The sequence below is a fragment of the Shewanella sp. Pdp11 genome, assembly GCF_002838165.1.
GTDB classification, from domain to species: domain Bacteria; phylum Pseudomonadota; class Gammaproteobacteria; order Enterobacterales; family Shewanellaceae; genus Shewanella; species Shewanella hafniensis.
This window is the reverse complement of sequence record NZ_CP015194.1, coordinates 4201982-4663354: the sequence shown is the minus strand read 5'-3', so window position 1 is coordinate 4663354 and position 461373 is coordinate 4201982. Positions and strand designations below refer to the sequence as shown.

At 46.2% G+C, this 461373-nt stretch carries 375 protein-coding genes, 10 tRNA genes, 8 pseudogenes and 1 riboswitch (2 of these 394 only partly in view); of the genes and pseudogenes, 250 read left to right on the top strand and 143 right to left on the bottom strand.

The window, feature by feature from the left end:
* The 6 genes from fba to AYJ58_RS20430 form a co-directional block, all read left to right on the top strand.
* Window positions 1–356: the 3' end of a class II fructose-bisphosphate aldolase gene (gene fba, locus AYJ58_RS20455; RefSeq protein ID WP_106651515.1), read on the top strand. The gene continues 712 nt to the left of window position 1, outside the view; 356 of the gene's 1068 nt are visible here — the last part of the coding sequence; its start codon lies beyond the left edge, outside the window; the stop codon is at window positions 354–356.
* 205 nt (window positions 357–561) lie between these two features.
* Window positions 562–1299: a DUF481 domain-containing protein gene (locus tag AYJ58_RS20450; protein WP_106651514.1), complete on the top strand. Its 738-nt coding sequence runs from the start codon at window positions 562–564 to the stop codon at window positions 1297–1299.
* 241 nt (window positions 1300–1540) lie between these two features.
* Window positions 1541–3010, top strand: a complete 1470-nt coding sequence (gene nhaD / locus AYJ58_RS20445; RefSeq protein ID WP_106651513.1) for a sodium:proton antiporter NhaD — start codon at window positions 1541–1543, stop codon at window positions 3008–3010.
* 149 nt (window positions 3011–3159) lie between these two features.
* Window positions 3160–3909: a winged helix-turn-helix domain-containing protein gene (locus AYJ58_RS20440; RefSeq protein ID WP_106651512.1), complete on the top strand. Its 750-nt coding sequence runs from the start codon at window positions 3160–3162 to the stop codon at window positions 3907–3909.
* Window positions 3902–4465 (top strand): hypothetical protein, encoded by a 564-nt coding sequence (locus AYJ58_RS20435; protein ID WP_106651511.1) that lies wholly within the window; start codon window positions 3902–3904, stop codon window positions 4463–4465. The genes AYJ58_RS20440 and AYJ58_RS20435 overlap by 8 nt, the downstream gene beginning before the upstream one ends.
* Before the next feature lie 93 nt (window positions 4466–4558).
* Window positions 4559–5962, top strand: coding sequence for a hypothetical protein (locus AYJ58_RS20430; protein ID WP_106651886.1), 1404 nt, complete (start codon window positions 4559–4561; stop codon window positions 5960–5962).
* On the opposite strand, the gene AYJ58_RS20425 is transcribed toward AYJ58_RS20430, so the two are convergent.
* The 5 genes from AYJ58_RS20425 to srmB all read right to left on the bottom strand — a co-directional run bounded on the left by AYJ58_RS20425 (window position 5943) and on the right by srmB (window position 15366).
* Window positions 5943–8180 (bottom strand): PAS domain-containing protein, encoded by a 2238-nt coding sequence (locus AYJ58_RS20425; RefSeq protein ID WP_106651510.1) that lies wholly within the window; start codon window positions 8178–8180, stop codon window positions 5943–5945. The two genes, AYJ58_RS20430 and AYJ58_RS20425, sit on opposite strands and share 20 nt — an antisense overlap.
* 189 nt (window positions 8181–8369) lie before the next feature.
* Window positions 8370–9077, bottom strand: a complete 708-nt coding sequence (locus AYJ58_RS20420; RefSeq protein ID WP_106651509.1) for a TatD family nuclease-associated radical SAM protein — start codon at window positions 9075–9077, stop codon at window positions 8370–8372.
* 263 nt (window positions 9078–9340) lie between these two features.
* Window positions 9341–12532, bottom strand: coding sequence for an efflux RND transporter permease subunit (locus tag AYJ58_RS20415; RefSeq protein WP_106651508.1), 3192 nt, complete (start codon window positions 12530–12532; stop codon window positions 9341–9343).
* The gene (locus AYJ58_RS20410; RefSeq protein ID WP_106651507.1) at window positions 12532–13743 is read right to left on the bottom strand and encodes an efflux RND transporter periplasmic adaptor subunit; all 1212 of its coding nucleotides are present in this window, start codon (window positions 13741–13743) and stop codon (window positions 12532–12534) included. The genes AYJ58_RS20415 and AYJ58_RS20410 overlap by 1 nt, the downstream gene beginning before the upstream one ends.
* Before the next feature lie 363 nt (window positions 13744–14106).
* Window positions 14107–15366: an ATP-dependent RNA helicase SrmB gene (gene srmB / locus AYJ58_RS20405; RefSeq protein WP_106651506.1), complete on the bottom strand. Its 1260-nt coding sequence runs from the start codon at window positions 15364–15366 to the stop codon at window positions 14107–14109.
* A 457-nt stretch (window positions 15367–15823) separates the two neighbouring features.
* Here srmB and AYJ58_RS20400 point away from each other — a divergent pair, with 457 nt between their 5' ends.
* Complete coding sequence (locus tag AYJ58_RS20400; RefSeq protein WP_106651505.1) at window positions 15824–19150, top strand: MHYT domain-containing protein; 3327 nt, start codon at window positions 15824–15826, stop codon at window positions 19148–19150.
* On the top strand, window positions 19150–20145 hold the full coding sequence (locus AYJ58_RS20395; protein ID WP_106651504.1) for a response regulator: 996 nt from the start codon (window positions 19150–19152) through the stop codon (window positions 20143–20145). The genes AYJ58_RS20400 and AYJ58_RS20395 overlap by 1 nt, the downstream gene beginning before the upstream one ends.
* A 106-nt stretch (window positions 20146–20251) precedes the next feature.
* On the opposite strand, the gene AYJ58_RS20390 is transcribed toward AYJ58_RS20395, so the two are convergent.
* Window positions 20252–20965 carry a tRNA1(Val) (adenine(37)-N6)-methyltransferase gene (locus tag AYJ58_RS20390; protein ID WP_106651503.1) on the bottom strand — a complete coding sequence of 238 codons (714 nt, stop codon included), beginning with the start codon at window positions 20963–20965 and terminating at the stop codon, window positions 20252–20254.
* A 528-nt stretch (window positions 20966–21493) separates the two neighbouring features.
* On the opposite strand from AYJ58_RS20390, the gene brnQ reads away from it, so the two are divergent.
* From brnQ to AYJ58_RS20360, 6 genes are all read left to right on the top strand, one after another.
* Entirely contained in the window at window positions 21494–22906 is a 1413-nt protein-coding gene (gene brnQ, locus AYJ58_RS20385) for a branched-chain amino acid transport system II carrier protein (protein WP_198555539.1), read from the top strand.
* 114 nt (window positions 22907–23020) lie between these two features.
* Window positions 23021–23923, top strand: a complete 903-nt coding sequence (gene xerD / locus AYJ58_RS20380) for a site-specific tyrosine recombinase XerD (RefSeq protein ID WP_106651501.1) — start codon at window positions 23021–23023, stop codon at window positions 23921–23923.
* Window positions 23924–24063: 140 nt separating this feature from the next.
* Entirely contained in the window at window positions 24064–24789 is a 726-nt protein-coding gene (gene dsbC, locus AYJ58_RS20375; RefSeq protein WP_106651500.1) for a bifunctional protein-disulfide isomerase/oxidoreductase DsbC, read from the top strand.
* Window positions 24790–24883: 94 nt separating this feature from the next.
* Window positions 24884–26608: a single-stranded-DNA-specific exonuclease RecJ gene (gene recJ / locus AYJ58_RS20370; RefSeq protein ID WP_106651499.1), complete on the top strand. Its 1725-nt coding sequence runs from the start codon at window positions 24884–24886 to the stop codon at window positions 26606–26608.
* A gap of 164 nt (window positions 26609–26772) precedes the next feature.
* Window positions 26773–27192, top strand: a complete 420-nt coding sequence (locus tag AYJ58_RS20365; RefSeq protein ID WP_106651498.1) for a GNAT family N-acetyltransferase — start codon at window positions 26773–26775, stop codon at window positions 27190–27192.
* 52 nt (window positions 27193–27244) lie between these two features.
* Window positions 27245–27487 carry a DUF4287 domain-containing protein gene (locus tag AYJ58_RS20360; protein ID WP_071938503.1) on the top strand — a complete coding sequence of 81 codons (243 nt, stop codon included), beginning with the start codon at window positions 27245–27247 and terminating at the stop codon, window positions 27485–27487.
* A gap of 262 nt (window positions 27488–27749) precedes the next feature.
* On the opposite strand, the gene ahpF is transcribed toward AYJ58_RS20360, so the two are convergent.
* The 4 genes from ahpF to AYJ58_RS20335 all read right to left on the bottom strand — a co-directional run bounded on the left by ahpF (window position 27750) and on the right by AYJ58_RS20335 (window position 32807).
* Window positions 27750–29321 (bottom strand): alkyl hydroperoxide reductase subunit F, encoded by a 1572-nt coding sequence (gene ahpF / locus AYJ58_RS20350; protein WP_106651496.1) that lies wholly within the window; start codon window positions 29319–29321, stop codon window positions 27750–27752.
* Between the two features lie 163 nt (window positions 29322–29484).
* A complete protein-coding gene (gene ahpC / locus AYJ58_RS20345) occupies window positions 29485–30054 on the bottom strand; it encodes an alkyl hydroperoxide reductase subunit C (protein ID WP_063884140.1) in 570 nt (189 codons plus the stop codon).
* Window positions 30055–30441: 387 nt separating this feature from the next.
* Window positions 30442–31974, bottom strand: coding sequence for a leucyl aminopeptidase (locus AYJ58_RS20340; protein WP_106651495.1), 1533 nt, complete (start codon window positions 31972–31974; stop codon window positions 30442–30444).
* Between the two features lie 89 nt (window positions 31975–32063).
* Window positions 32064–32807: a spermidine synthase gene (locus AYJ58_RS20335; RefSeq protein WP_106651885.1), complete on the bottom strand. Its 744-nt coding sequence runs from the start codon at window positions 32805–32807 to the stop codon at window positions 32064–32066.
* A gap of 106 nt (window positions 32808–32913) precedes the next feature.
* On the opposite strand from AYJ58_RS20335, the gene AYJ58_RS20330 reads away from it, so the two are divergent.
* Together AYJ58_RS20330 and AYJ58_RS20325 are read left to right on the top strand one after the other, a co-directional pair.
* The gene (locus AYJ58_RS20330) at window positions 32914–33459 is read left to right on the top strand and encodes a mechanosensitive ion channel family protein (protein ID WP_106651494.1); all 546 of its coding nucleotides are present in this window, start codon (window positions 32914–32916) and stop codon (window positions 33457–33459) included.
* Between the two features lie 233 nt (window positions 33460–33692).
* Entirely contained in the window at window positions 33693–34241 is a 549-nt protein-coding gene (locus tag AYJ58_RS20325; protein WP_106651493.1) for a DUF3332 domain-containing protein, read from the top strand.
* Between the two features lie 113 nt (window positions 34242–34354).
* Here AYJ58_RS20325 and AYJ58_RS20320 read toward each other — a convergent pair whose 3' ends face one another.
* The 3 genes from AYJ58_RS20320 to AYJ58_RS20310 all read right to left on the bottom strand — a co-directional run bounded on the left by AYJ58_RS20320 (window position 34355) and on the right by AYJ58_RS20310 (window position 38643).
* Window positions 34355–35137, bottom strand: a complete 783-nt coding sequence (locus tag AYJ58_RS20320; protein ID WP_106651492.1) for a PepSY domain-containing protein — start codon at window positions 35135–35137, stop codon at window positions 34355–34357.
* The gene (locus tag AYJ58_RS20315) at window positions 35134–35799 is read right to left on the bottom strand and encodes a peptidase (protein ID WP_106651491.1); all 666 of its coding nucleotides are present in this window, start codon (window positions 35797–35799) and stop codon (window positions 35134–35136) included. The genes AYJ58_RS20320 and AYJ58_RS20315 overlap by 4 nt, the downstream gene beginning before the upstream one ends.
* 129 nt (window positions 35800–35928) lie before the next feature.
* Window positions 35929–38643 (bottom strand): TonB-dependent receptor, encoded by a 2715-nt coding sequence (locus tag AYJ58_RS20310; protein WP_106651490.1) that lies wholly within the window; start codon window positions 38641–38643, stop codon window positions 35929–35931.
* Window positions 38644–38884: 241 nt separating this feature from the next.
* Here AYJ58_RS20310 and AYJ58_RS20305 point away from each other — a divergent pair, with 241 nt between their 5' ends.
* Window positions 38885–39289, top strand: a complete 405-nt coding sequence (locus AYJ58_RS20305; RefSeq protein WP_106651489.1) for a DUF1801 domain-containing protein — start codon at window positions 38885–38887, stop codon at window positions 39287–39289.
* A 125-nt stretch (window positions 39290–39414) separates the two neighbouring features.
* On the opposite strand, the gene AYJ58_RS20300 is transcribed toward AYJ58_RS20305, so the two are convergent.
* The 4 genes from AYJ58_RS20300 to fccA all read right to left on the bottom strand — a co-directional run bounded on the left by AYJ58_RS20300 (window position 39415) and on the right by fccA (window position 43607).
* Entirely contained in the window at window positions 39415–39702 is a 288-nt protein-coding gene (locus AYJ58_RS20300) for a hypothetical protein (protein ID WP_106651488.1), read from the bottom strand.
* 51 nt (window positions 39703–39753) lie between these two features.
* Window positions 39754–40491, bottom strand: coding sequence for a dienelactone hydrolase family protein (locus AYJ58_RS20295; protein WP_106651487.1), 738 nt, complete (start codon window positions 40489–40491; stop codon window positions 39754–39756).
* A 69-nt stretch (window positions 40492–40560) separates the two neighbouring features.
* On the bottom strand, window positions 40561–41550 hold the full coding sequence (locus AYJ58_RS20290) for a 2-hydroxyacid dehydrogenase (RefSeq protein WP_106651486.1): 990 nt from the start codon (window positions 41548–41550) through the stop codon (window positions 40561–40563).
* 266 nt (window positions 41551–41816) lie between these two features.
* Window positions 41817–43607 (bottom strand): fumarate reductase flavoprotein subunit FccA, encoded by a 1791-nt coding sequence (gene fccA, locus AYJ58_RS20285; protein ID WP_106651485.1) that lies wholly within the window; start codon window positions 43605–43607, stop codon window positions 41817–41819.
* Window positions 43608–44105: 498 nt separating this feature from the next.
* Between fccA and AYJ58_RS20280 the strand changes: the two genes are divergently transcribed.
* From AYJ58_RS20280 to AYJ58_RS20270, 3 genes are read left to right on the top strand one after another with little or no spacing between them, the layout of a single operon-like run.
* Window positions 44106–44516 carry a hypothetical protein gene (locus AYJ58_RS20280; protein ID WP_106651484.1) on the top strand — a complete coding sequence of 137 codons (411 nt, stop codon included), beginning with the start codon at window positions 44106–44108 and terminating at the stop codon, window positions 44514–44516.
* Between the two features lie 5 nt (window positions 44517–44521).
* Window positions 44522–45091 carry a class I SAM-dependent methyltransferase gene (locus AYJ58_RS20275; protein ID WP_106651483.1) on the top strand — a complete coding sequence of 190 codons (570 nt, stop codon included), beginning with the start codon at window positions 44522–44524 and terminating at the stop codon, window positions 45089–45091.
* 30 nt (window positions 45092–45121) lie between these two features.
* On the top strand, window positions 45122–45412 hold the full coding sequence (locus AYJ58_RS20270) for a hypothetical protein (protein WP_106651482.1): 291 nt from the start codon (window positions 45122–45124) through the stop codon (window positions 45410–45412).
* An 82-nt stretch (window positions 45413–45494) separates the two neighbouring features.
* Here the strand turns inward: AYJ58_RS20270 and AYJ58_RS20265 are convergent, their stop codons facing one another.
* Window positions 45495–45680, bottom strand: coding sequence for a cytoplasmic protein (locus AYJ58_RS20265; RefSeq protein WP_106651481.1), 186 nt, complete (start codon window positions 45678–45680; stop codon window positions 45495–45497).
* A 173-nt stretch (window positions 45681–45853) separates the two neighbouring features.
* Complete coding sequence (locus AYJ58_RS20260) at window positions 45854–47830, bottom strand: alpha/beta hydrolase family protein (RefSeq protein WP_157825790.1); 1977 nt, start codon at window positions 47828–47830, stop codon at window positions 45854–45856.
* A 330-nt stretch (window positions 47831–48160) separates the two neighbouring features.
* On the opposite strand from AYJ58_RS20260, the gene AYJ58_RS20255 reads away from it, so the two are divergent.
* Window positions 48161–50938, top strand: a complete 2778-nt coding sequence (locus tag AYJ58_RS20255; protein ID WP_198555537.1) for a TonB-dependent receptor domain-containing protein — start codon at window positions 48161–48163, stop codon at window positions 50936–50938.
* Window positions 50939–50994: 56 nt separating this feature from the next.
* Here the strand turns inward: AYJ58_RS20255 and AYJ58_RS20250 are convergent, their stop codons facing one another.
* On the bottom strand, window positions 50995–52425 hold the full coding sequence (locus AYJ58_RS20250) for a cytochrome C biosynthesis protein (RefSeq protein ID WP_106651478.1): 1431 nt from the start codon (window positions 52423–52425) through the stop codon (window positions 50995–50997).
* A 273-nt stretch (window positions 52426–52698) separates the two neighbouring features.
* Window positions 52699–53124, bottom strand: coding sequence for an organic hydroperoxide resistance protein (locus AYJ58_RS20245; RefSeq protein WP_106651477.1), 426 nt, complete (start codon window positions 53122–53124; stop codon window positions 52699–52701).
* A 138-nt stretch (window positions 53125–53262) separates the two neighbouring features.
* Here AYJ58_RS20245 and ohrR point away from each other — a divergent pair, with 138 nt between their 5' ends.
* The 5 genes from ohrR to AYJ58_RS20220 all read left to right on the top strand — a co-directional run bounded on the left by ohrR (window position 53263) and on the right by AYJ58_RS20220 (window position 59489).
* The gene (gene ohrR / locus AYJ58_RS20240; protein ID WP_106651476.1) at window positions 53263–53760 is read left to right on the top strand and encodes a hydroperoxide resistance transcriptional regulator OhrR; all 498 of its coding nucleotides are present in this window, start codon (window positions 53263–53265) and stop codon (window positions 53758–53760) included.
* Between the two features lie 133 nt (window positions 53761–53893).
* A complete protein-coding gene (locus tag AYJ58_RS20235; protein ID WP_106651475.1) occupies window positions 53894–55069 on the top strand; it encodes a glycerol-3-phosphate dehydrogenase/oxidase in 1176 nt (391 codons plus the stop codon).
* A 108-nt stretch (window positions 55070–55177) separates the two neighbouring features.
* Window positions 55178–56350 carry a 23S rRNA (uracil(747)-C(5))-methyltransferase RlmC gene (gene rlmC, locus AYJ58_RS20230; RefSeq protein WP_198555535.1) on the top strand — a complete coding sequence of 391 codons (1173 nt, stop codon included), beginning with the start codon at window positions 55178–55180 and terminating at the stop codon, window positions 56348–56350.
* Window positions 56351–56549: 199 nt separating this feature from the next.
* Window positions 56550–57698 (top strand): chromate efflux transporter, encoded by a 1149-nt coding sequence (gene chrA, locus AYJ58_RS20225; RefSeq protein WP_106651474.1) that lies wholly within the window; start codon window positions 56550–56552, stop codon window positions 57696–57698.
* Window positions 57699–57824: 126 nt separating this feature from the next.
* The gene (locus AYJ58_RS20220; RefSeq protein WP_106651473.1) at window positions 57825–59489 is read left to right on the top strand and encodes a methyl-accepting chemotaxis protein; all 1665 of its coding nucleotides are present in this window, start codon (window positions 57825–57827) and stop codon (window positions 59487–59489) included.
* A gap of 184 nt (window positions 59490–59673) precedes the next feature.
* Here AYJ58_RS20220 and fdhF read toward each other — a convergent pair whose 3' ends face one another.
* Window positions 59674–63975 (bottom strand): formate dehydrogenase subunit alpha, encoded by a 4302-nt coding sequence (gene fdhF, locus AYJ58_RS20215; protein WP_106651472.1) that lies wholly within the window; start codon window positions 63973–63975, stop codon window positions 59674–59676.
* Between the two features lie 538 nt (window positions 63976–64513).
* Here fdhF and prfB point away from each other — a divergent pair.
* From prfB to AYJ58_RS20185, 6 genes and pseudogenes are all read left to right on the top strand, one after another.
* Window positions 64514–65612 (top strand): peptide chain release factor 2 gene (prfB, locus tag AYJ58_RS20210; RefSeq protein ID WP_006080387.1). Its coding sequence is split into 2 segments (ribosomal slippage): window positions 64514–64588 and window positions 64590–65612, totalling 1098 coding nucleotides; the frame shifts between segments, so codons are not numbered across the junction.
* A gap of 28 nt (window positions 65613–65640) precedes the next feature.
* Window positions 65641–67143 (top strand): lysine--tRNA ligase, encoded by a 1503-nt coding sequence (gene lysS, locus AYJ58_RS20205; RefSeq protein ID WP_006080389.1) that lies wholly within the window; start codon window positions 65641–65643, stop codon window positions 67141–67143.
* Window positions 67144–67830: 687 nt separating this feature from the next.
* On the top strand, window positions 67831–69303 hold the full coding sequence (locus tag AYJ58_RS20200; RefSeq protein ID WP_106651470.1) for a carbon starvation CstA family protein: 1473 nt from the start codon (window positions 67831–67833) through the stop codon (window positions 69301–69303).
* Between the two features lie 310 nt (window positions 69304–69613).
* Window positions 69614–71779: pseudogene (katG, locus tag AYJ58_RS20195) on the top strand (catalase/peroxidase HPI).
* 180 nt (window positions 71780–71959) lie between these two features.
* On the top strand, window positions 71960–72394 hold the full coding sequence (locus AYJ58_RS20190; RefSeq protein WP_106651469.1) for a PaaI family thioesterase: 435 nt from the start codon (window positions 71960–71962) through the stop codon (window positions 72392–72394).
* A 307-nt stretch (window positions 72395–72701) separates the two neighbouring features.
* Complete coding sequence (locus AYJ58_RS20185; protein ID WP_106651468.1) at window positions 72702–74390, top strand: glucan biosynthesis protein; 1689 nt, start codon at window positions 72702–72704, stop codon at window positions 74388–74390.
* Window positions 74391–74487: 97 nt separating this feature from the next.
* Here the strand turns inward: AYJ58_RS20185 and AYJ58_RS20180 are convergent, their stop codons facing one another.
* Window positions 74488–75204 carry a type 1 glutamine amidotransferase gene (locus AYJ58_RS20180; protein ID WP_106651467.1) on the bottom strand — a complete coding sequence of 239 codons (717 nt, stop codon included), beginning with the start codon at window positions 75202–75204 and terminating at the stop codon, window positions 74488–74490.
* Window positions 75205–75288: 84 nt separating this feature from the next.
* Here AYJ58_RS20180 and AYJ58_RS20175 point away from each other — a divergent pair, with 84 nt between their 5' ends.
* Together AYJ58_RS20175 and AYJ58_RS20170 are read left to right on the top strand one after the other, a co-directional pair.
* On the top strand, window positions 75289–76104 hold the full coding sequence (locus AYJ58_RS20175) for an AraC family transcriptional regulator (RefSeq protein WP_106651466.1): 816 nt from the start codon (window positions 75289–75291) through the stop codon (window positions 76102–76104).
* A gap of 248 nt (window positions 76105–76352) precedes the next feature.
* Window positions 76353–77822 carry an inorganic phosphate transporter gene (locus AYJ58_RS20170; protein WP_106651883.1) on the top strand — a complete coding sequence of 490 codons (1470 nt, stop codon included), beginning with the start codon at window positions 76353–76355 and terminating at the stop codon, window positions 77820–77822.
* A gap of 243 nt (window positions 77823–78065) precedes the next feature.
* On the opposite strand, the gene AYJ58_RS20165 is transcribed toward AYJ58_RS20170, so the two are convergent.
* Entirely contained in the window at window positions 78066–79019 is a 954-nt protein-coding gene (locus tag AYJ58_RS20165; protein WP_106651465.1) for a DUF72 domain-containing protein, read from the bottom strand.
* Window positions 79020–79313: 294 nt separating this feature from the next.
* Here AYJ58_RS20165 and AYJ58_RS20160 point away from each other — a divergent pair, with 294 nt between their 5' ends.
* A complete protein-coding gene (locus AYJ58_RS20160; RefSeq protein ID WP_106651464.1) occupies window positions 79314–80795 on the top strand; it encodes a GGDEF domain-containing protein in 1482 nt (493 codons plus the stop codon).
* A gap of 136 nt (window positions 80796–80931) precedes the next feature.
* Here AYJ58_RS20160 and AYJ58_RS20155 read toward each other — a convergent pair whose 3' ends face one another.
* The 7 genes from AYJ58_RS20155 to AYJ58_RS20125 all read right to left on the bottom strand — a co-directional run bounded on the left by AYJ58_RS20155 (window position 80932) and on the right by AYJ58_RS20125 (window position 90046).
* A complete protein-coding gene (locus tag AYJ58_RS20155) occupies window positions 80932–82824 on the bottom strand; it encodes a methyl-accepting chemotaxis protein (RefSeq protein WP_106651463.1) in 1893 nt (630 codons plus the stop codon).
* A gap of 477 nt (window positions 82825–83301) precedes the next feature.
* Window positions 83302–85935: an aminopeptidase N gene (gene pepN, locus AYJ58_RS20150; protein WP_106651462.1), complete on the bottom strand. Its 2634-nt coding sequence runs from the start codon at window positions 85933–85935 to the stop codon at window positions 83302–83304.
* A gap of 249 nt (window positions 85936–86184) precedes the next feature.
* The gene (gene lpoB, locus AYJ58_RS20145) at window positions 86185–86778 is read right to left on the bottom strand and encodes a penicillin-binding protein activator LpoB (RefSeq protein WP_006080406.1); all 594 of its coding nucleotides are present in this window, start codon (window positions 86776–86778) and stop codon (window positions 86185–86187) included.
* Window positions 86779–86847: 69 nt separating this feature from the next.
* Window positions 86848–88251, bottom strand: coding sequence for a COG3014 family protein (locus tag AYJ58_RS20140; protein WP_106651461.1), 1404 nt, complete (start codon window positions 88249–88251; stop codon window positions 86848–86850).
* Window positions 88251–88808, bottom strand: coding sequence for a peptide deformylase (def, locus tag AYJ58_RS20135; RefSeq protein WP_106651460.1), 558 nt, complete (start codon window positions 88806–88808; stop codon window positions 88251–88253). Before def ends, AYJ58_RS20140 begins: the two co-directional genes overlap by 1 nt.
* 65 nt (window positions 88809–88873) lie before the next feature.
* Window positions 88874–89086, bottom strand: a complete 213-nt coding sequence (locus AYJ58_RS20130) for a SlyX family protein (protein ID WP_106651459.1) — start codon at window positions 89084–89086, stop codon at window positions 88874–88876.
* 9 nt (window positions 89087–89095) lie between these two features.
* Complete coding sequence (locus tag AYJ58_RS20125) at window positions 89096–90046, bottom strand: WD40 repeat domain-containing protein (RefSeq protein WP_106651458.1); 951 nt, start codon at window positions 90044–90046, stop codon at window positions 89096–89098.
* A 154-nt stretch (window positions 90047–90200) separates the two neighbouring features.
* Between AYJ58_RS20125 and fkpA the strand changes: the two genes are divergently transcribed.
* From fkpA to katB, 6 genes are all read left to right on the top strand, one after another.
* Entirely contained in the window at window positions 90201–90974 is a 774-nt protein-coding gene (gene fkpA / locus AYJ58_RS20120) for an FKBP-type peptidyl-prolyl cis-trans isomerase (protein ID WP_106651457.1), read from the top strand.
* Window positions 90975–91593: 619 nt separating this feature from the next.
* Window positions 91594–94206, top strand: a complete 2613-nt coding sequence (gene exeM / locus AYJ58_RS20115; RefSeq protein WP_106651456.1) for an extracellular exonuclease ExeM — start codon at window positions 91594–91596, stop codon at window positions 94204–94206.
* A gap of 111 nt (window positions 94207–94317) precedes the next feature.
* A complete protein-coding gene (locus AYJ58_RS20110; protein WP_106651455.1) occupies window positions 94318–94773 on the top strand; it encodes a hypothetical protein in 456 nt (151 codons plus the stop codon).
* Window positions 94774–94879: 106 nt separating this feature from the next.
* The gene (locus tag AYJ58_RS20105) at window positions 94880–95317 is read left to right on the top strand and encodes a PaaI family thioesterase (protein WP_006080418.1); all 438 of its coding nucleotides are present in this window, start codon (window positions 94880–94882) and stop codon (window positions 95315–95317) included.
* 110 nt (window positions 95318–95427) lie between these two features.
* Window positions 95428–95670 carry a YgjV family protein gene (locus AYJ58_RS20100; protein WP_106651454.1) on the top strand — a complete coding sequence of 81 codons (243 nt, stop codon included), beginning with the start codon at window positions 95428–95430 and terminating at the stop codon, window positions 95668–95670.
* Window positions 95671–96009: 339 nt separating this feature from the next.
* On the top strand, window positions 96010–97485 hold the full coding sequence (gene katB, locus AYJ58_RS20095; RefSeq protein WP_106651453.1) for a catalase KatB: 1476 nt from the start codon (window positions 96010–96012) through the stop codon (window positions 97483–97485).
* 111 nt (window positions 97486–97596) lie between these two features.
* Here the strand turns inward: katB and AYJ58_RS20090 are convergent, their stop codons facing one another.
* Window positions 97597–98151 carry a TMEM165/GDT1 family protein gene (locus AYJ58_RS20090; RefSeq protein WP_106651452.1) on the bottom strand — a complete coding sequence of 185 codons (555 nt, stop codon included), beginning with the start codon at window positions 98149–98151 and terminating at the stop codon, window positions 97597–97599.
* Window positions 98152–98562: 411 nt separating this feature from the next.
* Window positions 98563–98662, top strand: a riboswitch (cyclic di-GMP riboswitch).
* Window positions 98663–98784: 122 nt separating this feature from the next.
* Between AYJ58_RS20090 and gbpA the strand changes: the two genes are divergently transcribed.
* The 4 genes from gbpA (at window position 98785) to AYJ58_RS20070 (ending at window position 106331) form a co-directional block, all read left to right on the top strand.
* The gene (gbpA, locus tag AYJ58_RS20085; protein ID WP_198555533.1) at window positions 98785–100230 is read left to right on the top strand and encodes an N-acetylglucosamine-binding protein GbpA; all 1446 of its coding nucleotides are present in this window, start codon (window positions 98785–98787) and stop codon (window positions 100228–100230) included.
* A 566-nt stretch (window positions 100231–100796) separates the two neighbouring features.
* Entirely contained in the window at window positions 100797–101972 is a 1176-nt protein-coding gene (locus AYJ58_RS20080; protein ID WP_198555708.1) for an aromatic amino acid transport family protein, read from the top strand.
* A gap of 295 nt (window positions 101973–102267) precedes the next feature.
* Window positions 102268–104424 carry a S46 family peptidase gene (locus tag AYJ58_RS20075; protein ID WP_106651449.1) on the top strand — a complete coding sequence of 719 codons (2157 nt, stop codon included), beginning with the start codon at window positions 102268–102270 and terminating at the stop codon, window positions 104422–104424.
* A 422-nt stretch (window positions 104425–104846) separates the two neighbouring features.
* Entirely contained in the window at window positions 104847–106331 is a 1485-nt protein-coding gene (locus tag AYJ58_RS20070) for an OmpA family protein (protein WP_232790836.1), read from the top strand.
* 163 nt (window positions 106332–106494) lie between these two features.
* Here the strand turns inward: AYJ58_RS20070 and AYJ58_RS20065 are convergent, their stop codons facing one another.
* The 3 genes from AYJ58_RS20065 to AYJ58_RS20055 all read right to left on the bottom strand — a co-directional run bounded on the left by AYJ58_RS20065 (window position 106495) and on the right by AYJ58_RS20055 (window position 109429).
* Window positions 106495–107205: a 23S rRNA pseudouridine(2604) synthase RluF gene (locus AYJ58_RS20065; RefSeq protein WP_106651448.1), complete on the bottom strand. Its 711-nt coding sequence runs from the start codon at window positions 107203–107205 to the stop codon at window positions 106495–106497.
* Between the two features lie 8 nt (window positions 107206–107213).
* Window positions 107214–107912 carry a hypothetical protein gene (locus AYJ58_RS20060; RefSeq protein ID WP_106651882.1) on the bottom strand — a complete coding sequence of 233 codons (699 nt, stop codon included), beginning with the start codon at window positions 107910–107912 and terminating at the stop codon, window positions 107214–107216.
* A 182-nt stretch (window positions 107913–108094) separates the two neighbouring features.
* Window positions 108095–109429 (bottom strand): Na+/H+ antiporter NhaC family protein, encoded by a 1335-nt coding sequence (locus AYJ58_RS20055; protein WP_106651447.1) that lies wholly within the window; start codon window positions 109427–109429, stop codon window positions 108095–108097.
* Between the two features lie 724 nt (window positions 109430–110153).
* Between AYJ58_RS20055 and AYJ58_RS20050 the strand changes: the two genes are divergently transcribed.
* Window positions 110154–110999, top strand: coding sequence for an FAD:protein FMN transferase (locus AYJ58_RS20050; RefSeq protein ID WP_106651881.1), 846 nt, complete (start codon window positions 110154–110156; stop codon window positions 110997–110999).
* Between the two features lie 300 nt (window positions 111000–111299).
* On the opposite strand, the gene AYJ58_RS20045 is transcribed toward AYJ58_RS20050, so the two are convergent.
* Entirely contained in the window at window positions 111300–112931 is a 1632-nt protein-coding gene (locus AYJ58_RS20045; RefSeq protein WP_106651446.1) for a methyl-accepting chemotaxis protein, read from the bottom strand.
* 163 nt (window positions 112932–113094) lie between these two features.
* Window positions 113095–113985 carry a DMT family transporter gene (locus tag AYJ58_RS20040; RefSeq protein ID WP_106651445.1) on the bottom strand — a complete coding sequence of 297 codons (891 nt, stop codon included), beginning with the start codon at window positions 113983–113985 and terminating at the stop codon, window positions 113095–113097.
* A 364-nt stretch (window positions 113986–114349) separates the two neighbouring features.
* Here AYJ58_RS20040 and AYJ58_RS20035 point away from each other — a divergent pair, with 364 nt between their 5' ends.
* On the top strand, window positions 114350–115126 hold the full coding sequence (locus AYJ58_RS20035; protein WP_106651444.1) for an AraC family transcriptional regulator: 777 nt from the start codon (window positions 114350–114352) through the stop codon (window positions 115124–115126).
* Between the two features lie 776 nt (window positions 115127–115902).
* Here AYJ58_RS20035 and AYJ58_RS20030 read toward each other — a convergent pair.
* The 4 genes from AYJ58_RS20030 to AYJ58_RS20015 form a co-directional block, all read right to left on the bottom strand.
* The gene (locus AYJ58_RS20030; RefSeq protein ID WP_106651443.1) at window positions 115903–116304 is read right to left on the bottom strand and encodes a GreA/GreB family elongation factor; all 402 of its coding nucleotides are present in this window, start codon (window positions 116302–116304) and stop codon (window positions 115903–115905) included.
* A 730-nt stretch (window positions 116305–117034) separates the two neighbouring features.
* Window positions 117035–117169: a DUF2474 domain-containing protein gene (locus AYJ58_RS20025; RefSeq protein WP_006080444.1), complete on the bottom strand. Its 135-nt coding sequence runs from the start codon at window positions 117167–117169 to the stop codon at window positions 117035–117037.
* A 101-nt stretch (window positions 117170–117270) separates the two neighbouring features.
* The gene (gene cydB, locus AYJ58_RS20020) at window positions 117271–118278 is read right to left on the bottom strand and encodes a cytochrome d ubiquinol oxidase subunit II (protein ID WP_106651442.1); all 1008 of its coding nucleotides are present in this window, start codon (window positions 118276–118278) and stop codon (window positions 117271–117273) included.
* Window positions 118279–118338: 60 nt separating this feature from the next.
* Window positions 118339–119673, bottom strand: coding sequence for a cytochrome ubiquinol oxidase subunit I (locus tag AYJ58_RS20015; RefSeq protein ID WP_106651441.1), 1335 nt, complete (start codon window positions 119671–119673; stop codon window positions 118339–118341).
* A 157-nt stretch (window positions 119674–119830) separates the two neighbouring features.
* On the opposite strand from AYJ58_RS20015, the gene AYJ58_RS20010 reads away from it, so the two are divergent.
* Both AYJ58_RS20010 and AYJ58_RS20005 read left to right on the top strand, forming a co-directional pair.
* Window positions 119831–121243: an aminotransferase-like domain-containing protein gene (locus AYJ58_RS20010; protein ID WP_106651440.1), complete on the top strand. Its 1413-nt coding sequence runs from the start codon at window positions 119831–119833 to the stop codon at window positions 121241–121243.
* Between the two features lie 237 nt (window positions 121244–121480).
* Window positions 121481–122779 (top strand): O-acetylhomoserine aminocarboxypropyltransferase/cysteine synthase family protein, encoded by a 1299-nt coding sequence (locus tag AYJ58_RS20005; protein WP_106651439.1) that lies wholly within the window; start codon window positions 121481–121483, stop codon window positions 122777–122779.
* A gap of 120 nt (window positions 122780–122899) precedes the next feature.
* Here AYJ58_RS20005 and AYJ58_RS20000 read toward each other — a convergent pair whose 3' ends face one another.
* Entirely contained in the window at window positions 122900–126097 is a 3198-nt protein-coding gene (locus AYJ58_RS20000; RefSeq protein ID WP_106651438.1) for a DUF2339 domain-containing protein, read from the bottom strand.
* A gap of 224 nt (window positions 126098–126321) precedes the next feature.
* A complete protein-coding gene (locus tag AYJ58_RS19995) occupies window positions 126322–127458 on the bottom strand; it encodes a methyltransferase (protein WP_106651437.1) in 1137 nt (378 codons plus the stop codon).
* Window positions 127459–127607: 149 nt separating this feature from the next.
* On the opposite strand from AYJ58_RS19995, the gene AYJ58_RS19990 reads away from it, so the two are divergent.
* The 17 genes from AYJ58_RS19990 to dinB all read left to right on the top strand — a co-directional run bounded on the left by AYJ58_RS19990 (window position 127608) and on the right by dinB (window position 145501).
* Window positions 127608–128306, top strand: coding sequence for an alpha-ketoglutarate-dependent dioxygenase AlkB family protein (locus tag AYJ58_RS19990; RefSeq protein ID WP_106651436.1), 699 nt, complete (start codon window positions 127608–127610; stop codon window positions 128304–128306).
* 184 nt (window positions 128307–128490) lie between these two features.
* Window positions 128491–128811 carry a BolA family protein gene (locus AYJ58_RS19985; RefSeq protein WP_106651435.1) on the top strand — a complete coding sequence of 107 codons (321 nt, stop codon included), beginning with the start codon at window positions 128491–128493 and terminating at the stop codon, window positions 128809–128811.
* A 251-nt stretch (window positions 128812–129062) separates the two neighbouring features.
* Window positions 129063–130181, top strand: a complete 1119-nt coding sequence (locus tag AYJ58_RS19980; protein ID WP_106651434.1) for a TRAP transporter substrate-binding protein — start codon at window positions 129063–129065, stop codon at window positions 130179–130181.
* A gap of 168 nt (window positions 130182–130349) precedes the next feature.
* A complete protein-coding gene (gene luxS / locus AYJ58_RS19975) occupies window positions 130350–130859 on the top strand; it encodes an S-ribosylhomocysteine lyase (protein ID WP_006080460.1) in 510 nt (169 codons plus the stop codon).
* 165 nt (window positions 130860–131024) lie between these two features.
* Entirely contained in the window at window positions 131025–133079 is a 2055-nt protein-coding gene (locus AYJ58_RS19970; RefSeq protein WP_106651433.1) for a TonB-dependent receptor domain-containing protein, read from the top strand.
* A 401-nt stretch (window positions 133080–133480) separates the two neighbouring features.
* Window positions 133481–134815, top strand: coding sequence for a Na(+)-translocating NADH-quinone reductase subunit A (locus AYJ58_RS19965; protein WP_006083937.1), 1335 nt, complete (start codon window positions 133481–133483; stop codon window positions 134813–134815).
* Window positions 134815–136014: an NADH:ubiquinone reductase (Na(+)-transporting) subunit B gene (locus tag AYJ58_RS19960; protein WP_006080463.1), complete on the top strand. Its 1200-nt coding sequence runs from the start codon at window positions 134815–134817 to the stop codon at window positions 136012–136014. Before AYJ58_RS19965 ends, AYJ58_RS19960 begins: the two co-directional genes overlap by 1 nt.
* The gene (locus tag AYJ58_RS19955; RefSeq protein WP_006080465.1) at window positions 136007–136795 is read left to right on the top strand and encodes a Na(+)-translocating NADH-quinone reductase subunit C; all 789 of its coding nucleotides are present in this window, start codon (window positions 136007–136009) and stop codon (window positions 136793–136795) included. Before AYJ58_RS19960 ends, AYJ58_RS19955 begins: the two co-directional genes overlap by 8 nt.
* Window positions 136795–137427: an NADH:ubiquinone reductase (Na(+)-transporting) subunit D gene (locus AYJ58_RS19950; protein WP_006080467.1), complete on the top strand. Its 633-nt coding sequence runs from the start codon at window positions 136795–136797 to the stop codon at window positions 137425–137427. Before AYJ58_RS19955 ends, AYJ58_RS19950 begins: the two co-directional genes overlap by 1 nt.
* Before the next feature lie 5 nt (window positions 137428–137432).
* Entirely contained in the window at window positions 137433–138041 is a 609-nt protein-coding gene (nqrE, locus tag AYJ58_RS19945; RefSeq protein ID WP_006080469.1) for an NADH:ubiquinone reductase (Na(+)-transporting) subunit E, read from the top strand.
* Between the two features lie 46 nt (window positions 138042–138087).
* The gene (gene nqrF / locus AYJ58_RS19940) at window positions 138088–139344 is read left to right on the top strand and encodes an NADH:ubiquinone reductase (Na(+)-transporting) subunit F (RefSeq protein WP_006083934.1); all 1257 of its coding nucleotides are present in this window, start codon (window positions 138088–138090) and stop codon (window positions 139342–139344) included.
* Window positions 139345–139442: 98 nt separating this feature from the next.
* Entirely contained in the window at window positions 139443–140489 is a 1047-nt protein-coding gene (locus AYJ58_RS19935; RefSeq protein ID WP_106651432.1) for an FAD:protein FMN transferase, read from the top strand.
* An 11-nt stretch (window positions 140490–140500) separates the two neighbouring features.
* The gene (gene nqrM / locus AYJ58_RS19930; RefSeq protein WP_063884096.1) at window positions 140501–140725 is read left to right on the top strand and encodes a (Na+)-NQR maturation NqrM; all 225 of its coding nucleotides are present in this window, start codon (window positions 140501–140503) and stop codon (window positions 140723–140725) included.
* A gap of 261 nt (window positions 140726–140986) precedes the next feature.
* On the top strand, window positions 140987–141460 hold the full coding sequence (gene bfr, locus AYJ58_RS19925; RefSeq protein ID WP_106651431.1) for a bacterioferritin: 474 nt from the start codon (window positions 140987–140989) through the stop codon (window positions 141458–141460).
* Window positions 141461–141469: 9 nt separating this feature from the next.
* Window positions 141470–141937: a bacterioferritin gene (gene bfr, locus AYJ58_RS19920; protein WP_006080476.1), complete on the top strand. Its 468-nt coding sequence runs from the start codon at window positions 141470–141472 to the stop codon at window positions 141935–141937.
* Between the two features lie 296 nt (window positions 141938–142233).
* Window positions 142234–144237, top strand: a complete 2004-nt coding sequence (locus tag AYJ58_RS19915; protein WP_106651430.1) for a methyl-accepting chemotaxis protein — start codon at window positions 142234–142236, stop codon at window positions 144235–144237.
* Window positions 144238–144424: 187 nt separating this feature from the next.
* Window positions 144425–145501: a DNA polymerase IV gene (gene dinB / locus AYJ58_RS19910; protein WP_106651429.1), complete on the top strand. Its 1077-nt coding sequence runs from the start codon at window positions 144425–144427 to the stop codon at window positions 145499–145501.
* 43 nt (window positions 145502–145544) lie between these two features.
* Here dinB and AYJ58_RS19905 read toward each other — a convergent pair whose 3' ends face one another.
* Window positions 145545–146444 (bottom strand): LysR family transcriptional regulator, encoded by a 900-nt coding sequence (locus AYJ58_RS19905; protein WP_106651428.1) that lies wholly within the window; start codon window positions 146442–146444, stop codon window positions 145545–145547.
* A gap of 92 nt (window positions 146445–146536) precedes the next feature.
* Here AYJ58_RS19905 and AYJ58_RS19900 point away from each other — a divergent pair, with 92 nt between their 5' ends.
* The gene (locus AYJ58_RS19900) at window positions 146537–147469 is read left to right on the top strand and encodes a DMT family transporter (protein WP_106651427.1); all 933 of its coding nucleotides are present in this window, start codon (window positions 146537–146539) and stop codon (window positions 147467–147469) included.
* Window positions 147470–147622: 153 nt separating this feature from the next.
* On the opposite strand, the gene AYJ58_RS19895 is transcribed toward AYJ58_RS19900, so the two are convergent.
* The 3 genes from AYJ58_RS19895 to AYJ58_RS19885 all read right to left on the bottom strand — a co-directional run bounded on the left by AYJ58_RS19895 (window position 147623) and on the right by AYJ58_RS19885 (window position 151624).
* On the bottom strand, window positions 147623–149269 hold the full coding sequence (locus AYJ58_RS19895; RefSeq protein ID WP_106651426.1) for a methyl-accepting chemotaxis protein: 1647 nt from the start codon (window positions 149267–149269) through the stop codon (window positions 147623–147625).
* Between the two features lie 95 nt (window positions 149270–149364).
* On the bottom strand, window positions 149365–149919 hold the full coding sequence (locus tag AYJ58_RS19890) for a cache domain-containing protein (protein WP_106651425.1): 555 nt from the start codon (window positions 149917–149919) through the stop codon (window positions 149365–149367).
* Window positions 149920–150163: 244 nt separating this feature from the next.
* Window positions 150164–151624, bottom strand: a complete 1461-nt coding sequence (locus AYJ58_RS19885) for an aminoacyl-histidine dipeptidase (protein ID WP_106651424.1) — start codon at window positions 151622–151624, stop codon at window positions 150164–150166.
* Window positions 151625–151843: 219 nt separating this feature from the next.
* On the opposite strand from AYJ58_RS19885, the gene AYJ58_RS19880 reads away from it, so the two are divergent.
* From AYJ58_RS19880 to AYJ58_RS19860, 4 genes are all read left to right on the top strand, one after another.
* On the top strand, window positions 151844–153382 hold the full coding sequence (locus tag AYJ58_RS19880; RefSeq protein WP_106651423.1) for a peptidase M17: 1539 nt from the start codon (window positions 151844–151846) through the stop codon (window positions 153380–153382).
* 1236 nt (window positions 153383–154618) lie between these two features.
* Window positions 154619–155908: an NCS2 family permease gene (locus tag AYJ58_RS19870; protein WP_106651422.1), complete on the top strand. Its 1290-nt coding sequence runs from the start codon at window positions 154619–154621 to the stop codon at window positions 155906–155908.
* A 210-nt stretch (window positions 155909–156118) separates the two neighbouring features.
* Window positions 156119–157237, top strand: a complete 1119-nt coding sequence (gene proB, locus AYJ58_RS19865; RefSeq protein WP_106651421.1) for a glutamate 5-kinase — start codon at window positions 156119–156121, stop codon at window positions 157235–157237.
* 12 nt (window positions 157238–157249) lie between these two features.
* Window positions 157250–158527: a glutamate-5-semialdehyde dehydrogenase gene (locus tag AYJ58_RS19860; protein ID WP_106651420.1), complete on the top strand. Its 1278-nt coding sequence runs from the start codon at window positions 157250–157252 to the stop codon at window positions 158525–158527.
* Between the two features lie 121 nt (window positions 158528–158648).
* Here the strand turns inward: AYJ58_RS19860 and AYJ58_RS19855 are convergent, their stop codons facing one another.
* The 3 genes from AYJ58_RS19855 to AYJ58_RS19845 form a co-directional block, all read right to left on the bottom strand.
* Window positions 158649–158951: a hypothetical protein gene (locus tag AYJ58_RS19855; protein ID WP_106651419.1), complete on the bottom strand. Its 303-nt coding sequence runs from the start codon at window positions 158949–158951 to the stop codon at window positions 158649–158651.
* A 201-nt stretch (window positions 158952–159152) separates the two neighbouring features.
* The gene (gene ybaK, locus AYJ58_RS19850; protein WP_106651418.1) at window positions 159153–159629 is read right to left on the bottom strand and encodes a Cys-tRNA(Pro) deacylase; all 477 of its coding nucleotides are present in this window, start codon (window positions 159627–159629) and stop codon (window positions 159153–159155) included.
* Between the two features lie 142 nt (window positions 159630–159771).
* Entirely contained in the window at window positions 159772–160698 is a 927-nt protein-coding gene (locus tag AYJ58_RS19845) for a DMT family transporter (protein WP_106651417.1), read from the bottom strand.
* 288 nt (window positions 160699–160986) lie between these two features.
* Here AYJ58_RS19845 and dnaK point away from each other — a divergent pair, with 288 nt between their 5' ends.
* From dnaK to AYJ58_RS19820, 4 genes are all read left to right on the top strand, one after another.
* Window positions 160987–162906, top strand: coding sequence for a molecular chaperone DnaK (dnaK, locus tag AYJ58_RS19840; RefSeq protein WP_106651416.1), 1920 nt, complete (start codon window positions 160987–160989; stop codon window positions 162904–162906).
* Window positions 162907–163016: 110 nt separating this feature from the next.
* On the top strand, window positions 163017–164150 hold the full coding sequence (gene dnaJ / locus AYJ58_RS19835) for a molecular chaperone DnaJ (RefSeq protein WP_006083917.1): 1134 nt from the start codon (window positions 163017–163019) through the stop codon (window positions 164148–164150).
* Between the two features lie 981 nt (window positions 164151–165131).
* Window positions 165132–165989: a hypothetical protein gene (locus AYJ58_RS19825; protein ID WP_106651414.1), complete on the top strand. Its 858-nt coding sequence runs from the start codon at window positions 165132–165134 to the stop codon at window positions 165987–165989.
* 12 nt (window positions 165990–166001) lie between these two features.
* Complete coding sequence (locus tag AYJ58_RS19820) at window positions 166002–166757, top strand: hypothetical protein (protein WP_106651413.1); 756 nt, start codon at window positions 166002–166004, stop codon at window positions 166755–166757.
* A gap of 358 nt (window positions 166758–167115) precedes the next feature.
* Here the strand turns inward: AYJ58_RS19820 and AYJ58_RS19815 are convergent, their stop codons facing one another.
* Entirely contained in the window at window positions 167116–168150 is a 1035-nt protein-coding gene (locus AYJ58_RS19815) for an IS110-like element ISSod14 family transposase (RefSeq protein ID WP_106651412.1), read from the bottom strand.
* Between the two features lie 448 nt (window positions 168151–168598).
* Entirely contained in the window at window positions 168599–168877 is a 279-nt protein-coding gene (locus tag AYJ58_RS19810) for a DNA polymerase III subunit epsilon (protein WP_106651411.1), read from the bottom strand.
* A 319-nt stretch (window positions 168878–169196) separates the two neighbouring features.
* Between AYJ58_RS19810 and AYJ58_RS19805 the strand changes: the two genes are divergently transcribed.
* From AYJ58_RS19805 to AYJ58_RS19795, 3 genes are all read left to right on the top strand, one after another.
* Complete coding sequence (locus tag AYJ58_RS19805) at window positions 169197–169760, top strand: DUF4256 domain-containing protein (RefSeq protein WP_106651410.1); 564 nt, start codon at window positions 169197–169199, stop codon at window positions 169758–169760.
* Window positions 169761–169916: 156 nt separating this feature from the next.
* Complete coding sequence (locus tag AYJ58_RS19800; RefSeq protein WP_106651409.1) at window positions 169917–171248, top strand: DEAD/DEAH box helicase; 1332 nt, start codon at window positions 169917–169919, stop codon at window positions 171246–171248.
* 137 nt (window positions 171249–171385) lie between these two features.
* Entirely contained in the window at window positions 171386–171988 is a 603-nt protein-coding gene (locus tag AYJ58_RS19795; RefSeq protein ID WP_106651408.1) for a GNAT family N-acetyltransferase, read from the top strand.
* A 49-nt stretch (window positions 171989–172037) separates the two neighbouring features.
* Here AYJ58_RS19795 and AYJ58_RS19790 read toward each other — a convergent pair whose 3' ends face one another.
* Entirely contained in the window at window positions 172038–174191 is a 2154-nt protein-coding gene (locus AYJ58_RS19790; RefSeq protein WP_106651407.1) for a TonB-dependent receptor, read from the bottom strand.
* A 312-nt stretch (window positions 174192–174503) separates the two neighbouring features.
* On the opposite strand from AYJ58_RS19790, the gene AYJ58_RS19785 reads away from it, so the two are divergent.
* From AYJ58_RS19785 to AYJ58_RS19760, 6 genes are all read left to right on the top strand, one after another.
* Window positions 174504–175313 (top strand): M48 family metallopeptidase, encoded by an 810-nt coding sequence (locus AYJ58_RS19785; protein WP_106651406.1) that lies wholly within the window; start codon window positions 174504–174506, stop codon window positions 175311–175313.
* A gap of 217 nt (window positions 175314–175530) precedes the next feature.
* Window positions 175531–176148, top strand: coding sequence for an FKBP-type peptidyl-prolyl cis-trans isomerase (locus tag AYJ58_RS19780; RefSeq protein ID WP_006083907.1), 618 nt, complete (start codon window positions 175531–175533; stop codon window positions 176146–176148).
* A 71-nt stretch (window positions 176149–176219) separates the two neighbouring features.
* Entirely contained in the window at window positions 176220–177032 is an 813-nt protein-coding gene (gene dapB / locus AYJ58_RS19775) for a 4-hydroxy-tetrahydrodipicolinate reductase (RefSeq protein ID WP_006082785.1), read from the top strand.
* 169 nt (window positions 177033–177201) lie between these two features.
* Window positions 177202–178377, top strand: coding sequence for a glutamine-hydrolyzing carbamoyl-phosphate synthase small subunit (carA, locus tag AYJ58_RS19770; protein WP_106651405.1), 1176 nt, complete (start codon window positions 177202–177204; stop codon window positions 178375–178377).
* Between the two features lie 27 nt (window positions 178378–178404).
* Window positions 178405–181629, top strand: coding sequence for a carbamoyl-phosphate synthase large subunit (carB, locus tag AYJ58_RS19765; RefSeq protein ID WP_106651404.1), 3225 nt, complete (start codon window positions 178405–178407; stop codon window positions 181627–181629).
* A 144-nt stretch (window positions 181630–181773) separates the two neighbouring features.
* Window positions 181774–182508, top strand: coding sequence for an RluA family pseudouridine synthase (locus AYJ58_RS19760; RefSeq protein WP_106651880.1), 735 nt, complete (start codon window positions 181774–181776; stop codon window positions 182506–182508).
* A gap of 59 nt (window positions 182509–182567) precedes the next feature.
* Here AYJ58_RS19760 and AYJ58_RS19755 read toward each other — a convergent pair whose 3' ends face one another.
* From AYJ58_RS19755 to AYJ58_RS19740, 4 genes are all read right to left on the bottom strand, one after another.
* Window positions 182568–183341: a substrate-binding periplasmic protein gene (locus AYJ58_RS19755; protein WP_106651403.1), complete on the bottom strand. Its 774-nt coding sequence runs from the start codon at window positions 183339–183341 to the stop codon at window positions 182568–182570.
* Window positions 183342–183550: 209 nt separating this feature from the next.
* Entirely contained in the window at window positions 183551–184639 is a 1089-nt protein-coding gene (locus AYJ58_RS19750) for a methyl-accepting chemotaxis protein (RefSeq protein ID WP_106651402.1), read from the bottom strand.
* 309 nt (window positions 184640–184948) lie between these two features.
* On the bottom strand, window positions 184949–186322 hold the full coding sequence (gene mgtE / locus AYJ58_RS19745) for a magnesium transporter (protein WP_106651401.1): 1374 nt from the start codon (window positions 186320–186322) through the stop codon (window positions 184949–184951).
* 19 nt (window positions 186323–186341) lie between these two features.
* A complete protein-coding gene (locus tag AYJ58_RS19740; RefSeq protein WP_106651400.1) occupies window positions 186342–187061 on the bottom strand; it encodes a hypothetical protein in 720 nt (239 codons plus the stop codon).
* A 744-nt stretch (window positions 187062–187805) separates the two neighbouring features.
* On the opposite strand from AYJ58_RS19740, the gene AYJ58_RS19730 reads away from it, so the two are divergent.
* Window positions 187806–189035 carry an endonuclease/exonuclease/phosphatase family protein gene (locus AYJ58_RS19730; protein WP_198555530.1) on the top strand — a complete coding sequence of 410 codons (1230 nt, stop codon included), beginning with the start codon at window positions 187806–187808 and terminating at the stop codon, window positions 189033–189035.
* 302 nt (window positions 189036–189337) lie between these two features.
* Entirely contained in the window at window positions 189338–190528 is a 1191-nt protein-coding gene (locus AYJ58_RS19725; RefSeq protein ID WP_106651397.1) for a class I SAM-dependent rRNA methyltransferase, read from the top strand.
* A gap of 255 nt (window positions 190529–190783) precedes the next feature.
* Here AYJ58_RS19725 and rpiA read toward each other — a convergent pair whose 3' ends face one another.
* Window positions 190784–191446, bottom strand: coding sequence for a ribose-5-phosphate isomerase RpiA (gene rpiA, locus AYJ58_RS19720; protein WP_106651396.1), 663 nt, complete (start codon window positions 191444–191446; stop codon window positions 190784–190786).
* Window positions 191447–191685: 239 nt separating this feature from the next.
* Here rpiA and AYJ58_RS19715 point away from each other — a divergent pair, with 239 nt between their 5' ends.
* From AYJ58_RS19715 to AYJ58_RS19705, 4 genes are read left to right on the top strand one after another with little or no spacing between them, the layout of a single operon-like run.
* Complete coding sequence (locus AYJ58_RS19715; protein ID WP_106651395.1) at window positions 191686–192621, top strand: DUF808 domain-containing protein; 936 nt, start codon at window positions 191686–191688, stop codon at window positions 192619–192621.
* 48 nt (window positions 192622–192669) lie between these two features.
* On the top strand, window positions 192670–193602 hold the full coding sequence (locus AYJ58_RS19710) for a 3'-5' exonuclease (RefSeq protein WP_106651394.1): 933 nt from the start codon (window positions 192670–192672) through the stop codon (window positions 193600–193602).
* Window positions 193599–193757 (top strand): hypothetical protein, encoded by a 159-nt coding sequence (locus AYJ58_RS21985; protein WP_198555528.1) that lies wholly within the window; start codon window positions 193599–193601, stop codon window positions 193755–193757. The genes AYJ58_RS19710 and AYJ58_RS21985 overlap by 4 nt, the downstream gene beginning before the upstream one ends.
* A 46-nt stretch (window positions 193758–193803) precedes the next feature.
* A complete protein-coding gene (locus AYJ58_RS19705; protein WP_106651393.1) occupies window positions 193804–194763 on the top strand; it encodes a hypothetical protein in 960 nt (319 codons plus the stop codon).
* A gap of 101 nt (window positions 194764–194864) precedes the next feature.
* On the opposite strand, the gene AYJ58_RS19700 is transcribed toward AYJ58_RS19705, so the two are convergent.
* Window positions 194865–195203 (bottom strand): PBPRA1643 family SWIM/SEC-C metal-binding motif protein, encoded by a 339-nt coding sequence (locus tag AYJ58_RS19700; protein ID WP_106651392.1) that lies wholly within the window; start codon window positions 195201–195203, stop codon window positions 194865–194867.
* Window positions 195204–195571: 368 nt separating this feature from the next.
* Between AYJ58_RS19700 and AYJ58_RS19695 the strand changes: the two genes are divergently transcribed.
* Window positions 195572–195648, top strand: a tRNA-Trp gene (locus tag AYJ58_RS19695).
* 72 nt (window positions 195649–195720) lie between these two features.
* On the opposite strand, the pseudogene AYJ58_RS22260 reads toward AYJ58_RS19695, so the two are convergent.
* Window positions 195721–195944 (bottom strand): annotated as a pseudogene (locus AYJ58_RS22260) (hypothetical protein); the annotation flags it as partial.
* A 374-nt stretch (window positions 195945–196318) separates the two neighbouring features.
* On the opposite strand from AYJ58_RS22260, the gene AYJ58_RS19685 reads away from it, so the two are divergent.
* A complete protein-coding gene (locus AYJ58_RS19685; RefSeq protein ID WP_106651390.1) occupies window positions 196319–197530 on the top strand; it encodes an NnrS family protein in 1212 nt (403 codons plus the stop codon).
* On the top strand, window positions 197514–198923 hold the full coding sequence (locus AYJ58_RS19680) for an ammonia-forming cytochrome c nitrite reductase subunit c552 (protein ID WP_106651389.1): 1410 nt from the start codon (window positions 197514–197516) through the stop codon (window positions 198921–198923). The genes AYJ58_RS19685 and AYJ58_RS19680 overlap by 17 nt, the downstream gene beginning before the upstream one ends.
* A gap of 286 nt (window positions 198924–199209) precedes the next feature.
* Here the strand turns inward: AYJ58_RS19680 and AYJ58_RS19675 are convergent, their stop codons facing one another.
* Both AYJ58_RS19675 and AYJ58_RS19670 read right to left on the bottom strand, forming a co-directional pair.
* The gene (locus tag AYJ58_RS19675) at window positions 199210–200787 is read right to left on the bottom strand and encodes an ATP-binding cassette domain-containing protein (protein ID WP_106651388.1); all 1578 of its coding nucleotides are present in this window, start codon (window positions 200785–200787) and stop codon (window positions 199210–199212) included.
* Window positions 200784–202385 carry an ATP-binding cassette domain-containing protein gene (locus AYJ58_RS19670; protein WP_106651387.1) on the bottom strand — a complete coding sequence of 534 codons (1602 nt, stop codon included), beginning with the start codon at window positions 202383–202385 and terminating at the stop codon, window positions 200784–200786. Before AYJ58_RS19670 ends, AYJ58_RS19675 begins: the two co-directional genes overlap by 4 nt.
* Before the next feature lie 319 nt (window positions 202386–202704).
* On the opposite strand from AYJ58_RS19670, the gene AYJ58_RS19665 reads away from it, so the two are divergent.
* The 9 genes from AYJ58_RS19665 to AYJ58_RS19625 all read left to right on the top strand — a co-directional run bounded on the left by AYJ58_RS19665 (window position 202705) and on the right by AYJ58_RS19625 (window position 213630).
* Entirely contained in the window at window positions 202705–204822 is a 2118-nt protein-coding gene (locus AYJ58_RS19665) for a TonB-dependent receptor (RefSeq protein ID WP_106651386.1), read from the top strand.
* Window positions 204823–204914: 92 nt separating this feature from the next.
* Window positions 204915–205625: a TetR/AcrR family transcriptional regulator gene (locus AYJ58_RS19660; protein ID WP_106651385.1), complete on the top strand. Its 711-nt coding sequence runs from the start codon at window positions 204915–204917 to the stop codon at window positions 205623–205625.
* Between the two features lie 72 nt (window positions 205626–205697).
* Window positions 205698–206639, top strand: coding sequence for an ABC transporter permease (locus AYJ58_RS19655; RefSeq protein ID WP_106651384.1), 942 nt, complete (start codon window positions 205698–205700; stop codon window positions 206637–206639).
* Complete coding sequence (locus tag AYJ58_RS19650; RefSeq protein ID WP_106651383.1) at window positions 206636–207586, top strand: iron chelate uptake ABC transporter family permease subunit; 951 nt, start codon at window positions 206636–206638, stop codon at window positions 207584–207586. Before AYJ58_RS19655 ends, AYJ58_RS19650 begins: the two co-directional genes overlap by 4 nt.
* On the top strand, window positions 207583–208365 hold the full coding sequence (locus tag AYJ58_RS19645; protein WP_106651382.1) for an iron ABC transporter ATP-binding protein: 783 nt from the start codon (window positions 207583–207585) through the stop codon (window positions 208363–208365). The genes AYJ58_RS19650 and AYJ58_RS19645 overlap by 4 nt, the downstream gene beginning before the upstream one ends.
* The gene (locus AYJ58_RS19640; protein WP_106651381.1) at window positions 208362–209381 is read left to right on the top strand and encodes a siderophore ABC transporter substrate-binding protein; all 1020 of its coding nucleotides are present in this window, start codon (window positions 208362–208364) and stop codon (window positions 209379–209381) included. Before AYJ58_RS19645 ends, AYJ58_RS19640 begins: the two co-directional genes overlap by 4 nt.
* 464 nt (window positions 209382–209845) lie before the next feature.
* Window positions 209846–210136, top strand: coding sequence for a DUF2607 family protein (locus AYJ58_RS19635; protein WP_106651380.1), 291 nt, complete (start codon window positions 209846–209848; stop codon window positions 210134–210136).
* Window positions 210137–210221: 85 nt separating this feature from the next.
* A complete protein-coding gene (locus tag AYJ58_RS19630) occupies window positions 210222–212369 on the top strand; it encodes a TonB-dependent siderophore receptor (RefSeq protein ID WP_106651879.1) in 2148 nt (715 codons plus the stop codon).
* Window positions 212359–213630, top strand: a complete 1272-nt coding sequence (locus AYJ58_RS19625; protein ID WP_106651379.1) for a DUF1624 domain-containing protein — start codon at window positions 212359–212361, stop codon at window positions 213628–213630. The genes AYJ58_RS19630 and AYJ58_RS19625 overlap by 11 nt, the downstream gene beginning before the upstream one ends.
* 138 nt (window positions 213631–213768) lie before the next feature.
* On the opposite strand, the gene dpsA is transcribed toward AYJ58_RS19625, so the two are convergent.
* The gene (gene dpsA / locus AYJ58_RS19620) at window positions 213769–214236 is read right to left on the bottom strand and encodes a DNA starvation/stationary phase protection protein DpsA (RefSeq protein ID WP_006082763.1); all 468 of its coding nucleotides are present in this window, start codon (window positions 214234–214236) and stop codon (window positions 213769–213771) included.
* A gap of 253 nt (window positions 214237–214489) precedes the next feature.
* Between dpsA and AYJ58_RS19615 the strand changes: the two genes are divergently transcribed.
* Together AYJ58_RS19615 and rimI are read left to right on the top strand one after the other, a co-directional pair.
* Entirely contained in the window at window positions 214490–214855 is a 366-nt protein-coding gene (locus AYJ58_RS19615; RefSeq protein ID WP_106651378.1) for a hypothetical protein, read from the top strand.
* Window positions 214856–214903: 48 nt separating this feature from the next.
* Window positions 214904–215452: a ribosomal protein S18-alanine N-acetyltransferase gene (gene rimI / locus AYJ58_RS19610; RefSeq protein ID WP_106651377.1), complete on the top strand. Its 549-nt coding sequence runs from the start codon at window positions 214904–214906 to the stop codon at window positions 215450–215452.
* Between the two features lie 163 nt (window positions 215453–215615).
* Here rimI and lipA read toward each other — a convergent pair whose 3' ends face one another.
* The 14 genes from lipA to leuS form a co-directional block, all read right to left on the bottom strand.
* Window positions 215616–216581: a lipoyl synthase gene (gene lipA / locus AYJ58_RS19605; protein WP_028761485.1), complete on the bottom strand. Its 966-nt coding sequence runs from the start codon at window positions 216579–216581 to the stop codon at window positions 215616–215618.
* Entirely contained in the window at window positions 216578–217231 is a 654-nt protein-coding gene (gene lipB, locus AYJ58_RS19600; RefSeq protein WP_063883405.1) for a lipoyl(octanoyl) transferase LipB, read from the bottom strand. Before lipB ends, lipA begins: the two co-directional genes overlap by 4 nt.
* A gap of 93 nt (window positions 217232–217324) precedes the next feature.
* The gene (gene ybeD / locus AYJ58_RS19595; protein ID WP_063883373.1) at window positions 217325–217591 is read right to left on the bottom strand and encodes a DUF493 family protein YbeD; all 267 of its coding nucleotides are present in this window, start codon (window positions 217589–217591) and stop codon (window positions 217325–217327) included.
* Window positions 217592–217710: 119 nt separating this feature from the next.
* Complete coding sequence (locus AYJ58_RS19590; RefSeq protein ID WP_106651376.1) at window positions 217711–218886, bottom strand: serine hydrolase; 1176 nt, start codon at window positions 218884–218886, stop codon at window positions 217711–217713.
* A gap of 141 nt (window positions 218887–219027) precedes the next feature.
* Window positions 219028–219861, bottom strand: coding sequence for a septal ring lytic transglycosylase RlpA family protein (locus AYJ58_RS19585; protein ID WP_106651375.1), 834 nt, complete (start codon window positions 219859–219861; stop codon window positions 219028–219030).
* Entirely contained in the window at window positions 219845–220915 is a 1071-nt protein-coding gene (gene mltB / locus AYJ58_RS19580; protein WP_106651374.1) for a lytic murein transglycosylase B, read from the bottom strand. Before mltB ends, AYJ58_RS19585 begins: the two co-directional genes overlap by 17 nt.
* 16 nt (window positions 220916–220931) lie before the next feature.
* A complete protein-coding gene (gene rodA / locus AYJ58_RS19575) occupies window positions 220932–222038 on the bottom strand; it encodes a rod shape-determining protein RodA (protein WP_106651373.1) in 1107 nt (368 codons plus the stop codon).
* Window positions 222035–223891, bottom strand: coding sequence for a penicillin-binding protein 2 (mrdA, locus tag AYJ58_RS19570; protein ID WP_106651372.1), 1857 nt, complete (start codon window positions 223889–223891; stop codon window positions 222035–222037). The genes rodA and mrdA overlap by 4 nt, the downstream gene beginning before the upstream one ends.
* A 61-nt stretch (window positions 223892–223952) precedes the next feature.
* Window positions 223953–224423 carry a 23S rRNA (pseudouridine(1915)-N(3))-methyltransferase RlmH gene (gene rlmH, locus AYJ58_RS19565; RefSeq protein WP_006082752.1) on the bottom strand — a complete coding sequence of 157 codons (471 nt, stop codon included), beginning with the start codon at window positions 224421–224423 and terminating at the stop codon, window positions 223953–223955.
* On the bottom strand, window positions 224423–224752 hold the full coding sequence (gene rsfS / locus AYJ58_RS19560) for a ribosome silencing factor (protein ID WP_106651371.1): 330 nt from the start codon (window positions 224750–224752) through the stop codon (window positions 224423–224425). Before rsfS ends, rlmH begins: the two co-directional genes overlap by 1 nt.
* Window positions 224753–224859: 107 nt before the next feature.
* Window positions 224860–225501, bottom strand: coding sequence for a nicotinate-nucleotide adenylyltransferase (gene nadD, locus AYJ58_RS19555; RefSeq protein WP_106651370.1), 642 nt, complete (start codon window positions 225499–225501; stop codon window positions 224860–224862).
* Window positions 225502–225525: 24 nt separating this feature from the next.
* The gene (holA, locus tag AYJ58_RS19550; RefSeq protein ID WP_106651369.1) at window positions 225526–226557 is read right to left on the bottom strand and encodes a DNA polymerase III subunit delta; all 1032 of its coding nucleotides are present in this window, start codon (window positions 226555–226557) and stop codon (window positions 225526–225528) included.
* A 53-nt stretch (window positions 226558–226610) separates the two neighbouring features.
* Window positions 226611–227105: an LPS-assembly lipoprotein LptE gene (locus AYJ58_RS19545; protein ID WP_006086960.1), complete on the bottom strand. Its 495-nt coding sequence runs from the start codon at window positions 227103–227105 to the stop codon at window positions 226611–226613.
* A 100-nt stretch (window positions 227106–227205) separates the two neighbouring features.
* Window positions 227206–229785, bottom strand: coding sequence for a leucine--tRNA ligase (gene leuS / locus AYJ58_RS19540; RefSeq protein WP_106651368.1), 2580 nt, complete (start codon window positions 229783–229785; stop codon window positions 227206–227208).
* A gap of 121 nt (window positions 229786–229906) precedes the next feature.
* Here leuS and AYJ58_RS19535 point away from each other — a divergent pair, with 121 nt between their 5' ends.
* Complete coding sequence (locus AYJ58_RS19535) at window positions 229907–230407, top strand: zinc ribbon-containing protein (RefSeq protein ID WP_106651367.1); 501 nt, start codon at window positions 229907–229909, stop codon at window positions 230405–230407.
* Window positions 230408–230496: 89 nt separating this feature from the next.
* Here the strand turns inward: AYJ58_RS19535 and AYJ58_RS19530 are convergent.
* The 8 genes and pseudogenes from AYJ58_RS19530 to AYJ58_RS19495 form a co-directional block, all read right to left on the bottom strand.
* Window positions 230497–231156, bottom strand: a pseudogene (locus AYJ58_RS19530) (class I SAM-dependent methyltransferase).
* Window positions 231157–231384: 228 nt separating this feature from the next.
* A complete protein-coding gene (locus tag AYJ58_RS19525) occupies window positions 231385–231888 on the bottom strand; it encodes a pilus assembly FimT family protein (RefSeq protein WP_198555526.1) in 504 nt (167 codons plus the stop codon).
* 10 nt (window positions 231889–231898) lie between these two features.
* Complete coding sequence (gene lnt, locus AYJ58_RS19520; protein WP_106651366.1) at window positions 231899–233473, bottom strand: apolipoprotein N-acyltransferase; 1575 nt, start codon at window positions 233471–233473, stop codon at window positions 231899–231901.
* A gap of 6 nt (window positions 233474–233479) precedes the next feature.
* Window positions 233480–234354, bottom strand: a pseudogene (gene corC, locus AYJ58_RS19515) (CNNM family magnesium/cobalt transport protein CorC).
* Window positions 234355–234394: 40 nt separating this feature from the next.
* On the bottom strand, window positions 234395–234856 hold the full coding sequence (gene ybeY / locus AYJ58_RS19510; RefSeq protein ID WP_106651365.1) for an rRNA maturation RNase YbeY: 462 nt from the start codon (window positions 234854–234856) through the stop codon (window positions 234395–234397).
* The gene (locus AYJ58_RS19505; protein ID WP_106651364.1) at window positions 234846–235892 is read right to left on the bottom strand and encodes a PhoH family protein; all 1047 of its coding nucleotides are present in this window, start codon (window positions 235890–235892) and stop codon (window positions 234846–234848) included. The genes ybeY and AYJ58_RS19505 overlap by 11 nt, the downstream gene beginning before the upstream one ends.
* Before the next feature lie 223 nt (window positions 235893–236115).
* Window positions 236116–237540 carry a tRNA (N6-isopentenyl adenosine(37)-C2)-methylthiotransferase MiaB gene (gene miaB / locus AYJ58_RS19500; protein WP_106651363.1) on the bottom strand — a complete coding sequence of 475 codons (1425 nt, stop codon included), beginning with the start codon at window positions 237538–237540 and terminating at the stop codon, window positions 236116–236118.
* A gap of 85 nt (window positions 237541–237625) precedes the next feature.
* Entirely contained in the window at window positions 237626–238051 is a 426-nt protein-coding gene (locus AYJ58_RS19495; RefSeq protein ID WP_106651362.1) for a hypothetical protein, read from the bottom strand.
* 406 nt (window positions 238052–238457) lie between these two features.
* On the opposite strand from AYJ58_RS19495, the gene AYJ58_RS19490 reads away from it, so the two are divergent.
* The 10 genes from AYJ58_RS19490 to AYJ58_RS19445 all read left to right on the top strand — a co-directional run bounded on the left by AYJ58_RS19490 (window position 238458) and on the right by AYJ58_RS19445 (window position 242734).
* Complete coding sequence (locus tag AYJ58_RS19490; RefSeq protein ID WP_198555524.1) at window positions 238458–239735, top strand: FAD-dependent monooxygenase; 1278 nt, start codon at window positions 238458–238460, stop codon at window positions 239733–239735.
* Window positions 239736–239888: 153 nt separating this feature from the next.
* The gene (gene pth, locus AYJ58_RS19485) at window positions 239889–240476 is read left to right on the top strand and encodes an aminoacyl-tRNA hydrolase (protein ID WP_106651361.1); all 588 of its coding nucleotides are present in this window, start codon (window positions 239889–239891) and stop codon (window positions 240474–240476) included.
* A 129-nt stretch (window positions 240477–240605) separates the two neighbouring features.
* Window positions 240606–241697, top strand: coding sequence for a redox-regulated ATPase YchF (ychF, locus tag AYJ58_RS19480; RefSeq protein WP_106651360.1), 1092 nt, complete (start codon window positions 240606–240608; stop codon window positions 241695–241697).
* 208 nt (window positions 241698–241905) lie between these two features.
* A tRNA-Met gene (locus AYJ58_RS19475) sits at window positions 241906–241982 on the top strand.
* A 95-nt stretch (window positions 241983–242077) separates the two neighbouring features.
* Window positions 242078–242162 (top strand) — tRNA-Leu (locus AYJ58_RS19470).
* Window positions 242163–242207: 45 nt separating this feature from the next.
* Window positions 242208–242282, top strand: a tRNA-Gln gene (locus AYJ58_RS19465).
* A gap of 23 nt (window positions 242283–242305) precedes the next feature.
* A tRNA-Gln gene (locus AYJ58_RS19460) sits at window positions 242306–242380 on the top strand.
* A 1-nt stretch (window position 242381) separates the two neighbouring features.
* A tRNA-Met gene (locus tag AYJ58_RS19455) sits at window positions 242382–242458 on the top strand.
* Between the two features lie 75 nt (window positions 242459–242533).
* Window positions 242534–242618 (top strand) — tRNA-Leu (locus AYJ58_RS19450).
* Window positions 242619–242659: 41 nt separating this feature from the next.
* Window positions 242660–242734: transfer RNA gene (locus AYJ58_RS19445), tRNA-Gln, on the top strand.
* A gap of 206 nt (window positions 242735–242940) precedes the next feature.
* Here the strand turns inward: AYJ58_RS19445 and AYJ58_RS19440 are convergent.
* Window positions 242941–243675, bottom strand: coding sequence for a hypothetical protein (locus AYJ58_RS19440; RefSeq protein ID WP_198555699.1), 735 nt, complete (start codon window positions 243673–243675; stop codon window positions 242941–242943).
* 472 nt (window positions 243676–244147) lie between these two features.
* Here AYJ58_RS19440 and AYJ58_RS19435 point away from each other — a divergent pair, with 472 nt between their 5' ends.
* The 7 genes from AYJ58_RS19435 to secF all read left to right on the top strand — a co-directional run bounded on the left by AYJ58_RS19435 (window position 244148) and on the right by secF (window position 250998).
* The gene (locus AYJ58_RS19435; protein ID WP_106651358.1) at window positions 244148–244744 is read left to right on the top strand and encodes a PepSY-associated TM helix domain-containing protein; all 597 of its coding nucleotides are present in this window, start codon (window positions 244148–244150) and stop codon (window positions 244742–244744) included.
* A gap of 16 nt (window positions 244745–244760) precedes the next feature.
* A complete protein-coding gene (locus AYJ58_RS19430) occupies window positions 244761–245273 on the top strand; it encodes a DUF2271 domain-containing protein (RefSeq protein WP_006086948.1) in 513 nt (170 codons plus the stop codon).
* A 54-nt stretch (window positions 245274–245327) separates the two neighbouring features.
* Window positions 245328–246146 (top strand): DUF4198 domain-containing protein, encoded by an 819-nt coding sequence (locus AYJ58_RS19425; RefSeq protein ID WP_106651357.1) that lies wholly within the window; start codon window positions 245328–245330, stop codon window positions 246144–246146.
* Window positions 246147–246516: 370 nt separating this feature from the next.
* Complete coding sequence (gene greA, locus AYJ58_RS19420; protein ID WP_028761461.1) at window positions 246517–246993, top strand: transcription elongation factor GreA; 477 nt, start codon at window positions 246517–246519, stop codon at window positions 246991–246993.
* 450 nt (window positions 246994–247443) lie between these two features.
* Entirely contained in the window at window positions 247444–248052 is a 609-nt protein-coding gene (locus tag AYJ58_RS19415) for a hypothetical protein (protein ID WP_198555697.1), read from the top strand.
* Between the two features lie 226 nt (window positions 248053–248278).
* Window positions 248279–250093 (top strand): protein translocase subunit SecD, encoded by a 1815-nt coding sequence (gene secD, locus AYJ58_RS19410; protein WP_106651355.1) that lies wholly within the window; start codon window positions 248279–248281, stop codon window positions 250091–250093.
* Window positions 250094–250095: 2 nt separating this feature from the next.
* Entirely contained in the window at window positions 250096–250998 is a 903-nt protein-coding gene (gene secF, locus AYJ58_RS19405; RefSeq protein ID WP_106651354.1) for a protein translocase subunit SecF, read from the top strand.
* An 83-nt stretch (window positions 250999–251081) separates the two neighbouring features.
* On the opposite strand, the gene yhbY is transcribed toward secF, so the two are convergent.
* The gene (gene yhbY / locus AYJ58_RS19400) at window positions 251082–251381 is read right to left on the bottom strand and encodes a ribosome assembly RNA-binding protein YhbY (RefSeq protein ID WP_006082725.1); all 300 of its coding nucleotides are present in this window, start codon (window positions 251379–251381) and stop codon (window positions 251082–251084) included.
* 90 nt (window positions 251382–251471) lie between these two features.
* On the opposite strand from yhbY, the gene rlmE reads away from it, so the two are divergent.
* The 14 genes from rlmE to rpsO all read left to right on the top strand — a co-directional run bounded on the left by rlmE (window position 251472) and on the right by rpsO (window position 264862).
* Complete coding sequence (gene rlmE, locus AYJ58_RS19395) at window positions 251472–252101, top strand: 23S rRNA (uridine(2552)-2'-O)-methyltransferase RlmE (RefSeq protein WP_106651353.1); 630 nt, start codon at window positions 251472–251474, stop codon at window positions 252099–252101.
* A 29-nt stretch (window positions 252102–252130) separates the two neighbouring features.
* Window positions 252131–254104 carry an ATP-dependent zinc metalloprotease FtsH gene (gene ftsH, locus AYJ58_RS19390; RefSeq protein ID WP_198555522.1) on the top strand — a complete coding sequence of 658 codons (1974 nt, stop codon included), beginning with the start codon at window positions 252131–252133 and terminating at the stop codon, window positions 254102–254104.
* 209 nt (window positions 254105–254313) lie between these two features.
* Window positions 254314–255147 carry a dihydropteroate synthase gene (gene folP, locus AYJ58_RS19385; RefSeq protein WP_106651351.1) on the top strand — a complete coding sequence of 278 codons (834 nt, stop codon included), beginning with the start codon at window positions 254314–254316 and terminating at the stop codon, window positions 255145–255147.
* An 80-nt stretch (window positions 255148–255227) separates the two neighbouring features.
* Entirely contained in the window at window positions 255228–256565 is a 1338-nt protein-coding gene (glmM, locus tag AYJ58_RS19380; protein ID WP_106651350.1) for a phosphoglucosamine mutase, read from the top strand.
* A 194-nt stretch (window positions 256566–256759) separates the two neighbouring features.
* Window positions 256760–257542, top strand: a complete 783-nt coding sequence (gene tpiA / locus AYJ58_RS19375; protein ID WP_106651349.1) for a triose-phosphate isomerase — start codon at window positions 256760–256762, stop codon at window positions 257540–257542.
* Between the two features lies 1 nt (window position 257543).
* Window positions 257544–257879 (top strand): preprotein translocase subunit SecG, encoded by a 336-nt coding sequence (gene secG / locus AYJ58_RS19370; protein WP_006082719.1) that lies wholly within the window; start codon window positions 257544–257546, stop codon window positions 257877–257879.
* Window positions 257880–257890: 11 nt separating this feature from the next.
* Window positions 257891–257977 (top strand) — tRNA-Leu (locus AYJ58_RS19365).
* Window positions 257978–258059: 82 nt separating this feature from the next.
* A tRNA-Met gene (locus tag AYJ58_RS19360) sits at window positions 258060–258136 on the top strand.
* 173 nt (window positions 258137–258309) lie between these two features.
* Window positions 258310–258765 carry a ribosome maturation factor RimP gene (rimP, locus tag AYJ58_RS19355; RefSeq protein ID WP_106651348.1) on the top strand — a complete coding sequence of 152 codons (456 nt, stop codon included), beginning with the start codon at window positions 258310–258312 and terminating at the stop codon, window positions 258763–258765.
* Between the two features lie 29 nt (window positions 258766–258794).
* The gene (nusA, locus tag AYJ58_RS19350) at window positions 258795–260294 is read left to right on the top strand and encodes a transcription termination factor NusA (RefSeq protein WP_106651347.1); all 1500 of its coding nucleotides are present in this window, start codon (window positions 258795–258797) and stop codon (window positions 260292–260294) included.
* Between the two features lie 25 nt (window positions 260295–260319).
* Window positions 260320–262962 (top strand): translation initiation factor IF-2, encoded by a 2643-nt coding sequence (gene infB, locus AYJ58_RS19345; RefSeq protein WP_106651346.1) that lies wholly within the window; start codon window positions 260320–260322, stop codon window positions 262960–262962.
* A gap of 57 nt (window positions 262963–263019) precedes the next feature.
* Window positions 263020–263478, top strand: coding sequence for a 30S ribosome-binding factor RbfA (rbfA, locus tag AYJ58_RS19340; RefSeq protein ID WP_105251700.1), 459 nt, complete (start codon window positions 263020–263022; stop codon window positions 263476–263478).
* A complete protein-coding gene (truB, locus tag AYJ58_RS19335; protein WP_106651345.1) occupies window positions 263478–264443 on the top strand; it encodes a tRNA pseudouridine(55) synthase TruB in 966 nt (321 codons plus the stop codon). Before rbfA ends, truB begins: the two co-directional genes overlap by 1 nt.
* Window positions 264444–264592: 149 nt before the next feature.
* Window positions 264593–264862, top strand: a complete 270-nt coding sequence (gene rpsO / locus AYJ58_RS19330) for a 30S ribosomal protein S15 (protein WP_106651344.1) — start codon at window positions 264593–264595, stop codon at window positions 264860–264862.
* 157 nt (window positions 264863–265019) lie between these two features.
* Here the strand turns inward: rpsO and AYJ58_RS19325 are convergent, their stop codons facing one another.
* Entirely contained in the window at window positions 265020–267074 is a 2055-nt protein-coding gene (locus tag AYJ58_RS19325) for a putative bifunctional diguanylate cyclase/phosphodiesterase (RefSeq protein ID WP_106651343.1), read from the bottom strand.
* Between the two features lie 195 nt (window positions 267075–267269).
* Between AYJ58_RS19325 and pnp the strand changes: the two genes are divergently transcribed.
* Both pnp and nlpI read left to right on the top strand, forming a co-directional pair.
* On the top strand, window positions 267270–269369 hold the full coding sequence (gene pnp / locus AYJ58_RS19320; RefSeq protein WP_106651342.1) for a polyribonucleotide nucleotidyltransferase: 2100 nt from the start codon (window positions 267270–267272) through the stop codon (window positions 269367–269369).
* Between the two features lie 192 nt (window positions 269370–269561).
* Window positions 269562–270464, top strand: a complete 903-nt coding sequence (nlpI, locus tag AYJ58_RS19315) for a lipoprotein NlpI (protein WP_106651341.1) — start codon at window positions 269562–269564, stop codon at window positions 270462–270464.
* Between the two features lie 977 nt (window positions 270465–271441).
* Here nlpI and AYJ58_RS19305 read toward each other — a convergent pair.
* From AYJ58_RS19305 to AYJ58_RS19295, 3 genes are read right to left on the bottom strand one after another with little or no spacing between them, the layout of a single operon-like run.
* Window positions 271442–272683, bottom strand: a complete 1242-nt coding sequence (locus AYJ58_RS19305; protein ID WP_024015921.1) for a tyrosine-type recombinase/integrase — start codon at window positions 272681–272683, stop codon at window positions 271442–271444.
* Between the two features lies 1 nt (window position 272684).
* Entirely contained in the window at window positions 272685–272954 is a 270-nt protein-coding gene (locus tag AYJ58_RS19300; protein WP_001267005.1) for a hypothetical protein, read from the bottom strand.
* A 2-nt stretch (window positions 272955–272956) separates the two neighbouring features.
* Window positions 272957–273931 (bottom strand): ParM/StbA family protein, encoded by a 975-nt coding sequence (locus AYJ58_RS19295; RefSeq protein WP_000497805.1) that lies wholly within the window; start codon window positions 273929–273931, stop codon window positions 272957–272959.
* Window positions 273932–274413: 482 nt separating this feature from the next.
* Between AYJ58_RS19295 and mobI the strand changes: the two genes are divergently transcribed.
* Entirely contained in the window at window positions 274414–274839 is a 426-nt protein-coding gene (mobI, locus tag AYJ58_RS19290) for a conjugative transfer protein MobI(A/C) (RefSeq protein WP_024008864.1), read from the top strand.
* A 60-nt stretch (window positions 274840–274899) separates the two neighbouring features.
* Here the strand turns inward: mobI and iteS are convergent, their stop codons facing one another.
* Complete coding sequence (gene iteS, locus AYJ58_RS19285; RefSeq protein ID WP_157825789.1) at window positions 274900–277170, bottom strand: S8 family anti-phage peptidase IteS; 2271 nt, start codon at window positions 277168–277170, stop codon at window positions 274900–274902.
* Entirely contained in the window at window positions 277160–278293 is a 1134-nt protein-coding gene (locus AYJ58_RS19280) for an AAA family ATPase (RefSeq protein ID WP_023266703.1), read from the bottom strand. The genes iteS and AYJ58_RS19280 overlap by 11 nt, the downstream gene beginning before the upstream one ends.
* Window positions 278294–278714: 421 nt before the next feature.
* Here AYJ58_RS19280 and AYJ58_RS22255 point away from each other — a divergent pair.
* Window positions 278715–278810, top strand: a pseudogene (locus AYJ58_RS22255) (conjugative transfer protein MobI(A/C)); the annotation flags it as partial.
* Between the two features lie 10 nt (window positions 278811–278820).
* On the opposite strand, the gene umuC reads toward AYJ58_RS22255, so the two are convergent.
* Entirely contained in the window at window positions 278821–280089 is a 1269-nt protein-coding gene (gene umuC / locus AYJ58_RS19275) for a translesion error-prone DNA polymerase V subunit UmuC (RefSeq protein WP_106651339.1), read from the bottom strand.
* Between the two features lie 7 nt (window positions 280090–280096).
* Window positions 280097–280546 carry a translesion error-prone DNA polymerase V autoproteolytic subunit gene (gene umuD / locus AYJ58_RS19270; RefSeq protein WP_106651338.1) on the bottom strand — a complete coding sequence of 150 codons (450 nt, stop codon included), beginning with the start codon at window positions 280544–280546 and terminating at the stop codon, window positions 280097–280099.
* A gap of 640 nt (window positions 280547–281186) precedes the next feature.
* On the opposite strand from umuD, the gene AYJ58_RS19265 reads away from it, so the two are divergent.
* The 12 genes from AYJ58_RS19265 to AYJ58_RS19210 all read left to right on the top strand — a co-directional run bounded on the left by AYJ58_RS19265 (window position 281187) and on the right by AYJ58_RS19210 (window position 299235).
* Window positions 281187–282095, top strand: a complete 909-nt coding sequence (locus tag AYJ58_RS19265; protein WP_106651337.1) for a 3'-5' exonuclease — start codon at window positions 281187–281189, stop codon at window positions 282093–282095.
* A 73-nt stretch (window positions 282096–282168) separates the two neighbouring features.
* Window positions 282169–282468, top strand: coding sequence for a hypothetical protein (locus AYJ58_RS19260; protein WP_106651336.1), 300 nt, complete (start codon window positions 282169–282171; stop codon window positions 282466–282468).
* Window positions 282469–282786: 318 nt separating this feature from the next.
* Window positions 282787–283722 (top strand): WYL domain-containing protein, encoded by a 936-nt coding sequence (locus AYJ58_RS19255; protein ID WP_106651335.1) that lies wholly within the window; start codon window positions 282787–282789, stop codon window positions 283720–283722.
* Between the two features lie 37 nt (window positions 283723–283759).
* Complete coding sequence (locus AYJ58_RS19250; protein ID WP_106651334.1) at window positions 283760–287092, top strand: helicase-related protein; 3333 nt, start codon at window positions 283760–283762, stop codon at window positions 287090–287092.
* Between the two features lie 3 nt (window positions 287093–287095).
* Complete coding sequence (locus AYJ58_RS19245) at window positions 287096–287782, top strand: DUF4391 domain-containing protein (protein WP_106651333.1); 687 nt, start codon at window positions 287096–287098, stop codon at window positions 287780–287782.
* A 197-nt stretch (window positions 287783–287979) separates the two neighbouring features.
* Window positions 287980–289914 carry a site-specific DNA-methyltransferase gene (locus tag AYJ58_RS19240; RefSeq protein WP_106651332.1) on the top strand — a complete coding sequence of 645 codons (1935 nt, stop codon included), beginning with the start codon at window positions 287980–287982 and terminating at the stop codon, window positions 289912–289914.
* Between the two features lie 9 nt (window positions 289915–289923).
* Window positions 289924–293001: a type III restriction-modification system endonuclease gene (locus AYJ58_RS19235; protein ID WP_106651331.1), complete on the top strand. Its 3078-nt coding sequence runs from the start codon at window positions 289924–289926 to the stop codon at window positions 292999–293001.
* Window positions 293002–293074: 73 nt separating this feature from the next.
* On the top strand, window positions 293075–293929 hold the full coding sequence (locus AYJ58_RS19230) for a restriction endonuclease (protein ID WP_106651330.1): 855 nt from the start codon (window positions 293075–293077) through the stop codon (window positions 293927–293929).
* Window positions 293930–294023: 94 nt separating this feature from the next.
* Window positions 294024–296174, top strand: a complete 2151-nt coding sequence (gene mobH, locus AYJ58_RS19225) for a MobH family relaxase (protein ID WP_106651329.1) — start codon at window positions 294024–294026, stop codon at window positions 296172–296174.
* Window positions 296175–296222: 48 nt separating this feature from the next.
* Complete coding sequence (gene traD, locus AYJ58_RS19220; RefSeq protein WP_106651328.1) at window positions 296223–298043, top strand: conjugative transfer system coupling protein TraD; 1821 nt, start codon at window positions 296223–296225, stop codon at window positions 298041–298043.
* Window positions 298044–298052: 9 nt separating this feature from the next.
* Entirely contained in the window at window positions 298053–298613 is a 561-nt protein-coding gene (locus AYJ58_RS19215; protein ID WP_023266692.1) for a hypothetical protein, read from the top strand.
* Complete coding sequence (locus AYJ58_RS19210; protein WP_032481061.1) at window positions 298600–299235, top strand: DUF4400 domain-containing protein; 636 nt, start codon at window positions 298600–298602, stop codon at window positions 299233–299235. Before AYJ58_RS19215 ends, AYJ58_RS19210 begins: the two co-directional genes overlap by 14 nt.
* A gap of 26 nt (window positions 299236–299261) precedes the next feature.
* Here the strand turns inward: AYJ58_RS19210 and AYJ58_RS19205 are convergent, their stop codons facing one another.
* Window positions 299262–299849: a hypothetical protein gene (locus AYJ58_RS19205; protein ID WP_023266690.1), complete on the bottom strand. Its 588-nt coding sequence runs from the start codon at window positions 299847–299849 to the stop codon at window positions 299262–299264.
* Between the two features lie 288 nt (window positions 299850–300137).
* Here AYJ58_RS19205 and traL point away from each other — a divergent pair, with 288 nt between their 5' ends.
* From traL to traA, 6 genes are all read left to right on the top strand, one after another.
* The gene (gene traL, locus AYJ58_RS19195) at window positions 300138–300419 is read left to right on the top strand and encodes a type IV conjugative transfer system protein TraL (RefSeq protein ID WP_000433891.1); all 282 of its coding nucleotides are present in this window, start codon (window positions 300138–300140) and stop codon (window positions 300417–300419) included.
* The gene (locus tag AYJ58_RS19190; protein WP_023266689.1) at window positions 300416–301042 is read left to right on the top strand and encodes a TraE/TraK family type IV conjugative transfer system protein; all 627 of its coding nucleotides are present in this window, start codon (window positions 300416–300418) and stop codon (window positions 301040–301042) included. Before traL ends, AYJ58_RS19190 begins: the two co-directional genes overlap by 4 nt.
* Window positions 301026–301922, top strand: coding sequence for a TraK domain-containing protein (locus AYJ58_RS19185; protein ID WP_106651876.1), 897 nt, complete (start codon window positions 301026–301028; stop codon window positions 301920–301922). Before AYJ58_RS19190 ends, AYJ58_RS19185 begins: the two co-directional genes overlap by 17 nt.
* Window positions 301923–301924: 2 nt before the next feature.
* Window positions 301925–303214: a TraB/VirB10 family protein gene (locus AYJ58_RS19180; RefSeq protein WP_008844783.1), complete on the top strand. Its 1290-nt coding sequence runs from the start codon at window positions 301925–301927 to the stop codon at window positions 303212–303214.
* 74 nt (window positions 303215–303288) lie between these two features.
* Window positions 303289–303861: a type IV conjugative transfer system lipoprotein TraV gene (gene traV, locus AYJ58_RS19175; RefSeq protein WP_148039504.1), complete on the top strand. Its 573-nt coding sequence runs from the start codon at window positions 303289–303291 to the stop codon at window positions 303859–303861.
* On the top strand, window positions 303858–304244 hold the full coding sequence (gene traA / locus AYJ58_RS19170) for a TraA family conjugative transfer protein (RefSeq protein WP_000180225.1): 387 nt from the start codon (window positions 303858–303860) through the stop codon (window positions 304242–304244). Before traV ends, traA begins: the two co-directional genes overlap by 4 nt.
* 40 nt (window positions 304245–304284) lie before the next feature.
* Here traA and AYJ58_RS19165 read toward each other — a convergent pair whose 3' ends face one another.
* Complete coding sequence (locus tag AYJ58_RS19165) at window positions 304285–304791, bottom strand: GNAT family N-acetyltransferase (RefSeq protein WP_001963894.1); 507 nt, start codon at window positions 304789–304791, stop codon at window positions 304285–304287.
* Window positions 304782–305048 (bottom strand): type II toxin-antitoxin system TacA family antitoxin, encoded by a 267-nt coding sequence (locus tag AYJ58_RS19160; protein ID WP_001963895.1) that lies wholly within the window; start codon window positions 305046–305048, stop codon window positions 304782–304784. The genes AYJ58_RS19165 and AYJ58_RS19160 overlap by 10 nt, the downstream gene beginning before the upstream one ends.
* Before the next feature lie 414 nt (window positions 305049–305462).
* Here AYJ58_RS19160 and AYJ58_RS19155 point away from each other — a divergent pair, with 414 nt between their 5' ends.
* The 16 genes from AYJ58_RS19155 to AYJ58_RS19080 all read left to right on the top strand — a co-directional run bounded on the left by AYJ58_RS19155 (window position 305463) and on the right by AYJ58_RS19080 (window position 324768).
* Complete coding sequence (locus AYJ58_RS19155; RefSeq protein ID WP_031500474.1) at window positions 305463–306155, top strand: DsbC family protein; 693 nt, start codon at window positions 305463–305465, stop codon at window positions 306153–306155.
* Window positions 306155–308554, top strand: coding sequence for a type IV secretion system protein TraC (gene traC, locus AYJ58_RS19150; protein ID WP_106651326.1), 2400 nt, complete (start codon window positions 306155–306157; stop codon window positions 308552–308554). Before AYJ58_RS19155 ends, traC begins: the two co-directional genes overlap by 1 nt.
* On the top strand, window positions 308547–308894 hold the full coding sequence (locus AYJ58_RS19145) for a hypothetical protein (protein ID WP_004249366.1): 348 nt from the start codon (window positions 308547–308549) through the stop codon (window positions 308892–308894). The genes traC and AYJ58_RS19145 overlap by 8 nt, the downstream gene beginning before the upstream one ends.
* The gene (locus AYJ58_RS19140; RefSeq protein WP_198555520.1) at window positions 308878–309390 is read left to right on the top strand and encodes a S26 family signal peptidase; all 513 of its coding nucleotides are present in this window, start codon (window positions 308878–308880) and stop codon (window positions 309388–309390) included. The genes AYJ58_RS19145 and AYJ58_RS19140 overlap by 17 nt, the downstream gene beginning before the upstream one ends.
* 7 nt (window positions 309391–309397) lie before the next feature.
* Window positions 309398–310525, top strand: a complete 1128-nt coding sequence (locus AYJ58_RS19135; RefSeq protein ID WP_428848592.1) for a TrbC family F-type conjugative pilus assembly protein — start codon at window positions 309398–309400, stop codon at window positions 310523–310525.
* Window positions 310509–311045: a TraU family protein gene (locus AYJ58_RS19130; RefSeq protein WP_443019197.1), complete on the top strand. Its 537-nt coding sequence runs from the start codon at window positions 310509–310511 to the stop codon at window positions 311043–311045. The genes AYJ58_RS19135 and AYJ58_RS19130 overlap by 17 nt, the downstream gene beginning before the upstream one ends.
* A 29-nt stretch (window positions 311046–311074) precedes the next feature.
* Window positions 311075–312091 carry an IS110 family transposase gene (locus AYJ58_RS19125; protein WP_106649633.1) on the top strand — a complete coding sequence of 339 codons (1017 nt, stop codon included), beginning with the start codon at window positions 311075–311077 and terminating at the stop codon, window positions 312089–312091.
* A gap of 237 nt (window positions 312092–312328) precedes the next feature.
* The gene (locus AYJ58_RS19120) at window positions 312329–312910 is read left to right on the top strand and encodes a TraU family protein (protein ID WP_443019196.1); all 582 of its coding nucleotides are present in this window, start codon (window positions 312329–312331) and stop codon (window positions 312908–312910) included.
* A gap of 2 nt (window positions 312911–312912) precedes the next feature.
* Window positions 312913–316605 (top strand): conjugal transfer protein TraN, encoded by a 3693-nt coding sequence (traN, locus tag AYJ58_RS19115; protein WP_106651324.1) that lies wholly within the window; start codon window positions 312913–312915, stop codon window positions 316603–316605.
* Between the two features lie 159 nt (window positions 316606–316764).
* The gene (locus AYJ58_RS19110; RefSeq protein ID WP_001963909.1) at window positions 316765–317103 is read left to right on the top strand and encodes a hypothetical protein; all 339 of its coding nucleotides are present in this window, start codon (window positions 316765–316767) and stop codon (window positions 317101–317103) included.
* Complete coding sequence (locus AYJ58_RS19105) at window positions 317061–317603, top strand: hypothetical protein (RefSeq protein WP_100267449.1); 543 nt, start codon at window positions 317061–317063, stop codon at window positions 317601–317603. Before AYJ58_RS19110 ends, AYJ58_RS19105 begins: the two co-directional genes overlap by 43 nt.
* A gap of 78 nt (window positions 317604–317681) precedes the next feature.
* Window positions 317682–318590, top strand: coding sequence for a GGDEF domain-containing protein (locus tag AYJ58_RS19100; RefSeq protein ID WP_106651323.1), 909 nt, complete (start codon window positions 317682–317684; stop codon window positions 318588–318590).
* A 34-nt stretch (window positions 318591–318624) separates the two neighbouring features.
* A complete protein-coding gene (locus AYJ58_RS19095) occupies window positions 318625–320229 on the top strand; it encodes a putative bifunctional diguanylate cyclase/phosphodiesterase (protein ID WP_172782670.1) in 1605 nt (534 codons plus the stop codon).
* A gap of 87 nt (window positions 320230–320316) precedes the next feature.
* Window positions 320317–322197, top strand: a complete 1881-nt coding sequence (locus AYJ58_RS19090; protein WP_096070649.1) for a DUF294 nucleotidyltransferase-like domain-containing protein — start codon at window positions 320317–320319, stop codon at window positions 322195–322197.
* Window positions 322197–322943, top strand: coding sequence for a 3'-5' exonuclease (locus AYJ58_RS19085; RefSeq protein ID WP_001963920.1), 747 nt, complete (start codon window positions 322197–322199; stop codon window positions 322941–322943). The genes AYJ58_RS19090 and AYJ58_RS19085 overlap by 1 nt, the downstream gene beginning before the upstream one ends.
* A 190-nt stretch (window positions 322944–323133) precedes the next feature.
* Complete coding sequence (locus tag AYJ58_RS19080) at window positions 323134–324768, top strand: BCCT family transporter (RefSeq protein WP_001963921.1); 1635 nt, start codon at window positions 323134–323136, stop codon at window positions 324766–324768.
* A 100-nt stretch (window positions 324769–324868) separates the two neighbouring features.
* On the opposite strand, the gene AYJ58_RS19075 is transcribed toward AYJ58_RS19080, so the two are convergent.
* Complete coding sequence (locus AYJ58_RS19075) at window positions 324869–325471, bottom strand: hypothetical protein (RefSeq protein WP_106651321.1); 603 nt, start codon at window positions 325469–325471, stop codon at window positions 324869–324871.
* A gap of 367 nt (window positions 325472–325838) precedes the next feature.
* Here AYJ58_RS19075 and AYJ58_RS19070 point away from each other — a divergent pair, with 367 nt between their 5' ends.
* From AYJ58_RS19070 to AYJ58_RS18990, 19 genes and pseudogenes are all read left to right on the top strand, one after another.
* Window positions 325839–326165 carry a plasmid-related protein gene (locus AYJ58_RS19070; protein WP_100267452.1) on the top strand — a complete coding sequence of 109 codons (327 nt, stop codon included), beginning with the start codon at window positions 325839–325841 and terminating at the stop codon, window positions 326163–326165.
* A 15-nt stretch (window positions 326166–326180) separates the two neighbouring features.
* Window positions 326181–326600 carry a single-stranded DNA-binding protein gene (locus AYJ58_RS19065; protein WP_040132793.1) on the top strand — a complete coding sequence of 140 codons (420 nt, stop codon included), beginning with the start codon at window positions 326181–326183 and terminating at the stop codon, window positions 326598–326600.
* 79 nt (window positions 326601–326679) lie between these two features.
* Window positions 326680–327498: a phage recombination protein Bet gene (gene bet / locus AYJ58_RS19060; RefSeq protein ID WP_000414662.1), complete on the top strand. Its 819-nt coding sequence runs from the start codon at window positions 326680–326682 to the stop codon at window positions 327496–327498.
* Between the two features lie 82 nt (window positions 327499–327580).
* Window positions 327581–327724 carry a hypothetical protein gene (locus AYJ58_RS21980; RefSeq protein WP_000167275.1) on the top strand — a complete coding sequence of 48 codons (144 nt, stop codon included), beginning with the start codon at window positions 327581–327583 and terminating at the stop codon, window positions 327722–327724.
* A gap of 61 nt (window positions 327725–327785) precedes the next feature.
* Window positions 327786–328802 carry a YqaJ viral recombinase family nuclease gene (locus AYJ58_RS19055; RefSeq protein WP_106651320.1) on the top strand — a complete coding sequence of 339 codons (1017 nt, stop codon included), beginning with the start codon at window positions 327786–327788 and terminating at the stop codon, window positions 328800–328802.
* Between the two features lie 209 nt (window positions 328803–329011).
* Window positions 329012–329971, top strand: a complete 960-nt coding sequence (locus AYJ58_RS19050) for an AAA family ATPase (protein WP_106651319.1) — start codon at window positions 329012–329014, stop codon at window positions 329969–329971.
* A 2-nt stretch (window positions 329972–329973) separates the two neighbouring features.
* Window positions 329974–330738: a hypothetical protein gene (locus tag AYJ58_RS19045; protein ID WP_001883780.1), complete on the top strand. Its 765-nt coding sequence runs from the start codon at window positions 329974–329976 to the stop codon at window positions 330736–330738.
* A gap of 98 nt (window positions 330739–330836) precedes the next feature.
* On the top strand, window positions 330837–331790 hold the full coding sequence (locus tag AYJ58_RS19040; protein WP_011788514.1) for a DUF3150 domain-containing protein: 954 nt from the start codon (window positions 330837–330839) through the stop codon (window positions 331788–331790).
* A 61-nt stretch (window positions 331791–331851) separates the two neighbouring features.
* Window positions 331852–332292, top strand: a complete 441-nt coding sequence (locus AYJ58_RS19035) for a hypothetical protein (protein ID WP_106651318.1) — start codon at window positions 331852–331854, stop codon at window positions 332290–332292.
* 69 nt (window positions 332293–332361) lie between these two features.
* Window positions 332362–334017 carry a VWA domain-containing protein gene (locus AYJ58_RS19030; RefSeq protein ID WP_106651317.1) on the top strand — a complete coding sequence of 552 codons (1656 nt, stop codon included), beginning with the start codon at window positions 332362–332364 and terminating at the stop codon, window positions 334015–334017.
* An 81-nt stretch (window positions 334018–334098) separates the two neighbouring features.
* On the top strand, window positions 334099–334596 hold the full coding sequence (gene radC, locus AYJ58_RS19025; RefSeq protein WP_032482366.1) for a RadC family protein: 498 nt from the start codon (window positions 334099–334101) through the stop codon (window positions 334594–334596).
* The gene (locus tag AYJ58_RS19020; protein WP_032482365.1) at window positions 334596–334937 is read left to right on the top strand and encodes a hypothetical protein; all 342 of its coding nucleotides are present in this window, start codon (window positions 334596–334598) and stop codon (window positions 334935–334937) included. Before radC ends, AYJ58_RS19020 begins: the two co-directional genes overlap by 1 nt.
* A 90-nt stretch (window positions 334938–335027) precedes the next feature.
* Window positions 335028–336101, top strand: a complete 1074-nt coding sequence (locus AYJ58_RS19015; RefSeq protein WP_055647251.1) for a DUF7146 domain-containing protein — start codon at window positions 335028–335030, stop codon at window positions 336099–336101.
* A gap of 89 nt (window positions 336102–336190) precedes the next feature.
* Window positions 336191–336898 (top strand): hypothetical protein, encoded by a 708-nt coding sequence (locus AYJ58_RS19010; RefSeq protein ID WP_055647252.1) that lies wholly within the window; start codon window positions 336191–336193, stop codon window positions 336896–336898.
* Between the two features lie 153 nt (window positions 336899–337051).
* Complete coding sequence (locus AYJ58_RS19005) at window positions 337052–337897, top strand: IS4 family transposase (RefSeq protein WP_106651316.1); 846 nt, start codon at window positions 337052–337054, stop codon at window positions 337895–337897.
* Between the two features lie 99 nt (window positions 337898–337996).
* Window positions 337997–338154 (top strand): annotated as a pseudogene (locus AYJ58_RS22250) (HTH-like domain-containing protein); the annotation flags it as partial.
* A 75-nt stretch (window positions 338155–338229) separates the two neighbouring features.
* A pseudogene (locus AYJ58_RS19000) lies at window positions 338230–338391 on the top strand (integrase core domain-containing protein); the annotation flags it as partial.
* 69 nt (window positions 338392–338460) lie between these two features.
* Complete coding sequence (locus tag AYJ58_RS18995; RefSeq protein ID WP_106651315.1) at window positions 338461–343005, top strand: EAL domain-containing protein; 4545 nt, start codon at window positions 338461–338463, stop codon at window positions 343003–343005.
* A 1-nt stretch (window position 343006) separates the two neighbouring features.
* The gene (locus AYJ58_RS18990; protein ID WP_106651314.1) at window positions 343007–344203 is read left to right on the top strand and encodes a GAF domain-containing protein; all 1197 of its coding nucleotides are present in this window, start codon (window positions 343007–343009) and stop codon (window positions 344201–344203) included.
* Here AYJ58_RS18990 and AYJ58_RS18985 read toward each other — a convergent pair.
* Complete coding sequence (locus AYJ58_RS18985; protein WP_001206290.1) at window positions 344187–345395, bottom strand: IS4-like element IS10A family transposase; 1209 nt, start codon at window positions 345393–345395, stop codon at window positions 344187–344189. The two genes, AYJ58_RS18990 and AYJ58_RS18985, sit on opposite strands and share 17 nt — an antisense overlap.
* Before the next feature lie 136 nt (window positions 345396–345531).
* Between AYJ58_RS18985 and AYJ58_RS22245 the strand changes: the two genes are divergently transcribed.
* On the top strand, window positions 345532–345792 hold the full coding sequence (locus AYJ58_RS22245) for a hypothetical protein (RefSeq protein ID WP_106651874.1): 261 nt from the start codon (window positions 345532–345534) through the stop codon (window positions 345790–345792).
* Window positions 345785–346363 carry a biliverdin-producing heme oxygenase gene (locus AYJ58_RS18975; protein ID WP_106651313.1) on the top strand — a complete coding sequence of 193 codons (579 nt, stop codon included), beginning with the start codon at window positions 345785–345787 and terminating at the stop codon, window positions 346361–346363. Before AYJ58_RS22245 ends, AYJ58_RS18975 begins: the two co-directional genes overlap by 8 nt.
* Before the next feature lie 1324 nt (window positions 346364–347687).
* On the opposite strand, the gene AYJ58_RS22145 is transcribed toward AYJ58_RS18975, so the two are convergent.
* The 4 genes from AYJ58_RS22145 to istA form a co-directional block, all read right to left on the bottom strand.
* A complete protein-coding gene (locus AYJ58_RS22145) occupies window positions 347688–349007 on the bottom strand; it encodes a methyl-accepting chemotaxis protein (RefSeq protein WP_106651312.1) in 1320 nt (439 codons plus the stop codon).
* Between the two features lie 50 nt (window positions 349008–349057).
* The gene (locus AYJ58_RS18965; protein WP_106651311.1) at window positions 349058–351601 is read right to left on the bottom strand and encodes an EAL domain-containing protein; all 2544 of its coding nucleotides are present in this window, start codon (window positions 351599–351601) and stop codon (window positions 349058–349060) included.
* Window positions 351602–351735: 134 nt separating this feature from the next.
* Entirely contained in the window at window positions 351736–352482 is a 747-nt protein-coding gene (istB, locus tag AYJ58_RS18960; RefSeq protein ID WP_106651310.1) for an IS21-like element helper ATPase IstB, read from the bottom strand.
* A gap of 10 nt (window positions 352483–352492) precedes the next feature.
* Entirely contained in the window at window positions 352493–353896 is a 1404-nt protein-coding gene (gene istA / locus AYJ58_RS18955) for an IS21 family transposase (protein WP_157825787.1), read from the bottom strand.
* Here istA and AYJ58_RS18950 point away from each other — a divergent pair.
* From AYJ58_RS18950 to AYJ58_RS18935, 4 genes are all read left to right on the top strand, one after another.
* Complete coding sequence (locus AYJ58_RS18950) at window positions 353879–354472, top strand: methyl-accepting chemotaxis protein (RefSeq protein ID WP_198555518.1); 594 nt, start codon at window positions 353879–353881, stop codon at window positions 354470–354472. The genes istA and AYJ58_RS18950 overlap by 18 nt on opposite strands.
* A gap of 310 nt (window positions 354473–354782) precedes the next feature.
* A complete protein-coding gene (locus AYJ58_RS18945; protein ID WP_001260106.1) occupies window positions 354783–355727 on the top strand; it encodes a thioredoxin family protein in 945 nt (314 codons plus the stop codon).
* A gap of 2 nt (window positions 355728–355729) precedes the next feature.
* Window positions 355730–357118, top strand: a complete 1389-nt coding sequence (locus AYJ58_RS18940) for a conjugal transfer protein TraH (RefSeq protein ID WP_106651307.1) — start codon at window positions 355730–355732, stop codon at window positions 357116–357118.
* A gap of 3 nt (window positions 357119–357121) precedes the next feature.
* Window positions 357122–360691: a conjugal transfer protein TraG N-terminal domain-containing protein gene (locus AYJ58_RS18935; RefSeq protein WP_106651306.1), complete on the top strand. Its 3570-nt coding sequence runs from the start codon at window positions 357122–357124 to the stop codon at window positions 360689–360691.
* A gap of 32 nt (window positions 360692–360723) precedes the next feature.
* On the opposite strand, the gene eexR is transcribed toward AYJ58_RS18935, so the two are convergent.
* From eexR to AYJ58_RS18900, 7 genes are read right to left on the bottom strand one after another with little or no spacing between them, the layout of a single operon-like run.
* A complete protein-coding gene (gene eexR / locus AYJ58_RS18930) occupies window positions 360724–361155 on the bottom strand; it encodes an entry exclusion protein EexR (protein WP_106651305.1) in 432 nt (143 codons plus the stop codon).
* A gap of 54 nt (window positions 361156–361209) precedes the next feature.
* The gene (locus AYJ58_RS18925) at window positions 361210–361743 is read right to left on the bottom strand and encodes a FlhC family transcriptional regulator (protein WP_000566752.1); all 534 of its coding nucleotides are present in this window, start codon (window positions 361741–361743) and stop codon (window positions 361210–361212) included.
* Entirely contained in the window at window positions 361740–362039 is a 300-nt protein-coding gene (locus tag AYJ58_RS18920) for a flagellar transcriptional regulator FlhD (protein ID WP_000210563.1), read from the bottom strand. The genes AYJ58_RS18925 and AYJ58_RS18920 overlap by 4 nt, the downstream gene beginning before the upstream one ends.
* Complete coding sequence (locus tag AYJ58_RS18915; RefSeq protein ID WP_054103863.1) at window positions 362036–362584, bottom strand: lytic transglycosylase domain-containing protein; 549 nt, start codon at window positions 362582–362584, stop codon at window positions 362036–362038. Before AYJ58_RS18915 ends, AYJ58_RS18920 begins: the two co-directional genes overlap by 4 nt.
* Window positions 362571–363233, bottom strand: a complete 663-nt coding sequence (locus AYJ58_RS18910; protein WP_084998224.1) for a DUF6475 domain-containing protein — start codon at window positions 363231–363233, stop codon at window positions 362571–362573. The genes AYJ58_RS18915 and AYJ58_RS18910 overlap by 14 nt, the downstream gene beginning before the upstream one ends.
* Window positions 363220–364089: a hypothetical protein gene (locus AYJ58_RS18905; RefSeq protein WP_054103861.1), complete on the bottom strand. Its 870-nt coding sequence runs from the start codon at window positions 364087–364089 to the stop codon at window positions 363220–363222. Before AYJ58_RS18905 ends, AYJ58_RS18910 begins: the two co-directional genes overlap by 14 nt.
* 55 nt (window positions 364090–364144) lie before the next feature.
* Window positions 364145–364396 carry a helix-turn-helix domain-containing protein gene (locus tag AYJ58_RS18900; protein ID WP_000451746.1) on the bottom strand — a complete coding sequence of 84 codons (252 nt, stop codon included), beginning with the start codon at window positions 364394–364396 and terminating at the stop codon, window positions 364145–364147.
* A gap of 117 nt (window positions 364397–364513) precedes the next feature.
* Between AYJ58_RS18900 and AYJ58_RS18895 the strand changes: the two genes are divergently transcribed.
* From AYJ58_RS18895 to deoD, 10 genes are all read left to right on the top strand, one after another.
* Window positions 364514–365161: a LexA family protein gene (locus tag AYJ58_RS18895; protein ID WP_054103860.1), complete on the top strand. Its 648-nt coding sequence runs from the start codon at window positions 364514–364516 to the stop codon at window positions 365159–365161.
* Window positions 365162–365417: 256 nt separating this feature from the next.
* Window positions 365418–367004, top strand: a complete 1587-nt coding sequence (prfC, locus tag AYJ58_RS18890) for a peptide chain release factor 3 (RefSeq protein WP_106651304.1) — start codon at window positions 365418–365420, stop codon at window positions 367002–367004.
* A gap of 90 nt (window positions 367005–367094) precedes the next feature.
* Window positions 367095–367286 carry a hypothetical protein gene (locus AYJ58_RS18885; protein WP_106651303.1) on the top strand — a complete coding sequence of 64 codons (192 nt, stop codon included), beginning with the start codon at window positions 367095–367097 and terminating at the stop codon, window positions 367284–367286.
* Between the two features lie 10 nt (window positions 367287–367296).
* Window positions 367297–368061, top strand: coding sequence for a TatD family hydrolase (locus tag AYJ58_RS18880; protein ID WP_198555695.1), 765 nt, complete (start codon window positions 367297–367299; stop codon window positions 368059–368061).
* 176 nt (window positions 368062–368237) lie between these two features.
* Window positions 368238–369497, top strand: a complete 1260-nt coding sequence (locus AYJ58_RS18875; RefSeq protein ID WP_106651301.1) for a NupC/NupG family nucleoside CNT transporter — start codon at window positions 368238–368240, stop codon at window positions 369495–369497.
* A gap of 351 nt (window positions 369498–369848) precedes the next feature.
* On the top strand, window positions 369849–370757 hold the full coding sequence (locus tag AYJ58_RS18870) for a nucleoside-specific channel-forming Tsx family protein (protein ID WP_106651300.1): 909 nt from the start codon (window positions 369849–369851) through the stop codon (window positions 370755–370757).
* Between the two features lie 424 nt (window positions 370758–371181).
* Window positions 371182–371952, top strand: a complete 771-nt coding sequence (deoC, locus tag AYJ58_RS18865) for a deoxyribose-phosphate aldolase (protein WP_006086931.1) — start codon at window positions 371182–371184, stop codon at window positions 371950–371952.
* A gap of 184 nt (window positions 371953–372136) precedes the next feature.
* Window positions 372137–373468, top strand: coding sequence for a thymidine phosphorylase (gene deoA, locus AYJ58_RS18860; protein WP_106651299.1), 1332 nt, complete (start codon window positions 372137–372139; stop codon window positions 373466–373468).
* A 9-nt stretch (window positions 373469–373477) separates the two neighbouring features.
* Window positions 373478–374692 carry a phosphopentomutase gene (locus tag AYJ58_RS18855; RefSeq protein ID WP_106651298.1) on the top strand — a complete coding sequence of 405 codons (1215 nt, stop codon included), beginning with the start codon at window positions 373478–373480 and terminating at the stop codon, window positions 374690–374692.
* Between the two features lie 91 nt (window positions 374693–374783).
* A complete protein-coding gene (gene deoD / locus AYJ58_RS18850; protein WP_006082701.1) occupies window positions 374784–375494 on the top strand; it encodes a purine-nucleoside phosphorylase in 711 nt (236 codons plus the stop codon).
* A gap of 96 nt (window positions 375495–375590) precedes the next feature.
* Here deoD and AYJ58_RS18845 read toward each other — a convergent pair whose 3' ends face one another.
* Window positions 375591–376625 (bottom strand): AhpA/YtjB family protein, encoded by a 1035-nt coding sequence (locus tag AYJ58_RS18845; protein WP_157825796.1) that lies wholly within the window; start codon window positions 376623–376625, stop codon window positions 375591–375593.
* 79 nt (window positions 376626–376704) lie between these two features.
* Between AYJ58_RS18845 and serB the strand changes: the two genes are divergently transcribed.
* Together serB and AYJ58_RS18835 are read left to right on the top strand one after the other, a co-directional pair.
* Window positions 376705–377685, top strand: coding sequence for a phosphoserine phosphatase SerB (gene serB / locus AYJ58_RS18840; RefSeq protein ID WP_106651296.1), 981 nt, complete (start codon window positions 376705–376707; stop codon window positions 377683–377685).
* Window positions 377686–377800: 115 nt separating this feature from the next.
* Complete coding sequence (locus tag AYJ58_RS18835; RefSeq protein WP_106651295.1) at window positions 377801–378796, top strand: alpha/beta fold hydrolase; 996 nt, start codon at window positions 377801–377803, stop codon at window positions 378794–378796.
* Here the strand turns inward: AYJ58_RS18835 and AYJ58_RS18830 are convergent.
* Window positions 378793–381174, bottom strand: coding sequence for a PilZ domain-containing protein (locus AYJ58_RS18830; protein WP_106651294.1), 2382 nt, complete (start codon window positions 381172–381174; stop codon window positions 378793–378795). The two genes, AYJ58_RS18835 and AYJ58_RS18830, sit on opposite strands and share 4 nt — an antisense overlap.
* Before the next feature lie 103 nt (window positions 381175–381277).
* Here AYJ58_RS18830 and radA point away from each other — a divergent pair, with 103 nt between their 5' ends.
* Entirely contained in the window at window positions 381278–382642 is a 1365-nt protein-coding gene (radA, locus tag AYJ58_RS18825) for a DNA repair protein RadA (RefSeq protein WP_006082696.1), read from the top strand.
* Window positions 382643–382723: 81 nt separating this feature from the next.
* Here the strand turns inward: radA and AYJ58_RS18820 are convergent, their stop codons facing one another.
* Window positions 382724–383095 carry a PilZ domain-containing protein gene (locus tag AYJ58_RS18820; protein WP_006082695.1) on the bottom strand — a complete coding sequence of 124 codons (372 nt, stop codon included), beginning with the start codon at window positions 383093–383095 and terminating at the stop codon, window positions 382724–382726.
* 199 nt (window positions 383096–383294) lie between these two features.
* On the opposite strand from AYJ58_RS18820, the gene torR reads away from it, so the two are divergent.
* On the top strand, window positions 383295–384005 hold the full coding sequence (gene torR, locus AYJ58_RS18815; RefSeq protein ID WP_106651293.1) for a two-component system response regulator TorR: 711 nt from the start codon (window positions 383295–383297) through the stop codon (window positions 384003–384005).
* Here the strand turns inward: torR and torT are convergent.
* On the bottom strand, window positions 384002–385081 hold the full coding sequence (gene torT / locus AYJ58_RS18810; RefSeq protein ID WP_198555516.1) for a TMAO reductase system periplasmic protein TorT: 1080 nt from the start codon (window positions 385079–385081) through the stop codon (window positions 384002–384004). The genes torR and torT overlap by 4 nt on opposite strands.
* Before the next feature lie 58 nt (window positions 385082–385139).
* Here torT and torS point away from each other — a divergent pair, with 58 nt between their 5' ends.
* Window positions 385140–388235 (top strand): TMAO reductase system sensor histidine kinase/response regulator TorS, encoded by a 3096-nt coding sequence (gene torS / locus AYJ58_RS18805; RefSeq protein ID WP_106651292.1) that lies wholly within the window; start codon window positions 385140–385142, stop codon window positions 388233–388235.
* Between the two features lie 77 nt (window positions 388236–388312).
* On the opposite strand, the gene torD is transcribed toward torS, so the two are convergent.
* From torD to torE, 4 genes are all read right to left on the bottom strand, one after another.
* A complete protein-coding gene (torD, locus tag AYJ58_RS18800) occupies window positions 388313–388942 on the bottom strand; it encodes a molecular chaperone TorD (protein WP_106651291.1) in 630 nt (209 codons plus the stop codon).
* Between the two features lie 90 nt (window positions 388943–389032).
* Window positions 389033–391522 carry a trimethylamine-N-oxide reductase TorA gene (gene torA, locus AYJ58_RS18795; protein WP_106651290.1) on the bottom strand — a complete coding sequence of 830 codons (2490 nt, stop codon included), beginning with the start codon at window positions 391520–391522 and terminating at the stop codon, window positions 389033–389035.
* 15 nt (window positions 391523–391537) lie between these two features.
* A complete protein-coding gene (gene torC / locus AYJ58_RS18790; protein ID WP_106651289.1) occupies window positions 391538–392716 on the bottom strand; it encodes a pentaheme c-type cytochrome TorC in 1179 nt (392 codons plus the stop codon).
* Window positions 392717–392759: 43 nt separating this feature from the next.
* Window positions 392760–392936, bottom strand: coding sequence for a trimethylamine N-oxide reductase system protein TorE (torE, locus tag AYJ58_RS18785; RefSeq protein ID WP_012089866.1), 177 nt, complete (start codon window positions 392934–392936; stop codon window positions 392760–392762).
* Window positions 392937–393460: 524 nt separating this feature from the next.
* Here torE and AYJ58_RS18780 point away from each other — a divergent pair.
* Window positions 393461–394813 carry an NCS2 family permease gene (locus AYJ58_RS18780; protein ID WP_106651288.1) on the top strand — a complete coding sequence of 451 codons (1353 nt, stop codon included), beginning with the start codon at window positions 393461–393463 and terminating at the stop codon, window positions 394811–394813.
* A 62-nt stretch (window positions 394814–394875) separates the two neighbouring features.
* Here AYJ58_RS18780 and AYJ58_RS18775 read toward each other — a convergent pair whose 3' ends face one another.
* The 3 genes from AYJ58_RS18775 to AYJ58_RS18765 form a co-directional block, all read right to left on the bottom strand.
* Window positions 394876–395307, bottom strand: coding sequence for a CBS domain-containing protein (locus AYJ58_RS18775; protein ID WP_106651287.1), 432 nt, complete (start codon window positions 395305–395307; stop codon window positions 394876–394878).
* Between the two features lie 100 nt (window positions 395308–395407).
* Entirely contained in the window at window positions 395408–397336 is a 1929-nt protein-coding gene (locus AYJ58_RS18770) for a GNAT family N-acyltransferase (protein ID WP_106651286.1), read from the bottom strand.
* Window positions 397326–398450 carry a UDP-2,3-diacylglucosamine diphosphatase gene (locus AYJ58_RS18765; protein WP_106651285.1) on the bottom strand — a complete coding sequence of 375 codons (1125 nt, stop codon included), beginning with the start codon at window positions 398448–398450 and terminating at the stop codon, window positions 397326–397328. Before AYJ58_RS18765 ends, AYJ58_RS18770 begins: the two co-directional genes overlap by 11 nt.
* 447 nt (window positions 398451–398897) lie before the next feature.
* Between AYJ58_RS18765 and AYJ58_RS18760 the strand changes: the two genes are divergently transcribed.
* From AYJ58_RS18760 to AYJ58_RS18740, 5 genes and pseudogenes are all read left to right on the top strand, one after another.
* The gene (locus AYJ58_RS18760) at window positions 398898–399152 is read left to right on the top strand and encodes a type II toxin-antitoxin system Phd/YefM family antitoxin (RefSeq protein ID WP_106651284.1); all 255 of its coding nucleotides are present in this window, start codon (window positions 398898–398900) and stop codon (window positions 399150–399152) included.
* A gap of 10 nt (window positions 399153–399162) precedes the next feature.
* Window positions 399163–399519 (top strand): type II toxin-antitoxin system RelE/ParE family toxin, encoded by a 357-nt coding sequence (locus tag AYJ58_RS18755; RefSeq protein WP_106651283.1) that lies wholly within the window; start codon window positions 399163–399165, stop codon window positions 399517–399519.
* A 421-nt stretch (window positions 399520–399940) separates the two neighbouring features.
* Window positions 399941–400738: pseudogene (locus AYJ58_RS18750) on the top strand (transposase); the annotation flags it as partial.
* An 80-nt stretch (window positions 400739–400818) separates the two neighbouring features.
* Window positions 400819–401796 carry a transposase gene (locus tag AYJ58_RS18745; RefSeq protein ID WP_106651282.1) on the top strand — a complete coding sequence of 326 codons (978 nt, stop codon included), beginning with the start codon at window positions 400819–400821 and terminating at the stop codon, window positions 401794–401796.
* A 329-nt stretch (window positions 401797–402125) separates the two neighbouring features.
* Complete coding sequence (locus tag AYJ58_RS18740; RefSeq protein ID WP_037428558.1) at window positions 402126–402665, top strand: hypothetical protein; 540 nt, start codon at window positions 402126–402128, stop codon at window positions 402663–402665.
* A 334-nt stretch (window positions 402666–402999) separates the two neighbouring features.
* Here the strand turns inward: AYJ58_RS18740 and AYJ58_RS18735 are convergent, their stop codons facing one another.
* On the bottom strand, window positions 403000–404358 hold the full coding sequence (locus AYJ58_RS18735; RefSeq protein WP_106651281.1) for a YjiH family protein: 1359 nt from the start codon (window positions 404356–404358) through the stop codon (window positions 403000–403002).
* Between the two features lie 694 nt (window positions 404359–405052).
* Here AYJ58_RS18735 and AYJ58_RS18730 point away from each other — a divergent pair.
* Window positions 405053–405790: a hypothetical protein gene (locus AYJ58_RS18730; RefSeq protein WP_106651280.1), complete on the top strand. Its 738-nt coding sequence runs from the start codon at window positions 405053–405055 to the stop codon at window positions 405788–405790.
* Here AYJ58_RS18730 and AYJ58_RS18725 read toward each other — a convergent pair.
* Both AYJ58_RS18725 and ubiU read right to left on the bottom strand, forming a co-directional pair.
* Window positions 405787–406680 carry a U32 family peptidase gene (locus tag AYJ58_RS18725; RefSeq protein WP_106651279.1) on the bottom strand — a complete coding sequence of 298 codons (894 nt, stop codon included), beginning with the start codon at window positions 406678–406680 and terminating at the stop codon, window positions 405787–405789. The two genes, AYJ58_RS18730 and AYJ58_RS18725, sit on opposite strands and share 4 nt — an antisense overlap.
* Before the next feature lie 31 nt (window positions 406681–406711).
* Window positions 406712–407722, bottom strand: a complete 1011-nt coding sequence (gene ubiU, locus AYJ58_RS18720) for a ubiquinone anaerobic biosynthesis protein UbiU (RefSeq protein WP_106651278.1) — start codon at window positions 407720–407722, stop codon at window positions 406712–406714.
* Window positions 407723–407859: 137 nt separating this feature from the next.
* Here ubiU and ubiT point away from each other — a divergent pair, with 137 nt between their 5' ends.
* Complete coding sequence (gene ubiT / locus AYJ58_RS18715) at window positions 407860–408393, top strand: ubiquinone anaerobic biosynthesis accessory factor UbiT (protein WP_106651277.1); 534 nt, start codon at window positions 407860–407862, stop codon at window positions 408391–408393.
* A gap of 118 nt (window positions 408394–408511) precedes the next feature.
* Here ubiT and AYJ58_RS18710 read toward each other — a convergent pair whose 3' ends face one another.
* The 3 genes from AYJ58_RS18710 to trhP form a co-directional block, all read right to left on the bottom strand.
* The gene (locus tag AYJ58_RS18710) at window positions 408512–410401 is read right to left on the bottom strand and encodes a S8 family peptidase (protein ID WP_106651276.1); all 1890 of its coding nucleotides are present in this window, start codon (window positions 410399–410401) and stop codon (window positions 408512–408514) included.
* Between the two features lie 501 nt (window positions 410402–410902).
* A complete protein-coding gene (locus AYJ58_RS18705; RefSeq protein WP_006082676.1) occupies window positions 410903–411154 on the bottom strand; it encodes a YfhL family 4Fe-4S dicluster ferredoxin in 252 nt (83 codons plus the stop codon).
* Between the two features lie 3 nt (window positions 411155–411157).
* Window positions 411158–412525: a prephenate-dependent tRNA uridine(34) hydroxylase TrhP gene (trhP, locus tag AYJ58_RS18700; RefSeq protein ID WP_106651275.1), complete on the bottom strand. Its 1368-nt coding sequence runs from the start codon at window positions 412523–412525 to the stop codon at window positions 411158–411160.
* Window positions 412526–412865: 340 nt separating this feature from the next.
* Here trhP and AYJ58_RS18695 point away from each other — a divergent pair, with 340 nt between their 5' ends.
* Both AYJ58_RS18695 and AYJ58_RS18690 read left to right on the top strand, forming a co-directional pair.
* Window positions 412866–413708, top strand: a complete 843-nt coding sequence (locus tag AYJ58_RS18695; RefSeq protein ID WP_106651274.1) for an HDOD domain-containing protein — start codon at window positions 412866–412868, stop codon at window positions 413706–413708.
* A gap of 93 nt (window positions 413709–413801) precedes the next feature.
* Window positions 413802–415292, top strand: a complete 1491-nt coding sequence (locus AYJ58_RS18690) for a putative bifunctional diguanylate cyclase/phosphodiesterase (protein WP_106651273.1) — start codon at window positions 413802–413804, stop codon at window positions 415290–415292.
* 166 nt (window positions 415293–415458) lie between these two features.
* On the opposite strand, the gene AYJ58_RS18685 is transcribed toward AYJ58_RS18690, so the two are convergent.
* A complete protein-coding gene (locus AYJ58_RS18685) occupies window positions 415459–415890 on the bottom strand; it encodes a thioesterase family protein (protein WP_106651272.1) in 432 nt (143 codons plus the stop codon).
* Window positions 415891–416112: 222 nt separating this feature from the next.
* Between AYJ58_RS18685 and AYJ58_RS18680 the strand changes: the two genes are divergently transcribed.
* Entirely contained in the window at window positions 416113–417093 is a 981-nt protein-coding gene (locus AYJ58_RS18680; protein WP_106651271.1) for a chemotaxis protein, read from the top strand.
* Between the two features lie 152 nt (window positions 417094–417245).
* Here the strand turns inward: AYJ58_RS18680 and AYJ58_RS18675 are convergent, their stop codons facing one another.
* The gene (locus AYJ58_RS18675) at window positions 417246–418502 is read right to left on the bottom strand and encodes an adenylosuccinate synthase (RefSeq protein ID WP_106651270.1); all 1257 of its coding nucleotides are present in this window, start codon (window positions 418500–418502) and stop codon (window positions 417246–417248) included.
* 140 nt (window positions 418503–418642) lie between these two features.
* Here AYJ58_RS18675 and AYJ58_RS18670 point away from each other — a divergent pair, with 140 nt between their 5' ends.
* Window positions 418643–419533: a LysR family transcriptional regulator gene (locus AYJ58_RS18670; RefSeq protein WP_106651269.1), complete on the top strand. Its 891-nt coding sequence runs from the start codon at window positions 418643–418645 to the stop codon at window positions 419531–419533.
* A gap of 27 nt (window positions 419534–419560) precedes the next feature.
* On the opposite strand, the gene AYJ58_RS18665 is transcribed toward AYJ58_RS18670, so the two are convergent.
* Window positions 419561–420385 carry a substrate-binding periplasmic protein gene (locus AYJ58_RS18665; protein ID WP_106651268.1) on the bottom strand — a complete coding sequence of 275 codons (825 nt, stop codon included), beginning with the start codon at window positions 420383–420385 and terminating at the stop codon, window positions 419561–419563.
* 309 nt (window positions 420386–420694) lie between these two features.
* Window positions 420695–421129, bottom strand: coding sequence for a PACE efflux transporter (locus tag AYJ58_RS18660; protein WP_106651872.1), 435 nt, complete (start codon window positions 421127–421129; stop codon window positions 420695–420697).
* A 90-nt stretch (window positions 421130–421219) separates the two neighbouring features.
* Here AYJ58_RS18660 and AYJ58_RS18655 point away from each other — a divergent pair, with 90 nt between their 5' ends.
* Window positions 421220–422107 (top strand): LysR family transcriptional regulator, encoded by an 888-nt coding sequence (locus AYJ58_RS18655; protein WP_106651267.1) that lies wholly within the window; start codon window positions 421220–421222, stop codon window positions 422105–422107.
* 108 nt (window positions 422108–422215) lie between these two features.
* Here the strand turns inward: AYJ58_RS18655 and AYJ58_RS18650 are convergent, their stop codons facing one another.
* Window positions 422216–422839, bottom strand: a complete 624-nt coding sequence (locus AYJ58_RS18650; RefSeq protein ID WP_106651266.1) for a TetR/AcrR family transcriptional regulator — start codon at window positions 422837–422839, stop codon at window positions 422216–422218.
* 392 nt (window positions 422840–423231) lie between these two features.
* Here AYJ58_RS18650 and AYJ58_RS18645 point away from each other — a divergent pair, with 392 nt between their 5' ends.
* The 6 genes from AYJ58_RS18645 (at window position 423232) to AYJ58_RS18620 (ending at window position 432625) form a co-directional block, all read left to right on the top strand.
* Complete coding sequence (locus AYJ58_RS18645) at window positions 423232–424470, top strand: efflux RND transporter periplasmic adaptor subunit (RefSeq protein WP_106651265.1); 1239 nt, start codon at window positions 423232–423234, stop codon at window positions 424468–424470.
* Between the two features lie 13 nt (window positions 424471–424483).
* Window positions 424484–427642 (top strand): efflux RND transporter permease subunit, encoded by a 3159-nt coding sequence (locus AYJ58_RS18640; protein WP_106651264.1) that lies wholly within the window; start codon window positions 424484–424486, stop codon window positions 427640–427642.
* Between the two features lie 581 nt (window positions 427643–428223).
* The gene (locus tag AYJ58_RS18635; protein WP_106651263.1) at window positions 428224–428901 is read left to right on the top strand and encodes a methylamine utilization protein; all 678 of its coding nucleotides are present in this window, start codon (window positions 428224–428226) and stop codon (window positions 428899–428901) included.
* The gene (locus AYJ58_RS18630; protein ID WP_106651262.1) at window positions 428891–431197 is read left to right on the top strand and encodes a bifunctional diguanylate cyclase/phosphodiesterase; all 2307 of its coding nucleotides are present in this window, start codon (window positions 428891–428893) and stop codon (window positions 431195–431197) included. Before AYJ58_RS18635 ends, AYJ58_RS18630 begins: the two co-directional genes overlap by 11 nt.
* Window positions 431198–431282: 85 nt before the next feature.
* On the top strand, window positions 431283–432152 hold the full coding sequence (locus tag AYJ58_RS18625; protein ID WP_106651871.1) for a DUF3034 family protein: 870 nt from the start codon (window positions 431283–431285) through the stop codon (window positions 432150–432152).
* Complete coding sequence (locus AYJ58_RS18620; protein ID WP_106651261.1) at window positions 432149–432625, top strand: group I truncated hemoglobin; 477 nt, start codon at window positions 432149–432151, stop codon at window positions 432623–432625. Before AYJ58_RS18625 ends, AYJ58_RS18620 begins: the two co-directional genes overlap by 4 nt.
* 79 nt (window positions 432626–432704) lie before the next feature.
* On the opposite strand, the gene AYJ58_RS18615 is transcribed toward AYJ58_RS18620, so the two are convergent.
* Window positions 432705–433178 (bottom strand): LabA-like NYN domain-containing protein, encoded by a 474-nt coding sequence (locus tag AYJ58_RS18615; RefSeq protein WP_106651260.1) that lies wholly within the window; start codon window positions 433176–433178, stop codon window positions 432705–432707.
* A gap of 144 nt (window positions 433179–433322) precedes the next feature.
* The gene (locus AYJ58_RS18610; protein ID WP_106651259.1) at window positions 433323–434102 is read right to left on the bottom strand and encodes an AraC family transcriptional regulator; all 780 of its coding nucleotides are present in this window, start codon (window positions 434100–434102) and stop codon (window positions 433323–433325) included.
* A gap of 142 nt (window positions 434103–434244) precedes the next feature.
* Between AYJ58_RS18610 and AYJ58_RS18605 the strand changes: the two genes are divergently transcribed.
* The 7 genes from AYJ58_RS18605 (at window position 434245) to AYJ58_RS18575 (ending at window position 441550) form a co-directional block, all read left to right on the top strand.
* Window positions 434245–435408, top strand: coding sequence for a multidrug effflux MFS transporter (locus tag AYJ58_RS18605; RefSeq protein WP_106651258.1), 1164 nt, complete (start codon window positions 434245–434247; stop codon window positions 435406–435408).
* 311 nt (window positions 435409–435719) lie between these two features.
* Window positions 435720–436604 carry a class A beta-lactamase gene (gene bla, locus AYJ58_RS18600; RefSeq protein WP_198555511.1) on the top strand — a complete coding sequence of 295 codons (885 nt, stop codon included), beginning with the start codon at window positions 435720–435722 and terminating at the stop codon, window positions 436602–436604.
* Window positions 436605–436671: 67 nt separating this feature from the next.
* Complete coding sequence (blaOXA, locus tag AYJ58_RS18595; RefSeq protein ID WP_106651869.1) at window positions 436672–437466, top strand: class D beta-lactamase; 795 nt, start codon at window positions 436672–436674, stop codon at window positions 437464–437466.
* 72 nt (window positions 437467–437538) lie between these two features.
* Window positions 437539–438054 carry a RidA family protein gene (locus AYJ58_RS18590; RefSeq protein WP_106651257.1) on the top strand — a complete coding sequence of 172 codons (516 nt, stop codon included), beginning with the start codon at window positions 437539–437541 and terminating at the stop codon, window positions 438052–438054.
* Window positions 438055–438234: 180 nt separating this feature from the next.
* Entirely contained in the window at window positions 438235–438882 is a 648-nt protein-coding gene (locus AYJ58_RS18585) for a CatB-related O-acetyltransferase (RefSeq protein WP_106651256.1), read from the top strand.
* Between the two features lie 694 nt (window positions 438883–439576).
* On the top strand, window positions 439577–440515 hold the full coding sequence (locus tag AYJ58_RS18580; RefSeq protein ID WP_106651255.1) for a sensor domain-containing diguanylate cyclase: 939 nt from the start codon (window positions 439577–439579) through the stop codon (window positions 440513–440515).
* Window positions 440516–440626: 111 nt separating this feature from the next.
* Window positions 440627–441550 (top strand): sensor domain-containing diguanylate cyclase, encoded by a 924-nt coding sequence (locus AYJ58_RS18575; protein ID WP_106651254.1) that lies wholly within the window; start codon window positions 440627–440629, stop codon window positions 441548–441550.
* Window positions 441551–441670: 120 nt separating this feature from the next.
* On the opposite strand, the gene AYJ58_RS18570 is transcribed toward AYJ58_RS18575, so the two are convergent.
* The 7 genes from AYJ58_RS18570 to AYJ58_RS18540 all read right to left on the bottom strand — a co-directional run bounded on the left by AYJ58_RS18570 (window position 441671) and on the right by AYJ58_RS18540 (window position 450958).
* The gene (locus AYJ58_RS18570; RefSeq protein ID WP_106651253.1) at window positions 441671–444826 is read right to left on the bottom strand and encodes a multidrug efflux RND transporter permease subunit; all 3156 of its coding nucleotides are present in this window, start codon (window positions 444824–444826) and stop codon (window positions 441671–441673) included.
* On the bottom strand, window positions 444826–445935 hold the full coding sequence (locus AYJ58_RS18565; protein WP_106651252.1) for an efflux RND transporter periplasmic adaptor subunit: 1110 nt from the start codon (window positions 445933–445935) through the stop codon (window positions 444826–444828). The genes AYJ58_RS18570 and AYJ58_RS18565 overlap by 1 nt, the downstream gene beginning before the upstream one ends.
* A gap of 210 nt (window positions 445936–446145) precedes the next feature.
* Complete coding sequence (locus tag AYJ58_RS18560; RefSeq protein ID WP_106651251.1) at window positions 446146–446940, bottom strand: substrate-binding periplasmic protein; 795 nt, start codon at window positions 446938–446940, stop codon at window positions 446146–446148.
* Between the two features lie 191 nt (window positions 446941–447131).
* Window positions 447132–448334, bottom strand: a complete 1203-nt coding sequence (locus tag AYJ58_RS18555; protein WP_106651250.1) for a metallophosphoesterase — start codon at window positions 448332–448334, stop codon at window positions 447132–447134.
* Between the two features lie 294 nt (window positions 448335–448628).
* Complete coding sequence (locus tag AYJ58_RS18550; RefSeq protein ID WP_198555510.1) at window positions 448629–449099, bottom strand: nuclear transport factor 2 family protein; 471 nt, start codon at window positions 449097–449099, stop codon at window positions 448629–448631.
* A 2-nt stretch (window positions 449100–449101) separates the two neighbouring features.
* Window positions 449102–449794 carry a DsbA family protein gene (locus tag AYJ58_RS18545; protein WP_106651249.1) on the bottom strand — a complete coding sequence of 231 codons (693 nt, stop codon included), beginning with the start codon at window positions 449792–449794 and terminating at the stop codon, window positions 449102–449104.
* A 240-nt stretch (window positions 449795–450034) separates the two neighbouring features.
* Window positions 450035–450958: an MBL fold metallo-hydrolase gene (locus AYJ58_RS18540; protein WP_106651248.1), complete on the bottom strand. Its 924-nt coding sequence runs from the start codon at window positions 450956–450958 to the stop codon at window positions 450035–450037.
* A 244-nt stretch (window positions 450959–451202) separates the two neighbouring features.
* Here AYJ58_RS18540 and AYJ58_RS18535 point away from each other — a divergent pair, with 244 nt between their 5' ends.
* Complete coding sequence (locus AYJ58_RS18535; RefSeq protein WP_106651247.1) at window positions 451203–452144, top strand: LysR family transcriptional regulator; 942 nt, start codon at window positions 451203–451205, stop codon at window positions 452142–452144.
* A gap of 140 nt (window positions 452145–452284) precedes the next feature.
* Here AYJ58_RS18535 and ettA read toward each other — a convergent pair whose 3' ends face one another.
* Complete coding sequence (ettA, locus tag AYJ58_RS18530; protein WP_106651246.1) at window positions 452285–453952, bottom strand: energy-dependent translational throttle protein EttA; 1668 nt, start codon at window positions 453950–453952, stop codon at window positions 452285–452287.
* Between the two features lie 189 nt (window positions 453953–454141).
* On the opposite strand from ettA, the gene glyA reads away from it, so the two are divergent.
* The 9 genes from glyA to AYJ58_RS18485 form a co-directional block, all read left to right on the top strand.
* A complete protein-coding gene (gene glyA, locus AYJ58_RS18525) occupies window positions 454142–455395 on the top strand; it encodes a serine hydroxymethyltransferase (protein ID WP_106651245.1) in 1254 nt (417 codons plus the stop codon).
* A 200-nt stretch (window positions 455396–455595) separates the two neighbouring features.
* Complete coding sequence (gene nrdR / locus AYJ58_RS18520; RefSeq protein WP_006082643.1) at window positions 455596–456045, top strand: transcriptional regulator NrdR; 450 nt, start codon at window positions 455596–455598, stop codon at window positions 456043–456045.
* A gap of 119 nt (window positions 456046–456164) precedes the next feature.
* The gene (gene ribD, locus AYJ58_RS18515) at window positions 456165–457319 is read left to right on the top strand and encodes a bifunctional diaminohydroxyphosphoribosylaminopyrimidine deaminase/5-amino-6-(5-phosphoribosylamino)uracil reductase RibD (protein WP_198555509.1); all 1155 of its coding nucleotides are present in this window, start codon (window positions 456165–456167) and stop codon (window positions 457317–457319) included.
* Window positions 457320–457386: 67 nt separating this feature from the next.
* Entirely contained in the window at window positions 457387–458043 is a 657-nt protein-coding gene (locus AYJ58_RS18510; protein WP_106651244.1) for a riboflavin synthase, read from the top strand.
* Window positions 458044–458138: 95 nt separating this feature from the next.
* Entirely contained in the window at window positions 458139–459242 is a 1104-nt protein-coding gene (gene ribBA, locus AYJ58_RS18505; RefSeq protein WP_006082640.1) for a bifunctional 3,4-dihydroxy-2-butanone-4-phosphate synthase/GTP cyclohydrolase II, read from the top strand.
* Between the two features lie 130 nt (window positions 459243–459372).
* Window positions 459373–459852 carry a 6,7-dimethyl-8-ribityllumazine synthase gene (ribH, locus tag AYJ58_RS18500; RefSeq protein WP_006082639.1) on the top strand — a complete coding sequence of 160 codons (480 nt, stop codon included), beginning with the start codon at window positions 459373–459375 and terminating at the stop codon, window positions 459850–459852.
* An 11-nt stretch (window positions 459853–459863) separates the two neighbouring features.
* Entirely contained in the window at window positions 459864–460268 is a 405-nt protein-coding gene (gene nusB, locus AYJ58_RS18495; protein ID WP_006082638.1) for a transcription antitermination factor NusB, read from the top strand.
* Between the two features lie 78 nt (window positions 460269–460346).
* Window positions 460347–461303: a thiamine-phosphate kinase gene (gene thiL, locus AYJ58_RS18490; protein ID WP_106651243.1), complete on the top strand. Its 957-nt coding sequence runs from the start codon at window positions 460347–460349 to the stop codon at window positions 461301–461303.
* 15 nt (window positions 461304–461318) lie between these two features.
* Window positions 461319–461373, top strand: partial view of a phosphatidylglycerophosphatase A family protein gene (locus tag AYJ58_RS18485; protein WP_106651242.1) — the 5' end (the start) only. It continues 440 nt past the right edge of the window; the window shows 55 of its 495 coding nt (coding positions 1–55); the start codon lies at window positions 461319–461321; its stop codon lies off the right edge, out of view.

Below are 461373 nucleotides of genomic sequence, written 5' to 3'. Positions count from 1 at the left end.
CACAAGAATGGTTACAGATCATCAACCAATACGGTGGTCAGATCCCAGAAACCTACGGTGTGCCATTAGAGGAAATCGTAGAGGGTATCAAGCACGGTGTGCGTAAGGTGAATATCGATACTGACTTACGTTTAGCATCAACAGGTGCGGTACGTAAGTTCTTAGCAGAACACCCAAGTGAATTTGACCCACGTAAATTCTTGAAAGCGTCAATGGAAGCTATGGCAGACATCTGTACTGTTCGCTACGAAGCCTTCGGTTGTGCGGGTCAAGCCTCTAAGATTAAGCCTTTGTCTTTACAAGCAATGTACAAAGCGTACCAGTCTGGTGCCTTAGATCCTAAGATCAACATGTAAGCGTTATCGCTAAGACAAAAACCCGCTGATGCGGGTTTTTTTATGGACGAAATAGCGGTCGTTTTCATTTTTTAAGCGTAAATGTTAATATTGCGCGGATTTTCAGGGGAAAAAACTAACCCATATTAATATGTGCTTATTCAGCTTCGCTTGGACGAACAGATATTTATAGGGATTGGATTTAACGGAACAGGAACGATTAAACATGAAAAAAGTACTGACCGCAGCACTATTAATGACTGCACCTTTTATGGCAACGGCTGGAGCCGATTTTGTAAAAGGCGACAGAACGTTCGCTGGTGAAGCAGAGTTAGGTGCCACCTTAACTACAGGTAACACTGAAACTTCCTCATTTAAGGGACGTTTAAATCTTAAGCATGAGCTAGGCGATTGGGAAAATCAGTACTTACTAGAAGGTTTATACAAAGAAGATACCGGTTCTGTCACCGCGAAACGTTATTTAGCGGGTGCACAGGGTAACTACAAGATGACAGATAGTAGCTACCTGTTTGCGAATGCCAGTTATGAAGTCGACCCGTTTACTGGTTATGACTATACCCTATCTGGCGCAGCGGGTTATGGTCATAGACTGTATGACACTAGCAAAACCTTTTTAGATGTCGAAGTGGGTCCAGGTTATATCTATCAACGTCTGGATACTGAGCAAGCGCTTATCGAAGGTTATGACACCAACGACAGCGTTGTTGCCCACGGCGTGATTAACTTTGAAACTGAAATCACTGAAACTTCTAAATTCCAACAGCGTTTCGTTGCCGATTACGGTGACAAGTTAGATGCCCGTTCTGAAACTTCATTAACGGCAAATATTATTGGCGCATTGGCGATGAAGTTTGCCATTATTGTGCGTTACAACAGCGAGCCGCTGGATGATAAGAAAAGCACTGATACCGAAACCAATATGACCTTGTTATATGCTTTCTAATGCTGTGACACTGATTTAAAACACAAAGCACCTTCGAGGTGCTTTTTTATTGGCTATTTTTAGACTAAGTTGAGTATACGTTAAGCTTTTCTTTATTAGTAACATCTGTAGTTATACAAAAATTAATCTTTTAAATGCCTTTGGTTAAAGGGTAATGCATAGAAAGTTGCGTTTTATCAACATTTACTATGCCGAAGCTATGGTAATTTTCGACTAATTTCCTACGTAGAGATGAACTTTAATGAAATTACAGCGGTTGTTTAAAGACAGTGGAATGGCGTTGTGGAGTCTATTCTGCGTTGCAATATTGAGCGGATTCTCACCTGCAGCATGGGCTATGACGGAGGGGGCAGAACGGCTTAATTTGACCGCCGCGAGTGTGGGTTATGTCGCTGTCTGTGTGTTTGTGCTGGCTTATGTACTTGTGATGGCTGAGGAGACATTACATTTACGCAAGTCGAAACCTGTGCTCGTTGCGGCAGGGATCATCTGGGGCATGATAGGTTTTGTCTATATGCAAAACGGCATGTCCGAAGTGTCGGAAGCGGCATTCAAGCAAAACTTGCTCGAATACGCCGAGTTATTGCTCTTCTTGCTGGTGGCGATGACCTATATCAATGCCATGGAAGAACGTAATCTGTTTGATGCTATTCGCGGCTGGCTGGTGGGCCGTGGTTTTAGCCTGCGAACCGTGTTTTGGTTAACAGGCTTTATGGCGTTTTTCATCTCACCTGTAGCCGATAATTTAACCACGGCTTTGTTGATGTGCGCCGTGGTGATGAAGGTCGGGGCAGGGCAACGTAAGTTTATTACCCTTGCCTGCATCAACATTGTCGTTGCGGCCAACGCGGGTGGCGCGTTTAGCCCCTTTGGTGACATTACGACATTAATGGTATGGCAAAAGGGCTTAGTGCACTTTAGCGATTTTTTCCATCTGTTTATTCCTGCTTTAGTAAACTTTGCCTTACCCGCTGCCATTATGAGTGTGTTCATCCCACATTTCGTGCCTGAGCCTGAAAAAGAGCATGTTTATACTAAGCCCGGTGCTAAGCGAATTGTTGCATTGTTTTTACTCACAATCGCTACGGCAGTGTGTGCCCATTCTTTCTTAGGTATGCCGCCCGTATTGGGGATGATGACGGGATTAGGCTTCCTACAATTCTTTGGTTTTTATCTGCGTAAAACCTTTAATCGTTCCGTTGCCCGCGAACGTGAAAAGGCGGAGTTAAGACAAGACCAATTACGCCTGCAGCAACTTGGCAGTGTAGTGCCATTTGATGTGTTTAGCCGCATTTCTCGCGCCGAGTGGGATACTCTACTGTTCTTTTATGGCGTGGTGTTATGCGTCGGTGGCCTAGGTTTTATGGGGTATTTGAGTTTAGTGTCTGAGGCTATGTATTCGCATTGGGATGTCACTTATGCCAACATCGCCGTGGGTATACTCTCGTCTGTGATTGATAATATTCCGGTGATGTTTGCGGTATTGACCATGAATCCCGATATGGCTTTGGGGCAGTGGTTATTGGTTACCCTGACAGCGGGTGTGGGCGGTAGTTTGCTTTCGATTGGGAGTGCGGCAGGGGTTGCCTTGATGGGACAGGCTCGTGGCATTTATACCTTTGGGGCGCATCTACGGTGGACGCCTGTGATAGCTTTAGGTTATGTGGCGAGTATTTTAGTGCACATGTGGTTAAACGCCGCGATGTTCTAACACTGCATTAGCTTGATTATCGTTTACCGAGACAGGCTTGCGGCTTGTCTCACGAAAATTAACTATTTGCTGGCTTGGGTTAGCAAGATCACATTAATTATTTGTGGTCTTGCATAGACTTAACTCTGTGTTTTTATGGAGTTGAGTTAATGTGTATGCAATTGGGAGGCTGCAGGTTTGATCGAGAACGAGGCATACTGATTGAGTTGTCTCGCGATGAATCTTGGCATCTTTCTCGAGCCGAGCTACAAGTGCTCACGTTGTTGCTCGCACATCAAGGACAGTTAGTTTCAAAGCACATGCTGAAAACGGGGGATGGACAAGGTCCGCCGTTAACTGATGCCTCTTTATCCCGCGCCATATCCAGGCTCCGCTCTTTTCTTGGCCCTTCGCACGAGGGCTTGATCGAAACCGTTAAAGGCCAAGGCTATTTATTGCGACCATCAAACGGCAGCGAATATCGAGGCATCAATTACCTCAGGCTGCACACTGTGCCTTTGTGGAGTGCCTTAGTGTTATTTGGGGTGATGTTGGCGTTTTCGGTGTTTTATCTGAAACACACAGACCACAGTAAACCGACTCAAGCCTTGATGACGTCGATACTGTCGTTAGCCTCGGGTCAGCAAGTGCGCTTGAACTTATATGCCGACTCCAGTGCGAGTAACACTTTACTGTTTGAAATGGGCGAGCGCTTAAGCACGGGACTTATTGCCTGCGGTAAAAGCGATTGGGCAGATGTTTATGCGTCTTTATCCCATGATAAACAGGTGCTTAATATGACCTTTCGCGGTGAAAAACTCGGCCAGTCAGTGCTGCGCAATATTAGTATCAGCGATTTATCTCGCCCCAAAACATTCATCGACTCTGCTTGGCTGCATGAGGTGAATATCTGTGGCTAAATGGCTCAAGTGGACCATTAGTATTGTTATTTTGTCGGCCTTGATTGCGGCTTGCGGAGTGATTTACAAACAATTGGCAACGAGCCGGACCATGATGTTAAGTTGCAGCTCAGAATTATTTGATCGGCACACGAGTGCCAATCCATATGTCAGCGCCAGTGCTGGCAGTAACAGCAGCGACAATAAATTTTACCAGCTTGTGGACGTATTGATTGCCGCCGACAAAGCGCAAATCCACTACCGTTATTTTAATCTTGATGGCACCAGTGCGGGCCATATTTCAATGCGTGGCAAAGTCGACAGCATTGAGGCCAATAGCATGACCTATAGAGTGGCGGTGGAGACGAAAACTGAATCGCAAACGCAAAAACAACAAAATTGGCCCGAACAGATGAAATATCTCTATAGCATCAGCAGCTTAAATTTTTCCGATGCAGGGGTGAACCATTTCAGTATCGAAGTATTAGAGATGGATGATGCAAAAGATTATGCCATAGTATTATTGCAACCCAGCAATACGATTTGTGGATGCCGTATCGTAAATAGCCGAATTTAATCAGTGAATTTGAGTTTATTTCAGTTAAGATTAGTGCTCATTGATTTATGTCTACTGCGATGAGTTTCTGTGAGAGCTCATGAAAAGGGTGTTGTGTCTAAGATACGTGTAAAGCAAGAAGAATCCCTGTCGATTAAGTTCAGCCACCAGATGGAAAAGGGCGATAATCGTCAGCTCGATCTCTATTTCTTTTTACCAAAGGAAATGGGCATAGGCTCGCACACGCTTAATGAAGAAGAGTACTACTACAGCTCGATTGTCGGCCGTCGCTCTTACTATTCAGAAGGTTTGCATTTACCTTTGGTGCAGGGCCGCTTTGCCAGTTTAAATCGTCGCACCATTGAAGAATTCAGATTGTACTTGAATTTGTTCGCCTATCAGTTTGCCGTTGCAGTCGAAAACGACGTTAAAGAACTCAATCAAATCACAGATGTGACCCATTTCTATTTTGCCCTCGACGAATTACGCGAACAAGTTGGTCAGTTGCTGAAAAAGTTTCGCCGTAACGAACCAGGCGATCCTAAATGGAAATCCTACTTTGAAAATGCCGACAACTATCTGTCTTGGTTTTGCGAGCAGCAGTTGCTAAAGGTGCTCGCCCATGCAACACGGACCAGCGATTTCAATGATATCCAAGAACGGGTGCTAACACTGTGTCGCAATGAGTGCGCCTATCGGGATGAGCATAACTACAACTCGGCGCAAACTAAGCAAGATCCTAACCGCATCTCAAACAAGATGTTGTTGTTACGACGTTTAATCCAGCAAGGTGTGGTGCTCAAAGAAGAGTTAAAGCCCTTAGGAATTGGCCTTAAAAAGTTCACAACGGGACTGGCAACGGCGTTAGTCATGTTGGTGGTGTCGGCGTTGATAATTCAAGCGCAGGGCGCCTTCAGCGGTTTTACCATTGCCTTAGTGTTGACTTTGGCGGTGATTTACGGCTTCAGGGAAATCTTTAAAGATGACGTACGTAATGCCATGTGGCGTTTTATTCAGCGGGGCAGGCCACGCTGGAGCCGGATTTTGCGCGATACCACCAGTCAGGCGGTAATCGCTAAGCAGTTGGTATGGCTTGAGTTTATGCGTCAGCAAGATCTGCCCGATAAAGTCAGCGAAATCCTAAAACACAGGCATAGCCAAAATAAGGTCGATGCGGAAATCCTGCACTATAAAATCGCCACTAAGGTGAATCAGCATGAGTTCCAAGCGGGATACTCCACTATTCAAGAGCAAGTGAACTTTAGCTTAGTGCCCTTTGCCCGCTACTTAGAGCGGGGTAAGGCGAAGATTTATAAGGAAGTTGAAGGCAAAATCAGCCATGAATCGGTTGAGCGGCGCTATCAAGTAAACTTGATTTTAGTGCTGCGCGATGGTCGCGAGGCCCCGCAGTATATTCGCTACAAAATCACCATGAACCGTTCGGCCATTATTGAAATTACTCAGAGCCAATTGCCCGATTCGGTTAACATGCCCGAATCTACGATTGATGACGAGTAAAGGCCTGACCGATATTTTGATCGTTATTCTGCTTCGCCCGTTTTAGGGCGATTTCGGCATTATTCAGATACTGCTCAAGTGTCTGACCTTCTTGATAACCAGCAATCCCGATACTGATCCCTTCACCTAAGCCATTGCTGTTGAGCTTTTCCATCATATTGAGGGCAAAGTTATGCGCTTGGGTGGCATCTGTATCGGGTAGCATCACCAGTAGTTTGCCTAATTGCCAATGCAAAATCTGATAATTAGCTGGGATTTCAAGCAGTAATTGAACCTCAACTTCTTGCTGCCGGTTCGCCAGTTGGTCTATGTCACTCATGTGGCTCAGCATACCTTCGGGATTGATATCCATTAGCAGTAAGCTTGAACTCAGGCGGCTTGGCGGCGGCAGTGAGTTAAAATAACGTTCTAAATCAACCAAGCTCAGCAGAATCGTACTGCGATGGGGCACAAGGCTGCGCTTCTCTGTGCCTCGGCCACGTTCGGCAGCTTGCTCTAAGGTACAGACGATATAATCAATTTCACCATCGGCGGCCACATGGCCCTTCAAGGTCGCCTGCAAACAATTGGAGTGCGCCTGTTTAGGTGAGCATAGAATTTGCCCCTGCCACTGACCTTGCATGGCGATTTGAGCGCTAATTCTTTGCCATTGATTACCTAAATCGTTGGCGAGCAGCGAGGCTAAATCTTGATTTAAATCGCCATTGAGTTGCATTAGTGCATCGAATACGGGATTGATTTTAATCAGTTTACCATTGGCATCTGTTAGCGCTGTTGCGACTGTGCTATCGCATAAAAGCTCACTGAGAAATGCTTGTTCTTTACTACTGACTAATTCACTGATGTCTTCAAGGGTGATCAATAGATGTGGTGAACCTCGGCTCGCCCTTGGTGCTTGGCGGATATGCACTCGCAGTGTGGGGCCGTTGATACTTTCTAGGCTGATTTCACCAGACCATTGACCGGTTTTATGCACTTGCTCCATCAGCTCGGCATAGGTTTTATCATCGAGGCACAAGGTGCGTTGTAGATTACGGTCTGTGAGTTCATCGAGTGGCACTAAGGTCGCTTCTGCCGCCTTAGTGTTGGCGCTGATCACCCTGGCGTTTTCGTTGACCATCATAAAGCCAATGTCACTGTTAAATAAGCCATTGGCGACATCGATACTGTATTGGCGTGAACGCTGTTGTAAGCGATACATGTGGCTGAGCAGCACAACCCAAGCGGCGAGTACGGTTAAGATCAGCGATGCCACTATGACAATGTTTTGCCACTGGGAAAAACGTGCGGCTATGTCGGCGTTACGCACATAGGAGAGTAAAAAGTATTCTCTGCGGGTTTCTGGCTGGGCAGTCAGTTCGATCTTAAGGTAAACAAAAGTGGCTTCTTCACCGTGGAACTGGCCAAAATTACTCATGGACATATCACGCCACAGGGCGGGATAAGTTTGTCTTAAACTTGCCCCTAAGGTTTCAGGCATATTACTTAACGGGGCGAGAGCGCTCGCGCCAGCATAGAGTAATCCCTGGGTGTCGAGCACTAACATAGGCGATTTGTTACTCGAAAAAGCCGGTTTTATGGCTTCGAGCATTTGCACCATGGAGTTGTACGTCACCAGATAACCCATAGAACTTTGATCGGGCTTTTCGAGCCAAGCCATTTGATACATATAGGGTTCTAGCATGCCTTCAATCGGGACAAACTCCAGTGGCGAAGTGTAAACCTCTTTGCCGCCCATGTTACGACTCGCGCCAAGTAAGGTCGGCGGTAAGGCATCTTTGCTGAAATTAGAAGGGGTAGAGAATTTATAATTGCCTTGGGGATCGTATAGCGCAATGCTGAGCAGCTCAGGAATATGCTTCACCAGATCCTGCCAGCTTTCCTGTAATTTGAGTTGTTGCTTGGTGGTCGGATTGCTTAAGTACTGTTTTAGCAGTTCACCATTGGCGAAAATTTGGGTGCGAAATTGCTGAAAAGACACTTTATCAGTGATCAGAGTGCCTATGGTTTGCAGTTCACTGTATCTCTGTGTCGCCCATTCTTCCTGTAGGCGGCGTTCACCTAAAGTAATGATTAAGTTAGTTAAAATGATCATGCCAATCACCAGCATAGAGAGCTGGCTTGCAACGGCTAATAAGCGTTGATGCGACCAATGGATCCCTTGAGTCAAAGAGAGCAGCGGCGCTAGGGGATACGTGCTTGGGTTATTCTTCAGCATGAACCGATAATGAGTGGGTGATCTGTTAATTTCGCTATGTTAACACGAAAGAATTGTTACGACAGTGCCAAGTTACTCAGCAAGATTTCTTGAGTAAAAGTTAAGACGATTCACACATGTACCACTCACGTCATCGACAGTGTTATCTGCTTGGGTATTTCAGCCGATTTTGGCTTTTTAGAATACCGTTTAGCCTAAAGCGCCAAGTACCCTATGTTTAAATTCACAGCCGTAGGACTCCACTTGTTCACGGCAGATATCGATATCGACCCCCGTTAATCCTTCGATGGCGGAGACTTGCACCGTTTCAATATAGTGTGGCGCCAAGGCAATAAAGGCATGTACGGCGGCGTAGGAGCCCGCGAGCTTAGGGCGACAATGTGCTATGTAGGCGGCTTCGTTATCTGCATTGAGTGAAATCGATAAGCTATCTACACACTCGGCAAGTTCCGGCAGAATATTGCGTCTATGAACCAGATTACCTAAGCCATCGGTATTAATCCGTACTCGTCCGCCCCTGAGTTTGATCTCTTTTGCCACCGTCAGCAGGGTGGGAAGATTTAAGGTTGGCTCGCCATAACCGCAAAACACGTATTCTTCAAAGTCTTTAACCTCACCAAGCAGGGGGATAATTTCCTCGGGCTTAGGTTGGTGGCACAGGGCAAGCTGGTATTCGTGGATTTGTTTACTGCCATTATGTTTCGGGCAGAAAGCACAGCGCAGGGTGCAGCGACCAGTGATATTGAGGTATCGGCTGCGGCGAATATCATAAACTAGCGTTTCGGTCGCACAGGTTTCATTCGTGCAAACTTCATCTGTGATATGGCCATTTTCTAAGGTTTCAGTGGTGACAACTTGCAGATTATCAAGGTGTTGCTTATGCAGATGCTCAGACATAATGATGGCTTCATTCTAACGATAACTGACGACTTGAGCACAGTGTAGCGAAAGCCCGATGGCATAACTGTCAGCTAGATCGCAACTTGAAAGAGCAAATTTACTCACAGCATAGTGACTGAGGTGTTGGGGTGGAATTGAATGAACTGAGGCAATAAAAAAGAGAGCCTAAGCTCTCTTTTTAAGGATAAGACATTGATTAACTGTCTATTGCTAACGGCCTATTGCTAACTGCCTGTCGCTAACTGCCTGTCGTTATCAGCCTATAGATAGTCTTTCTTATAGTCAGTCGTGACAGCTTGCTCAAAATCCGGATGCTTAACGTCCTCATCATTGGTTTTTTTAGGCTGCCACCACCAGTTGAAGAAGCGGCTGCTAGAGCGGCTAACATCGTCGAGTATAATGTACAGCAGCGGCACTAAGATCAGCGTCACTACGGTCGAGAACAGGATACCGAAGGCGAGGGACGTCGCCATAGGGATCACAATTTGCGCCTGCAAACTGCGCTCGAGAATAATAGGCACTAAGCCGACAAAGGTAGTGAGTGACGTTAAGATAATCGCCCTAAAACGATAACAGCCCGAATCCACTGCCGCCTGTCTAACCGATTGGCCTTGCTCCCGTGCACGGTTAACAAAGTCGACCAAAATCAAAGAGTCGTTCACCACCACACCCGCAAGCGCCACTATGCCACACAGACTTAACACGCTCATCGCGAGTCCCTGAATCAAGTGACCAAACAGGGCACCAATGATCCCGAAGGGGATTACCGACATGATGATCAATGGCTGGCTGTAGGATTTTAGCGGGATTGCCATCAGGGCATAAATGGTAAACAGCGCAAAGAAGAAGCCTTGCAGTAAACCGACCATAGCATTCTGTTCATCTAAACTGCCGCCATCTAACGCGGTTTGGATTTTAGGATACTTGGCCTGTAATTGCGGCAGGTAATCCTTTTGGATTTCCTGTACCACTTTTGAAGGTTCGACTATGTTTTTGTTGGCATTTGCCGTAATCGTGATCGCTCGCTTACCGTCAACACGGGTAATTGAGGCGTAGGATTCCCCTTTCTCAATTTGTGCCACAGTCGAGAAGGGAACCGAGGTGCCCGTTGGCGTGCGGATCAGCATGTTTTCCAGATAACCTACAGTGCGGCGTTGCTCTAATGGGTAGCGCACCATCACCTTGATTTCTTCTTTATTACGTAAAATACGTTGGGCTTCATAACCATAGAAACCGTAACGCACTTGGCGAGCTAAATCGGAAAGGGTCAGGCCAAGGGCTTCCGCCTCTGGACGTATCTTTAGGCGAATTTCATGGCTACCCGAGGAAAAGTTGTCGGCAATATCGTACACGCCTTCGTAGCTGGCGAGTTTTTGCTTCAACTCTTTAGAGGCCGCGGACAGTTCATCGAGATCGCTTGAGGTCAACCTGAAGGAAATATCGCCACCGGCATCGTTGGTGCTCGCGTTAAAGCTGAGTTTTTTGACCGATAGAAGCTCGGGCAATTGTTCACGCCATGCGGCAGCAATCGTCACACCATCGACTTCGCGGTCTTCGCCTTTCGTCAGTTCGGCAAAAATAAAGGCAGAGGTGCGGGAGCTCATATTGATAAAGCTGTGTTTCACCACTTGATAGCCGTTATCTTGCTCCATTTTGTCATTCATCTTGTACAGGGCTTCTTCTATGCTCTGCACCACTTTCAAAGTGTTATCTTCCGAGCTGCCTTCGTCCATTTCCAACTGAACTTGGATAAAGTCTGATGGAATATCTGGGAAGAATACCCAACGCACTTTACCACTGGCGACTAAGGCAATCGACAGGACCAACACACCGATAAAAGCCGCGACCACGTTGTATCTTTGCTTGATACAGCGCTCGAGGAAATTACGATAACTGTGGTGAATAAAGTGCTGCACTCTGTCGTTAAAGTTGGCTTTAAGGCGACCAAAGAATCCCCTTGGCGCACCGGGCTTTTTAAATTTCATGTGCGCTAAATGCGCCGGCAGAATGAACTTAGATTCGACCAAGGAAAAGGCCAAACAGAGGATGACCACCATGCCGATGGATTTCCAAATAATCCCCATAGGGCCAGAAACCATTAACATGGGAATAAAGGCCGCAATCGTGGTTAATACCCCGAAGGTCGCGGGCATCGCCACTTTTTGCGCGCCGCGGATCACGTTTTCAACCGAGTGACCGTGGCGTTCGACTTCTGTGTAGGCGCTCTCGCCGATGACAATCGCATCGTCCACCACTATCCCGAGCACCAAGATAAAGGCGAACAGGGTCAGCATGTTGATCGTCATTGAGAAAGGCTCGAGCGGCATGATCAGCATAGTGCCGAGGAAGCATACCGGCAGACCCATCATGACCCAAAATGCCAACTTAAGATCGAGGAACAAGGCTAAGATGATAAATACCAACAAGGCACCGTAAAACATGTTCGACATCATCATGTTTAAGCGGCCTTTGAGGTAGTGCGTCATATCACCCCAAGTATCGAGTTGCGCGTTGGCGGGAAGCGTCGCGCGGCGATCCTCTACGTATTGTTTCACTTGAGCGGCAATGTCTAAGGCATTTTGATCATCAACACTGGTGACTTCGATAATCGCAGCTGGTTTACCGTTAAAGCGGGTGTATTCCAAACGTTCTTCAAAATCATCTTTGATGGTCGCCACTTGCGGCAACATCACCCGGCTACCGTCGGGGCGAGTGGTGACGACGATATTGGCAAAGTCATCCCCCGTGTAGGCTTGGCCTTTGGTGCGCAGCAGGATGTCGCCATCTTGGGCACGAATCGAACCGCCGGGTAAGTCAAAGGAAGAGTTTTGCACTGCTAATGCAACCTGCGAGAAAGTCAGGCCGTATTCACGTAATTTATTCTCAGAGACTTCGATGCCGATTTCATAATCGCGTACCCCTGTCACTTTGGCACGGGTCACGGCTGGCAGTTGGGTTAAATCGTCACGTACTGACTTAGCCAACTCTTTCATATCGTGCAGTGTCATATCACCATAGACGGACACCCAAATGACGTTATTTTCAGGTTTAATCTGATAGATATTGGGTTTTTCGATGTTCACAGGGAAGGTCGAAATCGCGTCTAACCTTAGCTTGGCTTCATCAAGCACGGTTTGCACTTCGTAACCGTCTTCAACTTCAACTGTTATTGAGCCAACCCCTTCGCTCGCCACTGACGTGACCTTCTTGATACCATTGATATCTTGGATGGCTTCTTCAATCTTGATGTTGATGCCTTCTTCGATTTCCTGCGGCGCCGCGCCCGGATAGGCGACGGAAATATTCAGCAAATTGAGTTCGAAAGAAGGAAACACTTCTTTATTGATCAAGACAGTGCTGAACAAACCGCCGACCAGCAATGCCCACATTAACAGGTTCGCGGCCACACTGTTGCGGGCGAACCAGGCTAAGATCCCTTTTTGAGTGTCCATTATTTCACTCCAGTGGCCGCAAGACTCGACTCGGGCGTGTCTTCTTTTGGCGTCTCAGTCGGCAATGCCGCTTCACCTAAGACTTTGACCAGTTGACCGTTTGCCATGCTGTTGAAGTGAGTGGTGGCGACGCGCTCACCTGTTTTTAGACTGTCCTTGATATACACATTGTCGAGATCGCTACGAACGATATTCACATGGCGCATTTCAACAATATTTTTGTCGTTCACTAAGGCGACATGATCGTTACGAACCACATGCCGAGGGAGTTTTACTATGCCATCAACGGTGCGCCCTTTAATGACTGCATTGACGAAGCTGCCATATTTAAGCGGTAAGCTGCCAGCAACTTTATTGGCGCGCAGGTACGGATCTTTGATTTCAGCGACTAAATACACCATGCGATTTTCAGCATCGATTACGCCTTCGCTGCGGATAATATTGCCAACCCAAGTATTTTCTTTACCCGCCAAAGAAGCGCTCAGCGTCACTTGAGTATCTGGATTATCAACCGATTCTAGGTAGGCTAAATCATCATTGGAAATCGGCAAGCGGATCTCAGCCACGCTAGTGTCATAAAGCTCACCTAGGTTTGTACCTAAGCTAACATACTGACCTAAATCGACATTACGCGCTTTAATTATGCCATCGAACGGCGCGCGGATAACTGTGCGCTCAAGGTTACGTTGGGCACGCGCCAGTGCGGCCTGCGCATATTTAACGTTGGCTTGCTCTTTTTTAAGCTGTGGAATACGCAGACCTAACTCTGGGGGTAAGCCCTTGTCATAGCCTTTGAATTCGATTTTTGCGACTTCACCGCGGGCAATTTCTTCGTTCAGCGCGGCGGTAGCTTGGGCTAGTGTTGCTTCGGCTTGCATTAAATCAGCCTCGTAATCTGAGGGCTCGATTTGTGCGAGTTGGTCGCCTTTTTTGACTATGCCACCCGCCACAAAATCAGCGGAAATACTCAGCATTCTGCCTTGAACTTCGGTCACAAGCTGGGTTTTATATTTTGGGGTAACCACACCGTAGGACGGTAAGTTTAGCGATACCGTTTGCTGAGTCACTTGCGTGACGTCAACGATAGGAATGGGCATCTCTTCCGGTTTTTGTTCTGGCGCCTCCTTGGTTTGCATTAATATTTTTGCGCCTAAGCCAAACAGCAGCAAAATTAATAAAGGAGATGCTCTCCTCAGTAAGGTCTTCATCATATTATTGTTACATCCATGCTAATCGCGTAATGGGGTTAAAGTAGCAGAGTCGGCCGCGCCAATAAATTTATTTTTGTAAATTAAATGTGTCTAAAAGTGATGGTTTGACGCAGTTGCTCACTAGGAACCGATATTTTGGCGGAAATTAGAACAGATAAAGGGTGAAAGGTTCACTTAGGTGATTGGAATATATTGAAATAAGGAACAATTAGCTTACGGATTGGCAGAGTTAAGTTGGCCGTATTTCATGCTCTATATTTTATGATTAGCTTTTACTCGCCAGTTGATTTATTGCATTGAGTTAAATTTAGGTAATAAAAAAGCCGCATATAGCGGCTTTAGTTGGATGATTTCAAGCAGAGGTTACTTCTTCTTGCGGGCGATTTTACTCGCTTTCTTCGCCGCTTCTTTCTTGCTGGTTTTCTTCGCTGCTTCTTTGGCTTTCACTTTGGCTTTTTTCTTACCCGGTGTCCGCGCTTCTTTGTTCTTAGGGCGCAGCTCTTCGATCACGCGGCGTTTCAACGGTTGCTCGATATAACGCTCGATTTTACCGACGATACGCATATCGTGGGCTTCGGCCAACGAAATCGCGGTACCTTTGGCGCCAGCGCGGCCCGTACGACCGATACGGTGAATATAGGTATCGGCAGAGCGTGGCATGTCGAAGTTGATCACATGGGTAATATCATCGATATCGATACCGCGTGCAGCCACATCGGTTGCCAACAAGACGTTCACTTCACCTTTAGTAAAACGACTTAAGGCTTGGAAACGTTTTTTCTGTTCCATATCGCCACGCATGAATGCGCAGGGAATGCCGACTTTCAGTAACTGGCCTTCTAAGCTAGAAACGATGTCGCGGGTTTTCACGAACACAATCGTCCGTTTAACATCTTCTTGGCGCAGCAGATGACATAGCAGGGCAAATTTATGCTCTTTATCATCGGCTAAGTGGATCCATTGGTGGATCTTGGCTTTTTCACTGCGAGGGGCTTCAACATCGATTTCAATCGGGTCGTTTAACACTTCGCGGGCAAAACGTTGCACGCCGCCGCCTTCTAAAGTGGCAGAGAACAGCATGTTCTGTTTGCGGCCTTGGGCTTCGATAGCAATCGCTTGCACTACAGAAGAGAAGCCCATGTCTAGCATGCGGTCGGCTTCGTCGATAATTAAGATATCGACTTCTTGGGCGTTGAAATTGCCTTTGTCTAAATATTCCATCAGGCGGCCAGGGGTCGCGACCAGAATATCGACGTTGCCCGCTAAGGCTTCTTCTTGTGGTCCGTAAGGCACACCACCAGTCACTATTGCTATGTCTAAACCTTGGCCTGTGGCTAAGTGACACGCATAACGGTGGATTTGGCTGGCTAACTCACGGGTTGGCGTGAGGATCAGGATACGTGCTTGCCCAGCAAAACGACGGGGGAAGTCGATTAAATGTTGCAACGATGGCAGTAAAAAACTCGCTGTTTTACCTGTTCCTGTCGGGGCGCGCGCGAGAATATCTCTTTGCTCTAGGGCATAAGGGATAGTTTCTTGCTGAATAGTGGTGGGTGAATGATGCCCCATGGCATTAAGCGACTCTAATAAGCTAGGGTCAAGCTGGAAATCTTCAAATTGCATGCGCAGCGTCTCGACGGATAATAGCGAAGCATTATAAAGGTTATAGCGGTTAACTTAAATAACTTAATCTGAGCGGGGATAAACTTATGTCGCTCAGCAGTCTGTTTTGCTAAAAAATAGTGAGATCTCAGCAGCTTTTGTGCTGGTTGAGTGGTTATAAGTGTTTAGTGCCGCTCATTCGTGCCGCTGTTTTGCAGTTATTCCGCACTTCGCTATCATCAAAGGGGTAGACATTTTTTTAAACTTCTATAAGATACTGCGAATATAATGAAGATAGGCTGTTGTTAAGGTTTATTTCGATGGATTGAGTGATGTGTTTTTAGGAGCCTTGGCATAAATATTTATCCACTTACTAGCGTTATTTAAAGTGGGTTCCTGAGCGTTAGCCCTGCTCGGGAAGATAAGCAAACAGGTTTTGATTGGATTTTATGTTTCTGATAGATGGGCTGAAAACGATATGACATTCGATGGGTTATCACATTTTTTTATCTCGTCCCAAGACAGTCTGTTACTAAACGTCTACTACAATCCCTCGCTGGTTACTCTGTCTATTTGTATTGCAATTTTTTCAGCCTTTATGACCTTTCAGGTTGCAACGCAAGCGGTCACGAGCCAGTCCCATTTCCGTAAACAGATCATGTTGTTCACAGGGAGTCTTGTGTTGGGGGGCGGAGTTTGGTCGATGCATTTTATCGGCATGCTGGCTTTTGATTTGTGTTCGCCCGTGAGTTACAACTTTGCGCTGACAGCCCTATCTTTGTTACCTAGTATCGCTGCTTCATGGGTGGCGTTGAATCTATTAGCTAAACCTAGCTTTCGCTTCTCACAGGTGTTGATCAGTGGCACCCTCGTTGGCGCGGGGATTGGCACTATGCATTACGTTGGCATGGCTGCGATGGAAATGGCGCCGCTACTGCGTTACGACCCATTAATATTTGCGCTTTCTATCATAGTGGCTGTATTGCTGGCTATTATTGCATTGTGGGTCAGGACTGGCGTAAATAAATTAATCACGCTAAATATCAATCCGATAACGAGTAACTTTCTCGCTAGTATCTTAATGGGACTGGCGATTTCAGGTATGCACTATACCGGTATGGCGGCTGCGCGTTTTGTTAAGCCTGAAGGGTTGGAATTAACTCAGCAAACCTCTGAAATCTCTTTCTATCTCGCCATTGGCGTGTCCGTCATTACTGTCACCATTATCAGCCTAGTGTTAATCGTAAACCTGATCTTCAAATATAAAGATTTGACTCAGTTGGCAAAATCCAATGAAGACAGAATGCGCGCCATGATGAATACGGCAATCGATGGGATTATTACTATTGATGGCAAAGGCATTGTTGTCAGTGTGAACAAAGCTGTGACCGTGATTCTAGGTTGGCGAGCCGATGAGCTGATGGGCTTTAACGTGAAGAAAATTGTGCCAGATGCCATTCGTGAAGAGCATGATGGCTATTTAGCTAAATACGTTGAAACACACAAAGCTAAAATTATTGGGCTTGGCAGAGAGGTTGAAGCGCAGCATAAAGATGGCTCCCAAGTGCCGATTAACTTAAGCATTGGCCATGTGATGCAGGGGAAAGATCATTATTTTGTCGGTTTTATCACTGATCTCAGCAAGCGTAATGAAATGGAGCTTGAGCTTAAAAATAATGAAGCCAAGTTTAGATCTTTGATCGGTAATATCCCCGGCATTGCTTATCGTTGTAAAAATACTCAAGGCTGGCCAATGGTTTACATCAGTGATGCGGTATTAAACATCACAGGTTATCCGGCTGCAGATTTCGAGTTGCCTCATCCCCAACGGTTTTTCTCCGATCTTTATCATCCTGATGATCTTGATACTATTTATTACAGTGCACAGCCACCGACGTTTTCAATGGAATATCGCATTATTCGTCGTGATGGTGAAGTGCGTTGGTTATTTGAACATGGCAACTACATAAACGATGAGTCCAATGGTGAGCTCTGGATAGATGGGTTTGTGATGGACATTACCGAACGCAAAAAAATGGAGCAGGACTTAGTTACAGCAAAGAATAATGCTGAGCAAGCCGCTGCTGCACGTTCGGCATTTTTAGCCAATATGAGCCATGAAATTCGCACACCAATGAATGCCATCATAGGCTTTAGCGATATTTTATTAGAATCTAGACTAGAGCTTGAGCAGCAAAAACAGTTAACTACCATTAATCGCTCCGCCAAATCCCTGTTACATTTGCTCAATGATGTGTTGGATAGCGCCAAATTAGACAAAGGTAAGCTTGAGCTCGAAAGTCGCGTTTTTTCATTAACCGATGAAATCGACACTGTTATCTCAACACTTTGGTTGCAAGCTAAAAACCAGAACTTGTTTTTAGGCGTGGATATCGCGCCATCTATGGCAAGCAACTATGTCGGCTCACCAGAAAGGATCAGGCAGGTGCTGATTAACTTAGTGGGCAATGCGGTAAAATTCACGTCTGAAGGTGCCGTCACTGTCCGCGTTTATCCTGAACATGACCAACAGGTGACCTTTGAGATTGCGGATACTGGGATTGGTATGTCGCCGGATCAGCTTCAGCATGTATTCGATGCTTTCTCGCAGGCCGATGCGTCCATGAGCCGCAAATACGGCGGCACAGGTTTAGGTACGACTATCAGTAAACAGTTGGTTGAGTTGATGGGCGGACACATTGAAGTTCAAAGTACGTTGGGCAAGGGCAGTACATTCCGTTTTACGATTCCCTTAAAAGTCAGCTGCGAAACCTTATCAAAACAACAATCTGACATCACGGCTTTGCCTCCGTTGACCATATTAGTGGTTGACGATATTCAGCAGAATATTGATTTACTGACGGTATTATTCACCCGTTTGGGGCATAAGGTGATCACGGCTCGTGATGGTCAGCAGGCCTTAGTTCGCATGCAAAAAGGCTCGATTGACATCACCCTGATGGATCTGCAAATGCCGATTATGGATGGATTAACCGCTGCTAAAATACGTCGTCAACAGGAAGCTGAAGAGCAACTGGTGCACATGCCGATTATTGCCTTAACGGCCAGTGTATTAGAGCAAGACCAAAACGCCGCAGTACAAGCAGGTATGGATGGCTTTGCCAATAAACCTATTGATTTTGCGCACTTAAGCCGTGAGATTGCCAGAGTACTTAAACTCGAGCCGCTGACGACTGTGGTGGAATTGCCCCAGTCAAATCGGTATCTCGTGATTGACGAGCAGCATGGCATAAAGCTGTGGGGGAGCTTGTCTATATACATCAAAGAGTTGACCAAGTTTGTTGCCCAGTGGCCTGACAAAAGCCAGCAATTACAAGGCGCAATCAATCAAGATGATCTCCAGCGGATAAAGCAGTTGAGCCATGGTTTAAAGGGCGTCAGTGGCAACTTAGGTTTGTCAAAATGGATGCAGTTGTTTAGCCAAATGGAAAGTGCCGAACCTGAGTCGATACCGCAGATATTTGATGACGTTTGTGCCTCATTTGGCGAGATAGAAGCCTATATTGCGGGGGCGACATTACCCGAACATCCTGCCTCGAATAACCTATCGAAAAAGGCCGATTACGCACAGCATATTTTGCCCCATATCGATGCGCTTCTTGCGGCGATTTCCCATCACTCCTTTGATGAGGCGGAGCTTATCGCGCTACAGAAACTCACTGATGATGCAAATAGAGCCGCGATAACCAGTATTGTTAATGCCTTAGATGACTTTGATTTTGATATCGCCTACAAGGCGTTGATGGCACTCAGGGTCGCTATCTCCACACATGAGGAGTGGTAATGCAGACAGCAACTGAATCGAAACAAACCTTATTGCTAGTGGATGATGAGCCCGTCAATTTACGGGTGTTGAAGCAAATACTGCATCAAGACTATCAGCTCATTTTTGCTAAAAATGGCGAGGAGGCACTGCGCTTAGCACAAATCGAAAAACCGTCACTGATACTGCTCGATATTATGATGCCAAATATGACAGGTTTTGAGGTGTGTCAAATACTGAAGACTATGACTGAAACCCAGTCTATTCCGGTGATTTTTGTGACGGCACTCAATGATGAACACGACGAGGCCGCAGGCTTTGCCGCGGGTGGTGTGGACTATATCGCCAAACCTATTTCAGCGGCGATCGTCAAAGCTAGGGTAAAAACACATTTGTCGCTGGTTCAGGCTGATGAGTTGAAACGAACGCGTCTGCAAGTGATTCAGCGCTTGGGCAGGGCAGCGGAATACAAAGATAATGAAACCGGCACCCATGTACTGAGAATGAGTCATTATTCGCGAATATTGGCGCTAGCCTACGGCTTAACGGAATCGCAGGCGGATGATTTGTTACATGCCGCGCCTATGCACGATATTGGCAAAATTGGTATTGCCGACAGCATAATGCTCAAGCCTGGAAAGTTAACCTATGAGGAGTTCGAGATCATGAAAACTCATCCTCAAATTGGTGCTGAAATTATTGGCGAGGTGGATTCTGAGTTATTGCGTTTAGCTAAATCAGTGGCACTTACTCACCATGAGAAATGGGATGGCACGGGTTATCCCCATGGGCTACAAGGTGAGCAAATCCCCTTAGAGGGCAGAATTGTGGCCTTAGCCGATGTATTTGATGCGTTAACCAGCAAGCGACCATACAAAGAGGCGTGGTCAGTCGACAAAACCATGGACTACATTCAAGCGCAAAGCGGCGTGCATTTTGACCCTGTATTGGTCAGATTATTTGCCGAAAACTTACCGAAAATAATAGAAATCAAAGAGAAGTGGACCGACCGTTAAAGCCCTGTGCTACAAGGCTTTAACCTGATGTCATCTTAAATGTAATGCAGTTTACTGCTTGAAATAAAAGACTATTTAACTTAACAGCCACTTTAGAGAGTGGCCTTTATAGCTTGAGGTAAAAATCTCGAGCGAGTTCGATCATCTGCTCTGTGTACTTGCCTTCACTATTTCGAATCGTCAGCTCCCCGTGTTCAGTAGGAGTTTGCCGATCTTTGCTGACCACAATTAATACCCGATTCGCCTCCTTGGTACTCACACTTTTGGCTGGTACTTGTTTGGCAATAGCGAGTGTCGACGACTCTGCAACACATGCAGCAAAGCGCGGCAGACTTTGCATCGGCAGAATCAAGGTGGCTTGACCTTGGGGCGAGAGGCATAAATCTATGGCATTGAGTAGCGCGGCAAAACTTAAGCTATCTGTGTGACGGGCCATAGCGCGCTGGGATTGTATCGCCTGTGTGCCTTGCTCAAAATAGGGTGGATTACAAATGATGTGGTCAAAATACCCTTGGTACTCAACCTGTTGGCAAAAGTCTTGGATACTGCTGTTGACTAAGTTGAGTCGATTCGCCCACGGACTATTGTGGAAGTTATGCTGGCAAGCCTCGGCTGCACTGGCGTCTAACTCGACACTGGTAATGTGTGCTTGGCTGCGCTGCGCAGCCATCAAGCTGAGTAAGCCGCTGCCAGCACCAATATCTAACACTGTTTTCGCTGTGGTCAGTTGAGCCCACGCGCCTAGGACGACACTGTCTGTGCCTACGGCCATGCCGCAATTCATATCATCGATATGAAATTGTTTAAAAGTGAATGCCATGGAGAGTTAATTTTTGCCGTTCTAAGGTGAATAGGCCCAATATTAGGCGGGAAGTATTCTAATTCTAGCCCTCGTTTTTAGCCAATGCTTTTAAACAGAAGATGTTGCCCTAGATGTATGAATTTGTGTCGGCATAAGATTTTATTTTTTACGGCGCAATACAGATTTTACTTAATTAACGCTTTATTTTATTGCCTTGGAAACCTTTTTTTAGCAGGTAATTAGCATTATTTCGCTTTTTTTATCCTAACAGTCTTGTTGTCTTGTATTGGTGCTTTAAGTCTGGTATTAGTTTCGCCCCCATTTTTAATCACTTTTATGATTAACGGATAGGTAAACGAGTTTAATGGTGAATTAGTAGTCAGTATTGCTGCGTTATAGTTCGTCATAGATTATAAACTCGACAGGTATCGAACATATTTACCACGGAATTGTGTAAACAAAGATTTGCACTCCGGATGGGCTTTGTTTTAGCTATGGCTAATCGACACATAATCACTTAAGTTTGTAAAAAAACAATAAGACAAGATGGGGCTTCCAGTGCAAGACAATCAGATGAGTATCGCAGATACATTGGGCTTAGGTTTTATGACCTTCGCATTTTTTTTAGGAGCAGGTAACCTAATTTTTCCACCGTTCGCGGGTATGTTAGCGGGCGATAATATGCCCCTTGCCATGTTGGGTTTTTTGATTACCGCCGTAGGTTTACCTTTAGTTGGACTGATTGCTGTCGCTAAGGCTCAAGGTAAGATTATGGCTATGCTGCCAGTATTTACAGCAACGGCATTGGCTGTTTCAATTTATATTATTATCGGCCCTGCGTTTGCTGCGCCGCGTACCGGTTTAGTGGCTTACGAGATTGGCGCTAAGCCCTTTATCGATGACACCACGGCTACATTTTTACTCGGCAGTTTAGAACTGAACCTGTCGCAACTGCTATACACATTAGGTTTCTTCGCTGTCACTATGTTGCTGGCGCTTTTCCCTGGTAAGTTGCTCGATAGCGTAGGTAAAGTATTAACGCCTATTTTATTGATTTTGTTGGTGGGATTAGCTGCATCTGTGATGTTTTTACCCGCATCCGAAGTAGGCCAAGCTGTGGGGGATTACCAACAGCATCCGCTGACCAAAGGTATTTTGGAAGGCTATAACACTATGGATACGTTAGCATCCTTGATGTTTGGTATGTTGATTATTGATATCCTGCGTAAAAAGGGCATTGACCAACCTAGTGATCAAACTAAGTATCTAATCCGTGCAGCCTTTATTGCCGCCGCTGGTTTAACTTTTGTGTATGTGTCCTTGTTCTTTTTAGGTGCAACCGCTGGCGATATCGCTATCGGCACTAAAAATGGTGGCGAAATATTAACAAATTACGTGACCCGCGAGTTTGGGGAACTAGGCTCAGTCTTGTTGTCATCGGTCGTGACTTTAGCTTGTTTAACCACTGCGGTTGGCCTTGTGAGTGCCTGTTCTGAGTTCTTCAATGAGCTGATGCCTAAACTGTCTTACCGTTTCCTGGTGATCTTTTTAAGCTTGATATGCGCTGTGATTGCGAACGTGGGCCTAAGTCAGTTGATTGCTATTAGTATTCCCGTATTAATGACGATTTATCCTGTGGCTATTGCTCTTGTGGTTGTGACTTTCCTGACCGCTTATTTTGCGAATCCACAGTTTGCACATCGTGCAGTACTGAGCGTGGCACTGTTTTTCGGCATCTTCGATGGTCTTAAAGTGGCAGCGAAAAGTTTGACTGACGCTGATGGTCAAGCCATGAATGGCTTAGCACAGGTTTTTATCCATGTAGTGAATGTTATGTCTCCAGTGTTATCTAAGCTGCCACTCTATGAAGAAGGTATGGCTTGGTTATTGCCAACAATTGTGACCATAGCACTGTGTTTAGTGTTTGGCGGTGGCCGCGGTAAAACTGCGGCAGCCTAAGTCCTGTGCTCGCGTATTTACGCTGGACTCAGCTAAGCTGATGTAGGCTTACGTTTAGTTAAGTTAATATCAACGGCGTATCATTTGATGACGCCGTTTTTTTATGGAGTATTTGTGCCTAAGACATATCAGCCCGATCCACTTATTGATGTTTTTCTTGATGATCTTTGGTCGAGCAAGGGGCTGAGTGACAACACCTTATCGGCCTATCGCACCGATCTGCGCCATTTTGATCGTTATCAAGGTCAGCAAGGGGTAACGCTGCTCGCGGTTTCACAGGCCGATATCAGGGCGTACTTAGCCTATAGAGTCGAGCAGGATTTTGCGCGCACCAGTAGCGCTCGGCTGCTCAGTAGTTTACGGCGTTTCTATACTTATTTAGTGCAGACCAAACAGATTTCAGCCGATCCAATGGCCTTAGTTGAGTCGCCCAAATTAACCCGCCATTTACCCGATTCATTGAGTGAATCACAGGTCGATCGCTTATTGTCTGAGCCCAATGTGGAAGATGCGGTCGAATGTCGCGACAAAGCCATGCTAGAGCTTTTGTACGCCACAGGTTTACGGGTGAGTGAACTCGTTGGCCTAACGATGGAGCAGATGAGCTTGCGCCAAGGCTTAGTGCGCATTGTGGGTAAGGGCGGCAAAGAGCGCCTTGTGCCGCTGGGTGAATTAGCCGTTACTGAGGTCGAGCGCTATTTGAAGTTTGCCCGCCAAGAGCTGCTAGGTAATAAGCAATCCGATGTGGTGTTTCCGTCAAAGCGCGGGCAGATGATGACGCGGCAAACCTTTTGGCATCGAATTAAGTTGTATGCCCTGCGTGCGGGGATTGAAACCGCATTATCACCGCACACATTGCGCCATGCTTTTGCTACCCATTTGCTCAATCACGGTGCCGATCTGCGGGTGGTGCAGTTACTGTTAGGCCATAGCGACTTGTCGACTACGCAGATTTATACCCACGTGGCGCGGGCAAGGTTGCAGGAATTGCATCAACAGCATCATCCAAGAGGCTGAAAAAGGATTTAGTTACAGCATAAATTTGCTTTCCGCGCGGCTTGTCTGTAACTTTTTGCCACCATACGGGGTCTATTAAGTATATCGCCTTTGAACGACCTCAACATCTCTTGACCGAGAGCCAATTTATAGGATGTCCCATGAAGTTAACCCGAGCATTATCTTTAATTTTTGCCCTTGTTGTAGCTCCTCTTGCTAACGCCGCAACAGCGACCTCGCCAGATACCGCTGCTATTAAGCAAAAACTGACTGAGATGTTGGATGTTGAAGTCATTTCTATGCAGGATTCACCGATTGAAGGTTTGTATCAAGCCATGACTAACCGCGGCGTGCTCTATATTAGTCGTGATGGTTCAAAATTGTTCCACGGCAGTTTGTATGACCTAGATAAAGGCATGAAAAACTTAACGGAAGCGGCATTAGCTGGCCCACGTTTAGCTATGATGAAGCCGCTTGAAGATAATATGCTTGTCTATAAAGCGAAAAATGAAAAACACGTGGTCACTGTATTTACCGATGTGAGCTGTGGTTATTGTCGTAAATTGCACAGCCAAATGGCTGATTACAACAAGCTTGGCATTACAGTGCGTTACTTGGCTTTCCCGCGTGCGGGTGTGCCGTCAGCTAACGCCGACGAAATGCAGGCTATCTGGTGCGCTAAAGATCCATTAAAAGCCATGACAGACGCTAAAGCTGGCCAAAAAGTATCTGCCGCCACCTGTGATGCAAAAATTGCTGAGCAATATGCTTTAGGCACCACCTTTGGTGTGAATGGTACGCCGGCAATCGTGTTAGAAGATGGCAATATGATCCCAGGTTATCAACCTCCTGCGGACTTATTACGCACCTTAGAAGCACGTCAGTAACAGTCAAAATAATCAAATTTATCCCACTAAAGGTGAGCTTAAGGCTCACCTTTTTGTTATCTTATCGCCACGATTTCATAAGAGTTTGAGTCCCTTGATCCATAAGATAGTCCATCGCCCAACCGTTGATGATAGCCATTTACCCGCTCATCTTTCGCCGCTATTGAAGCAGCTTTACGCTCGCCGCGGTGCGCTCACCCACGAATGCGAACTTGTCCTCAAGGGTCTATTAAGGCCTGAAACTATGAAAGGCTTGCCCGAAGCTGCGGCGCTTATTGCCGATGCCATGCAGGCGAATAAGTCGATTCTGATCGTCGGTGATTTTGATGCAGACGGCGCCACATCGACTAGCGTATGTATGCTGGCGCTACGGATGATGGGGGCGGTGAAAGTGGATTATTTGATCCCCAATCGCTTCGATTACGGCTACGGCTTAAGCCCTGAAATTGTTGCCGTTGCGGCCTCTAAACAGGCTGAAATGCTGATCACTGTCGATAACGGCATTTCATCGATTGATGGCGTTGCCGCCGCCAAAGCCTTTGGTATGCAAGTGGTGATTACCGACCATCATTTACCCGGACACGAGTTGCCTAATGCCGATGCGATAGTGAATCCGAATCAACCGGGTTGCCCCTTTGCCAGTAAATCGATTGCCGGTGTCGGCGTCGCCTTTTATTTGATGACGGCATTAAGGGCTGAGCTGCGAACGCGAAACTGGTATCAAACGCGCGCTATTGCTGAGCCCAATCTTGGCACGCTGCTTGATATCGTCGCCCTCGGCACGGTTGCCGATGTGGTATCGCTGGATGCCAATAATCGCATTTTAGTCGAAGCGGGTTTGCAGCGTGTGCGAGCGGGCCGCTGCCGTGTGGGCATTACCGCGCTGCTTGAAGTGGCGAAGCGAAATCCGGCGCGTATTGTTGCATCTGACTTTGGTTTTGCCGTGGGCCCAAGGCTTAATGCCGCAGGCCGGCTGGATGAAATGGCGCTTGGGGTCGAAACCTTACTTTGTGAAGACATGATGCTGGCCCGGCGTATGGCAGCGGAGCTCGATGGGTTAAACCAAGAGCGTCGTGAGCTGGAAGTCGGCATGCAGCAGGAAGCCTTAAAAAGCCTCGAGCAGTTAAAGCTCAACGAAGACGAGTTACCTTGGGGCATTGCGCTATTTCAAGAAGATTGGCACCAAGGCGTTATCGGAATTTTGGCCTCGCGCATTAAAGACAAATACCACAGGCCCGTGATCGCCTTTGCCGATGCGGGCAATAACGAAATCAAAGGCTCGGCGCGTTCGATCAAAGGCTTGCATATGCGCGACCTACTCGAGCTGGTCAACACGCGCCATCCGGGACTGATTATTAAATTTGGCGGCCATGCGATGGCGGCGGGCTTATCACTCAAAGCCGGCAGTTTTGCGACCTTTGCTAAAGCCTACGATGACGGCGTGCGTGAACTACTCAAACCTGAACTGCTAACCGGCGAGCTGTGGTCCGATGGTGAACTCACTCCCACAGAACTGAATCTTGAGATGGCTCAGTTACTGCGCAATGCCGGGCCTTGGGGGCAAGCCTTCGAGGAGCCGTTGTTCGATGGCTATTTTAAGGTTATCCAGCAGCGGATAGTCGGTGAGCGCCACCTTAAACTCGTGCTTGAAACCCAGTGCGGTACTGTGATGCTCGATGCGATTGCCTTTAATGTGGATTTACACACTTGGCCCGATGCAACGATTAACCATGCCCGTATCGTCTATAAGCTCGATGTGAATGAGTATCGCGGTAATTTCTCGCTGCAACTCATGGTTGAGCAAATCGAAGCCATGTAAACCGGTATCGACAAGGAGTTCAGTTGCAACCGCTACTTTCGCGGGGGCTTTGTATTCGCTAGCTAAATTGTTGTTATTGGCGATGGCTTTTATGCTATTTATGAGTGCGAAAAAAGCCTAAGTTAAATTAATAAGTCGTGCTTATAACAATATTGGGACGAAAAATGGAATACAGAGTCAGCACAGAGCAATCGGAAATGGATTTTGAGGTTATTCATGGCTTTATCAGTAACAGTTATTGGGCGCAGGGCATGCCAAAGGCATTGCTGCGTAAAGCGTTAGCCAATAGCCTGTGTTTTGCTGTACTTGATGATGAAGCTAAACAAGTAGCCTTTGGCCGCTTAATCACAGATAAAGCCACGTTTGCTTACCTTGCCGATGTGTTTGTACTTGAGTCGCACCGTGGTTTAGGCTTAAGCAAGTTGATGATGGCAGCAATTATGGAACATCCTGAACTGCAAGGACTTAGGCGGATAATGCTCGCCACCCGCGATGCCCATGGACTCTACGCCCAGTTTGGTTTCAACGCGGTCGATACGCCTGAAACCTTAATGCAAATTCGGTTAGAGAATCCCTACCTTTAGGCTAGATTTTATTGAAGTAAACTCTAAAAATATCAAGATAAGGACATCTGTTATGACAGGAAAAACTCAGCCGACGACAGTAGCCGATAGCGTAAAAGTGAAAGGCCCCGCATCTTATTTCCCTTCTATCGAGAAAACCTATGGTCAGCCGATCGCCCACTGGCTAACGCTTTTGCAAGGTCTTGAAGGTAAAAAACATATGGAAATGGTGGCTTGGCTTAAGCGTGAGCACCAACTCGGTCATGGGCACGCCAATGCGCTGGTGGCGTATTTTATTAACGAAAAAAGTCGATAGCGGTACTTAGCATGACACAATTACAATATGCCTATTTTGCCAGTTTTATGGTTTCTTCCGCTTTTTTGAATTGGTTACTTGAGGGGCAAGTGCCTTGGGTACGGCTACTTTGCTTAATCTTGTTGCTTTCAACCTTCGTATTTGCCAGTTTATTCCATAGTTTAAAGCGTTCGATAAACTCACAAGACTCGAAATAAATACTATTAAAAACAAGAAGCCAGCTTGCGCTGGCTTCTTAGTTTATGCGGTTAATGTTTTACTATTATGCTGCTTTGGTATCGCTAATTTCTTCATCGCTGTGGCGAATGAGGTAATCAAATGCACCCAGTGATGCGGTCGCGCCGCTGCCCATGGCAATGATAATTTGCTTGAACGGTGAGTTAGTGACATCACCTGCGGCAAAAATACCTGGGACTGAGGTTTGGCCGCGCTCATCGACTATGATCTCGCCCCTTGGGGTTAAATCGATAGTGTCCTTTAACCATTCCGCATTCGGCACTAGCCCAATTTGCACAAAGATACCTGCAAGTGCGACATGGTGACTCTCGCCAGTGGCTCTGTCGGTGTAGTTCAGGCCATTAACCCGAGTACCATCGCCAGTCACTTCTGTGGTCATGGCCTGGGTAATGATTTTAATGTTACCCATAGACGCCGCTTTACGTTGCAGCACATCGTCGGCGCGCAGGGTTTTATCAAATTCCAGCACAGTCACATGTTCTACTATGTTGGCAAGATCGATAGCCGCTTCGATACCTGAGTTACCGCCGCCGATCACTGCAACACGTTTGCCCTTAAATAACGGACCATCGCAATGTGGGCAGTAAGCAACACCTTTGCCGCGGTATTCTTTCTCGCCGGGGACGTTCATTTCACGCCAGCGGGCACCTGTGGCTAACAATACGGTGCGGCTACGTAATTTAGCGCCGCTGGCCAGTTCAAGTTCGAACAAACCGTCAGTCGTCAATGACACGGCTTTTTGGTTGTCCATGATATCGACTTCGTAGTCTCGTACATGGGCTTCAAGGTTTGCCACTAGCTTTGGACCTTCGGTCGCTTTGACCGAAATAAAGTTCTCGATACCGACGGTTTCAGCGACTTGGCCGCCAAACTTGTCGGCAACAATACCAGTGCGAAGGCCTTTACGTGCTGCATAAATAGCGGCCGCTGCACCGGCTGGGCCGCCGCCCACCACTAAAACTTCGAATGGGGCTTTTTCATTGATTTCATCTGCCTTGCGGCTTGCGGCATTGGTATCCAACTTATTTAAAATCTCACCAATGCTGATACGGCCAGCAGCAAACACTTCGCCATTTAAGTAGACAGAAGGCACGGCCATAATGTTACGGCTCGCCACTTCGTCTTGGAACAGGGCGCCGTCGATCATCACGTTGGTGATATTCGGGTTAATCGCCGCCATCATGTTCAGTGCCTGTACTACGTCTGGGCAGTTTTGGCAGGTCAGTGAGACATAGGTTTCAAAGGCATATTTGCCCGGCAGATTGCGGATCTGCTCGATAATGTCATCGCTGAGTTTGATTGGGTGTCCACCCGTGTGCAGTAAGGCCAACACAAGTGAGGTAAATTCGTGACCCATAGGCAGACCCGCAAAGCTGATTTGCGTATTAAGTTGTGGGTTTATCACTGTCATCGCCGGGGTGCGTTTGCCCTGAGTTTCTTTCAGGCTCACCAGAGAAGATAGGCTGACAATGTCTTGCGCTAAGCTTTTTAATTCTTGAGACTTTTTGCTCTCATCTGCAGACACGACAAGTTCAACTGGTCTCTTGAGGTTTTGCAGATAGGTTTGCAGTTGATTTTTTAAATTCGCATCTAACATGTGATGACTCCAAAATCGCGTAAAAGGGATAGGTAAGGGGGCCAGTCTAGGCCCTTGCAGGGGCGGGCTTAATCCTTTGCTGCGTGGCGCTACAACTGTGTTGGTTGTAACGCCAATCAGCTTGGGACGCTAGACTGGCGGGGTTGACGCTTTGCAGGCTAAATTAGATTTTGCCAACTAGGTCTAAAGACGGTGCTAATGTGTCGTCACCTGGTTGCCATTTAGCTGGGCAAACTTCACCATCGTGAGTCGCAACATATTGAGCAGCTTGAATTTTACGAACAAGCTCTTGAGCGCTACGGCCTATGCCTAAATCGTGAACTTCGCTGACCTTGATTTGGCCTTCTGGGTTAATCACAAAAGTACCACGCAGTGCTAAACCGTCTTCTTCAATCATCACGCCGAAGTTACGGCTGATAGTGCCTGTTGGGTCAGCCAGCATTGGGAAGTTGATCTTCTTGATGGTGTCTGACGTGTCATGCCATGCTTTGTGAGTGAAGTGAGTGTCAGTTGATACTGAGTAAACTTCAACACCCATGCCTTGCAGTTTTTCATAGTGATCAGCCATGTCGCCTAATTCAGTTGGGCAAACAAAGGTAAAATCTGCTGGGTAGAAGAACACAACTGACCATTTACCTAACAGGTCTTGTTCCGTTACTGGAACGAATTCACCATTGTGATAGGCAGTGGCTTTGAATGGTTTGATTGTGCTGTTGATAATTGATTGAGTCATTTTATGCTTCCATTGAGTTGATGATTGCTTAAGTTCATAACAGGACATTTGCTTGCGTCCTGTCGATGTGAAGCATATTACCGACTCGCATTAAATTAAGATAACGGATAAAAACTATTATCCTAATCGATTTAATCGAACTGTAATGCGAGAAGGTCAGACCCAATCGTTTTTTCCACTGCAGCTGCGGGTTTGGCGTGATTGGAATTGGATCTGGATTGTAGACGATGACTTTTCGGTGAATGGATTGAGCTAAATTTCGGGCATAAAAAAGGGATATCAGTGATATCCCTTTAAGCATAAACTCAGTTAAAACAAAATTTTAGAGAACCTAGAACCTAGAACCTAGAACCTAGAACCTAGAACCTAGAACCTAGAACCTAGAACCTAGTTTTTCTTAGGCTGAGTTAACCAAGTGCTGAGTAAGCGTACGCCGTAACCTGTGGCGCCCGCAGGCACAACGGCGGTATCGGTGGCGGTCAAGGCATTACCCGCGATATCGAGATGCGCCCAAGGCTGTTCGCCCGCAAAGCGTTTTAAGAACATGGCCGCAGAGGAAGCGCCTGCGCTACCTTCTTTACCCGTATTTTTCAGATCCGCGATCGTAGACTTAAGCTCATCATCGTAGGCTTGATCTAAGGGTAGACGCCACACTTTCTCGCCAACCTGTTGTCCCGCATAGGTTAACTGTTGAACCAAGGTCTCAGAGTCGGTAAATAATCCCGCATACACGCTGCCGAGTGCGCCAACTTTGGAGCCCGTTAAGGTCGCGACATCGACAATAATAGAAGGTTTATAGTTTTCTCTGGCGTACCAGAGCCCATCGGCCAGCACTAAGCGACCTTCGGCATCGGTATTAAGCACTTCAACGGTGAGCCCTTGGGCTGTTTTAATCACGTCCCCTGGGATCATCGCGTGGCCAGAGACCATGTTCTCCGCCATCGGCATAATCGCCACTAGGTTGATTGGCGCCTTTTGCAGTGCCATGGCTTTAACTGTGCCAAGCACAGTGGCTGCGCCCGCCATATCTGACTTCATTCGCGCGATTGAAGTGCCCGTCGCCTTAATGTTGTAACCGCCTGAGTCGAAGGTGATACCTTTACCGACCAGTGCGATTGGCGCGTCTTTGCTGCCCGGCCAATGGGCAACCACTAATTTTGGTGGGCGTTCGCTGCCTTTACCGACTGCTGCTAAGGCGCCCAGTTGTAGGCGTTCAATATCTTTGGCTTCTAATACTGTGACTTTAACGCCGAGGGATTTGAGTTTTCTCGCCTCATTGGCAAAGCTGTCGGGATACATAATGCCCGCGGGCGCGTTGGTGAGATCGCGTGCTAAAAACACACCTGCTTCAACCGCTTGCAGATTTTTATGGTGTTTCTGGTTGCCACTTAAATCATCAACGGCGATTTGGTAGTTCTTCTCGGCGCGGGTATTCGCCTTGAACTGAGTGTAACGATAGCTGCGCAGTTCAATACCGTGGGCCAGCTCTGAGGCAAATAACGGCGCGGCCGTTAAACCTTGGGTAAGCACACGCACTGTGGCTTGGGGAACCGTATCGAGTTTGGCTGCAACATTACCGCCGATTGTATTAATGTCGCCGGGTGTTAAGGTTTTTGCATCGCCAATACCGACCAATAAAACCCGCTTAGCATCGATTTCGCTGGGTACTAAAATCTCAAGGATTTCACCTTGCTTACCGGAAAAGCTGTTATCAGCTGTCGCTAGGTTTAATTGGTCTTGGGTCGACTGAGGTAAAAAATCGATCCCATAGGTGGTAGCATCAGCGCTTTGGAATAGCACTAATGTATCTGAATTCAGTGAACTACGAGTGTCAAAACTAAAAATCTCGGCGTTAGCATTGAGAGAGTTAAGGCACGCCAGAGCCATAACGCTTAACATAAATTTGTGCTTATTTTTCATGGTGACAGCTCATATCATGGGAGTGTGAGAAGAATATCAAAGCTCAGCCTTAGGGTTAACTAATTTAAGCTATTTTGCTGATATTAATATTAAATCCAAGGCCCAAAGCGTGTCAGTGATCGCTCAAGGGCAAAATCCAATTGTTGCGACAAAGTTTGAGCCTGACTTTTCAGGGCTGAGGTGCCTAAAAGTTGTGGCGATTGGCTGGCAAATATCACCCAATTACCGCCACCAGTGAGGCAAGCATTCACATGGGCAAAGTGCTGTTGTAAGTCAGCCAACAACTCGCGATTTTGGCTATGTTCTTTCCAGCAGTTCAGCACTAAATAACCGTTGGGTTTGATAAGGTTAGTGCATTGCTCAAGGAATACTGGTGAAAGCTGCCCGGTTTCAACACCTTTGGCTGTGTAGATATCGGCAAAAATCACATCGACTTTTTTATGATCGCCTGTGGCCAAAAAGGCGATGGCATCATCATTGATAAGATTGAGCTTTTTACCTATCGGCAGCTGAAAATAGCGCTTAGCTAACTCAATCACCGCGGGGCGTAATTCCACTGCCGTTAACTTTATTGCCGCGTCGAAATTACGTAGAGAGTGAATAATCGAGCCGCCACCTAAGCCTAAGACAATGGCGCTCTTGGGCTTACAAAACAGTAAAACCAACAACATGGCTTGCACATAAGTGTGCTGGGGAATATGGGGTGCCGCCTTGAGGATTTTACTCTGCTCGTCGTTGTCCCCAAAGGACAGGATCCGTGAGTCGTCGTAATCGATTACGCGAATTGGGCCTAGTGCGTCTTGGGTTTCATGTAAGAGGGTAGAATCGGCCATATTGGGTTTATTACTCGGTTTCGCTGCTTGGCTCGCTTGCACAGGCTATAACTGCTCGCGCAAAAAAGTTAGAATTCAGACAGTTTTAGTTAATTGAGCCGCTATTATGACAAATCAAATCCTGCTTGCCTGTATTTATCTTGCAGTGTTTATCTTTTTACAGCGCGCCTTAACCCATTGGGTGAGAAAACTGGCGCAAATGAAGCAAGTGAGTGTGGCGCGGACCAGTTTAGTCACTCGTTTTATCTCTTATGTGATGTTTTTTATTACTCTGTCATTGATGGCGGTCTCGCTCGGGCTGGGCTATCAGGATGTGTCGCTATTTGTGTCATCCGCCTTCGCTGTGATGGGCGTAGCATTAGTGGCTCAGTGGTCGATATTGAGTAACTTAACTGCAGGCGTGCTGATCTTTTTCGTGTTCCCTTATCGTATCGGCGAGCGCATTCGAGTCGTGGATAAGGATGAAGATATTAGCGGTGTGATTATCGAAATCGCGTTATTCCATGTGCTAATCCACCGCGATAACGGCGATACCATTACTTATCCCAATAACTTAATGCTGCAAAAGGCAGTGTTAAAGCTGGCCGATCAAACGCCCTTAGCCGAACGTCAGGCGTTACTCGAAGGCAAGAAGAAGTTTGATCCTGAGTAGTTTGGCTAGCTGCGCAGTGCTACATTGATTATCAAACTGTTGTGAGTGATTGCTGGGGCTCTTAATCCTATTATCTTCTCATTATGTTTGCTTGCTTACTGAGTGTTTACTAACAAATACAGGGGGTTTTATTACATGCCAGGCTGTTTTTTTACCTCATACTGTGCTTGAACGCACGGTTTAGTTATTCACTCTGCTTAGACTTCGCCCTTTTGTTTTTAAGGGATAATTCAATGAAATCTAAACTTCTAGCTGTGACTATCGCGGCGGTATTAACGACTCAATTAACGGCCTGTATGGGGCAAATGGGTTTAAGCCAAATGGTGACTAAGGGAAATTTAAGTGCAGTGGATAACCGTTATGGTCGTGCTGGGCTGTTTATTCTATTGAGCCCGATTTATGGCATTGCGGCTACAGGCGATTTGTTTATCGTGAATACTATCGAGTTTTGGACGGGTAAAAATCCCATTACCGATAAATCTCCTGCCGTGGTAGATATGCCCGTCGATGCTATTTTCAAGCTTAACCCTCATGTAAGTGATGAGCTAAAGTCAGCCCCTGTAAAACTCACACAGGCACAAATTACCTATCCTGATGAACAAACCGTCGCTATGACCTTAGCCTATGAAGACGGCAGCACTCAGTTATTAGCGGGCCGTAAATCCGGTGATGATGTAGATTTTTTTCTTGATGATATTTTTATTGCCCGTGTTAGCAATCAAGAATTAGTTGCCTATAGCGAAAGTCGCTTGCTGGATGCTGAAGTAAACCCTGCAGCATAAGGCGATTAGCTGAAGCCCAATTTGTTATTGGGTATCAAAATTAGCGAATTTATTCCAGCCCCTCAATAGGGGCTTTATTCTCCATAGGCCAATGTAATACCGTATTTAGCCATTTAACTAATACTAAATCGATAGCGCTTGAGTACCAGATTCTCAACAACCCAATACAGGCCTGATAGGGATAACAACAAGGTCAGTATGCCAAACAGCCAGCTAAAGGGGTTGTTGAAGCTGCCTTGATTGAGGTAATCCATAAAGTGCAATTTAAACATCAAGTCGGCGATGTCTGTGTGGTCATTTTTATGGCCAACTAATTCACCATTAACCGCATTGATGTAAATCCGCGTCGACAGCTCATCATCCATAGCTATTTGCCACAGTGAATTGCACTGGGATGGCCACTCGCTAATGGGGGCAGAAATTTGCTTAACTTGAGTAATCTTGCCTGGCCCGGAGTAACTTTCAAGCGCCAGTTGTTGTGCGCTTTGTTTATCAATGAGTAAGACATTGCCTGTATAGGCATCAATCAAGGTTTGCTGCTGGCACTGGTGTGCATAGCGCTGCACCTTGGCATCGAGTACATATACGGGTTGACCTGCGAGCGCCACTAATGTCAGGCTTTCAACCTGAGTGTGCTTAGCCAATAAGGGGGCGATATCCACGAGCTTTTTTGGTTCAAACGCTTGCCTTTGCGGCTCAGGATGATGGCTCTGTTGGTACTCCATTCCCTTGAGTTCATCATGGGGCGTCAAATTGAAATAGACCCCAGTAACCAGCCAAAGTAGCAGTTGAATGCTAACTATGGCACCGAGCCAATAGTGGGCGATTTTTACCCAGCGTTTGAAGCGTTTGCTGTGAGGCTTAGGCTTATGTTTAGGTTTAAGTTTCGGCATCATCTCAGATACTTCCTTCTGCGTTGCCACAGTAAAACAAAGCCGGCTAACACAGCCACAATAGAGATTAGAGCCGTAGTCAGCAGCAGAAGATTGTCTATGGCTTCTCCTTCGTCGTAATCCATAATGTGCCATTTCCAAAAGAGATCGAATAAACGCCAATAGTCATGTCTGCGCGTGACTAACTCACCCGTTGTCGCTGACAGGTAAAGGCTTGTAGCAGCGCTATCGTTAAAATCCATTCTCCAAACTGGTAGGTATCGCGGCGCTAATTCCGCAGGGGCGATATCGGTGAGCAGGGTTGCACTAACAAGCTTAGCCTCGACGGCTAAAGACCCGTGATGCTGATAGTTTGAAGCGATTATTCGGGCTTGTTTCTCCGTTATTGAAGGCAATAACTCACCCGAATCTGCATTAACGAGAATGGATTTATCGTTCAGTTTAATTCGGTAGTATAGGGTATCAGTGACTGAGGTTAACGCGATTGCTTGAGCCTTAGGGAAACGTTCATAAACCGCTGCCATTGGGTAATGGATCTTGCTGGGATCGATATGTTTTATGTCTTGCACTTTAATATGATCGCCACGGATAAACCCAAGATCCATTAAGACAAAATAGCTGCCGGTGACTGACCAGATCCCAATTGGTAGCACGAGCAATAGCATCAACCATCGGTGCAGAAAGTGTGCCGATGAGGCTCGTTTAAGTGTGTTAACCCGCTTCAAATTGATGACTCACCTTTTATTTAATTTAGCCAGCTTGCTTAAGGGGATTGCCCCCTTAAGCCCAAAGCATTACAGAACCCATTTCATCCCGACATAGTAACGACGTCCCATTAGGTCGTACGTCATAGTGTTGGTATTCCCGTCGGTAAAGCTTTGATGATATGGCGCTGGTTTGTCGAACAGATTATCGATGCCTGCCGTTAAGGCGATGTTGTTGTCCATTTGATAATGAACCTGTGCGTTATGGTAAGTGAGTGCATCAACTGAGTCACCTATCTCTGCGGCATTGGCATATTGATCATCCGCCGCGCCAATATACTGAATGTTGTAGCTAAAGCGCCAATTGTCATTCGTGATATCAAAATAGAGGTTTGAGCGCCATTTGGTGTAGCTACCATCATAACCAATGGTGCCAGCTCGTGATTCAATGGGGGCGCCAGCGTAGGTTTGTAGATCGTATTGATCTAAATAGCTCAGCTCCCAAGTCGTATTCGTCACTAAGCCTGCAATCTCTTTCTGGTAAAACATCGCCATATCAACACCCGAAACCACCTCATTGGCGGCGTTACCCAGTTGTGTTTGTAAATAGGTGATGTTGCCTGTCATTGCGTCTCGCACAAAGTGCTCGTCGCTACAGAAAGGATGCGTCATCCCTTTGCTGTCGTAACAGGCGGCTAATTTGCTCGAACCATTGACTGAGTTAATGGCGTTATTAATCTCTATCTTGTAGTAATCGAGCGTGATATTGAGCCCTTCAATAAACCCCAGATCCCAAACAAAGCCGGCTGTAAAGGTATTGGCTTCTTCTGGTTCAAGTTCAGCATTGCCACCACGGTCGGTTAATATTGTGCCTTCTTGCTTATAATTCGTTGGCACGTTTGATGCCATACAATTAGCGTATCGATTCGAGCTAGGGTCGAGCTTAACCCACTCGCTACAAGGATCTGTGGTATTCATGGAGCCTTGATCTATGCCGCCAAACAACTCAGGAATATTCGGTACTCTGAATGCCGTAGATTGGGTGGCCCGCAGCGTCACTGCGTCATTGATGACCCACAGTAGCCCCATTTTATAATTGGTATCGCCACCGAAGGTATCAAAATAGGAATATCGCAACGCCGCAGTTAATTCGACCGACTTGGCAAAGGGCAGGCCGCTTAACATAGGTAACAAGGCTTCAAGATAGATTTCGTCGGCAGTGTAACGACCATCAATCGGTTCTTGCTGGGCTGTGTTTGCTTCACCACTGATTTTAAGTGGGTCAGGATCATTCCATCCTTTCTCGTTTCTGTGCTCTAGTCCTGCGGCAAAACTCATCATGCCCGCGGGTAACTGCCATAGATCGCCCGTGATATTCGTTGTTAGGCTAAACTGCTCATTGCCGCCGCTATCACGCATATTAAACAGGAAATAGTCCAGCATTTCAGGTGTGAGTGAGCCAGCTCCCCAAAAGTCTGCGCAGGGGACATTGGGAGCAAGATTACAACTGCTATAGTCTTTCGCCTCGGCAAGACGAGCCTTATTAATGACATTGGTCACTTCATAGGAACCACGGTTACTGCCGAAGTTAACCGCAGCATCCCATTGCCAACCGTTGTCTAAATCCCCTCTAAAACCTGTCACCAAGCGCCAAGTATCCGCTTGAATATTAAATTGTCGGGGAGCTTCTGCCAGTCTACGGCTCTGGAGCAGAACGTCTGCATCGGTCGGGTTTGACTCATGCCAAGCAGGAATGACTATTCCAGACACCGATTGCGGGGTAGCGGGTAATTGTGAGCGACGGTGAGTGTACATAGCTTCAGCAAACACTTGGCTGCTTGCCGTTAAGTCATATTCACCGTAGGCAAACAGATTGACTCGCTCGTTAGGTTGAACCGCATTAAAATACTGATAAGTATTGTCTTTATGGCTGTTTGTGTAAGGGGCGCTTCCTGTTGGTAAAAGCATTAACGGATCGCCGATTGGATTGCCATTGGTATCAATGAAATGGCCTCTGCCTCCCGGCAGCGCCGAGCTACCGCCACACACTAGCTCACCATTCACTTCCTCAAGCGGACAAGGTGCGCGACTCAGCATATCGATGGCTTGGGTTTTATCGTAACTCATCGCCATATATCCACTGCCACGCTCACCGATATGACCGAGGGCAAGGTCGAGCTTGTACTGTTCACCATCGTTTTGCTCGGTTATGCCCGTTCGCGCTTGAAACTCAACTCCATCGATTTGTTGCCGAGTGATAATATTGACCACGCCTGCAACCGCGTCGGCACCATAAATGGCGGATGCACCATCTTTTAATACCTCGATTCGTTCAACCACGCTAATGGGAATAGTATTAAGATCAACGGAGGAGTTTGCCCCAGTGCCACTGTTCAGCATACGTCGACCATTGAGCAGTACGAGTGTGCGATTCACCCCTAATCCGCGCAGGTTAACTTGGGTTGAACCATAGCCGCCTTCAGTCCAATAGGCATTCGTTTGATTACCCGCAAACCCCGCAGAGGCTGTCATTCTTTGTAGTAATATCTCAACTGAGGTGGCACCGGTTTTCTCGATATCTTGCGCGGTAAAAACGGTCATAGGCGCGGTGGAGGCCATCTCTTCCCTTTGAATTCGGCTCCCTGTAATGGCTATTCTTTCGATGGTAGTGGGAGTCGATACTTGAGGTTTAATTGCAGATGCTGGCAACATTGCTTCAGTTTCGGCTTCGGCTGCTATCCCTGAAAAAGTGGCCATGCTGGCTAGGGTTATTGCCATTGAAGTCATTACTGCGGAGCGGGTCATGATAAGCCTATGAAAGGTCTGTTTAAATAATGGTATGTTTTATATAGGATTAAGTGGGTATCTCAATAAAAACTCAACGACCTGCGACACTGTGTCACACCCCTAATGCGCGGTTTATAATAAAGTGCTGATATAATCGCCGCTCACTAAAGGTTTGGAAGTTCAACCATGTGGGCCCGCAGCGTGTTTTTTGTTTTACAGATATGATGATTCGGCATGGTGTAAATGGGAGGATAAGAGCATGCAAGCGCAAGTGCAGAACAAGTTTGAACGCTATCCTGAGCATATAACACCCTTGCTATTACGGATCCGAACTTTGGTTTTTACAATTGCCGCAGCGCAGGATTTAGGTGCGGTGGAAGAAAGCTTAAAATGGGGCGAGCCGAGTTATTCAGTTAAAAATGGCAGCACAGTAAGATTTGATTGGAAGCCTAAATATCCCGAACAATACTGCCTATTCTTTAATTGTAAAACTAAGCTGGTTGATACATTTCGAGAGCTACATTCCCATGCGCTGCAGTTTGAAGGGAATCGAGCCATAGTGTTAAGTATCCATGATCCTCTGCCCATAACTGCAATTTCCCAATGTATTGAATTATCGTTGAAATACAAAAGTATCAAACATCTACCTTTACTAGGTGCTTAGTTTCATTAAATAAAAAGATGATGAATCACTAAAACCATAATGTTTGTTAAGGTTATTAGTGATTCATTTGATTTGAACAATTCTAAACGTATGTTGTTAGCTGCATTCTAGACAACCACTAAATGCTATTTTAATGATGCGATAAAGGCTTCTGACTTTTGGCGGTAGGATTCTTCAAATGCAATGATAGCCGCTATGATACCTGAGCCAAAAAGTACTTGCAGAGAGGGGATAAGAGTCGCTATGCCCACAGTCGACCAAAAGTTCAGACCAAATCCACGTGTCATCCAAAACTGACTCGCGAGGCCAATTAATGAAAGCGCGACGGCTAACAACGAAACAACGGTTGTTACTCGGATAATCATTAATAGTAACGCTAAGTTTTTTGAGGATAAATTTTTATAGGGTTTCATTTTTCTACTCTTTCCTTAAGTATGTAATATCTTATATGTTTGATTTATGAACTAGCGCAGCACCCTGTGAAAAAACGCTACCGCTTGCAGGTACATTTGCAGCGCTAAAGCGGGATCGTAGCGTTCGCCTTCATCACGCATAAAGGCGTGTTGGGCGTTAACTTCAAGCCAAGTGAAATTACGGTTCAGCGCCATTAATTGCTGGTGGATTAACACTCGACCTTCCGCTGATACATGGGGATCATGCTTGCCGAACACTAACACTAATTCCCCTTGAATATCACCGCTGCGGCTCAGTGAGTCATTGCCGTAGGCGCAGGGCAGGGTGTTGGAATGAATGTCAGTTGGATAGAGGCAAAATGCCCCTAAAATAGCAGGATTAAGTGCGGCGCGGTAGGCTAAGTGGCCGCCGATACACACGCCCATGCTACCGACTTTGCCATTGCAGTAAGCTTGTTGATGTACAAAATCGACTAATGCTTGGGTATCGCTGTCGTGGTGCTCTAAAGGTTTTGCAAATTTATCGGCGTTACCTTTGTCTTTACCCGGTTCATCGTAGGCGAGCACTGTGCCTAAAGGATTGAGTTCATGAAACACTTCCGGCACAAATACCACAAAACCGTGGCCAGCAAGGATTGTTGCAGCGCGTGCAATAGGTGCCGTTTGCTGAAAAATTTCGGAATAAAAGATGATGCTTTGGAATTGCCCCTGTGCTTCTGGGCGGTAGATATAAGTGCGCATTAGCCCTGAAGGCGTGGAGATATCCTGAGTTTCCTGAGTGACTAGCATATTGAGGTTCTCTCTGTGAGGCTTCAAACGTTGAAGCCTCACTGTAGCAGTCAGGATTTTATCTGTCAGTTAAAACAATTCGTTACCTGAGAGTTCCCCTGCACATAACGCTTTTACATTGCTCAAGGTTGTTTGGGCGATGGCGCCTAAGGCTTCTTCAGTGAGGAAGGCTTGGTGACCCGTGAAAATTACGTTATGGCAGGCAGATAATCGACGGAATACATCGTCTTGAATGATCTCATTCGATTTATCTTCGAAGAATAAACCTTTTTCGTTTTCGTACACATCGAGTCCGAGTGAACCGATTTGGCCGAGTTTTAAGGCTTCCATCGCATCGAAGGCATTGAGTAAGCCACCGCGACTGGTGTTGATCACCATGACACCGGGTTTCATCTTGGCGAAGCTGGCTTGGTTGAGCAAATGGCGGTTATCGGCCGTGAGCGGGCAATGCAAACTGATGATATCGCTGTTGGCATAAATAAAATCGAGATCTTGATATTCCACATTCAGCGCGACAACCGCTGGATTGATAAAGGGATCGTAGGCGATGACTTTACAGCCAAAACCGAGCAAGACTTTAATGGTGGCCACGCCGATTTTACCCGTACCAATCACGCCGACGGTTTTGCCGAACATGTTAAAACCGACTAAACCTTCGAGGGAGAAGTTGGCATCGCGGGTACGTTGGTAAGCTTTGTGGATTTTGCGGTTTAGCGTCAACATCAGCGCGACTGTGTGTTCGGCCACGGATTCAGGAGAATAAGCTGGTACGTTAACGACTTGCATGCCTAAGCGTTTAGCGGCGACTAAGTCGACATTGTTAAAACCTGCGCAGCGCATGGCGATGATTTTTGTACCGCCATTGGCGAGTTCAACGAGGACTTCTTCGCAGAGTGAATCGTTAACGAAGGCGCAGACGATTTCAAACCCTTCAGCAAGTTTCACCGTTTGCATGCAGAGGCGATAATCGAAATACTCAATTTGTGCACCAAACGCGGCATTTGTGCGGTTAAAATGCTGCATGTCGTAATGTTTTGCGCTAAAGAATCCAATTCTCATTTCAGTCACCTAACGGATTGTGATGTAGTTATCAGCCAAAGAGTGTAAGTGAGTTAGGGCTTTTTGTCCTTAGCCTTAGAAAATTGACTATTAAAAGAGTGAGCTTTGTCATCAATTAGCTAAAACGCTTGATAAAAAAAGCGAGCCCTGATGGCTCGCTTATGGATTGACTAGCAGTGCTTGAGTTATTCAAGCTAGGGCTCTCATATTTAAAACCGTGCTTTGAGAGTCAAGGGTTAGTCCGTTAACCCTTATACGGTTTGTGACTAGTGATCTTTAGCGAATTTAGCCGCTTCAGCACCGGCGATACGGCCGTAGGTCACAATGTCTGATACTGCGTTACCGCCAAGACGGTTAGCACCGTGAACCCCGCCAGTCACTTCACCTGCAGCATATAAGCCTTGGATTGGTTTACCGGTTTTTTCGCTCTTCACTTCGGCTTTAGTATCAATCACAACACCACCCATAGTGTGGTGAACAGCAGGTGCGATTTCTAATGCGTAGAAAGGCGCTACTGCTAATTCGCGTGGTAGGTTTGGACGTTCAAATTGCGCATCTTTACCTGATTTCACGAAGCCGTTGTATGCCGTGATGGTTTTCGCCAGTTCAGCGGCAGGCACATCGATTTGTTTTGCTAACTCTTCGACGGTTTTGCCTTCTTTAACAATGTTCAGATGCACATAACCTTCAATCGCTTTTAAGCTCTTACGGATTGAGTCATCGAATACCAAATAAGCGCTTTCGCCTTTTTGTTGCAGAATCGCGGCAGACGCTTTATCACGGGTAGTGATTTCGTTCATAAAGCGGTTACCTTCACGGTTAACCACGATAGCACCGTTACCACGTACCGCTTCGGTGATCATTACGCCACCCGCTGGTGAGTATGTTGGGTGAGCTTGAATGAACTCTAAATCGCGAGTTGCTGCGCCTGCTTGCAGTGCCACGTCTAAGCCGTCACCGGTTGCACCTGGGTGGTTAGTGGCTTTAAAGCCTTTTAACTTAGGATCGTACTTAGCTACGCGGTCGTTGTTTTTCGCAAAACCACCGGCAGCAATAACCACAGCATCGGCTTTAATAATGTAATAACCAGTGTATTCGCCTTTAACGAGTACGCCAGTCACATTGCCTTTCGCATCTTCAAGAATACGGACAACACGGCTGTTTAAGCGGATGTCAGTACCACGTTTTACTGCGTTGTCCCACAGTACTTGCGCTACGTGTGCACCTACGCCAGCACCACCGGTTGGGCGGTGACTACGGTTAACACTTGCACCACCCATACGGCCCACGTCAGTCATGTCGGCACCCATAGAGGTTAACCAATCGATAGAGTCAGATGAGTTATTTGCAAGCACTTTCACTAATTCAGGATCGTTAATGTTACGGCCACCTTTCATGGTGTCGTCGATCATGATTTGTTTCTTATCTTCAATACCTAACTTAGTTTGCGCCTTCGTTTCGGCAGCGTTCATACCGCCAGCGGCCAACTTAGTGTTACCACCTGGGACAGGTTCTTTTTCGAGCAGAATCACTTTCGCGCCAGCATCACGGGCAGAGACGGCAGCAGCAAGGCCTGCACCACCTGAACCGATAACAACCACATCAGTGGTTTCTTTTACGCCAGCAGCAATGGCTTTATCCTGTGCCGCTTTGTCTGCATCAACAGGAACAAACTTACGTTCCCATTTACCGCCGTAAGGCATATCGAAGCCGAAGCTGTGGCAAGCATCGCAATAAGCGACTGATTTCTCATGGCCTTTATGGCAGCTTGTACAAGCAATTTCGCCAATCAAGTGAGATTTATGGGGTGAGACTTTGTCTTTAGGTGCGGCGGCGGCCAGTTCTTTTAAATCGCCGTGGCAGCTAACGCATTGGGCATTTTCATGGCTAAGGTTGTCATCGCTGACGCCACCTTTGTCTGAGACGTGGCAGCTGTCGCAGCTACCCATTTCACCGTGAAAATCGGCTAGCACTTCTGGTGCAGCATAGGCAGTTCCTGCCATTGCGCCAGAGATCAGCATGGCTAGTGCTGTTTTTTGAATCTTTCTTGTGAACATGATAGTTCCTCCGCCGTACATTCATCTACTTAATAAGGGTTATTCATCATGGCGTGATATTTATTTTTTACGTCATTCACGCACTGTTAGAGCATTCTCCAGTTGCAAATTTATCACTATCTAAAGAGGTATATGTGTGCACAAGTCACATAACCTTTGTTACAGCGGAAATAACATATTTAAAATGTGCAATAGGGCAGGAAATATTAATGAAGGTGAGGCTAATCACCGATTGAATACGGTATAACTTGCGCGGGTTAACATGTTGAATGGATTGGTTTTAACTTTTCAAAATAAAAATGATAATAATTATTGGTTTTGTGATGTGATTTATCTATTTGTATTTAATAGATATTATAATGTGACTTAGCACTTTGAGTATGTCACTTAATTATTTTTGAGTATTCTATAAATAATGTTAATTATCCAGCTCTTATTGTATAGAATTGCATTATTAGTTTGACCAGATGTTACGCAGTTGATTATTAAGGGGATGTAATGCGCAAACAAGGCATATCAGAAAAACGTTTTTGGGTTCAACGTTTGAGTAAAACCAGTTTAAGGGCATTGCATATTTTAGGGATCGTCGGTGTCGGTGGTGGCATTTTATTAAGCGTAGATAAAACGCAATGGCTGAATTATTGGTATCTCGCTATGACGACGGGCTGCATATTAATGTTGTGGGAAATTGTGCGTGATTGGCGTTGGTTAATTCAGCTTAAGGGTGTGTTAACCTTAGTGAAAGTAGGCTTACTTGGTTTGTTTGTCCCTTTGGCTAATTTCAAGCCTGAGCTGTTAATCGCGATCCTCTTTTTGTCCGTGATTGTGTCCCATGGTCCAGCAGGGCTCAGGCATTATTCTATTGTGCATCGTCGGCAAATTGACTCGAAAAAAGAAATTAAGGGCTAATTGATATGTCTGTAACCCATACGTCAACTTTAACGCCTGCCGCGTTAATCACAGAGTTCGCTTGGCCTAATCCATCTGTGTCTAACTTAGCCTTGAGTTGTTTCGATGGACTTAAGGTACTCGATCTCGCTTGCGGTTCTGGGCGTAATGGTTTGTGGTTTTTAGCGCGAGGGGCTGAAGTGACTTTTATCGATCGAGATTTGTCAGCCATGTCACACATTGATCAGGCTAATGCTTACAAATTACAAAGGGATTTAGAAGCTGAGGCAGGACCATTATTGCCGGTAGAAGAGTACGATATTGTCTTAGTATTTAATTATCTGCATCGCCCATTACTGCCACAAATTGCTAAGGCGGTTAAGAGCACAGGCCTTATCGTCTATGAAACCTTTACAACGCAACAGGCGCAGATAGGTAGGCCACGCAACCCAGATTTCTTACTTACTGAAAATGAACTCAAATCAGTGTTTGCTAACTGGCAATCTTTACATTACTTTGAAGGTCGATTATGTGATCCGCAGTCCACTCAAAGCAGTTATAAAGCCCAGTTGATTGCGCGAAAACCTACAACGTAAATTTATTGATTGAGACTCAGAGGTCGTAGGATGTTTCCCTATCCAGAGCAATATCGCATTGCAACGCCGCCGTTGACGACCGCCTTTATGGTGGCGTGGGCTTTATTCAGTCACAGCTTATTTTCCGATGCAAACCCTGTCGCACTCTATCCGCTGTTAGCGCTATTTCCTTTGGTGATTGGATTACACTTATATTTGATTTTGTTAGCAAAAGGAATAGGGAGACTCGATCAGTGTTTCTATGCCTTAGTGCATATCCCGCTAGCGTTCGTGGTGTGGACATTTACGATTATGCATGTGAATGGCAACGCTTTTTCTTAAATTCGCCTGACGTTTCCGTTACAGAAAATAAAAAGCGCCTTGATAATCAGAGGCGCTTTTTTAAATGCTGTATTGCTAACAATTAGGCCGTAGTGTTGATGTTGTGGCCTGCGTTACCTACAGGTTTTGGCGCCGCAGCTGCAATTAAATCTACCGCGATTTGACCTTCGGCTTTTTGCTGCTCTTTGGCTAACTGAGCAACCTTAACGCCAATTGCACCATTTTCTAGATTAGGTGCGATAGCTTGGGTATTCAGTGAAATTGACATAACTAACCTCGATTGTAAGCTGGATCCCTTTATCGGCAAACCCACGGTTAACTTTAGTCGTTACATATGAATTTGCCAATCCTACCGTACTATCTATTTTTGCATGTTAATTTTTAATACTTTAAATGATTTCAATATGTCGAGTTAGTTTGCGTAAACTTGCTAACATATTTTTAGTTTAAGTATTTTTTTAGAAAGTCAAGCATCTCAGTGTATAATTCTTTGCGGTTTTCTTCGTTATAGAATCCATGCCCTTCTGTTTTTTTCCATAACCATTTCGGTTCATTTCCTGTTTTTACTAGGGCATCTCGCATCACATGAGCGTTTTCATAATGTGCCTGCTCATCACGGCCGCCATGCACAATGAATACTCCGGCTTTAATTTTGCTTGCATTATAGGCGGGAGAATGTTTTTTCATTGTTTCTTCTGAACCACCAAAAGCTTGTTCCATATAGCGTTTACCCCAACCCAATCGTTCAGCAACATTGCCTTTATTGAACATGAGTGGTAGATCGTATACCCCAACATATCCAATTGCGCACTTATAAAGGTCGGGTTCTTTAACCACACCCATGAGAGCGGCATATCCGCCGTAACTTGATCCGGAGATACAAATTTTATCCTTATTAGCGAAGCCTTCTTTAATTGCCCATAGTGTTGCATCGGTCAGGTCATCTTGCATTGCACCACCCCATTGTCCATAACCACTATCTTCAAACTCACGTCCATATCCGCCAGAACCTCGAAAATTTACCTGAAGTACACTGTATCCTGCACTCGCATATACCTGTACTTCATCATCAAAAAACCAATAGTCACGAGGACCATGTGGGCCACCATGTGGATGGATAATTAAAGGCAAATTTTCAGCTTTGGCACCCAGTGGTATGGTTAAATAACCATGAATTGTTAAGCCATCACGAGTAACAAAATTTATCGGAGTTTTATGAGACATTTTTTGCTCATCTATCCAAGGGCGAGAGGCTGTGAGGAAAGACACTTTTTTAGTCTCTCTATCGTAAAGATAAAATTTACCTGGATTAACATCGGAGTAACTTTCAATCACCCAGCTTTTGTTATCAGCTGTCTTAGAGGTAATATGTAAATAATCATTTGGAAATGCTCGTTGTAGCCCGCGATACTCTTTGGCTAGTTCTGAATTTTCATCAAAAAATATAACTTCAGGTCTTCCATTATGAATAATGGCCCCTACCACTTCTTTTATACGTTTACCTGTTTCAGATGTATATACATTTATAAATGGTTGAGCATCAACTATATCATTTCGGTACATTAACTCTCGTTCACCTGTACTTAACTTGATTCTATATATGCCTAAAGTACTTTTCTCTATGTTATCAGAGGTAAATATGAACTGGTTATCTGCACTAAATCCAATAACATTACTGGACCCTGTCGAGCTGGTTCTAACCATATTTGACAACGATAAAGCTTTCCATGCATTTTGATCAACATTGCTTTCTCGAATATAGGTAATTATTTCTCCAGCACCCTCCGATTTTAACAGTCCTTTTCTTTCAGTTTTCATGGACTGGCTCACTCGCCATTGATCATTATTATCTAAAAAAATCGATGCATTTTCAAATTTAGCTTTTTCAATTAATTGACGTTTCCCAGTATAGATATTCACTTTATAAAGGTTAGAGTATTGTTTTTTTTCTAAATTAGACGATATCAAAATGTTATCGCGTTCATCCATTAGTAGGCTCTCAACCTGCGCACCTGAGTAATCTTTATTCCTCACTCCAAATAATTGTATTTTACTTGAACAGTCTGCATTGCCTGAAAATAGCTCACCAGTCAAAAATGGAGTCGCATACTGTCCTGATTGGGTTGAGATTGTCATTACTACTCGTTCTTCATTTGCCCACCAAAACTCCATGACTGACTCTTCTTCACCAAAAAAAAAGTTACAAACTACTTTTTGATTGCTTTTATTGATAATCGCTAATCTTTTATGATTTTTATACGGATAAGTCGCGGCTAAGAAATCACCTTTAGGAGATATTTTAATCGCATTAAACATACTGTGCTTGGCGAGATCGTGTGCGTTTGTCGCGGCTGATGCATTAAGCCCACTTCCTAATATTAAACCAAGAAAAATCAGTATTTTTGTCATGTTAGTCATATGGATCTCCATCGATAGAATCTATTTCTACTTACTTCGTTTGATAACTGGCAGTACTCTCGCGCAATTACATTGACAGACGAACAGAGCATTACTCATTAATCAGCTGTTTGAACTGTTACGTCTCAACAGCTTACTATAACTTCATTTGTTTTTTTTGCCTTAAAACACACTTAATGGCAACATATTTTAAACATTAAGTTCAAAATATTTACATCAGGTGGTCTTTGCTATACCTTACATATGATTGCAAGGAATATGCAATTTTCACATAAAATCATCCGTCTGGTAACATTTTTACGTGTTATTAACAGCCGTTTTGGAGAATGTATGTATAAGACAACACTGCTTTGTAAAGCAATACAACTAGGCCTATTTACCGCTTCGATTTCTATTGCCAGCCACGCGTGGGCTGCAGAAGAAAAAGATGCTCAAACCAAAAATGAGAAAATTGAGCGTGTAGAGGTTACTGGTAGTCGAATTAATAGAACTGATTTAGAAAATGCTCAGCCCGTTGTTGTGTTAACCGCTGAAGATATGAAAAATGAGGGTTTTACAACGGCGTTCGATGCAATCCAAAGTATTTCTCAAAATACAGGAACAGCACAGGGTAACGAGTGGGGGGCGCAAGGTGGTTTTACACCAAATGCTGATGTAATCAATTTACGTGGTTTTGGGCCTGGCTATACCCTTGTTCTTCTCAATGGTCGACGTATTGCTGAAAACCCTACGCCCTATAATGGGCAAAGTAATTTTGTGAATTTAAGTGGCATTCCATTTTCTGCGGTAGAGCGAATTGAAATTCTGACTCAAGGTGCATCAGCTATTTACGGTTCAGATGCTGTTGCTGGTGTTGTAAACATTATTTTGAAAAAGGATATAGATTCAACAACTGTGACTGCTATGTATGGTATTACACCAGAAGGTGGTGGTGCTCAAAATCGGTTTAGTCTTACCTCTGGCAGTACAGGGTCTGATTATTCAATTGGGGGAACCATTGAGTATTATAAACAAGATCCGATTTACTCTCATGAGCGGGATTATATGGATTCTGTTGATGATAACCCTGCCGGTGCGACTCCTCTTTCTCGAGGGATTTTATTGCTTGATAATTTTACTGGTAAGTATAGAGATCCTGGCGAACAAGGATGTGTAGATTCTGGTTCTGGATATGAATATGCGGATCGTAATGGTTTTGGTAAGTATTGTGGTGTTGATACTACAGGTGACAATACGATTCGAAATGAACGTGAAACCTTAACCGGTTATTTGTTTGGTACATACGACATCAACGATCATATGCAACTCTTTGCTGATACTATGTATTCAACAATAGATTCTGCAGTTTATGGTTCTCGTCACTTTTATAGTGAGAATTTGCTATTAAATACTCCTGATGGTTCTGGTAATTTCGGAGGAACCCGAGACTATGTATTGGCACAGAGGATTTTTAGTTTTGATGAGTTAGGCCAACGTAACACTCTATTTGATGAGCAGAGTTATAATGTCACTGTTGGTATTAAAGGTGATATTGATACAGCCTATAACTGGCAAGTGTATTACTCTGAGAGTCGTTATGATTACGAGAGTAGCCGAGATTGGATGAAGGAAGAAAAGGTCACCGAACTATTTCTAGGTGAAATAGATAATCCATATGGTCTTTATAATGGTGATGCTCCCGTAGGATTGTATGACAAAATTACACCAGAGATTCGGGACCAGTTACTTGGAACACAAGTTATTTTAGCTGATTCGTATGCTAGAACTTTATCTGCTGAAATTAATGGTGATTTATTCGAATTACCATCCGGTCCTATTGGATTTGCTGCTCTTATTGAATATAACAAGCAAGGCTATGATCTTAAACAGGATGACCGTACATTAAATACTGAAGGCAACGGATGGCAAGGCTTAACGGGTACGGAAGGTGGTGGCGATCGCAGTCGTTATGCTGCAGGTCTTGAGCTTCTGATCCCTGTGATTGAAGACTTAGATCTTGGTGTTGCAGCCCGCTACGATCAGTATGACGATGGCACTACCGAAGTTGGTGGTCGTTTAACCCCATCAATTACTATGACATATAAAGCTATGGATGAGTTAAAGTTCCGTGCAAACTGGGGGCAAAGCTTTAGAGCTCCAGATATGCACTATGTCTTTGCTGGTGATTCAGGCTACTTCACTACTGCGTATGACTATATTGATTGTCGTGTAAACGATCACGATGATGACCCTAATTTTGTACCGAGTCCAAGTGCTTGTGAAACGACATCTTTAAAAGGTAATCGTTCTGGTAGTAAAACGTTAGAAGAAGAGAAGGGAACAAACTGGGGCGTGGGGGTAATTGCTGAACCAGTGAAAGATCTTAGCTTAACTTTTGATTATTATAATATCAGTTTGAAAGATATTATTTCTGATGAAAGCGAACAAGATATATTAGATCTTGAATATGATTGTAAATATGGGCGAAATGGTAAAGACCCGTCTAGCAGTGAATGTACTAACAATGCAGCAAAAGTAGTTAGGGCTGCAGCGGGTGCTCCGAATGCTGGAGATATTGAAACTATTGTGGTTAATCCTGAAAACAAAGCACTCTATGAACAGAGTGGTTTAGATGCTAAGTTATTTTATACTTTAGATACTGAGTATGGAGACTTTGGCGTTCAATTAGGATGGACTCATATTTTAAGTACAAAATATCAAGTGGATTCTGCATCTTCTATTCAAGAGTTGCGTGATGATAAAGATAATTATGAGCCTAGATCTAAAACTAACTTAGTCTTGACTTGGCAATACCAAGACTGGTCCGTTGCTGTTCGTGGCGATAGAATTGGTGAAATTCCACTTTGGGAGCAACCTGCCGAAAACTACGATGATGAAACTGGCGATGTCATTAAAGTAGACCGTTTGAATCCTTACTACACGGTTAACATGAGTGTTGGCTATGATTTTACTGATAATTTGAAAGTATTAATTAGTGGTGAGAATATTTTCAATCAACGCCCTGAAGTAGATGTTACCCATGATGAATGGCCATTCTTTAACAGCTTCTCGTACCCTGGTGCCGCGATTGGCTCTGCTTATCGTGCAGAAATAAGTTATAAATTCTAAACAATAAAAAGTGATAGCACTTGTGCTATCACTTTTTTTAGAAGTATTTTTGTCTATCAGCTTTTGGTCATGAGGTATTTTCGACTTAGAACGATAATCGCTGTGGCAATGAGCGAGCCTAAAATCAATCCGAGTGCCAGGCTCACATTTTGCAGTGCTGTTGGGTCAATAACCAGTGCGATACCCATACCCAACATCATCACGCCTGACATAAGTTTCAGGGTTTGGCCTTCTTTTTCGGTTAACTTACGTTTGCCTAAGGTCGCACTGAAAACGATAACAATAATCGCCAGCGGGATCACATACACAATGTTATATAAAACCAGATACATATAGCGTTCAATGTCTGGCAGATTGTGCATAGATAGCACGCTGGTGTAGATCATCGGGAAGCCTGCGGTGCAGAGCAGTTCATAGGCGTTGGCGAGGACTGCTAGTACGGTAGAGCCAATAAGTAAGGCGCCTAAGCTACTTGAGTTAGACAGTTTCCCCATGCGCTTTATCAAACTCGTCCGATTTTCCGCCGACATCGACAGCGTCACTTCCCCCTTAGTAAAGAAGTAATCTTTAATGTTGATGACCCCTGCGATTAAGGCCAAACAACCCGCCGCTAAGATGATCATGCCACCATCACTGCCTGCGCCCAACAGCTGGAAGATATTCAACCATGCGGTCATAAACAGGAAATAGATAAAGCCTGAGAAGAACACGAAAATCCCGCCGACGAGCAACATGCGGCTGCGACTCTTGGCATTAACCATGATCGACAATAAAAACAGTAAAACGAAGAAGGCGCAGGGGTTAAAGGCATCCACGCCTGCGAGCACTAAGGTGAGCAGCGGCAAAGACATTGTCTCGGGAGTCACTACGCCTACTAAAGGTAATTCAACGGGTTGAACTTCTGGCTCTGCAACGGACTCCTTTAAGTTGGTGGCATCACAGGTGCCTTCGCCAGTATCTGTGCCACAAGTGCCAAAGAGCGGCGCATTGGTTTCTGTACTCGCGCTCGTACTGACAACGCCATTGGTGGGCATGTCCGCTTCGCTGAGTTGACCGCCAAGGGATAAATAACAATTCTTCAGTCGATTAACGAGAAACTCGCCCGTGACCGCTTCGCTCGAATAGCCCACAATGGCCTTTTCACAACTGGCCATATAGGGTACAGAACGTGCTTCTGTATTAGTTTTTGCGGCGATATTTTGCCAAATATCCTGCACACCTGGTGCGGACACCATATGAGATTCAAGTTCTATCCAAGGGTATTTTTGCGGCAATGAATCGATGAAAGGATGGGCCTCTGCACAGTGTGGGCAAGTTTTAGACCAGAAGAAATACAGCTTAATTTTGAGTTCACCCTGACCATTCATATAATGCCACGTTCGATCCGCTGAGCTTGCTGGTGTTGTCTCGGCCCAGCTAGGGATTGAAAAGGCAAAGAGGAATAATAGCGAGCAAAACAGAGATAATTTCGATAGATATTTTGTCATAGCGCCTCCCACAGAGAGTGGGTTTAAGTATCGTCAAACGGTTCGATTAGCTCTTACTCTACTTAAATCAATCATTTTGATTAAATTAGATATTAAGAAGTGTTAGTTAACTCGCGAATAACCATTTTTTGGGAACTGAAACCAGTTTATCTCCCTGTTAAATGGTGTGATGCACACCACTCTCAGCTTGAGTCGTTAATGGCTAATAAGAATAGAGCACCCGAGGGTGCTCTATTTCTGACGTTATCAACAAGTGTCTATGATGGATTATGGTTAGCCTAACGCAACACCATTTACGCTGAGTTTCACGTCGATATTATTGCGAGTGGCGTTAGAGTACGGACAAACTTGATGCGCGTGACGTACTAGCGCTTCTGCGGCTTCTTGCGGTAAATCTAAGCTGACTTCTAAGGCAACCGCTAATGCAAAACCGCCGGTATCATTGGCAGCTATGCCAACAACCGCACTGACTGGCGCTTGTGTAATATCCACTTTGCCGATTTTAGCGACATGCAAAACAGCGTTTGAGAAACAAGCTGCATAACCAGCGGCAAACAGTTGTTCTGGGTTAGTGGCAAGTCCGCTACCGCCCATGGCTTTTGGATAGGCTAACGCGACATCCAGTAAACCATCATCCGTGCTCACTTGACCTTGACGACCCGCTTTTGCTGTGGCGCGTGTTTCATAAAGTGTTTTCATAATATTGACCTTCTAAGATTAAGGATTAAGTAAATCGATTTTAATTGCGCGCAATTCAATTGTGATAAACTATAATTCGATCTTTGGTGTGAATGCAAGTATATTGTGCGCAATATATTTAATTTATCGGATCTTCCTATGGCAACAACTCAACCCAATACCCGACTAACGTCTGCCGAACAGGCCGAAAATGCTAGCGCTGATAATGCCTTATGTCTTGAAAATCAAGTGTGCTTCTCACTTTACAGCGCCGCGAATGCTATGGTGCGAGCCTATCGCCCATTGTTGGATAAATTGGATCTCACCTATCCGCAATACTTGGTCATGCTAGTGTTATGGGAAGAGCAGGGCATTAGTGTCAAAATCTTAGGCGATAAACTTTTCCTCGATTCAGGTACGTTAACGCCATTGCTAAAGCGGCTAGAATCTAAAGGATTAGTGACTCGTGGTCGTAGCGAACAGGATGAGCGCGTGAGAGTACTCGCCTTAACGCCAGCAGGGCTTGCCCTTAAAGCACAGGCCAGTGAAATCCCCCATTTAATGCGTTGCAAAGTCGGCGGCGAGGCGAGCGAGTTACAAGCCTTAAAGGCCATGTGCGATCAAGCACTTAAACAATTACATGCCAGTATTGATTAAACTCTTATCGTCGAGATTTGATCTAAGACTAACTTATTGACATATTAACGCTTATTAGCTGTTCGACTGAGCTTGATTGAATGTTTGAGGCTCAGTAGGTCGGTCGTCTATGGAAGGTTAGCGAGAGTGAGTTATGGCCAGTTTCGATATAGCCATTATTGGCGGTGGGATCAGCGGTGTCGGCATTGCCCAATATGCGGCAGCGGCGGGCTATTCCACCTTGCTGATTGAAAAGGGGGAAATTGGCGGCCAAACCTCGGCTAATTCCAGCAAACTTATCCACGGCGGCTTGCGTTATTTAGAAACCGGGCAAATCAATTTAGTCCGTAAGTCCTTGCTTGAACGGCGTTATTTACTCAATCTTGCGCCCACTCTGGTTAAAGCTGTGCCTTTTTATATTCCCGTGTACGACAACAGCCAGCGCAGTCCTTGGACTATACGCGCAGGCTTAAGCATGTATGCACTGCTGAGTGAGTTTGATCCCTTGGGTCAGTTTGTATCTGTGCCTGCTGTGCATTGGCATCGTTTCAAAGGATTAAAACTCACGGGATTAAAAGCGGTATTTCAGTATTGGGATGCGCAGACCGACGATAAATTGCTCACTCAAGCGGTGGCGCGCAGCGCGCAGGTACTGGGCGCCGAAGTTTATGCCGAGGCTGAATTTCTTGAGCTGGAACATAAGCGCGAGGCTTGTGAGCTGAGTTTTAGCCACAGGGGCGAAATCCATAAAGCCGAGGCGAGTCTAGTGATTAATGCTGCAGGTCCTTGGGTGAATGCGGTTTTAAGCAAAGTCTTGCCCCCACTTGCGGGTGTTGAACTCGATTGGGTGCAAGGCGCCCATGTGCTACTGGATATTCCTGCGCCCGATGGCATCTTGTATTTAGAGTCTTGCTTCGATAAGCGGGTCATATTTGTGATGCCTTGGTATGGACAAACCTTGGTTGGCACCACAGAAACTGAACTGGCTTCTTTGGATACACCACCCCAAGCGACCGAATCTGAAATTAATTATCTGCTTGGTATTTATAAGCATTACTTCCCGCTAGCGCCGGAGATTGATGAGCTTAAGACGAAGATAACCCAAACCTTCTGCGGCATTCGGGTTTTACCTAAGCAAAATAGCCTAGCCTTTGAGCGGCCGCGGGATACCTTGATGAAAACATCGATTTCCCATCCGCGCATCCTCAGTTTATACGGCGGTAAGTTAACGACGTTTCGCAGTACCTCGGCAGAAGTACTTGAATGGATTGAAAAGACCCTCGGTAAGCGCGAGGTGATTGCCGATGTTGATAAACTCAGCTTGTCTTGAATACATCTAAAATTGCGCCCTTGATACTGGTTTGAGCGTGTTTCGAGATGATTTTTACCCGTAAAACCGCTACAGTGTGGCGCTTTTTTACTGAATCTAGGATTTGTCGTGAGTGCTGCTATTGTGAATGCCGTCAAGCAATGTGGTTATTTTAATCAAGGTCAGTGCCTTTCTTGCCGGCATATTCAGCAGCCTCTAGCGCAGCAAGTGGCGGTTAAAACCCAAACGTTACAGCAATTACTCGCGCCTTTTATTCCCGCAAATTCGGTTGAACTTTTTCTGCCTCCCATTACTGGCGACGACAGCGGCTTTCGTAATAAAGCCAAAATGGTCGTGCTTGGCGCCGCACATGAACCCGTATTGGGGATTATTAGCCCAAGTGGCGAGTCGGTGGATCTTTGCGACTGCTTGTTATATCCATCTGATATGCAAGATTTATTACACCGTTTAACCCGCTTTGTGCAGCAGGCGGGGCTTCCTCCCTATCGGGTTGATAAAGCCAAGGGTGAGCTTAAGTTTATTCTGCTGACCCGCAGCCAAGTACGCGGCGAATATCTGCTGCGTTTTGTGCTGCGATCCCATAATGGCATTGAACGCATCGAACGCGAATTACCTGCATTATTGGCGGAATATCCGCAAATAAAAGTCGTGTCAGTCAATATTCAACCGATTCATATGGCAATCCTTGAGGGCGATGAAGAGATTTTCTTAACAGAAAATACCCGTCTTGAAGAGCGTTTTAATCATGTGCCTTTATTCATTCGGCCCAAGAGCTTTTTCCAAACCAATCCGCAGGTGGCAGCAAAGCTGTATCAAACCGCCCGTGAGTGGGTTGCTGAGTTTTCTCCTCGCTCGTTATGGGATCTGTTCTGTGGCGTAGGCGGTTTCGGACTGCACTGCGCATCCAAAGACATTACCCTCACAGGGATTGAAATTGAAGCCGAGGCTATTGCCTGCGCGCAAATGTCTGCGCAAATGATGGGGCTTGAGAATGTGAGCTTTATGGCGCTCGATTCCACCGACTTTGCTAAGGGTAAAAGCGCTGCCGATAAGCCGGATTTGATTATAGTTAATCCGCCGAGGCGCGGTATTGGCGAGGCTTTATGCCAGTCATTAAGCGAGTTTGCCCCTAAGGCGATTCTCTATTCCAGCTGTAATCCCAAAACCTTAGCGAAAGATCTCGAGCATATTCAAGGTTATCACTTAACCAAGGTGCAGCTATTTGATTTATTTCCCCATACGGATCATTTTGAAGTCTTAGCTATGTTGGTGAAGGATTAGTTTTTAGCTCATCAATTTATCACTAAGCATTTGTACTTGTTCGTTTTACGATTATTGAAATCCGCTCAAACTATCTTAAGGGCTCTGCTGTGTGGAGCCCTTGTTATGCTTTTATCTGCGTTGCACGCGTGAAACTTCATCATAATGTCTTTTTAGTGGCATAATCTTCAGCACTTTATGCATTGATGGGCGGCGATTTATGCAACAGATTTTCCTACGCTTTTTTACCTTAGGCTTGATGAGTTTTGGCGGACCTGCGGCGCACATTGGTTATTTTCGCCAGACCTTTGTTAATGAACTCGGTTGGCTCGATGATAAGCGTTACGCCAGTCTCGTCGCCTTAAGCCAATTTATGCCGGGGCCAGGGTCGAGCCAAGTGGGCTTTGCCATTGGTTATCAAAGAGGTGGGCTTGTTGGCGCGCTTGCAGCTTTTGCCGGTTTTACACTACCTTCCTTTATTTTGATGTACTTACTGGCGGTAACAACGTCGGCATGGCTCGCGAATCATTATGTTCAAGGGATGATTTATGGGCTTAAATTAATGGCTGTCGTTGTGGTTGCCGATGCCGTTCTTGCTATGTTTAAACAATTCTGCCAACGCAAATCCGCCCGTTTGCTGATGCTAGTCAGTGCTGCGGCGATTTTGATTGCGCCATTTATGTGGACGCAAATCCTGCTGTTACTCGGCGCTGCGACTATCGGCATCTATAAATTGAGTACGACGCAAGATGACACTGCACCGCTTGCACCGATTCGCTTGAATTATCTCTATTTACTGCTCTTTTTCGTGCTGCTCATCGGCAGTTTTTTTATGGTGGATTTCGGACCTGAGGCTTGGATCTTCAGCGAGTTTTACCGCGTAGGGAGTTTAGTGTTCGGTGGCGGTCATGTTGTGCTACCTCTGCTAGAAACAGCAGTGGGCGATACCATAGGCGGCGATCGTTTTCTGACGGGTTATGCCTTTGCCCAAGCTGTGCCTGGGCCTATGTTCACATTCGCGACCTTTTTAGGCGCCGAAGTCATGCTAGATAAACCTTTCATGGGGGCTTGCATCGCAACAGCGGCCATTTTTTTACCCGGATTTATCCTCATGCTGGTGGGCCTGAAGAGTTGGCATGCGATTGCCGCAAGACCAAAAATTGCTGGCGCGATAGCGGGTGTCAATGCCTGCGTTGTTGGCTTACTTGCCGCTGCACTTTACCAACCGGTGTTTTCTCAGGCGGTATTCTCGGGCAAAGATATGGCCTTGGTATTGCTCGGTTTTGGTGCATTAAAGTTATTTAAACCACCCATGCTGGTGCTGGTTTTAGGCTTTAGCCTGTGTGGGATCTTGCTAAATGTATTTTGAACTGAGGGCGATTAATTGCAGGTTTATTGAGCAAGATTAAGATTTTGTTACTTTAAGCGCATAGTGAAATAACAATGTTAGCTATACTCCAAAGATACAAGTTGTATTCCTCTGGAGCATTCAAGTATGTCTAAGTTGAGTTTGCGCAATAAATTATTATTGCTATCGCTGTTCCCTTTGATCCTCGCATTATTGGTGTTGATGTCGGTTTCCTATTATGTCGAGCAAGATGCGCTTGCCGATGAGGTTGTTACTTTTAGATCTAAGCTCGTTGGTGAACGTAAACAACAAATTAAAGAAGCTACCGAAATTGCCGCTGGTATAGTGAATTACCAATTATCGTTAAAAGAACAAGGGAATGTGAATCAAGCACTCAGAGACATACGTTTTGGTAGCGCGGGTTACTTCTTCATGTATGACTCTCAAGGTAAAAGCATCTTTCATGCCCTAATCCCAAGTTTAGAGGGGCAAAATAAGATTGATATGACAGATCCCCGCGGCACTAAAATTATCGTCGGCCTGCTCGACGCCGCTAAACATGGCGATGGTAGTTTCTCTTACTATTATCAAAAACCTAATACCAATGAGCAGATTGAGAAGATCAGCTATGTCATGATGATCCCGGGCACTGACTGGATGTTAGGTACTGGGGCATATATTGATGATATTGAAGCTGTTGTTGAAGATTATCGCGCCACAGTGACTGAGCAAATGGCGGATAAATCCTTCGCGATTTTGCTGATAGCGCTTTTCCTTACGGGTATTACTGGCTTTATCATTATGGTTGCTGCCCATCGTATGGTGGTGCCAATCAAGAATATGGCCGATAACTTAAATGATATCGCTAAGGGCGAAGGGGATTTAACCAAGCGACTTAGCGTAAAAGGTGAAGACGAAATTGCCCAACTTGGGCGCTCCTTTAACCTCTTTGTCGATAAACTGCAAAATATCATCGGCGATGTCGCGACCGCGACCGCTAAAGTAAAAACGGCAGCCAATGCGATTCATGATCAAACTAAAGTCATGTCGAGTCAGTTAGTCAGTCATAACAATGAAACTGACCAAGTGGTGACGGCGATCACTGAGATGTCATCTACTGCGAACGAAGTGGCTAAGAATACCACTCAAGTAGCCGAAGCGACTCATGCTGCTACTGGCGATGTGGCTAATGCCCAGCGCTGTGTTGATGCTTCACTTGAGGAGATTGCCTCCTTAATGTCGCAAATCAACAATGCGGCAGGCAGTATCAAATCACTCAGCGAGCAATCCCAGAAGATCAACAGCGTACTGTCTGTGATTGGCGGTATTGCTGAGCAGACTAACCTATTGGCATTAAACGCCGCCATCGAAGCCGCCCGTGCCGGTGAACAGGGCCGAGGTTTTGCTGTGGTCGCCGATGAGGTGCGTAACTTAGCCAGCCGCACTCAAGCCAGTACGTTAGAAATCAACGAGATGTTATCGGCATTACATAAGCTAGTGACCCAAGCCGTGAAAGCGATGGAAGAGAGTCAACAAAGCTGCGTGCGTTCGGTGGATTCTTCTCGCACGATTTCCGATAGTTTGGGTTCCGTCACTTCAGCGGTAACGGCTATTAACGACATGAGTACCCAAATTGCAGCTGCGGCGACAGAGCAAAGCTCAGTAACCGAAGAAATTAACCGTAACGTGTATGCCATCCAAGAGATTGTGAATGAGCTACTTCATTCCAGCGAAGATGCGGCTAGGATCAGTATGACAGTCTCGGAAGAAGGCATTAACTTGGGCAAGTTAGTGGGCCAGTTTAAGATTTAGTGGGATAGTTTAGGATTTAATTGCAGTAATCTTGATTAAAAACGGGAGACTTAAGGTCTCCGTTTTATTTGGCTCATATATTTTTTAAAGCGTTAACCGTTAATTCAGCTGAGTGAATTCATCCAAGCTCATTCACTTTAGACAATTCAAGTAAGTCAATTCACTCTAGTCAATGTACGTCACCTTAATCCATCTTCTCGGCAAGCCGTTCTACCCTCACAGAACAGACCTTATATTCTGGGATAAAAGCGACAGGATCGAGCGCATTGATGGTAAGTTTATTCGCCGCAGCTTCCACAAAGTGGAAGGGCAGGAATAACACGCCAGCTTGGGCTCTTTTCGTCACAAAGGCGTCGATTTCAATTTCACCGCGACGGGTAGTGAGTTTGATTTTATCGCCATTGCCTATGCCGAGTTGCTCGGCGTCATAGACTGAAATCATTACTTTAGGCGAGCCGAGTAAGTCGAGTCCGGCCGTTTTACGGGTTAAGGTGCCTGTGTGGAACTGTTCCAGTAAACGTCCGGTTGAGAGAGTGAGCGGGTACTCACTGCAGGGCATTTCTGCGGGTAAGCGATAACTCACTGGCGTGAACTTACCTAAGCCGCGGGTGAATTGATTTTGGTGCATGATGGGCGTTCCCGGATGGGTTGCATCTGGACAAGGCCATTGAATACCTTGGGGGATTTTACCGTCAACTCCAGTGCTTAATCGTTGCCAAGTAATGCCGCGATATTGTGGTGTTAGCTCATTGATCTCCTGCCAAATCGCTTCTTCATTGGGGTAATCCCAAGCGGCACCCATCGCATTGGCAATGGCTTGGACAATTTGCCAATCGGGCAGGGCTTCGCCTGGCGGTAACAGAGCTTGTTCGAGTCGCTGCACTCGTCGTTCAGTATTGGTGAAATGACCACGTTTTTCGACAAAGGCGGCGGCGGGCAGAACCACATCGGCAAGCTCGGCAGTTTCGGTGAGGAAGATGTCCTGCACCACTAAAAAGTCGATTGCATTAAGCGCCCTAAGCACGTGGGCTTGGTCAGGATCGCTCAATACGGGGTTTTCGCCCATCACATACAAAGCCTTTATTTTCCCTTTGGAAATATCATGCATCATATGGGTTGCGGTCACGCCAATTTCTCCCGATAACGGCGTTTGCCAGTGTGCTTCGAAACGCATTCTGGCATGAATGTCAGTGACTTTTTGGTAACCACTAAAGAAGTTGGGCAGAGCGCCCATGTCGCAGGCTCCTTGCACATTACTTTGTCCCCGCAGTGGATTAATCCCCGCACCTTCAACCCCAATATTACCGCATAGAAGTTGTAGATTAGATATGGCGGTGACATTGTCGTGTCCCGTCGTGTGCTGGGTAATGCCCATGGCATAGTAGATTGCGGTTTTCTCAGCCGTGCCTATGGTGCGGGCAATGCTGGCGATATCTTCGGCTTTAACGCCGGTTATCAAGGCGGCATTTTCTAGGCTGTAATCTGCTTTTTCCAGTTCAGCATAGAGGGCATCCACACCTTCGGTGCGTTCAGCGATATAACGTTTATCCTGCCAGCCGTTGCGGATGATTTCCGCCATAATCGCATTGAGTAGCATGACGTCAGTGCCGGGTCTGTGGGCGACATAAAGCTGTGCACTGTCGGCAATCGCGACACGTTTAGGATCGGCCACCATTAATTTTGCACCATGCAAAGCCACGGCTTGTTTGATTTTCGAGGCGATGATCGGGTGAGCACTGCTGGTGTCTGAGCCTATGATAAAAATCACATCCGATGCTTGAATGCTCGGAATGTCATTGGTCATGGCGCCACTGCCGATACTTTGCTGTAGCCCAGTGACTGTGGATGAATGACACAGGCGGGCGCAATGGTCGATGTTATTGGTGCCGAGTATGCTTCTGACAAATTTTTGCAGCAGGAAGTTTTCTTCATTGGTGGCTTTTGCCGAGGCTAAGCTTGCCAGTGCATTACTGCCATATTGCTGTTTTATTTGCTGTAAATGTTCGGCCACATAGGCGATGGCTTCAGGCCAACTACTTGGCGTGAGTTGGCCATTTATACGAATGAGTGGCGTGGTGAGGCGTTTTTCACTGTGAATAAAATCGAAACCAAATCGCCCTTTGACGCAGAGCATGCCTTGGTTAACCACAGACGCTTTGTTGCCTTCGATATGACGGATCTGATTAGTGCTGGTATCGATTTTAAGGTCAAGCCGACAGCCTACGCCACAATAGGTACAAATCGTTGAGGCGGTTTTGAGTGGTGTTTCATCGCCTTGGTGTTTATCCCGCGCATCGACGAGTGCGCCTGTTGGGCAAACCTGCACACAGTTGCCGCATTGCACGCATTTACTGTCTGCCATACTGGCGCTAAAGCCGACTCTCGGTGCGCGGCGTTCGATGGTTTCGCTTAGGTCTTGCGGCAGTGCTTGATAGGAATCATGGGCAAATTGAATCGCACAATGGCCACTTTGTAGCTGGCAAATATCGACGCAATTACCGCAGCTAATGCAGCGGTTTGCATCAAATTGAATGAACGGACTCGATTTATCGACCGAAAACTTGCGCGCGCTTTGAGTGTTGAGTGACTTAGGCTCGACATGGTAGTCGGTCGCATAGTCCCTTAATTTACAATCAGTATTGGCTTGGCAGGCGCATTCAAGGCATCGCGCGGCCTCTTGCATGGCGGCATCGGGAGCAAAACCTAGCTCGACTTCGTCATAGTTGAGTAGACGCTGCACCGCACTCAGCTCTGGCATGGTTAAACGGGCTTTACGCGGTACGGCGGGATAAAGAACGGTTGCGGGCAAGTCTTGTGTCACCGCTTTGCTGATGATTTTTGATGAATTAAATTCAGTGGCATGCAACTCACAGCTTAGACCTTGTTTGAGTAATTTATTTATGGCGATGGCGGCTTTATGACCATCACCTATGGCGGCAACTGCGGTGGCTGGACCGCGGCGCGCATCCCCCACCACAAAGAGCTTTTCAACCCCGGATGACATAGTGTGCTCGCAGCCAATAAAGGTATTCCAGCGGCTGAGAGCAAGTGTGCCTTGGCTTAAGTGGCTCGCGGGATCTTGCATAAAACTCAGGTCGGGAGTCTGCGATACTGCGGCTATCACAGTGTCAAAATCTTGGGTAAAGGTTTCACCTGTATCAACGGGAGCACGTCTGCCAGAGGCATCGGCTTCGCCGAGTGCCATTTTGGCAAAGGTGACTGAATGGACTCTGCCGTGAGCATCGCTATGGTTTTCAAGCGGATTGGTTAAAAAATGAAACTTCACCCCTTCGACTTCGGCCTCGTGTACTTCGTAAGCTTCGGCGGGCATTTCTGCGCGGGTGCGGCGGTAAATTAAGGTGACATCGCAGCCTTCACGCACCGCAGTGCGGACGCAATCGATAGCGGTATTGCCGCCACCAATGACGGCGACTTTTTTACCTAAAACAAGAGTCTTTTCGAGGCAATGATCTTTTAAGTAATCAACGCCTAAGTAGCAACCTTTGAGCATGCTGCCGGGATAATCCATAGGCACGGCTTTTTGGGCACCGATCGCAAGACAGACGGCATCGAAATCTTCAACTAATTGATTTAAATGCACTTTATGGCCGAGGCGCGTGTCTGTGTGTATGGTTAAGCCGTTATGGCACAAGAGTTCGATTTCTTTATCGAGTATCGCCTTAGGCAAACGATACTCAGGAATACCATAGCGCAGCCAACCACCCGCCTGTGGCATGGCCTCGAATATCTCTACGCTATGGCCTTGGTTTGATAAGTAATATCCGGCACTTAACCCTGCTGGGCCCGCCCCGATAATCGCGACTTTTTTGCCCGTGTCGGCTTGGCGCGGCGGCACATAACTCATGCCGCCCTTTTCGCCATCAGCTAAGTCGAGATCGGCGGCGTGGCGTTTTAATTGACGTATGGCAATGGGCTCATCGACCAGCCCGCGGCGACATTGCGCCTCACAAAAAGCAGGGCAAACACGGCCAATAGAAAGCGGCAGCGGCAAAGTTTGTTTAATGACTTTAACGGCTTCGGTATGGTTGCCTTGGGCTATGTGATACAGGTAACTCTGTACATCGACACCCGCGGGGCATGCTTGTTGGCACGGGGCTTCGCAATCGGCGAAATGATCACTCAAGATTTCAGTCAGCGCTTGTTTGCGTTTTTGGCTTAAGAATTCAGACTGAGTTATCACCCGCATGCCTGCTGTGATAGGTGTTTCGCAGGCGCGAACGCAGCGCAAACTGGCGTCGGTGTTTTCAATTTGGACGACACACAAATTGCAGGCTTGCTTGTCTGCTTGTGCATGAGTATGTGCATGAGTATGTGCATGAGTGTGTGCATGAGTGCCTAACTGCTGCGAGGCTGCGCTGGGATCACATAAGCTGGGTATGGCTATGCCAGCAGCATGCGCCGCTTGCAGTAGGGTATTGGTCGGGTTAACCGACAACACTTGGTCATCAATTCGAAGTTCTATCATCCCATGGCCTTTTTATATGTAGGGTGCTTAGCTGCTATAGCGCGGGGCTGCAGGCTTAGGTTGACTCGAGTATACCTAGACAGCTTTAGAAGACGCTTATGGGCAAGGGAAGTTTGCAGCAGAATTGCAGTTTGAATCACAAACCTTGCGTAGACTGTGCGCTGGTGAATGTTTGTTCGAATTACGCTGTGACTAGGTTGGCGGTATTTGGGCTTTTTAGCGGCAATTACATTGATATTACTAATGTTTTTTTGGCAGGTCAGTGGTGTTTTGGGTCGAGTTTGGTCTACTGAATCAATTAGCTTGGCTAAATTTAAGTAAGATCACAGTCTTAGCTCTGCGCTTTTTGTTAGTCTCGGCTGTGGCAATGTGGTCTTTTAGGCTGGAAAATAATCCTTGTTATCCCATTTAATGAACAGTGCCCCCCTAGGTTTACCAGCCTGGTTAGGTTAAAATGCGCGGTTGCAAATACTGTTAATCATCGCCTCTTTTAGTGGAAGATCAATTAAAGCGGCCAAATAAAGAAAGTTGAAAATTCATGTTTGAAGTTAATCCAGTAAAATTCAAAATTAAGGAGCTTGCCGAGCGCACGCAGCTTCTTAGGGGGTATCTTTGACTACGATGCCAAAAATGAGCGTCTAGAAGAAGTTACCCGTGAGCTTGAAAGTTCAGAAGTGTGGAATGACCCAGAGCGTGCCCAAGCCTTAGGCAAAGAGCGCGCCAGCCTAGAAGCTGTGGTCAAAACCATAGACGATATGGACTCAGGTCTTGAAGATGTTGAAGGCTTACTCGAGCTGGCTATTGAAGAGGAAGACGAAGACACGTTCAACGAAACCAGTAAAGAGCTGGATTATCTCGAAAGCCGCCTTGCAGATCTCGAATTCCGCCGTATGTTCTCCGGCCCGCAAGATGCGTCAAACTGTTATTTAGACATTCAGTCTGGCAGTGGTGGAACCGAAGCCCAAGATTGGGCCAACATGGTGCTGCGTATGTACCTGCGTTGGGGCGAAGCCCATGGTTTTAGCCCAGAGTTGATGGAAGTGACCGATGGTGACGTGGCCGGTATTAAAGGCGCGACCATTAAGTTCACTGGCGAATATGCGTTCGGTTGGTTACGTACAGAAACGGGCGTGCACCGCTTAGTGCGTAAGTCGCCATTCGATTCATCGGGTCGTCGTCATACGTCATTCTGCTCTGTGTTCGTTTATCCAGAAATCGACGACGATATCACTATCGATATCAACCCATCGGATCTGCGTATCGACACTTACCGCGCATCGGGCGCGGGTGGTCAGCACGTTAACAAAACAGAATCGGCGATTCGTATTACCCACTTACCGACTAACACAGTCGTGCAGTGTCAGAACGACCGTTCACAGCACAAGAACAAAGACGCTGCGATGAAGCAGCTGAAAGCAAAACTGTTTGAGCTAGAGATGCTCAAACAAAATGCCGACAAACAGGCCGCAGAAGACGCTAAGTCTGATATCGGCTGGGGCAGTCAAATTCGCTCTTATGTATTAGACGATGCCCGCATTAAAGACTTACGCACAGGCGTTGAAAACCGTAGCACTCAAGCGGTACTCGATGGCGATCTGGATAAGTTTATCGAAGCCAGTTTGAAATCTGGGCTGTAATTAATTCAAGGTATAGACGAGAAATAAGATGACTGAACAAGTAATTGATGAGAACAAACTGATCGCTGAGCGCCGTGCCAAGCTAGAAAGCATCCGCCCAAACTGTAGTGCTAATGCGCATCCAAATACCTTCCGTCGCACCCATAAAGCGGCTGAACTGCAAGCACAGTATGGTCAAAACACTAAAGAAGAACTCGAAGCCTTAGGTTTTAAGACCAGCATTGCTGGCCGCATCATGGCAAAACGTGGTCCTTTCTTAGTGATCCAAGACGTGTCTGGCCGTATTCAAGCCTATGCTGAAAAAAGCGTACAAGCTGATTTAAAAGAGCGTTTTCAAGGTCTGGATATCGGTGACATTATCGGTGTAACCGGTCAGTTGCACTTGTCTGGCAAAGGCGATTTATACGTCAACATGGAACAGTATGAGCTACTGACCAAAGCACTGCGTCCATTGCCTGCGGACTATTATGGTCTAGCCGATCAAGAAATGCGCTACCGTCAACGTTACGTGGATCTGATCGTTAACGAAGATTCACGCAATGCTTTTATCATGCGTTCTAAAGTGGTTTCTGCAATTCGTAACTTCATGATCAAAAAAGAGTTCATGGAAGTTGAAACCCCTATGATGCACGTGATCCCAGGTGGCGCTTCGGCCCGTCCTTTCATCACCCATCACAACGCCTTAGACATGCCAATGTACCTGCGTATCGCACCAGAATTATATCTGAAGCGTTTAGTGGTTGGTGGTTTTGAGCGTGTGTTCGAAATCAACCGTAACTTCCGTAACGAAGGTCTGTCGCCACGTCATAACCCAGAATTCACTATGATGGAATTCTATATGGCTTATGCAGACTACAAAGATCTGATGGACTTAACCGAAGAAATGCTCAGCTCGATTGCTATCGAACTGCTTGGCAGTGCGCAAATGCCATACGGCGAGCACACAGTCGATTTCGGCGGCCCATACGCACGTTTAAGCATGTTAGAAGCGATTCAGAAGTACAATCCTGATAACGCGACTATCCAAGCTATGACCTATGAGCAAGTGAAAGATGTTGAATTCATGCGCGATTTAGCGAAAAGCTTAGGCATGAAGATTGAGAAGTTCTGGACTTGTGGTCAGCTGCTTGAAGAAATCTTCGGTGAAACTGCTGAATGGCAATTGATGCAACCGACCTTCATCACTGGTTACCCAGCGGACATTTCACCTCTGGCACGTCGTAACGATGACAACCATTTCATCACCGACCGTTTCGAATTCTTCATCGGTGGCCGCGAAGTGGCTAACGGCTTTAGCGAGCTGAACGATGCTGAAGATCAAGACAACCGCTTTAAAGCGCAAGTTGACGCCAAAGATGCGGGTGATGACGAAGCCATGTTCTACGATGCAGACTATATCACTGCACTAGAGCACGGTTTACCACCCACGGCAGGTCAAGGTATTGGTATCGACCGTTTAGTGATGTTGTTCACTAACACTCATACTATCCGTGACGTGATCCTGTTCCCAGCGATGCGCCCACAGGCGTAATGCAGTCGAACCAGGTTTTTCATTGGTACATTTTGTTGCATTAGCCTTAGCTACGCGGCTGCTAGCAAGTCGTAATAAGTTGAGTTTGCAGTGAGTTTAGGAATGACCTACCCATCACGGCGATGATATGCCCCATAAAAACCAGCCATTTGGCTGGTTTTTTGTTTTCTAGAATAGTTAAAAATGATGCGTGCTAGAGTCGAACCACTAGTAACCTAAAAATAGGTTAGATGAACATCATCAAGTGGCATGTGAGTTTCAGGTGTGGCTATCGATTGTAGTGTAGATTGCGGGTTTAGTTTGTGAGTGTCGATTGTGGTTTTAACTTGGAGTTTCATATTGGGATGTCAGGAAATACTCAGCCAAGGTGAGAGCATCCAGTCACCAGTTATACACGATATTGGCTGTGTTCATTTCATTATTGGTAGAGAAGATTTACGGGAAGACCCAGGCTGAAGGGGTTAAGACGCGGCAATGAGTGAATGCCAAAATAGCAGGCTGCATCACTGACGTTATAAACAGTACGATGAACTATTTTCAAACGCATTTATTCACCTATGCCCACCCAGTGGTAGTTTCAGATAATCAACCCGACATTAGTCTAATAGGGTGTTGCTTGACCTCAGTCGCTAACTCAATGAAACTCTCCATTAAATCACCTCCTACTAAAGTATGGATAATTAAATAATGTTAATTTTCTTTATTTGTATCGCACTCTTAGTGCTTGCATACAAGTTCTATAGCCCCTTTGTTGAACGTCAAGCGGGTATCGATCCTAAAGCTAAGACGCCACAGGCAAAATTCGAAGATGGTGTTGATTATGTGCCTGTTCATCCAGCTAAAGCGTTTCTGATCCAATTCCTCAATGTTGCGGGTGTGGGGCCTATTTTTGGTCCGATCCTCGGTGCTTTATACGGTCCTATTGCCTTGGTGTGGATTGTGCTGGGAAACATTATAGGCGGTGCGGTGCATGATTATTTTTCTGGCGTGCTCAGCATTAAAGAAGACGGTAAGAGTTTGCCTGAGATAGCTGGTCATTACTTTAATATCTACTTTAAAGGCGTGATGTTGCTGTTTACCGCCATGCTGCTGTTTTTTGTGGGCGTGGTCTTCATCATGAGCCCTGCAGGTTTGCTGAGTAATCTCGATTATTTCAAAGATACTATCTTTGGCAATAACACCTTTTGGGTGCTTGTGATTTTAGCCTATTACTTTTTGGCGACTATGCTGCCGATCGATAAAATCATCACTAAATTGTATCCCGCATTTGGTTTGTTGATGATAGTGATGACGGTTTCTATTGCGGTTGCCCTGATGATCAATGCACCGCAGTTACCTGAAATGGGTGATGTGTTTGCTTATTTCGATCACAGTCACTACAACAACGAGTTACTTGAGCCAAATCCAGACGGATTACCAGTATGGCCACTGTTGTTTGTGACTATTACCTGTGGTGCGATTAGTGGTTTCCACTCGACGCAAGCGCCCATCATGGCCCGTTGTTTGACCAACGAGAAGTATGTGCGTCCTGTGTATTATGGCGCTATGGTTGCTGAAGGTATTGTTGCTTGTGTATGGGCTACTGCGGGTATCGCGGCTTTCCCTGGTGGTTATGTTGAGCTTAAGAGTTTGCTCGACCAAGGCGGTCCAGGTTTAGTAGTTAACCAAGTGGCGACGACGTATCTCGGTGTGATGGGCGGCATTATGGCGATTGTGGCCGTGGCTATTTTCCCGATCACCTCTGGTGATACTGCGTTCCGTTCGCTGCGACTGACGATTATCGACGCCTTCCATATTCCACAAAGCATGCGTAATCGTTTATTGGTTGCTGTACCTATCCTAACGATTGCGTACTTTATGACGAAGATCGATTTTTCCTTGATTTGGCGCTATTTTGCCTTCTCAAATATGCTGCTATCAACCAGTGTATTGTGGTTAGCGACTAAGTATTTGTTCGACCGCGGGACTTTCCATTGGATTGTGAGCTTGCCAGCGATTGGTGGTACTAGTGTCACAGTTTCTTACATTATGACAGCGGGTATTGGTCTGGGTTTACCCCAACCTTTGAGCCAGCCTGTAGGTATCGCAGTCGGGGTTATCTGTTTAGTCGCGCTGATTATTGCGCACAACCGACGCAAACCTGTGGCAGACGTCAAATAGTCCGTTACACCAAGTTTGACCATTTAGACACAAGGGCTGCATTTTGCAGCCCTTGTTTTTTATGATTAGCAGTAACTTAGCTATCCTTTAATATCTTAATTTAAAAAGGGCAATGTTTGCTGAACATTATTTAATGGGATGATTTATCGCGTTTCATCTAGAGGTAAGGTAAGGTCGTTAGACTGTTTTTTGTTTCTCTATAGAAACGATTAGTCGGTGAGTGAGAACGTTACGCAGTACAAACATGCAGCAAAAGTCATTTAGTTTTTACTTACTTGAATATTTTTTGCGAACATAAGGAGAGCACGTTATGTCTGAGAACAAATGTCCTATGCATCATTCTGCTGGTGGCACCACGAATCGAGATTGGTGGCCTAAACAGCTCCGGCTCGATATTCTGCATCAGCACTCTTCCTTGTCGAATCCTATGGGTGAAGACTTCAATTATGCTGAAGCCTTTAAATCCCTCGATTTAGCCGCGGTAAAGCAAGACCTCCTCGCATTAATGACTGATTCACAGGACTGGTGGCCAGCGGATTTTGGTCACTATGGACCACTATTTATTCGTATGGCGTGGCACAGTGCCGGCACCTACCGTACCGGTGATGGACGCGGCGGTGCGGGCAGCGGTAATCAACGTTTTGCGCCGTTAAATAGTTGGCCAGATAACGTCAACCTCGATAAAGCTCGCAGGCTCCTTTGGCCGATCAAACAGAAATATGGCAATAAAATCTCCTGGGCCGATTTGATGATCCTCACAGGTAATGTCGCGCTGGAATCTATGGGATTCAAAACCTTAGGCTTCGCCGGTGGGCGAGTCGATATATGGGAGCCCGAAGCCGATGTCTACTGGGGTACCGAAGATAAGTGGTTAGACGATAAGCGTTATTCTGGTGAGCGGGATCTTGAAAATCCTCTTGCTGCAGTACAAATGGGGCTGATTTATGTTAACCCTGAGGGACCCAATGGCGACCCTGATCCTTTCGCTGCCGCCGTTGATATCCGCGAAACCTTTGCCCGCATGGCGATGAATGATGAAGAAACCGTAGCCTTGATTGCAGGTGGTCATACTTTTGGTAAAACCCATGGTGCAGGTGACGCAGCATTAGTCGGACCTGAGCCAGAAGCCGCAGGTATTGAGCAGCAAGGCCTAGGCTGGCAGAGTCGCTATAAAAGCGGTAAAGGTGGCGATACTATTTCCAGTGGCCTCGAAGTGACTTGGACTTCAACACCAACCCAATGGAGTAACAATTTTTTTGAAAATCTATTCGGATATGAATGGGAACTGACTAAGAGCCCTGCGGGTGCCCATCAGTGGATACCTAAAAATGGCGCGGGTAAAGGGGTGATCCCCGATGCGCACGATGCTTCAAAACGTCATGTGCCAACCATGTTGACTACCGACCTTGCACTGATCTTCGATCCTGATTACGAGAAAATATCACGTCGATTCTTTGAGCATCCCGATGAGTTTGCCGATGTATTTGCAAAGGCTTGGTACAAGCTGACACACAGAGACATGGGGCCATGCACACGCTATTTGGGTCCTGAAGTGCCAGCCGAAGCGTTTCTTTGGCAAGATCCCATCCCTGCGGTTGACCATCCCTTGGTTGATGAGTAGGATGTCATGGATCTTAAAAGTAAGATTATTGGTTCAGGATTAACGATTTCAGAAGTGGTAGCAACCGCTTGGGCCTCTGCATCGACCTATCGCGGTTCGGATATGCGCGGTGGTGCGAATGGTGCCCGAATTCGCCTCGCACCGCAAAAAGACTGGCCAGTGAATCAGCCTGATCAACTCGCTAAAGTGCTGAAAGTACTTGAAACTATTCAGTCTGAGTTCAACAAAAGCGGTAAAAAAATCTCCCTTGCTGACTTAATTGTGCTGGCAGGTTGTGTTGGTATCGATCAAGCGGCCAGAAATGCAGGGGTTGAAGTGACGATTCCATTTACGCCGGGTCGTATGGATGCCACGCAAGCGCAAACGGATGTGGAATCTTTCGTGGTACTTGAGCCTGTAGCTGACGGCTTTAGAAATTATCATCCCACCCAGTTTTCGCTATCGGCGGAGGAGTTATTGGTCGATAGGGCACAGTTACTGACATTAACCGCGCCGGAAATGACAGTGCTCATCGGTGGGTTGCGAGTGTTAGATACGAACGCCGATCAATCTAAAACGGGTGTATTGACCACGCGCCCAGAGTTTTTAACCAACGACTTTTTCGTTAACTTGCTGGATATGGGGACGACATGGAAACCCACTTCCAAAGCGGAGGATAGGTTTGAGGGTGTTGATCGCGTTAGCGGCCAGCAAAAATGGACGGCGTCGCGGGTTGATTTGATTTTTGGCTCTAACTCGCAGCTGCGTGCACTTGCAGAAGTATACGCGAGCAGCGATGCGCAGCTGCGATTTATCGATGACTTTATCGCGGCTTGGACTAAGGTAATGAACTTAGACAGGTTTGATCTGCGCTGAGTTTAGCTTTAGTTTGTAAGTCTTATCTAAGTGGCAAATGGGTCCGATTTAAGCCTTGTCGTCTTGAAGGTTAGTCTAGTGCTTAAGTGGATTTTTCAGTCAAATGATCGCCTAACTCTCACTGGTTACGCGATCATTTTTATTAATCTTTAACGGCGTTTATCAATTTAGGGTAGGGATATGAACATTCAGCAAATGTCGGGTTTAGCTATTTTACAGGCAATGGCAAAGGGGGAACTGCCTGCTCCTTCTATCACGCAGACTATGCCCATGTCATTGATTCGAGCCGAAGAAGGCTCTGTGCTGTTTAATGCGACAGCCGATGATAAGCATCTGAATCCGCTAGGCGGCGTTCATGGTGGTTTCGCTGCCACTGTACTGGATTCTGTTACTGGCTGCGCTGTGCACACTTTGCTTGAAGCGGGTGTGGGTTACGGTACTATCGATTTGAATATTAAAATGATTCGACCTGTGCCTAAGCATCAAGTGTTAGTGGCCGAGGGCAGAGTGATTAATCTGTCTAAGTCCTTAGGAATTTCGGAAGGCACGCTAAAAACGCAGGATGGAAAATTACTGGCCACCGCTACGGCGACTTGCATGATTTTAAGACCATAGGCTGATGCTATGCGGTACCCAATGTTATTAGAACAGTACTTTACCCTGTTAGCTGTAAGGATTTTATGAGCATTAATTCAGTAAATAACGGAATTTTTTAATCATATTTTCATAAATAGGCTTCAAGATTGAAAATAGCTAGCATGCGATATTCCATTCGACAGAAAGTATGTTAGATTCTGGCGAATTGTTGCTGATCGCTGTATTGTTACCTCTGTCATCAACAGTTCTCCACAGGGCCATCGCTGCAAATTTAGTTAGATTTGCAGGGAAGTGTCAGGAAGTTACACCAATTCAGAGTCTGCTTATGCAACCCAATTTATTTCCCGAACAAAGAAACGTTTACCAACAATCGATGGTGACAGTACCTTCGATTGAAGCCCAATCTTCCTCTCGTCGCGGCCGTTTGCAGCGCATGGTTGGCAGCGTATTGTTAACCTGTAGCGTATTGCTGAGTCTTTCGGCGTGTGCGGCGGGTAAGCAGGCGTCACCACAAGAAGGTGAAGAGTTTAGTTACGCTTGGCTTAAGGGCTATGCCCGAACTATGGCTGCGCAACCCTACGAAAGCCATAAAGGCGAATTGCCTAAAAGCCTTCAAGGCATGAGCTGGGATGATTACCAGCAATTCCACTTTAAGAAGAAAGCTGCACTGTGGCGCGATCAGGACTCTGAGTTCCGCGCCGAACTGTTCCACCTAGGGCTGTATTTCGACACGCCAATTCACATTTATGAATTGAATGAAGGCAAGGCTAAGTTAATTGACTATTCGCCTTCTATGTTCGATTACGGCAAATCAAAGGTGAAAGGCAGTCAGTTGCCTAAGGAGCTGGGTTTTGCGGGTTTCCGTATGCAGTTCAATACGGATTGGGAACGTGACGTTGTCGCTTTCCTTGGCGCCAGCTATTTCCGCGCTGTGGGTCATGAGATGCAATACGGCCTGTCGGCTCGTGGTTTAGCGGTGGATACTGCGCTGCCAAAACCTGAAGAATTTCCAATGTTCACCGACTTCTGGTTAGAAAAACCTAAACCAGGATCGAACATCACGACAGTGTATGCCTTGTTAGACTCTCCGAGTGTCACGGGGGCTTACCGTTTCGATATCGAACCGGGTGAGCGTTTAAAAATGAAAGTGGATGTGGCTGTTTATCCACGAAAAGCAATTGAACGTTTAGGCGTAGCGCCACTGACCAGTATGTTTATGGTGGGTGAGAACGATCGCCGTACCGGTTACGACTGGCGTCCAGAAATCCATGACACCGATGGCTTAGCCATGCACACGGGTAATGGTGAATGGATTTGGCGTCCACTAGGTAACCCAGAAAACCTACGATTCAACGCCTATAGCGATGAAAATCCAAAAGGTTTTGGTTTACTGCAACGTGACCGGAACTTCGATCACTATCAGGATGACGGCGTGTTTTACGATAAACGCCCAAGCCTGTGGATTGAACCAACAAGCAGTTGGGGTAAAGGTTCAGTGCAGTTAGTTGAAATCCCAACACTGGATGAAACCTTCGATAACATAGTGGCTTTCTGGAATCCTGCTGAGCCGATTGTGCCGGGTCAAGAGCTGCTGTATAGCTACAACATGTATTGGGGCGGCATTCCACCGGTTCAATCACCCCGCGCTCGTGTTGTCGATACTTTCACTGGGATTGGCGGTGTAGTTGGCCAGAAACGCAAATACTACAGTAAGCGTTTTGTGGTGGATTTCGCTGGCGGCACTTTGCCTATGATTGGCAAAGATACCCAAGTTAAAGCTGTGATCACTGCATCTGAAGGTAAAGTCGAAATTGAGTCAGCCCGTCCGTTAGCTTCGATTAATGGTTACCGCGCTATGTTTGACGTAGTGCCACCCGGAGATGGTACTGAGCCGATTAACCTGAGAGTCTATTTAGAAGTCGATGGCCAGCCATTGTCTGAAACTTGGATGTATCAGTGGAATCCGCCTGCAAAGGATGATCGTGAATTGCACAATGCGGGTCATCTGCAATAAGCGATTTGTGAGTTATTAATCTAAAACGCCAGCTAATTTAGCTGGCGTTTTTGTTTTAACTGAGCCCGCTGAATCCTACCTCTGCAGGTTTTTGGGTTTATACGGCTTGATAGGCTAAGACTAGATTATCTAAAAAATGCCCCAGCAACTGATTCATTCGAGTCGTTGATTGCCCCAGTATGAACTCAGGGCTTTGAATATAGGGCATTTTCTGTGTGCTAGAAAAAGCATTTTCTTGAGCAATTAATGGCGCTAATTGGCTACTGATAAATTCAAGATGGCATTGAAATCCAAAAACTAAATCTGTGTAACGTACAATTTGCCGCGGGCAGGCTGCACTTGTGGCGAGCACTTCGCAATCGGGAGTGAGGCCAGGCATGTCGTTATGCCAGTGGCCGACCACTTCAGTGGTCGAAAATGTCTTAAGGTTAATATCACTTTTTCCTGCCGCAGTCAGTTCAATAGGAAAGTAACCAATCTCGGTATGCGGGCTCTTTTGATAACGGGCGCCTAATGCCTCGCCGATTAGCTGTGCGCCAAGACAAACCCCCACAACGGCTTTATTTTTTTGGATAGCTTGTCTGATAAACCTTTGTTCTGCTTGGCTATCAAAATATGGACAATCGCTTTGGCATGTCGCGGGAGATTGGGGGCCACCGAGGATAATTAATAGATCAAAACCATCACTATTGTCGGGTAAAGCTTCATTTAGATAGATTCTGCTAAAGCTCATACTGTAGTTTTTGCTTGCGGCCCAATCGCTAAAATAGCCTGGACCTTCATAGCTTTCATGGATAATGCAATGAATGCGCATCGAGTTTTCCTGTGTCTTTTATGGGATAACGCTATGCTATAATCCTTTTTATTTGGCTGAATAACGTTATATGGACAAGTAATAATGCTAAATCGCCAACTCGATTCGATTAATACCATTATTGAGCAAGCGCCTAATATGCCTTCTTTTGTAAAAACGATTGAGATGCAGAAGGGGTATGTGGATGCTTTACACCAGCACTGTTGGCATCAGCTTATTTTTCCGCTTCAAGGCCTGTTACAGACAGAGGCAAATGGGGCACTGTTTTTGGTTCCCCATACCACAGCGCTTTTTGTACCTGCAGGTGTCATGCATGAGTCTGTTGCGATTACAGATACCTGCTTTATTGGTGTCTATTTGAATCCTATGTATGGCCGAGATTATGGCGCCATGATAAAGCCCGTCGCTATGAGTGCTTTTCTTAGGGAGTTGGTGCTAACGCTTAGAAAACAATGTGTTTTTAATCCCCCAACGAATGTTGAGCCAATGGCTCTGGCGGCAATACAGTGTTTGCTTGAGGTGTTATACGATCAAATTAATAGTGCGGAAGGACAGACCTTTAAGTTACTGATACCGCAAGATAGGCGCCTAAAATTGATCTTTGAGTACTTAACTCAAACGCCAGCTTTAGATTTCTCTTTAGTGAAATGGGGTGAGATGGTTGGGGCATCGGAGCGAACATTGTCGAGGTTATTTGTGAGGGAGTTTGGTTCCTCATTCGTCTTATGGCGCCAACATTTGCGGCTGATCTATTCGCTGTCGTTATTGGCCACAGACCTATCAATACAGAATGTGGCCCACCAAATTGGTTATCAAAATGATTCATCCTATATCAAAGCCTTCAAGGAGCGTTTTGGGATGACGCCACAGCGATTTCGGTTAGGCGATCATGGGATATAACCCTGTTACGGCGTATGGTTATGAACACTATTTTTAGTTGGCTTATTTAATATTGAATCAATATATTGCACCTTTTCGCGGCACAAATATTCATTTGGCCGAATAAAATCAAGCCAGTGTTAATTGCAAGCATGCTACTGAGTTATTGGGGGCTAATTCACTTTTTGACAATCTAAACAATTTTTCACTGTAAAAGACCCCAAACTTGGGCGTAACCTGTGGGCGTTCTCGCCATGGGTAAGTATTTTATGTTTGAAATGTTCACAACGTTAGGCTTTGCGTGGTCGGTGGGTTTAGTCCTTGCCGTACTTTTTGTACTGGCATACGAATTTATTAATGGCTTCCACGACACAGCAAATGCGGTGGCGACAGTTATCTATACCAAGGCGATGCCGGCCAATCTTGCTGTTGCTACCTCTGCACTCTTTAACTTTGCGGGTGTGCTATTAGGTGGTTTAGGTGTGGCCTATGCGATAGTGCATTTATTGCCCGTAGATTCCTTGCTCGGCATGGATTCGACCCAAGGTTTATTGATGGTCTTTTCTTTGCTGTTTTCGGCAATTATCTGGAACTTAGGCACTTGGTATTTCGGTATTCCAGCATCGAGTTCCCATACCTTGATTGGGTCAATAATGGGCGTGGGCGGCGCGTTCGCGTGGATGAATCATCAGCCTATCTTGCAGGGCATTAATGTCTCTAAAGCCTCGCAGATCATGTTGTCCTTAATTATTTCGCCGACCTTAGGTTTTGTGATGGCGGGGATTTTTCTGCTCATTATGAAATATGTCTGGCAGAAACATAAAATTCACCGTACTCCCGATGAACAGATGCAGATTAATGGCAAAAAACATCCGCCATTTTGGGCCAGGGCGAGTTTAATTGTCTCTGCTATGGGCGTGAGTTTTGCCCATGGTTCTAACGATGGTCAGAAGGGTATCGGCCTAGTGATGTTAGTACTGATTTGTATGGCTCCGGCGTATTTTGCCTTGGATATGGGCAGCCAACCCTATGATATAGAAAGAACTCAAGACGCCAATCGGCGCATTATGGCGATTTACGATCGCAATCAAGCCGTTATTGCCGATGTGATCGACTTTAACGCTTCAGCAAACGTCCCCGAATATATGCTGGCCCATTGCTCGCCCGCGAATGTATTGCCCGCGATGTCGCTGCTCGACCGTCGCTTGGCAAAAGTCTCGACTTACCAAGAGATGAATGTCGCTGAGCGACGCGAGGTGCGTCGATTACTCCTGTGCATCGATGATACCGCTCGCCAAGTCGCTAAGTTAGATCTGCCCGTGAAAGATCTGACTTCATTGGCGAAATGGCGCAAGGATCTCACCCACACCACTGAATATGCGCCACTTTGGGTGATTATTGCCATTGCGACTGCACTGGGCTGCGGCACGTTAGTGGGTTGGCGAAGGATTGTGTATACCGTGGGTGAGAAAATTGGTTCATCGAGTATGACCTACAGCCAAGGTATTGCTGCACAGGTCACCGCTGCCGTATCGATTGGGATTGCCAGTATGACGGGCATGCCGGTATCGACGACTCATATTCTATCTTCCGCTGTTGCTGGCACTATGGTGGCGAATCGCTCAGGGCTTCAGATACAGACAATCAAGCAAATCATGCTCGCTTGGCTATTGACGCTTCCTATCACTATGTTGCTCTCTGCGTGCGTGTTTATCCTTGCCAATGCACTTTGGGGTTAGCCAGAAATATAAGCTGAATGCTCACATAGCCAAGCTTTAAGCGCTTGGTGTTTAAATTCAGCGCTGTTTCCCGCGATAATGAGCTAAGGCATCTTGTTAGTGTTGAGCCTTCAACACCCACAAGGATAAAATGGTTGAGCAATCTCGAATACGTTTTAAAGCACGATACCAATAATAAGAGCAGCGATACCCACGGCGAGCTTGCCGTGGGTTTTATTACGCGCGTTTTACCTTGATAGCGTTCTACCAAGAAAGTCCCATCTGGGGGCTTGTCTCTTCGGGTTTCTTTTCAAGCAGGTTTATCTCGGCGAGTTGAATGTGCGTTGCAATTTGGCTGCGCAATTTTTGATAGAGACGTATGGCGAGTTCTGGTGCGGTTTCATTATCGGGAGTATGGATAAATAGATAAGGCTCTCGGCCTTCAGTAAGCCACTGCGGGAGTTGGGCGAGCCAATTATCAAAAAAGGCATCGTTATCCTTAGGTAAAGCGCTCGCGCCTTGCTGCGCGAGTCGTGTTACGGCATCGTCTGCTTGGCCGATAAAGCGCACCACTGGATGATTTGCGGTGGCAATCGCATGCACTGGCACTCGAGGTTTTTTCTTATGGGCGTCGATGATGGCGGCGTTGCTGGGTGGTAGGGCAAACAAGGGCCTGCTATCCATGATGATGCGATTCACTTTTTTATCGATAAGCAATCGATTCAGTGCACGCTCGGCTTCTCCCTTCGCAAAAAATGCAGCATGCCTGACTTCAACGCCATAGGTTAATCCTTGGGGGACTTGATTGAGAAATTGCGCTAACACAGGTAAGTTTTCTGGGCCGAAATAGGCGGGCAGTTGGATTTTCCAGATCCCCGTTTTATCAATTAATGGCGCCATCACTTGGAAGAAATCTTTCAACTCTTGGCCACAGTATTGCAATAGTTTTTGGTGGGTAATGGTTTGCGGCAGCTTGAAGGTAAAGCGAAAATCATCGGGTGTGGCACTATGCCAGTTCATAACGGTTTGCTGTGCTGGTGTTGCGTAGAAACTGGTGTTGCCTTCGACCGTATTGAATATTGTGGCGTAACGGGCGAGTCGCTCCGCTTGTTTAATCCCATAGCCATAGACACTCTCTTGCCAATTTGAGTGTGACCACATGGCTAGCCCAAGGCGAAAATGACTCGGTTTATTTAACCCAGAACGCAACTCATCCAAAAAGACCTTCCTTAAATTTTATTCACATTGGCCAATGCAATCCTAGCCTGATGTAGGCTAGGGTTTGGGGCATTGTGCCGATACCCTTAGTCTAGAGTCAAATCTCGCCGCTGATGGTTTAGGGTATTGTATTTGATTTTGTTTGCATTTAATCCTATAAAAAGCCGAGCCCAACTTGGGCAACTCTGGAATGACATTGAAAATTAACCTACTCTAATAGTGCGTTATTATTATTTTTATGCTTATGATCAGACTTATTACTTAGCCAAATACAGACGTTGATTGGAGAACGGTGTGAATAATGATGGCTACACTTCCCTAAGCAATTTTATTGACCTTCTTTTGGATGCTATTTGCGTCGTTGATAAAACTGGGCGGTTTGAATTTGTCAGTGCGGGGGCTGAACGTATTTTTGGCTATACGCCTGCGGAAATGATGGGTATGCAGATGCTCGATCTTGTGCTGCCTGAAGATAGAGAGCGCACACTCGCAACTGCCAATGAGATTATGACTGGCCGCTATAAGGTCGATTTCGAAAACCGTTATGTGCGTAAAGACGGCACAGTTGTCGATATTTTATGGTCTGCCCGCTGGTCCGAGATTCACCAGCAACGTGTGGCAGTGGCGAGGGATATCTCTAAAAGTAAAAACGCCGAACGCCGACAAGCAGCCCTGTATGAGATTTCTGAAGCTGTGCATGTTGCTGAGGACTTGCTAGCCCTATACCGCCGTATCCATGAAATTATTGCGAAATTGCTACCTGCGGCAAATTTTGCCATTGCATTGTACGATCAGGATTTGAATGAACTCAGTTTCCCCTATAAAGCCGCCGCGGGGGATAATTCACTGGTTGATATCGCCAGTTTCAGCGTGTTCACTGAGCAAGTGATCCACAGTGCAGAGTCATTACTCCTATGTCCCTTAAGCTTAACTGAGTATCCACAAGCCATTCGCGAAGAACTGGGTAATGGCAATTTAAGTTGGCTGGGCGTGCCACTGAAGCTGCAAAAGGGCGTTATTGGTGCCTTGATGATGCATAGCTTGCCCACTTCGGCTTCTTATACTCATCAAGACCGTGAGTTATTGGAATTTGTTTCTACGCAAATTGCCTTCGCGATTGAACGCCGACAAATGCTAGCGCGATTAGAACATATTGCGCTGTATGATCAGTTAACCCTGTTGCCCAATCGCGAGCTTTTTTACGATAGGTTTCAAAAGGCACTATCCCGTGCCCATAGGGAATCAAGTTATTTCTCTTTACTTTATTTAGACTTAGATAAGTTTAAATGGGTTAACGATACCTTTGGTCATAGCGTTGGCGATTTGCTGCTGCAAGTAACGGCGCAGCGTATTCTCAGCTGTGTTAGGGGTTTAGATACCGTAGCACGTTTCGGCGGTGATGAGTTTGTGATCTTACTAGAACGTGTTGATTCTGCTCAAAATACCCTATTGGCAGCGCATAAAATATTACAAGTCCTTAACCAACCCTTCGAGCTTGCCGACCAGCAAATCCATATTTTACCGAGTATTGGTATTGCCTTGTATCCAGAGCACGGCATGGACGAAAAACAGTTACTCTCCTGTGCGGATGCTGCTATGTATAAGGCTAAGAAGAATGGAGGCAATCGTATTGAAATGGGCTATCAAGGGTTAAGAAACCTGCATGCAGATCCTCTGACTGCGGCTCCTGAGCTAAAGAGCTCTGAGTTAAAAGACACTGAGTTAAAAGACAGCGAGTTAAATAACCTTGAAAACAAGGTGACTAAGATAGTGTGAGTCCGATTGAGGTGTTCAGGCGCAAGAGTTGGAGCGGCTGGAAGGTATAAAGAAATGCCCGTCAATGTCAGTGACATTGGCGGGCATTATTGTCTGGAACGATTTTACGGCATCAGAGTATAGAATCGTGATGACTCTACAGTTTGAAGCGATTGACTTCCTGCTGTAATGACGCCGCCAAGTGGGCGAGTTCCTGCGCTTGCACCATAGAGGTTTGCGCTTCAATCGAGAGATTCTCCGACACTTCACGAATCGACTCAGTATTGCGGTTGATTTCGCTGGTGACTGAAGTTTGCTCTTCAGCTGCCGTGGCAATTTGGCTCGCCATATCCGAAATATCATTAATGGCTTTACTGATCAGCAACAGACTTTCGCTGGCGGAATTAGCGTCGGCCACACTGGTTTCTGCCATTTCATGACTCTGAGTCATAGATTTAACAGCTTTGCCGGCGGTTTGTTGGAGGGTTTCGATCATCGCTTGAATTTCTTGGGTCGATGAATGAGTGCGTTGTGACAGTACACGCACTTCGTCGGCAACCACAGCAAAACCGCGGCCTTGTTCACCCGCTCGTGCGGCTTCAATGGCCGCGTTAAGTGCGAGTAAGTTGGTTTGTTCGGCGATGCCACTGATTGTTAATAGAATACTGTTGATCTTCTGTGAGTGCTCATTCAGCTCACCGATAATTCGGCCGGCAGTTTCAACTTCACTGGCTAAATTACGGATAGATTGCTGACTCTGGGCGACTTGTTTGTGGCCATGATTCGAAAGCCCGACTGCATTTTGCGCCGTTTGTGCTGTGTGCTCGGCATTGCTGGCAATCTCTTCGGTGGCACTGGCCATTTCGGTGACAGCCGTGGCGACCATAGTCACTTCATCTTGTTGGACTTCAATGCGTTGGCTGTTGTCCGTGGCCGAAGCGCTGCTGCCTTGGGCCTGATGCTCAAGTTGACCGGCAATCTTGTGCATACGGGAAATCATGCCATGGAGACGTTCCACAAAGCGGTTAAAGCCCGAAGCTAACATACCAATTTCGTCGTGACTGTTGGCAGTATGAATGCGCACTGTTAGGTCACCATCACCTTCGGCAATATCATTGAGTGCTTGGGCAACGCGTTCGAGATCTTTGAATTGGATTTTGAAAATGGCGATTAAAATCAAACCAAAGAGTACTAATAGGGCGACACCTACGGCCGACATCCACCAGGCAAGATCGGTGGCCTGAGACATAATTTCTTTTTTATCCATCACGAAAATCAACGCCCAGTCCGTCGAGGGTATCGCCGCAACATAGACTAACTTAGTGGCGCCATCTAGGGTACGTTCTTCCATGGTATTGGCATTGGTGCGCTGTGATAACCAGCTATTGCTAAAATTACTATCAATTTTTGTGAGTTGCTGGGTATTGAACTGGCTATTGGGATGACTGATGATGAGTCCCGCAGTATCGACCATCAAGGTATAACCTTCGCCCGGCACTTCTAGGCGCTGCACCGCATCGGTTAATTGATCTATGGTTAAGTTTGCTGCGGCTACGCCTATCAGCTGTCCTGCTCCCATCACAGGCTCGGCAATGGTCACGACTTGTTTTTTCAGTGTGGCGCTGACGTAGGGCGCCGTCATGATCATTTTACCGGCGGCTTTAGCGTCCATATACCAAGGGCGGACGCGGGGATCATAATTCGCGGTATTTAGAGACGGATCTTGGCGATACATGTTGCCTTGCTCGTCGCCATAATAGGTGAGGGCAAAGTCAACCGCCGTATGCGCTTGCAGTAAGTGAGGGGTGACGTTTTTGCTCGGATCGGCTTCAATGGCTTGTTTTAGGCTGGTAATGGCCATTTTTCTGTCTTGCATCCATTGACCAATACCGGATGAAAAGGTATTCGCCAGTTGGTCAATTTCATGTTGAGTGTTTTCTAACGCATTATTTCTAATGAAATAACTAGAGATACTTACGAGTACAGCAATAGTGATCAGTACCGCGGAGAGGCTGCTAAACAGCAGTCGTGTTTTGAGTGTCGATCGCATAATCTATTCCTTTATATTCCGTTAGCGCTCTAACGTTGTTTTAGTATAGCGGCTGTAAGAGACAAAACATTAAAGCATTGAGAAATTATAGTAATAAATTTAGACATGACGCCCATAAATCAGTCGCTTTATAATGGCATGATTTTTATGTAAATAACGATTAGGTAAGCCATTTATTATTAATGCTTACTCGATAAACTGAGAAGACTGAATAGAAGAGAAAATAATATTTTACAGATGACGAATATCATTATTTACCGTCACTAAGCCATTAAAACATACCGATTCTCGCTAACGATATAATTAACTATGTTACCGTTTTTCGATTGCGATTAATTGATTCAGAATGCTAGCTTGTTTATTTAACGTTAAGTTGTTTGCGTTACTTTTTGTTATGTTTCGAGCTTAGCTTCCATCTATTACCGCACAAAAAAGGAGCTTCTAGAAGCTCCTTTTAATTCTAAAATGGCTTAAATATCATTGGGTCATTTTACTTTTGATCAACACGCAGCGTTGTTCCATTTGACGGGTTTCTAATAGATTGCGGCGAGTGATATTTGATAATCCCGTTTGACGATCAAGTACCTTGTCTAGCGCTGCTATACTATTGTAATTACAATCGGTAGGAACGAGGAAGTGGCTGTAGTTACGCATAAATACGGGACCTTTTTTGTCCATATCCATTAAGCTCGCCAAACGTTCTTCCGCAGTCGCTGCACTTAATAGTTTCTGCTCAGCAGGATAAAGATTTTGCATAATAATACGTTGCTTGGAGAAAGGCAGGCTGTCTAGATGGACCTTACTTAGCCAGCGACGTTTTGCCGCGGCCTCAGGGCGGATCACTTGCGCCGCAAGCGCTGCTTTCTCGCCAGAGTCCGAATTATCCTTGGCCGCTTCTTTGGTTAAACGTTGCTGCGCGTTAGGGAAATCATAGCGATTGAGCTGGGTGATAATCGCCCAGCGCAAATCTTGATCTAAAGTTAATCCCTTAATTTTTGTTTCGCCGTCAACGAGTTGTGCTAGATGGCGCAGTGAATCCCTGTCGCTGGCTAAACTGACATACGCATCGAACCAAATACGTTGGAAGTCATTATCGCCTTTGCTTTCCATCGCTTTTCTAAGGCTCATCTGGCTTAAGCCTTTGACTGCATTCTCTGCGTAGTTTTGCTGAATAGGTGCGATTTGTGCGAGATACTGCTTCGAGCGCAACATGCTATCGATGATCTGACCGACAATCGTGTAGTCCGTCTCAGCAGGCGCGTTAACAAACACTGTGCTTAGGTATTGATCTAAGCTCAATTTACCTTCGCGAACGCTGTCCCACAGACTTTGCCACAGCATAGAGCGCAGCAGTGGATCTGACACATTACTCAACTGCTGTTTTGCAGTGTTAAAGGATTTGTCATCGAGCTCGACTTTCACAAAACCCCAATCATCAAAGTTTGGATAGACTAAGTCAGGGCAGCGCTCACCAATCAGTTGTTTGACTTCGGTACGCTCACCCTTGTACGTGACAGGCACAGTAACGTCATGGCGTAAATCGTAGCGACCTTGGGTAAAGAGGGCCACTTGGACTTTTTGTTCGCGTAATGTTGGTAGTTCAGTGCTTGCTGGGAGCTGTAGCAGACTAAAGTCACTGATGCGGTTAGCTTCACAGCGATATTCCGCCTTGATGGTGTTAACGCCCGCGCTGTAGAGCCATTCTTGAGTCCATGCGCTTAAGTCACGACCAGCGGCTTTGCCTAGGCTATTGATAAAATCGTCTAATTCGGCATTTTGATAACTATATTGTTTTAAATAATTGCTGACGCCACGGCGAAACACCATGTCGCCCAGCAAGTGGCGCAGTTGTTTTAGTGTTGATGCGCCTTTTTGATAAGTGATCGCATCGATATTGTCGAAGGCGTTTTGGGTTGTTGCCACTGGCACTTCAATCGGATGCGTGGTGACTAAGCTGTCCTGCTCATAGGCTTTTTGTTTGCCTTTGGCGTAGAAGCTGCGCCAAGCATTGGTGAATTCGGTCGCTTCTTGTGTGGCTAGCGTGCCCATAAAGGAGGCAAAGCTTTCATTAAGCCATAGGCCATTCCACCATTTCATGGTAACGAGATCGCCAAACCATTGATGCGCCATTTCATGCATGATAACGCCGGCTAAGTTTTGCTTTTGATCTGCTGTCATGGCCGCTTTAAAGAGGAAATGATCTTCAGAAAAGGTGACAGCACCTGCGTTTTCCATCGCGCCATAGAGGAAATCAGGCACTAGAATTTGATCGTATTTCTTAAAGGGATATGGAATACCGAAGTAGTTATCGAAGAAGGTTAATCCTTGTTTGGTATAGTTAAACCAATCCTGCGGTGTGACTTGGCTAGCCACAGATTCACGGGCGAACAGGCGCATTGGATAGCGGCCCGAGTTGTCTTGCCACATGTGGTAGGGACCCGCATGCATAGAAAAGTTATACGGACTGAGTTTCGGCGTATCAGGGAAGGTCCAACGGTTGTATGCGCCTGCTGGAGTGATTTGGCTTTCACGCATAGTGCTAATCACTTGCCAATCTTTAGGTGCTGTGACCGTAATCTGATAGTTGGCTTTGATATCTGGTTGGTCAAACACGGCAAACATTTGCTGCGCGGCAGCGGGCTCAAAGTGCGAATAGAGGTAGACCTTGCCATCGACCGGATCTTTAAATCGGTGCAAACCTTCGCCGTTGGTGCTGTGAGGACGAGTAAACTGCACTTCAACCGTGTTTTCACCTGAGGTGAGTAAACGCGTATTTAAGCTAATGTAAGCGCCATTGTAATTGGGATATACGGCGGTGCCATTGATCATAAAGCGTTTTATCTGTGCTTTGTTTAAATCTAAGCTCAGCTGTTTGGGTATTTCGCTTAACTGAAAGGTCACTTTGGAGGTGGCGGAAAAGTCGGCTTCCCCTGTGAGCTGAAAATCCAATTCATAGCGAACATCGGAAATAACCTGCGAGCGCAGCGCGGCCTGGTATTGGCTAATGTAAGCACTGGCGTCACGTGGACCCGTATTGAGCGTGCTTTGGGTGGCACACGACATCAGTGCGCCGCAGGCAAGGGCAACAAAACTGGCTTTAAACAAGTTCACAACTTCAATCCTTCAACAATTTGTTTTCTGCTTGAATATTGAATTCAATATCGGGTGTCAGGAGTTGCCTAAGTGGCAAATGATCCCCCGTGCCAGCGCCGATTTGAGCCAGTATCATTGCAGTGTATTTTGGCCGAGTACACTACCTTATTTGCCTAGGATAACCAATGTTAAAAATGTAAAAAAAAAGCCAGCATTTCAGCTGGCTTATTGGAAACTCTGTTTGGCGACAGTCAGCGCCTGAGACAATTACATGCCTAAGAAAGACTTAGACTTCATCTTGCGGATTTCTTTTTCATCAGACCATTCAATCAAGCCTGTTTCTAAATCCATTAAACGCATTGTCATCTTGTAGTACACGTCTTTAGTGCTACCGTCTTGCTTCACTATGCTAGATAAATTGCCGTATAACATGTATTGCGCGCCGATTTGACGACCAAACTTGATGGCGGTTGATGGATCAACCATGCCAGTGTTGTTTTGGTAATCCAGTTGCTTACGGACTGAGTCTACTTTGGTCATGTCGATAAAACGGAACTTGCCTGAGCGCAGTAGTTTGTTGCTGATAGAATCAGTAACTGACTCAGTATCAATGTGCTCTGAGGTTTTATTCTTGATGCTGTCGACAAATAAAATCGGACGGCTATTAGCTGTCATGGCAACGATAGGAGGGAAAGTCATCATACTATCCACCATCTTGGCTGCAATAGCTTGTAGATCCGTTGAGCCAAAGTTCTCATTGACGGTTTCAACTTCGGTGGCATCGCCATACTCGACTTTAGATTGACATGCAGCCAGACCCATAACGGCAGCCAGCACAAAAATCAGTTTAAATTGTTTCATAGTCAGTTCCATTTTGTGATTGTATAAACTTAATGACACTCGTCTTATTCAAATACCACAACCGCTAGGCTAAATGATTATTGAATAAATTCGGGTGTAATTACCAGTATCAATTGCCCAGACTAAGGTGGTTTTGCCTGCTGCAACGTCAATTTTTGCCGGTGGCGCTTTATCTAACTGCAAAGTGTACTCACCCGCACTCAAATAACGCCGCCCGATCTGTGCTTGTTTAGGCAGCGTCAGCCAACTACGGCGATCCGCTTGCTCTGTTACTACGTTAAAAATCTGCATCGCAATACTGCCAATATCGGCGGCATTGTTTCCGGGTCTGCCACTCTTCTCAACCTGATAGGCCATCTCGGATTTGGCATAGACCCTTGCGACTTGGCGAACCAAGGTTGCGGGCAGATCTTCCTTGAGTGCTGTGATGGCTAAGGCATCAATATTGGCAATAGGTTCAGTTTTCAGCACTGTACCTAAACCTTGCACTTGCGTCTCTGGCACAAAAGTATTGTTTGGCATGTAAGTGGCTAGCGACACGGTTTGCCAATTGCCATGGATAGTAAAAGGCACTGTAAGTGCCTGTTTGGCCGGAACAAAACCGCGCTCGACCATCAAAATCACTTGGCCATCTTTGGGATTAGGTAATTTAGCATCGCCCCAACGGCGTTTAAATTCGTCATATTGTGGCATGCCAAGTTGTTTGGCGAGGCGCACCAGATCTTGCTGTAAATAGGTGTTGTTTGGGGTGATTTGTGCCGCTTTACGATAATCAATATAGGCATCGTTTGGCTCACCTAGCACTTCATGTAGTACGCCTGTGGTGTAATAGCTGTAAGCGTTTAAGAAAGAACTCGTCACAGTGCCTGCGGCTTGACCTAGCTTGTTGACCTCGGCATCGATAGTCCCGTTCGCCATGGCTTGTACTGATTTTTGTGATTTTTGATAACGCTCTTGTTCGCTGCTTTGTAACTCGTTACTGCGACGAACTTCGACTAAAGCGCCTTGGTAATCGCCACTAAACAAATAGTTTAGCGCTTGGTATTGGTGCAGCATGATGCGTTCATACCCTGGCCCTCGGTACGGAATCGCATTATCGTTTAACACTAAGCTGCTGGCTGTGGCACCAAGGTCGCTGACACTGACTTTGGCCTTATCATCAAAGGCGGTATAAGCATCGACCGCTTGTTGATAGTATTTTTTACTGGCCGCAAAATCACCGGCGACTTGAGCAATACGGCCCGCTTCTTGAGCATAGAGTAGGCCATCGTTGCCATTGATATTGCTGGCAAGTTTGTCGATACCAGCCAAGGGAGCTGCACTATTCAACTCTTGTTTGAGCGGTTCAATCTGTGAAGGGTAATTAATAAAAATACTGTTGTAGGCGCAGCCCGATAAACTTAACACCAACCCCATTGCCAAAGCGGGTGCGATAAACGCGCGAGATAAAGGTGTAACCAAAGACAGTTTCATTATTGCGCTTCACCTTGTTCGATGGACTTGGCTGAAATCGACTGAGCCTGTTCTGGCATACGTGAACGCTCGAGTAAGGTGATCCCTTGTAGGTGATCAAATTCGTGTTGAAAAATCCGCGCAATAAAGCCTGTTAATTCGGCCTGTTGCCACTCGCCTTGTAAATTCTGGTAGCGCACTTCAATGGCTTGATGTCTTAGTATGTTAAATCTTTGGCCGGGAACGGACAGACAACCTTCTTCGCCGCCGACTAAGTCACTCGATGCATGAATGATTTGCGGATTAACCACGACTACAGGCGCCATATTGGGTGCGTCGGGATAACGTTCATTAGGTCGAGAAGCCATAATAAATAAAGCTAAGGGACTGTGAACCTGTGGCGCCGCGATGCCAACGCCTTCGGCGGGTTCCATGCTGGCAGACATTTGCTCTGCAAGGTGCGCGAGCTCGGCATCGAAATGATGCACTGTAATTGCAGTCTGCCCTAGGATAGCTTCACCCACTAACGCTATGGGTAATAAAGGCGGGGTTTGTTTTGGCATCAAATGTTTAAACATCGCATTCCCTGGATATTTTGCGGTAACCGTCTTTTAATCAAAGTCTTATTTTAAAGCGTCAGTATTTAGTAATGTGGCGGCGGTGTTTCTTCAGCCTGAGTCGCCATATTACTTGGTTCCATATCTTGTAGCTTACCAATCAGTAAGTGAATTTGGTGTTGTTGGTGAGCCACGAGTCGATTTAATTTGATCACTTCTTGGTTTAATTCTTCGACTGTGAGCTCTTGAAAAGCCAATTTGGTTTCTAGATCTTCAATCTGTGCTTGTACGCCTTGCATGACTAACCTCTATTGCTGCCAAGTCTCAACTAAGCCTTGGCTACTGATACTAACGACTTTATTGGTATCTCGAATTGCCACAGAGTATACAACGGCTCCTCGATTTTGGCTGTTTTTAGTGAGTGCAACCTGCCATTTTTCGATTTCTTTACCCGAGTCGCGTTGCCACAGTATGACTTCCCGCGCCGGCGTTCCCGTTAATATCTGGCTGTCTTGTTTGATAAACCGCACCGCGGAAAAGTTCATCTGACGACGTGTAATATCTAACTGATTTAAAAGCTTGCCGCTGGTGTTATCCCATATCTTTGCTTCATTGGTGCTGCCATTGGTAAAACTTAGCGTACCACTGTCGTTAAGCGCCACTTTAGTGATACGGCTGCCTAAGGTCCAAGTATGAAGCGGCTGACCGGTTTGCGCCTGCCAAAGAATCGCCTGCATATCATTCGACCCCGTTAATGCTAAACGGCCATCTGCGGAGAGTGAAACGCTATTGACGCGATCCTTATGTCCCAGAAATTTGATTAAGGCACTTTGGGCGGCATTGAGTGACATGACGGAGCCATCATTTAAGCCAATGAGTAGCGCGCCATTATCGGCTACCGCCACGCTTTCACCGGATGATGGCAAGGACCACCAACCCAAGGATTTTCCGTCGGCTATTCTCCACATGGCAACTGAATCTCGGCTTAACGATGCTGCAAATAGTCCGTTGGGCGAAATCGCTGTACCTGTGACGCCAGTATTGATATCGCCATGTATCCATTGGTATTTTAGTGTATGAGTGCTGAGATCCCAGTATTGGACTCCACTGCTTTGGGTGGCGACTAAGGCGAATTGTCCATTGCTTGATAGGCTTGCGCTATAGCTAGGTTCAGTGGTGAGAACGCTAATGTCTTCTGCTTTAGGATGGCAAGCTGTCAGAAAAATTGTGCAAATTACCAGCAGTAGATTTTTCTTCATGAACTTGCTCCCTAAGTTGCTGTCTTTAGACTTGATCAAGTGACATTAATCACTGTTAACCCATAAAGAATCTAGTTGGTATAACCGAGATAACTAGTATAAAGTTGTCACGCTTAGGTTATTGTAACCGCTTGAGGATGCTGAGGAAGCTTTAATGAAATCGATTTATAAATTATCGTTAGTTGCATTGGCCGTTATTGGCCTATCTGCTTGTAATCAAGAAGAAAAAGCAGCTGCTGTGAGTACAAGTGTTGAATTAACGACAGAAGCTCAAAAAGAAGCTTACAGTGTAGGCGCTTCAATCGGTCGTTACATGTCAGGTCATATCAAAGAGCAAGAAGAATTAGGCCTGCCAGTTGATCGCACTCTGATTGTCACTGGTTTCACTAATGGTCTGAATGACCAATTAAAATTAACCGAAGAAGAAATGCAAACCATTCTTCAAGGTCTAGATAAAAAGTTAAACGATAAACGTCAGGAACAAGCCACTGCGATTTCTGCTAAGAATATCGAAGATGGTAAAAAATTCCTTGAAGAAAACAAAGCTAAGACTGGCGTAGTAACCACTGAATCAGGCTTGCAATACGAAGTATTAACACCTGGTACTGGCGAAAAACCTGCTGCTGAAGACACTGTAGAAGTGGATTATGTAGGTACGTTAATCGACGGTACTGAGTTCGACAGTTCATACAAACGTGGTCAAACGGCTAAGTTCCCACTGAATCGCGTGATCCCAGGCTGGACCGAAGGCGTACAATTAATGCCTGTTGGCGCTAAGTACAAGTTTGTTATTCCTGCAAACTTAGCCTACGGCGAGCGTGACACTGGTACTATTCCACCCAATTCCACACTGATTTTTGAAGTTGAATTGAAATCAGTTGAGAAAGCATCTGCAGCGCCAGCCGCTGAACCAGCAGCAAAAAAGTAATGAATTAACTGCCGCGTTTATTACGCAGTAAGTGAAATACCGCTCCTAAATGAGCGGTATTTTTTTGTCTGTAAAAATCACATTATAGTTTTAATGCTTAATTTATTGCCTTGCTATACAAGGTTTACAGCCTTAACTCATGTTTAATTTTATATAGCAATCATCAATCTCTATCGGCTATTACAATGGATGGTATTAATCATTAACGCTAGCTCGCTTTAGCGTTGGTTTTATTTCAAAATAATGAAGGCTAAATTACGTTTTAATGATATCTACTATCTTTTAAAGCGCCGCATTTTTTACATTTTATTGGGTATTGCATACCGATAAAAATCATTAAAATATCACATTAAAATATTGGTTATTATTTGTACTCGCCAGTGCTTTGGCTGAGCTTGAGTGTATTACTCTTACTGTTTGTTTTTATTTGGCTAATACTTTCGAATTATTACCTTGTTCTTCTGTGTGAACAGTGCTGTGTCCATAATCATTTACTCATCAATGTGTTACATTGGTAATGTGCGATCTTGCCCTCTTTTTTTACGCATTCAACTCTGAAATAATCCGCCCGCACGTTAATAGAAGTTAGCGGCAATATTATAATAATGGGGTTGATGATATGGATAATGTTAATAAGTTAACGGCTATTTCTTTAGCTGTAGCAGCGGCTTTACCTATGATGGCAAGCGCTGATGTGATGATTACCGAATATGTTGAAGGTAGCTCAAACAATAAAGCGATTGAACTCTATAACGGCGGCGATACGGCAATTGATCTCGCGGGTTATAAACTGGTTCGTTATAAAGATGGTGCAACTGTTGCGTCAGATATGGTGGCATTAGATGGCCAATCCATTGCGCCTAAAACGACTAAAGTGATTTTAAATTCTAGCGCTGTGATCACGCTTGACCAAGGTGTTGACAGTTACTCTGGCAGTTTAAGTTTTAATGGTGGTGATGCGGTCGCACTCGTTAAAGATGATGCGGTTGTCGATATTATTGGCGATGTGCCTACTCCTGCGGGTTGGGGATTAGACGTTACTTTAAAACGTAAATTAGATGCGTTAGTGGCGAATACTGTATTTAATGCCGCCCAGTGGGAACAATTACCTAAAGATACCTTCTCAGGTTTAGGTTATCTAGAAGCTCCAGCTGAGCCTGAAGTACCTGTTTTTAGCTGCAGCGGCGCTAAAATTGTGCCTATTTATCAAGTACAAGGTGCGGGCGAGTCGAGCCCATTTGTACCAGAAGGTGCATTTGAGTCTGAGGCTGAAGTGACAGTGCGCGGTGTTGTGACTGCCCGTGGCGAAAGCTTGTTTAAAGGTTTTTATCTGCAAGAAGTGAAAGGTGATAACTCACCGTATACCTCTGATGGTGTGTTTGTATTCTTAGGTGAAGCGTCGCCTGAAGCAATTCAACCTGGGGTTGAAGTGTGTGTGCAGGGTAAAGTGAAAGAATACTTTGGCTTAACTCAAATCGATATTAAAGCCGATAAGAAATTTGAAGTCGGCGCTAAGGGTGAAGTCCCTGTTGCCGCGCCTTTCTATGTCGCCGATGGCGAAACCTTAGCGCAAGCATTAGAGCGTTATGAAGGCATGAATGTGGCTTTGGATGCGGGCAGCGATCTTAAGATCAGCCGTACCTTCAGCTATGATTACGCTGGCCGTCGCAACAACATGTTAGTGTCTTATAAAGAACCGCTAATGAAGTCGACACAGCTTTATCCCGCGCTTTCTGCTGAAGCGACTGCGTTAGTTAAATCTAACCTCGAAAACCAACTCTTTATCGAATCTGATTACAAACCTGCAAATGGTGTAATTCCATATTTCCCTGATTTCAATGTGGAAACTGGCTATATCCGTGTGGGCGACCAACTGACTAACCTGCAAGGTGTGATTGGTTACAGCTACGGCGCTTATCGTTTAGTGGCAACTAACACTATTACAGCGGGTGATTTTATCCGTGGTGATGACAGAACTGATGCCCCAAGCGTCGCCACTAAGGGCGATCTACGTGTGGCTAGCTTTAACGTGCTCAACTTCTTTAACGATGTTGATGGTGGTGATGCTAATCCATCAGGCAGTAATCGTGGCGCCTTAACACTTGAAGAAATGGTTTTACAACGCACTAAAATCGTTAGCGCTATTACAGCCATGAATGCTGATATCGTCGGCCTGATGGAAATTGCTAACAACGGTTTTGGTGAGAAGAGTGCGATTAAGAACTTAGTCGATGCACTGAACGAGAAACAAACCCCTGAAAATGCTTATAGCTTTGTTGAAATCACCGATGCCGACAAGTATGACGGTAAGTACTTTGGCACTGATGCTATCACTGTCGGCATGTTATACCGCGGCGGCAAAGTGACCTTAGCGGGTGCAGCGCAAGCTATTGATACTCCAGAGCAACATGCCAGTGCCGGCAGCGTGACTCGTACTAAAGATGGCAAAACTGAGACAAATCCAGGTAACGATGCTTACCAACGTCACAGCTTAGCGCAAACCTTTAAAATCCATGATGAGTCGCTGACCGTAGTCGTTAACCATTTAAAATCTAAAGGATCAGGCTGTTTAGAGGATTGGGCGAACTTTGAAGAGTCGGTTGATCCTGCTGATCAACAGGGCAAGTGTAATGCTTTCCGTGTTTCAGCTGCCAAAGTTTTGGGTGAAACATTAAAAGACGTGAAGGGTGATTTACTGATCATCGGTGATATGAATGCCTACGGTATGGAAGATCCTATTCGCGTGTTGACCGACTTTGATGCGAGCAAGTCAGATCGTGACATCATGACCGCGTCGTGGACAACGCTCGATGGCAAAGTATTTGAACGCCAAGGCAGCAAGATTGAAAAAGGTTATGGCCTGATCAACTTGAACACAAAAGCCCACGGTACAGGCACTTTCTCTTATAGCTATAACGGCGAGCTAGGTAACTTAGACCATGCTTTAGCCAATGCTAGCTTAGCTAAGCGCTTAGTGGATATTGAAGATTGGCATATCAACTCAGTGGAATCTAACCTGTTTGAATACGGTAAGAAATTCTCTGGGGATCTGGCTAAATCTGAAAATGCGTTCTCTGCATCGGACCACGATCCTGTGATCGTTGCCTTAAGCTACCCAGCGCCGGTTGTGCCACCAAAACCTGAGCCAACGCCTAAAGATGATGGCGGTGCTTTGGGTTATTTAGGTTTAGCACTGATGTCTTTGTTTGGTTTACAACGTCGTCGCCGTTAACCTGTGTAACGGGTGCGCTCACAAGTGTTATTTGTGAGCTAGACTGAAATGAAGGGATGGTTCGCCATCCCTTTTTTAGCTGTTTTTTTTCAGTTTTTATTAGGAGTGAGTATGGATACAGTCTCAAATCCGCTGAAAACCATTAAAGCGAAGGCGCCACTGTGGTTTTACTTTGTCGCAACGCTCAGTTTATTGTGGAATATCATGGGGCTGATGGCCTTTGTGATCCAAATGACCATGACGCCGGATGCCTTGGCGCAAATGAATCCAGATCAAATCAAACTCTATGAGACCACGCCGGCTTTAGTTGATGCGGTATTTGGCTTTGCTGTGGTGTCGGGCGTTTTGGGCTGCCTATTGTTGTTATTACGAAAATCCCTTGCCTATAAAGTGCTGGTTGCCTCACTTATCGCGGTTTTGTTGCAAATGAGCTATGTGTTTTGCATTCAACAAGCAGCTGTGGTGCTGGGGGCTGAGGCATTAATCATGCCGAGTGTGGTGGTGTTCTGGGGATTGTTTCTCGTCTGGTTTAGTCGGTTGAGTATCACTAAACAATGGTTAGTTTGAGTCTTATTTTTGCTGAGATTGACGGGACTGGCTTAGCGTAAAACTAGTTGAACTTCATCCACTTCGCAGTAAACTGCTGATTGGTTTTATTGACTAGGAAGTTGCAATGAGTATTTGGTTTAGAGCTGTCACGTTAGAGGATTGCGCGCGTTTAGATGCCGGTATGGGCGGTAAAGGCACCTTGATGCAGACCTTAGGAATTGAGATCAGTGAGATTGGCGACGATTACATGAAGGCCACTATGCCAGCGAGCCCTGCGGTGCATAACCCTTTGGGGATAGTCCATGGCGGCGCGAATGTTGCGCTTGCTGAAACCGTTGCCAGCTATGCAGCAAACTTTGCGGTGGATTTTGAGCAGTACTATTGTGTCGGCCAAGAAATTAACGCTAACCACTTACGGGCTTCCCGTAATGGGCTATTAACCGCCACGGCTAAGCCTATTCATTTAGGAAAACGCAGCTCTGTATGGGAAGTGTTAATCCATAACAGCGCCGGTGAACTGACTTGTATTTCACGGATGACGGCGGCTGTCGTTAAACGTTAAGTGCTAAGTGCTAAGTGCTAAGTGCTAAGTGCAATAGCCCAGCCTATTTCCTGTGGTGTGAATGGCGTATCAATCGTTTGATTTAAATAATATATGAATAAGGATTGGATATGGATAACGCGACAATTTGGGAATGGGTTGGTTATTTAGCTTCAGTGGTTGTTGCAATATCACTGATGATGTCAAACATTAAGAAACTGCGCTGGTGGAATCTCATTGGTGCGGCTTTATTTGTGGCCTACGGTGTGGCAATTGGGGCTTATCCTGTTGCCTTAGTTAACTTTTTTATCGTACTGATAGACACTTATTATCTGGTTAAGCTTTACCGCGAAGCCGACTCACCCACCAGTTAATGGCAGCGCATTATCTTTCTCTGCTTTTTTGTACCGCACTCAGCTTTACAGTAATCTGCTTCATCCCTGCGAGCAGCCATTTGGTTTTTCAGCCGCACCTTAGTGATGTGAGCGGACCATTGGCTGTGAGTCCGCGCAATCGTTTATCGACTTTGCTATATTCCTTTTAATCTTTTTTGTAGATTGCATGAATCTAGTTTAATCGTTTTATTCTTTGTTGGCGATTCTCTATTCTTGCTCCATCGATAACACGTCGCCAGCCAAGGAGATAAACCATGGCCACCATTTACGATTTAATTGAAACCTGGTTAACCAGCAATCAAGACTAAGGAGCAGGGCATGAGTCAACAACATCAAACAAGTCAGTACTTAACGAGCCAAAACGGCGCCCCAGTGGCCGACGATCAAAACTCACTGTCGGCGGGTGAACGTGGTCCTTTGCTATTACAGGATTGGCATTTAATTGAAAAGTTAGCCCATTTCAACCGTGAGCGTATCCCTGAGCGTATCGTGCATGCCAAAGGTACTGGCGTTTACGGCACATTTACCCTGACTAAAGATTTAAGCGATTACACCATTGCCGACCATTTCAATGGTGTTGGTAAGCAAACCGAAACCTTTATTCGTTTCTCGACTGTAGGTGGCGAAATGGGTTCAGCCGATGCTGAGCGCGATCCACGTGGCTTTGGTTTACGTTTTTATACTGCCCGTGGTAATCACGATATCGTGGGTAACAACACGCCGACTTTTTTCTTACGAGATGGGATTAAGTTTCCAGACTTTATCCATACGCAAAAGCGTAATCCTAAGACAAACTTAAAAGATCCGCAGGCTATGTGGGACTTTTGGTCATTGAATCCTGAAGCTATGCATCAAGTGACCATTTTGATGTCGGATCGTGGTATTCCGGCGAACTACCGTCAAATGCACGGTTATGGTTCACACACTTTCTCGCTGTGGAATGCCAAGGGCGAGCGTTTCTGGGTGAAGTTCCACTTTAAATCCCAGCAAGGTGTGGTCAACTTAACCAATGAACAGGCTGATAAATTAAAAGGGATCGATCCCGATTCATCGCAGCGCGATATGGTGGTGGCGATTACTGATGGTAACTTCCCGCGTTGGACGGTTAATGTGCAGATTATGCCTGAGGCAGATGCCAATACTTACCATATCAATCCATTTGATTTAACAAAGGTTTGGCCGCATAGCGACTATCCATTACTTGAGATTGGTGTATTAGAACTGAATCGTCTGCCACAAAACTATTTTGCCGAAGTTGAGCAAGTGGCATTGGCGCCGAGCAATTTGGTCCCAGGCGTCGGGGCTTCACCTGACAAGATGTTACAAGCGCGTTTATTTGCCTATGCCGATGCCCAGCGTTACCGCATTGGTGCTAACTACAATCAATTGCCAGTGAACTGCCCGCATGCCGCTAAGGCAAATCATCATCAACGTGCAGGTGCGATGGCGGGCACACAATGCCCTTACCATGGTAGCCAAACCGGTGGCGACGCTTCGGCAAACTATGGCCCGAACAGCACTGCTGATGCCTTGGTTGAGCCAGTAAACTTTAGCGAACCACCATTGCGTTTAGAAGGTGAAGCGGCGCGTTACAGTCGTTATAACCAAGACGATTATACCCAAGCGGGTAATTTGTATCGCATCTTCTCTGAAGCGGAGAAAGCGCGCTTAGTGGCAACAATTTCGGGTTCATTAAGTCAAGCGAGTTTAGATGTGCAGCAACGTATGGTGGCGCATTTTACTCAAGCCGATGCGGATTACGGTCAACGGATTAAAACGGCATTAGGCCTATAAACTGCGTTTCTAAGTCGACACTGTTTATCTCAATACAACCGTTGTAAGTAGAAAGGCCAGTGATGTTTATCACTGGCCTTTTTGTTGCCTTAATTCAATATTATCAATGATCTAGAACAGTAGTGTTGCTACGCCTAACAGTGCGAACAATACGGCGCAGCCACGGTGTATCCACAACATAGGCAATTTTTCGGCGCTGAAGTGGCCTGCGATCACTACGGGTACGTTGGCAAGCAGCATGCCTAAGGTTGTGCCAGCAACCACCATAGTTAATGAATCGTATTTTGCGGCTAGCACTACCGTTGCGATTTGGGTTTTATCCCCCATCTCGGCGATGAAAAACAGGATAAAGGTGGCGAGAAAGGGACCCATTTTGTAGAAACGGCTCTCTTCTGCATCGACTTTATCGGGGATTAACACCCAAAGAGCGATCGCGAAGAAGGACGCGGCAACTAAATAGCGGGCAAGATCTGGGCTGACCCAGTTAATCGCCCATTGGCCAATCCAAGCTGCGGCAAAATGGTTAAATAATGTCGACAGTAAAATACCTAAAATAATGGCGGTTTTGTTTTTAAATCTTGCGGCAAGAATTAGTGCAAGTAATTGAGTTTTATCACCAATTTCGGCAATAGCAACCGTAAAGGTTGAGGCAAGTAGGGCTTCCAAGTGTGATCCTTTAGGGGTGGTTAAGACATAAGCACAATAAACCGTCCACCCCTAGGTGCAGTTATTGTGCTCAGGTCTTGCTGGGCAAATCGATGATTTGCTGTGAACACCATGGCGTGTGGCCAAGTATGTTGATGTTCACCCTAGATGACGATGGTTCGACATCCAGTTAGCTACTCCCCCGAAGCGAGGTGGGCATTATACCTAAGTGAATTTCGGTTTCAAGCACGAGTTTATTACAGTAGGCATGAATGAATGTTTGACGGGTGTCAGAATAATACCGCGCGACATTCTGTAATTATATGAATATAAATGGATTATTTTTTTGACAGCGTTGTCTTTTGTTGCTAATTTAGCCAAGTCATTTCTACCTGATTACATATTGTTAACTCGTAGTGATTCGATGACACCTACCGTATTTGGCAAACTAATTGAAAAGTTAGGACGCAAAGCTTCCGGTCTAAGGTTGTAAATGGATTTTTTAGTGAACTAAGATAGCGGAGTTGCCGCAGAATTCGATTTCTGTGAAAGATAAACGACTGCTGTTTAATGCTGTTGTTTGCCCAAATACCACTTTTATACCTAAGCCCAAGCCAATACTGGCAAAGATGGGTGCAAATGGAGTGCATTAAAGTGGCAAATCCTACTGTTTTTTCCCCTGTTTCTAAATTGAGTTTATTGGCCGCCGCAGTGATGGCAGCCAATGCGTTTGTGAGTATTTCTGCACAGGCACATGGTTATGTTGTGGCGCCAGAGTCACGTTCCTATGCCTGTAAAACCGGCAACAATGCCAACTGTGGCGCGGTGCAATGGGAACCTCAAAGCGTTGAAGGACCATCGGGTTTTCCTGAATCAGGTCCTGAGGATGGCAAACTGGCCAGTGCGGGTAATGGTGCTTTCTCACCTTTAGATGAACAGAGTCCCAGTCGTTGGTCCAAGACGGATATCAAAGCGGGCTGGAATAAGTTCAGTTGGCAGTTTACTGCCAATCATGTCACCCGTAATTGGCGTTATTATTTAACCCGCCAAGATTGGAATCAAAACCAAGCTTTAAGCCGTGCGAGCTTTGACTTAGCGCCATTCTGCGTAGTCGATGGTGGCATGGTGCAGCCGCCTAAGTTAGTGACCCATGACTGCTATGTGCCAGAAGGCCGCAGCGGTTATCAAGTGATCTTGGCCGTGTGGGAAGTGGGTGATACCACTAATAGTTTCTACAATGCTATCGATGTGAATTTAGGCTCGGGTCCTGTCGTACCGGGTGAATGGCTCGATGTGGGCGATATCAATCCGTCACTCGATCTCAAGGCGGGCGATAAAGTGATGACCCGAGTGTTCGATGCCAATGGTGAGCAACCGGCTAAGCAAACAGTGATTACCATTAACGATGCGACTCAAGGTGATAAACAAAATTGGCCTTTCCTATTAGCGAGCGCGATTAATGCCCAGCAGTCTCAGTTAAAAGCGGGACAAAAAAATGCATCAGGTGTGATTGAGCCTGTGTATGGCAAAAACGACATTTTTACTGCGACAACTTCAGGTATTGAGCGTGTCGAAGTGGGATTTGATCTGGCGCCCGCGCCGGGCAATAGCTTAGAGGTCACTTCACTTGCCGACGATTATCAAATTATCGACGGCGCGGCGCAGGTTCGTTTTGACGTCACCAGCAATGCCGAAATGTTAGTGTCTGCGTATTTGTTTAGCCACGATGGTACGGCTGCGGGTTTTGTCAGCCAAACCGTTAATAATACCAGTGCGAGTTTAGTGTTAGACGTGGTTGCGCCTAAAGCAGGGCATTATCACTTGCAGGTTAAAGCTGAGCCTAAACAAGGTGATGTTATTCAGCAGAACTTTGATCTTTTCTTAAAGGATCAAGCACCAGCGCCAGAAGCGGATTTTGTCTTCCCTGAAGGGGTGAAAGGTTACGTTGCGGGCACTACAGTGTTACAGCCTAAAAATGGCAAAGTGTATCAATGTAAGCCATTCCCCTATAGCGGCTATTGCATGCAGTGGTCGGCTTCTGCCACAGGATTTGAGCCAGGTGTTGGCGCTTCTTGGACTATGGCGTGGACTGAGCTGTAAATTAACATCTTGAGTTAATCGATTCTCAACATGATGTGATTGGGCTTAAACACAGCGAATATGTTTAAGCCCATATTCAGCGCGCTCGCGACGGTCAAAATACACGTTTTATCCCGATTCATCCACAATGCGGCATCCCACGTATTTCCGACAAAGGTAGCGATTTTGTTGGCTTGTATGTTTTCGTTTATCACAGCGCTATTAAGTTGTTACCGTACAGTGCGCGACTTATCTTTGTTCACAACTGGCTTGCCCACTGGGTTTGGCTCTGTTAATGTCCCAAACTATCTATTTTACCTATGTTGTTATTAGGATTATCACAATTGAAAGTCATGCCACTTTTATGCAACCGATTTAGTTAGCCTCAATGGCTACTGGGTTGAAATATTCAAAAGCTATTGGGGCCAATTGATCTGCAGGAATGAGATCCGATTGGATGCTTTTTGAAGCTGCTTTAAGTGATGTGTTGCTTATTTCGATTTAAGACGCAAGGCTTTATCGGTTCAAATCTTACTCAAATAAAATAATAATTAATCATTGAACAGGACTATTGTGTGAATTCAAAAATGTTAGGCTCGATCGCCATCGTTGCCGGGACGGCCATTGGCGCAGGTATGTTAGCCTTACCTTTAGCCACCGCGGCTTTAGGTATTATTCCAGCGTTAGTATTACTCGTTGTTATTTGGGGCGTATCTGCCTATACCTCATTATTGATGCTCGAAATTAACTTACGCACTGGCGTGGGCGATAACGTGCATGCCATTACGGGTAAATTACTGGGTAAAAAAGGTCAAATTATTCAAGGAGCTTCTTTCCTGAGTTTATTGTTTGCCTTGACCGCGGCTTATCTCACTGGTGGTTCTTCGTTATTAGTGCTTAAAGCGAAGAACATGTTCGATATCGTGCTCGATAATCAAGCTGCGGTATTGTTGTTTACCTTAGTGCTGGGTGGATTTGCGGCGCTTGGCGTAGCTTGGGTCGATAAAGTGTCCCGCTTCCTGTTTTCGTTAATGATTTTACTGCTGGTGGTTGTGGTGTTATTTCTCCTGCCTGAAGTCAGTATTGCCAGCATGGCAACGGGCGCGATTGCCGAGTCGATGACCAGCAGTTGGATGGCGGCGATTCCCGTAGTGTTTACTTCGTTCGGTTTCCACGTTTGTATCGCCACTTTAGTGCGTTATCTGGATGGCGATGCAGTTTCACTGCGCAAGGTATTGTTAATCGGCTCGACGATTCCACTGGCTTGTTATGTGCTTTGGTTGTTGGTGACCCTAGGCACAGTCGGTGGCTATGAAGTCAGTGGTTTCGAAGGTTCATTACCGTCACTGGTGACGGCATTGCAGGATATTGCCCATACGCCTTGGATCAGCAAATGTATTTCGTTATTCGCCGATTTAGCCTTAGTGACCTCATTCCTCGGGGTGACCTTAAGCCTGTATGACTTTGTCGCCGAGTTAACCCGTGCTAAAGAGACGTTTGCCGGCCGTATACAGACCTGGTTGTTAACTTTCACTCCGCCAGTGTTATGTGCTCTGTATCTGCCAGAAGGTTTTGTGGCGGTACTGGGATTCGCGGCCGTGCCATTGGTGGTGATGATCATCTTCTTGCCAATCGTGATGGCATTGCGTCAACGTCAAACACAACCGAGCGGTTATCAAGTGTCGGGTGGTTCTATAGGCTTAGTGATGGCAGGTTTGTTAGGCGCTGTGATTGTGGGGGCCCAGCTATTTGTTGCTATTTAGCGGCTTAGTATTTAATCCGTGGCTAGCGTCAGTTTTGTAGCGAACGCCGCGGGGTAACTTTGATGGAATGTAGCTGATGGAATGTATTTGCTTTGTAAGCGAATTTTTCCGAGTCTGTTATAGAGTGTATCCGATGTGATAAAGTCAGGCCCCGGCCTGACTTTTTGCTTTTTAGGTTTTAAAGCGAGTGATGCTGGTTTTTAATACAGTGACTTAAGATAAAAACAACACGACTAAAACGAGAACATGGCCCAGCTTGCGCGTGGCTTCATTCACATAAAACGGACTTAACACAATGAAAAAATGGTTACTCACAGTTGCCGTAGCCGCCAGTTTTGGCGCTCAGGCTGACGAAGGTATGTGGCAGCCCCATCAACTGCCTGCTATGGCCGATGAGCTAAAAGCAAAAGGGCTAGAAATTGATGCCAAATCGATTTCAAAACTCACCGAATTCCCAATGAACGCCGTGATCAGCCTTGGTGGCTGTACTGCGTCATTCGTATCGCCAAAAGGCTTAGTGGTCACTAACCATCACTGTGCCTATGGTGCGATTCAATACAACTCCACCCCAGAAAAAAACCTGCTGCAAGATGGTTTTTTAGCTAAGACCTTCGCCGATGAATTACCTGCCACACCGGGCTCACGTGTGTATGTGACCGAAGATGTGACCAATGTGACCGAGCGCGTAAAAGGCGGGCTCGAAGGCAAAGTGGGCAGTGCCTTCTATCAAGGCGTTGAAAGCCAAGAAAAAGCCTTAGTAGCTGAATGCGAAAAAGAAGACGGCTACCGTTGCCAAGTGTATAGCTTCCACGGCGGCCTTGAATATTATCTGGTTAAACAACTGGAAATCCGCGACGTTCGCTTAGTCTATAACCCAGCCGCGAGTGTAGGTAAATACGGCGGCGACGTCGATAACTGGATGTGGCCACGTCACACAGGCGATTTTTCTTTCTACCGCGCCTATGTGTCTAAAGCGGGCAAACCTGCCGATTTCAGTAGCGATAACGTGCCATACGAGCCAAAAAGCTTCTTAAAAGTATCGGCTAAAGGCGTGAGCGATGGTGATTTTGTCATGGTGGCTGGTTACCCAGGTCGCACCAACCGATATCGCACCGCCAATGAAGTACAAAATCAATTCGAGTGGGCTTATCCTGAAGGTAAGTTATTGCGCGAGCGCTTTATTGAGATCATTAAAGATACCGCGCCAGAGGGCAGTGACGAACGCATTAAGTACGAGAGTCAAATTGCTAGCCTTGCAAATTACGCGAAAAACTTCACCTCGATGATCGAGTTTTATGGCAAATCCACCATGTTGACGGATCGTAAAGCCCGCGAAGCAGAGCTTGCAGCGTGGATCGCTAAAGACAGCGGCCGTGAAGCGAAATACGGTAAAACCTTAGCGGAATTAGACGCGTTAATTGCCAAGAGTAAAGCGCATCAAGAGCGTGACATGATCTTAAGCTACATAGGTAGCACGACAATGTTGCCAACGGCGCGCAGTTTGTATCGCTTAGCGAACGAGAAACAACTGCCGGATATGCAGCGTGAACCTGGCTTCCAAGAGCGTGATATGACTCGCCTCAAAGCGAGCATGGAGCGTATCGACCGTCGTTATGCGCCAAGCGTCGATAAAGCTGTGTTGTTCGATATGCTGAAACGCTACGCCGCACTGCCAGAGGACAAACGTCTACCCGCATTGGATAAAGCCTTTGGTATCGATAAAAAGTTCAGCGAAGCTAAGCTTTCGAAAACCTTAGACAAAATGTACGCCAAAACTGAGTTAGGCAAAAAAGACGTGCGTCTGGCGTGGATGGATAAATCCGTTGCCGATTTTAAAGCCTCTAAAGATCCTTTCATTCAATTCGCCGTGGCTATGTATGACACAGATATGGCAGAAGAAAAGAAAGAAAAAGAACTGGATGGCGAGCTGATGAAAGTGCGTCCGCAGTACATGGATGCCATCATTGCCTACAATCTTGAGCAAGGTAAACCTGTGTATGCCGATGCGAACTCAAGCCTGCGTGTCACTGTGGGTCATGTGAAAGGCTACTCGCCAAAAGACGGTTTAGTGGCTGTGCCATTCACTCGCCTTGAAGGCATAGTGCAAAAGGACACAGGTGTTGATCCATTCGATGCGCCGAAGAAAGAGTTAGAGCTGATCAAGCAGAAGCAATACGGTGATTTCTATGTGAAAGCCATCGATTCTGTACCGGTTAACTTCCTGTCGACGTTAGACACAACCGGCGGTAACTCAGGTTCACCCACCCTAAACGGCCGCGCTGAATTAGTCGGTCTGCTGTTCGATGGGGTGTATGAAAGCATTATCGGCGACTGGGCATATGACGATAACATCAACCGTTCTATCCAAGTGGATAGCCGCTATATGTTGTGGGTAATGAAGTATTTAGATCATGCCGACAATCTATTAGCCGAGATGGAAATCGTTAAGTAATCTATTGCCGCACCAGCGATGGTGCGGCCTGTAGTGGTATAGTGAATTTGGATTATCAGCATTCAAGTGCGATTTAGTGCTTTAAGAATACTGAAATAACAAGACAACAAAATAGCGATAAACTCACTGGGTTTATCGCTTTTTTTGTAGCTGTAATGGCCTGCTGACGGCTGTTAAGATAGGCGCGCCACGGCATTAGCTCACCTTTTTAGCATTAGCGTAACCAGTGGATTGAAAATATATACGCAACATATTTTTTAGACTGAAATGTGTTGGAAAGTAGTGCCGGAGGACCTGCATCTTTAGTTAGATTTTTAGTGGGTTAGCATTGGCAGGTATCCACGCATATAGGCTCGCCATGGCATTGACTCGCCGACTCGGTGAATAGAAGCCTAGAGTTTCTGAGCTTATGAACGAGAACCATGGACGGCGAACTGGCCGTTAAACAGGATGTTGTGCTGCCTGACACAGTGCGACTTTGCTTGGCCCGCATACTATCGCTGCCATACACAAAAGCCGTTAGGGTGTTATTGTTCGGCCCCCTCCCTGATGCCAAATCGCCTGATGAAAAGCGCATCCACTTTACGCCCTTTGAACTTATCACCGCAGTGAATGGTGACAAGTTCACTCTGTTGCCTGTATCAGGCAAATTGACTCGACAAAGCGTTGAGTTGCCCGAGGGGTATAGTCCTGAACATGTAATCAATAACTATTTGGCACAGCTAAAAAAGCTGAATGCTGAAGTGTTATTTAGTTGTCAGGCCGCCAGCTGCGGTGATGGTCAAGCGATGCAAACTCAGCTAAAGCCGCTTAAAAGTGTGAATGCCGACTATCACAGTGCTTACGTGGCGGCAAAACTGAAAGGTACTCGCGGTGAGGTTTACGCCAGTATCTATGTCGTCAACCGTGAGGACAGATATACCTACCTGCAGGTCGATATCCTCGACGCTATTCCTGAGCCGCTGGATTTGATCCAAGCCAATAGTGACTTTTTACAGCAGGCGCCGAAAGAGGTTGAGATTAAAGATAGGCGTAGTGACGATGCTCAAGGAGCGGCAGACCATCCTTTGTTGGGGCGCATGCCCGGCAGTTATATTACAAGTTACAAACAAACTAACTTTACCCAAGTGCCTGTATTGGTGGGGTTCTCGGGCGCCGATTATCAAACTCAATCGCTGGATGCCAAGCTTACCCAAATAAGTTATCAGATGCCTGACAGCTATTCCCTGTTTGAAATCAACAGTAATTATGCCGCCGCAGCACAAAAACTGCAGGCTGAGCGGGTATTCCATTGTAAAGGCACGGCCTGCGGCGACGATGATAGCCTGATTAATGCCATTAAATTAATCAAAGACGATAAAGAGGACGAATGGCAGGAGTATCAGCTCTTTAAGCTGAGTCACGCAAAGGGCGATGTTTACTTCGATATCTATTCCCAAGGATATTTCGATGGCATGCCTGCCGATACTACCCTCAGGGTAATGGAACTCTCTACTCTAAAGGATGATCGAGTGGCGATTGACCTCAATGCTTTGACCGATGCGATTAGCCAAACTGGCAAGGCGACGTTGGAGGGATTGCTGTTTGATTATGACAGTGAGCGCATGTTGCCTGAGTCCAAACCTGTACTCGACGTACTCGCAAGCTATCTTAAGCAGAATCCGGCACTGAGTTTCTATGTGGTCGGACATACCGATGACAAGGGTGAGCGGAGTTACAATCAAAGCCTGTCGGAGCGGCGCGCCGCAGCTGTGATTAAGCAGTTGAGTGACGAGTTTCAAATTCCGTCGGCCCAATTAACCGCCCACGGTAACGGTGAATACAGCCCAATCGCCAGCAATACTAATGACGCCGGACAAAAACTGAATCGCAGAGTGGAATTAGTGCTTCGTTCGGATAAAAAGTAGCTCAAGGTTATCAGCTTGAAAGGCTATCTTCGTTCCATCAAAAACGCCTGAGATGACTCGGGCGTTTCTAGCTTCAGAGGCGTTCATTGGCAGATATTGTGCGCGCGGGCATTTGTCTCAAATTGAGGCTAGCTGCTTGAGGGCATTCGCCACTTGTCTGCCATTAAATTGTGACTGCGGCTTTAAGCACTACAACTTCCTGTGGGGTGAGTGGCCGCATCGCTCCTTCGGCTAAGGATTCTAGCGTTAATGTCATTAATGCGACGCGCTGTAAGTCAATCACCTTATAGCCTAAGGCGCTGGCCATACGCCGAATTTGGCGATTTAGTCCCTGAGTCAGCACGATTTCAAAGCTGTCCGAACTGAGGCGGCGGACTTGGCAGGGCAGGGTTTGCAGGTCTTTATAACGCACTCCACTGGCCATTTGTTCAATAAACTCACCAGTGAATGGCCGGTTGAGGTGCACATGGTAGGTTTTGCTGTGGGCAAAACTGGGGTGCATGAGTTTATGGGTTAGCTCACCATCATTAGTTAACAGCAGTAGGCCGCGGGAATCCTTATCGAGCCTGCCGACTGGATAGAGTCTTGGCGCTTTGGGGAGCAAGTGTACAAGACTCGTTTCATCCTGCTCAAGCAGGCGGCAATCTGTGCCCACGGCTTTGTTCAATATCCAGTAGGCGAGGGTTTCGGTTTGAGTGATAGGTGCGCCATCAAGCTCAATACGGTCGAGGCAGTTTAATAATTCGTCCAAACGGATGGGATCTGTGTGGCGGGCGATATGGCCATTGAGTGTGATGCGCCCGGCCTCAATTAAACGGCAGGCTTCACGGCGTGAGCCTATGCCACACTGGGCGAGGTATTTTGCTAAGCGCATGGATTACCCTAAAGTATTTGGCGTTCTTGGGCGCGATGATACAGTATTTTTGATAGGCGCCGCATGGCAAAGGCTAGGCTTAAACACCAAATGATACTCAAGTTAGTTTGCAGCCACATATTGGCTGAAACAGGACAAAAGTGTGTTTGGGGCACACAGGGAGGGAAATCCAATATTGTCCAATCTAATTGCAGAGTTAAACTCACGGCACTACAAAAGCTTATCAGACTTAAATAGAACAGTGGCTTTGGGCAAATAAACCGAGACACTATTCCCGCTATAATCACAAGGCTGTGTAAGATGAGGGTGCTTAATAGATAACTCGTTGAAACTATTCTGTGTATGCTCAAAAAATTAATGGGGAATATTCCCATCAAAATCACAGAGATTCCTACCCACGCACCTGTTAGTGCTATCCATTGGCTAAACGTATCTAGTTTTAGTAAGTAGAGTCCAGCCATTGAAATAAGTATGCAAAGCCCTGCGGCTAATAAGCTTAAATTAAACACATAAGCGAGAGGTGAGTTGATATAGTTACCTAAAAAATCAGCGCGTATTTGTAAAACTTGAACTCCAACGTTTTGATATTCAGCATAAATAGCAATTAAAACTCCAGAAGTACTAATAAAGGCTGCGCCTACAATCAACCATGTAATAAGACGATGTAGATCGTATTGACTTGGTTCTTGGTGATAAAGAGGATTCATGGAGACTAAAACATACTGATGGGAAATGACCACACTGAATGCAGTAACTTGCCTGAATTGTTTAATGAAGGCAAGCGAGTTTATGCTTTGTTGCCAAAAGAGAGCTTTAAAATGACAAGGAACGCCTAGTGCGTTCCTGATCATAAAGGTTAGATTTTACTCGTACGACTCAAACACATTGTTTAGTGTCGTTTGCGGAAAATCACAATCGCAACGGCCACGACGGCTAAAATCATACAGTACCAAGCGTGTGATACCGCTGCCAATGGGGTGATGCTAAAGGTCGAGGCGATCAGTAGGGCTTGTGCGCCATACGGGATCAAGCCTTGGATAATACAGGCGAAAATATCGAGGACGCTGGCGGCACGTTTTGGGCTCACACCATGTTTCTCGGCTAAGTCTTTGGCAATATCACCGGTCACCACGATAGAAACCGTGTTGTTGGCCACACAAGTGTTAGTCACTGCGACTATGCCAGCCATACCCAGTTCTGCGGCGCGGCATGAGGCTTCACCTTGTGCCTTTGAAAAACGCGTGATCAGCTTTTCAATCTGTTTGCTCACAAAGGCGAGACCACCTTGTTGCTGCATAAGTGCCGCTAAACCACCGACCAGCATAGACAGAATGAAAATCTCCTGCATATTGCTAAAGCCAGCATAAATATCTTTACCGAATTGGATCACGCCGTAATCCATAGTAAATAGACCCGTAGCGCCCGCTAATAAGATACCTAAGGTCAAGACCACGAATACGTTCAGACCCGCCACCGCTAAGATCAAAATAGTCAGATAAGGAATGACCTTAATGAGATCTATGTTCTGCGACGCTAATTCCGCTTGGCCTTGGCCTGCAAATACAAAGGCAATCAAGGTTAGCAGTGATGCGGGAATAGCGAAAATCAGGTTTTCACGGAATTTATCTCTCATATCACAGCCTTGAGTGCGCGTAGCTGCAATCGTGGTATCGGAAATAATCGATAAATTGTCACCGAATAGGGCGCCAGACATGACAGCTCCCGCCATCAGGGCATAGTCGATTTGCGCTTGGTCTGCCACGCCGAGGGCTATGGGTGCGACAGCAGCTATGGTGCCCATTGAGGTTCCCATGGCTGTTGCGATAAAGGCCGCAATCACAAAGAAACCGGGTAACAACAAGTTTGATGGGATCAGTGATAAACCCAGAGCAACGGTGGCATCGACGCCGCCTGTGGCTTTAGCGACCGCTGCGAAGGCGCCTGCTAATAAATAAATCAAACACATAGCAATAATGTTGCTGTGACCAATACCGCCAATGAAGGTATCAATCGATTGATTTAATTTCTGTTTTGATAAAATCAACGCCAGAATAATCGCAGGTAAAATGGCGATAACGCTCGGTAATTGATAGAAGGCGAAGTCGACACCTTGGCTTTGGAAATACACACCCGCGCCAATGAAAAGACCAAGGAAAACAAATAATGGCAACAGGGCAATGAAAGATGCCGGGCTGTGCTGTGCTGCTGGTGTTGGATTGCTCAAATGTTATCTCTCTTTCGCTTAGAGTTCTTTCCGCAGGTTCCTTAGCAGTCAAACTCGCTTAAATTTAGTGTCGCTTCGGCATCGTATCCTAGCAACTTGAGGCAAAGCATATTTGATCCCTGCTAACCTGTCAATTTAGACGTCTAGATGTTTTTACTTCCGTTGTGATCGCTAGGTTATTAATTGGTTGTATAAGATGAGGGTTAGTCTGTTTTCTGATTTATAATCAATGCGTTACTTATTTATTATCTGGTTAAATTAACGGTTTTTTATCTGATTTAGAGTCGATTGCAACTGCATGAAATAGCGTAAATTTTAAGCTGACAGCTGGGAGGATGGAGTCAGTGAGTGATTTATCGCCCCATTTAATTTGAGTCATTGATGGGTAAGCCAGCATCAATAACGTAAATAATGAGTGGCAGTAAGCAATAGGGCTCAGTCGGGGATGTTTTGATTTAGTTCGCTTGTTTAGCGTTGCGATAGTAATGGCACGTAAAATAACTTTAAGAATGCCTTAATAAGCAATCTATTGTTTTTAAATGTAAAACGTTCTCTAGTATCTAAAGTCCCTATAAAAATTAATGGCAACAATTTGTATTGAAGTAGAGACTTTAATAGAATCCGCACAAATTATGTTAATTACTCTTAGTGCTTTGTTTAAATTTAACGGGATGAAGTGTTTATTGCTGATCCCTCAGATCTTCCTACTACAGTGGGTTTTATCATGATACGTCGCGCTAAGCCATTACTCGGAACACTGGTGGAAATTGCCGCCGAGTCACTGCCAGATCAAGGCGGTGTGATCCCACTTGGGGATAAAACCTTAGAAGCCGCGATCACAGCGGCTTTTTCGCGTGTGGCGCATATTGGGCGGTTGCTGAGTTTTCATCAGCAGGACAGTGAGTTAAATCAGTTAAATCGCCAGCCGGGAACATGGATTAGTGTAAGCCAAGACAGTTTACGGGTGCTCAAGTTAGCTAAGTGGCTAGGCAAGGCGAGTAATAATTTGTTCAATTGTACTGTCGGCGGGGAAATGATGTCCCGCGGCGCTTTGCCTGCTTATCTTGGTATGCCTTTACTGTTGCAAGGCGAGTGGCAGGATATTGAAATAAAAGGCAATCAAGTGCGATTAGCTAGGCCACTCATTTTAACCTTAGACGGTATAGCCAAAGGTTATGCGGTCGATATTGCGGTGAGTGAGTTGCGCCGCGCGGGCGTTGGCGGTGGCTGGGTCAATGCCGGTGGTGATTTAAAAGTCTTTGGCAGTGCCTCTTTAAATGTACTCTGCCGTGGTCCAAAGGGATTGAGCCAAAAGATTTGCGTGAGCAATATGGCGCTGGCAAGCTCGCGAGTATCACAAACCTTAAGCCATGATTATCCAGCGCTATTACTGCCAACGGGCAATGTTGCTGATGTGAATATCGATGCTGAAACTGAGCGTATTGTCAGTGTGAGTGCGCCTTTTGCTTGGCGTGCTGATGCCTTGACTAAGGTCGCAGGTTACCTAAGTTCTGACTCCGTCACTGATAGAATTGCCCACTTAGGTGGTCGATTAGTCAGTTTTGAGTGATGTATCTTTTGGCTGTTTTACAGCTTTTGCAGATGATTGAATTAGAAATTCAATCATTACTGTGAGTTAACATTAAGCAGTTAGTACTGTTATTCGCACTTTGACGGGTGAATCGATATAACTTGGGTTCAGTATCGTTACCGTTATTTGCAACTTGCATACGGCAGTGGAGCTTTTATTATCTTCAGGCTTTGTTTTGCAGGATTTCTATTAGATTATTTCTATTAAAAAGAGTGCCTTATTGGGCACTCTTTTCGTTTCAATAGCTTATCGCTAACCATTTATCGTTAGTCATTTATCTTAAGCGACTTTAAATCGCGCCACTTCTTTTTGTAGATTGCTGCAAATAGCCTTAGTGTTGACGACGATTTGCTGAGTCTCTTGAATGACTAAGTTGCAGTATCTTGTTTTATCGGATAATTCAGTCAAGTTACGGTTAATTTCTTCGGTTACATGGGTTTGCTCTTCGGTCGCCGTTGCCGTTTGAGTGGACATCTCGCTGACCTTAGAGGTGGAGTTTAGGATTTCATTCAATGCATCTTGGGTTTGGCTGGCGAGGGTGACGGTTGATGTGGTCAGGCTGGCGCCCGATTCAATGCTTTTAACCGCATCATTTACGCCGCGTTGTAACTCTTCAATCATACGCTGAATATCTTGGGTCGAGGTTTCGGTGCGACTCGCCAGTGTACGCACTTCGTCGGCGACCACGGCAAAGCCGCGGCCCTGTTCGCCAGCGCGCGCCGCTTCAATGGCCGCGTTAAGGGCGAGCAGGTTAGTTTGCTCAGCAATAGAGCGGATCACATCGAGCACTGAGGCAATATTGGCTGAATTAACTGAGAGTTTTTCGATAACCGTTACGGCATTTTTTACCGACTCAGACAGTTGCTGAATATGATTAACGGACTGGGCAAGGATATTTTTACCTTCCACCGTTTGGTCGTTCACCTTAGTGATTTCGGTCGCCGTGTGCAGGGCATTGCTGGCGACTTCCCTTACGGCGGCACTCATTTCATTGACCGCTGTGACTATGGTATCGACAAACTGCTCTTGTTCATGACTGATGTTGATAGTGGTTGCCGATTTAGTCGCAAGGCTTTCAACGGTTTGGCTCACATCCTTGGTTTGGCCAATAATCGAGATCACCATTTGCTGCAGTTGTTCTACAAACAAGTTAAAGGCCTCGGCAAGCTCACCGATTTCATCCTGACGTTTGATAGGGATCCGTTGAGTTAAGTTACCGTCACCATCAACAATGTCATTGATCCTGCTAGTGATATCTTTAATGGCATTAACGATGATTTTAGGGCCGAAGTAGGCAATCAACAGAGCGACTATGGCCACTAAGCTGGCTATGGTGAGGGATATTTGGGTTTGGGTGGTTGCCTGTTCTGTTGCTTGTAAATCTAGCTCTTTTACTCTGTTATCGGCGGCTTCGCCTGCGGCATTGTAGATATCTCTTAATGCCTTAAATTCTTGCTTGGATTTGGTTTCGTGGAGTTGTTTCGCGCGTTCAAAATCATTACTTTTAACGGCATTAATGACCTCTGATGAGGCTTGATACCAGAGCGAAAACTGCGCCTCAAAGCCATTGGTGGATTGCAGTACCAGCAGATGGTCTTTAAGGATTTTTTTAAACTCGCCCATTCGGTCACGGGCTTGGTCGACGTTTTCTTGCCAGTTATCAATCTCACTCTTGCGATTCTCGGCTGATAATTCTTCCCTTAATAACACTTCTTCACTGAGCTGTGCTTGATAAAGATCGCGGTCGGCATTGAGAATCGCCGAAATCGCAGGATTAAATAACTGACTGAACTCTTGCATCTGTTTTACCGTCGCACGGCTTTGCATGGCGTCTGTGACGGCCATAACAATGAGCGCTGTCGCCATAATGGCAAACATCAGTGAAAACTTAACGCGAATACTGTTAAACATAGGACGATCTCCATTAATAACTTAATAAATAGCTTAGCCGTTATTTATAGAATTGCCTTTGCGTGCAGCAGATTGCGATGGGATTCTGGGCGAAGTTTTGTGCCCATAGAAAGAAGATGAATAGCCCAGACTGTGCAGCCAGGGCTTAGGTGTTTAGCTTAAATTATTCGGGGCAAGCTAAGGTGGGGATGGCTTTTGGCTTAGGTTTTATCTGCACTAGCATGACGCCAATAATGACCATAGAGCCGCCAATGTAATGATAAATGGCCAAGGTTTCATTTAGGATGATGGCCGCCAGTATCGCCGCAATAATCGGCATTAAATTAAAGAATACGCTGGTGCGATCGGCGCCGAGTTTGCTTATGCCATTGATCCAAGCCCACGGCGCGAGCAGCGAGGCCGCAATTGCCGCATACAGTATTAGTGGTGCCGATTGTGTGCTAATTGCCATACTCGGGCTAGTGAACAGCAGTGGTGTCAGCATAAATACGGCTATGAGTCCTTGAATATAAACCGATTCCCAAGTGGGCAGTGGTAATTGCCAGCGTTTTAGTAATACACCATAGAGTGCATACACAAAGGCGCTGAACAGCAATAACAAGTCACCTTGGGTGACGCCGATGGCAAGATTCATCATATCGCCGTGGCTTAACATAAAAATTAAGCCAACGAGCGAGATCAGTGTGCCACCAAAGGCTAACGGCGACAGCTTCTGTTTGAGTAAGGGAACGGCTAAAAATAGGCTGATCATAGGCACGAGTGAGGTGATCAATGCCATATTCGTCGCCGTGGTGGTGGCCGCGGCAAAATAGGCCAGACTCTGGTTGAGCACCATACCTAGCATGGCCAAAGTCGCGAACTTAGGTAACAGCGGCAAGATCACTCGGCGCTTTTGCCACACCCGACCCGCGACAAAGGGCGTTAATAGCAACATTGCAAAAAACCAACGGTAAAACGCTATGGCTTCAGGATCGATAATCCCAAATGAGAGTTTATTAACTATCGAGTTACCCGCCCAAATGAAAACGGCTAATAGGGGAAACAAATACAACATGATTTTGCCTTTCGATACTGGTTTACGTGGCTGGACATGAGTGAATAGGCATAAGCGACTGAGTCTACATGGCTAAAACTGAGTAACTCAGAACGAGAGACTCTGCTTACTACGTATTACTTATACATCCAGATAATCATTGCAGGCAATTATCCATGGTCGGTTATGATATAGATATCGCTTATCAGACAAGGTCAGTTCCTCGGCGGACAGAGTGCTATGGGATGGCAAAATCGCTTGAGCGCGATTAAACCAGTGCGATTAAACCAGTGCGATTAAATCTGGATTGCTTGAGTGCTATTAACCAGTTGAGTGCTATTGAATCAGAGAGTGTATTGAGCTAGAAGGCTTTAAGGACAGACAAATGCGTACGGTTTATCATCCCCTTACGGCAGAGCAAGAGCCAGTTGCGGATATTTTCTTTAACTATGAAGCTTTCTTGCCAAATACGGTAACGCCAAAACATCAACATGTTTGGGGACAACTGCAGTTAATCAGCGGTGGCATCATGGAGTTACATGCTGCAGGGCAACGGTTTTTATCTCCGTCGCAATATGCAATTTGGGTGCCTGCGGGGATAGAGCATGAAAGTTTCACTCGGCGTAGCATCCATTATTGTTCGATGAATATCGTTGCCGAGCGGGCTGCTGCGTTTCCCCTAGAGACTTGTTTGTTAGCTGTGACTCCTATTGCCCAATCAATCGTAAACGATCTGCGGGAGCGGCAAGTTAGAGTGGCAAACTCGGCAGCGGATAAACGGCTTGTTGAGGTTTTGTTCGATCAGCTCACTATCGGCCAAGCTCTGCCGCAATTTTTGCCCACAGTCTCAGATAAACTGTTACAGCCGTTGTTGCTGGCACTCGAAGCCGACCCTGCGAGTCCTAAGACCTTTAAATCTTGGGCCAATGAATTACATACCACAGAGCGTACCTTAGCCCGTCGTTGCCAAGAGGCGCTGGGGATGAGTTTTACCGAGTTAAGGCAAAGGCATAAGTTTATCTATTCATTACAATTGCTGCGTCAGGGGCTAGCTATTAAAGAGGTGGCATTAACGCTCGGCTACAACCAAACCTCACCTTATATCGTTATGTTTAAAAAGTATGCCCAGTGTTCGCCGGAGCAGTATCGCCGTCGATTATGATGGCGCATAAGTTTAGTGTGATGGCATATAAGCTTAGTGTGTTGAAAAATGACCTGTTGTTAATTCGAACGCTAGCGGATGTTGTGTGGCGATAAGCGGATAAAACCGAGAAATAAAATAGGGTGCCAAAGCATTTAGCACCCTATTTTCGGCCTATTTAAAGAGAGGATTTAAGGGTTTTTTACATTGGTGGATAAATTAGTCGGATGCTTTTTGGCGGTTCCGTTTATCCTGACGCTTCTCTTTTAAGGTTTTCATTGGCGGTTTTTTGTTTTTTTCTTTACTCATAGATATAGACTCCAAAGTGAAGGTCACTATCCGGTTCCGCGCCGCAATTCGGTTCCGATAGTTGGGCTCAATTTTTATTTCAGGCTTAAATTGAGTCGGTTTATTTATAAAGGACGCATAAAACGTAATTTAACGATGAGGTGCCGAACCTGAACCTCTTAACCCCTTTGCTGTTTTACCTTAAAGCGCTGCCATGACTTAGTGTAAATAGTGGCAAAAGGCGTTAATTTCAGTGTTAAATTAATTTAATGCCTGTCTTTAATAAATAACGCGGCCAGTTAATGACTTCAAAATAACATTCCTTCTTATCCTATTATGTTGAAAGTACCGCTAGAAGCCGCCGCTAATAGCGAGTTGAAGTATGTTGTCACGGAGTAGAACACACTATATTTTTAATTACGTCATCTAAAATGGCTTAACACTTGAGTCGATTCAGTCAACATAAATCACTAAAAGCCATTAGAAATAACGCTGCTTAAATCAGCTGGCTACTTAGCTTTTTTAGGTTTTTTCGCTAGACTGACATCTTTAATCATAAACAGCACTGGCTTGCCTAAAATACTCACTTCAGCCAGCTCGCCCTTTGACCGCCCAAGTAGGCTAACGCCTAAATCGGATATAACAGAGAAGCGTCCTGCACTGAGTTTATGCTTTGGTGGATACACGAGCTCAATTTGATACTCCTGTTGATCCTGCAGATTAACTAAGCGGATCTCCCGCCCCACAGTCACTTTATCACTCGCCACATCATGCTTGAGCTGCTCAAGTTTGCTAATCACGCCTGCCAAAGCAGTTGGGCGCAGGGAGGCATTAAAACTGTTCTGTAAATAATAGGTTTCGGTTTTTAGTATAAAATTCTGAAATAAACCGCTAAAAAAGGAATATGCCATTTCCGCCTCTGAAATAACCAAGTAAAAGTGCAAGCAAAGAATTTAAAAAATAGGAATAACTGAATTCAGTGCTTATTTAACAAGAGTATTAAAGTTCTGCCGAGCGCGAGTGACGCTCGGCTTAGACTGGGAATTTGAGTGAGAAGCGGAATGATTTAGCCAAGCAGCAGGTTAAACTAAGAGTGCTCGCTAATACATGGGGAAATAGTGATGAAAATGCAGTGCTAAACATAGTTTTACATCTCCAGTCAAAAGTGTGTGTTATGGGTTGCTTTTTTAAGCGCTCAATATGGCAAATAATGTAAAGTGCTAACTAAGTAAAGTGCTAATTAAATAAGCCATGTTTACTTGGTTGATACCATAGGCTAAGTGAAAAAATAATGCAAGCCCAACCAGGTTTATATTGCTGAATATACTTATCTACAGTAAATATGCATTAACACTAAATTAACTTTGTTGGTGTTGATGCCAATCTTAGTCAATTTAATCCTAGCACGCGTAAAATAAATCGAGCACTGATGGGTTTAGCGATGAAATACCCATTAAGTAAATAGCGCACTAATTCACTAAAGTTGCTCATTCAAATAAAGTACTCATTCAATAATGTACACTCGAATAATCCCTTAGCTCGGTGATTATAAGACTTAAGTATATTTTAACGCTATGCTATGCAAGCTAACTGAATTAAGCCTTAATGTGTGCGTTTAAATGGTAAATATCGGGTATCCACTTAGGTGGTTAATCCCGCGCCTTTCAACAGTATTTTAATGCACATGGAGACGAGGAACAGGCAACTGACGCTCGTGCACCAAATGAGCACTAACCAGCCGAGTCGATAGCTGAGGGATTTAGTTGGGGTCGTCATGTTTATCTCCAGCATGTGTAAAGTTATCTAAAGTGAATTAGCGACCTAAGCCAAATTAGCTTAGGTCGCGTTTTGGGAAGCCTCTTTTACCTGAGTCATGGCTAGTGATAGCCTGTATCTTTAGTGACTTTGCCGCGGAACACGTAGTAGCTCCAAAAGGTGTAAACCAAAATCAGCGGGATGATCATCAGCGCGCCGACGAGCATAAAGCTTAAGCTGCTATCGGGCGCGGCCGCCTGCCAAAGGCTGATATTGGGCGGAATAATGTGTGGCCAGATACTGATCCCGAGTCCACTAAAACCTAAAAAAACCAGGCATAGCGTGAGCAGGAATGGCTGATAGTTATCATCGCGGCGCAAAGATTTCATCAAGGCCCAGCCGCAGGCTAATACCAGTATGGGCACGGGGGCAAAGTAGAATACATTCGGTAAACTAAACCAGCGCAGAGCAATATTGGGCTGCACAAAAGGCGTCCATAAACTGACTAAGCCTATGATCATCAGCAGGCATAAGGTCAGTGCTCTGCCAAGTTGTTGCATGGTCGTTTTAAGCTCGCCTTGGCATTTTTTCACCAGCCAAGTCGCGCCGAGCAGCGCATAGGCCAGCATAAGGCCAAATCCACAGAAGAGTGAAAAGGGCGATAACCAATCGAAACTTCCGCCACTAAATTGTTGGTTACTAACAGAAATACCTGAGATAAACGCCCCCAGTACTACGCCCTGTGAAAAGGTGGCAGTGATAGAGCCGAACATAAACGCTTTATCCCAGAATGGTTTAGCTTCTGCGCCCGACTTAAATCTAAACTCAAACGCCACGCCGCGAAATATCAGTGCCAGCAACATAATAAGCAGCGGTATGGTCAGCGCTTCGAGCACTATGGCGTAGGCGAGGGGAAAGGCACCGAGCAGGCTGGCGCCGCCGAGCACTAACCAGGTTTCATTACCATCCCAAACGGGGGCGACGGTATTCACCATAATGTCCCTGTCGTCCTCGTCGTGAATAAAGGGAAACAGTATGCCGATGCCGAGATCAAAGCCATCCATCACGATATACATCAAGGTGGCAAAAATGATGATCCCGAACCAAATCAAGGGTAAATCGAATTCCATGGTGAGCCCTTAAATATGTTTAAGATTAAATAAGTAAAGCTAGATTTATTGACTTTAAAATTAATGGCTTGTTGCTGCGATATCTGGCCCTTTGCGGATGAGTCGCATCATATAGCGATAACCCACACCGAAAATGCCGCAGTAACTGACAATGAAAATCCCTAGGCTGATACTCAGGTGGGTAACGCTATGGGAAGACACGGCATCTTGCGTGCGCATCAACCCTTGGATCACCCATGGTTGGCGGCCAAGTTCGGTGGTAAACCAGCCCGCTAGTGTCGCGAGCAGTCCTGCAGGGCCGAGCACCAGTACAAATCGCAGAAAGTGTTTGTTGCTGTAGAGCTTGCCTTTGCGTCTGAGGTAAGCGCTCCACAGTCCGGCAAAAATCATCAATAGGCCTAAGCCGACCATGACCCTAAAACTCCAAAACACTAACAACACATTGGGTCTGTCCTCGGCGGGATACTCAGTCAAGGCGGGCACTTGTTTGCTTAAATCGTGCTTTAAAATCAGACTCGCCAGCCCTGGGATTTCGAGGCTGAAGTGGTTTTTCTCTGCGTCCATATCGGGGATGGCAAACAAGACCAATGGCGTGGGTTTATCGCCCTCATTACGCCAATGGCCTTCCATCGCCGCGACTTTTACAGGTTGATATTCAAGGGTATTTAAACCATGGAAATCACCAATCACAGCTTGCAGCGGCGCGACGATTAACGCCATCCACATCGCCATAGACAACATTTTACGAATTGCGGGCGTGTCGTTCCCTTTGAGTAAATGCCACGCCGCCGATGCGCCGACAAAGAAAGCCGACGAAATAAACGCCGCCACTGTCATGTGGGCTAAACGATAGGGAAATGACGGGTTAAACACTATCTGAAACCAATCAACAGGAATGACGCGATTATTTACGATTTCAAAACCTTGGGGCGTCTGCATCCAACTGTTTGACGCTAAGATCCAGAAGGTCGAGATAATCGTGCCGGTGGCGACCATACAAGTGGCGAAGAAATGCAGGTTTTTGCCGACCTTCTGCTGACCAAATAGCATGACTCCCAGAAATCCCGCTTCGAGAAAAAACGCGGTAAGTACTTCATAGGTGAGAAGTGGCCCAGTCACACTGCCGGCGAAGGCGGAAAACGCGCTCCAATGGGTACCAAATTGATAGGCCATCACAATGCCTGAGACCACGCCCATGCCGAAGTTAATCGCAAAAATCTTCGACCAAAATTGATAGAGTTGTTGGTACACCTGATTCGCCGTTTTCAGCCATAAGCCTTCTAATACCGCTAGATAAGTGGCGAGGCCGATAGTGATGGCGGGGAAAATAATGTGAAAAGAGATGGTAAAAGCAAATTGGATCCTAGCAAGTACAGTGGCATCAAAATCAAACATAATTTCCTCGAGAGATAAGAGTCTCGTTACAAAGGCATTCATTAATGCAGTGTCCACTGAGCCTAATATTGGCCCAGCGGTGAAAGCTTGTGTGCCATTAGAGCATGGGATAAGCTGGCTATAACAGACACAGAATATATTGATTTGGCTATAACAGATGGCGAAATACGAACAGTTAGCGCAGGAATTAAAGACACGAATAGCCCAAGGCGTCTGGCAGGCGGGGGACAAGTTGCCGTCGCTGCGCCAAACCGTGGCCGATTCGGGTTTGAGTCTGATGACAGTGCTCAATGCCTATCAGCTATTGGAAAGCCAAGGTGTGATTACGGCGCAGGCAAAATCTGGTTATTTAGTGGCGCCGCAGCCAGAAACCTTTCGTTATCCCGATCGCCAGCGGCAGATTTATCTCTTTGATAAAGTGGATATTAACGAGTTCGTCTTCTCTGTTTTGCAGGCGTCAAAACAGGCGGGCATAGTGCCCTTTGGCTCAGGTTTTCCCGATCCCAGTTTATTCCCACAGCAAGCGCTGGCGCGCTCGTTAGTCAAGGTCACTCGGCACATGTCACCGTCTTTTGCCGCCGATAATTTACCGCCAGGCAATGCGGGGCTGCGTAAGGCGATCTCCCAACGTTATGCCAAATTGGGCATGAGCATTTCACCCGACGAAATCATCATTACCTCGGGCGCCATGGAGGCGCTGAACTTAAGTTTAGCGACCCTGACTCAAGCGGGGGATTGGGTTGTCATTGAATCCCCGACCTTTTATGGCGCGATGCAGGCCATTGAGCGGCTTAAGCTTAAGGCGATTGCGGTCGCGACCGATCCACAACAGGGGATTGATCTCGAGGCGCTAGCGGAAGTGTTAAAAACTTACCCAGTAAAAGCCTGCTGGTTGATGAGTCAACATCAAAATCCCTTAGGTTGCAGCTTGTCAGATACTAAAAAACAGGCGCTTTATCAGTTACTAAATGAGCATAAGGTCAGTCTGATTGAAGATGATGTTTATCAAGAGCTTTATGTCGACGCTAGCGCGCCAAGGCCAGTAAAAGCCTTCGATACCGAAGGACGAGTGTTGCACTGTGGCTCATTTTCTAAGTCTTTGATTGCAGGTTATCGTGTCGGCTGGGTGGCGGCGGGACTGCATGCGCCGCAGCTACAGCGCTTGCAAGTTATGTCGACGCTATCGACCAGCGCGCCCATGCAGCTTGCTATCGCCGATTTTATTCAGTCGGCACAATATGAGCGCCATTTGAAGCAGTTACGTAAAAAGTTAGCCGATCGCAAATTGGCCATGTACCAACTACTACGCGCGCATCTGCCCGAGTCTGTGGGGGTTAACTTTGCACAAGGCGGCTATTTTCTTTGGTTAGCGCTGCCAGCACACATGGATGCGACACAAATTTATTCTCAGGCGATCGCGCGCGGGATCAGTATTGCTCCCGGCAATCTCTTTAGTAATCAGGTAGAGTTCCGCCATTTTATGCGCTTGAATGCCTCATACGAGTGCTCGCCAGAAATAGTCTCTGCTGTTGTAGTGCTGGCCGAACTTATTCGCAACTATTCGCACTAGCTCGTTAGATTAGCATTTTATATGAGCCTGTTATGTTAGCTCGTTATGTTAGCTTGTTAGGTTAGTCCGCGAGGTTAGCCCGCCTTGTAGTTTGAGGTATGGTGTCAGAAGTTAAATGCTGGGATAAAAAAAGTTTTAGACTTCCAGATGTCTATCTGTTAGCTTGTTGAACATGCACAAATCTTGTGCAATCCTTTGGGTTCGAACAAGGACAGCACTCTGTTGAAGGAAGGCAAAATGAAGCTTGAATCACTGGCATTACACTACGGTTATGAGTCAGAAGCGACCACAAAAGCGGCCGCGGTACCTATCTATCAAACCACCTCTTATACCTTCGATGATACCCAGCATGGTGCTGATTTATTTGACTTAAAAGTCGCGGGTAACATTTATACGCGGATAATGAATCCGACTACTAGCGTGCTAGAGCAACGTCTGGCAGCCATTGAAGGCGGCATAGGTGCGCTGGCTGTGGCATCGGGTATGGCGGCGATTACCTATGCGATACAAGCCTTGACTCAAGTTGGCGATAATATTGTCAGCACCAGTCAGCTCTATGGCGGCACTTACAATCTGTTTGCCCATACGTTGCCGCGCCAAGGCGTTGAAGTGCGTATGGCGGCCTTCGATGACTTTGAAAGCCTCGATGAGCTGATCGACGACAAAACTAAGGCCTTGTTCTGCGAATCGATTGGTAATCCAGCGGGCAATATTGTCGATTTACAGCGTTTAGCCGAGATTGCCCATAAGCATGGCGTGCCTTTAATTGTCGATAATACGGTCGCAACCCCAGTGTTATGTCGCCCCTTTGAGCATGGCGCCGATATTGTGATCCACTCTTTAACTAAATATATAGGTGGCCATGGCACGACGATTGGCGGGGTGATTATCGATTCTGGCAAGTTCGATTGGGTCGCAAATAAAGAAAGATTTGCCTTACTCAACCAAGCCGATCCTTCTTACCATGGCGTGGTTTATACCGAAGCCTTTGGCCCTGCGGCGTTTATTGGTCGTTGCCGTGTGGTACCGCTACGTAATACCGGCGCCGCGCTTTCACCGCACAGCGCATTTTTACTGTTGCAAGGCCTTGAAACCTTAAGCCTTAGAATGGAGCGCCATTGCTCGAACGCGCTAGCATTAGCCGAATATTTGGTGTTGCATCCGGCGGTGAGTTGGGTGAATTACGGCGCGTTGCCGAGCAGCCCTTATCAGGATAATTGCCACAAGATCACTGGCGGAAAAGCTTCTGGGATCATTAGCTTTGGGATTAAAGCGGCCACGCCTGAAGAGGGTAAAATTGCTGGCGGACGTTTTATCGATGCGCTGCAGATGATCCTGCGTTTAGTGAACATCGGCGATGCGAAATCCTTGGCCTGTCATCCTGCGAGTACTACGCACAGACAACTTAATGCCGATGAACTGGCAAGGGCAGGCGTGTCTGAAGATCTTATCCGTATCTCGGTTGGGATTGAGCATATTGACGATATCATTAACGATGTGGCGCAGGCGCTCGATAAGGCACTGGTGAGCAAGTAGTTTTTATTGAGTAGCCCATATCGAATAGCCGATAGCTCATCGCTTTATTAAATCGTTAACAGTAAAAAGCCGCTATAGATTCAATTCGATAGCGGCTTTTTTAGTGCTTTAAAAACGACGTTAATCTTGCTGCAGTCGATTTCTCGCCTTCTGGTAGAAGTAAGAAACGGTCAGCAAAATAACCCCGATCAGCATAAAGGCAATGACCTTTTGCACTAGCTCGAAGGACGCCATATCCAGTAATAGCACCTTGAGCGTCGATAGGATAAATAGCCCAGCGGCGAGGCGGATCATATCGGCATTTTGTGGTTTTAAGCTGATGAACATCAACACACTGCCATGGATAACCAATAAAATTGCGCTGAGTGGGGCGGCAATCATGTTATCGAAGCTATAACTCCACATGAAGTAACTCAAGGCGAGCAGTAGATGCCAACCCCACTTAAGTCCTTGTAACGGTAAGATACGTCTATGTAAGCGTATTGCTGCGCCGTGCTGCAAGATAAGCCTTGCTAGGAGTGCCAGTGATAAAAACTCGATTAACACAAACGAGGCATTATCACGATTAAGCCCAAGCGTGATCTCAAAATGCAGCATGATGGGCAACAGGGCTAAGCCTAACTTTAGGCCGTAGGCGAGATGGTAGCTTTCCTTTATTGCGGCTTGGATTTGGGCTACTAGAGTTAACTTCATGCTATGTGAGGCTTGGCCTTCAGCGCTTTTACTTAAACTTTTTTGGATAAGCAAGGCAAAATAACCACTTAAGGCCAATGCTGTCATCGCTATTCCAACTAGCTCTGAATGATTAAAGCCATAAACGATCACGGCTAATACCAGTGCAAAGTAATAGGGGCTTAGTTGCCATTGAAGTTGCAGCAAGGGGCGCCATGTTTCGGGTAATTGGCGGTAACGAAGCAGGGTAAAGCCCATAAAGAGGACACCAATAACCAGCGCCGCGAGTCCTTGCCAAACGTGAATAAGACATAGCGAGGCGGTCATCAGAACCGCTAGCCAAGTGAGGATTTTGGCCTCAATGTTCAAACTCTTATGTTTAATAAAGTAGGCTAAACCTAGGCTCATAAAGGTGCTCAGCCAGAGGGCAATAGCGGTATATTCCCAATAGTTGCGGATAACTTTAGGCAGCAGAATAAGCGGCAGCAGCAAATAGCAGAAGATTTGCATGCTATAAGCGGCTTTGGCAAATAGGGCATCTTTATAGTGGCGGCGATACCAATAATGGGCCAAGAGTAAGGCGGTAAATAACTCAATTCGTGCCAGTTTGGCCATGAGCGGCTGGGCGCTAAAGCTAAAACTGTCCGCGAGCGTTATGCCTTCAACGACCTTAAAGAGCAGTGGCAATAGCAAGAGCCAAGCGGCAAATTCGCTGACAACGAGTTTGTCCTTTGCGCTTAAGTACAGCAGTAATAGGCTAACTAGCGGCAAGATAGCGAGATAGTAATCGCTGCTCAAAAGGTAAGCCGCGAGGATAATTGTCGCCACATAAAAACCGCTTAATAGTTCTTTTAATATTCTGCAAAGCTGATGTTCTAACGCAGAAAGCGGCGCACGGGTGAATGTTAATAGTCGAATGGCAAAGACTAAGGCGGCGCAACTTAAGGCCAGTGCGATCAGCGAAATGCCAAAGGCCGACAAAGCTGAAATTGCCAAGGCATCTAATATGCTGGATTCTAACAGTGCCATGCTATCAAGCACGCTAAACGCATTTAACCCTAATCCCATTAGCAGTAATACATAAGCTTCGGCGCGCACTGAAACCAGCTCTTCTTTGGTGCCAATCCATAACAGTAATAAGGCTTCGAGCAGTAAGACTAAGCCGAGGAAATCATGGCTAAGTAAATACAGTGCTGCAAATCCGGCAAAACTTCCTGCAAAGACTAACAATAAGCCGCTGCGGGCTTTTTCTAAGCGGCTTTTTAGCTGCCAATAGAGGGCAGCACAAATCAGCGCGTTGATCGCGAAGATTTCCCCTGCGAACTCAGTGAATTGCGTTAATTCGAATAGCACAAAGGCGAGCAATGCTATTGGCAAAGCGAGCATGCGATGGCTTAGCGTGTTGCTTGGTTGTTTATCTTGATGGCTAAACTGCTGGGAAAATAGTAGGCCGGTGATGCCGTAGAGATAAAAGGTCGCATTAATACTGAAAAGCGCCAGCAGACTGCCACCGCCAAAGTCGGTGAGTGGCAGTGGCACAAAATAGCTAAAGGCTTCGATGCAGCCAATGTGCAGCAGCGCGGTGATTTCCAGTAATAACGGCCACTTAAGCTTATAACTTTGGGCAAGGGCGCCAATTCCAATAAGCAGTAAATAAGGAAGATACAGCAGTGGTGCATAGCTTTGGGATAACAACATCATAGGCGCGGTCGAGCCGCCGACCAAGGCGATGACGCTAATGACTTTGGCATCTAAGCGCATCGACAGACCATAACCTGCCAGAGTGATTATTAGCAGTAAGATAAAACTCGCGCTATTTGGGATGATTTCAAAATATGGCCCAATAAAGTAAGCGCAGAGAAAGTTTAGGATAAGGCCTAATCCGACTATCCCAGAACCAAAGTCCGCCATGCCCGCACGTTTTTGGCGAATAAAAATCCCGCCAGCTATGATAGCGTTCGCGCTGGCAAACCCGAGTAGCGCTTTGCCCAGTTCTGAGAACCAATGGTTGATGGAATATTGCAGTAAATAACCAAAGCCTAATGTCAGAGTGATGATCCCTGCGACTGTCATCAAGAAGACTGGGCCTAATCCCTTAGCCTGATAATGATGGTAGAAGGACTTGATTTGTTCGGTAATGGCGCCAAAGGGCGCCATGATGGTCGCTAATCCTTGGGATAACAGATCGTCAAATTGACTCGCCACTTGCACGCTTGCTTGTAATTTGACTTCATCACTCAGTTGTTGGTCTTGCGCTTGGTGTTTGGTTTTGGCGGTTTGTTCTGCTGAGGTATTTTTTGTGTTTCTTTGCCAAGGGTCTTCTTGCAAAGCGTTTTGCTGCCATGGGTTGGGTTCTGCTTGAGCAGGCGCTACGGGAGTAGACTCAAGGATTGGTGTGTGTGCCGCATAGGCTAATGCGGGCGTGTTATCTGCGGCAGGGAGCACAGCCGCAATCAATACTGCATCTGCCGCCGAACTGACAGTGGTATCAGAGGCGTCTTCAGTCGCAATTTGCTGACTTAAGGTATCGAGCTTAGTTGAAAATTCTGCCAATTGACGGCTGAGCGAAGATTGCTGCGATAAATGCAGCGACTGTAATTGTGCCAGCTCAGCTTTTAGTTGGGCGACGTCATCCTTTAACGGCATATCTCAATCCTAGTTAAGTGCCTAATAGCTTAAAACATTCAGCGCTTAAGAATTTAAGGACTTAAGCACCTTTGCAATTGGATTGTACTTGCGACAGGGGATTTCGGCTAGCCATAGCGAATGTGGAAAATGCTGATAGTGGTGTAGAACAATATTTTAGCGGGTTTAGTTCAACAAAGAGCCAGACATTGCTGGCTCTGATTAAAGTGCTAATTGCGGCAGGGTTATTTCTTTTGCGCCTGCAGGATCACAAATTTACCGTTGGAGGCGACTGTGGTGCAGTTTTTAAATAAGCGCTGCAATTTCACATGGTAAGCCAGATGGCGGTTGCCGACGATATGTAAAATACCTCCGTCTTTTAAGCGGCGGCGAGCATCTAAAAACATCTGCCACGCGATATGATCGGTAATGGCTTCGCCTTGATGGAAGGGCGGATTACATAGCACCAGATCCGGTTGCACTTCTTCTGGCAGATGCGTCATGCAGTCGTCCCAATAGAAGTGGCCTTTATCTGCAGGCAATTGATTACGTGCCCAGTTTGCCTTGGCTGATGCGACCGCCATTTCAGAATCGTCGATAAAGTGGATATCAGCTTCTGGGAATAACTGAGCGGTTCGCAATCCCAGCACGCCATTGCCACAACCGAGATCGACAATCGACTTGAAATCCCCTTTCGGCAGATTTTCGAGCATGATACGTGCGCCAATATCGAGTTTGTTGGCGGCAAACACATTACTTAAGTTGCTGATCTCAATTTGATATTCAGGTACGGCCCAAGTCACTTCTTTGGCTAATGGTCTGGGGTTACCATCGCTGACACAGGTAATTACTCGGGTGTTTTTCCACGCTAAACTGGCGCTTGCTGGGCCTAAATGCTTAGCAAAGATATCGAGCAAGGCGCCATTTATCGATTTGGCTTTGGCTGCCACTAATACACGAGTGCCAGCGGGTAACACTTGCGATAAGCGTGTTAGCTGGTGGGCAAAGTAGCTTAAGTTCTTAGGCAACTTCATCAATACTAAGGCTAAGTTTTCTGGCAAGGTATCGCGGCTGGTAAACCATTGCAGGTTATCCAGCGGCAACTGATTGCGGCCATGGTTTTGCTCTGTGCCTAAAAAGCTGGTTCTGGCATCGGTTTCAATACACAGTGGCCAACTTGGATTCAGTTTCGATACACCACAGCTTAAGGCGCCGAAACTGTCGTTGATAATGGCGGTTGGCACGGCGGCTTGCTCTGACTCAATAAGGCTTTTGAGTAAGTGTTCATCGGCGGCATCCCAAGCTTGAAGATTAGATTCTTGCTGAGCTGGATACCGTAAAAGTTCGAGTTCAACACCCGCTACTGAAAATTGTGTTGTCATGTGCCACACTGCGCCAATAAATTTAAGGCGCAGATTATCGCAGATTTCATGGCGCAGTGCGACGGCTCAGCATCAAGAGCGAATGTTAGCCCTGCCATGGACGAAGCGGCAAGCAAACGGATCGATAGTTGCGGGGGACAAGTAGGTTGATGGCTAAAGATAATGAGCGGCGTGACAACCAAGGTTACGATTTGTTTTCTGAGCTTGATGAAGACGCGGGTCTTGATTTACAGCTAAGTTTGAACCTTACCGATCACGGTTTGAACAAGACTGGACAACCCATACCGCTCATCACCTTAGTGCGGGGTTATCTTAATGCTGAGCAGCAACTTGCGTTGATGACAGAATCGCAGACTTATCCCTTAAGTCGCCCCGAAATCCAAGTATTTGGTCAGTTTCACGTAATTCCTCGCCAGCAAGTGTGGTTTGGCGATTTGGGCTGTGACTATTTATATTCAGGACTGTTTATCCGCGCCTTACCTTGGCCTAAATATGCCCAGAAGTTGAGGGATAAGTTAGCGCGGGATTATGGTTTGGCGAGTAATGGAGTATTAGTCAATCGTTACGCCGATGGAAAAGATTGTATGGGCGCCCATAGCGATGATGAACCGGAAATTGCCCGTGGCAGCCATATTGCTTCTATTAGCTTAGGCGCCACGCGGGATTTTGTGCTTAAGCATAAACATAGCCAAACCAAGCACTGCATCAGTTTGCACAGCGGTGATCTGCTAATCATGCACTGGCCTATGCAAAACGATTGGCTGCACAGCTTACCTAAACGTTTGAAAGTAAAAGAGCCCCGCTGGAATTACACCTTTAGGCAACTCATCGTTAATTTCCATGGCTAAATGCCCGTTGTTAAATGACAGCTATTCATTGCCTACTGTTTATTACTGGTGGCGGTGAACGGCCTGCTAAATAAGATGACTTATAAAGTGGTTATTGAGCAGCAAACAGACTAAGTGAATTTGATCTTTTCTGTCTGAAGCAGTACTCTGCGGCCACTGGATTTCCCCATTCTGAGACTCGAATATGTCCAATACTCATGCGCAGGGCACAGTGGCTAACACTATCACGCAGAAGTTAACTGAAGGCTTCTCGCCGACTCACTTAGAAGTGATCAACGAAAGTAATCGTCACCATGTGCCACCGAATTCGGAAACCCATTTCAAAGTTGTGCTCGTGAGTGAGCAGTTTGATGGTTTACGTCTCTTGGCACGGCATCGATTGGTTAATACTCACTTAGCCCATGAGCTAGCGAATGGCGTGCATGCCTTGTCGATTCACACATTCACTCAAAGTGAATGGGATGCGAATGTACAAGTGCCTAATACGCCAAATTGTCGCGGTTAATTCATCGCTTTCCAATACTTTTAGCTTAGATTTCAAAGCCACTCTCCATAGAGTGGTTTTTGTTTTAGGTCAAACTAAGGCCATTTTCTGGTTTTACCCCTCGAGTTTCTGGTTTCCCTCACTGTGTTTCTGTGTTAACAATATGTTTTATTTTAAGGGGTTGAGTGGTGCGATTGCAGAGCTCTGTCCTGAGTGCATGTTCACGTCTATTGGCACTATGGGTTCGTTTTATTTCAGGGAGAGTATTAAAAATGCGTAAGTTTGGGAGTGTGCTCGTCTTAATGCTGCTGATGGGGCTGAGCGGTTGTAACCCCGTAGCCAGTGATGCGCAAAACGTAGCCGTTTCCCATGCCGCAACGGATGATCCCCAAGCTATCCCCGCAATTGAATGGCGCCTTGCAACCTCTTGGCCCAAAAACTTCCCCGGTTTAGGTATGGCACCTGAGCGTTTTGCGCATTTAGTCGATGACATGTCTAACGGTCGGTTAAAAATTCAGGTTTATGGTGCGGGAGAATTGATGCCAGCGTTTGCCATCTTTGATGGCGTGAGTCAGGGAAAAATTCAAATGGCCCATGCCGCTTCTTATTACTGGAAAGGTAAGGCGCCCGCGGCGCAGTTTTTTTCATCGATTCCCTTTGGTATGACAGCGCAAGAAATGAACGGCTGGTTGCACTACGGCGGTGGCATGGCGTTGTGGGAAGAAGTGTATCGCCCCTTTGGCATCATTCCCCTCGCGGGTGGCAATACGGGCATGCAAATGGGCGGCTGGTTCAATAAACCGATTAATACCATTGCCGATTTTAAGGGATTGAAGATCCGCATGCCGGGCTTGGGCGGCGAAGTCTTAAAACGTGTCGGCGCTATACCTGTGAATATGGCGGGGCGTGAACTCTATGGTGCCCTGCAAACGGGCTCGATTGATGCGGCAGAGTGGGTGGGGCGATTGAACGACCTTGCTTTTGGTTTACATAAAGTGGCGAAGTACTACTATTACCCAGGTTGGCATGAGCCGGGTTCCAATATGGAATTTTTGATTAATAAAGCTGCCTTCGAGAGTTTACCTCAAGATTTACAAGCCATAGTGAGAGTCGCGGCGAGAGCGATTAACCAAGATATGCTCGATGAATACACGACCCGCAATGTGACGGCCCTTGAAACCTTAGTGAATGATGAAGGGGTAGTGCTTAAAGCATTTCCACCGAAAGTGTTGTTGGAACTTGAGAAAATCTCTAAGCAAGTGATTGAAGAACAAGCTAATCAAGATCCTTTAATGCGCAAAGTGTACGCCGCCTATCACGCCTACGAGCAAGGTGTACGCCAGTATCATAAAATATCTGAGGATGCTTACAGCCAGCAGCGTCAACACTAAATGCGGGGTGTTTTTAGCACTGACTGTCACATTAATCGCTGATTTATATGAGATGATTTCATCTTAAATTATCTTGTTATCGGCGTAATTCATTTGGTGTTATGCTTGCAAGCCATAAATAGACAGTTACAGTGGCGTTGATGTCGCCCTGAGAATTTGGAGATCCCTATGCCATTACTTGATAGCTTTACCGTCGATCATACTCGAATGAATGCCCCAGCAGTTCGTGTTGCTAAGCATATGAGCACGCCAAAGGGTGATGCGATTACGGTATTCGATCTACGTTTTTGCGCGCCGAATAAAGATATTCTCAGTGAGCGTGGTATTCACACTCTGGAGCATTTATTCGCTGGCTTTATGCGTGACCATTTAAATGGTAGCAATGTTGAGATCATCGATATTTCGCCAATGGGATGTCGTACCGGCTTTTATATGAGTTTGATTGGAGAGCCGACTGAGCGCCAAGTGGCCGATGCGTGGTTAGCTGCGATGGAAGATGTGCTTAAAGTGGTTGAGCAGTCTGAAATCCCTGAGCTGAACGAATACCAATGCGGTACGTATGAGATGCATTCGTTAGAGCAGGCACAAGATATCGCCCGTAATATTATTGCGGCTGGCGTGAGTGTGAATCGCAATGATGATTTGAAATTAAGCGACGAAATTCTAGGTAATCTGTAACGGTTTGCACTCTTACTTGTATAAGAGTACTTAGCCAGTAAATTCAGTTTCCTGAAGTTAATGAGAGAAAGCGACGAGAGTCGCTTTTTTTTTCAAACAAATTCAGCTATTTTACAAGTTAATAACAAAAACGCCGTACGCTAACAAAATTTTTGGGAGCTTGGTATGCCTAGTCGTTACTTCACAGTATCACTCTGTGCAATGTCTGTATCTCTTGCCTGTTCTAACACAACGTTCGCCGATGATTTCCACAGTCAAATGCTTGAACTGAACCTGCTCAATGACACATTCCACTCAACTGCTGACAGTTTAGCCTTAGGCCAGTTAACGGCTTTGACGGTTTTACCTGCGGATCTTAACGGAAATCCAGCAAGTATTAGTATGCGCAGCGCGAGTCAAGGCGTGGCCGTATTGCAAGATAGAGTGTATTTCTCACCTGCGCCTTATTCTGCGCCGCAATTACAACTATTGCCCAATCTGCTGCAACAACAGAGTGTCACCGTCACGCCAATGGCGAATATGGCTGTTGGTGGGCAAGGGGCGTTTGGGGTGGTGAGTTATCAAACCTTACCTGTTGCTGAGCAGACCGAGAATAGTAAGGCGACTCTCGAGGGTAATACCGATTCAGACTACAGTGTCGATGTGAATTGGGGCGTGAAGCAAAAAGAGTATGGCATGATACTCGCGGTTAATTACAGTGATGCTAGTGGCGCGGATCGTTTGCTTAATGGTCAAGATACTGACCGCCAAACCACTGATATCTTATTTAAAATCAATGCTGCGAGTTTATTAGGTGCCAGAAGTCCACAGGTGACTGAGTTTACCTATCAGTTCCTCGATGATGATAGCTATCGCTCCCAACTCGGCTTAACACCAGCAGATTGGCAACAAGATCCTATGAGTTTGTATTCAGCCACTGCGGCAGATAAGCACCAAGGGCGACACCATAAGTATCAATTGTCGCACCAAGTTGCGTTAAGTGGCGGGCATAAGGTCATCACGGACTTTTATTATCAATCCTATTCGCAGCAATTAAATCAACTTAATCAATTTGATGGGCAAATGCTCGATACCCAGAGTTTAGCAGCGCTGGCCGCATTTGAACGGCAGCCGACAGTCGATGGCGTCGCGGTCGCTTCGTTACAACAAGACAATGATTTTAGCTCCTTTGGGGTACAAACTGAGTCCGTGAATCAATATGGCGCCCATCAAATTAGTTTGAGTGCCCGTTACCATACGGATAAAGCTGAGATGCACCTTGGTGAACAGCAAAGTCTATGGCAGCAGGACTTGAGTTTAGTGAGTGATGCGCCAGATGCGCTGTTGGCTTATACCGATGATGCGACCGCATTCACCTCGGCCATCGATTCCTTGTTTAATTGGGACGGATTGCAGCTCAAACTCGCGCTTGCCTATGAAAAAGTGGACGTCAATCGCGAGATCAATCTAGCCTACGCCGGACTCGAAGCGGCGGATTTTTCTGATAGCGATTGGATGCCACAGCTTGGCGTTTTATATCATGCTGGAGATTGGCGCTTTAGTGCAGATATTCGACGCTCCTGGACCGCCGCGAGTGCGGGGAATCTTGAGCAAGAAGCGCAAGTGTCGCTGCAATATCAAGTCAGCGCCCAATATGCTAGCGAGCATTTTAATGCTGATATTAAAACCTACGTTCAAGATTTTGATAACCTGCATGTCAATTGCGATGCTTATACCCAATGCGCCGACAGCCGTTTGTGGGTTCAAGGTAATGTCGTGGATGTGCAGACCAAAGGGGTTGAGCTGAATCTTGGCTATCAATGGGAACTGGGCAGTGTGCAGTTGCCTTTGGCATTAAATTATCAGTATTCGAATGCTGAGTATCAAACTAATAGCTGCAACGAAATTCAAGGCTGCGTCGTGGCTGGCGATAGGGTGGCCTGGTTACCCGAGCAGCAGCTGCAGTTGAGTGCTGGAATGAAGTATGACGAATATGAACTGAACGCGAATGTCTTTTATCAATCGGAGCGGGAAATGGGCCAATTTGGCGCCGAATTACAGCCTGTCGCTGCACAATGGCGGGTAGATTTAGCGGCGAATTATCATTTTAACCGTCACCATGAGATTTATTTTCGGATAGAAAACCTCTTAGATGAGACATTAGTCACGACAGCATCAAATAGCGGAATTCGATCGGAAAATGGACGTATTAGCTATTTAGGTTATCAATGGCGCTTTTAAGTTGAACTTTATTTCGTTTGAATTTAAATCAATTGAAACAAATAAGATCGATTTAAGCCGTGTTTAGTGGATGTTTCGACTTTTTGCTAAATTAAATCTTTAATTATTAATGCTATAGTACCCAGTGGCCGTAATATTCTCTCTTTCTGATCCGTCACTAGGTCGGAAGGCGAACGCTGTAGCGCATGATTCTTTTCAATCCATTTTTTAGGTTTGAAATCACCTATAATTTTCGTGGCGATGCCAAGTCAATTGGGGTAAAATGCGCGCGACCAGCGTGATTGCGATCGCATTTCTGTGATAAATCTGCGCTAGCTCAATGCAGTAGGTTTTGTTTAAAACCTAAGTATTTAGCAGGAACGCGGCGCATTGTCTTTCCTTCAAACGTAGTGCTTGTGGATATGATTACAATTAAGAAAGGATTGGAACTGCCTATAGCAGGCGGACCAGAGCAAGTTATCCATAATGGCCCAGCCATTAAACATGTAGCTACTTTGGGTGAAGAGTATATTGGCTTACGTCCAACGATGAAAATCAAAGTGGGCGATAAAGTACAAAAAGGCCAGGTTCTTTTTGAAGATAAAAAGAATTTAGGCGTTAAATATACGGCTTTAGCCAGTGGTACTATATTAGACATTAACCGGGGCGCCCAGCGTGTTCTGCAGTCTGTTGTCATTGCAGTGGAAGGAAACGAAAGCGTTGCCTTTGCTAAATATGATGCCACTGCACTCGATACGCTCGACTCGCAGTTAGTCCGTGACAATCTGATCGAATCAGGTTTATGGACTGCATTGCGTACTCGTCCTTTTAGCAAAGTTCCTGCTGTAGACTCTTCTGCTGCTGGTATTTTTGTAACCGCAATAGATACTCAACCTCTTGCCGCTGATCCCGTTGTGGTGATCCGTGAGCATAAAGAAGATTTTGCTAATGGTCTTAAGGTCTTAGCAAGACTTACTGACGGTAAAGTTTACCTTTGTAAAGCGCCTGGCGCTGATATTCCTGCCGCAAACGCCCAAGTTGAAGAATTTGCTGGTGTGCACCCTGCAGGATTAGTCGGTACTCATATTCACTTCTTATTGTCTGCCTCTGCAAAACGTACCGTTTGGCATATTGGTTACCAAGATGTAATAGCAATTGGTCAGCTATTTACGACGGGTGAACTCAATACCGAACGTGTTATTGCGATCGCAGGCCCTAAAGCGGCTAAGCCAAGACTCGTACGCACTGTTGTGGGCGCGAGCATGACTGAATTAACCGCAGGTGAAGCCTTAGATGGCAATGTTCGTCTGATTTCAGGCTCTGTTCTGAATGGTCGTACAGCCGTTGGCCCACAAGGGTATTTAGGTCGTTACCATGTTCAAGTAAGTCTGTTAGAAGAAGGTACAGAGAAAGAATTTTTAGGCTGGGTATTACCAGGCTCAGACAAATATTCTATCACTCGTGCATTCTTAGGACATCTTGCTCCTTCTCGTCTGTTCAGTATGACGACCAGTACAGGTGGTTCAGACCGCGCTATGGTGCCAATTGGTAACTATGAGCGTGTAATGCCATTGGACATTCTTCCTACTATGTTGTTGCGTGACTTGATTTCAGGTGACTTTGACGGTGCTGCTACTTTAGGCGCGTTAGAGTTAGATGAAGAAGATCTCGCACTGTGTACGTTCGTATGTCCAGGCAAGTATGACTACGGTTCATATCTGCGTGACTGTTTAGATACGATCGAGAGGGAAGGCTAATGAGCTTGAAAGATTTTTTCGAACGTATTGAACCCGACTTTGAAAAAGGCGGTAAATACGAAAAGTTTTATGCCCTATTCGAAGCGGCATACACAATTTTTTATACCCCAGGTAAAGTGAACAAGGGCAAAACCCACGTTCGCGATAACCTCGACCTAAAACGTATGATGATTACGGTTTGGGCTTGTGCTTTCCCAGCGATGTTCGTGGGTATGTACAACGTAGGTTTACAAGCTCAATTAGCTTTAGTGGCTGGTTTTGCTACCCCTGACGTATGGCAAGTGAGCTTGTTCAGCATGTTCGGTACCGAACTGACGGCAAACTCTGGCTGGCCTGCGCTAATGTGGTATGGCGCCTGTTTCTTCCTACCTATCTACGCGGTGACCTTCGCCGTCGGTGGTATCTGGGAAGTGCTGTTTGCCTCTATCCGCGGTCATGAAGTCAACGAAGGTTTCTTCGTTACCTCTATCCTGTTCGCTTTAACGCTGCCAGCAACTATCCCATTATGGATGGTGGCGCTGGGTATCACCTTCGGTGTGGTCGTGGCGAAAGAAGTGTTCGGTGGTACAGGGCGTAACTTCTTAAACCCAGCACTAGCGGGTCGTGCCTTCCTGTTCTTCGCTTATCCGTTGAACATGTCGGGTGATACCTCATGGGTTGTGGCTGACGGCTACTCAGGTGCGACTGCACTGAGCCAAGCTGCTGCGGGCACATTAGATTATGCAATCAACCAAAACTGGTGGGATTCGTTCTTCGGTTTCATTCCAGGTTCTGTTGGTGAAGTGTCTACATTAGCGATTCTGTTAGGTGGTTTGGTCATCATCTACACGCGTATCGCTTCATGGCGCATCGTTGGCGGTGTAATGGTCGGTATGATTGCCATTTCTACTCTGCTGAACGTTGTCGGTAGCGACACTAACCCAATGTTTGCAATGCCTTGGTACTGGCACTTAGTGTTAGGTGGTTTTGCGTTTGGCATGATGTTTATGGCGACAGACCCAGTGTCAGCGTCATTCACTAACCAAGCTAAATGGGCATACGGTATCTTGATCGGTGCAATGGCTGTGTTTATCCGCGTGATTAACCCTGCATTCCCTGAAGGCATGATGTTGGCAATTTTGTTTGCTAACTTGTTCGCGCCATTGTTCGACCACTTCGTGGTTCAGGCAAATATCAAGCGGAGGATTGCCCGTGGCTAGTAATAAAGATTCGTTCGGCAGAACCTTATTTATCGTCGTTGGCCTATGTCTAATTTGTGCGATATTTGTGTCTACTGCAGCAGTGTTACTGAGACCGACTCAAGCAGAAAATAAACTGCTCGATAAGCAAAAGTACATTCTGGAAGCCGCTGGTCTTATCGATACTAAAGCTGGCAAGGTCACCAAAGCGCAAATTCTGGATACATACGGCAAACACATCGAAGCTAAACTGGTCGATTTGAAAACGGGTGCTTGGGTTGATGGTGTTGATGCTGACACTTATGATCAACGTAAAGCGTCTCGTGATGTGAAAACCTCATTTGTACCTGAGAACGACATTGCTTCTGTGAAACGCGTAGCGGATAACGCTGTGGTTTACCTCGTTCGTGATGAACAAGGTAAATTGACCAGTGTGATTCTGCCAATCCATGGTTATGGCCTTTGGTCTACTATGTATGCCTTCCTTGCTATGGATGCTGACCTAAACACAGTGCAAAGCTTAGTCTACTACGAGCAGGGCGAAACGCCGGGCTTAGGTGGCGAAGTGCAAAATGCTCAGTGGAAAGCGAAATGGCATGGCAAAAAGTTATTTGATGAGCAAGGTAAACTCGCTATCAGCGTAACGAAAAACCCAGCTGTTGCTAGCACTGAATACGGTGTAGACGCATTATCTGGCGCAACCTTAACGAGTAACGGTGTACAACATTCACTGACATTCTGGTTAGGGAAAGAAGGTTTTGCGAGTTTCATTGAAAAAGCACGCAATGGAGGTCTCAACTAATGTCTGACGCTAAAGAACTGAAACAGGTTCTGACCGGACCTATAGTCAACAACAACCCGATTGCTTTACAAGTACTTGGTGTATGTAGTGCATTAGCGGTAACGAGCAAGCTCGAAACTGCACTGGTAATGGCGTTGGCGTTAACTGCGGTAACAGCGTTTTCGAACCTGTTTATCTCAATGATCCGTAATCATATTCCAAGCAGTGTGCGTATTATCGTACAGATGACCATTATTGCCTCTTTGGTAATCGTGGTTGACCAATTGCTGCAGGCTTATGCTTATCAGATCTCTAAGCAGCTGTCGGTATTCGTCGGTCTGATTATTACGAACTGTATCGTAATGGGTCGTGCCGAAGCCTACGCGATGAAAACACCGCCAATGATGAGCTTTATGGATGGTATCGGTAACGGTTTAGGTTACGGTGCGATTCTGTTAGCTGTTGGCTTCGTACGTGAACTGTTTGGTAACGGTTCTCTGTTCGGTGTTGAAATCTTGCACAAGATCTCTGATGGCGGCTGGTACCAACCAAACGGTCTGCTACTACTGCCTCCGAGTGCGTTCTTCCTGATCGGTGTTCTGATTTGGATTATTCGTACCTATAAGCCAGAGCAAGTTGAAGCAAAAGGGTAAGTGCGATGGAACATTATATTAGCCTGTTAATTCGCTCTGTTTTCATTGAAAACATGGCACTGGCCTTCTTCCTAGGTATGTGTACTTTCTTGGCTGTGTCAAAGAAAGTCACCACAGCCATGGGCCTAGGGATTGCGGTAGTTGTAGTGTTAACTATCTCTGTCCCAGCAAACCAAGTTATCTATCAAGGGCTGCTAGCTCCTGGTGCACTTGCTTGGGCTGGCGCACCTGAAGCTGACTTAAGCTTCTTGAAATTCATTACCTTTATCGGTGTGATTGCAGCTTTGGTTCAAATTCTGGAAATGGCACTGGACAAGTACTTTCCACCTTTGTACAACGCATTAGGTATTTTCTTACCTTTGATCACAGTGAACTGCGCGATTTTCGGTGCGGTATCATTCATGGTTGAGCGTGACTACAAGTTAGGCGAGAGTGTGGTGTTTGGTTTCGGCTCAGGAGTGGGTTGGGCATTAGCTATCGTATTGATGGCCGGTATCCGTGAGAAGCTGAAGTATGCCGACGTGCCTAACGGCCTACGTGGTTTAGGTATTACCTTTATCACTGCTGGTTTGATGGCCTTAGGTTTCATGTCGTTTTCTGGTGTGTCTCTGTAAGAGACACATAACGGCTTCTTGAATTGGACCTTCTAAGGATAAGTTAATGGATATTCTTGGTATTTTTAAATCTACTCCGCTCGAGGTTTACCTCGGTGTGAGTATGTTTACTGCTATCGTCCTCATCTTGGTATTAGTGATTTTATTTGCTAAGTCTAAGTTAGTGGCTAGCGGTGACATCACGATCGGCATTAATGACGATCCTGAAAAAGCAATTACAACCGGTGCTGGCGGTAAGTTGTTAGGCGTTTTGGCTAACAGCGGTATCTTCGTATCGAGTGCGTGTGGTGGCGGTGGCTCATGTGGCCAATGTCGCGTAGTGATTAAGTCTGGCGGTGGTGATATTCTGCCAACAGAACTTGACCACATTAGCAAAGGTGATGCCCGTAAAGGCTGTCGTCTTTCTTGTCAGGTTAACGTTAAGAACGATATGGAAATCGAGCTTGACGAAGAAATCTTCGGTATCAAAAAATGGGAATGTGAAGTTATCTCTAACGATAACAAAGCCACTTTCATTAAAGAACTGAAGCTGCAAATTCCTGATGGCGAATCTGTACCCTTCCGTGCTGGCGGTTATATTCAAATCGAAGCACCTGCTCACCATGTTAAATATGCAGATTTCGACGTACCTGCACAATACCGTGGCGACTGGGAACACTTCGGTTTCTTCAATCTTGAATCTAAGGTTGATGAAGAAACGATTCGTGCATACTCAATGGCTAACTACCCAGAAGAGTTCGGTATTATTATGCTGAACGTGCGTATTGCTACGCCTCCACCACGTAACCTGACTCTGCCTTGCGGTAAGATGTCATCTTACATTTGGAGCTTAAAAGCTGGCGATAAAGTGACAATTTCTGGCCCATTCGGTGAATTCTTCGCGAAAGATACCGATGCAGAAATGGTGTTTATCGGCGGTGGTGCGGGTATGGCGCCAATGCGTTCGCACATCTTCGACCAACTGAAGCGTCTTCACTCTAAACGTAAGATGAGCTTCTGGTACGGTGCACGTTCTAAACGTGAAATGTTCTACGTAGAAGATTTCGACGGCCTTGCGGCTGAGAATGACAACTTCGTATGGCATGTGGCCCTTTCAGATCCTCAACCAGAGGATAACTGGGATGGTTACACAGGTTTTATTCATAACGTATTGTATGAAAACTATCTGAAAAACCATGATGCACCAGAAGATTGTGAGTTCTACATGTGTGGACCTCCAATGATGAACGCTGCCGTAATTGGTATGTTGAAAAATCTTGGTGTCGAAGACGAAAACATCCTGTTGGATGACTTCGGCGGCTAATGTTCATTAGTCCTAGATAGAAAAGTTGCAGATGTTGAGGTTAACCTTTCATCTGCAACTTTTGCATTTAAGGGCCCAAATAAGAGTAGTAGGTCACTATGTTTCAGACCTTAAAGATCAATACCTCAGTATTAAAGCATTCATTTAACTGGCTAGTCCTCGTAGGGCTGGCCTTTTTTGTTTCAGCCTGCTCAAAGCAGAACGAGGTCATTTCATTAGCGGGCAGCACTATGGGGACGACTTATCACATTAAAGTCGTGCCGAATGAGCAGATGCCGACGGCGCAATTACTTCAAGCGGAAATTGATTTAGCCCTTGAGCTAGTCAATGACCAGATGTCGACCTATCGCCCAAATTCAGAATTATCCCGTTTCAACCAATTGCCATTGGAGCAAAGCGTTGAAGTTTCAGCGGATACCATCAAAGTGGTGCAAGAGGGAATACGCTTATATCAAGTGACGGATAAAGCACTTGATATTACCTTAGGTCCTTTAGTTAACCTGTGGGGATTTGGTCCTGATAAGCGCCCAACGAAAGTTCCGACTCAGGCCGATATCGATGCGGCGAAAGCCAAAACCGGTATTAGTGAGCTTTCGATAGAAGGTCATCGTTTAAGTAAGCATAACGCGCATTTGTACGTAGACCTGTCATCAATCGCCAAAGGGTTTGGGGTTGATAAAGTCGCTTCTATTCTCGATAAATACCACGCGACTGGGTATTTAGTTGAAATTGGCGGTGAGCTGAGCATTAAAGGTGCTAAAGGCGATGGTAGCTCTTGGCGCGTTGCCATAGAGCAACCGACCGATGATGGCTCAGAAGCCGTACAGCAGGTTATCTCACCAGGGACTATGGCGATGGCGACCTCGGGCGATTATCGTAATTATTATGAGGAAGACGGCCAACGTTTTACCCATATAATTGATCCACGTACCGGTTTGCCAATCAATCATAAGCTAGCATCTGTGACCGTATTGCATCAGAATTGCATGACTGCCGATGGTTTTGCGACGGCTATGATGGTTTTAGGTACAGAAGCATCATTGGAGCTTGCCAAGAAGGAACACTTGGCGATAATGCTAATTGAAAAGCAAGGCGAAGGATTTAAAGTCTATTACAGTGACGCCTTCAAGCCTTTCCTTAAGTAGTTGGAGTTAACATGAGCACTTTTATCGCGGCATTTGTAGTTTTATTACTGTTTTTTTTGCTGATGTCGATAGGTTATCTCATCAAGCGCAAAGCCGTCGAGGGAAGCTGTGGCGGTTTAGGTGTTCTAGGGATTGAGAAAGCGTGTGATTGTGATGACCCTTGTGACAAACGTAAACGTCGTATGGCCGCTGAAGAAGCGCGCCGTGAGAAGTTAACCAAAGACCGTATTATTTAATATTCTCTCAATCGCCAGTTTCGACAATAGCCTCCTATCTGGAGGCTATTTTTTTGCATGAAACTTATCAAGCTATACCATCCAATTAAATTTATCCTTGGGATATGAGGGAGATAGCGCGTTAATCTAAGCAGGAATGAGAATGCTTTTCATCATTAAGTTTGTGAAATATAAAGATAATTTGAGTTGATGGGTAAATTGTACTAGGCTAGAAGCTTGATTTAGATCAATCTTTTTCACGCTTACCAAGGATAGTAACTTATGAAAGGTCATCCTAAAGTGGTTGGGCAACTGAATCGGGTGCTTACCTGTGAGTTGACCGCCATCAATCAATATTTCCTCCATGCCCGCATGTTTAAACATTGGGGCCTTGAGAAGCTAAATCACGTCGAATACAAAAAATCTATCCAAGATATGAAGCACGCCGATAAGCTCATCGAGCGCGTGTTGTTTTTGGAGGGTCTCCCAAATTTGCAGCAACTCGAGAAACTTCGCATTGGTGAACATAGCCAAGAAATGCTCGACTGCGATCTGGCCATGGTGCAAGAGCAACTGACATTGCTGCGTGATGCCATTAACCTGTGTGAAGCCGAGCAAGACTATGTGAGCCGCGATCTGCTGGAAGACATCCTTGAAGACGAGGAAGAACACTTAGATTGGCTTGAGTCGCAGCAAGAGCTCATTACGCTAACCGGGATTCAAAATTATCTACAATCGCAAATTAGCGACCAATAGGAGCAAGATATGAAAGGCGATAAAGACGTCATCGATGCGTTAAATCGACTCCTAACGGGAGAACTCTCGGCAATGGATCAATATTTTGTCCATGCCCATATGTACGAAGATTGGGGCTTGAATGAACTCTATGAGCGCATCGCCCATGAGTCTGATGATGAAAAAGCCCATGCGGCCAAATTAGTACAGCGTATTTTATTCCTCGAAGGGACGCCTAATGTTGCCGCCCGTGAGGCGTTGAACATAGGTAAAGATGTGGAAGAGATGCTGCGTAATGATCTCGCCTACGAGTACAAGGTCGCAGATGATTTGCGCCAAGTGATTGCCCTGTGTGAGCAGAAGCAAGATTACCAAACCCGCGAGATCCTCGAAGTGTTACTCGATGATACTGAGTCGGACCATATGTATTGGCTCGAAAAACAACTCGGGCTGATTGACCGTGTTGGGCTACAAAACTACCTACAAACTAAGATGTAATCACTAAATCTAGATCAGCGGGAGTGTCTCGCTGATCCTATTTCTACCGCTTCCTAGTAATCCAATCTGTATATAGTCTATCTGACTGTAAAACTCGGCCTCTACAAACTCATCCTCTGCAAAATATCTTAAATTTAGCGAATCCTGTTATAAAGCCAATGTCCTTTCTTTACAAATACTTATTTACGTTTTTTATGGCGATTTCATCTGTTGTTAACAGGTAAAAATTGTTACCGTGTAAAACTATTTTTGCGAGCCATATTGTTAACTTGTTGGCCAGCCAGACGGGAAGATTGATGGGATATATGAAACGTTCTCTAAGTTTGCAGTTAGTGGTGACTATCGTTGGAGCGCTTGCTGTACTGCTTACCTTAGTCGCCGCTTTGTTGGTGACAAAAGAAAGTGATAACACGCGAAAGCAAGTCGATGCGGATATTTCGGCGTTAGTTGCCTTAAAAGCCAATGAGATCAGCGGCTACTTTATTGCTAAGGGCCAAGCGATCCATTCAGTATTTGCCGAGCCGGGTTTAGTCAAATGGTTTACTCAGTATCACGCCCGTGGCAGTCATCTCGCGGCTGATCGCCAGTATCAAGACATTATTGGTTACTTTAAGTCTTTCTCCGATCGCGATAGCGATGTTAAGTCGGTGTTTTTTGGCTCGGCCAATACCTTCGAGTACTTTGACCTTAATGGCCGCTTCGATGGCGACCCAGATTACTACACCAACAAACGACCTTGGTGGCAGGAGGCGATTGACCAGCGTGGCTTGTTTGTTGGCGATCCTGCGGTCGATGCGAACGATGGTTCAATTTCTGCCACGGTTAAAACCCCTGTTTATGCTGCCAATGGTGAGCTGATTGGGATCGGCGGCATGGATATCTTGATTGATACTATTGGTAAATCCCTGCTGGCACCGATCAAATACCGTGACTTTGGCCAAGCTTTCTTGATGACAGACGAAGGCAAGTTGGTGTATTTCCCTGGTTTTTCAGAACGTTTCCCGCCGGGTTCTTTGGCAAATCAAGTGGACACTCAGTTTAAGCAGACCTCAGGGTTTTCGGCATTAAGACAACAGATGCAAAGGGAAGCGCAAGGGTTTGCTAACGTTACGTTCAATGGCGTGCCCCAGCGGGTGAGCTTTGTGACCGTGGGCGGTGATTATCCCAAACAAAAGTGGCACTTAGCCTTTATGTTGCCCCACGAAGTGATTGAAGCGCCAGTGACCGCTGCGTTCTGGAATGCCAGTATGGTCGCCATTGGTATCATGCTGCTCATGGGCGTGACGGTATGGTTGATGTTGCTACCCTTTAGACGTCAACTCGCTAAGTTATTGGATGCGATGGAAGATATTGCCGAAGGTGACAGTGATTTATCAAAACGTATCCTGATGGATCGAGAAGACGAGTTAGGCAAACTTGGCGATGCTTTTAATCGCTTTGCTGAGAAAGTGCAGCACATGCTGTTGGATACGCGCAGTTTAACCCAAGAGGTGGGCTCGGGCGTTATTGATGCCCGGCAAATCTGTGATTTAGCCGTGTCGTCGGTCTCATCGCAAAAGCAGCAGATAGATTCGGTTGCCACCGCCGCAACGCAAATGGCGCAAACCAGCCAAGAAATGGCTGTCAGTGCCCAGCGTGCCAATGATTTTGCCCAGAAGGCGCAAACTCAAGCCCACGACGGTACACAGATTGTTTCCCGTGCGACCGAAGGGATGAAGGCGCTGTCAGAGCAAGTGATTGCCGCGGCGAAAGTGATTAAACACTTACGCAATAGTTCAGAGCAAATCGGTGAAGTCTTGAGTGTGATCCGTAATATTGCCGAGCAAACCAATCTATTGGCATTGAATGCGGCGATTGAAGCGGCGCGTGCGGGTGAGCAAGGTCGCGGTTTTGCTGTCGTGGCCGACGAAGTGCGCACGCTGGCATCCCGTACCCAAGATTCTACCGCCAACATTCAAGCTATTATTCAAACCTTGCAACAAAGTGCATTGCAGGCTGAGCAAGTGATGGAATCGGGCGTCGAACAAGCGAAAGCGGGGCAAGACTTAACGACCCAAGTCGAAGCGGCACTGAATGATATTGCCACGGCGATTATGTCAATTCAGCAGCAAACGGTTGAAATAACCGTAGCAATCGATCAGCAAGCTGTGGCGGCCGAGGAAGTGGCGCTCAATGTCGATAATGTGCGGGGATTGTCGGATCAGTCTTTGCTGTCAAGTCAGGACTTGTCGCAAAGCTTGCAAGGGTTTGAGGATATGACCCGAGCGCTCACTCGCAATATCGGTCAATTTAAGATTTAAGCCTGAGTCGGTCGGGGAACTATTCGCTCACTGGCCATCAGCTCAATCACGGCATTACTCATAGTGAACACACAAAAGGAGTTTAGGCTCCTTTTATTTTTTGCTTTCGCCTTATTCCATTCAAATCGACGAGTAGCACTTGATTACTGTTTTTATATACAGTATTTTGGCGTTGGAGGAATTCAACGTGCGAAAAATTATTCACATCGATATGGACTGCTATTTTGCGGCAGTGGAAATGCGCGACTTTCCCGAATACCGTGGCAAGCCTTTAGCCGTGGGCGGCAGCAGCGACCGCCGTGGTGTTATCAGCACTTGCAGTTACGAGGCGCGTAAATTTGGTGTACGTTCAGCGATGGCGACCGCCTATGCTTTTAAGTTGTGTCCCAATCTCATTTTGGTTCCTGGGCGGATGCAGGTTTATAAAGAGGTGTCGCTGCAAATTCGTGAAATTTTCTCCCGCTATACCCCATTGATTGAGCCGCTTTCTTTAGATGAAGCCTATTTAGACGTGAGTGAGTGCCAACAATATAAGGGCTCGGCAACCTTGATCGCGCAGGCTATTCGCCGCGATATCTTAGCCGAAACTGGGTTAACTGCTTCGGCTGGCATAGCACCAGTGAAGTTTTTAGCTAAGGTTGCCTCGGATCTGAATAAGCCAAACGGCCAATATGTGATTACTCCAGAAACACTGCCTGATTTTGTTAAAACCTTATCGCTACGTAAAATTCCCGGTGTCGGCAAAGTCACCGCCGAAAAGCTCTCCTCGCTTGGGCTCAATACCTGTGGCGATGTGCAAGCCTATTCTAAAGCTGAGTTATTGGCGCGATTCGGTAAGTTCGGTGGTGTCTTGATTGAACGTGCCCAAGGCATAGATGAACGGGGCATTTCTGCCGACAGGGAGCGTAAATCAGTGGGTGTTGAAACCACGTTGGCGAAGGATATTTATAGCCTAGAGCAGTGCCAACAGGTGATGCCGGGATTGATCCAAGAATTAGCCCTACGTTTGAGCCGCAGCGCTAAAGAGCGCAAAATTCACAAGCAAGTGGTCAAGCTCAAGTTCAACGATTTCAAGCAAACCACTATCGAGCATCGCAGCGATGAAGTCTCGATTGTAATGTTTTATGATCTACTCGCACAGGCGATGGCAAGGCAAGAGGGGCGCGGCATTCGCTTATTAGGTATTTCGGTCGGCCTCGCCGATTCTATCCTCGCAGTGCCCGAAATCCCAAATGCCCAGACTCAGCTTGATTTAGCGCTCTAGCTGTTTACTGAGTCGATACGCCGCAGACTCACGCCTGAATGGCTCAATAAGCCTCGGGTGGATTTGCCAACATAAAATCAATTAACAGTCTGACCCGTAAGGGCAGGTTGTCCCGATCGCGATACATCAAGTAGGCTGTGCGCGGAATACCTTGCCATTCTGGCAGTATTTGAACGAGCTTGCCGCTTTGTATCTGTTCACTCGCCATGCTGATGGGTATGAGTCCAATACCGAGCCCCGCCACTACAGCCTGACTGGCGATCGCCATATCATCGACGGCTAATTTGATGTTACCTCTTGGCTCAAACTCGACATTTTGCCCAGTGCTTTTGTGCTGTAAACGCCACGTTTTTGTGGGCTTAGCGATGATAACCGGATGCAGATCCAGTTCTTCTATGGATTGCAGTGTATGCCACTGGGTTGCCGATGTGCTGGCGCAAAGTACAAAGCTAATCGTGGTGAGCGGCCTTGCAATCCAATCGGGATCTTTAGGTTCACCCACTCGAAAGGCGATATCGATGGCGTTTTCACTGACATCAATATTCATGTTCGACAGACTTAAATCGATATCAATATTGGGATAATGCCGTTGGAAGGCGTTGAGTGATTCACCCAGCCAGCGATAGGTTGTATTGATGGGCGCCGAGATCCGCAATTTGCCAACCGCTTGATGTTTATCCGCATGCAACTCACCGGATACCTGGTTTAACTCGATAAACAGCGGGCCGCAGCGTTCGAGATACCGCTGACCTGTGGCGGTAAGGTTGACTCTATGGGCGTCTCTGTGCAGTAAACGCAGACCTAAGGATTGTTCTAACAGATTGATTCGACGGCTTAAGGTTGAAGGTGGAATGCCTAAGTGCTGCGCCGCGAGCTTAAAACTCCCTTGCTGTGCCACTACCCAAAATAAGCGCATATCGTCTAAGGAATAATTAAGTTTCATATTTGGAATTTAAGCTCTCAATCTTGTTGGTTTTAATAATATATGAAACTTATAAACTAAGCTCAATCCCAATTACCTCCCTAGAGTCCGATATGAAATCCCATACACCTTACATGACAATTGTTTGTCTACTGATTTGCGTTTTTAGCTGGGGCAGTGTGTTTCCGATTGCTAAGCGAGTGCTAGAGGAGATGTCAGGGGAATCTCTCGTATTCTGGCGTTTTACCATTGCGGCTGTGACTCTGGCGTTATATATCGCTTTTACTCGTCAGGCTTGGCCCAAGTTGAGTTTGGCGCAATATATTGTCATAGCGTTAGTGGGTGTGATTGGTGTGGGTGGCTTAAATCTGGCGTTATTTAATGGCCTGCAGCATACCTCTGCCGCCAATGGTGCCTTGATTATGGCGCTTAGCCCGCTGGTGACTTCAATCGTCAATGCGCTATTACAGCGTGAATGGCTCAGCAGACAACAAGTGTTCAGCTTAGTGGGCGGTTTGGCGGGCGTATTGCTAGTGATCACTAACGGCAGTGTGCAGCAATTACTCAACTTTAGTTTTAACCAAGGTGATGTGATGATTGCCGCCGGCATGTTGGCGTGGAGTGGTTATACCATTTGTTCGCAACGGGTCGGCCATTGGTTGCCTGTGTTGCCCTTTACCTTGCTGAGTATGATAGCTGCCAGTGTGTCTATGTCCGTGGTTGGGCTTGGCCGAGGTGAGTTTCACCCTTGGCAGGAGTTGATGGGACTGTCGATGACGGCTTTGTCTAGCGTGCTCTACATAGGTTTGTTCGCCACTGTGCTCGGTTATCTGTTTTGGATTAACGGCGTTAAAGCGCTTGGCCCCGCTAAGGCATCGATCTTTTTTAATCTCGTGCCCGTTTTTGCTGCATTAACGGCGTTAGCCATGGGGCAGGCGGTAACGGAAATTCAATTGGTAGGGATGCTGATAGTGATCCTTGCGTTGATGTTACCTATGTTAGTCAACCTGCGCGCGGCAAGAGGCTTAGTGGTTAAGCGCTGCTAATCTATGCTAGCTTTGCTGTTTAAATATAAGGGCGCACCTGAATTCAGACCATCACTGCGACGGGTTTATGCTCCCTTATTCGGTAGAGGGGACTTTTCAAACATCACTGATTTACAAAAGGTAACTTATATAAAAGCTTTCACCCTCAACAAATTACAGTTTAAAGCGGCTGACCAGCGCAGTGAGATTACTCGCCATTGACGAGAGTTGTACGCTTGCTGCGTAGATTTCATCAGTGGTTCGTAAACTGTCCTCCGACTGTTCGGCAATGTGTTGAATATTTTGATGACTCTCGTTGGCCATAGTGGTTTGCGCTTTAGCTGCTAGGGCGATTTGATTATTCATCTCACTAATTTGGCTGACCATTTCTGCAATATGCGCTAAGGCTTCACCGGCATTACTGGCGGCTTCTACGCTTGAGATAGCCTTTTCATTACCGATATTAATCGCCGCCACAGCGCTTTGAGTGCCATTTTGCACATTGGCGATCATTAATTTAATTTCTTCGGTGGATTGGTGAGTCTTAGAGGCAAGGGATCGCACTTCATCGGCAACCACTGCAAAGCCGCGTCCTTGTTCGCCCGCCCGCGCCGCTTCAATTGCGGCGTTAAGGGCTAATAGATTGGTTTGTTCGGCAATGGCTTGGATCACCTCAAGCACACGGCCGATATGTTGGCCTTCTTGCTCGAGTTTATTGATCTGCATTTCTGCTGTGCCCACATCTCCTGCGAGTTCTCGAATTACATTGATGGTTTTTTTCACTCTTGCTTGGCCATCGGCGGTAAAGACATCGGCTTGTTTGGCTGCATCGGCCGCATGACTGGCACTGACAGAGACTTCTTGTACTGAGGCGGCAATATGATCACTGGCATCGGCGATTCTGTGGGTGGCTGCCTGTTGATCCATCAAGGTATGTTTTGCCGTGGCGCTGGTTTTGGCTAGTCCTTCGGCGGCGACATTAAGCTCCGAAGTAGATTGTTTAAACTGCGAGATAATGCCATGTAAGTTATCGAGAAAATGATTAAAGGCATTGGCAAGGTCGCCCAGTTCGTCCTTAGAGGTTAGCTGGACCCGCTCGGTCAAATCACCATCACCATCGGTAATGTCGTGGATTTTCGCCAGCAAAACTGCGAGCGGCTTACTGATGAGTTTAGGCAAGGTAACGATGAACAGAATGCAGATCAGGATACTGATTGTTAAAGCAATTAACTGCATCTGCTGCCCACGATAGGCGTCATCATCCACTTGGGTGACAGCTGCTGCCGTGTTGCTGTTTAAGTCATCGATTAGCTGATTAATATTTTGATGCAGCTGCTCGAATTGCGTTGCAGCTTGGCCAAAGCTCAGATCAATAGCGGTCGTGCGACCGTTACGGCCATTCTGGGTGCGCTGATTGCTGATTTCAGAGGTAGTGGTTCGCCATACCTCGAAACTGCGATTTAATTCATTGAGTTTTTCTTTTGCGAGGGGACTTGTGGTCACATCGGCAAACTGATTAAGGTGTTCTTTGACCAGAGATATACTATTAGTGTGCTGTTTTAGAAGGCTATTATAGGAGTCCGTGCCGACGTTAACGAACATCAGGCTACGTTCGGCAACTTGCGCTTGGTAAAGCTCTTTGTCAGCTTGCAGCAGTTCAGATTGGCTCGGTAAGTATTCGAGTGCGAGCGTATTTGCGCTGTTATTTAATGCTTTAAGCCCTAAGATGCCAGTTGAAGAGGCGAAGATGACAACGCCAGCGAGTAGCAGACTCGGGTAAGTCAGTTTCTGGTTAACGGAAAGATCTTTATACCATTCCATAGTCACGCCCTCCTTGATTGATGCACTGAAAGGTGAGGGCCGCGATAACCACTGAATAAAAGCGGATGCGGCCCATCACTGGCGTTCTCTGGTAATTAGAGTCCAAATTGATCTAGGTTGATCCCAATCGTGATAGCACCAATTGCAGCATCGCCATCCATCACTGGAATAGAAATTTGTACTAGATAGGCTTGGGAGCTCTCGTCAAATTTGACCGGACCTATGTGTTTATCACCTTTGCCATTGGCGAAGGATTTTTGCCATTTATCTTCATCACCCTGCCAATAATCTGAAGTTTTACTGATCATGGCGACGTTCGCGCCTTGATTGTCCATGAGGAAAATTTCTTGGTAGTAAGGTTTGCTGGCTTCGAAGGTCGTGAGATACTTGGCCGCTTCGTTGTTCATCAGGGATGACATAAAGTCATCAATACCTGCGGTGGCAATCCATTTTTCATCTAATGTTTTGATTGAATCTAAGCTTTTGCCTTGGGCGTTTTGCGCTTTAACGGCATTCACCAGTACCACTTCTCTGCCTAATGGCATCAGTGAATCGGCTAGGTCGATAACGGCTTTGGGGACTTCTTCGGCGAAACTGAGGTTACTGCTGAGCAGTAGTGCGGCGGCTGACAAGATTTTACCAAATTTCATGATCTCTATTCCTTAAGGTCACAGTATTGAAGGGGAAAGCGGTTATCTCTAAAAGCGCGATAAGCAAAAATACGTTAGGGTCAGACAGAACGACTATAGTAGAAAATTCAAGTTATTCAGTTCTTTCATAAAAATTTTATCGATGGCATTTCTACACAAATAGAATCCGCGGTAAAAAATAAGGCCACATCTGACTTGAGCAGATGTGGCCTTGAATTGAGTGAGCTTGGGTAAGGTTAGAACATTAAGCCTTGACTGGAATGCGCTCGAGTACGGCTAATAATAATGTCCAATATTGGCCGACTGTGGTGATGTTTACCATTTCGTCTGGACCGTGTGGATAGCGAATGGTGGGACCAATCGAGACCATGTCCATGTCTGGATAGGGTTTCTTGAATAGGCCGCACTCGAGACCCGCATGGATCACCATGATCACTGGCTCTTTGTGGTAAATGTCTTGATAGGTTTCGCGCACTATTGCCATTACAGGTGAGCTGTTATCTGGCTTCCAGCCTGGGTAAGCACCGCTTAAATCGATATCGGCTCCGGCTAAGTTAGTTAACGCAGTTAACATGCCTTCGACTTGAGTACGGCCAGAATCGATCAGCGAGCGGATAAGGCATAGGATAGTGACCTGTTCATCGTCAGTGCTGATAACGCCAACGTTGAGCGAGGTTTCAGTGACACCTTCGACTTCATCACTCATGCGGATCACGCCGTTCGGGCACACATGCAGCAAATCGATCAGGGTATTTTGGCTGTTTTCGCTCATCACACGTTTTGGCGTTGGGATAGTGTTTAATACTAAACGCATATCGGGATCGGCAATGGCAAGTTCAGTGCGAATTAGTGCTTCAAACTCAGCGACTTTTTCGTTTAATGCGCCGACGTTTTCTTCTGGCAACATAAAGCTAATGTTGGCTTCACGTGGGATCGCATTACGCAATGAACCGCCGCTAAATTGGGTCAGCTCTAGCGCTAACTCATCGGCATTTTCAAAAAGGAAACGCGCTAATAACTTGTTGGCGTTGCCACGACCTAAGTGAATGTTCACTCCAGAGTGGCCGCCTTTTAAGCCAGATAAATGCAGGCTAAAGGCCGAGTAACTTTGCTCAGACGCTTGCCACACCATAGGCAGGGTAATTTGAGCATCGACGCCACCGGCGCAGCCCATGTAAATTTCACCCTCTTGCTCAGAGTCTGTGTTGATCAGGATCTCTGCATCTAACATGCCCGCTTGTAAACCAAAAGCACCTGTCATGCCGGCTTCTTCATCGATCGTCAGTAACACTTCTAATGGACCGTGCTTGATATCATCTGAGCCCAAAATGGCCAGCGCCGATGCCATGCCGATACCGTTATCTGAACCTAAGGTCGTGCCTTTGGCTTTAACCCAATCGCCATCAACATAAGCTTCGATAGGATCTTTAGTAAAATCATGCACTTTGTCGGCATTCTTCTGCGGCACCATATCGATATGGGCTTGAATGACCACGATTTTACGATCTTCCATTCCGGGCGTAGCTGGTTTGCGGATGATCAAGTTGCCAACGGCATCCTCAACGACGGCAAGTTGTTTGCTTTTAGCCCATGCTTGAATGTGCTGGCTTAAGGCTTGCTCATGCTTAGATGGGTGGGGAATCGCGCAGATTTGTTCAAACCATTGCCATAATGGCTGTGGGTATAACTGACTTAAAGCTGTCACTAGAGTGTCCCTCATAAGGTCTTGTGGGTATAGGGCAAATTTGCGGCCATTCTAGCACATTCTGCGCAGCCAATTAATCTCAGCATCACAGGCTTTTGTTACGCTGGCAGCCAAAGTTTCCAGTTCGGATTTTTCAGAGGGTCTCGATACCACTTTTAGATTGGTAATTAGGCGATAGAGCGGGAATAATGCAGACACAATAATGAAAAAGGATGGGTCATGTTTCAAGTTAACTTCGTTGATGTAAAAGCAGAAAATGCCATTTTTGATGGTGAAGGTTGGGATGCAGTTGTGGTGGTAACGCCAGATCTGGATACCATAGGTTTTGATGAGATAGGTTTATTGGCCAAGCACGGTGCCCACGTGGATAAGCGCGTAGGTAAGAGCCCGACATTACTGTTTGCCCCGGGTCTGGCGGGAGGCCGCTTGATCATCGCGCCTGTTACCCAAGTGAACGACGAGTATGTGGACGTGCGTGTGTATGCCGATGCGGCAAGGGCGGCGATTGCCATTGCAAAAGAGGCGGGCGCCAAACGTCCGTTATTATATGTGGTGCCATCGAAGGATTTGCGTTTTGGTTTTGCCTCTGAAGTCGCGGCATTAGCCTGCGGTCAAGAACTGTGGCAAACCTTAGAGCTGCGTGAAGCGACGGGCTTAACGCCTGCATTTGAGGCCATAGGGTTACTATCTTCATCAACCCATAACAGCAATTTACTCAATGCGTTAGAAGCGGGCCGCGTATTAGCGCGGGATTTATGTGGTACAGAACCTGAGCGCATGTCGGCTAAAGCCTTTGCTGACTATTGTCTGCAATCCTTAGCGGGCAGCGTGATCAAAACCGCAGTGGTAGAAGACCGAGATATTTTAGAGCGTGACTATCCGCTGCTCAGTGCAGTGGCGCGTTCCTCTTTTGCCGTCGGTCGTCATCAACCTCGGGTGGTGAAATTAGAATATCTGCCAGAGGGTGAAGTGACTCGTACTTTCCTGTTCGCGGGTAAGGGCGTGATTTACGATACCGGCGGCGCCGATCTGAAAGTCGGCGGCTCTATGGCGGGCATGAGCCGTGATAAAGGCGGCGCTTCTGCCGTGGCGGGGCTATTCAAAACCTTGTCAATGCTCAAGCCTAAGGGCATTCGCGTGATTGCCGAGTTAGGTTTAGTGCGTAATAGCATAGGCAGCGAAGCCTTCGTGACCGATGAAATCATCACCAGTCATGCGGGTGTACGAGTGCGGATTGGTAATACGGACGCCGAAGGGCGCTTAGTGCTGGCGGATTTACTGAGCCATTTACGTATCAAAGCCGTGTCGGCAGTGAAGCCTGAAATGTTTTCGGTAGCAACACTTACAGGTCATGTTGTGCGTTGTTATGGCAGTTATCCTGCGGCGGTGGAAAACTCTGTGGCGAGTGCGCAGCAATGCGCTGTTACTTTACAACAGCAGGCGACTCAGTGGGGTGAACCCTTTGAAGTGTCTACACTGCGTCCTGAAGACTTTGCGAAAATCCGCGATGTGTCAGGCGCTGCTGAAATGTTATCTTCAAATAATGCCCCGTCATCGATCACTGCGCGCGGGCATCAATATCCTGCGGCGTTTTTGCTGAAAGCGTCTGGGCTATTTGACCATGGTGTAACAGCCCCAATTCCCTTAGCTTATATGCACTTAGATATCGCAGGCAGTGCGACAGAAGGTGATCCGCTCTACGGCAAACCTACAGCGAGTCCGCTGGTGGGCTTGTATCAATATCTGATCAATCGTTAGTAACAAAAAGAAATAATTCTGTAATATCTTACTTATTAGATGCTTACAGGATTATTTCTGTTTTTCTGTGAAATAGATCGCCATTAACCCTACTATAATTGTGTAATTTAATTACATTAAAAAGCCTTAATCAAAAAAAATACAAATAAAGGTTGTAATAAAACTACAAAAAACATATAATTGCTTTCGTGGATTAGGCACTAATGCCTTTCCTCTCTAGTCTATCCAGGATGGATATTTTTCTCCAAGGACCTGAGTGACAAGTCGTCTCAACGGATATGAGAATCTCTAGTTCCAAGGAACCGAGCCAAGCTTCACTAGAGTACTTAATCACAACTAATTTAGGAGTATTGACTATGTCTTATACAGGCAACAACCATTTTTATTGGCAGAACACTTGGTTTAACACTGATGTTTTGCGTGGCGGTTTATTCGCCATGAGCTTTAAGGCCTAACCCTCCTTAAAGTTTAGTTTCCATCATCCATCAACCTTTGTATCGCCTTTTTTGGCGTGTTTAGACTCAAGTAGCATATCGGTGTTTTTGCATGGGTATGCCAGGTTTTTCCCGCTAGCGCGGTAATGTACTTCCCCGAAAGGGACGCTTGAAATATGTCTTTGCCTGCTCATTGAGCAGGCTTTTTTTTGCCTTTTTTTCGCTTAAGCCTTTAACTGTTTTGCCTGATAGCAATGAGCATAAACTGTTTGTGTCAGAAGTGGTAAAGCACCTGTTACCAGCCCTCACGCTTAATCGCCTCCTCAGAGGTGAGGGATTGCTTCTTTGATAAATGTGGCGTTGAGATTACTGGAGAAGAGGTTGAAGTGTATGTTGAGCCTGCGCCACTCTGGGATTATTGGTATGCACTGGGTGATCCTAACAAATTCCAAGCGCTCCTTTCATGCGCTATGTAAACACTATCCGATGAAGTAGTTTGCTCAGGTGATAGCATTACCAATGCTAATAAATACAAGCTTAACTAAGTTGCTAAGCGCTAACTGACTCCGCATATTTATCATTTTATTGAACCGCACAACCATGGCGAGGTTTCCATCATTTGCGTTCAGAATAAATCACTCGGCCGTTTACCGAATGATTTATGGTTACTTGTGTTTATCCCTTGTCAATTTTCTGGCCTGACCAGCCTAAACTCCCTATAATCGGCTGCAAATGTCATCACGTTACATAGTGTTTACATCTACCTACCCTACATACTTAAAATAAAAAGGAACCTTGTTCCATGTTAGAAAAACTGTTCAAACTGAAACAAAATCAAACGAGCCTCAAGCAGGAAGCGGTCGCAGGTTTGACAACATTTATGACGATGGCCTACATCATTTTTGTGAATCCAATGATGTTAGCCGATGCGGGCATGGATCATGGGGCTGTATTCGTGGCGACCTGTTTGGCTGCGGCTGTCGGCTGTATAGTCATGGGCTTGATGGCGAATTATCCTATCGCACTTGCACCCGGTATGGGACTGAACGCCTTCTTTACTTATACCGTTGTGGGTGAGATGGGTTACAGCTGGGAGACTGCACTTGGCGCGGTATTCCTGTCGGGTATTTGCTTTTTAATCTTATCTTTAGTGCGCATTCGAGAGTGGATTGTGAATAGTATTCCCATGTCGCTGCGTATTGGTATTGCCGCTGGTATTGGTTTGTTTCTTGCGCTGATCGGCCTTAAGAGCGCCGGTATTGTGGTGGCAAGCCCTGCAACCTTAGTGACCTTAGGCGATATCACTGCATTTCCGGCGGTTATGGCTGTGTTAGGTTTTTTCCTGATCATTGCTATGGTGCAACGTGGAATGAAGTCGGCGGTCATCCTAAGTATCTTGATTATCACAGCGCTGGGATTAATGTTTGGCGATGTGCAGTATCAGGGTATTGTATCTATGCCGCCGTCGATTATGCCGACATTTTTGAAGATGGATTTATCCCAAGTCTTTGAAGTGACGATGTTATCTGTGGTGTTTGCCTTCTTATTTGTCGATCTCTTCGATACCTCTGGCACCTTAGTTGCGGTTGCACAGCGCGGTGGTTTCCTCGATGAGAAAGGCCGCTTACCGCGCTTGAATCGTGCCTTGACTGCCGACAGTTTAGCGACCATTGCGGGCGCGGCTTTTGGTACATCGACGACCACAAGCTATATCGAAAGTACGGCGGGTGTGAGTGCGGGAGGCCGGACTGGTTTAACGGCAGTTGTCGTGGGATTACTCTTTATTGCTGCGTTATTCCTGTCGCCATTGGCGGGCATGATCCCAGCGTATGCGACGGCGGGCACGCTGTTTTATGTGGCGATTCTGATGATGTCGGGGCTCGTGCATGTCGAATGGGAAGATTTGACTGAAGCCGCACCGGTAGTTGTGGTGTGTATTTTAATGCCGCTGACGTTTTCCATTGCGACAGGCATCGCCTTTGGGATGATCTCTTACGCCGCAATTAAATTACTCACGGGTCGTTTTAGCGATCTCAATGTGGGCATTGTCGTCTTGGCTGCGCTGTTTGTAGCTAAGTTTATCTATGGCTAATCCTATCGATTAGTGGCTCGTGCAGTGCGAGCTCGCAACCTAGATTGTCTACAATAGACAATATTTTTTGAGGGTCATCTAACTGATGGCCCTTTTTAATGCGCGATTCTAAGCAAAATCGAAAATTTATTCGGAGTTAATAACTCCTTGCTACCAATTACTCAGCGGATTAGGTATAAGGATTGTTCGGTTATTTTTTACAAATGAATAATGAACTTAAGTGAGATTGCGTATCGCCGCGTAGTAGTGAAGTTAGGGACGAGTGTGCTGACCTCTGGCAGTAAACAGCTAGATAAAGCCCACATGGTTGAGCTTGCCCGTCAAATGGCCGCACTGATGAAGTCAGGGGTCGAAGTCGTATTATGCACCTCTGGGGCCATTGCCGCTGGGCGTGAACATCTCCAATACCCGATACTGCCCGACACTATGGCCAATAAGCAATTGTTAGCCGCTGTCGGGCAAAGTCAGTTGATCCTCGCTTGGTCACAACTCTTTAGTATTTATGGGCTGCATGTCGGCCAATTGCTGCTGACCCGCGCCGATTTGCAGGATAGGGAGCGTTACCTCAACGCCCGTGACACGCTTAATGCCTTGCTGGCCAATAATATTGTGCCGATCATCAATGAAAACGATGCCGTTGCCACCAATGAAATCAAAGTCGGTGATAACGACAATCTATCGGCCCGTGCTGCGCTCTTGTGTGATGCCGATTTATTGATTTTATTGACGGATCAAAAGGGCTTATTCGATGCCGATCCGCGCACTAACCCGAATGCTAAGTTGATCTCCCAAGTCGTCAAGATTGACGACAGCCTACGTATGTTGGCGGGCGGTTCTGTTTCGGGTTTAGGTACGGGCGGAATGTCGACTAAATTGGAAGCGGCGGATATTGCTCGCCGTGCAGGCATCGAAGTGGTGATCGCCTCTGGCCATCACCCCGATGTGATCAAAAAAGTGGTGAGTAAGGAATCGGTTGGCACGCATTTTAGTGCGATTGAAAACCCGTTAGAAAGCCGTAAACAGTGGATTTTAGCGGGACCTGCGACTCAAGGTTCTTTAGTACTCGATGCCGGTGCGGTCAAAGCTGTGACTGACAAGGGCCGCAGCCTATTGTCTAAAGGTATCGTCGGCGTTAAAGGCCAGTTTGAGCGCGGCGCAACGCTGCAATTAGTTGACCAACAGGGTAAAGTGATTGCTAAAGGGATGACACGATACTGCGGCCAAGCCCTGAGTTTGATCGCGGGCAAGCATTCCGACGAGATCGAGTCTTTACTCGGTTACGATTATGGTGACGCAATCGTGCACCGCAACGACATGGTTGTCTTATAAGCGAGGTCTGTTTTGAGTCAAATTAATCAAGAACAGTATTTACAGCAACTTGGTAATAATGCCAAACAGGCAAGTTACGCCTTAGCTAACTTAACCGCGAGCCAAAAGGCAGACTTACTCGAAGCCATCGCCGATGCGCTGACGGAAAATGCCGCCGCTATTTTAGCCGCGAATGCTAAAGATGTGGCCGCTGCTAAAGCCGATGGATTAACGGATGCGATGATCGACAGACTGTTGCTCGATGGTGCGCGTCTGGCGGGCATTATCGGTGATATTAGCGATGTGATCCGTCTTGCCGATCCGGTAGGTGAAGAATTTGGCAGCAAGTTATTAGATAACGGTTTAAGGCTGACTCGCCGCCGAGTACCACTTGGGGTCATAGGTGTTATCTATGAGGCTCGGCCTAATGTCACTGTCGATATCGCGGTACTTGCCCTTAAAACCGGTAATGCGGTGATCCTCCGTGGCGGTAAAGAAACCCTAGCATCGAATAAACTCATTAGTGAGGTGATCCGCGGCGCGATTGTCGCCCAAGGTTTACCGATAGATGCGGTGCAATTTATTGATTCTTCAGACAGAGCTTTAGTGACAGGTTTACTTAAGCTCGATCAATATGTCGACATGATAGTGCCGCGTGGCGGTCAAGCGCTGCAACGCTTATGTGCCGAGCAGGCGACGATTCCGGTGATCTTAGGCGGCATAGGTATTTGCCATTTATATGTCGATAAAAATGCCAATCTTGAACGGGCTCTCGAGGTGATCGCTAACGCCAAAGTGCAGCGTCCAACTGTGTGTAATGCGCTTGATACCTTGCTGGTGGATGGGCGCGTGGCGAGCACCTTTGTACCGCAAATTGCCGAGTATCTGCATCGTTCAGGTGTGCGTTTTTCAGTTTGTGATACAAGTTTTAGTTTGCTGGATGGTTTAGGGTTTGATGTGACGCTCGCTAAGGCTGAGGATTTTGGCATCGAATGGTTGTCGTTAACCTTAGGCATTAAAGTGGTGAGCGATATCGATGCTGCCGTTAGTCATATTCGCCAATATTCTAGCGGCCATTCGGAAGCGATTTTGACCGATGACATTCACGCTGCGGCGCACTTTATGAACCAAGTGAACTCAGCTGCCGTGTATGTCAATGCCAGTACGCGCTTTACCGATGGCGGTCAGTTTGGCCTTGGCGCCGAAGTCGCTGTGAGCACGCAAAAACTCCATGCTCGCGGCCCTATGGGGCTTGAGGCATTAACCACGTATAAGTGGTTAGCTTGGGGTGATTACACTAGCCGTGTTTAGTGGTTAAAAACCATAAAATTAAAGCCGTTAACGCATTACGTTGACGGCTTTTTTTTGTTCGCAATGTTTGATTGTAAGTACCAATTTGCACTGTCTATTTATGGCAGTGTCTGTTTGCGCATTAATGGAGAAGCGGCGTATAAGTGGCAAGTAACCAGATACAGAAAAATAGCGTCGACATGACGGTAGTGAATTTACGAAAGGCCTTGATGTATTCCAAGGTATAAATAAAGTACTTTTCCTGCACTCTGCGGGTGAGTAATACCGATGGCAGCATAAAACTGCAATAGAGCATGACTACCATAGTGGTAAAACTGTTTCCCCAGAAATGCTCATAAATAAATAAGGCGATGCAGAGTAGCATAGCGCACCAGCTGATTGGGCTGATGCTATTTTCTGGGTTCCATTGGGTTGATTTTTCCATCTGACTATCCTTAGTCGATTTGTACCTCAGTACAATTTATAGACGGATATCTCGGCTTTATCAAACGCTTTCTATTGCATGCTCAGTACGCTGCTGTCGTTGGAGTCTTGTTCACCATTTATTCAACATGAGCGCATGTTGCATAAAGTGGAGTGACTTACTTAACGTCGAATAACTTGTGCTTAATGTGGCCTGAATAGCTTAAAGCGTCTTTATATCGGCAAATTCACCTTTGCAAAGCTGGGCTAAGTCTGTGGCCGCTAAGCTTATCTCTAAACCGCGTCTGCCCGCGCTGACATAAATCCTGTCGAAACCTTGAGCGCTGGCATCAATTATGGTCGGCAACTGTTTTTTCTGCGCTAGCGGACTAATTCCGCCGACCAGATAGCCTGAGGATTTTTGTGCTAGGTCAGCATCGGCCATTTGCAGTTTCTTTTGTTTTAAGCATTTAGCTACGGCTTTTAGATTAAGCTGATGATCGACGGGCACAAGCGCGACGGCAATCGGCGCATGGGCTTTGTCGATGGCAACTAAAAGGGTTTTAAATACTTGCGCGGGGTCGAGCCCTAAGGTGTTAGCGGCTTCTTCGCCGTAGGCGGCGCAGTGTGGATCGTGGCTGTACTCTAAGATATCAAATGCAATGCTGGCTTTTTTCGCCAATCGAACGGCCGGGGTCATTCTATACTCCTTCACAAAATGGGCGATATTAACGCTTAACCTTGAGGTAAAACGTTAGCCACTTCGGTTTTTACGCTCTTTAATTGGCTTATTGCGGTGAGCCAAGTTTGTTTCAGGCGACGATTCAGTGATGACTCAGTCATCATTTAGCGAGCTTTGGCTTTGGGCTTATCTTGTTTTTGCGCTCGGTAAAACGGGGCCAAAGTTGCTGCAACATCATTCCTGACAAAATAAACGCCAAACCGAGATAGGTCGCCATCGCTATCGTTTCCTGCAAAATCCACGCAATAAACCCAATCGACATCACAGGGGATAAAAACACCATAGTGCTAATGTTGGCAGTGCGAGTGGCGGTTTTTAGCGCCATTAACCAGAGCACAAAGGTAATGCCCATCTCGAACAAGCCCACATACATACCTGCAAATATCGCCTTAAGGCTAAAACTGGGCAGGGTATCTGTCAGTACTAAGGTGACGGCAATAAAAGGTAAGCCGATAACAAAGCTTAATAATAAACTCACCACGGGATCGCCTTGATCTTTGGTGTTGACGATCCAATATAGGCACCAGAGAACTGTGCTGGTCAGTGCAAGGCCGATCCCGAGCGGACTATCAAAGCTAAAGCCGCTGATATCACCGCCGGTGGCAATGATAAACACGCCAGTGTAGGCAATCAGCGCCGCTGCAATGTCGCTCTTACGCAAATGTTGCTTTAACAAAGGCGCGGCCAGTAACGGCAGTAATACCGCCCAAGTGTAATTAAGTGACAACGCTTGCTGCGCTGGCAGTAAGGAATACGCTTTAAACAGTACGACATAGTAGAGGAAGGGATTGATGAGCCCTGTCACCAGATAAAACATGGGGCGGCGTAAAAACTGTTGCTTGAGTAAGGAAAGCTTTTTTTGCCAAGCAAGGATTCCGCCAAGGGCAATAATCGACGTGAGAACGGCAACAAACACCAGTTGCAATGGCGTGTAGTAACTCAAGGCAATCTTAAAGGCCGTGGCCACAGTAGACCAGAGGAAGACCGCCGCCATGCCATACACGTACGCTAAATTCGAAGACTTCACTCTGCTACCTTACCTGGATAAACATCCGCCAAATGTGGGCAGATTGAATAACAGCTTTAGTTGATAAGCAAGACTATTTTATCTGCTTGGATATTTTATCCCGCTGTAGATGCGAGAAAGATAAATCAGAAAATTTTTTTGTTCGCCCTTGTAATTAATTTCCCTGTCCCAATATAGGTATCAAGGCAGAGAAGGTGGCCAACGATGGACTTGATATTTCAACCGTCTAGCCCCATATCAAAACCAACTAAACAAATTTAGATTGAATGAAATTTTTCGGAGGACCTCATGGGTAAAATTATTGGTATCGACTTAGGCACAACAAACTCTTGTGTAGCTGTCCTCGATGGTGGCAAAGCACGTGTGTTAGAAAACGCTGAAGGCGATCGCACAACCCCGTCAATCATCGCTTATACAGATGATGAAACCATTGTCGGTTCGCCAGCAAAACGTCAAGCTGTGACTAACCCAACTAACACATTCTTCGCGATTAAGCGTTTGATCGGTCGTCGCTTTAAAGATGACGAAGTCCAACGTGACGTGAACATCATGCCATTCAAAATCATTCAAGCCGACAACGGTGATGCATGGGTTGAATCGCGTGGCAACAAGATGGCTCCACCACAAGTTTCTGCAGAAATCTTGAAAAAGATGAAGAAAACCGCAGAAGACTTTTTAGGTGAAGAAGTAACAGAAGCGGTTATTACTGTTCCTGCTTACTTTAACGATTCACAACGTCAAGCGACTAAAGATGCGGGTCGTATCGCAGGTCTTGATGTTAAACGTATTATCAACGAACCAACGGCTGCAGCATTAGCCTATGGTATCGATAAGAAACAAGGCGACAACATTGTTGCGGTATACGATTTAGGTGGTGGTACATTCGATATCTCTATCATCGAAATCGACAGCAACGATGGCGACCAAACTTTTGAAGTGTTGGCAACCAACGGTGACACCCACTTAGGTGGTGAAGACTTTGACAACCGTTTGATCAACTACTTAGCTGACGAATTCAAGAAAGAGCAAGGCTTAGATCTGCGTAAAGATCCATTAGCAATGCAACGTCTGAAAGAAGCAGCAGAAAAAGCGAAAATTGAACTTTCAAGCACCAACCACACTGAAGTGAACCTGCCATACATTACGGCAGACGCAACAGGTCCTAAGCATTTAGTGATTAAAATCACTCGTGCTAAATTGGAATCACTGGTTGAAGACTTGATTATCCGTACATTAGAGCCACTGAAAGTTGCCCTGGCTGATGCAGATTTATCTGTAACAGACATCAACGAAGTGATTCTAGTGGGTGGTCAAACACGTATGCCTAAGGTTCAAGAAGCAGTGACAAACTTCTTCGGCAAAGAACCCCGTAAAGACGTAAACCCAGACGAAGCGGTAGCCGTAGGTGCTGCAATTCAAGCGGGCGTACTGTCAGGCGACGTGAAAGACGTATTACTGTTAGACGTAACACCACTGTCTCTGGGTATCGAAACCATGGGCAGCGTGATGACTAAGTTGATTGAAAAGAACACCACTATTCCTACTAAGGCGCAGCAAGTGTTCTCAACAGCCGATGACAACCAAAACGCAGTGACCATTCACGTACTGCAAGGTGAGCGTAAGCAAGCGAGCGCGAACAAGTCATTGGGTCAGTTCAACTTAGACGGTATTGAGCCAGCTCCACGTGGCCAGCCACAAATTGAAGTGATGTTCGACATCGATGCCGACGGTATTCTGCATGTGTCTGCGACAGACAAGAAAACCGGCAAGAAACAAAACATCACCATCAAAGCTTCTTCTGGCTTAAGCGAAGAAGAAGTGGCACAAATGGTACGTGATGCCGAAGCTCACGCAGATGAAGACAAAAAGTTTGAAGAGTTAGTGCAATCACGCAACCAAGCTGACGGCTTAGTTCACGCAACTAAGAAACAAGTAGAAGAAGCGGGCGATGCACTGCCAAGCGAAGATAAAGAGAAAATCCAAGCTGCAATGGATGCTGTTGACACTGCCATCAAAGGCAATGACAAAGAAGCCATTGAAAAGGCAACTCAAAACTTAATCGAAGCATCTGCTAAGCTGATGGAAATCGCTCAAGCTAAGTCTCAAGCTCAAGGCGGCGACAATGCTGACGCGGGCAAACAGGCTAACGCTGCTGCCGATGACGTTGTCGATGCTGAATTCGAAGAAGTGAAAGACGACAAGAAATAATGACTTGTCATCAATCAAATAGATTGATTTCAAAGCGTTAATTTCTAGGCGGGCGTTACGGGGCAACCCTAACGCCCGTTTGTTCAACACCAGCTGAGAAGCATGAGATTATGTCAAAGCGAGATTACTACGAAGTATTAGGTGTCAGTCGTGACACTAGCGAACGTGAAATTAAAAAGGCCTACAAACGTCTGGCCATGAAATTTCACCCAGATCGCAACCCAGGCGACAAAACCGCAGAAGCTAACTTTAAAGAAATTAAAGAAGCCTACGAGATCCTAACCGACGCCGACAAAAAAGCGGCCTACGACCAATTTGGTCATGCGGGTGTGGATCCTAATCGCGGTGGCGGTGGTTACGGTGGTGGTCAAGGCGATTTCGGCGATATTTTCGGTGATGTCTTTGGCGATATTTTCGGCGGTGGACGTCGTGGCGGTCAACGCCAAGCGGCCCGCGGCTCAGATTTACGTTACAACCTAGAGTTATCACTGGAAGAAGCCGTTAAAGGCTTAACCAAAGAACTGCGGATTCCAACACTGGCGACTTGCGATCTGTGTGAAGGCAGCGGCGCGAAAAAAGGCACCTCTGCAACCACTTGTGGCACCTGTCATGGTCAAGGCCAAGTGCAAATGCGCCAAGGTTTCTTTGCGGTGCAACAGCCTTGTCCAACCTGTCATGGCCGCGGCAAGATCATCAAAGATCCTTGCTCTAAGTGTCATGGCGATGGCCGTGTTGAAAAGAGCAAGACCTTATCGGTTAAGATCCCAGCTGGCGTCGATACGGGCGACCGTATCCGTTTAGCGGGTGAAGGCGAAGCGGGTGAGTTTGGCGCGCCTCCAGGGGATTTATACGTTCAGGTCAGTGTGCGTGAGCATGCGATTTTCGTCCGTGATGGCAACAACCTTTACTGCGAAGTGCCGATATCCTTCAGTAAAGCGGCCCTAGGCGGTGAGATTGAAGTGCCAACACTGGATGGTAAAGTCAGCCTGAAGATCCCAGCCGAAACGCAAACGGGCCGTATGTTCCGTTTACGTGGCAAAGGCGTCAAGTCAGTTCGCAGCCATGCGGTAGGCGACTTGCTCTGCAAAGTGGTTATGGAAACCCCGGTTAACTTAAACGATCGTCAAAAAGAACTGTTACGCGAATTTGAAGCCACCTTAACCGGTGAGTCGAAAAAACACAGCCCAAAGGCTGAGGGCTTTTTCGATGGCGTGAAGAAGTTCTTTCAAGATCTGAATAGCTAACTTGGTCTAGTGGCGCAGAGGTTAGCTGCGCACTAGAAGAAAAAAGCCCTGCAATGGTTAACCTTGTAGGGCTTTTTTATATTTGGATTTTGAATTTTTAAAATCTAAGTCAAAGTCGTGGGGCTTCACCCCCTGATTTTTAATAAAGAGTCGACCAAGGAGGACTGCTCGTCCTATCCTCTTTGCTATTGTTTTCACAAGCAGCCAAGACGCCCCTAACGGAGTTGAAAGCTCCTTGTGCTCATTGCCAAATTAGCTATCGCTTCCGAAGTCCTCGCTTTACATCCATGTAAAGCACTCCAGCTCGGCAATCCCTGCCTCTCTCTCATAAGCGCGAAAATCACTGATTTTCATTCGCCCTGCGGCAACTCCGAGGGGATGGCGTATTCCTTAGGTTTTGGAGTTATTGGGAAATAATTAAGGCATAAAAGTTATGCCTGTCCGATTTTTTATCAACTAAACATATCGTTCTCTTATAAATACGAAGAACGATGATCGTGGTTGATGGCTAACTTATGAAGGTGGGTTTAGCGGACGCTTACTTTATCTCCCACTTTTTGTTCAAAAAGATGGGGATAAACTCGGGCGAGGGGAGACCCCTTAACCTCCAAAGCACATGCTGCGCATGTGAACTTGAAGAACAAGCTGCATATTGGCAGGCTATGGCTTGCCGTTTAAAGCAAAGGGTTGTGTAATCTACTTATGTGTTAGATACCTGCATAAATTACTGTTTGCCTGTTTGTTTAAGTTGTTGATGTAAAATGAATTATTTTACATGCCAACAAGAATTTATCGGGTAAGTTCGCTTTGTTTATATAAAACTGAAGCTATTATCATTTTCAGACAATGAAAGAGCGACATAATAGATTCATTCTATGTCCTAGGTAACCGATGCTAACGGAAAATTGGTTGTGTTATGGTTTAATTAACATTACCTTAGCTTTAAGGTAATGCTTGCAGATTTTTGCTCAGGAACTAGATATGCATACAGAAATATTACTCGGTTTTGTTAAACTACTTAAATATTCCCCTAAACCGATCTTTATTCCTAAACTTTTATTAAAAGAAGCGATTGGTTCATCTAGGATGACAATCACCCGTGAAATAGAACTCAAATCTTTTTTTTCTGAGTGGAATATTGAGTTTGTTGAGCATAAACAAGGCTATATGTTAGTTAAGGATTTCTATGCTATTGATGACCTCTGTACGCCATTTGATGATGAACAGATTAAAGAAATTGAAAGCTATAACCGTAGCAAAGCTGAGCAGTTTATCGAGTCGATTCCTTCTCTAGCAAAGACTGAAAGCATTGATGAAAGTAATCTTGATTTTCAGGCTTGTTTTGATCGCCTAGAAATCAATATGGAAACTATGAATGAAGTGTTAAATGAATCATTAACACCTCCGAATTCAAAAACAATTTCATATGATTTAGGTCAAGGGTGCCTAGAAGAGGTAATTGATTTGATTGAAGATTATGAGGAATGCATTGAGTTTATAGCTGATAATGGCGTTAATGCTGATATACATTATAAAACCAGCGATATATTTGATGAGATAAAGAATCTGCTTCAAGATAATGACCTAGCTGCATTACTAGAAAGTTATGAGCTAGAGCTTATCGATGCTGTTTCGCCTGAATATGATAATGTGTTTGGAAAATTTGATCGATATGATGTCATTGTTATCGATGCACTATCAAAGAAAATAGCTCAAGATTACAACTGTCTGTTACAGGCAGCATACTTAAAATTTGATATTTCCCAAGAATTTATCGATGATAAATATGAACGCAATCCAAGGACAAAAAATGTCGCTGATGAGAACAATATCCAGTAATGGGGCTGACTTGTGAAAATTCAAGAAAAAGATTTCTATTATGGTGCAGCCTTGGCTCAAATTGTTGATTACCCATCTCATACTTCAATTAACAGAGTTTCGGATAAAAATGGTTTATATTTAATCAATGATGAGACGAAGCTGTTTATTAAATATTCTGCAGCTGATAATGAAGAATGGCGGTTCACTTTTAAACCTGACGATTTTGATGATCTAAGTGAAGAGCTAGAGTATTACTTAGCCTTGGTATGTGCAGGTAATACTATCTGTTTACTTTCGAACAATGAAGTAGATGAGATTATTGACACGGATAGTGATTCCTCTCAGTGGATAGCAGTTAATTCTTCAAGTGGTGGTCAACATAAAGTAAGGGGCTCTAATGGCTCATTATCCAAACTTATCCCACAAAATGCTTTTCCTAAAAAGATATTTTCTGATGTCTCAGAACGACAGAAGCCATTCGCTTGGCCTGAACTATCTAAAATTAACATTTACTCTATCGCTTATTGCCGCACTATATCATCTACTGACCGTTTGTTCGACTTAGCTGATGGGCTAATGAGGTTTGAAGATGAGCGTGACGTTTACTTCGGTCTTGTTAGCTACAGCCACCTTTGGGAAGAGTGGGATGAAGAAAACCTCAGGAAAATAGAAAACCGCATCACATACGATCTTGAATCAGATGGTTATAGTGTTGATATTGAAAGAATTACTAAAGGTCTTAAGTACTGCTCAACGGAGTTTATTTGGCGGCTAAGTATTACCTGAACTAAGGATAATAAAGAAAAAAGAAATGGGACATATATGGTCACCTCGGGTTTAGCAAGGCCAATGTCCTACTTTATTCAAATTAATTTGTGCTAATCGATAATTCACCTTTCACAACGGGGTATCGGTCGTTAATGGTTGGCGGTCTTGCGACATATATCCGGCGTCTGTTGCGCCCTAATGAGATCCAAATTGACGTCTTACCCTCCTTGGCAGCCACATGGCCTCAAAGGCCACTGTCCCAGTCAGGTTTTGGGTAAGACAAACCGTTTAACTCATTAATACCATTACCGCTGTTGTGCTTTGATGGACATTTATCCATTTACATTTTGAGTCTATTTACGCAAAAAACACTGCATTACGCCGCCACTTTACACGCCTTATTCATATCAAATACTTGTCCGCGGCTCATCACCACAAACACCATCCGCGCCATCTTATTTGCTAAGGCAACCGTCACTTTGCAGACGTGTTGGCGCTGTTTAAGTCGTTGTAACCACAGGCTAAGTGAGTCGTCTTTCTTGTCGCACCAGTTAACCACGGTTCTTGCACCATGGATAAGTAACCGCCGAAGCGTTTGATTTCCGCGCTTGGTTATCTTGCCGAGCCGATTGGTCGTGCCACTGCTGTATTGTGAAGGGGTTAGCCCTAGCCATGCCGCCAATTGCCGGCCATTTTTAAAATCATTCACTTCATTAATGCTGGCTAATAATGTGGATGCGACGATAGGGCCGACACCGAGGATAGTTAGCAATAATGGATACTGTGGCATGGCTTGGGCAAGGGCTAATATGTCCTGTGCAACCTGGTCGATTTGCTCATTTAAATACAACTGAAACTCATAGAGTCGTTGAATAAACCCTCTGGCAACCGTGGATAATTCGTTGTCAGCATCTTCAACAATGAGCGGAATGGCTAACATCAACTGGCGGCGAGTCTTTGCGACAATCAGGCCGTATTCCGCAAGGAAACCACGCAGTTGATTGCAGTTAGCCGTGCGATTCTCCACCAAGCGTTCACGAATGCGCAGTAAAGATTGAATATCCTGCTGCTCGACCGTTTTTGGACGAAGTAGACTCACTTTAGGGCGGCCAGCTGTTTCTCCGATAGCAACCGCATCATTGGCGTCATTTTTATTACCAACCAGCATGGCTTTCACCATTCTGGCGGGGATAAGCTTGACGGTATGGCCGAGCTTTTCGATAGCCCGTCCCCAGTAATTAGCACTATAACAAGCTTCCATCACCACTAATGTCGGCTCGCATTGCCTGAGCGTATCAAGCAATGCTGGGCGATTGATTTTACGGTTAAAAGCAATGGTGTTGTCTGGGTTAAAGGCTGCGACTTGGAAGACAGTTTTTGCCAAATCAATGCTGATGAGTTTATAGTTCATATCGGTCACCTCGAGTCAGATTTTGTGCACCTAAATCATGGCACATTGCGATGCCGAGACCGAGGTGACCATCTCAGCAGCGACTTAAAAGAATGTAGCAAAGGAATAGATTTAAAGACATGAGATGCAACGGTGTTATTGAACATTATTGATCTGAATCAGTAATTCACAATATTACGCTTAGAACGTAATAAAATATGGGGCAGGCATGAGTTTTATGCCTTAATAATTTGCCTATGAGCACAAGGAGCTTTCGACTCTGCAGAGGGGCGGCAAGGGAGATCCGAGAGGGGATTGCTGTTGATCCCCTCTTGGTCGATTCTCTAATAAAAAATCAGGGGGTGAAGCCCCACAACGTTGATTTTGATTTCGATTCGAAAATCCAAACGAAGTTTGGAAATGGGGTATGCGTGAGCCACCAATGATGATCAATGGCTCTTTCGAGAAGTTACTCTTCTGTATCAGTAAATGCGGCTTCGACTTTCTCTAATTCTTGCTCGGTTTTAAGTTGAAATGCTTGCTGCTTTTTAAGCTTGGCTTCTTCTTCAAGTGCGGCTTCTCTTTGTTTAAATTCGTGTCTTTCTGGTTTAGTCAGAAACTTAAACGCGAGCTTGTTGCCCAGTACGTAGGCGACCACGTCTTCACCTTTTGTGCGACGTTCATCGACGCGTTGTGAAAAACGGGCGTTATCGCGGGCTTTACGTTCTGCGGCATTTAACTTACTCATAATCTGTTCTCCTCATTTAGTTAATCACGGTAGTGTTCCACTACGTTCAGTTAAACAAATGAGTTGTGTTGCACATTCATAAAGCTGATTGGGCGGGATTCTACCATAAGCTGGCATTAAATCTGCGCGGTAAAATGCGCCAATCCAAAACAGAATGTTATTGGTGCACTTTATGTTAAAACTTGCTTTATTCTTGCTCATAGTCCGAACAAATCAGGCCTGTGCATTTTACTGTGTTTTGACTATCTTAGGTTATGCTAAAACAGTTTATGGTCCATTGGGTGGTGATTTTCGATAACAAACCAAGGGCAGGGAAGTCATGGGGAAAATAACGGTGAATGATTTACTCTTAAGCGACTTGCTGGCAAAGCTGGCGTCAAGGTTTGCGGCAAATAGGTTGCACCATCAAGAGATTTCGTGGCCTGAGGTTGAGGCCAGTATTTTGCAAAGTGATACGCAAATCCAAAATGCGCTGCATTGGATGGAACACACAGGTGGCGAGCCTGATGTGGTGGGGATTGATGCGAATACGGGCAAATTTATTTTTGTAGATTGCGCGGCGCAAAGCCCTGCGGAACGGCGCAGTCTTTGTTATGACAAAGCAGCGCTCGAGGCGCGCAAGAAAAATAAACCCGTCGGCAGTGCACTGGAACTGGCGGTGCAAATGGGTGTACAAATGCTGACCGAGGCGCAATACCGTGAGTTACAAACCTTAGGCGAGTTTGATACTAAAACCTCAAGTTGGGTAGACACGCCAAAAGATATCAGGGCTCAAGGCGGGGCGATTTTCTGTGATCGACGTTATGGCAAAGTGTTTACTTATCATAATGGTGCAGACTCTTATTATGCCGTGCGGGGTTTTCGGACTCGATTATTAGTTTAGTGCTTGCACGAGCAAGTCTTAGCTAGATAAATGAATCAGTGAAATGAGTGAGTCAAGAGGGACTGCTAACTTTGATCTCGATTGATACAAGCAATATTGGTAATCCCACTCGACTCTGCGTAAACTTTCGCTCCCATGTTTTGATCCGGTGCTGTGATGACCTTTCCCGAGCTTTCTTCTTCCCCTGAGTCGTTAACTTTTGCTGAGCTTGGCTTAAATTCGGCGTTACTTAAGGCCTTGCCTGCAAGTCTTAAACATCCGACAAAGGTGCAGCAACTCACGATTCCGGCCATTCTTGCGGGACGGGATTTGTTAGCCTTAGCACAAACTGGTAGCGGCAAAACCTTAGCTTTTGGTTTGCCACTTCTACAACAACTTTTGTTGCAACAGCAAACACAGTTGCAGGGGGCTAAATCTGTGCAGGCCCAAAATGCGCAGGCGTTAGTGCTGGTGCCTACACGGGAATTAGCGCTGCAAGTGACTGAGGCGCTGCAAACCGTGGCTGGTCAATTATCGACTCCGTTGAACATTCAGCTTCTGTGTGGCGGGGTCGCATTGGAAGACCAATTGGCCGAACTCACTGCCAAGCCGCAGGTGTTAGTGGCAACCCCAGGGCGTTTACTGGATTTATGTAAACAGTCTCACATCAGCCTCGATTCGATAAAACATCTAGTACTGGATGAAGCTGACCGCCTGCTGGAAATGGGGTTTTGGCCTGATGTGCAAAAGCTGATGGCGTTTATGCCTAAGCTTAAGCAAACCTCGTTGTTTTCTGCCACTTTGCCCGAGGCTTTGGATACATTAACCGAAAAACTGCTGGTGAATGAGCCGCTGCGGGTCGAAGCCCACAAAGTGAATTCAGTGGCTGGTGAAATCGAAGAACAGCTCTATTTAGTCAATAAGGGTAGTAAAGCGCAGGTATTGATTGCGCTGTTAAAACAATATCAATGGTCGCAGGTGCTGGTGTTTATCAGCGCCCGTGATGATGCCGATGCCGTCGCTAAACGACTCGCTAAAGCGGGGATGAAAGTCGCCGCGCTGCACGGTGAAAAAGAGCAAACCGTTCGCAGCCAAACCTTGGCCGACTTTAAAGCCAATCGTATCCAAGTGTTAGTGGCGACAGATTTGATGGCGCGTGGCATTCATGTTGATGCCTTGCCTGTCGTCATCAATTTGGATTTGCCCATGAGTGCGCCTGTATACGTGCACCGCATTGGCCGCACCGCGCGCGCTGGCGAAAAAGGGCTGGCGATTTCCCTCGTGTGCCACGGTGAAATGGCAACTTTAACGGCGATCCGCACTTTAACCGCGCGGGAGTTACCGCTGGCATTATTGGCTGAGTTTCCGGTAACGGATAAGCCGAGTGAAAATACCACAGATGGCGCCACTGAGGGAAAAGTTGAGCGTAAGCGACCACCACGGGATAAACAGGCGAATCGCCGTAGCATCAATAAGCACAGCGCTAAAGAGTTTAAAGGTAAGCGCTGAGTTTGAAGCTATTCATAGCGTTCAAGCTTGGCGTGCCTCAATCACTAAACTGATAACAGAATAAAGCACATTGGCTGCTGTTAACATTTTCGCTCCGGGTGTAACTTAGTGACTTATTTACATTAAGGGTTTCAGTTATGGCATCGACATTGGCGTTAAGCAAAGCACTTCATAAAGTGGTGAATAACGGTTTAACGACTGAGCACTTTGTGCTTAGGCCATTCCAGCGAGCGGATCTTGAGGCCTTTACCGCCTATCGAGCCGACCCTAAGGTCGCCCAATATCAAAGCTGGACGGATTACTCTTATAGCGATGCACTCGCGTTGTTCGAGAAGATGGATTATGCACAATTTGGTGCGGTTGGTACTTGGTTTCAGCTTGCAATTGTCACTGTCGCATCGGGAACAACACCGACCCAATTAGTTGGCGATCTGGCGCTGCACTTTATTGATGAGCAGCAGGTGGAAATTGGCTTTACGATTGCGCCTGAGCATCAAGGTAAACATGTGGCTTTTGAGGCCGTCAGCGCATTGCTGGATTACCTCTTTATTGAATTGCATAAGCATAGAGTTATTGCCATCACCGATGCACAAAATCTTGCCTGCTGTCGCTTACTCGAAAAACTCCGCTTTAGGCGTGAAGCCCATCATGTGAAAAACATCTTCTTTAAAGGCGCGTGGGGCGATGAGTTCCTCTATGCCTTGTTAAAGGAGGAGTATAAAGCCAAGCAGGACGCGTAATCCCATTTGGCTTCATTTACTCTTTGATTAACTCTTTTTCGAGCGCACCTTAAAACTGGTAGCTCACGCCGACATTCATTGTCGTCCCTAAGCCTTTAGTGTTGTAGCCTTTAAAGGTAAAAGATTGCGAGCGAGCGGAGTAGTAATCTTCATTGAACAGGTTTTCCACACCAAGAGATAAAGTCCAATCATTGATTTGGTAGCTACTGCTCAAATTGACTAGGTTGTAATGTTCAACGGGCCCTTGGCTGCCAACATATGCGCCATCAATGGGCTCGAATCGGTCGCGATCGCCGACATATAAATAAGCCAAACTTATATTACTGTTATCTGTGGGTTGCCAATCTAAGGTAGCGGTAAATTTAGGTGGAGAGATGATTTGCCCATCTAAATACTCATCTTTTTCGGTATCTTTACCTTCGACAAAGCTATAGCTCATACCGGTGCTGAGATTGTCTAACCAAGAATAACTGACTTGTGCTTCGTAGCCCCAAATTTCTTGCGGGGCGCGAACTGGAACATAGGCACCTGATACTGGGTCGTATTTGCTGCTGGTGCCGAGTTCTGATTCGCTGAAAAAGGCCGCCAGTTCATAGGAAAAGGCATCAACATAGCCTGAAATGCCTATCTCATAGTTATCAATAATGGCTGCCTGTGATTTGATTAAGGCGATGTCATTAACTGCCGCAGTGCGTAACAACAAACCAAGATCAGAAATATCTGCTCCTTGGGAATAACTGATAAAGGGGCTAGCAAGGCTGCTGCCTGTATAACGTAACCCTAAGTTATAGGTGGTGGCGTTAAAGCCAAGCTCGCCACCTTTAACATCAATCGATTCGGTACATTGAGTCGCACTCGCACACAGCTTTAACGTGTTGTAATCGCTAACACTTAAATCCACACTATCCTGACGAACTCCCGCCTTAATGACCCAATCATCAAACAATACCCATTTAGTCTGCAGGTAGAAAGCAAGGTTGGTCATGTCCATTTCAGGTACCCAGATACGGCCATCCTCAAGAGGCTGACTGCTGATATCCTGCAAAGCATCGACCCCATAAACAAAATTGGTGACTATGTTGTCCCAATCGACCTCGGTATTAAAGTTGGCGCGTAAGCCAATTTTTTCAGACAGAATAATCGATTGCCCACCGTTGTATCCTTCTGATGGATTAGCGAGTGAGGAAGAGAAGAAAAACATGTTATCAATTTTTTGGCCGTAAGCGTCTAACACCATTTGTGTGTTATCTAGTAATGCATCGTCCACATACTTCAAGGTAACGTTATGGTTGCCCTTAGGTCCCTGTGGTTCGCCGAGTTTAGGTTTGCCTGAGGTATCTTTAATGGCGTAGGTTTTAACGCCAGAATTAATACTGCCACTGACATCAACTAAATCTGCATCCTGTTGTGCTTCGTAGTAGTTGTAGGTGAATTGCAATGACTTTGCATCAGTAAACTGGTATTGCAATTTGGTAAATAGGTTTTGTGTTTTCGTTTCGGATAATCCATAAACTAGGCCAGGTACGTCACCTTCTGCATCACGCTGTAGGCCCGTTTCTTCGGTCACAGCATTTAATACGTAACTGAACTTTTCAAGTGAGCCATCCACACCTGCATTAAAGCGATAGCCTGCGCTGTCTTCAAATTTTACTGTGCTGAATTTACTCGAGGCACCAAGATTCACTTGTGCTTTACTGTCGCCAGGTTTCTTGGTGATGTAGTTGATAATGCCGCCTGCTGCACCATTACCGTAAATCGAGGTTGCACCTTTAATCACTTCGATGCGCTCTATGGCATTTACGTCTACTGAGCGAATATCAAGCGAGCCATTACGCAATGGTGTCGATTGCGGTACACCATCAATCAGTATGAGTGCCTTACGGCCACGTAACGTTTGCCCTGCATTACTTGAAGTCCCCGAAGATGGCGCTAAACCAGGGACTCGCATTGCTAGAATATTCTGTAGCTCGGAACTGACCTTGAGGTCTTGGTTAAGCGTAGCGTTATCAATTAAGGTGACAGAGGAGGGGACTTCATCAATACGCTCCACGACGCGACTTCCCGAGATAATCAGGCGCTCAATGTTTGCAGGTGGCGTGGTAGAGGTCACCGGTGTGGTGGCAAAGGCCATACCTGAAAATAATGCCGAACCAATTAAGGCATAACGTATCGAAGCAGCACAGGGGGTAAGCGCGAGTCGCATTGTAAATCCTATATAAGTTAAAATGGAATAAAACCTAGCATTGAGCCCAACTAAAGGCTGACCTACCAAGCATGAAGCGCACGAATGATAATTATTATCGAGTAGTTTTGCAGGTTATTTACATTTGTTAATTTTTATGGGGATCAATCTTTTTCTTTCATGGTGATGGTAAAAATGATGTTGAGTCACTTTAATGGTATTGCATCGACTTACATTTGGCTTATCGGCCCTATCTCAGTAAAATCTTTCCATTAGTTGAGCCAGTTTGGCTCAAGGATCTTCACGCCCGTCATGGGATTTAAGGAGTGCCAGATGAAATCAATGCGTTTAGGCTTAGTAGGTTTGGTGGTCGTGCTCGGATTATCCGCCTGCGCGACCACGCAATCGCCAACGGGGCGAGGGCAGACTTTGCTCTTTTCAGCGGCGCAGATGCAGCAGATGGGTGATGCTTCTTTTGAAGAGATGAAAAAGCAGCAAAAGGTGAGTAGCGATAAAAAGCTGACGCAATACGTGAATTGTGTCGCCAATCGGGTGACGGCAGTGCTGCCGAATCAAACCCAGCGCTGGGATGTGGTCTTGTTTGACTCTGAACAAGTTAACGCCTTTGCACTGCCGGGCGGCCATATTGGTGTGTATAGCGGCTTACTTAAGGTCGCCAATGGTCCTGATCAGCTTGCTACTGTGCTTGGTCACGAAGTGGCGCACGTATTGGCGCAACATGGTAACGAGCAGGTTTCTCGTGGACAGTTAACGGGCGTCGGTATGCAAATAGCCGATGCGGCGTTGGGGGCGAGTGGCGTGTCGAATCGCGACTTATATATGTCGGCGTTAGGACTCGGTGCTCAGGTTGGGGTGATTCTGCCCTTTGGCCGCGCTCAAGAGAGCGAAGCCGATGTGATGGGCTTAGAGCTGATGGCGAGAGCCGGTTTCGATCCGGCACAAAGTGTGACCTTATGGCAGAACATGTCGAAGGTGGGCGGCAGTCAGGGGCCGGAATTATTATCAACCCATCCATCAAACAGTAATCGCATCGCTCAGTTGCAACAACTGCAAGGGCAGATGCAGCCACTCTATGTCAGTGCTAAAACTCAAGTGAAGAATCAATGTGTGGCGCCGAAATAAGCTGCACGCTGCATAGCGAAGTGTCACTTAGCTGAGTGTTAGCGGTTGTTTTCTGGCTGGTATGCGTCCTTAGCCTATTTACGCTTTTGGATAAATACGCAATAAGTGTGTAAAAAAGCCGCCTTAGTTAAATAAGCAGTCAGTTTATCAGCATAGCTCGCTGAACTATGGTAAACTGGCGCGCAAAATTCCACTGATAAATTGAGAGTCGTTAATTATGTCTGATAAATTCAGTACTGTTGAACAGCAAGCAAGCTACGGTGTAGGCCGTCAAATGGGTGAGCAACTGGCCGCCAATTCTTTTGATGGTGTGGATATTCCAGCCGTTCAAGCGGGTTTAGCCGATGCGTTTGCCGGTTTAGAAAGTGCTGTGTCTATGCAAGATCTGCAAGTTGCGTTCACTGAAATTAGCGGTCGTATTCAAGCTGCTCAAGAGCAAGCTGCTGCAGCTGCGTCTGCTGAAGGCGATGCCTTCTTAGCGGAAAATGCTAAGCGTGATGGCGTGACTGTGACTGACTCTGGTCTGCAGTTCGAAGTATTAGTCCAAGGTGACGGTGCTACTCCAACTTACGAAGATACAGTGCGTACTCACTACCATGGTTCTTTCATCAATGGTGATGTGTTCGATAGCTCTGTGGTTCGTGGTCAACCAGCTGAGTTCCCAGTATCTGGCGTTATCGCTGGCTGGACTGAAGCACTGCAACTGATGCCAGTTGGCACTAAGTTGAAATTATTTGTGCCACATCACTTAGCTTACGGTGAGCGCGGCGCGGGGGCATCAATTCCTCCTTATTCAACTTTGGTATTCGAAGTTGAATTATTAGATATCATCTAATATTGATAAAACGCCTAAGCCTGTCTTAGGCGTTTTCTTATGGAAGACAAAGAAAGATTGAGGAGATTGAAATGAGTGGACAAGTGAGAGTGGCAATCGTCGGTGCCGGTGGTCGTATGGGACGCACTCTTATTGAAGCGGCTTACAATCATGACCATATATTGCTGGGTGCCGCTATTGAGCGCGCAGGCTCTAGTTTAGTGGGCGTGGATGCGGGTGAGCTAGCTGGTGTGGGTAAATTAAAGGTCATGATCATGGATTCGCTGGATTACGCGACCGATGATTTTGATGTCTTGATTGATTTCACTGCGCCAGACGCCAGTATTGTCCATTTAGATTGGTGTGTGCGCCATAAGAAAGCCATGGTGATCGGCACAACCGGTTTCAATCATGCTCAAAAAGAACAGATCAATGCCTTTGCCGAGCAAACGCCGGTCGTGATGGCGCCAAATATGTCTGTGGGTGTCAACTTGATGTGGAAATTACTCGAACTGGCTGCCGAAGTCATGGGTGATTACACAGATATCGAAATTATCGAAGGTCACCACAGACATAAAAAAGATGCGCCGTCGGGTACAGCCCTGAAAATGGGTGAAGTGATTGCTAAGACCTTAGGTCGCGATCTTGAGAAATGTGCCGTGTATGGCCGCGAAGGGATCACGGGTGAACGTGACCGTGAAACCATAGGTTTTGCGACCATTCGTGCCGGTGATCTCGTTGGTGAACACACGGCCATGTTTGCCGATATCGGTGAGCGTTTAGAGATCACCCATAAAGCTTCGAGTCGTATGACCTTTGCTAACGGCGCTATGCGTGCCGCCCACTGGCTCGTGGAGCAAAAACCGGGCTTGTATGATATGCAGCAGGTTTTAGGTTTGCATTAATATTAAAAACGCCGATATGGCGTTTTTTTTTGCACCCAGATACCAATGGGTGGACGGTTTCACGTTTTTCCTGTAAACTCGTCGGAATTTGTCAAAATTTCGTAAATTAGCGGAAATTGGTATCTTAACATAACACAAAAAACATTATATTTCAGTGGCTTGGCTCTTTATGGAGGTCGCGTTGACAAAGTCTGCCTTACTCGTACTCGAAGATGGAACTGTATTCTCTGGCACAGCAATTGGTGCCGATGGTCTCTCTGTTGGTGAAGTTGTTTTTAACACTTCCATGACAGGTTACCAAGAAATTTTAACTGATCCATCCTACTCACGCCAGATTGTAACATTAACCTACCCACACATAGGCAACACTGGTACCAATGATGAAGATGTTGAATCCGATGGGGTTCACGCTTGTGGTCTTATCATTCGTGATCTTCCGCTCATCGCAAGTAGTTTCCGTAATCAACAAAGCTTAAGTGATTATCTCAAAGCGAACAATGTCGTTGGCATAGCAGATATTGATACCCGCAAGTTAACGCGTATTCTCCGTGAAAAAGGGGCACAAGCCGGTTGTATTATGGCAGGTGCAGACTTAGACGTAGCCAAAGCGCTCGCCGCTGCCAAAGCCTTCCCCGGTTTAAAAGGCATGGATCTCGCTAAAGAAGTCACAACCGATAAAACCTACACATGGCGCAAAGGCAGTTGGCGTTTAGTCGGCGGTTTACCTGCAGATACGCCAGCAAATGAGCTTAAATACAAAGTAGTCGCCTACGACTACGGCGTTAAGCAAAACATTCTACGTATGTTAGTGGACCGCGGCTGTGACGTCACTGTTGTGCCAGCTAAAACCTCTGCCGCCGACGTGTTAGCGATGAATCCCGATGGTGTGTTCCTGTCGAACGGCCCTGGCGATCCAGAACCATGCGATTACGCGATTGAAGCGATTCAACAAATTCTGAAAACTGACACACCGATTTTCGGTATCTGTTTAGGTCATCAGTTGTTGGCTCTGGCCTCAGGCGCAAAAACCTTAAAGATGAAGTTTGGCCACCACGGTGCAAACCACCCAGTGAGCAATATCGAGCAAGGTAATGTGATGATCACCAGCCAAAACCACGGTTTTGCTGCAGATGAAACGACCTTACCCGCCAACATTAAGGTGACGCATAAGTCGCTGTTTGATGGTTCACTGCAAGGTATTCATCTTACTGATAAGCCCGCGTTCAGTTTCCAGGGGCACCCTGAAGCGAGTCCAGGCCCGAACGATGCCGCACCGCTGTTCGATCACTTTATCGAGCTAATCGAACACTATCGTCTTGTAACGAAACGTCAGAACGCTAAGTAATACGCAAGCTAGGAGAAGAGAGAAGCAATGCCAAAACGTACAGATATAAAGAGTATTCTTATCCTAGGCGCCGGCCCAATCGTGATTGGTCAGGCATGTGAATTTGACTATTCTGGCGCACAAGCGTGTAAAGCGCTGCGTGAAGAAGGCTACCGTGTCATTCTGGTGAACTCTAACCCTGCCACCATTATGACTGACCCAGAAATGGCCGATGCCACTTATATCGAGCCGATTCACTGGGAAGTGGTCCGTAACATTATTGCTAAAGAACGCCCAGACGCGATTCTGCCAACCATGGGCGGCCAAACCGCACTGAACTGCGCATTAGAACTCGAAGCTAAAGGCGTACTGAAAGAATTTAACGTCGAGATGATTGGCGCGACTGCCGATGCCATCGATAAAGCTGAAGACCGTAGCCGCTTTGATAAAGCGATGAAAAGTATCGGTCTTGACTGTCCACGTGCGGGCATTGCCCACAATATGGAAGAAGCTTACGGCGTACTCGATCAAGTGGGTTTCCCTTGTATTATCCGTCCATCCTTTACTATGGGTGGCTCGGGCGGCGGTATTGCCTACAACAAGGAAGAGTTCGAAGAGATCTGTTCACAGGGCTTAGAGTTATCGCCAACGAATGAACTGCTGATCGACGAATCACTGATTGGTTGGAAAGAATACGAGATGGAAGTGGTACGTGACCGCAACGATAACTGCATTATCGTTTGCGCCATCGAAAACTTCGATCCTATGGGTGTGCACACGGGCGACTCTATCACAGTTGCGCCAGCACAAACCCTGACAGACAAAGAATACCAAATCATGCGTAACGCCTCTATGGCCGTACTGCGTGAGATTGGTGTTGAGACGGGCGGTTCGAACGTACAGTTTGGTATTAACCCGAAAGATGGCCGTATGGTTATCATCGAGATGAACCCACGTGTATCGCGCTCTTCAGCATTAGCATCAAAAGCAACGGGCTTCCCGATTGCGAAAATCGCCGCTAAGTTAGCGGTGGGTTTCACCCTTGATGAGCTGATGAACGACATCACGGGCGGTCGCACGCCAGCGTCATTCGAGCCTGCTATCGATTACGTTGTGACTAAAGTGCCACGCTTTAACTTTGAAAAGTTTGCTGGTTCTAACGATCGCTTAACTACTCAGATGAAATCTGTGGGTGAAGTAATGGCGATTGGCCGTACTTTCCAAGAGTCATTGCAAAAAGCTTTACGTGGTTTAGAGGTTAGCCGTAACGGTTTAGACCCTATCACAGATATGGCAAAACCTGAGGCAATGCAACGTATTCGTCACGAGCTGAAAGAGCCAGGTTGCGACCGTATTTGGTACATCGCCGATGCGATGCGTGCGGGGTTGAGCTTAGATGAAATCTTTAAGCTGACCAATATCGACCCTTGGTTCTTGGTGCAAATTGAAGAGCTGATCAAACTCGAAGGTGTGGTTGCTGAAGTTGGGCTGGCTGGTCTGGACCATGACTTACTACGCAAACTGAAACGTAAAGGTTTTGCCGATGCGCGTCTGGCCGATGTATTAGGCGTGAACGAAGCCGAAGTGCGTAAGCTGCGTGATAAGTTTGACCTGCACCCCGTCTACAAACGTGTGGATACCTGTGCCGCTGAGTTTGCTACCGATACCGCTTACATGTACTCAACGTACGAAGAAGAATGTGAAGCTAACCCATCGACCCGCGACAAAATCATGGTGTTAGGTGGCGGGCCAAATCGTATCGGTCAAGGTATCGAATTTGATTATTGCTGTGTACACGCGGCGTTAGCGCTACGTGAAGACGGTTATGAAACCATCATGGTCAACTGTAACCCTGAAACCGTTTCAACCGACTACGACACGTCTGACCGTCTATACTTCGAACCCGTCACACTGGAAGACGTACTAGAAATCGTCCGCATCGAGAAGCCAAAAGGCGTTATCGTGCAGTACGGTGGTCAAACACCATTGAAATTGGCCCGTGCCTTAGAAGCCGCTGGCGTACCTGTCATTGGTACTAGCCCTGACGCCATCGACCGCGCCGAAGACCGTGAGCGTTTCCAGCAAGCGATTCAACGCTTAGAGATGAAACAGCCTGAAAACGATACCGTGACTACGGTTGAAGGTGCTGTGATTGCCGCCGAGCGTATCGGTTATCCGTTAGTTGTGCGTCCATCCTATGTACTGGGCGGCCGCGCGATGGAAATCGTCTACGACAAGCAAGATTTGCTGCGTTACTTCAACGAAGCCGTCAGTGTATCGAACGCGTCGCCAGTATTACTCGATCGCTTCTTAGATGATGCGATTGAAGTGGATATCGACGCAGTATGTGACGGTGAAATCGTGGTGATTGGCGCGATTATGGAGCATATCGAGCAAGCGGGTGTTCACTCAGGTGACTCAGGCTGTTCGCTGCCGCCATACACGCTAAGCCAAGAAATCCAAGATCGTATGCGCGTGCAAGTCGGTAAGTTGGCGATGGAACTCGGTGTTGTTGGCTTGATGAACGTACAGTTCGCCGTGAAAGATAACGAAATCTATATGATTGAAGTTAACCCACGTGCTGCCCGTACTGTGCCATTCGTGTCTAAAGCGACCGGTGTGCCTTTAGCTAAGATTGCCGCGCGCGTGATGGCGGGTCAAAGCTTAACGTCGCAAAACTTCACTAAAGAAGTGATCCCACCTTTCTACTCAGTGAAAGAAGTGGTGTTGCCCTTTAACAAGTTCCCGGGTGTTGACCCACTGTTAGGCCCAGAAATGCGCTCTACCGGTGAAGTCATGGGCGTGGGCGATACGTTCGCCGAAGCCTATGCCAAGGCGCAGTTAGGGGCCACTTCTGAAGTGCCTAAGTCGGGTCGTGCGTTATTGTCTGTGCGTAACAGCGATAAGAAACGCGTTGCCGATTTAGCGGCTAAGCTCATCGAGCTCGGTTACCAAATCGATGCTACTCACGGTACTGCGATTATCCTTGGCGAAGCGGGTATCAACCCACGTCTAGTGAACAAGGTACACGAAGGTCGTCCACACATTCTCGATCGCATCAAGAATGGTGAATACACTTATATCGTGAACACTACCGAAGGCCGCCAAGCGATTGAAGATTCTCGTCAATTGCGCCGCGGTGCACTGCGTTACAAAGTGAACTACACCACGACCATGAACGCTGCATTCGCCACGTGTATGGCCCATGCCGCTGATGACCGTACTAATGTGACGTCAGTACAAGAACTGCATTTACGCGTATTGGCTAAATAAGCCATAGCGTTAATGTCGTGAGTTAGAGGGCCGCATAACTTAGGTTATGCGGCCTTATTATTTAGGCCAATGTTTGTTTTACTGAGTTTGTTTTGAGTATGACTTAACTCTTTTTATCTTCTATTTATGTTGCCTGAGAAAATTATGCCTGCGCCAGCCGCTAGTCCTACTAAAGTTGATACGTTTATTGCGCCGCCTTGCCACGGGCAAATACGCGTGCTCTATCAAGATAGCGACATTCTGCTGATTGATAAGCCGAGTGGATTATTGAGTTTATCGGGAAAGAATCCGCTGAATCTCGACTCAGTGCATTATCGCTTAGTGCAGGATTTTCCGACGGCCACTTTGCTGCACAGGCTCGATTTTGGCACTTCGGGTATCATGCTGGTGGCGCTGAATAAAAGCGTGAATGGCTTGCTGACCAAGCAGTTTCAGGCACGCACGGTCGAGAAGCGTTATACCGCCTTGTTGCACGGACATATCGCCGCTGACAGCGGGGTGATAAATTTGCCGATCGCTAAAGATAGTGACCATTTCCCGCTACAAAAGATTTGCCACAGTACAGGTAAACCTGCGATCAGCGAATATCGGGTGCTTGAGCGGTTAACCGACCCTTTTGCCACGCGGGTCGAATTTACCCCTGTTTCCGGCCGAACCCATCAACTGCGGATCCACAGCCAGCAATTTGGCCACTCGATTCTGGGATGCGATCTCTATGGTGGCGTGGGTGAGAGTGTGGCTAATAACGCCGATGCAGCTGATCCAGACATGACTAAGAGAGTGAGTAACAGCAGATTAATGCTACATGCGACCCGCTTAGTATTTAATCATCCTATTACGGGGGAGCGCATCGACTGGCTTTGCGAGTGTCATTTCTAAGTGCTTGCTGAAGAGTCATAGAGTTTAGCATTCAGCACTTAAGACCTAGAACAATGGGTTTAGTGACCTAGCCCGATACGTTCGGTCTGCATGGGCGGCGCATCGTTGGGGAGCCAAGTATGGTAAATCGCCTTGAAGGTGCCATCCGCTTTTATCGCTTCTAGGGCATTTTTCCACTGCTCGATCACCTCATTGGGCGTGCCTTGTGAGAAGGCAATATACAGATGGTTAGCGCTGATCGTGAACAGGGACTCTACATCATCAATGCTTGCACCCGCATCCGATAAAATATTCGGCGCGGTGAGATTGGCATTACACCAAAGGTCGATACGGTGCTTCATCAGTTGTTTTGCACTCAATAAGGGCGCGGATGAGGCGGCAACGTTTGTAAATCCCAGTTCGAGCAATAGGCGCTCTTCCACTGAGGCACGATAGACACCAATTGCCTTCGCCGTTTTAGCATCTTCTATTGAGGTAATTTTTATACCGCTATTTTTTAAGGCATAAAAATTGGTTGTGCCGACAGCAACAGGTCCAATCATAGTAAACATCTGTTCTCTTTCTGCGGTGCGCGTCATAGTAAATAACACAGTATTGGGCTGCTCGGTCAACATTTTCCAGCCGCGAGCCCAAGGTACGACTTTAATTGGATCTGGACTCTTGATGCGTTTTTGAATTTCTTCTACGACTTGTACTGCTAAACCAGCAGGTTTGCCATCAACAGAAAAACTGATCGGTGACCATTCTTCCGTATAGATGTTTAGCGGCTGTGCGCTCAGGGAGAAAGCGCAGCAGAGGATAAGTGATAGCAAAAAGTTTGTGACTAATTTCATTAATAACCCTAAAGATTAGAACGTTATAATTGAGTCTCACTGCTTGCTCTTAAAACGATTAAAGATGAACGCTGTGTTCAAATCAAGTATAGCTAGGGGTTGATTTTCTAAGATGAAATTTACTATATCGTTTTTAACGATAAAAAAGAGCGCGAATATGGCGCTCTTAGGTAGGTTTTATCAATGCGACTGCAGCCTGTTAGAAAACATCAGGCGCGATAGACATCGCGCATCAGATTATCAATACAGTGCACAACGCGCATACTGGCGTCTTCCATTGAGTGTAGTTGTTTGACCATCTCAGGTAAATTACCTTTTTGTCTGGCATTGAGTGCGGCTTTACCCGCTTCGTGCACCGCTTTATGTGGTGCATCTAAGGCTTTGAAGTTACTCAAATGCTGATAATTCTCAGCCCCAAACCCTTTGAAATACCATTGTCCGAGACGGCACTCAGTGTGAGAGTTTACACTGTGATTATGCTGTGGTTTTTCAATTAATTGATAAACACTGCTTTTCCAAACCGCGTGGTCGAGCTTAGTGGTATTTAAGAATGACGCGGTAGCAGCGTTATGGATAACCTGCTGCATTTGCTTTGAACGATTCAGTACATCCTCGACCACTTGGCCGATTTGGGTAGAAGAGCTGGCCACGTCAATAGCGCTACTTTGATTGTTATGGACAATTTCTTTAATTTCTGCCGCTTGAATAACGATTTGTTTTACGAGTTTTTCAATGTGGCTACTGGCTTCGTGGGCTTTACTGGCAAGCTGGCGTACTTCATCGGCAACCACAGCAAAACCGCGTCCCGCTTCGCCTGCGCGAGCGGCTTCAATGGCGGCATTCAATGCCAGCAAGTTTGTTTGTTCTGAGATGCCTTGAATCGCGGCGACAAATTGGTTAATTGAAGAGGTCGTCGCATCTAGTTCAGTAACGGCTTTCATACTGCTCGACGCTTGCTCATTAATATAAGTCGCCCTAGTGCCTAAACTTGCCACGGCGATGCGGGTTTGATCAAAAATCTTATCGAGCTCTGACAGTGAATCTTGTTCAGCGGTAAGTAATTCGGCGCTGTTGGCTAATCCTTCGCGCACCGCATTGAGCATGTCTCCACCTTGGTTTTGGCAGGCAATGACCTCAGTGTAGTGATCCGCATTTTGTCGTGATTGCTGCTGCATAGTCTCATTTTCACGGATCATGCCACGCAGTTCATCGATTTCATTTTGGCGTTGTTGTTCTAATTGGATAAGCCGCTCTTTAAGCGCCTTATTTTCAGCTTTGAGCTGGGAATTAAACCACATAAAAAACCTCTAACGTCGCAAGGACTATGGCTATTGCTTATCGATTTACAGTGACTGGGCTCAGCGGTAAATATTGCAATGTTAATAAAAAGTAAAACCATTTGGGTGTTGAAATATTAACTGATCCTTGCGCTTTATTCTTAATTTTTTTAGAGTTTTTGTCGCTTTAATGCGTTGGCGCAAATTAACCCTATTTTTTGAATGAAAAGTGAACCAAGCTAACATTGAAAACTGGGTCAAGTCAGCTGAGCTGGTTCACTTTGAGGTTTTATCGCTATTGATTAGCGCTATGAAGGCTTTATTGCATGCCTATGGCATGGGTAAGTCGAGCACCATAGTTGCAATGCTGAAATAAACCAGCACGCCTATGATATCGGCGATGGAGGTGATGAGTGGCGCACTCGCCGCCGCAGGATCCATCTTCAATTTGCTCAGTAAGAAGGGCAGAGACATACCAATCAAGCTGCCAATAATCACCACGATTTGCATAGTGAGCGCGACAACCAGTGCGATTTCAGGCCCGCCACGCCAAAATCCTAGCAAGGACACTGCCGCCGCCATGCTGGCACCTAATAATCCGGCGACAAATAACTCACGGCCTAACATAGATAGCCAGTCCTTGAGTACCACTTCCCCCGTGGCTAAACCGCGTACCATTAAGGTCGCCGATTGTGATCCCGCATTACCGCCGCTATCGATCAGTAGCGGTAGGAAGAAGACCAAGGACACATAACTGGCGATTGTATCTTCGAAAAACGCGATACCCGCTCCTGAGAAGATATTACCAAACACCAAGATTACCAGCCAAACCACGCGCTTGCGGTAAAGCAAACCTATGCTAGCGGTCTTAAGGTTATGGTCGATATTGCCTATGGCCGCGGTTTTTGTGAACTCAAGATCCGCCTGTGAGCTGGCAATATCCATAGCATCATCATAGGTGACGATACCGACAAGCTGGCCTTTGCCATTGACTACAGGCAGCGCCATTAAGTCGTAATGGGCGATCATTTGCACCGCTTCTTCACGAAAGGCATTGGCATCGAGGGCGACGGGATCGGGCTTCATAAAATCGACCACTCGCTCGTGTGGCTGCGCCAGCAATAGCTGCCTTAACGACACAGTACCAATTAAGCGGCCTAACATATCAACCACATAGGTTTGATAAATGGTTTCCTTATCGGCGGCCTCAGTGCGTAGGGTATCAATGGCTTCTGCCGCAGTATGGCGGCTATTGAGTAATGTGTAATCCGAGGTCATGACAGCGCCAACCTTCGCCTTGTCATAGGCGGCGAGGGTGCGCATATCTTCCCTTTTGGCCAATGCTAGCGCAGGTAAAATTGCCGCTTGCTGGGTTTCATCGAGCAGATTGTAAAGGTCGGCACGTTCATCGGCCGCCATGTGCACCAGCAGCGCAGATAGCGTGGTTTTGTCTAGCTGCTGAACTAAGCTCGCCTGCAATTCGTCGGTCAGGTAGCGAAACAGATTGGCGCAAACCTTAGGTGAGACCAGTTGCAACAATAGGACTTGTTGAGCTTGATTAAAGACGTTAAAAACGGCAGCGATATCGGCAGGATGGCGCTTTTCGGCTAATTCAGCCATGGCGCTGGCACTGCGTTGCTCGATAATCATCTGCAGGTTATGGATGATTTTTTTGGTGTTGTTTGTGCTGTTATTCATGTTCATAGTTCATTCTCTCAACGATCTAGTGACCAAAGTAAAAAGTGATGTCTGCGCCAAGTTGCAGCGCGTTACCACTAAGGGCATTGCCTAAGCTCAATTCCAGCTGTAGCTGTCGTTGCGGCGTGTGTTGATAGGCGAACTGATAGGCAGCTTCGCTCAACTCTTTTTGATAAAGCTCAGCTATCACGCGGTGATGGCTATTGATTTCATAGGCCGCCGCGATACCCGCAAGTAATTGGGTCGATTGATTAAATTCATGGGTGAAACCTAAGTTGGCATACAGGCTGACATCGGAATCGCCTAAGGTTTTGCCCATAATGCCGAAGGCTTCGGTGGTAAATCCGTTGCCGATATCGAGGTTTTTCTGCAAGTTGATCACCACTGCGCTGTGCCAATCATTCTGCTGCCGATCTGAATCCGAACCTGAATCTGAGTAAGAGCTTAAGTTGAGCGGTAGCTTGATACCGACTTCAGCTTGCTCCTCACGAATAGCGTCATTGGCATTGGACGCTAAACCTAAGTGCCATTCCCATTGATTGCGGCTGCAAGTCGTGGCAGCGTTAAATTGTGGGCTAGCATGATCCGACCTAGGTTGTTGCCAGCCCATTTCTAATTCACAGTGCTCCGCGAGAGCGGGGTCATCCACTTCGAGGTGTGATGCCGCCGCACTCATGCTGTAGTACAAACTGATACTTGCACAGGATAGAGACCGCAAAATTGCTGTGTTGTTTATGTAAGCCATATTTAGGCTCCTCAGATGTAAACCCTTAGGTGTTAATCCATAGGGAAAACGAAGTCCACTGAGGCAAAAAACGTGCTTTGAGATGCAAAAAATACCCATAACTGAACCCCAGCGAATATGCTGGAATGGCGAAAGCGCAGCCATAGGCTCAGGCTTTATGGTTTGTATTTGATATTTGGGGGAGGCGGAGTGAAGAATGGTTCACGCTACTACCCTGCTTAGCAGGTAGCAGCAAAAAAATTGCGGGCTAGTGCTAGGCGTTAAATCCTGTCTTTTGGACAGGGCGTCTACTGTCGCTTATGTGTGTGCCCACAGTGGGTCTCCGCAATGATTAAAAGTCGCCATCATTCTAATGGGCCAAAAGTGAAAGTCAACCGCACAAATCGTTACCTATGTTTTTGTTTAAATTTAGATTTTAATCAGATGTAAATATTATGGTATTGCTTGAGTTTGTGTATGGTTATTGGGCTGGTTGGTGGATTTATGTGCAGATGCTTGTTGTTGATTTGTTTTATGGGCGTTGGCTGTGATGCTGACTCTATGAGGTGTCTAATCTTTATTATCGGATATCAGGTATCGGATATTGATGCGTCGATTGAGTTTGGCTAACACCTTATCTCAAATGGATTATTTGGCATTGATGCGCATCGGGTATACCCTTGTTGTGTCAGTTCCTGTGAGTCAAACTGATCTCTCTGACAAATTAAGACCGGTCGCCGTATTCAGATTTGGAGGTATTAAGCCGTGGCATACAATATCGATGTGGATGGGTTGGACTCCATGGCTGCGGCTGTTGAACATAATGACATCGAACAGATGAGAGTCGCCAATATCAAAATCGCCAGTATCAATCTGTTTAACTTTATTGAGCCGCCTTTGGCTTACTACGACTTTGAAAATATCTATAGCCATGGTCAGTGGCAGAAAAAGTGCCAATGGCTGAGTGAGTTTCTCACCCATCGCCAGCCCGATATTGTCGGATTTCAAGAAGTGTTCAGCCCTGAACCACTCAAACGAATCGCCAGCGAGCAAGGGCTAGCGCATTTTGCTGTCGTCGATGCGCCCACGCTTATCAGTGATTATATTTATCGTAGCCCTGTGGTTGCGCTTGCGTCCCGGTATCCCATAGTGGAAATCAGCAGTGTCGAACCAGATGCACGCTTAGTGGCAGCAATGGGATTATCGAGTGAATTTGCCTTTAGCCGTAAGGTGCTGCGCGCAACCATTGAGGTGCCACACATTGGTAAGTGTGATTTTTATGTGGTGCACTTTAAATCAAAACGCGCCGGATTAGCCCTCGAGCCTAAGCTAATTGAACCTAAGCGATTTGAAAATCAGCCCCTAGGATTCGATAACTCGGCGCCCGCAGCGAGCATAAAACTGCATTCAGAAACCCAATTACTCACAGAGCAAGCTTTAGGCCGCTGGGCATCCACCATGCAGCGCGGCGCGGAAGCTGCGTTATTATTCAATGGCATATTAGTACGTAGACAAGCATCTAAATATCCCGTCATAGTGATGGGCGACTTTAATGACAGCCTGACAATGGGCGCCTTAGATGCGCTAACAATACAGGGCGAGAGTATCCACAGTAATGACATAAAAGCTGCGGGCCTTGGGCATTTATCGGATGCGGCGTTAGCGGCGGTGTTTGCTCAATATCAACTTAAGGATGCCTATGAGTTATTTATCGAGGCCAACCTATTTATCAATGCCAATCAGCAGGGCAGTTTGACGGGTAATACCGCTTACCATAGGGAACACAGAGCGGCGACCCATTACTATGGCCCTAAAGGTTCTGTGCTGGATTATATTTTGCTTTCGAGCGAGTTCGATGCGAGCCATGGCCGCAGTTTAGCCCAAGTGGTGGATTATCAAACCTGCGACAGGCATTTAGTCAGACCCGAATATGAACGCGATGCCTACAGTACTGACCATGCGCCCGTCATTGTTGAGTTAGCGCTACGTAGCTAAGTTCTCGTGTTTACTGATTAATTCGTTTTATTTCAATCATGTCAGTTGTCTTTATCGTGCAGGCATCTTCTCGCTACGGTTTTGTTATCGTTGTTTCATTAACCATTCCAACATCATTTCGCATGAATATCATTCAGAATTAACCGTTAAAATAAGGTATGATCGGCAACCCGTGGATGATGGTAAATAAGCGCTGCAGCGCGTTCGGTACTCGCACTTAGGTGACATTGGGTATATCATCCGTTTCCCATTTTTTAGACTGCAGCCCTTTTTTAGTGGCGGCACTATTTTTAAAGGCAACTATGGCTATCAGAATCAAACTTAAACCCGGCCGCGAGAAGTCACTCGAGCGTCGCCATCCTTGGGTATTTTCCAATGCTATTCATAACATTAAAGGAAAACCTGAAGCGGGTGAGACCGTCGATGTGGTCGCCCATGATGGTCATTGGTTAGGTCGTGGTGCTTGGTCGCCTGAGTCGCAAATCCAAGTGCGGATTTGGACTTTTGATCGCGAAGAAGAAATTGATCGCGCGTTTTTTGCCAGACGTTTGCAGCGGGCGCAAATCGGCCGTAACGATCTGATCCGCGAGCAAGGCTTAACGGGCTATCGTTTAGTGGCCGCCGAGTCCGATGGTTTACCTGGGATCACCATCGACAGATACGCCAATGTGCTGGTGTGCCAGTTACTGAGCACAGGTGCTGATTTATGGCGCGACACCTTAGTTGAGTTATTGGCCGAGCAATATCCTGATTGTGCTATCTATGAGCGTTCCGATGTGGATTCCCGTAAGAAAGAAGGCCTGCTACCTGTGACGGGTTTGCTGCATGGCACTCTGCCTGAAATGCCAGTGATTATCGAAGAAAACGGCATCAAGATCGCCGTCGATGTGATTAAAGGCCATAAGACAGGTTTCTATCTCGATCAACGGGATAACCGCGCCATTGCTGCCCGTTTTGTGAAAGATAAATCGGTATTGAACTGTTTTTGCTACACGGGCACCTTCGGTTTGTACGCCGCCAAAGCGGGCGCCGCCAGCATAGAAAATGTCGATGTGTCTTCTTTAGCATTAGCGACGGCGCGCCAAAACATGCAAGTGAACGGTTTGAGTGATGACAATGTGCATTACAATGAAGCCGATGTGTTCAAGTTGCTGCGCCAATACCGTGATGAGGGCAAGACCTTCGATGTGATCGTACTCGACCCGCCTAAGTTTGCCGATAATAAGGCGCAGTTAAACGGGGCTTGCCGTGGTTATAAAGACATCAACATGATTGCATTGCAGTTGTTGAATCCGGGCGGCGTGTTATTGACCTTCTCTTGCTCGGGATTAATGCCTGCGGATCTATTCCAAAAAATCGTGGCCGATGCCGCGCTCGATGCGAAACGTGAAATCCAGTTTATCGAACGCTTAAGTCAAGCGAGCGATCACCCCATAGGTAGCGCCTTCCCAGAGGGATTCTACTTAAAAGGTTTAGTCGCCAGAGCTTGGTAAGAGTCGCCAGAGCTTGGTCGATAGTCGCCATAGCTTAAGCCAAGCGCTTGATATAAGCTGTCTGCGATGTGGGTTTAGTTAGAGAATAGGCCGTTTAGTCAGAGAATAGCTGGCTGAGTCAGATAACATTGAACCCTAAAAAACCATAAAAAATGCCAGCCCTTTGAAAAAAGTGGCTGGCATTTTTATTGCGTATTTTTACTGTGTTTTTTACATCTGCAGCCTTGTGACTGCGATGTAGCTTTAATACTTAACTTATTCGGCTTTAAAGGTTTTTACGCCATCAGGGGTGCCGACTAACAACACATCTGCGCCGCGTTTGGCGAACAGACCGTTAGTGACGACACCGACTATCTCATTGATCTGACTTTCCAATTCCTTTGGATTAAGGATCTTAAGATTGTACACATCGAGGATCACGTTGCCGTTATCTGTCACAACACCTTCACGGTACACAGGATCGCCGCCTAGCTTAACTAACTGACGTGCCACATAAGAGCGCGCCATAGGAATGACTTCAACTGGCAGTGGAAATTCACCTAGGATGTCGACTTGCTTAGTGTTATCCACGATACAAATAAACTTTTCAGCCACAGCCGCGACAATTTTCTCGCGAGTTAATGCCGCGCCGCCGCCTTTGATCATATCCATACGGTCGTTAATTTCATCGGCACCGTCCACATAGACAGATAAACGATCGACGCTGTTTAAGTCATAAACGGGAATACCCAGCGCTTTCATTTTCTGAGTTGATGCCTCAGAGCTAGAGACTGCACCTTCGATATCGGCTTTCATGGTCGCCAGTGCATCGATAAAGTGATTCACAGTCGAACCCGTACCAACACCAACAATGCTGTCTTTTTCAACGTACTTAAGTGCGGCCCAACCGGCAGCTTTTTTCATTTCATCTTGAGTCATGTTGACATCCTGTAACGGCAAATGAGTAAAAAATTCTGCGCTTAGTATACTCTTTTCCGATAAATAATGTGGCGCAATTCCACCGAGGGTGTGATCTAGATTGCTGGCTGGTCAATATCCGTCAGAGGCCCCAATAACCTAAGTAACTTAAGCAGTTAAGTTGGAAAGCATTTCGCTATACGTCACTAATCTAACTAAGCTACTATGGCAAAAGTAGAATGATTTATTGAGGATTCAGCATGGCAGGAGCGAGTTTATTAACCTTACTCGACGATATCGCATCGATTTTGGATGACGTCGCGGTAATGAGTAAAGTAGCGGCAAAGAAAACCGCGGGTGTACTGGGGGATGATTTAGCCCTCAATGCCCAGCAAGTGACGGGCGTAAGCGCCGATCGTGAATTACCCGTAGTGTGGGCGGTGGCTAAGGGATCATTCCGTAATAAGTTGATTTTAGTGCCAGCAGCAATGCTTATCAGCGCTTTTATTCCCTGGGCTGTCACCCCTTTATTAATGTTTGGTGGACTGTTTTTATGTTACGAAGGGTTTGAAAAACTGCATCACAGCTATAGCCACAGAAAAGGCCAGCCACACAGCGAAACGCAAGAGGAACGTGAGTTACCTGAGATTAAAGATTTCGCCGCCTACGAGGCCGAAAAAGTCAAAGGGGCGATTCGTACCGACTTTGTGTTATCGGCGGAAATTATTGCCATTACCCTTGGTATCGTGGCGGACAAATCCCTATCAACACAGTTTTTTACGTTAGCTGTCATTGGGATAGTCATGACCATAGGCGTGTATGGCTTAGTGGCGGCAATTGTGAAAATGGATGATGCGGGTTTGTACTTGAGTCAACGTGAAGGCGCCTCTGTATTAACTCAAATGAACCGTAAATTAGGTTTTGGTTTATTGAGCGCAGCTCCCGTATTAATGAAAAGTTTAACGATTATTGGCACGGCAGCCATGTTTATGGTGGGCGGTGGGATTTTAACTCATGGCCTACACCTAGTCGGCGAGCAAATCCACCATGCTGAACAAGCGGTTGCTGCCATTGGTGTTGTTGGACCTGTGCTTGCCGTACTGACACCAAGTATTCTTAATGGCCTATTTGGCGTTGTTGCTGGTGCAGTCGCACTCGCTGTGATGACAGGGATACAGAAACTGCGTAGCGAGTGAGGTGCGCGCATCGACAATCGAGGGTTAACTCAACACGGAAGGGCGACGATGAAGTTAATGAAGTACTGTATCTCCCCGAGTAAGTTGGCTTGGTTACGCAAAGAATTAGGTAAAGATGCCAACGGCTTGATTGCAGCAATGGATGCTGCGGGCACGGCTTATCTTGATAACCTCAATGCCTCGACTGAGCCGCTGAAAAGTGAGCGGGTATCGGCCGAGGCTGAAAATGCGATTAAAGCTAAAACTCAACTTCAAGCGCAGCGTCAGTGGGTATATTTGTGGCTGCAGCAACGTATCGCTTTGACTACACGTATTGATGATATTGAACTTGCAGCGTTAGCAGCTTTTGAATTTCAACATGTCCGCATCGAGGTAGTTGAGCCGTCGGAGTTCGATGCGGTTGTCGCGCGATTACAGGCCGAGCCAGTCTTAGGTTTTGATACTGAAACCCGTGCGAGTTTTGAGCGCGGCGTACAATATCCCCTGAGCCTTATCCAAATCGCGACAGCTGACGCTTGTTATCTATTTCAGCATGCCATTTTAGGTGAGCAATTCACTCAGTTAAAAACCGTATTAGAAGATGAAAACATACTCAAAGTTGGCGTTGGATTACGCAGTGATGCGCATGCCCTCAAGCGGCAATGGGGCATCAATGTCGCTTCAAAGTTGGATTTAAACTGGGCATTGGCGCAACTGGGGGCTGATAAGGAGATGGGGACGCGCCAATTGGTGGCGACTCTGCTGGGTACCCGTATTGATAAGCCGAAAAAAATCACCCTATCGAATTGGCAGCATGTGCCTTTATCTGGCGCGCAAATCGATTATGCCGCTGCCGATGCCTTGGCAGCGCTCAAGTGTTTCAATGCGTTAATCACTCTGCTGACGCCTTTTTATCGTGTATCGACTGTTCCAAAAGCCGCGCCGTTAATCCCTTTGAGTCTAGTGGCGCCTTTGGCGAAATATTTCAAGGAGGTTGAATGAAGCGCAAAAACCAAGATGCCCCAAAAGTTAAAATCATGTCATCACACTCGGATATGAGTTCGCAGGGCACCAGTACCTTAGGTTTGATTTACCGCGTGCTGGGCATGTTGATCCTGCTAGCGATGATCACCCTAGGGGTGAATGCCTGGGCTTAGTGATTTTGTGAGCATCTGCTAACAGGTAAAAATAAAGGAGAACGCTATGTTAGATGCCATTTGTGAACTCGAAACAGAGGATCATTTAACAGCGAGAACCACTTACAGTGTTTTTAAGTTTCAGCAATTACCCGATGAAGATATCGAGCGCTTACGACAATGGTTAAGTTGCCCTGCATGCGGCGGAAAAGCGTATTTCCGTAAAGCTTCCAAGGATGGCAAAGCCGCCTGTTTCGGCTCGCGTTATCACCAAGCCGATTGCATTGAATTTAAACCCTCGGCGCAAAAATCCCACGAGGAACAAGATGCTATCGAAGTGCAGCAACAGCTGGTGGACGCCGATGCGTTGATGATCGATTTCAGCCGCAAGCCTCGCCGCCATTCTTCCGCAAATAAAGCATCCACTGCGTCATCCGCAAGTAAGGCAGCGCCGACGTCTAAGTCGTCTTCAATATCTAAGTCATCTTCTGTATCTGAGTCGTCACCATTACCTGTTGCACCGTCAATGGACGCTCAAGTGCAAGAGTCGAAAACAGACTACCAAGTTAACACTGCGGCGTGCACAACCGAGAAGCGGGTACCAAGCCAAGGGCTCGAAAAGTTACTGCACAGTTTATTGCGCGGTACTGATCTGGCGAAGTCTGATCTCTGGGTATACACAGACAGTGAGCGTAAATACCGTTGGCGGGCGAAGAACCTGTTCGTCAACTTTGCCGATGCCGACCCGCTTGATAACAAACCCCACATGTATTGGGGCACTATATCCCATACAGACCCGACCATGAGCTGGCTTAATCCCGCCGACAGTAAAGATATCGGCATTCCTATCGATGGGATAAAACTGCCATTATTAGCGCAATTTGAAATAGAAGATAAACGCGATCTAGAAGGTGCGGGATTGATTTTATTTGGCAAATGTTTTTGGAATAAAGAAAAGACCCGCAAAATTATTCAGCTGTGGAATAACGATTTGCAGCGGATTTTTATCTCAAAGCTGGAAGATTAGCTTTGGGCAGAAACTAGAATTGGGGAGAGAAAAGGGGCTATTCCCGACGCACAAAAACGTCTTAGTAAAAGTCCCTATCTATTTTTCGCTGATTAAGGCGCTTACTTGCCGCAGCACTTCTTGAATTTTTGACCGCTACCACAAGCACAAGGCTCGTTACGATTTGGTTTTTTCTCGAACGTTGTCGTTTTAGGTTTATTCAATAAACCTTCTAATTCAAGGATATCTTCAGCAACATCAGCATTGACTTCGATATTGGCGAACAGCTGGTGTTCGGCAACAATCGCGGCAACTTCGAGTTTACGCGCTTCATCGGCAACAATTAATTGCAGAGGGAAAGCTTCTGTACCCGGTTTAGCGGCACGCTTAGTGTTATAGCCAAAGCTCTCATGCTTTGGCTTAGGTGTTTTACGACCTTTGAAGAAAAATTTGTCTGACATCTTGGTTCCGTCGAGCAGTGTATGAAATTGACGATGCTTATACTATAAAACGCCGATTTTATAAATCGAACTCAGATCTTTTTTCGATAAATGTGTGGCTTTTGCCATTAAGTGGTCCAAAACTTGTCGAAACAACCATATCTGTCGAATTTACTGCAGTGATTCTAGCTAGGACATTAGGGCGGCTAATTCTCTAGATAATGTATCCGTTAAAACATTGTGCCCGATATGCGGTGACTTTTTAATCTCAGTGGTAATTAATTCAACAGTAATCGTCTGACTTGTTTGAAAAACCTTCAGTTAATGAGTTTTGTCATAAAAAGTACTTTACCTTTGAGAGTGCTTTTAGCATAATGCGACACGTCAACAGGGGTGTAGTTCCAATTGGTAGAACAGCGGTCTCCAAAACCGATGGTTGCGGGTTCGAGTCCTGCCACCCCTGCCAAATAAAACAACGGCTTGCATAGAAATATGCGAGCCGTTTTCTTTTGCGTAGAATAAAACGGAAAAAATGATTTTACTTGGATTGAATAACTCGCCATTTTTTAACGCTACCCATTGCTGGTACTATTTCCATTTTTCTGTCGTAACCCTCCACATAACTGTGGTAGTAGGCTCATTTACTGTCAATGCTTGTTCATCAAATAGGTTGTTGGCGAAGTCACTAATCCGCCAGTTTTTAGCTTGATAATCGACGCTAAAGCGAGTTACCACATAATCCTCTGCAACTGTCATCGCCGTTATAAATCGAGCTGCCTGTGCTATTAAAGTCTTGGCTGTGTTCGAAATAAGATAGGTCGATAAAGCCACGGTTATTTAAATCAAAGCGGTATTTATCCCATCTAAAATTTACCAACGTGTGACTGTTTGTGCCGTTACCTGTGTAAAAGTCTGCATTGAACCTTTGTCCGTCATGAGCCCGTAGTACATTGATCAAACCTACTAGCCGTCAGAAATGAGTATTCCACGACACTTTATTTTTTGTTCATCTTTGGGATCTTAGTTCCAAAATCTAAGATTTAGTTTGAATTGAAGGTCATAACAGTACAATATAAGGAATATATTGAATGCATCTTAAGTGTGTTCATCATCGTTCTGCTACTCGGCTAACAACTATGCTAAATATTGATGATCCTACACAAACCGAACGTACTCATGCGTTATGGCGCTTAGGCTTTAGACCTTTTTTCCTTGGGGGAGCAATATTAGCTGCGCTATATATCCCTTTGTGGCTATTAACTTGGTTTACTCCCCAATATAGCTTTTTCCCTTCATCCTTTTGGAGCAAGATATTGCCGCTATGGTGGCATCCACATGAAATGCTGTTCGGTTTTGCTATGGCAATTGTGTGTGGATTTTTGCTGACTGCCGTTCAAAATTGGACCAACCAACCCACATTAAAGGGATGGCCACTCGCATTGACCTTTAGCTGCTGGTTACTGGCAAGATTATTACTCTTACTCCCAATGCAAGTTCCGCTCATTTTGCCCGCCGTGTTTGATTCATTGTTCCTTGGTATGGCAAGCCTTACCCTATGGCGCTGCATTTATAAGGTGAAGCAATGGCGCAATATTGGTTTTCCGATCATGTTGTTTGCCGCACTCGTGATTAACAATGTCAGCTATTACGCTTTATTTGAACGCGACTTTATTCTTGCCAACCAGATCTGGCAGGCGATGTTATGGTGGTTAGCCTTACTTATCACCATAGTCGGTGGACGTGTCATTCCATTCTTTACCGCGATGCGCATTAAGGCTACTAAAGCAGATCCCTTAACTTGGATTGAATACCCGCTGATCCTGACGATGATCTTGCTTGTCATTCAATCACTCATCCACCTTATACCTCTGGAAGTCGAGCGAGGCTTACTGCTCATTGCGGGGCTCTTGCAGCTGGTCCGATTTGCACGCTGGTTACCCCATAAAACACTGAAAGAACCTATGCTGTGGTCCTTGCATCTTGCCTATTTAATGTTGCCACTCAGCCTGTTAGCCATGAGTTGGTATCTCGATAATGAATATGCCTATCGCAGTCTGCTTCACCTATTTGCTATTGGTTGTATGGCTACCCTGTGTCTTTCGATGATTTCCAGAGTGTCACTCGGGCACACAAGTCGAAATATTTATGAGGGCCCTAAGATGATCTTGGCATTTATTTGCCTACCGTTAGCGGCACTGCTCAGGGCGCTAATGCCCATCTGGTTTCCGGCCCACACCCAAGTCTGGTTATGGTTGGCTGGCAGTTGCTGGTTTATCGCATTTGCACTGTTTGTATGGCATTACTTGCCGATACTTTCTCGCCCCCGTATTGATGGGCGCCCAGGTTAATATTGATGTTAGGACAAAAGGATACAAAGTGAAAACTTATTTTAAAACAGTCACATTGCTAAAAATGATTTGCTTGCTCGCCATAACTACATGTACATCCGTAGCGGCTTCTGATACTAGCAATCAACAAAAATATCCTAACCAATATCAATCTTGGCAAGCCACCTCTGAACAAGTTGAACGCGAAGATATGCTCGCCAATTATCCCGCCAGCATCATACTCTGGGCAGGATCTTCCTATGCCAAAGAGTACCATAGCCCACGTGGGCACCATTTTGCCGTTGCTGATGTGACGCATACTTTACGTACAGGTGTCCCCCCTAAAGCAGGAGAGAAAGGATTATCCGCCAGTTGTTGGACCTGCAAGACACCGGATGCCCCTAGATTGATTGAACAACTGGGATTTGAAGGATACTCCGCTAAAAACTTTACCGATCTGGGCAAAGAGATCCAAAGCGTAGTGTATTGCAGTGATTGCCATGAATCTGGCACTAATAAGTTAACTTTACCTCGCCCCCATGCCCAAGAGGCTATGGCTAAAATTCACCTGCCATTCGATAAACAAGATACCGATATGCAAGGTGCGCAGGTATGTGGTCAGTGTCATGTCACTTACTATTTCCGTCCGGAAAAAAGTAATGTTGTTAATATTCCCTGGATTTTTGGCAGCACAGCCGACGATATTGAAAAATATTATGACACTCGCCGCTTCTTCGAATGGATCCATCCTCTTTCGAAAACGCCCATACTCAAAGCACGTCATCCTGAGTTTGAACACTGGAGTCGCAGTAAACATGCCGAAGTCGGTGTCACTTGCATTACCTGTCATATGCCAACCCAGCAGGATGCAAAAGGTGTTGAATTTACTAGTCATAAAGTTGATAAAGCCTTACCGCATTTTGATAACAGTTGCAGTGGCTGCCATAGTAGTAAAACCAAAATTGAAACCAAGCTCGCGGCCAATAAATTAACGATTGAGACCAAAGCCCGCGAAGTTGAAGCTCTGCTCGTCAAAGCCCACTATGAAGCTAAAGCGGCATGGGATGCTGGTGCTAAATGGGAGAATATGAATGAGCCAATTATGGCGATACGACACAGTCAGTGGCGCTGGGACTTTGCCATGTCTTCACATGGTTTGTATGCACATAATCCACAAGAAGGTAAGCAGCTTTTAGATAAAGCTATCGAACAAGCGAACGAAGCACGTCATCTGCTCACTGGAATATTGAAGCAACTTAACGTGACTCAAGTTAGTTATCCAGATATCAGTACTAAGGAAAAGGCCCATCAAGCGATAGGGTTAATTGAATCGGATTTAATCAAAGAAAAACAAAAGTTTATTGAAGATGATGTTAATAAAAACTGGCAGCCTGTCGCAAAATATGGTTATTAGTTTATTAGCGGGTGGCTGATAATTTGAGGGATTTTAAAGCTCAAAAGCGAGAGGAAGTTCGAGTATTTATGCTTTGATTCAGTGAGCGTTATGCCAACAAGGCTTGGTCGGTTCTACAGCGATGCTCATCTTCCTTTGCACGAGCAATAACTGCAGCCGAAATGATTCATGTCATTTCGGCTGCAGTACATAACTCATTGATAGGTTGGTCAGTAACGACAAATTAATCACTGTAATCTGTGTCAGATATCTGTAATTCAGTTTTTTAATGCGTAGAAAGCCGATCCTACTTTGAGGCAAGTAATTGATGAAATTCTATTATCTTGGTTGGCTGCCAAAGTGATTGGTTTCGATGCGAAACTAAAACCAATGTACAACTCTGTTCGCAAATAGCCTTGGCTACACGCTTTTCTGTCTCTTCATCCAATGCCGTGGTGGCCTCATCCATTATCAGAATCGGTGCATTTTTGATAAGCGCGCGTGCTAAGGCAAGCCTTTGGCGTTCCCCTCCCGATAACCCTGCGCCTTGCAGGCCGACTTCTTGGTAAATGCCCAGTTCTGATCTGTCTAATACTTCATCCAGAGCCACTTGGCGTGCCGCTTTATCTACGGCTTGATCGTCGGCATCAGGGTTACCAATACGAATGTTACTGGCAATGGTGCCTGTAAAGATGAGTGGATCCTGCGGCACATAGGCGAAAAAGCGGGCAAGTTCAGTTGCGGGAACTGACGTGAGCGGCACCTTGCCCAAAGTGATCAGGCCTAGGGTGGGATCATCAAAGCGCATCAATAGCTTAAGTAAGCTGGTTTTACCTGAACCGCTCGGGCCACAAATCAGCACGCGTTCACCTGATTCGATAGTGGCATTGATATTTTGCACCGCAGGGGGAAATGTTACGTTATTCAATTCGATTGTATGATTGTTCGGTGTCTTTTGTTGCGCTTGGCTTGGCTCTTTGAGCGTTGGCGCATGAGTCGCTTGTCGATAGTGTTTAATAGCCGCTAACTGATCATTAATGCTTATTGCCGCCACGGCGAGAGTCTCAAGTGGCGCCGCCGCGCGCATGGTCAACATCAAGACAGCGAGCAGCATTATCGTATTGTTTATACCGGATAGCACCAGGTAGAGTGCCATGCCTGCAATAGGTAAAAAACTGGCGATAGCCGACAGTAATGTTGCTATAGCAGCGGCGCGATTAGTTCGTTCCAATGCGATTTCTTGTGTTTGCCAGTTTTGCTCCACCCGTGTTGTTGCGCCGCTATATCCTGCTGCTGTGCGCAGTAACTCTAAGTGGTCGATCAGTTCAAGAGTTGACTGCTCTGCAGCCAATTCAGTGTTGTTTCGGTCCATATCTGCGCGGGCAAGGGCTCGTTGCGCCATACTCTGAATCACAAATGACATCAGCAACAAGCTAGCCAACATTAGTACCAGTGGTATGCCACCGATCAATCCTATGCCAAAGGTAATGCAGAGCGGAATAAGCGGTGCATGAATAAATACCTGAAATTGATGTGCCGGAATACTCATAAAGCCAGGAATACTCCGAGAGACAGTTTCTATGAGTAGTGTCCTGACACTCGGTGTAAACCAAGAGAGTTTCGCTTGTTGCATGGTCGTGCCTAATGCACTGTAGAGCGCATTGGCCAGCCTTGCGCCAGCCCAAAAACCTGAACGCGAAGCCAGTATTGTGGTGAGTATGGTTATTGCGGCAATCGATAGCACTTTTTGCGGTGATTGCTGCTGAGTAATGGCTAAAGCCAGTTGAATGTAGCATGCGGCTTCCAATATGGCCGCCACAGCCCAACCGCAGGCAACAGGTATTAAGTGTTTTATGGCAGCGTAATCTTGGGGACGATTTATCATTGGCCTTCTCCTTCCATGTGATAATGCTTGAGTGTGAGCTTGTCATCCGCCAGCTCAGAAAGCGTTAAGTCATGGGTGATCATTACAATCGTTTTGTGGTTTGTTTTTGCGTGATGGCTTAGCGCTGTGAACACGTTAAATGCCGTTTCGCTGTCTAGGGCCGATGTGGGTTCATCAAGCAATATCACGCGAGCGGGTGAAAGAAACACACGGGCAAGATTAACCCGTTGTATTTCACCACCAGACAAGGTGCTTGCATGAGTAGTTAAGGATTTATCCAATTGCGCGCAGTGTAATGCCACTAAGTAATCTTCATCCGTGGCATCAGGTGCGGTGAGCGCGAGATTGTCGGCGATGGAGGTTGCCAGTAGTCCCGAACTTTGCGGTAATAGCATGATCGCGCGATTAATTGAGGCTTCATCCAACTTATTGAGTGCAATACCAGCGAGTCGAATATCTCCGGCATGTAGTGGCTCCATGCCCGCTAATAAGCGCAGTAATGTGGATTTGCCAACACCACTGATCCCTGTCACTGCCGTCACTCTGTCAGATCTAAATTGATAGTTAATGGGCACAGATTGATTGCTTATAGACAGTGAAGGCACAACATTCGTGAGGGTGAGCGGCATAGGTGTATTAAGCTCAATATTACCGCTACCAACAGGGACTCTCGACTGCTCAAGAAAATCCGTTAGTCGCTGAGCAGCAGCGCGGCCCGTGGCGAGATAATCAAGCCCATGCCCGAGCTTTAGGGCTGGCGTGACTATGGCCAGACTGAAGAACAAGGCGGCAGCAAGGTTTTCTGGGGGCCATTCATACCCGATGGCATAGACAATGGCAAAAGTACAGACAGCCTGCAGTAGTGATGTGGCCACTGCGACTGAAGTGGATACCTTGCTTACCCGCTCAATAATCTCCTCAATAAAATGCTTAGTTGCCTTTTGGTAGTCGGCTATTGCGCCAGTTTGATCGCCATAAATTCTAAATACTGGTGCACCACGCGAGTAATCATCCACTGCAGCAGTGATATTTCCCATCACATTAACTCGTGCTTCACCCTGTTTAGCAGCAAGCCTTGGGACTACCACCAAATAGAAAAGCGCGGCGACGAGGCCTGGGATAAGGGCAAGTAATGACACTGGGCCCGCGCTTAAGATCAGCAAACCGATAGTAATGGCAGGGACAATGATAAAGGTCGCTAACTCTGAGGGTAAATGCGCGATCATATGATGCAATGACGCTATGTCATCGACCATTAATCGCTTTAACTTTTCGCCCTTATATTTTGCCAAAGTACTTGGTGGCAACCTAACAAGATGCGCTGCAACATCACGCTTTAATCTTCCAGAAAATTGCGCCTCAGCATTGTGATTAATCCAAGAGGCGCTACCAGAAAGCAGTGCCGACAATATCCAAAATATGAGCGCACCCGCTAACCAAAATGAATGATACCCAGCAATAAGCTGTATTACGCACCAGAGTGCGCTTAGTGCCATCACGCCGGTACCAGCCGCTAGTAATGTTCCGATAGTGAGTGCGGGAATCATCGGACGTAAGGCCAAAGCTAGTTTTGAATGGGGGCTGAAAAGTAACTGCATTTTAATGTTCACCTAAAAAATCGAAGTGGATCAGGCCGGGCTTCTGTCTGGAATGCGTGCTTAGCACAAGCCAAATTAAGTAATGAAGTCTTGATATTGCGGAGTAAAAAATAGTCTGAGTGCCAGATTTTATGGGCAAATGAACATCCACGAGCCAAATTCCTTGTTTCATAAAAATTGAACCATCATGAGATGGCGACCATATTAAGCGGTCATTTTTATTTATCAACATGGTGTTGATAAATGTTTTGAACGGCGATAATATAATTGATAACCATTCTCATTGGCAACAAATCTTTCGTATAAGGAGTTATTAAACATGCCCCGATTTGGTAAGTTTTACCCACAATCAAAGTGGGTTATCGGTTCTCTTGCGCTGGGGCTGAGCGCTATTTCCGGCTCAACTATTGCTGACAGTGGAACTGCTTTAGATAAGCAATCCAAGCAACAAGATGCAGCGGGAAACATTGAAGTCATCACCGTTTACGGTCAGAAAATCGAGCGAACGTTGAAAGAAACTGCGAGTTCAGTGACGGTAATCACTGAAGAACAGTTGAGGAAAAATGCGGACCAATCAACGATTTCTGAAATTCTCGGCGGTACGCCAAACTTAATTTATGCCGGAAATACCGATGCGCCCATTATCCGCGGTACGGATACCAAAGGGCCTGTTGCAGCGGGTAATGCCTACTTATCTAAGCCTGTGCCGGGTGCAACTATCAGTGTTGATGGTAAATATCTGAGCCCCGCAGAACTGGATTTAGGCGCCGCAGGCGTGTGGGATGTGTCGTCTATTGAAGTCTATCGTGGTCCGCAAACGACCAGTCAAGGAGCCAACAGTATTGCTGGCGCTGTAGTTATCCATACCCATAACCCCACTTATACGCCAGAATTTGCAGCGCAAGCACTTTATGGCAGTCGGGATAAGAAGCGCTTTTCGGTCATGGCGTCTGGTGCGCTAAGTAATGACTTTGCCGCAAGAATTAGCGCAGATTACAGTGCTAGAGATACCTTTGTTGATTACGTTAATCCAGAATTTACAGCCCATGATTTGGATTTTGAGTTTAAAAACCAAAATCTACGGGCGAAGTTGCTATGGGAACCCGAAAAATACAGCAACTTTTCCGCCATGCTCACTTATTCCTCCACTGAGGCTAAACGTCCCAGAAATGAGGTGGTATCAGAACCCTATGATGACTTAGAAAATCGTTCAATTTTTCAGGACAATCAAGAAGTCAGTAATCATGTCGGGATTTTTGATCTTGAATATGTGTTCGACAATGGTATGAAGTTGCATAACCAACTGCAGTATTCAGAAGGGCAGTTTGATTATCACTTCGCCGCACCTTATCAAGGGATCGCAAAACGAGATAATGAAAACTTTTCGAATGATATAAGGCTGAACTTTGGTGACAAGAGTTCAGAGTTTAGTGGGGTTGCCGGTGTCTTCTACTGGGACGATAAAACGAATAACAAGCTGAACAACGTATTTGGTAATGCCGACGCTGACTTGAGACATACCAGTTTTGCCCCCTACGGTGAAGTTATATGGCGCTTCTCACCTAAATGGGCATTTACCAGCGCACTTCGTTATCAGTCTGATGAAATTAGCCACGATGGCATTGCCAGCTACATCCCAGACGTGCGCCATCAATATGAAGAGACGTTTACGGCTTTATTACCTAAGGTTGCCCTGTCCTATGATCTGACTGATAACGTCTTAATCGGCGCTATGATCAGTGAAGGTAACATTCCTGGGGGCACAGGCATTAACTTCCGCGGCGGCGAATATTATACATTCGATGCCGAGTCGGCATGGAACTATGAACTTTTTACCCGTATCGATCTGCTTGAACAACGCTTGATCATAAATAGCAATCTCTTTTACACCCGCTTTAAAGATTCACAACGTTCAGTTACTGACTACCTAGATGGACGACCCTTTGGTTCTGTCATTATTAATGCCGATGAAGCACAGAGCTATGGCATTGAATTAGATTGGAACTTTAAAGTTGCCGATAGTTTTAGCTTATATGGTGGGCTGGGTTTACTTGAAACTGAGATAAGTGAATTTAATGACTACCGTGGCGAGGAGTTTGTCGGCAACGAGTTTAGTAAAGCGCCAGGATATATGTTCAATCTTGGGTTTGACTATGCGATTACCGACGCCTTTAAAGTGAGCGGTGATGTGCGTCATACGGATGGATACTTTTCAACGGATACCAATGAGCCTGAGTTAAGAGTGGGGTCTTACACAACGGTAAACCTGAATTCTTCCTATCAAATCAACCAATATTTTGAAGCCTTTGTTTATGCGCGCAATTTACTGGATGAACGTGCTCCTGTGGCAAAAATGGCTGACAGAAGTACCGGAGGCGTGGATGCATATTTACTTGAACCACGAGAAATAGGCGTAGGCGTTAGGGCGAAGTTTTAGCGGCTCGCTTCTACCCGCTGTATTGGGTATTGCCATGCAGCGGGTAGCAAGAGCGGTTAGAATGGCTTTTTTGCCTTGGAAACCTTATCGATATGACACAAGTACCGGATCAACCCACTCAAAAACGTCAGCGTGGCAGACCTAGCCGTATTTCCCGTGAGGCTATCGCCAGAGCTGCGTTGGAGATTGGGGTTGATCAAGCGACTATTCCAGCTATAGCGACGCATTTAAAGGTCGATCATTCGTCCCTCTACCATCACGTAGCAGGTCGAAATGACGTTATCTCCATTGCCGCTGAGCTTGCAATTAATGAGCTGGACTGGCGAGCGCCAGCAGCCACAGATTGGCGGAGTGAATTGATCATATTGACCGATGCCATTTGGACACTTTATGAGCGTCATCCTGGCCTCGCTGAATCTATTCATCAGGCCAGTGTTACCCCATCATCGGGTATACGTTCTTTTGCTGAGTCGGTCGAAAAGCTACAACAAAAAGGCTTCTCCCTCGATGAGGCAGTGCTTGCCGTTGATATCTTAGTTGACATGGTGGGGGAGTGTTTTTTGGGATGGTGGTCAACCACTAAACCAGAAGCCGATGGCCGAACGCGTAAAGAGCGAATTATCGCAATTTGGGAAGATGAAGCCACCAAGCTCCCTGATAAAGCTGAGCAGATAAATGCGATGGTAGACATCATGAAGGTTGGCGCCCGCAAATGGTGGGAGCGAAAACGTGACTTAGTGTTAGCAGGTATTGCCGTAACCCATGCCCAAAAGGCAGGGGGATCTGATAAGGCTCAAATATAGCGCGTCGATATGAAAACCTCATAGCGGCTGCAGATTAGTACAAGATTTATTGCGTATAGGAAGTATCAGCTTGTGAAGGTGGTTTATGCACTGACGTGCTTTTTTGTGCTTTGTTTTGCCTCATTGCTGCTAGGCGCAAAGTATGCCTCTGTGACGCAGATGCTGACGTTCTCGGATGATGTCTGGTTGGTGTTATCTGCGAGTCGTCTTCCGCGGCTTTTTGCCTTGATTTGCTCAGGCGCAGGGCTCGCTGTCTGTGGTGTGATTTTGCAGCAGATTGTGCAAAACAAGTTTGTTGAACCCGCTACTTGTGGCGGGCTTGATGCCGCCAAACTAGGCATATTAATTTCAATCATTCATGCTCCAAGTATGGGTGTCACCGCCAGAATGTTAGGTGCTTTGGTTTTTTGCCTGCTTGCGAGCTTAGCCTTTATTCTGATTATTCGTGGTATTCGGTATAAGAGTCCGGTGCTCATTCCAATTATTGGCATTATGTTTGGCAGTGTACTCAGTGCGATAGCGGAACTATATGCCTATCAAAACAATATGATGCAGAGTATGCAGGGATGGATGCTGGGTGATTTTTCAAAAGTCGTGCAAGGTAACTACGAAATCATCTATCTGATCCTTCCCATAGTCATGCTGACCTATCTTTATGCACAGCGCTTTACCATTGTAGGAATGGGCGAAGGCTTAGCTACCACACTAGGACTGAGTTATTTCAGTCTCGTTATCTTAGGGTTAGTACTGGTTTCCCTGACCATAGCCACCACAGTGATCACAGTCGGGAGTATTCCATTTATTGGTTTAATTATTCCTAACCTTGTCGCTATGCGTTACGGCGATAATTTAAAACGCACTTTGCCTATTATCGCCTTTGCTGGCGCAACGCTATTGATTATCTGTGACCTACTTGGCCGGCTTATTTTATATCCGTTTGAAATTCCTATAGGTCTAACGGCAAGCTGTTTAGGCGGGCTCATCTTTTTAGTTATCGTTTGGAAAATCAAATGAAAAACTGTGCGTGGCATTTTTTGAGCTGGGGGCTGCTTGTAATATTAGCAGTCACATTTTTATTGATGGGCTCAGGTTTTGATTTTGACTATGTCATACCTAATCGATTGGTACGTTTGGGTACAATTTGCCTTGGTGGTGTCTGTATTGCGTTTTCCTCGATACTGTTTCAGACCTTAGCCGGAAATCGAATTTTAACGCCATCTATCATGGGGTATGAAGGGGTTTACTTGATTTTGCAGGCACTGTTGATCCTTATCTTAGGAACGGGCAGCAGTATTTTGATCACCGCTAACAGCAATTTCTTTGTTTCAGTTGTGGTGATGTTGCTTTACTCAATGGCGATTCACCGCTGGCTATTTAGCGGAGATCGACATGATGTGTTCTTCCTACTGCTTGTTGGCTTAGTACTCACTGTGGTGTTAGGCAGTTTTACTCAGTTAATCCAATACTCTATCAGTCCTGGTGAATTTTCAATTTTCCAGAGCTATAGCCTAGCGTCGTTCAACCGCGCTCAACCAGAGCAATTACTTATTTCTTTAGTGCTTGTCGGTGTCGTGTGTATTGTCGCTTGGAGATCGCGAACTGTGCTCGATGTATTACTGATGGGGCGAGAGCAAGCAATTTCTCTCGGTATTGATTATCAAAAAGTGGTCCGCCTGTTATTAGGCCTTATCGCGGTATTGGTCGCAATATCAACCAGCTTAGTAGGGCCTACGGCCTTTATGGGGATATTTGTCGCGAATATGGCCTATACACTGGCAAGGCATCCGTCGCACTCATTTACCTTGATAACAGGATGCGCCGTTGCTATCTCAGTTTTTCTGATCGCACAAATACTTGTTGAGCACCTGTTTAATTATCAAACCAGTGTTGGGCTGTTAATTAACTTATTTTGTGGTGCCTATTTTTTTGTATTAATTCTTAAACCTCGGAGCGCAGTGTGATTACCGTCAATAACTTACATCATTCTTATGGCGCGAAACCTGTGCTTAAAAATGTTACCACGCAATTTCCCGAGCATCAGATTACATCACTCATTGGCCCCAACGGCGCCGGCAAAAGTACCTTATTGATGTCGATTGGTCGGCTACTGAATATCCAGCAGGGCGAGGTATTACTCAAAGGTACTGCTATCCACAACATTCCCCTGAAGGATTACGCCAAGCAAGTGGCAACTATGCGTCAGTTTAACAGCCTCAATTTACGCCTGACGGTCAGGGAGTTAGTGGCATTTGGTCGCTTTCCCTATAGTCGAGGCACACTCACAAAGGCAGATCATTGTGCCATTGATGAAGCTCTGTCGTTTTTAGCCTTACAGTCATTAGCTAATGCATTTATCGATGAGCTTAGCGGCGGACAACGCCAAATGGCCTTTCTGGCAATGGCGATTGCACAGCAAACAGATTATTTATTGTTAGATGAACCGCTCAATAATCTTGATATGAAGCATGCCGTTAGCATAATGCGGGCGCTTCGCCATCTGTGTGACGACTTCAAGAGAACGGTAGTGTTAGTGGTTCACGATATCAATTTTGCGGCTAATTACTCCGACTATATTGTCGGCATGAAGCAAGGCGCTGTGCATTGCGAAGGACCCGTTGAGGAGGTTGTTACAGCACAAAGATTAAAAGCACTGTACGAACTGGATCTTGAAGTGCTGAAAACGAGCCAAGGAACAGTTTGTAACTATTTCAACTTCAACTTACAAGGAGAATACAAGTGACGTCGAAATGTAAAAGCGGTATTAAAGTGATGGCGATTCTGTTATTTAGCTCGGCTTTTTTGCTGGCCTGCGACAATAAAAGCGAGCCAGTACAGAAGACGATTCTTGCAACGTCTGATACTAGCGAGTCAAGTTTTACACCTGTTGAAATAACCCATAAGTTGGGCACTACTGTTATTACAAAACGCCCTGTACGCGTTGCGGCCCTCGATATGAATGAAGTCGATTATCTCGAACAGCTAGATATTCCCATTATCGGCATGCCAAAGGATTTTGTTCCTTACTACCTGCAGGACTATAGCAACAACAATGATATCGTTGATTTAGGCGCCATAGTTCAGCCCAATATGGAACGTATTTACGCTCTCAAACCAGATCTCGTGTTGATGTCATCTATTCAGGCAAATCATTATCAGGCGCTTTCGAATTTGGCTCCGACCATTCATTTGGATATTGATTATCAAGACAGCAACAGCGATTACTTTGATATAGTCAAACAACACTTGTTGGTGCTGGGGAAAGTATTTGATAAGCAAGCCTTGGCAAAACATAAAGTGGATGAACTGGAAAGTAAGCTCCAAAATGCCAGAAAGGTTATTCAGGATAGGCCTGAGAAAGCACTCGTGGTGCTACATAATAATGGTGCTTTTCGATTCTTAGGTATTCGTTCTCGGTATGGGTTCATTTACAGTGGGCTAGGGGTTAAACCCGCTAGCTTATCAGAGCAGATGGGATTGCACGGCCAACCCGTGTCAAGCGAGTTCATTCTTGAAAACAATCCTGACATCATTTACGTGGTAGATAGAACCGCAGTCATGGAGCGAAGCCCCGTATTGGATAAACAGTCCATAGATAACCCTCTCTTGCGTGAGACTAATGCTTGGAAGACGGGGAATATCATCTTTGTAGATCCTGAGGCTTGGTATATCACAGGGGCCGGAATAACATCCCTTAACATCATTATTGATGATGTATTAAAGGGCTATGTAAAGGAGTCGCTGGCCGTAAGTCGTTGACTTACACCAGCTAATGATTCACTAGATAAATGCGTTATTTAGTCAAAATAGTGAATAAACTTGTTAGAAAAGTAAAATTTTAAATTAATTAAATCATAGGGTTATTTTATTTTTCTCTCAGTGTCTTTTTCTAAGTAACAGGATAAAGACTTGATATTCGATTGTTTACGTCTGGACTCCAAAACCGATGGTTGCGGGTTCGAGTCCTGCCACCCCTGCCAAATAAAACAACGGCTTGCATAGAAATATGCGAGCCGTTTTCTTTTATCTGCCATTTAGCCTCGATATATTTAGCGCCCTCTCTATTCATTCGCGGTTATCGCTTTTTCTCACAAATGCTGTTTCTCATAAAACTGCCGTATACCTCTTGTAACATTTAAGCACTGTGGCTTAGGTAAATCGGTTTGCAACTTTAGTTGTGCTTAACATACAATCGCCTGCCAAATTATGTGAGGAAGTAGGGTTTGAATAGTGTGATGCAAACAAGACGCACCCTAGCGATATGGCTTACTGCCATGTTGGTGCTATTGTCTGTGGCCATTGCTGTTCACAGTATTTCCCATGCTAACGAAGACCCTAAGTCCCATTGTTCGCTGTGCTTACATCAGCACCAGTTGCAACATGCGATAACCAGTACGCCCTTTCATTTCCAACTCACTCAACAGAGTTATATCTCGGTTGAGTTCCAAGCTATTTCCTTTAAACGACCTTTTAGTCGTTTCTTCAATAGTCGTGCTCCGCCCATAACAGCATAAGTTACTGTTTATTCAATTTATCTTAATTAACTTTGAGCGCCTTGGCTTAGCGAAGGCGTCGATGCTGTTTATTTTCGGAGTGAAAATGACCTCTTTTTATATTCCCAAGCGCGCTGCGCTTTTGCTGGGTGCCTTGGTTGCACTCAATCCTATTTCAATGCTGCTGGCTGCGGAGGATGCTCAATCTGGTGATCCTATCGCAGAGACTGACATTGAACGTTTAAGTATCCACTATCGCCAAGCTTACCGTGGCAATGTGTCAGCAACTGAACTTCCCCAAGCGATCAGTGTGTTAGATGAGCAATTGATCAAAGACGCGGGGCTGACGCGGTTTCAAGATGTGCTGGATTATTCCGCCAGTGTAGCGCGGCAAAACAATGGCGGCGGTTTATGGGATAGCTTTTCCCTGCGCGGTTTTCCGGGTAACGAGAACATGCCATCGGGCTATCTAATCAATGGCTTTAATGGTGGCCGAGGTTTTAGTGGTCATAGAGATTTATCGAATGTCGCCTATGTTGAGATCTTAAAAGGCCCTGGTTCGGCGCTTTATGGCCGCTCTGAGCCCGGTGGTACGGTCAATATCGTGACGAAGAAACCCCAATATGAAACCAGTGGCTACTTAAAGGCGTCGGTAGGAAGTTTCGATCAATATCGATTAGAAGGAGATGTAACCTCAGGTTTAACCGACAACTTGGCATTTCGGATTAATGGCGCGTGGCAGGAATACGATAGTTTTCGTGATTATGTGTTCAGCGATAAAAAAATCGTCACGCCGTCAGTGCGTTGGCAGATTTCCGATAAAGCCTCGTTACTTTATGAAATGGAATACCTCAAGCAGGAACAGCTATTCGATCGCGGCATTATAGTGCTCAATAACGATATCAATACAGTGCCACGCTCGCGTTATTTAGGTGAGCCTAATGATGGCGCAACTGTGGTGAATGCTACTGGGCACCAGCTGACCTATGACTATGAATTAAATGATGATTGGTCATTAACCGCGGGCTACAACTATCGTGATTCTAGTTTAAAGGGCTATTCGTCCGATGCTGAGTTGGCCAAGGGGCGACAATCGCTATTTGATGATGGCCGTACGCTGACCCGACAGCACAGATATCGGGATTATGCCTCCGAGGATAATTCACTACGCCTAGAGTTAAGTGGCCATATGGATACCGGTTTTATTCGCCACAATTTGCTGCTCGGCGCAGATGCTTATCACTACAGTTTAAAGACGGGGTTGTATCGCTATCGTGGCAAAAAAGGTGAATATGCCATCGATATTTATGCGCCTCAATACGGCGGGCCTCAGCCAGAGGTGAGTTTGCTGTATGAGAATAACGAAACTCAAAAGGCGTGGGGAACTTACCTGCAAGATCAAATGGATCTCACTGAAAAGTGGAAGCTGCATCTTGGGTTAAGGTTCGATAGTTATCAGCAGGATATCAGTGAAGTCGCGAAAGACACGCTATCAGAGCAAACCGATAGCAGGGTTAGCCCCAAAGTGGGTCTGGTGTATTTATGGTCCGATGCCCTAAGTTTCTATAGTTCTTATTCTGAAGGCTTTTTACCGCTTTCGGGAACTGACTTTGCGGGTAAACCCTTCGAAGCCGAAGAGAGCAAATCGGTTGAACTAGGAATAAAGTTTAATGGTACTTGGCTAAACGATCTTCCTGTAAACGGTAGTTTAGCCGTGTTCGATGCGCAAAAGAGCAATATTTTGACCTCAGATCCTATCAATGTTGGTTTTTCTGCCACCTTAGGTAAAGCCAAAAGTAGCGGGGTTGAACTCGATGTAGCCGCCGAGCTGACGGAGGATTTACAAGCAAAATTATCCTACGCCTATTTAAATACCCGTACCGCCAATGACAGTTTGAATCCCGACTGGGGCGTGCTTATCCCTGCGGGAAGTCCATTGGTGAATGTGCCCAAACATACCGCGAGTGTGATTCTGAAACAGGATTTGAATAGGCTTTCTATTGATGGTCATTTAGGGCTTAGCTGGCGATATGTGGATTCGCGCCTCGGTGATTCTGCCGATCCTAGCTTTCAATTGCCTTCTTATCAGTTAGTTGGACTGTTTATGAATACTCACCTGAGCGATAACTTCATCCTTGGCGTCAATCTGGACAACATATTGGATGAAGATTACATCGCCAGCAGTTATTCAGCGCTCTGGGCTGTGCCGGGTGAGCCACGTAGTATTAAAGTGAGTGTTAGCTATGAGTTCTAATATCAGTTCGAATTCTGCGCTGTCAGTCCATTTTTCGGAACAAGCATCGGAACAAGTATCGGAACAATCATCAAATCGGGCACTTGGCCGAAGCCGTATTAATAGTATCGATATGATGCGCGGCCTGGTGATGCTCATCATGCTGCTCGACCATGTGCGGGAACGGTTTTTCCTGCATATGCAGGTGAGCGACCCTATGGATTTGAGTTCGACCTCTTGGGGACTGTTTCTAAGCCGCTTTGCCGCGCATTTTTGTGCGCCAGTATTTGTGTTTCTAACTGGGGTTTCTGCATGGCTTTATGCCAATCGCAGTCATGGCGAGCCGCGTTCAGCGCGGGCGTTTTTGATTAAACGTGGTTTGTTTTTAATCGCGCTCGAAATTGTAGTGATTAACATCTCTTGGATGGGTAACTACCACACGCTTTGGTTGCAGGTCATTTGGGTGATCGGCCTGAGCATGTTAACGCTGGCGGCGCTGATAAATCTGCCTAGAGCTTGGATGGCACTTTTAGGCTTTGCGATTGTTTTTGGCCATAATCTGTTGACGCCAATTGGTTTTCAGCCGAGTGAATGGGCTTATAGCCTGTGGACCCTATTGCACGACCGCGGATATCTTGTCAGTGAAGGGGCGCTTAAGATCAAAGTGAGTTATCCCGCGCTGCCTTGGATGGGCGTGATTTTACTAGGTTATGTGGCTGGGCCCATTTTCAGTCAAAAACTGAATAGTAATCTGCTTGAAGCCTCGCAGCGCCAGCAAACACTGTTGCAGTTAGGGCTAAGCTGTTGGGGACTTTTTGTTGTGCTACGCGGGTTTAACCTCTATGGCGAAACCTTGCCTTGGCAGGCGGGGGCACACTTGGGTGAAACCTTAATGTCGGTATTCAACTTAACCAAATACCCACCATCATTAAGCTTTTTACTGGTGACCTTAGGCGGCATGTTCTTTAGCTTAGTGGCGTTTGAGCGGTATTTTGCATCAAGTGGCAAAGTTGGAGGGAGATTAGCGCGAGTCGGCCATGGGTTATCTGTGTTTGGCTCAGTCCCTATGTTCTTCTATATCTTACATTTGTACGTTCTGTTACTGCTTTATCGCTTAGCGAAATTCATCTTTGGCGCAAACCATGGTGAGTACTTTGGGGTGAATAGTATGGGATGGATTTGGTTCATCACGGGCGTATTAGTTATCGCGCTGTATTATCCCGTTAAGTGGTTTAGCGAATATAAAAAGCACAGTACTCAGGCTTGGATTAAGTACCTCTAAATTAAAAAGTTTCTAAATTTAAGCGCTTCTAAACCTAAGTACTTTTAAACCTGAGTCATGTCGCTTTAAATAAAAAGTCGCCAAGCGGTTATGCTTGGCGACTTTTTGTTTGGCTTGTGCCGCAATAGGGTTAGTCAATTATTCCGTTAATAAGCTGCGTAGCATCCAGGCATTTTTCTCATGCTGTTGAATGCGCTGGGTAAGCAAGTCCGCAGTGGCTTCATCATTAGCTTGATTCACCAGTGGATACAGGGCTCTAGCATTACGGATCACTAACTCTTGATCGTTTAACAATTCGCGGATCATGGTTTCGGCTTTGGTGACGCCCTGATCTTCTTTAATTTCAGTCAGTGCGGCATAAGCCGAATAGGACCCTAGCGCTCTGGCACCTAATGCACGTACTCGCTCTGCGATAAGGTCGACCGCAAGGGCAAGCTCGGTATACTGCTGTTCAAATAGCAAATGCAGGCTAGTGAACATGGGGCCGGTAACGTTCCAGTGAAAGCTGTGAGTCTTAAGGTAAAGACTGTAGCTGTCTGCCAATAGTTGGTTAAGGCCAGCGGCGATTTCTTCTCTGTTGGCTTGATTGATACCTATGTTAATCATGGCGTTCTCCTGCTATTGTCTTACTGAGTGCATTCAGTCTAATCTTCTGATATTAAATGTAAAATGAGTAAATTAGATTTTGTAAATCTATAAATTCGATTGAACTTTTCTGCGTTAAATGTCGTAATTGTGCTGCCATTAATCGGCTTGTGCCCAACTCCTTTAGCCGCATGGCAGTAACAATGCCTAGGCAGAACTGCTATCCTAGCGGCATGTTGTGAGTCGATACTTGAATTGAATAAAACTGACCCTAATGAATAAATCAGCCTATTTAACCGCCATGAATGTGACAACTTGGCGAGTGCGCGACACTAAGGTGAAACCTTATTTAGTGATTTGGGATGAACACGGTGAGTTACCCGAGGCTGAGCCACTGATTGACGCTGTGCTAACACTTATCGACATAAAGCGTGATGAATGTGATTTTGATTGTGAGCCCCATACGGGTAAACAGATCGTTTGGGATCTGCGACGTCACAAAGTTAGGCCACGTACCGCATGGTTAGTATCTGAACCCTTGGCCGATTTATTAGTGGGTTGGCAGGCTAAAAGCGCGCTCTGGCAGCAGATTTACCAATGGCGCGAGCAAGTGAGTGGCCAAGCTCCAAGCAAGTCTTGAACTCTACTCGTAAATATCATTAATAACCAATACTTTGGAATACCAGCGTTGAACATCCCACCAGAAGATAGTCTATTCACAGCACCCTTCGCAGCACAATTGACAGCAGGTTTGCCTGTTGAGCTTGTGGCACTCACGCTTAAAGATGTTCCTCAAATGGCGCAGCTTGAATCTATGGCCCATAGCCACCCCATGAGTGAGGGCAATCTTGCTGATTGTTTCGGGCATTTATACCGAGTTCTAGGTTTAAAGCAGGCGAAACCTAACGCAGCTTCAGTTTCGGATTCGGTCGATGGTCTTTTAGGCTTTGCGATAGTGCAGCAGATAGTCGATGAAGTGACTTTGTTGGATATTTGCCTATTACCAAGCCAGCAGGGCAAAGGTTACGGCAAGTTATTACTTAAGGCTGTGGTAGCTTCGGCCAAGGCTTCGGGCGCCGTGGTGCTTATGCTAGAAGTGCGAGAATCCAATCTTGCCGCCCGTGCTTTATATCAAAAGGCTGGCTTTATTGAGTCGGGACGTCGCAAAGGTTACTACCCAATAGCAGGCGGTAAAGAAGACGCTATCTTGATGGATTTAGCGATAACCCAAGAATAAGCTGAGCATTAGCATTCATGTCGTAAAACGATTGCAATGCGAACGATTGTGATAAGTCGCTATCACAAAACACAGCCATAAAAAAACAGCGCTTAAGCGCTGTTTTTCTATTTTAATCACCCTGAACTCTACATCACTTGAGCTCTGCATCTAAGCAAGAAGGTTATTTCACTTCTTTACCTTGGGCTTGCAGGTCCGCATGGTAGCTTGAGCGCACTAATGGGCCACAGGCTGCATGGGTAAAACCTAACTCATCGGCTAAGGCTTTCAGCTCGTCAAATTCTGCTGGTGGCACATAACGTTCAACCGGCAAGTGGAACTTAGACGGCTGTAGGTATTGGCCTAAGGTCAGCATTTCAACCTTGTGCTCACGCAGGTCACGTAGCACTTGGGCGATTTCTTCATTGGTTTCACCCAGTCCCATCATCAGGCCAGATTTAGTCGGCACATTGGGATGACGTTCTTTAAAGCGTTTTAGCAGATCGAGCGACCATTGGTAATTTGCACCCGGGCGCGCTTTACGATAATGCATTGGCGCTGTTTCTAAGTTGTGGTTGAACACATCAGGCGGCTCTGTCGATAAAATATCTAAGGCGGCATCGATACGACCACGGAAATCAGGCACTAAGGTTTCGATCTTGATATCTGGATTCAGTTTACGAATTTCGCGGATACAATCGGCAAAATGCTGGGCGCCACCATCACGTAAATCGTCACGATCTACCGAAGTGATAACCACGTATTTCAGCTTCATATCGCGGATCGTTTGCGCCAATTTAACCGGCTCTTCAGCGTCAGGCTTAAGCGGACGACCATGGGCTACGTCGCAGAATGGACAACGACGGGTACAAATCGCACCCAAAATCATAAAGGTCGCTGTGCCGTGGTTAAAGCATTCGGCGAGGTTAGGGCAAGAAGCCTCTTCACAGACCGAGTGCAGGCCATTTTTGCGCAGCGCTTGCTTGATATCTAAAATGCGTTGATTCGATGCCGGCAGTTTAACCCGTAACCAATCGGGTTTACGCAACATAGTGTCGCGCTCTGATGGGACGATTTTGACCGGAATACGAGACACTTTATCGGCATCTCTTAGTTTTACTCCGGGTTGTAAACGTTCAGGCCTATTCATGACGCTGCTAATCCTTGATGATGAACTAGGTGTTGATAGCCCAGTAATTGGCTAAAAGTAATAGTAAGTTGCTCGCCCGCTTCAATCACGGTTTGTGGTCCGCCAAGTGCTTTGCATTGCACCATTTCAAGACCGGCATAACCGCAAGGGTTGATGCGGCGAAATGGTGCTAAATCCATATCGACATTAAGGGCTAATCCATGGAATGAACAGCCTTTACGAATGCGTAATCCTAGGGAGGCAATTTTACGTTCATCCACATATACGCCCGGCGCATCGGCCTTGGCATAAGCGTTAATGCCGTACTTGGCGAGCATATCGACAATGCTTTGCTCTATATGGGTGACGAGTTGACGTACGCCGACTTTACTACGTTTTATATCGAGAAGAGGATATACCACTAGTTGGCCTGGGCCGTGGTAAGTGACTTGACCGCCGCGGTCCACTTGGATAACCGGAATATCGCCAGCATTTAAAATATGCTCGCTCTTGCCGGCTTGGCCTTGGGTAAACACGGGCGGATGCTCGACAATCCACAGTTCATCATGGCTTTCGCTGTCGCGCGTATCAGTGTAATGCTGCATCGCATGCCACACTGATTCGTAATCTTGTTTTCCAAGATGTCGAATGTGCAAAGTCGTGTCTTGCAAGGGCAACCTCTCCCCTTAGAATTGAGTGGCGCTATTATACGCCTCTTGACCATAAATGTAAGACAGATCACATTTCATGGCCTTGAGGAATATTTATAGTACGCGGCGTACGCCTTCGATGGCGGCAAGTTCTGTGTACAAAATTTCGATATGATCTTTGCTGGTCACAGTCACGCGGATAGTAATGGAGTGATAGCTACCTTTGCTCGATGTTTTGGTCGATGGCGAATAATCACCTGGTGCATGTTTTTGGACCACAGCCACGACTTTGTCAGTTAGCGTTTCATGGGCTTCGCCGACGACCTTGAAAGGAAATGCGCAGGGGAAATCCATCAGTTCATCAAATTTAGTGCCTAACATAATCAGTACTCTTAGCTGTTTCAATGAAGTCTATATGGTGGTTATTATACCCGATTCAAGGGCGGCGGCAGCCAAAAAAATAAAGCCACCCTGAGGTGGCTTTATTTATATGGTTTAGCTTAGCTAAACCAACCAGAAAACAGTTGTTTAAAGTAATCAACTAATTTACTAAACCAGCTGCCTTCGTTGACTTCTTGCAATGTCACCAGTGGGAACTGGGCAATATCTTTACCGTCAAGTTGGAAGAATAGACGGCCAACCGTTTCGCCTTTCTTCAAAGGAGCATCTAATGGTTTAGTCAGTTCGAAGTTGGCTTTTAAGTCTTTACCACGGCCACGGCTAATGGTGATAGGGGTATCAGTTGCTACGCCTAAATCAACCGTGCTCTTGTCACCGTACCAAATCGGCTGAGTAATAAAGCTGTCGCCAGCTTTATAGGGGGTTACCGTTTCGAAAAAGCGGAAGCCATAGGTCAGTAATTTCTTACTTTCAGCTTTACGGGCTGATTCACTTTGCGTGCCCATTACCACTGAAATTAAGCGCATGCCGTCTTTGGTGGCCGATGCCACTAAGTTGTAGCCTGCACCTGATGTGTGGCCGGTTTTAATGCCGTCCACGTTCATGCTGTTATCCCACAATAAGCCATTACGGTTGTATTGTTTGATACCATTGAAGGTATAGAATTTCTCGCTGTAGACGCGGTATTCTTCTGGTACGTCGCGAATTAACGCGGCGCCTAATAACGCCATATCATAGGCGGTAGATTTGTGATTTTCTGCATCTAAACCGTGGGAGTTTTCGAAGTAGCTATCACGCATTCCCAGTTGTTTGGCCCATGAATTCATCATGTCAACGAAGGCGCCTTCAGTACCGGCTATGTGTTCGGCCATGGCCACACATGCATCGTTACCCGATTGAATAATGATACCGCGGTTTAGATCGCCTACTTTAACCGTAGTGCCGACTTCAATGAACATCTTAGAAGAGTCAGAGAAGTTTTTAGACCAAGCATTTTTACTGATAGTCACATCATCATCAACGGAGACATTGCCCGCTTTGATTTCTTGACCGATCACGTAACTGGTCATCATCTTAGTTAGACTGGCTGGGTTAAGGCTTTCGTAAGCGTTACTTTCAGCGATAATCTGGCCCGAATTATAATCCATCAATACGAACGCTTTGGCGGCTACTGAAGGTGCATCAGGTGTAATAATAGGCTGCGCAGCATAAACGGGGAGAGAGACACTGGAAATTAGCAGCAATGTTTTAATGGGACTTTTTACAAAATTCATCATTAACTTGGCACGTCTTTTAGTTGTATTAAATGGAAAGGATTCGAGAAGATCTTCAACAGTGTACCACTTTCGGACAGTGAGTTTTAGTGAAGGTTCCTTCATCTCTATTTTTAAATCAATTCTGTTCAGAGCAAACGGTCATTATTCATGGACGATATAACCCTCAGGAAACCCATTTTGCTTGACGTTATTGAGCAGCTTGTCGGCTAACTCAGGCTGACCTATGGGGCCGAGCTGTAGTCTAAACATATTGTTTGCCGCTTGTACACGGGTCTTGACCTGATATTTCTGTTCAAGATTCTTCGCCATGGCATTAAGTTTGGCTCTATCTTTGGAGGCCACTAACTGAATGTAATGATTACCCGTATCTTGAGCGCTGGCTACGGCCGAATTAGTGGCCGCAACACTGCCAATATAAACCACATCCAGTTTGATCCGCGCCGTACCTTTGCCGAGCATGCCGAGTTTATAGGCGGCGGCGTAGGAGACATCGAGAATGCGATCTGAGTGGAATGGCCCACGGTCGTTGATGCGAATGATCACTTGCTTATTGTTCTCTAAGTTAGTGATCTGAGCGTAACTCGGCAGTGGCAGTGTCTTATGGGCGCCAGACATAGAATACATGTCATAGGGCTCGCCATTAGAGGTCTCGTAGCCATGGAATTTTTCACCATACCAAGAGGCGCGGCCAGTTTCACTAAAGCCTTGGCCCGTGTTCATCACAGTATAGGACTCACCGTAAACCGTATAAGGTTTGTTGCCACGGCGGCTATAGGGCTCGTATTTAGGCGTCGCGTTCGGCACATTATCCACATTCGGTGGATTCAGTGGCAGCTTGTCATTTTTCAGCGAATAACGGCCCTTGTTCGGGTCCATATTTTTCTTGCTGGCGTTGTTTGGGCTCGAAGAACACGCCGCAAGGGCGAAGCACATAACTAAGGCGGCAAGCTGTAAAAGATTATTTTTTAGAGGCATGCTGTTCTTTTAATTGTTGGCTAAATTGATAAACGGCCATTGAATACAAAGGGCTACGATTATAGCGAGTGATCACATAAAAGTTATTTAAGCCAAGCCAGTAGTCACTGTGATCGGCTTGTTCTAGCTCAATCAATAAGGCTTTTTGCGAAACATCTAAGTCCCGCGCATCGGCGAGGGCTAAGGTCGGCGTTAAAATATCTGCAACTTTATAGTTCAGCTTTTCACCTGCCCAGACTTTCGCTTTAGGTGCTGCTTTGCTGTTATTGACTAACGGTAAAGCGACCGGCGCATTGGCTTGCCAACCGTGTTCATGGAAATAATTGGCCACACTGCCGATAGCATCCTCTGGACTTTGTAATAGATCGCGATTGCCACTGCCATCGAAATCAACCGCGTAATGGCGGTAACTTGAGGGAATAAACTGCCCATAACCCATAGCACCCGCGTAGGAGCCCTTGAGGGTATCGATATCTAAATGTTCTTCTTTCACTAACTTCATCAGCTCGCCAAATTCCTTACGGAAAAAGGTGGCGCGCGGCGGATAGTGAAAACCTAAGGTATAGAGGGCATCAATCACAGGATAATTGCCCGTGTATTGGCCGTAGAAGGTTTCAATGCCGATGATGGCGACAATAATCTGTGGATCAACTTGGTACTTGGCCGCCGCTTTGGCGATGGTTTTCTCGTGTTTTTTCCAAAAGGCAAGACCAGCGTCGAGGCGTTTCTCGGTTAAGAAGATGGGATAATACACATGCCAAGGTTTTGCTTCCCATGGGCGGGTCATTGCATCGATAACCCCTTGGTTGTATGTTGCTTTATCAAGAAAAGCGAGCACTTCTGCCCGAGTAAAACCTTGTTTTACTTGAGTTTGGATAAACTCTTCTTTGAGTTCAGCGGGAATTGTGGGCGCGATTTCAGCGGCCGGCGCCACTGGCGTGCTTGGAGCGGGTGCCTGCATGGGTGTCGGTTCGTTCGCCGTGGTACAGGCGACTAAACATGAGCTTAAACACAGTAAGCCGAGTGGAGCTAAAAAAGCTCGGAGAGTAGGCATGAAAAGTCCCTAAAAATTATCTATCTACAAAACGTCTATGGGTATGAATGCTCATAAGAATGCCAAACCCTGTCATCAATGTCAGCATGGAGGTTCCACCGTAACTGACAAGGGGCAGTGGTACACCTACCACGGGCAGGATACCTGAAACCATGCCAATATTCACAAAAACATAAACGAAAAAGGTCAGCGTGATACTACCTGCGAGTAGTCGAGCGAAACTGGTTTGGGCGCGCGAAGCGATGACTAAGCCGCGGCCAATAATATAAAGGTACATAATTAACAGTAAGATACTGCCAATTAAGCCAAATTCTTCACCGATCACTGCAAAGATAAAATCGGTATGGCGCTCGGGGATAAATTCAAGTTGCGATTGAGTACCGTCGAGCCAGCCTTTGCCCCAAAGTCCGCCGGAGCCAATCGCGATTTTCGACTGAATAATGTGATAACCCGCCCCCAATGGATCTTGCTCAGGATCGAGTAAGGTTAATACCCGCGTTCTTTGGTAATCGTGCATCAAGAAATACCAAAGAATAGGTAGGAAGGCGAGTACTGCCGCGATAAAACCGCCGACAATGATCCAACTCATGCCCGATAAAAACAACACGAAAATCCCCGATGCGGCCACCAGAATCGAGGTACCGAGGTCGGGTTGTTTCGCGATAAGCAGAGTCGGCACCAGTAAGATTACAGCTGCACCAGCAAGATAGCGTTTCTTCGGTGGCAGAGGGAACTTACTGATATACCAAGCCATTGTGATGGGGAAGGCAAGCTTAATCAGTTCTGAGGGTTGAAACTCCATAAAGCCTAAGTTCAACCAGCGTTGTGCGCCTTTGTTAATTTCACCGAAAAAATGTACCCCGAGCAGCAAGACAATCCCTGCCAGATAAATGGGTAGGGCCCAGCGTTTAAGCGCCTCAGGATTGATCTGAGCCATAGTGAACATAATGCCGAGCGACAACACCATACGGAATAGCTGCCGCTCCATCATCTCTAAATCTTCGCCGCTGGCAGAATAGATGACGAACAGGCCAAAGCCCATGACAGCCAATAGGCCGAGCAATAATGGCAAGTCTATGTGCAAGCGTTGCCAGATGTTTTGATATTGGCTATGGCTACTCATGGCTGCGGTTTCCAAGTATCTCTAAGCATATATTCATCGAGCATGGCGCGGGCGACTGGGCCAGCATTTGCGCCACCCCATCCTGCGTTTTCCATCACGACAGCGAGGACGATTTTAGGATCTTCGAAGGGCGCATAGGCCACAACTAAGGCATTATCGCGGAAATGTTCGGCAATTTTATTTGCATCATATTTGGTATTTTCGGCCACGCCAATGACCTGCGCCGTACCGGTTTTCATTGCGGCGGTGTAAGTGGCATCAGTGAAACGTGACTTATGTGCCGTCTGGCGCATCGCTTCGTTAATGATATTCCAGTTACGGGGGTTTTTAAGTTCGATTGGTGGTAACTCATTAATCGGAGAGTCAATTTTGGCAGTATTGTCTTTAATCGATCTCAGCAGATGCGGCGGGAAACGACGGCCCTTATTCGCCATAATGCCTACTGCATTCGCCAATTGTAATGGGGTTGCCGTCCAATAACCTTGGCCGATGCCGACGGAAATGGTGTCACCTATGTACCAAGCTTGATTGTATTTCAAGCGTTTCCATTCTTTGGATGGCATGTTGCCAGCCGATTCTTCAAAGATATCGATACCAGTATTTTGACCAAAACCAAATTGTTCCATAAAGCGGGCAATATGGTCGACACCGACTTTATAGGCGAGTTCGTAGAAGAAGGTATCACAGGATTCAGTAATGGCACTGTAGACGTTAACCCAGCCGTGTCCCCAGCGTTTCCAGTCGCGGTACTTACGTTCAACACCAGGAATCTGCCAAAAACCAGGGTCCCATACGCGGGTGCTCTCGGTAATGACTTTTTCATCAAGCCCTAAAAGTCCGAGATGTGGCTTGATGGTTGATGCTGGCGCATATTGGCCTTGGGTTGCACGGTTGATCAAAGGTCGTGATTTATCATTGAGCAAGGCGCTGTAATCTTTGTTATTAATCCCTTGAACAAATTGGTTTGGATCATAGCTTGGACTCGAGACCATAGCTAAAACCCCACCATCACGGGGATCGATTGCGACAATAGAACCACGCAAACCTGTGAGTAGCTCAACCGCTTTTTGTTGCAGCTTGAGATCTAAGGTCAGGTAAATATCTTGTCCCGGCTCTGGCGGTACTATTTTTAAGGTACGAATTGCGCGGCCGCGGTTGTTCACTTCTTCTTCTAAGTGACCCGGTTTGCCATGCAGTAGGGATTCATAAAACTTTTCAATGCCTTGCTTACCAATGTCCTTGGTGGCCGCATAGTTTTTCCACAGATCGCTGCGCTCTAACTGGGCTCTGTCTCGGGTGTTAATCTTGCCAACATAACCCAGCACATGGGTGATTTGCGCGCCGTAGGGATAATTACGCTTCAGACCCGCTTCGACGGAAATGCCTGGGAATTTGTGTTGGTTAACACTGAAAATCGCCACTTGCTCTTCGGTGAGCTGGTTTTTGAGCGTCAGTGGTTTGAAGCGGCGATGAAATTTCAGCGCTTCGGTAAAGGTTTCGCGTTCATCTTCACTGATCTCAATTAACTTGCCGAGCTCATCTAAGGTCTCTGACATGTTACTGATTTTTTCAGGAACCAGATCGAGGGAATAGAAGGGTAAGTTTTCGGCTAACAGCACGCCGTTACGATCGTAAATGAGGCCGCGACTAGGAGCAATGGGAACAACACGAATGCGATTATCATTAGAGCGAGTTGCATAATCCTTATAGGATTCAACCTGTAAATGATAAAGGTTGGTGACTAATACGCTTAATAGGGCGAAAACGCAAAAAAAAGTGAATAGCGCTCGGCGCTTAAAAAGAGACGCCTCGGCGGCGTGATCATGCATTGTTATCCGCTTTTTTGGCGACACTTATGCTATCTCCGGCTGATCCCATGACGGGTGGTTGACACTCGTTAACATCAAGATCCCGCTATTCTCTATGGTAGGGGTGATTCGTGTTCACGCTCCACGCGCGGTACAAACTTTCGGCGACTACAACCCTAACTAAGGGATGAGGTAAGGTTAATGCCGATAGGCACCAACTTTGGTTTGCCGCTTCTTTGCAAGCTGGCGCTAATCCTTCAGGTCCGCCAATCAGTAAACTGACGTCGCGACCATCGAGTTGCCATTTAGTCAACGCGGTTGCAAGCTCGGGGGTCGTCCAGTTTTTTCCGGGGAGATCTAAGCTAACAATATGATTGCCTTTGGGAATGGCCGCCAACATTTGTTCGCCTTCTTTTTGAAGGATCCGGACAATGTCGGCATTTTTCCCCCGCTTTCCAGCGGGTATTTCGATAAGCTCCAGCGCCATATCACGGGGAAAACGGCGCTGGTATTCTTCGAAACCACGGGTAACCCAATCGGGCATCCGTGTTCCTACTGCGATGAGCTGTAACTTCATCAGTCTTGCTTTTCTGACCAGAGCTTTTCAAGCTGGTAGAAATCACGGGTTTGATCTTGCATAACGTGCAGGATCACATCGCCCATGTCCACAAGAACCCATTCGCTGCTTTCACGGCCTTCAACACCTAAAGGTGGAATACCGGCTTGCTTCGCTTCAACCACAAGGTTTTCAGCGATAGCTTTAACGTGAGTCTTTGATGTACCTGAACATATGACCATGTAGTCAGTGATGTTAGATTGCTTGCTGACATCCAGAACAACAACGTCTCTGGCTTTTAAGTCGTCGATCTTGTCGACAACAAACTGTTTTAATTCCGCGCTCTGCACGCTGGCGTACCTCATTAATTTTAAATAGCGCGGTAGTATACCAGTGTTGCTTGCCGGAATACATTGCCATTGGCAGTTGAGTGGGCGATATCTGCTTACGTTTCGAGCTAAGGTAAGTAAAGTCGTTGATTTTGGATGTAATCTAGCGTGACGGGCATGAGTAAATCGGCGGGGATTTCGCCTTTTGCCAGTTGCTCACGAATGTGCGTCGAGGAAATATCCTGTGGCGTAATTGTCACAGGGAAAATCTGCCCACCATTTCTATGGGCGGGGTTAGCAGCATGCTCTGCGAGTGCTTGACTGCGGGCCGTTAATATTTGCTGCATAGGATGCTCGGCATCGAGCTGCCAACCCGGACGCTGGCAGATAACGAGGTGGGCAAAGTCGAACAAGCGTTGCCACTCATGCCAGCTTTGTAATTGGATGAAAGAGTCCATCCCCATGATAAAAAACAGTTCATCTTCAGGATGTAAGCTTTTCAGTTGCTCAAGGGTGATAACTGTGTAGGAAGGCGTGTCGCGTTTTGCCTCGATATCGCATAGCTCAAAGCCATCCAGTTGCGAGCAGACATCGGCAACCATCTTGAGCCGCTGCGCTGTGGTTAAATTGGGCTGCTGCTTATGGGGCGGAATATGGTTCGGCATCAGCAGGATTTTATCCAAGGCTAATGCGTGTTTCACTTCTATCGCCGGACGGATATGACCATAGTGTATCGGGTCGAAGGTGCCGCCTAAAATGCCAATGCGCATATCAACTCTTTGGTTAACTTATGATTAGTCTATGGCTATATGTGCCAGATGCCGATGGGCTCTAGGATCAAATAACAGACACAGGTGGCTCAGCCCAGTCCAATCCTCTTTACCCTGCTGCTTTAAATTGAGCTCAAGCTTCGAAGCGAGGGCGAGCATATGTTCGAGTTGTTCAAGGCTGAGTCGTTGCAGCGCCGCTTGATACAGTGGCTTACGCTTATCCCAAATACGATGCTTACCCCAGAGTGCACTCAGCGCAACGCCTTGGGCTTGCTCGCATTTTAAATTGAATAACAAGCTGAGCTCTTTAAACAAGGCCCACAGCAAGATAGGTAAGGCTGTGCCTTCGCCATTGAGCTGGGCCAGCATGTGCTGCGCGCTATCCTGTTTATTATTCAGTAATGCATCCGTGAGTTGAAATACAGTGAAGCGCGATTGATCTTCAAAATAGTGGCTCAGTTCATCGGCACTGACGGGATTTGCTGGGCTCAGGAGTTGCAGTAACTGCATGGCTTGATCGGCAGCCAGTAAATTGCCTTCATACAGAGAATGCAGCATAGCACGCGCATCCGGCTGCAGATTGAGCTTAAAGTGCTTGATGCGGGCATCGAGCCAGCGCATAAATTGCTCGCCCTCTGGCGTGGCGCAGGGCAGATACATGCCATGGGCATCTAAGGTCTTAAACCATTTACTGTTTGTTTGCTCTGTGGCGAGCTTTGGCCCTTCGATAATCAACAGCATATCGGGATTGGGCGTCTGCAATAGGGCTTGCAGTGTGCTAGAACCTTCGGCGCCGGGCTTAGCGTGGGGAAGCGTTAGCTCAATTAAGCGTTTACTGGAAAACAGACTCATGGCCTGCCATTCCTGAGTCAGGTCGTTCCAATTAAAGCCCGTCTCTTGAATGAGTTGGACTTTTTCATCGAATCCCTGACGCTTGGCGAATTGGCGGATCTGATCTTTGGTGGTTTCAATCAACCAAGGATCATCACCAAAAATCAGATAACAAGGAAATAATTGGTTAAGGTGGCGGGAGAGTTGATCGGGATAGACTCTCATTTAGTCGATTATCCGCATTTAGTAGATTATCCGCATTGAATTGATGGCCCGCATTAATTCACCTCAGTACTGGCCATCGCTTGCAGAATACGATCCGCAGCTTGGATACGCATTTCCTTCGTCAGCAATTCCATTTCACGACTCTTTGCCAATGCGGTACGGGGATCGTCTAAGTAGTCACGGCGAATTTCAACCTTGAAAGGCTGCGCTTCTTTGCCCGGCAATGCCACAGCAAATTCGACTAAATAAATCAGCTCATACTCGGCAACGTTACCCGTGGGATACAAAGATAAGGTCGAGCGTTCAAGGGAGTCGGTGATTAACCTTAATACTGGAACGTCATCGGCGGCGTCGACAACTTGGATATTGTTCAAGCGCAGGCGCTCTCGTACTAAACGGGTGAGTTCGCTGTATTCATCCGCGCTGCTCAAACTCAAATGATTGAGGACATCGGGGATTTGATAACTGCGTTGAAGCTTAAAACCGCAACCGGCGCTAGTCATAATCACTAGTGCCATGATTGCGAAGCATATGCGTTTGATTAGCATAGATTTCGCGGTTTCCTATTCGTGGTATACCCTGCAGGCTTGAAGTTGCAGCTATGCTGCAACTTCATTGGCTTTGAGTATAGCGAGTTATTAGCAGCCGTTAATTGGCCACTATGCTGAGCAGTTTGCCCGGCACATAGATCACTTTACGTACTGTCAGGCCGTCTAGGTATTTGATCACGTGTTCATCACTCATGCCTAAGGCTTCTACTGATTCTTTATCAGCGTCGGCGGCTACTGTGATTTTTGCGCGAACTTTACCGTTAACTTGCACAACGATGAGCTTGCTGTCTTCAACTAGCGCAGCTTCATCAACGACTGGCCATTGGCTGTCTTCGATGTTGCTTGCATTACCTAACTCGTTCCACAGGTTAAAGCTCACATGCGGAATGATAGGGTACAGCAAACGTACGATGGCCGATAAGGCTTCGCCAATAATGGCGTTGTCTTGACCTGTGGTTTGTGGTGCTTTTTGCAGATGGTTCATCAGTTCCATCACGGCGGCAACCGCAGTGTTGAACATCTGACGGCGGCCGATATCGTCGGTCACTTTCGCGATCGTCTTGTGGACTTCACGGCGCAGCGCTTTTTGGTCGCTTGTTAACTTGCTGACATCTAAGGCTTCGCTGTTATCTTGGGCGATATACTCGCTTGCCAGTTTCCACAGACGTTTAATGAAGCGGTGTGCGCCTTCAACGCCAGACTCTTGCCATTCCAGAGTTAATTCTGGTGGTGAGGCGAACATCATAAATAGGCGAACGGTATCGGCGCCGTATTTTTCGACCATAACTTGAGGATCGATACCGTTGTTTTTCGACTTAGACATCTTGCTCATACCGGTATAAACCAGCTCATTGCCGTCTTTGTCGATAGCCTTAGTAATGCGGCCCTTGTCGTCTTTTTCTGTGGTCGCTACATCTAACGGCGACACCCATACACGGGCGCCTTTTTCGTTGATGTAGTAGAAAGCATCGGCCAACACCATGCCTTGGGTCAGCAATTGTTTGGCTGGCTCGTTAGAGTTAACCAGACCCGCATCCCGCAGCAACTTGTGGAAGAAGCGGAAATATAACAAATGCATACAAGCGTGTTCGATACCGCCAATGTATTGATCCACAGGCAGCCAGTAGTTGGCTTTAGCCGGATCTAACATTTCGTCTGCATGCGGGCTACAGTAACGGGCGTAATACCAAGACGATTCCATAAAGGTATCGAAGGTATCGGTTTCGCGCAGCGCATCTTGACCGTTGACTTGGGTTTTAGCCCATTCTTTATCGGCCTTGATTGGGCTTTGAATCCCGTCCATCACCACATCTTCTGGCAGTAATACTGGCAGTTGATCTGCTGGCGTTGGGATCACAGTGCCATCGGCTAAGGTCACCATAGGAATAGGTGCGCCCCAGTAACGCTGACGTGAAACACCCCAATCGCGCAGACGATAGTTGACTTGGCGCTTGCCTTTACCTTCGGCGACTAACTTGTTAGCGATGGCATTAAAGCCCGCTTCAAAGTCTAAACCGTCGAACTCTCCCGAGTTAAACAGTACGCCTTTTTCGGTATAAGCGGCTTCGCTGATATCAACGTCGCCATCAACGGGCTTGATCACAGCTTCAATCGCCAGACCATATTTTTTCGCAAATTCGAAGTCACGTTGATCGTGGCCTGGAACTGACATTACGGCACCTGTGCCATAGTTCATCAACACAAAGTTAGCTGCCCAAATCGGCACTTGCTTACCAGTGATAGGATGAATGGCGAAAAGCCCTGTAGCGACACCGCGTTTTTCCATGGTCGCGAGTTCGGCTTCTGATGTTGTGCTATTTTTGCACTCATCGATAAAGGCGGCAAGCTCAGGATTAGTTTGCGCGGCGATTTCAGCTAATGGATGACCTGCGGCAATCGCCACATAGGTCACGCCCATTAAGGTATCTGGACGTGTGGTATAGATATCGAAGCTTTTATCGTGGCCTGCGACACCGAAGGTCATTTCTACGCCTTCGCTGCGACCAATCCAGTTGCGTTGCATGGTTTTGACCTGTTCAGGCCAGCCATCTAAGGTGTCGATATCGTTTAACAATTCTTCTGCATAGGCAGTGATCTTAATGAACCACTGTGGAATTTCTTTTTGTTCCACAGGGGTATCACAGCGCCAGCAGCAACCGTCTTGAACTTGCTCGTTCGCCAGTACGGTTTCATCGTTTGGACACCAGTTGACTGAAGCTGTCTTTTTGTAGACTAGGCCTTTCTCGTACAACTTAGTGAAGAACCATTGTTCCCAGCGATAATATTCAGGGGTACAAGTGGCAATTTCACGGCTCCAATCGTAACCAAAACCCAGTAGTTTCAGCTGGTTCTTCATGTACTCTATGTTTTCATAGGTCCATGGCGCAGGCGCTGTTTTGTTATTAATCGCGGCATTTTCTGCAGGCAGACCAAATGAGTCCCAACCTATGGGTTGCAGCACGTTTTTGCCCTGGAGACGTTGAAAGCGTGCAACCACATCACCTATGGTATAGTTGCGTACGTGTCCCATGTGGAGTCTGCCCGAAGGATACGGAAACATCGAAAGGCAATAAAACTTTTCTTTGTTTGCATCTTCAGTGACTTCAAAGGTTTTGTTGTCATGCCAGTGCTTTTGCACTAAGGCTTCAATTTCTGAGGGATTATATTGCTCTTGCATCACTCTATTTCCGGCAGTGCCGCCTATTATTTGATCTAACGCCATATCAGCGCGAGTAAGATCTGCATAGAATAAACTAGAAGCGATGCATTAAAAAGGTTCGTATGAAGGAGTATTGATTATGAATGATAGAAGTAACGTGTTACTAGGACTGTATCAAGCCTTAATTGCCGAAGTTAAATCTCAATTTTCAGAAGATAACACGCTGACTGCAAAGAATTTATTTAAATCTGTCACTCAAGGAAAGGAGTTTTTACGCCTTAAACAACAGGCAGGAGAAGATGAACTCGCTTTAGTCGAACAATTCCTAAAGCGTGATATAGCGAGTTTTCTGCGTGAACAAAATGCAGATAGTCTGAGTCATAGCCCCACAGTGATTACTTTGGAGAATACACTTTGGCATTGGCTGAGTGAAATCACCGACCGCAGCCAAGTTGAATGGCATGAGCTAGCGCAAGATTTTAAGCATCATGGTTACTATCAAAGTGGTGACATAGTGAATCAGGGCATCATGGTATGCACTAACTGTGGCAATGAAATGAGTATTGAATTTCCGGGACCTATACCCGACTGCCCAGAGTGTGATCACGAAGAATTTACCCGCGAGCCGCTAACGCCTTAACGATCCTATTCCATTAAAACGACGCTTCTGCGTCGTTTTTTTTGCTTAATTAAACCGAAATCACCGCTATCTCGGTTAATCAGCCAATATCAACTGTTCGTACGACAGTAACTGAGGATTTGGCCATCGAAAGGCGCCAATAAGAATTCAGTGTGAATGGGTTTATGTTGTGTATGCTCGTAACCTAATGTCACCATGCGTTTACTGAATTTGGCATGATTACCACGGCCGGGATCGACTAAGACTACATCGCAAACTGGTTTAGCATGCTGTTCTATAAATTGTGATAACAGATCGGCATGCTCTTGTTCGTACAAGGGATCGCTACCAATGATCAGATCAAATAAGCCTAAATTAGTTTCTGCATCTGCCCAGCCAGTGCGCACAAACGGGATCGCCCGGCCATGATTCAAATCGACATTTTGCTTAAGGAAATTCCCTGATTCTGGGTGATAGTCGGTTGCTGTGATATCGGCGTGCCTATGGTTAAGCACTAGACTCGCGAGCCCAATACCGCAGCCCACCTCAAGAATCCGCTTATTGTCAATCTTGTAGTCTGCCATGTGGTGCGACAGCACTTGGCTCGATGGTCAGATTATGCCAAATAATGGCCAAGTTGCGGATGAAATACCGAGCTTTTCGGCTTCGCCATCGATGTCTTCAAATTCCTGATTGTCTCTTAGGGTTCTGACATGAATATCGAGATCGCCAAACTCGTGGGTTTGGTAGCGCACGCGAAGCAGTGCCATAGAGTTGCCTTGATGTGTACCTTAGTTAAGGAACGAGGTAATGGTACCAATCTATTAGCTATGCAGACACAGTAACAGTAACAGTAACAGTAACAGTAACAGTAACAGCAACAGTAACTATGATTGGTATAAGGCCACGTCTAATCGTTCACCTTAACGTGTAACGCATAAGGGACCTAATCTATTCGCAGATAATTGTGGGATAACACAGGTTAACTGAGTGTCAGCCTAACAACCTTGGGAGTTGATATCATATTGCGGCGCAGTGCTGGCGTCGCTAGCTTGGGTGTAGCGGAAATAACATTGATCGTCATTCACTAAGGTGTCACCGTTAAGATCATATCCTATGTAAGTGATATCAACACCTTGATATTGAATGATGAGCTTTTCATCTGAAGTGATCCATTTTTCCACGTCGGTATTATCGAGATAACCCCATTTTAATCTGGTATCTGGCGTGCCATCGCCATTGAGGTCGATATCAATAATATCATCGCGGCCTGCAACGGCTTGGCTTCGCAGGCTGGGCATTTGGGTTTTTGAGTAGGCCAGCGTGTTGGCTGTTTTTACGCTGGCCTGTAATTGGCTCAAGGTTTGTACCCGAGCTTCTTTACTCAAACCGATAAATTTAGGCGCGGCAATGACGGCCAAGATCCCAAGCACAATAATGACCAAAACCAGTTCAATCAAGGTAAAGCCAGCCGTATCTTGTTTATTGATTGGGTAATGCATGGTCTCGATCCTATTGCGCTTTCACACGTCGGCCAAAGCCGAGTAATACCAGTAAACCACAGAGCAGTAGCAGGGGTGTTTGGCCTAATATTGCGAACCAAGTTTGGCCTGTCACCAAGGGAATAGTTGCGCTTAGTACACCTGTTTCAAACTGGGGTAAGGATGCGGTGATATTGCCCTGTTCATCGACTACCGCTGTCACGCCGTTGTTGGTTGCCCGCAATAGAGGACGGCCCAATTCAACTGCGCGCATTTGGGCGATTTCCATATGCTGTAATGGGCCGTTTGAACTACCAAACCAAGCGTCATTTGAGACAGTTAACAGTATATCTGTCCCTTGATTAACGCTGTCGCGTAATTGCTCGGGGAAGGCAATTTCATAACAAATCGCGGGCGCGATTTTATGGCCTAGGGCACTTAGGTTCGGCTGCTGGTATTCGCCTCTGGCAAAGGAGGACATAGGCAAATTAAAGAAAGGCGCAATCGGGCGCAGCAGCGCTTCAAAGGGCACAAACTCGCCAATCGGCAACAGATGATGTTTCTTAAATTGATTGCTGCCATCGCCTTCATAGTCAGGGCCAGCTTGTTGTTTCTGATTATGATTACCAAGCACAATCAATGAATTATAAAAGTCATTATTTTGATGGCTGATAATGCCAGTGATGATTGAAGTATGGTTTAAATTGGCGACTTTATTGGCGTTATCTAAAAAGTCCTGCACCATAGATTCTGGCGCGGGAACCGCCGCTTCTGGCCAAATAATGATATCGGCATCAAAATGTTCGCGGGATAAATCCATGTATTTTAAAAGGGTCGGCCACAGGGCATCGGGTTCCCACTTCATGCTTTGGGGAATATTGCCTTGCACCAGTGCCACTTTAACATTTTCACCCGTAGGATGAATGTCGGAAACCTTAGATGCCCCCCAAACAGCCAAAATACTGAGTGGCAGTAGAAGCAGTAAACTCTTATAACGCTTAGTAAAACAAAGGGCTAACGCACCTGCGAGCATGGCCAGCACAAAGCTTAACCCGAGTGCGCCTATGATACTGGCAAGGGGTTTAAGCGGCCCTTGGGTTTGCGAGTAACCGGCCCATAACCAGGGGAAACCTGTCATCACCCAGCCACGAGCCCATTCGGTCAAGGTCCACAGGGCGGGGAACAGGGCGAGATTACGCCAAAGGCTAAACGTGGTTTCGCCATTTTTACTGCGCGTTTTAGTTAACCAAGCCAGCGCTAAACCTGTTAGTGCCGGATACAAGGCTAAATACAAAGCCAACAAGGCCATCAATCCAACGGAGGCGATGAGCGGCATACCACCAAAGGTATCCATACTTACATGTACCCAGCTGATCCCTACGGCAAAACAGCCAAATCCAAAGCTTAACCAATAGTAAAAGCTCGCCTTAGCGCCAAGCGCTCGGCTGTGCCAGAGGGCAATTGCTATGGCAAACGGATAGATAATCCAAATGGAATAGGGCGCAAATGAAAGCGCCGTACTGGCGCCAAGGGCAAATGCCAGTACGAGTCTCAAAGCACTAGGTCGGGACTTTTGTTGGGCAAAAGCCCGGATTTGTTTTAGCACGAGTGATTATTCTACGTCTTCGCCAGTATTAGGATCGGGGAGTTTAACTCTGAGTTGGATTAAACGCCTAGTGTCAGCATTGATAACTTTAAATTCAATACCTTCAATGATGATGCTCTCGTTACGTTCTGGCAGATGGCCAAAGGCGTGTGAGACTAAGCCACCGACGGTATCAAATTCTTCATCGCTGAATTCAGTGTTGAATTCTTCGTTGAAATCTTCGATTGGCGTCAAGGCCTTAACCATATAAACCGTGTTGCCGACTTTGCGGATCTCGGTTTCTTCTGTGCTATCGTGGTCGAATTCGTCTTCAATCTCGCCGACAATTTCTTCAAGAATATCTTCGATAGTTACAAGACCTGATACGCCGCCGTATTCATCGACCACAATCGCCATATGGTAGCGCTGTGAGCGGAATTCTTTTAGCAATACATCAACGCGTTTGCTTTCGGGTACAACCACAGCAGGACGGATCACGCGATCCAGTGAGAAGGGCTCATCACTGTTAGAAAAACCGTAAGGGATCAAATCTTTAGCAAGTAATATGCCTTCGATATGGTCTTTATCTTCGTTAACGACGGGGAAGCGCGAGTGACCTGAACCAATCACAGTGGCGAGTAATTCTTCGACCGAGTTGTCTATCTGGAGGGCGACAATTTGAGCTCTTGGGATCATGATATCCCGAACACGCATATCAGAAACGTCTAATACACCTTTTATCATCTCGCGGGTGTCTTGAGTGATCAGATCGCGCTGCTCGGCACCATCAATCACATCGACTAAATCTTCGCGATTTTGAGGTTCGCCCTGAAATAGCTGACTTACTCTATCAAACCAACCTTTCTTGTGGGCGTTCGTACTCGGGGGATATCGTCACTCATAGTTTTCTCATTAGCTTTTGATAGGGATTATCTTAGCTAACTATTGTTCCTTATATGGGTCAGTAAAGCCTAAGCCTTCAATGAGTTGTGTCTCTAACGACTCCATCTCTTCAGCTTCTTCATCTTCGATGTGATCATACCCTAGCAGATGCAAGCAACCATGTACAACCATGTGTGCCCAGTGCGCTTCTAAGGTTTTATGTTGTTCACGGGCTTCATTTTCAACGACTGCCGCGCAAATGACAAGATCTCCGAGTAAAGGAAGTTCAATTTCTGGCGGTGCCTCAAAGGGAAATGACAGCACATTGGTCGGTTTGTCTTTGCCGCGGTAGGTGCTATTGAGCATCTGACTCTCACGGCTGTCGACGATACGTATGGTTAATTCAGCTTCATCCATGCTATTGCCAATCGCGGTTGTGACCCAAAGGGCAAATTGTTCGTCCGTCGGCAACCCGTCGCAGGCGGTGGCATGTTGAATATCTAAGGCTAAATCAAGACTCATGTGCTGCGGCTTCCTGTTGTTTCTGGTATTGGCTTTCTTTCTTAGCCTTTAAGGTTTGCTCTTTTAAATCAAATGCCTCATAGGCTTCGACGATACGAGCAACCACAGGATGGCGCACGACGTCTTGGGAGACGAAAAAGTTAAAGCTGATTTCTTCTACTTGGCTTAACACTTCAATCGCGTGGCGTAAGCCGGACTTTTGATGCTTAGGCAAGTCGGTTTGGGTGATGTCGCCTGTGATCACCGCGCGGGAATTAAAACCGATACGGGTAAGGAACATCTTCATTTGCTCGATTGTGGTGTTTTGACTTTCATCGAGAATAATAAAAGCATCGTTCAAGGTACGGCCGCGCATATAGGCAAGCGGCGCCACTTCGATGACGTTTTTCTCAATTAGGCGTTCCACTTTTTCAAAGCCGAGCATTTCGAATAGTGCGTCATAGAGTGGACGTAAATAAGGATCGACCTTTTGACTTAAATCACCGGGTAAGAAACCGAGTTTTTCACCCGCTTCTACCGCTGGGCGAGTCAGCAAAATACGGCGCACTTCTTGGCGCTCTAACGCATCCACTGCCGCTGCTACCGCAAGGTAGGTTTTGCCGGTTCCCGCAGGGCCGATACCAAAGGTAATGTCGTGGCGCACAATATTGGCCACATATAGGCTTTGGTTTGGATTGCGTGGCTTGATGACGCCACGGCGGGTTTTGATATTAATGCCGCTGTCATCGCTCGCATCTTCTTGCTCTAGGGCGATGGCTTCTTGAATAGCAATATGGACTTGCTCAGGCTCAAGATCGGGCGTGCTGCCTTTGACCGTTTGGGTCTCGATATAGAGCTCTTTGAGTAAGTTGTTGGCGCTTAAACAATTGCGTGGCAGTCCGGTGATCTGAAAATGATTGTTTTTACGGACGATTTCAACGCCAACGCGACGCTCAATCTGTTTGATATTGTCATCGAATGGACCGCAAAGTGAAGCCAAACGGCGGGTTTCTGCGGGTTCGAGATACAGATTCATGGTAGTTAATTTACTGGACAAATAGCACTCCCAATAGCGAATAAGAAAGCAAGGTTGATATCGCTAAACCCTTGCAAGATAATTTCAGTTTACGAGCCATGGCCGATAATTGCTAACGGAAAATAACAATTGCCTCGGTAGACTTAAACAAAAGTGCGTTAAAGCAAAAGGGCGACTAAGTCGCCCTTCTTTATGATACGTACTGTGCAAGTTTATATCGGTAGTGTTTAAGCCAATTTAACCCTTATGGCTTAAATTGCGTCACACCCAGTTCGTCATCTTGTTTGTGCTTAGCTAAAATATCCGATGGACGTAGGCTACGGCGTAGATCCATTTCATCTTCACCGCGGATAAACTTACCGCGCAGCGAGTTAGTATAAACGTCGACGATTTCGACATCCACAAAAGTACCAATGTGTTTTGGCTGACCTTCGAAGTTCACCACACGGTTGTTCTCGGTACGGCCACGCAGTTCCATTGGATTTTTAACCGATGGACCTTCCACCAGAATACGCTGCACTGTGCCCATCATATGGCGGCTGTAGCGCATGGCTTGCTGGGTGATGCGGTCTTGCAGAATCGCGAGACGTTGCTTTTTCTCTTCCATATCAACATCATCAGGTAAATCCGCCGCTGGCGTGCCCGGACGTGCGCTATAAATAAAGCTAAAGCTGTGGTCGAAACCTATGTCTTCAATCAACTTCATGGTGTCGGCAAAATCTTCTTTGGTTTCGCCTGGGAAGCCAATGATAAAGTCTGAGCTGATTTGAATGCCTTCACGGGCTTTACGCAGGCGGCGGATGATTGACTTATATTCAATCGCCATGTGACCGCGTTTCATCGCCGTGAGAATACGATCAGAACCCGATTGTACTGGCAAGTGTAAGAAGCTCACTAGCTCAGGGGTATCTTCATAAACGTCGATAATATCCTGTGTAAATTCAATTGGGTGACTGGTCGTAAAGCGGATACGATCGATACCGTCGATAGCTGCCACAAAACGCAGTAATTCAGCAAAGGTACAGATGCCGTCATCGTGGGTTGCGCCGCGATAGGCATTGACGTTTTGGCCAAGCAGGTTCACTTCACGTACGCCTTGCTCCGCCAATTGGGCGATCTCAAGGATGATGTCGTCCGATGGACGGCTGACTTCTTCGCCGCGCGTATAAGGAACCACACAGAATGAACAGTATTTGCTGCAACCTTCCATGATAGACACGAACGCCGTTGGGCCTTCGGCGCGTGGCTCAGGCAGGCGATCGAATTTTTCGATTTCAGGGAAGCTGATATCGATAACCGCTTTGTCACCACGGCGTACTTGCTCGATCATATCGGGCAGACGGTGTAATGTTTGTGGTCCAAAAATAATGTCGACACATTGGGCTCTGTCTTTAATGGCTTTGCCTTCTTGCGAAGCAACACAGCCGCCCACGCCAATAATCAAATTGGGATTTTTATCTTTAAGCGTCTTCCAGCGTCCTAGCTGATGAAACACTTTTTCCTGCGCTTTTTCACGGATTGAACAAGTGTTCAGCAGGAGAATGTCTGCCTCAGACGCTTCTTCAGTCAAGGTATAGCCTTGGTATTCGCCTAACAGATCAGCCATCTTGGATGAGTCATACTCATTCATTTGACAGCCCCAAGTCTTGATATGGAGTTTCTTACTCATCAGTTGTGTCGCCCTAAGATGACCAATAAAAATAGCGCGACATTTTACCTGCTGTTATGGCTGCTGACCAGCTTTGTCCACACTTTTACCGATTGGCTTTTGCTGAGGGCGATACCCATACAAATGCTAGGTTTTTATTATTCGCTGGCACTTGGGCGAGGTTATGATGATTAACATGCTGAGCTTTAGCCATTTCCATCAAGCTATTGCGTGCCTGAATGCCGATGTCTTCACGGATTTCGAGTCGAAATACGCTCAACATTTCCGTGGTATGTTGATATAAGGCATAATCGAGCGGGTCGCGATAGGTCACTGTGATGGTTTCAATGTTTGGGCCAGCTGTAGAGATAGCTGCTGAGTTAGCCGCCATGGCTTGGGCTAGCGGTGTGATACCTAATGTGAGTGCTGTGCCTAACGCAAGTGCAGTGCCTAATCTAAGCTGAGTGCTCATCTTAAGAGTGCTGCTAATTGATAGGCGACTGGCTATGGGTAAATGAGTTAGTGTTTTCATGACATCCTCGCTAATCGATACGGTGGATTCACTTGTTAACTCGTCCAATACGACTTAGGGCTAGGCGCTAGCTAAGTGAAAGTATTTAACACCCATAACGCTAACCGAATCACAATCTTTGGATTAAGTGATATTGGCTATGATGCAGGTGTGACTTGAGTGTAGTCAGTGTTGTAATGGGGCAATTTTGTCTTTGTAAGCAACTGTGAGCAGGTGGGGTGATAGCAACATTTGCTCACGTTTGAGTGCTAAGAGACATACTTTTGATACAAAGTGAGTGGCTTTTTCCTGCATAGGTTTGGTCAATGCTGTCGGTGTAAAATAGCTGGCGCATAGATAGTGTAAAGACGTCGTTTGGGCATTAATAAACAAGGCAATAAAGGTGGTAACTAAGGTGGTAAGTAAGATGAGCCAAATTGATGAAACAAGTGCACTGATGACATCCGATACAACTCATTCTGACGTGACTCATTTAGACGTCACTCGTGTTGAATGCAATCATGCTGCAGGCACTGAGTTCGATGTCATTCTTGTCGGCGGCGGTATGGTCGGTGCGGCGACAGCAATTGGATTAGCTCAGCAAGGTTTAAAAGTGGCTGTGATTGAATCCTTTGCGCCAGAGGCTTATCAAGCCGAGCAGCCGTTAGATGTGCGAGTCTCGGCCATCAGTGTGGCTTCTGAAAGTTTGCTTGAGCGTCTTGGCGCCTTGGACTCACTGCTGAAAATGCGCAATGTGCCTTACCTTGGTTTAGAAACCTGGGAGCTCGATGGCTGTATCACTCAATTCCACAGTTCACAAATTGGCGCCAGCCATTTAGGCCATATAGTTGAAAACCGATTAATCCAACTTGCCCTGTGGCAACAGATGGCGCAATTGGCCGGCATCACTTTATATTGTCCCGATAAAGTGGCGGCATTTGCCCGTGAGAACGACAGTGTAAGTGTGCACTTACAATCGAATCATAAACTTAACGCTAAGTTATTGGTCGGTGCCGATGGTGCGCACTCGCAGGTGCGCCAATGGGCGGGGATTGGTATATCGGGTTGGGATTACGCTCAATCGGCAATGCTGATCAATATCCGCACCGCACAGGGCCAGCAAGATGTCACATGGCAGCAGTTTACACCTAAAGGACCGCGCTCTTTGTTACCTCTGCCCGGTAATAACGCTTCGCTAGTGTGGTACGACGATGCCAATCGAATAAAACAGTTAATGCAGCTGAATAATAAACAGCTCGCAGAGCAGATACGTTTGCATTTCCCTGCGCGCCTAGATGCCGATTTTACCGTTGAGAATAAAGGCAGTTTTGGCCTCACTCGTCGCCATGCGCAGCGCTACTATAGTCAGAACGTGGTGATTTTAGGGGATGCCGCCCACACTATCAATCCGCTCGCCGGTCAAGGGGTGAACCTTGGGTTTAAGGATGTCGAAGCATTTTTGGCGGTCATCAAGGATGCATTAACCCAAGATAATACTTGGTGGTCGAATGAAGTGCTGGCCCAATATCAGCACAAACGTTATCGCGATAACCAGCTGATGATGACGGCGATGGATGTGTTTTACGCCGGTTTTAGCAACGATATCTTGCCGCTTAAGCTGCTGCGTAATGGCGCGTTAAAGTTGGCAAACATCAATTCTCCGATCAAAAAGACCGTCTTAAAATATGCAATGGGGCTTAATTAATCCTGCGTTGTTTTGCGTTCTGGCTGAGTGGGATGACGTGGCATTTGTTGACTTGGGCTTTGAGTGCTAAAATGCCGCGTTTTTAGCAGCTATGGTCAGTTCAGTCGACGCTTTTGCACGGCTGCCATCGACGAAATAACGATATTGAGTGTCATGAGCGAAATAAAATTAATAGTTGGTCTGGCTAATCCAGGTGCTGAATATGCACACACTCGCCATAATGCGGGGGCTTGGTACGTTTTAGAGCTGGCACGAATTTGCGGTGTGACTTTAGTCGCCGACAGTAAGTATTTTGGTTTGACCGCCAGAGCCGTATTGCACGGTAAAGATGTCCGCTTATTGATCCCAACCACTTATATGAATTTAAGCGGTAAAGCGGTGGGTGCTTTGGCTAATTTTTTTCGTATCACGCCGGAAGAGATTCTGGTTGCTCACGATGAACTCGATCTGCCGCCCGGTGTGGCTAAGTTCAAGCTCGGTGGCGGTCATGGCGGCCACAATGGTTTGAAAGATATTATTGCTAAACTGGCTAACGATAAAAATTTCTACCGTTTACGCTTAGGTATCGGTCATCCCGGCGATAAAAACCAAGTCAGTGGTTACGTACTAGGCAAAGCACCTGCTAAAGAGCAAGAGCTTATTGATGCGGCGATAGATGAAGCTGTGCGTTGTACCGAGATTTTGTTTAAGCAAGACATGGTGAAAGCCATGAACAGATTACACTCCTTTAAAGCGGAGTAGGTTTTGCTTTGGCGAGACCCAAGTATAAAGTGATTTAATTATTCAGTAATGTGCTGCCATAGGGCAGGACGACTAAACCTCGCTGATGAGTGCGACTCGTTAGCCAATAATCGAGAGAAAGGTAAGCATATGGGTTTTAAATGCGGCATTGTTGGTCTTCCTAACGTTGGTAAATCAACGCTTTTTAATGCGTTAACTAAGGCTGGCATCGAAGCGGCTAACTTCCCGTTTTGTACCATTGAACCTAACACGGGTGTTGTACCTGTGCCGGATCCACGTCTGGATGCGTTAGCTGCGATTGTGAATCCACAACGTATATTACCGACCACTATGGAATTCGTGGATATCGCGGGTCTTGTGGCTGGTGCATCTAAAGGCGAAGGTTTAGGTAACAAGTTCCTTGCTAACATCCGTGAAACCGATGCCATTGGTCACGTAGTACGCTGTTTCGATGATGACAATATTGTTCACGTTGCTAACAAGGTTGATCCCGCTGGCGATATCGAAGTGATTAACACTGAATTAGCCTTAGCGGACTTAGACAGCTTAGAGCGCGCGGTTCAACGCCAGCAAAAACGTGCTAAAGGCGGTGATAAAGACGCTAAGTTTGAAGTGGAAGTATTAGAAAAAATGCGTCCAATTTTAGACGAAGCGAAAATGCTGCGTTCAATGGAATTATCTAAAGAAGAACTGGAAGCCGTTGCTTACCTTAACTTCTTAACCTTAAAGCCGACCATGTATATTGCTAACGTGGCAGAAGATGGTTTTGAGAATAACCCACACTTAGACGCTGTTCGCGCTATTGCTGCCACAGAAAACGCTATCGTTGTTGCTGTGTGCGCCGCGATTGAATCTGAATTAGCTGAAATGGACATCTCAGATCGCGATGAGTTTATGGCTGATCTGGGTATCGAAGAGCCTGGTTTAGATCGCGTTATCCGTGCTGGTTATCAATTACTGAATTTGCAAACCTATTTCACCGCAGGCGTGAAAGAAGTGCGTGCTTGGACTGTGCCAGTCGGTGCGAGTGCCCCGCAAGCGGCAGGCGTGATCCACACCGATTTTGAACGTGGTTTTATCCGTGCTCAAGTGATGGCATTTGATGACTTTATCGCTCACAAAGGTGAAGCGGGCGCGAAAGAAGCCGGTAAGTTACGTGTGGAAGGCAAAACCTATATCGTTAAAGATGGCGATGTGATGCATTTCTTGTTTAACGTATAACTAGGATTAGACAAGCCCTAAACCTTGATAAATTAAGCTAAGTACGAGTAACAGTGTGTTATTTAGCACATCTGTTGCTCAGTTTGGTGAAGTAATAGCCGAACAGCTTAACCTAAGGGAAATAGCGAAAAAAAGCTGTTGACCTCGATACCTCGAATAAGCATAATACGCCCCGTTCCTCGCTGAGAGGGGCGCGTAATATCGAAGTGGCAATGTAGCTCAGCTGGTTAGAGCACAGCACTCATAATGCTGGGGTCGCAGGTTCAAGTCCCGCCATTGCTACCATTTTATTTAAGAAGCATATTCTTCTATAAAATAGAAGGCGATTTTACTCTAGCATTGATTGCTAGCATCTCTTCAGGATGTAAACACGAAGATGTGCGGGAATGGTGAAATTGGTAGACACGCCAGATTTAGGTTCTGGTGCCGCAAGGTGTGAGAGTTCAAGTCTCTCTTCCCGTACCATTTTTAGAAACATCGGCTATAGCGGATGTTTGAAACAGAGTTAGTTGGGGTATCGCCAAGTGGTAAGGCACCGGGTTTTGATCTCGGCATTCCAAGGTTCGAATCCTTGTACCCCAGCCATTTTTCTCAGTTTCCAAGTTGATTGGGGTATCGCCAAGTGGTAAGGCACCGGGTTTTGATCTCGGCATTCCAAGGTTCGAATCCTTGTACCCCAGCCATGGCAATGTAGCTCAGCTGGTTAGAGCACAGCACTCATAATGCTGGGGTCGCAGGTTCAAGTCCCGCCATTGCTACCATATTTAACTCTGTTAAAGTGATTTCTCAGAGAAAAATCCAAAGCTGTTGAATAAACAATTTTGGTACATTTTGATGCGGGAATGGTGAAATTGGTAGACACGCCAGATTTAGGTTCTGGTGCCGCGAGGTGTGAGAGTTCAAGTCTCTCTTCCCGTACCATCAAAATGCAATCTTCAGAAAGAAGATTAAACACAGTTTATTGGGGTATCGCCAAGTGGTAAGGCACCGGGTTTTGATCTCGGCATTCCAAGGTTCGAATCCTTGTACCCCAGCCAAAAGTTAAAAGCCTGTCTTCGGACAGGCTTTTTGCTTTCTGACTTTTAACTATTTTCAGCTTAGCGTTATTTTGCTTTCAGTTTCCCTTCAATATTAGCCCTTCCAGCCTTTCCCTTGTCTCTATAATTCCCGTTGGTTGTGGCAATTCAGCTATTTTCAAAGTTAATCCACAGTGCCATTTGAGCTGGCACTGTGGTGATCCGTTTTATTGCTTTTTGACTTCAGGAGCAACGGGTGGCGATTTTATTTCTGCTGGAGCCGCTGGAGCCGCTGGAACCACTGGAACGGCGACTTTTGCAGCTGCTTCAGTGATATCGATTGGCATTGCAGCATTCTTAATGACGGCATTCTCTGTGACCGCACTATCAATAACGGCACCTTGGGCCGCTTTAACATCACCAGTTGCAACGGCTTTGACTGCATCAGGTATTGCTAACTGTTGCTGTACTTGATTTGCGCCTGCTTCTAAGGCTTTTTGTTGTAACTTCTGTGGATCGGTATAGTCGGCTAATTCCTTCGGCCAACTTGGGACCCGTTTTTCTGCTTGATTACTGAATTGCTCAGAAATCACTAAGGGCGCGCCGCCTTTCATCAGCATGACTGCCATTTGGTTGGTGTCAGAGTTCCAAACTAGACCCGCTTTTTCGGCCATTTCGGGGACAGGGGTGTAAGTCGACACTAAGTAGATGAGGGGACCTTCCTGTTGGATCTTGTCGGCCGTTTTGAGCAGCGATAGAGTGGTATCGTAATTTTTACCCAGCAATTCCTGCATACGGTTCTTAATGAGTGGCTGTTCGAATAAGCCGACATCATTTGGATCTAAACCGACAAGGGGCTTGAGCAAGGCCCACATTAGTTGACCTTGGGGTGACATTAATAAGAGTGGAGCAACACAGGCGTTGAGCATTAACGCGAGCCACAGAATATGCAGGCAGCGCATTTTTTTGAGCAGAGATGTACTCAAGATAATATTTCCTTGGGAGTACCAGCAAGTCGCCGGCGGCGGATTGTAGCCGATTGGCATGAGGTAAACGAGTGGGGGCGTAAAGTAAATTTTATGCCAAAAAGTTAGCGTGAATGTTGGATTTTATCTATATGAATCCAATGAATATTTACAGATGATACCGCAAATAACTTGCTGCTAATTTAATCAAAGATAATGGCTTTTGAGTGTTAAATGCAGATTTGCCTGTAAGCGGTTTATTTTTTCAGTCTTATTCTTCAATCCTATATTTCAGCTTCTTTTTCAGTATTGAATATGTAAAGTTTGTAAACTTTGTTCTATTTGATAATCGATCTCATTTAATCTCGCACATTAAATTAGTTTAATGCAGCTCATTTCAGTTTTAGGCTGCATAGGGAAAGCCGATTCTGGAGGCATTTCTCTTCGGGTTGCTTTTGAGAGTGCACCATTGAAATTAAGAGTCAGTAAGTCGTCTTTGTCCTTTGCTCGAATTATCCATGTTTATGTGTCTATGGCGTTGTTGCTGCTGATGCTGTTTTTTGCGATGACAGGCATAACGTTAAATCACCCAAATTGGTTTTCTCAAACAGATCAGGAACCTAAACGGGAGCAAGTGCCCATCCCTGCCTATTTATTACCCGTTGATACACAAGATGCACAGTGGCGCTTGGCAACGGGCCATTGGCTGAAAAGTGAATGGGCGATGGATATGGCCACTGCTGACATAGATGAAGACGAAATTAGCTTAGTCAGCAAAGGGCCCGGCACTTACCGCAGCCTGACGTTGGACTTACTCGACGGCCAAGCCTATGTCGAAACCTTAGAGTACGGTGTTGTTGCTGTAGTGAATGATTTGCATAAGGGCCGTAACACAGGCACAGCATGGGCTTGGATACTCGACCTTAGCGCCATACTGATTATTTTGTTTTCGCTTACTGGGGCTTACTTATTATTGCCTCAAACCAAGCGCCTCAAAAAGTCATTGTTATACATGGTACTTGTCAGCGGTAGTTGCGGACTTGTGTATGTTTATTTCGTTCCCTAAGGAGTGTAGACCGAGTATGCGTCATCTTATTCGTACCATTGCGGTGAGTGCTTTGTTTGTTAGTTCAGCTGCGTTTGCGGCGCCACAAATGACTGTCGATTTAACTTTACCTGAAATTACCGAAGGCCAATATCACAGACCCTATGTGGCCGTGTGGGTTGAAAATACCCAAGGGCAACCGGTAAAAACCTTAAGCCTTTGGGTTTGGGATGAAGGCCATAAATGGCTTAAAGACATCCGTCGTTGGTGGCGTAAAGCGGGTCGTGACGATATGAGTTTTGTTGATGGTATTGCATCAGCCACACGTCCTGCGGGTCATTACAAAATCGATTGGGATTTAAAAGATGAAGCGGGAAAAGCGCTCGAGCCTGCTCGTTACACTGTGTTTATAGAAGTGGTGCGTGAGCATGGCGGTCGCGATCTCGTGCGACAAAACATCGATTTAGCTGCGGGGGACTTCTCAGTGCAGTTACCCGCCACCACTGAAACTGGCGTTATCGACATACGCTTAAGCGGCATGGCTCGCTGAGCCTGCTACTGAATATATTGCCCGTACATTACTCGTTAAACTTAAGGAAAAGGCATGAAATTACGTCTTATTGCATTATTTAGCACACTTTGTATTAGCCCGTTGGCAAGCAGCCATGACAGATGGATTTTACCTAGCCACTTTAACGTTTCGGCCGAAAGCCAAGAAGCTGTGTGGATCACCTCTGATGTGTCTGCCAGCAATCAAGTGTTTATGATGGATAAACCTTTCAGCGCCAGTGACGTACGTGTGTTACTGCCTAATGGCGAGTCAAGCTCTCCAAGCTCAAGTTATACCGGCGGCCGTAAATCGGTATTTGATGTGCAGTTAATGCAAGATGGCACCTATAAGTTCGAGAAAGAAGTCACGCCGCGTTATTTCTCCCGCTATAAAGTGAAAGGCAAAGAAGGCTTTGTCCGCAGTCGTTTAGATAAAAAAGCGACCGCCGCTGTCATGCCAAAGGGCGCCTCTGAATTAGAAGGTTCTTTAAATGTATCGCGAGTGGAAACCTACGTGACTCGAAATAAGCCGACAGATAAGGTTTTGGCTCCTAAGGGCGAGTATTTGGAATTAGTCCCTGTGACCCACCCTGCCGATATCGTTGAAAATGAACCCGCCACATTGCAGTTTGTTTATGATGGTAAACCCGTTGCAGGCGTCAGTGTTGCGATTATGAAAGACGGCAGTTTATACCGAAACAAGCCTGAAGAAATCGCCTTAACCTCAGATAAAGACGGTAAAGTAGCCATGACCTTGCCAGCGGCGGGACGTTATCTTTTACATGCATCGATTGAACGTCCAAACTCAGACACTTCCCTTGCCGATAAAACCGTAAGTGAGATTTTCCTTACGTTTGAAGCTGGGCTTGAATAGGATTCATTTTCCGCTTAAGTGACTAAGCGTTATAAATGAATGAGTGTGATGAATGATTGAGTGTTATTAATGAGTTAGCCTTCATAGTTAAATGCCCACAGCCGCAACGTCGAGTGGGCATTTTTGTATTCAGCCTCCCTTTATCTATACGGCTTTTTATCAATGTCACCACAATGATCCTATCTGGCTCGTGGATTTAGATTTCATTGCTGGTAACTCCGCTTAAGGTTGGGTAAGCTGCGTCAATGCATTGTTCTTGATGCATCAAAGGCGCATAACGATTAGAATAGCGCAATTCCACCCTCATTTGACTGTGTTGACCTTAGCGTTGGCACGGGTTGCTTTTGTTTTAAAGGAGACGAAAGAAGTTATGACTAAGGTTCCTATGACAGTTGTCGGTGCAGAGCAGCTGCGTAAAGAGTTAGATATTCTCAAGTTTGACCGTCGCCCTAAGATCACTGAAGCCATTGCTTCAGCGAGAGAGTTAGGCGACCTGAAAGAAAACGCGGAATACCATGCGGCTCGTGAGGAACAAGGTATTTGTGAAGCACGTATCCGTGATATTGAGGGTAAGTTATCTAACGCGCAAATTATCGATGTCACTAAGATGGTGAACAACGGTCGTATCATTTTTGGTGCCACTGTGACTATTTTGAATCTCGATACAGACGTTGAAGTGACTTATCGCATAGTCGGCGATGATGAAGCGAATATTAAAGAAAACCTGATTTCTGTTAACTCACCGATAGCCCGTGGCTTAGTGGGTAAAAATGAAGGTGATGAAGTGTCGATTACCACACCTGGTGGCATGACAGATTACGAAATCATCTCTGTACAGTATTTATAATCAGCGAATCGATTTAGCTATAGAGTCTGCTAAATCGTGCCGAGAGTATGATTTGTTCTCGTTCTAAAACCGCCCTAGGGCGGTTTTTTTGTTATCTGTAAATCCGGTTGGCATGCATATTTAGAGATTGAGTTTTGCATGTGAATTTAAGATGTAGCTATGAATTTAAGATGTAGCTATGAATTTAAGATTTAGCTATGGATAGAGACCGCGTTTTAGAGGAGAACTCGAAAGATGGATAAAGATTAATTTGTCTCTTGCTGCACTTTTACTTAAGCTGCAAATCTAGCTTCATCAGCAAGCTTAACCAGTAATTACTCAGTGTTGTTTGATTTAGCGCGAGTTTTATTTTAAACCCTAACGTTAGATAACAAATGCTAAGCATGAATGGGGTTATTTTTCGTTTTAATAAGAGGGCACGCTTTGGTAAAACACTGGCGTACGGGATTGATGTTAGTTTGTGTGGCGATCATGCTGATTGCGCACTCGGCTAGCTATACGCCAAAAACCTCAGTACAACGCAGTGATACAAGTCATCATTATATTCAGACACATACAAATCTTAAGAAAGCGGCTCTAAAACAAACGGCCCAGATGCACACAGTGAGTCCTGATAGTTCAACTCCCGATGCAGAGCCAAGCGCTGAATCTCAAAGTTTGCCCGATGCTATTGCTCAATCAAATTCACATTCTGATGCGCAAACCGTTGAAAGCTGCGGCTCATTGAGTCGCCATGATGTCCATGGTACCAGTTCAGAGTCAGCATCCCAGCCAACACCTTGTCCAAGCTCAGATTACATGAGTCATTCGGACGACTTAAATTTTGCCCCAATCAATTCGCCGCGCTTTATTAGTCTTGCCCAACACGATGTGCGTGAGGTGAAACCGATTTATGTACTCGCGGTAGACTTTACTGCCGAACCGACACCCGATGTCGTTGAACCTACCGTTCTGGATATCACATCCGACTGGACGCTTTCTGCTGTATCTTCCCCAGCCCGAATTTCCGGGTGGAAAGTCTCAAATCTTCAATATCGATTTAGTCAGCAAGCCGCTTAATCCACCTATTTAGGTGTGCTATCGACTGGAGTTCGCTCCCGTTGAACGTGCATGCCATTGCACTTTTGTTCTCACCGAAACCATCTCTATCGCGGTTATATTCGCTGTGATGACTTGAGTTTAACTGGCTAAATTTGCTGGTGCTCAATGATAGGTTTCGGACTGATATCAATATGTTCGCTTAGCTTTGACTCAAAAGTTAGGTGATAAATAGCGAGTTAATCCCATGGAAATAAAACCCAATAAACGGCTGCTAAATCACTATTCAGCTTGGAAATACTTAGTGCTTATCGTCACTATTATAGTGATGTTATTCAGTGCTTTGCCGACATTTTACGGTGAGGATGCTGCGGTGCAGGTGGGCGCTAAGGCGGGGTTAACACTCACGCCTGTAGCCCTTAGAGATAAGCTGCAAGCTGAAGGCGTGACGGTAAAACGTATCGACCAAAAGAATGGTGAAACCTTAATTGTCCTTGATGATGATAGCCAACAAACCTTAGTCAAAACCTTGGTTTCGTCTATGGTCAAAGAGCCCAAGGAGTTGACCTTATCCCTTGCCAGTGCGGCGCCAAGTTGGTTGCAAAACTTAGGTTTTCAGCCGATTAAACTGGGGCTCGATTTACGTGGTGGTGTGCAGTTTTTACTCGATGTGGATGTTGAGCCTGTGTATCAAACTCAGGCAGAGGCGCTGGTTGATTCGCTACGTCAATTTATCCGTGAGCAGAAGATCCGTGGTGCCAGCGTCTATTTAGACCAAGCTAGCCAGTTAAACCTGACCTTGCCCGATAATGACGCTCGCGCCGCCGTGCGTCAGATGATGAAACAGTCTTATCCCAATTGGCAGTTATCGAATGCCGATGGCGCGGGTTTACAGATTAAGTTGAGCCAAGAGGAACAAACAAAGCTGCGTAATTTGACCGTGCAGCAAAACCTGCAAGTTATGCGCAGTCGTATTGAAGAACTCGGCATCACTGAAGCCTTAGTGCAGCGCCAAGGCGAGCATCGAATTCGGATTGAATTACCTGGCGTACAAGATCCTGCTGCCGCCAAAAACGTCATTGGTGCTACGGCGAGTTTGGCATTCTTTGAGGTGAAAGAGTCAGGTTCTGTGAATGCGCAAGTGCTGAAGGATAAATCTGGCAAGCCTATTTATGTGAGCCGCTCGCCAGTGCTGGGTGGCGATCACATTGTCGATGCCAGAGCGAGTTTAGGGGAGATGGGTATGGCCGAGGTGAATATTAATCTCGACCGTGTCGGCGGGCAGAAAATGTCTGAGTTTTCCCGATCCAATATTGGCAAACCTATGGCGACGTCTTACAGCGAGTACAGTCGTGATGAACAAGGTAAGGCCAAGCAAACTCAAGAGATTATCAGTGTTGCGACCATTCAATCCCAGCTTGGCGATCGCTTCCGCATCACTGGTGCGGGCACCTATCAAGAAGCGCAGCAATTAGCCTTGTTACTGCGAGCTGGCTCTATGACGGCGCCAGTAACGATTGTGGAAGAGCGCACCATTGGCCCAACGCTAGGTGCTGAAAACATTGAAAATGGTTTTGCAGCGCTTGGTCTAGGTATGGGCATTACCTTGTTGTTTATGGCGCTTTGGTATCGTCGTCTCGGTTGGGTGGCGAATATTGCGCTGATTTCTAACATGGTGATCCTGTTCGGCCTACTGGCGCTTATTCCTGGTGCTGTGTTGACCTTACCCGGTATTGCTGGCTTGGTGTTAACAGTCGGTATGGCTGTCGATACCAACGTGCTGATTTTTGAGCGAATAAAAGACAAGTTAAAAGAAGGACGCAGTTTTGCGCTGGCAATTGATACGGGGTTTGATAGTGCGTTTTCGACCATTTTCGACGCTAACTTCACCACTATGATCACGGCGGTTGTGCTCTATTCCATCGGTAATGGCCCAATTCAAGGTTTCGCCTTGACCTTAGGTCTAGGTCTTCTGACCAGCATGTTTACCGGTATCTTTGCTTCAAGAGCCTTGATTAACTTAGTTTACGGACGTGATGCTAGTCGTCATGTGAGGGTATAAGCATGAAAAATATCAATCTAACAAAATGGCGTTATGTCTCCAGTGCTATCTCAATTTTTTTGATGATAACGTCATTAGCGATTATAGGTGTAAAGGGGTTTAACTGGGGATTAGACTTTACCGGTGGTGTGGTGACTGAAGTTCAGCTCGATAGAAAAATCACCAGCAGTGAGTTACAACCTTTGCTTAATGCTGCCTATCAGCAGGAAGTCTCTGTTATCTCGGCCAGTGAGCCGGGGCGTTGGGTACTGCGCTATGGTGATATAAAGAGTGCTGATACGGAGCAAAGCAATGTCGACATTCAGCAGACATTAGCGCCACTTAACTCTGAAGTGCAAGTCCTTAACAGCAGTGTTGTCGGGCCGCAGATTGGTCAAGAACTGGCGGAGCAGGGCGGGTTAGCGTTGTTAGTCGCTATGCTGTGTATTTTAGGCTATTTAAGTTATCGCTTCGAGTGGCGACTCGCATCGGGCGCTTTGTTTGCGCTGGTACACGATGTTGTATTCGTACTGGCTTTTTTCGCGCTGACGCAGATGGAGTTTAATTTAACGGTACTGGCGGCTGTGCTGGCGATTTTAGGCTATTCGTTAAATGACTCGATCATTATTGCTGACCGTATTCGAGAGTTATTGATTGCAAAACCTAAGCTTTCGATTCAAGAGATTAATAACCAAGCGATTGTGGCGACGTTTTCCCGCACTATGGTGACCTCCGGGACAACTTTAATGACGGTTGGTGCGCTGTGGATCATGGGTGGTGGGCCGTTGGAAGGATTCTCGATTGCGATGTTTATCGGTATTTTAACCGGTACATTCTCATCGATTTCTGTTGGCACCTCACTGCCTGAGTTTTTAGGTTTAACGCCTGAGCATTATAAGGAACAAGTGATTTCTGATACGCCTTAGTGCTTTATTTTCATTCGTAGCAAAAACAAAGAGGCCACTCAATTGAGTGGCCTCTTTGTTAACACAATAAAAATCAAGAAAAATTATTTTGCCTTTGGCAAAGCAATTTTCATTTCTGGTGATTGACGATAAATCACCAGAATATGACCAATAAGTTGCACTTTTGCGGATTGAGTTTCACGTACTATGGCATCAACGATGGCATTTTTTAGCTCTCTGTCGGCAGAGGCTACTTTCACTTTAATCAATTCATGATAAGCGAGTGCGCTTTCAATTTCAGCGAGTACACCTTCAGTCAATCCATTGGCACCAAGCAGCACCACTGGCTTTAGCGGATGCGCCAGACCTTTTAAATGCTGTTTTTGTTTGGTTGTTAAGTTCATTTCTACCAACTTTTGCTGAGTTACTGTTGAAAAACGGCTATTCTACCCTTATATAGCCTTTGTGTAACTCTCAATTGTTGCGGATTTTAAATGTCAGGTAAAAAACGTACGGCCAGTTCCAATCGATGGATGCTAGAACACTTTGATGATCATTATGTCAAACTCGCACAAAAAATGGGATTGCGATCTCGCGCTGCGTTTAAGCTTGAGGAGATCCAGCAAAAGGATCAACTTATCCGCTCAGGCATGACTGTGGTTGACTTAGGGGCTGCGCCGGGAGGCTGGTCTCAAGTGGCGGTTAAATTAGCCGGAGAAAAAGGTAAGGTCATCGCCTGTGACATTTTGCCTATGGATCCCATCGTCGGGGTAGACTTTTTGCAAGGGGATTTTCGTGAAGATAAAGTCCTTCAAGCATTGCTTACCCGAGTCGGTGACGCTAAGGTTGACGTTGTGTTGTCTGACATGGCGCCCAACATGAGTGGTTCAGATGGTGTAGACCAGCCGCGCGCCATGTATTTAGTGGAATTGGCGTTAGATATGTGTCATCAAGTTTTGGCACCTAACGGCTGTTTTGCGGTAAAAGTCTTTCAGGGGGAGGGCTTTGACGAATACATGAAAGCGGTAAAAGAGGCGTTCAAAGTAGTTAAAACACGTAAACCGGACTCTTCGCGGGCGCGTTCCCGTGAAGTCTATCTTGTGGCGACTGGGTACAAGTTGTAGTAACCTAGCGTTAATAATCGCAAGACTTAATGAGGTCTAGTATTTTGAGTGACATGGCAAAAAATCTAATACTCTGGGTTGTCATCGCCGTTGTGCTGATGTCAGTGTTTCAGGGTTACTCCCCCTCTTCTTCGTCATCGCAGAAGATGGATTATTCTACCTTCTTAGATAATGTCCGTGATGGGCAGGTCGCAACTGTTGAAGTGAAAAGCGATCAACGTACTATCGAGGGTGCTAAACGAACGGGTGAAAAGTTCACGACTATCATGCCGTTATATGACCAAGATTTAATTAATGATCTTGATCGTAAAGGCATCACTATGAAGGGCCAAGAAGCCGAAGAATCAGGGTTCCTAACCCAAATCTTCATTTCTTGGTTCCCTATGTTATTGCTTATCGGGGTATGGATTTTCTTCATGCGCCAAATGCAAGGCGGCGGTGGCAAAGGCGCGATGTCCTTTGGTAAGAGCAAAGCCAAGCTGATGAGCGAAGATCAGATTAAAACGACGTTTGCTGATGTTGCGGGTTGTGACGAAGCAAAAGAAGAAGTTAAAGAGTTAGTTGATTATCTGCGTGACCCTACTAAATTCCAAAAATTGGGCGGCCGTATTCCAACGGGCGTACTGATGGTGGGTCCTCCAGGTACAGGTAAAACCTTGCTGGCCAAAGCCATTGCGGGTGAATCTAAAGTACCTTTCTTCACTATCTCGGGTTCTGATTTCGTTGAAATGTTCGTTGGTGTTGGTGCATCCCGTGTGCGTGACATGTTTGAACAAGCGAAAAAGTCTGCACCTTGTATCATCTTTATCGATGAAATCGATGCGGTCGGTCGTCAACGCGGCGCGGGTTTAGGCGGTGGTCATGATGAACGTGAGCAAACACTGAACCAAATGCTGGTTGAGATGGACGGCTTCGAAGGTAATGAAGGCGTTATCGTTATCGCGGCAACTAACCGTCCAGACGTACTCGATTCTGCACTGCTGCGCCCAGGTCGTTTTGACCGTCAAGTGGTTGTTGGTTTGCCTGATGTGCGTGGTCGTGAGCAGATTTTGAAAGTGCATATGCGTAAAGTGCCGCTTTCTGAAGATGTCAAAGCAAGCGTGATTGCCCGTGGTACCCCAGGTTTCTCCGGTGCTGACTTAGCTAACTTAGTCAACGAAGCTGCCTTGTTTGCGGCTCGCGGAAATCGCCGAGTTGTGGGCATGGAAGAATTTGAGCGTGCAAAAGATAAAATCATGATGGGTGCTGAGCGCCGCTCTATGGTGATGTCTGAAGCCGAAAAAGAAATGACTGCATACCATGAAGCGGGTCATGCGATTGTGGGGTGTTTAGTTCCTGAGCACGATCCTGTGCATAAGGTCACTATCATTCCTCGCGGCCGTGCGCTGGGCGTGACTTTCTTCTTACCCGAAGCTGACTCAGTCAGCCAGAGCCGTCGTAAGCTAGAAAGCCAAATTTCGGTTGCTTACGGTGGTCGTTTAGCTGAAGAGCTTATCTACGGCAGCGAAAAAGTGTCGACTGGCGCATCACAGGACATCAAATACGCGACATCTATTGCGCGTAACATGGTGACTCAATGGGGCTTCTCGGACAAACTAGGTCCATTACTCTATGCCGAAGAAGACGGTGAAGTGTTCTTAGGTCGCAGCATGGGTAAAGCCAAAGCCATGTCCGATGAAACTGCGACTATCATTGACGCTGAAGTGAAAGTCTTTATTGACAAGAATTACGCGAGAGCGAGACAGATATTGACCGATAACCTCGATATTCTGCATTCGATGAAAGAAGCTTTAATGAAATACGAAACTATTGATTCACTTCAAATTGATGATTTAATGAAGCGTCGTGAAGTACGTCAACCGGCCGATTGGCAAGTTGATGACAATGGTTCTAACGATAAAGGCAATGGTCATGGTGAGCCAGCTGAGAAAGCTGCAGATACTGTGACTAATGCATCTGATGAACCGGACTTGAAAGAGCCTGATGAATCACCTGCTAAGTAATTTGTTGTGAAATAAAAGAAAACCCCGTAAAGGGGTTTTCTTGTTTTACCTTGTAAGTAATTTGACTGCGCTGTCATTTATCCACTTTGCCGTTACTGATATTTATCCTCTGACATCATTACCTTGGATAGAAAGTGAAGGCTAAAACTGATGACGCAAGTTATGCCTATAGGTAAAATCGTAAGTGTTCGTATTACTGGAGTAAATGCGTGTTTGAACTGATTGCTGGCACTAAACGCTTCGCGTTATCTTCACCCATTGTGATGGGTATTCTGAATGTCACTCCCGATTCCTTTTCCGATGGTGGTCAATATTCGTCCTATGAGCTTGCCTGTCAGCATGCCGATGATATGGTGGCTCAAGGCGCGGGAATGATCGACATTGGTGGAGAGTCGACAAGGCCAGGCGCCGCCGAAGTGAGTTTAGCCGATGAACTTGCGCGGGTGATCCCGTTAGTAAAATATGTGGCGGCGCACCATGATGTGTGGATTTCTGTCGATACCAGTAAAGCTGAAGTCATGCGTCAAGCCGTTGCCGCGGGTGCGCACCTAATTAATGATGTACGTGCTTTGATGGAACCCGGTGCGCTCCAAGCCGCCGTGGAGTTGCACGTTCCTATCTGTTTAATGCATATGCAGGGCGAGCCGAAGAATATGCAGTCTTCGCCGACGTATTATGATGTTATTGAAGAAGTGTCTACCTTTTTGACCGAGCGGGTTAACGCTTGTTTACAAGCTGGGATCCCCCGTGAATTACTTATACTCGATCCGGGCTTTGGTTTTGGCAAAAGCTTAGAACATAACTATGAATTACTTGCAAAACTCGACTCTTTTGCCAAGTTTGATTTGCCCTTATTGATAGGATTGTCCCGTAAGAGCATGATAGGGAACCTTTTAGCAAAACCGACCTCAGAGCGTCTTGCTGGGAGCCTTGCTGGCGCAATGATAGCGGCCCAAAAGGGCGCTCATATCATTCGCGTGCATGATGTTGCTGAAACTGTGGATATGCTCAAGGTGTTACAAGCGACACAAGCGTATTTTTAAGCATCGTTATGCTCTCGTTAAGCATTTAATTAATATTATGATCCCAAATTATTGGGACACATTTGAGTTTGTGGGGCGATATGAAAGAACGTAAATTTTTTGGAACTGACGGTATTCGGGGAAAGGTCGGTTCAGGTCAAATGACACCTGAGCTTGCGCTAAAATTAGGTTGGGCAGCGGGTCGTGTATTGTCCCGCAGTGGTACCAAAAAGGTGATCATAGGTAAAGATACCCGTATTTCAGGTTATATGTTTGAATCGGCATTAGAAGCGGGTCTTTCTGCTGCTGGTCTTAATGTGATGTTAATGGGACCTATGCCCACGCCCGCAGTCGCCTATTTAACGCGTACGTTTCGCGCAGAAGCTGGGGTGGTGATCAGCGCCTCGCACAATCCTTACTACGATAACGGCATTAAGTTTTTCTCGACCGACGGCAGTAAATTAGACGATAACTTAGAGCTAGAAATCGAAGCCGAGCTTGAAAAGCCCCTCGTTTGCGTTGAATCACATCTGCTTGGCAAAGTGTCGCGTATTGAAGATGCTCGTGGTCGTTATATCGAGTATTGCAAAGGTAATTTCCCCGCAGAACACACGTTAACTGGGTTAAAAATTGTGGTCGATTGTGCCCATGGTGCAACCTATCACATAGCCCCCGCAGTATTTCGTGAGTTAGGTGCCGAGGTGATTGCCATTGGTGATAAACCTAATGGGGTTAACATCAATGACAAAGTGGGCGCTACGTCCATGGGTAAAATTTGTGAAACTGTGCTCGCCGAAAGTGCCGATTTAGGTATTGCGCTCGACGGTGACGGCGATCGTATTATGATGGTCAATAGTAAAGGCGAAGTCATTGACGGCGACCAGATTTTATATATTTTGGCCTGTGATGCGAAATCCCGCGGCGTATTGCGTGGCGGCGTGGTCGGTACTTTAATGTCGAATCTTGGGCTTGATTTAGCTTTGCAAGCCTTAGATATTCCCTTTGCGCGTTCGAAAGTGGGTGACCGCTATGTGATGGAATTGCTGAAGGAACTCGATTGGCGCATCGGCGGTGAAAACTCTGGGCATATCCTTAATCTTGACCACGGCACAACTGGTGATGGTATTGTTGCTGGGATTTTAGTGTTAGCGGCCATGCGCCGCCAAAATGCCACGCTAGAACAACTGACTTCTGCGATGGAAATGTTGCCACAGGTATTAGTCAATGTGCGCTTTGAGGGCGAGCATGACCCGCTTCAATCAGATAAAGTAAAAGCGGCACAGGCTCAGGTTGAGTCAGAGCTTGGTGTTCGTGGTCGAGTACTATTACGTAAGTCAGGTACTGAACCTTTGATCCGTGTCATGGTAGAAGGTGACGATCATAGTACAGTATTGGCGCACGCAAATTTGATTGCGGATGCGGTAAAATCGGCAAGCTAATCTTTGCCTATTTAATAATGAGTGCGGCTGATACCAATTTAAAATTAAGGTGTTAGCTGCACAAATGAACAGAAATCAGCTTTTGAGTCTAAAAAACAAGCACTCCAACCTGATATCTGAAAAAATTCGAATTTAGCTATTGTAACTTAATAAGTGGTTCGCTATTATTCACGCCGCTTTCAGAGGAGACAGTGATGGCACTCAGACGTCCTATGGTAGCTGGCAATTGGAAGATGAACGGCAGTACGGCATTAGCCCAAGACTTGTTCAAGAAATTTGCCTCTAAGCTCCAAAATGATTCAGCTGAAGTGGTTTTATGCCCGCCTTCTATCTATCTAGAGAGCGTCAGGCAACTGCTAGAAGCAAACAAGGAAGCGTTAGACGGTTCACTTGTTAGGATGGGCGCGCAAAACCTAAGTCAACATGACTTTGGCGCTTATACCGGAGAAGTTTCAGGTCAGATGCTCAAAGATTCAGGATGTCGATATGTGATTATCGGGCATTCAGAACGTCGCCGTATGTACGGAGAGACGAGTAATATCGTAGCGGAGAAATTCGCCGCTGCACAAAAGCATGGCTTAACTCCTATTTTATGTGTGGGTGAGTCAGGTCCAGCGCGTGAAGCAAGACGTACCTTTGAGGTGATTGCTGAAGAGTTGGACATAGTGATCCAGAAAAATGGCACTATGGCTTTTGATAACGCCATTATCGCTTACGAGCCACTTTGGGCTGTAGGAACAGGTAAAAGCGCTACACCAGAGCAGGCACAAGAAGTTCATGCGTTTATTCGCAAACGCCTCTCTGAAGTATCTCCGTTTATCGGAGAAAATATCAGGATTCTCTACGGTGGTAGTGTGACACCGAGTAATGCTGCAGATTTATTTGCCCAACCTGATGTTGATGGTGGACTGATTGGCGGTGCTAGCTTAAACTCTAGCGAGTTTTTAAGTCTATGTACCATAGCGATGAGCGCATAATATGTATGAAGTTCTAGTAGTTATTTACTTGTTGGTTGCATTAGGTCTGATTGGCCTAGTATTAATTCAGCAAGGTAAGGGAGCTGACATGGGGGCCTCTTTTGGCGCCGGTGCATCAGGTACTCTGTTTGGTTCAAGCGGTTCAGGTAATTTCCTGACACGCACTACGGCGATTCTTGCCATTGCGTTTTTCACTCTAAGTCTGCTGATTGGCAACTTAAGTGCAAACCACGCAAAAAATGAAGATTCATGGAAAAATTTAGGTTCAGACACTGAACAGGTCACCCAACCTGTTGAGCAAGGAACCCAAAAGTCAGAAACGAAAATTCCTGACTAGTAAAAGGTGTCGCCGAGGTGGCGAAATTGGTAGACGCGCAGCCTTGAGGTGGCTGTGACCTAACGGTCGTGCGGGTTCAAGTCCCGCTCTCGGCACCAAATATAACTAAGATAGGCAAGATAAGTTCTCTCTTAGTTATTGCAAGCAAAGACGATAGTCAATATACTTGCACACAGTTGACGCGGGGTGGAGCAGCATGGTAGCTCGTCGGGCTCATAACCCGAAGGTCGTCGGTTCAAATCCGGCCCCCGCAACCAGCTCCTAGTAACGAATAGTGTTTGAATTCGTTATGGTTTACAGGTTCTTGAAATTAATGACCTCGTGATTACGGGGTTTTTTGTTATCTGGGACTTTTAAATTTGTCGCATGCTTCGTATGTGGCGTTGTACTAGGGCTATTAAGCCCTTTTTTGTTTTTTCGGGGGTCAATCTTGGCAACGTTAGAATTCAGACTGGCAGAAATGCTCAAAGTACCTGTGGAAGCATTAGGCTTTCAGCTATGGGGCATTGAATATGTTCAAGCGGGTAAGCATTCCACACTGCGAGTGTTCATTGATGGTGAGAATGGTATCAATATTGAAGATTGTGCCAATGCAAGTCGCCAAGTCAGTGCTGTACTCGATGTTGAAGATCCTATTTCTACAGAATATACCCTAGAGGTTTCTTCGCCAGGTGTTGATAGACCCTTATTTACTGCCGAGCAGTATGCGGGCTATGTGGGCGAGGATGTAAAGCTTCAATTGACTATGCCGGTTGACGGCAGTCGTAATTTAAAAGGCGCCATCACTGCGGTCGACGGGCAAATGCTCTCGCTGAAAGTGAATGGTAAAAAGTTAGTTGTCGCATTGGATAATATCCGCAAAGGCAACTTAATCGCTAAGTTTTGATGGTTTCAAGGTGAACGAGGCAAGACGAGATGAATAAAGAGATTCTGCTAGTCGCTGAGGCGGTTTCAAATGAAAAGGCCGTTCCACGCGAGAAAATTTTTGAAGCGCTAGAGATTGCTCTGGCCACAGCAACCAAGAAAAAATACGAAGGTGATATTGACGTTCGTGTTGCTATCGACCGTAAAACCGGTGGTTATGATACTTTCCGTCGTTGGATGGTGGTTGATGACAACGGTGCCGCGTTAGAAAATCCTTACCGCGAAATCACGTTAGAAGCGGCACGATACGAAAATCCAGATATCCAACCTGGCGAGTTTATCGAAGACGATATCGAGTCAGTGGTGTTTGACCGTATTACCACTCAAACCGCTAAGCAAGTGATCGTACAGAAAGTACGTGAAGCTGAACGTGCTCAAGTGGTTGAACAGTTCCAAGACCAAGAAGGTGAGTTAATCACTGGTATAGTCAAAAAAGCAACTCGTGAAAGCGTAGTGGTTGACTTAGGTAATAACGCTGATGGCGTGTTGTTCCGTGAAGATTTAATTTCACGTGAATCTTTCCGCCCAGGCGACCGCGTACGTGCATTACTGTACTCAGTACGTCCAGAAGCTCGCGGCGCACAGTTATTTTTAAGCCGTACTAAACCTGAAATGCTAATCGAGCTTTTCCGTGTAGAAGTACCTGAAATTGCTGATGAACTGATTGAGATTATGGGCGCAGCCCGTGATCCAGGCGCGCGCGCTAAAATCGCCGTTAAGTCAAATGACCGTCGTATCGATCCTATCGGTGCGTGTGTGGGTATGCGTGGTGCACGTGTACAAGCTGTGTCGAATGAACTGGGTGGCGAACGTGTTGATATCGTGTTGTGGGATGATAATCCAGCACAATACGTGATCAATGCCATGGCGCCAGCCGATGTGGCCTCTATCATAGTTGACGAAGATAACCATTCAATGGATATCGCTGTTGAAGCCGATAGTTTGGCACAAGCCATTGGACGTAATGGCCAGAACGTACGTTTAGCGACACAACTGACAGGTTGGGTTCTGAACGTTATGACAGTGGACGATATGAATAAGAAACACCAGGCAGAAAGTGCCAAGGTGGTTGATTTATTCGTTAACTCACTGGATGTCGATGAAGATTTTGCACAAGTACTGGCGGACGAGGGCTTTACGTCGCTCGAAGAAGTTGCCTATGTGCCTGTGTCTGAACTATTGGCGATTGACGGTTTTGACGAAGATCTCGTTGAAGCCTTACGTGAACGTGCAAAAGCGGCGATCTCAACTCGAGCTCTCGCTACTGAAGAAGCACTGGATGGTGTGGAGCCAAGTGAAGAGTTACTAGCACTTGAAGGTGTTGAAAGACACTTAGCCTATGTTTTCGCTAGCAAAGGTATTGTGACTCTAGAAGACTTGGCTGAACAAGGCATTGATGATTTGATCGAAATTGAAGAATTGACAGAAGAAAAAGCAGGTGAGCTCATCATGGCAGCCCGCAATATCTGTTGGTTTGGCGAAGAAGCATAAGTCGATCAACAGGGGGATTTAACTGATGGCAGATACTACCGTAGAGAAATTGGCCACGGAAGTGGGTAAAAGTGTTGAACGTCTGATTGAGCAATTCTCTCAGGCTGGAATTAAGAAAGGCCAAGCTGATAAAGTGACTGAAGCTGAAAAGCAGCAGTTACTGGATTATCTGAAAAAGCAGCACGGTGGCGAAAATGCGCCAACGAAAATGACGCTGCAGCGTAAAACCGTATCGACCCTAAGTGTGGCCGGTAATGGTGGTCAATCTAAAGATGTTAAAGTTGAAGTTCGTAAAACACGAACTTTCGTTAAGCGTGATGCTAATGAGGCTACTCTGAAGGCTGAAGAAGAAGCGAAAGCCGAAGCAGAAGCTTTGGCAAAAGCAAAGGCCGAAGCAGAAGCTGCTGCGGCAGCAAAAGTGAAAGCTGAAGCAGATGCTAAGGCAAAAGTGGAAGCAGAAGCCAAGGCGAAAGCTAAAGCAGCAGCCGAAGTGAAAGTGGTTAAAGATATGTCACCAGAAGCAGAAGCGGCTCGTCTAGAAGCTGAACGTTTGAAAGCGGCGCAAGAAGCAGCAACCAAACGTAAGCAAGACGAAGAAGCGGCTAAAGCGGCAGAAACTGCTCGCCTATTGGCTGAAGAACATTCTAAGCGCTGGGCCGAAGAAGAGCGCCAACGTTTAGAAGCCGAGAAAAACGGTGATCACCACATCACGACTTCTAAAGTAGCTCGTGCTGCTGAAGATACTTCTGATCTGGATGAAGAAAAACGCGGACGTCGTGCTCGTAACAAGAGCAACGCCAAAAAACGTGGTGGCAAAGATGCCCGTGACGGCCGTGAAAAACACATGCGTAACCGCAGTACTGCACCTGAGTCTATGGCGCACGGCTTCAACAAGCCAGTTGCAGCGGTAAGCCGTGATGTGCGTATCGGTGAAACTGTTACTGTTTCTGAACTTGCGCATTTAATGGCAGTTAAAGCGACTGAAATCATCAAACAGATGATGAAAATGGGTTCTATGGTCACGATCAACCAAGTGTTGGATCAAGAGACTGCCCAAATGGTTGCTGAAGAAATGGGCCACAAAGTTGTGCTTATCCGTGAAAACGAACTTGAGCACCAAGTGCTTAAAGATCGTGACGATGAAGATGGCATCAAGCAAGAGTCTCGTGCTCCTGTTGTGACTATCATGGGTCACGTTGACCACGGTAAGACGTCATTACTCGACTATATTCGCCGCGCTAAAGTGGCTGCTGGCGAAGCCGGTGGTATTACTCAGCATATCGGTGCATACCATGTTGAAACTGAAAACGGCATGATCACTTTCCTTGATACTCCTGGTCACGCCGCGTTTACCGCAATGCGTGCCCGTGGTGCCAAGGCAACGGATATCGTTGTGTTAGTTGTTGCTGCCGATGACGGTGTAATGCCGCAAACTATCGAAGCAATTCAACATGCTAAAGCCGGTAACGTGCCATTAATCGTGGCTGTGAACAAGATGGATAAGCCGGAAGCGGATATCGATCGCGTTAAGAGCGAATTGTCACAACACGGTGTTATGTCTGAAGATTGGGGTGGAGACAACATGTTTGCCTTCGTTTCAGCTAAGACAGGTGAAGGCGTTGACGAACTGTTAGAAGGTATCTTACTGCAGGCTGAAGTTCTCGAACTGAAAGCGGTACGTGATGGTATGGCTGCCGGTGTGGTCATTGAATCACAATTGGACAAAGGTCGCGGCCCAGTTGCTACGATTCTGGTTCAAGAAGGTACGCTACGCCAAGGTGATATCGTTCTGTGTGGTCTTGAGTACGGTAAAATCCGTGCAATGAAAGACGAGAACGGTCGTTCAATCACTGAAGCGGGTCCATCTATTCCTGTTGAAATTCTGGGTCTGTCAGGCGTTCCGTCTGCAGGTGATGAAGCAACAGTAGTACGTGATGAGCGTAAAGCGCGTGAAGTTGCCCTGTATCGTCAAGGCAAGTTCCGTGATGTGAAACTGGCACGCCAGCAAAAATCTAAGCTAGAAAACATGTTCGCGAACATGACTGAAGGCGAAGTGAAAGAACTGAACATCGTTCTTAAAGCAGACGTACAAGGTTCACTCGAAGCGATTACTGATTCGTTAACCGGTCTGTCTACCGACGAAGTTAAAGTGAACATCATCGCTCGCGGTGTGGGTGCTCTTACTGAAACGGATGCAACCTTAGCGGCAGCATCTAACGCTATCCTCGTTGGCTTTAACGTGCGTGCCGATGCACAAGCGCGTAAGACAATCGACAGCGAAAGTGTTGATTTACGTTACTACAGCGTAATCTATAATTTGATTGATGAAGTTCGTGCAGCGATGACAGGTATGCTGTCTCCTGAATTCAAACAACAAATTATTGGTCTGGCTGAAGTGCGTGACGTGTTCAAATCACCTAAGCTGGGCGCAATTGCTGGCTGTATGGTTACCGAAGGTACCATCAAGCGTAGCGCACCAATTCGCGTACTACGTGATAACGTGGTTATCTACGAAGGTGAACTTGAATCTCTACGTCGCTTTAAAGACGACGTTGCTGAAGTTCGCAATGGTATGGAATGTGGTATTGGCGTTAAGAACTACAACGATGTTCGCGTAGGCGACCAAATCGAAGTATTCGAAACCGTCGAAATTGCTCGTACTCTGTAACGATAATAAGGGCGGCTTTAGCCGCCCTTATCAATTTAAGCTATGGTAAGAAATATTATGGCAAAAGAATTCAGTCGTACTCGTCGAATCGCTCAGCAGCTTCAGCAAGAACTGGCTCAAGTGCTACAGCGCGACATGAAAGATCCTCGTATTGGCTTTGTAACCGTGAATGACGTCGATGTCTCACGCGACCTTAGTTATGCAAAAGTCTTCGTGACTTTCTTTGAAGAAGACAAAGCCGTTGTTCAAGAAAAGCTAAATGCTTTGATCAGCGCCGCTCCTTATATCCGCACCTTAGTGGCGGGCCGTATGAAGCTGCGTGTGATGCCTGAACTGCGTTTTATCTATGATAGCTCGCTGGTTGAAGGTATGCGCATGTCTAACTTAGTTAGCCAAGTGATCAACCAAGACAAAGCGAAGCAACAGCAATTTGGCAGCGAAGACGCATCGGTAGAAGATGAAGTCTTAGGTGATGATATTGCCGATGATGCAGATGAAACGGAAGGTAAAGATTAATGGCTCGTCGTCCAAAAGGTCGTTTTATTGATGGAATAGTGTTGCTGGATAAATCCACTGGCATGAGTTCCAACTTTGCTTTGCAAAGAGTAAAGCGCTTTTTTAATGCGAACAAAGCAGGGCATACGGGCGCACTCGATCCGTTAGCAACAGGTATGTTACCTGTGTGCTTAGGCGAAGGGACTAAGTTTTCCCAGCATCTGTTAGATGCCGATAAACGTTATTTAGTTACCGCAAAACTGGGTGAGCGAACGGATACCAGTGATTCCGATGGCGAAGTGGTGCAAACCCGCGCCATTGATTTTACTGAGGCGCAGTTATTAACCGCGCTTGATTTCTTCCGCGGCGAGACTCAGCAAGTGCCTTCTATGTATTCCGCGCTAAAATATCAGGGCCAGCCCCTGTATAAATATGCCCGTGAAGGCATTGAAGTGCCGCGCGAATCTCGCCCTATTACGGTATTTGAGCTTAATTTCATCGGTCTTGAAGGCGATGAGCTGACCTTAGACATTCATTGTTCTAAGGGCACTTATATTCGCACTATCATAGACGATCTCGGCGAAATGCTCGGATGTGGCGCCCATGTGATCATGTTGCGTCGCACTCAAGTTGCACAATATCCCTATGCAAGAATGGTTACCTTAGAACAACTTGAAGCGCTTGTTGCCCAAGCACATGAACAACAGATAGATCCGAGTGTTTTACTCGATCCGCTGTTGTTACCTATGGACACGGCCGTGGCCGATTTTCCTGAGGTGAATGTGCCAGATGCAATCGCCCCTTACTTAATGCAAGGTCAGGCTGTTCGGGTGCCCGTTAATGCAGACTTGAAAACCGATGAACTGGTGCGTATCACTTTAGGTGACATCCACCGATTTGTGGGGATTGGTACTATGAACGAAGACGGCTTACTTGCGCCGAAACGACTCATAGTAATCCATGACGAGCCTGTAGAATCGCATTAGTCTGCTATCCATGAACAAATTAATTAATTTGTTCATGGATTAGTCTCCACCTTTTATTGCGCTAGGGTGGGTTTCTGGGTAGAATAGCGCGCCCTCTGGCTGAGTTAGTGATCGGCTAGAGATTCATAATTATTTATTTGGAGATATACATGTCACTAAGTACTGAAGCAAAAGCAAAAATTTTGGCTGAATTTGGCCGTGGCGAAAACGACACTGGTTCAACTGAAGTTCAAGTTGCTTTGTTAACTGCGCAAATCAACCATTTGCAAGATCACTTCAAAGAGCACATTCACGATCACCACTCACGTCGTGGTCTGTTACGTATGGTTAGCTCACGTCGTAAGTTAACTGCTTACCTGAAACGTACTGATTTAGCACGTTACACTGCACTGATCCAAAAGTTAGGTCTACGTCGTTAATCTCGCGTTGACTAACGTAAAAAAGGAGGCTTAAGCCTCCTTTTTTATTGTCTAAAATTCAGTAGATGATTAAATCAAGCTGTGTAGGATTTAGGCCAGAGCATGTCGATATTATGTCTTTACGCTGGCCTTAACGCCGCATAAATCATAAAGACCCCTAAGCACCACGTAGTCCATCTAAAGTGCTTATCGTTGCTGTCTGTGTCGCTATATACAGGGCTTCAAATTCCGCTTGGGGCAAGGGTTGGCTAAAATAGAAACCTTGGCCGACTTGGCACTGATTCTCCTTCAACCAATCCAATTGCTGCTCGTTTTCAATCCCTTCGGCCACAATGGTCAAATTAAGCTGCTTACCCAACATCAAAATGGTCGATGCGATTGCACTATCCCCTGGTAAATCGGACACGAAACAGCGGTCAATTTTCATGGTGGTGATGGGTAAATGGCGTAGGTAAGAAAGTGATGAATACCCAGTGCCGAAGTCATCGACGGCAATACCAAATCCTGCAGATTTTAGTTGCTCAAGTTTAGCGATAGCCAGTTCAATGTCGTTCATCAACGAGGTTTCAGTGATTTCAATTTCCAACAACTCGGGTTGGATTTGATAGCGTAATGCCATCTGCTTGATATCGGGCACTAAACTAGCATCGGCAAATTGTTGTGAGGCAACATTAATCGCAATTGGGATGGCATAGTTATATTTTTTCTGCCACTCCCTCAAGACCTTGCAGCTTTGTTCTATTACCCAGCGTCCAATTGGAATGATGATCCCTGTTTCTTCCGCGACGGGAATAAAAGAAACCGGACTGATGAGTCGACCGTCTTTTTGCCAGCGGATCAGGGCTTCACAGGCGATCACTTTGCCCGTTTGTAGGTCGAGTTTTGGCTGAAAATACAGTAAAAATTCGTTGTTTTTTAACGCATCATGCAAAGATGCTTCGGTGCGTAAACGCACAGCTGCGCGCTCTGTCATCTGCTGTTTAAAGAAGGCCCATTGATTCGAGCCTGCAGCTTTCGCGCTGTACATGGCAATGTCAGCGTGACGGATCAAATCTTCAGCGCTGTTACCGTCTTCGGGATAAATAGAAATCCCAATTGATGCCGCAGGATGAATTGCATGTTCATTTAATTGAATCGGGACATTGAGCTGGATCAGTAGCTTATCTACAAAATCTGCCGCTTGATCAGGGGTGTGAACTGTATCAGCCAGAATAACAAATTCATCGCCACCTAAGCGGGAAACTGTGCCTTTATCGCCAACGAAGCGTTCAAGGATGCGGGCAATACGGGCAAGAAATTGATCGCCTAATGCGTGGCCAAGGGAATCGTTGATATTCTTAAAGCGGTCTAAGTCGATAAACATCAAGGCAAAGCTGCGTTTGTGTACTCGCGAACGTTGGATTGTGACTGCGATGGTTTCAAGCAATAGCGTGCGGTTGGGTAAGCCTGTTAGCGGATCTCGGGTCGCCATCTTGCGCAGTTTGGATTGGGTCTGGCTAAATTGGATAAGAATTTGGTTGAATTTAGAGGTCACTAGACCGAGTTCATCATCCTTGTGCGCATTGGACATAGGTAAGAGGTTTTCGTCCGGAGAGTCGGGCTCAATCTTATCTATGGCCTCGCTGATGCGTGCGATAGGCTGAGTTAAGAAGCGATGGAAGACGACAGATAATACTAAGGTGAGCAAGAGAGCGCGGGCAAGTGTGGCGAAAAAACTAAATCTTAACTGTGAGAAAAGGGTATTTGTCAGCTCTTGGGTGTCGTAGAAAACTGTTAATGTGCCGATAAGTTGTTGCTGTTGGGTGCCTTCAAAATAAAAAGGGCGGTACAGCGGGCGAGATATTTCCTTGAGATCATCAAATAATTTGTTACTTAAGCTGATAAAAGTCTGCGAGTTGTTATTTTTATTATTGCTGACAGAAACAAACATGGAACCATCGTCGAGCTCAATCACTGCTGAGCCGACATGTTCAACCTTAATGGCCCCTTCTAATGTTTGGCGGGCTAAATTATCATCCAAAGCCCAGACGGCATTTGCTGCGGGTTGTTCAACTGAATCAAGGAGTTCTTGCTGGGTGGTTGTGAGCTGTTGTTTGGTTGATACGACGACTAAAGCGATTTCAACAATAAAAATTGCAATGGCAAAAAAGAGGGCGGTAAATACGACTAGATTAGTTTGTTTCCACGTCAGTGACTTAAAACGGCCTGTCATCGGGCGCATCCTTTATGATAATTATTCACCATCTGCGAGAATTTCCGTATCAATGTAAACCGCAACTCTTTGTTGATTTAACCACTTTAGTGAAAAGTTACGTATTTGTCATCATTATCTGCTCTTTATCTATTGATCCGATTTGCAGTATACTTACGCGCGTAATTCAAGGTCATTAATTAAGGAATGGGTCACGTGAATCCTATTGTAAAGAGTTTTGAGTATGGTCAACATACAGTCACCCTGGAAACAGGTGTTATAGCGCGTCAAGCTGATGCAGCCGTTTTAGCGAGTATGGGTGACACGACAGTGTTAGTCACTGTTGTCGGTAAAAAAGATGCAGATGCAGGCCGTGACTTTTTCCCTCTGACTGTTAACTATCAAGAAAAAACCTACGCAGCGGGTAAAATTCCTGGTGGTTTTTTTAAGCGTGAAGGCCGTCCTTCAGAAGATGAGACTTTAATTGCTCGTCTGATTGACCGTCCAATTCGCCCTCTTTTCCCTAATGGTTTCAAAAACGAAGTTCAAGTTATCATTACTGTAGTCTCTGTCGATCCACAAATCGAGCCAGATATCATCTCTATGATAGGTACTTCAGCGGCACTGGCTATTTCTGGTATTCCATTCAGCGGTCCTTTAGGTGCTGCACGTGTGGGTTACATTGATGGCGAATACGTGTTGAACCCAAGTGTTGCGCAACTTGCAACCAGCCAACTGAACTTAGTGGTTGCTGGTACTGCTGGCGCAGTATTAATGGTGGAATCAGAAGCCCAAGCATTACCAGAAGAAGTGATGTTAGGTTCTGTTGTTTACGGTCACGATCAACAACAAGTGGTTATCAAAGCGATTGCTGAATTTAAAGCAGAAGCCGGTAAACCAACTTGGGATTGGACTGCACCAACGCAAGATGCCGATTTAGTTGCCCAAATCAAAGAGCTTGCAGAAGCGGGTTTAGGTGATGCGTATAAAATCCAAGTTAAACAAGATCGTTATGCTCAAGTTTCTGTTGTTAAAGCAGCAACAAAAGAAGCCTTGTTAGCCAGCAATCCAAGCATTGATTTACGTGAAGTAGACAACTTGCTGGGTAGCTTAGAGAAGAAAGTGGTTCGTGGTCGCATCATCCGTGGTGAGCCTCGTATTGATGGCCGTGAACCAGACATGATCCGTGCCTTAAGTGTGTTAGCGGGCGTATTGCCACGTACTCACGGTAGCGCATTGTTCACTCGCGGCGAAACTCAAGCGTTAGTCACTTGTACTTTAGGTACTGAACGTGATGCACAGAAGATTGACAGCATCATGGGCGAGCGCACTAACCGTTTCATGCTGCACTATAACTTCCCTCCATACTCTGTTGGTGAAACAGGCATGGTGGGTTCACCTAAGCGCCGCGAAATCGGTCATGGTAAGTTAGCATGGCGCGGTATCAATGCTGTTATGCCTTCAGCTGCTGAATTCCCATACAGCGTGCGCGTTGTATCTGAAATCACTGAATCTAACGGTTCAAGCTCTATGGCGTCAGTATGTGGTACTTCACTAGCGCTGATGGATGCCGGTGTGCCTATCAAAACTTCTGTAGCGGGTATCGCTATGGGTCTAGTGAAAGAAGGCGATGATTTCGTTGTTCTTTCTGACATCTTAGGTGATGAAGATCATTTAGGTGACATGGACTTTAAAGTGGCGGGTACACGTGATGGTATTACTGCATTGCAGATGGATATCAAGATCGAAGGTATCACTAAAGAAATCATGGATATCGCACTGCAACAAGCCTATGGTGCACGTGTACATATCTTGAACGTGATGGATCAAGCGATTGGTTCACACCGTGATGATATTTCTGATCACGCTCCACGTATCACTGTTATCAAGATCAACCCAGAAAAAATCCGTGACGTTATCGGTAAAGGTGGCGCAGTTATCCGTGCTCTGACCGAAGAAACGGGCACTACGATTGAACTGGAAGATGATGGTACTGTGAAGATCGCTTCTTCAAACGGCGAAGCAACTAAAGAAGCTATCCGTCGTATTGAAGAAATCACATCAGAAGTTGAAGTGGGTCGTATCTACAATGGTAAGGTTATCCGTATCGTCGATTTCGGCGCATTCGTGAACATCCTGCCGGGCAAAGACGGTTTAGTACACATTTCACAAATCAGTGATGAACGTGTTGCTAACGTGTCTGATCACCTTGAGCTGAACCAAGAAGTTGCCGTTAAGGTGATGGAAGTGGATCGTCAAGGCCGCGTACGTCTGTCAATTAAAGAAGCACAAACGAAAGAAGCTGCTGCTGAATAATGAGTCTTTGACTTATTTATAGGCACACACTTTTTAAGTGATTGCATCAAAAGGAGATCAAATGATCTCCTTTTTTGTTTTGGCATTAAGAAAGTCAGTATTAATCTTAATTCCCTAATAGCGGTCCTGTGGTGGGATTGCTATCATGAAGATTCTTCTGCGTATGTTGGGAATCTAAAAAGGTAGAAATGGATGAGTCTTAAAATTAGAACCGCTGTCGTTGCTGTGCTGGCGAGTGCCAGTCTGTTGTTAGCCGGATGCGCAACCACCCAGTCTCCTTTAGATAACCATAATGATGTTGAAGGTAAATTGGTTATCGCACCTGTCATGCCCGATTATAAAGTGGAAGTGACGTTAGCGAAGCTCAACGAGATTTTGGCTACGGTCGAATTAACCAATGAGCAAAGAGCCAGATTTCATTACGATCGCGGTGTTATATACGACAGTGTGGGCTTAAGATTGCTCGCGCGCATCGATTTTATGCAAGCGCTGAAGCTGCAACCCGATCTCGCCGATGCCTATAATTTCTTAGGGATTTATTACACCCAAGAAGGCGAATACGCTAGCGCCTATGAAGCATTCGATGGCGTGTTAGAGCTTGCTCCTAATTACGATTATGCCTATTTGAATCGCGGTATTGCCTTGTATTATGGCGACCGTAACGATTTAGCCACTAAAGATATGCAGGCATTTTATGCCGGCGATAATAAAGACGGTTATCGCGCATTATGGCTGTATTTGATTGATTTTAAAGATGATGCTGTCGCAGCTAAAAAACAGTTAGCTGAAAACCGTAAGAATTTAGACAATGATGCATGGGCGACCGTTATCGTTGATTATTATTTAGGTACTAAGAGCCATGATGAGGTGTTTGCTGCCGCCAAAGTCGGCTTAACTCATCCTAAAGAATATGCAGAACGTTTATGTGAGGCTTATTTTTACTTGGCGAAAATGGCTATAGAAAACAAGCAATATCAAGATGCTGCTAACTATTTCCGCTTAGCACTGGCAACCAATATTTATGATTTTGTTGAACATAGATATGCGCGGATTGAGCTCGCTAAAGTTAAAGGTTTGCTCGAAGCCACAAAATAACCCCCTCTGCCCGAGCTCATCTCGGGCTTTGCCTAGCCAAGCTCGAACTGAGGCGCTATAATTTGCGCCTTTTTAGCGATACTAGTGCATAGGTTAACATGTCAGGCAATAAAGTAGAGGTCGATAAACGTCGCACCTTCGCGATCATATCGCACCCTGATGCCGCCCAGCCTTTCAACGCTTAAAACCACCTTTCATTGCACACCACAATCACATCTCTACGTACTGAATTTAAAGGCTTTTTGTCTTTTTCTCGTTTCTTTGCTTTTCAATGATGTTCAAGCGTAACCTCGGAAAGTGTGTACAAACTTGAGTACAAATTCCGTTTTAGAGGCCTTTGGTGAAAATTCCATGACACAAATCTGGCTGTAGGCTTTGTGTTTACTGGGTTTGATGAAGAAAGTACTTCCTGCTTTTGGTACTTTGGTTTCGACATTACAAAAGCGGAATAAATGCGATCATCTCTAGTTTTTTGTTTATAAGTTTATGAATTTAAAGGGTTCGTCATTGTGGTTTTTGATGTGTCATTGTTGCGAGTGTACAAACAGTGTGTACAAATTTTTCTCGTTAGGCGTGTTGATTGCTATTCATGACACAAACCGCCTTGTAGCCCTTGTTATTCATAGGTTTGAGCTGAAAAGTACCTAATAGCAACATTCGTGTTTCGATAAGGCTGATCTTCTGAACAAATCATGCATCTTTCTGACCATCAACAAGTGATGAATCAGGCGATGATAGCTTTACATTGATTTTCTGGAGAATGCAGATGACAGCAGTAGCGCACCAGGTAACCCCTTTTCTAACATCTTACGAAGTGATGGCTCGTTACCACATTAGCTATACGACGCTCTGGCGAAGAATAAAAGATGGCAGCTTGCCGCAACCTCGTATCAACCGAAATACACGAAACAAGCTGTGGCACATTGAAGATTTGGAGGAGTATGAGAAGAAAGAGGACTGAGCCTCTTTCTTTTATTTTATTGTCCGAAACGCCAGTTGAACGGAAAGCCTGTCGGCTCGATGATGGTCTCTAGCTGTTGATACCAAACGTCGTAAGCATGACGCATTTCATCCAGGTACTGATATTGGTTGTAGATAGCATCCAACCCTTTTTTGCTGTGGCCAATCATCAACTCGGCAACTTCTTGCGTCGTGATGGCCGACATTCGCGTTCGCATAGTTCTGCGAAGATCATGCATAGACCAATGTTCCATCTCGACACTAAGCGACCTGCGAGCCCAAATTTTCACATTGTTAGGAATAGTGGTATCAAAGCCATTTGTGGCAAGCTCTTCTTGTCCGTTCGCGGGAAACAAGTAGGTTGATTTGCTCATCTGCATCGCCAGTTCAATCAGCTCAATAGCTGGCTTAATCAATGGCCGCATGATCGGCGCTCCAATTTTCTCACCTTGTTTGCGGATCTCTATGGGCACTGTCCACATTGCAGATTGCAAGTCAAAGTGATGCTTTTCAGCTTGAATGAGTTCGCCCTTGCGCCCTCCCAATAAGAGAAGCAGTTTTATGTAGATGCGATTCTTCTCAGTGATTTTTGACTCATGCAAATAGCGCCAAAGTATCCTGATCTCGTTGTCATTTAGAACCCGAGTTCGTTTGCCTTTCTTACCGCCAACCTTTTTTGCTGTGATCCCAGCGGCAGCGTTAATTTCCAAAATTTGTTCATCAATCAGCCAGTCATAAAACTTGTGCAGCACAGACACCAGACGTTCTGTGTTTGAAGGGGACGACTCCGAAACCTCACGAAGACAGTTTCGCAAGGACAATTCATTGATGTCAGTTAATGGGTACTTGCCAAGTCGGGGCAGCAAATATATTTCACTGCTGCGTTTTTGGTAGTGCCACGTTTTCTCCTTTAGCCCTTGCTTACCGGCAGAGTCTATCCAGTCTCGAAAAATCGATTCGAAGCTTTGATTGGCAGAATACTTGGCCCGTTCCTGCTGTAGGTAGAGCTTGGGGTTTCTGCCCTGGTCGAGTACCGCCCTTAACCTATCCAGCTCATTCCTAGCTTCAGCAAGCTTCATAAGTGGGTAAGTACCAATGTCTACCCGCTGTTGCTTGCCATCGAAACGATAACGAAACTGAAAAACAATTTTGCCCTTGGGCGATACCCGAGCACTTAGCCCATCTCGGTCGGCTTTTACTACGGTTTCTTTTGCTTCTTTATTTAACCTGGCATCGAGCCAGCTAACTGATAACGCCATGTTATAAGCCCAGCCCTAGTTTGGATTTTAATGATTGTTTACGTGATTCTGCTTTGGGTTCTGGCGCTGTACTCATGGAAGTAACGTCACCATCTGGTGCATGGCCATCCACCGGTGCAGATGTCGTGGATAGATTGGGTTGGCTCATGTGAATTAACCCAAAGGTGGCCAGCATCCGCAGACGCTCAGCGCGTTCCCGTGGTGGCGTCTTTTCCAATTCTTTGAGCAGTTCAGGGTGGCTCCCTGGGGGAATGTTGACGACAACTCTCATAATCAGGCCCCATAAAACCAGAAGCCTCGGACGTTCGCCAAAACAGACTGTTCCGGCACGATTATCTTGCTTCGTGAAAAAATCTCCTTGGCCGCTTCCTTATAAGCCATGGCTCCACCTCCGGCGATCAATACCAAGTCCGCATTGATGCTTTCGTCACGCATGGATTGGCGCATGGCTGTAAGAGCAACAGGCGCTACCTTTTTCATGGCAGCATTCAGATAAGGTGAAATATCGACTTTTTCTCCAAATAGCAGGACCTGTAAGTCGCCAGTTCTCATGGCTTTTTCAAGTCGATCCATTCCGACTTTGGCACCGTGATCTTCTGAAATCAGCTTATCAATGGTTTCCAGTAGCACGGACATTGCCTGAAGACTGGTTCCTGATGAGCTGTAGCGAATTTCTCCGGCCTCAAGGGCAACCCAGTCAACAGAAAAAAAGCCGGGATCGATGACGACGACGCGACCTTCTTCAATCAAGCCCAAATCACCACCTGTTTGAACCAGATCCATATAGGCACCGGCAGGCTGCGGCAGCACTTTGACGTCATGAACGGTGATGCTGCGTTTAGGCGTCACTTGATGGACACCTTTTAGGCGCTTCACAAGGTCAGATTTACGTTGTGGTTCATGAAACTGGGAAACCGGTAATCCAGTGACAACCAAATCGATGGATTCTGTTTCAGCCATTAACAAGGCGGCATGAAAAAGTGCCTTATAGGTTTTTGTGGTGGGATATTCCGGGTGAAGCTCTCGTTCCCAGCCTTGAAGGCGTCCAGCAGGAACACCAGCGGCCCAGCGCTCATTATCGACTGACACATACAAACAAGTTTCATCATCGCCTCCACCGATACGCTCTGGCATACGATCCGCAGGACCGGCACCCGCAGGCAGAATAATGGTTTTCGGTTCACTGCCTGATTGGCCAATTGCCAGCTTCAGGTTTGAGTAACCGATATCTACGCCTAGTACAAACATACTTATCTCCTGTGCACTCAAAGTGCTCTAACGGTTTTCAATCAACCGCACTGGCCACGCTTGGGCATTTCCAAGTGCTCTGGCGGTTCACTCAAATGTCATTATCAGGATTCGGTGCACTGGCGGTGGGCAGAAAGGTGACAAATCCTTTCATCTATCTGCCTATTGCATTTTCGCAAAAGTATGAGAATAGGCTCTGTTTGGCGGCGGATGACCTAGTCAAAAAAATCGAGACGCCAAACGTCGTTTGCATTCTGGCCTGAACTCGCCAAACGGTTTGTATCTTCATGACGATACGTCTTTTCAGGCATTTTTATGTGAAATCAGACTGTATCCCTTGTCGGGTATGGGATTGAGCGAGTCGATTTATATCGAGACGCCAAACAGTGATTGTGACGGCAGTTTTACGTTTGGCGTTTCGATCCAAAAGCCAAACGGATAGTGGTTTTGGCTTTTGGGGTTAATTGGATGGGGAAATTGGTTTGGTAGAAATCGTCAATGAACAATGGAAAGCAGAGGTATCAGATTTACTTCAGCAAGAAACAGACAGGCTAAAAGCGCTGGCACGAGCTGAAGTTGATGACTTTTGGTTTACCCATTACAAGGTTCGCGAAAATGCGCCCTTTAGAGATTGGGGGCTGCTTGGTGTCCGTATCAGAGACTTTAAGTATGGCTTTGGCATCGAGTGGTACATCAACAGTTTTCACGGTCAACGAGGCAAACGCGTGGTATTTAGCAAGGGGCTGCGTATCTCAAAGACGAAGTTGAGATACTCATTTTTGGACTGCCAAGGTTTGGCCAAAGAATGGGAGTTAGCGCTGGCCATGGAGAAAGAAGAATTGTTCAGTGATATTCGACGCCAGGTTGATAAGCTCAACATGCTGCGTCGAAGGGTTAATGCATATTGAGATCGTAATCTTCGTAATAGTTGTGAACTAATTAAGATTACGACCCACAATTATTATGCCTCATAACTGTTGCTGGATAGTAATTGGTACATTTACTGCAACTGGGTTTAGTATCCAGCCATTAGTCTTTAGCAATCTCACAGCATCACTGTAAAGATTTGTTCCTTCTTTGATTGATTTTATTGTAACAAGTAAAACTGTTTTTTGAGGCGTCGCCGGATTTTGTTCTTCTGCCCTGATGGTCGATTCCATCTTGAGCTTCCATGCAGCAACTCCAGTACCTTGAGGATATCTTTTCTTGTGAGCTTTTGTAGGTGACCACTTAAAGGAGTTCTTTAGCTGGTTAATTTCATATAAGTCTTTTTTCTCAGAAGGCAAAGGCGGTACTTTTCCCTTAAATATAGTTTTTAGCTCCCCTGTTTTTTCGTCCAGAACATCTTTTGTTTCCCCCATTGAGACGCTAATGTTTACACGACTGTATTCTGAACCAAAAGATCTATCAAAAGGAGGCGAATAAACCAGTGTCATGGCTACTTCTCCCTTAAACATTCCAGCTTCTTGAACTGAAGTTGGCAATGGAATTGGACTTCGCTCAAACTCAACTAATCCATGCCGAACATCGACTTCAAACATCAGTGTGATTTGATCATCTGTGCAATAGAGTAAGTCGTCGATATCTCCAGGCTTTCCAAACCCTGTAGAATACTCGTAACCATTGCAGCCAAGTACTGCTGAATGAATTACTAGTGCTTTTACCTTCTCAGGTGTAGCGACAATTGTTCCGTCTATTGATTTCCATGCATTTGCCGCTATAGAAGAAACTATAGGGGTAGCAAAACTAGTCCCAACAGATTCGAACATTTGGTTGTCTGGCCCACATGATAAGACTCCTATTTGTGCAAAACTTCCGCTTGGAGTGCAGTTTCCTCCATAATGGATCACTTCTGGTTTTGGAGTAAATGCAGGTCCTGGGCCGATTCTCGAAAATGGTGAACATTGGCCTGTTTCAGAAGCGGACAGAGGGTTTTCCTTATGAGCCATTGATCCAACAGTTAATGCTCTTAATGAATCTCCTGGTGAGGATACTCGACTTTCACGGAGCTTTTCTTCTTCAGGTTTGCTCGAAGTAAACGAATTATGATTTCCTGAAGCAACAACAAACAGAATACCATGCTTCTCACTGAGGTCATCAAGGAAGCATCCAAAGTCCGAAAACGCATTAAGTGGAGTTGGCTCTGACCGACCTATTGATAAATTCCAAATTTTGATTTCGGGAAATTCTTCAACTGCTTCTGAGATCATATCCATCAGATCGTCTTCGGAAGCGCTTCCTGATGTATCAAATACGGTAATATCAACTAGTTTTGCTTGCGTGTTAGGGAAACCGCTACCTTGATAGTTTAGAGAGCTTGGAGAGGCAATTAACCCTCCTACCATTGTGCCATGAGATGTATCAAGCAGGTCTTCAGGTACAAAAGACTTTCGACCTACGACCCACTTATTAATCTGTATTGATTTCCGGCAAATACCCGAGTCAACAACAGCTACCACCGGATAATCAACGCCTGTTGTTGGGTCGGGTAGCAATAAATTGTCAATCGGACCAACTGGGCTTGTCGCTAATTTATAGTCAGTAGGAGTGTAGGTTGGCATTTCTTCGATAGAGCGCACAGCAACGTTATTTGCCAAGTTTTGAATAGAGAGTTTGCTCTTGGCTTTTACCGTGTGAAATCTGGTATGCGGCGAAAACTCTCTAAAAGTGATATCGAGAGATTCGTTTGCAGTTGATTCATCAAAGTAGTTCTTAACAACAGCATTCTGGCTGTCTTTTAAGTGATCAAATAGATGAATTTTGTATTTCTGAACACCAAAATCATCGTCATCTAAACTGCTAACTTGAAGCCTATCTTCACTTGAAAATACGCTAATCTCTTCAATTGCTGCGATATCTGGTTGAACTGTTTTTGCCCTAGATTGAACTCTCTGTCTGAGTTGGCCTAACCCCTCCTCATTAGCGCTAACGAGCAAAATTCCAAAATCAGCGCTTCCAATGATAGGGCAAGTATTATCTTTAAATACATTGTCTGGTCTGTGCGATTTAGCCAATGCATTCTCTAGTAACCTGACTTTTAGAACAGCGGGCACGTTGGGATGCGATTGAAAGTGCTGTTTTAGTTCTAAAGTAGACTTATCTATATCCGATTGCAGTTTATCAACCAACTCCTTGGTAACTTCGCGAAGTGGCTTTGGTCCGCTTTTGGGAGGTGGCGTTTCCCTGAAATCGCGTTGCGTAATTTTTACAGCTTGTATTGGGTTATTTTTATTGCTCATTTTCATCCCTATTTAGCAAGTTTGATATTTTTCCTGTAGACATTCCAAATATTTTTGAAAGCAGTCGCACTGTAAAAAGTTCTGAGTTTAGATTTTTCAACTCTACTAATTTGTCCGTGGCTTCTTTTTCAGACTCAATTACATTTGAGTATCGAACCATTGCAATTCGATACAACAACTCTTGCTCAGTAGTCTGATTTTCATCATTCAAAATCGCTTTTCTTTTTGCTGCAACGCATATTTGAGCAATAATTGCTCCCGATAGTCCAACTGAATGCTCAACTGTTTTCTGTAGCTTAGATGGAGAAAACTCTGCTAACTCATTACGGTAAATCTGTTCTCTTGTAACAGAATCTGGAGCATTTAGTTTAATTCGAAGCTCGAAGCGTCTCCAAACAGCAGGATCCAACAATTGTTCGTGATTTGTTGCGGCAATGATTATTGTATCTTTAGGAAGTGCATCGATGTTTTGAAGCAGACTGACTACCACACGTTTTAACTCTCCCAACTCATGTTGATCGTCTCTTGCTTTAGCTAAAGCATCAAATTCATCTAAAAACAAAACGCATGGCTGCTGCGATGCAAAGTCAAAAAGTGATCTTATATTCTTAGATGTTGAGCCAAGAAGCGACGATACCAAAGAATCGCAACGAGCAGTGAACAACGGTAGTTCAAGTTGTGCGGCTACATTGTGAGCAAGTAGTGTTTTACCGCAACCAGGAGGACCATACAACAATAGCGATGGGGCACTACTTAGGCCTGCATCAGCTAATTTTTCTGCTTTTAAAACAAAGGAAATAAATTCATCAACTTGAGCTTTAGTTGTTGCATCAAGAACTGCCATACCAGAATGATTAGACCCTGGATAGGTAATATCAGCTAACGCCATATGGCTATCTTTATCAACAGGTGCTCTCAACTGCCTTGCTGGCTGTGCCGATGCTAAGTTATAGCCAGAAGCCAGAAGACTATCGGACATGGAAGTTCTTAATCGTTTGGCAATCTTATGCTCTCCATCACTTTCTAATTTGTCTGCAAGAAATTCTGTATAAGCTTTTACCTGATTGATCTTTCCAAGCACTCCACCTTCAATAATTTTTGATAATTCTCTCGCATACTTCATTTTTAGGCCTTTATGTGAACATAGGTGCTGAATTTTGAACATAATAGCACTTAATTGAATTTTGGTTTAGGTTTTGTGAACGCATTTTAGCTGGGCTTCGTCAGTAGTTACGTGAAAAAGCTTAATTCAATCCCCTGTTACACAGAGGTGGTACGTTATGCCAACAGGGGCTTAAGCTTGAGACAAATCTTGAATCGTCACATTGTGTAGAACTTCAGCTTTTTCTGGGTATCCGTGTTCAAAAGCTATCATGGAGATCTCTCAGTCCAGAACCCTTTTCAGTAGTAAAATCGAGTTTTTGATCATTTTTTCTTTTATGAATAGTCAATGTATTGCGCTTGAAGTCGGCGTCCTGTTCATTCAATACACAGTTCTACACTGCATTGGACCCGGCATAAGAAATAGGTTCTAAGATGGTTAGCTTTCTCTGGCCATGGAGAAAGAAGAATTCTTCAGTGACATTCGACGGCAGGTTGATAAGCTCAACATGCTACGTCGCAGAGTGAATGCCTATTGAATCACCGGGCCTACTTCACTCGCGGTAACTGGTCCCAGCGTGTTGTATAAGCGGGAGACAAATGCTCTCGCTTCATCGACCAATCTTTCTTGAGTCCTTGTCCAGCAAAGAAAACCTTTCCGGCACCACTTTGGTTAATGGTGTCCAATACAGACATTAACTGTTGGCTATTGGAGCGGGTCGATACGTCATCGAATAGTCCTGGTTGAAACATGCCTGGATCGTAAAAGTCAGACAGCATGACGCCCGCTTTGGCATAACGAAAACCATCCTTCCATATCCGCTTGAGTAAGTGACGGGCCAGCTCGATAAAATCCCTCGTATCACAACTGGGTATCAACAACTCGCCCGATGCGGAGTTGCTGTATTGCGGCTCGTTGTCCTTAAAGGGGCTGGTTCGTATGAACACGGTCAGCACTTTGGCTTGCTGCTGTTCTTTGCGTAGCTTCTCAGTGGCACGGGTTGCGTATTCACATACGGCCTCACGTAACAATTCAAATTGCGTTACTTTTGCGCCAAATGAACGGCTACAGACGATTTGTTTTTTAGTTGGCGGGATATCTTCAAGTTCAATGCACGACTCACCATTGAGCTCTCTGACGGTTCTTTCTAAAACCACCGAGAACTGGTCTCTGATGGCTCTAGGGGAGGCATTGGCTAGGTCTAAGGCTGTGGTAATACCCAACGCATTTAATCGCTTAGAAAGCCGTTTACCAACGCCCCAAACATCATCAACCGGGACTAATGTGAGCAATCGACGTTGCCGATCTGGATTGGTTAGATCTACAACCCCTTGAGTGGCCGGATATTTCTTGGCGGCATGGTTAGCCAGCTTGGCGAGTGTTTTTGTCGGTGCAATGCCTACACAGACGGTGATCCCAATCCAGTGACCTATCCGCTCTCGCACTTGTTGTCCGAACTCGACAAGGGATAGGGCAGACTCAATACCGGTTAAGTCCAAAAACGCTTCGTCAATGGAGTAAACCTCTACTCGTGGTGCCATCTCTTCCAAAGTGCGCATCACTCGACTGCTCAAATCTGCGTACAGCGCGTAATTGGACGAGAATGCCAAAATACCATGACGCTGCATTTCAGCTTTGATTTGAAAGACGGGTACGCCCATTTTAATACCGAGTAACTTAGCTTCACGCGACCGTGCAACCACGCAGCCGTCATTATTGGACAGCACCACAACCGGCGTATCTTTTAAATCAGGACGAAACAGCTTCTCACAACTGGCGTAAAAGTTGTTGCAGTCCACCAAGGCAAATACTGGCATGGGATAGTCACGACTTGCGGCGCATGTTTCGCACCACATTGGTGACCACACCAAATATCTCTAACTCTGTCCCTTCAGGAATATGAATGGGCTCATACGCCGGGTTTCTTGGGATCAGCTTGACGCAAGGCCTGAGTTGAAGCTCCTTTACCGTGAGTTCTCCATGGATTCCCGCGATGACAATGTCACCGTGTTCGGCTTGGACAGAGCGATCAACCACCAGAATATCATCTGGGTGAATCCCGGCATCAATCATTGAATCACCTTCAACACGTACAAAGAACGTTGCAGCCGGTCGCTTGATGCACAGCTCGTTGAGGTCGAGCGTTTGCTCAACATAATCCTGCGCTGGTGAGGGAAAACCAGCAGAAACACGTTCCATAAACAATGGAATACGAAGGCGCTTGGCTTTGATGAAGGCAAGTGCGCCGCTACGGCCTATCAGCGAGACACTCATGACGAACCTCGAAAAATTACAACTGATACTGTTTGTTTATACAGTATCTAATGCTATGCTGATTTCTACAAGTAAAATTGTAGGTAAAACTGTAGTTGTTCGAGTAAGACGCTGTGTTGTCGGTGATTTATTTTTTGTGTTGAAAAACTAGATGTGGGGGATCGCTCGCCCTCGTCAAAGCCTACAAGGCTTGGACAATACTGCTTCTGCCTACTGATCTTGTTTCTGTTACTGATCCTGTTACTGCTACTGGTTAACGCATGGGTCAAGTAACCGTCAGACAAGGCTTGATGAACCCTTTGCAAAGGGTTTAAAAACAGTTAGTAAAATTCTGCTTCGTATTGAATTTACTTGCTTAAAGCGAAGTCAGGAGCATCATTAAAATGCTCAGTCGAACTCAGTTCAAGCCTTTTGCAACCGTTTGAAAAGGGGTTGGCTAAGCCATACGTAAAGGGTATCGGTAAGGGTTACCTAAACGGTTTAGCTAAGGCTTTCTGAAAGGCTTAGTCAAAGCCTTCATACATGGGTTCACCCAGTAGAAAGATTAAAAAAACGCTGAGGTATCCAAGGTGCATTTTGTACAACCTGTGGCACAGTGAAATAACCCAAAGCGAACAATAGAATTGAAGAGGAACCATCAATGACAAGAGCCCCTGCGCTATTTCCGCTAGAGCGCCTCGCGGATATCCCAGAAAGACCAGAAGATTTTAGATTGCTGGAGCGTATTCCATTAACGCGTGAGCCGCAGTCCTGGCCACTTGAACTTTCTCCTATGGTCGGTGATGAACAGCCAATGGTGCTGCTCGATACAGAGACAACCGGACTGTCTGCCGATGATGAGTCCATTATTGAGCTTGGTATGGTTAAGGTGCTTTACAGCCCATCAGCTAAGCGGATTGTGTCGATTGTTGATGTGATCAGCTTGTATGAAGATCCCGGCAAGCCAATCCCCGAGCTGATTACCGAGTTAACCGGCATCACCGATGAGATGGTGCAAGGCCAGCACATTGATGATGCAATGGTTGCGAGTTGGTTATCCGATGATCCGCTGGTGGTTGCGCACAATGCACAGTTTGATCGTCCTTTCTTTGAAAAGCGGTTTGCCGCATTAGGCCATCTATCTTGGGCCTGTTCAGCTAGCGGCATAGATTGGAAAGCACTGGGCTTTGAAAGTCGAAAGCTTGAGTACCTGCTGCTTCGCTTAGGTTGGTTCTATGAAGGACACCGAGCTGCAACCGATTGTTTGGCGATGGCCTGGTTGTTTCATTTGTTGCCCGAGTCCGTTGCAAACTTGTTGTCTGAAGCAGACAGGCGAACTGTGTTAGTTCGTGCGTTTGGTGCGCCGTTTGACGTAAAGGACTATTTAAAAGAACGTGGTTACCGTTGGCATGACGGCGTTAAAGGTGCCAACAAACATTGGTGGCGCGAAATCAGCGAAGACGAGTTGCCGCAGGAACAAACTTACTTGGATGATTTGTATCATCGTGGCTCAGAACATGCCCACTATGACTACAAAGATGCCCGCAATCGATTTAAAGCTTTGTCATAGCCCCTTGCATATTTGAAAACCTCTGGAAAATGGAAAGTGAACTCATGGTTTAACCAACAAGAGGAATCTTTCCATGTACCAAGACACCTACATTGAATACTGGGGCGAAATCTTCGTCTCTGCCCGCATCATTGAATTTGGCATCACGTTCGAGCGCTTTCTTAAAGATCCATGGAAGCATTTGATGTCCTGTGGCCAAGAGTCTGCCCCAGACGCGATTGCTGAAGGGATGCTGCCATTGCTACCAGCCCAGGCAGAAGTTGCTAGGCGCATTCGGGAAAGTGAGCAACGAGCCCTGATGTCCACAGACTCGGAAAAAGAAAAGTCTCAAAGCAGTAACATCGTGGTGTCACTGGTTCGGGTAGCGCATTGATCATGACTATCAGCAATGCCATAAAACAATGTCTTTACGCCCACATCTGAGCGGCAAATGCAATCCAGATCAAAAAGTTGCCGCTTAGTCTTCCCTACAAAATAATTTGTGATAGGATGATACCTAATAAAATTAATTAGGTTGAAGCCTATTCAGTGTTTTATGGCCATCTGTCCAGCTTCAACCAGTAGAGATTGTTAAGTCATTGCGGATGAAGAGCAGCATTGAGTGATGCTTTTCAATGTGATTACGCGATATCGGTCCTTACTTTATAAACAGAATTTTTAAGAAACTGGTTGAATTGGATAAACAAGACGCATGACAAATGATGGTCTGAAACAAACGGTAGTGGCGAAGCCAGATAGGCTTTCGCAGATAGCGCAGTTGCCACAAGCAACCAGGGATCGCATTGCCCACATCGATTTCACCTTATTGTTTAAGGGCGAAGCGGTGCGAGCGGATTTAGTCGATCGCTTCAGCATAGCCGCTGCACAAGCAACGAAAGACTTCACCATGTACCGAGAGCTTGCGCCAGGCAACATTGAGTATGACCAAAAGCTCAAGTTGCATAAGCGCGGTGAAGCATTTGAGCCCTTGTTCGACTATGACGTTGTGAGAACATTGGCAACTATTAGCCAAGGTTACGGAGATGGCTTCACTGGCAAGGTAAAACCACCACTGGCGTGTGAAGCGCCTTATCACCTTAACAAACCGAATCTATCGATAGTGGCGAAAGTCACCGAAGCCATACACAAAGGCAAAGCCTTGCGTATCACCTATGTATCGTTATCGAGTGGTGAAACAACCCGTGAAATCGTGCCGCATACGCTGGTGGACAATGGCCTGCGTTGGCATGTTCGTGGTTTTGACCGCAAACATAATGAGTTCCGTGACTTTGTGCTGACCCGCATTAAAGCAGCGGTTGTGATTGAGGATTCGACTTTGTCTGAAACGGAGCTCGAAACCCAAGACCGACAATGGAATCGCTTTGTAGAGCTAGAGTTAGTGCCGCATCCTCGTATTGAGCACAGCGAAGCGATAGAGTTGGACTATGGCATGAAAGGTGGCGTTTTAAAGATTGAGATTAGAGCGGCAACGGTAGGCTATTTACTCAGACAATGGAATGTGGATTGTTCTTCCAACGCCACACTAAAAGATGGTGGAGCTCAATTGCATTTAAAGAACAGAGCAACACTTTATGGAGTTAAAAACATCATGCTAGCTCCAGGGATTGAAAAAGAACTTGGTAACTAATGCACAAAAACGAACTTGGCGCAGGGAATAAATTTTGATGAAAATAATCGATAACCTTAACAACCTATTAGGTGACGAGCTTCAACAGACGCTGACACCGAATACAAAGTTAAAGATTGCTGCGTCTTGCTTTTCTATTTATGCGTATGAGGCTCTCAAAAAGGAGTTAGCGAAGATAGACTCACTTGAGTTCATCTTCACATCACCTACTTTTGTCGCAGATGAAGTTACCGATAAATTCAAAAAAGAAAAACGAGAGTTCTTTATTCCCAAAGCAGGGCGTGAACGCAGCCTTTACGGAACTGACTTTGAAATACAGTTAAAGAACAAGCTCACTCAAAAGGCGATCGCCAAAGAGTGTGCAAACTGGATCAGAAAGAAAGCGACATTCAAATCAAACAAAACTGATTCTCCAATGCAGTCGTTTGTTGTGACGGAAGCGTCTAGACAGCAAGCAGATGCAATAAGTGCAGTTTTTGCTCCGGTTAGCGGTTTTACGGCGGTTGATCTAGGGTATCAGCGAGGCAATGCTATTTCGAATTTTGTGCAAAAAATCGATGAGCCAAATTTCACAGCGCAGTACTTACAGTTATTCGACCAAATTTGGAAAGATCCTGCGAAACTTCAAGATGTTACTAAAACCATTTGTGAGCATATAGAATCTGTCTACCAAGAAAACTCGCCCGAAAAAGTCTATTTCATTATTTTGTATAATATTTTTAATGAATTTCTTGATGATATTACAGAGGATGTATTACCAAATGATCGAACCGGCTATCAGGACACCTTGATTTGGAACAAGTTATTTAACTACCAAAAAGATGCCGCAACTGGGATTATCAATAAGTTAGAGACCTATAACGGCTGCATTCTGGCTGATAGTGTTGGTCTTGGTAAAACATTTACAGCGTTAGCCGTCATCAAGTATTACGAGCTCAGAAACAAATCTGTGCTGCTTCTATGTCCGAAAAAATTAGCGGATAACTGGCTCAACTTTAATCGAAACTTAAAGACAAATATCTTTGCTAAAGACCGTTTTAGTTACGATGTTTTGTGTCACACAGATTTGAGCCGAACCTCAGGCGAATCCTTCGGTACCCCATTGAATAGAATCAACTGGGGTAACTATGACCTGGTCGTCATTGATGAGTCGCATAACTTTAGAAATAACGATGCAGTGAAAGATCGAGAAACCCGATATCAGAAACTGATGAATAAAGTTATTCGAGCTGGCGTGAAAACCAAAGTCCTAATGCTATCAGCGACACCAGTGAATAATAGATTTACTGACCTGAGAAACCAGCTCGCGTTAGCTTATGAAGGCGAGTCGAGCAATCTCACAAAGCATCTTAAAACCACAAAAAGCGTAGAACAGATCTTTAACCAAGCACAAGCCGCATTTAACGCTTGGTCCAAACTCGACCCAGAGACGCGAACAGCTAAAGCCATACTCGATGCCTTAGATTTTGACTTTTTTGAACTGCTTGATAGCGTCACTATCGCTCGCTCACGAAAGCACATCACAACATTCTACGACACAACAGATATTGGCTATTTCCCTGAACGTAACAAGCCAATCTCGTTTCACTGTCCGCTTACAACTCGTTCGGATGTAGTTAGCCTGAATGAGATCTTTGAACAGCTTAAGCTACTCAAACTATCTGTTTATGCGCCAGTGAGTTATATCCTCCCGAGTAGATTGAAGAAATACGAGGAGATGTATGACACGCAAGTTGAAGGCGGAAAAGGTAAGTTAAAGCAAAGCGACCGTGAAAAAAGCTTGGTTGCATTAATGACAACGAACCTTCTAAAGCGTCTTGAGAGCTCCGTATACTCGTTCAGAAGCACCTTGCAATCTCTCCATGATAACCATGTTCGTGTTCTAGGTATTATCGACGAATTCTATAAGCGAGACGGGCAAACCGAAGTTAGCAGTCTCGTTGAAGCGCTTGAGTCTATTGAAGCAGATGAAGACGATATGCCTTCTTATCACGATATGGAAATCGGCAACAAGATCAAAATCAAGCTGATGGATATGGATCTTCCATCCTGGCAGCAGGATTTAGATGGTGATTTGGAGCTGATCAAAGGGTTACTAGATTCTGTTAGCAAAATTAAGCCAGAAGAAGATGCTAAGTTGCAGCATCTGAAATCACATATTGCTGCAAAAATAAATAATCCAATAAATCCTGGAAACAGGAAAATCATCGTGTTCACGGCGTTTGCTGACACCGCTCAATATCTGTACGAGCAGTTGTCACCTGTGATGTTAAGCGAGCATAGAATCCATACTGCGATGATCACTGGTGGTGCCAGTTTACCTAAGACCACCTTAAAAACCGGACGAAAAGGTTACGACACACAAGAAGTGCTCACCTTGTTTTCTCCAGTTTCCAAATCGAAAGCCAGTGTATTACCTGATGAACTCGCTGAAATCGATTTGTTGATTGCTACAGACTGTATCTCTGAAGGGCAGAACTTACAGGACTGCGATTACTTAATTAACTTTGATATTCACTGGAATCCAGTTCGGATTGTTCAGCGCTTTGGGCGAGTTGACCGTATTGGCTCGCCGAATAAATGTATTCAGTTAGTTAACTACTGGCCTGATATATCGCTTGATGAGTACATCAACTTAAAAGAACGTGTTGAAAGTCGAATGACGATTGTTGACGTGACAGCGACCGGTGATGATAACGTCTTAAGTAGTCAAGCTAACGATGTGTCTTACCGTAAAGAGCAGTTAAAGAAACTGCAAGAAGAAGTCATTGAGCTTGAAGATTTAAAAACGGGGGTTTCTATCACCGATCTAGGTCTAAACGAATTTCGGATGGACCTACTTAATTTAATGAAACTCTACGGCGAACCAAGAAATGCACCAAGCGGCATGCATGCGGTGGTTGAAGCTAAGCCAGAATTAGGGTTATTGCCTGGCGTGGTGTTTGCGCTGAAAAATGTCAATAACAGTATCGATAGCGATCTGCAAAACAGGCTCCACCCTTATTACCTTGTCTATGTATCGAATGAGGGGCACATCGTCGCTAATCATTTTGAGGTAAAGAGATTTTTAGATTTAATTCGCAGTAGCTGTAAAGGGCAAACAGAGCCGCTCAGTGAGATTTGTGCGTTATTTAATCGCCTAACACAAGACGGTCGAGATATGCAGCGTTACTCTCACCTTCTAACAGATGCCATAAAAAGCATGGTTGAAGTTAAGGAAGAAAAAGATATTGATAGTTTGTTCGGTGGTGGCGCTACCTCAGCTTTAGTGAATACATTTGCCGGGCTTGACGACTTTGAATTGCTGGCATTTATTGTGATCCAGCAAAAGCAGTTCATGGAAAACAGTGCTCAGGATGAGGTTAGCTAGTCTATGCACTCACCTTGGATATTTCCTGACAAAGCAAAGTTCGGTCGAATCGTGCCGAAGAACAAAATATACGAACACAGCGCGGCAAGCACTGGGTTGAAGTCACTTTTTGTAGAGCAAGTAGATCAAATTCTTTGGGCTTACAAGCTATCGCCCAACACGCTGAATATTCCTCAAACCAGTGAGGTCAGTGAAATACAGGTTTTCAGTGTGAAGCTTAAAGGTGACTCGATAGACGACAGCGTACTTAAAGCGATTGATTTGGCCATACCTTTTCCCATTCTATTTGAGGTATGGGGTGCTAGTGGTGAGCAAGGCCATTACGCCGCTTGCTATAAGCGTAAGGCAGAGAACGATCAGGCCAAATGGGTTTGTAGCCGTTATTTGTTCTCAGAAACCTTCTATTTAGGTAACACATCAACAGTAACTTCTGAAGTGTTGGGCTTGCCAACTGTAATCGATATGGCGGAGCTGTATCAAAAGCTTCTTGCTCGCTTGTTACCCATACCCAAACGAACCGCTGAAAGTATTGAAGAGGTCATTGAACGCTTGCTGGCAATTCAGGCATTGGAAAAGCAAATCTCGCAATATAAGAAGAAGGTTCATGCTGAAAAACAGTTTAACCGAAAGGTTGAGCTCAATAAGCAGTTAAAGAATTTAAGGTGCGAGCTTGAAGAGTTACTCGCATAAAGAATAAACAATTTCAATCAGTTAAATAGTGCCCGCTTTCATTATGGCCTAAATAGTTGGTGTGGTAGCTAGGCGACAAGTGAGTGAACCCCTGAGCATAGCTTTTCTATGTGATTGGGGTGAATGAACGTAGTCAACAACCCTACCGCGACAAATATGACGGCGATATGTAAGGCATCACACAAAAGGTATAACACATGGATAAATTAAAAATGCACAGCCCCGACATGACGCAGCAAAATATAGAGAAAATTCAGGCGTTGTTTCCGAACTGCGTGACGGAATCAAGAGGGGCTAACGGAGAACTAAAGCTAGCCATTGATTTTGACCAACTTAAACAAGAGCTATCAAATTCAATCGTTGAAGGCCCGCAAGAACGTTATCACCTGAACTGGCCTGGTAAAAGAGCCTCAATATTTTCTTCGAACGCCCCAATTGCCAAAACGCTTAGACCAGATATTAACGATAGTCTTAACTTCGATATTACTAAAAACCTTTTTATCGAAGGAGATAACTTGGATGTAATTAAACTACTTCAAGAGTCATATTTAAACAAGGTAGGAGTTATCTATATAGATCCTCCCTACAATACAGGCAAAGATTTTCTATATGATGATGATTTCTCGGAGTCCTATGATGACTATATCATTAATTCAAATCAAAAGAATGATCTAAATGAAAGGCTTGTTAGCAATCTTGAATCGAACGGAAGGTTCCATTCTGATTGGCTTACGAGAATGTACTCTAGATTAAAGTTATCAAGAAATTTACTTGATGATCATGGGGTGATTTTCGTTAGTATTAATGATCGTGAAGTTCATAATTTAAGAAAGATTTTAGATGAAATCTTTGGTGCTGAAAACTTTATCGCATCATTAATTTGGGATAAGAATCATAGTGCCCAAGCTGGGATATTTAAAGTATATCATGAGTATATATTGGTATACGCAAAAGATATTAACTTTGTAGATACGCCTCAAAGTACTGGAGGAGAACTTTTTGAAGCTGGTGCCATGAAACGTGAATCAAGCCGCCACCCTTCATCTGAATTTAAGTTTCCTGCTGGTGTTAGATTTAATGCTCCGGAGGGAACTGAATTAGTCGGAACATGGGGGGGCATTGAAAGTGTTGAGTTGGTTAGTGGTCGAATGGTTTGTGAGAATGGTGTAACTAAATATGATGTTACACTTAAAGCTTCATATACGCAAAAAAACCAAATGCAACAGTATTTTTATGGTGATAGAGATAGCTTAGTAGACTCCCGTGGTCAGAAAATATCTGAATTTTATTTTACATCCTCAGGAAAAGTAAAAATTGTAAAGGTCAGAGGAGTAGATACTCCCCAGTCAACTTTGAAGGATTATGGTACACAGGGTTCAATATCTACAGATCTTGCAACTTTGTTCGGCATGGATCAAACACCTTTAGATAACCCTAAGCCTGTCAATATGATAAAGGATTTTATAAGATGGTTTTCTTATAAAGATGATGTCATCATTGATTATTTCGCAGGTTCAGGAACCACTGCACATTCAGTTTTACAGCTGAATTCTGAAGATGGTGGTAATAGAAAGTTTGTGCTTGTACAACTTCCTGTTCTCTGTAGCGAATCATCCCCTGCATTTGATGCTGGATATTCGATGATATCTGAGATTACTAAAGAGCGTGTCCGCCGAGCTGGTGCAAAAATATTAGAAGGCGAGTGCCACAAAGACTGGAATAAAGACGTTGGCTTCCGAGTACTTAAAGTGGATACCTCCAATATGACGGATGTTTACTACTCTCCAGATCAAGTTACTCAGGGTTCGTTAAACTTATTGGTAGATAATATTAAAGTAGACCGCACTGATGAAGATTTACTTTTCCAGGTTCTACTTGATTGGGGCGTCGATTTAACCTTGCCAATTAGAAAAGAAACGATTCAAGGTAAATCGGTATTCTTTGTCGATGATGATGCACTGGTGGCCTGTTTTGATCTGCGCATAAATGAAGCTTTGATTAAAGAGTTAGCCACAAAAGAACCACTTCGCGTAGTGTTCCGTGATGACGGCTTTGAGTCTGATGCAGTAAAAATTAATGCCGAGCAGATTTTCAAGCAAGTGTCGCCACATACTGAAGTTAAAGCGATATAAGGAGGGAGTATGAAGTTAAAGTTCAAAGTCCAACCTTATCAAACTGTTGCCGTAGAGTCGGTTGTTGACTGTTTTGCGGGGCAACCTAATACCTCCGGCGTAACCTACCGAATCGATCCTGGCGTTGCCAAAGATAAATTTGGCAACGCTGGCTGGGATATGAGCGACCAGGATGGTTTTAAAAATGCTGAACTCGCAATCACTGAATCGCAGTTATTGCAGAATATCCATGGTGTTCAAAGTAGGCAGAACCTCCCTGTTTCAGAAGCGTTAGTCTGCAATGCTAGCTCTAAGATAAACCTCGATGTCGAAATGGAAACCGGTACTGGTAAGACATATTGCTACATCAAAACCATCTTTGAGATGAATAAGCGCTATGGCTGGAGCAAATTTATTATAGTTGTGCCTAGCATCGCCATTCGTGAAGGTGTTTGCAAGTCGCTGCAAATCACAGGTGAGCATTTTGCCCAGAATTACGACGGTAAAAAGGCCCGGTTCTTTATCTATAACTCGAAACAATTGCACCAGTTAGAGAGTTTTTCTTCTGACAGTGGCATCAATGTGATGGTCATCAATATTCAAGCCTTTAATGCGTCAGGAAAAGACAATCGACGAATTTATGAAGAGTTGGATGACTTCCAGTCTAGGCGTCCTATTGATGTTATTAGTGCAAACCGTCCAATCCTGATTTTGGATGAGCCGCAGAAGATGGAAGGTAAGAAGACATTAGATGCCTTAGCCAAATTCAAACCACTGATGGTACTTCGATATTCGGCCACGCATAAGACTACACATAATAAAGTGCATCGCCTGGATGCGCTTGACGCTTATAACAATAAGCTGGTTAAGAAAATTGCCGTTCGTGGTATTTCAGTAAAAGGCTTGGCGGGAACGACAGCCTATCTATATTTGGAATCCATCGAGATCTCGAAAAAAATGCCAGTGGCTCGCATTGAGATCGAAGTTAAACAACAAAATGGCATTAAACGCATACCCAAGAAGGTCACTAAGGGCGATAATCTTTTTGTTCTTAGCAATGGTCTGGACCAGTACCGTGACTTTGTGGTTACTGATGTCAACGCAATTAACGACACGGTTGAATTCAAAAATGGCCATGTTTTAACCGCGGGCGATGCTACGGGAGACGTGACCGAAGAGACGATTCGCCGAATACAGATCCGCGAGACAATTAAAGCGCACCTAGAAAAAGAAAAAACTCTTTTCAGCCAAGGTATAAAGGTTCTCTCTCTATTTTTTATTGACGAAGTCGCAAAGTATAGAGACTACTCTCAAGCCGATGAGAAAGGTGATTATGCTCGTGTCTTTGAAGAAGAGTACTCTTTACTTGTACAGGAGTATCTTGATGAGTTGTCTCTTTTACCCAGTGAGCAGACTGATGCCTATAAAGCCTATCTATCGGCCATTGAAGGCTCTAGAACGCATAATGGTTACTTCTCAATTGATAAGAAATCAAATCGTCTTCAGAACCCCGGCTTTAAAGTACGTGGTGAAGATGCCGGGCTATCAGACGATGTAGATGCCTATGATTTGATTTTAAAAGATAAGGAAAAGTTACTTTCGTTTGAAGAGCCTACTCGATTTATTTTTTCACACTCGGCCTTGCGCGAGGGGTGGGATAATCCAAACGTATTTGTCATGTGTATGTTGAAACACAGCGACAATACTATCTCTCGTCGACAAGAAGTTGGACGTGGTTTACGTCTGGCCGTCAATAAACATGGTGACAGACAAGATCATCCGGCAACTGTGCATGAAATTAATGTTTTGTCGGTGATTGCAAGTGAAAGCTATAAAGACTTTGTCACTAACTTGCAAAAAGAAATGAAAGAAGCGTTGTCCGAGAGACCGAAAAAAGCAGATGAAGCCTATTTTACGGGCAAGATAATTACAACGGCTGATGGACCAGTAGAAGTAACACCTGTCATGGCTAAGCAAATTTATAAATATTTGCTTAAAAATGATTATACCAATGAAGCTGACGATTCAATCGCGCCATCATTCCACCAGGCTAAGGCTAGTGGACAGTTAGCCCCAATGCCTGTTGAGTTAGAGCCTTATCGAGAGCAAATATTGACCCTGATTGACGGTGTTTATAGTGAAGCGCAACTTCCTGGTGTTGGTGATGATCGTAAACCTAAAAACAATCCGTTGAATGCTAATTTTGATAAGAAAGAGTTTCAGGAGCTTTGGCAAAAAATCAATCAAAAAGCGGTTTATAAGGTTGATTTTGATTCATCTGAGTTGATTAAAAATTGTATTCGGGCACTCAACAAAGAACTTAAAGTAACGCCTCTTCAGTACACTATTCAAGATGGTGTCCAATTGGATCGCATTACCGACGAACAACTAAAAGCTGGACAAAGTTTCAAGGTGAAAAACACTGAAACTGAAACTCATCAATCGAGCATTCATTCTGCTGTTCGTTATGACTTGGTTGGTAAGTTGGCTGAAAATTGTGTGCTGACTCGCAAAACAGTTGCCAAAATACTGATGGGTATAGAACCTGTAGTATTTGCACAATTTAAGCAGAACCCTGAGCATTTTCTCGCTGAGGCTTCACGCCTTGTGAAAGAGCAAAAGGCATCTGTGATTATCGAGAAGCTATCATATGATCCAACGAACGAATCTTATGATGTTGATATATTCACGGCAGAGCAAAAAATCACAGATATGACAAAAGCCGTTAGTGGCGTTAATAAGCATATTTATGATTATGTTGTCGTCGATTCACAAGGTATTGAACGAGACTTTGTTACCGAGCTTGATACAAGCAAAGAAGTCGTGGTTTATGCAAAACTGCCTCGTGGTTTTCTGATACCGACGCCTGTTGGCGACTACAACCCTGATTGGGCGATTTCTTTCAAAGAAGGAAGTGTTAAACACATTTACTTTATTGCCGAGACTAAAGGAACGATGTCTTCGCTTGAATTGCGTGGCATAGAAGATCGCAAGATTGAATGTGCTAGGAAATTCTTTGAAAAAATTAATGCAGAGATCACGAGTGAAAACGTCAAATATGATGTCGTTACGAGTTACTCGAAATTGATGGAAGTCGTAAACGGTTAGATATTAATGTCACCAATATGGGCTGCTCTTTCTAGGATGGGAAGCCTATTTTTTATTTTGGATGGGATCTTTTATGGTTACTTTTGACCAGCTGATGCAGCCACTCATCATCGCCCTGAACAATCTTGGCGGCTCAGGCAGTATTGATGAAATATACGAGGAGGTCGTGGAGCTAGAAAAGTTTGATGAGCAGACTCTAGCCGTGTTGCATAACCCCGAAAAAAGCAGCCAAACGGAGGTTGGTTATCGATTGGCTTGGGCGAGAACCTACCTCAAAAAAGCAGGATATCTTGAGAATTCATCAAGAGGCGTCTGGGCTTTGACTGATAAAGCCAGGCAAAATGCTAAGCTGGATAGTCGAGAGATTGTGAACATTGTCAGAGAACTTGACCGAAAGCCTGGGGGTTCAAAAAGTTCTTCTTCAGAGCCAGAGCTTTCGGCTGAAGACTCACCAGAAGAAGCTATGGCTTGGCGTGAAAAGTTACACCATGTACTCATTGAAGAAATGAGCCCTGATGCTTTTGAGCGATTAACACAGAGGTTACTGAGAGAATCAGGCTTCATTCATGTTGAAGTGACTGGCCGCACGGGGGATGGTGGTATCGATGGCAAAGGAATTGCCCGAATCAATGGTTTGATGAGTTTTCATATTGCCTTTCAGTGTAAAAAATACAAAGGCTCAGTTGGGGCACCAGAAATCCGAGATTTCAGAGGGGCAACAGTAGGACGTGCAGATCGTGGTATGTTTATAACAACTGGCAGCTTTACAAAAGCAGCCATTGAAGAAGCCAACCGTGATGGTGTTGCTCCGATTGACTTGGTTGATGGTGATCAGTTAGCCGATAAGCTCAAAGAACTTAGTTTAGGTGTTAAAACAGAGTTAGTTGAAAAAGTAACAGTTGAACCAGACTGGTTTTTAAGTCTTTAGCTCTATCATCGCTACAGATAAGTGCAAGTTTCTTGCGACTATCTAACAACCTAATTGTTAGTGAACCTTCACACTATCGTGTCGGAGGTTCACTATGTTCAAAAACCTATTTTTTCAAACCAAAGCACTACCAGAGCTTTCATCGCAACTGGATGCAGAAATTCCACGCTACCCGCCATTCCTAAAGGGGTTGCCAGCAGCATCACCCGAGGATTTGCAGTCCACACAAGACGAGCTAATTGCCAAACTGCGCCAGGTACTTGGCTTTAACCAGCGTGATTTTCAACGTCTGATTCAGCCCTGCATTGACCATCTTGCTGCTTATGTTCATTTGTTGCCAGCTTCTGAGCATCATCATCACAGTGGCGCTGGTGGTTTATTACGTCATTCGTTGGAAGTTGCTTTCTGGGCGGCACAAGCTGCTGAAGGGATCATCTTTGTTGCCAGTGGCACACCGGTTGAGAAAAAAGAGCTAGAGCCAAGGTGGCGTGTTGCAGCGGCTCTTGGCGGTTTGTTCCATGATATTGGTAAGCCTGTTTCAGACTTGTCCATCACAGACGAAGATGGACGCTATCAGTGGAACCCTTTTTTAGAAACCTTATCTCAGTGGACCACTAATAATAGCATTGAACGCTATTTTATTCGCTGGCGCGACGGACGGTGCAAACGGCACGAGCAATTCTCAATTCTGGTTTTAAACCGGGTGATGACGCCTGAGTTGCTCGCCTGGTTAACACAACCTGGCCCTGAAATTTTGCAAGCCATGCTGGAAGCAATTGGCAATACCGATCCAGAGCATGTCCTGTCTAAACTGGTCATTGAAGCTGACCAAACCAGTGTACAGCGAGACCTGAAAGCTCAACGAATTTCCGTTGACGACAATGCCCTTGGTGTCCCAGTCGAACGCTATCTACTTGATGCCATGAGGCGATTACTTGCCAGTTCCCAATGGTTAGTCAATCAGCGAGACGCAAGAGTCTGGGTACGAAAATCAAATCAATCAACCAATCTTTACCTGGTCTGGAAAAGCGCGGCTAAGGACATCATTGAGCTATTGGCCAAAGACAAGATACCTGGCATCCCAAGAGATCCCGATACCCTTGCAGACATCCTCATTGAGCGAGGATTGGCCATTAAATCCGCCTCAAATGAGCGATATGAAAGCCTTGCCCCTGAAGTACTGATCAAAGACGAAAAGCCAATCTGGTTACCCATGCTGCATATATCTGAGGCCGATTTATTGTTCAGCTCGAATTTACCAAGTAGCGTGAGACTGTTTAGCAAATCTGAGTGGGAAGCAACACAGCAAACACAAGCAGAGCCGCAGAGTCGCTCCAGTGAGCATTCAGACTTGCCTGAAGCGTCATCATCAATCGAACTCAGTAATTCGGCTGAGTCGCCATCGTCAAAATCGTCCGAACAAGATGATGGACTCAGTCGTGCAAGCGACGTTAATAACCCCCAGGCAACTGAAAATGCTCCAGGTGATGAATGTGAAAAGCCTAACAATTCATATGATGGCGCTATCTCAAATAACGTAAACCAGCACGATGAAGAAGCATTGAATCTGCCTGAGTTTTTGGCGTGGGTCCCAGAGGCCAGCAGTGCGTTGGTTATGGTTGGTGAACAGATACTGATCCGCTATCCCGATGCCGTAAGGCCTTGGTGCGCTCCCCGAAAACTGCTTGCTGAACTCAGTCGATTAGATTGGCTTGAACTAGATCCAGCAAACCCGACACGTAAGGCCAGAACTGCGACTACGAATGATGGCGTTCAGGAGCAAGGGTTACTGCTGAAAGTATCGATTTCTAAAGGGCTTACTGCACTGATTGACCTTCCCAAACAAGACGCAGAACCGGCGGCAGCAATTCAGAACGAAGAGGTTTCACCGCGACCGAGTCGAACTGAGACAACCAATGCCCAAGCAAAAGAGCCCGCCAAAAGAGCGGAGCGTAAGCAAAAGCCGATTGCGCCCAATGCGAACTCAATTACAGACCCCAAACACGAACAGCGGCAAAAGATGGTTAATTTTGTGAAAGATTTGCCCATCTTACTGACCGATGGCGATTACCCAGACGTGGATCATAGTGCCGATGGTATTCGCGTCACGATTCAAACCTTACGCCAAGTCGCCAATCAGCATGGCATTCCAGCCGGACAGCTGCTGCGGGGGATCTCGGCCAGTGACCAATGCCAGTTTGATGAGGGGGAAACGGTTCTGTTTACCGCTCACGCTAAACGTTAATCCATTTGAAGTTAAGCGGATTGTAAACGGTTATTTTGCGGAGCATGAATGAAAGAAAACGCATATGAGATGCCCTGGCGCACGAACTATGAAGCCATGGCAGCAGCAGGTTGGCTGGTTGGTGCAACTGGGGCAATTGCCGCAGAAATGCTGACTGAGCTACCACCTGAGCCATTTTGGTGGATGACAGGGATTTCCTCGGGCATGGCGTTGTATCGCCTGCCTGAGGCCTACCGTCTTCATAAGTTACAGAAGGGACTAAAAGGCAAACCTTTGGCTTTTATGGAGCTGTCGCATTTACAAAAGGTGATGGCAAAACATCCTGATGAATTGTGGTTGGGGTATGGCTTTGAGTGGGACCAGCGTCATGCTCAACGCGCTTATGAAATTCTAAAGCGGGATAAGCAAACCTTGCTTAACCAAGGTCACGGCAAACAAATGGGTTCGACCTGGATTCATGGTGTCGAGCCCAAAGAAGAAGATGTGTACCAGCCAGTTGGTCACACCGAGGGGCATACCTTAATTGTCGGCACGACCGGTGCCGGAAAAACCCGATGCTTTGATGCGATGATCACCCAGGCCATTTTGCGTAATGAAGCCGTGATTATTATTGACCCTAAGGGAGACAAGGAACTTAAGGATAATGCGCAGCGAGCCTGTATTGCCGCCGGTAGTCCTGAGCGCTTTGTGTATTTTCATCCGGGTTTTCCGGAGCATTCAGTACGTCTTAATCCCCTGAGAAACTTTAACCGGGGCACTGAAATTGCTAGCCGAATTGCGGCCTTAATCCCATCCGAAACCGGTGCTGATCCATTTAAAGCCTTTGGCCAAATGGCACTGAATAACATCGTGCAAGGTTTGTTGCTTACTTCACAGCGTCCTGATCTGAAAACACTGAGACGATTCTTGGAAGGTGGCCCAGAAGGCTTGGTAGTAAAAGCCGTCACAGCCTGGGGGGAGCAGGTGTATCCGAACTTTAGTGTGGAGATTAAACGCTTTACTGAAAAGGCCAATACCTTGGCTAAACAAGCCATGGCGATGCTGCTTTTTTACTACGAACGAATTCAGCCCGTTGCCGCCAATACTGATTTAGAGGGGCTATTGAGTATGTTTGAGCATGACAGAACCCACTATTCCAAGATGGTGGCTTCACTGATGCCGGTGCTCAATATGCTCACATCAAGTGAACTTGGTCCACTGTTATCACCGATTGCAAACGACGTGGATGACAGCCGGTTAATTACGGATTCTGGCCGTATTATCAACAATGCCCAAGTGGCCTATATCGGGTTGGATTCATTGACCGACGCCATGGTTGGCAGCGCCATTGGTTCGTTGCTTTTATCCGATCTCACCGCCGTGGCCGGTGACCGCTATAACTATGGTGTTGAAAATCGTCCCGTAAATATCTTCATCGATGAGGCGGCTGAAGTCGTCAACGATCCCTTCATTCAACTGCTCAACAAAGGCCGTGGCGCAAAAATGCGTTGTGTGATTGCTACTCAGACCTTTGCTGATTTTTCAGCTCGTACAGGCAGCGAAGCTAAGGCCCGTCAGGTGTTAGGTAACATCAACAACCTGATAGCTCTTCGGGTGATGGACGCCGAAACGCAGCAGTACATTACCGACAATCTGCCTAAGACTCGGTTGCAGTACATCATGCAAACTCAAGGTATGTCGTCCAACTCGGACAGCCCCGCGTTGTTTACCGGCAATCATGGCGAACGCTTGATGGAGGAAGAAGGCGATATGTTTCCACCGCAGTTATTAGGCCAGCTTCCCAACCTGGAGTACATCGCCAAGCTTTCAGGTGGCCGCGTGATCAAAGGCCGCATTCCTATTTTAACCAGCTCTACACAGGCAGCTTAAGGAGTCTGTATGCATCATTCTGTTTGTCTGAAAATGACAACACTTACCAGTAAAGAAATGCTCGCTCAGTGGCAGCAACATAACCCTCAGTTCAAGGAAGCTTTAAGACTGCTTGAAACCGACTGGCCTCATGCTTTGGCTTCAGTACACTGTTTGGCGGACTATTTAACGGATGCGCTCACGTTAGATGGCCATTCCATCTTTGATTTGTGTCTGTGCAATGGCTTGGGTAGTTATGAAGAAGTCAGTTGTGATGATGACAGTGTTCGCCTTTGGCATTTCATTGAGGCACTGACCTGGACTGCCGCCAGTGCTTTAACGGGTATTCGCCTGCGTGATCCTGACCATTTCGAGTGGGCCGCCGTGGATGGTGTGTATTTCTACACCTGGATTCGTAATCGTCCAAATCGGATGACGTATTTGGCTGAAGGACGCATCGAGGTGCGTTATGTCAGTGGTCATACGACGACAAAGCGGCTTCAACAAGTGATTAAAGCCCGGATTATGACGCCAACCGTTGCAGCCATGCTGGCACGAGTAGAAGAGGATGTTTGGCATGAGCAAGCATAAGTCGGTTTGGCTACTGTGTCTGGCACTGATGCTGGAGATTATTGCCATTGGCGTATTAGTGCCCGGTGATTGGACTGGCCGAGTCATTAGTAAAGAGAAGCAGATGATCCAAAATCAATTGGGCGCACAAACAAGCTATTGGATTGGTCAAACTAGCCATCGCTGGTATCAGTCATGGGTTGTGGATACGCAGATGGAGCAATCTGTGCGTGATTTTCTAATCCCCACTGAAGAGCAGCGACTGCGCTCTAAAGGGATGGAGAACATGGGAGGCTTTTGGTTTGTCTGGGTAGAAGACCGTATTCAGGCATTTTTTGATGTGTTGTACCAAGTGTTCACTCGATTTGCGTTGCTGATGGTCTGGTTGCCCTTTGCGCTTATTCTCATGTTACCGGCGCTGTGGGACGGCTTGATGACCTGGAAAATTAAGAAAACAACCTTTGATTTTTCGAGCCCTATCATTCACCGCTACAGCATGATTATCCTGGGCTCAGGCGTCATTTTGCTGTTTATGGGATTGTTCGCCCCGCTGGCTATTCCACCGGTGGTGCTACCGTCGCTGATCATCGGCTTGGCATTGATGGCAGGGTTGGCGTTAAGTCACTTGCAGAAGAAGATATGAGGCCAGTTAGGCCTCATCTTGTAGAGCTAAAACCTTACGCCAACGGTATTGCCATTCTCGTCTTCCGCTGGCAAATGATAAGTATCAATAAGATGACCTTGAAGCCAAATATATTGCGGCATCCAAAACGAGTACTGTCGTATAAGAGCCAATACTTCTTTCAGCGGTTTGTTTGCATGAGGCTCGGCAAGGCGAAAGTACATGAATGAGCAATCATCTCGAAAGTACTCCTGAAGCTCTGAATCTGATAGCGTTTCTTTTAGCGGCCTGTTTTGTTCGTCGTCCTCATCATGGGAGTTGGCATAAATTTCAAATAGCTGCTTTTCAGTGAGCATCTCCAAGAAATGGTCTTCAATTAAAACCCCATCACTGGTATCGACATCCATACCATCTTTGACATCAAAAGCCATGACACATCCAGAAGATAACGCCACCTCTGATGGCTTCAGTACGTCATTGGCTTGTACAACCTGATGCCAATGATTAAAGCCAACAGAGATTGCAATTTCATCGAGTGCTTGAGTGTGTGTAATGGATTTTTCACGTTTAAGCTTTCGTGCTTTTTGCTTTAAACGTTCAACCGTGTCAGAGGAAATGATTTTAGTAATTTGCATTGAGTTTCTCCTATTAGCGAATACGGTGCCCACTGCCGAGGTCGCAGAAAAAACCTAAGCAAAAAATAAATTTGATTTGCATGTCGTCCCGTCCGGGTTTGCTAAAGTGGGCAGCTGGTCTCGACACGACCAATATCCTCATCATATCAACCGCATCAAAAAGATCAATTGTTAGTATTGTCTGAATAGAACCCTCAAAACATTCAAGAATTCGGCATCTAGCTGACCACTGAACCTGCCAATCCCAAGGCATTCTTCACTTCTCAATTCAAACAACGAGGAGTGACTATGGAACCTGTGAGTATTCCATCCTATATCGATGACCCGCCGCACTTCCTGCTTTGGAGTGCCGATGAGATGGCTCCCATTCTGTTGGGGCTAGTGATCGGCATTTTTACCGGTAATGCCTTGGTTTTATGCCTGTTGGGGTTGGTGACAACCAAGCTCTATCGGCGTTTTCGTGATGGTCGCCCTGATGGTTTTATTCTTCACGCCATCTACTGGGCTGGGCTGTTGCCAACCAAAGCCAAGACGATCCCTAACCCATTTATCAGGAGCTATCTGCCGTGAAGTTCGACGTGTTTTTAAAATCATGGCAAGGCACGCAATTAGAGAACCGATGGCAACGGTTTCTGATTGCAGTGCTGGTGCTATCTAACTTGCTGCTTGCGGTTGCGGCATTTTCTCGCAATACCGTGGTAGCCATTCAACCACCAACTTTGTCTGAAACGGCTGAAGTGTCACGAAACCAGGCCACTCAGCCTTACCTTGAATCCTGGGGACTCTACCTGGCTGAGCTTATGGGCAACGTGACGCCGGGTAATGTGTCTTTCATCCGAGTTGCTATCGAGCCGCTGCTTTCTCCAGCGGTGTACCAGCAAGTGGTCGATGCACTGGAGATTCAGGCAAGGCAAATCCGCGAAGACCGAGTCACGCTCAAATTCCAACCCAGACAAGTGGAGTATGAGTATGAAACCGGCCATGTCTTTGTGACCGGTTATTCCTTGGTCTCTGGGCCATCTGGAGATGAACAGCGCCAAACTCGCACCTATGAGTTTGACATCGATATTGAGCAATACCGTCCAAAGCTCAGTTGGATGGATACGTATGAGGGGCAAGCTAGAACGAAGGGAGTTCGTGAAAAGTTGACCCAAGAGCAAAACCGGAGGGTGAATGATGCGAACCAAAATTAGTCGATGGATAACACCAAGCTTAATCGCAATGAGCTTGAGTGGCGTCCTGTTATCTCAAGCGTCGTATGCAGACGTGGAATTGCCGATTGTGCCAGCCAGTGTGATGAAGCAGTCTGCTACTGCAAATCCACCGGTTCAAAGCAATTCGGTTGCAGCGGATACGCCAACAACGCTACTGATGACACCGGGGGTTAATGAACTGATCCCTGTAGCACTTGGTCATCTGAATCGAATTGTGACGCCGTTTGAATCGCCTCAGGTGAGAACAACCAGTGATGCTCAGACGCAAATCAAGGGGAATGTTGTATATGTGGCCACGGACAAAGAATCACCGGTTTCACTTTACATCACTCCGCCTGGTCTGGAAGCACCCGCGTTATCTGTCACCTTAGTACCTCGTCGTATTCCACCGCGTGAAATCACCTTAGCTATTGATGGTCAGCAGTGGCCTATTAAGGGCGTCGTGAACCGCAAAGCCGCCACTTGGGAAACAGCTCAACCTTACGTCGATAACCTACGTGACTTACTCAGACGCCTTGCACTAAATGAGTTACCACAAGGCTATGACATCCGTTTAGCTGGCCAAACTGACACAAGCCCGAAATGTTTTCAGCCGGGCTTAAAGTTTGGTTTTAAGCAGGGGCAAATTGTGTCGGGACATTACTTCACCGTATATGTAGGACTGGTTGAAAGCTTTGCCGATGAGCCGATAGAAGCCAGTGAATTAGCCTGCCATACACCAGATATAGTGGCAAGCGCCTACTGGCCTCGCAATATCTTGTTGCCGGGTGAAAAGACTGAGTTGTATGTGGTTGTTCGCAATCATCGTGAAGAAGCGGTGGAAAGTCAGCGACCTTCGCTTCTTGTAGGAGGTGAATAACGATGAAAGCACAATGGGAACAAATGAGCCCGAACATGAAGCGGGGTCTATCGGTTGGTGGTATTGCTGGCGGTCTCATTCTTATGGTTATGGTGTTTTCACCTAATCCTGACGATGGCGCAAGCAGTCGGAACCGGAAGGAAACGATCCGGCACATTCTTACGGATACCAATACTCGTGATGTTGGGGTCGATAGTTTGGCTGCGAACGTAAAACTACTCAGTGAGCGCAATGAACAGTTACGTCGTGAAGTTGAGCGCTTGCGTCGCGACGTCGATTCAGGACGGCTAAGCCCAGGTTCGCCTTCTATACCAAGTGAGGTCAATGCGGAGCTGGCCCGCCTTAGAGCGGAACTTGATGATGTTCGCGCAGGAGGTGATGCAGCAGTTGAAGGCAAAAATAGCCGTTTTGAAGTGCCTTTATCTGCCATGGAATTACCCAAAGACGAAAAGCCACTGCCGTCTAACCCAGACGACTATTTTGCCAATGCGCCGCTGCCTGATCCGCTCTATCAGCAGCCAGCCAATGGCCAAGGTACACGAGCACGAGATGTTCCATTGCCGCCAATCACGATTCGTATGATTGAGCCTGAAGTGGTTGCGGAACCAGAGGTTGTTGTGCAAGAAGCGCCGCCTTTGTATCTACCGGCGGGCAGCATCATCTCAGGTACTTTGATCACAGGTTTGGATGCCCCTACTCACGAGTCCGCAAGACGCGAGCCTTTTCCTGCATTGCTGAGGATTCAAAAGGAAGCCATTTTACCCAACCGATTTAGAGCGGATATCAAAGAGTGTTTCTTGATCGCCGCAGGTTACGGTGATTTGAGCTCTGAGCGTGCTTATTTGCGAGGCGAGACCATTTCATGTGTGAGAGAAGATGGTGGCGTCATTGAAACGCGACTGGATTCTTATGCCGTGGGTGAAGACGGCAAAGCCGGTATTCGTGGCCGATTAGTGTCGAAACAAGGCCAGCTGGTGGCCAAATCGATGATGGCCGGATTCCTTCAGGGCTTGGCAGGCGCATTTGATGTGAATCCTGTTCCGACGATTCAGACGGGTAATGCCGGTGATACTCAGCTGTACCAGCAAGTCATGAGCCAAGAAGCATTACAAGGTGCTGCGATTAAAGGCACCGGTAAAGCATTGGATCGAGTGGCCAAGTTCTATTTGGACATGGCTGAAAATATGTTCCCAGTCATAGAGGTAGACGCTGCCAGGAAAATTGAAGTCATAGTCACTCGTGGTGCCTCGTTGTCGTTGGCCACTTCGCAAGGGGGAGGTGCAAGAAGATGAAAAAATCCTGCATGTTGCTAACCGATCGAAGTCCGTTTCAGACAATAAGATGTGTATCCAGAGGAGAGTTAACCATGACGACATCAATGCAGAACAACCCAAAGCACCATTCAAAACAGTGGTCTAAAGCTGGATTACTTTTATTGGCAGTCGGCTCAACCTTATTGTCTGGCTGTAGTTCATTGGGTCTTGGGAGTAGTGAATATGGATGTCCAGGTATGCCTGACGGTGTGCGCTGTTTATCCGCTCGTGAAGTCTATGAGCTTACAAGTAATGGGGCTGCACCCAAGACGATTGATGCTGTGGCGACTCGAATTGGTTCTCCCTCTGGGTATTCACAATCTGATTTAGAGACAGGACTGCTGAGCCATCCAGCATTACCTGAGACGCAGCAATCTGCACCTCTTCGCATTCCTTCAAGAGTGATGCGAATTTGGATTGCGCCTTGGGAGGATGACCGTGGAGATCTGAATTTATCCAGCTACGTGTTTACCGAAATTGAACCGCGCCGGTGGGATATTGGGGTGTCAGCACCTCGAACGGTTTCGCCAGTGCTACGTCCACTTCAGACTCAAAGCGATTCAGCCTCAGCGGGAGCTGATGGTAAGCGCGATAACTTGAGTATCTACGGAGAAACTAACGAATGACAAATGCAGTTCGCACTATTCAAACTCAGCGCCTAATGACCATTGGTGCGCTTGGTTTGATGGCGTTAATGATTTCGGAGCCCTCATTTGCGGGCACCGGTGGTGATGCTTTCACTGATGTGTGGGATACCCTAAAAGATTGGACCCAAGGTACTTTGGGACGGATCGTAGCGGGAGCCATGGTACTGGTGGGTATTGTGGGCGGTATCGCTCGCCAAAGCTTGATGGCCTTTGCCTTGGGCATTGGTGGCGGTATGGGTCTCTACAATACGCCAACCGTCGTTGAAAGTGTTATGTCTGCAACTTTACCTGTCGTTGCCAGCACTCAAGAAGTCATTGGCACAACAGTTCCAGCAATCAGCGCCGTTTTACTGGGCACCTAATAATATTGACGGCTTCTCTTGTGCAAGGGGAGCCGTCATCTCAGTCTATCGACAATGATTTTTCGATATCGCAGATCCTTGCCATGAGTACTAAAGGATCAAACGTCGATTCTTTGAAGCCAAATTTCTTGTAGAACGTTTGCGCACTACCATCAATAGCATGGACTAAGATACCTGCGCCACCGACAGCGTTCATTGCTTGTACTGAGCGAATGATACAATCTTTTAAAAGACCTGCCGCAATGCCTTGACCTTGATAGGCGTTATCTACTCCAAGCCTGGCTAGAATCACCATGGGAATGGGATCTGGGCTATTTCTTCTTAATGAACTGAAAGCTTGCTCTCTGGAAACTGATCCCATGGCAATGGCATAGTACCCAGCCACTTGATGGGCGTCAGTGTCATTGACCACATACACTCTCGCGGTTCCCCGCTTTTGACTCTTTAACGCCTGTTTTCTTAACCAAGTATCGAGTTCTTCAATGCCACAGTGAAAGGCGTTAATCTCGTGCTCATCAGTGAGTAGGGTTGGTGCACTTATTCCCAAGGCGCTTTCCTTTTAAACAGATCTTTCATGCCTTCAAGAGTCTGTGGCTCAGCACGAAGTTCGTTATCAAACGCTTCAAAAGCTTTTGCTTCAAGAACAAAATCCCGCTGTTCGGCCAGTACGTTATGCGCTTCATTGAGCGCGGCTTGCTGAATGAATACGGTTCTATCAACTTTTTTTAAACTTGCTGCGGCATCGATAATGTCTCTTACCGATGGCAGTACTCGCATGTTGATTGGCGCTGTCTTTGTAGCCATGACACCATCCTCTGTATATCTATTTAATACACAGTTTAAATGACTTTTCCGTGTAGTCAATAGATATACGAATTATTGGGCGTGAAACTTTGAGAGTAGGTCAGTTTGATTTCGAGGGGATGTCACTCTTTCTGGTTTAAAACATTGCAAAAATTAACACCTAAGGTATGAAAAAAAGGAATCAGCTAAACCAGATGACTAGAGGGGAAGTCTGTAAGACTGGCAGATTGACTGCTCCCCTCCCTAAAGGACGGGGTTTCTCGCGGGATTTAGATGAAAGCTATACCTTTACAAATAGTGCGTAACAACACGTGGCACCCTAGCAAGGCATCCAATTCTTCAATCTATCTAACCGAGTCCACATAGGACAACTGCATAGACTGGAGCCTCGATTTACATTAACGAGGACTCCTCATGCGAAAACTATCTCCAATTATTCTGGCGCTTGCGCTGTCTCCATTGGTTCAAGCTGAACCTGTGTCTGAAGTGTCGCCCGTTGGCAAAATTGACGGCATGGTTTCTTTACCTGTCACGGGTATGAAAGCGGTCGAAAGCAATGGCCGTATTGTTTTCATGTCAGACAGTGGCCGGTTTGTCATTGATGGCACGCTCTATGATGCCTGGTCCAAAAAGCCGCTTACCAGCCTTGAAGAAATTCGAGAAGCGGGAAACACGCTGGACTTAAGTCGTCTTGGCTTAAAAATGGATGATTTGAACCCACTGACGCTGGGCGAAGGCAAAAAGAAAGTGGTGGTCTTTGTTGATCCACGATGCCCGCACTGCCATGAGCTTTTGAAACAAGCTTTACCGCTAACCAAAGAATACACCTTCCAAATACTTCCTGTGCCAGTGCTTGGTCCTGATTCAGAGCGTCAGGTTCGCCAGCTTGGCTGTGCGCGTGACAAAAAAGCGGCCACCGATGCATTGCTCAATGGTCGAATTAGTAACTTAGAGCAGGATGATGCCTGCAACTTAGAGCCAATGCAGCGTACCTTGGTGACGGCTCAAATCCTGGGCATTCAAGGTGTGCCTTTCATCGTCGCCAATGATGGTCGCATCAGCCGAGGCCGTCCTTATGATCTTTCTGCTTGGTTGGAGGGGCGTTAATGAAAGCCTCTCTGTATTCAGGGCAACGCGCTTCAGAGCTATTGCCAGTATTGGCCTATTCAGACGATGAGCAACTGTTTTTCATGGAAGACCAAAGTGTTGGCTTTGGTTTTCTATGTGACCCATTGCCGGGTGGTGATGAGTCTGTTGCAGACAGGGTTAATGTTCTACTCAACAACGACTGGCCAAAAGACACTTTGCTGCAATTTGGCCTGTACGCCTCGCCTGATATTCAAACCGACCTTCAGCGCATGATGGGCTTACGCCATCGTCAATCCGATCCATTGCTCAGGGCGTCGATACGCAAACGTGCGGACTTCCTCGATGGGGGCACGGTTCGACCGATAGAAGAATCAACCCAAACTCAGGTACGCAACTTTCAACTGATCGTCACCTGCAAATTGCCTTTGGAAAGTCCTATACCGACGGAGCGTGAGTTGAGTCGGGCATCCGCGCTTCGGGCTTCTTTCTCGCAAGCGCTGGCAACGGTTGGTTTTCGTGTTACTGAGATGACCGACCGAAATTGGCTCGCAGCATTAAGTGCTCAGCTTAACTGGGGAAAAGATGCTTCCTGGCGCAATCCATTACCAATCCGCAGTGAGGCAGATAAACCACTTCGAGAGCAAGTGTTGGATTATGACCGAGCTATCAAGGTGGATAGCCAAGGTCTGATGCTGGGCGATTACCGAATTAAAACCTTATCGTTTAAGCGCTTGCCTGAGCGGATCTGGTTTGGTCATGCCGCAAGTTTTGCGGGCGATATGATGACGGGCAGTCGCGGTTTACGCGGAAGCTTTTTGCTGAATGTCAGCATTCACTTTCCCTCAGCTGAGGCGATGCGATCTCGTTTAGAGACGAAGCGTCAATGGGCGGTCAATCAGGCCTACGGCCCGATGCTCAAGTTTGTGCCGGTGCTTGCAGCCAAGAAAAAGGGATTTGATGTTCTTTTTGAAGCCTTGCAAGAAGGTGATCGTCCTATTCGGGCAAATATGACCTTAACGCTGTTTTCACCAACGGAAGATGCGTCCATCAGCTCTGTTTCAAATGCTCGAACCTATTTCAAAGAACTCGGATTTGAGCTGATGGAAGACAAGTACTTCTGTTTGCCTATTTTCCTGAATGCCTTGCCATTTGGTGCTGATCGCCAGGCGATGAACGACTTGTTTCGATTCAAGACTATGGCGACACGGCATGTGATCCCTTTGCTGCCTTTGTTTGCGGATTGGAAAGGTACAGGCACGCCAGTGATTAACTTTGTTTCCCGTAATGGCCAGATCATGAGTGTGTCCCTTTATGACTCGGGCAGTAATTACAACTGTTGCATCGCGGCGCAATCGGGATCGGGTAAGTCATTCCTGGTAAACGAAATCATCTCTTCCTACTTATCTGAAGGCGGGCAATGCTGGGTGATTGATGTTGGCCGCTCTTATGAAAAGCTGTGTGAAGTCTATGACGGTGAGTTCTTACAGTTCGGGCGGGACAGTGGCATTTGCTTAAATCCGTTTGAAATCGTTGAGGACTATGACGAAGAAGCGGATGTGTTGGTTGGGTTATTGGCCGCAATGGCCGCACCAACGCAGTCATTAACCGATTTTCAGATGGCCAACCTAAAGCGTCAGACCCGTGAACTGTGGGAGAAAAAAGGTCGTGCCATGTTGGTTGATGATGTGGCAGCGGCTTTAAAAAATCATGAAGACCGACGTGTGCAGGACGTGGGTGAGCAGCTCTATCCGTTTACGACACAGGGCGAATATGGCCGCTTCTTTAATGGCCACAACAATATTCGCTTCAAAAACCGTTTCACCGTTCTGGAGTTAGAAGAGCTCAAGGGGCGCAAGCACCTGCAACAAGTGGTGTTGCTTCAGCTTATCTACCAAATCCAACAAGAGATGTACTTAGGTGAGCGTGATCGTCGCAAGATTGTGTTCATTGACGAAGCTTGGGATCTGCTGACTCAAGGTGATGTCGGTAAGTTCATCGAAACAGGTTACCGTCGATTTCGAAAATATGGCGGCAGTGCTGTAACGGTAACGCAATCGGTCAACGATTTGTATGACAGCCCTACAGGTAAAGCCATCGCTGAAAACTCAGCCAATATGTACCTGCTTGGCCAAAAAGCTGAAACCATCAACGCGCTCAAAAAAGAAGGCCGCTTGCCACTAGGTGAAGGCGGTTATGAATACCTGAAAACGGTTCATACCGTCACGGGTGTCTATTCCGAAATTTTCTTTATTACCGAAATGGGCACCGGGATTGGCCGCCTCATCGTCGATCCGTTTCACAAGCTGTTGTACTCGTCCCGTGCAGAAGATGTAAACGCGATTAAGCAGTTAACGCGCAAAGGCCTTTCTGTTGCCGATGCCATCTCCCAGTTGTTAAAGGAGCGAGGCTATGAATAAGTCCACGCTTTGGCCATTTATGGCTTCTATTACTTTGTCTATTGCAGGCAGCGGTTTAATGACCAGCTGGCTCTTAATGAAAACACTCGAACCCATCCACAGCCAGTTGGCGTTAAGTACGCCCATTGCAGTCGTGGATTTTGGGGAGGCGGTGTTGTCACTGGGCCCCAATGCAAGCGAACAAGACATCGAATCCAGATTGCTTCAGACCAATCAGCAAATTGAAAAGCTAAAAGCAGCCGGTTTTATCGTGCTGGATGCCCAAGCGGTGGTGGGTGCTGATGATTCTGTATTTGTGCCAGTAGGCTCAAAGGAGGTGTCTCATGCAGATACTCCGTAAAAGAATGCCTTGGCGGCCATATCTCATCCGGTTGACCGCTCTCGCGTTAATCATGGCCTTGGTAGGCACCTATGCCATGATGCGCTACCGAATAGGTATTGATACCCAGCAAGAGCGCTGCTTGCCTGATACCACGGTGTACCTGATTGACCTATGGAATAAAGAGCTCGTTAAGGATGGTTTGTATGCCTTCCTCTCAAAAGGACTCGCTCCGTTATATAACGACGGTACTCGGATGCTTAAACGCCTAACAGGGATGCCTGGGGATGAAGTCAAGGTGACGCCTGAGCATGTGCTGGTGAATGGTGCTGAAGTCTCTACCGGCATGGCATTAGCCCAGCGTCTTGGTGTGGCTGAAACAGAATTTAGCCGCTCATTGACGCTGCAAGAAAACGAGTATTGGTTTTCCGGTGAGGCCGCAACGAGTTTCGACTCCCGTTATTGGAATGCCGTTAAGCGCGAGCAGATTGTCGGTCGCGCTTGGCCGCTTTGGTAGGAGGTGGATGATGAGAAGACTATGCCTCTTATTTTTGTTGGTTGCTCCATTGGCTTGGGTGCAAGTGTCCTGGGCACAAGAGCCTTATCCGTTGTCTGACGAGGACAAAAAGATCGTCGAAATGAGCCGCAGCATTTTACAAAGTGCTGTGGATGGTTCATCTGAATTTATAGAGCCTTTTGCACCGGTTGAACAACCTGCGTCGCTCAAACACAACGATGAATGGTTGATATTTGCGTCGTCCTCACTGGGGGATTCCTCACTAAAGCAGCTATTTAAAGAGGCCAGTGCTACCGGCGCTATTGTGTTGTTTCGGGGAATTCCTGAAGGAAAGACCTTGGGGGCGGCTATCCGTGATTGGCTTACCCTGATGACGGGGCTTGATCCTGTTCCTCAGGTTCGAATCGATCCGAAAGCCTTTGTGCACTGGCGGGTGACTAGCGTGCCTGCCATTTTCCGCATAGAAGATGACAAGGTGACTGCAAGTGCACTAGGGGTTTACAGCAAGGACTGGTTGCAGCGTCAAATTGAAACAGGCAATACCGGTTCATTGGGTCAACGCGGTCCTATTCATTCCATTTTAGAACCGGATTTGATGCAAGTAGCGATGCAGCGTTTACAGTCGATTGACCTGGGCGCATTAAAGAAAAAAGCCATTGAGCGTTTCTGGTCTCGCCAAACATTTACTGAGTTACCCAAAGCCACGCAGTATCGGATAAGAATGGTTGATCCAACCATCGTCATGCAGCGGCCACTATTGGATGCCAATGGCCGAACATTGATCCCAGCAGGAACGCGTATTAACCCGCTAAAAGCCTTGCCGTTTACTCAGCAGCTTGTGGTGTTTAATGCGTCGAACGCTGAAGAAGTGGACGCAGTTGCGCATTGGCTTGAGACGCAAGATAGGACACTGCGCCGCATTACGCTTATCACCACGCAGCTCGACCGTACTCAAGGTTGGAATCGCCTCAATGCGATAGAAAAGACATTGGACAGTCCGGTTTACCTTCTCAATGCCTCGCTAAAGCAGCGCTTTGATCTGCAAGTCACCCCATCGTTTGTTCAAGCAAAGGGGCTCGCGTTTGAAATAGAAGAAATTCCAGCAAAGGAGCTTGTTCATGAAAAAGCTCAATAATTCGTATCGTCTGTTGCGGACTCTCGTTGTCATGTTTGTCCTTGGCGTATCTATTCCTGCAAAAGCCGAATTGACCTGCCCAGACGCGGGGTTATTGTCCGGCAAGTTGCTGACGGATGTTTGCTGGTCATGCATTTTTCCTATCCGGGTTGCCGGTCTTCCTCTTGGCTCTGGCAATGTCCCAAGCGGCGCATCAAACAAGTCATTTTGCTTATGTGAAGACAACTTAGGTGTGCCAAGGCCAGGTATTGTTACCAGCATGTGGGAGCCAGCGCGTTTGATTGAACTGGTCAGAACGCCGGGTTGTTCGCCTTCCCTGGGAGGGATTCGTTTACCGTTAGGTGATAGACGACTGCAAGGTGGTCATGGCGAGGGTGAATACGATACCGGTGATCTTGCTTTCTACCATTACCATTATTACGCCTTTCCGCTTTTGGTCATGCTCGATTTGTTCATGGATAATGGAATGGACCCATCCACTTTTAATCGGCCTCGCAATGGGCCACGATGTAGTCGCTAAAACTCATCAGAAAGAGGACGGGTCCACCTATGAAGATTACTACAATCGGTTTAGATATCGCAAAGTCTGTTTTTCATGCTGTTGGCGTCGATAAAGCGGGTAAGTTAATCAAAAAGAAAATGCTTAGACGCAAGGACTTACTTCCCTTTCTTGCTCAAATTGAGCCGTGTCTGATTGTGATGGAAGCCTGTGGTGGGGCAAATTATTGGGCCAGAGAATTTGAGCTGTTGGGCCACAGCGTCAAGTTAATTGCTCCTCAATTTGTAGTACCTTTTCGGCAAGGTAATAAAAATGACTACAACGATGCGCTAGCCATTGCCGAGGCTGCGCAGCGGCCCAACATGCGGTTTGTAAAACCCAAAAGCGTCGAGCAGCAAGATGTGCAACTGCTCCACCGTATGCGGGAACGATTAACTAAACAATCAACCGCCTTAATCAATCAAGTCAGAGGGATGCTAGCAGAATACGGCATTGTGATGACCAAAAGTAAATCGGCTTTTAAAGTACAGTTCCCAGATATTTTAGCGGATGAAGCCAATACACTGACCACTAAAGGTCGGGCCATTTTTTATCAGTTATATGAAGAATTTAGTGATATAGAAAAACGGCTTAAGAGTTGTGATGCACAAGTGCTCACAGAAACTAAAAACAATGTGATTTGCCAGCGTTTAGAGACTATCCCTGGCATTGGTCCAGTCACCGCTACCGCCTTTTATGCCGCCGCAGGTGATGGTAAAGATTTCAGTAATGGCAGACACTTTTCAGCTTGGTGTGGCTTGGTTCCCAAACAACACAGCAGTGGAGGTAAAGATAACCTTCTTGGAATAAGCAAGCGGGGAAATGCGTATTTACGCACCCTGTTCATCCACGGCGCCAGAGCGGTGTTGCAACACAGCCAGAATAAGCAAGATAAGTTTAGTTGCTGGGCAATCCAGTTAGCAGAGCGCCGAGGTTTTAACCGAGCCTGTGTAGCCGTCGCCAATAAACTCGCGAGAATGGCATGGGTTATCGCGGCGCATGACGAAGAATATCGACTTCCAGTATAGTGCTGAATAGATTCAATAAACGTTAATAATTAACCAACCAGCAAGTTGCTAAGACACTTGAATTGATGATGAGACAGTCAGACTGATCTACTAAAAACCTTAGCTCGCCATAGGCTCATAATGAAGCCGCAAGGATGATAAGGACAGTAGAAGCAGATATCCATCAGGGCCAGAGGCATACCTCAATAACAGGCCGAATATATGGGTGCAATGAACTCTTCTCAAAATTGATATCGAATGTCTTGCAAACCGGATGGGTCCATATATGGCAATTGCAATGCCGATGGTTACATGGACTTTGACTTGATGTATTTGTCGGAATTGGACCCAACATGGCTGAACGATGAACTGGCCTTTTTTACTCAGCCTGAAGCGGCTGCCGTTGCCAATCCATTGGCTATATCTGCTTGTACCGCTGACGCTGCTTCATCAACGCTTGGTAAACCCATCGACCAGTTGTTTTGGTGTGCTGGCAGTTGGGGCCATCTCTACCCGTTATCTGGCCACACCTTAGCCTTTGGCTCATTAGCAGAAAACACCAGCCATTTAGCGGCGCGTGCAATCGCGGCTCAACACAGGCGTGGTCTTGCAAGGCGAACAATGGGGAACAGTGCGCTATGCCGACCTGTTATCGAACCCATGCTGCCGAAATCCCAATACAAGATGAGTATGTTCTTTCCTGTACCAGAAACTGAAAGTGCGCATGTCATCGGTGAAAGCACCATGAAATGGGGAGAGTGGCGAACAATCCCAGGTGCCGGTGAAGATGCGCTCTACATTTTGTGGCGCTGGCAAGACTGCTGTAACTCGGGAGGTTAACTATGAAACCAACATTTTTTACCCGAGTGTTAGCGGGTATTTTATCTATCACTATGGCGTGCTTGCCCTTACATGGTGTGGCCGCTGATGTACAGCGCCAATCCGGTCTAAGCGGACAACAGGAAGGTAAGCAATTGCTGCAAAACTGGACGATGCCCGCACTCAATGGCAATACATTGTCGGTGCCGAATGGCAGTGGTAATGAGTCCATTAACTTGCAAGAGCTTTTCCCTGGTATGGATCAGGGCTCATTGGATGTCTTAACGGGCGTTTATGGCTCTGATACCAGCATGAATCAATTGGGGACGCAGCGCCAAGAGAGCATGGCATCCGAAAGTGGCGCTACGGGTGAGGCGTTTCGTTCGCTACAACAAATTAAAGACAGGTCGCGGCCAGATATGGTCAATGATCCGCTTTGGGCATTAACCGATGCGGTTCAAACTGACCCAAATCTATTAACACAAAGCTTCCCAGGCTGTGAGTCTCAAGGTGAAGGTAGCCCAAGTTACCAGCAATGCGACAGGCTCAATACAGCGGTTAACAGCTGCACGATTACTCATGATTACACGGCAGGCATTATTGAGCATGTTTCAGGACCAATGAACCTTCGCTCTTGTGGTGAGGGATGTCTTGAAGTTTGGATTGGACGAATTGGCGACAACTACTGGAGTGGCCGTTGTAAAGTGTTTGAACAGGCCATCACACTCAAAGTCGTGAACCCCGATGCGATTACCTCAGCCGTTCTTGAATACGCCAAATGGGATGACTACATGCAAGTGTGGCTTGGCGATCAGAAAGTCTGGTCTGGACCGAACAATAACTTTCCACCAGAAACGGCTGGCCGCTGCGAGCTCAGTACCAGTTGGGAGCGCAATCCTAATACTGACTTAACTGCTAAGCTAAAAGCGGTAGAACCAGGTTTAGAAGTGCCGGTAAAAATTCGCGTATCGGTTACGGGTAGTGGTGAGGGCTATGCACGCATCAAGGTGCGCTTTGATCCAACCAAGGTGGTGATGAATGATAGTTGGTCACCACAATCCTGTATCGAACAAGCAGCGGATATCCCGGCTAAGTTTTCAGACTACAGCATTCAATGCACGGATCAGCCGTCTTCAACCAACGGATGTACGGTGGTCAATGGTGTTTCAGTTTGTGAATCCTACTTTGCCCCAAGCCCAGTGGCTGGCATATCGCCTTTGTGTCGGCGTGTACAAGTCAGTGTGGATGATGAAAGCTATAAGGGGATTGAAAATCAGGCCTGCCAAGTGCTTGAAGCGAATCCTTCCTGTGGATTCATGTCGTCAGAATGTGCCGAAACCAATGATAAAGGCGAATGCATTCGTTTTACCGATACCTATGACTGTGGATTGCAAACCAGCGATCCAAAGTGTGTGGTATCCAACCTTATGCCAAGTAGTTTTGAGGCCTGTGAGCCTACTCAGACGATTACGCCATTCACTGAAACCAAGCATGTACCGGATTACCAGGTGTGCGAAAAGATCAGCACGCTTACTCAGTGTCAGTTAGAGCGACGTGTATCCGCTGAAACCCATCAACAAAGTTGGTCCATCAAACGCGGTTGCTTTAGCTCTGAAACGCTCAGTTTTGTTCCACAGCACAGCAGTACTATGCAAACTGGAAACGCGACGCTGAGGATTTTTGATAATCAAAATACTGAGATAAAAATCACCGAGTCGCCATCCAAGGCAAATGGTTGGAAAACGACACTCTCACTGACGGGCAATAAGGAAACAGTGACTGAGACGAAACCGTCGATTAAATACCCTGAAATGACGTGTCCAAAAGGAACCTTGGTTGGCTCATTGTGCAAGGTCGTTAATGGGTCGATTATTTCGTGGCATGAACCGCAGGAAGTCACGCGTTCCAGATGTGAGTCCGGCTGGAACAAAGTCGATTTCGATACTTGCAGCCGAGAAGTTCAGAAGTGTTTGGCTCCTGCGAAACTGAGTGCTTCCTTGACCTTCTCTGGCAAATACTTAGAGCAAGACGTTGTTCATCAATCAAGTGATCCGGGCATAGACCAATGCTTGATGCAAACGGATCAGTTTACTGCGGTGCAGTGGCAGTGTTTGGATACGGGCACAAAACGAATCGAAGGGTTAACGGTTGGTAGTGGCGAGTTGGCGAATCTTGGAAGTCTTTATCCGGCGGTTGTTTCGTCTCCTGCTCATTTAACCAGTCGCGGCAGTTCTGATGGACTAGGGCTCTCATGCTGGAGGGCAAGAGCGACCTACAATGCTTCGACTGCTCATCCAGAGTTTAACATGGGCAGCTCAGACAGCTGGGTAGATGCCAATGGTAATACACAAACCATCGTCAATAACGGACAAAACACGACCACCAATACGTGTTCCGCGCTAGAGCAAAACCCAGCCTGCCAGTACGTCAGAACCGAATGCACTGAAGGCGGGGCTGGTCATGAAGGCTTCTGCTATATCCAAAGTTTGGTGTATGACTGTGGACAAAGCGTTGAAGTGCAAAATGCACGAATGGAAACTCAATACAACTGTGAGGGGCCAGTTCGCTGCATGGGCACAGATTGTTTAGAGCCAGAGTCAATCAAGCAGGCTAACTTTGCAGAAGCTGCTGCGATGCTTAATGCGGCGCAGTTTATGGCCAATGATATGTCATGCACGGGAGCTGATGGCCAAGATAACGTCGAGTGTACGGTCTTTAAAGGTAATGCTGGCCAGTGCAAAAAAGCCGTTGGTGGCATAGTGGATTGCTGTGAAAAGCCAAGTGGCGTGTCGTTATCGGATTACATCACGATGATAGTGGCGGTTAACAAGCTTGATACGGCAGTCATGGCCATGAATCCGTCGTCAGCTATCTATGGTTCGTGGAATACGCTTAGGGAGCCAATCACGAGTACCTGGAGTGCGGTTAAAGAGCCTTTTGTGTCTGCATGGGACTCTCTCATGGGGGCTGGACCATCAACGGCTGCTGGCGCGGGAGCGGAGCAAGCTGCGACTGGCTTCATGCAGGTGTTGACCAACAAAACGGCTGAATGGGTAGGTACGACTTTTGGTTCGGGGGCGCAATCGGCACTGTTTAGTAACGTTGGTGGCGCTGTTGGAGCCGATGGGGTTGTTTCGGGTGGTAACTTCGCGCTGGGTGGTGCTGCTGGCGCGGTTCTAAGTACGGTTATGACGGCCTACATGATTTATTCAGTCACCATGATCCTCATTCAGCTTATCTGGAAATGTGAGCAGAGCGAGTTTGAAATGAACGCCAAGCGGGTATTGAAGAGTTGCCACTATGTAGGTTCTTACTGCAAGTCTAAGTTCTTAGGTGCATGTGTTGAGAAACGGCAATCATATTGCTGCTTTACTTCGCCACTTTCACGGATCATTCAAGAACAAGTGCGTCCTCAATTGGGCCTTGGCTGGGGCAGTGCCAAGTCACCAAACTGTGAAGGTTTGACCGCGAGTCAGTTAAACCAGGTCGATTGGAGCCAAGTCAATCTCGATGAATGGATTGGAATCTTATCGATAACAGGCAACCTACCAGAAATACCGTCACTGGATCTGGAACGACTCACTGGCTCAGGAAGTACGCTAAACGTAGATGGAAATCGTCAGAGTGCCGCAGACAGAGCCATTGAACGGCTAAACGGAATGGATGCTCAGAAACTTCGCAAGGAGGCGACGGAAGAGGTAACAAGGAAAAATTGATACTCATATCTAAAAATTGTTAACTCTTATAGAAAGTAAGGTATTTGTTTACTATGATTATCAACAACGGTTTCTTCTTGGTATCAAAAAGGATAAATAATTTGTTTGTTTCAAGGGGGGGATTCTAATATACGATTTTAGTACATTACCAAAGAGCTTGTGGCTACGCTTAAGCAATACAGCTCAAGTCAACGTGAGCAAGCAATCAAAGACGCAGAAGTGGCGCTTGAAAAGCTGAATGGACGTATCGATGACCTAGAAAGTCGTGTTGACAGGAACTGGGACAGCATGTCTGAAGCAGCTCGTGAGCAAGCCAGAGTAAACCTAAAAATGCTACGTAAGCAACGAAATGAACTTGCTGAGTGGTATGGAAGCTTTAAAAACAGTTCTGAGAGTGCATGGGAACAGATGAAATCTGGCTTTTCTGATGCATACCTGAGTTTGATCGCAATACAATGCAACTGGGTGATCTGCCACTGTTTATTGCAGGTGATGTGAATGCTGACCTCAGTCTGCTGCATGAAGCAGCCGATGAAGGTTATATTGCAGGCGTTAATGCCGTATCGGACAGTCTTACCTGTTTTAAGCGGCGCACGCCGCTGGCGATTGTTTTTTCTGAGCCGGGTATAGCCGCTGTTGGCCTGCGTTTTAACCAACTGGCAGCATCCTGTTTAGTAGGTTGTGTGGATTTTAGCAAACAAGGCCGTGCGCTTACCGCGCAGATAAATCAGGGTGTGATGCGCATCTATGCTGATTGCGATAATTATCGCATTCTAGGGGCTGAAATGTGCGCGCCGGCAGCAGAGCACCTTGCTCACTTACTGGCATTAGCTATTTACCGGGAGCTTACAGTACATGACATGTTGGCTATGTCGTTCTACCATCCTGTTTTGGAAGAAGGGCTGAGGACTGCGCTTCGCGATATCTCGGTTCAATCAGCAGTTAGTCAAGCAGATTTAAGTCACTGTAGTGCCTTTGGTTCTGCTGCGCTTGATTAAGCCTGGTAACTATGTTGGTCAATTGAATTCGCGGTAAAGCGATTAACGATTACTTTTGATTAAAAGTGAGGATGACGAATGCCCGAAAAAGCGCTATTCCGAGAAGAAGACGTAGATAAGTTGCAAAACTTTCATTATGCTTACAAAAAGACAGTAGCGAAATATCATGCTTGCAGGCTTGATTTTTTTTATAAGTTATTTTGTTTTTCTCATAGTACCGGCGATGTTTCGACAACTGATATAAAGAATTTACTCAGTGCATTAGAGATAATTTCGACATTGAAATCCAATGCTGTCGATGAAGTGAGTACTCATAGCTTATTTATAGAAATTGAGAAGCAGCAGAAGAAACTTGTTGAGCAAGGTGAGATGGTCATTGAAATACTTAAAGCAGATCGCATTCAGACGGATTCAATACACAAATTAATTGTCATCATGAAACAATTTGATGTTTTGTTAAATCGTTTGGATCTAGGTTTAACGGCATCCTTAACTGATGTAGATGAGTTAACCGGTTTATTAAATCGAGCCGCTTTTGAGCGTACTGTAAAAAAACTGCAAGCTCAATCTTCACGAAGTGGAGAAATGTTGAGTCTTGCTATAATTGATGCTGATCACTTTAAAGAAGTAAATGATACTTATGGCCATAACTTTGGCGATTATGTACTAGAAGAATTAGCGGATTGTTTTGAAAAACATATTCGCCCTCTTGATAGTGTTTATCGTTATGGTGGCGAAGAGTTTTTGGTTTTATTACCCAACACTGATACAGAGCAAGCTGAGCGTGTTATGAACAGATTACGTGAGGAGGTAGCAAAGCTACCTCTAAGCAACGATGGTATTTCTGTTGCGCAAACTGTATCGATAGGGATTGCCAGCTTGGAATGTGATGAAGATCCTGACGAAGCGATTGAAAGGGCTGATGAGGCCTTATATAAGGCAAAAGACACCGGTCGGAACAAAGTCATATTATGGCAGGATAAATAGCATGGCATTTACGGATTATATTAGGGTGCCAAACATGAAAATTTTACAAAATTATCGCCGTCAACTGGTTCTGCTGTCGCTGCTATGTTTAGCCTTTACAGCGCTTTATTTGTGGCTTAATGGTTACCCGTCGAATAATAGTACCTTGATAACTCTGCTGTTAGTACCTCTGGTTATCGGTAGCTTACTATATGGTCTAATCGGGATGATAATCAGCAGTGTATTGGTTTTTTTAGTTTTCTATGGGCTATCTTATGGGCAGGATGTCACAGTAAGCTACTGGTTTCGCTTTATAATATTTATTGCTATTAGTGGATTCGTTGCCTTTTTTGTGCAAGTGCAAGCACATTATGAGCGCCGTATAAATTACCTGTTAAACCATGATCCTGGCACCAAATTACCAAGTAGGCTTGCCCTTTGGCAGGCGATAGATAATCAGCTCAATGCTAAAAACATGGCGCAGAGTCCAAACGGGCTTGCTGTGATAGCAATTGATAACTTACATGATATATCAATTACATTTGATCATGATGTAGCCGATGAATTGCTGGTCACTATGTGGCAACGCATTGTAGATGTTTTTTATCCTGGCGCAAAAGCCTATCATTATCATCGTGAGCGGTTAGCGGTGTTATTTCACAACCCTGAATCTAATACTGACGTTTTACAGCGCAAATTAGCAAGTGTTTTGGCTGAATCGGTTAAATATAATGGCATTCCTATTCACTTTTCAGCTCATGTGGGCTATGTGCCAATCGACTCCAATCTTCGTGGTAAGCGAACAATTATTAATGAAGCAGAGTCCGCTTTGCTTTATGCCATTGAGAATGACAGACAGCTAGTTGAGTTTAGTGCAGAGATGCGCTGTGAAAAGCGAACGGCATTAGCTATTTTGGGGAGTGTGCGAACGGCAATGGCATCGGGTGAGTTAACCTTACATTACCAGCCAAAAATCGATCTTAAAAACAATAAAGTAGTGGGATTTGAAGCCCTCGCTCGTTGGCGTGATACTAAGCTTGGTGTTTTATCTCCAGCGGAATTTATCCCGCTGATTGAAAATACAGAAATAATTCATGATTTCACCTATTGGGCCATCGACTTTGCATTAAAAACATTAAAGAAATGGTCTTCTGATAAGCCTGATTGCTTTATTGCTGTCAATGTTTCCAGTCATAACTTATCCGATGATGGCTTTGCTGACAAAGTAAAATCACTCCTTAAAAAATATACACTAGCCTCATCAGTATTAGAGTTAGAAATCACAGAATCTGAAATTATGAAAAATCCAGAAAAAGCGATAAAGGTTCTGCAAGAGTTAGCTGATATTCCTGTGGTGATATCTATTGATGATTTTGGTACTGGCTATTCCTCATTGGCCTATCTCAATCGTCTTCCCGCAACGGCTCTAAAAATTGACCGCGCTTTTATCAGCCAGCTAGACAATGACAAAAATGTAAAAGCTATTGTAACGGCTGCAATTGATTTAGGGCATGCACTTGGCATGAAAGTGATAGCTGAAGGGGTTGAAACCGAAAACCAGAGGAAAATACTTCAAGAATTGGATTGTGATATTGGGCAAGGTTATTTATTTTCAGCCGCCATGCCAGAAAGTGAGGCGCTGTGTTGGAAAGTGCTGTGAGTTTGGCTTTGTTACGCAAAACAATAATTCACTACAGTTTACATTTATAGCATGTATTGACGGGCTGTTTAACCCAAGGGATATTTAATGCAATCTGAACAGTTAGAAGTGTTAAAATTCATTAGCCAGTATCCACCTTTCGATGATCTACCCGAAGAGCAGTTAAAAAAGATCGCTCTAAATGCAGAGGTTGCATACTTTCGGCAAGGCACAGAAATACTCAATTTTGGAGACATGATCCGCGACTTATATATGGTGAGAAGCGGCGCTGTGGAGATCTACCGACGTAAAGGCGAACTCTATAACAGGATTGACGCTGGTGGACTGTTTGGACAGATGGGGTTGTTAATGAACAACCGTGTGCGTATGCCTGCCAAAGCGATAGAAGACACCTTGGTTTACTGTATTCCGGAGGATATTTTCAACGAGCTTTGTGATGAGTTTGAAAACTTTGCTGACTATATGGAACTGGAAGACAGCGCGCGTTTGCGAAGCGCAATATCCAGCCGCTCAGAAAGAAATGACTTTACCACTGCCAAGGCACGTAAGATCTTAGCGAGAGATCCGGTAACGTTGGAGGCGACGGCATCGATTCAAGAAGCCGCGATACTGATGGCGGAGGAAAATGTCACCTCTTTGCTTATTGTTCGCCCAGCAGAAGAACTCACAGAAGAAGATGATGAACAACTACTTGGAATATTGACTGATCGCGATCTATGCATTCGCGTATTAGCTCAGGGTATTGATACCAATATCCCAGTGAGTGAGGTCATGAGTTATGACGTGGTGTCTCTGGATTACAACGCTTATGTCTTTGAAGCCATGTTAACCATGTTGCGCTACAACGTGCACCATCTCCCAATTTTAAAAGATAAAAAGCCGATAGGAATTATTGGCATGACGGATATTGTCCGTTATGAATCTCAAAACAGCTTGCTGCTCGTTAGCTCTATCTTCCAACAAACCAGCGTTGAAGATCTCAAACAAGTTTCTGAACAAGTGAAAGACTGCTTTGTACGAATGGTGAATGAAGATGCCAACGCTCATATGATTGGTCGAGCCATGTCGGTCATTGGTAGTAGCTTTAAACAGCGTTTGGCTGAATTAGCAGAGCAAGAGCTTGGCCCTGCGCCAATTCCGTATTGTTTGGTCGCGATGGGATCGATGGCCAGGGATGAACAGTTAATTGTAACGGACCAAGACAACGCCCTTATTCTCGACAACAGTTATGATGTTGAGATGCACGGGGAGTACTTTGAAAAGTTTGCCAAATTTGTTTGTGATGGTTTAGCAGCATGCGGCTATGCTTACTGTACTGGAGATATTATGGCTACCAACCCAGAATGGCGAAAAACTCGTGCAGAATGGGAAGAATGCTTTGGAAACTGGATAGACAATCCAACCCCTGAGAGGTTGTTAAATAGTAATATCTTTTTTGATCTCCTCGGTGTTCATGGGCGAGTGAAATGGGCGGAGCAATTAAGCAGCTTTATTGCGAGAAGAGCGAAAAGAAATAACCGCTTCCTTGCATGTATGGCTTACAACGCGATACGTCGTACACCGCCATTGGGCTTCTTCAAAGATTTTGTTATGGAAAAAGATGGTCGTCACCGCAATTCTATTAACTTGAAAAGAAGAGGTACTGCGCCATTGGCAGATTTGATTCGAGTACATTCATTGGCAATTGGTTCCCGTTCGCAAAACTCGTTCGACCGTTTAGACGATATCAATGATGCGGGCATCTTACCTAAAGGGCGAGGAATGGACTTGAGGGATGCAATGGAATTGATCTACATGGTTCGAATTCGTCATCAAGCACTCGATATCGAAAATGGAGATGAACCAGATAATAACATTGAGCCAGAGAACATGTCAGAGTTTGAGCGCCGAAACTTAAAAGCTGCTTTCCAAATCCTTAGTGATGCACAGAGCTTCATCAAGTTCCGATACCAGAGAAGTAGCAAATAATGTGGTTCTCAAAAAAGGCAGCAAAAGATCAGCCGTTGTTGGATACGTCTCGGACGCCAGAGTGGTCAACGTTATTCAAACAGCTCGCGAAAGAAGTAAGAGACGAGAGGCTCAAACGTTATTACTCGACACCGATGGTTAATGGGGAAACACCAATTGAGGAAGTGCCGTTTGTCTCGGTAGATTTTGAAACGACAGGTTTGAATGCGGAAGAGGATGCAATTCTCACGATTGGACTTGTGCCGTTTACTATTGATCGTGTTCAATGTAGTGGCTCTGCGCATTGGGTTGTTAATCCTAATCGTGAGTTAAACGAAGAGTCAGTCGTGATTCATGGCATCACTGATTCTGAAGTCAAAAACGCGCCCCAATTAACCCACATTTTAGGGGAAATATTGGATGCGCTGTCAGGCAAAGTTGTGCTTGTTCATTATAAAAATATCGAAAGGCTGTTTTTTAATAACGCGTTGCTAAATAGTATTGGGGAGGGGATACAGTTTCCCGTTGTCGATACGCTAGACATTGAACATGCGATACAGCGCCGTGAATGCAGTGGCCTATTCAATAAGTTAAAAGGTAAGAAGCCAGGCTCTGTCAGGCTGGGACATGCTCGTGAAAGGTATCGCCTTCCTGCTTATCAACCTCATCATGCTTTGACCGATGCGCTGGCAACTGCTGAACTGTTTCAAGCACAGTTGCAACATCATTTTAATCGAAACATGCCAATCTCTTCGATTTGGCAATAAGCGTTGTTTATGATGAAGGCAATAAAATGCAATGAAAGGTAGGGGCTTTGCGATTATGATGGCGGACTGAGTAACCGCTTATAAGAACTATGTTTTTTGAACATGTGTTTGGTAGTGATGGGAGGTTTCATCACTCAGACTCCGAAGAAAGTAATTTAAATTTGGTCACGTATTTTTAAGGAGATTATCCGTGAGCACCGATAATAACGGTGGCATTCAACGCCCCGATGGAAAGGTAAACGCGATAGACACTGACTATCAAATTGGTCAGGATAACGTCGCGTTAAAAGTAGGCCCGTTTGGCCTTGATATTCATAACCGTGTTTTTGCAATTTCTGGTTTAGCAATCATCCTGTTTGTTGTAGTAACACTATTATTTCGAGAACAGGTAGAGCCGTTTTTCGCAGATCTAAGAGCGGGTTTGTTACACCATTTGGATTGGTTCTTTCTTGCATCTGGCAATATTTTTGTCATTGTCTGTGTTGGGTTGATTTTTACACCGCTAGGTCGCGTGCGAATCGGTGGTACTGAAGCGACGCCAGATTATTCCTATGCGGGTTGGCTGGCAATGCTCTTTGCAGCAGGTATGGGTATCGGTCTGGTGTTCTTTGGTGTATCAGAACCTATGTCTCATTTTAGTTCTGCTATTGGTGGCGTGAACGTTGAGAACGGTGTTCGTACTGACTGGGCCCCTCTAGGTGGTGCAGAAGGCGATGCAAGTGCCGCATCTGCACTAGGCATGGCGGCGACGATTTACCACTGGGCGCTTCATCCGTGGTCAATCTATGCTCTATTGGCTCTTGGTTTGGCGATTTTCTCGTTTAACAAAGGCTTACCACTTACCATGCGATCCATTTTTTACCCACTGTTTGGTGAGCGTGTATGGGGTTGGACTGGTCACATTATCGACATTCTTGCCGTTGTAGCGACAGTTTTTGGTCTGGCAACGTCTCTAGGTTACGGTGCGTCTCAAGCCGCAACGGGTTTGAACTTCCTGTTTGATGTTCCAATGACGAATACTACGCAGGTACTATTGATTATTGGCATCACCGCACTTGCTTTAATCTCAGTTGTTGCGGGACTAGACAAAGGTGTGAAAATCTTATCTGAGATCAACATGGGGCTCGCTGCGCTTTTACTGCTTTTCGTTATTATTGTCGGCCCGACGATCGCGATTTTAACTGGCTTCTTCGAAAATATAGTGTCATATGTGGCTAATATTCCTGCCCTATCAATGCCATTTGGACGAGAAGACGTAAACTATTCTCAAGGTTGGACAGCATTCTACTGGGCGTGGTGGATTTCTTGGTCACCATTTGTCGGTATGTTCATTGCGCGTGTATCTCGTGGTCGTTCAGTTCGTGAGTTCATTATTTGCGTTACCCTTATCCCTTCCTCTGTTTGTGTGTTATGGATGACCGCTTTTGGTGGTAACGCTATAAGCCAATACGTGAGCGATGGTTATGAAGCTGTGTTCAAGGCAGAATTACCATTAAAACTATTTGCCATGTTAGATGTGATGCCGCTAGCTGAAATTACATCTTTTGTCGGCATTATTTTGGTGGTGGTATTCTTCATTACCTCTTCCGACTCTGGTTCACTGGTTATTGATACTATTGCCGCGGGCGGTAAGGTCGATGCGCCAACGCCTCAACGCGTATTCTGGTGTACGTTTGAAGGCTTAGTTGCGATTGCGTTAATGCTTGGTGGTGGTTTAGCAGCAGCTCAAGCAATGGCCGTGACCACAGGCCTACCTTTTACCATTGTTCTGCTTGTTGCAACTGTTTCCTTAGTAAAAGGCTTGATAGATGAACCGAGGCTATAAGCGCAGCAACTAAGAGAATTTATAGCTTATAAAATTCTTCGACAAAAAAAGTGCTAAAACCTACTGTATAATTAAAGCCCCTTCATTAGGGGCTATTTTCCTAGTTGGCGGGGTTATCTGTTTCCTCTTCAGTGATATCGTCATCGGTTGAAGGCACCGCTTGCTCAACTTCTGCTTCTTTACCCTTAGCTTGGGCTGATTTTCGTGCTCGAATTTCGATATCAATAATGCGTCGTGCAAGTTTGATAATTCGCTGTTGCCATGCGTAGTTGCCATCAACACGTTGTTTGTTGCTAAGCACGCTAGACAACCAGAGTGTGTCCATTGAGATCATCAACGCATCGAGTTTGCGAACTAAGCCGACAAACTGGCCAACCTGAGGCGAGCTGATTTTGGCGTTGAAGGTAATCGGGTCGGTGTAGTCAGGTACTTCATCGATGCCGTTGGACTCCATCAGTTTGTCCAAACGAGCTTGTTCGTTGTCTACCGCTTTAGCGCAATCCTCGATCAACTGGCTAATGATCTGTTCCACTTCATCAATTTCGTTCTCATCGCCAATGATGCGCAGGATGACATCGATTCCGTAAAGCGCACTGACCGTCCGTCTAAAAACACGGTCAACGACACGTTGCGCCTGTAAGCTATTAATTGTGAATGATTGTTCAAAGATGGGTTTTGAGTAATTGGTTTTTGCTTGGGCCATAAGTTTGCTCCTGATATGACAATAATCAGTCCCTAGCCTAATCCTCTGTGAGGTAATGGCCTTTCAGCTAGGTGGAAGAATTGAGCATCTTTCTAACTATCCTGTCTGGATAAGACGGTTACACTGACTATCAAATATTGCTGATCTGTTTCAGTGATATCTACGCCTGAGAGCATGAGCTCAAAGGAAGCCCGCCGCTGAGTATTATCAGTGGTAATAAGAGGTAGCTAGCCTCCTTAAACAAATAGCCTGCATGTTTTTACATGCTCAACCATGCGTTCCTTACGGTTCGCCTTTTCACCACCCAACTGGGGGAGTTTTCCCCAGTTGGGGGTGACTCCTTCAAAACCAACATAAGGAGTCACCAATGGAATATATCTTCGGATTTATTATCCAAATCGCAGGCATTATGTTGCTTGCAAAACTGAGCTGGTCGCTTTTGCGATTGCTTGCTGGTCAATGCTTGCGCCCGTTTCGATTTGTACTTACTCAAATCAAGCGATTGCTCACACCAACACCAAAACGTCGTCCAATGGCGGTGCCTAAAGCTCCTGGTATGCCCCGTTTGACACCTGCGTTTTACAAAGAGCCACATCCGTACGACATGGCTTTACTCGAAATACCAACCTATCTGCGTCGTCAGTCTTCTTTGCCCAGCCGGGCAGAAGCGACTGTGTGCACAGAGTTCAACTAAGACAAGGAGAACATCATGAAAAACCAAGTAACACTCATAGGCTACGTTGGCTCTGAGCCAGAGACGCGAGCCTATCCATCAGGTGATTTAGTGACCAGTATTTCACTGGCCACTTCTGAAAAATGGCGCGACCGTCAATCCAATGAGCTCAAAGAGCATACAGAATGGCATCGGGTCGTTTTTCGAGATCGTGGTGGATTTAAGTTAGGGCTAAGGGCAAAAGATTTGATCCAAAAAGGAGCGAAGCTTTTTGTTCAAGGGCCTCAGCGCACGCGCTCATGGGAGAAAGATGGGATTAAGCATCGATTGACCGAAGTGGACGCGGACGAGTTTCTGCTTCTTGATAGTGTGAACAAAGCATCCGAGCCATCACCGGCAGATGATGCGGGCTCCCAAGGTAATTGGGCACAAACATATCCTGAACCAGATTTTTAACCGAGCGAAAACGCTTTAACCCAGCCGGGAGTACTTTCCCGTCAGGGTCAGACTCCCACTTTGATTGTCGGAGTCCACAATGGAAAAACCAAAGCTAATCCAACGCTTTGCTGAGCGCTTTAGTGTCGATCCAAACAAACTGTTCGATACCCTAAAAGCAACAGCATTCAAGCAACGTGACGGTAGTGCACCGACCAATGAGCAGATGATGGCGCTCTTGGTGGTTGCAGATCAGTACGGCTTGAACCCTTTCACCAAAGAGATTTTTGCGTTCCCTGATAAACAAGCTGGAATTATTCCAGTGGTAGGTGTCGATGGATGGTCTCGCATCATCAATCAACACGACCAGTTTGATGGCATGGAGTTTAAGACTTCAGAAAACAAAGTCTCCCTGGATGGTGCGAAAGAATGCCCGGAATGGATGGAATGCATCATCTACCGGCGCGACCGTTCGCACCCAGTCAAAATCACTGAGTATCTGGATGAAGTCTATCGACCGCCTTTTGAAGGTAACGGCAAAAATGGCCCTTACCGTGTAGATGGTCCATGGCAGACGCACACTAAGCGAATGCTAAGACATAAATCCATGATCCAGTGTTCCCGCATTGCGTTTGGCTTTGTGGGAATTTTCGATCAAGACGAAGCGGAGCGAATTATCGAAGGCCAAGCAACACACGTTGTTGAGCCATCAGTGATTCCACCCGAGCAAGTTGATGATCGAACCCGAGGGCTTGTTTACAAGCTTATCGAGCGGGCGGAAGCTTCAAACGCTTGGAATAGTGCATTGGAATATGCCAATGAACATTTTCAGGGTGTTGAACTGACGTTTGCGAAACAAGAAATATTTAATGCACAACAACAAGCAGCCAAAGCGCTCACACAGCCTTTAGCTTCTTAGCGCCACGCATTCATTTTACTAACCCTGGCGGGATTATTCTCCCGTCAGGGGGAAGGTCTCGTCTTTTTTTTGGAGATCTTCCATGACTAAATCAGCCTCACTTTTTCGCTTGGTATTGGTTGTTGCCCTTGTCGTAGGTTCGATTCAAGCCGGTAAAGCGGCAATTGATTCGGTTCAAGCAAGTGTTGTTCAGCACCAAACAGCGTTAGCACAAGCTGCAAAGTAACCACTTAACCCTGAAGGGGAGTTCTCTCCTTCGGGGGAGTCTCCCCCTCAAAGGAGACAATATGAAGGTTATCGACCTATCACAACGTACTCCTGCATGGCACCAGTGGCGCATTGCAGGGGTTACGGCATCTGAAGCCCCAATTATTATGGGGCGTTCACCCTACAAAACACCTTGGCGATTATGGGCAGAAAAAACTGGATTCGTATTACCGGAAGACCTGTCGAATAATCCAAATGTGCTTCGCGGTATACGGTTGGAGCCTCAAGCAAGGCGAGCATTTGAGAATGCGCATAATGACTTTCTTCTGCCATTGTGTGCAGAAGCCGATCATAACGCAATCTTTCGAGCCAGCTTTGATGGCATCAACGATGCGGGCGAACCCGTTGAACTGAAATGTCCTTGCCGGTCAGTTTTTGAGGATGTGCAAGCTCACCGAGAACAAAGCGAGGCGTACCAGTTGTATTGGGTGCAAGTACAGCATCAAATACTGGTCGCCAATAGCACGCGAGGTTGGTTGGTTTTCTATTTTGAGGATCAACTGATTGAGTTTGAAATACAACGAGACGCGGCGTTCTTAACTGAATTGCAAGAAACGGCGCTTCAGTTTTGGGAGTTAGTTCAAACTAAAAAAGAACCGTCAAAATGCCCTGAGCAAGATTGTTTTGTTCCCAAGGGTGAAGCCCAATACCGCTGGACATCGCTGTCCCGCCAGTATTGCTCAGCACATGCCGAAGTGGTTCGACTGGAAAATCACATTAAATCTTTGAAAGAGGAAATGCGAGACGCTCAGTCAAAATTGGTCGCCATGATGGGTAACTACGCTCATGCCGACTATGCTGGGGTCAAACTCAGCCGCTACATGATGGCGGGTACGGTGGACTATAAGCAATTGGCCACCGATAAATTAGGCGAGCTGGACGAACAAGTTTTAGCTGCTTACCGAAAAGCGCCACAAGAGCGGTTGCGTATCAGCACCAATAAGCCAGAGCAGCCCGTTGAAACACCAATCAAAATCAGCCTTGAGCAAGAGAACCTGGTTCTGCCAGGTGACTCGCCGAGCTCATTTTACTTTTAACGTTCACTTGGAGCCGATTTCGGCTCCTTTCTCATGCACTTACATCGAGTGCATCAGAAAGCAGTTTCACTCGTAGCCAATGCTGGGTACGAATGATAGAGCGAGCTGAACTCTTACATACACAGCCATACCACAATCAACACACCACCCGACGGGGACTTCAGTCCCTGTTGGGGCATGGGGCCTCGTCAAAACAGATGAGGTTTACCATGACTGAACAATCCCCATTTTTGGTTCAAGTGAATCAAGCGTTTAATGTCTCGGCTCCTGATGCTTTCGTTCTGGAAGGATTTAGTGCCGACACTACCCATCCAAACATTCCCGTTCGCAAGGACGAGTATGTTTTTAGAAAAGAAGACTTACGTGACGTATTGGCGTTCTTGTCTAACCCCGACGGTGACGGTTTGTATATTACAGGCCCCACTGGATGCGGGAAGACCTCGCTAATTTGCCAAGTTGCTTCTCGATTGAATTGGCCTGTTCAGCAAATTACTGCGCACGGTCGATTGGAATTGTCCGATCTTATCGGTCACCACACACTGGTTAATGGCAACATGACCTTTGTGTATGGACCGCTGGCACTGGCTGTAAAGCATGGCCATTTGCTGATCATTAATGAAATGGATCTTGCTGAGCCTGCTGAACTGGCTGGACTCAATGACATTTTGGAAGGTGCCCCTTTGGTCATCGCACAAAATGGCGGAGAGATCATCATGCCACACAACAAGTTTCGTTTTATCGCTACCGGCAACAGTGCGGGCAGCGGTGACCAGACGGGCTTGTATCAAGGTGTGCTTCAACAGAATTTGGCTTTTCTTGATCGCTTTAGAATCATCGAAGCGACCTATGCAGAGCCTTCTGTAGAGGAAGCCATTCTGGAGAACGTTGCGCCGGGCTTGCCAGAAGTCTTTCGCCAAAAAATGGTGAAAGTGGCTGGTGACATTCGCCGTCTATTTATTGGGGGCGCGGATGGCGGCGCTGAGCTTAGTATCACCATGTCCACTCGGACCTTGGTGCGCTGGGCAAAGTTAACACTTGCTTTTAAAGGCGCTCCTAACGCAGTGGAGTATGCACTGGTTCGGTCTTTGACGGCTCGTGCTGAGTTGGAGCAACGTGAAGCCATTCACCGTATTGCCGCTGATGTCTTCGGTGACCACTGGGAGGATTGATGATGGAAAAGTGCTTTGCTCTTTACCGTTACAGTCATTCTGATGGGACAGCCAAAGAATGGGCGATTTACGTTGGATCAGATACCCAGGAGATTGAAGTCCGGTTTGGAAAAGCAGGTCAATTGTCGCAGCAGCGATTGATTGACTCGACTGATCCTAACGCAGAAGCAGACCGAAGAATCAATGAGAAAATCAACAAGGGTTATCGATTTGTTGGACAAGTCGGCATTGATCATCAAGGGCGGTCATTTGAACTCTCAAATGCGCTAGATAGTGTCGCGTGCGCCAATAACGTCAGTTGGGAGTTTCGTACTCGCAAGGACGTCAATGGCCAAATCTCGCTGGCGCAAAAAGCGTTGTTCGATATGGCAAAGCTGCTTGAAGCCTATGGCTTGGCTGTTATTGATGATAACCAGGTCAGGATTGGAGAATGGTCATTAGGGTTTTGCAAAAGCGGATTACCTAGTACCAATCAAATCAGCATGGTGTCAGGTGAAGGCGCTGGCATTGTTAACACGGATGATGGCCCGTGGCCATTGTTGCTGTTACTGGCCTTTAAGCGTCAATTACCACCACTGTGTTCGCTCACAGTAGCGAGTCCTGAAGGGATAGAAGTATCCGACCAACTGAAGTTGGAAAAAGATGTATTGCGGTTGCTAGGCAGTGATTTAGAGCGGGTTCGCCCGATTGCTGAAGCACTGGACTTAATGCCTGCGAAAATCGATCTCAACCAATCGTCGCCTGATTCGCAAAATTACTATTTCTGATAGTGATGTTGCCATTAGCGCGTCAACTACTACCACCCAAACGGGGGCCATTGCTCCTGCTGGGAGTGGTGCGTCCCCATCTCGCATGAGGATGCACTATGAGTATTCAAACCCTCGACAAACTTTTGATTTGTCACATCGACTGTTCCATCTGGAGCGGTAGAAAAAAACTAAGGCCTGAAGATTTCAGATTAGCCAATGGTAGTCAACTTCCACCGAAGGATGTTGCCAGCTTAGGGAGTAAAAAAATTTGCGACCCAGAGGCATTGGCGAACTTTGAAAGGCTTAAGAAAGAAGCGCAGCGCTTGTGTGAGCAAGTCGGTGTGCGGTTTTTAGGTGGCTATGCCGTCCCTGAAGACCGAATTGATCAGATTGTTCCAGAGCTTGACCGGATCGGTCAGGAGTTTGCGCAGTGCAAGCAGTTGTTCTTGGACAACTATGATCAGGTGACGTTTGACTGGGTTGCAAAACACCCGGAATTTGCAGATGCAATCCGGCGTGCGCTGTCACCCATCGAAGACGTGGAACAACGACTTCAGTTCGATTATGCCATCTATCGAATGCAACCAGCTGAACAAGCTGGTGGCTTAGATGACAAGGTCAATGGTATGGGACACACCCTCTTTAGGGAAGTGGCTCGTGATGCCAATGAACTGTTTGAGCGTTCCGTTGCAGGTAAGAATCAAATCAGTCAGCGAGCCCTTAATCCTCTGAAGCGGTTAAGAGACAAGTTGGATGGTTTGTCATTCCTGGATCATCGAGTTCAGCCGATGGTTGAAGCGATGGACAATTTATTTGTTCGTCTGCCGAAGACCGGCCCTGTGACAGACAATCTCTATCACGAACTGATGGCGACCATTTTAATTTTGTCTGATCCAGACAAGATGAGAATGCACGGTGAAGGTCAATTGGATATCAGACAACTGATGCCCAAACCTGAACCTAAACCCGCGCAGCCAGTTTCTGCTCAGGCTGATAACTTACGTGCAATACCACAACCAACCGTCAGACCAAACATTGGTTCGACTGTACCAAACTCATTTTATTTCTAACGTCCTTGAGGGCATGTTGCCCTTAAGGGCGCATGTCCTCTGAACTATGTAAGAGGAAATTATGCAATCAAGCATCCATAACCCCAGCCAACTGAACCAGTTTGAAGCACATTTTCGTGGTGTGACTGATGCGGTTGAAAGTGAATCGATACCAGAAGTGGCGTGTTGTCGAACGTTAGTACAACGGTTGTACTCAACACATAGTGTCGTGATCCCCAAGAATCCTGTTTTGATCGCAGATGCGGACGCACAAGGAGCTTGGGTAACGGCCATGGTATTTGTTCCAAACATGGCATTGCAGCAAACCGCTTTTGAGCGGGCCTGGCTGCAATATCAACACGAGGTGTCTACTCAGTTACAAGATCAGTACGGTCTGACATTGGATGACATCCTGAGTTTAGACCAGCTTAAAACGTCATTTGAGCAGCACGAGAGTCCAGCTCAATTGGTGGCTTGGTTAGGTCAAAAATACGACCTGGATAAGCTAAAAGCACAGGTTTAAACATCCATATTCCCAGCGGGGAAACGCTCCCGCTGAGGGAGTATTCCCCCTAATGATTAGGAGACTCCCATGAATCATCCATTAAAAAATGCACTGCCAATCGTTGCCGCAGCTTATGGCGAAAAGTTTGGTGTGAAGGTGCTTATTCAAGGACAAGATGCGTTTACCGATGGTGAGCGGATTGTGATCCCAACAGCAAACCCAGACGACCCACACTATCAACAGATAGCTTGGGGTTATCTGGCTCATGAAGCGGCGCATATTCGGCATACCAATTTTGACATGGTGAAGAAGGCGTCGTCTAAGCCGATCCGTAAGGCACTTCTCAATATTATTGAGGATGTGCGCATTGAAAACGAATTGGCAAGGGATTACCCCGGAACCCGGCGCAGTATTTCGCTAGTGATTGAGTACATGGTGGACACACAGCAAATGTGTGTACCTGAACAGCTTGAGCCTGCATCTAACTTGCAAGCCTGGTTGTTGTGCCGCTTGAGATGCCATTTTCTGGGCCAGAAAGCGCTGACGCCTTTGTATCAAGCAGTTGATGAAAGAGTGAGACAACTCTTTCCTGCCGCAGCGATGAGCCGGTTAAGCGCCATGCTGACAGCAGTGCCTAGCCTGGCATCTACAGGTGAAGTGCTGAAACTTGTCGATGCCATCGTTGCCATGTTGGAAGAAGAATCTCGTCCACCACAGGATGAGTCGGATGCTGATAGCGGTAATGACATTGGACAAGATTCGAGTAATGACAGCAATAGCAGTAGTGACAGTCAAACCCCGGAAACAGGTTCGTCTGCAACAGGGGATGCTGCTGAAACGGGTGATTCTGATAACTCTGATCAAGCTGACAACTTGCGACAAGCCTTAGAGGCCAGTGCCGCTCAGTTTGAACCCGATACCTTTGCACAAGTGGCAGAAGTGTTGTCGGAACAAGCTGAAGGACATCAGGGCGTCACTCCACTCAGTTTGCCCCAAGCAGAGCAAGCTATGTTGGGTGACGAGGCCATCTTGACCTTGTCGGCGTCTGAGTCCGCTCAAATTCGAGCCCGACTTAGGGGCATGGTTCAGTCCAGTCAGGACAATCGGAATCATGCCAAACGGCAAGGTCTTCGAGTTGCAACCCATCGTCTTGCCGCTTCACAAGCAGGTGAGTCGAGATTGTTTATTCAAAGGCAACCTCGCATTGCGCCCAATGCTGCTGTGCACTTGCTTGTTGATATATCGGGCTCAATGGGTAAGCCCATTGGCGAAGGTAATCGAAAGTACTTTCATGTTGCCAATGAAGCCGCTTTGGCTTTGGCCATGGCACTGGAAGGCATACCGGGTGTTGTACCTGCGGTCAGTTATTTTCCTGGTATTCATCAGGAAGTTTCTATCGCGTTGTTGCCCAAGCAATCGGTTCGACATCGGGCCGCCTGTTTTGACCAAAAACCACGAGGTTGTACGCCTATGGCACAAGCGATGTGGTTTGCGGCAAACAGTTTGTTAGCGCAAAAACAGAAGCGAAAGCTAATGATAGTGCTAACCGATGGTGACCCAGATGATTGGGCTGCCACGCATGACATTGTTGACCGGTGCAGACGCAGTGGCTTTGAGCTACTGGGGATCGGGATTCAAACACGCAGTGTTGAGAGATTCTTTCCACAAAGCATCGTGATTAACGACGTCAAAGATCTAAAGCGTGAGTTATTCGAAGTAACACAACAACTGTTAATTCAGTAACCACATCCATTTTACCACCCTGCGGGGACGATTCCGTCCCCGTCTGGGCATGGGTTCGTCTCCGTTTTTTTGGAGACTCCTATGAAAAACAAAAAGTTCTTAGCTGGCGAAGAAGCCGGTACTTACATCGTTCCTGAGCAAGTGACTGAAGCGGATATCTTAGATATGGCGCTCAAGCTTGCCCGTGGTCGATTGAGTAAAGGTCGAAAAATTGAACAGCCATCGTCGGCGTTCTCATACCTACAAACACTGATGCACGAGTATGAGCACGAAGTCTTTGGCGTACTGTTTCTTGATACAAAGCATCGCGTTATTCGATTTGAAGAGCTGTTCAAAGGCACTTTAGATGCGGCGAGCGTGTATCCAAGGGAAGTAACAAAGCGAGCGCTAGAACTTAATGCAGCAGCAGTGATATTGGTTCATAACCATCCATCGGGTGATCCTGAGCCAAGTGAAGCTGATAAAAGCATTACTCATCGACTCCGTGACGCCTTGTCACTTGTTGATATTCGAACGCTTGACCATGTTGTGGTCGCATCCGAGGGCTGCGTTTCGCTTGCCGAACGCGGTTATCTTTAATGAATGGGCGCATTGCCCATTCTCCTACATCACAAAAGCAGTCCCATCAACACACATCATCACAGCTCGAATTTCTATTTGAGTTTGATGATGCCCCAGTCACTTGGTCTGACACGGAAATCTGGCAGTTACGCGAAGGCATTCTATTGGATGCGATCCGAGTATTGCTGGATGGCCGTGTCAGTACTCGGTTGCGAAAGGATGTGTTGTCGTGGATTCAAAATGACGAATTAGCGCCATTTTGCTTTCGTGTTTGCGCGATGGCTGCGGTTGTCGATCCTGATGTGCTTCGTGACTCCATCATGTGGCTATTAAGACGACATGGTATCCAGCTTGACTAACGCTCCTGTATTAACCGAACGGCTAATGCAGGACCTAAGCTGACTTTTACCACCTGTGGTAGGAGTCAGCATTTTACTTAAGGAGGTTATATGGCGTTACCTTTACAGATTGAAACAGTAAGGCCATATCTTAATGGCCAATGGCTTCAAGTCTTGGCGGCATTGGTGCCTGAACTTGATGCCGCTATTGCTCGAAAAGGCCGTCATGTGGCTTGTCCTGTTCATGGCGGTCGTGATGGCTTTAGGCTGTTCAAAGATGCTGAATATACCGGAGGTGGCGTTTGTAACACCTGCGGGATCTTTCATGATGGCTTTGAACTGTTGTCTTGGATTAATGGATGGAACTTTGCTCAGTCTATTGAAGCAATCGGCCAGGTTCTTGGTATTCAACCCGGACAAATACAAGCGTCTATTCGGCCAATACCGAGTAACGCAGTTGATTGGAGGGCTAGAAAGCAGGACGAGGACAAAGCGATTATCCATCGCTTGAATCAAACCTGGGGAGAAACGCTATCTCTTGCAGATACTCGTGCGCAACCAGTTTGGAACTACTTGCATCGTCGTGGCATTGTTACGCGGCTTCGTCCTGAATGGGATTCGGTGCTGAGGTTTCATCCAAACTTGCCTTACCATGATGAAGATGGTCTGTTTATCGATAGCTACCCAGCGCTGCTAGGTAAAATCGTTACGCAGCAAGGGCGTTCGGCCACGTTTCATCGGATCTACCTAAGTGAAGATGGATTCAAAGCGCCGGTTGAAAAGCCTAAAAAGATGATGCCGATACCAAGTGACAGAACAATCACTGGTGGTGCCATTCCGATAGGTGAGCCTGGTGAAGTACTAGGTGTTTCTGAAGGCATCGAAACAGCTTTAGCGGTTACCAGAGCTACGGGACAGACATGTTGGTCGGTTGTGAATGCAACGCTACTGGCTAGGTTTGAACCACCAAGTAATGTGAAAATGCTGTACATCTGGGCAGACCACGATCTCTCTGAGACCGGCCTGAATGCAGCGAATGAACTCAAGAAAAAAGCCTGGCAAAAAGGCATTCTGTCACAAGTCTTGATCCCTCCGATACCAACGTCACTCGGCGTGAAAAGTTGGGATTGGAATGATGTGCTGAATGTTTACGGTGCCATCGGCTTTCCGAAAGTTCATATCTGATCCAAGGGGCTTCGGCCCCTTTTTTTGCGCCTTGCATATTTGAAAAAACATGGAGAATGAAAAATAGATAACCAATAGGAGAAACAAACATGATGGTATTAACCCTGTTAACAAAGCAGATTGATGGTGAGTTTACGGTTTACTGGAAGACCGGCATTCGAAGAGGTGGCGAGCTAAAGGTCAATTTAGGTGAGCAATACGACAAGCTACCTGAGCAGCAAAAGCCAATTGCAGCTGAGCTCTATGCTATTCATCACCTCTTGTCAGTGAAAGAGGTGATGGGCAGTAACCGAAGCGGCAATGGGCTTCAAATCCGAGTCAGTAAAGGAGCCATCAAAAAGTTACAGAAACAACGCTCAACTCAGCATTCACTGTACATCCTGACTAGGTTTTTGCTTACTCGATACCAGGAAGCACAGATCTCGGTAGAGAAACGGGACGATTGGCTCTCACATTCCTTCGAAGAATACAGCGTCGATAATGCTACAGTGAGAGAAATCGATGAGGTCATCAACGTTCCGAACATTGGACCTGTCGTGGTGACTCGTCATGCACTGGAACGGTTTGTGGAAAGGCTTTCAGACGGTGTACCTAAGCATCCTTGGAAGGCTTTGTGCACAAAGCTGTTATGTTCTGCGCTAACTAAAGCCGAGTTACCAGAAAGCGTCGCTACTAAAAAAGCAAAAAAATATGCACAAGAGGCCGAATTCTGGCAGCACGTGGAGAGCAAGATGTACTTTGTTATGATTACGGGTGACTCAATGAAGACATTGGTTACGGTTTTTGCAGTAAAGTAAGCTAATGTAGTATTCGCACTTTATGAATATTACTTATGTGCCAATTGCAGACATTTACATTGCAGTTCTCACAAATTCGCTTTTAATCAATAGCAGACATACAAACAGCGTTCGTTTTTATCGTAGCTATATGGATGAGATGACATCATTGTGATGCCTAAAACCCGCTGGCAACTTCGTTGCGCGATAAGGCTCATCAACAACCAACTGTCACAGTTAAAACTAAGTAAAGCCCCTGATAAAACCTTTTTGACTCGGTTAAAAGCGATGTTGCCCAACCGCTGTCGACCTGTGATAGTCACCGATGCAGGCTTCAAAGTGCCGTGGTTTAAGGAAGTCAGCGCCTTAGGCTGGCATTTTATCGGTCGTGTGCGCGGTAAAGTATCCATTCGATTACCGGGCCAAAGTGAATTTATCAGCATTGCAAAGGTGTACAAACAAAATGGGCAACAGCCGATGGTTCTGGGTGAAATCGCTCTTGGAAAATCGCAGGAATATGCCTGTCGCGCAGTACTTGCAGGCAAAGGCTGGAAGCTACGGAAAAAGGACAAACACCACTCGTATAAAGAACCGTGGCTACTCGTGTCTAACTTGGCGTATTGCTTCAATTATGCAAATAAAATCAATAAGCTCTATGCTGCGCGGATGCAAATCGAAGAAGCATTCCGCGACCAGAAAAGCCAGACTTATGGCCTTGGCAGCGACGCTCATCGCACGAAAAAGAAAGGTCGGTTAGAAGTTTTGCTTTTACTGGCTGCGCTCGCCAACTGGCTGCATTACATGCTGGGGCTGGCAGCTGAATTGGCCGCTGAACACCGGTCGTTTCAGGCGAACTCAGTTAAAACTCGCAGGGTGTTATCGTTCAATTATCTGGGTAAACGACTACTCCGATTAGCCAGAGTTGGCATCAGCGGCGAGGAGATCCAAGCGGCAGTCATGCAACTGCTTGAATGGGTCAGTGTTTTTGATTGGTCAAATGTCAGGAAGGCAATTGCATGATGTTGTTAGATTATTTCTGGGGATCCGTCAGGCAAAATGATTGGTTAGTATTCGGTTTGCTTTTGGGGGCCTTTTAGCTAAATTATATAAACCGGAGAGGTGCACGTGAACGAATACGTAATTTATGAGTGCATCAAGCAAGCTTTATCCTCAGCACCGCGCAACCAATACACTGCAGAGCTTCATTTGCAGATGTACAAATATGCCGATGATTTAAAAACGATAACTGCAAAGAGTTTTGCGAAGGTGTCGGTCTAAGAAGTAGTTTTGGGACTGAATTCAGCAAAATGCGTAATCTTGTAGGGCGTTTGAAAGCTGCAGGAATGGATACTGTTGAGCGCCACAACAGAACAATCAGGTACAGTTGGGTCAGCAAACATTTATTTGATACGCTTGAAGAAGTTCAAGACTATGCCACTCAATGGCTTTGGTTTTACAATCATGAACGGCCACACAAAGCCAATGGCGGAAAACCACCATTGATGGCCGCTTAGTATCTACTTTTAACTGCGGTTAAAAATGGGGTGATTACCGTCCCACGTTAGAAAAAAAGGACCACTAAATTGAAAGAAATAGAGATTTCTGGCCCCCTTGAAGCCGCAAAGAAGACCGCTCCTGAAAAAACTTATATTGTTGGGGTCGGCGCGTCTGCTGGGGGGTTGGAGGCTATTACTCAACTTATCAATCATTTAAGCATTGATACGCCTTGTGCCTATGTAGTATTACAACATTTATCGCCTACACATCGTAGCATGATGGTTGAGATTTTGAGCCGAGAAACTCTACTAAGAGTTCAGGACGCTGAGCATGGAACCATTCCTCAAGCTGGACATATCTATGTGGTCCCAGCAAATTTCAACGCTCACTTTAAAGAAGGTCGGATTGCTTTGGTGACAGCACAACCAGAGATTTCGCCAAAGCCTTCCGTGAACCAGTTTTTGATATCTCTTGCCGCTGAAGAGGGCGAGTCTGCGATAGGGATTGTGCTCTCTGGTACCGGCTCTGACGGCGTTGCTGGACTGCGCGCTATTCAGGCTGCAGGCGGTTATACCTTTGCACAGAAACCTGAAACCGCCAAATATGATGGGATGCCACGTTCGGCCATTGAAGCTGGCGTGGCTGATTATATCTTAAGTCCAGAAGACATTGCCTTGAAGCTGCCACAACTGCTGGAAGGCTCTAAACAGGAATTAGAAAAAACGTTACCGGCAGATCTGTTATCTGTCCTTCTGGAAAAAGTACGCAGTCATTTGCAACACGACTTCTCCGGTTACAAGGTGGGCACGCTGATAAGACGTATCAGACGACGTGAAGTTGCCACAGGCAGCAAAGACTTGGCCGCTTATATCCAATGGGTTGATGCCCACCCGCAGGAGCTCGAGCTCTTGGTTCGGGATATCTTGATTTCTGTTACAGCGTTTTTTCGAGACAAAGATGCATTTGAAGCCCTCAAACGTGCCATTGCGGAAATTTGTAACCGTAAGCCTGCAGGGAGTGAGATTCGTATTTGGACAGCGGGCTGCGCCACTGGTGAAGAAGCGTACTCTATTGCAATGCTGTTTTCCGAAGCCCTTGGGGATAAATTGCCCCTCTATAAATTGCAAATATTTGCAACAGACATTGATGAGGAAGCTCTCAACGTAGCGCGCCGCGGCGTTTACCCGGCAGCCTCTATGGCTGAAGTCCCAACCGAGCTGATAGAACGATATTTCCAGCCGGTAAATCGGGCGTTTGAAGCCGGAAAGTTACTTCGTGACCTGATTATTTTTGCCCGCCATAATTTAGTAAGTGATCCGCCATTCTTGCGACAAGACCTGATCACCTGTCGTAATGTGTTGATTTATTTTGATGCATCTTTGCAAGCAAAAGTGCTGCAAACCTTTCATTTTGGCTTGCTGCAAGATGGGTATCTATTCCTTGGGCATTCCGAAAGCGTGGCGCATGCAGAGCAAATGTTTATCCCTGTTAATCGTCCAGAACGACTTTTCAGGAAAACTGGCGCAGGTACGCCACTCCCTGTTGTTTCAAGCAATCCACGCAAAAATAGTGTCGCTCGTTCTGATCTGAAGCAAACTTTTATTCTGGATGGTCTAGTCAATCATTTCGGCCTTACAGTGGCGCTTTGCGATAGCGATGGCAATGTGATTCATACCGCCGGAAAAGTAGAAGAATATCTGCAATTTCCGGTTGGAAACACACGTCTAGTGATTGGCCAAATTGTATCAGCCAGCTTGCGGGGGGAGCTGTTAAGTTTAACGCACAAGCTCAACCAATCCGGCAAAGCACAACGCGGACGCCTGCGAAAGCACGACACTGCTCACGTCCGTATGTATGTTGAGCCCATCAAAGACACGAATAACCAGATGATGCTGGTCATTTTCGCCCCCGAGAAAAAGGTGACCATTGACGCCGAACCAGTGCCATCGACCCCAAATCGTGAGCTAGAAGACGAACTAGTCGCAACCCGTGAGCATTTGCAAACCTTAGTTGAAGAAATGGCAACAGCTAATGAGGAAATGCAGGCACTCAATGAAGAGGCACAAGCATCCAACGAAGAGCTGCAAGCAACCAATGAAGAAATGGAAGCCGCCAATGAGGAACTGCAAGCGACTAACGAAGAGTTGGTTAGCCTTAACGAAGAAATGAATGTTAAAACGACTGAAATGTCGCGTTTATCAGAAGAGTACGCACATCTTTATGATTCGTTGCAATTTCCTATCATGGTTTTTGACAGATCTTTCCAGCTTACTCGTTTCAACGGCCCCGCCGCTCGGCGATTTGACCTGCGTCCAACCGCATTACGCCAACATCTATCAAGTCTTCGACTGCCCAAGATGTTCCATGATTTAGAACAATCCTTTGTAGCAATACTCGCCCATGGCGATAGAGAAGAGAAAATAGTCCATATAGACGGTCGCACCCTGACCCTGATGATTAATCCAGGTATCAATAAAGCAGGTGATGTCACTAATATTGTGGTGATCTTGATGGATGTGACTGACATTACTCAGGCACAGGCTGAACTCAAACAGTCGCAAGAGCATCTCCATGCATTGATGGAAAACACATCGATCCTCTTTGCGATGAAAGATTTAAGAGGCAGCTACGTCTATGCGAACCGTCGTTTTATTGACTTCTTTCATCTTACCGATTTCGACTTTTTGGGGCGTAGTGATTTCGATTTAATGAGCCGTGAACTGGCATCTATGCTTTGGGAAGGCGACCTGAAAGCCCTGCGTGAAGGCAAGGCTGTTCAGTTGGAATCTGTTGCGACTATCAACGAGACGATTTATCACTTGCGGACCAATCATCAAGTGTTGCTAGATGCACGTGGTAACCCCAGCGTGTTTATTATTGAAGCCGAAGATATAAGTGCTTTAAAGGCGGCTGATGAACAACTGCGTATCACTGCACAAGTATTTGAGCATGCCGGCGAAGCAATCGCCGTGACTGATAGCCAGGCCGAGATTCAATCCGTCAACTATGCTTTTACCGGGGTGACTGGCTATACCAAGGAGGAGGCAATTGGTCAACATATCGAAAAGTTACTGCAATCCGGTCAGCACCCACAAAGTTTTTGTGAATCAATGTGCCAATCAGTCAATGATTCTGGTTTTTGGCAAGGTGAAATCAGCAACAAACGCAAAAACGGTGATTTATATCCTGCATGGCTCACAATTAATCAAATCAAAGATAACAACGGTCATGTCGAGCATTTTGTCGCCGTGTTTTCCGATATCACCGCGATTCGTGATACTGAACGCAAAGCCGAGTTTTTGGCTAGTCATGATGCATTGACCAAGTTGCCAAATAGAACTTTATTCCAAGACCGACTGCGTCAGGCTTTACTCTTTGCCAGAAGAAACAACCAACGAATTGCAGTACTTTTTATCGATTTAGATAATTTTAAGAATATCAATGATACGTTGGGACATGACTATGGTGACCAACTATTAAAAGAGGCCGCATTGCGGCTCAGAGAAGTAGTGCGAGGTCATGACACGGTGGCACGAATGGGCGGGGATGAATTTACAGCCATCTTGACAAACTGTGACGAAGAAGCGGCAACACAAATTGCCTCACGCATCATTAATGACTTAGCCATGTCATACAATGTGATGCGTCACCAACTGTTTGTTTCCGCCAGTATAGGTATTGCATTCTACCCTGAAGATAGTAATAACAGCACTGATCTGATTAAAGCCGCAGATAGTGCCATGTATCGAGCAAAAGAAGATGGACGTAACCGTTTTGAATTCTTTAAGCAGGAAATGCATACCAGACTTATACGTAAGAGCGCCATTGAAAGTGGTCTCAGAAACGCCTTAGCTAAGAATCTATTGGAAGTGGTTTATCAACCCAAATTCAGCATCACACACAGTAAACAATTGGTGGGCGGCGAGGCTTTGCTTCGCTGGAAAGACCCTGATTTAGGAGTGGTCAGTCCACAGGATTTTATTCCCATTGCGGAATCGTCTGGCCTTATTGGGCAAGTGACTGAATACGTATTGGATTCCGTTTGCACTCAGATATCGCAATTGGAGCAGTCTGGTATCAAAACCGTCAGTATTGCGGTCAATATCTCTGCGCGTGATTTATTAGTGCCAGGCTTTGCTTATAAGTTGATTCAAGTAATCGAACAATACCAACTCGGTACTGGTGCGATTATGCTAGAGATCACTGAAGGCTCATTGTTGAATAATAATGCGAACGTGTTCGACAATCTAAAAGTTGCTAGCGAGAATGGCATTGCTATCTCGATTGATGACTTCGGCACGGGATATTCGTCATTATCTTACCTAAAACGATTACCGTTAAGTGAGCTGAAAATTGACAAGTCTTTTGTCAACGGACTTGGCCAGGATAAAGAGGATGAGGCTATTGCACTGGCGATCATCTCTCTGGCATCGGCTCTTGGACTTAAAACAGTTGCAGAAGGCGTTGAAACACAAGCACAGTTAGCATGGTTAGAGCAGCAAGGCTGTCACATGGCACAAGGTTATCTGCTCGCAAAGCCTTTGCCGTTGTCTGAATTTGAAGATTTACTAGCAAGAACAGCATCAAGCTGCTGCATAGCAAGCTCAGAAATGAAGATGGCAGGTCGTTAACATGGAGAAACTACTCAGCCTTTGCGAACATGAACAACTGCATCTCACCGGTGCGATTCAACCACACGGTGTTTTGATATATGCCAATGCTGCAGGTGTTATCACCCATTGCTCTGCCAATGTCGAAAGCTTGGTTGGTGTTGCGCCAAAAGCCTTATTGGGGCAGCCCCTTCAGGCTGTTTTTGGAGAGGTTGTTATGCCAATAAACGGAGACAATCGCTGTGTCTACACCGAGCGTGCCTGGGAGTTTAATGGCTATCTAGATTTTTGCATCAACATGTCTGATTCAGGCGATTATTCCATTGAAATCTATCCGCATTTTGCATCGGATAATAAAAACAATAAAGAAGTTCAATTGTGTGAAATGCCACAACATGAGTATCAAATAACGCAGCAGCGAAATGAGCTATTGGAAGAAGTTGCGAAAATGACCGGATTTAAACGGATCATGTACTATCAGTTTGTCGAAAACAATGATGGCGAAGTCGTGGCTGAATTTTGCCATTCTTCAGTTGATGGTAGTTATTTGAAACTTCGTTTTCCTGCTAGCGACATTCCTCAAATCGCTCGAGATCTGTACATTAAGAATCCATGGCGAATGATCCCTGATGCCGCAGCGGATGCTATTGCAGTCCTATCCTTCGAGCAAGCAGCACCTGACTTGACCTACTGCGACCTGCGAAGTGTTTCTCCGATGCATAAAATCTATTTAGCGAATATGGGCGTCCACGCCTCACTCTCTTTTCCGGTCGTGGTAAACGGCAATTTGATTGCATTGGTTGCTTGCCATGACAATAAACGTAACATTGTGCCGTATGCAATGCTGGAAGCTTGCCGTAGTCTCGTTAGTCGATTCTCGATGAGCTTGTCTGCATATACTGCCTATCAACGAATGTGCTTGGTCGATGGGTTGAATAGCAGATTTAAACCAATTCAATTGCTACTGCAACGCAATGGCAGCCTTGTAGATAGTTGGCAAGAGTTGGCTCCGTGGATCCTCCAAGAGCTTAACGTGAGTGGTGTTGTCGTGATCCACGATAATAAAATTTTAAGACATGGACTGACACTAGAAGACAGCGCTTTGAGCATTGTGGAACAAGAATTTATCAACTCTTCAGAGTTAATATGGTCTAAAGATTGTTTATCACGCCAGCTTTCAAGTTTTGTGCTGAAGGATCCCCTCATAAATCAGCCATAGCATAGCCATATTTGAGCAACTGATTGGCGAATAATACCCAGGCCGCCAGCAATTCTTTCTCCGTGATTTGATAATCAGGCCGCCTGAGTACCTCCAATCCCAAGCGAATCGTTGAGAGTACCGTTCGATGCCCAATGGTATTGGCCTGAAAATGCTTATCCCAGCCCTGTTGCTGTGCGTGTAAACCAACTAGCCACAACAGGCATTGAACCATCAACGCTATCAGTAGGATGATGTCGAATCGCTCTGGACTGTTGGTACGACTTTGGCGTAAGCCAAAGCCGTATGCCGGGCTTTTGAGGTCACGAAAGGTTTCCTCTATTTGCATACGTTTGGCGTACAGGTTTACCAGCTGCTTTGGGCTCCGAGATTCTGGTGGTAAATTGCTGGCTAACACCCAAGGCTCTTTCGCCGATGTTGAGTACGTTTTTGCCGATGGATGGTGGCAATTAGTCCTCGTTGAACGCTGATTTGTACGCCCCTTAGGTTTGCTACGATAAAGCGTGAGATGGCAATTGATAGGGTTAGTTTTGGTCAAGGTCTTACAACCCAGGCTCTTCGCTTGACCGTTGGCCAAGTCATGTGTACTGCGAACTGCACGCCAATTTTCAGCGCCAATATCTGCAAATTGAACTGTACCGCGAATACGGCTTAGCCAAAACCAACCATGCGCCTCAACCTCTTTGTACCAAGGCACTTTGAACCCCGCGTCAGTCACGATGAGAGGGGTAACATGCAAAGGTAAAATCTTGGCTAAGTCCGCTAAAAAACCGTTGTGGGAGGCCTTAGAGCATTGTTCTGATAGGGGATAGGACTTCTCATACAGGGTAATAGAGCGGCCATTGAAGGCTATTGAGGCGCGCAGGGCCATGATGCGTTTATGCTCTCGGATGTCTGACCAATCGACGAGCACAATCGGCATAGGGTTACCAGAACAGATGAGGCTGGCATGCCATTGGTAGACAGCTAACCGTTCTTGATGCAGATGCGTGTTGCCGAGCAAACGATCAATGCGCTTGATGTTGTGCTTGGTTCGGGCCGTGGTTGGTAAATTTCGACCTAACTCAGTCAAGGTCAGTGTCTTACATTCAATCAGTGCCTTAGAGGCCAGCATCAAGCTGTTTAATCGTTTTAGGTGAAGTTCTGGGCAGTATTGGTGTAAAGAATGTTGTAGGATATTGGCTTCGCGCATCTTGTTGTCCAAGTGTAGTTTTTGGCGAAACCATTTGATCATGCAACAAGATGCGCTTCCACCCTAATTTGATGATTTATTTGTAAATCATCAGGGGATTCTTCAGAGTTTTGTGTTAAGTGAAGTTGCCGGGGTTATGGCAACCAGAATCGGTTCGGACTTAAAAAACATGACTCGTGTTTACTTATGCCAACAGGAACAAATACAAGAAATAGCCTGGGGGGGTAATCCAGAGAAACCGGTGGAGTTTCATGATGGAAAACTAGGTATTTCGCCACGCCGATCTTTTGCTAAATGGATAGAAAAACGCGTGGGTTATAGTTGTCCGTGGGACAATAGGAGCCGATTGTTGTTGTTGAAGTTAAGAGAGTTGTTGAGCGGTACGGTTTATGGCTAAAGCGCACCTTATTTTACGAGAGGCGACACATGAATGGCACCAACGTGTTGAAGAGCTTTCATTGTTTAAGAAACTGATGTATCCGGAAGTTTCTGTTGAAGATTTGCTTGCAACGCTTAGTCTCTTGTATGCATTTTATGAGCGTGTTGAATCAGCTATACAACCATACTTTTCTCAGACTTCCACGCTACCCTATAACTCAAAGAAGCGGGCTCTGGAAGCGGATTTGACACTATTGGGTGCTCTAACTCAACAAGTTCCCGGAGTTTTTGAAGTCAAAGACGTCGCCGTTGCTTGGGGCGCTCGTTATGTACTGGAAGGTGCATCTCTTGGTAGAAAAGTCATAGCACGACATCTTAAAAAGCGGTTACCTGCCATTGCTTCTAGCTTACAGTTTTATCAGCTAGAGCCTGATGTTGAAACCTCTTGGAGTCACTTAGTCAGTACGTTAGAAGCGGAGCTACAAACGCCTGCACAAATTGACCGCGCCACAACGGCTGCTTGTGATACGTTTGAACTCTTGTACAACCTAGCTAAATTGCAGCGACGTGATATCAAAAAACGTCTGTAATCGGAAATCCATGGTCACAACTTGACGGGATTTGAGTCTCTTTAATAAAGATGAACTGATTGAAGTTTGATATGAGTCGCCATCCATATTGATTTGAAAAACGTAAGCCCCAGCCAGTAGTCAGATGTTCTGCGGATCTTATGAAACATTTTTATGACTGGAGCAAACAGGGACAAGGCTTGAAGAAAATGGGAAATGCCGGATGCATTTAACAAAACAGATGTTTGCAATTACCTTGAAGCAGAGATTCGTTTATTCAATAGCGCCAGATCTGAACAGCTGCAATTCGCTCAAAGCGCAGATCGGTTCTGTGCCAGAAGCGGATATTCACTAAGCTTCGATTAAATCTGCGCTTTTCACTGAAAGCTGACATTCCTGACAAAAACTGAAACGGAGCTCTCGAAAATTTCGATACATTCACGAAATTCCAAATGGTTTATATGGGAAGTGCTATCCATGTCTATTTTGAACTACTAACCAGTTTGTATTTGTCAGTCAGTAGTATGCAATCTTGTCAAATGTTATATATGTATTTTCAAATTACTTGGTGTGTTTATTCACGCTTTGCTCGTCCCATAGCTAGGTACTCGCTACCAAAGGTTTGAGATTGATGAATTTTTACGTTAGCGTTGCAGTATTTTAAAAACTCAAAAGGGTTGTCCCTGCTTAAAAGCGTGGTTTTTCCTTTTGATGAAATTGTTAGCAGTAAAGAGGTTCTGATGGACTTAGCTAAGAAATTTTATTTTGCTTGGTGTGATAAAGTAAATGCACGTAAGAAAGAGCTTGAAAATACCTGGAGAAACTCTAAAGCCTATACAAAGACAATTATCCATTCAAACAGCTTTGTGCACCTTATCTGGAGCTAAATATTCTCCATAGATTTCATTCGAGCAAAAATCATGGGTTTTATTTAGGTAAACTGCCTCGCTGATAATGACTATCATGACAGTCAAAAACACACTTAATTTTAGTTCAGTTTTGTAAAGCATAAACTACCTATAAAGACTGGTACAGATAATGCTCTTATTTGGAATACTGTGGTGGATAGTTAGGTAAATATGAATTCTGCTTTATGTTTAGTCAGGTTCTGATGTGCTTTGACATTTATTGAACCTATATCCGGCGCAGCTCGAAAGATTGGGTGGCCATCAGTGATCACTTTCTCCCTTCCTGCCAGAAGAAAAAGGCTAACACTGACGGCCTGAACGCATTCATTGAATTATAAACTAACGCTGTTTTATCTGTTACTTTTTCAAAGATTTTAAGGCTAAATGTTGTCCGTAATCCTACCTCCAAAGAAAGGATAGCACGAGGAATGGAGCGGTTATGGATCTAAGTGATTGGTAAATTGCCCTACAGCACTAACAACCTTCTTAGCCCCATCCTGGATCTCAACCATCACCGAACCCGATTGAGCGGAGAGTTCTAGCGCATGATGAGCCTGCACCTTTCCTTGTTCGATAATCTTTACCGCTTGTTCAGCTAGTTTTTGGTTTTGGAGTACGACATCAATAATCTCTACTGTCGCTTTAGTCGTGCGAGATGCCAGATGGCGCACTTCATCTGCCACCACCGCAAAACCGCGTCCCTGCTCACCCGCTCTTGCTGCTTCAATCGATGCATTTAATGCCAGCAAATTGGTTTGGTCGGCAATACCACTGATACTTTTGATTATGGTACCTATAATTTGCGATTGTTTATCTAACGCGGCAATACCGGCGGACGCGTCTTCCATTTGCTCAGAAAGCTCCTGCATCACAGTAACCGTTTCCTTTAACACTTCGCTGCCACGAACTGATGCTGCATCGGTATGTTGCGAAATTTCATAAGCAACATCTGCCGCTTGTGCTACTGCTAACTCGCGATCAACTTGTTCGGTAATGACGGTCGCAAATTTCACAATCTTATAGAGCTTTCCATGTGAATCGGATATGGGATTGTAAGACGCTTCAAGCCATACGATATCACCACGGCTGTCCAGACGCTGAAAGCGCTCGGCGACAAATTCTCCTCGGTTTAATTTCGCCCAGAATGACCGATAACGATCAGAGTTATACTCCTGCTCTGTACAAAATAGACGGTGATGTTTACCCACGATCTGTGCCAGACCATAGCCCATAACGTTGAGAAAACGATTATTGGCGGTAATAACATGACCGTTGAGGTCAAACTCAATCACGGCTGTAGAACGCTGTAATGCTTCAATAAGGTTCTCATGCTCCTTGGATGCTTCAATTGTCCTAGTCAGGTCACTGGCATAGATGGAGACATGCAGAACTTTACCTTTCGTATCTTGTACTGGTTGCAAAATCACTCTTAACCAGGCTTCTTCACCATTACCACGGTACACTTGAGCGGCCCCAGCCCAATGCTTACCTTGTTGGAGCGCTTCTTTCATTCGCCGGAAATGATCAGTTTTTTGCGCATAAGGAGGTACAAGCTCAAGCCACGATCTACCCATCAACTGACTACCGCTGTATATCATTTCTTGTTCAAAGTTTGAGTTAACCGCTGTTATGCTTCCTTTTGGGTCCATAATTACGGACAACATTTCACTATCTAAGCTCCTTTGAACTTGCTGCAGAGAAGACAATTCTTCTTGTAGCTGCAGAACTTGTTCCTTTAACTTTTTATTTAAAAACATTTCGAACTCCCGTCGACACAATGCACTTCAATAGCAAATAGTATGAACATTTAGACTGTTTTTGCATTTTGGATCCATTGCTCCAAGTCAATGGAGCTTAGCGGTTTTGATAGTAAGTATCCTTGAGCAACATGGTAACCTTGCCCCTTCAAAATCTGATACTGACCTTCCTCTTCAACACCTTCTGCGACCACCTTTAATTGCAAACTTTCACCAATCCGCAAGACTGCATCGCTCAGAGCACGGCTGGTTGCATCATTTTCTAAATCCAGTACAAAACTTCGGTCTAACTTTAATTCATGGATTGGTAATCTGCGTAAGTAGCTTAAACTCGAATAACCGGTACCGAAATCATCCATTGCCAAGCGTATCCCTTGAGCGTGAACCTCATTGAGCACTTTCATTGTGCTGGGATTTGTGTCGAGTAAAACACTTTCTGTCAGCTCTAATGTTAAATCGCTCGCTTGCAGGTTATGTTGAGTTAGTGTTTGCGTTATCATTCCGCACAAGTCTAAGTTATGGAAATTACTAGGCGACAAATTCACGGAGATTGCAGGAATGTTGATCCCTTTTCTTCTCCAGATCGCCATTTGCTGACAGGCTTCTTTAATAGCCCAGTGGCCCAGAACTCCAATTAACCCGCATTCTTCTGCAAGTGGGATGAAGCGAGCTGGAGATACTGTTCCAAACTTAGGATGTTCCCAGCGAGCCAACGCTTCAACGCCATATAATCTACCTTCAGACATGCTTATTTGAGGTTGAAAGTGTAGTTTTAGTTCGTTATTTTCTATCGCTTCTCGCAAAGCATTTTCGAGCTCCTGGCGCTCTTGAGCCAACTGATTCAGTTCATGACTAAAAAAGCTAAATCGGCCTCGACCAGTGCTCTTCGCCTGATACATGGCCATATCTGCACGATGGATAAGTGAGCCTATGTCATGGCCATCTTGTGGGTATAAACTAATCCCTATGCTGGCAGAAGGTGACAAGGTAGAGCCTCCGATCTTGCAAGGCTGCGAAATATTGAGCTTTATTTCCTCAATAATTTCGGTGACATTACTCACTTCACATCCTGGTAAGACGACGACAAACTCATCACCGGACAAACGACCAACAATGTCGGTTTGTCTACGCTGAAAGCTCAAACGCTCTGCAAATTGTTGGAGTAATGCATCACCGGCGGGATGACCAAGTGAATCATTCACCTGCTTAAACCGATCAATATCTATAAAGAGAACAGCTAAAGTCGTCTTGCTTCGTTTGGCTTCAATAAGCGCATGCTCAGCCTTTGCGTGTAACAAGCTGCGATTTGGAAGCTCCGTTAAACTGTCATAGAACGCTAACTGACGTATATTCTGACGGCTTTCTTCTCGCTCCATCGCCAAAGTGCACAATGGAACGATGGCTTCAACTAATCGCTGATGAAATGCTGATGGTTGGCGCTTCTCTTTGTAATAAAATGCCAGGGTTCCAACACATAACCCTTTGCTGTTTTTAATGGGGGTAGCCCAGCAACTTTTGATGCCTAGAGGAAGAATGTCCGCTCGAAGGTCCATCCATAACGGATCGGTTTCAATATCACTTACTACAACCGTTTCTCCGCGAAACGCCGCCGTGCCGGAGGTTCCTACACACTCGCCTATTGGCATTCCTTCGAGCACGTTTTTATAAGCCTGTTCCAGGCTAGGTGCTGCTAGAGGGTGTAACTTATTTTCATCATCAACCTGAAGCACCGCTGCTATAATTTCAGGAGCTATACGCTCAATTTCTCGACACGCAATTTCCATCAAGTTCTCAAGAGGCTCTTCTCTGGCCATCGCATCGAGAATGCAATGTTGCATAACTTCATGCATTTTCGCGCCTGTGATATCAGAAAGAATACTCACCGTATGCGTCAAGCTATTATGATCATCAAGAATGGGATTGACAGTGATGCTGCTCCAGATCCGCTCGCCACTCTTTACATGTGTCAACTCTTCCGACTTAGCGGGCAGCCCATTAAGCAATTTTTCATGCACTTTGGCTATTGAGGTCTGAGATAAATTCGGAGTAAGTAAAGCCGTAGGATGAAGTCCTTCAACCTCTTTTGCCGTGTAGCCGAACACTTTTTCAAATCCAGCGTTTACATAAATAATCTTCCATTGTCCGTCAGTGATAATAATTGCACTGTCCGTTTGGTCTGTCACCAGAGATAAAAGCCGTAACTTTTCTTTTTCGTAATACTGCTGAGTTACGTCTTTAATAAAGGCTGTATAGAGAATTTGCCCCTCGCTCTCTACCTTCGAGATAGACATTGCACCCCAGCGACAACCGCCATCTTTACGGTGAATTGGTACATCTCGACTAGTCCCTACAATTTTGTTAATTCCGGTTGTTCTATTTGCATTGATGTAACTGTCATGTTCTGTTCGGATATGCAGAGGTACCAAAATTTTTACGTTTTCCCCAATCACTTCATCCCTGGAATACCCCCACAACTTTTCAGCAGCTGCGTTGAACAGGACTATACAGTTTTGAGAGTCAATGACGACGACACTGTCTATAGCCTGCTCAAGAGTTTGAATAAATATGTCTGACAGATTACGTGCAATTGGCATTTTATTTCCTTACAAAGCTATCAGTTAAAAACTTTTTTTTGCAAAAAGACCATCATGTGCGTATTTCGGTTTGTCCGGCCAGCTGTTTCGGTATCGTCCGGCCATCTGATCTTTTCTTCGTAACCCCTCACTTTTTAACTTACTTCCGCTGGTTCAGCCAGACTTTTTTTCCGTTGCGATTCTCCTGTTAATTCCAGTCGATGGGCGTTGTGGATCAATCGGTCTAACAGCGCATCTGCTACCGTCGGATTTTCCATGAGTCCATACCATTCACTGACCGGTAATTGGCTAACGATCACTGTGCTGCGTTGCTCGTATCTGTCTTCAATCACATCCAGCAGATCGCTGATTTGTTTACCCTTAAATCCTTCTAACCCCCAGTCGTCCAGGATCAATAGGTCCAGCTTTTGCAACTGGCTTAATTGCTTTAAATAACTGCCATCGGCATGCCCCAGTTTCAACGCTTCCATCAGGCGACCCAGTCGGTAGTACCTCACCTTTTTATTCTGTCTGCACGCTTGTTCTCCCAACGCACAGGCCAAATAGGTTTTGCCGCAGCCTGTTGCTCCCGTGATGAGTACGTTTTGGCCGTAGTTCAGGTGATGCCCTTGCAGCAGGGGGGTCAGTTGCTCTGGTCGTATGCCGCGTCGTGCCGGGTATTTCAGCTCCTCCGGACTGGCCCGAAGTCGCAGCCCAGCATCTTTGCGCAGCCTCATCAGGCGGGTGTTGTCGCGTGAGAACTGCTCTTGCTCCACCAATAAGCCCAATCGTTCTTCGAAGCTCAAGCCGTTGTAGTTATGCGGATTTTGCCGTTGCAGCTCCAGAGCTTTGGCCATCGCCGCCATTTTCAGCTGGCGTAATTGTGTCATGATCAGATCCATTATTCTGTCCTTATTGGTAGTGGTGAGGACCACGTAAGTTGGTGTGTATAAGTGCTGGGGCGCTACTTTCGGTGTCAGGTTGAGTTTGATCGAAGCCGTTTTTCAGCAAGTTTTTAATAAAGCCGGTGAACGTCGCCTGTTGTTGCAGTGCCATGCCGCAGGCGCGTTCCAGCCGTTTGCTGCCATAACTTTTTTGCAGGCCAAGCAGTGCCAGACAGGTGCGCTGTGCCAAGACCGGATGAGCTTTACGCTTCTCTATCGCCAGCACCACGCCTAGCGTATCCGGCCCTATTTTCTCTGCCCATTGCCTTAATCGCTCTGGCCCCCATTCCTGATGCGCGGCGTGGGCTGGTGGCAAGTGTGATAACTCCGAGGTTTGACCGAAGGCTTTGCTACTTCGCACATGCTGCGCCACACACTGGCCTTTGTGATGCACCCAGATCATGGTGGCAGTGGCCTGTATTTCCAGCCGCTCACCGCACAAGGCATGCGGTACCGAGTAGTAATGTTTATCGAACTGCAGGTGGTAATCCGGTCCCACTTTGGCCACTTTGTATTCGGTGTATTCATACGGGAATGCAGGCAGCGCTTTGAGCGCAGGCTGGTCAATTTGTTGGAACAAGTCTTTACGGCTTAATCCGTTATAAGCTTTCATTGGCCGCTCGTTTAGCTGGTGATTCAGCAATCGGATCGCCTGATTCAGTGCCTCCAGCGAGTAAAAGATCTGGTGGCGAAGCCGCGCTAATACCCAGCGCTCAACAATCAGCACAGCACCTTCTACTTTGCTTTTATCCTTTGGTTTATAAGGACGCGCAGGCATGACGGTGCATCGGTAATGTCGCGCCAGTGCCTGGTAATCACTGTTGATGGTCGGCTCAAACTTGTCAGCTTTGGCCACAGCAGCCTTGAGATTATCCGGCACCAATAAGGTCGGCACACCGCCTAAAAAGCTCAGGCAACGGCTGTTGGCCATCAGCCAGGACTGCTGATCCTGCCCGGCACAGGCTTCGATATAGGTGTAATTGGATGCACCTAAGGTGGCCACGAAGATGGCGGCTTTGCGGATTTCGCCAGTGCGCGGGTCGACAATGGGCACCGTGGGGCCACAGAAATCGATAAAGAGTTTCTCGCCTGCATAATGCTGTTGGCGCATCGAACGGCGCTGCGAGCCTTTCCAGCGGCGATAATGTTCGCAGAATTGGGTATATCCCAGCGCTGCGCGGCCATGTTCAGCTTGGTACTCCTGCCACAATAACTGCTTGGTTAGCTTCGGATCTTTTAACTCCAAAGCGTATCCATCAACGCAGCCGAAACTTCTACCGCCTCTGCTGACGGACTGGCAATTGCCAACTCCGGCAAACAGGTTGTTGATGAAAATGCCAGCACCATTAATGAATTGAAACGTCTCATTCACTCGGCGTCGCAGGTCATCAATAACGTTGCCATAAGCAGCAATGAAATTGAAAAAATCCTCGACGTTATTCTCGCCATTGCCGACCAGACTAATTTGTTGGCGTTAAACGCAGCCATTGAAGCTGCACGAGCAGGTGAGCTTGGCCGGGGCTTCGCGGTTGTTGCCGATGAAGTGCGCTCTTTGGCCAATCGCACCCAAGAATCCACTAAAGAGATCCGCGGCGTCATTGAGCAATTACAAAGTGGTGTCCGACAAGCCGTCAGTGCCATGCGTTCCGGTGAAGCGGCAGCGGAACAGAGTGTGGCAAAAAGCCATGCCACGGCGCAGGCTCTGGAAAATATCCTGAATGCGATTAGCACGATTTCCCGCATGAGCGAGCAAATTGCGCGGGCAGTAAATGAACAAACGTCGGTGGTAAACTCGGTCAGTGAAAGCGTGCTTATTATAAAAAGTAATGCGCAGGAAAACCTCGATGCCGTTAAATTAAGCGGAAAGGTTGCCGAAAAGACGGTCAATATCACCAGAAGATTGGATCAGCTAACCAATCAGTTCTGGGCGACACAGCAAGGGATCTAGCCATGCGCACCCTAAACTAAACCTGATTTATCGCTCGGAACAGGAGCTGCAGGCATACTTATCCGAGCACAGGCTGACTGAATGTCAGGTTTCAAGACAAAGCCGAGATTCGTTTTTTCGTGAGCGCATGTTGTGAGCGTCCGCAACTCGCTCAAAGCGGTCCAATCATAAATTTGGCTCGTTAAAATTAGCTGTTGTTACTGGTCACAACAGCTAGTCAGAAAAACACACGATTCATTCATCTATCTGGCCAATCGCTCTTACCGGGATCATTAGCATGTTAGCTCTATGAAATTTTCTGGAGCTGACAATGAGAACCCCCTTGTTCCCTTGGTTCATCCTATGGGTGACCATCCCAATCATTATTTTCTTTCTATTCATCCTGCCCGCCCATGCTAGTGATGGGCAATTCTATCAGCGTGGTCAGGAAGGCTGGTTTTGGTATCAGGTCATTCCTGAGCCAGCGGAGGATGAAGAGCCTATAAAGCCGGAATCAGGTGCGGCAGAGTCGAGTCAGAGCGGGCTAAAGCCTTTCAGTGCTGCCTGGTTCCGAGAGCACATGCAGTCGTTCATGGACAAGGCAATTGATGAGCCGACGAATGAGAATGTCAGAGCCTATCTGTATCTCCAGCGAGTCATGATGGATAAGGGCTCACAGTTTGCTGATGTTAGTCAGCAGGTTGTCATGGGCGATCCTGTTTTGGATGAAATCAGTCGTAGACCCTTGGCGACCTATGCTGCCAATCGGATGGATCGAGAAGCTGGCGCTCAACGGGATGTTGCTTTAGGTGAAGTAGCAAAACGGGCTGGCTTGTTCTTCTTCTATCGTTCGGATTGCCCTTATTGCCATGCTCAAGCGCCTATCATCGAATCCATGGCTTTGAACTACGGTTTCGAGGTGTTTGCTATTGCTGTCGATGGCTTGCCTTTACCAAGTGGAGAATTTCCAAATTACAAAGTCGATTCAGGACAAGCTCAATCCTTGTCCGTTACGACTGTTCCTGCGGTTTTCTTAGTTGACCCGCCTAATGTCATCACTCCGATTGGCCAGGGCGCAATGAGCCTTGATGAGCTCAATAATCGAATCATTCTTGCAGCCCATCAAGCCGGTTGGATTGACGATCAAACTTACTATGCCACCAGACCTGTTCAGCCCGGCGTTTCACTCGCGATGTCAGCCCAAGAGCTTAACGAAAAAATATTACAGGACCCTGAGTTCCTTGTTCGCTATCTGCGTGCACAAGGAGGGTTATAACGATGAAAAAAGTATTCCAAGTATCGCTAATCGCCTGTGCGATTGGTTTTTCATCTATGAGCCAAGCAAGCTTGCAACAGGAGATGAATCAGTTGTTTGGTTCAATGACCAACACCACTGCGCCTGGTGTATTCGAGAGTCAGCGGCGTGGCGTTATATCTGGTGGAAGTGTTGTTGTTCGTAACAGGATCATGAACGAAAACCTCGTCTCTATGGTGCCTCCGTCATTCCAAGCTGGTTGTGGCGGCATTGATATGTTCGCTGGAAGTTTGTCATTTGTTAACGCGGATCAGTTTGTTCAATTACTTCGCTCTGTAGCGGCAAATGCCAAGGGGTACGCATTCCAATTGGCGCTCAGTGCTATGTGTGAGAAATGCTCCCAGCACATGGAGACACTGCAAAAGAAAATCCAGCAGTTGAACGAATATTTTGGCAATTCCTGTCAAATGGCTCAGGGAGTCGTGAACGATACTCTGGCTGCTTTTGGTAAGAAGGGGCAAACAGAAGCCAGCATGTTGAGCTCTCTCAAAGGGGCTGGAGACGTTTTTACCAGTTGGAGTGAGTCCAACGGTAAGAACCCTTATGAGAATGCTTCAAGTGTCGCGGCATCTGATGTGAACAAAACGATTAAAGGTAACTTGGTCTGGCGAGCACTGAAACGTCACTCGGCATCAAGCTGGTTTGCATCGGGGGATGATCGTTTTCTTGAAGCGGTTATGTCGGTGACTGGCTCGATCATCGTTGGTGATTTAGCGAATGCGGCTGATGGTCAAGGTAAAGCCCCAAAACTGACCAGACTGAATGGCAATAAAGTGACTATTGAGCATCTAATTCATGGCGGTAACGTCGCTATGTACCGATGTGACACAGTGATACAAGACGGCTGTCTAAATCCGACAATCACTAACGTGACCCTAACCGGGTTATCAACTCAGGTCGAAAATTTACTTCTTGGTACAGGTTCTAGTAACGGCATTATTTTTAAGTTTGCTCGAAATACTGGGGCAGCTAGCACCACCGAAAAGGCTTTTATGGCCTCGGCTCCCGCGAGCATTGGCGGCATGATTCGAACACTTTCTGCATTAAATGAAGGTGCCGCTAGGTCGTTTGCTTCACGAACGGCACCATTTATTGCTGTTGAGATGGCGCGAGCATTGGTTGAAGACATGCTCAATGCAGCTAGAAGTACCTCCGGTGTGGAAGATCATGCCTATGCGAAGTTATTAACGGAAGACCTTGAACGTGCACGTCGCCAAATCAATGAGGAGTACGCCGCGTTGCAGCGAAGATACGGCTCAGAGCAAGAGTTGCTGGCACATTTTAACCAGGTGATTCAGACCATTCGCAAACAGCGTTATTACACCGTTAAATCTACGGCGCTGGGGGAATAGGTCATGTGGGAAATCTATTCCATCGGGGATTCGGCTTTTTTAGAGCAGGTCCTGAACGCTGTCGCGATGATCACTGGTACAGGCGATTTTACTTCAATGGTTCGGATTGGCTTGCTCATTGGGGTATTGATGGTCTCTGTTCAGGCCTTAATGCAAGGTGGTCGTGGGATTAACTTTCAGCACGTTTTAGTCTCATGGCTAGTCTTTGCAACCATGTTTGGACCCAGTACCCGAGTGAGCATTGAGGATGCGTACACGGGGCAAGTTCGAGTGGTTGATAATGTACCTATCGGTGTTGCTGCCGCAGGCAGTACGATTTCGACTGTTGGCTTTCAAATCACGCGATTGTTTGAAACCGCCTTCTCAACTCCCGCCATGACGGAATACGGCTTTGCATCCAGTTTACAGTCACTGATTAAAGTGAGAAAACAGGTGATGGATCGCTCTGGTTTGGGTGATGCAAATCGTGTCGCCGGTTCGGACATCGAGCAATCGTGGTTTAACTACATCAAAGAGTGCACCTTGATTGGTATCGACATTGGACAAAAGAACCTCGATCAGGTGCTGAGTGACCCCAACCCGATGACTGCGATTAGGTTTGATTCGCGCATTTATGGCACTCGAATCATGCTCAGTGGTAGCAGTAGCGATCTGGACTGCACCGACGCCTACAGCCAACTGAAACTCATGACAGAATCAACCTTCATTCCAAGGCTTAAACAGGTTCTGTCAGCCTCATTGGGGACTTCGTCAGCAACGGACACTGATGACGTGATCCGAAATGCACTGAATAACCTTGGTTTGGCTTCGGTTAACACCCAAGAGTACATGACCGCGTCAGTGCTTTTGCCTATTTATGAACAAAGCGTGACGGGCAAGTATATGGATGATCAAGCTTTCACCGCAGCCGTTATGGTTAACCAAGCAATTGAGCAGCGCAATACGCAATGGGCGGCGGAGCAGACCCTGTTCCAAAGCATTGTTCGTCCGATGATGACGTTTTTTGAGGGTTTCATTTACGCCATCACCCCATTGATGGCCTTTGTGATAGCCCTTGGCCAAATCGGGATGCGAATGGCCGGGAAGTACTTGTTAATCCTGCTTTGGATTCAACTTTGGATGCCTGTCATGGCCATCATTAACCTGTATATTCATTTAACCGTTGCAGGGAAAATGTCGGCTCTTGATGCCTTTGCAGGTACAGAAGTGCCATCTTTTGCTGGGATGATGCAGATGGATTCAGTGCTGCAAACCTGGATAGCTACTGGCGGCATGTTGGCGTCGAGTGTTCCGGCAATTTCGCTCATGCTCGTGTATGGCTCAGCAATAACCGCAACCCACTTGGCTGGACGTCTTCAAAACGGCGATGCCATTGATGAAAAGCTGGCTAGTCCAGATGTCTCAAAAAATGCCCCGGTGATGCAATCACAGTCAATGTTCCAAAATTCAGCCCTCACTGGTTCTGCAATGACCGGTGCGTCAAACTTACTAAGCAGTTTCTCTGTCGGAAACGCAGTGGGTTCAATGGTCGGCTCTGCAAAAGAATCCATGACTCAGGCAACTCAAGCCTTTAGTCGTCAGGTTGGCAATACCATGAGTCGAACTTTTGGTGAAAAGCTAAGTTACGACAACCTTTCTTCGGTTGGACGTCAGATCGGTTCTTCTAATTCCGCATCTAGCGCCGTTGTTAATCAGGTTACTGATGACCTGCAAACACGGTATGGTTTCGGAGACGATAAAAAAGACGCTGTACGTGGCTTGGTATCTGGCGTGTTATCGGGAGGCCTAAGGGTCGGTGGCGATGGAACTATTACAAATACCGGTGATAAAGAAGTAGCAGACAAAGGGTTCTTGGGAAGATTACTTGGTACAGGGGGGAATGACTCCCCACAAGGTAGCTTGCCTGGAGTCGATAAGCCTGAATCCTCAAGAGTGCCAAAAATATCACGGTTACGAGCTGGGTTGGATCTAGGTGGTAACTTTAGTGGCCAAGTTGAGTCATCAGAAGGCAGTTCTCGATCTACGACCGCAAATACGCTCACTGGGGAGATGCAAAGCTTGGCATCAAGTGATTCACGACGTGCTGAGTATCGCGATGCAATGGTTAAGGACCTTTCAGATTCAAGACGTTCTGGCGTTGAGATGTCCTTGTCTAACCAAGACTATCAGTCTCTTCAGAGTTCAGCACAAGACGTTGTCACGGCATCAAACCGCTTTAGTGAGCTTGATCAGGCCAGCTACAGTCTATCAGGACAAAGAAATACTGATGGTGCGACGTTAACCCGATTAGCGGCGGATAATCCTGAAGTCATGGATTATTTAGGTCGCTATATGAACCAGCATGTTGAAGCCGGTAACCGATTACGTGAAAACCTTCCAATGTATCAGCGCTTGTTACCTGATGATAATCAGGCGTATGTGGCCGCAGCTATGGAGTCTTTAACCTATAGCAATTCTTCAACGCCCGCTGAACGGGACAATGATTATCAAGCAGCAATGACTGTTATGGCCATGGCTACCGGAGCCGATTTACGATCAATTCAGCCGCGCTCAAATGAAGGCTTGTCATCAACTGCACCTACTTTTGGTGGTACTCAAAGCCAAGTTGAATCGGGTGTATTGGGCGGCTACGAGGATGCAGCAACAGTTCAAACTCAGTTCAACGCAGCTCAATCGGCTTACCAAACCAATCTGTCTGGTATAGATGGACAGTTGAATGCGCATCAGCAGCAAGCTCAGCAGGCCGTAGCTACTGACACAAGTACCTATCAATCTGGACTAAACAGTGAAGCTGGATCTCAGTGGCGATCACGCATTATGGCTGATGATAGCGGAGTTTCTGGTGCTGAAATGTTCTTCAACAGCGCCAGTGCTATTGGTGATTTCAGTGGCAAGCATACTGATGCAGCACTGCATACCTTGAATCACTTTGGCGAAGACTATGAGAGTTACAAAGAACAAGCGCTTGAAGATCCTGGCTCACGAGGTTTCTTGCACAACGCTACGGTGGCCAGCAAATCAACCTGGGATGGCTTAAAAGCCGCCGTTGATGCAGGAACCTCTTTGGAAAACCCATTGACGGCGTTTAATGATGCATACAGTGGATCGAGTTCGCAGTATGCTTCCGAAGTAAACTGGGGCACTAAGTCTGAAGCCATGTTGGCGGGGGCATTCGGTGCGGCAGTTAACAATCGATATGGTGAGTTCCTAGAGCAGTATGCTGATGATTTTAAAAAGGAAGCATACAGCGAAGGGCAGAGAATGGGATTGACCCCGATTCAAAGTCAAGTGTTCGCTCAAGCTTTCAATGAAGGTTTGGCGGGGCGCGTTTTCAACTCTGAAGACTCATCGAGTTGGTCGCCTGAAATGCTTGGTCTAAGGGAGCAAATGCTAAATGAGTATCGTCAAAAAGATGAGAGCGGTGCTTACATCCCCGACAGTGTGTCCGAAGAAGATAAAGCATTTGTGGATAAGCAGATTGCAGTGATCTCAAATGCATCCCTTGCTGGAGATTATGCTCAGAACAACTTGATCGATATTAGGGCCTATAACCAGGCTTCAGGAAGGAACTAAAAACAGAAGGTAGCCAGCTTGTGATGGGCTGGCTATTTTTTTGGCCTTTTGGGGAGGATAGATGAGCGACCGTCTGCAAATTCGTTTACCCAGTACCAATATTTTTTTTCGCTCAGGCTTAGTTCTCGACCGGTATCTTTCAGTTGTCTTTGAAATAAATGGATTAGTCCGCTTAAGCCTAAGAAGGCTAAACCGACACATAAAATTGTCCAACTCGCTTGCCAATATGCGATTGCTACAAGCATAGTGATGATGGCTATAAGTCCGATGGGATTACAGGTCGCTTTGAATCCCAAGTAGCTGAAAAAAACGACGGTGCAAATCAGAAATGGCAAAGCCGCTAACTTGGCAGATGCCGTTAATATTTCTGAGGGAAAAAAATGAGCCGCAGCCAAAGTCGCCAGAAAAAGCCCCAGTGATATAAACCAGCAGCGTGCTGGTAAAGATTTAAGTAATTTTATCATCTTAGTACTCTCAAAGTGCACGGGCGGTGCACAATCAAATCATGCATCAGCATGTTAGTTCTCAAAAAGTGCTCTAGTGGTTTGCTCGGCCATAATCTCACACACAGGACATTTAAGCTGAATGCGCTGTTGAGATACCGTCAAATACAGACTGCCGCATCGACACCGGTGTAAGGATGCAAGCTGTGATCTTAAATCACGAGCTAGAACCCAACCTTCATTGATGGTCAGTTTTTTCCAGGGGATCTCAGCTGGAAGATCTGCCTCTTCTCTTGCAACCAAGTACGCATCGTAAGCCTTCATCAAAGCATCGATATTTAATTTCTTGTAGACATTATCACCACCAATATTGACATAAAGCGCCATCAGCAGGGAGCCTTCAACTAGGGCTCTTCTGCTTTTAACGATGGCATCAGATTCTGGCAATTGACCAGGACAAGGTGACTTGCCAGTCACTTCTTTGTGCAGCCTTCTGATAATGTGGATTGGCAAACCTGTATCGAGCGCGATAATGGTCGTTCGAAATCCGTACTTAATAAGCAGCGAGGCTCGGGTAAACAGCTCACTTTTGGACAGGTTATCAATCATGCATCCCCCTTGTTGTTTAGGGTTGATAATAAATAAGCGATTCTTGGGATACCTGTACCTTTGCTCTTCACCATCTCAATCAGTTGGCTTTGGTTACCCCTTGGTTGAAACAGCATGAATGATGAGGTCGCCACTCGTTGCAGGTCGTCAACACCGGCATTAATCAGTGCATCCACCACGTCGCGTGTAAGTCCAAAGCGCAAGACGGCCTCTTGCGGATCAATGCGCGCTAATTCTCGTGCTGCGTGTAGGTACGCCAAATTTAATTGATAGAAGTCTTGTTGATTGGTTGTCATTGACGGACCTCCAGTTCATGTAAAATATTGCGATAGATAGAAAGCACTCTTTGCCCATACCAGCGTGCACGCTCTTCGTTCCAACTGTGATAGCGGCCTATGCCAAGCTCTAAATCATTTGGTGAAGACTTGATTGCTTCGGCCAAAATACTTGAGCCGACCGTAAGGTTGGTGATGGGGTCTAGCAGTTCCGCTGCTGAGCTCACCCGATGCCCATGCCAATGCAAATTGATTTGCATTAGGCCAATATCGAGCTGGTATTTTTCACTCTCTTGCAGTGCTTGGTTTAACAGTTGCTCCGCTTCTGTCTTAGATTTGGCGTAGGTTGCATTTGAACCATTGCGAATTGCGTATGGCCATGGACTGGTCATGTTGAGACCTCGATTTGAGGCCGACTCAGCCAAGGCAACGGCGTAGAGCATGACAGGATCAATACCAACGCTTTGTGCTGCTTTTTCCCACTGATAGCCCGGAAACGCATAGACTGAAGTGCTTGCGGACATGGCTATCACTAGGGCAATGGTTTTTGCTTTAATCGTTTTCATTTTTGTCCTCTAATTCATTTCCGAGAAGCGCCTGAATGGCTTTCGGGCTTATTCTTTTTAAAGGCACTGCGCTAAAGTCAGCGATGCCTCTCGTATAAACTTGTGCCGCTTTTGACCAGTCGCCTACGGCAACAGGCGCTTGCATATCAAATCCTTTTTGCTGGTTCTGATGGTCTGCAATACCCTGTAATAGCCTTGGGTATTCACCCACTTCGTCCCGTAGCAAGTAAGCCTGGTAGCGTGTTAAAAACTCTTTTTGCTTAAAGGGGTATTCCCTGTCATCAACCTTGCAGAGTTCAACCCATCCACCCATGTCTGAAATCACGCGGTGGATAAGCGCATCGTCAAACATCACGGATGTCCAAGCGCCAACCTGACGAACAGCCTTGTCAACTTTGTTCCAAGCAACCATGGCTCTTGAACCTGAGTTGCCGTCGATATGCTTGATGACGTCAGCGGGCTTTGGAAAAAATTGCCCAGTATCCGGTGATTGAATATGCCGAGTCAGACCGATTCGCACTTCTTCAATGCTATAAGCACGAAGGGCTTCAAATGCGATGGATAGCAATTGTGGTGATACGCTTTTGCCATACATGGCCCAAGCTGCTCCCCAAACTTCAGCAAACTCGCGTTTATCAACCTCCTGCACTTGAACGAACCTCCCGAATACCTGGTCCGGCCCAGCTTTCAGCAATGCGGCGATTGCTTTCTTCAATATTCAATTGGTGATTGCTGCCCTTTAGGCTCGTCGATGATTGCTGTACTTCATCAATGCGAACGTACTCGTCTTCCCATTGCCGGTTTAAAAGCCAGTTATGTGGCATAGGGGTCTTAGTCCGATCTTGATACTGTAATCGGTTGTCTCGTTGCTCTTTCCAGCGTGTTAGCACTTCCAAGGCGAGTTCATGGTCTTCATTGAGTCCCATGCGTAGCCATTCTTCTTTGGCTTTCGCTTTTTTTTCTTTGCGTATTTGTACATCCCAGAAGTCTTCAAACTGTATGTGGTCAACAGTTTTAACTGTTGCTTTATTGCTTCTCTCAGAGTCATCCGACCGTTGAGAGTCCCTTACCGGGTTGCCATCAGGCATAAACAATGATGAAAATTCTTCTGGTAGCCGAGCTTGAAAAGCGGCAAGAGATTTCAAAAGCGATGCCATACCAATGAAGTCGGCAGGTACATCTTTAAGCAACCGAAAGGCTGCCTTACCTTGGTTTGGGTTTTCGATTGGGTTGTGCTTCAGAAAGCTTCGAATCAAAGTCCAACCAGATTCCTCGCAACGAATCAGGAACTGATCTTGTTCTAACTCACTTAACGCCTTGGCAACCTGTTGCTCATCCCAGTTCAAGTCAGAAGCAACGTAACCAATCGGCAGTCGAAAGCAGCCAAGCAAATTACAATGCGGGCATGTAAGCAAGTACAGTCCTAGCAACTTCGCTGAGTCACTCCAGGACAAAACATTTTGCTTTAGCCAAAAGCGGGTATAGACCTTGCCATAATCACGCATGGAGGTACTCGCTTTTGTGTTTACGTAAAATGCTGACCATTACTTGCCCTTAATCCTACTGGTTACTGGCTTTCAGCTCGCTTGGGCATTCGGGGTAGATGTCCGGTCTTAACTGGGATCGGGTTACCTGTCCTTGCGTAGCTTGTTCGATGGGTAAAACGAATTCAGCGGGAACACGCCCTGATTTATTCAACCAAAACCAGACGTTTTGCTGTTTTGAGTTGATGGCTCGTGCTAATGCTGATTGCCCGCCGACCAAGTCAATGGCACGGCGGAGATGTTTTTGTGTCGTGTTGAACACTTCCATACCGTCTCCTGTTACAATAATAACTGTTACAAGATTGAATGTTACAGTTTAAACTGTAGATAAGTCAACAGTTAAAATTGTTGAAAGGCTACAGTTTTATTTGTAGAATACGGGCTTATGAAAACTTTATCCGAACGACTAAACCATGCCTTGCAGCTTACTGGGGTGACTCAGTCTGAGTTGGCTCGACGCATTGGTATCAAACAGCAGTCGATCAGCCAGATTTGCTCTGGTAAATCGGCTAGGTCTCGTTACACCATGCAGATCGCGGAGGCGCTTCGCGTGAATGCTCATTGGCTCGCCACAGGTGATGGCGAGATTGGCTTGGGGGTCGGTAATGTAGAAGTTGGGCCTGACATTAAGGGAAGAATTCCTCTCATTAACTGGGTTCAGGCCGGTGATTGGACTGAAATAGCGGAGGGATTTGCCCATGAAGATGCTGAGGAGTGGCGTGACGTCACTGGGAAAGCACATGAGGGTTGTTTCGCACTTCGCGTAAAAGGCGACAGTATGGAAAATCCAAGCGGAAAAAAATCCATACCTGAGGGAGCAGTGATCGTTGTTGATCCTGAGTTACCTTATTCATCAGGTTCATTGGTTGTTGCGCGTTTGGATGATTCGAAAGAAGCAACCTTTAAGCAGTTGGTTATTGATGGTGAACAGCAGTACCTAAAACCTTTGAACCCGCAATACCCTGCAATACCGATCAACGGCAACTGCACCATCATTGGTGTAGTACGACAAGCTATCATCGATTTTTGGTAGCGAAGGAATTTGTGGTTTAGCCACAGTTGTTCATGAGCTGAAGAAGCAACGATTGCAAACAGCTACAACTGAGCATTGGCGCACGCTGAGAGTAAATGGTAACCGATTAGATAACCATTGATTGTTTATAAAGTCAAGATCAGCGAAAATAGCGGCCAATTACGATTAACACGACGGATTTGACAAGCGAAGAACTGAAAAGAGAGTACTTCCAAAAGTGTGTACAAATCCGTGTACAAACTAAAAGAATTTATACATGGCAAACCAAGATTTTCTTAATGAAATCAATAAGCGAAGGACCTTTGCTATCATCTCGCACCCCGATGCGGGTAAAACAACCATTACCGAAAAAGTGCTATTATTCGGAAACGCTTTGCAAAAAGCGGGTACGGTTAAAGGCAAAAAATCGGGTCAGCATGCTAAGTCTGACTGGATGGAAATGGAGAAGGACCGTGGTATTTCGATTACTACGTCTGTTATGCAGTTCCCCTATGGTGGCGCCCTCGTTAACCTACTCGACACGCCTGGTCACGAAGACTTCTCTGAAGATACCTATCGTACGCTAACGGCTGTTGACTCCTGTCTGATGGTCATTGACTCTGCAAAGGGTGTAGAAGACCGTACTATTAAGTTGATGGAAGTGACCCGTCTGCGTGATACGCCGATCGTGACCTTTATGAACAAACTCGACCGTGATATCCGTGATCCTATCGATCTGATGGATGAAGTCGAAAACGTACTGAATATTGCCTGCGCACCTATTACTTGGCCTATTGGCAGCGGTAAAGAATTCAAAGGTATTTACCACATACTGCGTGATGAAGTCGTGCTGTATCAAAGTGGTATGGGGCATACTATCCAAGAGCGTCGCGTGGTGAAGGGTATCAATAATCCTGATCTTGATAAAGCGATAGGCAGTTATGCCGCTGATTTACGTGATGAAATGGAATTAGTGCGTGGCGCGTCGAATGAATTTGATCATGCGGCTTTCTTGAAAGGTGAGCTGACGCCAGTGTTCTTTGGTACCGCGTTAGGTAACTTTGGTGTGGATCATATTCTTGACGGTATCGTTGAGTGGGCACCTAAGCCATTACCGCGCGAAAGCGATGCACGCGTAGTTATGCCTGAAGAAGAGAAATTCACTGGTTTTGTGTTTAAAATCCAAGCAAACATGGATCCAAAACACCGTGACCGTGTCGCCTTTATGCGTGTTTGTTCTGGCCGTTACGAGCAGGGCATGAAAATGCACCATGTGCGTATCGGTAAAGATGTTAACGTCAGCGATGCATTGACCTTTATGGCGGGCGATCGTGAGCGTGCTGAAGAAGCTTACCCAGGCGATATCATTGGTTTGCATAACCATGGCACTATTCGTATTGGCGATACTTTTACCCAAGGTGAAAAGTTCCGCTTCACTGGCGTGCCTAACTTTGCGCCTGAAATGTTCCGCCGTATCCGTCTGCGCGATCCACTCAAGCAAAAGCAACTATTAAAAGGCTTAGTACAGTTGTCTGAAGAAGGTGCTGTGCAAGTATTCCGCCCAATCGACACTAACGATTTAATTGTTGGCGCCGTGGGTGTACTACAGTTTGAAGTGGTTGTTGGACGTCTTAAGAGCGAATACAACGTTGAAGCCATTTACGAAGGTATCAGCGTTTCGACCGCTCGCTGGGTTTATTGCAAGGATGAGCGTAAGCTTGAAGAGTTCCGCCGCAAGTGTAGCCAAAACTTAGCACTCGATGGTGGTGACAACTTAACCTATATTGCGCCAACTATGGTTAACCTGAATCTTGCAATGGAAAGATATCCTGATATTGAGTTTGCGAAAACCCGCGAGCACTAATTAGGTCAGGTTCAAAATAGTGGTTGAAATGGCGGTGAATTCACCGCCTTTTTTGTATCTAATGAAATCTAAAAACGGTTATGGATGTGAATGATGGCGAATTGGATCACAAAAACATGGCAGGTTTATATCGATTGGTGCGACCGTATGGGGCTGACACCCGAAAATCGTCGTTGTTGTATGCCACGCCTTGAAGATCCGCCATTAGCGATAAAATGCGCTAAAACGACAGCAGCTGATGAAACGGCAGCGCATTCAAACGGTCAATCGACCGCAGAGTGAGGTATTTGCAGTGATTGATACCCACGCACATCTAGATTTTGCCGAGTTTGATCTTGACCGCGATACTGTAGTGCAGCGAATGCACAGTGTTGGGGTTAATAATCTGATTATTCCTGGCGTGTCCCCGCAACACTGGCACAAACAGCTCGCTGTTGCCGCACAATATCAAACCTATTTTGCCCTTGGTATCCATCCTTGGTTTTGCCCAGAGAATGTTGATGCAGGGATCTTAGCATTAACATCTAAAGTTGCCGCGTTGCTCGAATGTCCTCGTTTTGTTGCTATTGGTGAATGTGGCTTAGATAAACTTTACTCCGCTACTTGGCCGCAGCAGTTAGCGTTTTTTGAGGCGCAATTGACGTTAGCTAAATCCGTTAATCTGCCGGTGATTATTCATAGTGTTAAAGCGCATCCCGAGGTTTTGGCCTGTTTAAAAAAGTATCAATTGCCTAGAGGCGGTGTGATACATGCTTTTTCTGGCAGTGTTGAGATAGCACAGGAATATATCAAGTTAGGTTTTAAGCTGGGAATTGGTGGTTTGATTATGAATTCCAATGCCAAAAAATTACTCAAAACAGTCACTGAACTCCCACTCGAACACCTCATACTTGAGACTGATTCTCCGGCAATGACGCCGATAAATGTTACTGAAAAACGTAACCAACCCGCTAACCTTGTTCTTTTTATAGACAAAATCGCTACTTTGCAAAAAAAATCAAGTGTTCTAATATCAGAACACTTGATGTCGAATGCTGCGCAACTGTTTGACCTTTAGTTGTTTTTAAATAAACAGGTGTAGGTCGCACTAGCATTCTCCACTAAGCGATTGAAATTAAACTCCAAAAATATGATCAAAACGACGATTTTCGACTTTGCCTCGGGTATAATCTGACTCGGAAATAGGTTGATTAACAACATAATTAAAAAGTGTTAACAATAGGGTGATGGTTAATGAATATATTGATGAGTTTAGTAGGGGTGGTCACCCTACTTGCGATAGGTTTCCTCCTATCGAATAACAAAAAAGCAATTAATTTACGTACAGTGGGTGGCGCGTTAGCTATCCAGGCCGCTTTCGGTGGTTTTGTACTGTATATTCCTGTTGGTAAAGACATTCTGAAAGGTATGTCTGATGCGGTTTCTAGCGTTATTGGTTACGCACAAAACGGTATCGGTTTCCTGTTTGGTGATTTAGCTAACTTCAAACTTGGCTTCATCTTCGCAGTGAACGTGTTACCCGTTATCGTGTTCTTCTCTTCTCTGATCGCGGTTCTATATTACTTAGGCGTTATGCAGTGGATCATCCGTATCATCGGTGGTGGTTTACAAAAAGCATTGGGCACAAGCCGTACAGAATCAATGTCAGCAACAGCTAACATCTTCGTGGGTCAAACTGAAGCTCCTCTGGTTGTTCGTCCATTCATCCCAACTATGACGCAGTCTGAACTGTTTGCGATCATGGTCGGTGGTTTGGCGTCAATCGCGGGTTCAGTATTGGCTGGTTACGCGCAGATGGGTGTACCTATCGAGTACTTAGTGGCCGCATCATTCATGGCAGCACCAGGTGGTCTATTAATGGCTAAACTGATGCACCCTGAAACTGAAGTTGCTAAAAATGACATGAGCGATTTGCCAGAAGATCCTGACAAACCAGCTAACGTGTTAGACGCAGCTGCGGCAGGTGCTTCATCTGGTATGCATTTAGCGTTAAACGTTGGCGCTATGTTGTTAGCCTTCGTTGGTTTGATCGCTATGATCAACGGTATCATCGGTGGTATCGGTGGTTGGGTGGGCATGCCTCAGTTAACACTTGAACTGATCCTCGGTTATGTGTTCATGCCTTTAGCATTCCTTATCGGTGTACCTTGGAATGAAGCATTAGTTGCTGGTTCTTTCATTGGTCAAAAGATCATTGTTAATGAATTCGTTGCTTACTTAAACTTTGCTCCATACCTGAAAGACATCGCTGATGGCGGTATGGTTGTGGCTGAAACAGGTTTAGCAATGACTGACAGAACAAAAGCGATTATCTCGTTTGCTCTGTGTGGTTTCGCTAACTTGTCATCAATCGCGATTCTGCTTGGTGGTTTAGGTGCAATGGCTCCTAACCGTCGTCATGATTTAGCTACTATGGGTATTCGTGCGGTTATCGCCGGCTCTTTAGCTAACTTAATGAGTGCGACACTTGCTGGTCTGTTCTTAGCTATCTAAGCAATGAACGGCAGTAGGGGGAAACCCCACTAACTGGGTCCTGACCATGCAGGGCGGGACCCAAGTTAATTCAACCATTTTCCAGTAGTGATTCCTGTAGTGAATAGTTTCTCCAATTTAAAAACACAGAATGCAACTGAGATGTCGCTGTCATTCTGTCTTAAATGTTGTAGTTCCACGGTTAAGTTAATTAATCGTAATGCAGAAGTCGCGACTTTGTTCACAATTAAGAATTTTGTGTTTGTGATTTTACGCTAGATTATTGAGATTTTATTTAATCTAGGTAGAATGCGAGCGCCACAAAAAGAACGCTACCCTCGATGGTAGTAAACAAGATAAATGGGGTTGATGATGAAAAACGTTAAAACTTTAGCTTTAGCCGCTACTGCTGTAGCTGCAATCTCTGGCAACGCATTTGCCGCTGATCGTTCTGATATCTACGCAACAGATTACAAGTGGATGCAGTTCAACGCTATGTATGCAATTGATGAACACCCAATTGCTCCAGGTGCCGATGCAGAACATAACTACCTTGAAATGGAGTTTGGTGGCCGTAAAGGTGTTGTTGACCTATATGGTTATGTTGATGTATTCAACTTAGCAAACAGCGGTTCTGGCGACAAAGTTGCTGGTGCAAGCAAAATGTTCATGAAATTTGCTCCACGTTTTTCACTGGATGCAATCACAGGATTAGATCTTTCTGTGGGTCCAATTCAAGAAGTGTACTTCTCTACTCTATTTAACTGGGGTGGTGGTGCAATTAAAGGTCAAAGCATTTCTTTTGATGTCGAGGATCATCCTGGTCCACAAAAAATCAATAACGCAGGCGATGTAAACATGTCGTTCTGGGGTATTGGTGCTGACGTTATGGTGCCTTGGTTAGGTAAAACGGGCATGAACTTATATGCTACTTACGATATCAATGCTAAGGATTGGAATGGTTACCAGTTTTCTGCTAACTGGTTCAAACCTTTCTACTTCTTTGATAACAAGAGCTTCCTGTCATTCCAAGGCTATGTTGATTATCAATTTGGCGCTGATGAAGTAAATGCCTATGACACAAATGGTGTTTATCAGAATACGACTTTTACCTCTAACGGTGGTAACGTGTTCTTTGGCCTATATTGGCATTCAGATAACTACGCTCTGGGTTATGGTCTGAAAGGCTTTAAAGATGTTTACCTGCTTAAAGACGGTGGCACTTTTGGTCTAGATACGACTGGTTGGGCGCATTACTTCACAGCTACTTACAAGTTCTAATTTCTTGTAATACTAGTTGCTTGTTGGAGCCGCATTATGCGGCTCCATCTTTGTTTTACCATGAGTCTTTATCTAAGCCTATTAGGCTAACAAGTGAGTTTATATAAAGGTTTGTGTTTTTCTCGCGCTAAAATGGATTTTTCGCGGAAAAGTAGGAGCAAGATTTTATTCGTATCCTCTCTTCCGGTCTTCAAGGATTCAAGTCGTGGTCACTTATAAGTTATTTTTTTAAGTGTCAGGATGCCTATTGCTCTTTATGACTTAGGCAAGATTGAATACCTACAACAAGGTAGTTTGTACAAGCAAATTACTCGGCACCGCCTGAAGGCCCGGCCATAAAAATAATCAAAATAATGCCACCTCTTAAGCGTTGCTTCTATGCGACTGATTTCTATTCATTTAATTTTTATTTTGGAGAGCTATTATGACTGATTTAAAAAAAGCAGCACAACGCGCCATCGAGTTAATGGACTTAACGACTTTGAATGATGACGACACAGATCAAAAAGTGATCGACCTGTGCCACAAAGCGAAAACGGCTGCAGGCAATACTGCCGCTATCTGCATTTACCCACGTTTCATCCCGATTGCACGTAAGACACTCGATGAAATCGGTGCTGAAGATATTCAAATCGCCACAGTGACTAACTTCCCCCATGGCAACGATGACATCGCCATTGCCGTGCTAGAAACCCGCGCTGCCGTTGCCTATGGTGCAGACGAAGTTGACGTGGTATTCCCATACCGCGCACTGATGGAAGGCAATGAAACCATTGGTTTTGAATTAGTTAAAGCCTGTAAAGAAGCCTGTGGTGAAGTCTTGTTAAAAGTCATCATCGAATCTGGCGTGTTAGCCGATCCTGCGCTTATCCGCCGTGCATCTGAGCTTTCAATCGATGCGGGTGCCGACTTTATTAAGACCTCTACCGGTAAAGTGCCTGTAAACGCCACACTCGAAGCGGCTGAAATCATGCTGACAGTGATCAGCGAAAAGAATACCCAAGTAGGTTTCAAGCCTGCCGGTGGTGTGCGTGATGCTGCCCAAGCGGCTGAGTTCCTCGGTGTTGCAGAGCGTATTTTAGGCGCTGACTGGGTTTCACCACGTACCTTTAGATTTGGTGCTTCAAGCTTATTAAACAGCTTGCTGCATACACTAGAACTGGCAGATGCGCCTAAGCCGACTCAAGGCTATTAATCGCAAACTATCGCTGATTAATACTATCAGCGTATAGCGAGCCTAATTAAGTGTGACCTAAATCTATTTGGCAAACTCAAAACTTCGATAGTATGAACTTGTAATATTGCTACAGTTTTGATGTTTCATTGCAAAGATAAGCACTAGCGACAGGGTTGTTAGTGTCTATCTTGGAGGCAGTATCATGTTTCTAGCTCAAGAGATTATTCGTAAAAAACGTAATGGTTTAGCGCTCAGTTCCGAAGAAATACAGTTCTTTGTTCAAGGTATCACCACCAACTCTGTATCTGAAGGTCAGATCGCCGCATTAGGCATGGCGGTGTATTTTAATGACATGAATATGGCTGAAAGAATCGCTTTAACGACAGCGATGCGTGATTCTGGCACTGTGCTTAATTGGCAATCATTGGGACTCAACGGTCCAGTTATCGACAAACACAGCACTGGCGGTGTGGGCGATGTGATTAGTCTGATGCTTGGCCCTATGGCTGCGGCTTGTGGTGGTTATGTGCCTATGATTTCTGGGCGTGGCCTAGGTCATACGGGCGGCACGCTCGATAAGTTTGATGCCATTCCGGGTTACCAAACTGAGCCATCAAGTGAATTGTTCCGTAAAGTGGTTAAAGACGTCGGTGTGGCGATTATTGGCCAAACGGGCGATCTCGTTCCTGCCGATAAACGCTTCTATTCTATTCGCGATAATACCGCCACAGTTGAATCCATTTCCCTCATCACAGCGTCGATCCTGTCTAAGAAATTAGCCTGTAATTTAGATGCGTTGGCGATGGACGTAAAAGTTGGTAGCGGCGCCTTTATGCCAACCTATGAGGCATCGGAAGAATTAGCTCGCAGTATCGCCGCCGTTGCAAATGGCGCGGGTACGAAAACGACGGCTTTGCTTACCGATATGAATCAAGTGCTTGCATCTTGTGCTGGTAATGCAGTTGAAGTGAAAGAAGCCATCGACTTTTTAACGGGGGCTTACCGTAATCCGCGTTTATATGAAGTCACTATGGGTCTTTGCGCTGAGATGCTGCTTCTTGGCGGTCTTGCAAGCAATGAGGCCGACGCTCGCGCTAAACTGAATCGTGTACTCGATAATGGCCGCGCCGCAGAGCTCTTTGGCAAGATGGTGTCGGGTCTTGGTGGTCCGGTCGATTTTGTTGAAAACTACAGTAAATACTTACCGCAGTCACAAATTATTCGTCCAGTTTTTGCCGATATGCAAGGTTATGCCTATAGCATGGATACCCGTGAATTAGGTTTAGCGGTTGTGACCTTAGGTGGCGGCCGCCGTAAGCCCGGTGATGCACTAGACTATAGTGTTGGCTTAACCCAAGTGTGTGCCCTAGGCGATAAAGTGGATTCATCTACGCCGATTGCCGTTATCCATGCACAGTCTGAAGCCGCGTTCGCTGAAGCGGAACTTGCGGTGAAAAAAGCGATTCACATTGGTGAAACTGCTCCAGAAAAAACACCTGAGATCTATACCTATATTCGTGCAGCGGATCTTTAAGGAAGAATTATGAAACGTACCATTATTATGATGTTGGACTCCTTTGGAGTCGGTGCTTCTGCAGATGCAGCAAGCTTTGGTGATGTCGGTTCCGATACTTTTGGTCATATTGCTAAAGCATGCGCCGAAGGCAAAGCCGATATTGGCCGTGAAGGTCCGCTGAAATTACCTAACTTAGCGCGCTTAGGTTTGGGTCATGCGGCGATGGAAAGCACGGGCGCCTTTGCCCCAGGTTTTGGCGATAATGTTGAGTTGATTGGTGCTTATGGTCATGCGCAAGAGTTAAGTTCGGGTAAAGATACGCCGAGCGGTCACTGGGAGATGGCGGGCGTACCCGTACTATTCGAGTGGGGTTATTTCAGCGAACACCAAAATTCTTTCCCTAAAGAACTGACGGATAAGATTTTAGCCCGTGCGGGTCTGGACGGTTTCTTAGGTAATTGTCATGCTTCTGGCACAACTATTTTAGAAGAGTTAGGCGAAGAGCACATGCGTTCTGGCATGCCTATTTTCTATACCTCAGCCGATTCTGTGTTCCAAATCGCTTGTCATGAAGAAACTTTCGGTTTAGAAAATCTCTATCGTCTTTGCGAGATAACCCGTGAAGAGTTAGAGCCTTACAACATAGGTCGTGTCATTGCCCGTCCATTTGATGGTACTGGCCCAAGTGACTTTGCCCGTACCGGCAATCGTAAGGATTATTCACTAGAGCCACCGGCAAAAACCGTATTAGACAAGCTGAAAGAAGCGGGCGGTGAAGTCGTGAGTGTGGGCAAGATTGCAGATATTTATGCTTACTGCGGTATCACTAAAAAAGTGAAGGCAAACGGTTTAGAAGCGCTTTTCGATGCGACCTTAGCCGAAGTCAAATCAGCGGGCGATAACACTATAGTGTTTACTAACTTCGTGGATTTCGACTCGCATTACGGTCATCGCCGTGATGTGGCAGGTTATGCCAAAGGGTTAGAATATTTCGATGCCCGTTTACCTGAAATGCTCGCATTATTGGGTGAAGATGATCTGCTGATTTTAACCGCGGATCACGGCTGCGATCCAACATGGCAAGGCACAGATCATACCCGTGAATATGTGCCAGTATTAGCTTTTGGCGCTGGATTGAAAGCCGGTTCTCTGGGGCGTCGTAATAGCTTTGCCGATATCGGCCAATCTATTGCAAGCCACTTTAAGCTTGAACCTATGGCCTATGGCGAATCGTTCCTTTAGGCAAATTAGCATTTATTTCGATTTGGCGGCTGACATTTGCCGCCAGTAAACAAAGACTTAAGTCTTAATAAAATAAACAGGGGTTATTTCGATGGCAACACCACACATTAATGCTGTAGAGGGCGCATTCGCTGAGACAATGCTGTTTCCAGGCGATCCATTACGTGCAAAATATATTGCTGAAACATTCTTAGAAAATGTTGAGCAAGTGACTGATGTTCGAAACATGCTAGGTTTTACTGGTACTTACAAAGGTAAGCGTATTTCAGTTATGGGTTCTGGCATGGGTATTCCTTCATGCTCTATCTATGCAACTGAATTAATTCGTGATTACGGCGTTAAAAACCTGATCCGTGTGGGTACTTGTGGTGCGATCAGCACTGACGTTAAAGTACGTGACGTGATCATTGGTATGGGTGCATGTACTGACTCAGCGGTTAACCGTTTACGTTTCAAAGGCCAAGATTTCGCTGCTATCGCTAACTATGAGCTGATGAATGCGGTTATCGAGTCTGCGAAAGTTCGTGGTACTAAAATTCGCGTAGGTAACATTTTCTCTGCGGACCTGTTCTACACTCCTGATCCACAAATGTTTGATGTGATGGAGAAGATGGGCGTATTAGGCGTAGAAATGGAAGCGGCTGGTTTGTACGGCGTTGCCCATGAGTTTGGTGCACGTGCCCTGTGCGTTGTGACTGTATCTGATCACATCCGCACCGGTGAAAAGACGTCTGCAGAAGAACGTCAAACCACATTCAATGACATGATTATCATGACATTAGAAGCGGCGATTACACTGTAACTGTTATTGTGTAAGAGTGTGCTACTGAAAAAAGGGTTCGCATTGCGAACCCTTTTTTTATGTCAATTTTTAGCGGCTTTTCTCTAGAAATTACGATTAACCTGTGGAATCTGTGTCGAGGTCGCTTGGTTCACTAGGGGTTTTTGGTGTTGAGGGTTCGGCTACCACGGCTGTTGCTTTCGTCGCCTGTTTTACTCGGCGGACACTTTTCACTTTAGGTTTAACCTTTACAGGTGTTGCTTGTTCCGCATCATTTATCGCGTTTTCAACTTGGTTGCTCGTTTCTAGCGTTAACGATTTTTCTGACGTTTTTTCGGCCTTAGTTTGCGCGCCTTTCTGAGTGAGCTTATCAACACGGGTCTCTGTCACTGCTTTTGGCGCCTTAGTGGATTTAGCCGCTTTTTCTTGTGGATTATCTGTGGTCGACACCGCTTGATCTTCAGTTAGTTCTTGCGCCAAACCATCATTAACACTTTCTGATGGCTCTTCTGCTGATGAGCGTTTTTTGGGTTTTTTCGGCGCTTGACGCAGCTTAACCCTAAAGCGGCGGCGGTCAAAATCGGCGCGTTTGAAAGACAAAGAGCGCGAAAGCAACATACCTATCAAGCCTGCAACCAGCAGCATGATTTGTTGTTGTTCCATGTTTAAATTGTGGGCCTCTTTGATTTCGTTGAAAAACAGCTTGGTATCGAGCCTGACTTCGACATAACCTAGATTTTTCCCTTCTTGGATCACGGGCTCTACATAGGGAGGATATTTGCTTAGTAGCAAATTCATTTCTTCCGAGTCAGGATCGACAACATCCTTAGTGATGCTTTGGGCGAAGGATAACCGCATGCCTTGGTCGCTGAAGATAGCCGCAGACATCACCTTAGGATCTTCGACTAAAGCGCTGGCGAGCCATTGCAACTGCTCATCATTTTGCAGTTGTAGTGCGGGCGCGGCTCCATAGGCGGTTTGCTGCACCAGTAATCTGGCCATCTTTTGAGTTTGGGACTTTAGAAGCAGCTGACCTTGTAGTAGGCTTGTCTGCCACAATTGCACTAAGCCTAATATCAAGGCGAAGGCGGCAGCAATTTGGATCAGTCTACTGATTTTATGGCTTTTCTTTAGCCCTTTAAGATATAACACTTTGACCCTTAAAATGTAGAGCGCTTGCCTAATCATAATTGATTCTGAGTGAGCCCGATAGTTGGAGAATTTAAGTCCGATGGAAAGCTTGAACCAAGATGCGCTTTTTTTGTGGTTAGTCTCTGACCATTCCCCAAGGTTTGAACGCCAAGGGCAAGTGTTTGAACGTTATCAAGAGTCAGCATATCCCGCTGGTGTTTCACGTGTGCGAATTATTTATCAAGATGCCGTGGTAGAGGGCGCAATATCGGCCTGGATTGCGGCATTGTCTTCGTCTGATGTTATCGGTATTTCACATATCGAACGCCAAGTCGGCTTACATTGTATTGAGTTGGCATTAGTGAATGTGCCTTCTCAGGCGCAGCTGGCGGCGTTTCCTCAGTCTTTGGCTGAACTGCATGTCATCAATTTTGATTTACCTCGTTTGAATCATCCCGGCTTATTAGTGATGGACATGGATTCCACGGCGATTCAGATTGAATGCATTGATGAATTAGCTGCTATGGCGGGCGTTGGCGAGCGCGTGGCGGCGATTACTGAACGTGCTATGCAAGGTGAGCTAGATTTTGAGCAGAGTCTGCGTCAGCGTGTGGCACAGCTTAAGGGCGCCGATGCCAGTATTATCAAGACCTTGTGCGACAACTTGCCTTTGATGCCTGGGCTTGAGCCTATGCTTTTAGAGCTTAAATCCCATGGCTGGCGTTTAGTGGTGGCATCTGGCGGCTTTACGCCTTTTGTGGGCCATTTAAGGCAGCTTCTAAACTTAGATGCGGCCTTTGCTAATGAGTTAGTGATCACTGACGGTAAACTTGCGGGTGAAGTAACAGGTAAAGTTGTGGATGCGCAGTTTAAAGCAGATGTGGTTGAGCGTTGCAGTGAGCAGTGGCAAATTCCAAAAGGCCAAAGCGTCGCGATCGGCGATGGCGCGAATGATATTCCTATGGTGATGGCAGCGGATTTTGGTATCGCTTTCCATGCCAAACCTAAGCTGGCAGCGGCGGCGGATGCCAATATTCGCCATCTCGACCTGCGGGTTCTACCTTATCTGCTACAAATCTAGGTTATTCATTTATTTAAATATAAGTCTGGATAGAAACTGAGTTAGAGCAATGACTCTTGTCTTTTATTGATGAGCTGGTAGTTTAGGGATATTGATAAACTACCAGTGACTCATTTTGACTCAGCTCGCCCAAGGCTCAACATCACCCATTTCACAGTCTTCAATCTACCTGCCGTACCGCGATGGTCAACTGCATCTACGCCAGTTATTACCGGCTGCGCCTGATTTTTCTAAGACGCCTATCCTCATGCTCCATGGCGCCATGTCTAACGGTCGGGTGTTCTATAGCCAAAGTGGCCGTGGCCTAGGTTGTTTTTTGGCTAAGGCGGGATTTGTGGTGTATGTGTTGGATACCGCTGGCAGAGGGCTCAGTTTGCCGAAAATCGATCGGGATTTTACCTTAGGGCAAGGTGAAGTGATCCGCGAGCAATTACCTTTAGTGCAGCAGGCGATTCTCGAGTTACATCAAAAAGCCTGCCAAGAACAGGCGGCTAAGCTTGATTGCAAAATCGTGCCGCCTTCGCAGGTGCATTGGTGCGCCCATTCATGGGGCGGGGTGTTAATGGCGAGCAGTCTGGCCCGTTATCCTGAGTTACAACAAAGTGTTCGTTCATTGCTGACCTTCGGTAGCAAGCGGACGATTCGGGTTAAATCCTTCAAAAAGTGGTTAATGGTTGATGTTTTTTGGAATCGTTTAGCGCCAGGTTTAGCTATGGGTCAAGGTTACCTTGCTGCCGACAAGTTGCGCATCGGTATGGACAATGAAAGCCGCGCCTCATTAGTTCAAAGTATCGATTGGGTGCGAGGAGATTGGCTCGATCACGACGATGGATTTGATTATGCGAAAGCGGCAACATTCGCTAATTGGCCACCAGCTTGGTTTATCTCAGGGCAGAGCGATACTGTGCTTGGGCATCCAGAAGATGTGGCTGATATGGTCGCAGAGTGCGGCTTTAAACGGGCGAAATCAACGCTTCTTTCTAAAGATAATGGTTTTAAACATGATTATGGTCATGCTGATATGCTGACGCATATAGATGCTAGCAGTGATCATTTTCCTAAGATTAGGGATTGGTATTTAAGTTTTGATCTGGCGGTATTAAACAATTAAGACTGCTTTTTATGGATTGCAGGGTATCTTAGTTCAACCTCTTGGGTGATATCTAACAGTTCACCGACACCAATTATCCGCCATAGCTGTTCTTCTAATTGTTTAGCTTTATGGTTTGCATGAATATTAATGTATTCCAATTCGCGACGCAGATAACTCATGTCTGGCTTCTCAGTCGCACCTCGGTAAACGCGTAGGGCGAGGAATCGGCCTAACGCTTTGCTCTGATTGATAAAGGTTATCTGAGCATCCACATCACCTACTTCTGTGGCTGAAGTGCATTTCAAAAAGATTTTGCCACGAGATTGACGTATCAACTGGACAAACACTTCAATGAAATCCATATCTTGCTGGGGTTTCATCTGGCGAATAGGTTCGAGGATATCCCGCTTAAAGAATCCATCCTTTAGCAGCGGTGCTAAATTATATTGCAGAGTATCTGACGTGCCAGCGGCAAAAATATCGCTGATCTCATCCTGTTGTGTACCTACGCCTAAACACGCGACTTGGGCCGATTTTGTCGTTTTTTCAACAAAGTAGGGCACAGAATGCAAATCATGCATCAAAATATTTTTTAAACCATCGGCAAGTTCATTCGCTTCACTATTGTTCTCAGTCAGTTGTTCTAACTTTTCCTTATTATGGGCAATCAGTTTATTTAAAAACTCGACCCCCACATGGGGTGTATGGCCCATGACTGCGGTTAAATGCAGCGTTACACCATTCTTACGGGTTCGCACTAAACGGTAAGGGAGATTATCTAACTGTGTTTTACCCGCAATGGTTTGTAGTTTAGGGAAGCTTAACAGTAGCGGTTTATTCGATGAGAACTCTGTCGGATTGTCTAAGGTTAATTGCATGCCACGGCTAGAGATATCTAAAGTAATGCCCGTGGCTTTTAGCTTGTCTTGCGTCACGTTGACTAAGGTTTTAAAGGCGAAACGAGCCTCTTGGCGTCGCTCGCTAAACTGCATGGAAACTAACTTAATTTGATTGGCGGTTAATCGTTGTTGACCAAAGGTTTTAAGGGCATTGGCATTACTGTTGTCTTGCCAGGCTTTGTAATGCCCTCTGGCATCTTCATTGCTGATATCGATGAGCTGCAGTAAATGACTAAACTGCGATAACTGCTGTTCGACAAGTGGGCTGAATTTAGCCTCATCGCCCGGCAGGGTTGCGCGGCGATAGCCCTTATCATGATAAATTTTATCTTGGGTAACTTTAAAGATCCGCCAGCTAGGTTTGGTCGATGCAAAGCCTAGGAATAAAGGCATCATGCCCTTAGCTTTAAGCTCCGCTAAGGTGGCAGAGTAAAAATATAAGCAGCCTTGGGCATTATAGGTAAAGCTAAAAAATAGCCCGTGGTCGGGATTTTCTGGATGACTCAGTAGTGCCGATACTCGGCTTGGGGTCAGCATGGCTGGTAATTGGCTGACATCATTTTCATCTTGAAAGTAATGCACTATCTGCTGGTTATCACGGCTGAGCAGCATGTGACTCAAACCTTGGGTTTGAGTATTGAAATACAAAGGCAAGTGGGGCAGGTGAGGTAAATAATGGCGTTCAAATCCGAGTCCTGTTGCACTCACTATCACATCATTGACATCGACCTTGTAACGCAGTTTATAGCCGCGGATTAAATTACCGAGCATTTCACTTAAGGCTTCGCTGCCACCAAGGCGTTTGAGCCTTAGCCAAATATATTCGCCATTGGTTTGGCTATCGACAATCTGATAATCCACGCCGAGCTGGAGATCGGGATAGTAAAACTCTTCACTGAGTTCCAGTAACTTAACTTTGAGTGGTTGGTCGAGATCGAAGGGATGATTGGCGGCTAGGCGAATACGGGCACCGCCAATAGATAAATCTGCCGTGATCCCAGGTACTTCACCTCGACCGGATTGTGATGCCGCAATGCGAATACTGTAATTCATCCGCTCCTCAGCGCGGTTGAAATAACTGCCCAATACTACGCCTGGCACCATAAAAGGTTCTGGCTCGGCGGCTTCAACCTGAGTCACACCTTGGCGTAATTTTACCCGACGCTGTTGATGGGCATTGAGCACATATTCATACACACCTAAGGTATATTGGTTGCGAAACAGTGACATGGCCTCATGCATACTGCTTTTGGCTGGCTCATCTAAAAAATGTCGCTGTTGACCTAACATGACTTCAGTACAAGGAAGCTCTGATTTATCCCTGAGATCGATAATTCGGGTGCAAGGCGAAGCCAAACGACTCAATTCCATTTTCACAAGAAAACGGGTCGAATTGGTTTCATCTATCGTCAGCTGCTGAAAAATCTCTTGGAAGTTAGGTTCCATGAGCAATGGCTTGAGCTGTTCGATGAGTGCACTGTGGTTATCTAGACTCATGTAGGGTTCTTTTCTAATGCTGATTTTATGCCGTGCTGTGTTAGTCTTATGTCGGCAGTATTCATCGTTACTTAAATTGATTTTATACAGATTTTAATAAGTTATGGCAAAGAATAAAACAGCGTACGTATGTAATGAGTGTGGACAAGACTTTCCCCGTTGGCAAGGCCAATGTAGTGCTTGTCAGGAATGGAATACGATTACTGAGGTCAGGCTCGGTGCGGCTTCTCCTGGGCGCAGCACTAAGTTTGTCGGTTACGCTGGTGCGAGCAGCAATGAAGTGAAGACATTAGATCAAATCGATCTCAATGCTCTGCCGCGAATATTGAGTCATTTCGGGGAGTTAGACCGAGTGCTCGGTGGCGGAATCGTGCCAGGTTCTGCCATTTTGATTGGCGGTCATCCAGGCGCGGGTAAGAGTACGCTTTTATTGCAAACCTTGTGTCATCTGGCCGAGCAAATGCCTGCACTCTATGTCACTGGTGAAGAATCCTTGCAGCAAGTGGCGATGCGCGCCCATCGTCTTGGTTTACCAACTAATAAACTGCGGATGTTGTCTGAAACCAGCGTTGAACAAATTTGCGAAGTGGCCCTCAAAGAATTACCAAAGGTCATAGTGGTTGATTCGATTCAAGTGATGCACATGAGCGATGTGGCATCGAGCCCAGGCAGTGTGTCGCAAGTACGTGAATCCGCCTCTTACTTAACGCGTTTTGCGAAGGAAAATGGTATTGCCGTGATCATGGTCGGCCATGTGACTAAAGATGGTAGTCTGGCGGGGCCTAAGGTATTGGAGCATTGTATTGACTGTTCAGTGATGTTCGAAGGCGATAGCGATAGTCGTTATCGCACCTTGCGTTCCCACAAAAACCGTTTCGGTGCGATCAACGAGTTAGGCGTATTTGCCATGACAGAGCGCGGCTTAAAAGAAGTCGCCAATCCTTCGGCAATTTTCCTTTCCCGTGGTGAAGAAGAATCTTCTGGCTCGCTTGTTATGGTGGTCTGGGAAGGCACACGGCCGCTACTGGTGGAACTGCAAGTGTTGGTGGATAACTCGGCCATGTCTAACCCCCGGCGCGTGGCGGTGGGTATGGATGCTAACCGTTTAGCTATGCTGCTTGCCGTGATGCACCGCCACGGCGGTTTACAGATGTCGGATCAGGATGTGTTTGTGAACGTGGTGGGCGGCGTGAAAGTGACAGAAACCAGTGCCGACTTAACGTTACTCTTGGCTATGGTATCGAGTTTTCGCGGTGATATTTTGCCTAGCGATTTAGTCGCCTTTGGTGAAGTGGGGCTATCGGGTGAAATTCGGCCTGTACCCAATGGCCAAGAGCGATTAATCGAAGCCGCTAAACATGGTTTTAAGCGCGCCATCGTGCCTAAGGCCAATGTGCCGAAAAAGCCTCCTGCGGGAATGGAGGTCGTGGGTGTGTCTAAGTTATCTGAAGCGCTAGAAGCGATTTAGCATCAAATGCTCGCGAGTGAGATTAATGCCAGCAAGCAAAACAGCGCCATTAGGCGCTGTTTGTGTTTATGAGCGAGTGTTTTAATCTGTGATATTGTGTTTTTCGATAAACAACATGAGTTCGCGATTCAGCAAGGAAGCATCGCCTAAGTTAAGCTCCACCATACGTTTTAGGTGGCTGATACTGTCGACATCGATAAAGTTACACTTCAAGCCTAATTGGGCATTTTTTTGATGGACCAACTCAGTTTCCATACGGATCTCGATGTCAGATTCGGGCAAGATAAAACTGAGGGTAATAGCATCACCCGAGTGGATAAAATTTTGCGGCTCTTCGACCAGGGCACCATTTAGACTCAAATCGAGAATGGTTGTCTCCCACTGTGCAACACCTTGTTGTAGATGTGCATTTGTGGCAAATAAAATCCGCGAAAACTTGCGCCTTTCGTCCATACCCAATCCTTTTTCTTTCATAGTCTGCTAAGTGTAGTCCCATCAGTGTCCCTAAGCATATGTTATATTGATGTGACTGTAAAAGCAGAGCAATTTTTTGTTCAATAAAGCTACCGAGATCGCATATTTAACCTTTCACTCATATGCAAATATGAAAAAGTATGAATAATTCACTTAGGTAAAATAAGAGAAATTGAAAATGGCTTACAGTGTGCTGGTTGTCGACGATGAAGCGGTTATCCGTGCGCGATTAAAGGGATATTTTGAAAAGGAAGGTTATCGCGTTGTTGAAGCGGCCGATGGCGAGCAAATGTGGTACGAGTTTAATCGCCAGCATATCGATTTGATCATGCTAGATATCAATTTGCCCGGTGTCGATGGTTTGAGCCTGACCCGTGAGCTACGCAGCCGCTCCCATGTGGGCATCATTCTGGTCTCTGGGCGGGATGAATCTATCGACAAAATCGTTGGTCTCGAAATGGGCGCCGATGATTATGTGACTAAACCTTTCGAGCTGAGGGAGTTGCTGGTTAGGGTTAAAAACCTTCTATGGCGGATTTCCCTTGTGAAGCAAGCCGAGCTGGCGGTCGCCGAAGAATTATCCCAACCGGACGATGTGTTAAGTTTCGAAGGTTATCAACTCGAACTCAACAGCCGTAAATTACGCCATGGCGATGTGTTGATCAAACTCACCAAAGCGGAATTTGAGTTACTGGTCGCATTTGCTCTGCATCCGCAGCAAGTCTTATCCCGTGAGCGTTTAATGCAGCAAACCAGTCACCGTAATCTGGATGTCAATGACAGAACCATAGATGTGATCATTCGCCGTCTTCGCAATAAACTCGACACTGAATTGTTTGTCACTGTTCATGGGGAAGGTTATTTATTTGCCGCTAAAGTGGACGATTAATGCGAGTGAGGTCGCACTTGGTACAGAGGGTAAAAGTCGGCCTCCGCTAGACTGAAATCTAATTGAGACAAAGTGTTAGAGGATGATGTTCGCTTGATGATCGCAGGGCCTATATCGCCAAATGCCTGAGCGCCTTCGAGTTGTTTCACTGTAACATCAATGGCGAGTTTTCCCTGTAATACGACTAGATCATCATTACTGTAGATGACTTTTTCCCGTTTGAGCCCACGCACAATGGCGGGGGACAAGTAACTGCTTACTAGCTTGACTCTGTTACTTAATCCCTTTTGTTTCAAAGTACTAATGGCGGCCTCAATCGCCACTGCGCTGCCGAGAATATAATCTGGCTGCTGAGCTTTAAGCAGCATCTGCAACTGGTCACGATACAAATTGCGATTATTATCGGCGTGCTGAATGGCACTAATCTTGACTTGGCTCCCTTCAAGCGCCTGACGTATACCTTGCTCAACTAAATCAGTGCCACCTAGGTTTTCCGGTCCGGCTAAGAGTGCCAAATTTGCCGTTTGTTGCGGATGTTGTGATGTTGCATCGGCTTTGATGAAGTTACCCGCCAGTAGCCCCATTTGATACCAGTTGACGCCAATATGAGTTTTGACTTGGTCACTATTAAGTTTATTGACTAGGGCTAGCACGGGTTTAGTCAGTGGCGCGGTAAATTGGGCAAGTAAATCAGGGCTGACTGAGCCCAGTAAGATGGCATCATAGTCGCCTTGCATACAGCTTTGCAGCTGAGCCAGTTGCTTATCTATATGGTAATAACTGCCAGCTTCGAAGAGATCGAGTGAGACGCCAAGGGTTTTCGCATGTTGGATCAGTCCATAATCAATGCCAATCCAGTAGGCATCTTTGAGGTGTGGCACTAGGGCACAAATCCGCCAAGGCTGTTGGGCTTTTGTCAGTGGTAAGTAGTTTAATGTTTGGGATTGCTGGATTTTGACATTGAATGGCGTGCGCTGCTCTAATGGCCAAGTTAGAGGTTCACTTGTCGCATAGCCTGAAAACACGAGGCCAAATGTGGCGAGTGTGAACAATCGTTGCCAATATTTTCGCATCATCCCGTATTATCCGCTAAGCATAATCTTGGGTGGCATTGTAACAGTTTAAGGAAGATGTGTGGCTCCTTTATCTTTATCGCGAACCAGTTTAACCGGTCGATTAATGCTCGCCTTCAGTGTGTTAGGCGTATTGTTGATGCTGCTTGTTAGCTTAGGCAGCTTAAGTCTGCACTGGTTAAAACAGGCCGACAGTTACTTGTACGAAGAGTCGCTCCCCGCATCCCAAGCGGCAAGGCAGCTAGTACAAGCTTCTAATGCCTTGTCTGATGGTGTGCAGCAGTTAGGGCGGGTAGAAGATGAACGACAACGGGAGTTTATTGGTCGTAAACTGAGCCTTGAAAGTGTCAATATGTTTAATGGCATCAAAACCTTAACCATATTGGATGTCGACGAAGGCCAAAATCTGAACCAGCTGGCCGAACAAATCATCAGCCAATTAACTTTACTTGGCAAAAGTGTGGGTCGGCGTTTGACCATGGGCGATGAATTGCAGCTTAAGGCCCATGAATTGTCCATTGCAGCAGGACATGCCTCCGAATTACTTCAATCTGAGCTCGCCGTGGTGAATTCTGCCATCTTGGCGAAGTTGAGTCAGGCTTATCCAGATATGGCAGGGGCGAAGCACAGCGGCCGATTGCTCGACGATGTGATTGAGGGCGAACTTGATATTCAAGAGCAGCTCAATCGTGCCCTTAAGCTAGTTCATCAAATTGCCTTGTTAAGTCAGTTATTTGAATCCTCCGAATTGCAGTCAGAATTGCAATTAAGTGTGCCGAAGTTACTGGCGACGTTTGCAAACTCGAATCCTTCCCCGAGTTTTACCCTTCCTGAGCCTGAGATAGCGACGGCAATGGACAGGGCGCTCGCCCATAAGACGGATTCAGTGCCTGCTTCGAGTGACATCAATATCGATTTGATGGCGCTCGATAATGTGCCCGAGATAATTCGCGACCCGGGGCGTTTGCAGGCGTTAAAAACCGAATTAGCAGTGTTGGCGCACACACCGCAAATCATTAAATTGCAGCGGGAATTAAGTCAAACACTGCAGCAGCAACAGCGTCAGCAGCAAGAGTTAGCCGAAAAACTCTATGGACTCAATACGCTGGTGGATCGCGCCCTAAATCAACAGCAACAACAGGCAGAATTGGCTCGTAGTGATTATCTACACCAATTGTCCCTTGCTAGGCTTGGGCTTTGGGGCACAGGTGCCTTGATGTTTGTGGTGATTGGCTTTGTGATCTATCGAGTGATTTATCGCGGAATCACCCTTAGGTTAAATCAGGCGACCGAAGCCATGTCCCGCTTGAGTTTAGGTGACACTGACGTGAGTTTAGAGGCTCACGGGGATGATGAACTGACTGCGATGGCCAATGCTATCGAAGCCTTCAAGCGTAAAACTGCTCATAATCTTAAATTACAGGCTGATTTACGTCAGGTGGCAGATGAGTTGACCGAGCATAAAAAGGCGCTGGAGCAAACCGTTGCTGCCCGCACGCAAGAGTTAGCCGATACCAATAATCGCCTCGATGCCGAAGCCAAGGGCCATGCTAAAGCAAGGCAAATAGCCGAAGAGGCGAGTCAGGCAAAATCCCAATTCCTTGCGACCATGAGCCACGAAATTCGCACACCTCTCAACGGTTTACTCGGCACATTAACCTTGCTCGGTCACAGTAACTTACCGCCAGCACAGCAGCAAATGTTAGCGCTATCGCAATATAGCGGCACGTTATTGCAAACCGTGTTGAACGATATTTTAGATTTTTCGCGCCTTGAACAAGGGAAACTCAGCCACGAGCCAAGGCCAACCGATATCAATAGCTTGCTCGATGAAGTGCTGGCGATCATGGTTGCCGGTGCTAATTTGGCTGGCCTCAGCCTCAAAATGAACAAACCAAAGCTACCAAGTTGCATCAATATCGATGGGCCAAAGTTGCGCCAAGTGTTGTTCAATCTCATAGGTAATGGCATTAAATTTACGCAAGAGGGCGGTGTGACGCTAAGCGTTAGTTTGCAGGGTACTCAACTGTCTTTTGTTGTACAGGACACGGGCGTAGGTATTGCGCCTGCGGCACTCGATAAATTGTTTGTGCCCTACAGTGCTTTACCGAATCAAGGTCGCAGTCGAGGTACGGGGTTAGGGCTCGCCATTTGTAAGCAATTGGTTGAGTTAATGGATGCTAGCGGCCGCGGGATTTGGGTCAAAAGTCAACCAGGGAAAGGCAGTGAGTTTGGTTTTGAACTGGCCTTTAATGAATGCGATATGACCTATGTCAAAGCGGTAACAGAGAGGGTATTAGTGCCTACTCGCCAAGTGCTGGTGGTAGAAGACAATAAAGTGAATGCTATGGTAGCGCAGGGATTTTTAGCGCACTTAGGTCACAAGTCAGTGCTTGCTGTCAGCTGCCTGCAGGCGCTTGAATTTGTTGAGTCTAACGGCGTGGCTTTCGATGCTGTGATGCTGGATATTCAGCTCAGTGATGGCTCAGGAATTGATTTACTGCCGCAGTTAAAAATGTTGATCGCCAATCCTAGTGTGAAGTTTGCCGCCTTTACCGCCCAAATGCAGAGCGAAGATTTACTGCATTATCGCGAGGCGGGATTCGATACTGTTTTAGCTAAGCCTCTGAGTCTACAAACCCTTACAGAATGGCTTGGTGTGGCGGCTTCTCCCTTGTCTGCATCCATTTCATCATCGACCGTTAATGACCAGTTATCTGCGCCGCTTCAAGTCGCAACGGTAGCTAAGATTGCAGCGGCAATCGCGGATGTCGATGATGAGCCATTATTAGACCTCAAACAGTTAGCGCAAGATAAGGACGTACTCGGTAGCGAAGCTATGATGTCTATGCTCGATCTTTTTAGCGATTCGAGTCGTGAGCAGCTTGCCAAGCTGTCGGTAGCTAATAACCCTAAGGAAGAGGTCGCCAAGTTGCTACACGCGCTTAAGGGCAGCAGTGCCAGTATGGGACTGATAGCGTTAGCTAAATTATGTAAGGAGTTAGAGCTGACGATAAAAGCCAGTGCAAATAAAGACAGTGTAAATAAAACCAGTGCCGATAACGCGTTGGAGCACAGTGAATTTCAGCGGCTTGAGTCTTGCCGGCAGACATCCATTGCCGCCTTGAGCCAATGGTTAGCTGCACAAAACGACTGAACTTGCCGGCTCATAAACCCACCTGCTCATCAACCTATTGGGTAGCGTTAGCCTAAAGATAAGTCGCTCTAGAATGTTTAGCTAATCACCGCCTCAGCGGTTTCAAACTGTGCGATATCTTGCTTAACCCAGGCTAAGGTGAGTGTGGCAACGGCACTATAAAAACCGTTTTTGTCGCATTGAGTGAGTTGGTCAATAAATTTCGCTAACCAAGAGTCGACGCAGGTTTGCAAAAAGCTTAATTGGACACTGTCTTCACTGTGACAACATAAGTGCGCCATATAGGCGAGCATCACGGCCAAATGGTCGGCGGGCTCAGGGAAATGACTCTGCACTTGTAGTTTGCTCTGGTGTAAAAACTCACTCATCTGTTGATGTTGCTGACCAAATAGCAGCGGTTCATCTTCGCCACTCAAATACAGGCTAGCATAGGGTGAAGCGCTGTGTTTGGTGCCAACGAGAAATAAACCGCAGTAATCCGCCGCGAGTTCGAGTAACGCTTCATCATCTTTTATCCCATTGAGTGTGCTGCGAATTTTGTCCACTGACTGAGTGAACTTCGCCTCTAGGCTAAGCTGTTCCCAGAATTGCTGCGCCGCTTCGCTGGTGAGTTCTTTAAGTCTTTGCTCGTCAACATCGCGGGCAAAAAGTGATGATAACAGCTGATAAACCAAGGCTCTGGCGTGGTTGATATCGACTTGACTCATAGTATATTCCTCAACACGCCCTAGTTTTGGCGCTAAGATTGGATGCTGAGACGCGCCGCGTTCGGCGCATCCAGCGTTTCGGTTTTAAGGTTAGATTTCGACTTCGAGCGGGCCATCGAAGGAGCTGACCTTAGGCACTTTGCCTTGGTATTTTTCAAACTCGACTAAGCAAGTATAGGCTGAGCAAGCTTGGGCAAGTTTAGAGGTGCCTATGTCTAAAGTGAGAGTGTTAGGATCGCCATAACTACACAGGGCGCCGACTTCAGCTCCCCCTTCAACGCTGCCATCTTTGCCCACAGGCCCATACCACGCGCCTTCGTGAATTCGCACAATCCCTTTAGGGAAGTTGTCCGATACCACAGCACCCGCCAACAGTTGGCCACGGTCGTTAAAGACTCGCACTATATCGCCATCTTTGATGCCACGTGCTTTTGCGTCGACAGGGCTGATATACACAGGCTCACGGCCATTGACTGCGTAGGTCTCGCGATATTCTCGCGACTCACACATCTGCGAGTGTAAGCGCTTGTCTGGGTGGCATGACTGCAACCAAATCGGATGCCTGTCAGAGCCAGGGCCGCCATGGCTACGCTCGGTTTTTTCCATCCACGTTGGGTGACCTTTACAGTCATCGTAACCGAATTGATCAATCTTACGGCTAAAGATTTCAATCAAACCTGAAGGCGTGCCTAGTGGATTGATTTCAGGATCGTTTCTAAAGTCTGCATGGCGCGTCCAGACTTCACCGTCACCAAAATGCACATAACCTTGTTTCCAGAAAGTCGCAAAGTCTGGCATCTCAAACTTGCCCGCGTTGGCGGCTTTGCATTCGTTATAGAGGGTTTCTAACCACGCCATTTCACCCATGTTACGGGTGTATTCTTTCTCTTTGCCGAGCAGCGCGGCAAAGCGTGTGAAAATTTCAAAGTCCGACAAGCTATCAAACAGTGGTTCAACCATTTTCTGCATGGCTAAAATACCGCGGTTAGCATAGGCGCCGTACACGTCAATATCGTTGCGCTCATAGGTAGTACAAGCGGGCAGCACGATATCCGAGAAGCGGCAAGTTGCTGTCCAGTTCACATCGACAGTGACCACACACTCAAGCTTATGGAAGGCTTGTTTCATGCGGTTTCTGTCTTGGTGATGGTTCCAAGGATTATTACCCGAGAAAATCATCATCTTGATATCGGGATAGACCACTTTCGAGCCGTTAGCATCAATGGTTTTGCCGGGTTCGAGAATCGCATCAATCCAGCGGGCAACCGGAATCGTGCTGCTCGCGCCCTTGAAGTCTGAGCTATCGAATAGCGGCTTTTGATTTTCGTCCAAGTTGCGGGGGAAAGCACCAGGTGCTGCGGCACCCGATGAAGGTACGCCGATACTCGAGTAGTGGTGACCATAGCTGATGCCACCACCGGGAAGCCCGATTTGGCCAATCATGGTCGCCAGCACCGCCGCCATCCAATAGGGTTGTTCGCCGTGTTGCTGGCGCTGGATACACCAACCCATCATGAACTGAGTGCGGCCCTTGACTAAGGTTTTAGCCAAGTCGCGGATAATATGGGCTTCAACACCACAGATTGGCGCGGCCCATTCTGGGGTTTTGGCTACGCCATCTTTAGTGCCCATCACATAGGGCACAAACTCTTCAAAACCTAAACTGTAGCCTTGGATAAATTTATCGTCGTAGAGCTTTTTGCTGATCATCTCGTGGGCGATGGCCAGCATTAAGGTCACGTCTGTCTGTGGATTAACGTAGAGTTGCTCGCAGCCCAAATAGGCTTGGGTCTTAGTTACCACAGGGTCGATACTGATCACGCGGATCTTGCCTTGCTTCACTTTCTCTTTTAACTGCGCAAGGTAGGCAAAAGACTCGTGGGTTTCCGCATTCCAACCTACTTGCAGGTTCTTGTACGGATCGTTCGACCACAGCACGATAGTGTCGCTGTGTTCTAAGATCAGCGGCCATGAAGTGCCTTGGGCATACACTTCGGTTGAACCTAACACATAGGGCAGAATCGTTTGGCCTGCACCTGTGGAGTAGTCGCCGATTTTCTTCACATAGTTGCCGTGCATCCCCACAGCGCGCTGCATATGGCTAGTGCTGGAGTGCAGTTGACCCGTGGCGCGCCAACCAGTTTGACCAGCATGCAGACCCGATGGACCGTATTGGGTTTGGACCTCATCCAATGAATGCTTAAACAGTGTTAATGCCTTGTCCCATGTGACTCTAACAAAACGGAAATCACCCCTTTGTTGGGTATTGCTCTTATGGCCTTTGAGTAAAAAATCTAAGCGCACCATAGGGTAACGCACGCGGGATGGATTGTAGACCATACCGCGGATACCGTTAATCATATCCGTTGGATACTTATCTAAGTCGAAGGGTTTTACTTCGGCAATCACGCCGTTTTTGCGCTTCATTTTAAAGGCGCCGAAGTGTGAACCTGTGGTTAGCCATTCGTCCTCATTGATGCCCGCTTTGGCTAAGGCATTTAAGGGCGCTAACACTGAGCTGCCACCTAAGACAAGGAAAGAGGATGAGCCGATACCCTTTAAAAAGTCTCTTCTGTTCATGGTATTACTCCCGAATTAGTGCTCTTTTTTCACAAAAGTTGACGAATGTTCCTGCAGATATTTCTGCACTAGTGCTTGCGTGTCTTGGTCCATATTCACGAAGGCCAACATGCCTTGGAACATTCCCGGCCAAGTATTGGCGTCAAAATGCGCCTCATCGGGTTGGGTATGGCAAACACTGCAGCTGGAGCGGAAGGTATCGCGGGCATAACCCCAAAGTGGTTGCAGCTCGGTCAGCAGATAATCCTTGTCGGTCCAGATTTGCGCTTCGATACGCTGCCATTTAAGGCCTGTCATTGGGTCTTCTTTCTCTTCAAAGGTTTGGATTACACCTTCGGTTTCGGCTGCGTCTTTGGTTAACTGTGCCGACAAAATGTTCACGCCAAAGTCCATGTAGATCACGCGGCCTGCACCGATTTTTTTGCGCCAACCATCGATGCCAATTTTGATGCGTTTGCCTTGGGTTTCGAGCACTTTGACTTTCGTTGCTACGTTGAGTGTGCCGGCTTCCACATCGCCTTTATCTGTGAAGAATAAGGGCTTAGTCAGGGCGCTATAGTAGGTTTGGTTGGTTTCGACTGAGCTGACGCCAGCGCCGACTTCGGCGATGAGTTCAGGTGCACGGGCCGTGCCCATTTCCGGTAAGTGATGGGCAATACCTTTGTGGCAATCGATACAGCTTTGGTCGATTTCTGCGGCGCGTTTCATCTGTTTTTGTGCCAGCGGGGACATGCTTTCCCATTTCATCGAGTTGTAGTTGTGACAGTTTTTACAGGCCAGTGAATTATCGCGATCGAAACGTTTCCATTCGCGACTTGCCATTTCTAAGCGTTTGGCTTCGAATTTTTCTGGGGTGTTGACTGTGTTAAATAGCCAACCCCAGACATCGTGGGAGGCTTCCATCTTACGGGCGATTTTACGGCTCCAGTTATGGGGCACGTGGCAATCGGGACAGGTGGCGCGCACGCCAGAATGATTCGACCAATGCACAGTTTCCTGCAGCTCTTGGTAAGGCTTGCTCTCCATACTGTGGCAGCTAATACAAAAAGCTTCGGTATTAGTGGCTTCGAGTGCAGTGTTAAATCCGCCCCAGAAGATGATACCCATGATAAAAGCGCTGATACTGACGGCGCCTAAGGTCAGCACTTTGGTGGGTTTGTTCAGTGTGCGCCAGAGGTTGGTTAACCACTTCATAATCGCGTCCTCAAAAAGTAACTATATGGTAAATAGATATAAATTAGTGGCCGACAACGCCGCCGAAGGCTTGGATCATCCAAATGATGAAGCCGTAAATACTGATCCCTGCGATAGTGAGCGCGGGGAAGAGTAAAAAGATGATGAACCCGAGTGCTTTTAACTCATTTTTGCGCGTGGATTTATCCGATGTGGGTGTTTGTTGGTGTGGCTTTGTCATTGGGCTCGACTCCGAACGAAAGCGATTTTTGATATGAGCACTATAAAGGGGAGATGTGAATGGACTTGCTCGCTGTGATGAATGGGGTTTGACAATATATGAAAGATTATGAAAACTTTATTGTGGGCGTAAGTTAAGCCCTGCTCTGGCACAATTCGGCGGTGATTAATGTGAGTTCAATAGGCCGTGATGTCATCGTTTTGGATGGTTTTTTGAACAACTGATTTCGGCTTTTGTCGCTAATTTTTTATCGAAGTGTAGGGGATGTCTTAGCTATCTGGCGGCGTTTACAGTATTATCCGCGGCCAACAAAGGCTGCGTTTGCATGGTTAAAGTGATTTTAACTGGGCAAAGCATCACTGCTTGCAGATCATGGATTTTTCCCACAGTAGGAAAATGATGTGGATCTCTCACCCAAGTCTGATGGATTTGGGGCTCTAATCTGCCGCAGCCAGCGTCGCCAATTGCGTTTTAGGTAATTGGTACCGACCCCATTTTAAGAGATCACAAGGTATAACAACATTATGTCTGAGCAATTGAGTTCAACAGCCGTACCCTCTGGTTCGTTTCTGGACCGTTATTTTTCTATTCAACAACGTGGCAGCACAGTTCGCCAAGAAGTGATTGCGGGATTAACGACTTTCCTCGCTATGGTCTACTCAGTGATTGTGGTGCCTAACATGTTAGGCCAAGCGGGATTTGATCCCGGCGCCGTGTTTATCGCCACCTGTTTAATTGCATCATTTGGTTCTTTGCTCATGGGTTTATGGGCAAACTTACCTATGGCGATTGGCTGCGCGATTTCGCTCACCGCCTTTACGGCCTTTAGCTTAGTGCTCGGTCAGGGCATGTCGATTCCGGTTACCTTAGGCGCGATTTTCCTAATGGGCGTGACGTTTACACTTGTGAGCGTGACGGGTGTTCGTCAGTGGGTACTGGCTAATTTACCAAAGGGCATAGCCCACGGTACAGGCATAGGTATCGGCTTGTTTTTACTTTTGATTGCGACTAACAGTGTGCAGTTGATTGTGGCCAATAGCGCAGGCTTACCGGTGAAGTTGGGCGATATTAACAGCTTGCCTGTTATTGCGACCGTTATAGGTTTAGCGGCAACTATCGGTTTAGAGCGCCGCGGTGTACCTGGCGGTATTCTGTTGGTGATTATCGCGTTATCGGTATTTGGTTTAGTATTCGATCCGAGCGTGAAATACCAAGGCTTATTCGCCTTCCCCGATTTCACCTCTGAGCATTCGCTCATAGGCCAACTCGATATTATGGGCGCCTTTAATCCTGTGGTCTTGCCTATCGTATTAGCGTTAGTGATGACGGCGATTTTCGATGCGACTGGCACTATCCGTGCTGTGGCTGGGCAAGCGAATTTACTCGATAAAGACGACAATATTGTCGGCGGCGGTAAAGCCTTAACTTCAGACTCAGTCAGCAGTATGGTGGCGGGTTTAGTGGGCGGCGCACCAGCGGCAGTGTATATCGAGTCGGCGGCGGGTACGGCGGCGGGCGGTAAGACAGGTTTAACGGCGACTATCGTTGGCGTACTGTTTTTATTGATGATGTTTTTAGCGCCGTTAAGCTACTTAGTGCCTGCCTATGCGACAGCGCCTGCTTTAATGTATGTGGGTTTGTTGATGCTGAGTAATGTGGCGAAACTCGACTTTGACGATAAAGTTGATGCCATGTCGGGCTTAACTTGCGCAGTGTTTATCATCTTAAGTTGTAATATCGTTACCGGTATTATGCTAGGTTTTGTGACACTGGTGGTAGGCCGTATCTGTAGCGGTGAATGGCGCAAACTGAAAGTAGGCGTGCTCTCCATTACCTTAGGTTTAGTGGTGTTCTATATGGGTGGTTGGGCGATTTAAGCTAGGCAAACTGAGTGATTTTAACTGAGTTATTGTAAACAAAAGCGAGTGCAGTCCTAGGATTAGCACTCGCTTTGATTTTGTGTTCTGTACTCACAATAGGCCCGCAGTAAGTCTTTCCAAGTGACAATCCCAACCAATTTACCGTCCTCTAACACGGGCAGGCAGCCTATGTCGTTGTCTAACAAAATACGGGTTGCCGTGTCTAAATTGATGTGGGGCGCAACGGTCAGCGGATTACGAGTCATCACTTGATGCACACGTTTTTGCAGGGTTTCTAAGTCTCTTGCGGTTTCGGCGCTACTGCCCAAATTCGGGCTAATGGCACGCAGCAGATCCCGCTCCGATAACACGCCTTCAAGTTGATACTCATCGACGACCAACAAGTGATGAAAGTTCGCTTGGTCGAAGATTTCCTTCGCCACAGTTAATCTGTCGTCCATTTCAACCGTAACGACTCGGGTACTCATAATATCGGCGATAATGATCGGCATGATGATCCCCTGATAAGCTTGCGCATCCTAGGATGCGCTCTGTTAATGCGCTGCATTACAGTTACTTATAACAGAGTGGTGCATGTTTAGCCAACACCCATTACAAAGTTTTAACGCAAAGATCTTGGACCTCTGGTTCATCATCCGCTGTGATTGGCATCCGCTCAGATTCGGGCAAGTGCGCGCCTATGTAGCGTTGATACTTTTTGCCTTTCAGTTTGTGGGTGTCCACCAGCACTAAGCCATCGATACAATCGCCAAAGTCGGCGTCGATACCAAAGGCGAGAAACTTAACCCCATCAGCCTTACACAGCTCACCATATTGCTTGTAGAGGGTAGGCACTGCAGCGCCCATACTCGCGAGCACTTGTTTGAGTTGTTTGAAATTACTCTGATAATCCTCGGAGAAATACAAATCATCTAACTTGGTTTTTTGGGATTTGGATAAACCAAAGGGCGACATGGAAACCGCCATCTGCTGCGCAGGCGCAAATTCTCGCGAGTAAAAGTGCACGAGCATTTCTCTGGCGCTGCCGGGCAGTTGATTACTGATAGACACTGGGCCAAATAGGTAGCGATATTCAGGGTGTTTGGCGAGATAAGCGCCTATGCCAAACCACAGATAATCTAAGCTGCGTTTGCCCCAATATTTAGGCTGCACAAAACTGCGGCCAAGCTCTAAACCTTGTTTCACGAAGGGCATAAAGCTGTCGGCGTATTGAAACAGCGATTGGCTGTAGAGGGCGTTTTCGCCGTATTTTTCTAAGACTTTGTCGCCACTGGCAAAACGGTAGGCGCCGACAATTTCAAACTGCTCTTTATCCCACAGTACTAAGTGCTGGTAGTAGGAGTCGTATTTGTCGATATCGCGGCGTTTGCCCGAACCCTCACCCACGGCGCGAAAGGCGATTTCCCGCAGGCGACCAATTTCCCGCATGATGGGATTGCTGTCGTGGTGCTGGTACAGGTAAATCAACTTGTTATCTTGCGTCTCCCCGAGCAGTTCGCATTGCTGCAGCGCCGCTTGCAGTTCGCGGCGCGATTCAGGGTGGGCGATAGCGTTTTGGGTGATAAACAGCGGGTCTTTATCTTTGCCGATACGATACAAGTGATTTTTAAGCAGTTTTATTTTGGTCTTGAGCGGAAAGTCCATCGAGCGCACGGCTTCATTGGGAATAAGCTCGCCGATACGGATCGGCATATTGCGTTTCGCCTGTTTGAACATTTCCTTCACTAGCAATAGTGTGGCGAGTGGCTTGTAAATCATAGATGCGCCGTAGAAGGTGGCGGAGTTTTTGGCATCTAAAAATATCGGCAGTAAGGGGGCATTACAGGAAATCGCCATCTTTAAAAAGCCAGAGTGCCACTGAGTATCACGCACGCCGTTAGGACGCAGACGCGAGACTTCGCCCGACGGGAAAATCAGCACAGCGCCTTCGTTACGTAGGTGCTGGTGGATTTTTTCTAAATGCTGTTTCGGTGTGCCGCCCGTCATATTACGCACAGGCAGTAAGATTGAGTGCAGCGGTTCCAGCGCCATCAGGAGTTCGTTGGCGACGACTTTGATATCAGGGCGAATTTCGCTGATAAGCTTGATGAGCGCTAAACCATCGAGTGAACCTATGGGATGGTTGGCGAAGATCACCACTCGGCCTTCGCAGGGAATGTTTTCAATCTCGTTGGCGGGCACGGTAAAGCTAAAGTCGAAACTCGCCAGCACTTGCTCGACAAAGTCCACGCCCTGTAAATAGGCATATTGATTGGCGATATCGTTGCATTGTTTTTCATTGAGCAGGTAACGCAGCATGGCCTTGGCGGGTTTAGCGAGCCAAGGTTTGTCGTTGATCGACGGCAGATTCTGTTCAACCACATTATCAACGGTAAAAATCATACGATTCGCCTTTATCGCAGCACTCTGCATAGCATGATTGTTATGGCTAAGGTCGCTGTTTAGTGACTGTTTATTGTGTGTAACAGTGTTATCTGATTGATTAATATTATTTATTTTGTTCATAGTATTAGGCAACATCCCTTGGGCGAGTTTCGCCGGTATTTGTGTTTGGCATTGGCTGCACTGCCGTTTTTTGTTGTTGGTTTTTGTGCGTCTCATGCGGCTGTTGCACTAACGCTATGCTGCTGAGAATATCGAGATTGAGTGTCTGTTCATTCCAGCGGCACAGCTGTAATTCACCGCTTAAGGTTTCTGTGATTAAGCTGCAGTTTTCGACCCAGTCACCGTCGTTGGCGTAGATGATCTGCCGTTGCTCAGGCGTACTTTGGGGCGTGCAGTATTGTGCAGCTCTGGGGTGAGTTGAGAGTTCCGGCTGATGGATATGGCCGCAGATCACGCCGTCAACATCGAAATGCTGGGCATAGTTGAGTACCGCTTGGCGATAATGTCCGATAGCGGCTTGAGCCTTACCCACTTTGGATTTGATGTAACTTGCCAGTGACCAATAGGGATAACCTAAGCGTTCCCGTAAGCTGTGGAGATTGCGATTAAGGAACAGCAATAAGTCATATAAATGATCGCCCAATATGGCGTAGAAGCGACCGACACAGACATCGCCATCAAACTGATCACCGTGGAGCATCAACAATTTATGGCCGCCAATTCCGTGGTGAATATGTTGGCGGGCAATTTTGATATTCCACAGGCTTAGCTCGGCATAGGGCTTGATCAGTTCGTCGTGGTTGCCCGGCAGATAAATCACTTGGGTGCCGTTTTGTGCCAGCTCTATGAATTTTTGTAGCACCTTATTGTGGCTATCGGGCCAATGCAGTTTACGTTTCAGCGCCCATAAATCGACTATGTCACCGACCATATACAAGTGCTGACAACGCACAGTTTCAAGCAAACTGAGCAGGTAGTCGGCCTTGCAATCTTTACAGCCTAAATGGATATCCGATAGCCAGAGGGCGTTAACTGTGATGCTTGGTGTATGGGGTGATGCCGTCTGGTCTGAAGTTAATGCGGATGGGGCAAAATAGGCGGGATTAAATCGGTTTGAGGATGTAGGTGCTGATGTCGGAGCTGATGTAGGTGTTTGCGTCGAGCGGTTAAAGGTAGGAGGTGAAAGGCTAGGGTCATTTATCTGTCCCTGCGCAGTTGTTTCAAATTCCTTGAAATTAAATCCTGTCATCTCGTATTCACCCCATTAGGCTGTTAACGAATATGAGCTTAGTGAGGGGCTTTGACTGAATGATGAAGTTTAGATGACATGCAGATGACAAAAGGTGGATTAACTTGGACTGAACCTGCAAGATTCACATAAGAATGCAATTAGAACCGACAGTTAGTTTGCAGCATGAATTGTCATTGTTTCCCCTGTGACACGCCATGAATATGTCCATATAGGCTCGACGCTGTAGGTTCCCCTCATAATTCTAAACAGTACATATTAAAATGAATTGACAAATAAAGACTACAGGACTAAATTTGGTCTTGCTCATTCCAGACGATTGATTGAGTCAGCAAGCAATGTCCAAATATCGCCACTTCATATTTGGAATCGAAATCAGAGCAGAAAAGCAACGAGAGGATTGGTTAGTTTTAGGATAGAGAGAAACTAACCGAAAAGGTGGAGCAAATGCATGAAAGAACACTAAGCAACGTAAAACCAATCAGTTACATGAAGGCGAATGCTGCCAGATTAAGAGAGGAATTAGCATTTGAGCCGATGTTTGTCACTCAAAATGGTGAAGAAACATTAGTGGTTCAAACTGCTGAAGCTTATCACTTGATGCAGGAGCAACTCGCGTTTATGCAATTGGTTATCGACAGTGAAAACAGTATCAAAGCTGGAAAAGTTATGAGTCTAGACGAGATGCTGTCCGACCTTTAGGGCAACCATTATGAATAGTGCGCTACAAATATTGTACACCGATGATTTTAAAGCTGATGCGAAAGTAGCAATAAATTGGAAATCAAAGGTGATAGGAAATTCAGAAGCAAGGGATGCGATTAAAGGTCTTTTACAAGACATAGATAACCAACTGCGATTGTTTCCTGAATCTGGGAGAAAAATAGAATTTATACCTATCGGTGTGCACTATTTAGAGCTACTAAAAGGTGACTATAGAGTTGTTTATAAGATTGATAAACAACCTAGTGGTAAATTAACCCTCTATTTATTGATGTTTTGTCATCAGCGAATGGATTATCAAACGTTGATGCGACAACGCCATATGATGAAAATCATTGGGCGCTAAAAATTCTCTTCTATATAAAATGTGAAGCATCGGCGCGTTATGCGCCAATGCTGCTATTTGTTGAAGTGGATATATCAAACATCAGTTTTAGCTAAGACGGACTAATGTACATATAGATCAGCGTTTTGATTTTTTCAGCATGAAACTCATTAATAATGGTTGACGCGTAAAAGTCAAAAACACAAAATTGTGGGTTAAAGCGGGTTAAAGCGGGTTAAAGCGGGTTAAAGCGGGTTAAAGCGGGTTAAAGCGGGTTAAAGCGGGTTAAAGCGGGTTAAAGCGGGTTAAAGCGGGTTAAAGCGGGTTAAAGCGGGGACATATATGGTCACCTCGCAAATAATAAAAGTGGACACCCAGCCTAAATAGCGCAGTTGTTAACCTCCGACTATGCTTGGGTTAAGCATTAAACAAGGAGGTTTGTATGCCGCGCCCACGTAGAACTCAGATAAGTGTTGAAGACACACCCTATTACCATTGCTGTAGTCGCGTTGTGCGGCGTGCGTTTTTGTGTGGTGATGATGCCTATTCGGGAAAAAATTATGACCATCGCCGCGCTTGGGTAGAATTGCTACTGTTTGAACTCGAAGCGGTTTTTGCCATTGATGTGGCGGCCTTTGCTGTGATGTCCAATCATCTGCATGTGGTGCTGCGGGTCGATGTCGACAGCGCCAATCGTTGGATTGACCGCGAAGTACTTGAGCAGTGGCATAAGCTGTTTAAAGGCGATGAATTAACGCAAAAATTCGCCAAAGGTGAGTTAGTTGAGGCGCATGAAGTTCACAGATTAAAGCATTCAATCGCAATTTACCGCAGCCGATTATGCGATATTTCATGGTTTATGCGCTGCCTTAATGAACCGATAGCAAGACAAGCAAATCAAGAAGATAACTGCACTGGCAGGTTTTGGGAAGGTCGATTCAAATCCCAAGCCTTACTCGATGAAGCTGCGGTGTTAGCCTGTATGACTTACGTCGATTTAAATCCGATTAGAGCGCAACTGGCTGATACACCAGAACAATCCGACCATACCAGTATTCAGCTGCGTATTCGGGCCGCCTTAAAAGGTGAGCAACCTAAAAATCTACTGCCTTTTATCGGTAATGAGCGCGACAACCAGCCCAATGGCATTGCGTTTTTATTATCGGATTACCTTGAATTGGTCGATGATACAGGTCGAATTATTCGAAGTGATAAACGTGGGGCAATCAGTATAAACAATAAAAATGGACACCCAGCCTAAATAGCGCAGTTGTTAACCTCCGACTATGCTTGGGTTAAGCATTAAACAAGGAGGTTTGTATGCCGCGCCCTCGCAGAACTCAGATAAGTGTTGAAGACACGCCTTATTACCATTGCTGTAGTCGCGTTGTGCGGCGTGCGTTTTTGTGTGGTGATGATGCCTATTCGGGAAAAAATTATGACCATCGCCGCGCTTGGGTAGAATTGCTACTGTTTGAACTCGAAGCGGTTTTTGCTATTGATGTGGCGGCCTTTGCAGTGATGTCCAATCATCTGCATGTGGTGCTGCGGGTCGATGTCGACAGCGCCAATCGTTGGACTGACCGCGAAGTACTTGAGCAGTGGCATAAGCTGTTTAAAGGCGATGAATTAACGCAAAAATTCGCCAAAGGTGAGTTAGTTGAGGCGCATGAAGTTCACAGATTAAAGCATTCAATCGCAATTTACCGCAGCCGATTATGCGATATTTCATGGTTTATGCGCTGCCTTAATGAACCGATAGCAAGACAAGCAAATCAAGAAGATAACTGCACTGGCAGGTTTTGGGAAGGTCGATTCAAATCCCAAGCCTTACTCGATGAAACTGCGGTGTTAGCCTGTATGACTTACGTCGATTTAAATCCGATTAGAGCGCAACTGGCTGATACACCAGAACAATCCGACCATACCAGTATTCAGCTGCGTATTCGGGCCGCCTTAAAAGGTGAGCAACCTAAAAATCTACTGCCTTTTATCGGTAATGAGCGCGACAACCAGCCCAATGGCATTGCGTTTTTATTATCGGATTACCTTGAATTGGTCGATGATACAGGTCGAATTATTCGAAGTGATAAACGTGGGGCTATCAGTGTAAATAGCGCTAAGTTACTGGCAAGATTAAATATTCCCCATGATAATTGGCTCAAGCTCACTACTGAGTTTGGCAAGCTATTTCATGGTCCGGTGGGTACGCTGCAAGCACTCACTGATTACTGCGAACATCTAGAAAAGCGACGACGGCACTTTGCGGCAAGCTGTCAGCACTTTCACAGCAACTAACTGTAATCCTGCTTAACTAAACCAATCACTGCCCATGTGTTTTATTGGGTGGGTTAGCATGTCTTAAATACACTATTTTTAATGAGTTAGCTCATTTTTATGCCTTAGCTTGAGCCCTTCAACTTTTGATGACTCTCATTTAAGCAATTTTAGCTCGTACAAGTTGTAGATAAACCAAAAGTGCATTATGTTGTTGATCTAAAATGGATGGCCAGATTTTTTTTCATCACTCGTGGCCTTTGGCCACTGGGACGTCAAACGCTAACGCGTTTTTCCGCCCGTGTTCTTTGCGTTAGGTGTCAATAGCAATTCATCTCATGGCTTCTCAAATGTATATGAAAAAATTAAGTGAAATAACAAGAACGGAAGTTTTTTTTACTTCATCTCTGCATCATGCGTATGTCAGCGATCGTGAACCGCTTCAAACGTTGTTAATCAATAAGCTAGGTTTGGATAGTGGTGTTGAAATAATAGATAGTGGCTATGAAATATGTTTATTCAGAGATTTAGCGAAAGAGGGATATATTGGTCGTGAAGATAAGTCGTTTGAGAAACAGACATTCGATAATGTGTTTGTTCTTTCTGATGAATCAATCGTATTGGTTGAGGCCAAAGCAAACCAAAAATTTAGCCCTAATCAAATCGAAAAGATGGTTCTTGCTAAAGAAATGATACAGAGTAGTGAGCTACCTTGGAATCAAGTTTATCTTGTAGGGTTGTGCTCATCGAAATACAGGCCTAAAGCAACTACTGTTAGGAATTTCGACGCCGTTATTACTTGGGCTGAAGTTGCGGTATGTTCAAATGAACACAGAGCTGTTTTTGAACGAGCCGATAACATTTACAATGACCGCGCAGCGCACAGCTAACAAAGTTGTAAACGCGAACAAAAAACAGTTGGCTTTGTTCGTGCCTCACAAAATTTTAGCCAACAATTTTTTGCCGATTACAACGCCGTTATCGCCATAGAAATTTTTATCCGAAATTCGCCTGATGCAGCCGAGGTTCTGACACGCTTTTGTCCCAAAGTGAGTTGTGTGCTGTCGAGTGGAGATTGTACGATTAAGTCACGCTATATAATCAAATCAGCCAGTTCGTGTATGAGTTAGTGCAAAAAGGGGAGTCAGTTAATCTGACTCCCCTTTTTTGGAACGCTTGTTGGACTTACATTAAAACCTACGTTAGGCCCAAACTAGCGTAATGTTAGAACAATAAATGCGCTACACCCGCGATAACAGGCAGAGTCACTAAGGTACGTAGAATAAATACCATGAAGAGCTCAACAAAATTGACGGGGATTTTACTGCCGATAAGTAATGCACCCACTTCACTCATGTAGATCAATTGAGTCACAGATAGTGCTGCAATTACAAAGCGGGTCATATCCGATTCAATCGAACTGGCCAGAATCGACGGAATAAACATATCCGCAAAACCCACCACAATTGTTTTAGAGGCTTCAGTCGCTTCAGGAATATGCAGTAATTCGAGTAATGGAATAAACGGCATACCCAGATAGTTAAAGATCGGCGTGTGCTCGGCAATAATCAGCGCCAAAGTACCAATGGCCATGACGACAGGGAGAATGCCAAACACCATATCGACAACGTTTTTAAGGCCTTCATTCAATACGCCTTTGATACCACCAGCACTGGCAGCTTTTTCTAAGGCTTTATCAAAACCCCAAGAGAAAGCATTGCGATCCGCGGGGATCAACTCATCATCTGGCGTGCGCGGGGTATCGTCTATGTAGTTGTCTTTCTTCCACGATAGCGGTGGCAGCTTAGGCACAATCACAGCGGCGGCAAAACCGGCGAGACACACAGTCAAATAGAAGGGCACAAACATGTGCTCTAACTTAACTTGCGAGATCACGACTAGGCTGAAGGTAATCGATACTGCCGAGAAGGTTGTGCCGATAACCGCCGCTTCTCTTTGGGTATAAAAACGGGCTTCGTATTGTTTGCTGGTCAGCAAAATTCCCACACTGCCATCACCTAGCCATGAGGCCATACAATCAATTGCGCTGCGACCCGGTAGATTGAACACGGGGCGCATGATTTTGGTTAATAGTGTGCCAAACAGTTCGAGCAGACCGAAGTTCAGCAGCAGCGGCAACAACATACCCGCAAAGATAAAAACAGAAAACAACACGGGCAGTAAGTCATTTAAGACTAATGCACCAGTGCTTGTGGAGTTAATGGCCTCTGGGCCTAAGCCTAAATAGGTCAGTACGACAAACACTGCACCTATGATCCGTGTGACCAACCATAATGGACTGACATTTAATAAGGCATTAAGGAAGTGATTCTGGGCCACAAACTTAGGCTTAAATGCTTTTGACAGCGAAGAGGCCAGCGCCGTAACCACGATAATTATGGTTACTATAAGGGTTAACACGCCGCTCAATGCGCCTTGCAGTGCTTTAGAGATAATCGCGATAGGAATAGTGATCGCATCGTTGTAACTGATAGGGGTCATAAATAACAACAGACCGATCAGTGAAGGGACGATAAAGGTGAGTATCGTCTTAATGTTTCGATTTTTATTTTCAGTAGCCAATTTTGTACACCTTAAAGTACGAGTCGTACATGGTAAATTTGAATTAATAGCCGCACGTAACACGCTGTTGACGCCAATTAAGGTGCATTTAAATTCAACTCAAAAACGAGAATGGGGAAGATTACTCGCTTAGCTTGTCTATGTAAAACGATTCGCTAGTTAGTTTGATATAAGCAGCAAAACAGCATAGTTATTTTACTTAAGTTGTCGGTGATATTAGGTCGGTGCTTTCGGGTGGATACAAGTAAAAACTCATTATAAACATTGTGTTAAGTATTCTTGTTTCTGGTGGGTTAATTCTTTGTGTGGTGTTGTAGTTAAAACGATTGAGATGTTGTTTCTGCACGAAAAAACATCAGTAACTTTAGCCTTACAGCCCTATTAGTTGGTTTTTTGTGCGATTTAAGCGGGCTATCGTGATAACACTTTCTACATGGCGTGGGCAGCAAGGCTTTACGGCTACCACTGTGATGCTCAGTCTATTTTGCTGCTCGGCACATTTTTATGCGACAAGCAGTTAAATCTGCTCAGTGAGATGAGTGATCTACCTCAGCATCCTGATGCTTTAGGTGTTGACTAAATAGTCGCTAATAACGATGAAAGTAAAAATATTATTCATAAAGCGGATACCCGCCGCTTTAAATCTTCTCATTTCCATGTAAGTTAGTATCACTCCTATCCAACTCAAGTATTCATGACGACAAAAGTAGAGAAGATTAAGATTAAAGGCGGTTCGACATTGGCCATTAAGTTTGGTTTTCTGGGGATCTTTGGGCTTCTAATCGGTATTGTGATGACTGTTTTAGGATTCGATGATGTCGAATCCCATCGCTTTAATTTTTTAAATTATACCCTTAGCGAATTGGGGACTTATGGTCACTCGTCTTTTGCTGTGATCCTTAACGGGGGATTGTTTTTTGGCAGCTTAAGTCTTGTGTTTTATTGTTTGTCTTCGTTACAGCAGGTGATGTCTTTTTGGGGATATCCTTTCTTTATTAGTTTGGCGTGCACTTTTTTAGCCTTAGCGAGCGTGGGATTATTTCCGGTGAACGTGTATCACCTGCACGTTTTAGGGTTGAAATGGTTTTTCTATCTGGGAAGCTTAAGTGCAATTTTCTACTTAGCCTGGGTCTGTCTCGGCAAGTCTTATTTTGGCCGTTGGACTGGGTTATTAGCCCTCATTGTGCTGTGCAGCATGATGACGTTTCTGTATGCGCCGCAATTGGATTTAGGTTTGACCGAAGGCGATAGGCCGTTTTATCAGGAGATGGTATTGCAGCTGCCGCGTCCTAGTTTGTGGTGGCCAGCCCTACTGGAATGGATAGGGCTGGGGAGTCTATTGTGCTGGACCACTGTGCTGCTTTTCAGTCAGTTACACTCCAACCAAGATCGAACCAGCCAAGAGTCATGCACAGATCAAGAGTTAGGCTAGGGAGTCGCATGCATAGCAAGGCCCGCTTCTCCAAACCAATAGCCGTTACACTGGGTTGTCTCTAGGTTCGCATCGCTGCCAATAGCAACGTTTTGAGCATTTTCAGACGTGTTAATCGCATCGACCAAGCTATTGGCTATGGTGATGCAGTCAAAGCTACTGGGTGATACCCGAAACACATCCACGCCCATCTTTACCATGGTTGCTATTTCACTGCGTAAATCTAAACAGCTAGCGGATTGGGTTTGGATCCCATTGAGCCTGAGTAAAGGCTGCTGCTCTTGGGTTTGCGCGAGTAGCCCTTTGCTGTATTCACGGCACACAGTTTCACAATGATCTTTGGTGAGTTGTTTGTGCCTAGCGGTAAAGCAGCGCGCCGAATGGGCGAGGGGCAAATAGCCGTGGCCGAGCACTTCCACCTCAAATGATGGCTGCTCTTGAATCACTTGTTGTAACCAAGCCTTAGATAGCTCCACTGGCATCACAAACCTTTGCATCCCAAATCGTTGCAAAATGTCTAAACTGGCGCGATTGTAGTTATTGATACTCGCGCCGCAGACGAAGGGCAGCTTGTGCTCGTTGGCGAGATAGACTGCCGCCATATCGTTCGCTTCAACGATAAATTCGCCGTTATCGACCTGGCGTTTCAGCTCAGTGTATTCCGATGGCGCTTCGATTAACGCCAGCGTTGATATCACCACTTCTTTACCCGCCTGCTTAAGCATCTGTGCCAGTTCGAGATAATCGCCCCACTTGAGTTCACGTCTGCGGCTGCAAACGGCCTCGCCTAAATACACTAAGGGAATTTGGCTGGCGGCGACTTGCTGATAAAAATCAGTGACCTGTTGTTTTTGCCAGCAATACAACAGCGGGCCTAGGGAAATATGCATAACTTATCCTTTGTTAATCTGGCATTAACCTTTATTGCCAATCACGCTCGTAGGCGCCAAGTGTGGTGATTTGACCCTCGGAAACTTTTGCAAGGGCTTGTTCCCAATGGGGTTGGTTTTGGCTTGTTGAGTACAGTTCGGGGTTATCTCGATAGGTGTCTATGGCTTGGCGCCAAACTCTCGTAACTTGCTCAACATAGGCAGGGCTGCGTTGGCGGCCTTCGATTTTTAGCGACACTATGCCCGCCTTAGCGAGTTCTGGCAGTAGGCTTAAGGTATTCAAACTGGTTGGTGATTCGAGTAAATACTGCGGCGAATCTTGATCTTCCGTGATGTAACGGCCTTTACATACCACGGGATAGCCCATCTGTTCATCAAGGGCCGACTTATCAATCAACACATCATTGAGCAGCGTTAATCGGTTCTGGCCTTCTTCCTGCCAGCGCACGTGTTTTGCCGGTGAACAAGAGCCGCCAGTATTGGGCGATTGTCCCGTTACATAGGATGACAGCTGGCAACGGCCTTCGGCCATAATGCACAGGCTACCGAAGGCGAACACTTCTAAATCCACTGGGCTGACCTTGGCAAGGTCACGCACTTGTTTCATCGATAACACCCGCGGCAACACGACTCTGGCGATGTTAAAGGCTTCCTTATAAAAGCTCAGCGCGCCGAGATTCGTCGCACTGGCCTGCACCGATAAATGCAGTGGCAGCTTGGGATAGTGCCTATGGGCATAATCGAGTAAAGAAAGATCGGCGACAATTAATGCATCCATACCCAGTTTTGCCGCTAAATCAATGGCCTGATACCAGCGGTGCTCTTCACCGGGTTTTGGAAAGGTATTTAAGGTCAAAAAAATTTTCTTGCCGTGCTTTTGCGTCAGCTCAGTGGCTTCTTGCAACTTTGCTGGGGTAAAGTTTAATCCTGCAAACGAGCGGGCGTTGGTGTCGTCTTTTAGTCCTAGATACACAGCGTCGGCTCCGGCATGTAATGCCGACTTTAGCGAGGCCAGATTTCCTGCTGGACACAACAGCTCCATAGTGATGCTCCCGATAAAATGATAGCCGCTGAGTGTAGGTAAGATTGAATGGCGATGAATTGATTTAAAACAGGTTTAAGATCATAAAATCCCGATAAACTGGGATATATATGTTTTATTCTTGTAGGGTTTACGCCATGTCCGCTGTTTTTTCCGCAAAAATCGCTCAGCAACTTTTAGAATTCACTCCAAAAGCCATTGGCTTTCCCCTTGCTAAAATGCCCTTTAGCCTCAAAGCGAAAGTGATCAGCCAATTACTTGGGCTATTACTCGCCGAGCAAGCAGCAGACGATGAACTCGGATTTTTGAGTGATAAATGGGTTGCGATCCGAGTGGATGATTTAAATCTGGCCTTTGAGGTGAGTTTTAATGGCAAGTGGCAAGTCAGAGAGTTGACCGACGCGCAGGTGAGCTTTAGTGCCAACTCGGCTGAACTGGTGTTAGTGGCAGCAGCAAAGGAAGATCCCGACACGCTATTCTTCCAGCGTAAGTTGAGTATTGAAGGCGATACAGAATTAGGGCTCGAAGTGAAAAACCTGCTGCTCAGTATCGAATTTGCCAGTATGCCGACCCCAATTCGCCTTAGCGTTGAAAAGCTCGCTGCTGTGATCGAGCGTCTGCAACTCGAAGCCAAACCAACGGTTATTCTCGCTAAGTCTCCAAGTTATTAATCAAGCTATTAATGCTACTTAGCGAGATAGCCTTCTGAATAAACCACTAAAAAGCCCACTCAGTTGTTACCTTAGTGGGCTTGAGTTTGATTCAAAACTCACTGAACCGATTCACTCGCTAGTAGCTTGCACTCAGTTGAACGCCCGAGTAATTAGCATAACCACGTAACATCACATGGTAAGTTCCCGCTTGAGTCACGGTAATCGAACAGCTTTCATTGTTACCATTTTTATAGGGGCGACAATCATAGCTGGTGGTCGTTGGGACAGTCCCTGCTTTAACATACAGATCCACGTCGCCAGTGCCGCCACTGGTGGCAATATTCAGCTGGCAATTGGCAGGGACGACGATTTTATACAGGGCTTCAGTTGCCGTTGCTCCGCTCAAATTCGTGACAGGTACGCCATTGGTTAAGCAGTTCGCATCGGTACAATTTCCGCCGCCATTAAGGTTATAGCTGGCGGTAAGCTGGGCGTTAGCATAATTGTTATAGCCTTGGACCATCACATACCAACGACCCGCCGCAGGTGCGGTAAAATTACAGCTCTCATTGTTACCATTTTGATATGGGCGGCATTGATAGCTGGTCGTCGTCGGTTTTTGTCCTTGGCTGACATAAATATCCGCATCGCCAGAGCCCCCCGCGAGGTTGATGCCTAAACTGGCCGCATTTGCGGGGACATCAATGTAGTAATAAGTTGCTGAACCTGTGGCTCCACTGATCGCAATACCCACATTATTTTGCAGCTGAGTCTCGTCAACGGGGCAATCATTGCCACAGCCACCATCATCGCTTGCAAGTGAAAACAGTAACTTATTCGGTGAGCCTGTCTTAGCATCTGTGACTTTGCCCGAAGTGGCGCGCGTCGCGAGTAAGTTCGTCACCTGTGCGGGTGAGAGGTTAGGATTTTCATCTAAGTATAATGCTGCTACGCCTGCCACATGGGGGGAAGCCATTGAGGTGCCACTAATGGTATTTGTCGCCGAATTTGAGGTATACCAAGAGGAAGTGATGCTCGAACCGGGCGCATAAATATCTAAACAAGTCCCGTAGTTAGAAAAACTCGAGCGGGAATCGTTACTGGTGGTTGAACCAACGGTGATGGCATCTGCTGCGCGGGCTGGAGAGTAGTTACAGGCGTTACTATTATCATTGCCGGCCGCGACGACGAAGGTGATCCCCGCAGCTACGGCGGCATTGACGGCATCATCTGTGGCTTGGGAGGCGCCGCCCCCTAAACTCATGTTCGCGACCGCCGGGCCAGAAGCATTGTTTTTCACCCAGTTTATCCCAGCAATCACGCCAGAGTTACTGCCAGAACCTGAACAGTTGAGCACTCTGACACCCACCACATTGACGTTTTTCGCGACACCGTAGGTTGAGCCACCAATCGTCCCCGCCACATGGGTACCATGGCCGTTACAGTCAGTCGCGTCGTAATCATTATCGATAAAGTCATAGCCACTGCTTGCGCGGCCGCCGAACTCATTGTGGGTATTTAGCACGCCAGTATCGATAACAAAGGCGGTCACACCTGAGCCATCGTAATCCGTGTGATAGTTGCTATCCAATGGCAAGTTGCGTTGATCGATTCTGTCTATGCCCCAGGTCGGACTCGGTTGGTCTGCATTGGCTTCCATCATGGGCATTACTGACATCACTTGATCTTGTTCTATGTATTTCACCTTAGGATCGCTACGCAAGGCTTTAATCTGTTGGGGGCTTGCATTGACTAATACGCCATTGAGGGCGCTGCCAAAGCTTCTCATCACTCTGACATCATATTGATTCACTAAACTCTCGGCTTGCTGAGTAGCAAACTCAGATATGGCATTGTTATTACTGAGATTAAGAACACTTGGGGTATTGAATACAACGATGTAAGTATCTTTGATGGCTTTAGATTGCGGCACATTGACCATAGTGGCTTGGTATTCATTAGCGTTAACAGGGAAGTAAGCAAGTCCAGTTGCGACCGCGACTGCTATTAAATGTTTCTTATGCATGTTGAACTCCATTTTCTTTTTATGTCTCCACGGACTTCGAGACATAATCCAATGTAGAAGGTATTTTCAACCTGCCCAGTTTAATGCTTAAGGCTTAGCTCATTCATAAAATTAAAATGTAACACTTGATTTACAATTGAGGAGTGAATGAGTTTGTACAGGAATGATGATTGAGTCGAACAATTAAGCGTCAAAATAATAACTCTCAATCCATTAAAGTGACACAGCTTGCAAAAATGTTGATTTATCAAGCGACATTATGTCTTTAATGATAAATGATGAAGAAGGGATAAATACCGTCAGTCAGTTTTTTGGCTGGCAGATCTAAACCAGCGTCAGTCTAAAGTAGTGTTTTTATGAAGCTGTAATTAAATGCTCGGATTTATGCGCTTAAATGGTTTTGCATACTGTTTATATGCCAGTATTGTGAACGCTTTAGGCGGGGATGAGGGCGGATTTGACCGAGAGGTTAGATTACCGCTCGGTCTTGTGGCTAAGTGATTAAGCTTTTTGCGTTAGCACGGCAAATTTCACTAACAGCTCGTCGTTGGATTCGACGCGGTTTGGATCTGGGTCGATGCAATCGATGGGGCAGACTGACACGCAAGTGGGTTTGTCGTAATGCCCCACGCATTCGGTGCAGCGGTCGGGATCGATTTCATAGATCTCTTCGCCCATAGTGATGGCCTGATTAGGACACTCAGGCTCACACATGTCGCAGTTGATGCAGCTATCGTCGATCAGTAATGCCATACCTTAACCTAGTTCATGTGGGTTGCGCGTATCCTGGCCCTGAGGCAGGTTACGTAGCAAAATACCGTGGCTCAAATCGACTTCTTTTGGCACGGGCAGATATACAGTGTGCCCCGAACCTAGGCCCGCTTCAACCGCTTCTGACTTGCGATTCTCGAGTTGTTCGATCGTCAGACTGATATTACCCTGCGGCGTCATCAGCTCGACACTGTCGCCAACGGAAAACTTGTTCTTCACTTCGATTTCAGCCAATCCCGCCAGGTTGCGTTTGCCCGTCAGTTCACCCACAAATTGTTGGGTGTCACTGACTGAGTAGCCATAGTCATAATTTTGATATTCATCATGCACATGACGACGCAAAAAGCCTTCGGTATAACCACGGTGGGCGAGTCCCTCTAATTGATTCATTAGGCTGCGGTCGAAATCTTTACCCGATGACGCATCTTCAATCGCGCGGCGATACAACTGTGCGGTGCGGGCAACATAATAAAAAGACTTAGTGCGGCCTTCAATTTTAAGTGAGTCTATGCCCATTTTTGTTAGGCGCTCAACGTGTTGAATCGCACGTAAGTCCTTAGAGTTCATGATATAAGTACCATGCTCATCTTCAAAGGCTGGCATGTATTCACCCGGACGATTGGCTTCCTGCAGCAGGAATATTTGATCTGTAGGTGCACCTGCTCCTAACGTCGTCGGAGTTTCGATTTGCACTGCATTAGGCATAGCAATGATGTCGCCGCTGTCATTTTGCTGCGCTTCATGCACGTCGTATTTCCAGCGACAAGCATTGGTGCAGGTGCCTTGGTTTGGATCGCGTTTATTGATATAACCCGAAAGCAAACAACGGCCTGAATACGCCATACACAGGGCGCCATGCACAAAGACTTCGAGTTCAATATCTGGGCAGCGTTGACGAATTTCTTCGATTTCATCTAAGGACAGTTCGCGCGACAGGATCACACGTTTAATCCCTTGGGTTTGCCAAAACTTGACCGAGGCCCAGTTGATGGCATTGGCCTGTACGGATAAATGCACTACCTGATCGGGAAAGGCCTCACGCACCATCATAATTAAACCCGGATCGGACATGATCAGCGCGTCTGGCTTCATCGCCACTACGGGTTCCATGTCCTTGATATAGGTTTTTAGCTTGGCATTGTGGGGCGCGATATTGCTCACCACATAGAGTTTTTTGCCCAGCGCATGGGCTTCTTGTATGCCTGTGGCAAGGTTTTCCATTTTGAAGTCATTGTTACGTACCCTTAGGCTATATCTCGGCTGACCGGCATACACAGCATCTGCGCCATAGGCAAAGGCGTAGCGCATGTTCTTCAGGGTTCCAGCTGGAGACAGCAACTCAGGTTTAAACATAATCACTCTCAAATTGGTTAATTAATCGATGAATAAATGGCGCGGTGCGCGGGGGCGGGATTTTACACAATGAAAGTAGGGTTATGCAAATTGCCTTCACTAACTTTAGTGGTACTTCACATTTTGCGAATATAGGGCGTTTAGCGTGAGCGAGCAGCGAGGAACATTTCAGCTCTGGTGATGATTACTGTAGAAGATTAAAGCCGATAATTAAGGCAAAATTGATAACGCAATCATACAATTTATTAACGTCCGTTGCTTTTTTCTACGTATCTAATGACAGCCAGCTGATATACTCCAACTATCCAATGTTCATGTTTACAGATTGATGGGAGCTAAGATGTCTACCGAACATCTACTGTTAGTCAGTTTATTAAAAAAACTAAAAGATGATGCCTTAGTGCTACCGACGTTGCCTGAAGTGGCGATGCGGGTGCAAGAAGTGGTCGGACGCTCAGATGCTAGTCTTAAACAAGTGGCAGAAGTAATCGGCCAAGATGCGGCGATTTCTGCCCGTATTATTAAGGTGGCCAATAGTGCCTTATACAGCCGAGGCGTCCCCGCTGAAAGCATTAATAGTGCGGTTTCACGCATTGGGTTAATTCAAATTAAAAGCATTGCAACGTCAGTGGCAATGGAGCAATTGTTCATTTCCACCAATGAAATGGTGTGGGAAGTGATGGATGAAGTATGGCGTACCTCAATTGATGTGACCGCCGCCGCTTGTTCCATGTTGCAGATGTATAACAAACGTCATTCAAGTAGTCGATTAAATTTCGACACCTTAACCTTAGCTGGACTCGTGCATAACATCGGCGCCTTGCCAGTATTGACGGAAGCCGAGGCTAATCCACATTTATTTACCAGCATTGATCAATTGCGCGCGCTCGTTCGTAAAATGCAGGGGCCATTAGGTCGTGCTGTGTTAAAGAGTTGGGATTTTTCTACCGAAGTGATGGAAGTGGTAGAGCGCTGGGCCGATTTACCTTATCTGCCCGACCATGTTACTTACCTCGACTTTATCCGTGCAGCGGCCTTCTATACCGGTGAGCTACGGGCAGGTACAGAGTTAGAACAACGTCTTGGTGTATTTGTTGCCCGTGGTTTACCCGTGACAACCGATGATTTAGCCAGTGATGAATTTATGGAAAAATTCCATTCAATTAGAGAAAGTTACCAATAATCGTTAGGCCTAAATGGAACTCAAATGGCGCTTAGGCACTCAACTGCAGTGCCATTTGATAATAAGCTTACGCGGTAAAGCAGAGGCCAAGGTATGTTCGAAATCGGGTTAGTCGTTGCTTCGCTCATTTTATTGATATTTTCATTGTATATATTGCAGGTAAAATATAGGTCGCTACGGTCACAACAAAAGTTTTTATCACAACTTTGTACCCAATTAGAGCAACAAAAGATTGAGCGCCAAGCTTTAGACATTGGCATTGTTCCCCAAGAGTTTGCACCTCTGTACCATACCTTAGATGAGTTATTAAAGGCCTTACCCGCAAGTGTGGGTAAGGATAAACTGACAGGGCTGGTGAATCGCGTTGGCTTGAAACGTACACTGGCCTCTATGATGCCACTGACTCAAGGGACGCTAGTGCTGATTGATATTTATCGATTTCGCTATGTAAATGATCTTTTTGGGTTTGTATTTGGCGATATCTTGCTAAAGCAATTTGCAGAACGGTTAAACAGCTTAAGTTTATCTCCAAGATTAATCGCACGGCTCAATGGCGATGAGTTCTGCCTATATTACGAGCAAGCGTTGACTGAAGAGCAACTCATTCATTTAAGAGGTCGTTTGCAGGTGCCTTTTAGCATTAAGAACACGCCAGTCAGCGTTAAACTTCAAATCGGTTGTGTGCATTTACATGAACACCACGCCGACACGAGCCAGATGTTACGCCGCGTCGATTTGGCGCTGAAGAAAGCCCGCCACTCTCGTAGCGCGATTGCTTACTATGCCGAGAATGATGATATTCAACAGTTAAGAGAACTGAGAATTATCGATAGCTTGCCCAAAGGTTTACAACGCAATCAAGTGTATATGGTGTATCAAGCGAAACAAGATATTGCGACGGGACGGTGTTTTCAGGTTGAAGCCTTGATGCGCTGGGAGCACGACGAGCTTGGGGTTATTTCTCCTGGCGAGTTTATCCCCTTAGCCGAATATGCCGGCATGATTGATTTAGTGAGCCAATGGGCACTCGATCAAGTGTTAGCGCAGCAGGCAAAATGGCGCGCGGCAGGGATACAATTGTGCGTTGCGGTCAATCTATCAACACGGGATCTCGATAGTGAAACCTTGCCCCAAGAAATTGCGGCAAGATTAGCTTATTACCAGCTTCCACCCGAATCTTTAATGATTGAAATTACCGAAAGTACTTTAATGGCGGATTTAACTAAGGCGGTCGAAACCTTAGATAAAATTCGTGCGTTAGGGGTTAGGCTCGCGATTGATGATTTTGGTACCGGTCATTCTTCATTGGCTTATTTGAAGCATCTACCCGTTAATGAAGTCAAAATCGATAAAGCCTTTTTAAAGGATCTCGAGCAAGATAAACCATCGGAATATATCCTCGAAGCCAGCATCAATATTGCTAAAAAATTAGGTTATGAAGTCACAGTCGAAGGGATCGAAACCCTTGAGATCAGAGATAGGCTGGTCGCTATGGGCGTCGATACCCTACAAGGTATGTATTACGCTAAACCTATGCGTGCCGCCGAACTTGAAATGAATTGGGCTAAGCTGCATCACATTTAAATCAGCCATTCATTAAACCAACTCTGAGTAATGTTAGACCCAGTAAATCCGACATCAATTAACGTTAGGACCAATTAACGTTAGGGCTGCTTTAATGGGTCGTTGCTCGCCCCATTCCTATGGGGCTCTAACGATATTCATTATCGCTTTAGTCAAATCGCCCGTATTAGTTTTGCACCTTTGAGGCAAAACCTTGGCTTAAAACGGCGATTAACTCCGCTGGCATAGGCGCTAATTGGCGAGCTTGATTCATACACACCATTTCAATGGTGGCGGTGACGGCAGGTTTTTTACCTTGTGGACGCCAAATCTCCTGCTGCCACACAGTGCGGTACTTACTTTCGAAGTAAAACTGAGTCCGTACATCGATAATATCGGCAAATTCCACCCCCTCATGGCACAGCATATCGCTACGATACACAGCAAAACCCAGCTGGTTTTGTTGCCACAAGGCACTTAAACGCTCCGCACCAATTACATGCTCACGGGCACGCTCGAAGTATTTCAAAAAGTTGGGGTGATACACCACGCCAGAAAAATCAGTATCTTCATAGTAGATTTGCACTGGAAAGGAAAAGGTCGGGCTAAATTGCGGCATGGGGTTAAGGTTATTCTAGGGAGTATTATGGCGCATTAGTTTAGCGGCTTATCTCTTTAAACAAAAGTAAGCCCGTGATCAATCTGTGATCAACTCATATTTAAGAAATATCACGCTAATCAGGCAGTAAAATCGCACTATCGTGCCTAACTCATTAATCCCTTCCTATACTGATAGCTGGAATACCTTTCTTATGTTGATTTGCTAGGTTGAGAGCTTCATATGAGCGAAATAAAAAAATCAGAAATATTGACCGAAAGTGGCACAAATGAACTCGAGATTATTGAGTTTCATCTGCATAAGATTCTCCCTAACGGCGGCCATAAAGTCTGTCATTACGGGATCAATGTCGCCAAAGTGCGAGAAGTGATTCGGGTGCCAGAAACCTCCGACTATCCCAATGCACAACCGCATATGGTGGGGGTGTTCTCGTTGCGAGAAAAGCTGATCCCTTTAGTCGATCTTGCTGGTTGGCTAGGCATATCGACACCGGAAGATTTAACCCATAAGGTCGTTATCGTCACTGATTTTAATAAGATGATTAATGGCTTCTTAATTGATAGTGTTCGCAGCATTCATCGGGTGTCGTGGGAGCAAGTTGAATCGCCGAGTCAGTTTTTAGAAGCGGGTGAAAATGATTGTGTCGTTGCCGTGGTTCGCCGTGATGGCATGCTGATTATGATATTGGATTTTGAGAAAATCATTGCCGATATCAATCCCGAGCTGAGTATGGATAAGTACGATGTCACCCTCGATAGGAGCGTGCTGATCAATGATAAAATGCTGGCGAAACGTGAAGCGAAAACCATTTTGGTCGTCGATGACTCCGCTTTTATTCGCAAAATGATTGAAAATACGCTCCGCAGTGCAGGTTATAACATTATTACAGCTAAAGATGGTGGTGATGCGCTTGAAATGCTAATGGAATTTGAGAGTCTGGCTGAACAAGATAATGCTTCTATTTCAGACTTTGTCAGTGCTGTAATCACGGACGTTGAAATGCCTCGCATGGATGGCATGCATCTGGTTAAACGCTTAAGAGAATCCAAGGCATACCAACACATGCCGATTGTGATGTTTTCTTCCCTAATGAGCGAGGATAACCGTATAAAGGCAATAGCATTGGGGGCGAATGACACTATTACTAAACCCGAAATTGGCCGTATGGTCGGTATGATAGATAAATACGTATTTGAAGAGTAATGCCATTTCATTTAGTGGCGATATTTGAATATGGGGTATTCGAGTCATCGCTATCAACGTCTTGACTGCTTCTTTAATGACAAACCATATCAAAGTAAAAAGCCATATTCACCGAGGCGAATATGGCTTTTTTGTAGGGTAAACGTTGTTTACTAGCGAATGATCATTTGATCGCGCTCAGGCCCAACAGAAACCATGCTAACGCGCACACCCATTAGGGCTTCAATACGTTCAACATAGTGTTGCGCGGCGACTGGCAGGCTCTCAAAAGTGCGACAACCGGTAATATCTTCGCTCCAGCTTGGCATTTGCTCATACACTGGGCTCAACGCGGCAGTTTGTGGCCAAATTGGGTTCTCAGTGTGCTCACCTTCATAGGCTACGCAGATTTTCAGATCTTTCATGCCTGATAGGCAATCAATCTTAGTCAGGGCAATTTCAGTTGCCGCTTGCAGCTCCACACCATTACGGGTGGCAACAGCGTCAAAGTAACCCATGTCACGTGGACGGCCTGTGGTTGCACCAAACTCGTTGGCGTTTTCACGGAACGCGTCTTGCTCTTCCATTGCCGTCACTAACGTGCCTGTACCTACTGATGAGCTAAAGGCTTTCGCTACCGCAATTACGCGTTCTGGGCGCAGCGCAGGTAAACCACTACCGATACCTGCGTAAGCCGCAGTCACGTTTGATGAGGTGGTGTAAGGGTATTCGCCGTACACTAAGTCGCGGCCAGCACCTAATTGCGCTTCAAACAGTAAGCTTGCATCTTGTTTTTGTAATGCTTTTAATGGTTCAGTCACATTGCAAATAAACGGACGCCATGGCGCAGTCACTTCTAATAACCATGCAGTCATTTCAGCGGCGGTTTGATTAAAATCACAGCTTGGATAAAGTGCCTTTAATTGTGGCATTTTCCAGTCGAGCATAAATTGAATACGTTCTTGCAGCACTTCAGGTTGGTTTAACCAACCGACTAAAATGCCTTTTTTCATCACGCGATCACCATAGGCAGGTGCAATCCCTTGACGGGTTGAACCATAGGCTAAATCGCCAAGACGTTGTTCTTCTAAGGTATCTTCTAATGCATGCAAAGGTAAGCACAGGGTCGCACGGTCAGAAATGCATAATTTGACTTCAACACCTGTTGCTTGTACTTCAGCAATTTCAACGCTGAGCTTTTCTGGGCTGATCACCATGCCAGGGCCCAATACTGCAATGCAGTTAGGGTTGAAAATGCCACTCGGTAATTGGTGTAATTTAAAGGTGCCATAGTCGTTGACTACGGTATGTCCGGCGTTGTTACCGCCTTGAAAGCGAATACTGGCAGCGGCATCCGCGGCTAAATAATCTACGATGCGGCCTTTGCCTTCATCACCCCAATTTGCACCCACAACCACGATAGACGGCATAACATCATCTCCACATTGATTAAGACGCTATGCTAGACCCGTCATTTGAATAAGAGAAATTAATTATGGTTATCATCTCAATAAGGATTTCATATATCATTGGTGATAATTAACGCTAATACTCTGCAATAGGGGGTTTTATGCTCGATATAAATTGGTTAAAGACTTTTGTGACTTTGGCTGAACATAAGCATTTTGGCAAAGCGGCCACGGCGCTGCACATGACGCAGCCCAATGTTAGCTTGCATATTAAGCAGTTAGAGCAAAGCACTCGGGTCAAGTTGATTGATCGTAATCCCTTTCGATTAACGCAGGCAGGGTTTCGTCTGTTGGAGACGAGTCAAAAGACTTTGATGGAGCTACAAATCTGTCAGGCGGATCTCAATGCGATTAACGACCTTAGTCAGGGTACCTTGACCATCGCCGCCAGCGACATTATCTCGCGGTTATTGTTGATCCAGCCGTTTCAGCTCTTTAAGGCGGAGTTCCCTGGGATTGATTTCTCGCTGCTCAATACTACCTCATCCCAAGCTTCTGAGTTAGTGACCAATGCCGAGGCGGATTTAGGGTTTGTGATCGCGCAAAAGGAGAGTCAGCCACTGCATTTTACTGAACTACAACAGATTAAATGGTGTGCAATCGGGGACAATTTACAACAATGGCAAGAGGCAACGCCTTCTGTGGATACGCCCTTAGCCGAGCAACCCACCTTAATTCTGCTGGGCCACGATACGCGAACTCGCGAATTGCTCGATCCCGCACTGCCGTCGCTGAATTTGCCTAATTACAGGATTATGGAGGTCGGCAGTGTTGACGCGCAAATTGATTGGGCCGAGGCGGGGTTTGGGGTGGCGATAGTGCCGGAGTTTTCGGTTTATACTAAGGCGAATTTGACCACTAAAGTCACCCCTTTGCCGCAATTCCCCACAACCAGTTTGGGCTATATTGTGCGCCAGAATCAGATCCTGTCTAAGGCCATCAAGCAGCTATTATATTGGGTGAATCAAGAGATCATTCGCTCGCAGCGGTAATTTCTCATTCGCTTGCAGCGATAGGGATTAGTCAGCGACTAAGAGTAATTTTTCGTATTGGCCAGTGGCTTTTAGCTGTGATAAGCCCGCATCGAGTTGGGTCGCTAAGGTCTGTGCCTGTGGATTTTCCTTTGAGAAGGCCAAAAAAATATCGCTGCTATGGTTAGCAAATACAGGAATGACGTCATCATCTACGCCCATTTTTTTCAGGTTTTCTTTCGCGACTAAATCGAACATTAAGGCGGCATCTATGCGTCCAATCAACAATAAATTAATTAATTGCTGCTGATTAGCGACGGTGACGATATTGAGCTGTTGCTGTTTGACTAATTTGGGAAACTCATCGCCATATTCATAGCTTTTAATTACTCCAATAACCGCGCCTTTGGGTAGTGCCCATTTGTTGTCAGCCAATATAGGTTTTTGTTTCTTTTGATAAAATGATGCGGTAGCAACAAGCAGTGGGGTTTTGCCAAAGATAAAACGTTGCTCGGTGCTGTTCTCGCGGGTGACATTAAATACCCCGTCTACTGCGCCTTTTTCTGCCATCATCAAGGCACGAGAATAGGGCACGACTAAGCTATTTACTTCAATATGCGACTGCTTAAAGGCGGCTTGAATTAAACGGTGGGAAATACCTTGGCCAAACTGATTGGCAAAGGGCGGCCAACTGTCTTCTGCAGCTAAAGTTATCGTCTGAGGTTGGGATTCTGCAGGCACAGCATTGCTTTCTTGGGCGAGTGCCATGTTGTAAATCATAGATGCGAGTAATAAAACGACGCCAAGTATTAATGCTGAGGGCAAATTTAATGCCTGCTGCATCCTGAGCCTCACTCTGTTCCCTACACGCATTTTGCTGCCATCTCCCTGCTTAATATATGGGCTTTTATAGCATAAAGAATTGTATCTAGACTAATGATTTAAATATTAATTACAGATAGTTAGTACTTTTGTGAAGTTTATAGGATATTTCAACAACCTCCATTTTCCGCTTTTAAGTGAGATTATGCGCTGGGTAACGAATGAATTGACTTAGGATTCTGTTAAATAGAATAAAATAAAATCGATAAACCTCAAAACTGTCATCAAACGAACCGCTAACGTGCTTAGTGAGGTTCGTTTGATGCTGATGTGTGCTGATGTGTGTTGATGTTAGCAATACTATTTGACCTTAGTGGCTGGCATAGTAAACCAAGTCTTATAGGGCTGATACTTGTCATAGCACCAATGGAATAGGGTGCTGTAGAAGAAGAAAAAGATCAAAAAAACCGCTTCTAAGCCCATGGCTGCCAACCAACCTATCTGTAGAAACCAGGCGATGGTCGGTATGCTAATGAAAATAAGTCCCCCTTCAAATCCAAAGGTATGCAGTATTCTGGTTTTCAAAGTGCGTTGCTCTCGATTTGCCCCAAATACCCTGTCGAATCCAAGGTTGTAGAAGTAGTTCCACACCACGGTATAAAGACTCAGAGCGATACCGACTATGACAAGCTCACTGGTTCCCTTGCCTGATATAAGGGTAGAAACCGGGATAATAATTGCGAGTGCAATTGCTTCAAAGAGTAAGGCGTTAAAGATACGTTCTGTCGTTTTCATGGCTATTTCCCATTCATTCAATGTGACTATGGCCATATTTTTATCTAGTATAGGGATAAGTAATAATTAGATAGTATCGGTAAAAGCGATATGTTTAGTCTCGAACAACTCGAAGCCTTTATGGAAACCGTAGAATCTGGTTCATTTTCGAATGCCGCAAGGCAACTTAAGAAAGCACAATCCGTGGTTAGCCAGCATGTGATGAATCTTGAAATTGACTGTGGGGTTGAGTTATTTGACCGTTCGGGTCGTTACCCAGTATTAACGGCCGAAGGCAGTAAATTGCTGCCCTACGCAAGAGCGACGATTCTTCAACATCGTAGACTCAAACATACCGCCTTATCACTGTTCAGTAGCCAATTTTCAGAAGTGTGCCTTGCGGTGGATGAAGGTATTCCGATACAGAGAATATCCGAAATCATACGGTTGTTAGAAAGTGATTTTCCTAATATCGAACTCGAATTTCTCAGTGCCTCAAGCATAGATATTATCGACATGGTGCATTCACGAAGAGTATCAACAGGGCTGATCTTTAGTGAATTATCTATGCCAAGTAGCATAGATTTTGAGAGTATCGGGGTGATTAAATTCGATCTTTATGTGGCGAGTTCGCATCCCTTAGCAAAATCAGTTGCACCGAACATGGACGCATTGCGACTGTATCGACAATTACTCATCCGCTCACGGAATACTCAAACCAGTAGTTTTCAGCAGGCGTTTAGTCCTGATGTTTGGTATGCCGATAACTATTACGTGTTATTGGAGCTCGCATTACAGGGCCATGGTTGGTGTTTGTTGCCCGAGCATATGGCGTCCAATTCCGTTTTATCGGGTAGCTTAACGCGCGTCCCCATAGAATTTGAGCAGATAGGCTGGCATGCAAACGTCGATGTGATCCAGCATCAAGATAAAAGCAGCCTGCCATTATTGAAACGACTCAGACAACTGTTTAGAGAACTCTTGGTTGTGCAGAAGTAAATGGTTGGACAGAAATAAAGCAAAGCATAAATAAAACCCCAGTAAGTGAGGACTCGACTGGGGTTTATTGTTTGTGCACATCAGGATTTATGCATTATGACTTATGGTTCAGGATTCATCATTGCGCGGAAAGTTAGCCAGCACTAGCTCGGCCACTTTGCGCAATTCATCCGGACAAATCCCACTGGTTGCTTGTACCGCCATGCCTTGCAACACAGTGCCGACATAACGGGCAAGCAGCAAGGGATCGGCGTCATAGGGCAAATCCCCTTCATCTTTGGCGCGTTGCAGTCGTTCGCACAGGGCGATTTCACCGTCGCGGCGACGATTAATCAAAGTGTCTTTAATCGCTTGCCCTGCTTCACTGCAGGTTAATGCCCCTTGAACAATCAAACATCCCTGCGGATGGCTTTTATCCACCAAAGAGCTCGCGGCCCCGAGCAGCATTGACTCGACCACCAGATAGGCGGTTTTCTGCTCAAGTGCGGGATAGAAAAACGCACAGGGGCGTTGTTCATATAATTCTATCGCTTTGAGAAATAACTGTTCTTTATTGCCGAAGGCAGCATAAAGACTTGGCTTATTAATGCCCATAGCTTGGGTTAAATCGGTTAACGATGTACCTTCAAAACCTTTGCGCCAAAAGACTTCTAAGGCTTTGGCTAATGCATCGTCAGTGTCGAAGGCACGTGGGCGACCTACACAGGGCGTCGGGGTGACGGTTGACATCATTAGGCTCCTCAATTCTCAATTGCCCCTAGGATAGACATGGGTTTAGTCCGTGTCCAGCCACACTTGCTGACTGATGACCGACTAAGGGGATCTGTCTACTTAGTCATTCAAGCTGTCACCTAAGTTCAGCATTCAATCCGTGTCAGTCAGCGTTCGCCTCAATATTCATAAAATGCGTTGAAGATCAAACTTGTGGCTTTCCGCCTAAGGGCGCATTGCAAAGTGAAGGTTAGTGCGCGCCTTTAATTTAATACCAATCGGTACATAAATTTGTTGACAGAGTCATTTTACGCTATATATTACCGTCCAGTACAGAATATTTTTTACCAGTCGGTATTTAAATGTGTGTGGTTCGAACAGCGTGACATGCCCGCCACTTTGAGGATAGTAATATGAAGAGCAATAAACCCTTACGAATAATGATGTTAACGGCTGTGGCCGCTTTCGTTCTTTCTGCTTGTGGTGAGCAAACAGCGCAGCAGGGGCCAGCACCGAGTGCGCCAATGGTGGATGTCGCTCAAGTATTGCATGAGCGAGTGACCGAATGGGACGAGTTTACCGGCCGTTTACAGGCGCCAGAAAGTGTCACCCTTATCCCACGTGTATCTGGATATATTGACTCAGTGAATTTTAAAGAAGGCGCCTTAGTGAAAAAAGGCGAGGTGTTATTCCGCATCGATCCCAGTGTTTTTGAAGCGGAAGTGGCCCGGTTAAAAGCAGATCTTGCTAGCGCACTCTCTGCTGAGCAACTGGCCACCAATGACTTCGAACGAGCCCATAAATTGTTTGACCAAAAAGCGGTATCCGCCGAGTTACTCGATACCCGTGAGTCGAACAAACGTCAGACCGCGGCAGCAGTGGCTTCGGTGAAAGCGGCGCTGATGCGCGCCGAGCTTGATTTAGCTTATACCCAAGTACAAGCGCCGATTGATGGCCGCGTGTCCTACGCCAACGTCACTGCGGGTAACTATGTCACCGCAGGGCAGAGTGTGCTGACCAGCTTAGTCTCTACCGCCAGCATGTATGCCTATTTTGATGTGGATGAGCAAACCTACCTTAAATACGTGAAATTAACGGCCGAGAAGAAACGCAACGATCCCCGCGCAGGCGACAATCCTGTGTACATGGCCTTAGCCAATGAGCGCGATTATCAGCATATCGGCATGGTGGACTTTGTGGATAATGCGATGGATAAGCAAACCGGCACCATTCGCGTGAGAGCCACCTTTGACAATGAAGACAATAGCTTATTGCCTGGCTTATTTGCCCGCCTTCGCACCGCAGGCAGCGGCGCTTATGAAGGTATCTTGATTGACGATAAAGCCGTTGGCACAGATCTGAACAATAAGTTTGTGTTGGTCGTCGGTGCCGATGGTTTAGTCGAATATCGCGGCGTGACCTTAGGCGAGAAAGTCCAAGGGCTGCGTATAGTCACTCAAGGTTTAGAAGCCGAAGACAAGATTGTCGTCAACGGTATGCAGCGTGTGCGGCCTAAGATGCAAATTGATCCGCATATGGTTGAAATGGTTGACAGCGACAAGCTTGAAGCATTGCGCCAAGCCCAGTTATTGCTCGATAAAAACCAAGATACTTTGACGGCGCAAGCGGTCGAAACGGCTAGCCGCGGTTAAGGAATAGAACACCATGTTGTCGCAGTTTTTCATTAAAAGACCAATATTTGCAGCCGTACTCTCACTGCTGTTTTTTATCACAGGGGCGATTGCCGTTTGGCAGTTGCCGATCACTGAATACCCTGAAGTTGTGCCGCCAACCGTCGTAGTGACCGCTAACTATCCAGGCGCTAACCCTAAAGTGATTGCCGAAACCGTGGCCTCGCCGCTGGAGCAGGAAATTAACGGCGTCGAAGACATGCTGTATATGTCATCGCAGGCGACATCAGATGGGCGCATGACCTTGACCATCACCTTTGCGATTGGCACAGATGTAGACAGGGCGCAAAACCAAGTACAGAGCCGTGTCGATCGCGCTATGCCACGTTTGCCACAGGAGGTTCAACGCCTCGGGATTGTGACCGAGAAATCATCGCCAGACTTAACCATGGTGGTGCATTTGCTGTCGCCAGATAACCGTTATGACATGCTGTATTTGTCTAACTACGCGGCGCTCAACGTAAAAGATGAGTTAGCACGTATCAAGGGTGTGGGCGCGGTACGCTTGTTTGGCGCGGGGGAATACAGCCTGCGTATTTGGCTTGACCCGAATAAAGTCTCGGCGCTGGGTTTATCGCCAGCGGACATTATTGCCGCCGTGCGCGAGCAAAACCAACAGGCGGCAGCGGGCAGTTTAGGTGCTCAGCCCAGTGGCAATGCTGACTTCCAACTCTTAATTAACGTGAAAGGCCGTTTAACTGAACTGTCTGAATTTGAAGATATCATTGTCAAAGTTGGCCAAAACGGTGAAGTGAATCGTCTGAAGGATGTGGCTCGTATCGAGCTAGGTGCGACCAGTTATGCGCTGCGCTCACTGCTGGATAATAAGGATGCCGTGGCTATCCCAGTGTTCCAAGCATCGGGGTCGAATGCGATTCAGATTTCCGATGATGTGCGCGCCAAAATGGCGGAATTGTCACAGTCTTTCCCTGAAGGACTCGAATACGAAATCGTATACGATCCAACCGTCTTCGTGCGTGGCTCGATTGAGGCTGTGATCAAAACCTTGCTCGAAGCCGTGTTGCTGGTGGTGTTAGTGGTAGTGCTGTTTTTGCAAACTTGGCGCGCCTCGATTATTCCGCTGGTGGCTGTGCCTGTATCGTTAGTTGGTACCTTTGCCTTTATGCATCTGCTCGGCTTCTCACTCAACGCCTTGTCGTTATTCGGGCTGGTACTCGCCATTGGTATTGTGGTGGACGATGCCATAGTCGTGGTTGAAAACGTCGAGCGTAATATTGCCGCTGGCTTAAACCCTGTTGCGGCAACGCAAAAGGCGATGAAAGAAGTGACAGGCCCAATTGTGGCAACCACCTTAGTGCTGGCGGCGGTGTTTATTCCGACGGCGTTTATGAGTGGCTTAACTGGGCAGTTTTATAAACAGTTTGCTTTAACTATTACAATCTCGACCTTTATCTCGGCGATTAACTCACTGACTTTGAGCCCAGCGTTATCGGCGTTATTACTCAAGAGCCATGATGCGCCAAAGGATGGTTTAACTCGTTTAATGGACAAGTTGTTCGGTGCTTGGTTGTTCACGCCTTTTAACCGCTTATTTAGCCGTGCCTCTGATGGCTATGGTTACTTAGTGCGTAAAGTTATCCGTTTTGGCGGCATTATCGGCCTAGTGTATTTAGGCATGGTCGCGCTAACGGGTGTGCAATTTGCTAATACACCAACGGGTTATGTGCCGGGGCAAGATAAACAGTATTTAGTGGCCTTTGCCCAGTTGCCCGATGCGGCGTCCCTTGAACGTACCGATACCGTGATCAAAAAGATGTCTGAGATTGCGCTTAATCACCCGGGTGTGGCGCACTCGATTGCCTTCCCAGGCCTGAGTATCAACGGTTTTACTAATAGTCCTAACTCAGGCGTGGTGTTTGTCGCGCTTGATGATTTTGAATCGCGTAAGAGTCCAGCGCTATCGGCAAATGCCATTGCAGGGCAATTGAATCAAGAGTTTGCCGGTATTCAAGACGCGTTTATTGCCATCTTCCCGCCGCCACCTGTGCAAGGCCTCGGCACTATAGGAGGGTTCCGTCTGCAAATTCAAGACAGAGCCAACCTTGGTTATGAGGCCTTGTATCAGGTGACCCAACAAGTGATGTACAAGGCGTGGGCCGATCCACAATTAGCGGGGATTTTCTCTAGCTATCAGGTGAACGTGCCGCAACTTGAACTGGATATTGATCGAACTAAAGCGAAACAGCAGGCAGTGTCGCTCGATCAAATCTTCCAGACATTACAAACCTATATGGGCTCGACCTATGTCAACGATTTCAATCGTTTCGGTCGAACCTATCAGGTAAATATGCAAGCCGATGAGGCGTTCCGTCAAAGCCCGCAGCAAATAAGTCAGCTGAAGGTGCCGAATCTGAAGGGTGACATGATCCCGCTAGGGTCGTTCATCAACGTCAGCCAAAGCTCTGGCCCAGACCGAGTGATGCACTATAACGGCTTTACGACCGCTGAAATCAACGGTGGTCCAGCAGCAGGTGTGAGTACTGGCCAAGCGCAGGCGGCGATTGAGAAAATCCTCGCCGAGACGCTGCCAAACGGTATGACCTACGAGTGGACAGAGCTGACTTATCAGCAAATCTTAGCGGGCAATACGGGCTTGTTAGTCTTCCCGCTGGTGATCTTGCTGGTGTTCATGGTACTCGCAGCCCAGTACGAGAGCTTAAGTCTGCCATTGGCGATTATCTTAATCATTCCAATGACCCTGCTCTCAGCCCTCAGTGGAGTGTTAATTTACGGTGGCGACAACAATATCTTCACCCAAATTGGTCTGATAGTGCTGGTGGGGCTGGCAACTAAAAACGCTATCTTGATTGTCGAGTTTGCAAAGGAGAAACAAGATCACGGCATGGCACCTATGGAGGCGATATTAGAGGCCGCAAGATTACGTTTACGTCCTATCTTGATGACATCTATCGCCTTTATTATGGGAGTTGTGCCTATGGTGTTCTCCACCGGTGCGGGCGCTGAGATGCGTCAAGCCATGGGCGTAGCAGTGTTCGCCGGTATGATTGGGGTGACTGTGTTTGGTCTTATCCTAACGCCTTTGTTCTACTACGCACTGGCAAAACGAGGCAGTAAAAAAGTCGAAGAGCATAAAGAGCTAACCATCAGTTAAGTTGGTTTCTCGCAATGGACTAATGCATAGAAAAGGCCTACATCAAGTAGGCCTTTTTTGTTTGTTCGCGGCGAAAAATATGAAACCTGACTATCTTTAGTTGGGACACGTTGAGATTAGATTACCGGCAAAGTTACAGCCAAAGATGGATAGAGTGAGGCGTATATGGGCTTGTTTTCATTGCTGATGAACAACAAAAGGTCATTTGCCAGAGCAGTGTGTTAGTTATATTGCTTATTATGTATGGCAGGCCTATGTTGACTAGATTCAACTGTTTTATTCGGCCGATGAAATCGCAGTGATATTTGATCTCAGTTAGTGCCATTGTCGATTTAAACGTCGTGGTTATCCATGCTTGAAATGTGTGTATGATGTTGTTTATCCATTATTTGTGGTCTCTTTCGTGCGTAATAGCGATTGGGCGATTAGAATGGTTACTGTTTTGGCGCTCTTCTACGGGGTCCAATGGAATATTAGATATATTAGTGATGTACAATGCTACTCGAATACAAAGAGTTTGTTTTACGCCGTACTTAGCTAAGGTACTTGTTGGCCTTGCATCACTATGCCCGAGGTAACTGATGATCTTAAATCGCGCTTTATTTGCTCTAGTTCTGAGTGTTTCTGCCTTTCTGACGCCTCAAGTCATGGCCGCTGAACTCAATATTAAGCTGGTGGATTTACAGCAGCAGGCGATTGCCGATACTGTCGTGGAGTTGATCCCGGCAGTGATGCCTGATAAGGCTATGCCTGTTGGACATTATGAAATGTCACAAAAAAATCGAACCTTTATCCCTTTTGTGTTGGCTGTCCCTAAGGGCGCCAAGGTGGATTTTCCTAACCTAGATCGCACTCGTCACCATGTGTATTCTTTTTCCGAGGCTAAGCCTTTCGAACTTAAACTGTATGTGGGCCAAGCCGAAGCGCCGATTCAGTTCGATAAACCCGGTTTAGTCGCACTTGGCTGCAATATTCACGATTATATGCAGGCATTTATCTATGTTGCGGATAGCCCAATTGTTGCGGTGACGGACGAAAAAGGTGAGATCCAGTTTAAGGATCTGGCTGCCGGTCAATATAAAGTCAAACTCTGGCATCCCTGGCAGAAGGCAGCCTCCGAGCCGACTGAGCTAATGTTAACCTCTGGCGCGAATCAGCTGAGTTTATCCTTAGACATTGAGCGCCAAGCTAAACCGTCAGCTCCGCCAGCGGGATTTGGCCACTACGATGCTCAAGGCAAGCCATTACATGCTAAATAGTTTTCGCGCACGGCTGATTTTAGTGTTCTTTATTGTGCTGACTCTAGTGCAGTTTGCCACGGCCTTTTCCGTATTAACGGCGACCGAAAGGGACAACTTTTTACAGCAACAAAAAAGCCTCGATATTGGTGCCAATGTGTTTCTCGAGGTGCTATCAAATCGCGGTATTCAGCTCAGCCAAAGTTTGTCTGTGCTCAGTGCCGATTTTGGTTTTAAGCGCGCGATTGCTACCGGTGAGCAAGAAACCATTGAATCCGTGTTATCCAATCACGGCTCTCGTATTGGTGCCGACGCTGCTGTGTTGTTATCACCAAAAGGGGAGCTCTTGACCTCGAGTCTACCCGGGCTCACTCAGGATGATATTCAATCCTTATTCGACATGACTGCTAGTAATAACAATGCGTTGGCGATCCTTAACTTTGATCATGCCAGCTATCAATTTGTGTTGCAGCCCGTGAAGGCGCCAACCTTGATTGCTTGGGTTGGCATGGGTTTTCTATTAGATGAGAAAGTCGCCCAGCAGGCTAAAGCGATTACCGGTATTGATGTTAGCTTTGTCAATCAAGCTACGGGCCGCACCGAAATCGCCTCAACATTATCCGATGATGAAAAACTGAGTGTGGTAGAACAAGCGAGCAAATTACCTAGTTTGCTCAAAATGCCCAGTGAGAATATTCCGCTGGATTATTTGTCCATGGCTCTCAAACTGTATGATCATAACGGCAGCCAATTAGCCCTGTTGCATCAGTCAAACCTCAAATGGCAGCAAAGTTATCAGCATCTACGCAATAATATGTTGCTGATTTTTGCTTTGACCTTAGCGCTGGCGATTGTGATTGCGATTTGGTTGTCGGGCAGTTTGACTGAGCCTGTGCGTCAACTGGTAACCTATGCCCGTAAAATTGGTCAAGGTAAGCAGCCAGCCAGTATTCAAGGTGCGCCAGCAGAACTGCGGGTGTTGGCCAAAAGTTTATCCTTGATGCGCGACGATATTGAAGCGCGGGAAAAGGATTTAGTCTATCAATCCCGTCACGACAGCCTAACAGGGTTGCTCAATCGTTTTGCGGCTAAACAGTATTTAGCGGATCTTAAAAATGATCTATCCGGCGCTATGGTGTTATTGGATATTAAACATTTTCGCCATATCAACGACATTATTGGTTTTGCCAACGCCGATACCTTGTTGGTGCTTTTTGCTCGCCGTTTAGAGCAATTAGCCCCCACACCGGATTTACTCGCGCGATTAGACGGCGACTCATTTTTACTCCTGTATAGCCAAGGTATTCGTCCCGAACACTTGTTGAAATCATTGGACATGTTGGAGTCGCCATTTCCAATCCAAGGCTCAAATATTTCTCTTACCGTGCGGGCTGGATTACTGGAAATTGATGGCAACGGTGCCGATATCGATGTATTGGTGCGCCGCGCCGAAATCGCCCTCAATCAAGCCTGTCTCGAAGAGCAACGTATCGTTAGTTATCGTCAGGGCGCCGATGAGAAATACCAGCGTGAGCTGACGATTATCCGCGATTTGCCCATAGGTTTGGCGCAAAACCAACTCTATCTCGTGTTTCAACCTAAGGTGGATTTACACTTAAATCAGTGTACGGGTGCCGAGGCACTGATCCGCTGGCAGCATCCGACCTTAGGGTTTATTCCGCCCGATGAGTTTATTCAACTCGCTGAAAACTCAGGTAACATTGATATCGTCAGCCAATGGGTGTTGCAGCAGGCGATTAAACAATTAGTCGCATGGCAGCAGCGGGGTATGGTGCTGAAACTGGCCATCAACCTGTCGGCCCATGATTTAGTCGATACCCGCTTGCCGAATCAAATTGCCAGTTTATTAAAAGACAATAATCTGCCAAGTGGCGCACTCTGCATCGAAGTCACTGAAGGCGCTGTGATGAAAGATGCACAGACTGTGGTGAGTGTGTTGCAGCGATTCCGCGATATGGGCGTGTCGGTCGCCATAGATGACTTTGGCACAGGGCATTCATCCTTAGCTTATTTGAAAATTTTGCCCGTCAATGAAGTGAAGATTGATCGTAGCTTTATCAAAGACATGCTCACGAATAGCCAAGATGTGATGATAGTGAACACCAGCATTCAGTTGATCCACGGCCTAGGTTTTACCGTTGTGGCCGAAGGGGTTGAGGAACAAGAGGGCGTTGACATTCTGCGTAACCTCAATTGCGACATCATCCAAGGTTACGTGTTTTCAAAACCCTTAAAAGCGGCTGAATTTGATCTGTGGTTTGAAGCGTTTAACCATAAAAATCCCTCTGACGCATAAGTTAATTTGCCCCAAAAAGCGCACAAAAAACCTTAGATTTAGTCGTGTTTGAAAGAATAAAACGGAGTAGCGAGTGAACATTGCCATGAATACATTGAAGTTGAATTCATTAGCTTGGAATTGTGCTAAGGCTTTGCCTTGCCTGTTTTTACTATTGGGCACAGTTCCTGCGTTTGCCGAAGGTAGCCGCGTGGTTGCCACTGGCGGCGGGACGACGATTGAGGGCAGTGCTGGCGGTGGCATAGTGCCGTGGGCGGTGATCAACGGTTATGGCAGTAGCGATGAATGGTCCGCTACGGCGATGGCGACAGGCGTTTATGTCGATGACTTTACACTGAATGTGATTGGCGCTTCCTTGAGTTTTGATAATCGATTCGAACTGAGTTTAGCGCGGCAAACCTTTGATTTAGATACTATGGGCGGCGAGTTAGGCCAAGATATCTTTGGCGTAAAATACAAGCTTGCCGGCGAGTTACTTTATACGGCTATGCCGCAAATCACCCTAGGTGCCCAGTATAAAAGAGTCGATGACTTTGCGATTCCTCAGGCCGTGGGCGCGCGCTCTGATTGGGGGTTAGATGTGTATATTGCGGCCAGCAAAGTGTTTTTCGATGCGGTGGCGGGGCGCAATGTATTGCTTAATGGGACAGTGCGTGCGACCAAGGCGAATCAAACGGGTTTACTGGGTTTTGGTACCCAAGCCAATAATGATTACCAGTTTGTGCTCGAAGCGTCTGCGGCGGTATTGCTGACGGATAATCTGGCACTGGGTATCGAATATCGCCAGAAACCCAATGAGTTAGCTTTTGCCCGTGAAGATGACTGGCAGGATGTGTTTTTAGCTTGGTTTATCAATAAGCATCTTTCCGTAGTCACGGCCTATGCGAATTTAGGCAGTATTGCGGGTTTTGCCGATCAACAAGGCTGGTATGTGTCGGTGGAGGGAACACTATGAGTTGTTTATTGCTAAAGCTATTACCTGTCGCCGCTTTGTTTTTTTTCACTGGTTGCGCAGTGCAAAAGGCGGAATCATCGGCGCCACAGGTTAACTCAAAAAATAGCACCTCAAGCCAGCAAACCTTATATCAAGCACTAGGCGGTGAAGTCGGTTTATCGGCGATTGTCGATGGTTTGCTTGCCCGTATTGCAACCGATCCACGCATAGTGCATCACTTTCAAGAGACGGATATTGCGTTATTTCGTGAGCGCGCCATTGAGCATTTTTGTCTGATTGCCGATGGCGGCTGCGTGTATCACGGTGAGAATATGGCACTGAGTCATCAAGGGTTGAATATTACTCAGGCGGATTTTGATGCCTTAGTGGGCCATTTAATTGAATCAATGAAGGAGCAACAGATACCATTATCGACCCGCAATGCCCTCCTAAAACGTCTCGCACCTATGTATTCGGACATTACCTATCATTAGATGTGTTGTAACTTTGATGGCTAAAATAGTGAATTTAAGATGCTGTTGCCGTGATCGATAGCAGCATTTTTTATGGGTACTAGAGCAAGAGCGCTGCATCTATGGGGTGAAATTGAGACGCTGCATCCCTTAAGGATTTAGCCGTCAGGGTAGGGACGCCATAGACTTGGGTTTCAAGGCCATATTTTTGATGGATTTTTTGTAGCAATAAATCGAAATCGCCATCACCAGACAACAAGATCACAGTATCGACTTCACTTGCCGCTTCCATAATATCGACAGTGATCCCCACATCCCAGTCGCCTTTGGTCGAGCCATCGCTGCGCTGAATAAACGGTTTTAACTTCACCTCAAAACCTATGTGCTTTAGTGCGTCTTGGAATTTCAATTGCCCATCGTCACCTTTGTGGATGGCATAAGCCACGGCCAAGACTATGTCTCCCTCGTAACCTAAGTGTTGCCATAACTTACGGTAATTAAATTGGCGACCATAGGCCTCGCGGCAGGTGTAATAGATGTTTTGTACATCCACAAATAAAGCGATTTTTTTCAAGGGATTCGTATTTTTCGATCAGGGAAAAGACTTCTCGCACTATAACACAGCAAGTTGCCAATGGGCGCTAAATGGAAAGTACCGCTCTCGGTTGAGCGGGGAAATTGCCTCACCAGAGTTGTACTCGAAGGATTGGATATTTAGCTAAATGCTAGGGGATTTAAAATATTGCGCTGGAGTGGTGCCGGTATATTGCTTAAAAAAGCTGATAAAGGCACTGTCGCTGGAAAACTGTAAATTAAAGCCCACCTGCGCCACCGATGCTCCCGCTGCTAATTGTTCAATGGCCGAGAGCAAACGCCATTGCTGGCGCCACGCTTGATAAGCCATGCCCGTTTCGTTGCTAAAGATACGGCTGATAGTGCGTTCGCTGGCGCCGATTTCTACGGCCATATCTTTAAGGTTGCTAGGTATTGTTTGATGTTGTTGCAGTTGCGCAAGCCAATTTTTTAGACGTTTATCCTGTGGGAGCGGTAATGCCAGAATTTCTTCCGCGGCATTGCCCAATTCTTCTAATAGCAGCGCAAAAGCATGGTGTTGAGTGCTTCTTGGTTTGTCCCAAGGCCAAAATGACATAGTGTCAATTAACGCTTTGAGTAGCGGGGTCACCTGGAAAATAGTGACCCTATCGGGCAATGAGCTGACCGTCTCAGGCTCAAAGTAGAGTGAGCGATAGGCAACCACATTACGCATGGTGACGCTGTGCTCAACGCCTGCAGGCAACCAAGCCGCGCGTGTCGGTGGTAACACCACTTGAGTCTCGGCTAGAGTAAATGTCATTACTCCTGCGGGGGCGTACAGTAGCTGCGCCTTCTCGTGGTGATGCATTCCCGAGTCGTGTTCCCCCATGTCTGCGGCAATACCAATGACCAGATTATCCAACAGATCTGGATTAAATTGATGTTCAGGTCGAATAAAGGCCATTTTGTCCTATTTTTGATGTTTATTGTCTAAGTGTTGCTAATTGTCTGGTGTGGATTCTATCTATACTGCGCCATCTTTGACAAGTATGGAGCGACATTTTGGTTAACCTGCTCATTTGGTTTACTGAAATTGAATCGAAATCATGAATATAAAACCACCATTAGGGCTCGCTGTGCTGCTAATGATGTTTCCGCAAATAATGGAAACCATCTATAGCCCAGCCTTGCCTAATATTGCAGAAAGCTTTGCCGTGTCGATTGCCGGCGCATCGCAAACCTTATCTGTGTACTTTATTGCCTTTGCCATCGGCGTATTTTGCTGGGGCCGTTTAGCCGACATTATTGGTCGCCGCAAAGCCATGCTCGCGGGATTAGTCTGTTATGCCATTGGCTCAGCCTTAGCCTTAATAGTGAGCGACTTTAGCCTATTGTTACTGGCCCGCGTATTGTCGGCGTTCGGTGCGGCAGTGGGTTCTGTGATTACCCAAACCATGATGCGTGACAGCTACAGCGGCGAAGAATTAGCCAAAGTCTTTTCTGTGATGGGCATGTCACTTGGAATTAGCCCGGTGATCGGATTGCTAATGGGCAGTGTTCTCAGTGCCTATTGGGGATATCAAGGTGTGTTTGTCGCACTGATGGTTTCTGCCATAGTGCTGTTATTTTTATCGGTAAAATTGTTACCCGAAACCAAACCCGCACACACCCAGAAAATCGCTATAGGCAAGTTAGCGATTAAGATGCTTACCGACGGCGGGATTATTAAAAACACCTTGCTGGTGGCGGCGTTTAACCTGATGTGGTTTAGCTACTTTTCACTGGCGCCATTTATGTTTGAGGCGCAAGGGTTATCGACGCTTGCCTTCGGTACGAGTGGCTTGTTATTGGGCTTTGGCGCATTCCTTGGCAGTTATGTTAATAAAATATTGCTGGGTCGAGGCTACGCTAGCGCCCGGTTGGTTCGCTTCGCCAGTGTTATCGCACTTGTTGGTGGACTGGGTATTTGGCTATTCCAATCGACTGTTTTAGGGCTGAATAATGTTTACTTTTTAGCGCCTATGCTTTTGATTGTGATTGCTTACGGGATAGCGATTCCGAACATACTTAGCTCGGCTCTGGCAAACTACCGCGCCTATGCGGGCTCTGCTGGCGCACTCTTCGGACTGTTTTATTACATTCTGTTGGGACTAGGTTTAGGCGGCGCAGGAATCATTCACCATTTAGGTATGGTGGTCACATTCAGTGCACTGCTTTGTGTTGGATTAGGTGTAAATTTGGGCTTAGCCCATAAAGCAAGAAACGCTTAAATATAAATAGAAAAAGCCAAGGCACTGATTGCCTTGGCTGATTTATGCGATTCTCTAAAGTGATGATTAGCTATGAGCTTGCCTGTAGCTTACTGTGGGTCGAATATAAAACTATAGCGCTTAATTAAGTTGGTTGAGTAAAACATTAATCTAATATGTTAGTGGGGAGATTAATGCTTGTTTGGAATTCGAGTTGGGTAAGATGACAATATTTTTTAATGTCACTATAAATCTTATTTTAGCCATAATTTCGCCAAAATTAATCATTATTATGATGATAAAAATATTTAATAAGGATAGAGAAAAATAACATGTTAAAGATATTTAATGATTGCAAAAAGACAACGTTTATTGCCATTTGCTTGATGAGTATTTCAAATTCGAATGCAAGTCCTTTAAGTGTAAAACAAACCGTTAATGAATTTGAGCGCCAAGGCTGGAATATCGGTGTGTCTGTTATAGAAAACAGCTCAAATAACGTATATTTAATTAACGGTGACGAACGGTTTTCGACAAATAGTACTATTAAGGCCTTAGCTTGTGCCATTGTGCTATCTGAAGTAGATAAAAATGCAGTATCGCTAGACGATGCAATGATGATTAATGAACAAGATGTTGTTAGCCATTCACCAGTAATGAAAGAATTTATAGGCAAAAAAGTGACATTAGCAGATGCCTGTAAAGCGACTATGACCTACAGTGATAATACCGCAGCTAATTTTGCGATAAAAAAATCTGGCGGTCCTGAAGGTATTACTTCATTTTTGCGTTCAATGGGAGATGATATAACCAGAGCCGATCGTTATGAACCAGATCTCAATACGAATCCTGAGGGAGACTTAAGAGATACATCGACGGCTAATGCAATGGCAGCCAACTTTAACAAATTACTGCTCGGTAATATTTTATCCACTCAATCTAAAGAACAGTTAAAAGATTGGATGATGGGGAATAAAGTTGCAGATAACATGCTGAGATTAGTGCTTCCTACGGGATGGGAAATTGCTGACCGTACTGGTGCCAACAGCTATGGTGCTCGGGGAATTATTTCCATGGTCTGGTCTGAATCACAACAACCATTAATAATTAGTATTTACATTAAAAAAGAAAATACTGCTATCGAGGAACGTGAGAAAGTCATTTCCGAAATAGGACGGGTAATTTTCACTGAGTACACGAACGGGACTTTATTCTAACCACACTGCGGATCGTACTCCTAAAAAAATAATATATTAAGGTTTTGCAATGAAACTTATAAAGCTAATGCTATGGTCTCTCTCTCTTTTCATGTTTACAACAATAGAATCCGTTGCAAATGAATCGATTACGGTAGCAGAAAAGAGTGAATGGAAATCCACCTTTGATAAATTCAAAGCGGATGGAACAATCATCATTAAAGACGAACGTGGAGGGGCAAGTGCCACTTATATTTACAATAAATCACGTTCAACGGTACGGTTTACGCCTGCATCAACATTTAAAATTCCTCACACTTTATTTGCTCTCGATGCAAACTTAGTTAAGGATGAATTTCAAACGTTTAAATGGAATGGTGAAAAATACTCTATCCCTAGTCACAATCAAGATCAGAATTTACGTTCAGCGATGCGCTATTCCGCTTTATGGGTTTATCGCGGATTTGCGAAGGAGTTAGGTGAAACAAAGGCAAGAGATTATCTAGAAAAAATTAATTATGGGAATCAAGATCCCACTGTAAAAGTGAATGACTATTGGGTCAGAGGTGGTTTAGAGATCTCCGCACAAGAGCAGATAAATTTTTTAGAGAAGCTTTATAAGAACCAACTCCCATTTAAAGTTGAACATCAATTATTAACCAAAGACATTATGATAGTTGAAGCTGGCCGAGAATGGATTCTCAGGGCGAAAACAGGACTCGGTGGCCAAGTCGGTTGGTGGGTCGGTTGGGCTGAATGGCCAACAGGACCGGTCTTTTTTGCATTGAATATAGACACGCCGAATGGCATGGCAGATGTTTACAAGAGAGAAGCGATTGGCAGAGAATTGTTACTATCTATCGATGCATTACCCCATATTTAAGGGGGCGGCTCGTATTGTACAGGATAAAATTCACGCTTTTTAAATTTGGGCAATCCAATATTTGAGGTCAATATGTTAACTTCTGTCATCCGTATTTCATTTTTCGGCTTGTGTGGCTTACTTTCCACGGTGAATATCGCCGCGCATGCGGGAGAAGATGTTATCCGGCATCGTATTGCTAATTCAAATTTCCCTGTTGCTGCGGCGGTAGAAGTGCCAGCCTCTATGTCCATTGTATATCTCTCTGGGAAACTACCGCCTATACAAGATTTGACTCAAGATAAAAATAGTCCGCTTGCATATGGTGGGGATACAAAAGGACAAACTATTGGGGTATTAAAAGCAATAGAGAAAAGTTTAAAAGATATTGGCCTGGGCTTGGGGGATGTGATTAAACTGCAGGTTTTTTTAGTTGGCGATCCTGCATTAAATAATGAAATGGATATGGATGGTTTTATGGCGGCTTATATCCAATTTTTTGGTACAAAAACACAACCCAATGTACCAGCTCGGTCGGTCTTGAAAATTGCAGGACTAGCAAATTCAGCATGGCGTGTTGAAATTGAAGCCACTGCCGTTCGAAAATAGCATAGCGAACGACGGTATTTATTAAGCTAAATAGAATCAGGGTACATAGGCTTTTTGCTTATGTATTCTATTGTTCTTTAATATCATGCCCGTAAAACTCAAGATACATATTTGTTGAGTTAGCCAGTTTTTAATATTTCACTATTTTTCAGTTACAGTTAATTTATAAAGAGCACTTCTATGAATAATAAACATTGGTCAAAAGTTCAGTTGTTACACGAAGTTGTTACTAACCCGAATATTATAATTAAAGGTCAGCACAGCTATTATAGCGATTGTTGGGATATGGGGTTTGAGGGATCTGCGGTGAGATATCTTCATGGTGATGAAATCAGCCGCCAATGGGAGCCCAAATGGCCTATTGATAAACTCTATATTGGTGACTATGTGTGTATCGCCGCTGAAGTTGTGATCTTAATGGGAGGAAATCATACACATAGGGCGGATTGGTTTTGCTTATACCCTTTTATGGATTTTATTGAAGAGGCATATGTAGGAAAAGGTGACACCCATATTGGTGATGGCGCTTGGCTAGGCATGAGATGTATGGTGATGCCTGGAGTCACTATTGGTGAAGGAGCCGTAGTTGCAGCGAACAGTGTTGTCACTCAGGACGTCGAACCTTACAGTGTCGTCGCAGGTTCACCCGCTAAACGAGTCAAGTATCGCTTTCATCAAGATATTATTCCTGAGTTGCTGGCTTTAAAAATTTATGATTGGCCAGTCGAAAAGTTTAATGTTTTGAAACGGCACTTGTGTTCTTCGGATTTTGAACAGCTCAAACAAGCCATTGTCATTTATGATCAAAAAGAATCCGGTACAAATTAAGATGTTAGTCGGGCGTATAGCAATCACATTAAATATCTAAATCAGTTGTGCGCCTCACTGGTATTTCAATCCAAGGCGCATTGACGCAGAAATGGTCATTCCTTATTTAAGTTAATACAACACTGGAAACCCATTTGGCCTTAAAATACAAAACGCCCGATGAGGTTCATCAGGCGTTTTGATGGTAAGTAAGTGTCAATTTACTTAAGTTGTCGTATCGAGATGAAGCACTAGGCTTTAGGCGCGATTTCCTGCTGCTTTGCCGACTCTCGTGCCGTAGTCGAAATCAATTGAGATATGGTGGGAAGCAAGGTTAACTTCATCATCGAGTAGTCTAGTGTCTATTCATAAAGAGGATAATTAATGTGGTCAGTACGCACCTATTATTTTGTCGAATCCCATCATCTTAAAGTTTCTATTGAATCTTGCTGTCACTGCAGAGTACGAAAAGTGAGCAGTTGAAAAAAGAGAATAAACATCTTTTCAAACAAACGCTTCCCACCATGATGTTCTTAAGTACTTGTCATTCCATCATTTTAGATATGTCCCAAGTCACGTTCCGATTTTACAATGTTCGATTGTCGTGTTTTTACATTGACGACGGCTTTAGTGAGTTCTTGTCCTTACAAATTATATGTGGTTCTATCACACTAAATGTTATCGCTATGTTATTTCGCTGTATGAGGAGATACGGATGCGTCGACTTTTTTCAGAAGATAGTGAAGTCGTATTATTCAAAAGTTTGAATTATATCCCTATTCCAGTTCTATTGTCTGAGGCTTTGGACGTTGAAGAACGTCGTCCTAGTACTCATAGAGTGCATAGATTTATGAATCATGCATTTATTGAACAATTGGGTTATACAATGTCGGATATCCCCGATATTGAATCTTGGTTTAATACTGTTTATCCCGATCCAATTATTCGAGACAAAGCAATGCTCGAGTGGGATAGCACTGTGTATGAAAGTGAAAAGCAGGGGCTGAGCACTGCAGGTTTTCAAACTTACCTTCGGTGTGGTAATGGTGAATATCGTTGGTTTTTAATAACGGCTCAAATCACTACTGAAAATCAATCAAACTTGAATATAGTCACTATGAGAGATGTTCATCAGTTGCAGTTATTGATTGAGGATAACAAGCGTCAATCTAATACCGATTTACTGACGGGACTTGCCAATCGCCGTCAAGTTGAACGGATCCTCTCCTCAGCCATGGAACACAGTACCGATGCACAAGGTTCACTCTGTTTAGTGATGTGTGATATCGACTTTTTTAAGAATATTAATGATAACTTTGGCCATTTGTGTGGCGATGATGTGCTTAAATTAGTTGCGGATCAGCTTAAGCGCTGTGCATTTTCTGCTTCCTGTGTCGCACGTTGGGGAGGTGAGGAGTTTTTGATCGTGCTGGAAAACACTGAACTTGAAGCCTCGAGAGAACTTGCCGAGAAGTTGCGTTTGGATATTGAGTCCACGGATTACCAATCATATGGCCAGCATATGCACTTGACCATGAGTTTTGGGTGTGTTGAACATCAAGTAGGTGAAAGCCTGGAAAGCCTATTATTTCGGGTCGATAGCGTTTTATATAAAGCTAAAAATGCTGGCCGCAACCGTGTCGTATTTGATTGAATTTTATGTAAATTAAAGCGTTAGCTTATGTTTTATCAATCATCTTTTAACTTCAACTCGGTTTAGGATGTGATGACTTATCTTTGTCTGGTATTTGAGCGGGGAAGATTAATGACTGCACGCAATGACAGTGAGGTAATTCTCTTTAAAAGCTTAGATTTCATTCCTATCCCAATCTTGCTTTCTGAATCTCGCATGGATGAGGTCTCTGGGTGTATACAAAGGATCCATCGCTTTGTTAACCATGCCTTTATCGAACAAATTGGCTACACATTAGTAGATATTCCCGATATGGATGCTTGGTTTAATACCGTGTATCCGGATCCCTTAGTGCGCCAAGACATGTTTGAGGGATGGGCTGCAATTGTTGAAAGCAGTATCAGTGCCGGAATTGATACTGCTGAGATGCAGGCTCGCATTCTATGTTGTAACGGTGAGTACCGTTGGTTTTTAATAACTGCACAAATTGCCACGGATAATCAATCGGAATTACATATAGTAACGATGAGAGATATTCATGATTTACAAATGCTTATTGATGAAAATAAAACTTTGTCTAACACAGATGCGTTAACGGGACTCGCTAATCGCCGTAAAGCGGAAGCGGTATTGGAGAATGTGTTAAGTGCCACAAATGGCCCAGAACTTTGTTTGTTAATGTGCGATGTCGATTACTTCAAAGCCATCAATGACACGTTTGGTCATTTATGTGGAGATGATGTATTAGTACAAGTCGCAAGGCTACTTGAAGGGCTACAGCAATCCGCTGCTTGTATTGCCCGTTGGGGAGGCGAAGAGTTCTTGATTGTGTTGCAGGGTCATTCCTTAGATGAAGTACATCAAATCGGAGAGCTATTACGTATGGATTTAGCGTCGACGGATTTCAACTATCACGATGAACATCTGAATTTGACTATGAGTTTTGGCTGTATCCGTATTCAAGATAACGAGAGTCTACGTAGCGCACTTTACCGGGTAGACAGTGCATTGTATAACGCTAAATCAGCTGGCCGAAATTGTGTTGTGATGGGATAGATAAATCCTCAATACCCCATATAAGACAAGGCTCTTGATTGAACCGACAATAAAAAGCCAAGGCGCTGAGTGTCTTGGCTTTTTATGTGATTATTTACATTTATGAGTAGGCGTGAAGCACTAGGCTTTAGGCGCGATTTCCTGCTGCTTTGCCGCTTCTCGTGCCGCTAACTCTTGTGCTGCTAATTCTTGGGCTTTGATGGCCGCTTCGAGCTTAGCTTCAACATATCCCGGTGAATGGGTCGCTGCCGAGATTAATCGATACATGGCGGGGATGACGAGTAGGGTCACAAAGGTGGCGAATGCCATACCAAAGAACACTACAGTACCCACAGCGATACGACTTTCTGAGCCTGCGCCTGTCGAGAAAATTAACGGTACAGCGCCCACTAAGGTGGTGAAGGCTGTCATTAGGATTGGCCGCAAACGACGGGATGACGCATCGATAATAGCTTTATCGAGTTCAAAACCGCGGTCACGCAATTGGTTAGCAAACTCTACGATAAGGATACCGTTTTTAGTCACCATACCAATCAACATGATCATGCCGATCTGGCTGTAAATATTAATCCCTTGACTGGTGAGCAGTAGACCCAAGAAACCACCAAATACGCCCATAGGCACAGTAAACATCACCACTAACGGGTTGATAAAACTTTCAAACTGCGCGGCTAAGACTAAGTAAGCAACCAGTAAAGCTAAACCAAATACAATGAAGATACTGCTTTGGTTTTCCTTAAAGTCTTTGGATTCGCCGGTGTAACCAATGGAAATATCTTTAGGTAATAATTCAATGGCTTTAGCATCAAGAAACTTTAAGCCCTCACCTAAGGTGTAGCCTTCACTGACGTTTGCCTTAAGGGTGATCGATTTTTGCTTATTGGTGTGGCTTAATCTTTGTGCCGAAGCAATCTCTTCGATATGGGTCACGGTATCAAGCGTCACTAACTCGCCCTTACCGGAACGCATGTAGATTTGGCTAAGATCGCCAACGTTGTTAAAACTGTTCTCATCGCCGCGCAAGTACACATCGTATTCTTCGCCGCGATCCACATAGGTGGTTTCGGTGCGACCGCCGAGCATGACTTCTAAGGTTTGCGACACTTCATCGACACTGATACCCAATTCAGCCGCGCGTTCTTTATCAACAGTAACGATAAGCTCAGGCGTGGTTTCGGCGTAATCTAAGTCGGCGCCTTCCATCATAGGGCTGGCATTGGCTTCTTCTTTGAGCACCTGCGCCCACTTAAACAGTTCGGCATAGTCCGAACCACCAAGCACAAATTGCACAGGTTCACTCGATTGGCCCCTAAAGCCTGGCATCATAGGGCGAACCATCACATCGGGAATGTCCTTCAATGCTTTACTTATAATCCCAAGTGCTTGCTGCGCTGATGCGGTGCGTGTACCCCAATCTTCAAGCTGCATAATAACAAAGCCTGTTTGATCGCCAGCACGGCCACCAAAGGCGGGGGCTTGCACGCTAAAGGATCGCAGCACACCTTGACCCAGCAAGGGCATGAGTCTGTCTTCAACTATATCCATATTGGCTGTCATACGGTTATAACTGGTGCCTTCGGCGCCTTTAATAAAGGCGAACAATACACCGCGGTCTTCCTGCGGCGCGAGCTGTGAAGGTACTTGTTGCATTAACCAAGCGCTGCCGCCGATACAGGCGATGATAACTAAGGGTGCGAGTAGACGGAGTTTAATTGCCCGAGTCACAGCAACACGATAGACACTTTCCATGCGAGCAAAGCCGTTGTCGACCCAACGGTTAAAGCGATTCGGTTTGACGTTAGCTTTCAGCAGTTTGCTGCTCAGTACAGGGGTAAGTGTCAGTGCCACTAAGGACGAGAACAGTACCGATACCGCTAGCATCACAGAGAACTCGGTAAATAACAGTCCGACCATGCCGTCCATAAAGGATATAGGTAGAAACACCATAACTAATACCGCAGTGGTGGCGACAACGGCAAAACCTACTTCGCGGGTACCTTTATAGGCTGCTAATAAGGGCTCTTCACCTTTTTCGATATGGTGGAATATGTTCTCGACCACCACAATCGCATCATCGACCACTAGACCGATGGAGAGGATTAATGCCATCAATGTCAGTAGGTTAATCGAATAACCTAACATATTGGCGGCGATAAATGCCGAGATTAACGATACCGGAACTGTAACTGCTGGGATGAGTGTCGCTCGCGCTTGTCCGATAAAGATATACAGCACCAGTACCACTAAGGCGCCCGTGACATAAAGGGTGCTATAGACCTCGTTAATCGAACGGTCGATAAATACAGTCGAGTCGAAGTCGACCACTAGGCTTGTGCCTTCGGGCAGAAAGTCTTGTACGCGATCGACTTCTTTGTGCACTTCTTTAGCAACAAGCAATGGGTTGGCATCGGACTGGGCAATAATACCTAAACTGATGTTAACTATGCCGTCACTTTTAAAGGTCGAGTTTTCGTTTTGTGCACCGACAGCCACATCTGCCACATCTTTTAAGTAGATAGGCGTGCCATCGCTGGCGGTACGCACCACAAGGTAGTCAAAATCCTTTGGCGTGTAGTACAAGCGTTTGGTACGCACCGACATCACTGTGGTGTCGTTTCGCACTTGGCCGCCGGGTGTTTCGATGTTTTCTTTACGCAGCGCGTTCGTGATGTCGGTGACTGTGACATTGCGTCCCGCCATTTGCTCGGGTCTGAGCTTAACGTACATCACCTTGTACAAGCCGCCGGAAATACTGATAGAACTCACGCCGCTGATAAGGCTAAATCTGTCCTCTAACACGCGCTGGGCGTAATCCGTTAACTGAGTGCGGTCCATTACACTCGAACTTAAATTCACATAGACTGAGGGTTCGCCCGAGCCATTGTCTTTTGAGACGACAGGATCTTTCGCATCCTCAGGCAGCCTGCGTTGAGCGCGTGCCACCGCATCACGCACATCACTCACGCCTTCGGTTAAGTTCCACCCGAGGAGGAATTTCACTGTGATACGCGAGCTACCATTACGTGTGGTCGAAGTGATTTCGTCGATACCACTGATCCCCGTCAGTTCATCTTCTAGGGTTTTAGTGATCTGGCTTTCCATAATGGCCGCCGACGCACCCGAGTAACTGGTGCTAATGGTGACCACAGGGCTTTCGACGTCGGGCATTTCCCGTATCGACAACTTAGAGAAGGAGACTATGCCGAATACGCACAGCAGTAAGCTTAAAACGATGGCAACGACGGGGCGTTTAACCGAAACATCGGACAACCACATTATTTAGTCTCCGTAGCTTTTGGGCTTGAAAGCTCAGCCGCACGGGTAGATGCCTTGGCATCGAGGGTCACTTCATTGATTTGCAGGCCATCGCGCATATTCACTAAGCCCTGCACCACGACTTTGTCACCTATTTTTAAACCGTTTTCAATCAAGACTTGATTATCGATACGCGCCCCTAACTGCACTTCGGTGCGGTTGGCAATGTGATCGGCATTAACTACGTATACGTAACGTTTAGTACCAGAATATTCAAGGGCTTGTACTGGGACCATAGGTGCAGAAATCGCAGGGAACGTGATAGTGGACGACATCATCATGCCCGGTTTTAAGCGATTTTTGGGGTTGTCAAATTGCACCCGCACTTTAAGGTTTAAGGTCTCTTCGTTGACGCGCGGATCGATAGCGACAACTTTGCCAGTAAAGGTTTCATCCGGCCAAGCGCGGCTGGTAGCCGCCACTTTCATGCCTATGCTTAATTGCGACAGGAAATGCTCTGGCACTTGTAAGTCGAGGCGCATGCTAGATAAGTCATCCAGCGACATTAACTCTGTGCCTATGCTGACCATTTTGCCTTCGCTGAAATTAATCAGGCCAGTATTACCCGCAAACGGCGCAATCAGCGAGTGGTAATGTAAATCCGCTTGTGCTGAAGCTAAGCGTGCTTGGGCGATATCGACACTGGCTTTTTGTGCGTCAATTTCGGTTTGGGTGATGGCGTTGCGGCTGATCAGCTTTTCAAACTCTTTGAGTTTACGTTTTTCATCGTTGAGAAAGGCATTAGCCTCAGCGACGGCGGCTTGGGCTTTCATATCATCGAGTTCGATAAGCAATTGACCTTTTTTCACCGCTTGGTTTGAGGTCACGGCGACTTGTTTAATCTTACCTGTGACTTGTGGCGCGATCACCACAGCGCGTTCGGCAGCGAGCTTGCCGATAAGTGAAATAGATTGTGCTAATGGATATTCAACGACTTCCCCCGTGACCACTGGAACGGTTCGCATAAGATGAGGTGCGCTTTCGGGTTTAGCCGCTTGAAGGACATCACTAAAACTTACCGCTGTGGCGATAACCGCAAGCAGGGCAATGGCAATAATGGTTTTTTTCATTGTAATTATTATCTCGCGCAAAGGCAGTTTAAAAAGGTAATCGCTCTAATGGCGCTATTCTAGTGAATAACGTACGCCAGTTGGGTAAAAGTTTGTAAAGGTAAGCGAACGAAAATGAAAGAAATTGTGTTTTTTGAGCATTGAGCACAATTCAACGCAGCTTTTGTGGCTTTTTTGTGCAAATGGCCTGAGCGAGAAGACCCTCGTGCGCTAGGGATGGACCTCTGTAGGCGATTTTTCGACTGGGGCTTGAGTCGTTTCCACCTGAGGAAATTGGCTTAAAATAGAAGCTAAGCGACCATCGCGGCGCATACTCTCTAAACCTTGATTAAAATCCGTCACTAACTGCTGATGATCCGTCACGGCCAAAGACACCCCTAAGTGAAATACCTCAGTTGCTATGGGGTGACCGACTTGTTCAAAGGCATCGTCATATTCAGCGGAGCCTTTTTTGATTAAGTATCTGGCTAAGTTATGGCCAATCAAGACTAAGTCGATGCGCTTTAAAAATAGCTTCTTGAGGTTCATTTCATCCGAATTGCCTTCTTCGGTGGTGAGCCCAGCGGCGAAGATTTCGGGTGGATTAGCGTAACCGCGGCCTATGCCAATCGTGTAGGGTTTGAGATCTGAGAGCTGACTGAAACTCAGCGGCGCATCTTTACGTTTATAAAACACAATTTGCACCGGTTGGATAGGCGCAGAATATTGGGCCCATTGCTCACGCTCTTTACGATACCAGAGCCCAATGATGCCATCGGCTTGGCCCGTTTTAACGAGTAAGGCGGCGCGAGCGAAGGGATAAAACTTGAGGCTGGCATTGTAACCTTGGCGTTTAAAGGCTTCTTTGACCACTTGGGCAACGCCGCCTTGTTCGGGTAAGGCATCGGCATAAAAAGGAGGGTAGTTAGTGGCGACTAAATGAAGTTCTCGACCCGCAAATACGGGCTGGATGAAGCCGAGCATAAACAAGCAAAAGCCAGATAATGTGAGTAATTGCTTCCCCATTTCCACTCCAGCACTGAGGTGAGTCGCACTTGGCTTGAGTATAGTCAGAGTTAATTGAAACTGGCGAACTTATGAATACTAAGATGCGTGCATGTTTGCCCTTACTCATTTATACATTCGCGCCCTCGCTTATTCATGCATTAGGGCGCTAGGGCATTCACATATTATGGTGAAGAGACTAGCGAGGTGTCTTATAGTGAAACCTGCTCACCCTGATACAGACCGCGGCTGAGTTTGCCGGCGTCGATAAGCAAGAGTTCACCGGATTGACCATTCTTAATACTGCTGTCTATCGCAATGATTTTATTGTGATAGAGGCCAAGCACTTGCTCCTGCGATGTGTGTCCAACGACAATATGCTCTACCTTGAAATAGTTCAGTATGCTATCGATATCCGACTCTTTCAGTTCATCTTTAAAGTATCCGCGATACCAAGTCGGGCCATTGGTAAAAAACAGAAAGTTGAGTAAATCATCCTTTTTTAAATCGGCTTTTTTATCATCTAAATGCTGACGAAAGAGTTGGTTAGCCTCGCTGATATGTAATTTACGCTCGATCCATTCAGGGCTGATGCCGCCGTGCATAAACAAGATATTATTGATTTTGACTAAGGTATGTTTGCTGCGAAGCCATTTGCCTATTTCGGTGTCTTTGTTGTAGAGCGCATCGTAGCTGCGTTTGAGTAAATCGGCCGAGACTTGATAGCGTTCGTTGACGTAGCGTAAGTCGCCGCGAAACACCATTTGCTCGTGATTGCCCATGAGTAGATGTAAGCGTCCGCCCGCAGCTTGAGCTTCTTGGTCTAAGGTATATAAAAACCACAATACTTCATTGACTTGATGGCCACGGTCAAACATGTCGCCCGTCATCACCATATGGCCGTCACCAAAGGCCCAGTGGTTATCTTTGTCGATAATCTTATGGGCTTTTAGTAAGTTAATCATCACATCAAATTGGCCGTGCACATCGCTAAGGGCGACAATTTTGCTGACATGGGTGAAGGTATCGGGCTCAACGGTGGCCGCTAGTGTGTGAAGATGGGGCGATGGTAATTCACCGCAACTGGCTGGGCGAGTTAACTGCGCCTTCGCAATCGGTGTTTGTTTTAGCTCACTCTGGCAAATCCAATAGGCAGTGTCTTGTTGAGCATCGTTTAAAAACACATAAGGGCCATCGGTGACGCTGCTTTCTTGAATCTTTAGTTCTGGCTCGGCTTCACTGGTATTGGCCGCGAATGAGTTAAAGGAGAGTGAGACAAAGGGAAGCGCGGTAACAAACCATAATAGGGGGATGAATTTTCTATGTTGCTTCATTATCCATTGGCTGGTTTGGCTCAGTCGGGTATTAGAGAGTGTGATGGGGTGGGCCCCGACTGGCATCGAATTGATTCGCATTAGACCGCATCCTTGTTCTTGTTTTAGTTATTCATTCTGTCATTTTAGACACTTGAGTTGATGAGTCTTCGAATGTGTAGTTTTACGAAGTTAATCTCAAATGCTCAATTTCAAACGTTCAGTCTCAATGGCTTAATCTTAAGCGCTCAAGATATTCAAAACACTAAATCATACGGATAAGGCTTAACATCGGCAAGTCGTGAGACGGGCTAAAGTAAACTTGCCCGCCTCATTATTCAGTTATTGCATCATGGCATTTTTATCGCGCATAACTGTTGTTATAGGTATTGGCAATTACATGGCATTGACTACGGTATTACTATCGACAAACTGCTCAAAACTGACGATTTTACCGCTGTGTATCTTCCATAAGTGGGCGACTCTGGCGCTAAAATGCTTGCCTGTTTTGACATAGGTTCCTGAATAAGTGCCGAAGGCAAAAACCTTATCGCCTTGGGCGACATAGTCTTCGATATCGACGCGATAGTTATCCCATTCAGTTTCAAGGCGGGCGAACACCTTGGTGGCTATCGCGCTAAAGCCTACGTAAGTGCCTGCATAGGGAAAACCTGCCGCCTCTGTCCAGCGTGCGTCACTCGCTAAGGCATGCTGAAGATTTTTGGCGTTCTCGGCTGAGCTACTTCCCTCATAGGTGCTTTTAACCAGAGCAAGATTCGCATCAGCCTGCCTTGCTGTTTCGATAAGACTTAACTGAGCAGGCTCACTCACTAATGAAGCTGTTGAAACACCATTAAACGTTGGCATGATTATGACTCAAACTGTGCTTCAAGATGGCTTAGCCACTGGGCGGGTTGGCCGTAGAAGCGGTTAATATTAATGGCGGTGATGTTGCCATCATTATCCTCTATAGCCATCGAAGGGAAACCTTGGGCGCCTATCAAATTCAACAATGCTCTAGATTCAACGATATGCTCATACAGCTTGTCGTCACCTTGGGCATAATGCTGTGCAAAGCTCATAGGGTCGAGCCCAAGTTCAGCGGCTAAGCTTGCGAGATTACCTTCATCACTGGCGCTGTGACCATCACGGTAATGGGCGAGTTGTACTGAGTGTAGATAAGCCAAACTGTCGCCACCCAAAGCATCGACTGCGAGCATAGCTTTAATAGGAGGCGCAGAGTCGAGTATGACTGTGGTATCGCGCAGCAGACCATCAAAGTAGTTTTCACCAAAAGGCTGGCCAGTTAGTTCGCTAATGCGAAGATCGTGGGGCATAACATAGTCGCGCCAGTTGGCATCGATTTGTTTGCGTCTTGGTCCTGTAAGCATACCGCCGCCGTGGAGCTTAATGCTAAAGCCAGCTTTTGCGGCTGCATCGAGCAGTGGCGCTGCGGCATAACACCAACCACATAAAGGGTCGATAATTGCGTGCAGAGTACGCACTTTAGCCGTTGCTGTGCTGTTGGCCGTGCGAGTAGAAGGAGTTGTTGGGTGAGTCATAGTGTTAAACCTTTTGGCTTAAATTGCAAAATTACGTTCTAAGTATTTGATATTGTGAAGTTAAATGGCGATCATGGTACGGCTGTTGATAGGATTATTTAAGTGCAGCTAGTCAGGTGCAGTTATGTAGATGCTGTTATTTAGGTCAGAACTGGCACGCAATTGCTCACGTGCCTGCCTTTAACTATTCTCACTTATGCCTAACTCGCTGTCGCCATCGCTAAGATATTAGTGCTGGGCTTACATAGGCCAGGTCATTTCGCCCTTGATAACTTTGGCGCTGATCTCAAGCCCTGCATCGGCTGGCATTTGTGGGTATAGCGCCAGCATCTTTTGGATTAATTCGGCTGAATCTTTCGAGGCTTTTGCTGCGATTTCAAAGGCCTTTACATACTCACGGGTAAAACCGATGGCGCGGGTATCAAATCGCGCTTCGCCTAAGTAGTGTCCTGGGATCACTGTAGTCGGCAGCAGTTTTTCCATCGCATCTAAATGGGTTAACCATTCCTGACGCTCTGCGGCAGTTTGAGTGTCTGCCATCCAAACATGCGTGTTATCAAATACTTCTACCCCACCTGTGATGGTTTTTGCCGATGGTACCCACAGGAAAGTGTGTTTAGGGTGTTTATCATTAAAACCTTCGATAATCACTTGCTCACCGTCGATGGTGAAAGTGTCGCTGTGAATCGCCTTAGGTAACACTAATTCACTTGGCGCATTGTCCTTTAAGATCGGTCCCCAGTAGGCGAGCTTGCCTTCCATTGAGGCTTTAATCGCATCGACTGTGGTTTGAGTTGCGACGATTTGTGCATCGGGAAAATGCTTTTTAATCACGGCTAAGCCGAAATAAAAGTCAGGGTCGCTATGGCTGATATACACCTGAGTCAGCTTTTTACCGCTGGCCTTGATGGTATCAACCAAGGTTTGGGCATCGTTATTTTGAAATTGTGCATCGACTAACATCATTTCGTGTTCGCCACTGATAAAGCTCGATGACACGGCAAAGATGCTGTTTTCGCCCGGATTAAAATGGCTCACTTGCAATGGCGCAGCATTGACCGCGCCAAGTCCCGCTAGCAGTAAGGTAGCGGCTAGACTGATGTTAGACGAGGCCTTCAATGTGGCGTTAACTGTGTTGCGTAAAGCATAGGTCGATGTGTTCATTTTGGGCTCACTTATAGTCACAGGATGAAAGAGTAAAAAGGTTCGATTTAGCATTCATTGATTTGCAGCTGCTGCAAAAAGTGAGTTAAGTATAGGTTGCAATAATCAATAGATAAATGCGAGTATCTGCCCATGTTTGTTGCATAAATCGGACGAATTGCCGCGTGCGCCCTTGGACTCTGACTTACCTTGAACTCTGAGTTATTGTTATGCGGGAACGCGAAAATGTGAGTGGAGATAAATCATGGATAGACTCGAAGCGGCTAAGGTGTTTGTGACTATTGTTGAGCGCGGCAGCATGGTAAGTGCCGCTAATGCCTTAGATATGTCGCGTTCTATGGTGACCCGTTACTTGAGCGAAATGGAGGAATGGTCTGGTGCTAGATTATTGCATCGCTCGACGCGAAGCCTCAGCTTAACGCCAGCGGGCGAGCAAGTGCTGGACTATTGCCATCGGCTGCTCGAACTGGCAAATGAAGTGCCCGCGGTGAGTCATGCTGCGGTGGCGATTCCGCGCGGATTATTGCGCATTAGTTGCTCCCAGTTTTTGGCGCATCAGATTTTAGCGCCCGTGGTGCGCCAATACTTAGCCAGTTATCCGCAGGCGAGTGTGAATATCCACGTGAGTAGCCAAACCGTCGATCTGGTCGCCGAGCGGATTGATCTGGCGATTCGCATCACCAATGAACTCGATCCTAACCTTATCGCGAGGCGCTTAGGTGAATGCGAATCTGTGGTGTGCGCTGCACCGAGTTATCTTGCCGCGCGCGCGCCTGTGCTGCATCCCGAAGATTTGACCCAGCATAACTGCTTAACCTATTCCTACTTTGGCGATGTGATGTGGCGCTTTTATCAAACCGATCTAGCTGCAAGACAAGCTCTGGTGCAGCACTCCGATCCTAAGTTAAACCAAGGCAAGGCGTTTAATGTGCCTGTGAATGGTAATTTCAGCGCCAATGATTCCATGGTGGTACTCAATGCTACGCTGGCTGGTGAGGGAATTGCTATGCAGCCGCTATGGGCGGCGAAACCCTATTTAGACTCGGGTCAGTTGGTGCCTTTATTGACTGAGTTTAAGCCGCAGTCCCTTGGAGTATATGGCGTGTATCAATCTCGCAAACATATGCAGCCCGCATTAAGAGTGATGATGGATATGCTGGTGGCCTACTTTGCTAGTTTGAAATAGTGTTAGCTTGAAATAGTGCCAAAGCTTGCGGCACTTATAGCGTAACGGGATGCCATAAAAAAGGAGCTTAACCCTTTCGAGCTAAACTCCTCAGATTTACACTTGTCTAGATTCTAGATTCTAGATTCTAGATTCTAGATTTACTTTATCATGCGCTTGTATTTCAAGCGGTGTGGCTCAACCACATCGGCGCCATAGGTGTTTTTCAACCATGCCGAGTATTCTGTGTAGTTACCTTCGTAGAAGTTCACTTGGCCTTCGTCACGGTAATCCAGAATGTGGGTCGCGATACGGTCTAAGAACCAACGGTCATGCGAAATCACCATAGCGCAACCTGGGAATTCCAGAATCGCTTCTTCCAGTGCGCGCAGGGTTTCAACGTCTAAGTCGTTGGTGGGTTCGTCGAGGAGTAACACGTTACCGCCCGCTTGCAACAGTTTGGCTAAATGCACGCGGTTACGTTCACCACCCGACAGAGTACCGATGATTTTTTGCTGATCGCCACCACGGAAGTTGAAGCGGCCCACATAGGCGCGGCTCGGGATTTCCATGTTGTTGATGCGCATGATGTCCTGACCACCGGAGATTTCTTCCCAAATGGTGTTCTTATCATTCATCGAATCGCGGAACTGCTCAACCGAGGCCAGTTGCACAGTTTCACCCAGCTCAATGCTGCCGCTGTCTGGTTTTTCTGCGCCGGATAACATGCGGAACAGGGTCGATTTACCCGCGCCGTTGGCACCGATAATGCCGACGATTGCGCCCTTAGGTACTGAGAACGACAAGTTGTCGATCAAAACGCGGTCACCGTAAGACTTGGTCAGGTTATTCACTTCAATAACCTTGTCACCTAAACGTGGTCCGGGCGGAATAAACAGCTCGTTGGTTTCGTTACGTTTTTGGTAATCGTTAGTGTTCAGTTCTTCAAAGCGCGCCATACGAGCCTTGCCCTTAGACTGACGACCTTTGGCACCTTGACGTACCCATTCCAATTCCTTGGCAATGGTCTTTTGGCGAGCGCTTTCTGTGGCTGATTCTTGCTTCAGACGGGCATCTTTCTGCTCAAGCCATGAAGAATAATTACCTTCCCACGGAATACCTTCACCGCGGTCGAGTTCTAAAATCCAGCCAGCGGCATTGTCGAGGAAGTATCTGTCGTGGGTAATCGCGACCACAGTACCAGCATACTCCTGCAAGAAGTGCTCAAGCCAAGCCACTGATTCCGCATCCAAGTGGTTGGTTGGTTCGTCGAGCAGCAGCATTTCAGGCTTTTCAAGCAGCAAGCGACAAATCGCCACGCGGCGACGTTCACCACCGGATAACACTTCGATTTTCTCATCCCAATCAGGTAGACGTAGGGCGTTAGCTGCGCGCTCAAGGATATGATCTAAGTTATGGGCATCCTGGGCTTGGATAATGGCTTCGAGTTCACCTTGCTCTTTGGCAAGGGCATCGAAATCGGCATCCGGCTCGGCGTAGGCTGCGTAAACGGCATCGAGGCGAGTTAGGGCATTTTTTGCCTCAGAGACGGCTTCTTCAATCGCTTCACGCACGGTTTGGGTTGGATCGAGTTTAGGTTCCTGCGGTAGGTAACCGATTTTCAATCCCGGCATTGGGCGCGCTTCACCTTCAATTTCGGTGTCGATACCCGCCATAATACGCAGTAGTGTCGACTTACCTGAACCGTTAAGGCCGAGTACACCAATTTTGGCGCCGGGGAAAAAGCTTAAAGAAATATCTTTAAGGATCTGCTTCTTAGGCGGAACAATTTTTCCCACCCGCAGCATGCTGTAAACAAACTGAGCCATTTTTCTCTATCTTAAGTGACTAATGATGCGGCTAATTCTACTCGATTGCACGCCGAACTCAACTCGACAATGAGCCAAGTTCAAGCTAAAACGCTAGGAATTTCATGTTTCAAATACTGGGATTGTGGTCGCGTTCCGAGTAGAATACCGCGCAACCCTACCTATAAGAATTGGCAGCTGGAGTAAGCAATGCTGAAAAAAGATATGAATATCGCAGATTATGATCCGGAACTGTTTAACGCAATTCAGAACGAAACTCTGCGTCAAGAAGAGCATATTGAGCTGATTGCTTCTGAAAACTACACCAGTCCACGCGTGATGGAAGCGCAAGGTTCACAGTTAACCAATAAGTACGCTGAAGGCTATCCAGGCAAGCGTTACTACGGTGGTTGTGAGTATGTGGACGTAGTTGAAACCTTAGCGATTGAACGTGCTAAACAACTGTTTGGCGCAACTTACGCTAACGTACAACCTCATTCAGGTTCACAGGCAAACAGCGCGGTTTACATGGCATTGTTAAAACCTGGCGATACCGTACTGGGCATGAACTTAGCTCATGGTGGTCACTTGACCCACGGTTCACCGGTTAACTTCTCTGGCAAACTGTACAACATCATTCCTTACGGTATCGACGAGTCTGGCAAAATTGACTACGACGAGATGGAACGTCTGGCCGTAGAACACAAGCCTAAGATGATGATCGGCGGTTTCTCTGCCTACTCAGGTATCGTTGATTGGGCAAAAATGCGTGAAATCGCAGACAAAATAGGTGCTTACCTATTTGTCGATATGGCGCACGTTGCCGGTCTTATTGCTGCTGGCGTTTATCCAAACCCAGTGCCACACGCACACGTTGTCACTTCAACGACTCACAAAACCTTAGCGGGTCCTCGTGGTGGCGTGATCCTATCTGCTGCTGACGATGAAGACTTGTACAAAAAGTTGAACTCTGCGGTATTCCCAGGCGGTCAAGGTGGCCCATTGATGCACGTTATCGCTGGTAAAGCGGTGGCGTTCAAAGAAGCCCTAGAGCCAGAATTTAAAGTTTACCAACAGCAAGTGGTTAACAACGCTAAAGCTATGGTTGAAGTGTTCCTTGAGCGCGGTTACAAAATCGTCTCTGGCGGAACCAGCAACCACTTAATGCTAGTTGACCTGATTGGTCGTGACTTAACCGGTAAAGAAGCCGATGCCGCCTTAGGTAGCGCTAACATTACCGTGAACAAAAACTCAGTGCCAAACGATCCACGTTCACCTTTTGTGACTTCAGGTGTACGTATCGGTACGCCTGCGATTACGCGCCGCGGTTTTAAAGAAGCGGAATCGAAAGAGCTGACTGGCTGGATTTGTGACATCCTTGATGATGCTAACAATCCTGCAGTGATTGAGCGTGTTAAAGGCCAAGTATTGGCACTGTGCGCACGTTTCCCTGTTTACGGTTAATCTGTAAATAGTCTCCTTTTTGTGGTGCTGAGCCTAACAAGCATCAGGTGGTTAACCTCAGCCCATAAATAGGATAAAATCCCATGGCCGCATTAAGCGGCCATTTTTATTGCTAAAATCTTAGACTTAAACCAAACAGGCTAACCTTAGATAACATAGTAAAGCCAACGGCTTTACGTCATTCACTGGCAGGAGGCTCAATGCATTGTCCATTTTGCAGCGCGACAGATACTAAAGTCATCGATTCTCGATTAGTGGCGGAAGGCCATCAAGTGCGCCGTCGCCGAGAATGCACCGAATGCCATGAAAGATTTACCACCTTTGAAGGCGCAGAATTAGTCATGCCTAGGGTGATTAAGCGCGATGGTTCACGCCAACCCTTCGATGAAGAAAAACTCCAAGGTGGCATGCTGCGCGCCGTTGAGAAACGCCCTGTGTCTATGGATGAAATCGAGCAAGCACTCAGTAAAATCAAATCGACCCTGCGCGCCACTGGCGAGCGAGAAGTACCATCAGAAATGGTCGGTAACTTGATGATGGAGCAATTGATGAGCCTAGATAAAGTCGCCTATATACGTTTTGCTTCTGTGTACCGCGCCTTTGAAGACGTGTCTGAATTTGGTGAGGCCATCGCTAAACTGCAAAAGTAGTCATTGAGTTTTGTCGCCGACAAGGCAAACGTGTACGAGCGATTGGCGTGAAAGCACAAATTTAAAAGACAGGTTTGTAAGACTGGTGAAAGCCGAAACCTTTAACAACAGGGTTGAACATGAGCTTGAACATAAGTTGGTCCGTACTCGATATCCAAATGATGAGCCGCGCGATTCAATTAGCGCGCAAAGGCTTTTACACCACGAGACCCAATCCCAGTGTGGGCTGCGTTATCGTTAAAGATAATCAGATTGTCGGCGAAGGTTATCATCAAAAAGCGGGTGAGCCCCACGCCGAAGTGCATGCGCTACGTATGGCAGGTGAGCACGCCCGCGGCGCAACGGCCTATGTCACCTTAGAGCCCTGCAGCCATTATGGCCGCACGCCGCCCTGTGCCTTGGCGCTGATCAATATTGGCGTCAAACGTGTGGTGGTGGCGGTGGAAGATCCTAATCCGCAAGTCGGTGGGCGCGGTATTCAAATGCTGCGCGACGCCGGTATTGAAGTGGATGTGGGATTACACCGTGATGAAGCTTATGCCTTGAATTTAGGTTTTATGAAGCGGATGGAATCGGGTTTGCCCAGAGTTACAGTCAAATTGGCTGCGAGTCTCGATGGTAAAACCGCGCTGTCTAACGGGGTATCTAAATGGATTACCGGCCCTGAATCTCGCCGCGACGTGCAGCGTTTACGCTTACGTTCCTGCGCCTTGGTCACTGGGATTGAAACCATATTGGCTGACGATCCCTCACTCAATGTGCGATATCAAGAACTTGGCGACATAAAAGACTGCGTAACTGAGGCGCAATTACTGCAGCCATTAAGGGTGATACTCGACAGTCGCGCCCGTTTGCCGTTATCGGCTGCCTGTTTGGCTATCGTATCGCCGATACTCTTGGTCTCGACCGTGGCTTATCCCGCAGAGTTTCAAGCACAATTGCCCTCCCATGTGAGTTGCCTAGTATTACCAGCAATTGCAGGTCGCGTATCTTTACCTGAACTATTAAGCTATTTAGGCCAAAGTTGTAATCACGTGCTGGTGGAAGCGGGGGCAACCTTAGCAGGCGCATTTTTAGCACAGGGGCTGGCTGATGAATTAGTGCTGTACCAAGCGATGAAAATCCTCGGCGGGCAAGGGCGTAATCTGCTGCAGCTACCCGATTATCAAACCATGGCGCAAATTCCTGCATTAACTTTGTTCGATGAGCGCAAATTAGGGCCAGATACCCGTTTAATCTTGAGCGTTATGCTTGATACTTCTTTATTTAATTAGGGCAAGATAACCGTTAAACCTTGAGTCTTATGCCTTATTACTTCTTTATCGAATAAGTGAGTTAACCATGTTTACTGGGATTATTGAAGCCGTTGGCACCCTGCGAAAGCTTGAACGCAAGGGCGATGATATTCGTTTGACCGTGGCGAGCGGCAAACTGGATTTAAACGATGTGCGTTTAGGCGACAGTATTGCCACCAACGGTGTGTGTTTAACGGTTGTGCAGCAATTAGCCGACGGTTATGTGGCCGATGTTTCTGCCGAAACCGTGAGTCTAACTGGCTTTGCTAACTACAAAGTGGGCACTAAGGTAAATCTTGAAAAAGCCGTTACCCCAACCACACGTTTAGGCGGGCACATGGTCAGCGGCCATGTTGACGGTATTGCTATGGTTGAGCAACGCTTAGTGCGTGGTCAAGCCATCGAGTTTTGGTTAGCCGCCCCCGCAGAGCTTGGGCGTTACATTGCCCATAAAGGTTCCATCACCATTGATGGCGTGAGTTTGACGGTTAACGAAGTGGATGGCAGTCGATTCCGCCTGACTATAGTGCCGCATACCGCAGGTGAAACCACGTTAATCGACCTGCAAGCGGGTGATAAGGTGAATATCGAAGTGGATTTGATCGCCCGTTATCTGGAACGCTTGATGAATTATGATGGCAAAGACAGCAAGAGCGGCGGCGTCACCCTAGAAATGTTAGCCCGTGCCGGCTTTGTGCGTTAGTGCACAGGAGCAGATTATTTAACTTAAGCTTATCGGCAGCTTAGGTTATTTAGGTATAGAATTTCATAATAACAGCAAAATCATAAGGTCCTACAATGGCGCTGCACAGTATAGAAGAGATCATCGAAGATATTCGTCAAGGCAAAATGGTTATTTTGATGGATGACGAAGACAGAGAAAACGAAGGTGATTTGATCATGGCGGCCGAAATGGTCACGCCAGAAGCGATTAACTTTATGGCGAAATATGGCCGTGGGCTTATTTGCCAGACCATGACTAAAGCCCGTTGCCAGCAGTTAAACCTACCCTTAATGGTGACGAATAATAACGCCCAGTTCTCGACTAACTTTACGGTTTCTATTGAAGCAGCCGAAGGCGTGACTACTGGTATTTCAGCCCACGACCGCGCGGTAACAGTCAAAGCGGCGGTGGCTAAAGAGGCTAAAGCGTCGGATTTAGTGCAACCTGGGCATATCTTCCCGTTAATGGCGCAGGACGGCGGCGTATTAACCCGCGCGGGCCACACTGAAGCGGGTTGTGATTTAGCCCGTCTTGCGGGACTTGAGCCATCGGGCGTTATTGTTGAGATTTTGAACGAAGACGGCACTATGGCACGTCGCCCTGATTTAGAGATTTTTTCTGAGTTGCATGGCATCAAAATCGGCACTATCGCCGCATTAATCGAGTATCGCAACACCAAAGAAACTACGGTTGTGCGTGAAGCTAAATGCAAACTACCGACCCGTTTCGGCGAGTTCGACATGGTGACCTTCAGAGACACTATCGACAATCAACTGCACTTTGCCTTAGTCAAAGGCGAGGTGAAGAGTGATTGTTTGGTACGCGTGCATTTGCAAAATACCTTCAACGATTTACTCCACTCAGAGCGTGATCAGCAACGCAGCTGGCCACTCGAAAAAGCGATGGAGCGTATTTCTGCAGAAGGTGGTGTATTGGTTTTACTCGGGAATCAAGAACATCCCTGTGAAATCCTCTCTAAGGTGAAAGCCTTTGAAGCTGAAGATCAAGGCCAAGCGCCTGCTTCTGCAAAATGGCAGGGGACGTCGCGCCGTGTGGGTGTGGGGTCGCAAATCCTCGCCAGCCTTGGCGTGACTAAAATGCGCTTACTCAGCTCGCCTAAACGTTATCATTCACTTTCGGGCTTTGGCCTTGAAGTGACTGAGTATGTGGCAGACTGAAATCCAAAGTTACACTAAAGTAAAATTAACAATTTCTGATAATTTGCATAGGGCTCTGGGCAATTGGCTGTGATATCATGTCGCCACTTTTCGCCCCGAGCTGGGTGCTTTAGCTAAATTAGGTAAGATAATGAACGTAGTTCAAGGTAATATCGAAGCGAAAAATGCCAAAGTTGCGATTGTAATTTCGCGTTTCAACAGCTTTTTAGTTGAGAGCTTGCTTGAAGGTGCACTTGACACGCTGAAACGTTTTGGCCAAGTCAGCGACGACAATATCACTGTTGTCCGTGTACCAGGTGCGGTTGAGTTGCCGCTAGCTGCGCGTCGCGTAGCTGCCAGTGGTAAATTCGACGGTATTATCGCATTAGGTGCGGTGATCCGTGGTGGTACTCCTCATTTTGATTTTGTTGCAGGCGAATGTAATAAAGGTCTAGCTCAAGTTGCTTTAGAATTTGATCTGCCTGTTGCTTTCGGTGTTTTGACCACTGATACCATTGAACAAGCGATTGAACGTTCAGGTACCAAAGCGGGTAACAAAGGCGGCGAAGCTGCTTTAAGCCTGCTTGAAATGGTCAATGTTCTGCAAGAACTTGAACAACAGTTGTTATAGTAGGAAAAATAATGAAGCCTTCTGAGCGCCGCAAGGCCCGCCGTTTAGCCGTTCAAGCCATCTATTCATGGCAACTAAGCGGGAATAATATTGCCGATGTCGAGCATGAGTTTTTAACTGAACAAAGTCTTGACGGTGTTGATGTAGCTTATTTTCGTGAGCTATTTTCAGGCGTTGCAACGAAGAAAACCCAATTGGATGAGCTGATCATCCCGCATCTGGAACGCCCGATTGATGAGGTGTCTCCAGTTGAGAAAGCCATAGTTCGTTTAGCGACCTATGAGCTGACTTTCCGTAAAGATGTGCCCTACAAGGTCGCGATTAACGAAGCGATTGAGTTGGCAAAAGCTTTTGGTGCGGACGAGAGTCATAAGTTTGTTAACGGACTGCTCGACAAACTGGTTGCACGCAAGTAATAAAGACAAACGGTATCTTAGGATACCGTTTTTCATTGCTAACAAAGGTGGCCGATGTAAGTCGTGCCAAACTGTACAGTGAAAGAATTCCAATTAATTGAATGTTATTTTAGCAACCGCGGCCCTACTCGCCGTGATGTGAAGCTTGGAATCGGTGACGATTGCGCTTTAGTGCAACCCGCTGAAAACAAGTCGATTGCTATCTCCTGTGACACCTTAGTCGAAAATGTCCACTTCTTCCCCGATATGCCTCCCGCTGCCTTAGGTTACAAAGCCTTAGCGGTAAATTTATCTGATCTGGCTGCCATGGGTGCTGAACCTGCGTGGATGACGCTTGCCTTGACGTTACCTGCAGTCGATGAAACTTGGCTCAGTGGTTTTAGCGAAGGTTTATTTGAAGCGGCCGATTACTATGGCATTGCCTTAATTGGCGGCGATACGACGCGTGGCCCACGGGCGATTAATATCACAGTGCACGGCCAAGTCCCACAGGGAAAGGCCCTCACGCGTCGTGGTGCTAAAGCCGGTGATTGGATTTATGTTACGGGCACTCTCGGAGATTCGGCCTTAGGTCTGGATATCATTCGCGGTGCGCAGCAAGCCAGAGCCGAACATAAAGAATTCCTGATTAATCGCCATTATCGTCCAACACCAAGAGTCTTAGCCGGCCAAGCTTTGCGCTCGCTTGCCTCCAGCGCAATCGATCTTTCCGACGGGTTTATCTCGGATATCGGTCATGTGCTTAAGGCTTCGGCAGTCGGTGCGGTTGTCGATGTTAATTGCATCCCGCTGTCACGCGCGATGCAAGATACCGTCAGCGAGGAAAGTGCTTTAGGTTATGCGCTGACAGGGGGTGAAGATTACGAACTGCTGTTCACCGTTCCTGAGGCGCAAAAAGGCGCACTGGAAACAGCCTTGAGCCATGCGGGTGCAAAGTTTGTTCGTGTTGGACAAATTTGTGCGGGCAGTAAGCTCAAGTTGCAACTCAATGGCGAGCCGTTTACACCGCCTTATCACGGTTTCGAGCACTTTTAAGCTAAGAGCATGTTAATGAAATGGTTGTCAAAGGATCAGGTGCTAACGCGCCTGTCATTAAAAAATCCTG

Excerpts from the sequence above, each read along its gene's own strand:
- AYJ58_RS20450 (WP_106651514.1), top strand. The coding sequence starts at position 562 with ATGAAAAAAGTACTGACCGCAGCACTATTAATGACTGCACCTTTTATG.
- nhaD (WP_106651513.1), top strand. The coding sequence starts at position 1,541 with ATGAAATTACAGCGGTTGTTTAAAGACAGTGGAATGGCGTTGTGGAGT.
- AYJ58_RS20440 (WP_106651512.1), top strand. The coding sequence starts at position 3,160 with ATGTGTATGCAATTGGGAGGCTGCAGGTTTGATCGAGAACGAGGCATA.
- AYJ58_RS20425 (WP_106651510.1), bottom strand. The coding sequence starts at position 8,180 with ATGCTGAAGAATAACCCAAGCACGTATCCCCTAGCGCCGCTGCTCTCT.
- AYJ58_RS20420 (WP_106651509.1), bottom strand. The coding sequence starts at position 9,077 with ATGTCTGAGCATCTGCATAAGCAACACCTTGATAATCTGCAAGTTGTC.
- AYJ58_RS20415 (WP_106651508.1), bottom strand. The coding sequence starts at position 12,532 with ATGGACACTCAAAAAGGGATCTTAGCCTGGTTCGCCCGCAACAGTGTG.
- AYJ58_RS20410 (WP_106651507.1), bottom strand. The coding sequence starts at position 13,743 with ATGATGAAGACCTTACTGAGGAGAGCATCTCCTTTATTAATTTTGCTG.
- srmB (WP_106651506.1), bottom strand. The coding sequence starts at position 15,366 with ATGCAATTTGAAGATTTCCAGCTTGACCCTAGCTTATTAGAGTCGCTT.
- AYJ58_RS20400 (WP_106651505.1), top strand. The coding sequence starts at position 15,824 with ATGACATTCGATGGGTTATCACATTTTTTTATCTCGTCCCAAGACAGT.
- AYJ58_RS20395 (WP_106651504.1), top strand. The coding sequence starts at position 19,150 with ATGCAGACAGCAACTGAATCGAAACAAACCTTATTGCTAGTGGATGAT.
- AYJ58_RS20390 (WP_106651503.1), bottom strand. The coding sequence starts at position 20,965 with ATGGCATTCACTTTTAAACAATTTCATATCGATGATATGAATTGCGGC.
- brnQ (WP_198555539.1), top strand. The coding sequence starts at position 21,494 with ATGGGGCTTCCAGTGCAAGACAATCAGATGAGTATCGCAGATACATTG.
- dsbC (WP_106651500.1), top strand. The coding sequence starts at position 24,064 with ATGAAGTTAACCCGAGCATTATCTTTAATTTTTGCCCTTGTTGTAGCT.
- AYJ58_RS20365 (WP_106651498.1), top strand. The coding sequence starts at position 26,773 with ATGGAATACAGAGTCAGCACAGAGCAATCGGAAATGGATTTTGAGGTT.
- AYJ58_RS20360 (WP_071938503.1), top strand. The coding sequence starts at position 27,245 with ATGACAGGAAAAACTCAGCCGACGACAGTAGCCGATAGCGTAAAAGTG.
- ahpF (WP_106651496.1), bottom strand. The coding sequence starts at position 29,321 with ATGTTAGATGCGAATTTAAAAAATCAACTGCAAACCTATCTGCAAAAC.
- ahpC (WP_063884140.1), bottom strand. The coding sequence starts at position 30,054 with ATGACTCAATCAATTATCAACAGCACAATCAAACCATTCAAAGCCACT.
- AYJ58_RS20340 (WP_106651495.1), bottom strand. The coding sequence starts at position 31,974 with ATGAAAAATAAGCACAAATTTATGTTAAGCGTTATGGCTCTGGCGTGC.
- AYJ58_RS20335 (WP_106651885.1), bottom strand. The coding sequence starts at position 32,807 with ATGGCCGATTCTACCCTCTTACATGAAACCCAAGACGCACTAGGCCCA.
- AYJ58_RS20330 (WP_106651494.1), top strand. The coding sequence starts at position 32,914 with ATGACAAATCAAATCCTGCTTGCCTGTATTTATCTTGCAGTGTTTATC.
- AYJ58_RS20325 (WP_106651493.1), top strand. The coding sequence starts at position 33,693 with ATGAAATCTAAACTTCTAGCTGTGACTATCGCGGCGGTATTAACGACT.
- AYJ58_RS20320 (WP_106651492.1), bottom strand. The coding sequence starts at position 35,137 with ATGATGCCGAAACTTAAACCTAAACATAAGCCTAAGCCTCACAGCAAA.
- AYJ58_RS20315 (WP_106651491.1), bottom strand. The coding sequence starts at position 35,799 with ATGCTATTGCTCGTGCTACCAATTGGGATCTGGTCAGTCACCGGCAGC.
- AYJ58_RS20310 (WP_106651490.1), bottom strand. The coding sequence starts at position 38,643 with ATGACCCGCTCCGCAGTAATGACTTCAATGGCAATAACCCTAGCCAGC.
- AYJ58_RS20305 (WP_106651489.1), top strand. The coding sequence starts at position 38,885 with ATGCAAGCGCAAGTGCAGAACAAGTTTGAACGCTATCCTGAGCATATA.
- AYJ58_RS20300 (WP_106651488.1), bottom strand. The coding sequence starts at position 39,702 with ATGAAACCCTATAAAAATTTATCCTCAAAAAACTTAGCGTTACTATTA.
- AYJ58_RS20295 (WP_106651487.1), bottom strand. The coding sequence starts at position 40,491 with ATGCTAGTCACTCAGGAAACTCAGGATATCTCCACGCCTTCAGGGCTA.
- AYJ58_RS20290 (WP_106651486.1), bottom strand. The coding sequence starts at position 41,550 with ATGAGAATTGGATTCTTTAGCGCAAAACATTACGACATGCAGCATTTT.
- fccA (WP_106651485.1), bottom strand. The coding sequence starts at position 43,607 with ATGTTCACAAGAAAGATTCAAAAAACAGCACTAGCCATGCTGATCTCT.
- AYJ58_RS20280 (WP_106651484.1), top strand. The coding sequence starts at position 44,106 with ATGCGCAAACAAGGCATATCAGAAAAACGTTTTTGGGTTCAACGTTTG.
- AYJ58_RS20275 (WP_106651483.1), top strand. The coding sequence starts at position 44,522 with ATGTCTGTAACCCATACGTCAACTTTAACGCCTGCCGCGTTAATCACA.
- AYJ58_RS20270 (WP_106651482.1), top strand. The coding sequence starts at position 45,122 with ATGTTTCCCTATCCAGAGCAATATCGCATTGCAACGCCGCCGTTGACG.
- AYJ58_RS20265 (WP_106651481.1), bottom strand. The coding sequence starts at position 45,680 with ATGTCAATTTCACTGAATACCCAAGCTATCGCACCTAATCTAGAAAAT.
- AYJ58_RS20260 (WP_157825790.1), bottom strand. The coding sequence starts at position 47,830 with ATGACTAACATGACAAAAATACTGATTTTTCTTGGTTTAATATTAGGA.
- AYJ58_RS20255 (WP_198555537.1), top strand. The coding sequence starts at position 48,161 with ATGTATAAGACAACACTGCTTTGTAAAGCAATACAACTAGGCCTATTT.
- AYJ58_RS20250 (WP_106651478.1), bottom strand. The coding sequence starts at position 52,425 with ATGACAAAATATCTATCGAAATTATCTCTGTTTTGCTCGCTATTATTC.
- AYJ58_RS20245 (WP_106651477.1), bottom strand. The coding sequence starts at position 53,124 with ATGAAAACACTTTATGAAACACGCGCCACAGCAAAAGCGGGTCGTCAA.
- ohrR (WP_106651476.1), top strand. The coding sequence starts at position 53,263 with ATGGCAACAACTCAACCCAATACCCGACTAACGTCTGCCGAACAGGCC.
- AYJ58_RS20235 (WP_106651475.1), top strand. The coding sequence starts at position 53,894 with ATGGCCAGTTTCGATATAGCCATTATTGGCGGTGGGATCAGCGGTGTC.
- chrA (WP_106651474.1), top strand. The coding sequence starts at position 56,550 with ATGCAACAGATTTTCCTACGCTTTTTTACCTTAGGCTTGATGAGTTTT.
- AYJ58_RS20220 (WP_106651473.1), top strand. The coding sequence starts at position 57,825 with ATGTCTAAGTTGAGTTTGCGCAATAAATTATTATTGCTATCGCTGTTC.
- fdhF (WP_106651472.1), bottom strand. The coding sequence starts at position 63,975 with ATGATAGAACTTCGAATTGATGACCAAGTGTTGTCGGTTAACCCGACC.
- lysS (WP_006080389.1), top strand. The coding sequence starts at position 65,641 with ATGACTGAACAAGTAATTGATGAGAACAAACTGATCGCTGAGCGCCGT.
- AYJ58_RS20200 (WP_106651470.1), top strand. The coding sequence starts at position 67,831 with ATGTTAATTTTCTTTATTTGTATCGCACTCTTAGTGCTTGCATACAAG.
- AYJ58_RS20190 (WP_106651469.1), top strand. The coding sequence starts at position 71,960 with ATGAACATTCAGCAAATGTCGGGTTTAGCTATTTTACAGGCAATGGCA.
- AYJ58_RS20185 (WP_106651468.1), top strand. The coding sequence starts at position 72,702 with ATGCAACCCAATTTATTTCCCGAACAAAGAAACGTTTACCAACAATCG.
- AYJ58_RS20180 (WP_106651467.1), bottom strand. The coding sequence starts at position 75,204 with ATGCGCATTCATTGCATTATCCATGAAAGCTATGAAGGTCCAGGCTAT.
- AYJ58_RS20175 (WP_106651466.1), top strand. The coding sequence starts at position 75,289 with ATGCTAAATCGCCAACTCGATTCGATTAATACCATTATTGAGCAAGCG.
- AYJ58_RS20170 (WP_106651883.1), top strand. The coding sequence starts at position 76,353 with ATGTTTGAAATGTTCACAACGTTAGGCTTTGCGTGGTCGGTGGGTTTA.
- AYJ58_RS20155 (WP_106651463.1), bottom strand. The coding sequence starts at position 82,824 with ATGCGATCGACACTCAAAACACGACTGCTGTTTAGCAGCCTCTCCGCG.
- lpoB (WP_006080406.1), bottom strand. The coding sequence starts at position 86,778 with ATGAAACAATTTAAACTGATTTTTGTGCTGGCTGCCGTTATGGGTCTG.
- AYJ58_RS20140 (WP_106651461.1), bottom strand. The coding sequence starts at position 88,251 with ATGAAACTGTCTTTGGTTACACCTTTATCTCGCGCGTTTATCGCACCC.
- def (WP_106651460.1), bottom strand. The coding sequence starts at position 88,808 with ATGTTTAAACATTTGATGCCAAAACAAACCCCGCCTTTATTACCCATA.
- AYJ58_RS20130 (WP_106651459.1), bottom strand. The coding sequence starts at position 89,086 with ATGCAAGGCGTACAAGCACAGATTGAAGATCTAGAAACCAAATTGGCT.
- AYJ58_RS20125 (WP_106651458.1), bottom strand. The coding sequence starts at position 90,046 with ATGAAGAAAAATCTACTGCTGGTAATTTGCACAATTTTTCTGACAGCT.
- fkpA (WP_106651457.1), top strand. The coding sequence starts at position 90,201 with ATGAAATCGATTTATAAATTATCGTTAGTTGCATTGGCCGTTATTGGC.
- exeM (WP_106651456.1), top strand. The coding sequence starts at position 91,594 with ATGGATAATGTTAATAAGTTAACGGCTATTTCTTTAGCTGTAGCAGCG.
- AYJ58_RS20110 (WP_106651455.1), top strand. The coding sequence starts at position 94,318 with ATGGATACAGTCTCAAATCCGCTGAAAACCATTAAAGCGAAGGCGCCA.
- AYJ58_RS20105 (WP_006080418.1), top strand. The coding sequence starts at position 94,880 with ATGAGTATTTGGTTTAGAGCTGTCACGTTAGAGGATTGCGCGCGTTTA.
- AYJ58_RS20100 (WP_106651454.1), top strand. The coding sequence starts at position 95,428 with ATGGATAACGCGACAATTTGGGAATGGGTTGGTTATTTAGCTTCAGTG.
- katB (WP_106651453.1), top strand. The coding sequence starts at position 96,010 with ATGAGTCAACAACATCAAACAAGTCAGTACTTAACGAGCCAAAACGGC.
- AYJ58_RS20080 (WP_198555708.1), top strand. The coding sequence starts at position 100,797 with ATGTTAGGCTCGATCGCCATCGTTGCCGGGACGGCCATTGGCGCAGGT.
- AYJ58_RS20075 (WP_106651449.1), top strand. The coding sequence starts at position 102,268 with ATGAAAAAATGGTTACTCACAGTTGCCGTAGCCGCCAGTTTTGGCGCT.
- AYJ58_RS20070 (WP_232790836.1), top strand. The coding sequence starts at position 104,847 with ATGGACGGCGAACTGGCCGTTAAACAGGATGTTGTGCTGCCTGACACA.
- AYJ58_RS20065 (WP_106651448.1), bottom strand. The coding sequence starts at position 107,205 with ATGCGCTTAGCAAAATACCTCGCCCAGTGTGGCATAGGCTCACGCCGT.
- AYJ58_RS20060 (WP_106651882.1), bottom strand. The coding sequence starts at position 107,912 with ATGAATCCTCTTTATCACCAAGAACCAAGTCAATACGATCTACATCGT.
- AYJ58_RS20050 (WP_106651881.1), top strand. The coding sequence starts at position 110,154 with ATGATACGTCGCGCTAAGCCATTACTCGGAACACTGGTGGAAATTGCC.
- AYJ58_RS20045 (WP_106651446.1), bottom strand. The coding sequence starts at position 112,931 with ATGTTTAACAGTATTCGCGTTAAGTTTTCACTGATGTTTGCCATTATG.
- AYJ58_RS20040 (WP_106651445.1), bottom strand. The coding sequence starts at position 113,985 with ATGTTGTATTTGTTTCCCCTATTAGCCGTTTTCATTTGGGCGGGTAAC.
- AYJ58_RS20035 (WP_106651444.1), top strand. The coding sequence starts at position 114,350 with ATGCGTACGGTTTATCATCCCCTTACGGCAGAGCAAGAGCCAGTTGCG.
- AYJ58_RS20030 (WP_106651443.1), bottom strand. The coding sequence starts at position 116,304 with ATGGCATATTCCTTTTTTAGCGGTTTATTTCAGAATTTTATACTAAAA.
- AYJ58_RS20025 (WP_006080444.1), bottom strand. The coding sequence starts at position 117,169 with ATGACGACCCCAACTAAATCCCTCAGCTATCGACTCGGCTGGTTAGTG.
- cydB (WP_106651442.1), bottom strand. The coding sequence starts at position 118,278 with ATGGAATTCGATTTACCCTTGATTTGGTTCGGGATCATCATTTTTGCC.
- AYJ58_RS20015 (WP_106651441.1), bottom strand. The coding sequence starts at position 119,673 with ATGTTTGATTTTGATGCCACTGTACTTGCTAGGATCCAATTTGCTTTT.
- AYJ58_RS20010 (WP_106651440.1), top strand. The coding sequence starts at position 119,831 with ATGGCGAAATACGAACAGTTAGCGCAGGAATTAAAGACACGAATAGCC.
- AYJ58_RS20005 (WP_106651439.1), top strand. The coding sequence starts at position 121,481 with ATGAAGCTTGAATCACTGGCATTACACTACGGTTATGAGTCAGAAGCG.
- AYJ58_RS20000 (WP_106651438.1), bottom strand. The coding sequence starts at position 126,097 with ATGCCGTTAAAGGATGACGTCGCCCAACTAAAAGCTGAGCTGGCACAA.
- AYJ58_RS19995 (WP_106651437.1), bottom strand. The coding sequence starts at position 127,458 with ATGACAACACAATTTTCAGTAGCGGGTGTTGAACTCGAACTTTTACGG.
- AYJ58_RS19990 (WP_106651436.1), top strand. The coding sequence starts at position 127,608 with ATGGCTAAAGATAATGAGCGGCGTGACAACCAAGGTTACGATTTGTTT.
- AYJ58_RS19985 (WP_106651435.1), top strand. The coding sequence starts at position 128,491 with ATGTCCAATACTCATGCGCAGGGCACAGTGGCTAACACTATCACGCAG.
- AYJ58_RS19980 (WP_106651434.1), top strand. The coding sequence starts at position 129,063 with ATGCGTAAGTTTGGGAGTGTGCTCGTCTTAATGCTGCTGATGGGGCTG.
- luxS (WP_006080460.1), top strand. The coding sequence starts at position 130,350 with ATGCCATTACTTGATAGCTTTACCGTCGATCATACTCGAATGAATGCC.
- AYJ58_RS19970 (WP_106651433.1), top strand. The coding sequence starts at position 131,025 with ATGCCTAGTCGTTACTTCACAGTATCACTCTGTGCAATGTCTGTATCT.
- AYJ58_RS19965 (WP_006083937.1), top strand. The coding sequence starts at position 133,481 with ATGATTACAATTAAGAAAGGATTGGAACTGCCTATAGCAGGCGGACCA.
- AYJ58_RS19960 (WP_006080463.1), top strand. The coding sequence starts at position 134,815 with ATGAGCTTGAAAGATTTTTTCGAACGTATTGAACCCGACTTTGAAAAA.
- AYJ58_RS19950 (WP_006080467.1), top strand. The coding sequence starts at position 136,795 with ATGTCTGACGCTAAAGAACTGAAACAGGTTCTGACCGGACCTATAGTC.
- nqrE (WP_006080469.1), top strand. The coding sequence starts at position 137,433 with ATGGAACATTATATTAGCCTGTTAATTCGCTCTGTTTTCATTGAAAAC.
- nqrF (WP_006083934.1), top strand. The coding sequence starts at position 138,088 with ATGGATATTCTTGGTATTTTTAAATCTACTCCGCTCGAGGTTTACCTC.
- AYJ58_RS19935 (WP_106651432.1), top strand. The coding sequence starts at position 139,443 with ATGTTTCAGACCTTAAAGATCAATACCTCAGTATTAAAGCATTCATTT.
- nqrM (WP_063884096.1), top strand. The coding sequence starts at position 140,501 with ATGAGCACTTTTATCGCGGCATTTGTAGTTTTATTACTGTTTTTTTTG.
- bfr (WP_106651431.1), top strand. The coding sequence starts at position 140,987 with ATGAAAGGTCATCCTAAAGTGGTTGGGCAACTGAATCGGGTGCTTACC.
- bfr (WP_006080476.1), top strand. The coding sequence starts at position 141,470 with ATGAAAGGCGATAAAGACGTCATCGATGCGTTAAATCGACTCCTAACG.
- AYJ58_RS19915 (WP_106651430.1), top strand. The coding sequence starts at position 142,234 with ATGGGATATATGAAACGTTCTCTAAGTTTGCAGTTAGTGGTGACTATC.
- AYJ58_RS19905 (WP_106651428.1), bottom strand. The coding sequence starts at position 146,444 with ATGAAACTTAATTATTCCTTAGACGATATGCGCTTATTTTGGGTAGTG.
- AYJ58_RS19900 (WP_106651427.1), top strand. The coding sequence starts at position 146,537 with ATGAAATCCCATACACCTTACATGACAATTGTTTGTCTACTGATTTGC.
- AYJ58_RS19895 (WP_106651426.1), bottom strand. The coding sequence starts at position 149,269 with ATGGAATGGTATAAAGATCTTTCCGTTAACCAGAAACTGACTTACCCG.
- AYJ58_RS19890 (WP_106651425.1), bottom strand. The coding sequence starts at position 149,919 with ATGAAATTTGGTAAAATCTTGTCAGCCGCCGCACTACTGCTCAGCAGT.
- AYJ58_RS19880 (WP_106651423.1), top strand. The coding sequence starts at position 151,844 with ATGTTTCAAGTTAACTTCGTTGATGTAAAAGCAGAAAATGCCATTTTT.
- AYJ58_RS19870 (WP_106651422.1), top strand. The coding sequence starts at position 154,619 with ATGTTAGAAAAACTGTTCAAACTGAAACAAAATCAAACGAGCCTCAAG.
- proB (WP_106651421.1), top strand. The coding sequence starts at position 156,119 with ATGAACTTAAGTGAGATTGCGTATCGCCGCGTAGTAGTGAAGTTAGGG.
- AYJ58_RS19855 (WP_106651419.1), bottom strand. The coding sequence starts at position 158,951 with ATGGAAAAATCAACCCAATGGAACCCAGAAAATAGCATCAGCCCAATC.
- ybaK (WP_106651418.1), bottom strand. The coding sequence starts at position 159,629 with ATGACCCCGGCCGTTCGATTGGCGAAAAAAGCCAGCATTGCATTTGAT.
- dnaK (WP_106651416.1), top strand. The coding sequence starts at position 160,987 with ATGGGTAAAATTATTGGTATCGACTTAGGCACAACAAACTCTTGTGTA.
- dnaJ (WP_006083917.1), top strand. The coding sequence starts at position 163,017 with ATGTCAAAGCGAGATTACTACGAAGTATTAGGTGTCAGTCGTGACACT.
- AYJ58_RS19825 (WP_106651414.1), top strand. The coding sequence starts at position 165,132 with ATGCATACAGAAATATTACTCGGTTTTGTTAAACTACTTAAATATTCC.
- AYJ58_RS19815 (WP_106651412.1), bottom strand. The coding sequence starts at position 168,150 with ATGAACTATAAACTCATCAGCATTGATTTGGCAAAAACTGTCTTCCAA.
- AYJ58_RS19810 (WP_106651411.1), bottom strand. The coding sequence starts at position 168,877 with ATGAGTAAGTTAAATGCCGCAGAACGTAAAGCCCGCGATAACGCCCGT.
- AYJ58_RS19805 (WP_106651410.1), top strand. The coding sequence starts at position 169,197 with ATGGGGAAAATAACGGTGAATGATTTACTCTTAAGCGACTTGCTGGCA.
- AYJ58_RS19800 (WP_106651409.1), top strand. The coding sequence starts at position 169,917 with ATGACCTTTCCCGAGCTTTCTTCTTCCCCTGAGTCGTTAACTTTTGCT.
- AYJ58_RS19795 (WP_106651408.1), top strand. The coding sequence starts at position 171,386 with ATGGCATCGACATTGGCGTTAAGCAAAGCACTTCATAAAGTGGTGAAT.
- AYJ58_RS19790 (WP_106651407.1), bottom strand. The coding sequence starts at position 174,191 with ATGCGACTCGCGCTTACCCCCTGTGCTGCTTCGATACGTTATGCCTTA.
- AYJ58_RS19785 (WP_106651406.1), top strand. The coding sequence starts at position 174,504 with ATGAAATCAATGCGTTTAGGCTTAGTAGGTTTGGTGGTCGTGCTCGGA.
- AYJ58_RS19780 (WP_006083907.1), top strand. The coding sequence starts at position 175,531 with ATGTCTGATAAATTCAGTACTGTTGAACAGCAAGCAAGCTACGGTGTA.
- dapB (WP_006082785.1), top strand. The coding sequence starts at position 176,220 with ATGAGTGGACAAGTGAGAGTGGCAATCGTCGGTGCCGGTGGTCGTATG.
- carA (WP_106651405.1), top strand. The coding sequence starts at position 177,202 with ATGGAGGTCGCGTTGACAAAGTCTGCCTTACTCGTACTCGAAGATGGA.
- carB (WP_106651404.1), top strand. The coding sequence starts at position 178,405 with ATGCCAAAACGTACAGATATAAAGAGTATTCTTATCCTAGGCGCCGGC.
- AYJ58_RS19760 (WP_106651880.1), top strand. The coding sequence starts at position 181,774 with ATGCCTGCGCCAGCCGCTAGTCCTACTAAAGTTGATACGTTTATTGCG.
- AYJ58_RS19755 (WP_106651403.1), bottom strand. The coding sequence starts at position 183,341 with ATGAAATTAGTCACAAACTTTTTGCTATCACTTATCCTCTGCTGCGCT.
- AYJ58_RS19750 (WP_106651402.1), bottom strand. The coding sequence starts at position 184,639 with ATGTGGTTTAATTCCCAGCTCAAAGCTGAAAATAAGGCGCTTAAAGAG.
- mgtE (WP_106651401.1), bottom strand. The coding sequence starts at position 186,322 with ATGAACATGAATAACAGCACAAACAACACCAAAAAAATCATCCATAAC.
- AYJ58_RS19740 (WP_106651400.1), bottom strand. The coding sequence starts at position 187,061 with ATGGCTTACATAAACAACACAGCAATTTTGCGGTCTCTATCCTGTGCA.
- AYJ58_RS19725 (WP_106651397.1), top strand. The coding sequence starts at position 189,338 with ATGGCTATCAGAATCAAACTTAAACCCGGCCGCGAGAAGTCACTCGAG.
- rpiA (WP_106651396.1), bottom strand. The coding sequence starts at position 191,446 with ATGACTCAAGATGAAATGAAAAAAGCTGCCGGTTGGGCCGCACTTAAG.
- AYJ58_RS19715 (WP_106651395.1), top strand. The coding sequence starts at position 191,686 with ATGGCAGGAGCGAGTTTATTAACCTTACTCGACGATATCGCATCGATT.
- AYJ58_RS19710 (WP_106651394.1), top strand. The coding sequence starts at position 192,670 with ATGAAGTTAATGAAGTACTGTATCTCCCCGAGTAAGTTGGCTTGGTTA.
- AYJ58_RS21985 (WP_198555528.1), top strand. The coding sequence starts at position 193,599 with ATGAAGCGCAAAAACCAAGATGCCCCAAAAGTTAAAATCATGTCATCA.
- AYJ58_RS19705 (WP_106651393.1), top strand. The coding sequence starts at position 193,804 with ATGTTAGATGCCATTTGTGAACTCGAAACAGAGGATCATTTAACAGCG.
- AYJ58_RS19700 (WP_106651392.1), bottom strand. The coding sequence starts at position 195,203 with ATGTCAGACAAATTTTTCTTCAAAGGTCGTAAAACACCTAAGCCAAAG.
- AYJ58_RS19685 (WP_106651390.1), top strand. The coding sequence starts at position 196,319 with ATGCTAAATATTGATGATCCTACACAAACCGAACGTACTCATGCGTTA.
- AYJ58_RS19680 (WP_106651389.1), top strand. The coding sequence starts at position 197,514 with ATGGGCGCCCAGGTTAATATTGATGTTAGGACAAAAGGATACAAAGTG.
- AYJ58_RS19675 (WP_106651388.1), bottom strand. The coding sequence starts at position 200,787 with ATGATAAATCGTCCCCAAGATTACGCTGCCATAAAACACTTAATACCT.
- AYJ58_RS19670 (WP_106651387.1), bottom strand. The coding sequence starts at position 202,385 with ATGCAGTTACTTTTCAGCCCCCATTCAAAACTAGCTTTGGCCTTACGT.
- AYJ58_RS19665 (WP_106651386.1), top strand. The coding sequence starts at position 202,705 with ATGCCCCGATTTGGTAAGTTTTACCCACAATCAAAGTGGGTTATCGGT.
- AYJ58_RS19660 (WP_106651385.1), top strand. The coding sequence starts at position 204,915 with ATGACACAAGTACCGGATCAACCCACTCAAAAACGTCAGCGTGGCAGA.
- AYJ58_RS19650 (WP_106651383.1), top strand. The coding sequence starts at position 206,636 with ATGAAAAACTGTGCGTGGCATTTTTTGAGCTGGGGGCTGCTTGTAATA.
- AYJ58_RS19630 (WP_106651879.1), top strand. The coding sequence starts at position 210,222 with ATGACCTCTTTTTATATTCCCAAGCGCGCTGCGCTTTTGCTGGGTGCC.
- AYJ58_RS19625 (WP_106651379.1), top strand. The coding sequence starts at position 212,359 with ATGAGTTCTAATATCAGTTCGAATTCTGCGCTGTCAGTCCATTTTTCG.
- dpsA (WP_006082763.1), bottom strand. The coding sequence starts at position 214,236 with ATGATTAACATAGGTATCAATCAAGCCAACAGAGAAGAAATCGCCGCT.
- AYJ58_RS19615 (WP_106651378.1), top strand. The coding sequence starts at position 214,490 with ATGAATAAATCAGCCTATTTAACCGCCATGAATGTGACAACTTGGCGA.
- lipA (WP_028761485.1), bottom strand. The coding sequence starts at position 216,581 with ATGAATAGGCCTGAACGTTTACAACCCGGAGTAAAACTAAGAGATGCC.
- ybeD (WP_063883373.1), bottom strand. The coding sequence starts at position 217,591 with ATGTTAGGCACTAAATTTGATGAACTGATGGATTTCCCCTGCGCATTT.
- AYJ58_RS19590 (WP_106651376.1), bottom strand. The coding sequence starts at position 218,886 with ATGATGAATTTTGTAAAAAGTCCCATTAAAACATTGCTGCTAATTTCC.
- AYJ58_RS19585 (WP_106651375.1), bottom strand. The coding sequence starts at position 219,861 with ATGCCTCTAAAAAATAATCTTTTACAGCTTGCCGCCTTAGTTATGTGC.
- mltB (WP_106651374.1), bottom strand. The coding sequence starts at position 220,915 with ATGCCTACTCTCCGAGCTTTTTTAGCTCCACTCGGCTTACTGTGTTTA.
- rodA (WP_106651373.1), bottom strand. The coding sequence starts at position 222,038 with ATGAGTAGCCATAGCCAATATCAAAACATCTGGCAACGCTTGCACATA.
- rlmH (WP_006082752.1), bottom strand. The coding sequence starts at position 224,423 with ATGAAGTTACAGCTCATCGCAGTAGGAACACGGATGCCCGATTGGGTT.
- nadD (WP_106651370.1), bottom strand. The coding sequence starts at position 225,501 with ATGCGCATTGGCATTTTAGGCGGCACCTTCGACCCGATACACTATGGT.
- holA (WP_106651369.1), bottom strand. The coding sequence starts at position 226,557 with ATGAGAGTCTATCCCGATCAACTCTCCCGCCACCTTAACCAATTATTT.
- AYJ58_RS19545 (WP_006086960.1), bottom strand. The coding sequence starts at position 227,105 with ATGCTAATCAAACGCATATGCTTCGCAATCATGGCACTAGTGATTATG.
- leuS (WP_106651368.1), bottom strand. The coding sequence starts at position 229,785 with ATGCAAGAGCAATATAATCCCTCAGAAATTGAAGCCTTAGTGCAAAAG.
- AYJ58_RS19535 (WP_106651367.1), top strand. The coding sequence starts at position 229,907 with ATGAATGATAGAAGTAACGTGTTACTAGGACTGTATCAAGCCTTAATT.
- AYJ58_RS19525 (WP_198555526.1), bottom strand. The coding sequence starts at position 231,888 with ATGCATTACCCAATCAATAAACAAGATACGGCTGGCTTTACCTTGATT.
- ybeY (WP_106651365.1), bottom strand. The coding sequence starts at position 234,856 with ATGAGTCTTGATTTAGCCTTAGATATTCAACATGCCACCGCCTGCGAC.
- miaB (WP_106651363.1), bottom strand. The coding sequence starts at position 237,540 with ATGAGTAAGAAACTCCATATCAAGACTTGGGGCTGTCAAATGAATGAG.
- AYJ58_RS19495 (WP_106651362.1), bottom strand. The coding sequence starts at position 238,051 with ATGAAAACACTAACTCATTTACCCATAGCCAGTCGCCTATCAATTAGC.
- AYJ58_RS19490 (WP_198555524.1), top strand. The coding sequence starts at position 238,458 with ATGAGCCAAATTGATGAAACAAGTGCACTGATGACATCCGATACAACT.
- pth (WP_106651361.1), top strand. The coding sequence starts at position 239,889 with ATGAGCGAAATAAAATTAATAGTTGGTCTGGCTAATCCAGGTGCTGAA.
- ychF (WP_106651360.1), top strand. The coding sequence starts at position 240,606 with ATGGGTTTTAAATGCGGCATTGTTGGTCTTCCTAACGTTGGTAAATCA.
- AYJ58_RS19440 (WP_198555699.1), bottom strand. The coding sequence starts at position 243,675 with ATGCGCTGCCTGCATATTCTGTGGCTCGCGTTAATGCTCAACGCCTGT.
- AYJ58_RS19430 (WP_006086948.1), top strand. The coding sequence starts at position 244,761 with ATGCGTCATCTTATTCGTACCATTGCGGTGAGTGCTTTGTTTGTTAGT.
- AYJ58_RS19425 (WP_106651357.1), top strand. The coding sequence starts at position 245,328 with ATGAAATTACGTCTTATTGCATTATTTAGCACACTTTGTATTAGCCCG.
- greA (WP_028761461.1), top strand. The coding sequence starts at position 246,517 with ATGACTAAGGTTCCTATGACAGTTGTCGGTGCAGAGCAGCTGCGTAAA.
- AYJ58_RS19415 (WP_198555697.1), top strand. The coding sequence starts at position 247,444 with ATGTTAGTTTGTGTGGCGATCATGCTGATTGCGCACTCGGCTAGCTAT.
- secD (WP_106651355.1), top strand. The coding sequence starts at position 248,279 with ATGGAAATAAAACCCAATAAACGGCTGCTAAATCACTATTCAGCTTGG.
- secF (WP_106651354.1), top strand. The coding sequence starts at position 250,096 with ATGAAAAATATCAATCTAACAAAATGGCGTTATGTCTCCAGTGCTATC.
- yhbY (WP_006082725.1), bottom strand. The coding sequence starts at position 251,381 with ATGAACTTAACAACCAAACAAAAACAGCATTTAAAAGGTCTGGCGCAT.
- rlmE (WP_106651353.1), top strand. The coding sequence starts at position 251,472 with ATGTCAGGTAAAAAACGTACGGCCAGTTCCAATCGATGGATGCTAGAA.
- ftsH (WP_198555522.1), top strand. The coding sequence starts at position 252,131 with ATGAGGTCTAGTATTTTGAGTGACATGGCAAAAAATCTAATACTCTGG.
- glmM (WP_106651350.1), top strand. The coding sequence starts at position 255,228 with ATGAAAGAACGTAAATTTTTTGGAACTGACGGTATTCGGGGAAAGGTC.
- tpiA (WP_106651349.1), top strand. The coding sequence starts at position 256,760 with ATGGCACTCAGACGTCCTATGGTAGCTGGCAATTGGAAGATGAACGGC.
- secG (WP_006082719.1), top strand. The coding sequence starts at position 257,544 with ATGTATGAAGTTCTAGTAGTTATTTACTTGTTGGTTGCATTAGGTCTG.
- nusA (WP_106651347.1), top strand. The coding sequence starts at position 258,795 with ATGAATAAAGAGATTCTGCTAGTCGCTGAGGCGGTTTCAAATGAAAAG.
- infB (WP_106651346.1), top strand. The coding sequence starts at position 260,320 with ATGGCAGATACTACCGTAGAGAAATTGGCCACGGAAGTGGGTAAAAGT.
- rbfA (WP_105251700.1), top strand. The coding sequence starts at position 263,020 with ATGGCAAAAGAATTCAGTCGTACTCGTCGAATCGCTCAGCAGCTTCAG.
- truB (WP_106651345.1), top strand. The coding sequence starts at position 263,478 with ATGGCTCGTCGTCCAAAAGGTCGTTTTATTGATGGAATAGTGTTGCTG.
- rpsO (WP_106651344.1), top strand. The coding sequence starts at position 264,593 with ATGTCACTAAGTACTGAAGCAAAAGCAAAAATTTTGGCTGAATTTGGC.
- AYJ58_RS19325 (WP_106651343.1), bottom strand. The coding sequence starts at position 267,074 with ATGACAGGCCGTTTTAAGTCACTGACGTGGAAACAAACTAATCTAGTC.
- nlpI (WP_106651341.1), top strand. The coding sequence starts at position 269,562 with ATGAGTCTTAAAATTAGAACCGCTGTCGTTGCTGTGCTGGCGAGTGCC.
- AYJ58_RS19305 (WP_024015921.1), bottom strand. The coding sequence starts at position 272,683 with ATGGCGTTATCAGTTAGCTGGCTCGATGCCAGGTTAAATAAAGAAGCA.
- AYJ58_RS19300 (WP_001267005.1), bottom strand. The coding sequence starts at position 272,954 with ATGAGAGTTGTCGTCAACATTCCCCCAGGGAGCCACCCTGAACTGCTC.
- AYJ58_RS19295 (WP_000497805.1), bottom strand. The coding sequence starts at position 273,931 with ATGTTTGTACTAGGCGTAGATATCGGTTACTCAAACCTGAAGCTGGCA.
- iteS (WP_157825789.1), bottom strand. The coding sequence starts at position 277,170 with ATGAGCAATAAAAATAACCCAATACAAGCTGTAAAAATTACGCAACGC.
- AYJ58_RS19280 (WP_023266703.1), bottom strand. The coding sequence starts at position 278,293 with ATGAAGTATGCGAGAGAATTATCAAAAATTATTGAAGGTGGAGTGCTT.
- umuC (WP_106651339.1), bottom strand. The coding sequence starts at position 280,089 with ATGCCAGTATTTGCCTTGGTGGACTGCAACAACTTTTACGCCAGTTGT.
- umuD (WP_106651338.1), bottom strand. The coding sequence starts at position 280,546 with ATGAGTGTCTCGCTGATAGGCCGTAGCGGCGCACTTGCCTTCATCAAA.
- AYJ58_RS19265 (WP_106651337.1), top strand. The coding sequence starts at position 281,187 with ATGACAAGAGCCCCTGCGCTATTTCCGCTAGAGCGCCTCGCGGATATC.
- AYJ58_RS19260 (WP_106651336.1), top strand. The coding sequence starts at position 282,169 with ATGTACCAAGACACCTACATTGAATACTGGGGCGAAATCTTCGTCTCT.
- AYJ58_RS19255 (WP_106651335.1), top strand. The coding sequence starts at position 282,787 with ATGACAAATGATGGTCTGAAACAAACGGTAGTGGCGAAGCCAGATAGG.
- AYJ58_RS19250 (WP_106651334.1), top strand. The coding sequence starts at position 283,760 with ATGAAAATAATCGATAACCTTAACAACCTATTAGGTGACGAGCTTCAA.
- AYJ58_RS19245 (WP_106651333.1), top strand. The coding sequence starts at position 287,096 with ATGCACTCACCTTGGATATTTCCTGACAAAGCAAAGTTCGGTCGAATC.
- AYJ58_RS19240 (WP_106651332.1), top strand. The coding sequence starts at position 287,980 with ATGGATAAATTAAAAATGCACAGCCCCGACATGACGCAGCAAAATATA.
- AYJ58_RS19235 (WP_106651331.1), top strand. The coding sequence starts at position 289,924 with ATGAAGTTAAAGTTCAAAGTCCAACCTTATCAAACTGTTGCCGTAGAG.
- AYJ58_RS19230 (WP_106651330.1), top strand. The coding sequence starts at position 293,075 with ATGGTTACTTTTGACCAGCTGATGCAGCCACTCATCATCGCCCTGAAC.
- mobH (WP_106651329.1), top strand. The coding sequence starts at position 294,024 with ATGTTCAAAAACCTATTTTTTCAAACCAAAGCACTACCAGAGCTTTCA.
- traD (WP_106651328.1), top strand. The coding sequence starts at position 296,223 with ATGAAAGAAAACGCATATGAGATGCCCTGGCGCACGAACTATGAAGCC.
- AYJ58_RS19215 (WP_023266692.1), top strand. The coding sequence starts at position 298,053 with ATGCATCATTCTGTTTGTCTGAAAATGACAACACTTACCAGTAAAGAA.
- AYJ58_RS19210 (WP_032481061.1), top strand. The coding sequence starts at position 298,600 with ATGAGCAAGCATAAGTCGGTTTGGCTACTGTGTCTGGCACTGATGCTG.
- AYJ58_RS19205 (WP_023266690.1), bottom strand. The coding sequence starts at position 299,849 with ATGCAAATTACTAAAATCATTTCCTCTGACACGGTTGAACGTTTAAAG.
- traL (WP_000433891.1), top strand. The coding sequence starts at position 300,138 with ATGGAACCTGTGAGTATTCCATCCTATATCGATGACCCGCCGCACTTC.
- AYJ58_RS19185 (WP_106651876.1), top strand. The coding sequence starts at position 301,026 with ATGCGAACCAAAATTAGTCGATGGATAACACCAAGCTTAATCGCAATG.
- AYJ58_RS19180 (WP_008844783.1), top strand. The coding sequence starts at position 301,925 with ATGAAAGCACAATGGGAACAAATGAGCCCGAACATGAAGCGGGGTCTA.
- traV (WP_148039504.1), top strand. The coding sequence starts at position 303,289 with ATGACGACATCAATGCAGAACAACCCAAAGCACCATTCAAAACAGTGG.
- traA (WP_000180225.1), top strand. The coding sequence starts at position 303,858 with ATGACAAATGCAGTTCGCACTATTCAAACTCAGCGCCTAATGACCATT.
- AYJ58_RS19160 (WP_001963895.1), bottom strand. The coding sequence starts at position 305,048 with ATGGCTACAAAGACAGCGCCAATCAACATGCGAGTACTGCCATCGGTA.
- AYJ58_RS19155 (WP_031500474.1), top strand. The coding sequence starts at position 305,463 with ATGCGAAAACTATCTCCAATTATTCTGGCGCTTGCGCTGTCTCCATTG.
- traC (WP_106651326.1), top strand. The coding sequence starts at position 306,155 with ATGAAAGCCTCTCTGTATTCAGGGCAACGCGCTTCAGAGCTATTGCCA.
- AYJ58_RS19145 (WP_004249366.1), top strand. The coding sequence starts at position 308,547 with ATGAATAAGTCCACGCTTTGGCCATTTATGGCTTCTATTACTTTGTCT.
- AYJ58_RS19140 (WP_198555520.1), top strand. The coding sequence starts at position 308,878 with ATGCAGATACTCCGTAAAAGAATGCCTTGGCGGCCATATCTCATCCGG.
- AYJ58_RS19135 (WP_428848592.1), top strand. The coding sequence starts at position 309,398 with ATGATGAGAAGACTATGCCTCTTATTTTTGTTGGTTGCTCCATTGGCT.
- AYJ58_RS19130 (WP_443019197.1), top strand. The coding sequence starts at position 310,509 with ATGAAAAAGCTCAATAATTCGTATCGTCTGTTGCGGACTCTCGTTGTC.
- AYJ58_RS19125 (WP_106649633.1), top strand. The coding sequence starts at position 311,075 with ATGAAGATTACTACAATCGGTTTAGATATCGCAAAGTCTGTTTTTCAT.
- AYJ58_RS19120 (WP_443019196.1), top strand. The coding sequence starts at position 312,329 with ATGTCTTGCAAACCGGATGGGTCCATATATGGCAATTGCAATGCCGAT.
- traN (WP_106651324.1), top strand. The coding sequence starts at position 312,913 with ATGAAACCAACATTTTTTACCCGAGTGTTAGCGGGTATTTTATCTATC.
- AYJ58_RS19105 (WP_100267449.1), top strand. The coding sequence starts at position 317,061 with ATGCAACTGGGTGATCTGCCACTGTTTATTGCAGGTGATGTGAATGCT.
- AYJ58_RS19100 (WP_106651323.1), top strand. The coding sequence starts at position 317,682 with ATGCCCGAAAAAGCGCTATTCCGAGAAGAAGACGTAGATAAGTTGCAA.
- AYJ58_RS19095 (WP_172782670.1), top strand. The coding sequence starts at position 318,625 with ATGAAAATTTTACAAAATTATCGCCGTCAACTGGTTCTGCTGTCGCTG.
- AYJ58_RS19090 (WP_096070649.1), top strand. The coding sequence starts at position 320,317 with ATGCAATCTGAACAGTTAGAAGTGTTAAAATTCATTAGCCAGTATCCA.
- AYJ58_RS19085 (WP_001963920.1), top strand. The coding sequence starts at position 322,197 with ATGTGGTTCTCAAAAAAGGCAGCAAAAGATCAGCCGTTGTTGGATACG.
- AYJ58_RS19075 (WP_106651321.1), bottom strand. The coding sequence starts at position 325,471 with ATGGCCCAAGCAAAAACCAATTACTCAAAACCCATCTTTGAACAATCA.
- AYJ58_RS19070 (WP_100267452.1), top strand. The coding sequence starts at position 325,839 with ATGGAATATATCTTCGGATTTATTATCCAAATCGCAGGCATTATGTTG.
- AYJ58_RS19065 (WP_040132793.1), top strand. The coding sequence starts at position 326,181 with ATGAAAAACCAAGTAACACTCATAGGCTACGTTGGCTCTGAGCCAGAG.
- bet (WP_000414662.1), top strand. The coding sequence starts at position 326,680 with ATGGAAAAACCAAAGCTAATCCAACGCTTTGCTGAGCGCTTTAGTGTC.
- AYJ58_RS21980 (WP_000167275.1), top strand. The coding sequence starts at position 327,581 with ATGACTAAATCAGCCTCACTTTTTCGCTTGGTATTGGTTGTTGCCCTT.
- AYJ58_RS19055 (WP_106651320.1), top strand. The coding sequence starts at position 327,786 with ATGAAGGTTATCGACCTATCACAACGTACTCCTGCATGGCACCAGTGG.
- AYJ58_RS19050 (WP_106651319.1), top strand. The coding sequence starts at position 329,012 with ATGACTGAACAATCCCCATTTTTGGTTCAAGTGAATCAAGCGTTTAAT.
- AYJ58_RS19045 (WP_001883780.1), top strand. The coding sequence starts at position 329,974 with ATGGAAAAGTGCTTTGCTCTTTACCGTTACAGTCATTCTGATGGGACA.
- AYJ58_RS19040 (WP_011788514.1), top strand. The coding sequence starts at position 330,837 with ATGAGTATTCAAACCCTCGACAAACTTTTGATTTGTCACATCGACTGT.
- AYJ58_RS19035 (WP_106651318.1), top strand. The coding sequence starts at position 331,852 with ATGCAATCAAGCATCCATAACCCCAGCCAACTGAACCAGTTTGAAGCA.
- AYJ58_RS19030 (WP_106651317.1), top strand. The coding sequence starts at position 332,362 with ATGAATCATCCATTAAAAAATGCACTGCCAATCGTTGCCGCAGCTTAT.
- radC (WP_032482366.1), top strand. The coding sequence starts at position 334,099 with ATGAAAAACAAAAAGTTCTTAGCTGGCGAAGAAGCCGGTACTTACATC.
- AYJ58_RS19020 (WP_032482365.1), top strand. The coding sequence starts at position 334,596 with ATGAATGGGCGCATTGCCCATTCTCCTACATCACAAAAGCAGTCCCAT.
- AYJ58_RS19015 (WP_055647251.1), top strand. The coding sequence starts at position 335,028 with ATGGCGTTACCTTTACAGATTGAAACAGTAAGGCCATATCTTAATGGC.
- AYJ58_RS19010 (WP_055647252.1), top strand. The coding sequence starts at position 336,191 with ATGATGGTATTAACCCTGTTAACAAAGCAGATTGATGGTGAGTTTACG.
- AYJ58_RS19005 (WP_106651316.1), top strand. The coding sequence starts at position 337,052 with ATGCCTAAAACCCGCTGGCAACTTCGTTGCGCGATAAGGCTCATCAAC.
- AYJ58_RS18990 (WP_106651314.1), top strand. The coding sequence starts at position 343,007 with ATGGAGAAACTACTCAGCCTTTGCGAACATGAACAACTGCATCTCACC.
- AYJ58_RS18985 (WP_001206290.1), bottom strand. The coding sequence starts at position 345,395 with ATGCGCGAAGCCAATATCCTACAACATTCTTTACACCAATACTGCCCA.
- AYJ58_RS22245 (WP_106651874.1), top strand. The coding sequence starts at position 345,532 with ATGGCAACCAGAATCGGTTCGGACTTAAAAAACATGACTCGTGTTTAC.
- AYJ58_RS18975 (WP_106651313.1), top strand. The coding sequence starts at position 345,785 with ATGGCTAAAGCGCACCTTATTTTACGAGAGGCGACACATGAATGGCAC.
- AYJ58_RS22145 (WP_106651312.1), bottom strand. The coding sequence starts at position 349,007 with ATGTTTTTAAATAAAAAGTTAAAGGAACAAGTTCTGCAGCTACAAGAA.
- AYJ58_RS18965 (WP_106651311.1), bottom strand. The coding sequence starts at position 351,601 with ATGCCAATTGCACGTAATCTGTCAGACATATTTATTCAAACTCTTGAG.
- istB (WP_106651310.1), bottom strand. The coding sequence starts at position 352,482 with ATGGATCTGATCATGACACAATTACGCCAGCTGAAAATGGCGGCGATG.
- AYJ58_RS18945 (WP_001260106.1), top strand. The coding sequence starts at position 354,783 with ATGAGAACCCCCTTGTTCCCTTGGTTCATCCTATGGGTGACCATCCCA.
- AYJ58_RS18940 (WP_106651307.1), top strand. The coding sequence starts at position 355,730 with ATGAAAAAAGTATTCCAAGTATCGCTAATCGCCTGTGCGATTGGTTTT.
- AYJ58_RS18935 (WP_106651306.1), top strand. The coding sequence starts at position 357,122 with ATGTGGGAAATCTATTCCATCGGGGATTCGGCTTTTTTAGAGCAGGTC.
- eexR (WP_106651305.1), bottom strand. The coding sequence starts at position 361,155 with ATGATAAAATTACTTAAATCTTTACCAGCACGCTGCTGGTTTATATCA.
- AYJ58_RS18925 (WP_000566752.1), bottom strand. The coding sequence starts at position 361,743 with ATGATTGATAACCTGTCCAAAAGTGAGCTGTTTACCCGAGCCTCGCTG.
- AYJ58_RS18920 (WP_000210563.1), bottom strand. The coding sequence starts at position 362,039 with ATGACAACCAATCAACAAGACTTCTATCAATTAAATTTGGCGTACCTA.
- AYJ58_RS18915 (WP_054103863.1), bottom strand. The coding sequence starts at position 362,584 with ATGAAAACGATTAAAGCAAAAACCATTGCCCTAGTGATAGCCATGTCC.
- AYJ58_RS18905 (WP_054103861.1), bottom strand. The coding sequence starts at position 364,089 with ATGCGTGATTATGGCAAGGTCTATACCCGCTTTTGGCTAAAGCAAAAT.
- AYJ58_RS18900 (WP_000451746.1), bottom strand. The coding sequence starts at position 364,396 with ATGGAAGTGTTCAACACGACACAAAAACATCTCCGCCGTGCCATTGAC.
- AYJ58_RS18895 (WP_054103860.1), top strand. The coding sequence starts at position 364,514 with ATGAAAACTTTATCCGAACGACTAAACCATGCCTTGCAGCTTACTGGG.
- prfC (WP_106651304.1), top strand. The coding sequence starts at position 365,418 with ATGGCAAACCAAGATTTTCTTAATGAAATCAATAAGCGAAGGACCTTT.
- AYJ58_RS18885 (WP_106651303.1), top strand. The coding sequence starts at position 367,095 with ATGATGGCGAATTGGATCACAAAAACATGGCAGGTTTATATCGATTGG.
- AYJ58_RS18875 (WP_106651301.1), top strand. The coding sequence starts at position 368,238 with ATGAATATATTGATGAGTTTAGTAGGGGTGGTCACCCTACTTGCGATA.
- AYJ58_RS18870 (WP_106651300.1), top strand. The coding sequence starts at position 369,849 with ATGAAAAACGTTAAAACTTTAGCTTTAGCCGCTACTGCTGTAGCTGCA.
- deoC (WP_006086931.1), top strand. The coding sequence starts at position 371,182 with ATGACTGATTTAAAAAAAGCAGCACAACGCGCCATCGAGTTAATGGAC.
- deoA (WP_106651299.1), top strand. The coding sequence starts at position 372,137 with ATGTTTCTAGCTCAAGAGATTATTCGTAAAAAACGTAATGGTTTAGCG.
- AYJ58_RS18855 (WP_106651298.1), top strand. The coding sequence starts at position 373,478 with ATGAAACGTACCATTATTATGATGTTGGACTCCTTTGGAGTCGGTGCT.
- deoD (WP_006082701.1), top strand. The coding sequence starts at position 374,784 with ATGGCAACACCACACATTAATGCTGTAGAGGGCGCATTCGCTGAGACA.
- serB (WP_106651296.1), top strand. The coding sequence starts at position 376,705 with ATGGAAAGCTTGAACCAAGATGCGCTTTTTTTGTGGTTAGTCTCTGAC.
- AYJ58_RS18830 (WP_106651294.1), bottom strand. The coding sequence starts at position 381,174 with ATGAGTCTAGATAACCACAGTGCACTCATCGAACAGCTCAAGCCATTG.
- radA (WP_006082696.1), top strand. The coding sequence starts at position 381,278 with ATGGCAAAGAATAAAACAGCGTACGTATGTAATGAGTGTGGACAAGAC.
- AYJ58_RS18820 (WP_006082695.1), bottom strand. The coding sequence starts at position 383,095 with ATGGACGAAAGGCGCAAGTTTTCGCGGATTTTATTTGCCACAAATGCA.
- torR (WP_106651293.1), top strand. The coding sequence starts at position 383,295 with ATGGCTTACAGTGTGCTGGTTGTCGACGATGAAGCGGTTATCCGTGCG.
- torT (WP_198555516.1), bottom strand. The coding sequence starts at position 385,081 with ATGATGCGAAAATATTGGCAACGATTGTTCACACTCGCCACATTTGGC.
- torD (WP_106651291.1), bottom strand. The coding sequence starts at position 388,942 with ATGAGTCAAGTCGATATCAACCACGCCAGAGCCTTGGTTTATCAGCTG.
- torA (WP_106651290.1), bottom strand. The coding sequence starts at position 391,522 with ATGAACAGAAGAGACTTTTTAAAGGGTATCGGCTCATCCTCTTTCCTT.
- torC (WP_106651289.1), bottom strand. The coding sequence starts at position 392,716 with ATGAAGTGGTTAACCAACCTCTGGCGCACACTGAACAAACCCACCAAA.
- torE (WP_012089866.1), bottom strand. The coding sequence starts at position 392,936 with ATGACAAAGCCACACCAACAAACACCCACATCGGATAAATCCACGCGC.
- AYJ58_RS18780 (WP_106651288.1), top strand. The coding sequence starts at position 393,461 with ATGTCTGAGCAATTGAGTTCAACAGCCGTACCCTCTGGTTCGTTTCTG.
- AYJ58_RS18775 (WP_106651287.1), bottom strand. The coding sequence starts at position 395,307 with ATGCCGATCATTATCGCCGATATTATGAGTACCCGAGTCGTTACGGTT.
- AYJ58_RS18770 (WP_106651286.1), bottom strand. The coding sequence starts at position 397,336 with ATGTTGCCTAATACTATGAACAAAATAAATAATATTAATCAATCAGAT.
- AYJ58_RS18765 (WP_106651285.1), bottom strand. The coding sequence starts at position 398,450 with ATGACAGGATTTAATTTCAAGGAATTTGAAACAACTGCGCAGGGACAG.
- AYJ58_RS18760 (WP_106651284.1), top strand. The coding sequence starts at position 398,898 with ATGCATGAAAGAACACTAAGCAACGTAAAACCAATCAGTTACATGAAG.
- AYJ58_RS18755 (WP_106651283.1), top strand. The coding sequence starts at position 399,163 with ATGAATAGTGCGCTACAAATATTGTACACCGATGATTTTAAAGCTGAT.
- AYJ58_RS18745 (WP_106651282.1), top strand. The coding sequence starts at position 400,819 with ATGCCGCGCCCTCGCAGAACTCAGATAAGTGTTGAAGACACGCCTTAT.
- AYJ58_RS18740 (WP_037428558.1), top strand. The coding sequence starts at position 402,126 with ATGTATATGAAAAAATTAAGTGAAATAACAAGAACGGAAGTTTTTTTT.
- AYJ58_RS18730 (WP_106651280.1), top strand. The coding sequence starts at position 405,053 with ATGACGACAAAAGTAGAGAAGATTAAGATTAAAGGCGGTTCGACATTG.
- AYJ58_RS18725 (WP_106651279.1), bottom strand. The coding sequence starts at position 406,680 with ATGCATATTTCCCTAGGCCCGCTGTTGTATTGCTGGCAAAAACAACAG.
- ubiU (WP_106651278.1), bottom strand. The coding sequence starts at position 407,722 with ATGGAGCTGTTGTGTCCAGCAGGAAATCTGGCCTCGCTAAAGTCGGCA.
- ubiT (WP_106651277.1), top strand. The coding sequence starts at position 407,860 with ATGTCCGCTGTTTTTTCCGCAAAAATCGCTCAGCAACTTTTAGAATTC.
- AYJ58_RS18710 (WP_106651276.1), bottom strand. The coding sequence starts at position 410,401 with ATGCATAAGAAACATTTAATAGCAGTCGCGGTCGCAACTGGACTTGCT.
- AYJ58_RS18705 (WP_006082676.1), bottom strand. The coding sequence starts at position 411,154 with ATGGCATTACTGATCGACGATAGCTGCATCAACTGCGACATGTGTGAG.
- trhP (WP_106651275.1), bottom strand. The coding sequence starts at position 412,525 with ATGTTTAAACCTGAGTTGCTGTCTCCAGCTGGAACCCTGAAGAACATG.
- AYJ58_RS18695 (WP_106651274.1), top strand. The coding sequence starts at position 412,866 with ATGTCTACCGAACATCTACTGTTAGTCAGTTTATTAAAAAAACTAAAA.
- AYJ58_RS18690 (WP_106651273.1), top strand. The coding sequence starts at position 413,802 with ATGTTCGAAATCGGGTTAGTCGTTGCTTCGCTCATTTTATTGATATTT.
- AYJ58_RS18685 (WP_106651272.1), bottom strand. The coding sequence starts at position 415,890 with ATGCCGCAATTTAGCCCGACCTTTTCCTTTCCAGTGCAAATCTACTAT.
- AYJ58_RS18680 (WP_106651271.1), top strand. The coding sequence starts at position 416,113 with ATGAGCGAAATAAAAAAATCAGAAATATTGACCGAAAGTGGCACAAAT.
- AYJ58_RS18675 (WP_106651270.1), bottom strand. The coding sequence starts at position 418,502 with ATGCCGTCTATCGTGGTTGTGGGTGCAAATTGGGGTGATGAAGGCAAA.
- AYJ58_RS18670 (WP_106651269.1), top strand. The coding sequence starts at position 418,643 with ATGCTCGATATAAATTGGTTAAAGACTTTTGTGACTTTGGCTGAACAT.
- AYJ58_RS18665 (WP_106651268.1), bottom strand. The coding sequence starts at position 420,385 with ATGCGTGTAGGGAACAGAGTGAGGCTCAGGATGCAGCAGGCATTAAAT.
- AYJ58_RS18660 (WP_106651872.1), bottom strand. The coding sequence starts at position 421,129 with ATGAAAACGACAGAACGTATCTTTAACGCCTTACTCTTTGAAGCAATT.
- AYJ58_RS18655 (WP_106651267.1), top strand. The coding sequence starts at position 421,220 with ATGTTTAGTCTCGAACAACTCGAAGCCTTTATGGAAACCGTAGAATCT.
- AYJ58_RS18650 (WP_106651266.1), bottom strand. The coding sequence starts at position 422,839 with ATGATGTCAACCGTCACCCCGACGCCCTGTGTAGGTCGCCCACGTGCC.
- AYJ58_RS18645 (WP_106651265.1), top strand. The coding sequence starts at position 423,232 with ATGAAGAGCAATAAACCCTTACGAATAATGATGTTAACGGCTGTGGCC.
- AYJ58_RS18640 (WP_106651264.1), top strand. The coding sequence starts at position 424,484 with ATGTTGTCGCAGTTTTTCATTAAAAGACCAATATTTGCAGCCGTACTC.
- AYJ58_RS18635 (WP_106651263.1), top strand. The coding sequence starts at position 428,224 with ATGATCTTAAATCGCGCTTTATTTGCTCTAGTTCTGAGTGTTTCTGCC.
- AYJ58_RS18630 (WP_106651262.1), top strand. The coding sequence starts at position 428,891 with ATGCTAAATAGTTTTCGCGCACGGCTGATTTTAGTGTTCTTTATTGTG.
- AYJ58_RS18625 (WP_106651871.1), top strand. The coding sequence starts at position 431,283 with ATGAATACATTGAAGTTGAATTCATTAGCTTGGAATTGTGCTAAGGCT.
- AYJ58_RS18620 (WP_106651261.1), top strand. The coding sequence starts at position 432,149 with ATGAGTTGTTTATTGCTAAAGCTATTACCTGTCGCCGCTTTGTTTTTT.
- AYJ58_RS18610 (WP_106651259.1), bottom strand. The coding sequence starts at position 434,102 with ATGGCCTTTATTCGACCTGAACATCAATTTAATCCAGATCTGTTGGAT.
- AYJ58_RS18605 (WP_106651258.1), top strand. The coding sequence starts at position 434,245 with ATGAATATAAAACCACCATTAGGGCTCGCTGTGCTGCTAATGATGTTT.
- bla (WP_198555511.1), top strand. The coding sequence starts at position 435,720 with ATGTTAAAGATATTTAATGATTGCAAAAAGACAACGTTTATTGCCATT.
- blaOXA (WP_106651869.1), top strand. The coding sequence starts at position 436,672 with ATGCTATGGTCTCTCTCTCTTTTCATGTTTACAACAATAGAATCCGTT.
- AYJ58_RS18590 (WP_106651257.1), top strand. The coding sequence starts at position 437,539 with ATGTTAACTTCTGTCATCCGTATTTCATTTTTCGGCTTGTGTGGCTTA.
- AYJ58_RS18585 (WP_106651256.1), top strand. The coding sequence starts at position 438,235 with ATGAATAATAAACATTGGTCAAAAGTTCAGTTGTTACACGAAGTTGTT.
- AYJ58_RS18580 (WP_106651255.1), top strand. The coding sequence starts at position 439,577 with ATGCGTCGACTTTTTTCAGAAGATAGTGAAGTCGTATTATTCAAAAGT.
- AYJ58_RS18575 (WP_106651254.1), top strand. The coding sequence starts at position 440,627 with ATGACTGCACGCAATGACAGTGAGGTAATTCTCTTTAAAAGCTTAGAT.
- AYJ58_RS18570 (WP_106651253.1), bottom strand. The coding sequence starts at position 444,826 with ATGTGGTTGTCCGATGTTTCGGTTAAACGCCCCGTCGTTGCCATCGTT.
- AYJ58_RS18565 (WP_106651252.1), bottom strand. The coding sequence starts at position 445,935 with ATGAAAAAAACCATTATTGCCATTGCCCTGCTTGCGGTTATCGCCACA.
- AYJ58_RS18560 (WP_106651251.1), bottom strand. The coding sequence starts at position 446,940 with ATGGGGAAGCAATTACTCACATTATCTGGCTTTTGCTTGTTTATGCTC.
- AYJ58_RS18555 (WP_106651250.1), bottom strand. The coding sequence starts at position 448,334 with ATGCGAATCAATTCGATGCCAGTCGGGGCCCACCCCATCACACTCTCT.
- AYJ58_RS18550 (WP_198555510.1), bottom strand. The coding sequence starts at position 449,099 with ATGCCAACGTTTAATGGTGTTTCAACAGCTTCATTAGTGAGTGAGCCT.
- AYJ58_RS18545 (WP_106651249.1), bottom strand. The coding sequence starts at position 449,794 with ATGACTCACCCAACAACTCCTTCTACTCGCACGGCCAACAGCACAGCA.
- AYJ58_RS18540 (WP_106651248.1), bottom strand. The coding sequence starts at position 450,958 with ATGAACACATCGACCTATGCTTTACGCAACACAGTTAACGCCACATTG.
- AYJ58_RS18535 (WP_106651247.1), top strand. The coding sequence starts at position 451,203 with ATGGATAGACTCGAAGCGGCTAAGGTGTTTGTGACTATTGTTGAGCGC.
- ettA (WP_106651246.1), bottom strand. The coding sequence starts at position 453,952 with ATGGCTCAGTTTGTTTACAGCATGCTGCGGGTGGGAAAAATTGTTCCG.
- glyA (WP_106651245.1), top strand. The coding sequence starts at position 454,142 with ATGCTGAAAAAAGATATGAATATCGCAGATTATGATCCGGAACTGTTT.
- nrdR (WP_006082643.1), top strand. The coding sequence starts at position 455,596 with ATGCATTGTCCATTTTGCAGCGCGACAGATACTAAAGTCATCGATTCT.
- ribD (WP_198555509.1), top strand. The coding sequence starts at position 456,165 with ATGAGCTTGAACATAAGTTGGTCCGTACTCGATATCCAAATGATGAGC.
- AYJ58_RS18510 (WP_106651244.1), top strand. The coding sequence starts at position 457,387 with ATGTTTACTGGGATTATTGAAGCCGTTGGCACCCTGCGAAAGCTTGAA.
- ribBA (WP_006082640.1), top strand. The coding sequence starts at position 458,139 with ATGGCGCTGCACAGTATAGAAGAGATCATCGAAGATATTCGTCAAGGC.
- ribH (WP_006082639.1), top strand. The coding sequence starts at position 459,373 with ATGAACGTAGTTCAAGGTAATATCGAAGCGAAAAATGCCAAAGTTGCG.
- nusB (WP_006082638.1), top strand. The coding sequence starts at position 459,864 with ATGAAGCCTTCTGAGCGCCGCAAGGCCCGCCGTTTAGCCGTTCAAGCC.